Origin of the sequence: Stenotrophomonas maltophilia (genome assembly GCF_025642255.1) — a bacterium.
GTDB lineage: Bacteria > Pseudomonadota > Gammaproteobacteria > Xanthomonadales > Xanthomonadaceae > Stenotrophomonas > Stenotrophomonas maltophilia_P.
The window spans coordinates 2268362-2727050 of sequence record NZ_CP106759.1; the positions used below are offsets into that span (position 1 = coordinate 2268362).

General features: G+C 66.4%; 410 protein-coding genes, 8 tRNA genes and 2 pseudogenes (2 of these 420 cut by a window edge). 182 read left to right on the plus strand and 238 right to left on the minus strand.

The features are described from left to right. From N8888_RS10440 to N8888_RS10450, 3 genes are all read right to left on the minus strand, one after another. Positions 1–812, minus strand: the 5' portion of a protein-coding gene (locus N8888_RS10440) for an MFS transporter (protein ID WP_065182925.1). 385 nt of this gene lie to the left of the window's left edge; only the first 812 of its 1197 coding nucleotides appear in the window; it begins with the start codon at positions 810–812; its stop codon lies beyond the left edge, outside the window. 152 nt (positions 813–964) lie between these two features. Further along, positions 965–1276 carry a DUF3817 domain-containing protein gene (locus N8888_RS10445; protein ID WP_053517801.1) on the minus strand — a complete coding sequence of 104 codons (312 nt, stop codon included), beginning with the start codon at positions 1274–1276 and terminating at the stop codon, positions 965–967. Positions 1277–1414: 138 nt separating this feature from the next. Then, the gene (locus N8888_RS10450; RefSeq protein ID WP_263174537.1) at positions 1415–2350 is read right to left on the minus strand and encodes a TIGR03571 family LLM class oxidoreductase; all 936 of its coding nucleotides are present in this window, start codon (positions 2348–2350) and stop codon (positions 1415–1417) included. A gap of 194 nt (positions 2351–2544) precedes the next feature. On the opposite strand from N8888_RS10450, the gene N8888_RS10455 reads away from it, so the two are divergent. From N8888_RS10455 to N8888_RS10470, 4 genes are all read left to right on the plus strand, one after another. Beyond that, positions 2545–4065, plus strand: coding sequence for a thioredoxin family protein (locus N8888_RS10455; RefSeq protein WP_263178395.1), 1521 nt, complete (start codon positions 2545–2547; stop codon positions 4063–4065). Between the two features lie 99 nt (positions 4066–4164). Continuing rightward, complete coding sequence (locus N8888_RS10460) at positions 4165–4794, plus strand: superoxide dismutase (protein ID WP_180875294.1); 630 nt, start codon at positions 4165–4167, stop codon at positions 4792–4794. Further along, positions 4791–5369 (plus strand): flavin reductase family protein, encoded by a 579-nt coding sequence (locus tag N8888_RS10465; protein WP_263174540.1) that lies wholly within the window; start codon positions 4791–4793, stop codon positions 5367–5369. The genes N8888_RS10460 and N8888_RS10465 overlap by 4 nt, the downstream gene beginning before the upstream one ends. Then, positions 5366–5704, plus strand: a complete 339-nt coding sequence (locus N8888_RS10470; protein ID WP_053517807.1) for a tetratricopeptide repeat protein — start codon at positions 5366–5368, stop codon at positions 5702–5704. The genes N8888_RS10465 and N8888_RS10470 overlap by 4 nt, the downstream gene beginning before the upstream one ends. Before the next feature lie 27 nt (positions 5705–5731). Here N8888_RS10470 and N8888_RS10475 read toward each other — a convergent pair whose 3' ends face one another. Then, complete coding sequence (locus N8888_RS10475; RefSeq protein ID WP_262100547.1) at positions 5732–6880, minus strand: fatty acid desaturase family protein; 1149 nt, start codon at positions 6878–6880, stop codon at positions 5732–5734. Positions 6881–6892: 12 nt separating this feature from the next. Continuing rightward, positions 6893–7963: a ferredoxin reductase gene (locus tag N8888_RS10480; protein ID WP_263174543.1), complete on the minus strand. Its 1071-nt coding sequence runs from the start codon at positions 7961–7963 to the stop codon at positions 6893–6895. 93 nt (positions 7964–8056) lie between these two features. Between N8888_RS10480 and fabR the strand changes: the two genes are divergently transcribed. From fabR to N8888_RS10500, 4 genes are all read left to right on the plus strand, one after another. Further along, on the plus strand, positions 8057–8713 hold the full coding sequence (gene fabR / locus N8888_RS10485) for an HTH-type transcriptional repressor FabR (RefSeq protein ID WP_053517811.1): 657 nt from the start codon (positions 8057–8059) through the stop codon (positions 8711–8713). 327 nt (positions 8714–9040) lie between these two features. Next, a complete protein-coding gene (locus tag N8888_RS10490; protein ID WP_263174547.1) occupies positions 9041–11416 on the plus strand; it encodes an autotransporter family protein in 2376 nt (791 codons plus the stop codon). A gap of 238 nt (positions 11417–11654) precedes the next feature. Beyond that, positions 11655–13811: a TonB-dependent receptor plug domain-containing protein gene (locus N8888_RS10495; protein ID WP_317629492.1), complete on the plus strand. Its 2157-nt coding sequence runs from the start codon at positions 11655–11657 to the stop codon at positions 13809–13811. Beyond that, complete coding sequence (locus N8888_RS10500; RefSeq protein ID WP_263174549.1) at positions 13801–14349, plus strand: thioredoxin-like domain-containing protein; 549 nt, start codon at positions 13801–13803, stop codon at positions 14347–14349. Before N8888_RS10495 ends, N8888_RS10500 begins: the two co-directional genes overlap by 11 nt. A 115-nt stretch (positions 14350–14464) precedes the next feature. Here N8888_RS10500 and mntR read toward each other — a convergent pair whose 3' ends face one another. Further along, entirely contained in the window at positions 14465–14929 is a 465-nt protein-coding gene (mntR, locus tag N8888_RS10505; protein ID WP_111185914.1) for a manganese-binding transcriptional regulator MntR, read from the minus strand. Between the two features lie 116 nt (positions 14930–15045). On the opposite strand from mntR, the gene N8888_RS10510 reads away from it, so the two are divergent. Continuing rightward, a complete protein-coding gene (locus N8888_RS10510; RefSeq protein WP_053517819.1) occupies positions 15046–16377 on the plus strand; it encodes an Nramp family divalent metal transporter in 1332 nt (443 codons plus the stop codon). A 66-nt stretch (positions 16378–16443) separates the two neighbouring features. On the opposite strand, the gene N8888_RS10515 is transcribed toward N8888_RS10510, so the two are convergent. The 4 genes from N8888_RS10515 to N8888_RS10530 form a co-directional block, all read right to left on the minus strand. Continuing rightward, on the minus strand, positions 16444–16770 hold the full coding sequence (locus N8888_RS10515; RefSeq protein ID WP_111185916.1) for a thioredoxin family protein: 327 nt from the start codon (positions 16768–16770) through the stop codon (positions 16444–16446). Continuing rightward, positions 16742–17221 carry a flavodoxin gene (locus tag N8888_RS10520; protein ID WP_181452093.1) on the minus strand — a complete coding sequence of 160 codons (480 nt, stop codon included), beginning with the start codon at positions 17219–17221 and terminating at the stop codon, positions 16742–16744. The genes N8888_RS10515 and N8888_RS10520 overlap by 29 nt, the downstream gene beginning before the upstream one ends. Positions 17222–17234: 13 nt before the next feature. Beyond that, positions 17235–18278, minus strand: a complete 1044-nt coding sequence (locus N8888_RS10525; protein ID WP_231107806.1) for a ribonucleotide-diphosphate reductase subunit beta — start codon at positions 18276–18278, stop codon at positions 17235–17237. A 105-nt stretch (positions 18279–18383) separates the two neighbouring features. Continuing rightward, entirely contained in the window at positions 18384–20747 is a 2364-nt protein-coding gene (locus N8888_RS10530) for a ribonucleoside-diphosphate reductase subunit alpha (RefSeq protein WP_263174553.1), read from the minus strand. Between the two features lie 432 nt (positions 20748–21179). Here N8888_RS10530 and N8888_RS10535 point away from each other — a divergent pair, with 432 nt between their 5' ends. Then, positions 21180–22157, plus strand: a complete 978-nt coding sequence (locus N8888_RS10535; protein ID WP_065175232.1) for a zinc-binding dehydrogenase — start codon at positions 21180–21182, stop codon at positions 22155–22157. Between the two features lie 235 nt (positions 22158–22392). Further along, positions 22393–25020, plus strand: a complete 2628-nt coding sequence (locus N8888_RS10540; RefSeq protein WP_263174554.1) for a TonB-dependent receptor — start codon at positions 22393–22395, stop codon at positions 25018–25020. Between the two features lie 127 nt (positions 25021–25147). On the opposite strand, the gene betT is transcribed toward N8888_RS10540, so the two are convergent. The 4 genes from betT to N8888_RS10560 form a co-directional block, all read right to left on the minus strand. Continuing rightward, complete coding sequence (gene betT, locus N8888_RS10545) at positions 25148–27127, minus strand: choline BCCT transporter BetT (protein ID WP_065182937.1); 1980 nt, start codon at positions 27125–27127, stop codon at positions 25148–25150. Positions 27128–27264: 137 nt separating this feature from the next. Next, on the minus strand, positions 27265–27645 hold the full coding sequence (locus N8888_RS10550; RefSeq protein WP_193395901.1) for a VOC family protein: 381 nt from the start codon (positions 27643–27645) through the stop codon (positions 27265–27267). A gap of 66 nt (positions 27646–27711) precedes the next feature. Then, positions 27712–28032 carry a DMT family transporter gene (locus N8888_RS10555; RefSeq protein ID WP_263174559.1) on the minus strand — a complete coding sequence of 107 codons (321 nt, stop codon included), beginning with the start codon at positions 28030–28032 and terminating at the stop codon, positions 27712–27714. Next, complete coding sequence (locus tag N8888_RS10560; protein WP_111185918.1) at positions 28032–28385, minus strand: SMR family transporter; 354 nt, start codon at positions 28383–28385, stop codon at positions 28032–28034. The genes N8888_RS10555 and N8888_RS10560 overlap by 1 nt, the downstream gene beginning before the upstream one ends. A gap of 112 nt (positions 28386–28497) precedes the next feature. On the opposite strand from N8888_RS10560, the gene N8888_RS10565 reads away from it, so the two are divergent. Continuing rightward, positions 28498–29349 carry a LysR family transcriptional regulator gene (locus tag N8888_RS10565; protein ID WP_193395903.1) on the plus strand — a complete coding sequence of 284 codons (852 nt, stop codon included), beginning with the start codon at positions 28498–28500 and terminating at the stop codon, positions 29347–29349. 73 nt (positions 29350–29422) lie between these two features. Here the strand turns inward: N8888_RS10565 and N8888_RS10570 are convergent, their stop codons facing one another. Further along, positions 29423–30343: a M14 family metallopeptidase gene (locus tag N8888_RS10570; RefSeq protein WP_111185920.1), complete on the minus strand. Its 921-nt coding sequence runs from the start codon at positions 30341–30343 to the stop codon at positions 29423–29425. Between the two features lie 130 nt (positions 30344–30473). On the opposite strand from N8888_RS10570, the gene N8888_RS10575 reads away from it, so the two are divergent. Together N8888_RS10575 and N8888_RS10580 are read left to right on the plus strand one after the other, a co-directional pair. Then, the gene (locus N8888_RS10575) at positions 30474–32555 is read left to right on the plus strand and encodes a TonB-dependent receptor family protein (protein WP_317629459.1); all 2082 of its coding nucleotides are present in this window, start codon (positions 30474–30476) and stop codon (positions 32553–32555) included. Between the two features lie 38 nt (positions 32556–32593). Beyond that, positions 32594–34390, plus strand: coding sequence for a chloride channel protein (locus N8888_RS10580; protein WP_429000960.1), 1797 nt, complete (start codon positions 32594–32596; stop codon positions 34388–34390). Positions 34391–34405: 15 nt separating this feature from the next. Here the strand turns inward: N8888_RS10580 and N8888_RS10585 are convergent, their stop codons facing one another. The 4 genes from N8888_RS10585 to N8888_RS10600 form a co-directional block, all read right to left on the minus strand. Then, positions 34406–34696 carry a DUF6959 family protein gene (locus N8888_RS10585; RefSeq protein ID WP_053517836.1) on the minus strand — a complete coding sequence of 97 codons (291 nt, stop codon included), beginning with the start codon at positions 34694–34696 and terminating at the stop codon, positions 34406–34408. Between the two features lie 123 nt (positions 34697–34819). Continuing rightward, positions 34820–35659 (minus strand): OmpA family protein, encoded by an 840-nt coding sequence (locus tag N8888_RS10590; protein WP_053517837.1) that lies wholly within the window; start codon positions 35657–35659, stop codon positions 34820–34822. A 62-nt stretch (positions 35660–35721) separates the two neighbouring features. After that, positions 35722–41865, minus strand: coding sequence for an ESPR-type extended signal peptide-containing protein (locus N8888_RS10595; RefSeq protein WP_263174567.1), 6144 nt, complete (start codon positions 41863–41865; stop codon positions 35722–35724). Between the two features lie 201 nt (positions 41866–42066). Further along, complete coding sequence (locus N8888_RS10600) at positions 42067–43047, minus strand: AraC family transcriptional regulator (RefSeq protein WP_065175242.1); 981 nt, start codon at positions 43045–43047, stop codon at positions 42067–42069. A gap of 690 nt (positions 43048–43737) precedes the next feature. On the opposite strand from N8888_RS10600, the gene N8888_RS10605 reads away from it, so the two are divergent. From N8888_RS10605 to N8888_RS10665, 13 genes are all read left to right on the plus strand, one after another. Beyond that, entirely contained in the window at positions 43738–43917 is a 180-nt protein-coding gene (locus N8888_RS10605; RefSeq protein ID WP_263174570.1) for a Flp family type IVb pilin, read from the plus strand. 104 nt (positions 43918–44021) lie between these two features. Beyond that, complete coding sequence (locus tag N8888_RS10610) at positions 44022–44567, plus strand: A24 family peptidase (RefSeq protein WP_263174571.1); 546 nt, start codon at positions 44022–44024, stop codon at positions 44565–44567. Then, positions 44564–45040, plus strand: a complete 477-nt coding sequence (locus N8888_RS10615) for a TadE/TadG family type IV pilus assembly protein (protein WP_111185924.1) — start codon at positions 44564–44566, stop codon at positions 45038–45040. The genes N8888_RS10610 and N8888_RS10615 overlap by 4 nt, the downstream gene beginning before the upstream one ends. Before the next feature lie 19 nt (positions 45041–45059). After that, positions 45060–46103 (plus strand): Flp pilus assembly protein CpaB, encoded by a 1044-nt coding sequence (cpaB, locus tag N8888_RS10620; RefSeq protein ID WP_164152538.1) that lies wholly within the window; start codon positions 45060–45062, stop codon positions 46101–46103. Positions 46104–46121: 18 nt separating this feature from the next. Next, positions 46122–47480, plus strand: a complete 1359-nt coding sequence (locus N8888_RS10625; RefSeq protein WP_263174578.1) for a type II and III secretion system protein family protein — start codon at positions 46122–46124, stop codon at positions 47478–47480. 27 nt (positions 47481–47507) lie between these two features. Next, entirely contained in the window at positions 47508–48764 is a 1257-nt protein-coding gene (locus tag N8888_RS10630; protein ID WP_065175248.1) for a CpaE/TadZ family protein, read from the plus strand. Further along, complete coding sequence (locus N8888_RS10635) at positions 48749–50098, plus strand: TadA family conjugal transfer-associated ATPase (RefSeq protein WP_065175249.1); 1350 nt, start codon at positions 48749–48751, stop codon at positions 50096–50098. Before N8888_RS10630 ends, N8888_RS10635 begins: the two co-directional genes overlap by 16 nt. Before the next feature lie 2 nt (positions 50099–50100). Then, complete coding sequence (locus tag N8888_RS10640; RefSeq protein WP_065182947.1) at positions 50101–51051, plus strand: type II secretion system F family protein; 951 nt, start codon at positions 50101–50103, stop codon at positions 51049–51051. Positions 51052–51073: 22 nt separating this feature from the next. After that, complete coding sequence (locus tag N8888_RS10645) at positions 51074–52003, plus strand: type II secretion system F family protein (RefSeq protein WP_263174583.1); 930 nt, start codon at positions 51074–51076, stop codon at positions 52001–52003. 5 nt (positions 52004–52008) lie between these two features. Beyond that, positions 52009–52884 carry a tetratricopeptide repeat protein gene (locus tag N8888_RS10650; protein WP_262100531.1) on the plus strand — a complete coding sequence of 292 codons (876 nt, stop codon included), beginning with the start codon at positions 52009–52011 and terminating at the stop codon, positions 52882–52884. Further along, positions 52881–53336 carry a DUF3613 domain-containing protein gene (locus N8888_RS10655; protein WP_263174585.1) on the plus strand — a complete coding sequence of 152 codons (456 nt, stop codon included), beginning with the start codon at positions 52881–52883 and terminating at the stop codon, positions 53334–53336. Before N8888_RS10650 ends, N8888_RS10655 begins: the two co-directional genes overlap by 4 nt. A gap of 8 nt (positions 53337–53344) precedes the next feature. Further along, positions 53345–55492 (plus strand): TadG family pilus assembly protein, encoded by a 2148-nt coding sequence (locus N8888_RS10660; protein ID WP_263174587.1) that lies wholly within the window; start codon positions 53345–53347, stop codon positions 55490–55492. Positions 55493–55590: 98 nt separating this feature from the next. Beyond that, complete coding sequence (locus N8888_RS10665; protein WP_065175254.1) at positions 55591–56298, plus strand: DUF2968 domain-containing protein; 708 nt, start codon at positions 55591–55593, stop codon at positions 56296–56298. Positions 56299–56368: 70 nt separating this feature from the next. Here the strand turns inward: N8888_RS10665 and N8888_RS10670 are convergent, their stop codons facing one another. Next, positions 56369–56767, minus strand: coding sequence for a DUF4124 domain-containing protein (locus tag N8888_RS10670; RefSeq protein ID WP_263174589.1), 399 nt, complete (start codon positions 56765–56767; stop codon positions 56369–56371). A 187-nt stretch (positions 56768–56954) separates the two neighbouring features. Here N8888_RS10670 and N8888_RS10675 point away from each other — a divergent pair, with 187 nt between their 5' ends. Then, a complete protein-coding gene (locus N8888_RS10675) occupies positions 56955–57779 on the plus strand; it encodes an alpha/beta fold hydrolase (RefSeq protein ID WP_065175255.1) in 825 nt (274 codons plus the stop codon). A gap of 105 nt (positions 57780–57884) precedes the next feature. Here N8888_RS10675 and N8888_RS10680 read toward each other — a convergent pair whose 3' ends face one another. The 7 genes from N8888_RS10680 to N8888_RS10710 all read right to left on the minus strand — a co-directional run bounded on the left by N8888_RS10680 (position 57885) and on the right by N8888_RS10710 (position 64656). Further along, positions 57885–59531 (minus strand): MFS transporter, encoded by a 1647-nt coding sequence (locus N8888_RS10680; protein WP_111185932.1) that lies wholly within the window; start codon positions 59529–59531, stop codon positions 57885–57887. Then, complete coding sequence (locus N8888_RS10685; protein ID WP_263174595.1) at positions 59525–60808, minus strand: alginate export family protein; 1284 nt, start codon at positions 60806–60808, stop codon at positions 59525–59527. The genes N8888_RS10680 and N8888_RS10685 overlap by 7 nt, the downstream gene beginning before the upstream one ends. Then, positions 60787–62634 carry an amidohydrolase gene (locus tag N8888_RS10690; protein WP_263178399.1) on the minus strand — a complete coding sequence of 616 codons (1848 nt, stop codon included), beginning with the start codon at positions 62632–62634 and terminating at the stop codon, positions 60787–60789. The genes N8888_RS10685 and N8888_RS10690 overlap by 22 nt, the downstream gene beginning before the upstream one ends. A gap of 119 nt (positions 62635–62753) precedes the next feature. Next, positions 62754–63173: a DoxX family protein gene (locus tag N8888_RS10695; protein WP_128989507.1), complete on the minus strand. Its 420-nt coding sequence runs from the start codon at positions 63171–63173 to the stop codon at positions 62754–62756. 2 nt (positions 63174–63175) lie between these two features. Further along, complete coding sequence (locus tag N8888_RS10700; RefSeq protein ID WP_065175260.1) at positions 63176–63832, minus strand: hydrolase; 657 nt, start codon at positions 63830–63832, stop codon at positions 63176–63178. After that, complete coding sequence (locus tag N8888_RS10705) at positions 63829–64245, minus strand: helix-turn-helix transcriptional regulator (RefSeq protein ID WP_065175261.1); 417 nt, start codon at positions 64243–64245, stop codon at positions 63829–63831. The genes N8888_RS10700 and N8888_RS10705 overlap by 4 nt, the downstream gene beginning before the upstream one ends. A 78-nt stretch (positions 64246–64323) precedes the next feature. Next, entirely contained in the window at positions 64324–64656 is a 333-nt protein-coding gene (locus N8888_RS10710) for a hypothetical protein (protein WP_263174602.1), read from the minus strand. Between the two features lie 96 nt (positions 64657–64752). Between N8888_RS10710 and N8888_RS10715 the strand changes: the two genes are divergently transcribed. Both N8888_RS10715 and N8888_RS10720 read left to right on the plus strand, forming a co-directional pair. Then, the gene (locus N8888_RS10715; protein ID WP_263174605.1) at positions 64753–67782 is read left to right on the plus strand and encodes a sensor histidine kinase; all 3030 of its coding nucleotides are present in this window, start codon (positions 64753–64755) and stop codon (positions 67780–67782) included. Next, the gene (locus N8888_RS10720; protein WP_065175264.1) at positions 67775–68428 is read left to right on the plus strand and encodes a response regulator; all 654 of its coding nucleotides are present in this window, start codon (positions 67775–67777) and stop codon (positions 68426–68428) included. Before N8888_RS10715 ends, N8888_RS10720 begins: the two co-directional genes overlap by 8 nt. Positions 68429–68450: 22 nt before the next feature. On the opposite strand, the gene N8888_RS10725 is transcribed toward N8888_RS10720, so the two are convergent. Beyond that, the gene (locus tag N8888_RS10725) at positions 68451–69644 is read right to left on the minus strand and encodes an MFS transporter (protein WP_193395914.1); all 1194 of its coding nucleotides are present in this window, start codon (positions 69642–69644) and stop codon (positions 68451–68453) included. A gap of 93 nt (positions 69645–69737) precedes the next feature. Between N8888_RS10725 and N8888_RS10730 the strand changes: the two genes are divergently transcribed. Further along, the gene (locus N8888_RS10730) at positions 69738–70685 is read left to right on the plus strand and encodes a LysR family transcriptional regulator (RefSeq protein ID WP_317629493.1); all 948 of its coding nucleotides are present in this window, start codon (positions 69738–69740) and stop codon (positions 70683–70685) included. Here N8888_RS10730 and N8888_RS10735 read toward each other — a convergent pair. The 6 genes from N8888_RS10735 to N8888_RS10760 all read right to left on the minus strand — a co-directional run bounded on the left by N8888_RS10735 (position 70666) and on the right by N8888_RS10760 (position 87462). Beyond that, the gene (locus N8888_RS10735) at positions 70666–71856 is read right to left on the minus strand and encodes a beta-barrel domain-containing protein (RefSeq protein ID WP_005414746.1); all 1191 of its coding nucleotides are present in this window, start codon (positions 71854–71856) and stop codon (positions 70666–70668) included. The two genes, N8888_RS10730 and N8888_RS10735, sit on opposite strands and share 20 nt — an antisense overlap. Next, the gene (locus N8888_RS10740) at positions 71849–74014 is read right to left on the minus strand and encodes a type I secretion system permease/ATPase (protein WP_111185940.1); all 2166 of its coding nucleotides are present in this window, start codon (positions 74012–74014) and stop codon (positions 71849–71851) included. The genes N8888_RS10735 and N8888_RS10740 overlap by 8 nt, the downstream gene beginning before the upstream one ends. Then, the gene (locus N8888_RS10745; protein WP_239519805.1) at positions 73995–75164 is read right to left on the minus strand and encodes a TolC family protein; all 1170 of its coding nucleotides are present in this window, start codon (positions 75162–75164) and stop codon (positions 73995–73997) included. Before N8888_RS10745 ends, N8888_RS10740 begins: the two co-directional genes overlap by 20 nt. A gap of 104 nt (positions 75165–75268) precedes the next feature. Next, positions 75269–84649 carry an Ig-like domain-containing protein gene (locus N8888_RS10750; protein ID WP_263174615.1) on the minus strand — a complete coding sequence of 3127 codons (9381 nt, stop codon included), beginning with the start codon at positions 84647–84649 and terminating at the stop codon, positions 75269–75271. A 590-nt stretch (positions 84650–85239) separates the two neighbouring features. Further along, positions 85240–86706, minus strand: a complete 1467-nt coding sequence (locus N8888_RS10755; RefSeq protein ID WP_263174617.1) for an amidohydrolase family protein — start codon at positions 86704–86706, stop codon at positions 85240–85242. Positions 86707–86757: 51 nt separating this feature from the next. After that, positions 86758–87462: an ankyrin repeat domain-containing protein gene (locus tag N8888_RS10760; RefSeq protein WP_263174620.1), complete on the minus strand. Its 705-nt coding sequence runs from the start codon at positions 87460–87462 to the stop codon at positions 86758–86760. 92 nt (positions 87463–87554) lie between these two features. On the opposite strand from N8888_RS10760, the gene N8888_RS10765 reads away from it, so the two are divergent. Together N8888_RS10765 and N8888_RS10770 are read left to right on the plus strand one after the other, a co-directional pair. Beyond that, a complete protein-coding gene (locus N8888_RS10765; protein ID WP_164151820.1) occupies positions 87555–88436 on the plus strand; it encodes a LysR substrate-binding domain-containing protein in 882 nt (293 codons plus the stop codon). 99 nt (positions 88437–88535) lie between these two features. Continuing rightward, a complete protein-coding gene (locus N8888_RS10770; protein WP_065175273.1) occupies positions 88536–89177 on the plus strand; it encodes a hypothetical protein in 642 nt (213 codons plus the stop codon). A 108-nt stretch (positions 89178–89285) separates the two neighbouring features. Here the strand turns inward: N8888_RS10770 and N8888_RS10775 are convergent, their stop codons facing one another. Beyond that, complete coding sequence (locus tag N8888_RS10775; protein ID WP_263174627.1) at positions 89286–92012, minus strand: TonB-dependent receptor plug domain-containing protein; 2727 nt, start codon at positions 92010–92012, stop codon at positions 89286–89288. Between the two features lie 262 nt (positions 92013–92274). Between N8888_RS10775 and N8888_RS10780 the strand changes: the two genes are divergently transcribed. Further along, the gene (locus N8888_RS10780) at positions 92275–92826 is read left to right on the plus strand and encodes a GNAT family N-acetyltransferase (RefSeq protein WP_309250431.1); all 552 of its coding nucleotides are present in this window, start codon (positions 92275–92277) and stop codon (positions 92824–92826) included. On the opposite strand, the gene N8888_RS10785 is transcribed toward N8888_RS10780, so the two are convergent. The 12 genes from N8888_RS10785 to N8888_RS10840 all read right to left on the minus strand — a co-directional run bounded on the left by N8888_RS10785 (position 92823) and on the right by N8888_RS10840 (position 107798). After that, positions 92823–93599 carry a CDP-diacylglycerol diphosphatase gene (locus N8888_RS10785; RefSeq protein WP_258391151.1) on the minus strand — a complete coding sequence of 259 codons (777 nt, stop codon included), beginning with the start codon at positions 93597–93599 and terminating at the stop codon, positions 92823–92825. The genes N8888_RS10780 and N8888_RS10785 overlap by 4 nt on opposite strands. Positions 93600–93655: 56 nt before the next feature. Beyond that, positions 93656–95353, minus strand: coding sequence for a T6SS phospholipase effector Tle1-like catalytic domain-containing protein (locus N8888_RS10790; protein WP_263174635.1), 1698 nt, complete (start codon positions 95351–95353; stop codon positions 93656–93658). Further along, positions 95340–95840, minus strand: a complete 501-nt coding sequence (locus N8888_RS10795; protein WP_065182772.1) for a DUF3304 domain-containing protein — start codon at positions 95838–95840, stop codon at positions 95340–95342. The genes N8888_RS10790 and N8888_RS10795 overlap by 14 nt, the downstream gene beginning before the upstream one ends. A gap of 16 nt (positions 95841–95856) precedes the next feature. Continuing rightward, positions 95857–96720, minus strand: coding sequence for a DUF4123 domain-containing protein (locus N8888_RS10800; RefSeq protein ID WP_065182771.1), 864 nt, complete (start codon positions 96718–96720; stop codon positions 95857–95859). Positions 96721–96722: 2 nt separating this feature from the next. Further along, complete coding sequence (locus N8888_RS10805; protein ID WP_263174639.1) at positions 96723–99497, minus strand: type VI secretion system Vgr family protein; 2775 nt, start codon at positions 99495–99497, stop codon at positions 96723–96725. Between the two features lie 122 nt (positions 99498–99619). Further along, entirely contained in the window at positions 99620–100237 is a 618-nt protein-coding gene (locus tag N8888_RS10810) for a hypothetical protein (protein WP_053518402.1), read from the minus strand. Between the two features lie 126 nt (positions 100238–100363). After that, complete coding sequence (locus N8888_RS10815) at positions 100364–100771, minus strand: hypothetical protein (RefSeq protein ID WP_317629461.1); 408 nt, start codon at positions 100769–100771, stop codon at positions 100364–100366. Between the two features lie 269 nt (positions 100772–101040). Next, a complete protein-coding gene (locus N8888_RS10820; RefSeq protein ID WP_263174642.1) occupies positions 101041–101631 on the minus strand; it encodes a hypothetical protein in 591 nt (196 codons plus the stop codon). A 62-nt stretch (positions 101632–101693) separates the two neighbouring features. Beyond that, the gene (locus N8888_RS10825; protein ID WP_263174645.1) at positions 101694–103526 is read right to left on the minus strand and encodes a Tle1 family T6SS lipase effector; all 1833 of its coding nucleotides are present in this window, start codon (positions 103524–103526) and stop codon (positions 101694–101696) included. Between the two features lie 105 nt (positions 103527–103631). Next, positions 103632–104111, minus strand: coding sequence for a DUF3304 domain-containing protein (locus N8888_RS10830; protein ID WP_229765840.1), 480 nt, complete (start codon positions 104109–104111; stop codon positions 103632–103634). 10 nt (positions 104112–104121) lie between these two features. Continuing rightward, positions 104122–105018 (minus strand): DUF4123 domain-containing protein, encoded by an 897-nt coding sequence (locus tag N8888_RS10835; RefSeq protein ID WP_263174649.1) that lies wholly within the window; start codon positions 105016–105018, stop codon positions 104122–104124. Continuing rightward, positions 105015–107798 (minus strand): type VI secretion system Vgr family protein, encoded by a 2784-nt coding sequence (locus N8888_RS10840; RefSeq protein WP_263174652.1) that lies wholly within the window; start codon positions 107796–107798, stop codon positions 105015–105017. The genes N8888_RS10835 and N8888_RS10840 overlap by 4 nt, the downstream gene beginning before the upstream one ends. 233 nt (positions 107799–108031) lie before the next feature. Here N8888_RS10840 and tssA point away from each other — a divergent pair, with 233 nt between their 5' ends. Next, complete coding sequence (gene tssA, locus N8888_RS10845) at positions 108032–109090, plus strand: type VI secretion system protein TssA (protein ID WP_263174654.1); 1059 nt, start codon at positions 108032–108034, stop codon at positions 109088–109090. Between the two features lie 56 nt (positions 109091–109146). Here the strand turns inward: tssA and N8888_RS10850 are convergent, their stop codons facing one another. From N8888_RS10850 to N8888_RS10875, 6 genes are all read right to left on the minus strand, one after another. After that, positions 109147–109932: an OmpA family protein gene (locus N8888_RS10850; RefSeq protein WP_111185953.1), complete on the minus strand. Its 786-nt coding sequence runs from the start codon at positions 109930–109932 to the stop codon at positions 109147–109149. Positions 109933–109934: 2 nt separating this feature from the next. After that, positions 109935–110918: a type VI secretion system-associated protein TagF gene (gene tagF, locus N8888_RS10855; protein WP_053518394.1), complete on the minus strand. Its 984-nt coding sequence runs from the start codon at positions 110916–110918 to the stop codon at positions 109935–109937. Further along, complete coding sequence (gene tssM, locus N8888_RS10860; protein ID WP_263174660.1) at positions 110915–114616, minus strand: type VI secretion system membrane subunit TssM; 3702 nt, start codon at positions 114614–114616, stop codon at positions 110915–110917. The genes tagF and tssM overlap by 4 nt, the downstream gene beginning before the upstream one ends. Before the next feature lie 16 nt (positions 114617–114632). Then, the gene (locus N8888_RS10865) at positions 114633–116066 is read right to left on the minus strand and encodes a hypothetical protein (protein WP_263174662.1); all 1434 of its coding nucleotides are present in this window, start codon (positions 116064–116066) and stop codon (positions 114633–114635) included. 42 nt (positions 116067–116108) lie between these two features. Next, positions 116109–116369 carry a PAAR domain-containing protein gene (locus N8888_RS10870; protein WP_053518398.1) on the minus strand — a complete coding sequence of 87 codons (261 nt, stop codon included), beginning with the start codon at positions 116367–116369 and terminating at the stop codon, positions 116109–116111. Positions 116370–116474: 105 nt separating this feature from the next. Next, positions 116475–117344, minus strand: coding sequence for a M15 family metallopeptidase (locus N8888_RS10875; RefSeq protein WP_263174667.1), 870 nt, complete (start codon positions 117342–117344; stop codon positions 116475–116477). Between the two features lie 110 nt (positions 117345–117454). On the opposite strand from N8888_RS10875, the gene N8888_RS10880 reads away from it, so the two are divergent. Next, positions 117455–118303 carry a hypothetical protein gene (locus tag N8888_RS10880; RefSeq protein WP_263174669.1) on the plus strand — a complete coding sequence of 283 codons (849 nt, stop codon included), beginning with the start codon at positions 117455–117457 and terminating at the stop codon, positions 118301–118303. 50 nt (positions 118304–118353) lie between these two features. On the opposite strand, the gene N8888_RS10885 is transcribed toward N8888_RS10880, so the two are convergent. The 14 genes from N8888_RS10885 to N8888_RS10950 form a co-directional block, all read right to left on the minus strand. Then, positions 118354–119295 carry a DUF6708 domain-containing protein gene (locus N8888_RS10885; protein ID WP_262218317.1) on the minus strand — a complete coding sequence of 314 codons (942 nt, stop codon included), beginning with the start codon at positions 119293–119295 and terminating at the stop codon, positions 118354–118356. A gap of 59 nt (positions 119296–119354) precedes the next feature. Next, positions 119355–120404, minus strand: coding sequence for a DUF6708 domain-containing protein (locus N8888_RS10890; protein WP_146256223.1), 1050 nt, complete (start codon positions 120402–120404; stop codon positions 119355–119357). Between the two features lie 3 nt (positions 120405–120407). Continuing rightward, positions 120408–123191 carry a T6SS effector BTH_I2691 family protein gene (locus tag N8888_RS10895; RefSeq protein WP_146256224.1) on the minus strand — a complete coding sequence of 928 codons (2784 nt, stop codon included), beginning with the start codon at positions 123189–123191 and terminating at the stop codon, positions 120408–120410. Next, positions 123142–123993, minus strand: coding sequence for a DUF4123 domain-containing protein (locus N8888_RS10900; RefSeq protein ID WP_081284442.1), 852 nt, complete (start codon positions 123991–123993; stop codon positions 123142–123144). The genes N8888_RS10895 and N8888_RS10900 overlap by 50 nt, the downstream gene beginning before the upstream one ends. 3 nt (positions 123994–123996) lie before the next feature. Continuing rightward, entirely contained in the window at positions 123997–126738 is a 2742-nt protein-coding gene (locus N8888_RS10905; protein WP_263174685.1) for a type VI secretion system Vgr family protein, read from the minus strand. Between the two features lie 121 nt (positions 126739–126859). Further along, positions 126860–127210: a hypothetical protein gene (locus tag N8888_RS10910; protein WP_053520392.1), complete on the minus strand. Its 351-nt coding sequence runs from the start codon at positions 127208–127210 to the stop codon at positions 126860–126862. 22 nt (positions 127211–127232) lie between these two features. After that, complete coding sequence (gene tssH, locus N8888_RS10915; RefSeq protein WP_128988016.1) at positions 127233–129986, minus strand: type VI secretion system ATPase TssH; 2754 nt, start codon at positions 129984–129986, stop codon at positions 127233–127235. Positions 129987–130052: 66 nt separating this feature from the next. Next, the gene (gene tssG, locus N8888_RS10920; protein WP_053520394.1) at positions 130053–131144 is read right to left on the minus strand and encodes a type VI secretion system baseplate subunit TssG; all 1092 of its coding nucleotides are present in this window, start codon (positions 131142–131144) and stop codon (positions 130053–130055) included. Then, positions 131108–132943, minus strand: coding sequence for a type VI secretion system baseplate subunit TssF (gene tssF / locus N8888_RS10925; RefSeq protein ID WP_111185959.1), 1836 nt, complete (start codon positions 132941–132943; stop codon positions 131108–131110). The genes tssG and tssF overlap by 37 nt, the downstream gene beginning before the upstream one ends. After that, complete coding sequence (gene tssE / locus N8888_RS10930) at positions 132943–133431, minus strand: type VI secretion system baseplate subunit TssE (protein ID WP_057496761.1); 489 nt, start codon at positions 133429–133431, stop codon at positions 132943–132945. The genes tssF and tssE overlap by 1 nt, the downstream gene beginning before the upstream one ends. Positions 133432–133557: 126 nt before the next feature. After that, positions 133558–134055 (minus strand): Hcp family type VI secretion system effector, encoded by a 498-nt coding sequence (locus N8888_RS10935; protein ID WP_006465355.1) that lies wholly within the window; start codon positions 134053–134055, stop codon positions 133558–133560. 146 nt (positions 134056–134201) lie between these two features. Next, the gene (tssC, locus tag N8888_RS10940) at positions 134202–135692 is read right to left on the minus strand and encodes a type VI secretion system contractile sheath large subunit (protein ID WP_053517619.1); all 1491 of its coding nucleotides are present in this window, start codon (positions 135690–135692) and stop codon (positions 134202–134204) included. A 3-nt stretch (positions 135693–135695) separates the two neighbouring features. Next, entirely contained in the window at positions 135696–136196 is a 501-nt protein-coding gene (tssB, locus tag N8888_RS10945; protein WP_053517620.1) for a type VI secretion system contractile sheath small subunit, read from the minus strand. A 30-nt stretch (positions 136197–136226) separates the two neighbouring features. Then, the gene (locus N8888_RS10950; protein ID WP_180877009.1) at positions 136227–136847 is read right to left on the minus strand and encodes a tetratricopeptide repeat protein; all 621 of its coding nucleotides are present in this window, start codon (positions 136845–136847) and stop codon (positions 136227–136229) included. A gap of 349 nt (positions 136848–137196) precedes the next feature. On the opposite strand from N8888_RS10950, the gene tssJ reads away from it, so the two are divergent. From tssJ to N8888_RS10995, 9 genes are all read left to right on the plus strand, one after another. Next, the gene (tssJ, locus tag N8888_RS10955; RefSeq protein ID WP_229765827.1) at positions 137197–137709 is read left to right on the plus strand and encodes a type VI secretion system lipoprotein TssJ; all 513 of its coding nucleotides are present in this window, start codon (positions 137197–137199) and stop codon (positions 137707–137709) included. Positions 137710–137924: 215 nt separating this feature from the next. Beyond that, the gene (gene tssK, locus N8888_RS10960; RefSeq protein ID WP_053517623.1) at positions 137925–139259 is read left to right on the plus strand and encodes a type VI secretion system baseplate subunit TssK; all 1335 of its coding nucleotides are present in this window, start codon (positions 137925–137927) and stop codon (positions 139257–139259) included. Next, positions 139259–140035, plus strand: a complete 777-nt coding sequence (locus tag N8888_RS10965) for a DotU family type IV/VI secretion system protein (protein ID WP_263174713.1) — start codon at positions 139259–139261, stop codon at positions 140033–140035. Before tssK ends, N8888_RS10965 begins: the two co-directional genes overlap by 1 nt. A 10-nt stretch (positions 140036–140045) precedes the next feature. Then, positions 140046–142913, plus strand: a complete 2868-nt coding sequence (locus tag N8888_RS10970) for a type VI secretion system Vgr family protein (RefSeq protein ID WP_263174715.1) — start codon at positions 140046–140048, stop codon at positions 142911–142913. Then, positions 142910–143422: a hypothetical protein gene (locus N8888_RS10975; protein ID WP_263174716.1), complete on the plus strand. Its 513-nt coding sequence runs from the start codon at positions 142910–142912 to the stop codon at positions 143420–143422. Before N8888_RS10970 ends, N8888_RS10975 begins: the two co-directional genes overlap by 4 nt. Before the next feature lie 11 nt (positions 143423–143433). Then, positions 143434–145317, plus strand: a complete 1884-nt coding sequence (locus N8888_RS10980; protein WP_053517626.1) for a TIGR02594 family protein — start codon at positions 143434–143436, stop codon at positions 145315–145317. After that, positions 145241–146035, plus strand: a complete 795-nt coding sequence (locus N8888_RS10985; RefSeq protein ID WP_146256225.1) for a M949_RS01915 family surface polysaccharide biosynthesis protein — start codon at positions 145241–145243, stop codon at positions 146033–146035. Before N8888_RS10980 ends, N8888_RS10985 begins: the two co-directional genes overlap by 77 nt. Then, on the plus strand, positions 146032–146601 hold the full coding sequence (locus N8888_RS10990) for a hypothetical protein (protein WP_263174718.1): 570 nt from the start codon (positions 146032–146034) through the stop codon (positions 146599–146601). The genes N8888_RS10985 and N8888_RS10990 overlap by 4 nt, the downstream gene beginning before the upstream one ends. Positions 146602–146724: 123 nt before the next feature. After that, entirely contained in the window at positions 146725–147030 is a 306-nt protein-coding gene (locus N8888_RS10995; protein WP_053517630.1) for an I78 family peptidase inhibitor, read from the plus strand. A gap of 116 nt (positions 147031–147146) precedes the next feature. Here N8888_RS10995 and N8888_RS11000 read toward each other — a convergent pair whose 3' ends face one another. The 7 genes from N8888_RS11000 to N8888_RS11030 all read right to left on the minus strand — a co-directional run bounded on the left by N8888_RS11000 (position 147147) and on the right by N8888_RS11030 (position 155029). Continuing rightward, entirely contained in the window at positions 147147–148031 is an 885-nt protein-coding gene (locus tag N8888_RS11000) for a hypothetical protein (RefSeq protein WP_262100778.1), read from the minus strand. A 111-nt stretch (positions 148032–148142) separates the two neighbouring features. After that, positions 148143–149843 carry a D-lactate dehydrogenase gene (gene dld / locus N8888_RS11005; protein WP_164151859.1) on the minus strand — a complete coding sequence of 567 codons (1701 nt, stop codon included), beginning with the start codon at positions 149841–149843 and terminating at the stop codon, positions 148143–148145. Next, the gene (gene lldD, locus N8888_RS11010; RefSeq protein ID WP_053517634.1) at positions 149840–150979 is read right to left on the minus strand and encodes an FMN-dependent L-lactate dehydrogenase LldD; all 1140 of its coding nucleotides are present in this window, start codon (positions 150977–150979) and stop codon (positions 149840–149842) included. The genes dld and lldD overlap by 4 nt, the downstream gene beginning before the upstream one ends. 4 nt (positions 150980–150983) lie before the next feature. Beyond that, the gene (gene lldR / locus N8888_RS11015; RefSeq protein WP_053517636.1) at positions 150984–151748 is read right to left on the minus strand and encodes a transcriptional regulator LldR; all 765 of its coding nucleotides are present in this window, start codon (positions 151746–151748) and stop codon (positions 150984–150986) included. A gap of 71 nt (positions 151749–151819) precedes the next feature. Further along, a complete protein-coding gene (gene lldP, locus N8888_RS11020) occupies positions 151820–153478 on the minus strand; it encodes an L-lactate permease (protein WP_263174720.1) in 1659 nt (552 codons plus the stop codon). Between the two features lie 215 nt (positions 153479–153693). Beyond that, positions 153694–154143 (minus strand): MgtC/SapB family protein, encoded by a 450-nt coding sequence (locus tag N8888_RS11025; RefSeq protein WP_053517640.1) that lies wholly within the window; start codon positions 154141–154143, stop codon positions 153694–153696. 127 nt (positions 154144–154270) lie between these two features. Then, positions 154271–155029, minus strand: a complete 759-nt coding sequence (locus N8888_RS11030; protein ID WP_263174722.1) for an SDR family NAD(P)-dependent oxidoreductase — start codon at positions 155027–155029, stop codon at positions 154271–154273. A 172-nt stretch (positions 155030–155201) separates the two neighbouring features. On the opposite strand from N8888_RS11030, the gene N8888_RS11035 reads away from it, so the two are divergent. Then, on the plus strand, positions 155202–156293 hold the full coding sequence (locus N8888_RS11035) for an alkene reductase (RefSeq protein ID WP_263174723.1): 1092 nt from the start codon (positions 155202–155204) through the stop codon (positions 156291–156293). Positions 156294–156388: 95 nt separating this feature from the next. Here N8888_RS11035 and N8888_RS11040 read toward each other — a convergent pair whose 3' ends face one another. Together N8888_RS11040 and N8888_RS11045 are read right to left on the minus strand one after the other, a co-directional pair. Then, a complete protein-coding gene (locus N8888_RS11040; protein WP_263174724.1) occupies positions 156389–158299 on the minus strand; it encodes a CocE/NonD family hydrolase in 1911 nt (636 codons plus the stop codon). Positions 158300–158663: 364 nt separating this feature from the next. Further along, the gene (locus tag N8888_RS11045) at positions 158664–161459 is read right to left on the minus strand and encodes a beta-glucosidase family protein (RefSeq protein WP_263174726.1); all 2796 of its coding nucleotides are present in this window, start codon (positions 161457–161459) and stop codon (positions 158664–158666) included. A 334-nt stretch (positions 161460–161793) separates the two neighbouring features. On the opposite strand from N8888_RS11045, the gene N8888_RS11050 reads away from it, so the two are divergent. The 5 genes from N8888_RS11050 to N8888_RS11070 all read left to right on the plus strand — a co-directional run bounded on the left by N8888_RS11050 (position 161794) and on the right by N8888_RS11070 (position 168177). Then, on the plus strand, positions 161794–162228 hold the full coding sequence (locus N8888_RS11050; protein ID WP_053517644.1) for a VOC family protein: 435 nt from the start codon (positions 161794–161796) through the stop codon (positions 162226–162228). Positions 162229–162438: 210 nt separating this feature from the next. After that, a complete protein-coding gene (gene imuA / locus N8888_RS11055; protein ID WP_053517646.1) occupies positions 162439–163053 on the plus strand; it encodes a translesion DNA synthesis-associated protein ImuA in 615 nt (204 codons plus the stop codon). Positions 163054–163062: 9 nt separating this feature from the next. Next, the gene (locus tag N8888_RS11060; protein WP_111185971.1) at positions 163063–164472 is read left to right on the plus strand and encodes a Y-family DNA polymerase; all 1410 of its coding nucleotides are present in this window, start codon (positions 163063–163065) and stop codon (positions 164470–164472) included. 6 nt (positions 164473–164478) lie between these two features. Continuing rightward, positions 164479–167589, plus strand: coding sequence for an error-prone DNA polymerase (locus N8888_RS11065; protein WP_263174729.1), 3111 nt, complete (start codon positions 164479–164481; stop codon positions 167587–167589). Between the two features lie 81 nt (positions 167590–167670). Continuing rightward, positions 167671–168177 carry a hypothetical protein gene (locus N8888_RS11070; protein WP_053517653.1) on the plus strand — a complete coding sequence of 169 codons (507 nt, stop codon included), beginning with the start codon at positions 167671–167673 and terminating at the stop codon, positions 168175–168177. 14 nt (positions 168178–168191) lie between these two features. On the opposite strand, the gene ptsJ is transcribed toward N8888_RS11070, so the two are convergent. Beyond that, positions 168192–169475, minus strand: a complete 1284-nt coding sequence (gene ptsJ / locus N8888_RS11075) for a MocR-like B6 salvage transcription factor PtsJ (protein ID WP_111185973.1) — start codon at positions 169473–169475, stop codon at positions 168192–168194. A gap of 76 nt (positions 169476–169551) precedes the next feature. On the opposite strand from ptsJ, the gene N8888_RS11080 reads away from it, so the two are divergent. The 8 genes from N8888_RS11080 (at position 169552) to N8888_RS11115 (ending at position 176840) form a co-directional block, all read left to right on the plus strand. After that, positions 169552–170325 (plus strand): YggS family pyridoxal phosphate-dependent enzyme, encoded by a 774-nt coding sequence (locus N8888_RS11080; protein WP_263174733.1) that lies wholly within the window; start codon positions 169552–169554, stop codon positions 170323–170325. Beyond that, on the plus strand, positions 170322–171023 hold the full coding sequence (locus N8888_RS11085) for a glutamine amidotransferase (protein ID WP_065182743.1): 702 nt from the start codon (positions 170322–170324) through the stop codon (positions 171021–171023). The genes N8888_RS11080 and N8888_RS11085 overlap by 4 nt, the downstream gene beginning before the upstream one ends. Next, positions 171020–171244, plus strand: a complete 225-nt coding sequence (locus tag N8888_RS11090) for a hypothetical protein (RefSeq protein WP_053517658.1) — start codon at positions 171020–171022, stop codon at positions 171242–171244. Before N8888_RS11085 ends, N8888_RS11090 begins: the two co-directional genes overlap by 4 nt. A gap of 134 nt (positions 171245–171378) precedes the next feature. Beyond that, entirely contained in the window at positions 171379–171888 is a 510-nt protein-coding gene (locus tag N8888_RS11095; protein WP_053517659.1) for an RNA polymerase sigma factor, read from the plus strand. After that, positions 171885–172811, plus strand: a complete 927-nt coding sequence (locus tag N8888_RS11100) for a FecR family protein (RefSeq protein WP_263174740.1) — start codon at positions 171885–171887, stop codon at positions 172809–172811. The genes N8888_RS11095 and N8888_RS11100 overlap by 4 nt, the downstream gene beginning before the upstream one ends. A 64-nt stretch (positions 172812–172875) precedes the next feature. After that, complete coding sequence (locus N8888_RS11105; RefSeq protein ID WP_263174742.1) at positions 172876–175347, plus strand: TonB-dependent receptor; 2472 nt, start codon at positions 172876–172878, stop codon at positions 175345–175347. 10 nt (positions 175348–175357) lie between these two features. Next, positions 175358–176134: a ChaN family lipoprotein gene (locus N8888_RS11110; RefSeq protein WP_262219143.1), complete on the plus strand. Its 777-nt coding sequence runs from the start codon at positions 175358–175360 to the stop codon at positions 176132–176134. Continuing rightward, on the plus strand, positions 176127–176840 hold the full coding sequence (locus tag N8888_RS11115) for an energy transducer TonB family protein (RefSeq protein ID WP_180876968.1): 714 nt from the start codon (positions 176127–176129) through the stop codon (positions 176838–176840). The genes N8888_RS11110 and N8888_RS11115 overlap by 8 nt, the downstream gene beginning before the upstream one ends. Positions 176841–176966: 126 nt before the next feature. On the opposite strand, the gene N8888_RS11120 is transcribed toward N8888_RS11115, so the two are convergent. From N8888_RS11120 to N8888_RS11145, 6 genes are all read right to left on the minus strand, one after another. Then, the gene (locus N8888_RS11120; protein ID WP_263174746.1) at positions 176967–179255 is read right to left on the minus strand and encodes an Orn/Lys/Arg family decarboxylase; all 2289 of its coding nucleotides are present in this window, start codon (positions 179253–179255) and stop codon (positions 176967–176969) included. A gap of 20 nt (positions 179256–179275) precedes the next feature. Next, positions 179276–180628: an arginine/agmatine antiporter gene (gene adiC, locus N8888_RS11125; protein ID WP_053517667.1), complete on the minus strand. Its 1353-nt coding sequence runs from the start codon at positions 180626–180628 to the stop codon at positions 179276–179278. Between the two features lie 77 nt (positions 180629–180705). Continuing rightward, positions 180706–182136, minus strand: a complete 1431-nt coding sequence (locus N8888_RS11130) for a DcaP family trimeric outer membrane transporter (RefSeq protein WP_263174750.1) — start codon at positions 182134–182136, stop codon at positions 180706–180708. A 461-nt stretch (positions 182137–182597) separates the two neighbouring features. Further along, positions 182598–183440, minus strand: a complete 843-nt coding sequence (gene dsbG, locus N8888_RS11135) for a thiol:disulfide interchange protein DsbG (protein ID WP_263174753.1) — start codon at positions 183438–183440, stop codon at positions 182598–182600. Between the two features lie 30 nt (positions 183441–183470). Further along, the gene (locus N8888_RS11140; protein ID WP_128990824.1) at positions 183471–184274 is read right to left on the minus strand and encodes a TlpA disulfide reductase family protein; all 804 of its coding nucleotides are present in this window, start codon (positions 184272–184274) and stop codon (positions 183471–183473) included. A gap of 83 nt (positions 184275–184357) precedes the next feature. Then, positions 184358–185431 (minus strand): GlxA family transcriptional regulator, encoded by a 1074-nt coding sequence (locus N8888_RS11145; RefSeq protein ID WP_065182735.1) that lies wholly within the window; start codon positions 185429–185431, stop codon positions 184358–184360. Positions 185432–185612: 181 nt separating this feature from the next. Here N8888_RS11145 and N8888_RS11150 point away from each other — a divergent pair, with 181 nt between their 5' ends. The 7 genes from N8888_RS11150 (at position 185613) to N8888_RS11180 (ending at position 186950) form a co-directional block, all read left to right on the plus strand. After that, positions 185613–186011, plus strand: a complete 399-nt coding sequence (locus N8888_RS11150; protein ID WP_263174756.1) for a heavy metal-responsive transcriptional regulator — start codon at positions 185613–185615, stop codon at positions 186009–186011. A 110-nt stretch (positions 186012–186121) separates the two neighbouring features. Continuing rightward, positions 186122–186197: transfer RNA gene (locus tag N8888_RS11155), tRNA-Ala, on the plus strand. Positions 186198–186251: 54 nt separating this feature from the next. Continuing rightward, positions 186252–186327, plus strand: a tRNA-Glu gene (locus tag N8888_RS11160). A 180-nt stretch (positions 186328–186507) separates the two neighbouring features. Beyond that, a tRNA-Ala gene (locus tag N8888_RS11165) sits at positions 186508–186583 on the plus strand. A gap of 49 nt (positions 186584–186632) precedes the next feature. Further along, positions 186633–186708, plus strand: a tRNA-Glu gene (locus N8888_RS11170). Between the two features lie 42 nt (positions 186709–186750). Beyond that, a tRNA-Ala gene (locus tag N8888_RS11175) sits at positions 186751–186826 on the plus strand. Between the two features lie 48 nt (positions 186827–186874). After that, a tRNA-Glu gene (locus tag N8888_RS11180) sits at positions 186875–186950 on the plus strand. 38 nt (positions 186951–186988) lie between these two features. Here the strand turns inward: N8888_RS11180 and N8888_RS11185 are convergent. Then, a complete protein-coding gene (locus N8888_RS11185) occupies positions 186989–187405 on the minus strand; it encodes a GNAT family N-acetyltransferase (protein ID WP_065182734.1) in 417 nt (138 codons plus the stop codon). A gap of 77 nt (positions 187406–187482) precedes the next feature. On the opposite strand from N8888_RS11185, the gene N8888_RS11190 reads away from it, so the two are divergent. Then, entirely contained in the window at positions 187483–188439 is a 957-nt protein-coding gene (locus tag N8888_RS11190; RefSeq protein WP_053520435.1) for an SOS response-associated peptidase family protein, read from the plus strand. A gap of 40 nt (positions 188440–188479) precedes the next feature. On the opposite strand, the gene N8888_RS11195 is transcribed toward N8888_RS11190, so the two are convergent. Further along, positions 188480–188860, minus strand: coding sequence for a response regulator (locus N8888_RS11195; RefSeq protein WP_053520434.1), 381 nt, complete (start codon positions 188858–188860; stop codon positions 188480–188482). Between the two features lie 140 nt (positions 188861–189000). On the opposite strand from N8888_RS11195, the gene N8888_RS11200 reads away from it, so the two are divergent. Beyond that, a tRNA-Leu gene (locus tag N8888_RS11200) sits at positions 189001–189086 on the plus strand. A 94-nt stretch (positions 189087–189180) separates the two neighbouring features. Here N8888_RS11200 and N8888_RS11205 read toward each other — a convergent pair. From N8888_RS11205 to N8888_RS11215, 3 genes are all read right to left on the minus strand, one after another. After that, entirely contained in the window at positions 189181–189690 is a 510-nt protein-coding gene (locus tag N8888_RS11205; RefSeq protein ID WP_263174762.1) for a hypothetical protein, read from the minus strand. A gap of 303 nt (positions 189691–189993) precedes the next feature. Beyond that, complete coding sequence (locus N8888_RS11210; RefSeq protein WP_263174765.1) at positions 189994–190596, minus strand: hypothetical protein; 603 nt, start codon at positions 190594–190596, stop codon at positions 189994–189996. Between the two features lie 389 nt (positions 190597–190985). Further along, positions 190986–191675 carry a hypothetical protein gene (locus tag N8888_RS11215; RefSeq protein ID WP_263174768.1) on the minus strand — a complete coding sequence of 230 codons (690 nt, stop codon included), beginning with the start codon at positions 191673–191675 and terminating at the stop codon, positions 190986–190988. A gap of 360 nt (positions 191676–192035) precedes the next feature. Between N8888_RS11215 and N8888_RS11220 the strand changes: the two genes are divergently transcribed. After that, positions 192036–192701: an SOS response-associated peptidase gene (locus N8888_RS11220; protein WP_263174771.1), complete on the plus strand. Its 666-nt coding sequence runs from the start codon at positions 192036–192038 to the stop codon at positions 192699–192701. Between the two features lie 30 nt (positions 192702–192731). Here the strand turns inward: N8888_RS11220 and N8888_RS11225 are convergent, their stop codons facing one another. The 25 genes from N8888_RS11225 to N8888_RS11345 form a co-directional block, all read right to left on the minus strand. Further along, positions 192732–195677 (minus strand): SGNH/GDSL hydrolase family protein, encoded by a 2946-nt coding sequence (locus tag N8888_RS11225; RefSeq protein WP_263174774.1) that lies wholly within the window; start codon positions 195675–195677, stop codon positions 192732–192734. Positions 195678–195698: 21 nt separating this feature from the next. Further along, a complete protein-coding gene (locus tag N8888_RS11230) occupies positions 195699–198764 on the minus strand; it encodes a host specificity factor TipJ family phage tail protein (protein ID WP_263174776.1) in 3066 nt (1021 codons plus the stop codon). Then, positions 198761–199138: a nitrite transporter gene (locus N8888_RS11235; RefSeq protein WP_263174779.1), complete on the minus strand. Its 378-nt coding sequence runs from the start codon at positions 199136–199138 to the stop codon at positions 198761–198763. The genes N8888_RS11230 and N8888_RS11235 overlap by 4 nt, the downstream gene beginning before the upstream one ends. Then, complete coding sequence (locus N8888_RS11240; RefSeq protein WP_263174781.1) at positions 199135–199617, minus strand: DUF1833 family protein; 483 nt, start codon at positions 199615–199617, stop codon at positions 199135–199137. The genes N8888_RS11235 and N8888_RS11240 overlap by 4 nt, the downstream gene beginning before the upstream one ends. Beyond that, a complete protein-coding gene (locus N8888_RS11245; RefSeq protein ID WP_263174783.1) occupies positions 199614–200072 on the minus strand; it encodes a hypothetical protein in 459 nt (152 codons plus the stop codon). Before N8888_RS11245 ends, N8888_RS11240 begins: the two co-directional genes overlap by 4 nt. Then, entirely contained in the window at positions 200072–202576 is a 2505-nt protein-coding gene (locus N8888_RS11250; RefSeq protein WP_263174786.1) for a phage tail length tape measure family protein, read from the minus strand. The genes N8888_RS11245 and N8888_RS11250 overlap by 1 nt, the downstream gene beginning before the upstream one ends. A gap of 63 nt (positions 202577–202639) precedes the next feature. Beyond that, positions 202640–202936: a phage tail assembly protein T gene (locus N8888_RS18815; protein ID WP_430542984.1), complete on the minus strand. Its 297-nt coding sequence runs from the start codon at positions 202934–202936 to the stop codon at positions 202640–202642. After that, the gene (locus tag N8888_RS11260) at positions 202933–203322 is read right to left on the minus strand and encodes a phage tail assembly chaperone family protein, TAC (protein ID WP_263174790.1); all 390 of its coding nucleotides are present in this window, start codon (positions 203320–203322) and stop codon (positions 202933–202935) included. Before N8888_RS11260 ends, N8888_RS18815 begins: the two co-directional genes overlap by 4 nt. Further along, the gene (locus tag N8888_RS11265) at positions 203319–204038 is read right to left on the minus strand and encodes a phage tail tube protein (RefSeq protein WP_263174793.1); all 720 of its coding nucleotides are present in this window, start codon (positions 204036–204038) and stop codon (positions 203319–203321) included. The genes N8888_RS11260 and N8888_RS11265 overlap by 4 nt, the downstream gene beginning before the upstream one ends. Before the next feature lie 63 nt (positions 204039–204101). Beyond that, positions 204102–204467, minus strand: coding sequence for a tail completion protein gp17 (gene gp17 / locus N8888_RS11270; RefSeq protein WP_263174795.1), 366 nt, complete (start codon positions 204465–204467; stop codon positions 204102–204104). Beyond that, complete coding sequence (locus N8888_RS11275; protein ID WP_263174797.1) at positions 204464–204946, minus strand: HK97-gp10 family putative phage morphogenesis protein; 483 nt, start codon at positions 204944–204946, stop codon at positions 204464–204466. Before N8888_RS11275 ends, gp17 begins: the two co-directional genes overlap by 4 nt. Continuing rightward, entirely contained in the window at positions 204939–205274 is a 336-nt protein-coding gene (locus N8888_RS11280; protein ID WP_263174800.1) for a phage head closure protein, read from the minus strand. The genes N8888_RS11275 and N8888_RS11280 overlap by 8 nt, the downstream gene beginning before the upstream one ends. Further along, entirely contained in the window at positions 205271–205477 is a 207-nt protein-coding gene (locus N8888_RS11285) for a hypothetical protein (RefSeq protein WP_263174803.1), read from the minus strand. The genes N8888_RS11280 and N8888_RS11285 overlap by 4 nt, the downstream gene beginning before the upstream one ends. A 62-nt stretch (positions 205478–205539) precedes the next feature. Continuing rightward, complete coding sequence (locus tag N8888_RS11290) at positions 205540–205881, minus strand: head-tail connector protein (protein WP_263174806.1); 342 nt, start codon at positions 205879–205881, stop codon at positions 205540–205542. 3 nt (positions 205882–205884) lie between these two features. After that, positions 205885–206283 carry a hypothetical protein gene (locus N8888_RS11295; RefSeq protein ID WP_263174809.1) on the minus strand — a complete coding sequence of 133 codons (399 nt, stop codon included), beginning with the start codon at positions 206281–206283 and terminating at the stop codon, positions 205885–205887. Between the two features lie 61 nt (positions 206284–206344). Next, positions 206345–207598, minus strand: a complete 1254-nt coding sequence (locus N8888_RS11300; protein WP_263174811.1) for a phage major capsid protein — start codon at positions 207596–207598, stop codon at positions 206345–206347. 11 nt (positions 207599–207609) lie between these two features. Further along, a complete protein-coding gene (locus tag N8888_RS11305; RefSeq protein ID WP_263174813.1) occupies positions 207610–208296 on the minus strand; it encodes an HK97 family phage prohead protease in 687 nt (228 codons plus the stop codon). Beyond that, positions 208293–209597, minus strand: coding sequence for a phage portal protein (locus N8888_RS11310; RefSeq protein WP_263174815.1), 1305 nt, complete (start codon positions 209595–209597; stop codon positions 208293–208295). Before N8888_RS11310 ends, N8888_RS11305 begins: the two co-directional genes overlap by 4 nt. A gap of 2 nt (positions 209598–209599) precedes the next feature. After that, positions 209600–211276 (minus strand): terminase large subunit, encoded by a 1677-nt coding sequence (locus N8888_RS11315; RefSeq protein ID WP_263174818.1) that lies wholly within the window; start codon positions 211274–211276, stop codon positions 209600–209602. A 76-nt stretch (positions 211277–211352) separates the two neighbouring features. After that, complete coding sequence (locus N8888_RS11320) at positions 211353–211769, minus strand: P27 family phage terminase small subunit (RefSeq protein ID WP_263174819.1); 417 nt, start codon at positions 211767–211769, stop codon at positions 211353–211355. A gap of 98 nt (positions 211770–211867) precedes the next feature. Further along, positions 211868–212239, minus strand: a complete 372-nt coding sequence (locus tag N8888_RS11325) for an HNH endonuclease (RefSeq protein ID WP_263174822.1) — start codon at positions 212237–212239, stop codon at positions 211868–211870. Further along, positions 212239–212715 (minus strand): lysis system i-spanin subunit Rz, encoded by a 477-nt coding sequence (locus N8888_RS11330; protein ID WP_263174824.1) that lies wholly within the window; start codon positions 212713–212715, stop codon positions 212239–212241. The genes N8888_RS11325 and N8888_RS11330 overlap by 1 nt, the downstream gene beginning before the upstream one ends. A 1-nt stretch (position 212716) precedes the next feature. Beyond that, a complete protein-coding gene (locus N8888_RS11335; protein WP_263174826.1) occupies positions 212717–212932 on the minus strand; it encodes a hypothetical protein in 216 nt (71 codons plus the stop codon). Beyond that, on the minus strand, positions 212929–213255 hold the full coding sequence (locus N8888_RS11340; RefSeq protein WP_197600385.1) for a hypothetical protein: 327 nt from the start codon (positions 213253–213255) through the stop codon (positions 212929–212931). The genes N8888_RS11335 and N8888_RS11340 overlap by 4 nt, the downstream gene beginning before the upstream one ends. Further along, on the minus strand, positions 213252–213917 hold the full coding sequence (locus N8888_RS11345) for a glycoside hydrolase family 19 protein (RefSeq protein ID WP_263174827.1): 666 nt from the start codon (positions 213915–213917) through the stop codon (positions 213252–213254). The genes N8888_RS11340 and N8888_RS11345 overlap by 4 nt, the downstream gene beginning before the upstream one ends. Before the next feature lie 115 nt (positions 213918–214032). Between N8888_RS11345 and N8888_RS11350 the strand changes: the two genes are divergently transcribed. Beyond that, entirely contained in the window at positions 214033–214248 is a 216-nt protein-coding gene (locus tag N8888_RS11350) for a hypothetical protein (protein WP_263174828.1), read from the plus strand. Here N8888_RS11350 and N8888_RS11355 read toward each other — a convergent pair. Genes N8888_RS11355 through N8888_RS11370 form a run of 4 tightly spaced genes read right to left on the minus strand, consistent with a single transcriptional unit; the run spans position 214245 to position 216142 of the window. Continuing rightward, complete coding sequence (locus N8888_RS11355) at positions 214245–214940, minus strand: hypothetical protein (RefSeq protein ID WP_263174830.1); 696 nt, start codon at positions 214938–214940, stop codon at positions 214245–214247. The two genes, N8888_RS11350 and N8888_RS11355, sit on opposite strands and share 4 nt — an antisense overlap. Beyond that, positions 214937–215350 (minus strand): hypothetical protein, encoded by a 414-nt coding sequence (locus tag N8888_RS11360; RefSeq protein WP_263174831.1) that lies wholly within the window; start codon positions 215348–215350, stop codon positions 214937–214939. The genes N8888_RS11355 and N8888_RS11360 overlap by 4 nt, the downstream gene beginning before the upstream one ends. Then, positions 215340–215573 (minus strand): helix-turn-helix domain-containing protein, encoded by a 234-nt coding sequence (locus tag N8888_RS11365; protein ID WP_263174832.1) that lies wholly within the window; start codon positions 215571–215573, stop codon positions 215340–215342. The genes N8888_RS11360 and N8888_RS11365 overlap by 11 nt, the downstream gene beginning before the upstream one ends. Beyond that, positions 215570–216142: a hypothetical protein gene (locus tag N8888_RS11370; protein ID WP_263174833.1), complete on the minus strand. Its 573-nt coding sequence runs from the start codon at positions 216140–216142 to the stop codon at positions 215570–215572. The genes N8888_RS11365 and N8888_RS11370 overlap by 4 nt, the downstream gene beginning before the upstream one ends. An 89-nt stretch (positions 216143–216231) precedes the next feature. On the opposite strand from N8888_RS11370, the gene N8888_RS11375 reads away from it, so the two are divergent. Further along, positions 216232–216888, plus strand: a complete 657-nt coding sequence (locus N8888_RS11375) for a hypothetical protein (RefSeq protein WP_263174834.1) — start codon at positions 216232–216234, stop codon at positions 216886–216888. Between the two features lie 98 nt (positions 216889–216986). Here the strand turns inward: N8888_RS11375 and N8888_RS11380 are convergent, their stop codons facing one another. The 7 genes from N8888_RS11380 to N8888_RS11410 form a co-directional block, all read right to left on the minus strand. Next, positions 216987–217190: a hypothetical protein gene (locus N8888_RS11380; protein WP_263174836.1), complete on the minus strand. Its 204-nt coding sequence runs from the start codon at positions 217188–217190 to the stop codon at positions 216987–216989. Continuing rightward, positions 217187–217555 (minus strand): Ref family recombination enhancement nuclease, encoded by a 369-nt coding sequence (locus tag N8888_RS11385; RefSeq protein WP_263174838.1) that lies wholly within the window; start codon positions 217553–217555, stop codon positions 217187–217189. The genes N8888_RS11380 and N8888_RS11385 overlap by 4 nt, the downstream gene beginning before the upstream one ends. Further along, positions 217555–217773 (minus strand): hypothetical protein, encoded by a 219-nt coding sequence (locus N8888_RS11390; RefSeq protein WP_263174839.1) that lies wholly within the window; start codon positions 217771–217773, stop codon positions 217555–217557. Before N8888_RS11390 ends, N8888_RS11385 begins: the two co-directional genes overlap by 1 nt. Before the next feature lie 189 nt (positions 217774–217962). After that, a complete protein-coding gene (locus N8888_RS11395) occupies positions 217963–218565 on the minus strand; it encodes a hypothetical protein (RefSeq protein ID WP_263174840.1) in 603 nt (200 codons plus the stop codon). After that, entirely contained in the window at positions 218531–219409 is an 879-nt protein-coding gene (locus N8888_RS11400; RefSeq protein ID WP_263174841.1) for a helix-turn-helix domain-containing protein, read from the minus strand. Before N8888_RS11400 ends, N8888_RS11395 begins: the two co-directional genes overlap by 35 nt. A gap of 1 nt (position 219410) precedes the next feature. Next, complete coding sequence (locus N8888_RS11405; RefSeq protein WP_263174842.1) at positions 219411–219722, minus strand: winged helix-turn-helix domain-containing protein; 312 nt, start codon at positions 219720–219722, stop codon at positions 219411–219413. A gap of 91 nt (positions 219723–219813) precedes the next feature. After that, positions 219814–220329: a phage regulatory CII family protein gene (locus N8888_RS11410; protein ID WP_263174843.1), complete on the minus strand. Its 516-nt coding sequence runs from the start codon at positions 220327–220329 to the stop codon at positions 219814–219816. Between the two features lie 176 nt (positions 220330–220505). On the opposite strand from N8888_RS11410, the gene N8888_RS11415 reads away from it, so the two are divergent. After that, positions 220506–220706, plus strand: coding sequence for a hypothetical protein (locus N8888_RS11415; RefSeq protein ID WP_263174844.1), 201 nt, complete (start codon positions 220506–220508; stop codon positions 220704–220706). 200 nt (positions 220707–220906) lie between these two features. Here the strand turns inward: N8888_RS11415 and N8888_RS11420 are convergent, their stop codons facing one another. Further along, positions 220907–221413, minus strand: coding sequence for a transcriptional regulator (locus N8888_RS11420; protein WP_317629463.1), 507 nt, complete (start codon positions 221411–221413; stop codon positions 220907–220909). A 196-nt stretch (positions 221414–221609) separates the two neighbouring features. Here N8888_RS11420 and N8888_RS11425 point away from each other — a divergent pair, with 196 nt between their 5' ends. Next, a complete protein-coding gene (locus N8888_RS11425; RefSeq protein ID WP_263174846.1) occupies positions 221610–222182 on the plus strand; it encodes a S24 family peptidase in 573 nt (190 codons plus the stop codon). After that, on the plus strand, positions 222182–222547 hold the full coding sequence (locus N8888_RS11430; protein ID WP_263174847.1) for a hypothetical protein: 366 nt from the start codon (positions 222182–222184) through the stop codon (positions 222545–222547). Before N8888_RS11425 ends, N8888_RS11430 begins: the two co-directional genes overlap by 1 nt. A 396-nt stretch (positions 222548–222943) precedes the next feature. Here N8888_RS11430 and N8888_RS11435 read toward each other — a convergent pair whose 3' ends face one another. Continuing rightward, positions 222944–223162 carry a hypothetical protein gene (locus N8888_RS11435; RefSeq protein WP_263174849.1) on the minus strand — a complete coding sequence of 73 codons (219 nt, stop codon included), beginning with the start codon at positions 223160–223162 and terminating at the stop codon, positions 222944–222946. 372 nt (positions 223163–223534) lie between these two features. On the opposite strand from N8888_RS11435, the gene N8888_RS11440 reads away from it, so the two are divergent. From N8888_RS11440 to N8888_RS11480, 9 genes are all read left to right on the plus strand, one after another. After that, positions 223535–223771, plus strand: a complete 237-nt coding sequence (locus N8888_RS11440; RefSeq protein ID WP_263174850.1) for a hypothetical protein — start codon at positions 223535–223537, stop codon at positions 223769–223771. Continuing rightward, positions 223768–223983, plus strand: a complete 216-nt coding sequence (locus tag N8888_RS11445) for a hypothetical protein (protein WP_263174852.1) — start codon at positions 223768–223770, stop codon at positions 223981–223983. The genes N8888_RS11440 and N8888_RS11445 overlap by 4 nt, the downstream gene beginning before the upstream one ends. Further along, entirely contained in the window at positions 223980–224294 is a 315-nt protein-coding gene (locus N8888_RS11450; protein ID WP_263174854.1) for a hypothetical protein, read from the plus strand. The genes N8888_RS11445 and N8888_RS11450 overlap by 4 nt, the downstream gene beginning before the upstream one ends. Further along, on the plus strand, positions 224291–224704 hold the full coding sequence (locus tag N8888_RS11455; RefSeq protein WP_263174856.1) for a hypothetical protein: 414 nt from the start codon (positions 224291–224293) through the stop codon (positions 224702–224704). Before N8888_RS11450 ends, N8888_RS11455 begins: the two co-directional genes overlap by 4 nt. A gap of 109 nt (positions 224705–224813) precedes the next feature. After that, the gene (locus tag N8888_RS11460) at positions 224814–225071 is read left to right on the plus strand and encodes a hypothetical protein (protein ID WP_263174858.1); all 258 of its coding nucleotides are present in this window, start codon (positions 224814–224816) and stop codon (positions 225069–225071) included. 91 nt (positions 225072–225162) lie between these two features. Beyond that, on the plus strand, positions 225163–225546 hold the full coding sequence (locus N8888_RS11465; RefSeq protein WP_263174860.1) for a hypothetical protein: 384 nt from the start codon (positions 225163–225165) through the stop codon (positions 225544–225546). Between the two features lie 12 nt (positions 225547–225558). After that, positions 225559–226464, plus strand: a complete 906-nt coding sequence (locus N8888_RS11470; protein WP_263174862.1) for a recombination-associated protein RdgC — start codon at positions 225559–225561, stop codon at positions 226462–226464. 10 nt (positions 226465–226474) lie between these two features. After that, positions 226475–227395: a hypothetical protein gene (locus N8888_RS11475; RefSeq protein ID WP_263174863.1), complete on the plus strand. Its 921-nt coding sequence runs from the start codon at positions 226475–226477 to the stop codon at positions 227393–227395. Next, entirely contained in the window at positions 227392–227733 is a 342-nt protein-coding gene (locus tag N8888_RS11480) for a hypothetical protein (RefSeq protein ID WP_263174865.1), read from the plus strand. The genes N8888_RS11475 and N8888_RS11480 overlap by 4 nt, the downstream gene beginning before the upstream one ends. Before the next feature lie 8 nt (positions 227734–227741). On the opposite strand, the gene N8888_RS11485 is transcribed toward N8888_RS11480, so the two are convergent. Next, a complete protein-coding gene (locus N8888_RS11485; protein WP_263174866.1) occupies positions 227742–228428 on the minus strand; it encodes a hypothetical protein in 687 nt (228 codons plus the stop codon). A 58-nt stretch (positions 228429–228486) separates the two neighbouring features. On the opposite strand from N8888_RS11485, the gene N8888_RS11490 reads away from it, so the two are divergent. The 3 genes from N8888_RS11490 to N8888_RS11500 are packed head-to-tail and all read left to right on the plus strand — an operon-like array spanning position 228487 to position 229570. Next, entirely contained in the window at positions 228487–228684 is a 198-nt protein-coding gene (locus N8888_RS11490) for a hypothetical protein (protein ID WP_263174867.1), read from the plus strand. Next, a complete protein-coding gene (locus N8888_RS11495) occupies positions 228681–229265 on the plus strand; it encodes a hypothetical protein (RefSeq protein WP_263174869.1) in 585 nt (194 codons plus the stop codon). Before N8888_RS11490 ends, N8888_RS11495 begins: the two co-directional genes overlap by 4 nt. Continuing rightward, positions 229262–229570, plus strand: coding sequence for a hypothetical protein (locus N8888_RS11500; protein ID WP_263174871.1), 309 nt, complete (start codon positions 229262–229264; stop codon positions 229568–229570). Before N8888_RS11495 ends, N8888_RS11500 begins: the two co-directional genes overlap by 4 nt. Before the next feature lie 195 nt (positions 229571–229765). Here N8888_RS11500 and N8888_RS11505 read toward each other — a convergent pair whose 3' ends face one another. Beyond that, a complete protein-coding gene (locus N8888_RS11505) occupies positions 229766–230728 on the minus strand; it encodes a tyrosine-type recombinase/integrase (protein ID WP_263174873.1) in 963 nt (320 codons plus the stop codon). A gap of 380 nt (positions 230729–231108) precedes the next feature. Between N8888_RS11505 and N8888_RS11510 the strand changes: the two genes are divergently transcribed. Next, positions 231109–232545: a GGDEF domain-containing protein gene (locus N8888_RS11510; protein WP_197601000.1), complete on the plus strand. Its 1437-nt coding sequence runs from the start codon at positions 231109–231111 to the stop codon at positions 232543–232545. Here N8888_RS11510 and N8888_RS11515 read toward each other — a convergent pair. Next, a complete protein-coding gene (locus N8888_RS11515; RefSeq protein WP_065182732.1) occupies positions 232542–234377 on the minus strand; it encodes a methyl-accepting chemotaxis protein in 1836 nt (611 codons plus the stop codon). The two genes, N8888_RS11510 and N8888_RS11515, sit on opposite strands and share 4 nt — an antisense overlap. A 424-nt stretch (positions 234378–234801) precedes the next feature. On the opposite strand from N8888_RS11515, the gene N8888_RS11520 reads away from it, so the two are divergent. Further along, a complete protein-coding gene (locus N8888_RS11520; RefSeq protein WP_263174876.1) occupies positions 234802–235890 on the plus strand; it encodes a DUF5694 domain-containing protein in 1089 nt (362 codons plus the stop codon). Between the two features lie 9 nt (positions 235891–235899). Here N8888_RS11520 and N8888_RS11525 read toward each other — a convergent pair whose 3' ends face one another. The 10 genes from N8888_RS11525 to N8888_RS11570 form a co-directional block, all read right to left on the minus strand. Continuing rightward, on the minus strand, positions 235900–236139 hold the full coding sequence (locus N8888_RS11525; protein ID WP_111185984.1) for a hypothetical protein: 240 nt from the start codon (positions 236137–236139) through the stop codon (positions 235900–235902). Positions 236140–236201: 62 nt separating this feature from the next. Next, positions 236202–238397, minus strand: coding sequence for a PAS domain S-box protein (locus N8888_RS11530; protein WP_263174878.1), 2196 nt, complete (start codon positions 238395–238397; stop codon positions 236202–236204). Between the two features lie 208 nt (positions 238398–238605). Continuing rightward, a complete protein-coding gene (locus N8888_RS11535) occupies positions 238606–240993 on the minus strand; it encodes a Tex family protein (RefSeq protein WP_263174879.1) in 2388 nt (795 codons plus the stop codon). 205 nt (positions 240994–241198) lie between these two features. Further along, on the minus strand, positions 241199–241414 hold the full coding sequence (locus tag N8888_RS11540; protein ID WP_005410085.1) for a hypothetical protein: 216 nt from the start codon (positions 241412–241414) through the stop codon (positions 241199–241201). A 707-nt stretch (positions 241415–242121) separates the two neighbouring features. Then, entirely contained in the window at positions 242122–242559 is a 438-nt protein-coding gene (locus tag N8888_RS11545; protein WP_263178402.1) for a hypothetical protein, read from the minus strand. An 11-nt stretch (positions 242560–242570) separates the two neighbouring features. Then, a complete protein-coding gene (locus N8888_RS11550; protein WP_263174907.1) occupies positions 242571–242774 on the minus strand; it encodes a PspC domain-containing protein in 204 nt (67 codons plus the stop codon). Between the two features lie 64 nt (positions 242775–242838). Further along, positions 242839–243210 (minus strand): YfeK family protein, encoded by a 372-nt coding sequence (locus N8888_RS11555; protein WP_053517888.1) that lies wholly within the window; start codon positions 243208–243210, stop codon positions 242839–242841. Between the two features lie 32 nt (positions 243211–243242). Further along, positions 243243–244316 carry a class III poly(R)-hydroxyalkanoic acid synthase subunit PhaC gene (locus N8888_RS11560; RefSeq protein ID WP_053517887.1) on the minus strand — a complete coding sequence of 358 codons (1074 nt, stop codon included), beginning with the start codon at positions 244314–244316 and terminating at the stop codon, positions 243243–243245. 3 nt (positions 244317–244319) lie between these two features. Continuing rightward, a complete protein-coding gene (gene phaE / locus N8888_RS11565; RefSeq protein WP_111187036.1) occupies positions 244320–245396 on the minus strand; it encodes a class III poly(R)-hydroxyalkanoic acid synthase subunit PhaE in 1077 nt (358 codons plus the stop codon). A gap of 22 nt (positions 245397–245418) precedes the next feature. Continuing rightward, entirely contained in the window at positions 245419–246033 is a 615-nt protein-coding gene (locus N8888_RS11570) for a CDP-alcohol phosphatidyltransferase family protein (protein WP_053517884.1), read from the minus strand. A 343-nt stretch (positions 246034–246376) separates the two neighbouring features. Here N8888_RS11570 and N8888_RS11575 point away from each other — a divergent pair, with 343 nt between their 5' ends. Continuing rightward, positions 246377–247027: a class I SAM-dependent methyltransferase gene (locus N8888_RS11575; RefSeq protein ID WP_065182725.1), complete on the plus strand. Its 651-nt coding sequence runs from the start codon at positions 246377–246379 to the stop codon at positions 247025–247027. Positions 247028–247117: 90 nt separating this feature from the next. Here the strand turns inward: N8888_RS11575 and N8888_RS11580 are convergent, their stop codons facing one another. The 5 genes from N8888_RS11580 to ppsR form a co-directional block, all read right to left on the minus strand. Continuing rightward, the gene (locus N8888_RS11580) at positions 247118–248479 is read right to left on the minus strand and encodes an MATE family efflux transporter (protein WP_263174912.1); all 1362 of its coding nucleotides are present in this window, start codon (positions 248477–248479) and stop codon (positions 247118–247120) included. Positions 248480–248594: 115 nt separating this feature from the next. After that, positions 248595–249227, minus strand: coding sequence for a DUF2239 family protein (locus tag N8888_RS11585; RefSeq protein WP_111187038.1), 633 nt, complete (start codon positions 249225–249227; stop codon positions 248595–248597). Between the two features lie 93 nt (positions 249228–249320). Then, entirely contained in the window at positions 249321–249809 is a 489-nt protein-coding gene (locus tag N8888_RS11590) for an NUDIX hydrolase (protein ID WP_053517878.1), read from the minus strand. 40 nt (positions 249810–249849) lie between these two features. Further along, entirely contained in the window at positions 249850–250362 is a 513-nt protein-coding gene (locus tag N8888_RS11595; protein ID WP_053517876.1) for a DUF1249 domain-containing protein, read from the minus strand. 177 nt (positions 250363–250539) lie between these two features. Then, on the minus strand, positions 250540–251361 hold the full coding sequence (gene ppsR, locus N8888_RS11600; protein ID WP_053517875.1) for a posphoenolpyruvate synthetase regulatory kinase/phosphorylase PpsR: 822 nt from the start codon (positions 251359–251361) through the stop codon (positions 250540–250542). Positions 251362–251506: 145 nt separating this feature from the next. On the opposite strand from ppsR, the gene ppsA reads away from it, so the two are divergent. Both ppsA and N8888_RS11610 read left to right on the plus strand, forming a co-directional pair. Then, positions 251507–253885 (plus strand): phosphoenolpyruvate synthase, encoded by a 2379-nt coding sequence (ppsA, locus tag N8888_RS11605; protein WP_263174916.1) that lies wholly within the window; start codon positions 251507–251509, stop codon positions 253883–253885. 151 nt (positions 253886–254036) lie between these two features. Next, positions 254037–254930, plus strand: a complete 894-nt coding sequence (locus tag N8888_RS11610; protein WP_193396694.1) for a mechanosensitive ion channel family protein — start codon at positions 254037–254039, stop codon at positions 254928–254930. A gap of 105 nt (positions 254931–255035) precedes the next feature. Here N8888_RS11610 and N8888_RS11615 read toward each other — a convergent pair whose 3' ends face one another. The 4 genes from N8888_RS11615 to tadA form a co-directional block, all read right to left on the minus strand. Beyond that, entirely contained in the window at positions 255036–256151 is a 1116-nt protein-coding gene (locus N8888_RS11615) for an alkene reductase (protein ID WP_263174918.1), read from the minus strand. Positions 256152–256321: 170 nt separating this feature from the next. After that, the gene (locus N8888_RS11620) at positions 256322–257194 is read right to left on the minus strand and encodes an EcsC family protein (RefSeq protein ID WP_053517871.1); all 873 of its coding nucleotides are present in this window, start codon (positions 257192–257194) and stop codon (positions 256322–256324) included. Between the two features lie 64 nt (positions 257195–257258). Beyond that, the gene (orn, locus tag N8888_RS11625; protein WP_263174920.1) at positions 257259–257831 is read right to left on the minus strand and encodes an oligoribonuclease; all 573 of its coding nucleotides are present in this window, start codon (positions 257829–257831) and stop codon (positions 257259–257261) included. A 75-nt stretch (positions 257832–257906) separates the two neighbouring features. Continuing rightward, positions 257907–258431, minus strand: a complete 525-nt coding sequence (gene tadA / locus N8888_RS11630) for a tRNA adenosine(34) deaminase TadA (RefSeq protein WP_053517868.1) — start codon at positions 258429–258431, stop codon at positions 257907–257909. Positions 258432–258542: 111 nt separating this feature from the next. On the opposite strand from tadA, the gene N8888_RS11635 reads away from it, so the two are divergent. Then, the gene (locus N8888_RS11635) at positions 258543–258980 is read left to right on the plus strand and encodes an acetyltransferase (protein ID WP_253119950.1); all 438 of its coding nucleotides are present in this window, start codon (positions 258543–258545) and stop codon (positions 258978–258980) included. A gap of 10 nt (positions 258981–258990) precedes the next feature. On the opposite strand, the gene N8888_RS11640 is transcribed toward N8888_RS11635, so the two are convergent. Beyond that, positions 258991–259497, minus strand: a complete 507-nt coding sequence (locus tag N8888_RS11640; RefSeq protein ID WP_263174922.1) for a GNAT family N-acetyltransferase — start codon at positions 259495–259497, stop codon at positions 258991–258993. A gap of 307 nt (positions 259498–259804) precedes the next feature. On the opposite strand from N8888_RS11640, the gene N8888_RS11645 reads away from it, so the two are divergent. From N8888_RS11645 to N8888_RS11675, 7 genes are all read left to right on the plus strand, one after another. Next, positions 259805–261016 carry an MFS transporter gene (locus N8888_RS11645; RefSeq protein WP_053517900.1) on the plus strand — a complete coding sequence of 404 codons (1212 nt, stop codon included), beginning with the start codon at positions 259805–259807 and terminating at the stop codon, positions 261014–261016. Between the two features lie 139 nt (positions 261017–261155). Then, positions 261156–261425, plus strand: coding sequence for a hypothetical protein (locus tag N8888_RS11650; protein ID WP_053517866.1), 270 nt, complete (start codon positions 261156–261158; stop codon positions 261423–261425). Between the two features lie 129 nt (positions 261426–261554). Then, positions 261555–261809 (plus strand): hypothetical protein, encoded by a 255-nt coding sequence (locus N8888_RS11655; protein WP_111187041.1) that lies wholly within the window; start codon positions 261555–261557, stop codon positions 261807–261809. A 106-nt stretch (positions 261810–261915) separates the two neighbouring features. Next, complete coding sequence (locus N8888_RS11660) at positions 261916–262155, plus strand: hypothetical protein (RefSeq protein WP_053517863.1); 240 nt, start codon at positions 261916–261918, stop codon at positions 262153–262155. A 4-nt stretch (positions 262156–262159) separates the two neighbouring features. Then, entirely contained in the window at positions 262160–262345 is a 186-nt protein-coding gene (locus N8888_RS11665; RefSeq protein WP_111187042.1) for a hypothetical protein, read from the plus strand. Between the two features lie 89 nt (positions 262346–262434). Then, positions 262435–264138 (plus strand): ATP-binding protein, encoded by a 1704-nt coding sequence (locus tag N8888_RS11670; RefSeq protein ID WP_111187046.1) that lies wholly within the window; start codon positions 262435–262437, stop codon positions 264136–264138. Positions 264139–264240: 102 nt separating this feature from the next. Beyond that, entirely contained in the window at positions 264241–266382 is a 2142-nt protein-coding gene (locus N8888_RS11675; protein ID WP_263174926.1) for a TonB-dependent siderophore receptor, read from the plus strand. A 54-nt stretch (positions 266383–266436) separates the two neighbouring features. On the opposite strand, the gene N8888_RS11680 is transcribed toward N8888_RS11675, so the two are convergent. Continuing rightward, complete coding sequence (locus tag N8888_RS11680; RefSeq protein ID WP_197572644.1) at positions 266437–266859, minus strand: hypothetical protein; 423 nt, start codon at positions 266857–266859, stop codon at positions 266437–266439. Beyond that, positions 266856–267548 carry a hypothetical protein gene (locus N8888_RS11685; RefSeq protein ID WP_263174928.1) on the minus strand — a complete coding sequence of 231 codons (693 nt, stop codon included), beginning with the start codon at positions 267546–267548 and terminating at the stop codon, positions 266856–266858. Before N8888_RS11685 ends, N8888_RS11680 begins: the two co-directional genes overlap by 4 nt. Positions 267549–267816: 268 nt before the next feature. Here N8888_RS11685 and N8888_RS11690 point away from each other — a divergent pair, with 268 nt between their 5' ends. The 6 genes from N8888_RS11690 (at position 267817) to N8888_RS11715 (ending at position 274347) form a co-directional block, all read left to right on the plus strand. Further along, positions 267817–268437, plus strand: a complete 621-nt coding sequence (locus tag N8888_RS11690) for a hypothetical protein (protein WP_053517857.1) — start codon at positions 267817–267819, stop codon at positions 268435–268437. Positions 268438–268486: 49 nt separating this feature from the next. Next, positions 268487–269806 carry a retropepsin-like aspartic protease gene (locus N8888_RS11695; RefSeq protein ID WP_263174930.1) on the plus strand — a complete coding sequence of 440 codons (1320 nt, stop codon included), beginning with the start codon at positions 268487–268489 and terminating at the stop codon, positions 269804–269806. Between the two features lie 637 nt (positions 269807–270443). Beyond that, complete coding sequence (locus N8888_RS11700; RefSeq protein WP_164972387.1) at positions 270444–270998, plus strand: hypothetical protein; 555 nt, start codon at positions 270444–270446, stop codon at positions 270996–270998. Between the two features lie 68 nt (positions 270999–271066). After that, a complete protein-coding gene (locus tag N8888_RS11705; protein WP_263174934.1) occupies positions 271067–272356 on the plus strand; it encodes a retropepsin-like aspartic protease in 1290 nt (429 codons plus the stop codon). A gap of 48 nt (positions 272357–272404) precedes the next feature. Next, positions 272405–273682: an HlyD family secretion protein gene (locus N8888_RS11710; protein WP_080375280.1), complete on the plus strand. Its 1278-nt coding sequence runs from the start codon at positions 272405–272407 to the stop codon at positions 273680–273682. 107 nt (positions 273683–273789) lie between these two features. Then, positions 273790–274347: a hypothetical protein gene (locus N8888_RS11715; protein ID WP_263174936.1), complete on the plus strand. Its 558-nt coding sequence runs from the start codon at positions 273790–273792 to the stop codon at positions 274345–274347. Positions 274348–274459: 112 nt separating this feature from the next. Here N8888_RS11715 and N8888_RS11720 read toward each other — a convergent pair whose 3' ends face one another. Genes N8888_RS11720 through N8888_RS11730 form a run of 3 tightly spaced genes read right to left on the minus strand, consistent with a single transcriptional unit; the run spans position 274460 to position 278540 of the window. Beyond that, a complete protein-coding gene (locus N8888_RS11720) occupies positions 274460–276664 on the minus strand; it encodes a peptidase domain-containing ABC transporter (RefSeq protein WP_065176244.1) in 2205 nt (734 codons plus the stop codon). Further along, positions 276664–277488, minus strand: coding sequence for a Fic family protein (locus N8888_RS11725; protein ID WP_111187023.1), 825 nt, complete (start codon positions 277486–277488; stop codon positions 276664–276666). The genes N8888_RS11720 and N8888_RS11725 overlap by 1 nt, the downstream gene beginning before the upstream one ends. Then, entirely contained in the window at positions 277488–278540 is a 1053-nt protein-coding gene (locus tag N8888_RS11730; protein WP_111187024.1) for a DUF6932 family protein, read from the minus strand. Before N8888_RS11730 ends, N8888_RS11725 begins: the two co-directional genes overlap by 1 nt. 169 nt (positions 278541–278709) lie before the next feature. On the opposite strand from N8888_RS11730, the gene N8888_RS11735 reads away from it, so the two are divergent. Further along, a complete protein-coding gene (locus tag N8888_RS11735; RefSeq protein WP_263174938.1) occupies positions 278710–279354 on the plus strand; it encodes a hypothetical protein in 645 nt (214 codons plus the stop codon). Here the strand turns inward: N8888_RS11735 and N8888_RS11740 are convergent. Together N8888_RS11740 and N8888_RS11745 are read right to left on the minus strand one after the other, a co-directional pair. Beyond that, entirely contained in the window at positions 279351–279782 is a 432-nt protein-coding gene (locus N8888_RS11740; RefSeq protein ID WP_181452144.1) for a hypothetical protein, read from the minus strand. The genes N8888_RS11735 and N8888_RS11740 overlap by 4 nt on opposite strands. Positions 279783–279891: 109 nt before the next feature. Next, positions 279892–280299: a hypothetical protein gene (locus N8888_RS11745; RefSeq protein ID WP_263174940.1), complete on the minus strand. Its 408-nt coding sequence runs from the start codon at positions 280297–280299 to the stop codon at positions 279892–279894. Between the two features lie 517 nt (positions 280300–280816). Here N8888_RS11745 and N8888_RS11750 point away from each other — a divergent pair. The 3 genes from N8888_RS11750 (at position 280817) to N8888_RS11760 (ending at position 284003) form a co-directional block, all read left to right on the plus strand. Next, a complete protein-coding gene (locus tag N8888_RS11750) occupies positions 280817–282013 on the plus strand; it encodes a PAAR domain-containing protein (protein WP_263174942.1) in 1197 nt (398 codons plus the stop codon). Next, positions 282010–282525, plus strand: coding sequence for a hypothetical protein (locus tag N8888_RS11755; RefSeq protein WP_263174943.1), 516 nt, complete (start codon positions 282010–282012; stop codon positions 282523–282525). Before N8888_RS11750 ends, N8888_RS11755 begins: the two co-directional genes overlap by 4 nt. Positions 282526–283142: 617 nt before the next feature. After that, positions 283143–284003: a DUF3800 domain-containing protein gene (locus N8888_RS11760; RefSeq protein WP_263174944.1), complete on the plus strand. Its 861-nt coding sequence runs from the start codon at positions 283143–283145 to the stop codon at positions 284001–284003. A 108-nt stretch (positions 284004–284111) separates the two neighbouring features. Here the strand turns inward: N8888_RS11760 and N8888_RS11765 are convergent. From N8888_RS11765 to N8888_RS11785, 5 genes and pseudogenes are all read right to left on the minus strand, one after another. Beyond that, positions 284112–284826 (minus strand): annotated as a pseudogene (locus N8888_RS11765) (MobA/MobL family protein); the annotation flags it as partial. A 178-nt stretch (positions 284827–285004) separates the two neighbouring features. After that, positions 285005–286678: an AAA family ATPase gene (locus tag N8888_RS11770; RefSeq protein ID WP_430542955.1), complete on the minus strand. Its 1674-nt coding sequence runs from the start codon at positions 286676–286678 to the stop codon at positions 285005–285007. Between the two features lie 243 nt (positions 286679–286921). After that, positions 286922–288396, minus strand: a pseudogene (locus tag N8888_RS11775) (DUF6538 domain-containing protein). 83 nt (positions 288397–288479) lie between these two features. Next, positions 288480–288569, minus strand: a tRNA-Ser gene (locus tag N8888_RS11780). Positions 288570–288674: 105 nt separating this feature from the next. Beyond that, the gene (locus N8888_RS11785) at positions 288675–289667 is read right to left on the minus strand and encodes a LysR family transcriptional regulator (RefSeq protein WP_053520355.1); all 993 of its coding nucleotides are present in this window, start codon (positions 289665–289667) and stop codon (positions 288675–288677) included. A 124-nt stretch (positions 289668–289791) separates the two neighbouring features. Here N8888_RS11785 and N8888_RS11790 point away from each other — a divergent pair, with 124 nt between their 5' ends. Together N8888_RS11790 and N8888_RS11795 are read left to right on the plus strand one after the other, a co-directional pair. Continuing rightward, positions 289792–290379 (plus strand): FMN-dependent NADH-azoreductase, encoded by a 588-nt coding sequence (locus N8888_RS11790; RefSeq protein WP_074899233.1) that lies wholly within the window; start codon positions 289792–289794, stop codon positions 290377–290379. Between the two features lie 207 nt (positions 290380–290586). Next, complete coding sequence (locus N8888_RS11795; RefSeq protein ID WP_197601020.1) at positions 290587–290937, plus strand: SH3 domain-containing protein; 351 nt, start codon at positions 290587–290589, stop codon at positions 290935–290937. Between the two features lie 103 nt (positions 290938–291040). Here N8888_RS11795 and serS read toward each other — a convergent pair whose 3' ends face one another. Beyond that, positions 291041–292321 (minus strand): serine--tRNA ligase, encoded by a 1281-nt coding sequence (gene serS, locus N8888_RS11800; RefSeq protein WP_197601021.1) that lies wholly within the window; start codon positions 292319–292321, stop codon positions 291041–291043. A 113-nt stretch (positions 292322–292434) separates the two neighbouring features. On the opposite strand from serS, the gene N8888_RS11805 reads away from it, so the two are divergent. Together N8888_RS11805 and N8888_RS11810 are read left to right on the plus strand one after the other, a co-directional pair. After that, positions 292435–293073: an energy transducer TonB gene (locus tag N8888_RS11805; RefSeq protein WP_180876858.1), complete on the plus strand. Its 639-nt coding sequence runs from the start codon at positions 292435–292437 to the stop codon at positions 293071–293073. Positions 293074–293192: 119 nt separating this feature from the next. After that, positions 293193–293762 carry an energy transducer TonB gene (locus N8888_RS11810; RefSeq protein ID WP_262218779.1) on the plus strand — a complete coding sequence of 190 codons (570 nt, stop codon included), beginning with the start codon at positions 293193–293195 and terminating at the stop codon, positions 293760–293762. 173 nt (positions 293763–293935) lie between these two features. Here N8888_RS11810 and aroA read toward each other — a convergent pair whose 3' ends face one another. The 4 genes from aroA to N8888_RS11830 all read right to left on the minus strand — a co-directional run bounded on the left by aroA (position 293936) and on the right by N8888_RS11830 (position 298619). Further along, a complete protein-coding gene (aroA, locus tag N8888_RS11815; protein WP_263174949.1) occupies positions 293936–295243 on the minus strand; it encodes a 3-phosphoshikimate 1-carboxyvinyltransferase in 1308 nt (435 codons plus the stop codon). A 75-nt stretch (positions 295244–295318) separates the two neighbouring features. Beyond that, positions 295319–296515, minus strand: a complete 1197-nt coding sequence (gene pheA / locus N8888_RS11820) for a prephenate dehydratase (RefSeq protein WP_053515513.1) — start codon at positions 296513–296515, stop codon at positions 295319–295321. Between the two features lie 52 nt (positions 296516–296567). Continuing rightward, positions 296568–297653 carry a 3-phosphoserine/phosphohydroxythreonine transaminase gene (gene serC / locus N8888_RS11825; protein WP_053515512.1) on the minus strand — a complete coding sequence of 362 codons (1086 nt, stop codon included), beginning with the start codon at positions 297651–297653 and terminating at the stop codon, positions 296568–296570. A 162-nt stretch (positions 297654–297815) separates the two neighbouring features. Next, positions 297816–298619, minus strand: coding sequence for an FHA domain-containing protein (locus tag N8888_RS11830; protein ID WP_065176024.1), 804 nt, complete (start codon positions 298617–298619; stop codon positions 297816–297818). Positions 298620–298743: 124 nt separating this feature from the next. Here N8888_RS11830 and N8888_RS11835 point away from each other — a divergent pair, with 124 nt between their 5' ends. The 3 genes from N8888_RS11835 (at position 298744) to N8888_RS11845 (ending at position 300833) form a co-directional block, all read left to right on the plus strand. Beyond that, positions 298744–299019, plus strand: a complete 276-nt coding sequence (locus N8888_RS11835; RefSeq protein WP_053515509.1) for a polyhydroxyalkanoic acid system family protein — start codon at positions 298744–298746, stop codon at positions 299017–299019. Positions 299020–299099: 80 nt separating this feature from the next. Continuing rightward, on the plus strand, positions 299100–299591 hold the full coding sequence (locus tag N8888_RS11840) for a phasin family protein (RefSeq protein ID WP_263174952.1): 492 nt from the start codon (positions 299100–299102) through the stop codon (positions 299589–299591). 237 nt (positions 299592–299828) lie between these two features. Continuing rightward, positions 299829–300833, plus strand: a complete 1005-nt coding sequence (locus N8888_RS11845) for a restriction endonuclease (RefSeq protein WP_262218778.1) — start codon at positions 299829–299831, stop codon at positions 300831–300833. Positions 300834–300857: 24 nt separating this feature from the next. Here the strand turns inward: N8888_RS11845 and hutC are convergent, their stop codons facing one another. Both hutC and N8888_RS11855 read right to left on the minus strand, forming a co-directional pair. Then, positions 300858–301586: a histidine utilization transcriptional repressor HutC gene (gene hutC, locus N8888_RS11850; RefSeq protein WP_053515504.1), complete on the minus strand. Its 729-nt coding sequence runs from the start codon at positions 301584–301586 to the stop codon at positions 300858–300860. 27 nt (positions 301587–301613) lie between these two features. Beyond that, the gene (locus N8888_RS11855; RefSeq protein WP_065176026.1) at positions 301614–302984 is read right to left on the minus strand and encodes a formimidoylglutamate deiminase; all 1371 of its coding nucleotides are present in this window, start codon (positions 302982–302984) and stop codon (positions 301614–301616) included. A 67-nt stretch (positions 302985–303051) separates the two neighbouring features. Between N8888_RS11855 and hutI the strand changes: the two genes are divergently transcribed. The 6 genes from hutI to N8888_RS11885 all read left to right on the plus strand — a co-directional run bounded on the left by hutI (position 303052) and on the right by N8888_RS11885 (position 312159). Next, a complete protein-coding gene (gene hutI, locus N8888_RS11860) occupies positions 303052–304275 on the plus strand; it encodes an imidazolonepropionase (protein ID WP_053515535.1) in 1224 nt (407 codons plus the stop codon). Continuing rightward, on the plus strand, positions 304272–305813 hold the full coding sequence (hutH, locus tag N8888_RS11865) for a histidine ammonia-lyase (protein WP_053515500.1): 1542 nt from the start codon (positions 304272–304274) through the stop codon (positions 305811–305813). Before hutI ends, hutH begins: the two co-directional genes overlap by 4 nt. Continuing rightward, positions 305810–306664: an N-formylglutamate deformylase gene (gene hutG / locus N8888_RS11870; RefSeq protein ID WP_197571568.1), complete on the plus strand. Its 855-nt coding sequence runs from the start codon at positions 305810–305812 to the stop codon at positions 306662–306664. The genes hutH and hutG overlap by 4 nt, the downstream gene beginning before the upstream one ends. Continuing rightward, positions 306661–308334, plus strand: coding sequence for a urocanate hydratase (gene hutU, locus N8888_RS11875; protein ID WP_263174956.1), 1674 nt, complete (start codon positions 306661–306663; stop codon positions 308332–308334). Before hutG ends, hutU begins: the two co-directional genes overlap by 4 nt. A gap of 134 nt (positions 308335–308468) precedes the next feature. Next, entirely contained in the window at positions 308469–309902 is a 1434-nt protein-coding gene (locus N8888_RS11880; RefSeq protein ID WP_263174958.1) for a serine hydrolase domain-containing protein, read from the plus strand. A 148-nt stretch (positions 309903–310050) separates the two neighbouring features. Continuing rightward, entirely contained in the window at positions 310051–312159 is a 2109-nt protein-coding gene (locus N8888_RS11885) for a TonB-dependent receptor family protein (RefSeq protein WP_111186134.1), read from the plus strand. A 154-nt stretch (positions 312160–312313) separates the two neighbouring features. Here N8888_RS11885 and N8888_RS11890 read toward each other — a convergent pair whose 3' ends face one another. After that, entirely contained in the window at positions 312314–312694 is a 381-nt protein-coding gene (locus N8888_RS11890; RefSeq protein ID WP_197601029.1) for a VOC family protein, read from the minus strand. A gap of 44 nt (positions 312695–312738) precedes the next feature. Then, the gene (locus N8888_RS11895; protein ID WP_263174963.1) at positions 312739–313320 is read right to left on the minus strand and encodes a TetR/AcrR family transcriptional regulator; all 582 of its coding nucleotides are present in this window, start codon (positions 313318–313320) and stop codon (positions 312739–312741) included. Positions 313321–313388: 68 nt separating this feature from the next. Here N8888_RS11895 and N8888_RS11900 point away from each other — a divergent pair, with 68 nt between their 5' ends. After that, a complete protein-coding gene (locus N8888_RS11900; protein ID WP_065176034.1) occupies positions 313389–313934 on the plus strand; it encodes a thioesterase family protein in 546 nt (181 codons plus the stop codon). Positions 313935–313979: 45 nt separating this feature from the next. Here the strand turns inward: N8888_RS11900 and N8888_RS11905 are convergent, their stop codons facing one another. Together N8888_RS11905 and N8888_RS11910 are read right to left on the minus strand one after the other, a co-directional pair. Beyond that, the gene (locus N8888_RS11905) at positions 313980–314771 is read right to left on the minus strand and encodes an SGNH/GDSL hydrolase family protein (RefSeq protein ID WP_263174965.1); all 792 of its coding nucleotides are present in this window, start codon (positions 314769–314771) and stop codon (positions 313980–313982) included. Between the two features lie 30 nt (positions 314772–314801). Next, complete coding sequence (locus N8888_RS11910; RefSeq protein WP_053515484.1) at positions 314802–315764, minus strand: DUF2268 domain-containing putative Zn-dependent protease; 963 nt, start codon at positions 315762–315764, stop codon at positions 314802–314804. Positions 315765–315902: 138 nt separating this feature from the next. On the opposite strand from N8888_RS11910, the gene N8888_RS11915 reads away from it, so the two are divergent. Continuing rightward, a complete protein-coding gene (locus N8888_RS11915) occupies positions 315903–316886 on the plus strand; it encodes a hypothetical protein (RefSeq protein ID WP_111186147.1) in 984 nt (327 codons plus the stop codon). 123 nt (positions 316887–317009) lie between these two features. On the opposite strand, the gene N8888_RS11920 is transcribed toward N8888_RS11915, so the two are convergent. The 3 genes from N8888_RS11920 to N8888_RS11930 form a co-directional block, all read right to left on the minus strand. Then, positions 317010–317765, minus strand: a complete 756-nt coding sequence (locus N8888_RS11920) for a hypothetical protein (RefSeq protein ID WP_263174968.1) — start codon at positions 317763–317765, stop codon at positions 317010–317012. Between the two features lie 102 nt (positions 317766–317867). Continuing rightward, on the minus strand, positions 317868–320330 hold the full coding sequence (locus N8888_RS11925) for a S9 family peptidase (protein WP_263174970.1): 2463 nt from the start codon (positions 320328–320330) through the stop codon (positions 317868–317870). A 125-nt stretch (positions 320331–320455) separates the two neighbouring features. Next, positions 320456–320785 carry a hypothetical protein gene (locus tag N8888_RS11930; protein ID WP_065176039.1) on the minus strand — a complete coding sequence of 110 codons (330 nt, stop codon included), beginning with the start codon at positions 320783–320785 and terminating at the stop codon, positions 320456–320458. A gap of 221 nt (positions 320786–321006) precedes the next feature. Here N8888_RS11930 and N8888_RS11935 point away from each other — a divergent pair, with 221 nt between their 5' ends. Beyond that, a complete protein-coding gene (locus N8888_RS11935; protein ID WP_263174972.1) occupies positions 321007–321783 on the plus strand; it encodes a HipA family kinase in 777 nt (258 codons plus the stop codon). Beyond that, complete coding sequence (locus N8888_RS11940) at positions 321761–322153, plus strand: DUF3037 domain-containing protein (protein WP_053515475.1); 393 nt, start codon at positions 321761–321763, stop codon at positions 322151–322153. The genes N8888_RS11935 and N8888_RS11940 overlap by 23 nt, the downstream gene beginning before the upstream one ends. An 11-nt stretch (positions 322154–322164) precedes the next feature. Here N8888_RS11940 and N8888_RS11945 read toward each other — a convergent pair whose 3' ends face one another. The 8 genes from N8888_RS11945 to ligA all read right to left on the minus strand — a co-directional run bounded on the left by N8888_RS11945 (position 322165) and on the right by ligA (position 334310). Further along, complete coding sequence (locus N8888_RS11945) at positions 322165–322635, minus strand: REP-associated tyrosine transposase (protein ID WP_263174975.1); 471 nt, start codon at positions 322633–322635, stop codon at positions 322165–322167. 112 nt (positions 322636–322747) lie between these two features. Next, positions 322748–325273, minus strand: coding sequence for a membrane-bound PQQ-dependent dehydrogenase, glucose/quinate/shikimate family (locus N8888_RS11950; protein WP_263174977.1), 2526 nt, complete (start codon positions 325271–325273; stop codon positions 322748–322750). Positions 325274–325405: 132 nt separating this feature from the next. Then, the gene (gyrA, locus tag N8888_RS11955; RefSeq protein ID WP_065182897.1) at positions 325406–328120 is read right to left on the minus strand and encodes a DNA gyrase subunit A; all 2715 of its coding nucleotides are present in this window, start codon (positions 328118–328120) and stop codon (positions 325406–325408) included. A gap of 247 nt (positions 328121–328367) precedes the next feature. Continuing rightward, positions 328368–329432, minus strand: a complete 1065-nt coding sequence (mtnA, locus tag N8888_RS11960; protein WP_065176042.1) for an S-methyl-5-thioribose-1-phosphate isomerase — start codon at positions 329430–329432, stop codon at positions 328368–328370. Positions 329433–329479: 47 nt separating this feature from the next. Further along, entirely contained in the window at positions 329480–330208 is a 729-nt protein-coding gene (locus tag N8888_RS11965; RefSeq protein ID WP_081279796.1) for a DUF3011 domain-containing protein, read from the minus strand. Positions 330209–330347: 139 nt separating this feature from the next. Further along, the gene (gene epmA / locus N8888_RS11970) at positions 330348–331304 is read right to left on the minus strand and encodes an EF-P lysine aminoacylase EpmA (protein ID WP_263174980.1); all 957 of its coding nucleotides are present in this window, start codon (positions 331302–331304) and stop codon (positions 330348–330350) included. Continuing rightward, positions 331301–331786 (minus strand): GNAT family N-acetyltransferase, encoded by a 486-nt coding sequence (locus N8888_RS11975; RefSeq protein ID WP_053515463.1) that lies wholly within the window; start codon positions 331784–331786, stop codon positions 331301–331303. The genes epmA and N8888_RS11975 overlap by 4 nt, the downstream gene beginning before the upstream one ends. Positions 331787–331838: 52 nt before the next feature. After that, positions 331839–334310 carry an NAD-dependent DNA ligase LigA gene (gene ligA, locus N8888_RS11980; protein ID WP_263178406.1) on the minus strand — a complete coding sequence of 824 codons (2472 nt, stop codon included), beginning with the start codon at positions 334308–334310 and terminating at the stop codon, positions 331839–331841. 158 nt (positions 334311–334468) lie between these two features. Here ligA and N8888_RS11985 point away from each other — a divergent pair, with 158 nt between their 5' ends. Beyond that, the gene (locus tag N8888_RS11985) at positions 334469–335599 is read left to right on the plus strand and encodes a pyridoxal phosphate-dependent aminotransferase (protein WP_263174982.1); all 1131 of its coding nucleotides are present in this window, start codon (positions 334469–334471) and stop codon (positions 335597–335599) included. Positions 335600–335675: 76 nt separating this feature from the next. Here the strand turns inward: N8888_RS11985 and zipA are convergent, their stop codons facing one another. The 6 genes from zipA to N8888_RS12015 form a co-directional block, all read right to left on the minus strand. After that, on the minus strand, positions 335676–336416 hold the full coding sequence (gene zipA, locus N8888_RS11990) for a cell division protein ZipA (RefSeq protein WP_053515456.1): 741 nt from the start codon (positions 336414–336416) through the stop codon (positions 335676–335678). A 46-nt stretch (positions 336417–336462) separates the two neighbouring features. After that, positions 336463–339966 (minus strand): chromosome segregation protein SMC, encoded by a 3504-nt coding sequence (gene smc / locus N8888_RS11995; RefSeq protein WP_263174985.1) that lies wholly within the window; start codon positions 339964–339966, stop codon positions 336463–336465. A 235-nt stretch (positions 339967–340201) separates the two neighbouring features. Continuing rightward, a complete protein-coding gene (gene rplI / locus N8888_RS12000) occupies positions 340202–340651 on the minus strand; it encodes a 50S ribosomal protein L9 (protein WP_053515452.1) in 450 nt (149 codons plus the stop codon). Positions 340652–340755: 104 nt separating this feature from the next. After that, positions 340756–340986, minus strand: coding sequence for a 30S ribosomal protein S18 (gene rpsR, locus N8888_RS12005; protein WP_002804494.1), 231 nt, complete (start codon positions 340984–340986; stop codon positions 340756–340758). A gap of 11 nt (positions 340987–340997) precedes the next feature. Next, positions 340998–341435 carry a 30S ribosomal protein S6 gene (gene rpsF / locus N8888_RS12010; RefSeq protein WP_053515451.1) on the minus strand — a complete coding sequence of 146 codons (438 nt, stop codon included), beginning with the start codon at positions 341433–341435 and terminating at the stop codon, positions 340998–341000. Between the two features lie 205 nt (positions 341436–341640). Next, entirely contained in the window at positions 341641–341979 is a 339-nt protein-coding gene (locus tag N8888_RS12015) for a HesB/IscA family protein (protein WP_053515449.1), read from the minus strand. A 127-nt stretch (positions 341980–342106) separates the two neighbouring features. Between N8888_RS12015 and asnS the strand changes: the two genes are divergently transcribed. The 12 genes from asnS to N8888_RS12075 all read left to right on the plus strand — a co-directional run bounded on the left by asnS (position 342107) and on the right by N8888_RS12075 (position 352616). Further along, positions 342107–343501 carry an asparagine--tRNA ligase gene (gene asnS / locus N8888_RS12020; protein ID WP_053515447.1) on the plus strand — a complete coding sequence of 465 codons (1395 nt, stop codon included), beginning with the start codon at positions 342107–342109 and terminating at the stop codon, positions 343499–343501. A gap of 32 nt (positions 343502–343533) precedes the next feature. Continuing rightward, positions 343534–343833, plus strand: coding sequence for a hypothetical protein (locus N8888_RS12025; RefSeq protein WP_053515445.1), 300 nt, complete (start codon positions 343534–343536; stop codon positions 343831–343833). Positions 343834–343840: 7 nt separating this feature from the next. Further along, positions 343841–344155 (plus strand): hypothetical protein, encoded by a 315-nt coding sequence (locus tag N8888_RS12030; RefSeq protein WP_053515443.1) that lies wholly within the window; start codon positions 343841–343843, stop codon positions 344153–344155. Between the two features lie 10 nt (positions 344156–344165). Further along, positions 344166–344804: an FMN-binding negative transcriptional regulator gene (locus N8888_RS12035; RefSeq protein WP_263174989.1), complete on the plus strand. Its 639-nt coding sequence runs from the start codon at positions 344166–344168 to the stop codon at positions 344802–344804. A gap of 70 nt (positions 344805–344874) precedes the next feature. Further along, positions 344875–345537: a carbonate dehydratase gene (gene can / locus N8888_RS12040; RefSeq protein ID WP_053515439.1), complete on the plus strand. Its 663-nt coding sequence runs from the start codon at positions 344875–344877 to the stop codon at positions 345535–345537. Between the two features lie 19 nt (positions 345538–345556). Next, the gene (locus tag N8888_RS12045; RefSeq protein WP_263174992.1) at positions 345557–346078 is read left to right on the plus strand and encodes a 3-hydroxyanthranilate 3,4-dioxygenase; all 522 of its coding nucleotides are present in this window, start codon (positions 345557–345559) and stop codon (positions 346076–346078) included. A 169-nt stretch (positions 346079–346247) separates the two neighbouring features. Continuing rightward, entirely contained in the window at positions 346248–347522 is a 1275-nt protein-coding gene (kynU, locus tag N8888_RS12050) for a kynureninase (RefSeq protein ID WP_053515435.1), read from the plus strand. A 31-nt stretch (positions 347523–347553) separates the two neighbouring features. Then, positions 347554–348921, plus strand: coding sequence for an FAD-dependent oxidoreductase (locus tag N8888_RS12055; RefSeq protein WP_197601041.1), 1368 nt, complete (start codon positions 347554–347556; stop codon positions 348919–348921). Next, positions 348921–350360 (plus strand): exodeoxyribonuclease I, encoded by a 1440-nt coding sequence (gene sbcB, locus N8888_RS12060; RefSeq protein WP_263174996.1) that lies wholly within the window; start codon positions 348921–348923, stop codon positions 350358–350360. Before N8888_RS12055 ends, sbcB begins: the two co-directional genes overlap by 1 nt. Beyond that, positions 350357–351043 carry a DUF2461 domain-containing protein gene (locus tag N8888_RS12065; protein WP_053515430.1) on the plus strand — a complete coding sequence of 229 codons (687 nt, stop codon included), beginning with the start codon at positions 350357–350359 and terminating at the stop codon, positions 351041–351043. Before sbcB ends, N8888_RS12065 begins: the two co-directional genes overlap by 4 nt. Continuing rightward, positions 351043–352023, plus strand: a complete 981-nt coding sequence (locus N8888_RS12070; RefSeq protein WP_197601042.1) for an aldo/keto reductase — start codon at positions 351043–351045, stop codon at positions 352021–352023. The genes N8888_RS12065 and N8888_RS12070 overlap by 1 nt, the downstream gene beginning before the upstream one ends. A 41-nt stretch (positions 352024–352064) precedes the next feature. Next, entirely contained in the window at positions 352065–352616 is a 552-nt protein-coding gene (locus N8888_RS12075; protein WP_263174999.1) for a DUF2939 domain-containing protein, read from the plus strand. A 34-nt stretch (positions 352617–352650) separates the two neighbouring features. On the opposite strand, the gene N8888_RS12080 is transcribed toward N8888_RS12075, so the two are convergent. The 3 genes from N8888_RS12080 to N8888_RS12090 all read right to left on the minus strand — a co-directional run bounded on the left by N8888_RS12080 (position 352651) and on the right by N8888_RS12090 (position 359636). After that, positions 352651–353595 (minus strand): 5'-nucleotidase, encoded by a 945-nt coding sequence (locus N8888_RS12080; protein ID WP_053515425.1) that lies wholly within the window; start codon positions 353593–353595, stop codon positions 352651–352653. A gap of 47 nt (positions 353596–353642) precedes the next feature. Continuing rightward, complete coding sequence (locus N8888_RS12085) at positions 353643–354416, minus strand: NAD kinase (RefSeq protein ID WP_053515423.1); 774 nt, start codon at positions 354414–354416, stop codon at positions 353643–353645. Between the two features lie 243 nt (positions 354417–354659). Continuing rightward, on the minus strand, positions 354660–359636 hold the full coding sequence (locus tag N8888_RS12090; RefSeq protein ID WP_065182907.1) for an NAD-glutamate dehydrogenase: 4977 nt from the start codon (positions 359634–359636) through the stop codon (positions 354660–354662). Positions 359637–359887: 251 nt separating this feature from the next. Here N8888_RS12090 and N8888_RS12095 point away from each other — a divergent pair, with 251 nt between their 5' ends. From N8888_RS12095 to N8888_RS12105, 3 genes are read left to right on the plus strand one after another with little or no spacing between them, the layout of a single operon-like run. Next, positions 359888–360544 carry a TetR/AcrR family transcriptional regulator gene (locus N8888_RS12095; RefSeq protein WP_053515419.1) on the plus strand — a complete coding sequence of 219 codons (657 nt, stop codon included), beginning with the start codon at positions 359888–359890 and terminating at the stop codon, positions 360542–360544. Continuing rightward, the gene (locus N8888_RS12100; RefSeq protein WP_053515418.1) at positions 360544–361803 is read left to right on the plus strand and encodes an efflux RND transporter periplasmic adaptor subunit; all 1260 of its coding nucleotides are present in this window, start codon (positions 360544–360546) and stop codon (positions 361801–361803) included. Before N8888_RS12095 ends, N8888_RS12100 begins: the two co-directional genes overlap by 1 nt. A gap of 15 nt (positions 361804–361818) precedes the next feature. Continuing rightward, on the plus strand, positions 361819–364992 hold the full coding sequence (locus N8888_RS12105; RefSeq protein ID WP_053515416.1) for a multidrug efflux RND transporter permease subunit: 3174 nt from the start codon (positions 361819–361821) through the stop codon (positions 364990–364992). Between the two features lie 79 nt (positions 364993–365071). Here the strand turns inward: N8888_RS12105 and N8888_RS12110 are convergent, their stop codons facing one another. Then, positions 365072–365359 carry a hypothetical protein gene (locus N8888_RS12110; protein WP_053515414.1) on the minus strand — a complete coding sequence of 96 codons (288 nt, stop codon included), beginning with the start codon at positions 365357–365359 and terminating at the stop codon, positions 365072–365074. A gap of 126 nt (positions 365360–365485) precedes the next feature. Next, a complete protein-coding gene (locus N8888_RS12115; protein WP_053515412.1) occupies positions 365486–366634 on the minus strand; it encodes an acyl-CoA dehydrogenase family protein in 1149 nt (382 codons plus the stop codon). A 152-nt stretch (positions 366635–366786) separates the two neighbouring features. Here N8888_RS12115 and N8888_RS12120 point away from each other — a divergent pair, with 152 nt between their 5' ends. The 3 genes from N8888_RS12120 to metH are packed head-to-tail and all read left to right on the plus strand — an operon-like array spanning position 366787 to position 371563. Beyond that, entirely contained in the window at positions 366787–367716 is a 930-nt protein-coding gene (locus N8888_RS12120) for an ArsR/SmtB family transcription factor (RefSeq protein WP_053515410.1), read from the plus strand. A gap of 13 nt (positions 367717–367729) precedes the next feature. After that, positions 367730–368821: a homocysteine S-methyltransferase family protein gene (locus N8888_RS12125; RefSeq protein WP_065176054.1), complete on the plus strand. Its 1092-nt coding sequence runs from the start codon at positions 367730–367732 to the stop codon at positions 368819–368821. A gap of 57 nt (positions 368822–368878) precedes the next feature. Continuing rightward, entirely contained in the window at positions 368879–371563 is a 2685-nt protein-coding gene (metH, locus tag N8888_RS12130; protein ID WP_263175005.1) for a methionine synthase, read from the plus strand. A gap of 60 nt (positions 371564–371623) precedes the next feature. Here metH and N8888_RS12135 read toward each other — a convergent pair whose 3' ends face one another. The 5 genes from N8888_RS12135 to N8888_RS12155 all read right to left on the minus strand — a co-directional run bounded on the left by N8888_RS12135 (position 371624) and on the right by N8888_RS12155 (position 375568). Then, on the minus strand, positions 371624–372292 hold the full coding sequence (locus tag N8888_RS12135) for a DUF2058 domain-containing protein (RefSeq protein ID WP_053515404.1): 669 nt from the start codon (positions 372290–372292) through the stop codon (positions 371624–371626). A 15-nt stretch (positions 372293–372307) separates the two neighbouring features. Continuing rightward, on the minus strand, positions 372308–372547 hold the full coding sequence (locus N8888_RS12140) for a SlyX family protein (protein WP_053515402.1): 240 nt from the start codon (positions 372545–372547) through the stop codon (positions 372308–372310). Further along, positions 372540–373883, minus strand: a complete 1344-nt coding sequence (locus tag N8888_RS12145) for a UDP-glucose dehydrogenase family protein (RefSeq protein ID WP_263175007.1) — start codon at positions 373881–373883, stop codon at positions 372540–372542. The genes N8888_RS12140 and N8888_RS12145 overlap by 8 nt, the downstream gene beginning before the upstream one ends. Before the next feature lie 23 nt (positions 373884–373906). Further along, a complete protein-coding gene (locus tag N8888_RS12150; RefSeq protein ID WP_065176057.1) occupies positions 373907–374884 on the minus strand; it encodes an FKBP-type peptidyl-prolyl cis-trans isomerase in 978 nt (325 codons plus the stop codon). A 96-nt stretch (positions 374885–374980) separates the two neighbouring features. After that, a complete protein-coding gene (locus N8888_RS12155; RefSeq protein WP_053515396.1) occupies positions 374981–375568 on the minus strand; it encodes a glutathione peroxidase in 588 nt (195 codons plus the stop codon). Positions 375569–375933: 365 nt separating this feature from the next. Here N8888_RS12155 and N8888_RS12160 point away from each other — a divergent pair, with 365 nt between their 5' ends. The 8 genes from N8888_RS12160 (at position 375934) to N8888_RS12195 (ending at position 381208) form a co-directional block, all read left to right on the plus strand. After that, entirely contained in the window at positions 375934–376179 is a 246-nt protein-coding gene (locus tag N8888_RS12160) for a hypothetical protein (RefSeq protein WP_053515394.1), read from the plus strand. Between the two features lie 2 nt (positions 376180–376181). Then, the gene (locus tag N8888_RS12165) at positions 376182–376541 is read left to right on the plus strand and encodes a GntR family transcriptional regulator (protein ID WP_053515392.1); all 360 of its coding nucleotides are present in this window, start codon (positions 376182–376184) and stop codon (positions 376539–376541) included. Further along, a complete protein-coding gene (locus N8888_RS12170) occupies positions 376541–377431 on the plus strand; it encodes an ABC transporter ATP-binding protein (protein WP_065176059.1) in 891 nt (296 codons plus the stop codon). The genes N8888_RS12165 and N8888_RS12170 overlap by 1 nt, the downstream gene beginning before the upstream one ends. Then, positions 377428–378453 carry an ABC-2 transporter permease gene (locus N8888_RS12175; RefSeq protein WP_065176060.1) on the plus strand — a complete coding sequence of 342 codons (1026 nt, stop codon included), beginning with the start codon at positions 377428–377430 and terminating at the stop codon, positions 378451–378453. Before N8888_RS12170 ends, N8888_RS12175 begins: the two co-directional genes overlap by 4 nt. A gap of 22 nt (positions 378454–378475) precedes the next feature. Beyond that, the gene (locus N8888_RS12180) at positions 378476–379360 is read left to right on the plus strand and encodes a DUF4097 family beta strand repeat-containing protein (RefSeq protein ID WP_263175014.1); all 885 of its coding nucleotides are present in this window, start codon (positions 378476–378478) and stop codon (positions 379358–379360) included. Positions 379361–379390: 30 nt separating this feature from the next. Further along, positions 379391–380002 (plus strand): YggN family protein, encoded by a 612-nt coding sequence (locus N8888_RS12185; RefSeq protein WP_053515384.1) that lies wholly within the window; start codon positions 379391–379393, stop codon positions 380000–380002. 89 nt (positions 380003–380091) lie between these two features. Beyond that, positions 380092–380694: a YggN family protein gene (locus tag N8888_RS12190; RefSeq protein WP_263175017.1), complete on the plus strand. Its 603-nt coding sequence runs from the start codon at positions 380092–380094 to the stop codon at positions 380692–380694. Positions 380695–380782: 88 nt separating this feature from the next. Continuing rightward, a complete protein-coding gene (locus N8888_RS12195) occupies positions 380783–381208 on the plus strand; it encodes a hypothetical protein (RefSeq protein WP_053515382.1) in 426 nt (141 codons plus the stop codon). Between the two features lie 58 nt (positions 381209–381266). On the opposite strand, the gene N8888_RS12200 is transcribed toward N8888_RS12195, so the two are convergent. After that, positions 381267–382703, minus strand: coding sequence for a class II fumarate hydratase (locus tag N8888_RS12200; RefSeq protein WP_193396646.1), 1437 nt, complete (start codon positions 382701–382703; stop codon positions 381267–381269). A 290-nt stretch (positions 382704–382993) separates the two neighbouring features. Between N8888_RS12200 and purB the strand changes: the two genes are divergently transcribed. From purB to lpdA, 6 genes are all read left to right on the plus strand, one after another. Next, a complete protein-coding gene (gene purB / locus N8888_RS12205; RefSeq protein WP_263175020.1) occupies positions 382994–384361 on the plus strand; it encodes an adenylosuccinate lyase in 1368 nt (455 codons plus the stop codon). Between the two features lie 679 nt (positions 384362–385040). Beyond that, on the plus strand, positions 385041–386450 hold the full coding sequence (locus N8888_RS12210) for a ribosomal protein uL16 3-hydroxylase (protein ID WP_180875574.1): 1410 nt from the start codon (positions 385041–385043) through the stop codon (positions 386448–386450). Between the two features lie 3 nt (positions 386451–386453). Next, positions 386454–387356, plus strand: coding sequence for a GNAT family N-acetyltransferase (locus N8888_RS12215; RefSeq protein ID WP_263175022.1), 903 nt, complete (start codon positions 386454–386456; stop codon positions 387354–387356). Positions 387357–387542: 186 nt separating this feature from the next. Next, positions 387543–390374, plus strand: coding sequence for a 2-oxoglutarate dehydrogenase E1 component (locus N8888_RS12220; protein WP_263175024.1), 2832 nt, complete (start codon positions 387543–387545; stop codon positions 390372–390374). 43 nt (positions 390375–390417) lie between these two features. Next, positions 390418–391623 (plus strand): dihydrolipoyllysine-residue succinyltransferase, encoded by a 1206-nt coding sequence (gene sucB, locus N8888_RS12225; RefSeq protein WP_065175459.1) that lies wholly within the window; start codon positions 390418–390420, stop codon positions 391621–391623. A 65-nt stretch (positions 391624–391688) separates the two neighbouring features. Beyond that, positions 391689–393125, plus strand: a complete 1437-nt coding sequence (gene lpdA / locus N8888_RS12230; RefSeq protein ID WP_053515369.1) for a dihydrolipoyl dehydrogenase — start codon at positions 391689–391691, stop codon at positions 393123–393125. 87 nt (positions 393126–393212) lie between these two features. Here the strand turns inward: lpdA and N8888_RS12235 are convergent, their stop codons facing one another. The 11 genes from N8888_RS12235 to N8888_RS12285 all read right to left on the minus strand — a co-directional run bounded on the left by N8888_RS12235 (position 393213) and on the right by N8888_RS12285 (position 406851). Beyond that, positions 393213–393470: a hypothetical protein gene (locus tag N8888_RS12235; RefSeq protein WP_065175461.1), complete on the minus strand. Its 258-nt coding sequence runs from the start codon at positions 393468–393470 to the stop codon at positions 393213–393215. Next, entirely contained in the window at positions 393470–393688 is a 219-nt protein-coding gene (locus N8888_RS12240; RefSeq protein ID WP_053515365.1) for a hypothetical protein, read from the minus strand. Before N8888_RS12240 ends, N8888_RS12235 begins: the two co-directional genes overlap by 1 nt. A gap of 118 nt (positions 393689–393806) precedes the next feature. Further along, entirely contained in the window at positions 393807–395396 is a 1590-nt protein-coding gene (locus N8888_RS12245; RefSeq protein WP_317629464.1) for an alkaline phosphatase D family protein, read from the minus strand. Beyond that, entirely contained in the window at positions 395396–397639 is a 2244-nt protein-coding gene (locus N8888_RS12250) for a TonB-dependent receptor family protein (protein WP_253119556.1), read from the minus strand. Before N8888_RS12250 ends, N8888_RS12245 begins: the two co-directional genes overlap by 1 nt. Before the next feature lie 219 nt (positions 397640–397858). Continuing rightward, a complete protein-coding gene (locus N8888_RS12255) occupies positions 397859–399283 on the minus strand; it encodes a replicative DNA helicase (RefSeq protein WP_053515359.1) in 1425 nt (474 codons plus the stop codon). 348 nt (positions 399284–399631) lie between these two features. After that, positions 399632–400192, minus strand: a complete 561-nt coding sequence (locus N8888_RS12260) for an NADPH-dependent FMN reductase (RefSeq protein ID WP_053515357.1) — start codon at positions 400190–400192, stop codon at positions 399632–399634. 65 nt (positions 400193–400257) lie between these two features. Beyond that, entirely contained in the window at positions 400258–402198 is a 1941-nt protein-coding gene (gene asnB, locus N8888_RS12265; RefSeq protein ID WP_263175047.1) for an asparagine synthase (glutamine-hydrolyzing), read from the minus strand. Positions 402199–402201: 3 nt separating this feature from the next. After that, positions 402202–404481 carry a thiamine pyrophosphate-dependent enzyme gene (locus N8888_RS12270; RefSeq protein ID WP_263175048.1) on the minus strand — a complete coding sequence of 760 codons (2280 nt, stop codon included), beginning with the start codon at positions 404479–404481 and terminating at the stop codon, positions 402202–402204. 88 nt (positions 404482–404569) lie between these two features. After that, complete coding sequence (locus tag N8888_RS12275; RefSeq protein WP_053515351.1) at positions 404570–405229, minus strand: glutathione S-transferase family protein; 660 nt, start codon at positions 405227–405229, stop codon at positions 404570–404572. A gap of 127 nt (positions 405230–405356) precedes the next feature. Next, complete coding sequence (locus N8888_RS12280) at positions 405357–405899, minus strand: GNAT family N-acetyltransferase (protein ID WP_193396160.1); 543 nt, start codon at positions 405897–405899, stop codon at positions 405357–405359. A gap of 109 nt (positions 405900–406008) precedes the next feature. Beyond that, positions 406009–406851: a glycine zipper 2TM domain-containing protein gene (locus tag N8888_RS12285; RefSeq protein WP_053515348.1), complete on the minus strand. Its 843-nt coding sequence runs from the start codon at positions 406849–406851 to the stop codon at positions 406009–406011. 162 nt (positions 406852–407013) lie between these two features. Between N8888_RS12285 and N8888_RS12290 the strand changes: the two genes are divergently transcribed. Both N8888_RS12290 and N8888_RS12295 read left to right on the plus strand, forming a co-directional pair. Continuing rightward, positions 407014–407229: a DUF6116 family protein gene (locus N8888_RS12290; protein ID WP_053515346.1), complete on the plus strand. Its 216-nt coding sequence runs from the start codon at positions 407014–407016 to the stop codon at positions 407227–407229. Then, positions 407226–407999 (plus strand): TatD family hydrolase, encoded by a 774-nt coding sequence (locus N8888_RS12295; RefSeq protein WP_065175469.1) that lies wholly within the window; start codon positions 407226–407228, stop codon positions 407997–407999. Before N8888_RS12290 ends, N8888_RS12295 begins: the two co-directional genes overlap by 4 nt. Before the next feature lie 35 nt (positions 408000–408034). Here N8888_RS12295 and N8888_RS12300 read toward each other — a convergent pair whose 3' ends face one another. Next, positions 408035–408850, minus strand: a complete 816-nt coding sequence (locus tag N8888_RS12300) for a tRNA threonylcarbamoyladenosine dehydratase (RefSeq protein ID WP_263175052.1) — start codon at positions 408848–408850, stop codon at positions 408035–408037. A 79-nt stretch (positions 408851–408929) separates the two neighbouring features. On the opposite strand from N8888_RS12300, the gene N8888_RS12305 reads away from it, so the two are divergent. Next, on the plus strand, positions 408930–409364 hold the full coding sequence (locus N8888_RS12305) for a hypothetical protein (RefSeq protein WP_065175471.1): 435 nt from the start codon (positions 408930–408932) through the stop codon (positions 409362–409364). A 136-nt stretch (positions 409365–409500) separates the two neighbouring features. After that, positions 409501–409995, plus strand: a complete 495-nt coding sequence (locus N8888_RS12310; protein WP_053516924.1) for a glycine zipper 2TM domain-containing protein — start codon at positions 409501–409503, stop codon at positions 409993–409995. A gap of 72 nt (positions 409996–410067) precedes the next feature. On the opposite strand, the gene N8888_RS12315 is transcribed toward N8888_RS12310, so the two are convergent. Next, positions 410068–410277 (minus strand): cold-shock protein, encoded by a 210-nt coding sequence (locus N8888_RS12315; RefSeq protein WP_053516923.1) that lies wholly within the window; start codon positions 410275–410277, stop codon positions 410068–410070. Between the two features lie 236 nt (positions 410278–410513). Between N8888_RS12315 and N8888_RS12320 the strand changes: the two genes are divergently transcribed. The 3 genes from N8888_RS12320 (at position 410514) to arsC (ending at position 412615) form a co-directional block, all read left to right on the plus strand. Further along, positions 410514–410999: a DUF456 domain-containing protein gene (locus N8888_RS12320; RefSeq protein ID WP_263175053.1), complete on the plus strand. Its 486-nt coding sequence runs from the start codon at positions 410514–410516 to the stop codon at positions 410997–410999. Between the two features lie 120 nt (positions 411000–411119). Continuing rightward, positions 411120–412274 carry a phospholipase A gene (locus tag N8888_RS12325; RefSeq protein ID WP_164152661.1) on the plus strand — a complete coding sequence of 385 codons (1155 nt, stop codon included), beginning with the start codon at positions 411120–411122 and terminating at the stop codon, positions 412272–412274. Then, positions 412274–412615: an arsenate reductase (glutaredoxin) gene (arsC, locus tag N8888_RS12330; RefSeq protein ID WP_111187118.1), complete on the plus strand. Its 342-nt coding sequence runs from the start codon at positions 412274–412276 to the stop codon at positions 412613–412615. The genes N8888_RS12325 and arsC overlap by 1 nt, the downstream gene beginning before the upstream one ends. 66 nt (positions 412616–412681) lie before the next feature. On the opposite strand, the gene N8888_RS12335 is transcribed toward arsC, so the two are convergent. The 3 genes from N8888_RS12335 to N8888_RS12345 all read right to left on the minus strand — a co-directional run bounded on the left by N8888_RS12335 (position 412682) and on the right by N8888_RS12345 (position 415342). Then, positions 412682–413317, minus strand: coding sequence for a glutathione S-transferase family protein (locus N8888_RS12335; RefSeq protein ID WP_065181963.1), 636 nt, complete (start codon positions 413315–413317; stop codon positions 412682–412684). Between the two features lie 57 nt (positions 413318–413374). Further along, positions 413375–413716 carry a hypothetical protein gene (locus N8888_RS12340; RefSeq protein ID WP_053516936.1) on the minus strand — a complete coding sequence of 114 codons (342 nt, stop codon included), beginning with the start codon at positions 413714–413716 and terminating at the stop codon, positions 413375–413377. A gap of 108 nt (positions 413717–413824) precedes the next feature. After that, a complete protein-coding gene (locus tag N8888_RS12345; protein WP_053516917.1) occupies positions 413825–415342 on the minus strand; it encodes a fumarate hydratase in 1518 nt (505 codons plus the stop codon). 158 nt (positions 415343–415500) lie between these two features. Between N8888_RS12345 and N8888_RS12350 the strand changes: the two genes are divergently transcribed. From N8888_RS12350 to N8888_RS12365, 4 genes are all read left to right on the plus strand, one after another. Beyond that, positions 415501–416397 (plus strand): RNA polymerase sigma-70 factor, encoded by an 897-nt coding sequence (locus tag N8888_RS12350; RefSeq protein WP_263175060.1) that lies wholly within the window; start codon positions 415501–415503, stop codon positions 416395–416397. 36 nt (positions 416398–416433) lie between these two features. Beyond that, positions 416434–416883 (plus strand): carboxymuconolactone decarboxylase family protein, encoded by a 450-nt coding sequence (locus N8888_RS12355; RefSeq protein WP_065181961.1) that lies wholly within the window; start codon positions 416434–416436, stop codon positions 416881–416883. Positions 416884–417001: 118 nt separating this feature from the next. Continuing rightward, the gene (locus N8888_RS12360) at positions 417002–418852 is read left to right on the plus strand and encodes an ABC transporter ATP-binding protein (RefSeq protein ID WP_065181960.1); all 1851 of its coding nucleotides are present in this window, start codon (positions 417002–417004) and stop codon (positions 418850–418852) included. Positions 418853–418931: 79 nt separating this feature from the next. Then, the gene (locus tag N8888_RS12365; RefSeq protein WP_053516913.1) at positions 418932–419711 is read left to right on the plus strand and encodes a ferredoxin--NADP reductase; all 780 of its coding nucleotides are present in this window, start codon (positions 418932–418934) and stop codon (positions 419709–419711) included. Between the two features lie 49 nt (positions 419712–419760). Here the strand turns inward: N8888_RS12365 and N8888_RS12370 are convergent, their stop codons facing one another. Then, positions 419761–420252, minus strand: a complete 492-nt coding sequence (locus N8888_RS12370; protein WP_263175064.1) for a glutathione peroxidase — start codon at positions 420250–420252, stop codon at positions 419761–419763. 118 nt (positions 420253–420370) lie between these two features. Between N8888_RS12370 and N8888_RS12375 the strand changes: the two genes are divergently transcribed. After that, positions 420371–422539: a M3 family metallopeptidase gene (locus N8888_RS12375; RefSeq protein WP_053516910.1), complete on the plus strand. Its 2169-nt coding sequence runs from the start codon at positions 420371–420373 to the stop codon at positions 422537–422539. A 111-nt stretch (positions 422540–422650) separates the two neighbouring features. Here N8888_RS12375 and cfa read toward each other — a convergent pair whose 3' ends face one another. From cfa to N8888_RS12390, 3 genes are read right to left on the minus strand one after another with little or no spacing between them, the layout of a single operon-like run. Then, a complete protein-coding gene (cfa, locus tag N8888_RS12380) occupies positions 422651–423766 on the minus strand; it encodes a cyclopropane fatty acyl phospholipid synthase (protein ID WP_263175066.1) in 1116 nt (371 codons plus the stop codon). A 19-nt stretch (positions 423767–423785) separates the two neighbouring features. After that, on the minus strand, positions 423786–424670 hold the full coding sequence (locus N8888_RS12385) for a PdaC/RsiV family protein (protein ID WP_065175544.1): 885 nt from the start codon (positions 424668–424670) through the stop codon (positions 423786–423788). Positions 424671–424706: 36 nt separating this feature from the next. Beyond that, positions 424707–425009: a GNAT family N-acetyltransferase gene (locus N8888_RS12390; protein ID WP_053516908.1), complete on the minus strand. Its 303-nt coding sequence runs from the start codon at positions 425007–425009 to the stop codon at positions 424707–424709. Between the two features lie 209 nt (positions 425010–425218). On the opposite strand from N8888_RS12390, the gene N8888_RS12395 reads away from it, so the two are divergent. Then, the gene (locus tag N8888_RS12395) at positions 425219–425380 is read left to right on the plus strand and encodes a hypothetical protein (RefSeq protein WP_164972342.1); all 162 of its coding nucleotides are present in this window, start codon (positions 425219–425221) and stop codon (positions 425378–425380) included. Positions 425381–425435: 55 nt separating this feature from the next. Here N8888_RS12395 and N8888_RS12400 read toward each other — a convergent pair whose 3' ends face one another. Both N8888_RS12400 and N8888_RS12405 read right to left on the minus strand, forming a co-directional pair. After that, positions 425436–426062: a rhomboid family intramembrane serine protease gene (locus N8888_RS12400; RefSeq protein ID WP_053516907.1), complete on the minus strand. Its 627-nt coding sequence runs from the start codon at positions 426060–426062 to the stop codon at positions 425436–425438. Between the two features lie 7 nt (positions 426063–426069). Beyond that, positions 426070–427635 (minus strand): POT-type proton-dependent oligopeptide transporter, encoded by a 1566-nt coding sequence (locus N8888_RS12405; protein WP_053516906.1) that lies wholly within the window; start codon positions 427633–427635, stop codon positions 426070–426072. Positions 427636–427799: 164 nt separating this feature from the next. Between N8888_RS12405 and N8888_RS12410 the strand changes: the two genes are divergently transcribed. Continuing rightward, entirely contained in the window at positions 427800–428648 is an 849-nt protein-coding gene (locus N8888_RS12410) for an endonuclease/exonuclease/phosphatase family protein (RefSeq protein WP_053516904.1), read from the plus strand. Positions 428649–428750: 102 nt separating this feature from the next. On the opposite strand, the gene N8888_RS12415 is transcribed toward N8888_RS12410, so the two are convergent. After that, entirely contained in the window at positions 428751–429362 is a 612-nt protein-coding gene (locus tag N8888_RS12415; protein ID WP_049458515.1) for a superoxide dismutase, read from the minus strand. Positions 429363–429580: 218 nt separating this feature from the next. On the opposite strand from N8888_RS12415, the gene N8888_RS12420 reads away from it, so the two are divergent. Continuing rightward, positions 429581–430039: a guanyl-specific ribonuclease gene (locus N8888_RS12420; RefSeq protein ID WP_065175477.1), complete on the plus strand. Its 459-nt coding sequence runs from the start codon at positions 429581–429583 to the stop codon at positions 430037–430039. Then, complete coding sequence (locus N8888_RS12425; protein ID WP_263175073.1) at positions 430036–430449, plus strand: barstar family protein; 414 nt, start codon at positions 430036–430038, stop codon at positions 430447–430449. The genes N8888_RS12420 and N8888_RS12425 overlap by 4 nt, the downstream gene beginning before the upstream one ends. 120 nt (positions 430450–430569) lie before the next feature. Here N8888_RS12425 and N8888_RS12430 read toward each other — a convergent pair whose 3' ends face one another. Both N8888_RS12430 and N8888_RS12435 read right to left on the minus strand, forming a co-directional pair. Next, positions 430570–432330, minus strand: coding sequence for a hypothetical protein (locus N8888_RS12430; protein ID WP_263175074.1), 1761 nt, complete (start codon positions 432328–432330; stop codon positions 430570–430572). 10 nt (positions 432331–432340) lie between these two features. Then, a complete protein-coding gene (locus tag N8888_RS12435; protein WP_053516900.1) occupies positions 432341–432940 on the minus strand; it encodes an NfuA family Fe-S biogenesis protein in 600 nt (199 codons plus the stop codon). Positions 432941–433030: 90 nt separating this feature from the next. On the opposite strand from N8888_RS12435, the gene N8888_RS12440 reads away from it, so the two are divergent. The 3 genes from N8888_RS12440 to zupT all read left to right on the plus strand — a co-directional run bounded on the left by N8888_RS12440 (position 433031) and on the right by zupT (position 434697). After that, entirely contained in the window at positions 433031–433381 is a 351-nt protein-coding gene (locus tag N8888_RS12440) for a 4a-hydroxytetrahydrobiopterin dehydratase (RefSeq protein WP_065181954.1), read from the plus strand. Further along, positions 433378–433791 carry an energy transducer TonB gene (locus N8888_RS12445; RefSeq protein WP_263175076.1) on the plus strand — a complete coding sequence of 138 codons (414 nt, stop codon included), beginning with the start codon at positions 433378–433380 and terminating at the stop codon, positions 433789–433791. The genes N8888_RS12440 and N8888_RS12445 overlap by 4 nt, the downstream gene beginning before the upstream one ends. A gap of 96 nt (positions 433792–433887) precedes the next feature. Next, positions 433888–434697 (plus strand): zinc transporter ZupT, encoded by an 810-nt coding sequence (zupT, locus tag N8888_RS12450; RefSeq protein ID WP_111186415.1) that lies wholly within the window; start codon positions 433888–433890, stop codon positions 434695–434697. A gap of 373 nt (positions 434698–435070) precedes the next feature. On the opposite strand, the gene N8888_RS12455 is transcribed toward zupT, so the two are convergent. After that, positions 435071–436045 carry an RluA family pseudouridine synthase gene (locus N8888_RS12455; RefSeq protein ID WP_065181953.1) on the minus strand — a complete coding sequence of 325 codons (975 nt, stop codon included), beginning with the start codon at positions 436043–436045 and terminating at the stop codon, positions 435071–435073. A gap of 408 nt (positions 436046–436453) precedes the next feature. Between N8888_RS12455 and rne the strand changes: the two genes are divergently transcribed. After that, entirely contained in the window at positions 436454–439684 is a 3231-nt protein-coding gene (gene rne, locus N8888_RS12460) for a ribonuclease E (RefSeq protein WP_263175079.1), read from the plus strand. A gap of 113 nt (positions 439685–439797) precedes the next feature. On the opposite strand, the gene N8888_RS12465 is transcribed toward rne, so the two are convergent. The 10 genes from N8888_RS12465 to N8888_RS12510 form a co-directional block, all read right to left on the minus strand. Then, positions 439798–440682, minus strand: coding sequence for an endonuclease/exonuclease/phosphatase family protein (locus N8888_RS12465; protein ID WP_053516893.1), 885 nt, complete (start codon positions 440680–440682; stop codon positions 439798–439800). Between the two features lie 2 nt (positions 440683–440684). Further along, positions 440685–443852 carry a discoidin domain-containing protein gene (locus N8888_RS12470; protein WP_263175080.1) on the minus strand — a complete coding sequence of 1056 codons (3168 nt, stop codon included), beginning with the start codon at positions 443850–443852 and terminating at the stop codon, positions 440685–440687. Then, on the minus strand, positions 443849–444685 hold the full coding sequence (locus tag N8888_RS12475; protein ID WP_053516890.1) for a carbohydrate ABC transporter permease: 837 nt from the start codon (positions 444683–444685) through the stop codon (positions 443849–443851). The genes N8888_RS12470 and N8888_RS12475 overlap by 4 nt, the downstream gene beginning before the upstream one ends. Next, on the minus strand, positions 444682–445563 hold the full coding sequence (locus N8888_RS12480; protein WP_065175483.1) for a carbohydrate ABC transporter permease: 882 nt from the start codon (positions 445561–445563) through the stop codon (positions 444682–444684). The genes N8888_RS12475 and N8888_RS12480 overlap by 4 nt, the downstream gene beginning before the upstream one ends. Then, positions 445560–446903 carry a sugar ABC transporter substrate-binding protein gene (locus N8888_RS12485; protein WP_081279749.1) on the minus strand — a complete coding sequence of 448 codons (1344 nt, stop codon included), beginning with the start codon at positions 446901–446903 and terminating at the stop codon, positions 445560–445562. The genes N8888_RS12480 and N8888_RS12485 overlap by 4 nt, the downstream gene beginning before the upstream one ends. Before the next feature lie 4 nt (positions 446904–446907). Then, positions 446908–448512 (minus strand): glucoamylase family protein, encoded by a 1605-nt coding sequence (locus tag N8888_RS12490; RefSeq protein ID WP_053516886.1) that lies wholly within the window; start codon positions 448510–448512, stop codon positions 446908–446910. 177 nt (positions 448513–448689) lie between these two features. Beyond that, positions 448690–451746 (minus strand): TonB-dependent receptor, encoded by a 3057-nt coding sequence (locus N8888_RS12495; RefSeq protein ID WP_053516885.1) that lies wholly within the window; start codon positions 451744–451746, stop codon positions 448690–448692. Between the two features lie 77 nt (positions 451747–451823). Further along, on the minus strand, positions 451824–452861 hold the full coding sequence (locus N8888_RS12500) for a LacI family DNA-binding transcriptional regulator (protein ID WP_053516884.1): 1038 nt from the start codon (positions 452859–452861) through the stop codon (positions 451824–451826). 148 nt (positions 452862–453009) lie between these two features. Continuing rightward, positions 453010–453270 carry a BolA family protein gene (locus N8888_RS12505; protein WP_430542985.1) on the minus strand — a complete coding sequence of 87 codons (261 nt, stop codon included), beginning with the start codon at positions 453268–453270 and terminating at the stop codon, positions 453010–453012. An 11-nt stretch (positions 453271–453281) separates the two neighbouring features. Then, positions 453282–453581 carry a YciI family protein gene (locus tag N8888_RS12510; protein ID WP_065175545.1) on the minus strand — a complete coding sequence of 100 codons (300 nt, stop codon included), beginning with the start codon at positions 453579–453581 and terminating at the stop codon, positions 453282–453284. Between the two features lie 359 nt (positions 453582–453940). Between N8888_RS12510 and N8888_RS12515 the strand changes: the two genes are divergently transcribed. From N8888_RS12515 to N8888_RS12525, 3 genes are read left to right on the plus strand one after another with little or no spacing between them, the layout of a single operon-like run. Beyond that, positions 453941–454846, plus strand: coding sequence for a segregation and condensation protein A (locus N8888_RS12515; protein ID WP_053516881.1), 906 nt, complete (start codon positions 453941–453943; stop codon positions 454844–454846). Positions 454847–454859: 13 nt separating this feature from the next. After that, complete coding sequence (gene scpB / locus N8888_RS12520; protein WP_263175086.1) at positions 454860–455732, plus strand: SMC-Scp complex subunit ScpB; 873 nt, start codon at positions 454860–454862, stop codon at positions 455730–455732. Next, positions 455725–457332, plus strand: coding sequence for a pseudouridine synthase (locus tag N8888_RS12525; protein ID WP_053516879.1), 1608 nt, complete (start codon positions 455725–455727; stop codon positions 457330–457332). Before scpB ends, N8888_RS12525 begins: the two co-directional genes overlap by 8 nt. 79 nt (positions 457333–457411) lie before the next feature. On the opposite strand, the gene N8888_RS12530 is transcribed toward N8888_RS12525, so the two are convergent. Both N8888_RS12530 and N8888_RS12535 read right to left on the minus strand, forming a co-directional pair. After that, complete coding sequence (locus N8888_RS12530) at positions 457412–457846, minus strand: hypothetical protein (RefSeq protein ID WP_053516878.1); 435 nt, start codon at positions 457844–457846, stop codon at positions 457412–457414. A 105-nt stretch (positions 457847–457951) separates the two neighbouring features. Next, positions 457952–458689 carry the 3' portion of an amidohydrolase gene (locus N8888_RS12535; RefSeq protein ID WP_263175088.1) on the minus strand. The gene runs 69 nt beyond the window's last position, so 738 of the gene's 807 nt are visible here — the last part of the coding sequence; the start codon falls outside the window, past its right edge — the gene reads right to left on this strand; its stop codon occupies positions 457952–457954.

Sequence of the window (458689 nt, forward strand, 5' to 3'; positions counted from 1 at the left end):
AGGATCAGCCCGACGCCCACAGCGGTCAGTGCGATGCCGGCCATGCGCGCGCCTTCAGCCGCTGCCAGGCCGAGGCGATCGATCGCGAAGAAGCCGACCGTCACCTGCGCGATGGTCACCGACACCATTCCTAGGAACGCGGCCAGTTGGGGCAGCCGAAGGCGCCGGTCCAGACGGCGCAGGGGCGTCCGTCGTGCTGACGATGCCGCCGCTGCCGGCGCCGTCGAAGGCAGACGCCACGCCAGCAATGCCAGCGCCAGCAGCGGCAACAGCGCGGCCACATACAGCGCCAGCGAAAGATGCGTGTAAGCCAGCCAGCCTGCTGCCGCTGGGCCCAGCACCATCCCCAGTGCATTGGCACTGCCCAGACGGGCGAGAAACTGCGTGCGCTGGCCGGCCGGCGCCTGGTCGGCGATCAAGGCTGCGGCCGTCGGTGGCACGGCGGCATAGAACAGCCCGATCAGCCCGCGCGCGCCCACCAGCACCAGCACCGACACAACCACCGGCGGCGTGACCTGCAGGGCCACATCGATGAACATGGCGAGCGCGAGGTAGACGCCGGTGTACGCGCCCATCGCCAGCAGCAGCACGCGCTTGCGACCGATGCGGTCGCTGAGTTGGCCCCAGCGGCGAGCCGCCAGCATCCACAGCACGCCGGCGGCCGTCACCGACAGGCCCGCGTGCCATTCGGACAGGCCCAGCAGCCGGACCACCGGGCCGATCACGGCGACGAAAGACATCATGGCCATGGTGCCGATCAGGGCCGCCAACACCAGGGCCGGCAAACCGGGAACGACGGGACGTGCGTGCATGGAACACCAGCCGTAACAGGGAAGGACGGCAGAACGCCAGCACGACGCTCCGCCCGATGCCGCCACGTCACGCAGCGACACCACCCTTAAATGATAACGGCTCGTATTTGCATTTGATACCCATTCAATTGAATGGACCCGCAACAGCCGTGTCAGCGCATCACGCGCAGCGACAGCAGGCCGCGACGGCGGAACCACCACTCCAGCGGCAGCGTGACCAGCGGCGGGACAGCAGCAAGCAGGGCCAGCGCGCTGGCCCACCATGGCCAGCGCAGGCGCACTGCGGAGAACAGGGTCACGGCCACGTACACCAGGAACGCCACGCCATGCAGCGGCCCGAACAACTTGACCAGGGCGACGTTGGCCTGCGGGCCGTACTTCAGCCACATGCCCACCAGCAGGCCGGCCCAGGTGATGGCCTCGATGAAGGCAACCACGGCGAACAGCCGTCCGACGGGGTGCATGGGATTGCCTGGGGTCACATCGGGCTCCTGCAGGGACAGAAGATGCGAATGATACGCAGATGCGAACGTTCAGGACACCGTCGGGTCACACCCGCCCACATCGGTAGCGCCGGGCCATGCCCGGCGGGCGCAGCACAGCTACCGGGGGATATGCGGCAGCACCCGCTCCCCGATCTCGCGCAGCACGGCCTCCACCGGCCGGCCGTTGTCGACCAGATTGAACATCACATGCGCCACGCCCTGCGCATGCACGCGCAGCAGATAGTCACGCAGGCCATCGCGGCCGACCTTCAGGCCAAGCGGCAACGGCTCGGCGGGTGCCTGCGGGTCCGCCTGCAGGTCCAGCAGCATCGACTGCACGAACGGTTTGCCCGCCGCGCCCTGTTGCGCCAACGCCTGCTGCCACAGACCGATGCGTCCCTCCTGGGCAGCCTCCTCGCGGTGATAGGTGGCCCATCCTTCAGACTCACGGGCGATCCACTGCAGGCTCTGCCTGGCGGTACCCACCACCAGCATCGGAATGCGCGCGGCCGGCGCAGGCAGCACGTCGAAGCCTCCGGTCACCTGCAGCACGGCGGCCCGCTCGTGTGCCTGCGGCGACAGCGCCGCCCGAAGCAACGACCAGCGCTCACGGAACGTCGCGGCCCTGCCCTCCAGATCCTCGCCGAACGCGGCGAATTCCTCCGGGCGGTCACCCGAACCCAGGCCCAGCACGAAACGCCCGCCGCTGATGCGGTCCAGGCTCAAGGCCGACTTCGCCACCTGCAGCGGCTGGCGCAATGGCAGCACGATGGCCGCACTGCCAACCACGATGCGCTCTGTCGCGGCGGCCAGCATGCCCAGCCACAGGAAGGGATCATCCAGCGCGCTCGCGGTCGCCTCCGGTCCCTGCGGCACCATCAAGGGCACGTCGCGCGTCCACAGCGCGGCAAAGCCGAGGTCATCGGCCAACCGGGCGACACGCCGCGCCTCATGCGGATCGGCCAACCCGTGCGCCGCCACCGGCGTCATCAGTCCCAGGCTCAGGCCCTGTTCTGCAAACAGCCCAGCGTAGGCAGAATTGAAATCGCTCATGCCGCCAGCTTAGCGTGGAGCCCTGCGGCAACGGTGCTGCCGCAGGTGCGTGCCAAGCCGGTGGGTTCAATGGGGTGGTGTATCAGCAGAGGGTGCGGGCGGGCGTCATGCCCTGCAGCGCACCCTTCATGAGCAAACTGAATCAGCAGCCTCTGCCGTCATTCCTACAATGGCGTGTCACCCTGCCCTTCGAGATGCTGCCGATGCGCGTCGCGCTTTCCGTGTTGCTGCTGGCTTCGGCGCTGAGCGCCTGCACCCCGGCCCCGGTTTCCACCGCCAACTCCGCCGAGGCCCCCGCACCGGCGACCGCCATCGCCTGGCGCCAGGGCGACGTCGACGACGCCTTCGCCGAAGCCGCCGACAGCGGCAAGCCGGTGCTGCTGTACTGGGGCGCGGTCTGGTGCCCACCGTGCAACCAGCTCAAGGCGGGTCTGTTCAAGGACCCGGCCTTCATCGCGCTGACCAGCAAATTCGTTCCCGTCTATCTGGATGGTGACGAGGAAGGTGCGCAGGCCTGGGGCGAGCGCTTCGGCGTGCGCGGCTATCCGACCCTGATCGTGCTGGACCCTCAGCGCGACGAAATCACCCGCGTAGCCGGCGGCAACGATGCCGCCGAACTGACCCGGGCACTGACCGTGGCCGCAGGCCGCCGCAGTGCCGTTGCCGCCACCCTGGCCACCGCATTGGCGACGCCGGAGCAACTGGCCGTCGAGGACTGGCAGGTGTTGGGCGACTACGGCTGGGAAGTCGACGCCAACCGCCTGGCCGGCGAACGCAACGGCCAGGACGTGCTGCGCCAGCTGTCCAAGGCCGCACCGGAGGCCGCCCTGCAGCGCCGTTTTGCTCTGCTTGCCTTGGCGACAGCCGAAAAGCCCGATGCCTCGCCCACCGAAGTGCGCGAGCTGCTGCAGGCCGTGCTGGCGCACCCCGCGGAGGTGCGACGCAACCGCGAGCTGCTGGGCTATGCGGGCGTACAGCTGGTCAAGCAGGCCAGTACCGGGCCGGCCACCAGCAACACCCTGGGGCAGCAGCTGCTGGTCGCACTGGAGCGCGCAGACGCCGAGCGTGGCGACCGCGCCGACGACGCGTTGTCGCGTGCCCTGACCGAAGTGTCGCTGGCCCGCCAGCAGCAGCCCAAGGGCGCGCTGCCCGCTACTCTGGTTGATCGGGTCAAGCAGCGCGTGGCCGCCGCCGATGCCGCCGCCACCGATGCGCATGCACGCCAGGCCACGATCAGCAGCGCGGTCTACGCACTGCGCCAGGTCGGCGACGACGCCGGCGCGGAGTCGCTGCTGCTGGCCGAGCTGAAGCGCAGCGAGCAGCCGTACTACTACATGCCTGAGCTGGCCGAGCTGGCCGAGCAGCGCGGCGACACCGCCGGTGCGCTGGAGTGGCTGAAGCGTGCCTACGACGGTGCGCAGGGCCCGGCGACCCGCGTGCAGTGGGGTGTGCTGTATGTGGAAGGCCTGCTGAAGCTGGCGCCGGACGATGCACCGCGCATCGAGCAGGCGACCACCTCGCTGATTGCCGAACTGGAGGCGCAGCCGTCGGGCTACCACCAGCGCACCCGCCAGCGCTTCGAACGCCTGGCCGGGCAGCTGAAGGCATGGAGTGGCAAGCACCAGGGCGCGCAGACGCTGGCGCGGCTGCAGCAGCGGATGCAGCAGGCGTGCGGCAATCAGGTGGATGGGGCGTGCAGGGATTGGCTGGGTTGAGTGGATGATGGCGCAGGCGGGTTGACCTCAACCAATGTTGAGGTGCGATAACAGTCTCCCCACGGCCAGCCCCTGGCCTTCGCTACGGAGACTGCTTCGATGTCGTACTCGCTTCCCCCGCTCCCCTATGCCTACGATGCCCTCGAACCGCATTTCGATGCGCGGACGATGGAGATCCACCACAGCAGGCACCACCAGACCTACGTCAGCAACCTCAATGCCGCGGTCGAGCAGGCCGGCCTTTCCGAACAGCCGGTCGAGGCGCTGATCGCCCGCCTCGATGCCGTGCCGGAGGCCCAGCGCGGCGCGGTCCGGAACAACGGTGGCGGCCACGCCAACCACAGCCTGTTCTGGACCGTGCTCAGCGCACACGGCGGCACGCCGGATGAGGTGCTGGCGGCGGCCATCGACCGTGACCTCGGCGGCTTCGATGCCTTCAAGGATGCCTTCAGCAAGGCGGCGCTCACCCGCTTCGGCAGCGGCTGGGCCTGGCTGACCAGCGATCGCGACGGTCGCCTGCGGGTTGAAAGCAGCGCCAACCAGGACAACCCGCTGATGGGCGCGGCCGCCGGCCTGTCCGGCAACACGCCGATCCTCGGCCTGGATGTGTGGGAGCACGCGTATTACCTGCATTACCAGAACCGCCGTCCGGACTACATCGGGGCGTTCTTCAACATCATCGACTGGGCCGAAGTCGGTCGCCGTTACCGCCAGGCGGGCGGCGCATGAGCACCGGCACTCCCCATTACGCCGGGCCGTGGGCAGGGGTCTTCCCCGCCCCGGCTCCGGTACCCTCGGTCAGTCTGCCACCGCGTGCATTGCGGCGGCTGCTCGGCCACTTCCCTACCGGCGTGGCCATCGTCTGCACCCGCGACGCACGGGGCACACCGCTGGGCCTGACCATCAATTCCTTCGTGCCGGTGTCGCTGCAGCCGCCGCTGGTACTGTGGAACCTGGCCCTGCACGCACAGAGCCTGCAGGCCTTCCAGCGCGCCACGCGCTTCGCGATCAGCGTGCTGGGCGCGGACCAGGAAGCACTGGCGCGCACGTTCGCCGATCCCCAGGTGCGCAATCGTTTCGACGGCGTACCCCTGCTTCCAGACGAAGACGACGCGCCGCCGCGCATCGCCGGCGCGGTCGCGCACCTGACCTGCACCCGTCATGCGCAATGGCCTGTGGGTGATCACCTGCTGCTGGCCGGCCGCATCATCGAGATCAATGAGACCGGCGGTGCGCCGCTGATGTTCCACCGTGGCCGCTTCCTGCCGGGGCCGCTGGACACCCTGCGGGAGGTACAGACATGACCATCGAGGCACTGGAGGACCTGCTCGCCAACGGCCACGACAGCGCGCTGCTGCGCTTCGGGCTGGGCAAGGGTTGGCTCGACGCCGGCGATCCGGCGCGCGCGGCGACCCATCTGGGCCGCTGCGTGGCACTTGATCCGCATTACTCGGCGGCGTGGAAACTGCTGGGCAAGGCCTGGCTGGCGGGTGGCCAGCCGCAGGCGGCGCGCGAGGCATGGCAACGCGGCCTCAGCGTGGCCAGCCACCAGGGCGATGAGCAGGCTCGGAAGGAAATGCAGGTGTTTCTGCGCCGGCTGCAGCGCGAACAGCCGGCGCCGCAGGAGAGCGCGGGCTGAGCCGGCCGCACAGGCCGGCCGCATCGATCAGCCCGCGTTGGCCGGTGCCGGCGCCGGCATGATGTCCGGCATCGGCAGGCGGCGCGGCTTGCTCGGGAAGGCATGCCGCAGGATGCGCCACACCACCTGGCCGAACTGCCGTGGCAGCGAACCGTTGTTGTAGTGCTGACCGTAGCGAAGGCAGATCTCCTTCACTTCCTTGGCGATGGCCGCATAGCGGTTGGCCGGCAGATCCGGATAGAAGTGGTGTTCGATCTGGTGGCTGAGGTTGCCCGACAGCACGTTGATCAGGAAACCACCGCTGATGTTCGACGAGCCACGCAGCTGGCGCAGGTACCAGTGGCCACGCGATTCGTTGCGCAGGCACTCCTTGGGGAACGTCTCCGATTCAGCGGTGAAGTGGCCGCAGAAGATGATCACGTAGGTCCAGATGTTGCGCAGGCCGTTGGCGACCAGGTTGCCCAGCATCACGGTCAGGAAGAACGGGCCGGCCAGCAGCGGGAACAGCACGTAATCCTTCAGCACCTGGCGCAGCATCTTGCGCGCCACCGGACGGGTCTGCAGCCACATCGCGCGGCTGCTGATGCGGCCCTTCAGCCAGCGCCCCAGGCGCAGGTCCTGGGCGGCCACGCCCCACTGGAACAGCAGCGCGAAGATCGGTGCGATGATCGGCTGCAGCAGATAGAACGGCTTCCAGCGCTGTTCCGGGAAGATGCGCAGCAGGCCGTAGCCGATGTCATCGTCCATGCCACGCACGTTGGTATAGGTGTGGTGGCGGAAATTGTGGGTCTTGCGCCAGTTGTCGGCGGTGGCAACGATGTCCCACTCGTAGGTGTTGCCGTTCAACTTCGGGTCGCCGGTCCAGTCGAACTGGCCGTGCATCACGTTGTGGCCCAGCTCCATGTTCTCCAGGATCTTCGACAGCGCCAGCATGAGCGTGCCAGCGATGGCGGCCGGCCACAGCAGCGGTGCCCACAGCAGCGGCGAGAACGCCGCCAGGAACAGCAGGCTGCGGCCGCCGACGCCGAACCAGCGCACGGCAGCGGCCACGCGCCGGATATAGCGCGTATCGGACGCGCCGAGACTGCCGATCACACGATCGCGGATCGCGTCGAGTTCCTGGCCGAAGGCGTTCATTTCGGCAGGACTCAGGGCACGGTCGGTAGCGCGGGTCATGGCAACGGTTCCTCAGAGATCCAGGGTCAGGTCGGTGGTCGGCGCACTCACGCAGATCCGTACGGGCTGTGCCGCTTCGGAATGCGTATCGCCGGTGCGCAGATGGCGGGTAGCGCCACTGACGCGTTCACAGCTGCAGCTGTTGCAGATGCCCATGCGGCAGCCGTGCCGGGGCTTGATGCCCTGCGCTTCCAGGCTCTCCAGCAGGGAGCGGCCGCGCGGCACGCGCAGCTGGCGCCCACTGCGTGCCAGGGTCAGCGACACTTCGCCTTCGCCGTCGGCATCCAGCAGCGGCGCGGGCGGCGTGAAGGCTTCCGCCTGGAAACCGGCCACCTGATGCGCAAGGCGGCGGCGCGCGGCGGCAACGAAGCCGTCCGGGCCACAGGCCAGTACATGGCGCTGTGCCAGCGGCGTGTCATCGCCGGGAATCTGCAGGGCGTGGGTATCGATGCGCGCGGCCGGCACCTCGCCCTCGCGGGTGGTCAGCAGGTGCACGCGCAGGCCCGGCGTCGCTGCCGCCAGCGTATGCAGTTCGTCACGGAACTGGATGGCGGCCGCTGTGCGTTCCCAGTAGAACAGGTCCACCGGCGCGCCCAGCGGTCGCTGGCAGGCCTCGCGCAGCAGGCTGCGCATCGGCGTGATGCCGCTGCCCGCCGCCAGCAGCAGCACCGGCGCGGCGGCCGGCATATGGAAGTCACCGAAGGCGGCATCGATGCGGAACAGGTCACCGGGCCGCGCCTGGTTCACCAGGTGCTGGCTGACCCGCCCCCCTTCCACGGCTTTGACGGTAATGGCCAGTTCGCGGCCACTCAGCCGGGTCGGGCTGTAGCTGCGCTGCCATACCCGCCCCTCAAGCTCGACGCCGAGGGTGACGTGCTGGCCGGCGCGCATGCCGGCCCAGTGCCGGTTGCAGCGCAGGATCAGGGTGGCCGCGCCCTCGCCCGCTGGTTCGCGTCGGACCAGGCGTGCCAAGGGCTCGCGCAGCGTCCACAACGGATTGATCTGGCCGGCCCAGAAATCGAACAGCGTGGGCGACAGCCAGCGGTGCAGGGAAAACGGGGACGGACGGACGACAGCGCTCATGGCAGCCACTATACGGGCGCACATACACCTGTGTATACACGTGTATATTGAACCGGATTGGGTATGATTCAGCCTTGCCCCACCGGAACCCTCATGGCCGCTGCCACCGTCCTGTCGATACCCGAAGATGCGCAGAGCCCGGCCCGCCGTACGGTGAGCCGCGAAGATCTGCTGGCCGCAGCCCTGAAGCTGATCGGCCCGCACCGCAGCCTGTCCACCCTCAGCCTGCGCGAGGTCGCGCGTGAGGCAGGCATCGCGCCGAACAGCTTCTACCGGCAGTTCCGCGACATGGACGAACTCGCCGTGGCCCTCATCGATGTGGCCGGCCGCTCGCTGCGCACCATCATCGGCGAGGCGCGGCAGCGCGCGACCTCCTCCGCCACCAGCGTGGTGCGGGTATCAGTGGAGACCTTCATGGAGCAGCTGCGCGCAGACGACAAGCTGCTGCACGTCCTGCTGCGCGAAGGTGCGGTCGGCTCGGATGACTTCAAGCACGCTGTCGAGCGCGAGCTGCATTACTTCGAGGAAGAGCTGCAGCACGACCTGGTGCGCCTGGCGGCCCTCGACGGCGCGGTGCTGCATGCACCGGAACTGGTGGCCAAGGCGATCACCCGCCTGGTGTTCGCGATGGGCGCCACCGCGATGGACCTGCCGCCGGAGAAAGATCCGGAACTGGTCGAACAGATCTCCACGATGATCCGCATGATCATCGTCGGCGCCCGCACCCCGGCCGCCTTCCGCCGCGGCTGATCGCCAGGCTCCAGACCGTTGCCGCTTTGCGCCGGAATGCTGCAATGCAGTATTTCGAGACGTCGCCCCCTCGGTCATCTGTGATTTGCGTCACGATTTAGATCGGTGAAATGGGGTTCGCCTCGCTTCGACAGGGGCTTCATGCCGTTTTCACTTCAGCAGGACTATCCAGCATGCGCGAGTTCCGCAGCTGAATAGGCCCTCCACAGCTGGATGGACGCCGCCGCAGGTTCTGGAAAAGTTGCATGGCTCTGCAGGCTGTCGCCCCGCAGAGTGTTGCCTTTGGCCTGTGGGGACGGGCCCCATCCAACGCATTGGAGAGATCCCATGTACACGATGAAGTCCGCTTCACGCGCCCTGCCCGCGCAGGTCGCTCCCCTTGCGCTGGCCCTGGCGGCCTGCGTCGGCGTGCCGCAGACAGGTCATGCCCAGTCAGTTTTTGTCCCGGCCGGCACCACGCTGACGGTGGATCCGGGAAGCCCCTATGAGGGCCGTGATTTTTCCGTCCGCGGAACATTGAACCTCGATGGCGTCAGTGTGGGTCGCGTGGTTACCAGCGAGGGGGGCGTCGTCAATGCGACGGACACGACCATTGCCAGCAATGCGTCGGGAGCGGGAGCATCGATGACCAACTCGCAGGGCCGCTTCCTCAGGTCGGAGATCGTCAACACGAATGCCAGCGGCTTCGGCTTTTCAACCGGCGCGCTGGTTACCGCCACCCCGCAGCCTCTCAGCCTCGCCCAGTTCATCGACAGCAAGGTATCGGGTGCCGCCATTGGTGCTCAGGCCAGTGGGGGCGGCACCATCGTTGCCGAGCGCTCGACCTTCTCCGGAGCCATCGGCATGCGCAGCCTGGCCGGCTCGATCGAGCTGCGTGATGGCTCCGCCGCCATCGGCAGCGACATCGGCCTGCTACTGGGAAATTCCAGAGTGAACCAACCCCCCTATGCGGACCCTGCGGACTGGCACGTACTGGTGGATGGATCACGCGTGGAGGGCACCACCGGTCCCGCCGTCAAGGTGAGAATGGAGCTTGGCCGTGCTCCCGATCTGGCACGCCTCACCGTCCAGAACGGCGCAACGCTCATCGGTGGCAACGGCAATCTGGTTGACGTCGATCCCGACATGGCACTGGACTTCACGGCTCGCACGTCCACCCTCAACGGCAACTTCGTCATCGCCGATACCGCCAGCACGACCCTGCGCTTCCTCGATGGGCTGGTGCTGACCGGACAGATCACCGGCCCGGCCGAGGTGATCGTCGACCAGGGCGGACGCTGGACGCTGTCCGGCGACAGCAGCACCGGCAACCTCACCCTCGGCGCGGACAGCCACATCCTGCTCGGCGCGGAGGGTCAGGCGGCGTATCCGCAGTTGACCGTCAATGGCGATTACACCGGCAACGGCGGCACCCTGCATTTCAACACCGTGCTGGCCGGCGACGCCGCCGCCAGTTCGCGCCTGCATGTGACCGGCGCCACCAGCGGCGCCACCAACGTCATTGTCAACAACATCGCGGGCGCTGGCGCGCAGACGGTCGACGGCATCCTGCTGGTCCAGGTCGATGGCGCCAGCAACGGCAGCTTCGCGCTGCAGGGCCGCGCCATCGGCGGCATGTACGAGTACTTCCTGCACAAAGGCTCGGCCACGACGGCCAACGGCAACTGGTACCTGACCTCGGCCTACACGGGCAATCCATGCGATATCAATCCTTCCCTGCCGGAGTGCGATCCGGAGGATCCGGTGATTCCTCCTCCCGATCCTGACCCCGATCCCGAACCCGTGCTGCGCCCGGAGCCCGGCGCCTATCTGGCCAACCAGATCGCAGCCGAGCAGATGTTCCAGGTACGTCGTCACGATCGCGGCGAGCCCGGCTTCGACCGCGCGCGCCCGGGAACCTGGGTGCGTGGTGGCCGCGATCAGATCCAGGCCAGCATTGCCGGCCAGGTCGATGCTCGCACGCATCTCAACGTCCTGCAGCTGGGCAGCGATCTGTGGCGCTGGAGCGACGGGCGCGGCCAGGTGGGCGTGATGCTCGGCACCGGCGACGCCACCACCCGCGCGGTCTCCATGCTGTCCGGCTATGGCACCCGCGGCAGGATCAAGGGCAAATCGGCAGGCGTGTACCTGGGCTGGGTACAGGATGCACAGAGCAGCGGCGGTCTGTACGTGGACGGCTGGGTGCAGGCTGCCCGCTTCGACAATGATGTGCAGGGCGAGGGCATTGCGGCGGAAACCTACGATGCGGACGTCCGCAGCGCGTCGCTGGAGCTCGGCTACGCCTGGGCGATCCGCACCCGCGAGGCCAGCACTCTGTACCTGCAGCCGCAGGCACAGCTGACCTGGACCGACTACGACAGTGACAGCCTGGTTGAAGACAACGGAACGCGGGTCGAGGATGGCCGCAGCATCGGGCTGAACAGTCGGCTGGGTGTGCGTCTGTTTGGACAGAGCACCCTGCGCGGCAATCGCGTACAACCCTTCCTGGCGGTCAACTGGCTGCGCGGCCAGCGAGATCCCTCGATGCGCTTCAACGAAGAGCTGTTGAGCGCGAAGACGCCCGACAGCCGCTACGAAATGCAGGCGGGCGCGCAGCTGCAGCTGGGGCAACGCTGGAGTGCCTGGGGCGACCTGCGCGTGCAGCGCGGCGACAGCGGCTATCGCAACCACGGTGCACAGGTCGGCCTGCGCGCCGCCTGGTAACACCCGGCGTCCCGCCCGGAACACGCGCCTGAACACCCCTGCCGGATATGACATCCGGCAGGGGTGACGTCGTCTATTGTAATGTTATAACACCGTCATTCCTGATGAGGCGCCCTGTGCCGTGCCCATGAAAGCAGCGTCGCGCTTGATATAGCAATTGCTATATCTATGAGCATTTGCTTTCATGTACACCAGCCAGGTCGCCCTCGCCGCTCTCTTCCCCAAGGACGACGCCTCCATGCCCCACGCCGTGCCGCCGTGCCACCTTCCGCTGGCCACCGCCATCTTCTTTGCCCTGTCGACCCCGGTACTAGCCGGCACGCCCTCGCCCACGCAGCTGGACCGGGTGCAGGTCAAGGTCAGTACCGCCACGCGCAGCGAGCGCCTGCTTGCCGATGTGCCGATCCGTACCGAAGTGCTGCGCAGGGAGGACATCGCGCTGCGTGCGGCCACCGATTTCTCCCGTGCGGTCGAACTGATCAATGGCCTGCGCGTGGAAAGCAACTGCCAGAACTGCAACACCAGCGAAGTGCAGCTGCTGGGCCTGCCGGGTGCCTACAACCAGCTGCTGTTCGACGGCATCCCGCTGCTGTCCACGCTGGGCAGCGTGTACGGCCTGGAGCAGATTCCCGCCGGCTTCGTCGATCGCATCGAAGTGGTCAAGGGCGGTGGCTCGGCGCTGTATGGACCCGGCGCGGTGGCCGGCGTGATCAACCTGGTTCCGCCGCTGCCCTCGCGCAGTGGTGGCCATGTGCAGGCCGGCGTGGATGTGCTGCGTGGCACGCCGCAGAAGAATGCAGATGTCCGGCTGGATCTGGTCGCCGCGCAAATCGATGCCGGGCTGTCGGTGATCGCCCAGCGCAACTGGAACAGTGGCATCGACTACAACGGTGATGACTACACCGAGATCACGCGCAAGGATCTCAAGGTCGGTGGACTGCAGGCGTGGTATGCGCCCACACCGGGAACACGGCTGCGCGTGGACGTGCAGGTCACCGATGAAACCCGGCGCGGCGGCAACCGCCTTGACCAGCCGGAGTATCTGGCCAACATCGCAGAATCGCTCGACACCACGTACCGGCGTGGCAGCGTGTCCTGGGACCAGGAAGTAAGCCCGGACATCGACTTCCGCCTCGCCTATGCCTTCGCCGACATCGATCGCGACAGCTTCTATGGCGGTCTCGGCGATGTGGTCACCGACCCGTCGGCAGCCGGATACGATCCCTCCGAGCTGGACCCCACCGTGGCCGGCAGCGCCGCCTCGCGCTCCTGGCGGCAATACGGACGCACGCACAATCCGCTGCATTACCTCGACAGCCAGTTGAACTGGCGGCTGGGCGCGCATGCCCTGGCGTTCGGCGTGCAGTACAAGCACGAGCGCCTGCGCGACGACAACCGGACCGGTGACGGCCAGCGCCTGGCCGTGCTGGAGGACGCCAGCTTCCACAACCTGGGCGCCTTCGTGCAGGACGAATGGAGCCTGCGCGAGGACATCGACCTGGTGATCGGCGCGCGCGTGGACAAGACTTCCGAACTGGACAACGCGGTGCTCTCACCGCGTGTCGCCTTGGCCTGGCAGGCCACGGAGAACCTGAAGTGGCGGGCGGGCATTGCCAGCGGATTCCGCGCACCGGAAATCTTCGTCGAGGATGTGCATGTGGACACGCTCGGTGGCGAGCAGGTGCGCGTGCGCAATGCCGAGAGCCTGAGGGAGGAACGTGCGCTGACCACCCTGCTCGGCTTCGACTGGCGTTCGGATCCGGCCGAGCCCGTGTGGACGTGGGACGCCACCGCCTCCTACGCGCGCATCCGTGACACCTTTGCGCTGGGCGAGATCCTGCGCGGCGCCGACGGCCAGCTCGGCCAGCTGCGCTACAACGCCTCGGGCTCGGACGTACTGGGCATGGAAACCAATCTGGGCTGGCAACCCTCGCCGCAATGGCGTCTTACCGCGGGCGCATCGTGGTACCGCTCGCGCTTCCGCGAACCCCAGCGCATCTTCGATGACACCGGCGAGGGCGGCGACACCGTGATCGACAGCCGCGACTACCTCAAGACCCCTCGCTGGACCGGGCTGGCCCAGCTCGGCTGGTTGCCTTCGGAACCGTGGGAGACCTTCATCGCGCTGCGCCACACCGGTTCAATGCCGGTGCTGAACAACCGGCTGGGTGAACTGCACCGCACCCGTGCCTTCTGGGTGACCGACCTGGGTGCCCGCTGGCATCGCCACCTGGGGGTGGGCGCCGAACAGGAGGTGTCCGTGGCAGCCGGAGTCAAGAACGTGTTCGATCAGCGGCAGAAGGATCTTGAAGCCGGCGCGCTGCGCGACAGCGACTACGTCTACGGGCCCCGCTTCGCGCGCTCGTGGTATGTCAGCCTGCGCTATGCGTTCTGAAGCACTGCGCGTTCTGCTGTGCGCCGGCAGCGCGCTGCTGGCCGCGCCGGTCGCGGCAGAGAATCTGCACGCGCAGGTCTCGGCGTCGCTGATGCGACCAGAGGCGCGATCGCTGCGCCCGATGCAGTGGTCGCCGCCGCCGCGATTGATCGCGCTGTACTTCGGTGCGGACTGGTGCGCGCCCTGCCATGCCTTCGTGCCGACCCTGCGCAGCGTGCGTGACGCACTGCGCGAGGCCGGTGCGGACACCGAGGTGGTGTACGTCAGCCAGGATGAGAGCCAGGCCGCGCTGCGCCGCTACATGCGCCGCCAGGACATGCCGTGGCCGGTACTGGACCCGCGCAGGGCCGCGCGCATGCCGGTGCTGCAGGCCCTGGCCGGCCCCGCGCCGCCCAATCTGGTGCTGATCGACGCGGAAGGTCGCGTGCTGGCGAAGGGGTGGCATGGGCGGCGCTATGAGGGTCTACAGCCTGTGCTGAAGCTGTGGCAGGCAGGGGCATGCGCACAGGAACAGGCGCGCTGCCCGCCGCTTGAGTGATCTGCGGCTCCTTCCACGGCCGCCGGGCATGGCCCGGCGCTACCCCTCCTTCCCAGCGCATGCAGCCGCCGGGCATGGCCCGGCGCTACCGCCACCCAGATCGCGGGCACCGGCCCTACCCGCCCTCGGCCTTGCGCACGAATGCTTCGAACAGCGCCAGCGTCTGCTCGCTGACATGATGCTCGATGCCTTCGGCATCGCGCCGGGCGGTATCTGCATCCACGCCCAACGCCAACAGGAAGCGCTCCACCGTCTGGTGCCGCTGGCGACTGGCATGGGCCAGCGCCTCGCCCTCGGCGGTCAGAAAGACACCACGATAGGGCCGCTGCACGACCCAGCCGTCGCGGGCCAGCCGCCGCAGCATCTTCGCCACCGTCGGCTGCGCCACCCCCAGGCGGGTGGCGATGTCGACCTGGCGGGCCTCGCCGCCATCGGCCAGCAGGTCCGAGATCAGCTCGACATAGTCCTCCACCAGTTCCATCCGGTGCGCCTCGCGCACCTGCCGGAAGCTCTCGACCTGGCGCTCGGCCTCGATCAAGGGGGGATTCTTTGGCGATGTCGAATCGTCGCTCTTGCTCACGCGTGCGCCTGTCCTGCCGGAGTCGTCCGGGAATGAACCTGAATTCTGGACCAGTGACGCGATAAAGACGATTGTTTCACATTGCTATTGGATATAGCAGTAGCTATATTAAGCGCATGAACACCCTGGCGCCCGATGACCCTTCGGCCCCTGCCCCGGCCAGCCTGGGTGCGCTCAATGCCTCGGTGGCGGTACCCGACAAGGGCCACTGGTGGTTCCGCCTGCTGGCGTTCCTCGGCCCGGGCTACATGATCTCGGTCGGCTACATGGACCCTGGCAACTGGGCCACCGACCTGGCCGGCGGCTCACGCTTCGGCTACCTGCTGCTGTCGGTCATCCTCGTGTCCAATCTGATGGCGGTGATCCTGCAGGCGCTCTCGGCGCGGCTGGGTATCGCCACCGGGCTGGACCTGGCCCAGGCCTGTCGCGCGCGCTACCCGAAGCCGGTCAATCTGGCCCTGTGGGCGCTGTGCGAGGCAGCCATCATCGCCTGCGACCTGGCCGAGGTGATCGGCACCGCCATCGCACTGAAGCTGCTGTTCGACCTGCCGCTGCTGTGGGGCGCAGTGATCACCGCGCTGGACACGCTGCTGGTGCTGCTGCTGATGAACCGCGGCTTCCGCGCGCTGGAGGCCTTCGTCATCGCGCTGCTGATGGTGATCTTCGCCTGCTTCGTGGTCCAGATCGCGATGGCCGCGCCGCCTGTCATGGCGGTGCTTGGCGGCTTCATTCCACGCGCACAGGTGGTCACCGATCCGCACGCCCTGTACATCGCGATCGGCATCATCGGCGCCACGGTCATGCCGCACAACCTGTACCTCCACTCGTCCATCGTGCAGACCCGAGCGTACCCGCGTACCGACGAGGGTCGCCGCAGCGCGCTGCGCTGGGCGGTGACCGACAGCACGCTGGCCCTGACGCTGGCACTGTTCATCAATGCCAGCATCCTGATCCTGGCCGCAGCCGTGTTCCATGCCAACGGTCGCTTCGACGTGGAAGACATCGAGCAGGCGCATCAGCTGCTGGCACCGATGCTGGGCGTGGGCGCCGCGGCGACGCTGTTCGCGGTGGCACTGCTGGCATCGGGCCTGAATTCCACGGTGACCGCGACGCTGGCCGGGCAGATCGTGATGGAGGGCTTCCTGCGCCTTCGCCTGCCGCCCTGGCTGCGGCGGCTGCTGACCCGGGCGCTGGCGATCATTCCGGTGGTGGTGGTGATCGTGCTGTTCGGCGACCAGGGCGCGGTGAAGCTGCTGGTGCTGAGCCAGGTGGTGCTGTCGATGCAGCTGCCGTTCGCGATCATTCCCCTGGTGCGGATCGTGACCGACAAGGTGACCATGGGCGCACTGGTGGCACCGCGGTGGCTGGGTACGATCGCCTGGTTGATCGCGCTGGTGATCGTGGCACTGAATGTGAAGCTGCTGGTCGATACCTTCGCCGCCGCCTGACGGCCGAGGGCCGCCACCGGGCCATGCTCGACGCACGCGTGCAGCGCTGTCGAGCCTGGCCCCGCTCTACAGATGCAGGGCGATGGCAGCCTCGATCTGCTGTGGCGACTGGAATCCGGCCAGGCGGATGCGTTCATTGCCGTCACGGAACAGCGCAAGCGTTGGTGTCTGCCGCAGCCCCAGCTCCCTGAAGAAGCCTTCACCCAGCACTTCCAGCTGCACCCGCAGCAGGGTCATGCCATGCCCCGCACCGCTGCTGGCGACGCGCTGCAGGGACATCTCCAGCATCCGGCAGCCCGGGCACTGGTCCTTGTGGAAATCCACCAGGACCCGGGGGTGTTCGGCCAACAGCTGCTGGAGCTGCTCAGGCGTGGTGGCGTCGATGATCTGCATCGGTGGTACTCCGGTAATGGGCCAGGACCGCGTCGGTCCAGGCGTCGATGGCGGCGGCGTGGCGTTCGCCGTGCGGCATCTGTTCAATCTCCAGCGGCGGGTAGCTGCTGTGGAAGTAGCGGATCAGGCGGTGCACGGCGCCGCAGTAGTACTCCTGGCCCCACTGTGTCTCACCGGTGCCGAACACGGCTACCTGTCGCGGCCGCTGACCCAGCCCGGCAATGCCGGCCACCCATGCCTTCATCTCCGCCGGTGTGCGCCCGGCGTTGTCGGTCCAGCTGCCCAGCAGCACGAGGTCGGCTTCATCGGCCGCCAGCGGAGCCGGCTGGCGCAGGTCGTCGGCCTCCTGCCAATGCACCGCGTGACCCGCCGCGCGACACCGCTCGGCGATCTGCCGTCCCAGCTCCCGGGTATTGCCACTGAGCGAGGCGACCACGATCAGGATGCCCAGCGCCGGCCCCCGCTCAGAGATCGTCGAAGCCGTTGTCGACGTTGGTCTTCTTGTAACTTGCATTGCGCATCTCGAAGAAGTCGGTCTTGGTTTCGGTGAAGTTGTCGGCGTAGGCCTTGATCCACGGCATCACATTGTCGGTCGTATCGCTGTACAGCCGCTCGATACCCAGCATGCCGGCCATCTTGTTGGCGCGGTACTTCACGTAGCGCACCATCTCGTCCACATCGATGCCGTCGATACCATCCAGCACTTCCGACGACCATTGCGTCTCCAGCGTGATGGCATGCTCGAAGGCGCTGTGTACGTAAGCCGTCAGCTCGTTGGTCTGCAGTTCCGGATTCTCGCCGACGATGGCCCGGATCACCTCGCTGATGAACTTGGTATGGGCCAGCTCGTCGCGGTTGATGAAGCTGATGATCTTGCCGGTGCCGGTCATGCGGTTCTGCCGCACCAGGTTGTAGAAGTAGGCGAAGCCGGAATAGAAGTTGATGCCCTCCAGGATCGACGACTGGATCAGCGACTTCAGCAGCGTCTCGGCGGTCTTGTCGCGCATGAAGTCGTCGTACGCCTGCATGATCGGCGCGTTGCGGCTGATGATGGTCGGATGCGTGCGGGCCAGTTCGAACACCCGGTTCTGGTTGGGCAGATCGGTGATCGACGCCAGCACATAGCTGTAGCTTTCGTTATGTATCACTTCCTGCTGGCCGATGATCGCCGCATTGGCATGCGCGGCCGGATCGGTGATGTACTCGGCGACGTTGTAGATGAACCGGGTCTGCGGCGAATCGAGCGTGGCCAGCAGGCCGATGATCGAGTCGTAGGCGTTCTTCTCGCGTCCGGACAGTTCACCGTACTGGCGTGCGTCCAGCTTCATGTCCACTTCATCGGGGATCCAGAAGTTGGTCGACAGCTCCTTGTACGCCCGATAGAACGAGGGGTACGGAATGTCGTTCCAGTTCAGTATGCCGCTGGTGCGGCCGTTGATGATGCCGGTGCTGCGGTTGGGATGGCGTGGTTCAAGGATCTTGATGCGGTCAAGCGGCGTTGCCATGATCGTTCCTGCAGAGGTAGCGCCGGGCCATGCCCGGCGGAATGTAGAGTGGCCGCGCGGTGCGCTCGCCGGGCATGGCCCGGCGCTACCGCGGCTGGGGCGCAGCGATCAGCTTGAACACCACTCGCATTCGCTGATGTCGATGTCGTTGGAGCGCACGTAGTAGGTGGTCTTCAGTCCCGCGCGCCATGCGCTCAGGTGCAGCTCCAGCAACGTGCTCGCACGGATGGTGCTGGGCACATACAGGTTGAAGCTGATCGACTGGTCCACATGGCGCTGGCGCCGGGCGTTCTGCCGGACGCTGGCGAACTGGTCCACCTTGTAGGCGCCCTTCTCGTAGTACGGCCAGGTCTCCAGCGACAGCCCGGGGGCCGCGACCGGCCGTCGGAAGTCCTTCTTCTCCTCGTAGTAGAACGCGCTGTAGATGGGATCGATCGAGGCAGTGGAACCGGCGATCTGGGCGGTGCTCATGTTCGGCGCGACCGCCAGCAGCCAGCCATTGCGCAGGCCATGGCGGGCCACCTCACGCGCCAGGCCCTGCCAGGCCGCATCACGGTAATCGCGGTCGCTGAAGTAGCGGCCGGTGTGCCAGTCGCTGCCGGCGAACATCGGATAGTGGCCCTTCTCTTTCGCCAGTTCGGCACTGGCCTGGATGGTCAGGAAGTTGATGCGTTCGTACAGGCGGTCGGCCAGCGCCTCCGCCTCCGGCGATTCCCACGGGATCGCCTGCTGCGCCAGCAGGTGATGCCAGCCGAACGTGCCCAGGCCGATGGCCCGGTACTTGCGGTTGGTGATCGTGGCCTGCGGCACCGGCAAGGCATTGAGATCGATCACGTTGTCCAGCATGCGCACCTGGATCGGGATCAACCGTTCCAGCACGTCCTTCGCCAGCAGATCGTCCGGCGCGGTGACCGCCCGTCCGAGATTGATCGAGGACAGGTTGCACACCACGAAATCGCCGGCGCGGCGGGTGGTGACGATCTGGTCGCCGCTGACGATCTCCTGGATCATCCGCGTCGGGCTCATGTTCTGCAGGATCTCCGTGCACAGGTTGCTGGAATAGACCATGCCCGCATGCTTGTTCGGGTTCCTGCGATTGACTTCATCGCGGTAGAACAGGAATGGATTGCCGGTCTCCAGCTGGCTGAGCATGATGCGCTTGAACAGATCGATCGCGCGCACGGTGCGCCGGCTGATGCGCTCGTCGGCCACCAGCTCCGCGTAGCGGTCGCGGAAGCTGCCCGCACCGCGCGTCTCATCGTAGAAGTCCTGCAGGTACCAGCCCTTGGCCTGCTTCACTTCATGCGGGTCGAACAGGTACCAGTCGGCCCGACGCTCGACCGCCTCCATGAACAGATCGGGCACGCAGACCGACGTGAACACATCATGCGCGCGCAGGCGCTGGTCGCCGTTGTTCAGGCGCAGATCGAGGAAGGCCTCGATGTCGCGGTGCCAGATGTCCAGGTATACCGCCACCGCACCTTTGCGCTGGCCGAGCTGATCGACCGATACCGCGGTGTTGTTGAGCTGCTTGATCCAGGGCACTACGCCGCCGGACGAGTTGGGCACACCCCGGATCGGTGCACCGCTGCTGCGCACGTAGCCCAGGTAGGCGCCGACACCCCCGCCGTGCTTGGACACGCGGGCAATGTCCGTATTGGAGTCATAGATGCCCTGCAGGCTGTCGTCCACCGTATCGATGAAGCAGCTGGACAGCTGTCCACCGACCTTGCCGGCGTTGGCCAGCGTCGGCGTGGCCACCGTCATGTACAGGTTCGACAGCGCCCAGTAGGCCTCGCCGACCAGCTGCATCCGCCGCTCACGCGGCTTCTCCTCCTGCATCAGGTACAGGGCGATGGTCAGCCAGCGCTCCTGCGGCAACTCGTACACCTCGCGGCTGCGGTCGGTGGCCAGGTAGCGCGTCGCCAGCAGGTACAGGCCGTTGTACGCGAACAGGCGGTCGCGGTCGGGATCGATCATCTCTCCGGCCTGCTGCAGCTCCTCCTTCGAGTAGCAGCGCAGGATGTCATTGCTGTAGACGCCACGGTCGGCCAGGCTCTCCTGCAGGCCTACGTACGAGCCGTACTTCAGGCTGACATCGTAGAAGCGGTTGCGGCTGGCGCGCTTGTACAGGCGGCGCAGGTAGATGCGGGCGGCGAACCGCTCCCAGTCCGGCGCGACCAGGTCCACACGGGATTCCGCCTCGCGGATCAGCAGGTCCACCAGGTCGTCAGCACTGATGCTGGGCTTGCGCTCAACCATCGCCTGCACCACGCGGCGGTAGTCGGCTACGTCCAGCTGCGGGAACTCGGCATGGATGGCGTCGATGCTGCGCTGCAGGCGCCCGGCGTCGAACGGCAGGCGTCGGTTGCCAGCCTCCTTGGTGATCCAGGTCGGCACGCGCTCGCCACCGGCGCGCAGGGCGTCGCCGGCGCCGGCCGGATCGGCCGCGCGGTAGGTGTATTCAGTCATGGTCCTGCGTCTCCAGGCTCGCACGCACGATTGCGCCGATGCCATGGCGGCCCTGCACGCGATACCGGCGCACGGGGCGATCGGGTGGGATGCCAAAGCGCGGGAACACCAGATCGTCGGCAAGTGCCTGCGCCTGCGGCCGGTATCCGGGCCGTGGGGGCGACCTGAGTCCGCACGAGGGCGGCCGCGTCGACACGGCAAGCCTTCAGGGGCGGGCCGCGGGACGTGTCTTGCATCGTCCGGCGGCGGCGGCTGACCGGGAGTGACGGCCCCAACATAGTGGGGATGATGGATATCGTCAACACAAGATGCAGTAAATAGCGCCCTCCGCGACGAACCGTCGCAGGATGCCGTGTTGCGTCTGCGCCGCCTTGTCGACGCCGCACGCATCCCCACTTCGATACAACCTCCACTTTCCGCGGAACATCCCCCATGCGCGCTGCCCAGTACTCCTCCTTCGGCGACCCGTCCGACGTCCTTGCCGTCGCCGAGGCCGCCCTGCCTGAACCTGGTCCTGGCGAGGTGCGCATCCGTACCGTGCTCGCCTCCATCCACAACCACGATCTGCTGACCGTGCGCGGCCTGTATGGCTACAAGCCGACGCTGCCGGCAATCGGTGGCAGCGAGGCACTGGGCGTGGTCGACGCGGTTGGCGACGGCGTCGACGGCCTTCGGGTCGGTCAGCGTGTCGCTGCCGCCTCGGTGCACGGCACCTGGGCCGAAGCATTCATCGCGCCGGCACGGATGGTGATTCCGATGCCGGAATCGATCCCCGATGAGACCGCTGCGCAGCTGATTGCCATGCCGCTCAGTGCGCTGATGCTGCTGGAATTCCTGCATGTCGAGCCAGGCCAATGGATCGTGCAGAACACCGCCAATGGCGCGGTCGGCAAGTCGCTGGCGATGCTGGCGCGGGCGCGGGGTGTCCATGTGGCCAACCTTGTGCGCAACGCCGATGCGGTCGCGCAGCTGCAGGCGCTCGGCATCGATCATGTATTCGATACCTCGGTGGACGGCTGGAAGGACCGCGTGCGTGCAGTGACCGGTGAAGCGCAGGCGGCGGCCGCCGTGGATTCCATCGGCGGCGACGCCAGCGGTGACCTGGTCGACCTGCTCGGCCACCACGGCACGCTGGTGTCCTTCGGCGTGATGAGCGGCGAGCCCATGCGCATCCCCGCCGGAGGCCTGATCTACAAGGAAGCCACCGTGAAAGGCTTCTGGGGCAGCAAGGTCAGCCAGGCGATGGCGGTGGACGACAAGCGACGGCTGGTGGGCGAACTGCTGCAGCGTGCAGCCGGCGGCGAACTGACGCTGCCGGTGGAACAGGTGTTCGCACTCGACGATATCGCTGCGGCGGTCAAAGCCGGCGCAGGTTCCGGCCGCAACGGCAAGGTGCTCTTGCGGCCTTGACGGTCGGCCAACCGGGGTCAGATCCCTTTCTGTTGGGTCGGCCGACCGGGGTCAGATCCCTTTCCGTTGGAAAGGGATCTGACCCCTGAGAGGAATGCGCAGCACCGGTCGATAACAGGGCCAGTCACTCGTTAAGAACCTGTGATGTATAACTGAATGCGCTTTCGTCATTGGAAGGCGCAGGCGAGCGCATGCGGTACTGGCGGCTCCTCTTCTGTCCGGCGTTGTCGCTTCCATGTACCGCACCACCCTGAACCTGCTTGCCGGCGCCATCGCGCTGGGACTTACCGCCGGCGCTGCCGGCGCTGCTGAAACCACCGATACCGGCAAGGACAGCAGCACGCTCGGCACCGTGCTGGTGACCGGATCCAACATCAAGCGCAGCGACACCGCCGGCCCCAACCCGGTGCAGATCGTCAGCCGTGAACAGATCGAACAGACCGGTCGCAGCACGTTGACCGATGTGCTGCGCAACCTGTCGGCCAATGCCGGCAACAGCTTCGACGAGCAGTACACCGGCAGCTTCGCGGCGGGCTCGGCGTCGATCGGCCTGCGCGGGCTGTCGCCGAAGAACACCCTGGTGCTGGTCAACGGCTATCGGGTGGCCAACTTCGGTTTCGCCCTCAATACCCAGGACACCTTCGTCGATCTCAATGCGCTGCCGATCAGCGCGGTCGAACGCATTGAAGTACTGAAGGACGGCGCCTCGGCGGTGTATGGCTCCGATGCCATCGCCGGTGTCATCAACATCATCCTGCGCAGGAACTTCCAGGGCGTGGAAGTGGGCGGCGGCTTCGGTACGGCCACCCAGGGCGGCCTCGACGAACGCAAGGCCAATCTGCTGGCCGGTTTCGGTGACCTCGAACAGCAGGGCTGGAACGTGCTGTTCGGGCTGGACGTGCTCAAGCGCGATCGGCTCGACGCCGACCAGCGCGCCTATACCCGCAGCGGCGATTTCCGCGACAAGCCCGGTGGTCGCCTGGCCGGCTGGTCCACTGCCGGTGGCAACTGGCTGGCGAACCCGCGCGCGCCGCAGCCATTCTCGCCCTGCCCCGAGGGCAGCCAGCTGCGGCCCTACAGCGACTTCGGCAGCAGCCTGCCCGGCCAGGCCTGCGCGTTCAATGCGCAGCCATTCAAGACCCTGCAGCCCGGTGCCGAACGCCTGCAGGCCTCGCTGAGCGCGACCTACCGCTTCAGTGACAACGTCGAAGCCTTCGCCGACGTGCTCTACAGCCACAACACGGCCGACCAGATCTTCAGCGCGCCACTGACCGTCGGCCCTGGCCTGCGCGCCTACAACCCCGCCACCGGCACCCTGCTCGACATTCCGGCAGTGCTGCCGGTCGGGCATCCGAACAACCCGGGCAGCGCTCCCCTGCCCTTCGAGTACACGTTCTTCGATCTCGGCCCGCGCCTGAAGGACAACACGCAGGTGTTCTACCGTGCATTGGCCGGCGTGCGTGGCCAGGGCGAGCGCTGGGACTGGGAGGTCGCCGCGCTGACCTCGCAGAGCGAGCAGCGCGAGTACGTGGACAACTTCATCAACCGCTACGCGTTCGAGCAGATCCTGCGCGATGGCAGCTACAACTTCCTCGACCCGGCCAGCACGCCGGCCGCGCTTGACGCGCTGCGCCTGCAGACCAAGCGCCCGGGCTGGTACCAGCTGCACTCTCTGAACCTCAAGGCATCGACGTCGCTGTGGGAGCTGCCGGCCGGCGCGGTCGGCTTCGCCTGGGGCGCGGAGTTCCGCAAGGAATCGCTGGATGCACGGACCAGTGCGCAGGTGCTGTCCGGAACGGAGCTGCGGCCGGCGATCAACGTGGTCGATGGCGAGCGGCAGGTCAGCGCCGCCTACGCCGAGTTCAGCGTACCGTTGCATCGCACATTGGAACTGCAGGTCGCCGGACGCGGCGACCGCTACGACGACTTCGGCAAGGCGTTCTCGCCGAAGTTCGCGCTGCGCTGGCAGCCGCTGGACAGCCTGCTGCTGCGCGGTTCGTTCTCGCGCGGTTTCCGCGCCCCCTCGCTGCCGGAAATCGCACCCGGACAGACGGTCAGCTACGGATCGGTGATCGACCCGCTCGACCCGTTGCAGCCCGGTGGCAGCCGCGGTGTCACCAACATCCGCACCGGCAATCCCGACCTGAAGGCCGAGCGCTCGCGCAATCTCAACGTTGGCGCGGTGTGGTCGCCGGACGCTGACAGCAGCATCGGCCTGGACTGGTACCGCATCGAGCAGGACAACCTGGTCAAGCCCGACAGCGCACAGTTCATCGTCGACAATCCCGCCCTGTTCCCGGGCCGGGTCCAGCGCGATGCGCAGGGCCGCATCCAGTTCATCACCAACCAGTATGCCAACCAGGGGGAGCTGACCACGTCCGGTCTCGACCTGGAGGCCAGCCGCACCTTCCGCACCGACGGCTGGGGCAACCTCACCCTCGCCGGCAGCTGGACCCATCTGCTCAGCTTCAAGCAGCCCCTGGTAGCCGGTCAGGCGCCCTATGACGGCGCGGGCAACAACCGCCACGGCGCGCTGCCGCGCACCCGCGGCACCACGTCACTGAACTGGGCGGTGGGCGACTGGAACAGCACGCTGAGCCTGCAATATGTCAGCGGCTACGACCAGCGGGTAGCGACGGCCACCAGCAACCCGGGCCTGCGCGATCGCGTCAAGCCCTATCACCAGCTGGACCTGTACGTGGCGTACGAAGGCATTCCCAACACCACGCTGTCGCTGTCGGTGCTGAACCTGACCGACAAGGACCCGCCATTCGACCCGGCGGGCGGCTCCAACGGCTTCGACATCAGCCAGTACAACCTGCGCGGCCAGTTCGTCACGGTGGGGGCACGCTACCGGTTCTGATGCGGAAACTGCACATGCAGCGCCGAGCCCATGCCCGGCTGCTTTACCGGCTTGATGGAGCCGAGCGTGGGCTCGGCTCCACGGAGTGCGCGGACCAACGGTCCGCACCCATCGCAGCGGTCGTGCATCACCGGCTCAGGTGCAGGAACTGCAGGTGCCGCTCGTACTGGCTGATGATGTCGTTGATGATCTGCTTGCGGCTGTATCCGACCAGGTCGTAATCCTGGCTGCCTTCGAACAGATGCACTTCGGCGCGGTAGTAGCGCTGGTTGCGCAGCTGCTGGGCGGCGAACGACGGCGTCAGGTAGCCGCGGAGGATCACCCGATACAGGAAGTCCTGCTGCTCGCCATGGTTGACCGAAAGTTCCATGTCGCCGGCTTCGATGCGGGTATGTACGTCCCAGCCCTGTTCGCGCAGCTGCTCGGCCACGGCTTCCATCGCCGGTTTCACCGTGTCATCCATGAAGCGGTAGACCTGGTCGCGCACCGGGAAGTGCATGGCCTGCGCAAGCCGCTGGCGCCAGCCCTGGTGGTGGCGATCGTCGCCGATCAGCGGCGATGGCCGGTACTGCAGCGCGCGCTTGCGGTGCGACTCATCGCTGAACGCCCGGGTGAGGCCCCACATCATCAGCAGCAGCACCGCCGAGAATGGCAGTGACGCCAGCACCACCGCCGACTTCAACGCATCGATGCTGCCCGCCAGCAGCAGGCCTGCGGTGAGCACGGCGATCACCGTGCCCCAGAACACGCGCAGCCAGCGCGGGCCATCGTCTTCCGGAGCGCCGCCGTGCGACGACAGCGTGGACAGCACCACCGCGCCCGAATCGGCCGATGTCACGAAAAAGATGAAGCTGACCAGCACGGTCACCGCGATCACCGTGCGGCTCCACGGATAACCATCAAGCAATGCGTACAGCACGGTCGGTGGGTCATCCACGGCCAGCTGTGCCAGCTGCTGCTGGCCATGGTGCAGCACCTGGTCCAGCGCGCTGTTGCCGAAGATCGACAACCAGGCCAGGGTGAAGCCGAGCGGAATCAGCAGCACGCCGAACACGAATTCGCGAATGGTACGTCCGCGCGAGATGCGGGCGATGAACAGGCCGACGAACGGCGCCCAGCCGATCCACCAGGCCCAGTAGAACACCGTCCAGCCGCCCAACCATGCCGGCCGTCCGCCATAGGCGTACACGTCAAAGCTCTTGCCGACCACGCTGCCCAGATAGTCGCCCAGGTTCTGCATCAACGTGCCGAACAGGTATTGGGTGGGCCCGGCGAACAGCATGAACAGCACCAGCGCGATCGCCAGCAGCATGTTGATGTTGGCCATCCAGCGGACCCCCTTCTCCACGCCGGACACTGCCACGGCCACCGCCGCCCCCATCATGCTGGCGACCAGGGCGATCTGCACGAAGTTCGAGTGCGGGATGTCGAACAGGTGCGACAACCCGGCGTTGAGGTGCAGGACACCGAAGCCCATGTCGGCGCCGATGCCGAACACAGTGGCGACGATGCCCAGCGCATCCACTGTGTAGCCGATCGGGCCGTTGATGCGCTTGCCGATCAGCGGATACAGCGCCGAGCGCAGCGCCAACGGCAGGTTGTGGCGATAGGCGAAGTAGGCCATGGCCATTGCCGCCAGCGCGAACACGCCCCAGCCATGCAGGCCCCAGTGCAGGAACAGCAGCTGCATGGCCTGGCGCGCGCCGGCCTCACCGGCGGCGGGATCGCCCTGCGGTGGCTGCAGGTAATGGGTCAGCGGCTCGGAGACACAGAAGAAGAACAGGGTGATGCTGATACCCGCGGCGAACAGCATGCCCGCCCAGGAGAGATAGCTGAACTCGGGCTCGTCATGGTCGGCACCGAGCTTGATGCCACCATACTTGGACAGCGCCACGCCGACCACGAACACCAGATAGAGGGTCATCGCCAGCAGGTAGTACCAGCCAACGTTGAGTGCCGCCCAGTCCTGTGCGCTGAGCAGCAGGCGTCCGGCACCGATCGGATAGAGGCTGACGAACAGCGCGAACGCCACGACGATGATCGCCGCGAAGGCGAATACAGGCCGCAGGGTGCGCACCGGGGATTGTTGCGGCTCCAGGGCTTCCACGGGGCGGCGTTCTCCGGTCGATCAAAGAGTGAGCCGGCGGATTCTGGCTGAACGGCGGTGGACGCAGGATGAAGTGCTGTCGCGCGATGACAGCACAGGGACAGCACGCGCGTGGTATCACGCGCGCGCCGCGAAGTTCAGCGCATCACGTGCACGGCGCACAACTTGTTGCCATCAGGGTCGCGCAGGTAGGCCAGGTACAGCTGCCGCCCGGCCTTGTGGCGTACGCCCGGTGGATCTTCGATGGCGCTGCCGCCGTGGGCGATGCCTGCCTCCTGCCAGGCGTGCACCGCCTGCGGAGTCTCCAGCGCGAAACCAATCGTACCGCCATTGGCGTGGCACGCCGGCTGGCCATCGATGGGCGGGGTCACGATGAACATCCGCCCGTCCTTGACGTAGACCAGTCTTCCATCTTCATCGGTGATGCCCGGTCGGCCGCCGATGGCTGCGAACAATGCGTCGTAGAAGCGGCGCGAGACCGCAAGATCATTGGAACCGACGGTGATGTGGCTGAACATGGCGGCACTCCGTTGCGGAAAAACCGCAGTGTCGGACAGCGCGCTCCGGTCTGCAATCGTCGCCGCTCATGCGGTACTGAGCAGAAGCACCGCCCCCGTCACCAGTGCAATGCCGATCCATCCGATGGGCCGCAGGCGATTGCCGAACAGCAGGCGCCCGCAGGTAGCGGTGCCGATCACGCCGATGGCACCCCACAGCGCATAGGCCGTGGCCAGGTCCAGGTAGCGCACTGCCTGGCCCAGCAGCGCGAAGGCGATCCAGACCATGACAACGGCACCGACACCCCAGTGCCAGCGGCGGAAACCTTCGGACTTGGCCACCATCATGTTTGCCGCGACGTCGATCAGTGCGGAACAGATCACGAAGAACAGTGCCGTTGTGTTCATCAGTGCGCCTCCCCAAGGGTGACGCAGACAATGCCGGCCACCGCCAGCAACAGGCCGGCCAGCTGCTGCATCGACAGGCTCTCGCCGAACACCGCAATGCCGACCAGGGTCAGCAGGGTCAGCCCCAGCCCCTCCCACACCGCGTACGCAACGCCGACCGCGATGCGCCGTACCGACAGCGCCAGGAAGTAATAGGACAACGCCAGCGCCCCGGCCATCACCAGGTAGCCGGTCCAGCCACCGGCGCGGGCGGCATGGGCCATGAAGGACGTGCCGACCACTTCGGCGACGATCGCCACGGTCAGGCAGGCCCAGGCAATCAGGGGGCCTGGGGCGGAAACACGACGGGTCATGGGAAAACTCCAGCAGGATTCACAGCGCCCGCTGACAGGGGCGATGGCGTCCAGTATCATCGCCATTTACGATGGATCAAAAATGGACTCCATCGACATTAGCGATGGATCGATGCCCTACTCTCCTGAATCTCTGCAGGCGTTCGTCGAGGCTGCCGCACTGGGCTCCTTCTCGGCTGCCGCGCGGCGCCTGCGCAAGACGCAATCGACGGTCAGCACCGCCATCGCCCATCTGGAAGCCGATCTGGGCGTATCCCTGTTCGACCGCAGCGGGCGCTATCCGCAGCTTACCGACCCGGGGCGGCAGGTGCTGGGCCATGCCCAGGAAATCCTGGCTGCCGATGCGCGACTGCGGCAGCTGAGCGTGCGCCTGGCTGCACCTGTCGAACCCCGGCTGACGGTGGTGTTCTCCGATGTTTACCAGCTGGACCCGGCGCAACAGGTGCTGCAGCGCTTCGCTGAAGCCTTTCCCGAAATCGAACTGGAGTGGCTCGACGCTGAAGGGCACGATGTGCTGGAACTGGTCGGCAGCGGCCGCGCCGGACTGGGCCTGCTGCCTCGCCAGGAGCGCTATCCGGATGCAGTGATCGCACAGCCCCTGGCCCATCACAGCGAGCTGGCGGTGTATGTCGCGCACGGACACGCACTGGCCGCGGCCGGTGCGCGCGCCGCACCGCAGCTTGCCCGCCATCGGCAGATTCGCTTGAGCGCACAGGTCGATCACGCGCGTGCCGTCGCCGGCCCGGCCTGGACCGCATCGGACTACCTGATGGTGATGGAAATGGCCGAGGAAGGCATCGGCTGGGCCGAACTCCCGAGAGCGCTGGTGCAGCGCTACGACCGCGGACACCTGGTGGAACTGGCCCTGCCCGGTTGGCCGCGGCGCATCCACAGCGACCTGGTATGGCGACGCGACACGCCGCCCGGGCCGGCCGCACTGTGGTGGGCCGACGCGCTGCGGTAGCGCCGGGCCGTATCGGCCCGGGATGTATCAAGGTTGTTGCAACCGCAGCCGCGCATGGGCTCGGCACTCCCCCTCATCGATGCGCCAGTGCGTAGTCCAGCGCAGAGCAGACCGCGGCCACCTGCGCGTCGTTGCACTGCTGCGGCGTGGCGCGCGGGCTGTCCGGGTAGACTTCGGTGGTGGTGGTGTACGGCGCACCGGTGATGCCGGCACAGAGGGCCAATTCCACCAGCGGGTACTCGATCACGCCATGGGCCACCACCGGAGAGCCGATGATCTCGCCCTTGTCGTCGGCCGGTGCAATGTGGGTCACCTTTTCCACCGCCGCGATCACGGCCTGCTGGAACGCCGGCTGCGGATTGGCGCTGTCGTCCACCAGGTAGAAGCCATCAGGAATCAGGCCCGGTTCGAACGGCTTGCCGTCGCGCGCCGCCAGCGCAGGGCGGAACTCGCTTTCATCGCTGTCGGTCGTCTCATGCAGATCGATGTGCAGCACGAACTGGCCCTTGAGGGGTTCGATCAGCTCGATCAGCGCGGTTGATTCGCGAGCCGGACCACCGGCACGGAAGTTGCGGTTCGGATCGATCGCGTCGAAGTTCCAGCGGTTGATGCGCTCGAAGCCCCACGGGTTGACGCACGGTGCCACCAGCAGGTTGGCCTTGCCCGCGTAATCGGCCGCGTGCTTTTCAAGGAACTCCAGGGCACCCATCACGCCACTGGTTTCGTAGCCGTGCACGCCGCCGGTGACCAGCGCCGCCGGCAGCGCCGGGTTCCAGTCGCGGCTGCGCAGGGCGAACAGGGTATAGGTCTCTCCCGCGTAGTCGAGCTGGCCGTAGGCCACCTTGTCGAAGCGCGCTGCCAGTGCCTCGATGCGCGGCAGTACTTCCTCGTCGTAGCGGCGCAGGCGCTGCTGGCGCGCACGCCACTGCTCCCGTTCCGCCGCTCCCCACGGCTGGCCAGGGGTTCCGACGGGATAGAAGACAGCTGCAGGCATGACGGATCTCGGTGAGTCAGGAGGCAATCATTCACTTTACCACCCGACCCCGAAGGCCATCGGCCTTCGATTCCATTCACGAATGGAATCAGCAATAATTCTCATTTACCACCTTCCCTGCGCCGTCCAGATGCCCCTCCGCACCCCGAAACCGGCCCAGCTGCCCTTGGTGGCAGCCCTCGCCCTGTGCCTGATGCCCCGTGCTTCCGCCCTCGCCCAGGACGCGCCGACCACGCTCGACAGCATCCAGGTCTCCGGCAGTTGGCTGGGCACCGGCCTGCATGACAGCGTCAAGAGCTTCGCCGGGGCACGTACGGTGGTCGATCGCCAGCGCATCGAGGCCAGTGGCGCGGCCAGCATCGGCGACGCCATGCGCCGCATCCCCGGCGTGCAGATCACCGACAACTCCGGCACCGCCGGCAGTTCGGTGTCGCTGAACATCGGCGTGCGCGGCCTCACCGGCCGCTACTCACCCCGCTCGACGGTGCTGCTGGATGGCGTGCCGCTGGCCGTCGCACCCTACGGCCAGCCCCAGCTGTCGTTCGCGCCGGCCAGCCTGTCCAACATCGAATCGATCGACGTCGTGCGTGGCGGCGGAGCCGTGCGTTACGGGCCGCAGAACGTGGGCGGCATCATCAACTTCAGCACCCGCGCCATTCCGCAGCAGAGCGGCCTGCACGGCGAGGTCGGGATCCGCTACAACGCCCATGACCATGGCGGCGGCGACAGCACCCAGTACAACACCTTCCTCGGCGGCACCAGCGACAACGGCCTGGGCGTCGCCCTGCTCTATTCCGGCCAGGACGGTCGCGGCTGGCGCGAAGGCAGCGACGACCGTTTCAACGATCTGGCACTGAAGTTCGCCTACGCCATCGACGACCAGCAGACGCTGCGTGCCAAGCTGTCCTACTACGACGTCCGCTCGCTGACGCCAGGTGGCCTGACCCGCGCGCAGTACGAGGCGGATCCGTTCCAGAACACGCGTCCCGATGACTTCTGGAAGGGCCACCGCACGGGCATCGATCTGGGCTACACCCACACGTTGTCCGACACCAGCGAGTTCGAGGTACTGGCCTATTACAACGAGAGCACCCGTGCCAGCTCGCTGATCAACGCTGCCAACACCCAGGTGAGCGTGCAGCCGCGCGACTACCGCGTGCTCGGCATCGAACCGCGCTACACCCAGCGCCTGCACTGGGGGGCAAGCGTGCACGACGTCACCGCGGGCTACCGCTTCCTGCGGGAGCGCGGCAACGACCGCAGCTACACGGTGACCCGCCGCACCGGCGCCGCAAGCCCCATCAACCGCTTCGACAATGCCACCGACGCCCACGCCTTCTATCTCGACGACCGCATCGCCATCGGCCAGTGGCGGATCACGCCGGGGGTGCGCATGGAATGGATCGACATGGACCGCCGCCAGGCCGATGGCGGCACCACCTTCAGCAGCCGCAACGACAAAGCCCTGCCCTCGCTCAACGTCGCCTACCTGTTGACCCCGCAGCTGACCGTGTTCGGCAACTACACCACCTCGTTCGGGCCGGTGCAGAACATCCAGCTGAACTCGCAGACCGCCAGCAATCCGCTGAATCCGGAGGTGGCCAGGACCACCGAGCTGGGCGCCCGCTGGCAGGACGGCGCACTGCGCGCGGACGTCACGGTGTTCAGGATGCGCTTCGACAACCAGATCCTGCAGGTGCCGGGGATTACCCCGCCCACCTTCCAGAACATCGGTGCGACCGACCACAAGGGTGTGGAAAGCGCGCTCGAATACCGCTTCGCCGAAGACAGCGTGCTGGCCGGACTGGAACTGTACGCCAACTACACCTGGACCAAGGCGATCCAGCAGTCCGGTGACAACCGCGGCCGGGACGTGCCCTTCTACTCGCGCGACACCGACAGCATCGGCGCCCGCTATGCGCTGTCGGCCTGGACCTTCAATGTCTCCAGCACGCACCAGAGCGGCCAGTTCTCCGACGCTGCCAACACCTGGCAGGAAAGCGCCGATGCACGTGTGGGCCGCGTGCCGGGGGTGCGGCTGTGGAATGCGCAGGTGGCCTGGCAGGTTCCGGGGCTGGGCGACAGCGAGATCACGGCCGGCGTGAACAACCTGGCCGACAAGCGCTGGTACACCCGCAATGTCGACGGCAATGCCGGGCGCATGGTGGCCGCGCCACGCACCTTCTACCTGCAGGGACGCTACCGCTTCTGATGCGGTAAATGCCCGATGCGGTGACGGTGGCGATCACGATGGCGGCGTATCATGCCGCCACCATGGCCTCCACGGTTCCACCATCGCGCCTGCATCTGGCCTTCCAGGGCCTGCGACTGCGCCTGCGTGGCAGCGACCTGTGGTTCATCGCACTGGCGTTGCTAGTCGGCCTGATCGCCGGTGGCCTGACGCTGCTGCAATCGGACATCGCGCGCGGGCTGCAGAGTGCGCTGTACGGGCTGGAGCCCGGCATGCGCCTCAGCTCCCTGCCCGCGCTCAGCTGGACCGCCCTGCTGGTGCTGCCGCTGGGCGGCCTGCTGGTCGGGCTGGTCAGCCTGGCGGCCGCGCGGCGCAAGCGCCCGCTGCTCGACGCGGTCGAGGCCAATGCCCTGCATGGCGGTCGCATGTCGATGCGCGACAATCTGATCGTGCTCACCCAGACCCTGCTGTCGAACGGCTGCGGTGCGTCCGTCGGCCTTGAGGCTTCGTATACCCAGATGGGTGCGGGCAGCGGCTCGCAGCTGGGCCGTGTCATGCGCCTGCGCCGCAATGATGTGCGCATCCTGGTCGGTGCCGGTGCCGCCGGCGCCATCGCCGCGGCCTTCGGGGCTCCGCTGGCCGGCGCGTTCTACGCGTTCGAGATCGTCATCGGCGCCTACACGCCCGCCGCTCTCGCGCCTGTGGCCCTGGCCGCACTGGCGGGTGCATTCGTCGCCGACCAGGCTGGCATCGAGGCGTACCTGCTGCCCGCAGCCTCGACCATCGATGTGCGCGCCGCCGACTACGCGATCTACGGCCTGCTCGGTTGCTGCTGCGCGATGGTGGGGATCGGCGTGATGCGACTGATCGCCTCCATCGAAGGCGTGGTCAAGCGCAGTCCACTGCCCCTGTGGGGGCGCCCGGTGGTCGGCGGCCTCCTGCTGATTCCACTGGCCATGGCCAGCCCGCAGGTGCTTTCCTCCGGTCACGGTGCGCTGCACCTGGACCTGACCACGCAGCTGCCACTGATCTGGATCGGCGGCCTGCTCGCCCTGAAGCTTCTGGCCTCGGGCATTTCGCTGGGCTTCGGCTTCCGAGGTGGTCTTTTCTTTGCGTCGCTGTTCATGGGCACCCTGGTCGGCACCCTGTTTGCCGGCCTGCTGGCGACGGCCACCGGCGTGCCCGTGGTTGATGCCACGTCCGCGGCGCTTGCGGGCATGGCCGCGTTGGCCGCCGCAGTGGTCGGCGCGCCGATGACCATGGCCATGCTGGTGCTGGAAGGCACCCACGACTTCCTGCTGACCAGCGTCGTGATGAGCGCGGTACTGGTCTCCAGCACACTGGTCCGCCAGTGGTTCGGTTACTCGTTCTCGACATGGCGCATGCATCTGCGCGGCGAAACCATCCGCAGCGCACGCGACGTCGGCTGGATCCACACCCTCAACGCCGGGCGGATGATGCGCAAGGGCGTTGCCACCACTCCGGCCGGGCTGGATGCCGCTGCGTTCCGCCAGCGTTTCCCGCTGGGCTCCGGCGGTCGCGTGGTCCTGATCGACAGCGAAGGCCACTACGCCGGCATCGTGCAGATTCCGCGCGTCTTCGCCGACGGCGTGAAGCCGGAGACACCCGTTGGCGATCTGGCCGAGAACCGCGAGGTGTCACTGTTGCCGGGCGCGGATGTGGTCAGCGTGATGCAGTGCTTCGACCGGACGCAGGCCGACGAACTGGCCGTGGTTGCCGCCGATGGCCAGCTGCTGGGCATTGTTTCCGAGGCCTTCGTGCGCAGGCGCTACGCCGAGGAGCTGGACAAGCGCCAGCGCGAACTGATGGGCGAGCGCGTCGAAGACGCCGATTGATCGCCCGCCCCGCTGCTACAGCGCTTCGCCGGCATCGGCCAGCCGCGACTCGATCAACGCGTACCATTGCTCCAGCATGTCGATCAGCATGTCCAGCTCTGCATCGGCACGCTGCGCCCGGCCACTGCGCAGGCAGGCCTGGGTTTCCTGCAGCTGGGCCAGGAACCCGGCCACGGTATCGGCCTGCAGGATCAGGCCCGGCAGGCGCCGCCCGGGGATGCGCACGACCGCATGATTGCCGAGCTGGCCATACACGCTGAGGGTGGTTTCCGTCTTCATGGACAGAGGCAGGAATTGGGCGTTCATCGCGTGCACCGTATGAAAACCTGAGCCACCGGCAGGGGTGGACGACGGGGGAGACGTGGCCACGTCCTGCCGGTGGTCAGGGGGGACTCGGGATGCCGGGGCATGGCCACGGCGCGGGAGACTTCAGCGCGGGTGCGCGATCCCGACGATCTGCACCCGGCGATTCGGCGCAAGGCACGCGATCAGTTCGCGACGGTTGCGCTGTGCGCACTGCACGATCGGTTCAGCCGCGCCGCGCCCTTCGGCACTGATGCTGCCCGGCGGCACTCCGCCCTGCACCAGGGCCGTGCGCACCGCTTCGGCCCGCTTCTGCGAGAGTTGCTGGTTGTAGCTGGCCGCACCGATACGGTCGGTGTAGCCGACGACCTGGATCGACTGCACCTTGCTGGCCTCACGGACCTGCGCCAGGATGCCCTGCACCGCCTGCTGGCCTTCGGCGCTGAGTACCGCGCTGTCGAAACCGAACAGTGCATCGGCGGCCAGGCGCAGCGGCTGTTCGGGCAGTGGCGCGGGTGCCGGCGGCGGCGGTGGTGGCCGCGGCGGGTCGAGCACGGCGGCGCAGGATTCGGGCTTCCAGTAGCCGGCCTGGGCGATGCCCTTGTTGTCGAAGCGCACCTGGAACTGGCAGGTGAAGTACTCGGCGCCCTGTGCGGTGCGGAAGTTGAACAGGTAATTCCACTCGCGCACGCCCCACATGCCTTCGTTGAAGTGCGGCGTACCCAGCAGGCTGTACAGCTGCCGCTTGCTCATCCCGGGCGCGAATCGGCGCAGGTCGGCGATGTCGGGATAGGTACCCTCCTTCAGCGACGCCTTGGAGACTTCCGGGAAGGCCACTGCAGTGGCCTCCGCCGGACCCTCACCGGCGGGCGCGTGGCTGCGGCAGGCGGCCAGCAGGCCGGCGGCGAGGATCAGGCCCAGCGACGCGGCGATGCGGCCAGCGCGGGCGATGCGATGCTGATTCATGTCATTCCCCCTGTAGACGTTTGCGCGGCAACCGGGCCGCGATTGCGGCCCGGCTACGGCGGTTACCACTGGATGCCGGCACCGACGGCCACACCGGCCTCGCCACGGCTGTTGGTGGAGCCGCTGAACTTGTAGATCCAGCGGCCTCCTTCCGAGACACCGGACAGGCCCACCGCCACGCCCGATTCGCCGTTGTAGCTGCCGGCGGCGAACGAGGCCATGCTGCGACCCGCTTCGCTCGGCTGCGGCAGCGAGGCCGTGGCCATGGCCGAAGCGATGCCGGCCGAAGCGCGGTTGTCGGTCCTGCGCAGGTCACGCTCGAAGCCGCCCATGCGCTCGTCGGTATAGGCCTTCGACCAGTCCAGAGTCTGCGCCATGCCGGACTTCAGCTGGTCGACATTGACCGCGTCGGTGCCTGCCGTACCGGCGGCAACGTTGCGGACCGTCGTCGGGCCGCTGGTGCTGCTGCCGAGAGTGACACTGTTGAAGTTGGTGGCTCCGTTGACGGTGGTGTCGTAGCGGATGGTGCCCTGCTGCGAGGCCTGCAGCTGCCGCACGTTGACCGCATCGGTGGCCTGGGTGCCGTCTGCCACATTGACCACCTGCCGTTCGGCGCCGCTGGCCCCCACCGAAACCGTGTTGGCACGGTTGGCCACCGACCCTGCGCCCAGGGCCACCGAGTTGTCGGCCTGTGCCTGCGAGCCGTTGCCCAGGGCCGTCGAGTTGGCACCGGCGGCCGTCGATCCTGCACCACCGGCTGCGGAATTGGCGCCCGTCGCGGCCGGATCGGCCAGGTTGTTGCTGTTGTTGGCGCGGAAGCTGCCGGCGACGTTGGTGATGTTCTGGATCTTCTGGTCGGTGTAGGCCTTGGACTGATCGATGGCATAGTTCACGCCATTCTTCAGCTGGCCGACATTCGTCGCGTCGTGATCGTCCGAGCCGTCGGCAACGTGGGTGATCTTGCGTTCACTGCCGCTGCTGCCGACCGACACTTCGCCTGCCGAATTGCTGGCACCCGTCTGACCATAGGCACCGGTATAGCCGCTCTGCGCGCCGACGCTGGCCACCGAGCCGGCACCCAGTGCCACGCTGTTGTCCGCGCTGGCGTTGGCACCGTTGCCGACTGCCACGGCCGAAGCACCTGCCGCACTGGCCTGCGGACCCACCGCCAGCGCCTCCGCACCTGCCGCAGCGGCCGCCGCGGCGCTGGAGTTCACTGCCAGGTACGGGCTGCCGCCACCGTTGGTGATGCGCTGGTTGAGCACCCTCAGCGAACCGTCCACCGCGGAGAACGCTGCGGTGACGTTGCTGTAGTCGTTGGCGGTCAGGGTGCCGTCGGTGGCGATGCTGGAGATGCTGAACGACGGCGCGGTCCACAGATTGGTGGTGCCGTCGAAGGCCGTGCTGCCGCCGAAGTAGTTGGCGATGGTCGAGTTCGTGCTGAACAGCTGGTCGCCGGTGATGGCGTCGCTGCTGCCTGCAAGGATGCTGCCGGCCGCCACGTTGGTCACCTTCACCGCACCCGTGCCGGTACCGCTCAGGGTGACCGTGTTGACGACGTTGCCACTGCCATCGACATCGTACTTCACCGCGCGCTTGTCGATATCGTCGGTCTGGTCGGCGACATTGGCCAGCGAATTGCTGACCGCGTCGAAGGCGGTGCCGACGTCGTTGTAGCTGCCCTGGCTGATGGTGCCATTGGCGGCGATGTTGTTGATCGTGTAGGTCGGCGCGGTCAGCACACCGGCCGCATTGACCGCCGCGCCGCCCCCGAGATGGGTGGCGACAGCCTGGTTGGCAGCGAACAGCTGGGCACCATTGATGGCTTCGGTGCTCGTGGCGCTCACCTGGCCCGGGCCGAGGTTGCGCAGCGTGGTCGCCGTGCCGCCCTGACCCAGCGTGGCGCTGGCGTAGTTGACGCTGCCATCGCCATTGAGGTCGTAGCGCAGCGCGCCTTCCTCCGAGGCCTGCAGCTGGCCCAGGTTCACCGCATCGGTGGCAGCCGTACCGGCGGCCAGATTCGTCACCTGGCGTTCGGCACCCGCGGCACCGATCGACACGCTGTTCGCACGATCAGCCAGGCTGCCGGCACCGACCGCGATCGCGTTGGCCGCCGTGGCGCGGGCGTTGGTACCGACCGCGATGGAGTCGGCACCGGTGGCCACTGCCTCCACGCCCGTGGAGTTCACCCGCAGGTACTTGGTGCCGCCGTTGCGGATATCGTTGATCTGCGTGTTGAGATTGACCAGCGAGCCGTCGACGGCGTCGAAGGCATCGGTCGCATTGTTGTACAGGCCCTGCGCGATGGCGCCGTCGGTGGAGATCGTGCTGATCTCGAACAGCGGCGCGGTGAAGGCGCCACTGACCGGATCGAAGGCGGTGATGCCACCGAAGAAGCCGGCGATGGCGGCGTTGGTGATGGCCAGCTGCCCGCCGTTGACGGCTTCCAGGCCGCCGGCGGTCACCGCACCCGCGGCGAGGTTGCCGATGGTGGTGATACCGGTGCCGTTGCCGAGCGTGACGCGGCGATAGTCCGGATTGCCTGCGCCATCGACGTCGTACATCACCGCGCCGGCCGAAACATCATCGATCAGGCTGATCGCGCCCTTCAACTGGGCGACGTTGACCGCATCGGTATTGGCGCTACCCGCAGCCAGGTTGGTGATCTGGCGCTCGCCACCGTTGGCGGTACCCACCGAAACTTCACCGGCAGAGACCTGGGCGGCGGTCAGGCCATAGGCGCTGTAGCTGGCCTGTGCGCCGCGCAGCGCAGCAGAACGGTAGCCCAGTGCCACCGAATTGGCCTGGTTCGAGGTCGCCTCCGCACCCAGCAGGGTCTGGCCGTTGGCAGTACCCACCGCGCTGTCGCCGACAATCACCGAGTGGCCCATGCGCGCGGCGTAGTCCGCAGTCGGCACGCCGGTTGGATTGGTGGGATCGTTGGGACCGGCTCCCGGGAACGCCACGTTGGCATCCACCTTCGGCAGCTCATGGCGGGCATTGGCGCCGATCACCACTTCCTTGGAGCCGTTGGCGAAGGCACCGTCACCCATCAGCACCTGGTAATCCTGTGCGGCGTTGACCGCCCAGCAGGAGATGTCGGCCAACGCGATATCCAGGCACTTGGCGGCCCATGCCGGCGAATCGGTCGGCAGCAGCAGGCCCAGCAGGCCACCGGGGTTGCCGTTGTTGATGTTGTAGATGTAACTGTCGGAGGTGACGCCACCGATCAGGGTCAGGTGCGAGCTGCCACCGGTCACCGCGCCGCCCAGGCCATTGAGGGTGCTGCCGACCGGTGACAGGTTCACGACCGGCAGGCCGAGCACGTTGACCGTGGAGTAGGCCTGCATCACGTTCGCATTGCTGAGCTTGAGATTGCCGTTGTGCAGATAGCCGTCACCGCCGAACAGGCTGCTGGTCGTCGGGCCGATCAGCTGGCCGACGTTGCCGACCAGGCCACCGGTACCGATGATGAGTCCCGCATTCGGATCAGCCGGAGCGGGTGCCTTCGGGCTGTCCGGCGGAATCGCCGAGGGCTGGGTCAGGCCCAGGCCACCCAGCGTGCCGCCCACCAGCCCGCCGACTGCGCCGCCGAGATTGTTGACGGTACCGTTGAGGTTGCCCTCCAGCAGGTTGCCCACCGCACCGCCGACGTTGCCGAGCGTGCCGGTGAGTACGCCGTCCAGCCCGCTGCCCGGCGTGGTGCTGCCACCCCCGAGCAGGCCACCGACAACGCTGCCGACCGAGCCGACCGTATTGTTGAGTGCACCGCCCACGGCACCTCCGATGGTGCCGACGGTGCCGTTGAGCACACCACCCACCGCACCACCGACTGCGCCGACCGTGCCGTTGAGCACGCCTCCGACTGCACCGCCGACTGCGCCCACGGTGCCGTTCAAAGCACCGCCTACGGCGCTGCCGACTGTGCCAACGGTGCCGTTCAGCGCACCGCCGACTGCACCGCCGACCGCGCCGACAGTTCCATCCAGGACGCCACCGACTGCACCTACCGTACCGTTCAACGCGCCGCCTACCGCGCTGCCGACCGTGCCGACCGTGCCGTTCAGCGCACCGCCGACTGCACCGCCGACCGTGCCGACAGTTCCATCCAGGACGCCGCCGACCGCACCAACAGTGCCGTTCAACGCGCCACCCACAGCACTGCCAACCGTGCCAACCGTGCCGTTGAGCGCACCGCCAACGGTGCCGACGGTTCCATCGAGGACACCGCCGACTGCACCTACGGTGCCGTTGAGCGCGCCACCGACTGCACCACCGACAGTGCCGGTGGTTCCATCGAGGACGCCACCTACGGCACCCACGGTACCGTTCAAAGCGCTGCCTACGGCGCTACCGACCGTGCCGACCGTGCCGTTGAGCGCGCCACCCACCGCACCACCGACGGTGCCGACGGTTCCATCGAGGACGCCGCCGACTGCACCCACCGTGCCATTCAAAGCGCCGCCTACGGCGCTACCAACCGTGCCGACGGTTCCATCGAGGACGCCGCCAACCGCACCCACGGTGCCGTTCAACGCGCCGCCTACGGCGCTGCCGATCGTGCCGACCGTGCCGTTGAGCGCGCCACCCACCGCACCACCGACGGTACCGACGGTTCCATCGAGGACACCGCCAACCGCACCCACGGTGCCGTTCAACGCGCCGCCTACGGCGCTGCCGATCGTGCCGACCGTGCCGTTGAGCGCGCCACCCACAGCACCACCGACGGTGCCGACGGTTCCATCGAGGACGCCACCTACAGCACCTACGGTGTTGTTCAACGTGTCGCCCAGGGAACCACCGACGTTGCCGACGGTGCCGTTCAGTACACCGCCCACCGCACTGCCGACCGTACCGACAGCACCGTGGAGCGTGCCGCCTACTGCGCCCACGGTGTTGTGCAGCGTGCCGCCCACTGCGCCACCCACGGTGCCGACAGTGCCGTTCAGTACACCGCTCACCGCACCGCCGACGGCGCCGACGGTTTCGTGTAGCGTTCCGCCTGCTGCGCTGCCCACCGTGCCGACCACGTCGTGCACTACGCCACCCACCGCACCGCCGACCGTGCCGGCAGCTCCGTGAAGCGTGCCACCTACTGCGCCCACGGTGTTGTGCAGCGTGCCGCCCACTGCGCTACCTACGGTGCCGACGGTTTCGTGCAGCGTCTCGCCTGCTGCGCTGCCCACCGTGCCGACTACGCCGTGCACTACGCCACCCACCGCACCGCCAAGATCGCCCAGGGCGCCGTGATGCAGGCCTCCGAGACCGAGCGTGCTGGCCTGCGCACTCACGACGGTCCGGCCCGCGAGCTTCAGGTTGCGATCGGCCACCACGTCCTGGCCACCCGGGCCCTGCACGCGCACCTTGCCGGCGACGCCTGCATCGAACGCCGCCGTGATCGCCCGATCATCGGTCTCGCCCGGCAGTTCTTCCTTGGCGGGCAAGCTCACCGCTGCGGTTGCGGAGGCCTTGCCCTGGCCCTCGATTCGATGTCCGGCGATGGCCAGATGCGAGTCGGCGTTGCCGTCGATGCCGGCCTTCAACCCGGACAATCCCTGCGAGGACGTCGTGATGCCCGCTGCCGCCCTGGCGCCGGCACCCACCGATGCCACCGGAGCGCCTGCGATGCCGACCCTGGCCTTTGCCTTCGCATCGGCTGTCAGCCCCAGCGGCGAAGCGGCACCGGAGGAAACGTTCGCTGCCAGTGAGGTATCCACCTGGGTACCCGCTCCGATGCCGAGCTGGGCCCGCACATCAGCGGCCAGGGCTGGCGTGGGCACGTGCTGCGGCGATGCGTTCGCCCCCAGCTTCACCTGCACGGCGGCCGGCAGGACATCGCGCACCAGCGGCAGCGAGGTCGTGCTCAACTGCAGGCCCACACGCGTATCGGCACTGATCGCAGGCGTCGCCTGCGCCTGTCGCGCGGCTGCGGCCAGGGCGACTTCGGCATCGACCTTCACCGGCAAGGTCTGGGTGTACTTGGCCGCCAGCGCCTGCAGATCGCGCAGCGACTGGTTGGATTCGGTTGCGGATGCCGGCCCGCTGGCCAGCACGCACAGCAGTGCAAGCGCAAGGGCGCTGGGCGTCAGCAGGGAGGTGCGCGGATCGCGTGATGCGGTGCCGCCGCTATCGCCGGTGGCCAGTTCCGAGGCCACAACCAGAGCATTGAGCTGGCGGTTCCATACACGCCGGTAGATGCGGTTCATGAGCATTTCCCCCGTAGGCGAACAACTTGAATGACAGTGGACTTGCCGCTAGGCAGGTGACTGACATTTCAACGGTTCGCGGAGGCGTGGCGCACTTCAATCCGGCAGGGCAATCGCGCAATCCGGCAAATCCACGGCCGGATTCGGCAGCCGGATATGCAAAACCGGCAGCAATGCCGTGAAAGCCCCTGTGGGGCAGACTCAGGCCGGTTGGCCCAACTGCGCGGGTGCACGCATCAGGGTATCCCGCGGAAGTTCACCGAACACCTTCCGGTAATTGTCGGCAAAGCGGGAGAGATCCCACAGGCCACAGCTCAGCGCGATCGCCTTGACCGAACGCCTGCTGGAGTCGGCCATCGACAGGCTGCGGCAGGCTGCACAGAGGCGCAGCATGGACAGATAACGGTTGGGCGACGTACCGAACAGATCTTCAAATGCATAGCGCAGGCCACGCTCGCTGACACCGGCGGCGTCGCAGATTTCATTCATGTATATATTGCGACGCAGGTTGAGCCGCATGAAATTCTCGGCGCGCTGGGCGATCAGGTAATGCGTACGCCGTGCGCGGCTGCACCCCGGGCGATCGACGGCACCGGCACCCAGCAGGGCCTGGATGTGCTCATGCAGCAGCCGCTCGGTTTCCTCCGGCTGCAGGCTGGCACCCTGCCCCAGCTGCTGGTGCAGCTGCTGGTAATGCAGCGCCAGCGGGGCGTCATCACCGGACAGATTGAACAGCGAGAGCGCCTGTCCCGCCGGCGGCGTGCTGCGCAGGCTCAGTTCGGTCAGCTTGCGCTGCACGCGGGATACCGGCACCAGCATCAGGGTCAAGCGGGTACCGGGGCTGAGGGTGAATTCACTGATGCCTTCGGGAAGCACGGTCAACGCCATCCCGGCCGCCAGCGGTACGCCATGGCACCAGCTCACCGCCTCGTCGGTGGCCTGCAGATACCCCAGCATCGCCCAGTCCGGCGGCAGCATGAAGCGGCCACGGCAATGGAATCCGCAGCTGATGCTGCAGAACAGGGCTTCCTCATGCACGCGCGAAGCGAACGCCGCGCGCGGACCATTGCCGTCGAGCAGCAACAGTTCCACATCGCATACGCGAAGCACACCGCTCAGCGTGGCCAGGTCGATCGACCGGAGCTCGCCGTCGTCGCTGTCAACCACCCCACCATCAACCATGACAGTGTCGTCCCCCGTTGGTCAGCTGCCCGCCGCAACCCCCACTGCCCTACAGGTGCGCGCGGTTTCCAAGAGCATCATCCGTTGCCGTGATGGATGCGGCCACTGGCCGGCTCCACCTTGAAAGTACCAAACCTTGAATACGAGTATGCCCGATAATCCACGCAGGTAAACAGGTCGCACGGGAATACAGCAACCCGCGCCCGGCGTGAAGGAAATGTGGGCGCCAGTGGCACGATTCTCGCATGCGTTAACCCGGGTCACATTATTAACATCACGATGAATCGTTACGCCTGGGAACGGCGCTTCATCACAGAATAAGCAACCGATTATCAGGAATAAGAGATTCCTGCCGAATTTGCATATAGGTTCCGGTTGCACCCGGCCGCCATTCAGGCAAAGTCGGTATCACGGTGATCGAACCGCTCCGATGCGGTCACACCCAGGGGACAGCATGACGATGCACACGCTGCTCGATGACGTTGCGACCACCGGCCTGGTGCCGCGCGGTCGCACATGCGCGGTCGCTGCACTCCCTGGCGGAGATCACCCTGCTTTAGCGATGCGGGACAGTCCCGCATTGCCACCTCCGCCAGGATGGCAGAGGTCCATGGACGGTCCCGACGGAGTCGGGCAACCGGCCGATGCAGGTGTCTTGTTGCCATTGACAGGTAGAGGGAGACAACCGTCATGAACGCTTCCATCCGCAAGTTCCTGAAAGAAGAAGATGGCGTGACCGCGCTCGAATACGGGCTGCTGGCCGCTGTGATCGCCGGCATCCTGATTGCCGTGGGCCGCACCCAGATCACGGCATTCTTCACCACGCTGTTCACCCGCCTTTCGGCAATCGCCACCGAAGCAACCACCTGAGCGACCTGCGGACGCACCACCGCTGGTCGCGCCATCCGCGACCACGGTGGCCGCAGGCCGGGATGCGGTTGCAGACGGTCCAGTGACGGACGAAGGGGAGTGCGATGACACTGCTGGGACTATTGGCCATCGGTGTGTGCCTGCGGATCGCGATCAGCGATCTGTATGCCCGCCGGGTGCCCAATGCCTGGCTGCTGGCGGCGTGCGCATTCGCAATACCTCTGCTCGTCGCCGGGCAATTTGGTGAGCCACGACTGCCCTGGCCGGCGCACCTGCTCGGTGCCGTTGCCGGCTTGCTCGCGCTCCTGCCCTTCTACGCACTACGCTGGATGGGCGCAGGCGACGTGAAATTCTTTGCCGTGCTCGGCCTGCTGCTGGGATGGCATGCCTTGCTGCCGATATGGGTAGTGGCCAGCCTTGCCGCCGGCGCCCACGCAGTGGCGATCCTGCTCGGGCGTCAGCTGGGCATGCACCTGCCGATGCGCGTGCAGCTGCAGGTATCGCGCGCCAGCGAGCAATGGCAGACGCACCCCGCATTGCGCGGAATGGAGGCTGCCCGCCAGGGGCGCCGCGGCATTCCCTATGCGGCCTACCTCGCATTGGCGGCGATCGGCTGGCTCCTGGCCACGACCTACGGAGGTCTCGCATGAACACCCTCGGTCCGCGGCGCCAGCGTGGCGTGGTTGCCGTCGAATACGCGCTGATGATGATCCTCGGCCTGGTGCCGCTGCTGCTGTTCACTTTTTCCGGCGTGCTGATCATGGCTGCCCAGCAGACGCTTGCAACGGCCGCTGCCGAAGGCGCGCGCGCATCGCTGCGCTTCGGAACCGCCAACGAACGGCGCACGGCCGCGTGCGTCGCGGCACGCCAGTCGATGCAATGGCTGCTGCAGTTCTCAAGGCAGAACCCCGACTGCAGCGCCGGCGGCACCGGTCCGATCCAGGTCTCGGCGCAGGCGCCCTGCGCGGGCATGGCAACCGCGCAGTGCATGACGGTCACCGTCCGCTACGACTATGCCGCCCACCCCTTTTTCCCCGGCACCGCCACGCTTTACGGCTGGGTGATGCGGGCCCCCATCCGCAGCGTCGCGGTCGCCCAGCTCGACCTCGGCTCCGGCAACTGACGGTACAGGAGACGGTTCCATGCTCAAGTTGACCCGCATCGCCGCCATCGCTCTGATCGCACTCGCGGTGCTGCTGGCGCTGATCGCATTCGTGATCGGCCGCAGGCCCGCCCCTTCGACGGAAAGCGCGGCTCCGGTCGTTCACGCCGACGCACAGGCCATTACGGTGGTCGAGGCCATCGCCCGGCTGCCGGCCGGTGAACCGATCACAGCCAATGGCGTGCGCCTGGCGCGTCGAAGCGCAGCCGTGCCGGGTGCCGCCGCCGACCTGGCCGCCGTGGTCGGCAAGGTGCCGGTGCAGGACATCGCCGAAGGCAGCACCATCAGCGACGCAGTGCTGGCCCAGGGCTTCTCGCTGCAGCTGCGGCCCGGCGAGCGTGCACTGGCGGTGCCGGTGGATGAACTGGTCGGTGCCGGCAACCGTATCCTGCCGGGCGATTTCGTCGATGTGTTCCTCAACCTGCGCAGCGAACCTGCCAGCTACAACGCGGCACCCGACGCCGCACAGACCCGCCTTCTGCTGTCGCGCCTGCGCGTGCTCAGTTATGGCCAGCAGGACATCGCCCCGAACACGGGCAGCACGAATGCCAGCGCCGATACCAGCAACCGTGCAGACCCGCGCGCGGCGGATATCACCAGCAACGCCAGCAGCGGTGGCGGCAGTAGCGGTGACGCAGCCCAGCCGGCCCGCAGCGCCGTGCTGGCGGTGCCGGTGGCCGATGCCAACCGGCTGCTGCTGGGCGCGCAGCAGGGCAAGCTCTACCTCGCGCTGCGCAATCCCGCCGACGCCGGCCAGCCCGACCTGGCCCTGTTCCCGCAGGCGCGGGGTGTGATCGACCCGCTGCGTGGCCTGGACGCGGAACAGCAGCTGGCGTTGCAGCGCCCCGAGAACCACGCCTTCGCCGGCATCGATGGCGATGCCCTGGCCGGTCGCAGCAACGCACGCGCACGCACGGTGAACGACGCCCCGGCACAGCCCCCCGCCGCCCGCCGCAGCGCACCGCGCGCATCCGGAATCGAGATCATCCGCGGCGATGGTTCTGCGCCCCGCGGCTCCCTTTGACCTGCACCGAGAGCTTCCATGACCGAACGTCGCCAGAGTCCACGCCCCTCCTCCCGCCAGCGCTGGCTCGCTCTGCTGCTGGTGCTGCTGGCGCCTGCGACCAGCGTGGCTGCTGACGACCTGGTGCTGCAGGCCCGCGAACAGCGGCCATGGACACTGCCCGCGGACCTGGAACGGGTGGCCATCGCCGATCCGGGCGTCGCCGATATCGTGATGCTGCGAGGCCAGCGCCAGGCGCTGCTGGTCGGCAAGGCCCCCGGCACCACCACCCTGCTGCTGTGGCACCGCAAGCAGTCGGAGCCACAGCGCGTGCAGGTCCGCGTGCAGAGCGCGGTGCAGGGGGCGGCCGATGCGGGTTCCAGCGGCCTGGTGTTCACCCAGCAGGACCAGCAGGGCCTGCTGCAGGGAAGCACCGACAGTGCGCTCTCGCACATGCAGGAACAGAAGGCGGCCGCGATGGCGTTGGGCAAGGATGGCCAGCTGGCCGATGCCTCCACCATCGCCAGCGGCGGTGTGGTCCAGGTCGAGGTGAAGGTGGTCGAGTTCAACAAGACCGCGCTGAAACAGGTCGGCATCAGCTTCCAGAACCGCAACGGCGGTTTTGCCTATGGCTTCGCTCGTCCGGGCGGCATCCTGCCGGGCAACACCGGCGTGCTGCCCGGCATGCAGGAGGGCAATTCCAGCAACGAATCGGAATCGCCCATCTCGTCGGCCTTCCGCCTGGTGTTCGGCTCGACGAAGGGCCTGTGGAATGCGGACCTCGATCTGCTGCAGTCCAATGGCATGGCCCGGGTGCTGGCCGAGCCGACCCTGGTCGCGCTGTCCGGCCAGAGCGCCAGCTTCCTCGCCGGTGGTGAACTGCCGATCCTCGAACCCCAGGGCCTGGGGACCACCACCATCACCTACAAGCCGTTCGGCATCGGCCTGACCGTCACCCCGACCGTGCTCGCGCCCAACCGCATCGCCCTGAAGGTGGCGCCGGAAGCCAGCGACCTCGACTACACCAACGCCATTTCCCTCAACGGTGTGCAGATTCCCTCGATCAGCACCCGCCGTGCCGATACCACGGTGGAGCTGGGCGATGGCGAGAGCTTCGTGATCGGCGGTCTCGTCAGCTCGACGGTCGCCTCCACGGTGAACAAGATCCCGCTGCTGGGCGACCTGCCGATCATCGGCTCGTTCTTCCGCGATTTCGACTACAAGCGCCAGGACAAGGAACTGGTGATCATCGTCACGCCACGGCTGGTGCAGCCCCTCGCCCGCGATGCCGAGCTGGCACTGCCAGGCGAGCGCGAGGCCCGGCCCAACCTGCCTGAGTGGGGTTCCTGGCTGCTGGGTCCGGTCAGCCAGGACCCGGTGCCCGGTTTCTCACGTTGAATCCATGATGCCTGCGATACCACGCCCATGCCCTACGCCACTGCCCAGCCGCTGCATCCGCAAGGACCGCCGATGAACCTGGTCCTGTACGGGATGGATCGCGAACTGCTGCCGCGGCTGGCGGCCAAGCTGCCGCCTGCCACCACCCTGCACTGGCAGGACAGCGGTGAGCCGACATCCGCGCAGGACCTGCAACGCGGTCCGCAGAATCTGGTACTGCTCGACTTCCGCCCCGAGCACGCCGCCGCCTCGACCGTGCTGGCGCAGCAGCTGCAGCAGACCCAGCCGGACCTTGCGCTGGTCGCCGTTGGCGCCACCAGTGCCGGGCAGGTCGAAGGCGTGGTGATGGCGCTGCGCGCCGGCCTGCGCGATGTGCTCGACCTGGACAGCGACAACACCGGCATCGAGGCCGCGCTGCGCCGCGCGCTCTCGCCCCGGCCCGCCGCTGCCGCACACCAGCCGCACAAGGCGCGGTTGATCCTGCTGCTGGGCGTACGTGCCGGGGTCGGCACCAGCACACTGGCCGCGCATCTGGCCGTGCTTGCACAACAGACCCATGCGTTGGCGCAGGGCGAGGCCAGCACCCAGGACGGTCTGCTGCTGGAACTGGCGCAGCCGGCAGGCGACCTGGCGCTCTACCTCAATCTGGACAGCCGCTTCCACTACGAAGACGCACTGCGCAATGCCAGCCGCATCGACGCCACCCTGGCGCGCACTGCGATGGCGCGCCATGACAGCGGACTGGTCCTGCTCGACCGCGCCAGCGGCAGCGATGCGCTTCCGCCGTCCGATCCGGGCGCCCTGCTCCAGCGGCTGCGCGGCGTGTTTGCCAGCGTGCTGTGCGACGCCGGCGGCTGCCCGCTGCGTCAACTGCCACCGCTGCTGCTGGACCAGGCCGACGAGATTTGGCTGGTCGCGGACGCTTCGATTGCCACTCTGGTCTCGCTTGACCATGCGCTCAAGCATCTGTCCGGCCAGCGCGAACGGGAGAAGCGCCTGCAACTGGTGATCAACCGCCATGACGACAGCAGCGGCATGAGCCCGGAGCAGATCGCCCGACGGTTCGAGCTTCCACTGCTGGCCACGCTCCCCGAACGACCACGCGTACGTGCCTCCGCCAGCCACGGCCACCTGCTGCTGCAGGACGCGCCGCGTGATCCGTACCTGCGTGCCCTCGCCCCGCTCGTCCAACGCCTGGATCCGGCTGCATGCCCGGTCCAGACGCACGGCCTGCGGGAAAGACTTGCCCTTGCCCTGGGTGGATCGCAATGGAAGACAAAGTAACCCCGTTTCCGCACGCCGTCGCCCGCCACACCGTTCCTGACCACGTTGCGGGCAATCTGCCGTTCGCACAGACCGAGCAGTACCAGAAGGTGCTGTCCGCGGCGCATGAGCACCTGCTCAACAGCATCGAGGACGAGCGCATCGATATCGATTCCTGGGCACCGGACACGATCGCGCGCTGGGTGCAGGTGCAGACCGTGGGTTTCATCCAGGAGTGGCGCATCCCGATCAATGAAGAGGAGATGCAGGTGGTGGCCGAGGGCCTGGTCAAGGAGCTGACCGGCTTCGGCCCGCTGGACGACCTGCTGCATGATCCCACCATCGAAGACATCCTGATCAATGGCTTCAAGGATGTGCACGTCTCGCAGGGCGGACAGCTCAAGCGCGCAACCCAGCGCTTCACCGACGACACCCATCTGCTGCGCATCCTGCGCCGCATCCTCGCACCACTTGGCCGGCGCCTGGATGACTCCAACCCGATGGTGGATGCGCGCCTGCCCAACGGCGGCCGCCTCAATGCGATCATCTCGCCGCTGGCGGTGGACGGCCCGATGGTCTCCATCCGCAAGTTCCGCAAGGACCCGTTCACGCCCGATGAACTGCTGGCCAAGGGCACCTTCGATGCGCCGATGCAGGCGCTGCTGAAGGCGATGGTGCTGGGTCGCTGCAACATCCTCGTCTCCGGTGGCACCAGCTCGGGCAAGACCTCGCTGCTGAACGCCCTGGCCAGCTACGTGCCACCCACCGAGCGCGTGATCACCGTCGAGGACACCGCCGAGCTCTCACTCAACCATCCGCACGTGGTGCGCCTGGAGAGCCGCATCGGTGGTGCGGAGGGACAGGGCGCCGTCAGCATCCGTGACCTGGTGCGCAACAGCCTGCGCATGCGCCCCGACCGCATCGTGGTCGGCGAGGTGCGCGGCGCGGAAGTGCTGGAGATGCTGCAGGCGATGAACACCGGCCACGACGGCTCGATGGCCACCATCCATGCCAACTCGCCGCGCGACTGTCTCTATCGCATCGAGATGCTGGCCGGCTTCGCCGGGTTCCAGGGCAGCGAAGACAGCCTGCGCCGGCAGATCGCCAGCGCGATCGATTTCATCGTGCAGATCTCGCGCCTCGGCAGTGGCCGGCGCGTGCTGGTATCGATCACCGAGATCACCGGCGTCAGCGACAACCTGATCACCACCCAGGAGATGTTCCGCCACGAAGTGCAGATCGACGGCAGTGGCAAGGAGACCGACCGCTGGATCGGGCTGGGCTTCCAGCCGCACTCGCACAAGCTCGAGCCGTTCCGCCAACTGTTGCGCGAATCCCTCTACGGAGACTACTGAACATGGGGACCGGCCTGCTGCTGGGCGTATTGAGCATCGTGTCGGTGCTGCTGGCGCTGGCGGTATGGCTGTGGGGCACCGCCAACAGCCGCGAACAGCGGCAGGCATCCCTGCAGCATGCCGAACAGCAGCTGGCACGTGGCAGCGCGGGCCCGGGCAGCAACGCGGCTGCGGCCAACGATGGATCGCGGCCGCTGCCGGCAGCAGCTGGCCGTCGCGCGCTGCCCTGGAATGGCCTGCTGCAACGCGCGGGCCTCGCCACCGGCTGGAAGGTGCCGCTGATGCTGCTGGTGCCCGGCCTGGCCCTCTCGCTGTTCGCGATGCTGCGGCTGGGAACGGCATGGATGCTGCCGCTGACGCTGCTGCTGTACCTGCTGGGCTGCTGGTTGTGGATCATGCGCCGCACCGCCAAGTTGCAGGCCAAGCTGCTGCATCAGCTGCCGGACTTCCTCGACAACCTGGTCCGCCTGACCGCGCTCGGCAACAGCCTGCAGTCGGCCTTCCAGGTCGCGTCGCAACAGGCGACGCCGCCACTGCGTGAGCTGCTGGACACCACCGTGCGATACGCGCGGGGCGGCATGGACCTGGACCGCGCACTGAACCTCGCCGCGCAGCCCTATCGGATGGAGGTGCTGAAGGTGCTGGCCGTGGTGATGGGCGTCAGCGTCCGCATCGGCGGCCGCGCCGATCAGATCCTGCAGCGCATGGGCGATTTCATGCGCGACCTGGAGCAGGCCCAGCAGGAGCTGTCAGCCACCACGTCCGAGACCCGCATGTCGGCCTGGGTGCTGGGACTGCTTCCGCCCGCCAGCGCCGTACTGATGGCGATCTCCAGCCCCGAGTTCTTCCAGCCCGTCCTGCACGATCCGCTCGGTCACAAGATCCTGCTGATCGCCCTGGGCCTGGAACTGCTCGGTGGTTTCCTGCTGTATCGCCTGGCCAAGTCGCTATGAGCATCCGCAGCGGAGGTTCCCGATGAGCGCAACTGCCTGGTTCGCACTTGCCCTGCTGGTCCTGGCCGCCGGCGTCGCCCTGCTCGGTGTGGGCGGCTGGGTCCGCAGCCATCGCGAGGACCGCAGTGCGGCAACGCTGAAGACCGCATTGCAGCCACGTGATCCGATCGCCGACGAGGACGCGGCCCGCAGGGATTCACTGGGCTGGCTGGAGCGCTTCGGCCGGACGCTCAGCGGCGGGCGCCTGGAAGCCGCACTGCTGGCAGGCGAGGATCGCCTGCTGCTTGATCTGGCCGGCTGGAACACCCGTCGCGGCACGGCGATCTATCTGGGCCTGCGCCTGCTGCTGGCAGTACTGGTGCTGGCGCTGACCCTGGCCGTGAGCGATGCCACCGGCCTGGCCCGGATCATGGTGATCGTCGGCGCGCTCGCCGCCGGCCTGCTGCTGCCCAAGTTGGTGCTGGCCGCGTGGGTCAAGCGGCGGCGGCGCGCCGTCAACAACGAGTTGCCGCTGCTGATCGACCTGCTGCGCCTTCTGCAGGGGGTTGGCTTCAGCATGGATCAGAGCCTGCAGACCCTGGGCGACAAGCTGCGCGACGCACTGCCGGTGCTCGGTGGCGAGATCCAGGAGGCGAACGTCGCCTACACCCATGGACGCACTCGCGCCCAGTCGCTGCGCCGGCTCAGCGATGTCTACGGCGATGACGACCTGTCCAGCCTGGTGCAGTTGATCCTGCAGGTGCACGCCCACGGCGGCGCGGTGCAGGAGCCGCTGCGCCAGTTCAGCATCCGGCTGCGCGAACAGCGCCGCAATGCTCTGAAAGAGAAGGTCGGCAAGCTCTCGGTGAAGATGACCGTGGTGATGATGCTGACCCTGCTGCCTGCACTGATGCTGGTGCTGGCCGGGCCTGCGCTGGTCGCGCTGGCCAAAACCCTGTCGAACATGGGATGACCGTCATGCCTGCTCTGCGCCACGCCTGTCTGTTGTTTGCTCTTGCCACTGCCGTCGCGGGATGCGCCTCGTCCACCCCGAAGTACCTGCGCGCGCCTACCCTGGCCGAGCCCGGGCCCGCGCCGCAGGACAGCCGCAATGCCTACCTTGAGCTGATCGAGCGCATGCAGCTGCAAGGGGCCTGGTACGCCTCGCTGGCGCATGTGGATGCATTCCGCCAGCGCTACGGCGATCCTCCGGCGCTGCGCCTGCTGCAGGCCAATGCACTGCGCGAGACCGGCCAGACCGACGCCGCAGCCGCGCTGTACCGCGAACTCAGCAGCGGGCCGCAGGCCGCCGCCGCGGCACATGGCCTGGGCCTGATCGCCGCGCATCGCGATGACGAGGCCGGCAGCGAACTGTCGCTGGCCCGCGCCACCCAGCTGCAGCCGTTGAATACCGATTACCTGGGTGACCTGGGGTATGCGCGTCTGCGTGCCGGCCGCTTCGACCAGGCCCGCGAGCCGCTGGCCAAAGCACTGGAACTGTCACCGGGCAACGCCAAGGCGACCGCCAACCTGGCGCTGTGGGCGGTCCTGCGCGGCGACAACGCCACAGCCGAACGCCTGGCTGCGCAGGCCAACCTCAACGAAGACACCCGGCGCAGCATCCAGCAGCAGGCCCAGCAGATCCGCAGCCGGCTGCAGCAGCGCCAGGCGCAGGCGGCGGCCAGCAGCGCGGCACGGATCACCACCGCGCCGACCAACGCTACCGCCCCCGCCAGCAGCCGGCTGGCGGCCGAAACACGCCGTGACGCCCGCGATCGCGACCCCTCCCGTCTGCCGCCGTCGATGCTGGAGCGCTTCGGCACGTCCGACCACCCGACCGAGAACACGCCATGACCGCCATGACCCTGATCCGACGCCTGCTGCCTGCGGTCACCTGCTGCCTGCTTGCCACGGGAGCCCACGCACAGGCGCCACAGGCGCCGCTGACCGGCCAGATGCTGGGAGGCGGCCCGGCCGCCGGCCCGGCCGTCGCCCCACAGCAGGCCGAAGCACTGGCAACCGTCGACCTGGCGGCGCCTGCGCCGCCCCCGGCGATGCCAACCGCGCCTCCTGCTCCGGTGGCCGCCGCACCGGCTGCGCCACGGCGCAACGAGGTCGGTGATGCCACGCGCCAGCTGTTCCAGCTGCAGGCGTCCGGGCAACAGGCGGGCGCGCGGCTGCCGATCCTCGGCGACCAGGCCACCGCCAGCTACGCGCGCTACCTGAAGAGTTTCGAGCAGGACATCCCCGCCTTCTTCGACACGGATGTCGGCAGTTCCAAGAGCACCTCCAACTCCGGACGCTGAGGCATGCCATGAACCGCTCTCGCCAGCCCCGTTTCCACCGCCCGCGCGGCGGCATGTCCGTCACCATGATGCTGGTGATGCTGGCACTGGTGGCCATGCTGGGTCTGATCGAGGTCGGTTTCCTGTTCTGGGCCAAGCGCGATGCGCAGAAGGTCGTGGACCTGGCGGCGCTGGCAGGTGCGCAGCGACTTGAGCTGTGTACATCGAGCAACGGCGACAACAGCGCCGCGCGGCAGAGCGCACTCACGCAGAACCAGTTCCCCGGCACGGTGCAGGTCCGCTGCGGCAACTGGAGCGCCGCACGTGGAGGCAACCGCTTCAGCGAGACGGTCGACGCCAGCAATCCGCGCAATGCGGTGCAGGTGGTTGCGACCCGCAGCGTGCTGCCGTTCTTCGGCCAGAACGAGAGCCTGCCGACCATCACCGTACAGGCCGTGGCGCGCCGCTCGGAACCGACGGCGGTGTTCGCGGTGGGTTCGCAGCTGCTGCGCACGAACGGCAACTCGCCCTTGATGGGCACCCTGCGCCTGGTGGGGCTGGACGTCACCAACGCCACGGTGCTGTCGTACGACGGACTGGCGCAGGCCAACATCACACCGTCAGGCCTGCTCAATGCGCTCGGCATTCCGGTCACCGCCAATCTCAGCGTGGCCGACTTCAATCGCCTGCTGTCGTTGAACCAGGTTTCACTGGCACGGCTGGTGGACGCCACCGCCACGGTGGTCGGCCGCAGCACCACCGCAGGCGTGCAGCTGCGTGCGCTGTCGGACCTGGTGGCCACCCGCCTTGACATCAATCGGGTCAATATCGCGCTGGGCAGCCAGAACGGCGGCGGCGGACTGTTCGCCGAGGTGATCTCTCCCGACGGCACGGTGGGCAGTGCGCTGCAGTCGCAGATCAACGTGCTTGACCTGGTCAATGCAGCCATCTCCATCGCCAATGATGGCAATGGCGTAGCGGTGCCGAACCTCAACCTGCTCGGCATGGATATCAAGGCAGGTGTTGTCGAACCGCCGTCGATCGCCATCGGCGGTGTCGGTTCGCGGGCCTACAACGCACAGGTCCGGCTGATGGTCGACGTCGACAGCGACCGCCTGTTCGGGGTGGGGCCACTGCTCAACCTGCTGGGCACGCGCCTGCACCTGCCATTGCATGTGGACGTGGCCAACGCGATGGGAACACTGACCAGCATCCAATGCAGCGCGGCACCGCCCACGGCCACCATCCAGGTGGACTCCTCGGTACTGCGCGCGTGCGTCGGCAAGGTCAATGCCGCCGACCGTTTCTCCAAGAGCAATGTCTGCGACGCCACCTTGCAGAACGAACAACTGCTGACACTGCTGGGACGGCCGCTGATCAACGACAAGATCACCCTGCCGGCGCTGACCGGCACGCAGAGCCTGACCCTGGCCGCCGGCCAGACCGGCACCACCCGGATCAATCCCCTGGCCGTCGGTGACGCGGTCTCGCACCTGGTCAACGAGCTGCTGCGTGTCCTGTCGGGCATGCTGAGCTCGCCGGCACAGGGCATGAATGCCAACGACACGGCCAAGGCACTGGCCGACCGCTACCTGCAGGCAGCGTTCCCCTCGGGCGGCCGCTACAACGTCGACCAGCTCATTCCCCTGCTGCGCGACGGCGACCCGTCGCGCAACCTGGCACCGCTGGGCAACTGGACGGTCAAGAAGGGCGTGCCCAAACCCTGCCTGATCGGGCTGGGCACCTGCTGGGAAGATGGCTCGGTCTGGGCAGGCTACCGCGCCACCGTGACGGGACAGGGCCTGGGTCTGCTCGACGGGCTGCTCGGCTCACTGGTCGGCGGGCTGCTCATCAACCGCTGCGACAGCCTGCTGGGCAACCTGATCGACTACAACGGCTGCGTCCGCACCAATCTGGCCTCGTACATCCAGACCGCCCCGGACGGCTTCCTCGACGCGGCGGCCGGCGGCGGTGTCACCACGCCCGGCAACAACGTGTCCTGCAGCGGTGTGCTGTGCACCGTGCTGAGCCCGGTGCTGGCCGCGCTCAAGCCGGTGCTCAACACCGTCGGCTCCCTGCTGAGCACGACCCTGGCCAGCCTGCTGGGGCTGGAGCTGGGCCGCACCGATGTCAACGTCCAGTCCATCCAGTGCAATGGCGCACAGCTTGTGTTCTGAGCCGGGCCGGCGCCCTTGGCGCCGCCGCCGCGCATGCTAGACTCCCGGGCGGGGAACACTTCCATCTCAACCCACACTCATCCGTGGATGGTCCAGACATGCGAGAAACTTCAGGGGGCACCGTCTTCGCCCGCCACGCGCGCGGCGCGGCACTGCTGGCCGTGGCCATGCTGCTGGCGGCACCGTCCGCACTGGCGGCGCGCAGCAGCCGCGAAGCCGCAGCCGAACCGGTACGCAGCAGCGCACCCGTGGTACGCAACACGGTGGACGAGCTCAAGCAGTTGATGGACGCACGCCAGCTGACCGAACTGCGTACCACGTACAACGGCAACTACGGCGCCAGCCTGCTTTTCAATGCCAGTACCCTGACCTACTACGTCGCCCTGTTCCAGGAAAAGAACTTCTGGCGCGTCATCAAGACCGATGCCGTCGACAACGCCGAGCGGGTCTATCGCACGTTCGTGCAGCAGACCGAACAGCTCGCGCAGGTCTACATCGATACCACCCGCCTGGAAGCCGGCAAGCGCTATACCGAGCGCCTGGTGGCCTACAACGAAGAGCGCCTGCGTACCCTGCAGCAGGAAATGGAGCAGCAGCAGGCGCAGTCGGCCCAGGTCAGCGCGTCACTGCAGCAGGCCCAGCAGCAGGCCGTCAGCCTGAGCACCGATGTGCAGAGCACCAACAGCCAGCTGGACGCCCTGCAGCGCCGCATCCAGATCCTGCAGGCCGAACAGGGCAACCCCGAATTGAGCCTGCCGAAGCCGGACAGCACACCCGCGCCGGCAGCGGCCAGCGACGTTCGCTGAATCCCCCGACAGAACCCGACAGCGGCGCCGAACGGCGCCGTTGTCGTTTTTGGCCTGATTGCGACCCGATTCAGCGGCAGGCCTCGAACACGGCATCGTCCCACTGCCTGCGCTGGACGAAATCCGCCCGGCGCGTTCTGGCCAGCGCCTCCGTGCGCATCCTGCGCGCCCGTGCACAGGCCGCAGCATCCGCACTGATCGGAATCAACGCCCCCTGTGCACGGCCCGATCGCCGCGTCGGCCTGCGTCCACCGTTACCCGTGGGGGTCGCCTCGGCGGTGAGCGGCGCACTGCCGCGCGGCAGCGACTGCTCGGCGGGCACTTCCCAGCGCCACTCCGCCTGCCCCTGGCAAGGCGTCTGCTGGTACAGCGCACGCCCGCCGTCCGTGCACTTGTAGACCTGGGTCTGCGCCGCTGCGGATGTCGTCAGCAGCATGGCCAGCAGCCCCCATCCCGGCAGAGTCCTCATCTTCACCCCCTCCCACGACCAGCACTCATGGTCGGTACGACGAGCGCCGCGCGCCAGAGCGATCCGCGTCACATCCGTGCTCATCCAGCACAGCCGTGCAAGCCACTGCATCACCTCTGCGCTGTACTGCCACAGGCGACGGCCACCTTCGCCGCCGCCGTCCTTCCCTTCCGCCAAGGAAACCGCAATGAGCAACTACATCACCGTCAACGACGGCGCCCGCATCTTCTACAAGGACTGGGGCACCGGGCAACCGGTCGTTTTCGCGCACGGCTGGCCACTGTCCTCAGACGCCTGGGACCCGCAGATGCTGTTCATGGGCCAGAACGGCTTCCGCGTGATCGCCCACGACCGGCGCAGCCACGGTCGTTCCAGCCAAACCTGGGACGGCAACGACATGGACACCTACGCCGACGACCTGGCCGCGGTGATCGACGCATTGGACCTGAAGGACGCCATCCTGGTCGGCCACTCCACCGGTGGTGGCGAGGTGGCCCACTACATCGGCCGCCATGGCAGCGCGCGCGTGGCGAAGGTGGTGCTGGTCGGTGCGGTACCGCCCCTGATGCTGAAGACCGCGGGCAACCCGGCCGGAACGCCACTGGAGGTCTTCGACGGCATCCGCAAGGGCACCGGCGGTGATCGTTCGCAGTTCTTCCAGGACCTGGCCACACCCTTCTTCGGCGCCAACCGTGACGGCAACACGGTCACCCAGGGCATGCGCGATTCGTTCTGGCTGCAGGGCATGCTGGGCGGTGTGAAGGGCCAGTACGACTGCATCCATGAATTCTCGGAAGTCGACTACACCGCAGATCTGCAGAAGATCGACGTGCCGGCATGGGTCGTGCACGGTGACGACGACCAGATCGTCCCCTTCGATGCGTCGGCCAAGCTGTCCTCGCAGATCATCAAGGACGCCGAACTGACGGTCTACCCCGGCGCGCCGCACGGCCTGACCGTCACCCATGCCGATCGCTTCAACGCCGACCTGCTGGCGTTCGCCCGCAAATGATGTCCCGCGGCGGCGCCCCACTGCGCCGCCGCTCCTGCGGGGTAGCGACGGGTATTGCCCGGCGAACGTATCCAGCATCCGCCGGGCATGGCCCGGCGCTACCTGTCAGATATCGCTGTGATGGTGCGGTACCGCCGTGGGCAACGGGTCATGCCCGCCGACGAAATGACGTACCACCGGCGCGCGTTCACCACGGTGCAGGGCACGCAGCACTTCCTGGATCGCCTTGTCGTCGGCCGTGATGCGTTCGTGCTGGCGCAGGTGCTCCAGCCAGGACGGGGTCACGAAATACTCCAGATGGATGCCCGGGCTGGCCACATCTTCAACCACGCCCCACACCACCGCACCGTCACGGCGCCGGATCGTGCCCAGCGCGCGCATCTGCGCCTGGAACGATGCACGGTCGGCGGCCTCGATGCGGTATTCGATCGTCACCAGCACCGGCCCGCGATCGTTGGAGACCGGCACCGACAGTTCCGGCGCCGGCCAATGACCCGCAGGGCGCAGGTTGAGATCTTCGGTGCCAGCGATTCGCACCCTCCACACCAGCAGCCCGCCGATGACCGCGCCTGCTGCCGCAACCAGCAGCGCCAGTTCCGGCGATGTTCGCTGCGCCAGCGCGCCCCAGCATAGGCCGCCGGCGGCCATGCCTGCCGAGAACACCATGATGTACAGCGCCAGCGCTCGTGCCCTCACCCACGCCGGAACCGCCGTCTGTGCGGCGATCTGCAACGAGGACAGCACCGTGATCCAGGCAAAACCGTTCACCAGCATCACCACCGGCAGCAGGTACCAGCTGCGGGTCAGCGCCAGTCCAACCAAGCTCAGTGCCAGCGCCAGCGTCGCCAGCAACACCAGCAGATCGCGGTCCAGCTGTGCGCGCAATCTAGGCAGCAGCAGCGCCCCGGCAACCGCGCCGATGCCGATGCAGCCCAGCAGCATGCCGTACTGCCCTGCACCGCCATGCATCTGCCCTCGCACCACCACCGGCAACAATGCGTTCATGGCCGCAGCGAAGAAGAAAAAGCCGACCGATTTGATCAGCACCGCCTGCAGACGCCCGGCGCGGCTGGCATAGCGCAGTCCGGCCTTCAGTCCGGCACCGAAGCCTTCCGGCGGCAGGCTCGATGCCTTCGGGTCACGCTTCCAGCCCCAGACCACGAACAGCATCGCAGCGAAGGTGATGGCATTGAAGCCAAAGGCCCACACGGCTCCCAGCTGGGCGACGATCAGGCCACCGACAGCAGGCCCGATCGAACGGGCGATGTTGATGCCGATCGAATTCAGCGCCACTGCCGACGGCAGCATCGACTGCGGAACCAGCTCGGAGACGATCGCTGCCTGCGCCGGCATCGCCATCGCCGCGCCACATCCCATGCAGAACGTGAGCAGCACCAGCAGCTGCGGCGTCAGCATGCCGAGCGAGGTCAGCACCGCCATCAAGGCCGCCACTGCCAGCATCCATCCCTGGGTGGCCAGCAGGTACGTGCGGCGATCGACGATGTCGGCCAGGGTTCCTGCGGCCAGTGCCAGCAGCACGATCGGTACGGTTGTGGCTGACTGCACCAGGGCCACCATCAACGGTGATCCTGTGCGTTCGGCCATCACCCAGGCCGCGGCCACGTCATTGACCCACGTACCGATGTTGCTGGCCAGGATCGCCAGCCAGATCGAGCGGAACATGCGGATCTTCAGCGGGGACCAGGCACCTGCGGCCGGTGCGGGAGGTTGCGATGTGCGTGCATTCACCATTGCCATGCTCCAACGATCGAGGCGAACAACGTGTCCTGGCCACCGGCCTGCGTCAGCGCAGGACCGGCATCGACCCAGGCCAGCTGCAGCTGCCACTGCCAGTGTGCACTGGCCTGCCAGCGGGTTTCGGATTTGTACTGGCGGCCGATCCTGCGCGCGCCGCCTGCGCTGCCGGGCAACGCCACCAGCGGTGCGGGCGTGGTGTACACCGCATCGGCGCGGCGGTGCTTCCAGGCCATCTGCATGCCCAGTTCAGTGGTGACGGATTCGTGCAACCGCAGTGTGAGGGTTGGCTGCACGTCCATCAGGTTCGCCGGCGCCAGCAGGCTGGCTTCGCTGAAGTAGGCCGATTTCGGGAACAGGGCATTGAAGGTGCCCAGCCGGGCGTCGTTCGGGCGGCCATCACCACTGGCGATGTCGGCCTTCAGTCCCAGCCGTGGCTGCAAGGGCAGTTGCGGCCAACGCCAACCGGTATCGGTGGCCAGCGTCCACGCGCGGATATCAAGCTGCTCGCTGGTGGTCCGCAGCTCACCGCCCTGCACGACCAGCTCGCTGTTCCAGTCCAACGATCCGGCCTGGCCGAACCAGCGCGCCCCGAGAGTCTGCCGGCGCTCGATGCCGGCGCCTGCCGCGAAGCGGGCGTCCTCCCGGCGATAGTCCAGCAGATAGAGGTCCCACTGGCCCGGACCCTGGCCTGGCGCCGTGGTTGCATAGGCACCCCACAGATGCGAACCGCGTTCGCCACGGTCATCGAACGCACCCGGCCGGTTCTCCACCGGACGCAGTGCCATCAGTTCCAGCACGCCCAGTCCGCCCTGCCATCCGACCCTGGCACCATCGAAGGCCAGGCGGATATTCGGCCCGTCGCGCACCGACAGCAGGCGCGAGCTGCCATGGCCCGCCTCCTGCCGCCCGAGCTGCACATGCAGGCCGCCGCGCTGCCAGCGCCAGTACGCCTGCTGCACGTCCAGCGCACCCCGATCGGTCCTGCCAGGTCCACCGGCCCTCCCACGCTCGCCGTGCACGCCCAGCTGCAGCATCGCCTTCCAGTCGCGTTCACCGTAGGTGGCCGACGCCAATGCGCGAAGCAGGCCGTAGCCATCCTCGCCGCCGCCGATACCGAAGCGGGTCGGGTCGTAGTACATGCCGCGCAGACGCATCGAGGCATCCCACTGCAACGTGCCATCAGCGGCATCGCTGCAGTAGCCCCCCTCGCAGGCGAGCGCAAGGGACGGCGCGGCCAGCAGGGCGAGGCTCAGAATGCGAAGCACGAGCATCCCATCGCACCCCAGAATGCGGTCAGATCATTGCTGGGTGCTGCGTGGCGCGCGGCATGGTCGTGTGCACCGTGGGTCCTGCAGGCCGCACCATGGTGATGGTGATGCGCCATCGCCAGGCCGGTGGACGCGCCGCCCACGTGATACCCCCCGAACCGGTTGACCGGCGACCAGTCCGGCATCGCCGGCGGCAGCTGCGGCGCCAGTCCGGCATAGTCTTCGCCGGCATGCACGATGCGGCCACCGACCACGGTAAGCACGCTGGTGATGTCGGCGATGCGGGCATCTTCGACGCGGAAGAAATCGGCCGAGAGCAGGATGAAATCGGCCAACTGGCCTTCCCTCAAGGTGCCCTTCACCGCTTCATCGCCGGAGAACCATGCGCTGCCCTGCGTCCACAGGCGCAAGGCCTGCTCGCGCTCCAGCAGGTTCTCCTCCCCATACAGCGCCAGGCCGCCGACGGTGCGCCCGGTGACCAGCCACGACAGCGCGACCCAGGGGTTGTAGCTGGCCACGCGGGTGGCGTCGGTGCCGGCGCCGACCGGCACGCCTTCGGCCAGCATGCGCTTCACCGGCGGCGTGTGCCGTGCCGCCTGCACGCCATAGCGTTCGACGAACGCTTCGCCCTGGTAGGCCATGCGGTGCTGTACCGCAATGCCTCCACCCAGTGCCCGGATCCGCTCGATGTTGCGCGGGGTGATGGTCTCGGCGTGATCGATGAACCAGTGCAGTCCATCGAACGGTACTTCGCGGTTGACCTGCTCATAGACATCGAGGATGCGGCCGATGCTCTCGTCATAGGTCGCGTGGATGCGGAACGGCCAGCGCTTCTGCACCAGCAGCTTCACCACATCATGCAGCTCCGGCTCCAGTTCCGGCGGCAGCTCGGGGCGTGGTTCGCTGAACAGCTCGAAGTCCGCTGCCGAGAACACCAGCATCTCGCCGGCGCCGTTGTGGCGCAGCAGATCATCGCCCTGGCGGGGCTGCAGGATCTCACTCCAGCCACGGAAGTCATCCACTTCCTTGCCTTTGTTCTGCGTGAACAGGTTGTAGGCGATACGCACGGTCAGCTGGTCGTCGCGGTGCAGCTGCTCGATGACCTGGTAGTCCTCGGGATAGTTCTGGAAGCCTCCCCCGGCATCGATCACCGAGGTGATGCCGAGCCGGTTCAACTCGCGCATGAAGTGACGGGTGGAGTTGGCCTGGTATTCGACCGGCAGGCGTGGCCCCTTGGCCAGCGTCGCATACAGAATCAACGCATTGGGCTTGGCCAGCAGCAGGCCGGTGGGGTTGCCCAGCGAATCGCGCACGATCTGGCCACCGGGCGGGTCCGGCGTTTCGCGGGTGTAGCCGCATGCACGCAGCGCCGCCCCGTTGAGCAGCGCGCGGTCATACAGGTGCAGCAGGAACACCGGCGTATCCGGTGCGATCTGGTTGAGCTCCTGCAGGGTCGGCAGGCGCTTCTCGTGGAACTGGGCGGCGGTGAAGCCCCCCACCACGCGCACCCATTGCGGCGCCGGGGTGCGATCGACCTGTGCCTTGAGCATGGCCATTGCATCGGCCAGCGAACGCAGCCCGTCCCAGCGCAGCTCCAGGTTGTAGTTCAGGCCACCACGGATGAGGTGGGTGTGACTGTCGTTGAGGCCGGGCACCAGTCGCCTGCCCTGTGCGTCGATGAGCGTGGCTTCGGCTCCCCAACCACGCATGATCTCTTCATCGCTGCCTACGGCGATGATGCGCCCTTCCTGTACGGCCAGCGCCTGTGCATGCGGACGGTGTGGATCGAGCGTGGTGATGCGGGCGTTGCGGATGACCAGTGTGTGCATGCGGCGCTCCTTGGGGGCGGAATCGAGGGCGGCGCCGGCCTGTCCGGCAAGGCCCAGCGCCACGGCAGCGCCGGTGCCCAGTACGACGCTGCGGCGGCCGGGATCGAGTGGCTCATGGTTCATGCGATGTCTCCGGGAAATACGGGGCTGTCCAGCGCCCAGGCTCCCGGCCCGGCCAGCGCGATGGCCAGCAGGACGAGGGTCCACATCAGGGGGTACTCGGCGCCGGCGCGCATCCAGAACCAGCCCTTGGGCACGGCCAGCAGCACGGTGAAGCCGATGAACGCCGCTGCGGCCAGCGCAGCGATGCGTGTCTGCCAGCCCAGCAGTACGGCCATTCCGGACAGCACCTGCAGCCCGGCCAGCAGCAATGGCAGAGGCGCGGCCGACGGCAGGCCGAAGCCACGCAGTTCGCCCGCAAAGCCGCCCAGGCCAGGGCCACCGAACCAGCCGAACAGCTTGCCCAGCGCGTGGGGCAGCAGGAAGCCGCCCGCCGCCACGCGCAGGATCAGCAGCGCCAGGTCGAGCCCCGGATCCATGGTCAGTGCCCGCCTTCCTGGGCGCCGAACATGGTCTTGGCGTACTGGATGCCGATGCCGTAACCGCCCGCATGATCACGGGCGATTCCGGTGGTCAGGCCATAGGTCTCGCCGCGCGCCCAGTCGCGCTGCAGCTCCAGCAGGTACTGCACGCTGGTCATCGGCACCGCACCGGCCTGCACCATGCGGGCGATCGCCCGCTCATGTGCTTCCACGCTGACATCGCCGCAGGCGTCGGTGATCACGTACACCTGGAAACCCTGCTCCAGCGCTGACAGCGCAGGCCCCACGATGCACACGCTGGTCCACAGCCCGGCCATCACCAGGCGACGCCTGCCGATGCGATTGATCTCATCGATCACCGGCTGGTCTTCCCAGGTGTTCATCGAGGTGCGATCGAACACCTTCTGCCCGGGGAAGATCACCGGCAGCTCCGGAAACATCGGGCCGGAGAACGAGGTCTCCGCGACCGTGGTCAGCACCACAGGCACATTGAAACCCTGCGCGCCCTTGCTGATCAGCGCGACGTTGTTGCGCAGCGCCGAGATGTCGATCGTGTGGGTTGCAAATGCCATCTGCGACTGGAAATCGATCAGGACCAGTGCGTGATCGGTGGGCGATAGCAGGCCTTTGGCAGGAATTGCGGTAGCGAGGCTCATGGATGGACTCCGTTGCGAACAAGGGCAGGGGGAAGGGACAGGGCTGCATCTCCAGCCAGGTACTGGCCGGGGCTGCAGCCGGTCTCCGCGCGGAAGCTGCGGACGAAATGGCTCTGGTCGAAGAAGCCCAGCTGCTGCGCCAGGCAGGACATCGGCAGTTGCACGACGGGCAGTAGCTGACGGGCACGCTCGATACGGCGGCGGCGCACGTAGCGCAGTGGGCTCGCGCCGGTTCCGGTGCGGAACAGCCGCACCAGATGGAAGCGGCTCACGCAGGCCGCGTCAGCCAGCTCGGTGACCCGCATCGGCTGTGACAGGTGTTCATCGATGTAATGCAGCGCACGCTGCAGAGCGGCAGCCTGCCGGGGCGGCAACGCCGCGACGGTCGGAACAGGGCGGGATACGGTAGCCATGGAGGGGTGCCACGACGGGGTGCCCCATGGTGCGGGGCGCCGGCACGATGCCCTACCCCCGACGGACGAGGGCAGCACCTACCCGAATGGGGGAGACCGTCGCTCCAGCACACGTCGTCCGAACAGCCGCGCGTCCAGCGAGTAGGCACCCGGCCCAAGTGCCAGCAGGGCCAACGGCAGCAACGCCAGGGCCCACGGCACGGACTGCCAGAACAGGCACGGCACGGCCAGCAGCGCCGACACCGGCGTCAGCACCCCCAGCAGCAGCGACAGGGCGACCAGCAGGCAGGCAGCCGTCAGCCAGCCCGCGTCGGACGGGCGCACGCACAGCGCTGCGACCACGCACAGCCGCAGCCACAACAGGCCGGCGCCGGGACCGCGGTCAGGAAACATCACGAACAGGCGCTGCATGGAGAGTCTCTGTGGTCCATGCCGGCGTGATAGCCGAGTGCCGCGGCAGGCGCCTACCCCGTTCGGGTCACCCCGCCCTGCCCCGCACCTGCGAGAATGCGCTGCATGCATGGCTGCCCCTTCCCTTCCCTGCGTCGCCTGACGGCGTTGCTGATGTGCTTGCTGCTGTGCATCGCCCTGCCCGCCCACGCCGTGCAGCGCCCGGCAGTGAGCAGCGGGCTGCCCGGCTACGAGCACACCGCCTGGCGGGTGGGACAGGGCGCACCCGGCGATATCTGGGACATCGCCCAGGATCGCGACGGCCTGCTCTGGCTGGCCACCGGCTCCGGGCTGTACCGCTTCGACGGGCGTCGCTTCGAGCGGCAGCCCGCACCGCCCGGCAGCCGATTTCCCTCCACCAACATGGTCACTCTGGTGCCCGGCGATGGCGATGCGCTGTGGATCGGCTATTTCCAGGCGGGCATCAGCCAGTTCGCCAATGGCCAGCTGCGCAACTTCGGGCGCGCGGAAGGGGTTCCGGTCGGCGTGGTGCCGCGCTTCAGCCGCGACCAGCACGGACGCCGCTGGGCCGCCATCAACGGCGGGCTGCGCTGGTTCGACGGCAAGCGCTGGCGGCCGCCACCGGCCAGCGCAGGCCTGCCCGAGCGGCGCGTGCAGTGGGTCCTGCAGGACAGCCGCAATACCTTCTGGGTGCTGGCCGACCTGAAGATCTGGAAACGCGCGCCGGGTGCCGTCCGCTTCGAGGACACCGGCATCGCTGTCTCGCAGATGGCCACGTTGGTGGAGAGCCCGCTGGGTGAGGTGTGGCTGGCCGACCGCGTGCGCGGCACCTCGCCGCTGGCCAACGCGGAGGGTGTGCTGCCACAGCACGAGCGCGAGGCACGCCGCCTGCCGGAGCTGGTCGCTGCGCGGCTGCAGTTCACCGCTGATGGCGCGCTGTGGGCGACGATGAGCCCGCACGGTGGGGTCGCCAGGGTCACGTTCGATGGCAGGCGCGCCGTGCGCATGGAACGTTTCGATTCACCGGATGGCCTGACCGCAACGTCGGCCGTGCCGATCATGGCCGACCGCGAAGGCAATATCTGGGTCGGCACCAATCTCGGCCTCAACCGCTTCCGCGCGCGCAGCGTGAAAACGCTGTCGGCCGGTCCTGCCGATCCGTATCGCTCGCTGGTCCGTGCCAGCGATGGCCGCGTGTATGGCTACGGCGAGGATCTGGCACCTTATGACCTGCGCCGGGAGCTGCTCGACGGCAGTGGCGCGCAACTGAAAGCCGCTGCACGCGGCGCGCCGACGCCGATCTGGCAATTCGACTGGGTCAATCTCGCGCGCACGCGTAACGGCCGGACCGCACGGATCGCACTGCCGGCGCCGTTCACCGGCCAGCCACTGCACGCGCTGCTGTTTCCCGATGACGAGCAGGCCTGGGTCTGTACCGGCGAGCGCGGCGTGCTGCATTACGCGCAGGGCCGTTGGCAGCGCGAAACGCGCCTGCCCGAGCAGGCCTGTTCCTCCCTGGCAATGGACGACAACGGCCAGCTGCTGCTGGGGTATGCCGATGGACGCCTGCGCCATCTGGGTGATAGCACGATCGAGACCTTCGGTGCCGCGCAGGGGCTGTCAGTGGGGCCGGTGACTGCCCTGCTGCAGCAGCGCGATCTGTTGCTGGTCGCCGGCGAATCGGGCCTGGCCGCACGCCTGGGCGGCGGACGTTTCATGCCGGTACGAACCGACCTTGCGGGCGTGCTCGAGGGCATCACCGGCATGGTGGCCGATGCACAGGGCCGGCTCTGGCTCAACGGCAGCCGCGGCCTGGTGCGTCTGGACAGCGCGCATCTGCGGCACGCGCTGCGCGCCGGCCTGCCGGTGACGCCGCGCCTGTTCGATGCCGTGGACGGCATGCCGGGCGTCGCCCTGCAGAGCGGTCCGATCTCCACGGCGGTGCTGGCCGGTGACGGGCTGCTCTGGCTGGCCACCAACCAGGGCCTGGCATGGCTGGACACGACCCACGCGCACGTCAACAGCATGGCGCCGAGCGTCCGCATCGGCGATGTGCTGTACGGCAACGTGCACGAACCACTGCGTGACAATCTGCGCCTGCCCGCTGGTACCACCCAGCTGCAGATCGACTACGTGGCCCTTTCACTGGCCCGGCCCGAACGCAACCGCTACCGCTATCGACTGTCGGGTGTCGACGAGGACTGGCAGGACGCCGGCAGCAGCACCCGCGCCTACTACACCAACCTGGCCCCCGGCAGCTACCGCTTCGAGGTGGAGGCCGCCAACGAAGACGGCATCTGGAGCCGGGTGCCGGCGCATCGCAGCTTCCGCATCGCACCGACCTTCATGCAGACGGTCTGGTTCAAGCTGCTGTGCGCGCTGCTGGTGCTGGCGGTGCTGGTGATGGCCGTACGGATCCGCAGCGGACAGCTGGCCGCGCTGTTCCGGGCCCGGCTGCAGGAGCGCAACGGCGAACGCGAGCGCATCGCCCGTGACCTGCATGACACGCTGCTGCAGGGCAGCCAGGGCCTGATCCTGCGCCTGCACGCGATCAGCCAGTCACCACAGACACCGGAAACCGTGCGCAGCCAGCTGGAATCGGCGATGCAGCTGGCCGAACGCAATCTGGCCGAGGGCCGCGAACGGGTCAACGCCCTGCGCGACGGTCCCTTCGCGGGTCGTGATCTGGCCTCGGCCCTGGCCGATGTGCACGCTGAGTACGCCGGCCAGGGCACCAACCCACTGCGCCTGACCGTGGAAGGCACCCCGCCCCGCCTGCAGCCGGATGCTGCCGAGGAGGTGTTCCTGATCGGCCGCGAGGCGATCCGCAATGCATTGCGGCATGCGCACGCCAGCGCCATCGAGGTCGAGCTGTCCTACGGTGCCCGCTGCTTCCTGCTGCATGTCCGCGATGACGGCGTTGGCATTGCCGACGACCATGCCGGTGCCGGCCACTGGGGGCTGCAGGGCATGCGCGAGCGCGCGCAGCGGCTGGGCGCGGCGCTGAAGCTGTGGACGCGGCCCGGCCTGGGCACTGAAGTGGCGCTGTCGGTCCCCGCGCGCCGCCTCTATCACCGAAGGCCGTCGCGCTGGCGCTGGCCCTGGAGCAGACCTGACCATGACTGAGCTCTCCCCTCCCATCGGCGTGCTGGTGGTCGATGACCACCCGCTGCTGCGCGACGGCCTGGCGGCCCTGCTCGGCGCCCAGCCGGACCTGCGGCTGCTGGGCGAAGCTGCCGACGGTGAAGAAGCCATCGCGCAGTACCAGCATCTGCAACCGGACGTGGTGCTGATGGACCTGCAGATGCCCCGGCTGGACGGTGTCGAGGCCATCATGCGGATCCGCGCGCTCGACCCGCGTGCCCGCATCATCGTGCTGACCACCTACCGCGGCGACGTGCGCGCGGTGCGCGCCCTGCAGGCCGGTGCCAGCGCCTATCTGCTCAAGGACATGCTGCGCCATGAACTGATCGATACCATCCGCATGGTGGCCGGTGGTCGCCGTGCGCCTATTCCACCCGCGGTGGCCGCCAGCATCGCCGCGCACGTGGTGGAGGACCGGCTGTCGCCGCGCGAAACCGAGGTGCTGCGGCATGTTGCCGGCGGACTCTCGAACAAGCGCATCGGCGAACGCATGCAGATCTCGGAGCAGACGGTGAAAGCGCACATGAAGAGCCTGATGGACAAGCTGGGCGTCGGCGACCGCACCCATGCGGTCACCCAGGCCCTGCGCCGCGGCATCATCAGCCTGGACGACAGCGGCCACGATTGACGCGCGGCTGCGCGCGCACCGCTCAGCGCAGGCGGATCAGCAGGCTGCCACCGGCACAGAGCGTCGCCAGCCATGCCACCCCATGCCACCCCCACTGCGCCAATGCCAGGCTGCCAAGTGCTCCTCCGGCCGCCATGCCGATGAACATGCCGGTGAACAGCACTGCATTGAGACGGCTGCGTGCGGCGGGCGCCAGGCCATACACCAGTGTCTGGTGGGCCACCAGGGCCGACTGGAAGCCGAAATCGAACAGCAGTGCGCTGGCCACCAGCAGCGGCAGCAGTGCCGCTGCGGGCAGCCACGATTCGGCGAGCAGCAGTGCAAAGCCAAGCAATGCCACCATGATCGCCAGGCGTGCCACTGCGGGGCTGCCCAGCCTGTCGGCGAAGCGACCGGCGAACGGCGCCGCCAGCGCGCCCGCCGCACCGGCAATACCGAAGGCGCCGGCGGCAGCACTGCCCAGTCCCAGACGCGCATGCAGCATCAGCGCCAGGGTTGACCAGAACGCGCTGAAACCCACCGCCAGCAACGACTGGCTCGCCACCGCCCGGCGCAGCTGCGGCTGCTCCCGCCACAGCGACAGCAACGAGCCCAGCAGCGCCGGATAGCGCAGGGTGCTGGTGGGTGCGAAGCGGGGCAGTGCACGCGCCATCACCCCCCCCATCGCCGCCACGGACACGGCCGCCAGCACGAACTGGGTGCGCCAGCCCCAGGCCTCGGCCACCATCCCGCTGACCACGCGCGACAGCAGGATGCCCAGCAGCAGACCGGTCATCACCCGTCCGACCACCTGCCCGCGTTGCGCATCCGGTGCCAGCGCCGCAGCGGCAGGCACGATGTCCTGGGCCAGCGTTGCCATCAACCCGACCAGCAGGCTGGCCATCAGCAGGCCCGGCAGGTGCCCCGCCCCGGCCGCTGCGGCAAGTGCAACCGACAGCAGCGCGGACTTCAGCAGGATCAGCGACCGGCGGTCGAAACGATCCCCCAAGGGCGCCAGCAGCAGGATGCCCAGCGCATAGCCGAGCTGGGTCAGGGTCGGCACCAGACCTGCCGCGCGCTCGCCCGCGGACAGGTCCTGGGCGATCAGTCCCAGCATCGGCTGGCTGTAATAGAGCGATGCCACCGAAAACCCGGCACCGGCCGCCATCGCCAGTACCAGGGAGGTGGAAGGAGCCACGACCGGCGGGGCGGTCACGGAAAGCGTGGGGGTGGACATCAGCAACTCCAGTCAGGGAACGGGAGGTAGCCTGCGCCTATTCGCCTCACGTCTGTAGTAGGATCAAATGAATACTTTTCATACATGGTGCGTATGATGGACATGGCCCCGGGCGCCGACCGGCTCGACCTGCTGCGCACCTTCCTGCGCATCGTCGACGCCGGCAGCCTGTCTGCCGCCGCCGCGCAGCTGGGTACCACCCAGCCCACCGTGAGCCGCCGCCTGCAGGCACTGGAACGGCAACTGGGCCTGCGACTGCTGCACCGGTCCACGCATGGTCTTCAGCTGACCGAGGAGGGCATGCGCTGCCAGCGGCACGCGCAGCGGGTGGTGGAAGAATGGGAAACGCTCCAGGCCGAACTGCAGGGACAACCCGACGTGCTGCGTGGGCGCCTGCGTGTGATGGTGCCGCATGCGTTTGGACAGGCACAGCTGCTGCCGACCATGCTCGCCTTCCTCGCCCGGCATCCACAGTTGAGCCTGGAGTGGATCCTCGAAGACCGGCGCCCGGACTTCATTGCCGAGGGCGTCGACTGTGCGGTGCGGGTCGGCCCGGTGGACGAGCCACGCATGGTCGCGCTGCCGCTGGCCGAAGTCCCACGCATCGTGGTCGCCGCGCCTTCGCTGGTCGATCCCGATGCGGTGACCACCGCTGCACAGGCGCAGGCATTGCCCTGGATCTCCCTCGTCACCTACTACCGCGAACGCCTGCTGCTGCACGACGCACGCGGGCGTCCGCACACACTGTCGATCACGCCGCGCCTGCTCAGTGACAACCTGTTCGTGGTCCAGCAGGCGGCGCGTGCGGGCCTGGGTGCGGCGGTGGTATCGGCCTGGCTGGTCGCCGAGGATCTGGCGCACGGCCGCCTGGTCCAGTTGTTGCCGGGCTGGGAAGCGCCGCCCCTGCCGGTGCATGTGGTGTTTCCTGCCGCGCGCCAGCAGCCGGCGCGGCTGCGCGCCTTCATCGATGCGATGAAGGCCGCCCTGCCGCAGCTGCATGGCATGCGGCCGACTCCCGGTCTCAGTTCAACCGCGCCTTGATCAACGGTCGCAGCAGGTAGTTCAGGACGCTGCGCTTGCCGGTCAGGATGTCCACATCCGCCACCATGCCGGGAATGATCGGCAGGGCCTCGCCGTGCCGCCGCAGCTGGCTGCCATCGGTGCGGATCAGCACCTGGTAGAACGATTCCTTGCCCCGCGGCGTATCCTCCTCGATGGTATCGGCACTGATCTGCTCGACGGTGCCGCTGAGTTCGCCGTAGATGGTGTAGTCATAGGCGGTGATCTTGACCTTGGCCGGCATGCCCGGCACCAGGAACGCGACGTCGCGCGGCTTGACGCGGGCTTCCACCAGCAGCCGTTCCTCCACCGGAATCACCTCCATGATCGGCTCGCCGGGAGGAATCACGCCACCGCGGGTATTGATCAGCACCGTGTTGACCCGCCCACGCACGGGCGACAGGATCTCGGTGCGCCGCAGCTGGTCCTGCCGCTGGTGCACGATCGGCTCCAGTGCGGACAACTCCGCCTTCAGCTTGGAGCGTTCGGTATAGGCTTCCTGGAAATAGGTGTTGCGCAACTCGCTGAGCTTGCCGGTCAACGTGGCGATTTCCTGGGTCAGCTTCAACTCTTCCATCTGGCTGACGGCGTTGCGCGCGACCAGCGGCCGCACGATCCGCAGTTGGTCGCGCGCGATCGACAGCTGCTGGCCGATGGCTGCCGAACTCTGCTGCAATGTCGCACGGCGGGACTGGTACAGCTCCCGCTCCGAACGTGCCAGCGCGCTCCCGGCCGGAATGTCGTCCGGGAACTCGATGGCACCTTTGCCCAGCACCTCCGCATCCAGTCGCGCGATTGCGGCCCGCAGCACCTGCGACTGGTTGGCCGATTCCTCGTAGTTGGTGCGGAAGTGGGTTTCCTCCAGCCGCACCAGCGGCTGGCCCACTTCGACCAGGTCTCCCTCCTTCACCAGCAGGCGATCGAGGATGCCGCCTTCCAGGCTCTGGATCTTCTGCATGCGGCTGTACGGCACCACCCTGCCCTCGCCACGGGTCACCTGGTCCAGCTGCGCAAGCGCGGCCCAGCCCACGGCGATGGCCACCGTCGCCAGCAGCACCCACAACAGCGGTCGGTACACGGGATGCGTGGACGCCAGCAGTGGATCCGCAAGCTCGCGCCGCAGTCGCTGCGAACGCTTCTGCCGCTCAACCATGATGTCCTCCTGCGACCGCGGCGATCGGCTGCACCTGGTTGCCCTGCACCACCTGCTCCAATGGGCCGTCCATGATGATCCTGCCGTTGCGCATCACCACGGCACGCTCGACGAGGGCCAGCATGCTGCGCTTGTGGGTGGTCAGTACCAGCGTGCGCTGGCCGAGCCAACGCTGCAGGAACTGGATGACATGGGTCTCGCTCTGCTGGTCGAAGGCGGCGGTGGGCTCATCCAGCAGCACGACAGGCGGATCCTGCAGGATCACCCGGGCCAGGCCGATGGCCTGGCGCTGGCCACCGGACAGGCTGCCGTTGCCCATCACCAGCTGGTCCAGCCCCAACGGATTGCCGCGCACGAAAGGCCCCATGCCCACCGCATCCAGCGCCTCCAGCAGCTCATCATCCCGCCAGGCGGCACCTTCCAGATTGAGGTTGTCGCGCAGGCTGCCATGGAACAGCGCCACGTCCTGCGGCAGATAACCAATGTTGCGTGCACGGTCACCGGGATCGATCTGTGCCAGCGCCACGTCGTCCAGCAACAGGCGTCCCTGCTGCGGCGTCACCAGTCCGGACAGAACACGCAGCAGGCTGGACTTGCCCGCACCGTTGCCGCCCAGCAGCGCCACACGCTGCCCAGGTGCGATGGACAGCGCATGCACGTCGACCACCCACGGCCCTTCGCCCAGCGCCAGGCGGACATCGTGCAGCTGGTAGGCACCCTGCAGGCGCGACCGGTGCACGAAGCGGGCACCCTGTGGGCGCTCCTGCTCGGCGCCCATCAACTGGTCCAGCCCCTCCATGGCGACGCGGGTGTGCTGCCAGCGCCCCAGCACCGCCGCAACCTGCGCCAGCGGCGCGATCGCCCGCGATGACAGGATCGAGCACGCCACCAGTGCGCCCACGGTCATCGCACCGTCATTGATGCGGTAGACACCGAAGGCGACCACACCCACATACGCAAGCTGCTGCACCACGGCCGCGCCATGGCTGAGGCTGGCGGTGAGCGTACTTGTCTTCAACGCCGTTCCCGCCAGCTGCGCCGTCAGGCTTTCCCAGTGCTTCAGGCTGCGGCCTTCGGCACGCGTGGCCTTTACTGATTCCAGGTGTTCAAAGGCCTCCAGCAGCACGCTGTTCTTCATCGCCCCTTCGCGCAGATTCTGCCGCGACAGCTCACCCAGCCGGCGCTGCGCGAGCACGCCCGGCAGCACCATCAGGACACAGGCCACCACCGGCACCCAGACCACATGCCCACCGATCAGCGCGATCAGCAGCAGGAACACGAACACGAACGGCAGGTCGCTGAGCAGCGCAGCGGTGGACGAGGTGAAGAAATCACGCACGCCCTCAAACTCGCGCACCTGCGTACTGAATGCCCCCATCGACGCCGGCTTGGCGTTGATCCGGGTACCGAGCACGCGGGCGAACAGCAGCGTTCCCAGCTGCAGGTCCATGCGCTTGCCGAGCACATGCAGCAGCTGCCCGCGCAGGACGCGCAGCACCCCTTCGATGATGACCGCCAGGGCAACGCCACTGGCCAGCACCCACAGCGTGTCGAACGCTGCCACCGGCACCACCCGGTCATAGACCTGCATGGCGAATATCGCCGTCGCGATGGCCAGCAGGTTGGCCACGAATGCGGCGGCCCCCACCTCGACATAGGAGCGCCACAGCTGACGCAGTGGCCCGTAGAACCAGTGCTCGCCCCGGCCCGCGGCGAAATCGCCGACCCGGCCATCCGAGCGGAAGCGCGGTTTGGCGAACACTGCCGTACCACTGTACAGCGCCTGCAGTGGCTGCAGCGGCATGGCCTGTGTGCCACCCTCGGCCTGTGGCACCTCCACCTGCGCCTGGTCATCGCTGATCGCCGTCAACAACAGCGTGTTCCCATTGTTCAGCAGCAGCAGGACCGGCAGCAGATAGGCGTCGATGTCGGTCAGCTCGAAGGCCTCCACGCGCGCGTTCAGGTCCGCCCGCCGCAGCGCGCGTGGCACCCGCTGCAATGGCAGCCGCCCCTGCTCCAGAGCAATGCCGTCAACCAGCTCGGCAGCACCCAGTGGCCGGCCCAGCCGCTCGCACAGCAGCAGCAGGCCATCCTGCAGCGGGTCGCGCGGCGTGTTGCCGCTGCCGGTGGTAGTCGATTCAATGCGCGGCGTCTGCATGCGTCCTCCCTCCAAGCAACTCACCCAGCTGCCCGATCTGGGCGGCAGCGCGATAATCGATACGGACCCGCTCCATGCGCAGAGTTGCCAGCTGGCGTTCGGCCTCCATCCGCTCGCGCTGCACGCTGAGCAGATCGATGATGTCGCGGCGTCCGACCTGGAACTGGTCGTGATACAGGCCGCCGACGTGCGTGGACTCCTCCACCTGTTGCTGCAGCGCCTGCTCACGCAGTACCAGCGCATCGGCGTTGTCGAACAAGGTGCGCATCTTGCGCCGCAGATCACGGCGGGTGGCGTCGGCACTCCACTGCGCCGCCTCCAGTCGCTGCCGGGCCGCCGCCGGCCGCTGGAAATTGCTGAAGCCGCGCAGGACATCCATGCGCAGGCGCAGCGAAACCACCGAATCGTTCTCCATCTGGCCGCCGATCTCGCGGCGCAGCGCCGATGCCTCCACGTTGAGCTGTGGCTTCAATGCCGCGCGCGATTCGGCCAGCTCCGCCTCGGCTGCCGCGGCATCCTCGCGCGATTCCCGCAGCAGCGGCGCGGCCTCGATTGCTGCATCCAGGCCGTCACGCTGCCACGCCCGCCGTCCGGCAGGCAGGTCCGGCGCCTGCAGCGGGCCAGGATCCCGGCCCAGCAGCAGGGCCAGCTGGTTGTTGGCATCGCGCAAGGCGCCTTCCTCGAACGCCAGCTGGTCCTGGCCGCGGGCGAACTCCAGCTGCGCGCGATCCAGCTCGGTGCGGTCGGCGTAGCCGCTGCCGCTGCGGTCGCGGGCCATGCCGCGGACGCCCTCGATCCGCTGCAGGAAGTCACGCACGGCCACCACTCTTTCGCGGGCGACCAGCACGTCCAGGTAGGTCTCGATGATATCCAGCGCTGCGTCGTCCCGGGCGACCTCCAGCGCTGCCAGATAGCGGCGCTGGGTCGCACTGGCGGCCTCGACCTGGCTGCGCGTCCGGCCCCAGTCGAACAGCATCTGCGACAGCGTGACGTCGTACACCATTTCGGACATGTGTCCGGCCTGCGGTCCGCCGGAGATCTGCAGTGCGGGAAAGTAGCCCCCCCGTGCGATTTTCACGTCGGTGCCTGCCCGTTCCGCTTCGCTCAGCGCCGCACGCACCCGGGGATGGATCGCCAGTCCGGTCTGCACAGCCTGCTCCACACTCATCGCACTGGCCCCCGCCGGCAGGCCGCACAGCAGGAGGAGCGCGAACGCTCCTCCTGCCCACCGCCTTCGGCTCCGCCGTTGCGGCATCAGGCCACCACCTGCACCGAGTTGTCCTCCACCAGCAGCGTGGTGCTGCCAAAGGTGTACACGTCGTAGGTCACACCATTGATCAACTGGGTGGTTCCGGTGTTGACCGCACCGATGACGTTCAGCACATCGTTGCTCTCGCCGGTGATCTGCAGCGTGTCGTTGCCATCGGTGATCGCCGCCACCTCCGCCGCAGTGAGGGTGAGCACGCTGCCCGAATCTCCCGTGCCCAGATCGATGCGCTCGATGTTGCTGAGCGTGCCCACACCAGCCGAGTTGTAGTCCAGGTCGATGCCATTGGCCAGGATCAGGGTGTCGAATCCAGCCCCTCCATCGATGCTGACGAAGTTGGTGGCGGTGATCTGGATCGCGTCGTCGCCGTTGCCGGCGACCACGTGATCGCCGCTGCCGACGTTGAAGATCAGATCGCTGCCATCGCCGCCGTTGATGTGCTCGGAACTGCCGTTGGCGCCGGACAGTACGTCATTTCCGGATGTACCGTTGACATCGATCTGACCGATGTTCAACGACAGGCCGTTCGGACTCAGCGTGACGCCGTAGGCAGCGCTGTCGTTGCCGTTGGAATCGGTAGATACCAGATTGAAGGATATCTGCGACCCAAGGTTGAGGATATCGGTGATGTTCAACCCGAGCTGGCTGAGGATGGTCGGACTGAGCAGGTTCAGCGAGAAGTTGCCGGAGGAATCGGCCTGGATCGGCAGCAGCTCGACGTTCAGCGCGGGCGTGATCACCCGGATCACAACGCTCGAATCCGGCTCGGTGGTGCCACTGAAGCCAAAGCGCGGACTGAGAGGATTGAGGCTGACGTCCACCCCGAAGTTGCCGATGGTGACCGGCTGTTCGATGCTGGTGCCGATGCCGATGCTGGCCACGTTGCTCGGATTGCCAGCCGGATCACTGCCCACGACCGACACCTGTGCGTTGAGCAGCTGGTCCCAGGTGAAGTCGATATCCAGATCGGTGAGCAGGTTCAGCGACGCCAGGCCACTGTTGTCGGCGGTGACCGTCGCCGTGGCCGTCACACCTCCTACCGTCAGTGTGACCGTCAACTCGGTGCCGGGTTCGGCGGAAATGGTCAGCAGATTGCCGACCAGCGACAGCACCGGGGTTGCGGGTGGAACCGTATCGATGGTGAAGGCTTCCGGCGCCGATGCGGTGCCACCGGCGACTTCGGCGGTGATGGTCGATGCGCCTTCCGGGAACGGCCCCATGCCAGCGGGCGGCGTCAAGGTCACGGTCACCGAACCGGCCGCGATGTCCGCAGCGGTCAGGGTGTGGCTGACATCGGCCTCGTAGCCGTTCTGGCCCGCGAACCTGACGGTGATGACCTGCCCGACCTGCATCGTCGGGCGAACGGTCACGTCGACCTGGATGCCGTCGCCGATTTCCGCAGCATTGATCCACGTGTCGGCGGCCTCCGGCACGCTGATGTCCGGTGGCGCAAGATCGGGGGCATTGATCGTCGCCGGACCGCTGGTATTGCCCGCCAGATCGATCGCCACCGCAGAGATCAGCTCGCCGGCAATCAACGGTGGTGCGAACGGCAGGCTGAAGTTGCCGCTGCCATCCACATTGACGGTGATCGGATTCGCGGTGTCTCCATTGACCACAATCCGGACCTGGCTGTTGGGCTCGGCCGTGCCGCTCAGCAGCGTACCGTCAGCACTCACGCTGAGCAGCGGCGCCGGCGGCGCCACGGCGTCCACCGTGGTGGTGGCCGGGCCGCTGTTGTTGCCCGCCGCATCCTGGGCCACCGCGTTGATCACGGTGCCATCGGGCAGCGGCGCTCCAGGAGTGAAGCCCCAGTTGCCGCTGCCATCGGCGGTGGTTTCGCCGATGGGATCGCCGTTGCCATCGGTCAGGATCACTGTTGCACCGGCTTCAGCGGTGCCAGTGATGACGCTGCCGTTGCTCGGATCGATCACCGGGGCCGGCGGCGCCACCGCATCCACCGTGGTGGTGGCCGGGCCGCTGCTATTGCCTGCGGGATCCTGTGCCACCGCGTTGATCACGGTGCCGTCGGGCAGCGGCGCTCCAGGGGTGAAGCTCCAGTTGCCACTGCCATCGGCGATAACTTGCCCGATCGGATCGCCATTGCCATCGGTGAGGATCACCGTGGCGCCGGCTTCAGCCGTACCGCTGATGACGCTGCCATTGCTCGGATCGATCACCGGGGCCGGCGGCGCCACCGCATCCACCGTGGTGGTGGCCGGGCCGCTGGTATTGCCTGCGGGATCCTGTGCCACCGCGTTGATCACGGTGCCGTCGGGCAGCGGCGCTCCAGGAGTGAAGCTCCAGTTGCCGCTGCCATCGGCGATAGCCTGCCCGATCGGATCGCCGTTGCCATCGGTGAGGATCACCGTGGCACCCGCTTCGGCCGTGCCAGTGATGACACTGCCGTTGCTCGGATCGATCACCGGGGCCGGCGGCGCCACCGCATCCACCGTGGTGGTGGCCGGGCCGCTGGTATTGCCTGCGGGATCCTGTGCCACCGCGTTGATCACGGTGCCATCGGGCAGCGGCGCTCCAGGGGTGAAGCTCCAGTTGCCGCTGCCATCGGCGGTGGTTTCGCCGATGGGATCGCCGTTGCCATCGGTGAGGATCACCGTGGCGCCGGCTTCAGCCGTACCGCTGATGACGCTGCCGTTGCTCGGGTCGATCACCGGTGCCGGCGGCGCCACCGCATCCACCGTGGTGGTGGTAGGGCCACTGCTATTGCCTGCGGGATCCTGTGCCACCGCGTTGATCACGGTGCCGTCGGGCAGCGGCGCACCAGGAGTGAAGCTCCAGTTGCCACTGCCATCGGCGATAGCTTGCCCGATCGCATCGCCATTGCCATCGGTGAGGATCACCGTGGCGCCGGCTTCAGCCGTACCGCTGATGACGCTGCCGTTGCTCGGATCGATCACCGGGGCCGGCGGCGCCACCGCATCCACCGTGGTGGTGGCCGGGCCGCTGGTATTGCCTGCGGGATCCTGTGCCACCGCGTTGATGACGGTGCCGTCGGGCAGCGGCGCACCAGGAGTGAAGCTCCAGTTGCCGCTGCCATCGGCGATAGCCTGCCCGATCGGGTTGCCACTGCCATCGGTGAGGATCACCGTGGCGCCGGCTTCAGCCGTGCCGCTGATGACGCTGCCGTTGCTCGGGTCGATCACCGGGGCCGGCGGCGGCACAGCGTCCACCGTGGTGGTGGCCGGGCCGCTGCTATTGCCTGCGGGATCCTGCGCCACCGCGTTGATCACGGTGCCCTCGGGCAGCGGCGCACCGGGAGTGAAGCTCCAGTTGCCGCTGCCATCGGCGGTGGTTTGGCCGATGGGATCGCCGTTGCCATCGGTCAGGATCACTGTTGCACCGGCTTCAGCGGTGCCAGTGATGACGCTGCCGTTGCTCGGGTCGATCACCGGTGCCGGCGGCGCCACCGCATCGACGGTGGTGCTGACCGGGCCGCTGCTATTGCCCGCCGCATCCTGCGCCACCGCGTTGATCACGGTGCCGTCGGGCAGCGGCGTAGCCGGGGTGAAGCTCCAGTTGCCGCTGCCATCGGCGATGGCTTCGCCGATGGGATCACCGTTGCCGTCGATCAGGATCACCTTCACGCCGGGCTCGACGGTGCCGGTGATCACCGTGCCGTTGCTGGCATCGAGCGTCGGCGCCGAGGGCGCGACCGCATCGACGGTCGTGCTGACCGGGCTGCTGTTGTTGCCGGCCGCGTCGCGCGCCAGTGCATTGATGACGGTGCCATCGGGCAGAGGCGTGCCGGGCGTGAACGACCAGTTGCCACTGCCATCGGCGATGGTCTGCCCAATCGGAATACCGTTGCCGTCAGTGAGGATCACTGTCGCACCGGCTTCGGCGGTGCCGCTGATGACGCTGCCGTTGCTCGCGTCGATCGTCGGTGCCGGCGGCGCGACCGAATCAACCGTGGTACTGGCCGGGCCGCTGCCGTTGCCCGCCGCATCCTGTGCCACCGCAGTGATCACCGTGCCATTCGGCAACGGTGTAGCCGGCGTGTAGCTCCAGTTGCCGGCGCCATCGGCGGTGGTCTGGCCGATCGGGTTGCCGCTGCCATCGGTCAGGATCACTGTGGCACCGGCTTCGGCTGTACCGCTCACCACACTGCCGTTGCTCGGGTCGAGCACCGGCGCCGGCGGCGCCACCGTATCCACGGTGGTCGTGGCCGGGCCACTCGCGTTGCCTGCCGCATCCTGGGCCACCGCCGTGATCACGGTGCCATCGGGCAGCGGCGTGCCGGGCGTGAACGACCAGTTGCCACTGCCATCGGCGGTGGTCTGCCCGATCGGATCGCCATTGCCATCGGTCAGGACCACCGTCGCGCCGGCTTCGGCGGTACCGCTGATCACCGCACCGTTGCTGGCGTTGATCACCGGCGCCGGCGGCGCCACCGCATCGACGGTGGTACTGGCGGGGCCGCTGCTGTTGCCGGCCGGGTCCGTCGCGATGGCGTTGACCACCGTGCCATCGGGCAATGGCGTGGCCGGAGTGAAGCTCCAGTTGCCACTGCCATCGGCCGTGGTCTGCCCGATCGGGTTGCCGCTGCCATCGGTGAGGATCACCGTGGCACCCGCTTCTGCCGTACCGCTTACCACACTGCCGTTGCTCGGGTCGATCACCGGTGCCGGCGGTGCGACCGCGTCCACCGTGGTGCTTGCCGGGCCACTGGTGTTGCCCGCCGCATCCTGGGCGACCGCAGTGATCACCGTTCCGTCCGGCAGCGCTGTGGCGGGGGTGAAGCTCCAGTTGCCGCTGCCATCGGCCGTGGTCTGCCCGATCGGGTTGCCGTTGCCATCGGTGAGAATCACTATCGCACCGGCTTCGGCGGTGCCGCTGATCACCACGCCGTTGCTGGCGTTGATGATCGGTGCCGGCGGTGCCAGCGCATCCACGGTGATGCTGGCCGGGCCACTGCTGTTGCCGGCCGGGTCCGTCGCGATGGCGTTGACCACCGTGCCGTCGGGCAATGGCGTGGCCGGGGTGAAGCTCCAGTTGCCGCTGCCATCGGCCGTGGTCTGCCCGATCGGAGTGCCGCTGCCGTCGGTCAGCACGATGACTGCATTGGCTTCTGCAGTGCCACTGATCTCGACCCCATTGCTGGGATCGATCACGGGCGCCGGCGGCGCAACGCCATCGATGGTGATGGCCGCCGGCGCACTGTCGACACCCGAAGGACTGCGCGCGATCACGTTGACCACGGTCCCATCGGGCAGCGGTACGCCCGGGGTGAACGACCAGTTGCCACTGCCATCAGCCGTGACCTGGCCGATCGGGTTGCCGCTGCCATCGGTGATGATGACCGTATTGCCCGGATCTGCAGTACCGCTGATCACCGAGCCGTTGCTGGGATCGATCAGCGGAATCGAGGGCAACGAGCTGTCGACGGTGGTGCTTGCCGGTGCGCTGGTGTTGCCTGCGGCATCGGTCGCGGTGACGTTGACCACCGTGCCATCGGGCAGCGGCGTGGCGGGGCTGAAGCTCCAGTTGCCGCTGCCGTCGACAGTGGCCTGCCCGATCGGATTGCCGTCGCCGTCGGTCAGCGTCACGGTGCTGTTCGGTTCGGCAGTGCCGGTAAGGACGCTGCCATTGCTGGCATTGACGACCGGGGTTGGCGGCGCCACTGCGTCGACCGTGGTGCTGCCTTGCGGGCCGGTGTTGCCGGCCGCATCCTGCGCGACCGCGTTGACCACCGTCCCGTCAGGCAGTGCCGTGGCCGGGGTGAAGCTCCAGTTGCCGCTGCCATCGGCAGTGGTCTGTCCGATCGGGTTGCCATTGCCATCGGTGAGGATCACCGTGGCGCCGGCCTCGGCGGTGCCGGTGATCGTCGTGCCATTGCTCGGTTCGAGCACGGGGGCCGGCGGCGGCAGCGCATCGACGGTGATGGCCGCCTGGGGACCGGTATTGCCGGTGGCATCGGTGGCGGTCGCCACGATCACCGTCCCGTCCGGCAGCGGCGTGCCGGGAGTGAAGCTCCAGTTGCCACTGCCGTCGGCGGTGACCTGGCCAATCGGATTGCCGCTGCCATCGGTCAGGATGACCGTGCTGCCAGCTTCGGCAGTACCACTGACGGTGGTGCCGTTGCTGGGATCGATGACCGGCGCCGGCGGCGCACTGGCATCGACAGAGACGGTGGCCGGCGGACTGGTATTGCCTGCCGCGTCCACCGCCACGGCCGTGACGACGGTGCCATCCGGCAGCGGGGTGGCCGGCGTGTAGCTCCAGTTGCCGCTGCCATCGACGGTGACCTCCGCGATCAGGCCACCGTTGCCATCAGTGAGGATGATCGTGCTGTTGGGCTCGGCGGTACCGCTGACCGTGTTGCCGTTGCTGGGATTCAGCACCGGCGTCGCCGGTGGCAGCGCGTCCACGGTGATGCTGGTCGCGCCGCTGGTATTGCCAGAGGCATCGGTGGCGGTCGCGCTGACGACGCTGCCATCGGGCAGCGGCGTAGCGAGCGGGAACGACCAGTTGCCGTTGCTGTCGACCGGGGCCTGACCGAAGGGATTACCGCTGCCATCGATCAACGTGACGACACTGCCCGGCTCGGCCGTGCCAGTGAGCGTGATGCCATTGCTCGGGTTGACCACGGGTGCGGCAGGTGCGACGGCATCGACCGTGATCGACGAAGGCGCACTGGTGTTGCCGGTGGCATCGGTGGCCGTGGCGTTGATCACGGTGCCATCAGGAAGCGGCGTCGCCGGAGTGAAGGTCCAGTCGCCAAAGCCATCGGCGGTGACCTGCGCAATGAGATTGCCATTGCCGTCGGTGAGCGTCACCGTGCTTCCCGGCTCGGCGGTGCCTACGATCAGGGTGCCATTGCTGACGTCGAGCACGGGCGCCGACGGCGCCTGCGAGTCGATGGTGACGCTGCTGCCGACGCTGGCGTTGCCGGAGCCATCCACTGACACGGCGTTGACCACCGTCCCGTTGGGCAGCGGCGTGGCGGGCGTGTAGCTCCAGTTGCCGCTTCCATCCACCGTTACGCTGGCAATCGGATCACCATTGCCATCGGTGAGGATCACCCTGCTGCCAGGCTCGGCGGTGCCAGTGACTGCGCTGCCGTTGCTCAGGTTCAGCACAGGCGCGGCCGGTGGCACCGCATCCACCGTGGTGCCGCCCTGCCCGCCGGTGTTGCCTGCTGCGTCGGTGGCGGTGGCATTGATCACGGTACCGTCCGGCAGTGGCGTGGCCGGGGTGAAGCTCCAGTTGCCGTTGCCGTCAGTGGTGGTCTGGCCTATCGGAGTGCCGCTGCCGTCAGTCAGCGTCACGGTACTGCCGGGCTCGGCGGTACCGCTGATGCTCGTGCCGTTGCTGGGGAGCACGACCGGGGCGGCGGGTGCGACCGCATCAACGATGATGCTGGCGCCGGGGCCGGTGTTGCCGGTGGCGTCCGTGGCACTGGCGTTGACCACGGTGCCGTTCGGAAGCGGTGTGGCCGGGGTGAAGCTCCAGTCACCGTTGCCGTCGGCGGTGACCTGCCCGATCGGATTACCGTTGCCATCGGTCAAGGTGACCGTGCTGCCGGGCTCGGCGGTTCCGCTAAGCGTGGTGCCGTTGCTGGCCTCGAGTATGGGCGCGGCAGGCGGCTGCGAATCCACGGTGACCGTTGCCGGCGGGCTGCTGTTGCCTGAGGCATCCTGGGCAACCACCGTGACCACCGTGCCATCGGGCAGCGGCGTGCCGGGGGTATAGCTCCAGTTGCCGCTGCCATCGACGGCGACTTCCGCAATCGGATTGCCGTTGCCGTCGGTCAGCACCACCGTGCTTCCGGGCTCGGCGGTGCCCGTGAGCGTGCCGCCATTGCTGGGCTCCACGGTAGGCGTGGACGGCGCGACCGCATCGACCGTGATGCTTCCCTGGCCGCTGGTGTTGCCGGCCGGATCGGTTGCGGTGGCATTCACCACCGTGCCGTCCGGCAACGGCGTGCCCGGGGTGAAACTCCAGTGGCCATCGCCATCGGCGGTGACCTGGCCGATCGGGTTGCCATTGCCGTCGATGAGGGTCACCGTGCTGCCGGCCTCGGCGGTACCGCTGATCGTCGTGCCGTTGCTTGGATCGATGACCGGTGCGGCAGGCGCAACGCCATCAATGGTGATCGACGTGGCGGGGCTGGTATTGCCGGCCGCATTCTGGGCCACGGCAGTGACCACGGTTCCATCAGCAAGCGCCGCAGGCGGCGTGAAGCTCCAGTTGCCGCTCGCATCCGCTACCGTCTGGCCGATCGGATTGCCATCGCCATCCGTAAGCAGGATGGTCAGGCCCGCGCCCGCCGTTCCGGAAATCACACTGCCATTGCTGGCATTCACCAGCGGCGCGTCGGGATAGTCGGGCGCCTGCACCGTGACCGGCGGACTGCTGTTGCCGGCCGGATCGGTCACTACCACGCTGATCGTCTCGCCTTGGGTCAGCGGTGGATCCAGTGGCACCGTGAACTGGCCGTCGCCGCCGATCACCACGGTGGCATCGGGCTGGCCATCGCCATCGGTATCCACGCCCACCGTTGCTCCCGGCTCACCGCTGCCGCTGATGCTGCTGCCGTCGTCAGCCACCACCACGTTGCTGGCCGCTGCAGGCGGTGTCGTATCGGGGGCCGTCGCCTGCCCCGGTCCGCTCACGTTGCCGGCGGCATCGACCAGCGTCACGCTGACGCTCTCGCCGTTGGTCAACGGCGGCGACAGGGTGACACTGAATCGCCCATCGGCACCCACCGTTCCGGTCGCATCAGGCTGCCCGTCACCATTGGTATCGACGCGCACCGTGGCACCGACTTCACCGCTGCCGGTAAGCGTCCGGCCGTCTGCACTGAATGCCAGCCCGGTGGGTGCGGCCGGCGGCGTGGTATCGGGTACCGGGGGATTCTGCGGTGGATTCGCCGATCCGCCACCACCACCGCCGCCGCTGTCGGCCAACGCCACCGCTGCGCCGACCGCGGCCAGCCCGCCCAGCACCATCGCGCCGCTGATGCCACTGCCCGCGCCCGCGCCCGCTGCCGTCAGCGAGTCGAATCCAGCCAGCGTCTCCTGCGGCAGATAGCTCGCCGCCAACGGCCCATCGCTGGCCACCACCGGCAGATCGACGGCCACGAGCTTCTTGTCATCCACCAGGAACAGATGGCTGGGCGATTGTCCTTCAGCATAGAAGTTGACGATGCGGACGTTCTCGCCGGTCTTCAGCTGCACCACGAGATCCTGGCCGTCCTTCACGTAGCCGGCGACCTGGTCTGGATCGATGTCCAGTGCGACGTTGCTGCTCTGCTGCAGCGTCACGACATCATTGCGGACGGTGGTGGCGGCGGTATCGGAGCTGATCGATTCGCTTGCCGGGACAACCTTGACGCGGATGGCCATGGGACATTCCTCTCTACAGGCGCACCGCCATGCGCACAACGACGTCACGCACAGCGATCACGCTGGCACGGCGGCACGGAATGGATATGTTTTCGCGCGAAGCCACCGCCAACGGGCAAAACGCCTGCTGCCGGATACGTGCTTCGGAATCTTCAGGCGACCGGATGCAGCGATGCGACGCGCCCGGTCGTGGTGCGATGCAGCGCTACAGCGTGGGCGCGAGATGCAGATGCATGACGACAATCCTCTTGTCTGGAATCGCCGACGCGCGTTCAGCGACGCGGTCAGGGCCGTCGGACGTCGGCCATTGCTCCCCGTCCGCTGCGGGAGGGTATACACCGCGTCGAAGTGAACGTTCCATGCAGATTGCGTGCATGCGGCCTTCATTGCGTGGGCCATTGAAAGCTCTGTGACGCAGTTGGCACGTCATTACGCTGGAACACCCGTTTTCACGGGAAAAAAATGCGATCCAAATTGACGCTTCAGGCTCGTTTTGCGCAGCGCAAAACGAACGAAGGAACGGTCGGGAGTGCCCGCAGCAACGTGTGGCGACTCCCCCGTTCCCCTCATCACTACAACGATGACTGCGTTCAGTCCGCTGATCGGGCCTTGTCTGCTTCATCGTTCCACGCGGCCACGCGCGCGCGGGTGTCGGCCAGCATCTTGTCCAGCGCTGCACGATCATGCACGTGGCCGCGCAGGATCACGCTGTCGATCTTCCGGGTCCCGGCGATGTCCTGCAGCGGATTGGCGGTGAGCAGTACCAGGTCCGCGGCCTTGCCCGTGGTCACGCTGCCGTAGCGGTCCATCTGCCCGAACCAGGCCGGGCCAGACCGCGTGGCCGCTGACAGGGCCTGGGGCGGTGTCAGCCCTTCCTGCACGAACAGCTGCAGTTCCTGGTGCAGTCCGATCCCGGGATAGTTGAACGAATTGAGGAAGCCGGCGTCGGTGCCGGCAATGATCGTCACACCCGCTTCCTGAAGCATCGGCAGCACCGCGGCCACCTGCCGGTACTGCGCGTGCCGCGCCTGGATCTGTGCCGGCGTGGCCTTGGCCGCGCGTTCCACGCGCCACTGGTAAGTGGCACGCAGGCCTGGGCCGATGTAGGCCAGATAGGGATCGTGGGCATGATCGTCCTGGTCGAGGAAGTCGAGAATGCGTCCGCCGTTGAGTGTGGGCGTCACGAACACGCCTCGACGGGCGAAATCACGATACGCGCGCATCGCGGTGTCACGGTCGAAACTGGCATCCAGCTGCCGATTCGCTTCCGTACGATCGATACGTCCGGCGCCGAAATCGGCTGCAATCCGCGCCTCATCCCTGCTGCCCGCCTTGAACGCATAGTCCAGGTGTTCGATCGACGCCAGGCCAGCATCGACCGCCTGCTCCACGGTCAGCGCCATTGGGATATGGCCCGATGCCCTGAATCCTGCCTTGCGCGCGGCGGCAGCCGAGTACAGGAACAGTTCCGGCGTCAGCGTACTGTCCGTGATCTTGACGAAGTCGACCTTGTCGCGCTGCAGGCGCGTGATCGCCTGATCGGCATCGGCGCGGCTGCCGACTTCGATCGTCCCCTTCCAGACCGGCTTGATGCCTTCGATCTTGGCGCCGGAGCTGAGCAGGCGTGGACCGAACAGTGTGCCGGCGGAGATCTCGCCACGCCACTGCAGCACCTGCTGCGGCAGATCACCCGAACAGTCGCGCACGGTGGTGATGCCATGGGCGACGTACAGCGGCAGCAGTGCCTTGTTCTCTTCGATCAGCGCAGGGCCTCCACCGAAGTGCACATGCATGTCCCACAGTCCCGGAATCAGGTACTTCCCCTGCGCATCCAGCTGCCGGTCCGCGCGCCACTGGCCCTCCAGCCCTGCGTCAGGGCCGACCGCAACAATCGTCTCGCCGCGGATCACCACGCTCTGCCCCGGCAGGGTGCGGGCGTGCTCCACATCGACCACGGTGGCATTGCGGATCAGCAGATCGGCACGTTCGGCTGCAGCAGCGGACAGCGGTGCGCAGGCGAACAGCACAGCAAGGGACAACGGGCGGAAACAGAACATGGACAACATCCTGGTAGGCACGGCCAGCGTGCGGAATGGAAGGAGCAGATATCAGCGTGTCGCGCCATGCTGGCGCAGCAGGGTTTCGATCGCGGCGAATCCGCGCTGGCGCGCGTGAGCCAGCGGCGTCACGCCCTCGCCGTCGGCCAGCTCAGGATCGGCGCCCGCTTCGAGCAGCAGCTGCACGATCTGCGTGTGGCGCGGCCCTCCGTCGCCGAGCAGGATCGCCTCCAGCAGCGCCGTCCACTGCAGTCGATTGACGTGGTCCACTGCCACGCCCGCACGCAGCAGCATGCGCACCGTGGTGACGTGGCCACGCTCGGCGGCAGGAATCAGGGCGGTGCCGCCATAACGGTTGGTGCTGCGCAAGTCGGCACCATGGCTCAGGGTCAAGGCCAGGATCCCGTCCAGTCCGCGCGCACCGGCGTACAGATAAGCACTGTCCTGCAGCCTGTCCTTGGCGTTGACATCGGCCCCCGCCTCGATCAGCACGCGCGCCGCGTCCACGCGGTTGCCATGGGTCGCCAGCAGCAGCGCGGTGCGGCCCTGTGCGTCGCGCGCTTCCAAGGCCGCGCCATCGGCCAGTGCCTGGCGCACCGCTCCGGCATCGCCGCGGCTGGCGGCCTCCCGCAACCGCACGTCGGCCTGGCCGGACGGGTCTGCGGCACAGGCCGGAAATGCCACGGCCAGCAGGCACAGCAGAAGCGCGCGCCGTGAGGGCGCAGCCCAGCGCAGGCAGCGGTGTTGCAGGTACATGATGAACCCTCCGGAGTCAGTCGGCCGGACGTTGCCGGTGCCTTGGCCGCATGGTAGAAGTCGCCACGGGTATCCAGAAATGAAATGTTCAAATGCAAGAAAGTTCAAAATCGAATAGGTCACTGTTCGAACTGGACCTGCTGCGGGCCCTGGTGATGGTGGCCGACTGCGGCAGCTTCACCACTGCGGCGACCCGCCTGCACTCGACCCAGTCCACGGTCAGCCAGAAGGTGCGTCGTCTGGAAGACCTGGCCGGTCATCGCCTGCTCGAGCGTGGCCATCGCGATGTGCAGCCCACCGACGCCGGCCACACGCTGCTGGGCTATGCCCGGCGCATGCTCGACCTGAACGAGGAAATGGCACAGGCGTTGGCGGGCGCCACGGTCGAAACAGCGGTCCGCATCGGTGTGCCCGAGGACTTCGTCAACGCGCAGACCACGCGCATGCTGGCCGCTTTCAGCCGCCGCCATCCGCAGGTGAAGCTGGAGATCAGCAGTGGCCTCAGCCGCGATCTGGCCCATGGCTTCGATCATGGCGAACTGGATCTGGTCCTGGTCAAGCAGCGCCGCAACAGCCGCCAGGCCGTGCATTGCCGGCGTGAACCCATGCACTGGATCGACAGCCTGCGCAGTGGCTGCCTGCTGCAGGAGCCCCTGCCGCTGGTGACCTTCCCGCCGCGCGGACTGTACCGCGACGAAATGATCCAGGCGGTCGAAGCACTCGGCCTGCGCTGGCGCATCGCCTTCACCAGTTCATCGCTCAGCGGCATCCAGGGCGCGGTTGCCGATGGCATCGGCATCAGCCTGCTGCCGCGCCGGGCAGTGGGCCGCGGACACCGCATCATCGACGGCGAACGGAACCTGCCGGTGATCGACAACTACGAGATCGGGCTGCTGCACCGTGGCGACGCCGATGATGCCGTGCGTGCGCTGGCCAGCGAGCTGTGGCAGCAGGTGCAGCGCGAGCCGGTATGAGCCCGTTCGATGAATATCGCCGGGTGCAGGGGCGCGGCGGGTGCGCCGTACACAGCGCTGAACGGGTACCATAGACACCTGTTTCCGCTGTGATGCCGCATGGGCCCGTCCGACCGCCACGATCGTATCCGCCGCTGGCAGGCCGCTTCACTGCTTGCCGCCGCGCCGATCGCCAGCCTGTCCGCCAGCGATGCCGTCGGCGCTCCGCCGCCGCAGGCACCGCCTGGCCAGCAGCGGATCGCCCCGGCGGCGCTGGTCGAACGGCTGCATCAGCGGGTGCTGTCCGGGCAGAGCGCCACAGCCACGCTGGAAAGCTGGTGTGCCGAACACGGCCTGGCCCAGCAGGCCCGCGTCCGCGCGGTGCGCATCCATGGCGATGACAAGCAGGCCCCGGCCGAGGTGCTGCAGGCACTGGGCGCCGACTCCAGCGCCGCGCTGCGCTACCGCCGCGTGCAGCTGGTGTGCGGGAACCGCGTGCTGTCCGAGGCCGACAACTGGTACCTGCCCGGCCATCTCAGTACGGCGATGAACCAGGTGCTGGACAGCACCGACGAGCCTTTCGGCCGCGTGGTCGGCCCGCTGGGCTTCCAGCGCGAGACCGAAGCCGACCAGACCTTCTGGCCCCCCCGTGGCGAGGGCGACCACGGCATCATCCTGGAAGTACGCGCCTTGCTGCGCGACCGGCAGCAGCAACCTTTCAGCTACGTCATCGAATCCTATCTGGTGCAGGCGTTGCCGTAAGCGTGATTGCGAGCGGGGGTGACGACTGTCCGTGCGTCGTGAAGGCATCAAGCGACGCCTCTCCGCTCGCCGCAGACGCGAGTCGAAGAGGCGCCCCACCTGCGCTGCTCAGTTGAAGCGGTAATCCATCTCCACCCAGAACTGGCGGCCATAGGGGTCGTAGTTGCCGACCGGATAGAACGGCCAGCCCCCCCCGTTGCGGTCCGCCGGCGGCCGGCTGTTGCGCAGGTTGTTGACGATGACACCCAGCGACAGGTTGTCGCCGAAGCTGCGGAACACGCTCGCGTTGTACGTCATGTACGGTCCGATGCGGCCGCTGCCATCGCTCTTCGGCAGCGAGCCATAGCGGTTGCCGTACACCGTCGCGGTCCAGTCACCGCGGTTCCAGGTCACGCTGCCATTGACCTTGCTGCGCCACTGCCAGTCGTCGAGGGAATTGCGGATGTCACGCACCTCGTCATCGGCGAACTGCCGGTACTCATGCTCAAGCACGACGGTGTAGGCCAGACGCGTGGTGAAGCGCCCCGCCCGCCCGGCATCGAAACGCCAGTTGCCCTTCAGATCGATGCCGCGCACGGATTCGGATGCCGCGTTGATCGGATTGATCAGCACCCGGGTGACCTGGTCCGGCTGCACCGCCGCCGTGGAAGGATTACGGATCACGCGGGCCAGCGCGTCCTGGCACAGCGGCGAACCGATATCGCGCACTTCGCCGCCCAGGGTACGGCCGAGGCGGCAATCGGCTTCGTCGCGCAGGATGCGGCTGCTGTCGAGATTGGTCACCTCGTTGTCGATGCGGATGTCGTAGTAGTCCGCACTGAAATCCAGGCTTGCCAGCGGCGACCAGACCACACCGAAGCCGTACGACTTGGCGGTTTCCGGTTGCAGCTGCGGATTGGCGCGGTTGCTGAAGTCGATGGACAGGCCGTTGAAGTCGCAGTCGTCATACGGCTGACCGGCGGTACGGCACCGCCAGTAATCGGTCATGCCCGGGTTGTAGCCGCGGGTTTCAGTGGCGAACACGTAGTTCATGTCCGGCGCACGGAAACTGGTGGCGGCCGTGCCACGGATCAACAGGCTGTCCAGCGGGCGGAACTCCACGCCGAAGCTCCACGTCGCCTTGCCGATGTGTTCGCCTGCGGCCCGGTACTGATCGTAGCGGCCCGCCAGCGTGGCGGTCAGGCGCGGCAGCAACGGCAGCTGCAGTTCGGCGCCCACCGCATAGCGATCACGCTCTCCTCCTGCGCCAACGCCGGCACTGGTGTTCCAGAACTCTCCGGTTCCCAGCCGCGGGTCCGGTCGGTTGCGATACCCCTGGCTGCCGGCCTCGACCACGGCCGCCAGCGCCGCGTCTCCCCCGGGCAGTTCGAAGAGGCGGCCGTTGACGCTGGCGCTGAAGGTCTGCAGCCACGCCGCATTGCGGCTCTCCTGGTAACCGGACAACTGCCCGTACTCGTCCGGCGTCAGCGGCTGGTAAAGCCGTGCCGGATCCGGCGCGTAGACTTCCACCCCGTCGCGCACGCCCAGCGTGGGGCCGAGCAGGTATTCGTTGATTCCCGCCAGCAGCACCGGCCGCCGCGTCCGGTTCTCGTAGCGCGAGCGGCTGTAGACGGCCTCGTAGTCCCAGTCACTGTCACCCAGCTGGCCGCGTACACCGACGTTAAACGACCACGATTTTTCCAGGAAGCGATTGGCGTTGCGCGGCAGGCCGCCCACTTCTTCCGGTGCGAACCGGCGATACCAGCTCTCCAGTTCACCACTGTTCTGGTTGTAGAAGTAATTGCGTGCGGACGTCCACGTCGGGGCACGGGTGTTGTTGTAGATGGTGGCGCTGCCCACGGCCAGGTCGGCGAACAGATCGGTCCGTTCGTCCAGGTGGAAGGTCAGCAGGCCATAGCCATCGAGGTTGCGCTTTTCAGTCTGCACGGTCCAGTAGCTGGCGGCGGCCTCGTTGCTGCCGCAGTAACTGCCCAGGCGCGGATTGGTGGCGCGGAACACGCTCCCGCCGTAGATCCCGGAAGCGGCATCGCAGCCGTCACTGCCCGGGTCGATGTTCCTGCCGGTGGCTGCATTGCGCCGATAGGCGATGGCCGTGGCCTGCGGGACCGTGCCACGCGGATCATCGTCCAGCGAGTCCATGAAATCGCGCTGGCGTGCGTGGATGGCCTTGCGGATTCCCAGCTCGAAGCCGAACACGCCTTCCCATCGCTCACCGGCACCACCTCCCACCACCTGCACGCGCTGGTTGTCTCCCCCGCCCTGCTGGGTACCGCCGGCACGTACGTTGATGTCCACGCCGTCGTAGCGCTCCTTGAGAATGATGTTGACCACGCCGGCGATGGCGTCGGAACCGTACACGGCCGAAGCGCCGCCGGCGAGCACTTCGATACGCTCGATGAGGGCGCTGGGAATGTTGGCCAGGTTCACCACGTTGACCGAGCCTTCGTAGGCCAGCGGATAGTCGGACTGGCGACGACCGTTGACCAGCACCAGCGTGCGGTTCGGCCCCAACCCGCGCAGATTGATGGTGTTGGCGGCCGGGGTGAAGGTATTGCCGTAATCCTCGCCCTGCACGTTGCCGGTGTTCTCGGTCAGCGCACTCAGGGCGTCGAATGCATTGCGGTAGCCCTGTGCGTCGATCTGCTCCCGGCTGATCACGGTCACCGGCGACGGCCCTTCAACGCTGGCGCGCGGAATGCGCGAACCGGTGACCTTCACTTCCTGCAGCGATGTAGGTGCGCTTTCCTGCGCGAAGGCGGGCAACGAGGCCAGCATCAGGGACGACAGCGCGAGCACCAGCGGACGATGGCGCAGCGCCTGGGGAGAGGCGGACATGGGCTTCCTGGGGGAGTTGGACGATTGGACGGGACGCGGCGGCCTGTGCACGCATAACGATCCCGTAACGAAAGTGTCCCGAACGGACAGTTTCAGCGGAAATGACCAGGCCTGATGGGCTTATGCCGGAACCTGATAAGTGACACCGCGCGCTGACAACGTGCGTTTTACAACATTCTTGATGGTGTGGCGGCGCATGTACGGGCATCGTCAAGCCATGACGACCTGTTCCTTCGGCCCTCCGATTCCGCCGCTCCGCCCCGTGCTGCGCCAACACCTCGTGCAGCTGCAGGCGGCCCCGATCACCCTGCGCCTGTTCAACCGCGCCGATCTGCCACGCTGGCGCGCCTTCGACGATCGAAGGAGCCGCGGCATCTTCCGCCCGTCAGGCGTCGACGAGGAAGCGCGCTTCCTGGCAGGCGTCCACCGTTCGCGCCTGCAGCAGGACAACGACCAGCTGCTGCTGGGCGTGTTCGATGACCGGCACGGCATGCTGCATGATCAACTGCAGATCCAGCTGCACTCCGCCCACGCCCGTTGCGCCGAGCTGCGTTCAATGCAGCACAGCCACGAGCATCCCGCGCAGGCGTTGCAGGCGCTGTGCCCCTTCCTGTTCGACCAGGTCGGACTGCATCGCGTGTTCACCCTGCTTCCGGTGGCCAGCAGCACGCCTTTCGTCGATGCACTTCGCTCGGTGGGGTTCGAGCATGAAGGCCTGCTGCGCGATCACCATCTGGATATCGATGGCTGGCAGGACCGGCAACTGCTGGCCTTGACCGCGCCGCGCTGGCGACAACAGGTCCGCCCGGACTAGCGGACCCGCTCCAGCGCCGCATCCGCCCCGGTCAGTACCGAGCACGCATGGTCCTGCAGCTCCTCGCCGCTGGCCTCGTTGCCGGTCGCGGGATCCAGGCGGGTCGCCAGCAGAATGAAGCCGGGGCCTCCCAGCACATTCTCGCGGCCTGCCACCACCAGGCTCCATTGGCCGACATCGGGCAGCCCGCTCAGGTCATAGGCGAGCAGGTTCAATGGATTCGCACGCAGTTCTGCTCCCGGCAGCATGCGCGCAACGTAACGATGGCCACGCAGCGGCACGGGCAACGCCGCCCACTGCATTCCGACCGCCGCGGCGTGCGTGTCCAGCGCCTGCAGCACATCGGCGCGCAGGCAGTCGATGTGGATGTGAAGCTGATGCTGGGAACGGCCGTGCGGCGAGTTCAGTGCAAGGCTTGCGACATTGCGCGGCAGGGGGCGGCCCAGTGCCTGTTCGGTATGCCCGCGGGCCTGCCAGGCGGCCGCGAAGTAGTTCGGCGCACCGCGCTGGTACAGGGCAGCGCTCTCGATGCCACTGACCTTGTCCAGTGGCATCAGCAGGAACTGGTAGTCGCCATGGGCATCCTTGATGAGCACATCGCGGCGGGCCGCGGTCGCGTCCCGTTGTAGGCAGGCGCCACGCGGCACATCGGCACCGCGGCAATCGCGCTCGATCAGCCTCCACAGCGCATCCGACGGGACCGGAGCAGGCGCAGGCGCGCTGGCGCAGGCCGCCAGCAGCGAACAGGACAACAACAGGATCAGGCGGGTCACGGGTCTCACAATCGACGGCACGGCAAGGGCTGCGCCGGCCAGTGTACCCTGCCCCCTCAGCCGGGCACGGCCTCTCGCGTATCCGCCGTCTCCTCGACCTTGCCGGGCGTGTACTTGGTCGCGCCGAAGTACAGCACCCGCCATTGGCTCAGGTTGCCGATGAACCAGTGCGCCACCGAGTCATGACCGTACCCGTCGAAGAAGGTCTCCACCTCCGGCGGCAGCAGGGTCGTATTGTCCCAGGATTCCAGAGTGACCCGCTCGGCCATGGTCAGCGTTCTGCCGCGCTCCCGGCGCCGTCGCAGGCTGACGATCTTGTCCAGCAGCGTGTCGTTCTCCTTCTCCAGCCCCCGGCGCTGCTTGCGTACCGCAGAGAGCTCATCGTTGCGCGCCTTCAGCTCGTCTGAGACCCGGTTCCATTCGGCGGTCTTCTCCGCATTGCCCTGGTCGGCCAGATGCAGGTTGTCGTTGTCCCAGGGCGATGGCAGCTGCGACTGCCGTCGGCGCAGCGTGCGCACCTGTTCCCGCAGGGCCTCTTCGCGTGCAGCAAGCCGCTGCATCGACGGCAACTGGTCACCGCGTGCCACGCGCACGCGCAGCCAGCGATACAGCAGCTCCATATGCGATGCCTGCACGTCCTCCATGCGCCCGCGCTTGACCCGCACCGCCTGCAGATAGGCGTTGAACACCGCCTGCAGTTCTGGATCCTGCTTGTCGAACTCGGCCTTGACGTGCTCTTCCAGGCGACTGATCGGGTTGAGCAGCACCCCCCTGGCCTGCGCCATGTCATACATCTCGTTCAGGGCAAAGCGCGCGATGCTGTTCCGGCGCCCCTGGTGCTGGGGATCGTAGCCACCGCCCACGTCCGAGTGCACACCCGGGAACCATATTTCCACCGTGTTGGCGGGGTATTGGGCATGCTCGCGGGTGGAATCCAGGGGGAACTGGCCGCGCAGCTCATGGGCGGCGGTCATGTGCACCGACTGCTCCACGATCTCCGGTATGGTCATGCCTTCAGCCCATCCGGTATGCCCATTGCGGTAGTTCACTGCCGCCGCCGTCAGGCTGGGCCACACCGAGCACACCGTATCGAACACGCCCATGAATCCGATCCGCAGCGGAATACGCTCGCGGTACAGCCAGGTGCCATCGGCCTGGCGTCGGCAGCGCGCGGCCAGATCGCGGGCGAACGCGCGTGCCGAAGCCGCTCCGCGCGAAAAGCCCAGTACCGACACGCTGACCACCAGGATGCGCATCGGCTCGGGCTGGCTGTCTATCAGCTCGTCCAGCGACTGCAGCGCGAAGTCGATGCGCTCGCGCCCGCCCTTGCCGATGGACAGCCCCAGCAGCCCCCCCTTATCACCGACCTCCGGGCACGGTGTTCCTACGCCGGACAGGTACTGCCGTTTTATGTTCCGTGTGTCGTCCCTGTGCGCGATGAACAAGCGGGCGATGTTCGACAATGCGCGCTCATTCTGGGCCTTGTTCAGCTCCTCATCGCGATTGTTGCCGGTGCCATCGAAGAATACGGCCAGGTGCAGGCTCTGCGTGCATCCCGTAGTGGCCGCTTCCTTGTCGGGCACGGTGCCACACATCGCCTCCTGGCGACGGCGGCGCTCGGCATCGCTCAGCGGACGTGTGCCGCGGGCCAGTCGCGCAGTGCGTGCCGTGCCCTCAGCCTGGGCGACCGGATCCGGGGTGCCCGGTTCAAGATCCACCTGCCCGGGAATCGCGGTCGGATCAATACTGGTCATGGTCCTTGTGCTCCTTCGGCACTGGCATGCGCCGTACGTCCCACTTGTTCACGCCCTTGTCCAGCAGCTCGGCCTCGACATGGCCGTCCGCATAGAAGTGCAGCAGCAAGGTGGCCGGGTTGGGCGGATAGGGCGTCTTCAGCGGTACCACGGCTTCACGCGGCACGCGGTGCCCTTCATCCAGATAGCGGTTGGTGGCCAGATCGTATCGGTTGGCCTCGATCCAGCGCACGCGCACGCTGTGCGGCCCCTTGCCTCGTGGCGCGCGGGGGCCCATGCCGGAACCACCGTTGGTGTACCCGTCCAGCCCTCCGAGATACTGCCCGTCGACACGCACGTCAGCGAGGTAGTTCGGACTGTAGTTGAAGGCGAACAACGACATGATCGGCGTCTTACCGCGTGCCATCGCCCGGCTGCAGCCGACGCCCATCAGCAGCAGTGCGATCACCGCCAGCGCGCTCCACCACAGGTACTTGTTGCCCATCATTCCGATCGCGCTCCGTTCAGTCCCAGCTTTCTTCAAGCGGCCACACTTCGTCACCGATATCGGCAGCGCTGCGCCGCCCCGCCGCGAAGTCCTGCAGGCGAAGCCGCCATGCGGGATCCTCGCCAAGATCGACGCCGGCCAGCAGCGCCCAGGTCGACACCATCACCAGCCGTCGGCTGTCCTCGATGCCGACGTCCGCGGCCGTGGCCACCACCCGTCGGAAGAAGGTATACCAGCGCGCACGGGGAAGCCGCGCCAGCAGCTCCGGATCGGAGAGCTGGAAGTGATCGATCAGCGTGTAGGGGTAGCTGGCATCGATCAGGGCGCGCCGCTGCGCCGCCTCCAGCACCCAGGGAGGATCGTGCGGATCCTGCACGCTGTCCTGCAATTCCAGGTGCGCCCATTTCAGATCGTGGCGCAGGTACCACCAGCGCTCTCCCAGCGCCAGGAAGGCCCGGCACTGCGCCGCGTCCAGCACCTGCACCCACCATGGCAGCACCCGCGCGTCGAAGAAGCGGGCCAGGAACAGCTTGCCGTTCGGGTAGCTGGCGTCCAGCCGTCTCTGCAGCCGCTGCTGCAGCTCTTCCGCAGGCAATGCCGTGTCGATCAGGCTGAGCAGGCCCGGAGAACGCGCGTAAGACGCCGCACGCTGCAGGAAACCGTCAAGCTCCAGGCCACGCGGCAGGCGCGCGAGGAACACGCTGGCGTCATCCGTGCCATCGGCCAGCAGGCCGTCAAACAGGGGCAGCGGCGCCCAGGGCAGCGCGCGCAGCAGTTGCAGGGGCTGCTCGCACTGCGCGCCATCAAGCAGAACGTAACGCTGGGTGCCCTCCTCCAACGGCGGTGGCGAGAACGGTGGGAACTGCCAGTCGTTGGCCACGCTCAGCCTCCCTTCGGTGTCAGCGGGGCTGCACGCTGTGCGGCCAGCAGCAGGCATTCCTTGCAGACCGACTGCGGGAAGACCGGCAACGGGTAACGGCCGCGATCGCCGGGCAGGAACGACTTGCGTCCCGCGTGCACGGCGATCCTCCCGGGTGCGTTGAACACGATGTTGCCGCCGCTGAGGGTGATGCTGGCCCCGCCTGCGGTGGCCACCTGCACCGTCCGGCCCGCAGCCACCTCCACGGCGCCCTGTGCGCTCGTGCCACGCAGCGACTGCCGCGACTGCACGCGCACTTCGTCCTGTTGCGCCTTGACGTCCAGCACCTGTTCGCCACTGGCCAGGGTCAGCGCCGGCTCGCCCGGATCAGCCCCCTCCAGTGTTGCGGCCAGTACGCCGATGGCCTGCCGTCCATGCCAGCGCGCCTGCCCCATCACCACGGCCTCGCCGTGCTGGCCGCTGCCCAGTGCCAGAGTCTCGCCCGGCGCCCAATGCAGCCCCTGTCCGGCCACCATCAGCGCACCATCAGGTGCAGCCAGGCCCAGCAGGGCATCGCCGGTATGCGGAACGCGGCCCTCGCCGGCATCACCGCTGCGTTCCGGCGCCGAGCCGGCCGCATCCTGCAACGCGCTACCGGGCACCGTACTGCGCACGCTGGCCAGCAGCACCGGCAGCGGTGACTGCGAACCGTCCAACCGCGAGCGCTGCGGCGATTGCACGCCGACATGCGCGGCCGGCCGCACTGTCAGATGCGTACCCGCCGCCGCAGCATGGCTGTGGGCCAGCGTGGCCAGCTGCTGCAACAGCGCAGCAGGCTGTGCCGCCGTACCTGCCGGTTCGACGCTGCGGCGGGCATAGGCACTCAACCAGAGCCCGCCTTGCCCGCGCACGCTGCCCCAGGCGTCGCTGCGCAACTCGAATCCACTGCCGCGGAAGCTGCCTCTATGGTTGTCCGCCTGATGGCGCAGATGCCCCAGCGTCAATGCCGAAGCCTGCTGGCTGCTGGCCAGCTGGGCCCGCAGCTGCTGGTCGCTGTCGTCGAACAGCAGACGATTCCAGCCGGCCCCCTGCCACTCCCGTGATTGCACGCCCCACAGCGCACCGGCGTTGCGGTGTGCCTGCTCTCCGGTCGCCGCCGCGTGCCAGGCAGGCGCCTGGCCGCCCCCGAGGTTGGCCTGCGCACTGCCGGTGCCATCCCTCGCCTGTGCGTACATGGACGTATCGGCCTCCGCGCTGGCGCCCGCCGGGGTCGGCGCGACGCCGCCTTCTCCGCGCCCGTTGTACAGCGCGCCCAGCACCAGCGGCCGGTCGATGTCGCCCTCGAGGAAGCCCACCAGGACTTCCTGGCCGATACGGGGCAGGAACTGGCTGCCCACGCCCGGCCCCGCGTAGCGCTGCGCGACGCGCAGCCACGCGCTGTCCGTGCTGCCCTCTTCCTGCTGGAAGTGGAACCGCACGCGGATCCGTCCCAGTGCATCGGCGTGCAGCTCGGCGCCATCGGCGCCCTGCGCAGCCACCACGACCGCTGTCTGGTAACCGGGCGCCAGCGGCCGCGGATTGCGTCGCGCACCCGTGCCGTCCCATAGCGTCGGACGCCAACGCCGGTCGCGGGGCAGAGCGACGAATGTCTGTGCGTAGCCCTGCGTCTGGGCAGCCACCTGCAGCGTGTCCGCGGTGGCGGCGGCATCGTCCATCGTTGCCAGCGCCTGGCGCAGATCCACCGGCAGGTTGTTGACCCCGGCGTGCTCGACGTCCACCAACAACAGTTCGGTCGGCACTGACCCCGGCGTTCCGCTCAATGACCAGACCTGGCCGGCATCGCCGCTGCGCACGCTGCCACGGCCGTGCCACTGCAGTGCCTGCGCCTCCAGTGCCTCGGCGACCAGCCGAGCGTGGTGCTGCAGCTCGGCCGCGTCGGCAAAGGCATGCGCGCCAACCGGGTCGTAATCCTCGCGTCGCGCCTGCCCGCTGCCCTGCACCGGCAACTGGCCGGCCAGCGAGCGCGCACTGCGGTAGTCGCTGCTGTGCAGCTGCACGTGCGTGCTATGCAGCCGCCGTTGCAGGCCGAGCTGCTGCACGCCATCACTCTGCTCGGTGCCATCGGCGCGATGGAAGCGGATCCCTCCCGCCGACTGCGACGCAGCGGCTTCCGGCAGGAGGGTCGAATCGGCGAACAGCAGCACGCCGTGGCCGGCCGTCGCCTCCCCGGTATCCTGCACGCACCAGCCCAGCCCTTCTTCGGCCAGCAAACGCTGCACGAAGGCCAGGTCGGTCTCGCGGTACTGCACGCAATAGCTGCGCGGCCGGGATGCGGCCAGCATCCCGTCGACCTCATCGCTCCAGCGCCAATGCGCATGTTGCGGGTGCATCTGGAACACCGCGTCCACGATCTCGCGCACGCTCTGTTCCTGGAACACGCGGCTGCAGCGGGCCTGGTCGAGCCACCAGGTCCAGTCACGCAGCGTGATGCGATAGCGCACCAGTCCACCGTCAGCGCCCACGCACTGCGCATCGGCGATCACGCCGTGACGCGGCCAATCCTGGCCATCGGCCAGGTGCACATGCAGGCATGCGGGCCGCCCCGGCCAGTCAGCCAGTGGCAGCGATGCGTCCAGCGCGAGTACATCGATCTGAAGATGCCGCCCCTGCGACAGGGCATCACGCCCGTGCCACCGGTCGACAACGACCGCCGGCATGCCGGGGAGATCCAACCGATACAGGCGGCTGCCGGCATCAAGACCCGCTGCCTGCACCATGAGGTTGCGAATCGCTTCCATGGCGTTCCTACCGTTGCTGCCCTCCGCGACGCGGCGGGCAGGTCCTTCCCCTGTAGGGCGACGGTAGCAGATGGAAAACGGCGGCGCACGCGACCGCCGTCACGCCGGATTAACGTTCCGGATCAATAGGTTCCGTAGGACACTTCGACGATCACCGGCTTGCCTGTGTCTTGTGCCGGTTGCAGGGTGAAGCGGTCCAGCGCGCTGCTGTCATCCCCCAGCGGCGTGCTGCGGAACTGCAGGCGATAGGTCGCCCCTGCCTGCACGCTGCCATCGGGCAGCAGGCGCGCGTCGGCGGGCAGCAGCAGGCCTCCCAGATCGCTGTAGGCTTCGGGCGCGTCGCTGAAACCGTAGTCGACAAGCTCATCGGTACGACGCATTTCGTAGACCCGCGTCGGCCAGGGGCGGGCCGTGCTGCGGCCGTTGCGCAGGTCGGTCACCCACTGCTCTGGCAATTGATAGACCTTGCGCAGTGCGGTGTCATCCAGCTCGGCACTGGCCACCTGCAGGCAGCACACCAGCCGCTTGCTCTCGCGGTCATACACCGAGAAGCGCGCATCGCGTGCGACCGGCGTCGGCAGCAGTGCGAACGGGATGTCGCGCAAGGCGGGCTCGGCACCATCGCGGGAGTCCAGGTTGCGCCAGCCACCAAAGGCCGGTTCGGCGGCCTGTGCCAGCGGCGCCGCCAGGCACAGCGCCACCGCAAGCCCGCCGGCGGTGCGTCCGATCCACTTCTGCATGTCGTTCATCCGTCGATGGCCGGTGGCCAATCAGTTTCGTGAGGATGCCATGAAGGTGCGACGCCCGCCACGTCGGGAGGCCAGGCTCGTTCAGCCGGGCCCGGCGCTCGCGGGGGAACGCGGCCGCTACTGCATGTACTGCGTGGTGTGGCCGGTGAATCTGACACCATCGAATCCGAAGCAGAAGCGGCCCTCTTCGAATGCCCGGTAGACGAGCAGTGCGCCGTTCACGCAGAACGTGTCGCTCTCAGCGGATGTCTCCACCGTGCCATAGGTACGCGCGCCCTCCTTGCCCACCAATGGGCCCGAGAACGCATCGATAGGCAACGGATACACGGTGCCGTCGCGGCTGTCGATCAGCACGATGGAGCGCTGGAAGTACTCCTTGCGCTCGTCCAGCTGGGCCAGGATGTAATGCCGGTTGAAGTTCGGCACCTGGGTAAGGATGGCCTGGTCGATCTGCGCGCGATGCTGCGCATCACAGAAGTCCACCGGGCTGTATTCGTACGCGCAGCCGGAGTGTGGATAGCTCATCACAACGCCTGCGTAGGGCGCGTTGTGGGGCGTCGATGCCGGTCCTTGGCTGGCCGCGGCCGAACCTCTCGATGGATCCGGCTTGCCGGCGCACGCGGCAATCAAGACAAGCAGGATCAGCAGCAGCACTTGCTGGAAACCGCAGCAGCTGTCCGAAGTCCTGTTGCGCCGCACGCAGTCCTCCATCAGGTTCGACATGCACATCCCGCAGTAGCCCCCAGGTCCGCATGTGCTCCGTACATGCCTGCGCGCCGATTCAATGGCGGCAACTAATAGGTTCCGAAGGGCACTTCGACCTTCAATGCCGCACCGCCCTTGGCCGGTTTCAAGGTGTAGGTATGAACGCCACCGTCACCATCGGCCAGCGAGGTCTCATGGCGCTGGACCGTATAACGCTCGCCGTCGATCTCCAGGGTGTCGGCCGCCACCGCCCGCGCGTCGGGTGGCAGCAGCAGACCACCAGCCGCTTCACGTTCTTCCTTGAAGGTGTAGCTGCTCAACGCACCCTGCACCTTCAGCAGCTGCACATGCGGGCGATAGGGTGCGGCATCGAGATTCCAGCCATTGGTCAGATCGGTGATCCACGGCCCCGGAATGTCAAAGCGATCCTGGAGCTCACTTTCGCCCACCTCGGCACCGTCCACCGACAGGCAACACACCACCTTGCCCGCCTTGGCGTCGTAGGCGGCCCATCGACTTCCCGCTGCTGCAGCGTGCGGCAGCATGGAGAAATGGTACTGTCGCTCCAGATCGCTGTCGGAGACTCTGCGCCAGCCGCCCACTTCGGGAGGCTGTGCATGGCACCCCACCGTGAGCAGTACACCGGCTACTGCAGCAGCCCGAATCACGAAGCCAGACATCTTCAGTTGCCTGCCTTGGACCAGGCCATCATTGCAACGGGCATTCCAGACGCTGCATCGCCTCACCCGCCCATTGCCGAGCCCAGCTGCTGGAACGCGCCGCCGATGGTGGGGATGTTCGCTGGCGGCAGCGTAGCCGGATCCCGGCACTCCTGAGCCCTCCTGCCGGCCACACTGAAGACCTCGCGATAGCGGAGGTAGCCGTAGGTATTGACGGCAGGAATATTCAGCTCCGTCCACTTCCCGATGTAGAAGCCGGCCAGCGAGTCATGCATGTAGTTGTCAAACAGCACCGTACTCACATCGGGTACCGGCGCACCGTCCAGCACAAGGTTAAGCAGAGTGCTGGTCTCGGCCGGGATTTTTGCGTAGTCGTAAGCCGCCTGGGAGGCCCGCGGCGTAGGTTCAAATACCGGTCGCCCGATCTTGCGACCCGCCTCCATGCGCTTCTGGCTTTCGTCCAGCTGCCTGCGGTAGGCCGCCATCTCCTCCTTGCCCCTGCGCAGCTTTCCAACCAGATTTGCGAAATCGCGCTGCGCATTGGCCAGATCCACCTGATCCTCGGCGTCGGACTGCTTGAAGAACGGCTGTTGCAGCACGCTCTGTGGACCATTCGGCAGCCGCTTGCCCTTCCAGGCAACGTACTGCCGGCAATGTCCTGCAATCTGCTGCGTGTGCGCGCCTCCGGGGACACCGTGACCGGTCAGCCAGGCGTTGTAATCGCGGATCAGCTGTGGGTGGCAGCCGAAATGCATGGCGAGCACTGGCTGCGCCCCCAGTTCCTCGATCGTTTTCATTATCACGCCTGCCTTGACGGCCTCATGATGCATGTCGATCAACGGAATCTGCGCAAGCTTGGCGGTACCGTTCGCGGCACCGGAAACGAAGTCCTTGCCCTGGCCGCCGGGCGAGTAGCCGCCACCGACATCCGAGTGCATGCCCGGGTAAAGCACCTCCTTCCCGCTGGTCGCCAGGTCCAGCGGGAAATTGATCCGCTGCTCGTGCAGGGCCGCGAAATGCACGCTCTGGCGCGCTTCGGGGTGAATGCTCATCATGTCACCGGCGGCCCAGTCCCACTTGCCCTTCGAGACGCGGCTCATCGCAGCAACGCCGACCGACGCAACGGTATCGAAGATGCCCATGAAGTTCAGGTAGAGCGGAATGCCGGCAATGTTGTAGCCGCAACCGCTGCCCCAGGCTTCTGCCGTCTCATACAGCCGGTGCACGAACGCCCGCGCCTGTGCCGCGCCACGCGAGAAGCCGAAGACGGAAACGTGCACCGACTTGACCCGGCGCTGGTGCCCCTTGACCACGCGCTCCAACCGCTGCGCGATTGCCGTGAGCATCGCGCGTCGCGTCATGCCTTCCAGCAGTCGCGTCTCGCTCATTGAGGCGACCAATACTTTGGCTTCGTTGGGCTGGATCAGGTCACCACCGTTCAGGTACTGATGTACCGAATTGATGACCTGCAGGATGGCCCAGTGGATGCGGTCCGCACCATAACGCGCGGCGCCGCCTCCCAGCGTGTCACCATCCTGGTTGGTATCGCCGACGTCGGTGAATGGCGTGCCGACGCCGGGAACGTAGATGCTGAAGAAGCCGTTGCCACGCTCCTTCAGGGCGGCGTCGTACAGGCGCGCCACATTGCTGTGACCGTTGCGGGCCAGCTGGGTCTTGGGGGAGCGCGTCTTGCCGGTTACAAAGGTCCCTTCCCACTCGCGGTTGTTGCCGGTGCCGTCGAAGTAGATGCCTACGTGCACCTGGCCCTGGCATTCGGAGCCCTTCTCGCGCATGCACGCCATGGCCCGCGCCCGCTGCTGCGCTTCGGCGCCGCTCAGCGCTCTGCGTCCATCTGCCGGCATTGGTTGCGCGCCGGTTGCCGTGCGTCCACTCATGTCCTTGTCTCCTGGATTCGCTGCTGGTCCCCGCCGGGATCGTTGTCCTTGCCACCCACGCCAAGCATTCGGATCGGATGCCCGGTGAGCGACCGGGCCCCGTGATCACTTTTCAAGCGGGCGCCGAAGGTGCTCCCAGATTGGATTCTCGCCCTCGCGCAAGGGCGCCTCGGGGCCGGTCAATGGATAGTCGGGATGACCGAGCACAAGATTGGTGACGAAGACCTTGATCTCGCCATTGCGCAGGAAATGGACGGCCAGGTTTCCGAGCTGGTTGTACTTCGGAATCGCAACGGTCTTCTTCTGGAACGTTTCGAGATCCGTGGTCCATTCGATCTCAACCTTCATGTCCGGCGTCCATCGATCAGGCAGCACGACGCAGCAGACAGTTCCGCCTTCCGAGTGGGAATCGGCCGACCCGCCACTGCCGCCATTCACGAGGAACTGCGCAATGTATGCATCCGTATGGTTGTAGCCGAGCACGGCCACCGGCGTGGAGGCCGTCCGTCCCTTGCAGGCCGCCAATGCCGGCAACAGGAGCAGCAACGCCAGGGCCGCCAGCAGATGGGTCCGCATCAAACGCATGATTCTTCCTTCACGTCCACGAGGGTGCAGGCTCGGCCTGCAAAGGCGAGGCGGTGTGGTCCCACAGCGGGACGCCCGTCGTCCAGATATCTTCCGGCAGCGCTGATGCCCAGTCCGCGAACGGCACCTCACAGCTCCCGGCAGGCTGCGCGAAACGCGCCTGCACGGCAGGATGGCCGCGGCACGCGCCGGAGGTGTACAACGCCAGCAGCAGGTACTGCACGTGATCGTCCACCTGGTTCACACCGTGGGCGATCGTATCCTGCATAAGGTCGACGACGAACGGGTACAGCGATCGATACGGCACCCGCTTGATCTCATCGGGGATGACCCTGCGAAGCTGGGCAATGGCCACATCCGGCTCGCACGCGTCCAGCAGGCGCGTGTACTGGTCTTCGTCCAGGCGCAATGGCGGAAGCGCAGGCAGGCCGGCATCATCCATTCCGGCCAGCATCTCGGCCAGCGGCCATTCCTGCAGATCGCCGTAGCGATCGAAGTACTGCAGGCGCTGCACGCCCTCCAGCAGGGCGGCACGCTGCGCAGGCAACAACAGATCCAGCAGTGCAGGCAGGATACGGGTGTCGTACCAGCGCAACAGCATCTCACGACCGCCCTTCTCGGGCACCTTCACCAGATGGAAAGCACGCAACCGCTTCGCGAGATCGTCCAGTTCCAGTGCACTCCACAGCAGGGTCACGCCCGGCCTTTGCGCCCCCATCTGCCGGATCTCCGCATCCAGCTGCGCGTGCACGTCCCTGTCCGTCCAAGCCACCAGCAAGGGAGCAATATCCAGCAGGCCGGCCTCGGCCGTGCCTTCGAACAGTGAGCGATAGCGCGCGCCAAGACGCTCCAGCCGCTCATGGAAGTGCGACCGCTGCGCGCTGTCGATCACGGCGTAACGATTCACACCAGCACTCCCGGCGTGCCCTGGCGCATGGCGTCGAGAATGCAGCTCTTACAGCTGCTGCGCGGGAACTGGGGAAGCGGATAGCCCTGCTGCGCCGGGCCGACGAATGACTTGCTGCCCGCATGCACCTTGATCGTGCCCGGACAGGCGATGGTGATGTTGCCACCGGCAATGGTCAGGCTGGCCCCCCCGGACGTCGCCACGTGGATCGTATTGGCCGCTGCGAGTTCCACCGGCGCCTGCGCGCTGGCCCCGCGCAGAGCGCCACGCGACTGCACGCGCACCCCATCCGCCTGGGACTGGATATCGAGCATTTCAGTGCCGGCCACGACGTCAAGCGCGGTGGGTGTGGCCGCTGCTCCCTCAACCACGGACGCAAGCACGCCGATCGCCTGCCCCGCATGCAGACGGGTCTGCCCCATGGTAACCGTGTCGCTATGACCGCCACTGGCCAACAGCAGGCCTTCACCGCTCCCCCAGTGCACTCCCTGGCCTGCCACCTGCACCAGTCCCTGCGGTGCGGCCAGTCCAAGCAGTGGATCACCCGAATGCGGCACGCGATCCTGCCCAGCATCCGACTTGCGCTCGGTCGCACCACTCTTGCCGATATCGAATCCATCACCGCCCGTGGTGGTGCGTACGCTCGTCAGCAGCGCGGGAACCGGCGACTGATCGGGAACCAGCTCCGAGCGCTTTGGCGCGCGCGCGCCCTCCTGCATCGCCAACGGGCTGGTCAGGTGTGTACGCGCGGCCTGGGTGAAGCGCTCGCCCAGCGTCTGCAGCTGCGCAAGCAGCGCGGAAGGCTGCACCGCCTCGCCCGCAGGTGCCGTCGACCGATGCCCGTACGCCGAGAACCAGGCACCGGCCGTGGCGCGCACCGCGCCCCACGCGTCGCTGCGCAGTTCAAAACCGGTGCCACGCAGGCTGCCGACATAATTGTCTGCCTGATGACGCAGGTGCCCCAGGGTCAGTTGTGACACCTGCTGGCTGCTGGCCAGCTGCGCGCGCAGTTGCTGGTTCGAGTCATCGAACAGCAGATGGTTGGCGCCCTGCCCGCCTTCCCACTCGCGCGAGCGGATACCCCACAGCGCACCGCCCTGCCGATGCGCCTGGTCCCCCATGCCGGCAGCATGCCAGGCCGGCGCCTGGCCGCCACTGAGGTTGGCCTGCGCGCTGCCGCGCATGTCTGCAGCCTGGCCATACAGCGATACGTCGCTCTGGCCGCTTCCGCCGGCTGGCGTCGGTGCCACGCCCGCCTCGCCACGTCCGTTGTACAGGGTGCCCAGCACCAGTGGCCGATCGATATCGCCGTCGAGGAAGCCCACCAGCACTTCCTGACCGATGCGCGGCAGGAACTGGCTGCCCACGCCGGGTCCGGCATAGCGCTGTGCCACGCGCAACCATGCGCTGTCGTTGGCTCCGCCGCCCTCGCCTTCCTGGAAGTGGAAACGCACGCGCACGCGGCCATGGCTGTCTGCGTGCAGGTCCTTGCTGGCGCCTCCGTCGCCGGCAACCACGACAGCGGTCTGGTAACCCGGCACGGTCGGGCGCGGATTCAGCCGTGCGCCACTACCGTCCTGCAGCAGCGGGCGCCACGGCAGGGTGCGATCCACCGCGTCGAAACGGTTGCCATACCCGGTTGCTTCGGCCTGCTGCCAGAGCGCAGCGTCGGCCGGATCGATCGGCGCCACGCCCAGCGCGTCATCGAGGCTTCGTCGCAGATCGGTAGGGAGATTGTTGATGCCGGCATGTTCGACGGCCACCAGCAGCAGCTCAGGCGGTGTCGCACCGGGGGCCTGCTGCAGCCGCAGCCATTGTCCGGACTGGAAGCCGCGAACCGTACCCGACCCCTGCCAGCCACGGCTGTGGGTTTCGCGCGCCTGCGCCTGCAGGCGGGCCTGACGCGCACCGGCGGTACTGTCGCTGAAGGCGTAGGCACCTACCGCATCGTAGTCTTCGCGCGACGATTGGCCACCTCCGCCCTCCATCGGCGACTGTGCCACCAGTGCGCGTACCTGGCGGTAATCATCGCTCTGCAGGCTGATCGAAGTACTGGCCAGGCGCCGACGCAGGCCAATGGCCTGCACGCTGTCACTGGATTCGGTGGCGTCACTGCGATGGAACCGCACGCCTGCAGCCGCGCTGGTGGCATCTTCCGGCAGCGCGACGCTGTCGGCGAAGATCTCCATGCCATTGCCGCAGGGCGCTTCCTCATCGGCGTACAGACGCCAGCCCAGGCCTTCTTCGGCGAGCACGCGCTGCAGGAAATCCAGGTCACTCTCGCGGTACTGCACGCAGTAGCTGCGCACGCGCTGGCCAAGGAAGGCGTCGACGCCCTCGGCCCAGCGCCAGCGCGCGATGCCAGCGTGCCCTGCCAGTACGGCATCGACGATCGCACGCACGCTCTGTTCCTGGAACACGCGGCTGTGCCGAGCATGCTGCAGCCACCACGTCCATGACACCAGCTGCAGCCGGTAGCGCACCAGGCCACCGTCGCTGCCCAGGCAGGAAGCGTCCGCGATCAGGCCGCTGCGCTGCCATTGACCACCATCGGCCATCTGCGCGACCAGTGTCGCACGCGTGCCCGGCAGGGCATCCAGCGCGATATCAGCGCGCGTGGCGAGTACATCGACATCGGTCCAGGCATGTTGGCCGAGCGCATCACCGCCGCGCCACCGCTCCACCGTGCACCCTTCCAGTGCATCGGACCGCAGTCGATACAGGCGTTGCGCGTCACCGAGCCCGGCAACCTGGGTCATCACGTAGTTCAGCTGATCCATGCCAATTCCAGTGTGAAGACGCCTGCACCTACCCGGCGGCGTCGGATTCCAGCCATCAAATCTACCAGATTGCGGTGTTCGTCAAAATCACGACGCCTCGACCACCGTAGAAGTGGGTTGTTCGTCACATAACTGACGGCATTCCGTATTCAGGCATGCCTGGACGGACCAATCCCGCGACCGCGTTCACATCGGCGGGCTAGAATCGCCCACAGTCCCCAACGAGACCCGCCATGCTGGATCAGGAAGCCCTGCTGGCCCCGATTTCGGAACACGCCCCGACCGGTGAAGACCTGTCGTTCTCGGCTGAATTCGATCGGATCATCGAAAACCGTCGTGCCGACGACCCGACCCTGGACCAGGGGGCGTGGCAGACCGACATCAAGTACGCTGACTGGAGCAGCGTGCTGCGCGATGCCACCGACCTGCTGCAGACCCGGACCAAGGACCTGCGGCTGGCAGGCTGGCTCAGCGAAGCCGCCACCCAGCTGGAAGGATTCCAGGGCCTCGCCGCTGGCTACCGGCTCACCGCCGGCCTGTGCGACCGCTACTGGGATGACGTGCATCCGCAGGCACCTGACGGCGATTTTGAAGAGCGCATCGGCAACCTGAGCTGGTTGCTGACCAACTCGCTGCAATGGCTGCGCTCCGTGCCGATTGCCGTCGCGCCGCAGGGGCGTTTCAGCCTCGCCGACTTCGAGCATGCCCATGCCCGTGCCAACAGCGGCGAAGAGGATGACGGCCGCCCTGGTCTGGACATTCTCACTGCCGCCCGCCGCGATACCCAGCACGGGTTCTACCGGCAGCTGGCCGACGACCTGCCCGACTGCAGCCAGGCCCTGGCCGAACTGCAGGCCGCGGTCGACAACCGCCTGGGGCTGGATGGCCCAAGCTTCAGCGCGGTGCGTGAGCAGCTTGAACACCTGCAGCGCACCGTGCTGCGCTTCGCACGCGAAGCCGGGGTGTTGCTCGATGGCGAAACCGAAGCCTCCTCCGACGATTTTGAAGATGCATCGTTCGGCCATGAGGCGCCCGCGTCCGAAGCGGCCCCGGTGACAGTACCGCGTGGCCCTGCGGGCGCACCCGGCTCGCGCAAGGAAGCGCTGCAGCAGCTGCGCCAGGTCGCTGAGTTCTTCCGTCGGACCGAACCGCACAGCCCCGTGGCCTATCTCGCCGAGAAGGCCGCACGCTGGGGCGAGATGCCGCTGCATGTCTGGCTCAAGCGCGTCATCAAGGACCACGGCACGCTGGAACAGATGGAAGAGATGCTGGACGTCAATCCAGAAGACTGATCTGCCTGCGGATCACGCTCATGCGGGGATCGGGACTGGCCCAATCCCCGTCATGTTTACTGGATCTTGAACTCGATGCGCCGATTGCGTGCGCGGCCATCGTTGCTGGTGTTGTCCGCCACCGGCTCGTCCGGTCCCTTGCCGACGACATCCATGTGGCTGCCCGGAATGCCCTTGGACACCATGTAGTTCTTCACCGACAGCGCACGCGCGTGGCTGAGCGCCAGGTTCGATTCGCGCTGCCCGACATTGTCGGTATGGCCGATGATCAGGAAACGGCTGTCCGGCATCTGCGCCATCTTGGCGACCATCTCGTCGAGGATGCTCATGCCAAACGGGGTCAGACGCGCACTGCCACTCTGGAATTCGATGATGCGGTTGGCCAGCGTCTGGTCCAGCACGTTCTGCTGCGAGCCGACCTTCAGCGCGTTGGTCACGGTGTAACTGGTATTGCTGGCCAGACTCAGGTCGCTGGCCACCTGCTGCCGCAGCGCTTCGTTGCCGACCTCACCGGTGATCCGCACTGCCTGTCCGTTCACTTCCAGCTTGCCGGGCGACACCCGCTTCAAGCCGGGATTGATCATGCCCGCCACGTAATCGCCCCAGTTCGGCGGGGTCGCGATCGTCTCGACCTGGATGCGGTCGACCACGCGCTCGGCGCCATACACGGCACGCAGATTGTTCAGCAGCTTGGCCTTGGTCGCCTGGTCAGGCACCACGCCTTCGATCACCACCGGTCGTTCGGTGGCAGCCTGTGCCGCAGCAGGCGCGTTCTGCGCGGCCAGCGGCACGGCTGCGAGCAGCAGCGGCAACGCAAGGGAGAGAGGGTTGCACAAGCGCATCATCAGGTTCCCAGGAAAGTCTCGCCGAACAGCTTGCGTGCGGTGGCCAGGGCCAGATCGTCACGGTCGAGGAAGCTGCCGAAGCGGTTGAGGTTGTAATCGCCGCGCAGATAGTCGTCCACCCATTCCGAATGCTGGATCCGGATCAGGAAGTCGCCGGCTTCCGCCGGGTCCAGCACCGCACGCAGCACCTGGCGGTCGGCGCCGTTGAAACCGACGATCATGCTCGGCGCAGCGTCGTTGCGGATCAGCACCGCCAGTTCGAAATCGCCGCGGGAGACGAAGCTGGACAGCAGATCCAGCCAGAATGCCGCCACCAGTGGGCGATAGGCCGGGTCACGGACCAGCGGAAACACCAGCGCCTTGTCGATGTTGACATCGCCCCCGCTGAGCACCGGCTGCAGCAGCAGGCCCAGTGCCGGCAGCACCTGTCGCAGCGCCACCTCGCCGTGACCGGAATCGCGCAGGCGCGACTCGAGGTCTGCCACGGAGGTGCTCTCCAGGAAGTCCTGGAAGCTGCCGTTGTAGTCACCGGGATCGGTGCTGATGCTGAAACGTGCGTCCGCCAGCTGCGCCAGCGCCTGCGCCGCGTCGCTTTCCTGGTAGGCCTGGCGTGCCAGGCGGGCCAGCCCTGACCAGGCGTTGGACATCGCCAGCGGGCTGCGGCCGATGAACGGCAACGGTTCCGGCGCATCCAGGCGCAGCGCGGACAGCAGCGGGAAGCGGCGTTCGGAGGAATCGCGGCTGGCCAGGAAGTGCCCGCACAGCACCATCTTGCTGCGAGAACCCAGGAACGCGTAGTGGATCTCCGGTGCCTCGTCGTAGCGCTGCTTCCAGTCCGGGCTCTGGCTCAGCAGTTCCAGGCTCTCGCCCGCCCACCGGTCCAGCCAGCCCAGCAGTTGGTGATTGTCGGCCGCACGGACGAAATCACCGCGCGACGGCACCTTGCCGAAGTAGGAAACTCCGGCGCTGACGACGCGGCTCATTGCGCACCTCCCGTGGTCTGCGCCGCAGCAGGCGCGGTGGCCGCCGGCGCGGGCGCGGCAGGGGTACCACCGGCCACCCGCTCGGGAAGCTGCAGGCCACGCTGCCAGTCACCGCCGCCCTCGCTGCCGCTGCCGGCCCGGCGGACGATGCGCATTTCCACCGTCACGGCCACACCATTGCCGTTCCAGGTGATACGGCTGGAATCATCCAGCCGCTCGTATTCGCCTTCGGCCATCAGGCGGTTGAAGCCGTTCGCGCCCGGTGCACTGAATACCTCCACGGTACGACCATCGCCGGTCACCGCCGTGATCTTCACGCCCGGCACCTGACCCGCGTTCGGGTACTGCATGGTGGTCCACTGCGGCGGGGTATTGCGATAACGAAGCACCTGGCCATCGATCTCGATGCTGTACTCCAGCGCGCCGGCAGCCGGCGACGGCAGGATCTCGAAGATCGTGGTGTCCTGCGCCGCGCCGGCGGCAGAGCCGCTCACCCAGTTGCCATAGTTGGCAACCAGCTCAGCCGACAGGTTCACACCCTGCCCTGCCCAGCGGCGGGTCTCCAGCAGCGGACCGCGCTGGATCACCAGCGTGCCGAGCGCGTCCTTGTTGAAGGCGGCAATGCTGCCACTGGCACCGAAGATGCCGGCGATGTCGCTCGGTGCGGCATCCACATCCGAGTTGAGGTTGAACGGGTACTGCTGCCCGATGCGTGCCTTGAACGGGTCATAGACCTGCGCCTTCCAGGTCTTGTTGACCTCATCTTCGGTCGGCGGGATCAGGGCGCTGAAGGTCTGGGTCAACGGGCGCAGCAGCAGCGGGCGCAGGGCTTCACGCTGCTTCTCGTCCAGCCCGGTCAGTACCTGCTCGTCGACCAGCGCCAGGCCCGCGCTCAGTTCGGAGCCTTCATTGCTGAAGGTGTCCTGCATCAGCTTGCGGGTGCCCACGCCGATTTCGCCCTGGCTCTTGATGGCATTCAGGCGCGCACGCAGTTTGCCCAGTGTCTCGAAGTAGGCCGTGATCACTGCCGGCTGATCGCCGCGCTCACTGGTGAGCCGCGCGATGCCTTCGAACGCCTTGCCGATCGGACCCACCGGCTGCGCGGCGGCCGTCGCTGCCGGGTCCTTGCGCAGGATGGTGCGCTGGAACCAGGCCACGAAGCCCTTGCGCGCCTTGCTCGAACGCGCCTGCGCCGGCGGGTTGTCCCATACCGTCTCCTCGTTGATGCGCTCCAGCAGAACACGGAGCGGCGAGTTGCCGGGATCACCCAGCTTGTTGATGCGGGCCACCGCCTCGTCGAACGTACTGAACTCGGCCACGCTCAGGCCCTGCACGAACTTGCTCCACTCGCGCGCGTAGTCGTTCTTGTACAGGGTCACCAGCTCGCGCGAGACATGCTCGGGGCTGCCGGCCAGCGACAGATCGCTCTGCTCGGTGGTACCCAGCACCCAGTCGGTGGTGCTCAGCTGGGTATTGGCTGCTTCCTTGATCGCATCCTTTACGTACTCTTCCCACGCCTTGCGCGTGAACGCACCGGAAATCGCATAGCTGCCGTTGATCAGGCGCCCGTTGCGCTCCACACCCACCAGGCTGTCGACGGTGGTGGTTCCGAAGCGGGCGCCGGCACGTGCCTTGATCTGCGCGTACACGCGCTCCATCGCCGGCTGCCCCTTCATCACCTGCCCCAGCGCCTGGCGCGTGTCGGACACCAGCGTGACCTTGTTCTGTATCTGCGGCCAGCTGGGCTGGCCCGCCTGCGCCACGTAGAAGGTCATCAGCTTCTCGGCCGCGCGCACCATCTCCTCACGGCTCATCTGGCCGCGGTTGGCCTCCAGCCAGGTGCGCCAGAACAGGGTCAGCTGCTGCGACAGGTGAGCACCTTCGACGTACTTCGGGTTACCCAGCATCAGGTAGGTCTTCAGTGCGTTGTACGCATCGTTGGTACTGGTCGGCGATGCGTTCTGATACAGCACCTCGCTCTCGGCGGCAGCGCTGCTGCCCTGGCCAAGCTTGTCGCGCTCGGCGACCACCTGGCCGAGATAGTTCTCCAGATTGGAGACGGTCGGCGCCAGCATCACCTGCTGCATGCCGTGGTTGTACTCACGCAGCAGCTTCTCGCGGATCGCGGTGCCCTGGTACAGGCCCAGATGGGTGGTGATGCCGCCCTCCTTGCCATAACGGTCCAGCTGCTCCATGCGATCCTGCAGCAGAAGCAAGGCATCGATGCGCGACTTCAGGTCCATGCGGTCCTTCTGCACGCGCACGGCCTGATCCAGGTCCTTGGTGGCATTGGCCACCAGCTGGGCATTGGTGGTGTACGACCAGGTCCACAGGCCCAGCGCCAGCGCCAGCACACCCACTGCGCCCAGGAACACGCCATAGCGCAGCCGGTTCTGGTGCGGGCTGGAATACTGCCGGACCAGTTCCTTGTCGGCGAAGATCACCTTGCGGAACAGGTCCTTGAGGAAGAACGCGGTATGGCCGGTCGGCGCCTCATCGACATTGGACCCGCGCTCCAGGTTGAACTGGCGGCCGACGCGTTCGGACGCGTGATGCACCGAACGGCCTTCCTGCAGTGCGCTGGAGAAGTAGAAGCCACGGAACACCGGCTTGAACTGGTAGGGGTTGTCCTCGAACAGCGTAGCGATGAAGGTGCGCAGCGCCGGCTTGATGCCGACGAACTCCAGCGGCAACGACAGCAGCCCAGGCGAGACTTCACGGCCACGCTGCATCGCCATGTGGGTCAGGCTCATTTCCTTGATGCCTTCGGCCAGCTCGTCGAAATGGCTGTCGAATGCCGCCAGCGCGTCGCCCTGCTGATGCACGTCGAACGGCAGCGTCGCACCCCACACATGCTCGCGCTCGCCGGGATCGAGGTTGCGGAAGAACTCGCTGAAACCGGCGATGAGGTCGGCCTTGGTGAACAGCACGTACACCGGCGCGAACACTTCCAGCCGCTCGGTGATTTCCTGCACGCGCTGGCGCAGGTTCTTGGCCAGCTCGATCGCGAACTCCGGCTTGCTGCCGGACAGCTCGGCCAGGCTGGCGGCGATGATCACGCCGTTGATCGGTGCGCGCGGGCGGTTCTTCTTCAGCAGGCCGAGGAAGGTCAGCCACTCCATGCGGTCCTCGACGCTGACCGAGTAGCGGCCAGCGGTGTCGAGCACGATACCGTTGGTGGTGAAGTACCAGTCGCAGTTGCGGGTACCACCGATGCCCTGCACCACGTTGCCGCGGTTGTCCTCGAACGGGAACTGCAGGCCGGAATTGAGGATGGCCGTACTCTTGCCCGCAGCCGGATTGCCGATGATCACGTACCACGGCAGCTCGTACAGCGCGGCGTTGCCCTTCAGCACGCCCATCCGCGAGGACTTGATCTGCTTGACCGCGTCCATCATGCGCGTGCGCAGCGCCTCGGTATCGGCACGCTGGGCGGGTTGAGCGGTGGCTACCGCCTTGTCCGCCTCATCCTTGACCATCGCCTCCACGCGCTTGGCCGCGCGACGGGCCAGGATCCGCTTCACGATCCAGACCAGCAGCGCCAGCACCAGCAGGCCGGCCAGCACGATGGCCACCCAGATGCCGATCTGCCGTGCTTCGGCCTCACCGTAGTGGGCCAGCGCAGCGGCACCGACCAGGCCGAGCACCATCCAGAGACGGTAGTCGCGCAGGTAGTAGCTGAAATTGCTCAAACTCATGCAGGGATCCAGGAAGTCAGGGGGCCGACGGCGCATCGGCCGCCTGCGTCGGGGAAGGAAGAGGGTCGACCAGGCCGAACAGTCGCTGCTGGTTGTCGGCCACGCCGAGCAACAGCACCGGCTCGGCCTGGCGGTCAAGCTGTGCGCGGGCCAGTGCCAGCTGCGCCAACGGCAGCACCGGGCCCAGTTCGCCTGCGCTGATCGCCAGCGCCAGGCTCTGCGGACTGAAGTCCAGGTCGGGAGCCAGCGACGCCGTGATGGCGGCGGCATCGACCATCAGATCGCCCCGGTGATCGGCATCATGCAGCACGAACTGGGCCTGTGCGCCCTCCAGGCCCAGCGTCTGCTGCCACTGCGCAGCGAGCGTCGCCAGCTGACGGCGCTGTTCGGCCGGCCGGGTTGCCTCGATCTGCTCGGCGCGTACCAGTTGCGGGCGCCACAGCCGCGCGTCGCCTTCATGGGCAACGCCCCGGCTCGCCAGCAGGACGCCGGCAGCACCCTCGCCCGGTATGCGGCCATCCGGATTCTGTGCGGTTGCCAGCACACCGGAGGACTGCCATGAGGAAACGATGGCGGCATCGATCGAAGAAGACGCGGACACCAGCAGGTGCCAGCGTGGCTCGCCCTGATCCAGTGCGTCGATCACCCGTTGCAGGTGCGGCCACACCTCGCGTGCGCCGTCCAGCGAGGTGACCCGGACATCGAAGCGGCGCGCATCGATGCCTGCCATCCGCGCCTGCTCCAGCAGCCATGTCTGCACCCAGGGGCGCAGCGCATCGGACCAACTGCCCGGCACCAGCAGCTCGACGCTCAGTACGTTCTCCACGCGCTGTTCGTCGCGACGCCGCAGACCGGCCACCACCACTTCCTCGGAAGCCATGATTTCCGGCAGCGCCGCGGATGCTGCCTCCAGCAGTTCCTCCAGCACCGGCTGCAGCAGGGCAAGCGCACGCCGTTCGTGGGCTGCGGTGTCGATGCCGTCCTGACGGGCCTGCAGCACCAGGAACTCATCGAGGTCCTGCGCCGCGCTCATGCGCACCGGCAGGTTGTAGTTGTCGCGGAAGCGGCCATCGAGCGTCGGACGCGGCGGCGCAGCGGCAGCAGCCAGCCATGATTGGGCATCCAGATCCACACCCAGCCTGAGGCCACCGGCAATCAACGCCACCGATGGCGGCACCATCACCTTCGTCGCGACCGCTTCGCCTTTGCCCTTGGTCGGCTCCCCATCGTTGGCCGCAGCCTTGTCCAGCGCCGCATCGACGCCACGGCGCGCGGCGCCACGCAGCATGAAGCCGGCACCGCTCAGGCCGACGGGCAGCAGGCCCAGGTAGGCCAGCATCTGCATGCCGGTCGGTACCGTGCCGCTGTTGCGCCAGTAGAGAATCGTCGCGCCCCAGGTGGCGACGAAGATCATCACCACCGAAGCTGCTTTGCCCAGCCATCCTGCCATCAGTTGCCCTGCTCCATGCGCTGCTCCTGTCGACCGCGCAGGTCAACGCAGACCGGTCATGGCCTGTGAAGCGACCAGCGTCGCTCCACACGCGGTGCGGTCGCCGTCGCGCGCCACCGGCTGACCGTCGATGAGCACTGTCGCGTCGCCACTGACAATGGTGGTGGCGCCGTGCACGGCGCACAACGCACGATCACCGACGCGCGCCACCGGCCTGCCATTGATGTCGGTCTGTCCGGTGCCCGCCACCACGGTCCCTCCGTGGCTGAGCGGGTCACCGACGACGATAAACGGTCGTGCCATCCATCATGCTCCTTGATCCATGTGTGACCCGGCGTTCCATCGCCCCCCGGTTCCCCCGACGACGCAGGCCATCGGCGTAACCATACCAGTACCGCCGTGCGGTTATCACCCTTGACGGGACAGTTCCTCGCGCTTTGCCACCCGGGCGGCGCGGCAGCGGTCCGTCATTTCCACGTGAACATAGTCCTTGATGCTCCGCCAGTTTCCGCCCCAGTCCAGGCCCGCCTGTTCAGCCAGCTCGCCGTACAGGAAGTACCCACGCCGGGTCCACGGATCTTCCATGTCCCATTGCAGCTTGCCATCGCGGATGGGTGCGCTGTCCACGCCCAGCCCATACTGGTGGCAGCTCTGCCAGGCACCGGCCCGGGTCGCCTTGCCACCGGCCATCAGTTCGGCCTGCCGCTGCGGACTGCGATAGCCTTCGATCAGCACCATTTCGTAACCGTACTGGCGTCGCATCACCTCATAGATGGCCAGCACGCGCTGCTGCAGATCGGGATCGATCTGACCCCATTTGCGATCAGCCGTGACGATTTCAGGCCGCAGACGACGCACTTCGGCAGTGGTGAACACCTCCGGCGGCGGCGGCGGTGGCGGCGTCAGCCGCTCCCCGCGTAGCAGCTGGGCGACCATCGAACTCGATTCCGCCAGATCATCGCCCCTGAAATCCTCCAGCACCACGGTCTGCCGCGTGACGAATATCACAATTGGAGGAATCAGCAGCAACGCTGCGGCGACAACCAGAATGAGCCAGTGGCGCCGCAGTGCGCCGTGCACGGCTCCGACCTCTTCACGAACCCCACTGCGCACGCGGGTGGCGCCGTGGCCGACCCGGTCACCGACCTGCCCCGCCCGACGACGGAATCCGCCCAGACGCTTCGCGATCGCCTGACGCAGCGATTCGACCGTCTCGGGGAACAACAGTACCCAGCACACGCCAGCCACCAACAGTACGACGGCAATGGCAGCAACCACGATTGGCAACACCGGTCCTCCCTGACACGCGATCTGGTTGACGCCCCAACCGCTTTCACTAAGAATGCGCAAATTCGCTTCGGCAGTTGCCGACTCAAACCAAGGGCTGGATGCACTTGAATAATGGCGGAATCAATCGGCCAAGTCTGCTCTCAGGGGGAGCGCAGGCAAAGGGCCAGGCCCCGAATTCGGGCCGTATTCTGGCAGACATGGAGGGCCGGCAGGCAACCGCGTCGCCACGTGCCGCACGCGCGCCGTCCAGCGGCAAACGCCGTACGGTCCTGTGGCTGGCATTGGCCAGTGCCGTGGTCGTCATCGCCGGGCTGACCGCCTGGGGTCTGTCCGGTAGTAATGACTACAGCGACCCGTCCGAGTATTCACTGACACCCGACACCGGCCATGTGACCGGGCACCCGGACGCCCCGTCGGTGGCACCGGGTGAAGGCGCCGCGATGATCGTCGATGCGCCCGCTTCTCCGTCTGAGCCGGCGCTGCCGGCCACCGCCGGGAGCCCACCCGCTCCTGCCGCTGACGCGGCAACCGCTGCTGCGGGCGCTGCCGCAACCACCGGCACCGCTGCAACGACGCGGGCACGGGGCGCCCAGCCGGGTGAACGCAGCAGTCGCGCCGCCGGTACCGCAGGCAAGGGCGATGAAAATCTGCTCGGCACCCTGCTCGGCATCATCAAGGAAGAGGACAAGGCCAAGGCAAAAGCCAAGGCCCAGCCTCAAAGCATGGATGATCTGATCGCCCAGATCGAAGCAGACCAGCGCAAACGCGCCGAAGACGAGCGCGCCGCGTTCGAGCGCGTGGCCAGCAAGAAGTCCGCCTCGACCGAATCCAACATCCAGGCGCAGCTGCGCAGCTGCCCCAGCCCTACGTCACTGAAAGGCGTGGACTGCCGGCGCAGGATCTGTGCGGCGGTGAGCGGCAAGGATCCGGCCTGCCCGGCGATGTGATCCCGAGCCCTGCCTGCTGACGCAGGCAGGGCGCTGCCGCAGCGGCCCGCTCAGAGCGGACGCCGATCCGGCTCGAACTGCGCCATCACCTCGGGTTCCACGAGCCGAAGAGGATCGTTGGCATCGATTGCGCACTCGTCTTCCACCCACTGTGGCCACACGGGCGCGCGGCAGGATCGAAGGACCAGCCATCTGCACAACACCAAGGGCAGCAGCAAGGGCATCAGGATGAAGCGTGCGCCCAGCAGGCTGGGACCGAGACTGGCCACCACGAACAGGTAGCAGTTGCGCCATGACGGCGTCACGGACAGATTCATCTGGCGACCCTCGATGGTATCGACCACCTCTGCCGGCCCCTGCTCCATGTAGCGGCGAATGAACTCCCAGATGCCGCGGATCTTCTGTTCGTCATCGAAGTAGTGGCCCACCGCGAAGGTCCGTTTGATCACCCGATCCTCGAGGATGCTGCAGCGCAGGTCGCGCAGGAACGCCTGGCTGGTCCCCTGCCCGATGTAGAACACGGCCTCATCCCATGGCACGGATACAGCGCCCTCTTCCCCACCCGTGAAGAAGTAGACCGTCCGGTTGCGCCGGTTGAACCGTGTCGGATACCAGACATAGGTGAAGAACTCGTAGCGCAGCGTCGTGTGCCAGAACAGCACCGGGGCACCGACCACGCACACGCCGACCATGGCGTACATCACCCAGTCCCAGAAGTCGCCTTCCAGGTTCGGGATCACCAGCGTGAAAAGCAGGAAGAAACCGAACAGGAACAGGGCCAGCGTCCCCAGCAGGACCATGGTGGTCGAGACCATTCCGCGCAGGCGGAACCTTCGGTCGATCAGATCGATGTAGGTCGAGTTGAAATGAACCAACGACGCACGTTCGTCAGGTGCAACCTCCTCGGCGACCCGAGGATCGAAACGCGAGGCGCTCTCCTGCGCCGAGAGAAAGCGATCCGTCGGGAAACTGCGCATCCAGCCGCTGTACATCCGTGATCCTCGCTCACTCGTCTGAGCGAGAATGCCACGCCATGCATCCAACGCCCACTTCACGCATTCAACGAGGTTGCCTGCAGCTGCTGACGAATCTCATCGTTACGGGCCTTGGCTGCCGTGATCGAGTCCTTCCAGAAGCGCTCCATTTCATCGGCACGACCTCCGGATCTATCCACGCGTCCGTACACAGCCGGTGCACGTAGCGGGGGACTGCCCGAAGGCTCGGACTTTCCGCGCCGGGTCACAGCTGCCGGCCAGACCGGCCTACGGCACGACTTCATTGCCAGGAAGCGGAACAGGGCCCAGGGCAAGGTGAGCGGTAGCGCGATCCACATCAACCCGGCGCCCGCAGAAGAGACATGAATGATGAACGCGTTGCGGAAGCTTGGTACTACCGAGGTGTAGAGCTGCAATGGCGGAAACGGAAGTGCTGAACGCCCTTCCTCCATGAAGCGCCGGATCATCTCCCAATGTGCGAGCGTGATCGCTGGGTTGGGACCGCTGTCAGATCCAACAGCAAACGTATAGACGACCTGCTCCCCATCCATTACAAGCCCCCGAAGATCGTAAGTACATCCCTCATCGGGGCCCACAGGCTTGTCCCTACCAATAACAAATCTAACATCCCGCCATGGAACCGAGACCACCCTCTCACGCTTACCCGTAAACACATGTACCTGTTGTGCGACTCGATCAAACCGAACTGGGTAGTACTGATAGCGTAGAACATCCCGCAAGAGCAGCTTGCAGAAAATGAACGCCAGAAATGCAACACCAAGAGCGATCAAGCCTCCGATCGCATAAGTATCACCTGATTCGAGCGGCCCAGTTCGGTCAACCAGAGAGGAAGTTGCGTGCAGGATCGCCACGACAAATAGCAATCCCAGCGCAATGAAGACACTCGCCCCCATCAATGCCCAACCGCGATATAGGAAGTGACGATCAACATACTCAATGCAATCATCATCAATGGCGATGATTCCCTTATCGATTGGCACAAACGTGGATGAGTCGAAACGGCGCACATCAGCAGCCTTTTCGTACTCAGTAAGGGGACGATTGTTGCGATACCTCTGGGCAAGCCAACCTGCAAACTGACTCACTACTCACGCTCCTGCAGGAAGCATAGCGTTATATGCCTCAACCTGCTTTTCAGGCGACTCGAATCTACCATGCTCATGAACTCCAAAAGGCGTCATATCAAGCCACCTCTCCACCTTATCGTCACGAATGAGATTGATAAGCCACTCGCCCAGCATACTTATCAACCCCAGCACGAGAAGTACAATAAAACCGACCCCCGCTGTCATGGCACCAACAAACATGAGGTAGGCCACTACTGCTCCCGCCACAGCAGTTGTTCCATAGAAGACCGCCATGGGAATATCTCCCGTCTTGATTGATTCATACATTTTCCACCCATCAACGACAGCCCCCATTAGCCCACCAACTGTGCCCAGCAATCTGCCGAGAAAACCGACAAGTCCCGCTCTACTTGCGACTTCAATTGCACCAAATCTGATCTCAGACGCCAAGGCTGTTCTGCCCCACATCGTCTTAGCCAAGGCCATCCCTGTTAGCTCAACGCTGGTGCCCGCAAATCCGACTAGCGCGGAGGCAAGACTCAACTGCCTACGACCGGCCGGCCCCTCCTTCTCCACATCCAGCTTGCCGTAGGAATCCGCGACGTTCCATGCATCCAGAACCAATCCAACAACTCCAAGACGCACGTCAAGGTTTACATGGGGAGCGCTGTACTGGGCAGCACGGTTCCTTACCAGTACCCGTATTTGCTCCTCACTCATCAGCATATTTCCCAAAGAGCCCGGCTGCCCATTCCGAACGGCTGCCATCGCCTCCTTGTCCCAGAACACAGCCCACTCAAATACTTTTCTCCCACGCGAGTTGCGATCTCCTGTAGCCACCCTTGCGCCACTACGCTCGCTGAGCTCCTGTCGAAGATGCTGATCAACACGCGCTCTCAGTTCCCTCTTGTTGACTCCAGCTTGCCCCTCGCTCAGTGCCTCCACCAGAAAGTGCGCCATCTCGCGCTCCGAGGCACGGATGCTAACCCGTTGGATCCGCTTTCCTGAAAGGACCCCAAGCAAGCCAACCAGATTATTCCTTGTCGCGGCAGAAATGGCGATATTGATGCCTGCCTTTGCGACTGTTGATCCTGCCTTGGTTAGGGCTGTTACAAACATCCCAGACATCTTGAAGACAAGACCTGCAACCAAGCCTAACCCCTGTTGCAGCTCCTGGGGCTTGCTACCACCTCGGTCGAGAACGTGAGCATATGCCTTGAATATATTGGACCAAGCACCGGGGTTATCCGAGTTGCTCAAGAATGTCTTGGATTGCTTCTCAATAACCTCCGCCGCGATCCTATCATTGAGCGTCAGCGCTCGAACAGTGCAATTCTTGATGTCCTGAAAACGACCAGCGAGATCCTCCAGAAGCGCAGCCTGTACGCACCCAAATCCAACAACCCCTTCAAGCGAATTATCGACAATCTCCGTCAATCTCATTGAACTGTATGACAGCTCATCATTGTGATTACACGCCAGCCAAGTCCTGAAGTCCTCGCTCTTGTACCAGCGCACGAAACTCTGGGCAATCGGCGTCAGGTGCGAAGATGTGTATCGCTCCATTTCCGGCACGAGGCTTTTGTCAAACTGATCAAGCGCTTGCTGGCTGTAATCATCACGGTAGCGATCCCATGCGGAGTCTCTGGCTTTCTTGTCTTCTTCGGCCGTCAACTCCTCACGCATTTTGGTGATTCCCGCCGCATACAGCTCCATCGCCGCGCGCCCGGTGTACGCGCTGGCACGTACGGAGCTCAGCTTCTCTGCGGCCGCCTGATCCTCAATTGCCTGCCGGATTCCGCGGATCGCCACTGAGGTTGCATGCTTCCACCCCCTGTCATCTTCCTCTTCGAACTCTCGGGTCTTCTGCCGAACAAGTGCGGAAAGCTCCTGCGCTATTCCTGCGGGATCATTCAGCGCCACCATCATCGGACGCGCAGACAAAGAGCTCTTCTGAAGCCATGCCTCCATTCCTGGCACATCCTGTTTGCATCTTGAAAAAGGCGCAAAGGAGAACGAAAAGCCAGGATTAGCATACACATCAACGACTTCGAGAACCGTCTCAACTGCACGATCCACAGTTCGAGGCCTCCCAGGGTCCGCAGCCGGCGGCGGACTCGAGGGGAGCATAGGGATCTTCACTTCAGACTCGGATTTTACTCTCTTGCCAAACTTGAACTCGCTGACCATGGAGGGGGCGTCAGCCGCACTTCCCACGTGATCCAGCGACTTTCCTTTGAGCCACATCTGGACATCAATACAGCGCATGTGCTTCTTGCGCTCGCTGGATTTTCGATTTCGCTCCATGATCTCTTTCGTCCATGGAGCCTCCGAGAAGCCAAACCAAACTTTTCCAGCTCGCTTGGGGTCGGGGATGATAACGAAGCGGGCCACCTGCGAATCGGCCATTCGCGCGCATGTAGGTTGAAAATCTTCCTGCGGTGGAGGAGCCGCATGCGGATCGAACTCCAAGAGATAGGAGTCGCTGGTGATCTGATAGCCCTTCCATTCGCCACGGATCTCGTTGAATACATAAAGATACCCTTGGCGGGCAAGTCGCAACGTGTAGTGAGCCTCACTGGCCGGAAGGGTGACACTGGCCACATCCTTTCCAAACCCTCCTCCCAGCCTTGGCCCTTGCCACATTTCCTTGACGTCTGAACGGCAGATGGCGTATCTGATCGGAAGAATCGGCAAGCCGACCTGATCGCAGACATCACACTTCTTCGCGGGGTCACACGACTGTGTCGGCCTCTTATCCATGCTGCCAAGCTCCTTGTTCTGTCTGCTCCAATGAAGGTTCATCCACCTCTTCGTCGGAGGGGTCGCTGACGGCACTGCGGAACGCGCCAGGCTCTAAGCAGGCGATCCGAAGAGCCTCTTGATACCGCGGCGTGTTATGAACTTCGGGTGATTGAAATACTGAAGCAAATGCATACGCTTCCTTATCGTCAGGGTCTGTCAGCCCGCACTCGCCGGCCTTCTCCATCTCGTCAAAGACACGTCTCGAAAGCCCAGCACCCTCAATGCTCCCACCCTCTCGATGCAACCGATCGATCACCCTGTTAACAGAAGCCAACGAGGAAATCGCGTACAGCTGATCGGACGTTAGATGCATCCCATCCTTGTTACAACCACTGTTTTCGTATGATTGCCACCGCGCGCCCTTGTCCACGGTTGCGGTCCAGGCATTGATGGGACCAAGCAATGCATCCAGCTGCGACGACAAGAGAATCCACTTCAGCGCGTTCCAGACACGAGGATCGTAGTATCTGAATAGCATCTTCTCACCATCAAATTTTCTCACCATCATACGAGCCAAGTGATTTCGGACTCGCTGACTGTCGGCATTGCATTTCAGCAACGCCGAGAATGGGATGCGGTCATGATCGCGTGCGTAGTGCACAGTTTCATCAAGTGCCGCTAGACGCGCATCAGGCTCAATTTCTTCCAGTCTGATTAGATAGGGAAGAAGATGCTTCTGCCCAAGGAGCTCCTTGGGAACGATGGGTTCGCATGGCCAAAGCTTGGCGATACGTCGATCGATCTGGAGTGGATTGATCAACGCATACTGATGAGCTTCGAATAGCCGGTGATCGAGTTGCATCTCTCAGGCTCCCAGTGGGACCAAGCCGGCGCCCGACTGTTCCGCTGCACGCACGCGATACTCGCATGCCTTGTGTGAACCATCTGGCACCTTCGCCTCCCCCACCACACTCGCCGGCCCCAGCCATTCGCGCTGGCTCGCCTTGAATTCCACCTTGCCCGGCGCGCCCAGTTCGATGTTGTCGCCCTCGATCCGCAGGTAGGCCCCGGCCGCCGTCGCCAGCAGATGCTTGCTCGGTGCCGACAGCTGCACGTCCGCTTCGGTGCTGGCGATGCGCACCTGCGTCTTGGCCGCCACGATCACCTGGTTCTTGTGCGCACGCGCACTCACCTTGCCCTGTGCCGCATGCAGCGCGATGCCACGTTCCTGGTTCGGGCTCTCGCCGCTGGGTTCCATGCCGGCGGTGTACAGCACCAGCCCGCCGGCCACGGCCATCGTCAAGGAGCCCTGCGTCATCCAGTTCAGTGCCACGCCGCTGGCCAGCGTGGTATGCGTGCCACTGACCCATACCTGGTCGGCCGGGGTCAGGCTCAGCACGCCGGCCACGCCACTGCCCAGCAGGACCGGCGCACTCCAGCCCGGCGCTTCACCGTCGCCACCGGCAATGCTGCCCGCCGCGCTGCCACTGTGGGTGGCGCGCAGGGTCTCCTGCAGTTCGGTCAGCGTCGTGTCCACCGGCAATTCGTTGGGATCACTCGGAAGCTGTGCCTGCTGGTTGGCCGCCGACTCGGCCAGCTGCTGCAGCAGCTGCTGGCTTTCCTGCAACTGGCTCAGTGCCTGCGGCGCCGCCAGCTGCGGCGTGCCCGGCTCGGTGGTCAGCAGCAGGCCACGGCCGGCGCGCAGTGCACCCTGTGCCTGCGTGGACAGCTCCACACCAAAGCCCCGCTCGCCCTCGCGTACGTTGTCCTGGCCGCCCTTGAGATGGCCCAGGGTCAGGGTGGTCTCGTGCTGGGTGGTGGACAGCTGCGCGCGGCCCTGGCCCGGCGTGTCATCGAAGCGCAGCTGCTGGTAGCCGCCCTGCCCGCCCTGGCTGTCGGCCAGTGCCTGGCTCTTGAAACCGGTATACACCGCGGCGTGATCGTTGCCCTCGAACCATGCCGCCGCATTGCCGGTGGCGTTGGCACCGCCACCGTTGATCTGGTTGTGCTGCGCGTCCTGCTGGCCACGGCCGTTGTACACCGCACCGACCACCACCGGGCGGTCGATGTCGCCCTCCAGGAACGCCACCAGCACTTCCTGGCCACGCCGTGGCAGCACCACGCCGCCCCAGTTGTCGCCCGCCCATGGGGTCATCACCCGCACCCACGTCCAGGCCCCCCCGGTGGCCGGGGCATTGTCGTCCCCACCCGGATGGGCCAGCCCGCTGCTGGCGTTGCCGCCGCGCTGCCACGGGAACTGCACCTTGATGCGGTGGTCGCGGTCGGACAGCAGCGGGTCGCCATCGCTGACCACGATCGCACTGAGCGTGCCGGTGATGGTCGGCCGCGGATGCAGATGCGCGCCATGGCCATCGTCGGTCTGCGGCCGGTAGGTCACTTCGGCCGGGATGGCCACGAAGCGGTTGTCGTAGAAGGCGGTGGAGACCTCACCGGGCGCACGTCCATTGGCCAGGCCCGACAGCGCGCCCGGCAGTGCCGGCGCGGTCACGCTGGACGGACCCAGGGTCTGCTCCAGCGCATCGAATACATCGGCATCGAGGTTGTTGCGCGCCTGGTGCTGCACCGACAGGCACAGGAACTGCGCGTCCTGGCTCACCTGCGGGTGCTGCGACAGGCCGAACCGTGCACCCGGGGCCAGCGTGCGCCACTGGCCGGCACCCTCGATGGTCTGCGCGCGCACGCGCAGCGCATCCAGGTGCTGCTGCGCGCGGCGCTGGCCGCGGGCATTGTCCTGCCAGCCGTAGGGGCCGCAGGTGTCGCGGTCGATGATGCCCAGGTCGTTGGCCTGCCCGCTTTCGGCGCTGGCCTGGCGGCGCTCCAGCGTGCGGTAGTCCCAGGTGGCACGCTGCACCTTGCCCGGACGCCAGCGGTGCGCGGTCGACCACTGCTGCACGCTGTCACTGCGCTCGCTCTCATCGCGCCGATGGAAGCGCACGCTGCCCAGCTCAGCGGTGTCATGGCTGTGATCGGCCAGTACCAGGGTGTGGCTGCCGAAGTCGGCACTGCCAGGGTCACCGGCGTGCTCGAACCAGTAATAGATGCCTTCCTCGGCCAGCAGGCGCTGCAGGAAGGCCAGGTCGCTTTCCTGGTACTGCGTGGTCAGGCTGCGCCGGGCGTACTGGCCGGCATCGGCCAGCGACCAGCGCCAGGCCGGGGCCAGACCACCGTAGTCGGCGAAGATGTCCTCGACGATCTCCACGACCGTCCTGTCGTGGAACACATAGCTGTCCACCCGCTGCGACAGGAACGCCAGCCACGGCTGCAGGCGCAACCGGTAGCGCGCCAGCCCGCCATTGCTGCCCAGCCGCTCGGCGGCGGTGATGCGTCCATGCAAGGGCCGCAGGCTGCCGTCGGCCTGCTGCATCTGCAGCAGCGCGCCCTGCCCGATCAGCGGGCCCAGCGACAGGCCCGCATCCAGCGACAGCGCCGTGATCGTCCACTGGAAACCGATGCCGTCGATCTGTTCGACGCCATCCAGCGTTTCGGCCACCAGCACGTCGCTCCCCAGCGAGGTGTGCAGCCGCAGGAAGCGCTGTGCATGCGATGGGCCGGCCAGCGCTGCCCGCAGGTTGTTTACCAGGTCCATGGTGATTCCCCGACTTCCCGTGCTTCAAGGTGGTCTGCATGCGGCGTGCGCATCGGCTTCCTCCGGTTCCCGCTTCCGCGTGGCCTGCGCCCCTGCGCGGGGCGACAAGCTCACACGATCATCAGGCGGCCTGGACGATTTCTTCCAGCTGCAGGCGGACGCCTTCGCTGATCTTCAGGCGGTAATCGCGTCCACCGGCCGTGATCTGCAGTTCGCGCACGTTGCTCACCAGCTGCGGCTTGCCCACGACCGGGGCATCCATGTGGATGCGCCAGGAACCGCGGCTGATCTGCGCGGCCACGTTGCGGGCATCCTGGCGGGCAGCGGGCACCGCGGTCTCCAGCAGCTCGATCACATGTTCGGGGCGCAGCCGGTTCCAGGCACGCACACGGTCCAGCTCACGGCCAAGGCCGAGTTCCAGGCTGTCACAGTGGTTGAGAGCCGCTTCGCGGTCGAATCCATAGAATTCCATTGCCTTCTCCATTTGCTCAGTGTCAAGACACTTTGTATTTGAAGTCACCCTTCTTGCCGGCGGTGACCTTGATGGCGTTGATCCGGTTCCCCTCGGCCATCGCCGCCAGCACGCTCTCGGCGATTTCCGGCAGCAAGGTTCCATTGAGGATGTGGTCAACGTTGCGGGCACCTGAGTCCACTTCGGTGCAACGCGCAAGCACGGCCTCCACCAGACTGTCGTCCCAGCTGAAGGTGGCCTTGTGGTTGGCAATGACGCGGTCGCGGATGCGACCGAGCTTGAGCGTGATGATCCGCGCAAGCACGTCATCGTTGATCGGGTAGTACGGTACGACCTTGAGGCGGCCGAGGAAGGCCGGCTTGAAGCTGCGCATCAGCACCGGGCGCAGCGCGTCGGCGAGCGCGTCGGCCGCCGGAATCTCCTCGGCCGGCTTGTTCAGGCAGGCCTGCATGATCTGCGAGGAGCCGATGTTGGAAGTCAGGATGATGAGGGTATTGCGGAAGTCGATTTCGCGGCCTTCCGCATCATCCATCACGCCCTTGTCGAACACCTGGAAGAACATCTCCAGCACGTCGGGATGGGCTTTCTCCACCTCGTCAAGCAGCACCACGCTGTAAGGGTTGCGGCGCACGGCTTCGGTCAGCACGCCGCCTTCGCCATAACCGACGTAGCCCGGCGGCGAGCCTTTCAGCCCGGACACGCTGTGCGCTTCCTGGTATTCGCTCATGTTGATGGTGATCAGCTTGCGCTCACCACCATAGAGAATGTCAGCCAACGCCAGCGCGGTCTCGGTCTTGCCGACACCGGAGGGGCCGACGAACATGAAGACACCGCGTGGCTTGTTCGGGTCTTCCAGTTTGGCCGTGGCGGTGCGCACGCGCTGGGCGATCGCATCCAGCGCGTGGTCCTGTCCGATCACGCGCTCGACCAGCAGATTTCCGAGCGTGCGCACGGTACGGATCTCGTCCTTGACCATGCGGCCCAGCGGCACACCGGTCCATGCCGACACGATCTCCGCGACCACGGTTCCGTCAACCTGCAGCGGGACCATCGGCGTCTCGCCCTGCAGCTCGCGCAGCTCGGCCTGCAGTCGCGCCAGTTCAGCATGCTGCGGCGACAGTTCCGGCTTGGCCTTGCCGCGCTTGGCGGCCGGCTTGGCCACGGCGACGTCGCCCTCACCGTCATCGCTGGGCGCTTCGCCATCGGCCGCCTGGGCCTGGCCCTGCTCCATCTGCTGGCGCAGCGCGGCAATGCGGCCTGCCAGTTCGCGCTCGCGGGTGAGGCGCTCCTCATTGCTGGCCAGCACCGCCTGCGCTTCCGCCTGCTGGGCATGCAGCTCGTCCAGGCGCTCGCTATGCTGTGCACTGCCCCCTGCGGTTTCGCGCTGCAGCGCGCTGATTTCCGCCTGCAGGCGATCCAGGTGCTTGCGGGTGTCTTCGATGATCGCAGGCGTGGCGCTCTGTCCAAGCGCGACCTTCGCGCAGGCGGTATCCAGCACGCTGACAGCCTTGTCCGGCAGCTGGCGGCCACTGATGTAACGGTGCGACAGACGCACGGCTTCGGTCACCGCTTCGTCCAGCACGCGGATGTTGAAGTGCGACTCCATCAACCCCACCATGCCGCGCAGCATCGCTGCGGCCAGCACTTCACTGGGCTCTTCAACCTTGACCACCTGGAAGCGGCGGGCCAGCGCCGCGTCCTTCTCGAAGTACTTCTTGTACTCGCTCCAGGTGGTCGCCGCGATCGTGCGAAGCTCACCGCGGGCCAGCGCCGGCTTGAGCAGGTTCGCCGCATCGTTCTGGCCGGCGGTTCCACCGGCGCCGATCATCGTATGCGCTTCATCGATGAACAGGATGATCGGATGCGGGCTCTTCTTGACCTCGTCGATCACGTTCTTCAGGCGGTTCTCGAACTCGCCCTTGACGCTGGCGCCGGCCTGCAGCAGCCCCATGTCCAGCGTGTGCAGCTCGACACCCTGCAGCACCTCCGGCACATCCTTGTCGGCAATGCGCCGGGCGAGCCCTTCGACCACGGCGGTCTTGCCCACGCCGGCTTCGCCGGTGAGGATCGGGTTGTTCTGGCGGCGACGCATCAGGATGTCGATCACCTGGCGGATCTCGCCATCACGGCCGATCACCGGATCGATCTTGCCCTCACGGGCGCGCTGGGTCAGGTTGGTGGTGAACTGGTCCAGCGCAGGCGTCTTGGACAACCCACCCTTGGCCTCGCCGGATACGGCTTCCTCGCCCTCACCGCCCTCTTCCTTCGCCGAGGCATCGGCGAAGCGGACGGTCTGCACCGCCTCCTGCGAGCCCTCGGTGAGCTTGGCGAAGTCGTGCTTGAGCTCTTCGCGCTTGAAACGCACGAACAGCTTCGAGCCACGGTAGGCCAACTGCGCCAGGTCCGGCTCGGTCAGCAGCGCCAGCAGCAGATGGCCGCTACGGATGCGGGTGGTTTCCGAGTCCAGCGAGGCGATCAGCCAGGCGTGCTCGAACAGCTTGGGAATGTGCTGGGAGAACACCGGCGTGCGGCCGTTGCCGGTCTTGAACTGACTGATCTCATCGTTGAGATCACGCTCCAGCGATTCCGGCAGGATGCCGCTGCGACGGGCAATCAACACGAAATCGCTCTGCGGCTGCTCGAGCAGGGCCAGGAACAGATGCTCCAGGTCCACCTCATAGTTGCCGCGCGCCATGCACAGGTTCGCGGCCCGCTCGGCCGCCTGGCGGCAGGTGTCGTCCAGCTTGCTGATCAGGGTCTTGAGGTTGATGCTCATGCGGAAACACGCACTCCTTGCTGGAACCGTTCGAGGACCGCAGGCACGGACGCCTGCGGCGGGTTGTCATTGCAGCGTGTGGATGCCATAGGTGGTGTCCTCACGCGATGTGGTCTGCGCCTGGGTGCACATGTAGCTGTCCCAGCCCAGCCGAGCGCCGCCGCCGCTGCCGAGGGCGCTGCCCTGCACATCCTCGGCGCGCAGCACCAGCCGCACTTCGTACTCGAGAACGCCGCCGGTCAACAACGACAACCACTTGGACAGGGCTTCGGCCGCACTGCCGCCCGGCAGGAAGGCGTCGAACTGATCGCGCCGCAGCGGCCCGATGCGCAGTCGCATGCGCAGGTCTCGCTGCCAGACGCGATCGCCAGCCAGGGCACTCGCCCCCAGCACCGCATTGGCCTGGCCCAGCCGCGTTGCCTGACCGGCGGGCACCCGGTACCACGCGCCGACAAACTGCTCCAGGTGCAACGGCACCTGGAAATAGTCCGACAGGATGCGCTGCATCAGCACGGCCGATACGGGGCGCTGGCGCACGGCACCGGCGTAATAGGCAACGGCCTGATCGAAGATCTCGCCCTCGCCCTCGTGCAGGCGATCGCGCAGCTCGCTCATGCCCATGCCGAGCAGCGAGAGCACCAGCGGCAGGAAGCGCTCGCGGCGATCCAGTTCGTACTGCAGCGCCAGCCGATGCTTCTTCCACGCCGCGTAGTGCAGCGATACGGCGCGTGTGGAGAAGATGTCCAGGAACGCGCGCGCGGTGCGGTCGCGCTGGTACAACTCGCGCAGCTGCAGGGTCTCGGTGTAATGCAGCGGCAATGCGCCAGCGGTGCCCAGCAGGCCCATGAACTGCGGAGTCAGGTGGACCTCGGCCAGTTCCTCGCCGTGCAGCGCCTGCTCGATGGCCTCGCGCCCCTCCAGCCGCTCGCCCTTCAGCGAGTAGACCTCACCCTCCGCGGACAACTCGGTGGCCGGGAAGCCCAGCGACAGCGAGTTGCGGAAGCGCACGCGCATCGGCACGGCCTGGCCGGGCTTGACGCCTTGCCGCTGGAACACCTGCTCAAGCAACCGCACCGCCTGGAAGAACTGGAAGCGGTGGGGCTCGGTGAGCAGCTGCTGGGCTACGCCAGGATCGATTCGCCGCTGCGCGCTGGGCATCGGACGATCTCCTCCCCGCTGTCGCCGGAAACCAGCACCAGACGGGTAAAGCTGTTGGCATGCACGTAAAGTGCGAAGAAGTGGTCCATCACCTGGGCAAAGGCGGCCACACCGGTACCCACGAAGTGGGCTTCATTGATCGTCAGGCGGATCTCCAGGCCACGCACCACCGAAGCGAACTGGCGACCATGCATCCAGGTGGTGGTCGGGGTCTGCTGCAGCTCAAGGATGCCGTCGATCTGGCGAGCGGAAACATTGCTGCCGGACAGGTCGTACAGGCGCAGCATCTCCTTCAGCGCTGGCAGGCCGCTGGCGGTCAGTGACAGCTGGTTCAACGACAGGTGCGAGATCAGGCGCCACTGCGCATTGCGGCCATGGCGGAAACGCAGCGGTTTGGTCGGCTTGCGCAGCAGGCTGATCGCCCTGGCCGGGCTGCCTCCCTCGATGTTCAGGTCACCACCGGCCACACCGAAGGCAAGCTGGTTGGGCAGATCGCGGTTGCTGCAGGTCAGCTCCAGGCTGACCGTGTCGGTCTGCGGAAGCACCGGATTGAATGACAGGTCAACGAAGCTGATCTCCGTCTCGAATCCGGGGCTCTGCCGTGCGACATCCTCATCACGACGTGCCACCCAGTACTGACCGGTCCGCTCCGGATCTTCACCGTGATGCAGCGAGTAGAACGGACGGAAGGCCTGGATCAGTTCGCCCTGCGGTGTCTGCCGGATGCGGTGCACCGAGTCGATCGAGTGCACCTCGTAGGCGAAGGCGCGACGCGCGTCGGCCAGCACCGGATAGTTGACCGTGCGATGGGTGACGCGGATCGGCTCGCCACTGGTCCTGAACAGGTTGACGATGGGGGTGCAGCCCAGGCGCACGTTGTGCGTTCCCAGCTCCTCCAGCACCATCGTGTTGCCCCGGTCCTGGCCCTGCGCATGCAGCACCAGGTGAAGCGTGAAACGACGACTGGCGCCGGCGGTCACTGTGGGCAGGTGCAGATCGACGAATCCGAACTTCTCCGGATAGGCGAACAGCTCGGTCAGCAGCCGGTACGCCGGATGCGAGCGCGCCGGGAAGTCGATCAGCGCCTCATCCTCGGCAAAGCCCACCGGGCTCAGCGGGACCTTTTCCAGGCGTCGCCAGCGGCCATCGCCATCGGATTCGACATAGGCCGCCTTTACCCCGAGCATCAGCGCATCGCGCAGAGCGGCCCGCACCGACGGCTCGCCATCCAGGAACAGGCGAAGCTGATCGGTGCCCAGCTGGCCGAAGCCGAGCTGATCGGACAGCAACTGGAAGCCCAGCGAGATCTGGCCGCCGGTGCCCGCCGGCAGCGTCGTGGCCATCGGTGCATCGGCGACACTGCGGTAGACCACCTGCTGTACCCCGATCGGTGCCAGGACCACGTCGTAGGCGGTGCGGAAATCACACGGAACGCCACGCACGGGGCGGCTCTGCAGGGCGGTACCGCGGGGTACGCGCACCGGCGCGCTCAGTTTGGAGGCTACCCCTTCCATGTCGAAGTGGGCGATCGAGCACGACGGGAACGGGCGCAGGTAATGTGGATAGAGCACATCCAGCAGCGCGTCGGTGAACTCGGGATAGTCGTCCTCGATGCGCTTGGAAACGCGGGCACTGAGCAGCGCGAACGCTTCGATCAGCCGCTCGACATGCGGGTCCTGGCTGCCCTCCGCGGACAGTTGCAGGCGGCCGGCAATCTTCGGGTAACGCTCGGCGAACTCGCGTCCGTAACGACGGAGATAGGCCAGTTCGCGTTCGTAATAAGGAAGCAGGTCCTGCATCAGGCGGCCTGCGTGCGACGTGCGCGGGTGACCTGGTACTGCAGGGTCGAGGGCTGCAGCATCGCGTCGAAGCTGACCGGCTCGCGCGCCGGTTCCAGATCCAACAGCGCATGGATGGTGAAGTGCAGGCCGCCGGCAAACTGATTGCCGGCGTCCAGGTGCACGTTGACGTTGCGGAGCCGGCGCTCGTGTCGCGCCACGGCCTGCTCCAGGGAGCGGCAGATGGCGGCGCGATCATAGGCGTTGGCCAGGCTCATCGCGGAGAAATCGGCCAGCCCGTAGGTCAGCAGCGACTGCCGGCAGTTGGGGAACTCCTTCATGTCGCCTTCCTGGAACGCGGCGCGCGAATTCAGCAGCCCTTCCAGGTCACGGGCAATGGATTCCTTGTACTGCTCCAGCGAGACGGACTTGAATACCGGCCCGGCGCCCGGCTGCTTGGGGGCGTCGTCGAACAGTTTTTCCAGCAGGCTGGGTTCGAGTCCCTTCATTGGTCGATCCACTCAGGTTCGGCATCCGTGCGGGCGGCAGCGGTGCGGCAGAGACAGGGCCGTTCCTGGCCCTGCCCGACGATCAGACTGCGATGGCGCACGAGGCGCCATCGCAGTGACACAACATCACACGGTGTAGTTCGGGATGTTCTTGGTTGCGCTCCACTGCGCCACGGTCTTGCCACCAACGCCGCCTTCCGGCTTCTGCTGCTGGTAAGTCCACTTGATGGCGCCGAAGCTCAGCTGAACAACTTCCTGCGGCATGCCTTCCTTGTCCACCGTCGTGGTGACGCGGTGGACCAGCACGTTCAGCAGCTCGACCGTGTAGTAATTGATCGCGTTGCCGTCCTTGTCGGCGCGCATGAACTGGATCTGCGCCTTCGGGAAGGTGGTGCCGTTGGAGGCGGCCTGGTTCAGGGCCGTGGAGGCGAGGTCGATCGACTTGGTGATTTCGATCGGGGACAGGTTCACGCGGGCAGCGGTGGTGCCGCCGGAGGTCGACGCGGTGGCCGAACGCGGCTGCAACAGGTCCTGCGAGAACGACTGGATTTCAATCCAGTCCTTGTGCTTGTCGTCGTGCGACTCGCCCTTGATGGTGTCAATCGAGAGGAAAGCGTGCTGCATATCTGGTCTCCTAAATTCCGTTCTTCCGTGAGATTTGATGTGCCAGGCGGGGGCCTGGCGGTTAAGGGGGGCTGCGCCCTCTTGAAATAAGCGTCACTGCAATCCGGGGAGCGGACTCCCCTGGACGCTTCAGTTACAGCAAACCGTTACGACTTTTTCGCGGACGCCGGCAGTTCGGCGACCAGACGCAACGAAACAGACAGCTCATCGAGCTGGAAATGCGGCCTGATGAAGGCCACCGCGCGGTAGACACCAGGCTTGCCCGGCACCTCCGAAACCTGCACAGATGCCTCGCGCAACGGGAACTGGGCCTTGGCTTCCTGCGATGCGTTGTCGTCCAGCAGCACGTACTGGGCGATCCACCGGTTCAGGAATTCCTCGACGTTGCCCGCCGATGCGAAGCTGCCGATCTTCTCGCGCATCATCGCCTTGAGGTAATGGGCGATGCGCGACACCGCGAAAATGTACTGCAGCTGGGCAGACAGGATCGCGTTGGCGTTGGCCGAATCGGTGTTGTACTTCTTCGGCTTCTGTGCCGACTGTGCGCCGAAGAACGCGGCGTAGTCGGTGTTCTTGCAGTGCACCAGCGGCATGAAGCCGAGGTCACTGAGTTCCTTTTCACGACGGTCGGTGATGGCCACTTCCGTCGGGCACTTCAGCGCGACTTCGCCATCATCGGTGCGGAAGGTATGGGTCGGCAGGTCCTCGACCAGGCCGCCACCTTCCACGCCACGGATTGCCGCGCACCAGCCGAAGTTCTCGAAGGCCTGGGTCAGGCGCGCACCCATCGCATAGGCGGTGTTGCACCACAGGAACTTGCTGTGGTCGGCCGCTTCGATCTCCTCGACGAAGTTGAAGCCTTCGACGGTGGTGCCATCCTTCGGGTTGTACGGCAGACGGCCGAGGAAGCGCGGCATGGTCAGACCGACATAGCGGCTGTCCTCACTCTCGCGGAACGACTTCCACTTCGCGTACTCGACCGTGTCGAACACCTTGGCCAGGTCGCGCGGCTTGCCCAGATCGGTGAAGGTTTCCAGGCCGAACATGCCTTCACTCGCTGCCGAAATGAACGGCGCGTGCGCGGCGGCAGCCACGTGCGACATCTGCTCGATGAAGTACATGTCCTCCGGCTGGCGGCCGAGGAAGTAGTCGCCGATCAGTGCGCCGAACGGCGCGCCACCGAAGGTGCCGAACTCTTCTTCGTAGACCTTCTTGAACAGCGCGCTCTGGTCGAAGTCGATGGCCGACTTGAAATCCTTGACCAGATCCTTCTGCGGCGAATTGAAGACCTTGATCTTCATGTTCGGGCCGGTGGAGGTCTGCTGGCACAGGTAATGCAGGCCTCGCCAGCTGCCTTCCAGCTTCTGGAACGGTTCGGCATGCATGACGGCGCTGAGCTGCTCGGAGATGATCCGGTCGATCTCGGCGATGCGCGCATCGAGGGTGAGGTTGAGGTTGTCGGAGACGACCACGGTGCCGTCCAGGACTTCCTTCGCCAGCGCGGCGATGATGTCCTTGGCGCGGTCATGCTCGGTCTTCGACTTGGCGACCTTGCTCTTCTCGACGATCTGGTCGAGCAGGCCGACGTCTTCGGCAACGGCGGCCTGCGTGGCCAACGGGCTGGCTTCGGCTGACATCGGTCAGTCCTCCTTGGTCACGCCGAGCTTCTTCAGCTGCTCGGTGTTGTTGAGCACATCGGTCAGCAGGTCTTCCAGCTTCTCGTTGCCGGCCAGCTTGTTGCGCAGGTCGGCGAGCTTGGTGCGCGACTCGAGCAGGCGCCGCAAGGGCTCGATCTGCTGGACCACCGCCTCGGGACGGAAGTCATCGATGGAGTTGAACTTCAGCTCGACGCCAAATTCGCCGCCTTCGTCGCTGATCTTGTTCGGCACGCGATAGACCGCACGCGGGGCGATGCCTTCCATCACTTCGTCGAAGTTGTCCATGTCGACGCTGACGAACTTGCGATCCTTGACCTTGGGCAGCGGCTGCTCCGGGTTGCCGCTGAAATCGCCCATCACGCCGACCACGAACGGCAGTTCCTTCTGCTCGATCGCGTCACCCTTCTCGACATCGTAGGTGAGCTGGACGCGCGGCGGGCGGATCTTCTGCAGCCGCTTCTGGATGCTTTCCTTCTTGGCCATGTGTGTCTCCTGACTGGGGCCGGGTCCGGATCAGTTGCCGATGTTCTGGAACGGATCGGAGTTGTTCGAGCGGGCAGCGGGCTTGGCCGGCTGTGCAGCGGGCTGTGCGGCAGCGGCGGGCGCGGCGGCACGGCCGGCACGGGCGCGGCTGCGCGGCTTCGGCTTGGGCGCCGGATCGAGAATGGCATCACCCATGGTGTTGCGCAGGGTGGTAGCCAGGGTCTGCGCTTCCTTGCGGGCAGTATCGGAAGCCAGCGCGCCGCGCCCCTGCAGGCGGGTCAGCGACTGGTTGGCAATGCGGAAACCGGCCACCGTGATCACGCCATCGGCGACCAGATCGCTGGGATCGCGCTGCAGCACTTCCTCGGCAGCCACAATGGCGCGGGCATACTGGCCCTGGTCGAACTGCAGCTGAGCGATGCGCACCCACGGCTCCTTGCGCGTCGGATCGGCCTTCGCCGCTTCCTCGAATGCGCTGATGGCGGCATCCGCGCCACCGGTGGTGACCTGTGCTTCGGCATTGCTCAGCGTCGTTTCGAACGGCACGACCTCGGCCTTCTTCGGTGCCGATGAGCAGGCCGCCAGGCCCGACAGCAACATCAGCGCGAACATCGGCCGGTAGACAGCCTTCCCCATTGCCTTCACTTCCATAGTGATCCCTCGTCGAAATTAGTTCCTAAAGGAAGCCGAATCGCCGCCGATACACCGCACGGGATTCCTGCCCCTGTCGGCGGCAGTGTACATTCGCGAATACGCATCGGTATAGTGAATTTCGTCAAGAATGTGGCGGTTTTGATAGACACATTCTTCACATTCCAATGTGATATCCGCGAGCGAAATCCGTTGCATACGTGACTTTCACCCCGCCCTTCGAGCCCGCCGACTCCAGATGAATGCGCAACTCTCCTCATTTCGCCGCGTGATATCCGTCACGATTTTCTCCTTCATTGTTTCGGGTTCCCTTGCCGGTTGCGCCAGCGACAGCAAGCTCGGGAAAGCGATGGACAAGACGCTGCAGGCCGTCGGCATCCGCGAGGAAAAGCCGAAAGCGCCACCGACCGTCCCATTGCGCCTGTATGCCGGCACCAACCTCAATGCCGGCAACGACAAGCGGGCGAGCGCGGCGGTGGTCAAGGTCTACCACCTGCGCAGCCTGCAACGGTTCGAACAGGCGCCCTTCAACGCATTCCTGGACCAGGCCGGAGAGCAGGCCGCCCTCGGTGCCGACCTGCTGTCGGTCAATGAGGTGGTGCTGACCCCCGGGGCCCGGCAGGAATTGTCCGAGCAGCTGAGTGAAGGAAGTGCAGTGCTGGGCGTGGTCGCCCTGTTCCGCGCCCCCGCCGAGAACCGCTGGCGGCTCGCGTTCGACACCAAGGGCAAGACCCTGCCGCAGGACGGTGTGACCATCGGTGTCCACGCCTGTGCCCTGACCAGCGACAGCAAGGCCCTGCTCACACGACTTTCCGGCGATCCGGGCAGTCTTGCCTCGATCCGCTGTGCAGGCGCGAAATAGGACCGCGTCGGAATTCTGGCACTCAAATTGCCGCAATGCGATAGTATCTTCCGCGCAACGTTTGCCCCGCCGCAATCAATGTGCGATGTGATTCACACTTTCACATTGCAAGGCAGGGCCTTCGCCGCAGCGGAACGCGAGGACGGCGGAACCGGCCCCCAAGGGGCAACCTTTCAAGGTATTTCCAAGGATTGAATGTGGCTTATGTAAGCAGGATGTCGAAGGTTCTCTGGGGTGAAGGGCTGTTCCTGCGGCCCCAGCATTTCCAGCGCCAGGACGCGTATCACGAGGCACGGCTGCAGGATCTTTCGCAGACGCTGCACCCGTACGCGTGGGGCGCGCGCCGCGTGCGTTTCGACCCCCATGCCTTGTCCGGCGGCACGTTGAGGCCGCTCGATCTGTCGGCGGTGTTTCCCGATGGCGAAACCTACGATGCCCCCGCCCACGACAGCCTGCCGGACGCGGTGTCGCTGCAGGATCTGCCGCCTGGCGTGCAGTCCACGGTGATCTACCTGGCACTTCCGCTGCTGCGCGATGACGGCGCCAACTGCACCGATGCGGAAGGCACGGTGCTTGCGCGCTATCGGCAGGCAAACCGCGATACGCAGGACCTGTTCACCGATGCGGTGGAGGCCGAACTGGCCTACCTGAGCAAGGCGGTGAAGCTGCTTACCGACGACCAGCCCCGTGATGCCTATGCCACCGTGCCGGTGGCGCGTGTGCGCCGCACCTCCAGCGGCGGCTTCGAGCTGGACGATGAGTTCATCCCGCCCTGCGCGCAGCTGCAGGCCTCGCCGTTCCTGCATCGTGAACTGCGTGCGGTGCTCGATGCGCTGCAGGCCAAGGTCGATGCGCTGTACGGGCTGCATCGGCAGACGTCGCAGAACATCATCGAATTCCGCTCGGGCGACATCGCGTCGTTCTGGCTGCTGCATACGATCAACAGTTCCTTCAGCGCGCTGGCCCATCTGCTGCATCATCCGCAGCTGCATCCCGAGCGCCTGCACCAGGAACTGCTGCGCATGGCGGGCGCACTGCTGACCTTCTCCAACGCCTACCAGCTGGGCGACCTGCCGGTGTACCGCCACGACCAGCCGGAAGCTTCGTTCCGCAAGCTGCTGGAGATCGTGCGGGCACTGCTGGATACGGTGATCTCCACGCGCTACTTCAAGATCGCGCTGAACGAGGTCAAGCCGTCCTACCACCTCGGTCGGCTGGACTCGCAGCGGATCGACGGGAATGCCTCGTTCTACCTGTCCGTCTCCGCCTCGCTGCCGGCGCAGGAGCTGATCCAGAGCGTCCCGGTGCGCTTCAAGGTCGGCGCGCCGGACGACGTCGAGAAGTGCGTGCTGTCCGCACTGCCAGGCGTGAAGCTTACCCACGCCGCGCAGGTGCCGGCAGCGATCCCGGTGCGCCCGGGCAGCCATTACTTCGAATTTGATTCGCGCGGTGCGCTGTATGAGCGCATGCTCAAGGCGCAGTCGGTGATGATCTATGTGCCGGCCGGCATTGCCGAGCTGAAGATGGAACTTGTGGCGGTGACCTCATGATGAATTCCCCCCTGCCCCCGACCCCGGGCCCGATGCCGTCGCTGACCGCCAATGGCGCGATGGTCAATCCGACGCCGCAGGCGGCCAATCCGCAGAGCCTGCAGGATCTGATGTCCGACGGCTTCTACCTGCTGCTTCTGCTCAAGCGTGGCCAGTTGCCGCACGACGCAGAGGGCTTCGTGCAGACGGTGCAGAAGTTCCTCGATGGCGTCGAACGCAACGCGATGCGGCTTGGCGTGGCGTCCGAAGATGTCTACGCCGCCAAGTACGCGTTCTGCGCCGCGGTGGATGAGGCGATCCTGTCGCAGCCGTCGCCGCTGCACGAAACCTGGGAACGCAATCCGCTGCAGTTGCGCCTGTTCGGCGAGCACTTCTTCGACCGGCTGGAAGAACTGCGCCGCCAGGGCGCGGCGCGCCTGCCGTCGCTGGAGGTCTATCACTACTGCCTGCTGATGGGCTTCGAGGGCAAGTACCGTATCGAAGGCACCGAGAAGCTGGGCTATCTGACCGCGCGCCTGGGTGACGAGATCGTCTACCTGAAGGGCAAGCGCCACGGCTTCGCCCCGCACGCGCTGCCGCCCGACAACGTGCGCCATGGCCTGCGCCGGGTCGTGCCGCTGTGGCTGCCGGCCGTGGTTGTCGGCTGCTTCGGCATCGTCGCGTTCTTCGGCATGCGCGCCTACCTCGGACACGAAACCCGTCAGCAGCTGGCCGCCTACAACGACGTGGTGCAGATGCCTGAGCGCACCGCCCACATTACGATCACCCTCCCATGAGCCTGACGATATGGACATCTCGCGCTCCACGCTGCTTGCTTCCCTCGCCTCGCTGTCGCATCGGGATCGCCTGATCCAGCTCAAGGGCCCTGACGAGGGCCTTGTGGTCGAGCGGTTTGAAGGCACCGAATCGGTGTGCGGTGACAACCGCCTGCAGATCGACTGCCTGTCCACCGATGCGTTCCTGGAACTGGAGCCGTGGCTGGAGCAGCCGCTGACCCTGCAGCTGCGCCAGGCCGATGGCGCGCTGCGGCAGTGGCACGGGCTGTGCACCGAGGCGGCGCAGCTGGGAAGCGACGGCGGGCTGGCCCGCTACCGGCTCACCCTCGAACCCTGGACCGCCCTGCTGCGCCTTCGCCGCAACGCAGTGATTTTCCAGGACCAGGACACCCGCGCGATCTGCGAGCAGATCTTCGCCGACTACCCGCAGGCCGCCTTCCGCTTCGACGTGCAGGCCCAGTTGCCGGCCCGCGCGATCACCACCCAGTACCGCGAAACCGACTGCGCCTTCGTCACCCGCCTGCTGTCCGAGGCCGGCCTGGCCTGGCGCATCGAGCAGGCGCAGGAGGGCGATGCCGCCCACACCCTGGTGGTGTTCGAGCCCGGCGCCGAACTGCCCGATGTGGGCCGCGTGCGTTTCCATCGCGCGGACATGGCCGAGAGCAGCGATGGCATCACTGCCTTCGCCGAACGCCAGCAGCTGGTGCCCAACGCCAGTACCGTCGCCAGCTGGCACAGCGAACAGGTCAACGCCGTGGCGGCGCAGTCCAGTGCCGACGCCGGCACCCTGCCCGCGCTGGAGGTCTATGTGCAGCCGCGTGCCGGCCGCTTCGCCCAGCCCGCCTGGGCCGACGCCGAAGCGCAGGCGCGGCTGGACGCACTGCGCGTTGGCCAGGTGCTGTACAGCGGCAGCGGCAGCGAGCGCCAGCTGGCCGCAGGCAGCACGTTCAGCCTGGCCCAGCATCCGCAGCATGAGGGCCAGCGCTTCCAGCTGCTGGCCGTGCAGCATGTCGCGGTCAACAATCTGGACCAGGGCATCGCCGAGCTGCTCGGCAGCACCGATCTGGAGCGCGGCGCCTACCGCAACGCCTTCCTCGCCACCGGCGCCGGGGTGCCGCTGCGCGCCCTGCCGCAGGACCGCCCCACCCTGCATGGCCCGCAGACCGCACGCGTGGTGGGTGTGGCCAATGCGGCCGTCAGCCCGAACCGCGAACACCAGGTGCGCATCCAGTTCGGCTGGCAGCGCGGCAGCCAGCCCAATCCGGGCGGTCTGACCGACACCGGCAGCGCCCAGACCGGCCATGCGCCCGGCGACCACACCAGCGGCAGCTGGGTGTCGGTGGCCGAATGGGTGGCCGGCCCGAACTGGGGCACGGCCTTCCTGCCGCGCATCGGCAGCGAAGTGCTGGTGGAATTCCTGCACGGTGACATCGACCAGCCGCGCGTCACCGGCCAGCTCTACAACGGTGAGGTCGCCCCACCCTTCGGCGGCGGCATCGATGAGAACGCGCGCCATCCCGGCGTACTCAGCGGCCTGCACACCCAAGCCCATGACGGCAGCGGCACCCAGCAATGGGTGATCGATGACACGCCGGGCCAGCTGCGTACGCGCCTGCACAGCTCGCTGGCCGACAGCCGGCTGGAGCTGGGCTACCTGATCGCGCACCAGAACACCGCCCGCGGCGCCCTGCGCGGCGAGGGCTTCGAGCTGGCCACGCAGGGCTGGGGAAACGTGCATGCGGCCGAAGGCCTGCTGCTGTCCGCCAGCGCGCAGGAGCGGGCCGCTTCCACGGTCATGGACAACGCCAGCGTGGTGGCGCAGCTCAAGGGCGCCGAGCGCAGCCTGGAGCAGATGCAGCAGACCCTGGCCCAGCAGCAGGTGCCCGGACTGGCCGAGTTCGAGCGCACAAAGCAGCTGCGTGAGCAGATCGATCCGCAGGCACAGGGACGCTACGAAGGCGAGGTCAACGGACAAAGCGCGATGAAGCCGGGCGGCGATGGCCGCAGCCCGGGTGACCAGCCGGTGGAGCGTCTGGCCAAGCCGCTGCTGCTGGCCGAAGCACCGCACCACATTGCCTGGACCACGCCAGCCAGCGCGGTGGCCTACGCCGGGCAGAACCTGCAGATGACGGTGCAGCAGGATCTGCACATCAGCGCAGGCGAGACCATCGCCACGGTGTCCGGCGAGCACGTCTCACTGTTCGCGCAGAGCGGCCCGCTGCGGGTGATCGCCGCCCAGGGCCCGGTCAGCCTGCAGGCCAACGATGGCGAACTGGAGCTGCTGAGCGACCAGGCACTGACCATCACCGCCACCGATGACCGCATCGATGTGCTGGCGCAGAGCAAAGTGGTGCTGCAGGCCGGCAGCAGCGCGATCACCCTGGAGGGCGGCAACATCACGTTCAGCTGCCCGGGCGAGTTCAAGGTGAAGGCGGGCGAGCATCCGTTCATGGGGGGGGGAAGTGATGCGCCGTCCATGCCGGTACTTCCCAGTGGGCTGTACTCGTTCAAGGAAAGCCTGCGCTTCGCGCTGGAAGGCGCCGATGTACTGGCCAAGGAAATGGGGTGGAAGGACAAGGCCTACCGCATCTTCAACAACGAAGGCGAACAGGTCGCCAGCGGAACCATCGGTGAGGACGGTCGGTTGCCCCGCGTGATGGCCGATGGCCTGGGTCGGCCGCTGACCTTGGAGGTTGGCGATGACACCTGGGAAATGTTGGTGTCGGCGCCGGGCCGCCCACCCGAGAATGACGGCGACACACCCGACAGCGACGGCAACGACCCCTTCCTCGGGAACCTGGACGCGGCCGATGCGACCGGCGCCCTGACGTCCGAACAGATCCTGGAACTGCTCAACGAACCCCCGTCATCAACATGATCATCCGACACTTCCTGCTGCTGCTCGCATTGTGCATGGGCGCCTCCGCCAATGCGCAGCAGTATTCGACCGGCAGCACTGACATCAAGACCGCTCAAGGTACGTTGCGCGTGAATTCCGGGTATGTCAGTCATTCCAATGCCCACAGTTTCCATGTTTACAGCTTCCAGTACCGTCCGATTGCCAACGAAGCCGTGTGGAACCAGCTTCCGCTGCTCCCACGCAACGATGCGCCGCCGGTGGATTTCCTCGTAAAGGCCACGGCCACGGCTGACTTCCCGCTCCGCGACGCGCGTGTGCGGGTCGAGGCGGGCAAAGTGGTCCTCTACATCGCTGAGTTGTCCTTCAAGGATACGCCATACGACGACGACGCTGCTGTCGAGCTGAAACGCTACCTTCTCAAGCAGCAGCCCGACGAGGAGCGCTGGGTACTGGTGCTCGATTCCACCCGCCGTCTGCCCCAGGGCGTTGATGTCGCACAGGCCCTGAGCACGCTGACGCCCCGATAGGACGACACGGAATGCCTACCTACATCAGCGCGGTTTTCAACAAGGATACGCGCACTGTGGAGTTCACCGCCGACAACGGTGACAAGCTCATCCGCAGTGGCGGCTCGCTGGCTTGGCTGCTCAACAACCCCGGCAACCTGCGTCCAGGCGGAAAGTACGCCAAGATGATCGGCCAGGCCGATACGAAGAGCGGCAAGTTCGCCATTTTTCCTACGGCCGAGGATGGCCGCGCCGAGAAGCGCGCACTGCTGCGCCGCAAGTACAACGACATGACGTTGTACAACGCCATGCATACCTATGCGCCGGAATCGGAAAACGACACAGCGGCCTATCTGGCATACGTGCGCAAGCGATCTGGTGCCACCGACCAGACGGTCATCAAGGACATGACCGATGAGCAGTTCAACGGCATGATCGCTGCGATGGAGCAATATGAGGGCTTCAATGCAAAGCCTGAGACACGCAAGGAACGGATCGTGCACGCCACGCAGGTCACCTTGTCTGACGGCGCCCGACCGATGCCGGCAACGCCCGTGATCGTGCGTAGCAGCAATACGGGCGAGAAGAAGGTCACCACCAATGAGCACGGGGCGCTGCCGACATTCATCACCCGCCAGCCAGGAGAAGTGATAGAGCTCTTCCTTGAGGAATCAGGCAAGATTGGAAGCCGAATCGGCCAGTTTGCGCTTCAGCAGGCCTCAGCGTCCCTGGTATTTGCGCGCAACATGATGACGGTCGGCGGGAATTCGCAACCACACACTCCAACGCAGCCCAGCAAGGAGAAGCGCACACCGCTGCGCTACGTGGTGCAGCCAGGCGACACTCTCGCCTCGATCGCCAGCAGGTTCAAGACCTCAGTTGACGATCTGGTGAGCAACAACCATATCCGCAACCGCAACCGCATCTATCCCGGTCATGTGGTTTGGATCTACGGAAAGGCGCCGGCTGACGCAGCCAACGACGGCGCCCCGGCGACTCCAACAAGGTCACGTCAAGCCAGCTACAGCGTTCGCTCCGGCGACACGCTGAGCCGAATTGCAGACCGCCATCACACCAGCGTCGATGCGCTGATGGCCGCCAATCCGTCGATCAGCAATGCCAATCGAATCAACCCTGGCCAGAAAATCACGCTGCCTGTTGGGGTCGAAGCCGTGCCCCCGTCAGCGGCCGGGTCTTCCGGGCGAGCGGGCAACAGCGGGAATCCGCAAACGTCTGATCGGCCCTCGCTGGTGAAGCCTCCGCCGGAAACACCTGCTGCTGCTGTGCGGCCGCCGGCGTCAGTACAGGCACGGGATACCCGAAGTCGCGAGGGCGAAGGCCACCCAATCGCAATCATTCCGTTTTCGCAGAAGCGCGCACCTTGGGTGGAGCACGCCTATGCACAGGCGCGCAAATGGGCGGGCAAGAAAGAGGCTGAGATCAGCCGCACCATCAACTTCCATTCCGAACTCGGCTACGGGAAGCAGTTCACTACGCTGGCCGGAAGCTCCAACGCTTGGTGCGCATCGTTCGTGAACTGGTGCCTTCGCACGGCCGGATACGCTATATCATCTCCACACCCGTACCGCGCGCGTTCGTTCGCCGCCGACACCACGCGCTTCAGCCAGATCGACGAACCGGTGTTCGGCGCGGTAGCCCTGGTCGGTACGTCGCACGTAGGGTTCGTCTACGCCATGGACCGCGGTCGACCTGTGCTGCTGGGTGGCAACCAGAGCGACCAGATCAATTTTGTCCGCTTCAACCCTGCAACGCTGCGTTACTACGTGCCGAAAAGCTATCTGCCATTCGCGCAGAAGGAACTCAAGGAAACCAAACTCGATGAACTGGCAGCCACGGACCTCAACGCGGCGCTCGGCATTGTCGTGGCCAAAAAGGCTGGCGACAATACGCGCTGATCAGCTGCGACTTGCCGTGCTGGCCGTGCTTGCACTCGGTGCAGTCGGCTGCGGTGCGCCGTCCTCACCGGTTGCAGATGCAGCAGACGATGCCGCAACGAATGCACACGCACTTCCCGGGCAGGTTGAGGCCGTGCCCGCTGGTCGACTGGAGCTGTTGCCCGCCCTGGCAGATGCGGAACTGAAAGACCTCTACTCGGGCACGCTGCTGAAGCAAGTGGTGTTCAATGACATCGACGGGCCGGGCCTGCTGCTGCTTTCGCGCAGCGAGCAGACAGTGCCGGCGCAGGGCGATGAAGAGGCGATGGATCAGATCACGTTACGTGCGGAGCTGTTCCGGCGCGCCGGACAAGCGGCTCCTTGGGCCTCGCGGTGGAGCGTGGAAGATCCGGTTCAATGCGAAGGTCTGGATCTGGAGGCCGGCTACTTCCTGGACCAGGTGACTGCAACGGACCTGGACAAGGATGGCCGCGCCGAGTTGACGCTGGCCAGCCACAGCTTCTGCGGCGGCGGCGTCGATCCGCAGCAGCTGCGCATTGGGCTTCGCCAGGGCGAGCAGTATTACGAAGTACGTGGTGAATCGCTGGTGGAGGTGGAAGGCGATGAACCCTTCGGCGGCGACCGGCAGGACGATCCCGCGCTGGCTTCGGCTGCGCCCGTGCTTCGCGCGCACGTAGACAAGGTGTGGGAGGCGATCAAGCGCGGAAGTTCACCGTGACGTCGTCACGATGGCAGCGCCTGCATCAGGCTCTCCTGCTGCTGGCGCTCTCCGCTGCCGCGGACGTCGCCATCGCGCGCACTCCGCCGTCCGGCTCGCTGCAACGCGCGTGTGCAACCGCCATCGATGACAGGATCGAACTGGTACCGGTGGAGGGGAAGCGCGTCAGTGCATGTCCACCGGGGAATGACGAGGACTGCCCATACAGCGGTCAGCGGGGAAAGACCTTCTTGAACGACACGCCCGATCTCAACAACGACGGGCGCGAGGACGCGATCCTCACCTACTTCGGCAGCAGCTACGGCGATGTCGATGTCGCCGATAAACTGATCCTTGCCCAGTGTGCGGATGGAACCTATATCCGTCTGTTGGAGGGCAGGTTCACGACATTGACGGCCCCTGTCGCGCCGCATGCTGCCTGGCCAGCACTGGACGCGACACGGGACTGTCCGACTGGGCAGAATGACACCATCCGTACCGGGAAGATCCAGCTGCAGTTCGACCCGGCGACGATGCGCTATCGCGGTCCAGCCGGCATTGACCTGATCCAGGTCTGCAGTGAATAGCGACAGATGCGGCGCCAACCTCGTCAGTGCCTGTGCTCCCGAGCCCCCTCCTTTGATCCAACGCATGCCGTCGCCACGGGCAGGGTGCTATGGTGGCGCCACCATCTCGCAGGAGCGCCGCTCATGACCCGTTTCCGTTCCGTCGGCCTTGCACTGGCCGCAGTCGCCACGCCGATGCTGCTCGCCGCCTGTGTGAGTACGCCCGGGCCGGAGGTGAAGGGCACCGGCCGCTGCGACGCCAGCCAGCTTGGCTGGGCAATCGGCCAGCCGGGCAATGAGGAGAACATGCGTCGTCTGTCGCGTGAGAGCGGCGCCGGCCTGGTCAACCCGATCGGCCCGACCACGATTACCACCAAGGATATCCGTCCGGATCGCCTGCGCGTCTACATGGACAAGGACAACATCATCACCGCAGCCCGCTGCGAGTAACCACCGCGCGGGCTTCTGTAGAGCCGAGCCCACGCTCGGCTGCCACTGAACAGCAGCCGAGCGTGGGCTCGGCTCTACACAGAACGCGCGTCGGGCATGGACCAGCGTGACAGGGCTCAGGGTTCGGTATAGCCCGCACAATCCGGCAGTGGCTGGTCGGGGTGAAAACGGCCCTCACTGAAACGGAAAAGACGCGAATAGCTGCACGCGGGATCCTGCTCGGTGCGCAGGTCCTTCGTCTTCAACGGCCCCTTCGCCAGCGAATCCTCGAAACGCGATGCACCTGCGGGGAAGCGGGTCGCCACCGTCTGGTAACGAAGCACCGGCATGCCCTGCACTGCCGGATCCAGCCCCAGCTTTGCCGAGAATCCATACTCATCGTGGCAGGCACCGGCACGCTGCCTGATGTCCTGCTCGCTGAAGCAGGCACGGATCATCGCGTTGCCCACCCACGGCACGGTCAGCACATCATCGTCCACCTGGATGCCATCCTGCAGGTGGCGCACGCGTGCCAGCTGCAGCGTCGATGCGTCTGCCCCACCGCCGGAGTACATCATGCTGAAGGTGACCGTGGCGCCTACCAGTACGTTCTGGCGGGCACGCGGCTGCGGGTCAATCACGTCCTCATCCGCGCCGACACCGGGTGCCAGGCGTACGATCCACGGCCACAGCTTCAGTTCGCTTTCCTGCGGCACGTCAATGCGGACGTGGTAGCTGTGCGGCTTGCCCTGGCCCGGCACCTTCTCAAGCACTTCCAGCACGGTGGGCCGCTTCCCCTCTTCGGCCACCGGTTGCACGCGTACGCACCAGTTGCCGTCCCGGGTGCACTCATAAAGTCCTGCCGGGCCTGCCTCCCGGGTGATCAGCACCTGCCCCAGCGGCTCCATCACATTGCCGGCGGCATCGCGCTGCTGTGGCAGGATCGAGCCCTGCGCCAACACCAGGATCGGGGCGGCCAGCAGTGCAGCACACACGGTCGTGCGGACAACGATGGGGGGCATGGGCGGCTCCTGCGGCTGGAATTCCGATGGTAACCGTTGCCCGGGTAGAGTCGAGCCATGCTCGACTGCTGCCTGCCGGGAAGTGCAGCCGAGCACGGGCTCGGCTCTACATCATCCGCAGTCGCAGCCACCCCAGCCCTTGGCCTTCGAAGTCTGCCCGATGCCCGGGTTGAAGGTGTTGCTCGGGTCCAACTGTCGGTAGAACCCAGCCAGCGCCGGCTTGGCCGGGTACAGGTGGCCAACGTTGTGCTCGGCCGGATACTCGGCCCCGCGCCGGTCGAGCAGTGCCCACATCGCGTGCTCGATCGCCATCGGATCTTCGCCCTTGCGTGCAATGTAGTCCTGGTGGAACACGTGGCAAAGGAAGTGGCCGTAGTACAGTTTGTGCAGCAGGCGACTTTCGATGGCGGCGGGCAGCTGCTCGAACCAGTCTGCGTCGTCGCGACGCAATGCGATGTCGAGCGCGACGATGTCCTGCACCTGTTGGCGATGCACCTCGCGATAGCGCACTGCAGCACCGGCCACGGCAAAACGATGCAGGAAGGCCTTGCGCCCTTCTTCGGCCGTGCAGTGGAAATAGCCGCCTTCGTGCTCGGCGAAGAATTGCTGCAACCAGGCCTCGGTCTCGGCTGCATCCTGTGCGGAGACCTTCAGCAGCAGATGATGCTCGTAACGCTGCCGGAACTCGCCCATGCGCTGGGGCAGGTGCGAGGGCAACAGGCCGGTCAGCACCTGCATTACCCGGTCGGTCACGCCGCGCAGGCCCAGCCGCTCGAACCAGCCGTCAACCCTGCTCTTCAGTGCGAATGCCGCGGGCACCCGTGCGGTCCCGAGCCGGTCGATCAGCAGGAATGTGTCCTTTCCATAGCGCTCGCCGATATCGTAGGCGTCTCGGTGGATGTACTCACCGGCGATCGGCAGGCGATCGAAGCCGGTCAGCAGTTGGCGGCGGATGGCGGTGAAACTCCCGGTACGGTTACTGCCGATGTAAAAGACCTCGGCGGGCTCCTTCTCAAACGTATCCAGGCGCACCGCGAACACCGCCAGTTTGCCGGCTGAACCCGCCGCTTCGTAGTGACGACCGGGATCGGCATTGAAGCGCGCCGGTGTATCGGCATCGACCCTGCGCACCTCGTCGGCGTAGCGCGGGTCGGACGCGGAACGGCCGTCGCCGTCGCTGACATCGGCGGCATCGTAGTCACCGGCCTGCAAGCGCTGCAGGATCTGCTCGGGCGTATCGCCCAGCGCGATGCCCAGGTGGTTGACCAGCTGCAACCGGCCCTGCGCATCAACCTGCGCATATAGCGCCAGCTCGGTATAAGCGGGGCCACGCCGCACCAGCGCACCGCCGGAGTTGTTGCAGATGCCGCCCAGCACCGAGGCGCCGATGCAGGACGAGCCGATCACCGAATGCGGCTCGCGCCCCAGCGGCGCCAGCGTCTGCTCCAGCCGGTCCAGGGTGGCGCCCGGCAGACACACCACCTGGCGGCCTTCGTTCAACAATTGGATGCCGGTCAGGCGCAGGGTGCTGACCAGCACGACCGGGCGCCCATAATCATTGCCATCCGGGGTCGAGCCGCCGGTCAGGCCGGTATTGGCGGCCTGCAGGATGATCGCTGCCCCTCCCTGCACAGCCGCCTGCAGCACACGCCACAATTCCAGCAACGTGCCCGGACGCACCACGGCCAGCACCGCGCCGTCGCCGAAGCGATAGCCCCGGCGGAAGCGGCGGGTCGCCTTGTCGCGGGTCAGCACATGGCGGCTGCCGACAGCAGCACGCAGCTGCGACAGCATGGCCCCGTGGCCAGTCATGGCAGCCGCACCAGTGAATCTCGGCCGATGTCGGTAATGCGGTGTGCGCCGGTCAGCGTCATTGCCACGCGCATCTCCCTGGCGATCAGGTCCAGCAGGTTGGCCACGCCGGCCTCACCCTGCGCCGCGAGCGCATAGACGAAGGCCCGCCCCAGCAGCACGGTGTCAGCGCCCAGCGCCAGCATGCGCACCACGTCCAGTCCGGTGCGGATGCCGGAATCGGCGAGGATCTTCAGGTCGCCCTGTACCGCGTCAGCGATGGCCGGCAGCGCGCGTGCGGTGGACAGCACACCATCGAGCTGGCGCCCCCCGTGATTGGAGACCACGATGCCGTCGGCACCGAATGCAACCGCGTCGCGTGCGTCTTCCGGGTCGAGGATGCCCTTGATCACCATCGGTCCCTTCCAGAACTCGCGGATCCACTCCAGGTCCTTCCACGAAATGGATGGATCGAAGTTGCTGCCCAGCCAGCCGATATAGTCCTCCAGCCCGGTGGGATTGCCGCGATAGGTGGAGATGTTGCCGAGATCGTGCGGACGTCCGAACAGACCCACGTCCCAGGCCCAGCGCGGATGGGTGATGGCCTGGCCGATGCGGCGCAGCGGAGCATTCGGACCGCTCATGCCGGAGTGCGCGTCTCGATAGCGCGCACCCGGTACCGGCATGTCCACGGTGAACACCAGCGTCGTAACGCCCGCCGCCTGGGCGCGCTCCAGGGCGTTGCGCATGAAGCCGCGATCGCGCAGCACGTACAGCTGGAACCACATCGACCGCTGGATCGCCGGGGCCACTTCCTCGATCGGGCACACCGACACGGTGGACAGGGTGAACGGAATGCCGCGGCTGTCAGCTGCCCGCGCCGCCTGCACTTCACCGCGGCGTGCATACATGCCGGTGAGGCCGACCGGCGCCAGTGCCACCGGCATCGCAAGCGTCTCGCCGAACAGCTCGGTCTCCAGGCTCAGGTCGGACATGTTGCGCAGGATGCGCTGGCGCAGTGCGATGTCGGACAGATCCGAAACGTTGCGCTTCAGCGTGTGCTCGGCATAGGCGCCGCCATCGATGTAGTGGAACAGGAACGGCGGCAGCCGGCGTTTGGCTGCGGCGCGGTAATCGGTGGAGGCGGAGATGATCATGGGGTCAACCGTGTGGGGAAGGCAGGCGCGAGGCCCGCGCGCGCCGGGCTTCGTTGTCGTCGAGCGTGCGCAGCGTGGTGTGCACGAACTCGAGGTGGGCATGCGCGGCGGCGCGCGCGCGCTCCGGATCACCGGCCAGCACCGCATCCATCATCTCGCGGTGCTGGTCGGACAACGGCGAGAAGGTCCTCGCCGAGGTATAGAGTTTCTCGCGGCTCTGCGAGATGTTGGTCTGCAGCAGATCGAACAGGCCACGCATCACCTGCAGCAGCACCAGGTTGTGCGACGCTTCGGCGATGGACAGGTGGAAGGCCGCATCGGCCTCCGCCTCGCCTGAAGGATCATCCTTGCCATGCGCATCCATCATGGTCTGGAAGGCCTGGGCGATGCGCGCCCGATCCTCATCGGTGGCACGCAGCGCTGCATGCCAGGCCGTCGCTCCTTCCAGCGCGTGACGGATCTCCAGCACGTCGAAGCGGTATTCCGGGTCGCCCTGGAACAACGGCAGGTACGGAGCCAGGGGTTCATCCAGCGCCTGCCGCGCGCGCGTGGCCGGCTCCGCCACGTAGGTGCCGCCGCCCACGCGTGCGCTCAGCAGGCCCTGGCTGGACAACTGCGCGATGGCCTCGCGCAGCGCCGTGCGCGAGACACCCAGCTGCACCGCCAGCGCGCGCTCGGCCGGAAGCCGGTCACCCGGCTGCAGCTGCCGCTCCTGCACCAGACCACGCAGCTGCGCGGCCACCTTGTCTGAAATCCGTTGCGTGCTCATGGCGCCATTGTGGCCCGAAGCGCCTGGCAGGTGCGGCCCATGCTGCGCGGATAGGTCGTCGGCTGCATGGCTCAGGGAATCATCCAGGTCAGCCAGTACGCCTGCGCGGTGGTGATCAGGCCGACCATCACGGTGAAGATCAGACTGTGCTTGACAGTGAAGCGGAACAGGTCCGATTCCTTGCCGGCCAGGCCGACCGCGGCGCAGGCGATGGCAATCGACTGCGGCGAGATCATCTTGCCGGTGACGCCGCCGGTGGTGTTGGCCGCCACCAGCAGCACCTCGGACACGCCGATCTGCTGCGCAGTGGCGGCCTGCAAGGCCGAAAACAGCGCGTTGGAGGACGTGTCCGAGCCGGTCAGGAACACGCCCAGCCAGCCCAGGAACGGCGAGAAGAAGGTGAATGCCTTGCCGGTGTGGGCCAGCGCCAGCGCCAGCGTGGCCGACAGGCCCGAATAGTTGGCGATGAAGGCGAAGGCCAGCACCATGCCGATCGAGTAGATCGGTGTGCGCAGCTCGCGCACGGTCTCGCCGAAGGTCTGCAGCGCCGCCTTGGCCGGCATGCGCAGGGCGATGATGGCAATCACTGCGGCGAGGATGATCGACGTGCCGGTGGCCGAGAACGCGTCGAATTTATAGACCGCCTCGTAGCTCAACGGCGCAGGCACGATCGGTGGCATCTTCTGCACCATCTGGTCCAGGCCCGGCACCGGGATCTTCAGCACCCAGCTTTCCAGCGGGCCACCCGCCGCGAACAGCGACTTGAACGGCTTGATGCTCCACAGCGTGACCATCGCGGTAAGGATCAGGAACGGCGACCAGGCCTTGGCGATCTGGCCAACGCTGTAGCGCGGCGCTTCCAGCGCCTGGGCGGCCGCCTCGGCGCTGGTTTCGGTATCGAAGCGGAAGATCCGTACCGGCTTCCAGCGGCGCAGGAACAGGGTCAGGCACACCAGCGACGCCAGCGACGCGGTGATGTCCGGCAGCTCCGGCCCGATGAAGTTGGAGGTCAGGTACTGGGCAATGGCGAACGACCCGCCGGCCACCAGCACCGCCGGCCAGGTTTCCCTGACGCCACGCCAGCCATCCATGATCGCCATGATCCAGAACAGCACGATGATGGTCAGGAACGGCAGCTGGCGACCGGCCATCTGGCCGATCTCGAAGGCCTCCAGCCCGGTGACCTGTCCCGCCACGATGATCGGAATGCCCATCGCACCGAATGCCACCGGCGCGGTATTGACGATCAGGCACAGGCCCGCTGCATACAGCGGCTTGAAGCCCAGCCCGACCAGCAGCGCTGCGGTGATCGCCACCGGCGCGCCAAACCCCGCCGCGCCTTCCAGGAAGGCACCGAAGGCGAAGCCGACCATCAGCATCTGCAGGCGCTGGTCTTCGGTCACCGACAGGATCGAAGCGCGGATGATGTCGAACTGCCCGGTCTTGACCGAGACCTTGTACAGGAACACCGCGCCGATGATGATCCAGGCGATCGGCCACAGCCCGTAGACGAAACCAAAGCCGGCCGCTCCCAACGCCTGGGTCAGCGGCATGCGGTAGAACAGCAGGGCCACGGCCAGTGCGATGGCCACGGTGATCGTGCCGGCCAGCCAGCCTTTCATGCGCAGCACGGCCAGGGCAACGAAGAAGAACGCGATCGGCAGCAACGCGATCAGGCTGGACAACCACAGGTTGCCGGCGGGGTCGTACAGGTGTTGCCAGGGCTGCATGGAGGCTCTCGACGGGGGGCGGAATGTTTCCCCACCGCATGCGATGGGACGCCGTGGTCACGATTATTGGTATTACCAATAATCAGATTCATCGGACCACTTGAAGCCGATTGAACCGCCATTTCGACGAAGAGCCTATTAGACCATAGAGTTACCGGACATATTGGTATTACCAATAAAGCGCCACATGACAGAAGCTCGAACGTGCTGCCCCGCTAGAGCCTGTCCGCCAACCGTCGCATCACCGCCAGCACCAGCAGGCACAGCACGCTCACACCAAGGGCAATGACGTACTTGCCGATGCCCACCGCAATCCCGATGGCGGCGGCCATCACCAGCGAACTGGCCGTGGTCAGCCCGCTGACCTGGTCCTCGCGGCTGCCACGCAGGATGGTGCCTGCGGCAACGAAGCCGACGCAGGCCACCACCGCTTCGATCAGGCGCACCGGGTCGACCTGCAGCAGGTCGCGGTAGCGCTCCTGCTGGAAATGCTCGGCCACGGAATCGCCGAGGCCCACGATGAGCGCTGCGGCGCCGGCAATCATCATGTGCGTGCGCAGGCCCGCCGCATGCTTGCCCATCTCGCGCTCGATACCGAGCACGCCACCGAACAGCATCGCGGCGGCCACGCGCAGCAGGATCGATACATCCTGGTTGAGTTCCATCGACGTCTCCGGGAGTTTCCCGGAGCGTTGCGCGTCAGCCGTCGGATCGCGGTGAAGGCCGCACCACGGCCCGTTCACCCGGTAGCGCCGGGCCATGCCCGGCACCACCGTCCCTGCGGTCACCGCATCACTGCGCCAGATAACCGCCATCGATCGCGTAATAGGTGCCGGTCGCGAACGAGGCATCATCGCTGGCCAGCCAGGCCACCAGCGCCGCCACTTCCTCGGCCTTGCCCAGGCGCTTCAACGCGTGGCGGTCTTCCAGCGTGGCGCGCACCTTCGGATCCATCTTCTCCAGCAGCGGCGTGGCGATGAAGCCCGGCCCCACCGCATTGACACGGATGCCATCGGCGGCATGCTCCCACGCTGCAGTCTGCGTCAGGCCGACCACACCATGCTTGGCTGCCACGTACGCGGTCGAACCGGCATAGCCCACCTGGCCCAGGATCGAGGCCATGTTGATGATGCTCCCGCCCTTCCCGGCCGCGCGCATGGCCTGGATCTGCGCACGCTGGCACAGGAATACACTGGTCAGATTCACATCGACCACCCGCTTCCAGCCATCGACGGGATAGTCGCCGCTGCTCGCCGCCGGACCGCTGATGCCGGCGTTGTTGACCGCGACGTGCACCCCGCCCAGCTCCTTCACTGTGCGCTGCACCGCCGCCTCCACGGCAGCCTCATCCGTGACGTCCAGGGCGATGCCGATGGTGCGGCTGCCACACCGGGCCAGCGCTTCCACGGTGGCGTCCACCGCGTCCTGCTTCAGGTCCCACACTGACACCGCAGCACCGGACGCTGCCAGCAGTTCGGCCACGGCCAGGCCGATGCCGGAAACGCCACCGGTCACGATCGCCGTCTTGCCGCCGAGCTGATAGTCGATCATCTGTGTTCTCCATCTATCGGGAATCGATGTGGACACGCGTCCACCCGCGACCCACGGTACGCCCCGCCGTGTTACGGCCGCGCCACTTCCAGGCGCTGCAACGAACCTTCCCATCGCTGCAACGCGTTCGACCGTATGCTCGACCTCACCCTCCCCTGCTGTGGAAACTCCAATGAATCCCGCTGACGCCCTGCTGTTCACGCCCACTCACCTGGGTGACATCGCTGCCGCGAACCGCATCGCCATGGCACCGCTGACGCGCAACCGCGCCCTGCACGACCGCGTCCCTTCTCCGCTGGCGATCACCTATTACCGCCAACGTGCCAGTGCCGGCCTGATCATTGCAGAAGCCACCCAGATCAGCCCTCTGGGCCAGGGCTACCTTGATACGCCGGGTATCTACAGCGCCGAGCAGGTCGCTGCGTGGAAATCCATCACCGACGCGGTACACGCCGAAGGTGGCCGCATCGTGCTGCAGCTGTGGCATGTGGGTCGCATCTCCCACACCAGCCTGCTGCCGGAAGGCGAAGTGCCGGTGGCACCCAGCGCCCTCCGCGCCAATGGCAAGACCTTCACCGCCAATGGATTCGAGGATGTCTCCGCGCCGCGCGCATTGGCGCTGGAGGAGATCCCGCAACTCATCGAGGATTACCGCAGCGCCGCGCGCAATGCCATTGCCGCAGGCTTCGATGGCGTCGAGGTACATGCAGCCAACGGCTACCTGATCGACCAGTTCCTGCGCGATGGCAGCAACCACCGGGACGATGCCTACGGTGGAAGCATCGAGAACCGTACGCGTCTGTTGTTCGAGGTGGTCAGCGCGGTCGCCGAAGCAATCGGCGCCGGCCGCACCGGCGTGCGCCTGTCACCGGTCACGCCGGTCAATGATGCCCATGACAGCAACCCGCAGCCGCTGTTCAACCGTGCAGTGGAGCGCCTGGACACGATCGACGGACTGGCCTTCATCCATGTCATCGAAGGTGCAACCGGTGGCGATCGGGACAACATCCCGTTCGACTACCCTGCGCTGCGCGCACGCTTCCGTGGCGCCTGGATCGCCAACAACGGATACGACGCTGAGCGTGCCGGGCAGGCCCTTGCCAGCGGCTATGCCGACATGATCGCGTTTGGTCGGCCCTTCATTGCCAACCCGGATCTGGTCGCGCGACTGCGCAGCGGTGCGCCGTTGGCCGAGCTCGACCCGGCCACCTTGTATGGCGGTGGCGAACACGGCTACATCGACTACCCGGCACTGGATGCCTGACGACGGGTGCAAGCCCGGTCCACCGCGACCGGGCATGGCCCGGCGTTGCCCATGGAAGGTGGCGCCGGGCCAGGCCCGGCGTTGCCCGCCCCGTTTCAGTACACCGGCAGATCGATGTAGCTGGCCTGCGCCGCGCTGTGCCAGACCCGCTGCGTGGCCTTCTGGTAGTCGCCCGGCTTGGCCAGGTAGATGTTCGGCACATAGGTCTGCGGGTTGCGGTCATACAGCGGGAACAGGCTCGACTGCACCTGCACCATGACCCGGTGCCCCTTCTGGAAGGTGTGGTTGGCGTTGGGCAGGTCGAAGCGGTAGGGCAGCACCTGGTTCGCCGCCAGCGGCTTCGGATCGCTGAAGCTTTCGCGGTAGCGGCCACGGAAGATCGCCAGTGACACCGGCAGCTCATAGCCGCCCATCTCCGGCGCCGAGGCCTCCTGGTCCGGATACACATCGATCAGCTTCACCACCCAGTCGCTGTCGGTGCCGCTGGTGGACGCCTGCAGGTGCACTACCGGCGCGCCGCCGATGCGCAGTGGCGCGGCCAGCGGTTCGGTGATGAAGGTCAGCACGTCCGGTCGGCCATCGACGAAGCGCTGATCCTTGACCAGCCAGGTCGTCCACATGTCGCGGTCACCGAAGCGCACCGGGCGCGGTACGAACGGCACCGGCTTGGCCGGGTCGGACACGTATTCCTCGAAGTCGCCCTCGCCCGCCGCCGGCGCCTGGAACGCCAGCTTGCCGCCGGCACGCAGATAAAGCGGTTTGCTGCGGGCGGCGCACCCCTGGTCGCAGCTGCGCGGCCAGCCCTTCAGGCGATCCCAGTGGTTTTCACCGGTGTTGTAGATCAGCACCGGCGGTGTGTCCGCCTTCGGCGCGCCGTCCACCAGGTACTGGTCGAAGAACGGCTTGAGCACATCGCGGCGGAACTGCAGCGCGGTATCGCCGTCGAACTTCAGCGCGCCCAGTTCGCTGGCGCTGTAGTTCACCTGGCTGTGCCGCCATGGCCCCATCACCAGATAGTTGCGGTCGTTGCCGCTATCGCGCCCTTCCATCGCCTGGTAGGCGTGGTTGGCACCCCACATGTCCTCCTGATCCCACAGGCCCTGCAACCACAGGGTCGGCACCTTCAACGGCGTCTTGGCCATCACCGCATCCAGCGCCTGGCCCTGCCAGAAGGCGTCATACGCTGGGTGCTCGACCAGCTTCTTCCACCAGGTCAGCTGGTCCACGCCGGTGAAACGGGCGTAGTCGCCAGCCGAGCCGATGCGCAGGAACGTGCTGTAGTCGTCATAGCCCAGGCTCGGCAGCGGCGTGCCCTTGCCGCGCTTCTCGGTCTGCATCGCGAAGTAGTTGAAGTTGACCTGGCGGAAGGCACCGTAGTTGAGCCAGTCGTCGCCCATCCAGCCATCGACCATCGGGCTCTGTGGTGCCGCCACCTTCAACGCCGGATGCGGATCGGTCAACGCCATCACCACGGTGAAACCTTCATAGGACGAGCCCAGCATGCCGACCTTGCCGTTGCTCTCGGGCACGTGCTTCACCAGCCAGTCGATGGTGTCCCAGGCGTCGGTGGAGTGATCCACCTTGGTGTTGTTCAACGGCCCGCGCAGCGGCCGGGTCATCACGTAATCGCCTTCGGAGCCGTACTTGCCACGGATGTCCTGGAATACGCGGATGTAACCGCTGTCGACGAACACCTCGTCGCCCTGTGGCAGCAGGTCGCGCATGCGCGGCGAGTCACTGCGGTTGGCGCGGCCGGCAGCATCGTAGGGCGTGCGGGTCAGCAGGATCGGCGCGTTACGGGCGCCCTTGGGTACCACGATCACCGTATACAGCCTGGTGCCATCACGCATCGGCACCATCACCACGCGCTTGTCGTAGTCGCGCCCCACATCCGGGGCAACGAAAGACTTGCCGCTGATGTCCGGGGTCATCGGCGGAGTATCGGCAGCCAGCACGCTGCTGGACAGGCAAAGGGCGATGGCTATTGCAACGGCACGCACACGCATGGACAACCCCTTCCGGCGGGAAAGTTCCAAGCCTACTCCTGCCCTGCCCTGTGAAGGGTGTGACGGCTTTGCATTCTGCGGCGGATGCGGGCAGGACTGATGGCACATGTGCCTATGCTGCCGCTGCGCTCGCCGGGCATGGCCCGGCGCTACCGTATTCCTCGGCCCATCGTTGCGCCGCCGGGCATGGCCCGGTGCTACCGCATTCCTCTGCCCATCGTTGCGCCGCCGGGCATGGCCTGGCGCTACCGCTCGTGCGGGTCATGGGGTAGCGCCGGGCCATGCCCGGCGAGCGCAGCGGCAGCCCGCAAACAGACACGGCCCCTTGCGGGGCCGTGTCTGCAAGCGTGAGTACCACGCGGTGTCAGCGCAGCACCTGCTCCACCAGCTGCACGTCCGCGCTCTGCAGCGGTTCGGCGGCATTGCGCGACAGCTGCACCTGGTAGGTGCCACCTTCAATCTTCCACTGGCGGGCCTGCGCATCGTAGTGGGCCAGGGTCTTCGGCTCGGCTTCGATACGGATGCGGCGCTGCTCACCCGGCTGCAGCTGCACCTTGTCGTAGCCGATCAGCCGGATCGGCGTGCTGCTGCCCGCCGGCAGCTTCAGGTACAGCTGGGCCACGTCGGCACCGGCGCGCTTGCCGGTGTTGCGGATGTCCACGCTGGCGACCAGGCGCGAACCTTCCACGCTCACCTTCAGGTTGTCGTAGGCAAAGGAGGTGTAGGACAGGCCATGGCCGAAGGCGAAGGTCGGAGTCAGGCCCTTGGCGGCCATCCACTTGTAGCCGACGTTGGCGCCTTCGATATCGAAATCGAACACATCACCGAACGGTTTGGCCGGCTTGAAGCCCAGGCCATCGATATGCGGGCGCGGCAGCTGCGACTCGTCCGTCACCCAGGTCACCGGCAGGCGGCCGGACGGATTGGCCTGGCCGGTCAGCAGTGCGGCAATGCCCTCGCCACCGCGGATGCCGGGATACCAGGCCTGCAGCATCGCCGGCACCTGCGCCAGCCACGGCGTGCGCACCGGGCCGTTGGTTTCCAGCACCAGCACGGTCTTCGGGTTGGCCTTGGCCACCGCCGAAATCAGCGCATCCTGATTGTCCGGCAGCTGCATGTCCGGCAGATCCACCGATTCGGCGGCCCACTGCGTGGCGAACACGATGGCGACATCCGCCTGTGCGGCGGCCTTGGCTGCAGCCGCGGCATTGTTGCCGTCCACATACGCGATGGTGGCGTCCGGGCGCGCTGCACGCAGCGCCTCCAGCGGCGAGGACGGATGGAACATCACCGGGCCCGGCCAGGTGGTCGGCATCACGCCCGGCACCGCGTTGGTGCCCTTGGCGGTCACGCCCACCATCGACGAACCGCCACCACCGATCACGCCCTTGTCGGCATGGCCGCCGATGATGACGATGCGCTTCACGCTGTCGGCCAGCGGCAACAGGTTGCCTTCATTGCGCAGCAGCACGCTGCCCTCTTCCACCGTGCGCTGTGCCACGGCAAAACCGGCCTCGGCATCAACCTTCTGGTGCTGCGGCGGGTTGTCGAAGTTGCCGTGCAGGAACATCGTGCGCAGGATGCGCGCCACCATGTCGTTCAGGCGCGCCTGCGGCACCACGCCGCCGTGCACGGCCAGGCGCAGCGGCTCGTCGAAGAACACCGCCGCGTCGAACACTTCACCGGCCGACTGCTGGTCCAGGCCGGCCAGCGCCGCCTTTGAGCCACTGTGCACGCCACCCCAGTCGGACATCACGAAACCAGGGAACTTCCATTCCTGCTTCAGCACCTGGTTCATCAGGTAGCCGTTCTCGCAGCCGTAGGTGCCGTTGATCTTGTTGTACGAGCACATCGCCACGCCCGGGCGGCCGGTCTCCAGCGCGATCTCGAAGGCCAGCAGGTCGGACTCGTGCATGGCCTGTTCGCCGATGCGTACGTCATGGAAGTTGCGGCGGGTCTCCATGTCGTTCAGCGCGAAGTGCTTCATTGAGGAGATCACGTGCTGGCTCTGCACGCCCTGTATCAACGCGCCGACCATCGAGCCTGCCAGCAGCGGATCTTCGCCGGCGTACTCGAAGTTGCGGCCGTTGCGCGGATCGCGCTGCAGGTTGACGCTGCCGGAAAGCAGGATGTTGAAACGCTGCTGCCAGGCCTCGCGGCCCATCGTCGCGCCGCCTGCGAAAGCCACCTCGCGGTTCCAGCTCGATGCGGTGGACGGGCCGGAGGGCATGGCGGTGGCGAAGTCGCCGGGCCGGATGCCGCCGGGGTTGGTCACACCGACGCCTGCGTCGGCCGACTGCTGCGAGGGAATGCCCAGGCGCGGCACGCCCGGCACGAAACCGGCCGAACCGACCGCGCCGTCCGGCAGCGGGCCGCCGTCCTTGCCCAGCCCGAAGTAGCTGTGCAGCATCTGGAATTTCTCATCCTCGGTCATCGCCTTCAGCAGCAGCGCAGCGCGGGCGTCGGCGTTGAGGGTGGTGTCCATCCACGGCGCATCGCCCCCCTTGTCGGCGGCATAGGCCAGGGTCAGCAGGGTCGCGCGCAGGGCGCTGCCCTCAACCTTGAACGGCGCACTGCTGGCGGCCTGGAAGCCATCGCTGAAGTAGCTGGCATCGGCTTCCGGGGCCACCCGCGCCGGATCGAAACCGGCAGCCTTGGCGGAATCGCCAGCAACAGCGCCGAGCAGCACCGCCGGCGCACCCAGCCGCGAACGCGACACCAGGGCCGGCAACTGCGGGGCACCCGCGCCGGCATCGGTGTAGACCGCAACGGTGTGGCGACCGTCATCCAGGCGCAGGTAGTTCAGCCCCGGCTGGTCCGGGCCGGATTCCGCCGCGATCGGCAACCGGGTCAGCACGGCCTGACCGCGCTGGGTCCGGCCATCGTCCTTCCCGGCGGCGATGAAGCGGTATTCGTAGCCCAGGCCATCAGCCAGCAGCTGCAGCGGATCGACCTGGTCGATGCTGCGCTGCACATGCCGCACGCTCACGGCATCCACCTGCAGGGATCCAAGCTGGGTGGCCAGGGCCGGCATCGCTTCGGCCGGCGGCGCCTGCTCCAGGGTCAACACGGTGAACGCGGCGGGATCGGCCCACGCCGGCGCGATGACGGCGGCGGACACGGCGAGGGACAGGGCAAGCGGCTTTGTAAACGTTTTCATCGACGGGCGTAATTCCGTTGCCAAGGCAATCGGTCCAGGGAAAATGCCGCCGAAGGGTGCAGCGTTCATGCCGTACAGGCGTTGCCGGGCAACACCTCAGGCCGGAGGGCGGACCGGTCTGCGCGCGGGACCCTCCTCCCGGCGTGACAACCTGCCTGCCCGGGCCACGCACGTGGCCCAACCTGTGAAGATTGTGCGAGGGCGTTCATGCCTGTCAACAGGACCTAAGGCACAGGCCAGCCCCTGCACGCCGGTTATCAGTCCATCACCGGCGGTCATCAGTGGGGTGCGCGGCGCTGCCGATAATGGAAGCCCCTGGCCACGGATCACGCCCATGAACGTACATCGCGACTTCGACCATCTCTGGCGCGACCGCTGTGACACCTCCAGCCAACGCAGCCCGCGCGTGCTGATCCGCGTATTCGTCGCTCCCGGCGAACTGGAGCGCAGTGTGGCGTTCTACGAGCAGCTGCAGGGTGTGGTCGCCGATGCCGGGTTTCCGTTTCCCGATGCAGGACTGCGCCTGGCCATGGTCGGTGCCTTCCTGTTGATCGAAGGCAGCGAGACCGCACTGGCACCCTTCACCTCGACCACGGGCACCCTGCTGGTCGACGATGTCCGGCCCTATCACGACAAACTGATCGCTGCCGGGGCCGAGATCATCTTCCCGCTGCAGATCGTCCCGACCGGTGCGGCGTTCAATGCAGTCCATCCCGATGGCACCGTGGTCGAGTACGTGCACCACCGCCCGGATCCGCAGGGGCGGTGAGTGCGGGGCACGTTGATCGATGAACCGCGCCCGCTCTTCAGCAACCTGAAACGCGGCTCCCGAATTCATTAGTAATTCTACTCACGAGGCGAGTAGCATGTCCGGTCTCAGCCCTTGATACCGGCCTGTCGATACTCGCTCCATGCCAGCCGTTTCCGACAACTATTGTCGCTCTCAGCCAGCCCCCACGCGTTTCCGGACGGTGGGCTGATGGGTGCGGTCATTGCCCTCGACCGTCTCCTGGACGGTCGCCAGCTATGGCGCGGTCCGGCGCGGCACGGCCCGGCCAGCGACCATCTGGCCAGTGGCCACCCCGCCCTGGATGCACGCCTGCCCGGGGGGGGATGGCCGGCCAGCGGGCTGTGCGAGGTGCTGCAGGGCGCGCCGGGTGTAGGCGAACTGGCGCTGGTCTGGCCGGCATTGGCAAAGCTGAGCCGCCGCGAGCGGCCGATCGTGCTGGTCGCGCCGCCTTACCGGCCGCATGCGCCGGCCTGGGCCGCGGCCGGGCTGGATCTGGCGCAGCTGCAGATCATCCAGGCCGGGCCGAAGCAGGCGCTGTGGGCCACCGAACAATGCCTGCGCTCGGCGGCCTGCGCGGCAGTGCTGTGCTGGCCACAGCAGGCCGACGACCGCGCCCTGCGCCGCCTGCAGGTAGCCGCCGACAGTGGCCAGTGCCTGGGCTTCGTGTTCCGCGAGGCGCGTGCAGCCCGCAACCCGTCCCCGGCCAGCCTGCGCCTGCAGCTCGACCACGGCCAGGTCCGGGTCCTGAAGTGCCGTGGCGGATTGCCGCCGGCACAGCCGCTGCCACTGGCCATCGCCCACTGAGGCGGCCGCATGGACTGGGCCTGCCTGTTGTTGCCGCAGCTGGCGCTGGATTGCGTGCTGCGCCTGCAAGCGGATCCGCAGCGGCCACTGGTGCTGCTGCAGGGGCCGGCGCAGCGTCGCGTGCTGCGCGCCGTCAGCCCTGCTGCGCGTGCAGCCGGCCTGCGTCCGGGCATGCTGCTGTCGGCCGCACAGGTACTGGTGCAGGACCTGCAGCTGCATGACTACGATCCGGCCACCGAGCTGCACACCCGCCAGTTGCTGGCCAGCTGGCTGTACGGCTTCAGTTCGCAGGTCAGCCTCGACTTTCCGCACGCACTGGTCCTGGAGATCGGTGCCAGCCGTGCCCTGTTCGGCGATTGGCTGGCAATCGAACGGCGCCTGCGTGATGGCCTGCATGAACTTGGATTCCGTCACCGCCTGGTCGCGGCGCCCAATCCCCATGCCGCACGGGTGCTGGCCAACGTGCATGATGGCCTCGGTATCGATGCAGGACAGTTGCCAGCCCTGTTGGCGCAGCTGCCCTTGCCGCGCAGCGGATTGCCGGCCGATGCGGTGACCGTGCTTGGCCGCTCCGGGCTGCGTACGCTGGGGGCAGTGTTCGACCTGCCGCGCGAAAGCCTGGCGCGTCGCTTCGCGCCGGACGTGCTGCAGCAGCTGGACGCGCTGCGTGGCCAGCCCACCGCCCCCCTGCGCTACTACCAGCCACCAGACCGTTTCGACGCACGCATCGAATTCGAGTACGAGATCGAATCCAGCCAGGCCCTGCTGTTTCCGCTGCGACGCCTGCTGCTGGATCTGGCGGCCTTCCTGTGCTCGCGCGATGGCGGCGTGCAGCGTTTCGACCTGCATTTCGAACACGACCTGCTGCCTGCCAGCGTGCTGACCATCGGCCTGCTCGCACCCGAGCGCGATGCCGCGCTGCTGTTCGAGATCGCCCGTAACCGCATGGAGGCTTTCCCGCTGCCGGCGGGCAGCCGGGCCCTGCGCCTACAGGCCGAACAGCTGCCGCCCTTCGTGCCCGCCGCACGCGATCTGTTCGACACCCGCCCGGCACAGGCGATGCCGTGGACCCAGCTGCGCGAGCGCCTGCGTGCACGGCTCGGCGATGACGCCGTGCAGCCCCTTGCCGTGCAGGCCGACCATCGCCCCGAACGCGCCAGTGGCACCCAGGCACCCGCCAGGCCACCGGCGTACTGGCCGCTGCGCCCCGGCTGGTTGCTGGACACACCACAGGTGCTGCGTGACCCGCGGCTGCGCATCGTCACCGGGCCGGAGCGGATCGAATCAGGCTGGTGGGACCACGCCGATGCGCGCCGTGACTACTACGTGGTGGAAACCGCACACGGCCAGCGCGGCTGGGCCTTCCGCGAGCGCAATGATCCACATGCACCGTGGATGCTGCACGGCTGGTTCGGCTGAACCACCATGCATGATGAACTGCCCGGCTATGCCGAACTGCACTGCCTGTCGGCCTTCAGCTTCCAGCGCGGTGCCTCCACCGCCGAGGAACTGTTCGCACGTGCCCGCGGCCAGGACTACCGCGCGCTGGCGATCACTGACGAGTGTTCGCTGGCTGGCATCGTGCGCGCCTGGCAGGCAGCGAAGACACAGGGCGTGGCGCTCATCGTCGGTGCCGAGTTCCAGGTCGAAGAGGGACCGAAGCTGGCGCTGCTGTGCACCGACCAGGCTGCCTACGCCGGGTTGTGCCAGTTGATCACCACCTGCCGGCGGCGGGCCGGCAAGGGCGAGTACCGCTGCCTGCGCGATGACCTGTCCGGCCTGCCCGACGGCCTGTTGTGCCTGTGGCTGGACCGGCAGCCCGCCGCCACCGATCTGCCACTGCTGCGCGCAGCCTTCAAGGATCGCCTGTGGCTGGCGGTGGAACTGCACCATGAGCACGACGACGCGCACCGCCTGCAGCAGCTGCAGGCGTTCGGCGAACGCCACGGCCTGCCGCTGGTCGCCAGCGGCGATGTGCACATGCATGTGCGCCGCCGCCGCGCACTGCAGGACACGCTGACCGCGATCCGTCACCGCTGCAGCGTGGCCGAAGCCGGCTGGCGCCTGTTCCCCAATGGCGAACGCCATCTGCGCCCGCGCACCGCGCTGGCCCGGTTGTATCCCCCTGCACTGCTGGCCGAGACCGTGCGCATCGCCGAGCGCTGCCACTTCACCCTGGACCAGTTGAAGTACACCTACCCGCGTGAACTGGTGCCGGAAGGTCATGACCCGGACAGCTGGTTGCGTGAGCTGGTGGAAGAAAAGATTCCCTGGCGCTGGCCGGAGGGCATCCAGGAGCCGCAGCGCAGGCAGATCGAGCACGAGCTGGCATTGATCAGGAAGAAGAACTATGCCTCCTACTTCCTCACCGTGCACGACATCGTGCGCTTCGCCCGCAGCCAGGACATCCTCTGCCAGGGCCGCGGCTCGGCTGCCAATTCAACGGTGTGCTTCGTACTGGGCGTGACCGAGATCGACCCCGCGCGCAGCAATCTGCTGTTCGAGCGCTTCATCTCCGCCGAGCGGAATGAACCACCGGATATCGATATCGATTTCGAGCATGAACGGCGCGAGGAAGTCCTGCAGTACGTGTTCAAGCGCTATGGCCGCGAACGCGCCGCGTTGACGGCGGTGGCGATCAGCTATCGCGGCCGCAGTGCGATCCGTGATGTCGCCCGCGCGCTGGGACTGCCGATGGACCAGGTCAATGAACTGGGCGCGGCGATGGACCATTGGGGTGGCAACATTCCGCTACCGGAAACCCTGCGCGAGCGCGGCTTCGACCCGGAGACGCCGCTGATGCGGCGACTGCTGTCATTGACCGCCGAGCTGATCGACTTCCCGCGCCACCTGTCGCAGCATCCGGGCGGTTTCGTGATTTCCGAACACCCGCTGTCGACGCTGGTGCCGGTGGAGAACGCAGCGATGGCCGACCGCACCGTCATCCAGTGGGACAAGGACGATCTGGATGCCACAGGCCTGATGAAGGTTGATTGCTTGGCGCTGGGCATGCTCACCGCCATCCGCAAATGCCTGGCAATGCTGAAGCAGCATGGCCTGCACGAAGGACGCATGGATGCGATCCCGCCCAAGGATGCGAAGACCTTCGACATGATCTGCGCCGCCGACACCATCGGCGTGTTCCAGATCGAATCGCGCGCGCAGATGGCGATGCTGCCGCGCATGCAGCCGCGCACGTTCTATGACCTGGTGATCGAAGTCGCGATCGTGCGGCCCGGTCCGATCCAGGGCGACATGGTGCATCCCTATCTGGAGCGGCGGCGGATCCTGCGCGAGCACGGCCCTGATGCACTGAACGATCCACACAATCCGCTCTACCCACCGCGGCTGGAACGCGTGTTCGCACGTACGCTGGGCGTGCCATTGTTCCAGGAACAGGTGATGCAGCTGGCGGTGGATGCGGCCGGTTATACCCCGGGCGAGGCCGATGCCCTGCGCCGTTCGATGGCGGCCTGGAAGCGCCGCGGCGGGCTGGAGCCGCATCGCGAGAAGCTGTTGGCCGGCATGCTGGAGAACGGCTTCAGTCGCGAATACGGCGAGCACCTGTTCGAGCAGATCAAGGGCTTCGGCGATTACGGCTTCCCGGAAAGCCACGCCGCCAGCTTCGCCCTGCTGACCTATAACAGCTGCTGGCTGAAGTGCCATCATCCGGCCGCGTTCACCGCCAGCCTGATCAACAGCCAGCCACTGGGGTTCTACAGCCCCGACCAGCTGCTGCAGGATGCGCGCCGGCACGGCATCATCGTGCTGCCGGTGGACGTGCGCCACAGCGACTGGGACTGCACGCTGGATTTCAGCAGGGGTCCCGCGGCGATCCGGCTGGGCCTGCGCCTGGTCGATGGCTGCAACGAACAGGTGGCACAGGCCATCATGCGCGAACGCGCGCGACGGCCATTCGACGATGTCGGCGATCTGTGCCAGCGCACCGTCCTGGACCGGCGCCATCAGGGCCTGCTGGCCGATGCCGGCGCGCTGCGCGGCCTCAGCGGGCATCGTCATCGTGCGCGCTGGGATGTCTCCGGCGTGGAAAACCGCCTGCCGCTGTTCGATCAGGCCCGCACCACCGCTGAAGCACGCGTGCCATTGCCGTTGCCCAGTGCGTGGGAAGACATGCAGGCCGACTACCGCAGCATCGGCACTACCCTGGGTCGCCATCCCATGTCATTCCTGCGCACGCAGCTGCGCAGCCGCGGCTGCCTCGACGCCGCACAACTGGCCGGCCACGGCCATGGCCGCCGCGTACGCATCGCCGGGCTGGTACGCATGCGCCAGCGTCCCCAGACCGCCAGCGGCGTCACCTTCCTTACCCTGGAAGATGAAACCGGCATGGTCAATGCCGTGGTCTGGCGGCACCTGGCCGACCGGCAGCACCGTGTACTGGTCGATACCCAGCTGATGCAGATCGACGGCCGACTGGAGCGTGTCGATGGCGTGCAGCATGTGATCGTGCAACGCATGCACTGCCTGGATGAACTGCTGCAGGGCCTGCGCAGCCGAAGCCGCGACTTCCACTGAGGACACACCGCGTCACACAGCGAACTGGTCATGAGCGGCCCGCTTCCGTTATCGTCGGCACATCCAAGGAAGGACGATCCGATGCCCCGTGCACTCACGCTGACCACGCTGCTGGTCTCCACCCTCGCCCTGCTCGTTTCCGGCTGGACTGCCTGGAGCCTGCATCGCAGCCAATCGCCGCAGCGGGTGATCGAAGCCCGGGGCCTGGTCATCCACGATGGCGCCGGTCAGGCGCGGGTGATCCTGGGCGCCCCGGTGCCCGACCCGCGCAGTCGCGGCCAGGTGCAGGGAACACGTGCCAGCGCCCTGTCCGGCCTGGTTCTGCTGGGTCCGGACGGCTCCGAACGCGGCGGCTACGGCACGACCGACCACGGTGGCGAAGCCCTGCTGACGCTTGACGATGCAGCCGGCACCACCGAAGTGTTCAAGGTGGTCGCCAACCCCGACCGCGGCGCCAGCCTGATGGTCAAACACCAGAACAACACCGGCGCGATGCTCACCTCCTGGCAGGGCAAGCCGGAGTTGATGTTCGTGGATGACAGCGGGCAGTCCTACTACGTGCGCCCCGGCGTCAGTGCCGCGCCCTGAAGGACGCGGGTTCATCATCCCAGCACGGCCGCCAGGTCATCGGCCAGCTGTCGCTGCTGCGGTGTTCCCAGCGCCGCACAGGTGATGCGCAGGCCATGACCGGGGGCGGAAACCGCGAACACTTCGCCGGCACGCACATGCCAGCCGCGGGCGGCCAGCGCCAGTACCTGCGGGCGGCTGTCATCCGGCAGAGGCAACCACAGGTTCAACCCCTCCATCGGCACGGCCTGCTGCACGCCCCGCGCCTGCAGCAGCATCTGCAGCGACTGCAACCGCTGCTGGTAACGCACGCCGGCCGAAGCGATCTTCGCCCGCTGCGTGGCTGATTCCAGCACCGAGACCGCCGCGTCCTGCAGCAGGTGGCTGACCCAGCCGGTTCCCGCTGCCAGCCGCAGGCGCAGCCGTACCACGGTTTCCTCATCGCAGGCCAGCCACGCCAGGCGCAGATCCGGGCCCAACGGCTTGGACAGCGAGCGCAGCAGTGCCCAGCGCCGGCCATCGACGGGCAGCACCGAGTGGTAGGCCTGCTGCGAGAGCAACGCGTAATGATCGTCGATCAGCACCGCCACCTGCGGGTAGCCGGCCAGCAGCTGGCGCAGTGCCCGCGCCCGCTTCGCATCCAGGCTGGCGCCGGTAGGATTGTGTGCGCGCGGCGTCAGCAGTACCGCGCGTGCGCCAGCCTCCAGCGCCCGCCGCAGCGACGCCACCTGCATCCCATGCGTGTCCACCGCCACGGGCAGCGGCGTGTGGCCAGCGGCATTGAGCACGTTGAGGCTGCCAAGGAAGCAGGGATCCTCTACAGCGATGCGGTCGCCGGGCAGCAGCCAGGCAGCCAGCAGGCGTTCGATGCCATCGACCGCACCGTGGCTCAGCTCTAGGGCGTAGCCCTGCGGACAATCGGCATCCAGCGACGCACGTGCCAGCCGCTGCATGCGCGGGTCGACCGTACCCACGCCATACAGCCGAGGTGGCGCCGGTGCCAGGCGCAGGCTCGGCAACAGCCGTGGGTCCGGATTGCCACCTGCCAGATCGTGCAGCGCCAGCCCCGGCGGACTGCCTTCGCGCGCGACGGGGGCCGGCACGCCACGCACCGTGGTACCGCGCCGCCCCCCCGTACTGGCCAGGCCCGCCGCGTCCAGCCGCTTGTACGCGGCCGCCACCGTGTTGCGGTTGACGCCCAGCCGCTCGGCCAGTTCGCGTACCGGCGGCAGCACGCTGCCCGCGGTCAGCCGCCCGTCGCCGATGCCCTCGCGGATGCTGTCGAAGATCGATTCGGCACTGTGCCCGGTGATTTTCATTTTGTCCTATGCCAAAATAAATCTTGTCCTGTGCCAGTGTATCCCACCCTGGCCACCCTGCATTGGAGGTGCACGCATGCCCCTTGCCGCCGCCGACTGGCCTGTCGCCCAGTCCGTCGAACAGATCGCCCGCAACCTGCTCACGGTGCGCCAGCGCATCGCGCGGGCCTGTGCCCGCGCGGGCCGCGACCCGCAGAGCGTGCGCCTGCTGCCGGTCAGCAAGACCGTGGATGAGGCGCGCATCCGCATGGCCGTGGCTGCCGGCTGCCATGAGCTGGGTGAGAACAAGGTGCAGGAGGCACAGCGCAAGGCCGAGTCGATGGCCGACCTTGGCGTGCACTGGTCTGTGATCGGCCACCTGCAGACCAACAAGGCCCGCCATGTGGCGCGCTTCGCCAGTGAATTCCAGGCGCTGGACAGCCTGCGCGTGGCCGAAGCGCTGCAGCAGCGCCTGCTGCTGGAGGACCGCACTCTGGACGTGTTCGTGCAGGTCAACACCTCCGCCGAACCCAGCAAGTACGGCCTGGAGCCCGGCGCCGTCGAGGCTTTCGTGCAGCAGCTGCCCATGTTCGACCGCCTGCGCGTACGCGGATTGATGACCCTGGCCATCTTCACTCCGGAGGTGGAACGCGTACGCGCCTGCTTCGTCCGCCTGCGCACGCTGCGCGACCAGCTGCAGCGCAGCGCGCCGACCGGCATCGACCTGTCGCAGCTGTCGATGGGCATGTCCGGCGACTTCGAGGTCGCCATCGAGGAGGGCGCCACCGTGGTCCGCGTCGGCCAGGCCATCTTCGGAGCACGCGCGACACCGGACAGCGCCTACTGGCCCACCAGTGGAGGGGCCGCATGAAGCACGCAGTCGTCCTGCAACACATCGCCTTCGAAGACCTCGGCACGCTGCAGCCGCTGCTGTTGGCCCAGGGCTGGCAGCTGCACGTGCTGCAGGCCGGCATCGATGCGCTTGACGCGGCCGAAGCGGCTGATCTGCTGGTCGTACTGGGAGGCCCGGTCAGCGTCAACGATGGCCTGCTCTACCCCTTCCTGGCTGACAGCATCGCGCTGCTGCAACGGCGCCTGCACCTGCAGCGGCCGACCCTCGGCATCTGCCTGGGTGCGCAGCTGATGGCACGTGCGCTGGGGGCGGAGGTGGCGCCCAGCGGAGGCAAGGAAATCGGATTCGCGCCACTGCTGCTGACCGACGAGGGCCAGCGTTCTCCCCTGCTGGCATTGCAGGGCATTCCTGTGCTGCATTGGCATGGCGAAGCCTTCGAACTCCCGGACGGTGCGCACCGTCTTGCCAGCACACCCGCCTGCCGCCACCAGGCCTTTTCCATCGGGAAGCATGCACTGGCCCTGCAGTGCCACCCGGAACTGGACGCGCGGCAGTTCGAACGCTGGCTGATCGGCCACGCGCTCGAGCTGGCCCAGGCGGGCATCGACCCGAACGATCTTCGCGCGCAGGCACGCCGCTATGGCGCCCCGCTGGCCGCAGCCGCGACTGCGATGTTCAACCACTGGCTGCAGGAACTACCGGAGAACGCACGATGAACTACCGCCTGCTGGTCCACCGTCACGGCGCCTACTGGGGTCATTTCGACTGCCAAGGGGCCGATGCGCTGCAACGCCTGGAGACCATCGCCGCGCACCTGCCCAACGCAGCGGGATTCCAGCTGCAACGCCAGAAGGGCATTGGCGAGGAACGCATCCTGTCCAGCAATGCCGAAGGCCTGCGTGTGCTCGCTGCACAGATCCAGTACCGCGACCTCTGACGCAGAGCGCGCTGCCGGCCCGCTCGCCTTCGATGCACCGTCACCATGGATGCAAATGATTCTCTTTTACTGTAAGGTGCAGGCGCTGCCCTTGCCGCCGCGGGCTGTTCCCTTTCCCAGTTGTAGCCCGCCCCGTGTCCACGCCTGTCGAACCGACGGATGTCGCGCATCTGTGCGCCGCCCATTACCGGCCGCTGCACGCCCACGTCCGCCGCAAACTTCCGCAACGCAGCGATGCCGATGACGTCGTCCAGGAGACCTGGCTGCGTGTCGTCAAGGTCGCCGCCAGTGGCCTGCTCAGCAATGGCCGCGCCTACCTGTACCGCGTCGCCCACAACCTGATCGCCGACCATTACCGGCAACGCCAGCGCCGCCGGGAAGACCCGCTGGACGAAGCCTCTCTGACCACCCTCGCCGATCCGGCGCCCCTGCCGGAACAACGCCTGCTCGATCTCGAACAACTGCGTCACCTTGACGCGATCATCGCCGCCCTGCCGCCCCGCTCGCGGCAGGTGTTCCTGCTGGCCCGGGTCGAACAGATGGCCTTGGCCGAAATCGGTCGCCAGCTCGGCATCAGCCGGCAGACCGTGCATGGACACCTGCTGCGCGCGCTGGTCGCGCTGCAACAGGTACCCGGCCCATGAGCCAGGACACGATCGCACGCGAAGCCGCACGCTGGTGGCTCGACGGCCATGACGGTACGCGCGACGAGCGCGCGTTCGCCCACTGGTATCAGGCAGACCCGCGCCATGCAGCACAGTACCTGCACCTGCAGCAGCTGTGGCAGGCCGGTGCCGGCCTGCCCAGCCTGCAACGCCAGCAGCAGCGTCACCGCCGGCGCGCCCTGCGCGAGGCGGGCATCGGCGCCCTGCTGCTGTGCGTGCTGGGCCTGTCGCTCCGCCAGGACGCACCGCCGCCAGAACTGGTGCTGCGCACCACCGTCGGCGAGATCCGCGAGACACCCTTGCAGGACGGTTCGCGCGTCGTGCTTTCTCCGGGCAGCGAGGTGCGCGTCCGCATCGACGGGCAGCGCCGGCAGCTGCAGCTCAAGAAGGGACAGGCCTGGTTCCAGGTTGCCGCCGATGCCGACCGGCCGTTCCAGGTGCGCACGCCGCATGGCAGGGTCACCGCGCTGGGCACCGCATTCGATGTCGCCGTGCAGAACGGCAGCAGCGTGGTGACCGTCACCGAACACCAGGTGCGGGTGGACAGCGGCAGCGGCAGCGGAGAGGCAAGCCAGGGCGAACAACTGCGCTTCGATGGCCAGACACCCGGCACCCCGTCGGCCGCACCGGCAGGCGTGCTCGCCTGGCGCGAGCGGCGCCTGCAGTGGGTATCGGCCCCATTGGAGGATGTCGCCCGGGGGCTGGACCGCTGGGACGGTGGGCACACCTGGATCATGGGCGCGCGCCTGCGCCAGCAGCGGGTCACCGTGCTGGGCAATGCCACCGGCGCCACCGGCACCCGCGACCAGCTCGCCCGGCAACTGCAGGTCCGCGTGCTGCGCATCGGTCCCGGACTGCAGCTGTGGCTGTCATCAACGCACGGCACCGGCCATGCACCCTGACATCGTCCCTGCCCGTGCGTCTTCCCAGGCTGACGACGCTCTGCGTCACTCCCTGGAGACCTCGATGCTGTCCCACCGCCCCCTTGTCCTGGCCTTGTCGCTGGCCTGCGCCAGCCCGGTTCCATTCCTGTCCGGCCATGCCCAGGCACAGACCGCAACCCGCCACTACGACCTGCCTGCACAGCCGCTGGCCGGCGCACTGGATGCCTACAGCCGGCTCACCGGCATCGATCTGGTAATCGGTGGCGCGCTGCCCCAGCGCCAGATGGCGCCCGCCCTGCGCGGCAACTTCGACGACAGGCAGGCGCTGTCACAATTGTTGGCCGGCACCGGCCTGCGGCCCCGCTTCATCGATGCACGGCGTGCCACCCTCGAGCCGGCGCCTGCCGAGTCCAGCGATGGCAGCCGCCGCACCGGTCCGTTGCGCGTGCAGGGCACTCCTGCACAGGGCCATGCGCCCGGCACCGGCGCCAGCCAGTACGTCCCCGCCACCCGCGATGGCTTCGCGCCAGCCGTTGGCAGTGAACGCGTGGCGATGGCCGAACGCCAGGAGGGCAACAGCCTGCTGCGCTCGATGCCCGGCACGCACAGCTTCCACTCGCGCAGCCAGCCCGGCCTCCAGGTCAACATCCGTGGCATGACCGGCGCCGGCCGCGTCAACACGATGATCGACGGTGTCACCCAGACCTTCCGCAACAACGCCGGGCACGGCTCCGGCGGCCCGTTCGCCTATGTCGACCCATTCCTGCTGGCCGGGGTGGATGTGCAGCGCGGTGCCGTCGCTGGCGGCGATGGCGCTGGCACCCTGGCCGGTACCGCCAACTTCCGCACGCTGGATATCGATGACCTGCTGGGTGAGAGCCGCGACTGGGGCCTGCGCGCCGGCTACCGGCACGGCGACAACGGCTATGGCAGTGGCCGCACCTTCGCCGGCGCGTGGCGCCACAGCGAGGAAGGCGGTGACCGCCAGTTCGGCCTGCTTGCGGCGGCCAGCAGCAGCCGCAGCAGCGAGTACGCGACCGCCAACGGGCAGAAGAACAGCGCCGACCCGGGCAGCCAGCACCCCAGAAGCTGGCTGCTCAAGGCCCGCCTGCAACCCAGTGAGCTGCACCGGCTGGACCTGAGCCACATGCGCTACGAGAACGACTTCTATCACAACTACCCGTGGCAGATTTCGGCACGCAACCAGCGCGCCAGCTATCACTACACGCCCTACACACCCTGGATCGACCTGCGCGCCAGCTTCGCCGCCAACAAGACGCGGCTGTTCTATCCGCCGGTGGAAGTGTCCAGCTACATCGGCCGGCGTACCCACAGCAGCCTGAGCAGCTGGAACATCGACAACACCAGCCGCTTCGAGATCGGCTCGCTGCAGGCACGCTGGAACACAGGCCTCAAGCACCAGTCGGACATTTTCGTTGCTGATACGCCCACCCTGCGCGGCGCCAACCCGCAGGGGCGCAGCCAGCTGGACAGCGTGTTCAGTACGCTCGAACTGCAGTACGGCATCTACGCACTGACCACCGGGCTGCGCCAGGATCGCTACGGCATCCGCGGGCACATCCCGGCCTGTTCGGATGTGCCGGGCCAGTGCACCCGGATCAACGGCGGGGGCATCGACATCCGCCGCCGCCAACATGCACTCAGTCCCAGCCTCTCGGTTTCGTTGCAGGCAACCGACTGGCTGCAGCTGTACGCCGAGGCCTCGCGAACATCGCGGCCGCCACGCGTGCAGGAGATGTTCTTCGAGAAGATTCCGCTGGAAGGCATGAGCGATGCCGATGGCGTAGGCGCCAATCCATTCCTGCGTCGCGAACGCTCGCGCAACCTGCAGTTCGGCGCCAATCTCAGCACCGACTCGCTGCTGCGCGACGGCGACCTGGCCCAGTTGCGGGTAACCCGCTTCGACAACCGCATCCGCGACTACATCAAGCCGCAGTACCTGCTGATCGTGCATCCACCGGAAATCGAGCCCGTCGTGGTACCGATCGACAGCGACCCGCAGCTTTCGGCCTGGACCGATGCGCTGGATGTGGACGACTTCAGCGTCACCACCCGCTGGATGAACGACCCGGGCGTGGTGCGCATGCGTGGCATCGAGCTGGAGGCCCACTACGCCAGCGAGCACTATCACGCGACGCTGAGCTGGACACGATCACACACCAGCGCGCCCACCATCGAGTTCGTCAACCTGGAAGACATCACCGCGCTTCCCGACCGCTACTGGACGCTGGACGTCGGCGGTCGCTGGTGGCAGCAGCGCGTGCAGGCCGGCGTGCGCGCCGAATACTCCGGCCCCACTGAGGAAGGCTACGACTTCTTCCAGACCCGCAAGACCCGCGGCACGGGTGTGCTGCTGGACTTCTACGCCAGCTTCAAGCCACAGGCCAGCACCACCGTATGGCTGAACATCGAAAACCTGCAAAACAAAGCCTATGACAACAATGCCTCGATCGACAGCATCTTCAGCCCGATCCTGGACCGCGGCAACGGCCGCGGCCGCACCGTCTCGATGGGCGTCAACGTGGCGTTCTAGCCGACGCTGGTTGCCGCTGTGCCTGCTTGCCGTGCTGGCGACCGGGCAGGCCCAGTCGATGCCCGGCACGGTGATCGACCTGGCCAGCGGCCGGCCGTTGCAGGAAGCGGCGTTCGTGCAGCGCGTCGCCGCCGCCCGGCACCTGTTGCTGGGGGAACGCCATGACGTCGCCGCCGACCATGCCGCCGAACGCTGGCTGTTGCAGGCCCTGCACCAGCAGCGACCACAGGGTGCGCTGGTCCTGGAGATGATCGGCAGTGAACGCCAGCCCCGCCTGCAGCGCGTGCAGCGCTGGCTGGACAAGGGCAACCGTGCCGACGGGCAACACCTGCAGGAACTGCTGGGCTGGGACCCCCGTTGGCCGTGGTCGGCCTATGGCGGACTGGTGCAGGATGCCGCCGCTGCAGGCATCGCCCTGCACGGTGGCAACCTCTCGCGTGCGGAGGTCGACGCGCTGCTCGCTTCGTCGGCACCGGCGCGCTTCCCGGTGCCTGGCGCACGCCACCGCCTGTCGAACGTAGTGCTGGCCCAGCACGCCGACGCCGCACCGCTGCTGGAAGGCATGCTGGCCGTTCAGCAGGCCCGCGATTCGCGTATGGCGCAGGTACTGGCGGCCGCACAGACACCCGCGCTGCTGGTTGCCGGCCGCTGGCATGTGCTGCGCGGCACCGGCGTACCGGGCTATCTGCCCGCATCCACGCCTGCGCTGGTGGTCGCTCTGGCATCGGCGGAAGAAGCCATCGACGCCAGCGACGCCGACCTGCTGTGGGTGATCGCAGATGAGTGAACGCAGGCAACACTGGCAGGCAATGGCGATCACCGTCGGTATCCACCTGCTGCCGCTGCTGCTGCTCGTGCACTGGGTGGCAGCCCCGCCTACGCTGCCGCCGCCAGAGCAGGATGTGCGCATCAGCCTGCGCCTGCTTGCGCCGGCTGCACCGCCACAGCCTGTGGAGGAACGCCAGGCCGAACAGCCCAGCCAGGCGCAACAGGCGCGCGCCGCGCAGCCACGGAAATCGCCGCCGCCACCCGCGCCGACCCACGCGCGTGAAGGCGAACTGGCCGCTAGCGAGATCGCCGGCGCCGGCCGGCAACCCACGCGGGTCGCCCCACCTGCGGCCGCGGCCGATGCCCGTCCCGCACCGGCATCGATCACGGCCGCGCCGCCTGCTCCAGACGCCCCACCCGCGGACGTCCAGGCCGGCGCTGCCAGCGACCAGTGGGAAGCGCGGCTGATGGCACGACTGGAGCGATACCGCTACTACCCCTCCAGCGCTAGATCGCGGCGCCAGCAGGGCACCAGCTGGGTCCGCGCCAGCATCGACCGCGACGGACGCCTTCTGGCGCTAAGGCTGGAGCAGTCCAGCGGCCAGTCCCTGCTCGATGACGCGGCGCTGCAGACCTTCCGCCGCGCACAGCCGCTGCCACGCATTCCCGACGAAATGAAGGCGCCGCAGGAACTGGTGGTACCCGTGGAGTACTACCTGCGCTAGGCGCTGTACGCTTACGCTTCGATCTCCTACAGCATGACGCAGCAGCGGAATCGGCGTGCCCGTGCACCGGGTTCGCCGCCCGGCAGTCCTCCGCACCGCGTTGCGTGCGGAGGACCAGGGAACGGCTCAGGCCTTCAGCACTTCCACCTTGTACGAAACGGTCTCGCCGTCGTGCTCGATGATCAGTCCGTGCACGTCCGACTCGAAGCCCGGGAAGCGCGCATTCTGCTCGCGTGCGATGCGCAGCGACTCGATGATGGGCTCATCGCTGGCACCGAAGCGCTCGCCCGGCATGATGGTGGGAATGCCGGGCGGGTACGGCACCAGCATGGTCGCCGCGATGCGGCCACTGAGCTGTTCGATGTCCACCCGTTCGATTTCCCCCTTCACCAGATGGTTGTAGGCATCGGCCGGGATCATCACCGGCGTCGGCAGGTCCACGTACATCTCGCGCATCACCCGGGCCACTGCGAACTCCTGGTTGAAGGCGTGCAGCGCATCGCAGAGGTCGCGCAGTCCCCAGCCGGCGTAGGCAACGGGATAGTCCGCCGCCAGCGTCGGCAGCGCCTGGCTCAGGGGGGCGTTGCGGTCATACAGCTCCTTGAACGCCATCAGCTCGGTGACCAGCGTGCTCCACTTGCCCTTGGTGATCCCCATCGAGAACAGGAACAGCACCGAGTAGAGGTTGGTCTTCTCCACAGTGATGCCACGACCCCACAGGAACTTGCTCAGCACCGCCGCTGGAATGCCCAGCCGGCCCATTCCACCATCCATCGACAGGCCGGGGGTCAGCAGGGTCACCTTGATGGGATCGATCAGCACATAGTCGTCCACCAGATTCTCGAAACCATGCCAGTGCCCATCCGGCTGCAGGTACCACTCCTCCCGCTTGGCCACCATCGGCGCCGGCGTGTCGCCCTTGTCAAGGCTGCGCTCGACCTTGGTCGGCTGCCATACGCTGAACCACCAATCATCACGGCCGAGATCGTCGCGCACATGCAGCATGGCGCGCCGGAATGCGATCGCCTCGTCGTGCATCTCCTGCACCAGCGAGCGACCGGCCTCGCCCTCCATCATCTTCGACGCGACATCACAGGCAGCGATCACGCCGTAATGCGGGCTGGTGGAGGTGTGCATCATGAATGATTCGTTGAAACGCTCCGCATCCAGATTGCGCTGTGCCGAGTTGCGCACATGGATCATCGAGGCCTGCGAGAACGCGGCAAGCAGCTTATGGGTGGAGTGCGTGGTGAAGATGATCGCATCCTGCTCGCGCGGCTTGCCCTTGGCCATGCCGTAGTGGTTCTCGTAGAAGGGATGGAATGCGGCGTAGGCATACCAGGCCTCATCGAAGTGCAGAAAGTCCACCGCACTGCCGATCTCGTCGGCGATCTTCTCGGCGTTGTAGCACAGGCCATCGTAGGTGGAGTTGGTGACCACGGCGATACGCGGCTTGGAGCCCGCCGTGTATGCCTTGCTCGCCAGCGGGTTCGCGGCGATGCGCTGCTGCAGCGATTCCGGAGTGAACTGGTCCAGGCTGATCGGGCCGATGATGCCGTGCGCGTTGCGGCTGGGCGTGAAGTACACGGGTACCGCGCCCGTCATGATCAGCGCATGCAGGAGCGACTTGTGGCAGTTGCGGTCGACGAACACCACATCGCCGCGCGCCACCGTGCCGTGCCAGACGATCTTGTTGGCCGTGGAGGTGCCATTGGTCACGAAGAACGTATGGTCGGCGCCGAAGTTGCGGGCCGCTTCGTTCTCGGCCTCCTTGATCGGCCCGGTGTGGTCCAGCAGCGACCCCAGCTCCGGCACCGAGATCGACAGATCACTGCGCAGCGTGTTCTCGCCATAGAACTGGTGGAATGCGCGGCCAACCGGTGATTTGGTGAAGGCCACGCCACCGGCATGGCCGGGCGTATGCCAGGAGTAGTTCGACTCGGCGGCATGATGGATCAGTGCCTTGAAGAACGGCGGCAGCAGGTGCTGCATGTAGTCTTCAGCGGCCCGCATCACCTGCCGGGAGATGAAGTTCTTGGTGTCCTCGAACAGGAAGATGAAGCCGTGGATGTACTTGAGCAGCTTGCTCGGTACCTTCTCGATGGTGCGGCGCTCGCCATACAGGAAGACCGGCAGGTTCGCGCGGCGCGCGCTCTGCTCGCGCAGGAACGCGGTCAGGCGCTGGAACTCGCCATCGACTTCCTCGCTTCCATCGATCGATATCAGCACGGCTGACGCCGCAACATAGGTGCGTGCTCCTGCACGGGCATCATCCAGGTTCAACCCGCACAGCACGCGCTGGTCGTTGCTGCGCAGCTCTTCCACCAGAGCGCGGATCAGGATGCCGCCGATGCGTGGTGAGTCGTAATCACCGTCGATGACTATGACCGGATAGTCCAATGACTTGAAATACACGTTGTTTCTCCTTGTCCGAATCAGGAATGCTGCGCGCCGGCAGAAATCGCCGCCGCCTCGCGGGCACGCTGCCGCTGCTGGCGGCGCTCCTCGCTGAAGAAGGGATAGAACACGGTGATGAACAGGACGAACAGGAAGGCGTACTGCACGATCGTTCCCGACGAGCCATAGATCGCCCACAGGCAGTACACGACGGTGAGGCTGGTCAAGGTCCAGAACGCGCCGGTATGCACCAGGGTGTGCGAGCGTTCGACCACGAAGTAGCAGGCCACGCAGGAATAGATGTAGGGCAGCAGGGTCAGCACCACCGCGGCCGAGGTGATCACATCGAACTGCGCGGATGCCGTTTCCGAGGTGGAAGTGACCAGCACGGCCAGCGTCATCAGCACCGCCACGATCAGCACGCCCTTGACCGGCACGTCATCCTTGTTGGTTTTGCTGAAGATGCTCGGGAACAGGCCATCATCCGATGCGGCCTTCGCGCTCTGTGCGGTCAGCAGGATCCAGCCACCGAGCGAGCCGGCCGCACCGATGAACGCGCACAGGCTGACCAGCGCACCGCCCCACCCCCCCACGGCCTTGGCCGCCGCCAAGGCGAACGGCGCGTCCGAAGTCTGCAGTTCACCGTTGGGGACCATACCCATGATCACCGACGAACTGGCGATGTAGGCGATGGCCGCAAGGAACACGCCGGCCAGCGTAGCGCGCGCGACATTCTTCTCAGGGTTCTCGACCACGCCGGCGGTCACCGACGCCGACTCCACGCCGATGAACGCCCACAGCGTCAGTGCGGCCGCACTGGAGATCGCACCGAAGTTGGATTCACCGGAGACGTTGTAGGCCCCTTTGAAGATGTCGGCATCGAAGAAGAACCAGCCGAAGATGGCGATGCCCAGGATCGGCACCAGCGCGAAGCTGGTGGTGACGGTCTGCACGCGGCTGACGAAGGCCGGACCGATCACGTTGGCGAAACTCAGCGCCCATACCAGCACCAGGACCGCGATGCAGCGCACCAGCGGCTCGGACAGGATCGGGAAGAAGTAGCTGAAGTAACCCACCGCCGCGATCGGGATGGCGACATTGCCGATCCAGTTGGCGAACCAGTAGATGGTATTGGTCTGGAAGCCCATGTAGGGGCCGAACCAGTCGCGCGCATAGGCATAGGGGCCGCCGGCCTTCGGGGCCAGCTTGCCCAGTTTGGCGAACACGAACGCCAACAGCAGCGCACCCGCCGTGGTGATCAGCCAGCCCCAGATCGAGGCGGTACCGATCTTGGCCAGGCTGGAGGGCAACAGGAATACGCCTGAGCCCATCATGTTGCCCGCGACGAGGAAGGTGGCTCCCACCACACCGATCTTCTTTGCTTCTGCCATGACAATCTCCTGTACCGGCATCAGCCCGGTTGCGCCGGGCATGGGGGTTGGCTGCGTTGGCGTGCTGCCGCTGGCGCCTATTTGATGAAGTTGTACTGCAGGCTGCCCTGCACTCTTACTGTGTCGCCGCGTGCACCGTCCTGCTGCTGCAGGCGGCCGTAAAGCAGCTCCATGCCCATCGTCCACGAGGGCGCGGGGCTCCAGATCAGGTTGAAGACGCCGTAACGGCTTTGCCGGAACGCGTCACTGGCAAGAGCGGCGTTCCGCTCCAGCGTGAGTTGTCCGAAAATCAGATTCGAGCGCCACAGATCGGACCAGTAATGGGTGTAACCGACGAAGCCGCCGTGCAGATCCAGTGCCTCCAGGCGACCGTCCGCATCCACCACGGCATCCAGGCCGGAGCCGGTCAGATCAGCGGTGTAGCGGCTCAGGCCGCGGCCGCCCAGCACGCCGAACAGCAGCAAGTCGCGCGCGCCCACGGAAGCAGAACCGCTGAGCTGCAGGCCGCCGGCGATGCGCCGGTCGCGCTGGTCCTGGCCGTCATAGGCCAGACTGCGGGCCACCGCACCCATCTGCAGGTGGCCCCAATCGCGCTCCATGCGCGCGGTTACCGTGACATCCGGCAGCCGGTTCACCGCCGCCAGCGTCTCGCTGGCCCCGGCCAGTTCCGTCTCCGGGTCTTCGGCGGCGATCGTCAGCGTGCTTCCCTTGCCCAGCGCGAAACTGTGGTGGATGCCGGCCACCAGCAGGTAGCCAGCACCTCCCGGGCCTGCGAAATCCAGCGTATCGGGCAGGCTGTCGGCATCCATGAAGGTGGAGTAGCCATAACCGGCATAGGTATTGCCAAGCTGCCCATAGGCGTGGCGCAGGTGGAACTGGTATCCATCGCTGCTGCCGAAGAAATCATTCTCCAGATAGAAGCGCAGGTTGCCGTGCGTGGTCGGCCGGCGCGCCTCGAAGCTGAACCGCGTCTGCTTGGCGTGGATGTTGAAGTTGGAAACGTCGCGATGGCTGTCCCCTACCGGCATCGATGAAGGGATGAACTGGTCCTCGTCCCCCGCCCGGCGCGAGTCGGCGATGGCATCGAGCTTGGCATAGCCGCCGATGCGGATGACCGTGTCGGTTCCGGGGATGGCGAAGAAGCCTTTCAGATCCGCGTCGGTGGGGCTGGCAGCGTTGTCTGGACGCGAGGCGGCCGTCGACGGGTCCGCCACTGATTCGCGCGCCGGCAGCACCGGTTGCGCCACGCCGGGCACGCGGGTGGGCTGCAATGTGGCGGCCGTCGTCGCCGGAGCTGGGGACACGGGCGTAGCCGTAGCAGCAGGCGCGACGCCCGCATCATGCCGCTCGAGCTGGTCCAGGCGTTGCTGCATGCCTTCCAGGGCCTGTCGCATCGCCGCAATCTCACGGCGCAGCGCCTGCGCGTCGTCGTCGGCAACCGCCTGCGCCTGCAGCGGCGCAGCGGCCAGCGCGGCCAGGCAGGCAAGACTCAGTACTGCCATGCGCATTGCATCCCCCGTGCACGAACACTCGCCACGCGATGCCGGACCGCACGCGTGCGCCGTCCTGGCTTCGCTCCGCCGTTGCTGGAAATACGGATACTGCGATTAAGACAGACGGTCGCCGGCAGGTTCGCACCGCCGATGAGGCAGCGACCGGAGCAGTCTGGGTAGCAAGCGCAGAGTGAGAGTGTCGTGAATTGCGATGCAGGCATGCTCTGGGTAGAGCCCTGCGTGTGCAGCAGTGCAGAAGCGATATCGCTGTATTTCATGCGTCACAGGCTAGTGCGCACGTCGTTTTTGGCCTTGATTGGAATCAAGGCACGATGCTTGATCTCAGTCACGATTCAGACGTGACGGCGAGCAAGCACTGCGCAGCCGTTCACACCGTCATGGCCGTACGAACGCAGCAGGCCCGCACGTCTCCGCGCGGGCCTGCTACGTTGACAGCCTGCATGCAGGATCACTTTTCAGCGTGGACCCAGCACCGTCTGCAGATCAGCACCCTGTGGAAGACCGGAGCGACGCTGCACCTGGCCCTGCGCATCCTGGAACAGGATGCCCGGCGTACCCTGGAAGCCCATCTCGATCATCAGGACCTGGTTGGCATCCAGCTTCCCCGCGATCTCGCGGCTGATGTTCGGCAGCGGCTTGATGCCACCGCGGTCGAACTGGCGCTCGTTCTCCAGCAGCGCCGCGCTGGGGTCGCGTGCGGCCAGAATCGCGGCCGCCTTGGCCGGGCTGTCCTCGCGGATCACACCGACCATCACATGACGCAGCTGCACCTTGCCGGCATCCACCCATGGGCGTGCCGCCTCCCAGAACTTGTGGCAGTACGGGCAGTTGGCATCACTGAATGTGTAGACCACGCGCGGTGCGTCGGCCTTGCCATCCCGCACCCATGCACTGGCGTCCAGCCTGCTCCACATCTTGGCCGACATCGGCGCGGCCACCAGCTTTTCCACTGCATCAGCGGCGACATCGTTACCCTCGGCATCGAACAGACTGCCTACCACCACGTGCTTGCCGTCCGCGGTCACGTAAGCGGCGGCAGGCTGCTGGCCACCGACCACGCCGGCAAAGCCGCGCAGCCCACCCGGTGCGTCGAACTCGGCGACGACCTCGAAACCATGCTTCTCGATGCCCTTCAGGACCGCCGGGCGATCCTCCTTGGCAGCGGAGGCCGGCGCACCGGCTGCCGGCGCAGCTCCTGCCTTGCCCGGTGGCGTCTGCGCCTGGCTGCAGGCGGCCAAGGCCAGCAGGGCCGGCAGCAACAGCACCGCAGGAACGGTGCGCAGGGAAATCAACGACATGGGAACTCCATAGTGGGATGCCAGCGCAGGCTACCGCAGCCGGCGCAGTTTGTGTTCAAGCCCTGCCATGGTCAGTTCACCCAGATGCAGCTCCTGCAGGCGTCCGTCAGCATCGAAGAACAGGGTAGAAGGATACGCCTGCACCCCGAGCGCCGCAGATGCGGCAGCATCGTCATCCAGCAGCACGTTGCGCAGCTGCAGGCGTTCGCCGGCAATGAAACCCTGGACCTCGTCCAGACTTTCTCCCTGATTGAGGAACACGAACCGCACATCGTCATGTGCGTCCTGCGCGGCTGCCAGCACGGGCATTTCACGTCGGCACGGACCACACCACGTTGCCCATAGATTCACGACCACGGGTTTCCCGCGGAACTGCTGCAGATCGATGACACGGCCCTGCAGGTCCATCACCTCCAGCCTGGGCAGCGGCATATGCCGCGCCTGCCACCCGGACACGCCGTGAGTGGCTGCGCCCCACAGCAGCGTACCTGCCAGCGCTGCTGCCAGTACCGGCCGGCGCAGCGCGGGATGTCCACGCAGCCGCCACAATCCCCACGCCAACGCAGCCATCAGCACGACGACCAGGTGGTATCCGCCATCGGTGATCTGCAGAACGCTCCATGGCGAGTCGCGATACAGCGCCGCATTGACGGCGACGAAGCTGATGCGGCCACACAGCAGCCCCACCAGCAGCATATCCAGCACCATGCCGGCCGCCGAAGGCTGCGGTCCCTGCGCACGGCGACCGGGCCAGAGCCGGGCGATCGTCATCGCAATCAGTACACAGATCAGAATCAGAACGACCGGCATCGGCACCGGCCCAACGCTGGACATCATTCCACCCACTCAACGATCGACTGACCGCATGGTCGAAGCGTCGCGCCTGCGATGCAAGCGCGACGACCGACCGTCAATCGTCAAGCCGCGCTGCGCCCCATCTGAATGCCCGGCGTCGGCGCCGGCGCCAATCCGCGCAGGCTCCCTGCCACGGAGGGCAGCAGCGGGCGTTCGCGGCGCTTGTTGCTGACGTGACGTCGATAGTTCGCCGGCGTCATGCCGACGATGCGCAGGAACAGACGCCGGAACGCACTCTGATCGGCATAGCCGACCCCCCAGGCCACCTCATCGATACCCGCCCCCTGCTGCAGCAATGTCTGCGCCTTGGCCACCCGCAGTCGCTGGCAGTACTCGATCGGACGCAGCCCGGTCGCTCTGAGGAAGCGGCGCTGCAGAGTGCGCGGCTCCAGCCCGGCCACTTCGCAGATCGAAGCAAGCGTGGCGCCGCGCGCCGCCGTGGTGTGCAGCCAGCGCTGGGCCTTCAGCACGTCGCGGTCCCCATGGGCGAAGTTGGCGCTGAAGCGCTCCAGATCCTGCTGGATCGGTTCCGGAACGGTGATCGCGAGCTGCGTGGCCACCGCGCTGGCCACGCCCTGACCGAACAGCCGGTGCAGCAGTCGCAGGCCGAGAAAGCGCCATGCCTGCACACCTGCGACGGTCAGCAGATCACCATCGTCCACCAGTGCGCGTTCGCTGGGTACCCAGCTGACAGCCTGCGCCACCAGTCCGGGATGGCGGCTGAGATCCGGACCCGACACGGTCCGGCCCGCCAGCAGGCCGGCCCGGGCCAATACGCTCACCCCATCCGCCGCGGCCGCCAGCAGACTGCCGCCGTCGTAGTGCGCACGGAGCCAGTCGAGCAGGATTTCATCGGTACGAAGAGAGGCCGTCGAACTGACCTGGCCCGGAACCGCGATCACCGCGGGAATGGCCGCGTCCAGCATGTCCGCGCCCGCGATGCGATGTACCCCGCTGCGGCTGGCCGGCACGATCCAGCGGGTCACCAGCACCCGCTTGAACGGGCGCCGCTGCTGCTGCGCCACGCGGTTGGCCACATGTGCCATTTCAGCCAGTACCGATGCTGCCGACGGGTCGCCACCGGGGTACTCGACCACCCCCACTTCAACGAACCCCTCGCTCCTGATTCCCTCCACGGTGCACCTCCTCGGTTCTGGCCAGCGAATGACCGGTTCAGGTGCAGGGTAGAAAGTGCTCCATCGGCGAGGCTATGAAGAAAGTTGCAAAGTGCACTGGATGCGTATCTCACACATCGCATTGACCCTGGACCAGACTCAAGGGTTCAGAATGGCGACCGGAAACCCGAGGAATTCCGCCATGAACATTGGTCAGCTGGCGCGCCGGGCCGGCGTCCCGATCGATACGGTCCGCTACTACGAGCGCCAGCAGCTCTTGCCCACCGCGGCACGTTCGGCCGGTGGCTACCGCATCTTCGGCGAGCAGGACCTGCGTCGCCTGCGTTTCATCCGCCGTGCGAAGGCGCTGGGTTTCAGCCTGGAGGAGATCGCTGAACTGCTCGCACTGAGCGACCAGCACCAGCACGACATGGGCAGCGTGCGTGACACCGCACGGACGCGCCTGCGCGACATCGAGCAGCGCATGAACGAACTGCAGCGCATGCATGCGGCACTGTCGCAACTGGTCGAGGCCTGCCCTGGCCACGGTGCGCTGGTGCACTGCCCGATCCTGGTGGCGCTGACCGAAGACGGCGAGTGACCAGGCACCCGGCGGAACGATGGCGCACCCGGCCGCGGACGTGAAGAAAAGTGCAACAAATGCTTGCCAACCCCAGGGGGCATCGCTATTATTTCGCTCCTCAGCGACGTGGGGCCATAGCTCAGCTGGGAGAGCGCCTGCATGGCATGCAGGAGGTCAGCGGTTCGATCCCGCTTGGCTCCACCAATCTTTCGGCATTAGGCCGTCGAAAGGTCGCTAAAGAACATTGATGAGAATTGCGTCCCCATCGTCTAGAGGCCTAGGACATCACCCTTTCACGGTGGCGACCGGGGTTCGAATCCCCGTGGGGACGCCACTCATCACGAACAACGAGGACCCGGCCGATAACCGGGTCTTTTTTGTTCACCGCCAACCGGCATTCAGGTTGTGGCGTCACGGTGGTCTCCCGGATCGTATGCGGGGCGCCGGAACGAAAAAAGCTCAAAAGGCTTCCACAAACGTGAACACGCAGGTATGATAGGCGGCTCGGTAACACGGGGCCATAGCTCAGCTGGGAGAGCGCCTGCATGGCATGCAGGAGGTCAGCGGTTCGATCCCGCTTGGCTCCACCACTTTCGACATTAGGCCGTCGAAAGTTCTACAACTTGAAGTTTTTCGTGCGTCCCCATCGTCTAGAGGCCTAGGACATCACCCTTTCACGGTGGCGACCGGGGTTCGAATCCCCGTGGGGACGCCAGTTTCAAAAGGACCCTGCTCCCGGCAGGCATCCTGGTTTCATGGGGCCATAGCTCAGCTGGGAGAGCGCCTGCATGGCATGCAGGAGGTCAGCGGTTCGATCCCGCTTGGCTCCACCACTTTCGACATCAGGCCGTCGAAGGTTCTACAACTTGAAGTTTTCGTGCGTCCCCATCGTCTAGAGGCCTAGGACATCACCCTTTCACGGTGGCGACCGGGGTTCGAATCCCCGTGGGGACGCCAATTTCTGAAAACCCCGGCTTCGGCCGGGGTTTTTCTTTTCAGAAGCGTCGATACATTCCGATCGAGGCTGGCGCCGTCGGCGCGAATCCGTACTGCGCATACAACCGATGTGCCTCGCCATCGGCGAGCAGGCTCACATAGGCCGAAGGCGGAAGGTTGGCCTGCATCCATTCGTCCAGACGCCGCATCACCTCCTTGCCCAGTCCCTGCCCCTGCAACGGCGGCAGCACGGCGATATCGCAGACCTGCAGGTGGCAGCCGCCATCGCCGACGATCCGGCCCATCGCCACCAGCTCACTGCCCTGATAGGCGCAGACACCGAACAGGGTATTGGGCAGCGCACGTGCAGCCGCTTCGGCGGTCTTGGCGCTGAGCCCGGCCAGCGCCCGGAGCTGGCAATAGGCCTCGACCGTGGGCACGCCTTCACGGAAATGGCAATGGGCCGGATCGTTCATGCGGAATCTCCCTGAGTGTCAGGCTATCCTGCCGCATCCGCGTCGCAGCCGCCGCGACCGACCCCGACAGATATCGCATGTGCTACTCCGCTTTGATCCGGGCCGACTACGCCAAGCTGGTGCGCGAGTTCGGTGCCGTGCTGTCGCTGGAGGAGTTCGCCGCGCTGTACGCGTACGACCCCGGCAAAAAGCAGCCCAGGACGCCCAAGGCCATGGATGACGGCTTCGCTGGCGCGCGCACGGAGCTCGGCCGCGACATCGTGGCCCGCATCCAGCGGTGGCATGCACAGGAGCAGGCCACGCTGGAAGCCGAGCTGGCCCAGCAGCGCGAACGCCGCGACATCGCAATCGCAGCCCTGGCCACCCGTCCCACACTGAAGGCGCGCAACGAGCTGCGCATCGCCGGCAACCGCATCGATCGCGCGCAGACCCGGCTCGACGACCTGCATCGCGTGCAGCTGCTGCCACGCGACAACCGCATTTTCCCCGGCACCTACGCGCCGGTGATGGTGAGCGAGAACGGGCAACGGGTGATCAAACCGATGCGCTACCGGTGCCGTCTGCCGGATGCGCCCGCGCGCAACGACGTGCTCTATCCGGGCAGTTACAACGCCCGCCGTGACAGCCTGGAAGGCTACTGGCGCGGCGCTTTCGGGCAGCGTCATGGCGTGGTCGTCATCCAGGCCTTCTACGAACACGTGTCCCGGCACGCGGTTGGCGGACGCGCACCGGCCCCTGATGACAGGACGGGAGATGTGGTCCTTGAGTTCCGCCCCGACCCGCCCCGCGACCTGTTGGTAGCCTGCCTCTGGTCCGAGTGGGACGGCCCCGAAGGACGCCTCCTCTCATTTGCGACCATCACCGATACGCCGCCGGCCGATATCTCCGCCGCCGGCCATGATCGCGGCATCGTGCCGATCCGGCCCGAGCACCTCGATGCATGGCTCAATCCGGAACCTGGCGATCTGGCCAGCCAATACCGCATCCTCGACGATCGCGAGGAGATCCGTTACGTCTTCGAGGAGTCCGCCTGAGCACGCACTGCGGCCGGATCGTCCGGGCACCGCGCCTGGATCAGGCGCGGGCGCTGGAATGCCCGACCGCGCGGGCCAGCGCCTGCGACAGCTCCGCGGACAGGTAGGGCTTGACCAGCAGCACACCCGACTGCATGGCCTGTGGCAGCTGCTCCGCCGACATGCCGGTCGCGAGCACGAAGGGCACGCCGCGGGCGGCCAGCGCCGCCGCGACCGGCTCACTGGTTTCCTGGTGGGCCAGGCGATAGTCCAGCAGCGCCACGTCCGGCGTGGTTTCTTCCAGCAGCCTCAGCGCTTCGCCGACGCTCGCAGCCAGCCCCACCACCTGTGCACCGGCCTGCACCAGTTGCATCTGCAGCAGGGCCGCGCTCATCTCGTCGTTCTCGACCACCAGTACCCGCAGGTCCTGCAACGCCGCCATCGATTCCCGCTCCTGTGCATATCACGCCGGCGCAGTATAGCGATCACGGGGGCAATGCCGGCAGATTCGGCCGCAATCGTCCCGCGCCGGGCAGCCTCTATGAAAGTGCGCTCGACCTCGGGTAAAATCACCCGCTGCCTGCCGGTGTGGCGGAATGGTATACGCAGCTGACTCAAAATCAGCCGGGGGCAACCCCATGAAGGTTCGAGTCCTTTCACCGGCACCAGAACACCTTGCGAGACAAGGGTTTCAAAGAAGATGGCGTAATGGAGTCGTGAATCTTCCGGCTCCGCCCTTTTTCTTATCTCTCTTCTCCCTCGCTACACCCCGCGCCGCAACTGCTGCAGCGCCGCCCTCACCCGCGCCTTCTGAGGATCCCTCGCCCTGGGCTTGGTCTCTGCCGGCGGCCTGCGTGGCTCCAGCGCTTCCTTGATCCGTGTCAGATCCAGCGCCCCAGACTCAGCCAGGCGCCGCGCCTGTTGCTGCTGCTCGCGTGTAGGCGGCAGGCCGGGCAGTGGCGGCGGCAGTTGGAACCGCGTGCTGTCCGTCAGCCGGGCGACGGCCTCGCGCAGGGGAAGGTCGGGATAGAGCCTGGCCGCGCACCAGCGCTCGGCGTACCGCTTCGCCTGCCGGACGCTCGCCGCGCGCACTTCCTTCACCTGCCACATCTTCTGGCCTTCCATCCACAGGCGCACGCCGACACCACCATCGGGGGCAACGCTCGCCGTTTCCCGGCCGTTGTACCAGAGCGCCCAGCGCTCACCGGTCTGGACCCAGCCGGACGGGATTGGGGCGGTGCGGAAACCATGGTGGACGTGCGCAGGAAGCATGGCCGGAAGGATACGACCGGTGGTCGCAGATCCTGCGAACGGGGCGACTACCTGCCTGAATCGTTCGAACTGAGTGCTGGCGCGGCGCTGCTCAGACGCCATGATTGAGCAGACGATGGCAGCCGCTGAACAAGTACAAATCGTCTCCTGGCACGCCGGTGCTACCGCGCGAAGCTGCACTTGGCTGGCTAGGGCCGCTCGCAGATCTCGGCAGAAAACGCTGCTCTTGAACTAAACGACGTGCTTACACACGAGGTGCCCGGACGCGCTGCTGAACACAGCGCGCGCAACTTCAGAGGACGTTCAAGCTGCGTGCCGCGCAACACCTTCATGCGGCCGCAAAAAGTGCATAGACAATTTGACTAAAAGCACCCAAAAACCACGCTGGGTAAGCACTGCTAGTCGATCCGGGTTGTTTCGTTGAAAGTCGTCAAACGAAAGAGACTGCACCTTGTCCAAAAGTGCAACCATGTCTTCCTCAACATTCGCACCTCTGGGGATGAAAATGAGGTTGCTCTTCTCCTGACGCCTGATGGCCCGAATCGTATCGTTAAGAGCCAAGGGAGCCACTCCACCATCCCTTAACATCTGCTCGTAGCTTGCCAGCTTAAGCAGGGGAGCCACCGTAAGATCCAACGGAACAGGCCGGGGATTGTCGGGGCTGGCGTCACAGGAGTTCGATACCAAAAGCACACGGCGGGGCACGATTTGGACGCCAGCCTCGGTCCGGCTAACGCAGGGAACGCCCGCATATACATCACCCTGCAAAGGACTGTCGTCGTGATTGGCAGCGATCATACCGCGGCCGGCCTGCATTTCCTGCAACTCTTGCACGACCGCCTCTAGGTTCTCCCTAAGCAAATTCTCACTCAGAAAGACCTGCAGCTCCTCTCTCGTCCACGGCATCTACTAATCCCAGTAGGACTCGAAGTTACGGGACACGATCGCCTGAATCTCTCGATCCAACGGCGACTGCGTAGCCTGCAGGAAAAGCGCAGCACCCAAAATCATGTCTTCCATGAAAGCACCGCCTGCCTTCACGCCCATAGCGGCCATGTCGCCTACCGAAATGGTGCCAGCAGACGACTTCACGATGCCCGCGCTAACTCTTTCACCGGGCACTCGATCGCGTCGCGAGGAGCTGGACGAATCAACGGGGAAGAGCTTGTGAATTCTGCTGCTATGGTGGGCGAACGTACTAGAGCCCGCAGTCCAATAGGCAGCGGGCGCAGGGCCAGTGGCACCGGCGGTCGCTGACATCAACAGTACCGCTAATCCTTTCTCAAACATGGCGTTTACCCCTGCCGTAAGGTCTCTACTGCGTTCCTGGCGGCTTCATAGCCGGCAGCAAGCATTTCCTTGACCGTTGTCGCGTTCGTACTGTACTGCGGACGAGCATTGAAAGCCAAGCGATCGTTGTAGTCGCTTACTATCTCGACCCCACATGCACCGATGGTGTCCTCATTGATCCTGGGAATGCCGTCAGCGGAATTCAGCGACTGCTCGTTCAGTGTTATGAAGGTCTGCAAGGCTACGTTGTTAAAAAACCGATCCTGCTCATCCAAAGACCACCTGCATGAGAGCTCGTTAGCTTGCGTCGTAAGAAGCTGCCTGTCAGCAAAAACTGGGGCCAATAGAGCTACCGAGTCCCTTCTACTATCGGCGGGGATACGGAAAACTGTAGTCACCCCTGCGAAGTGAGGCGAGGAATTACGCCAACCGGCGGAGGCAATGCTAAAAAGCAGATCGACCTTGGAAAGCAAATACTCCCGACACCGATCAGCATTTTCCGCCCAGTCTGGGGAGTAGTTGGCATTGAACGTAACACTAACCTGTGAAACCACGACTTGGGTGTGGCCGCCTTGAGAGGTGAACACCACGCGGGGGATTTCAGCGTCAAGCTCGTCCGGCACAGGAATCAACTGAGGCTGAGCAAAGCCGCCCAGAGAGTGCTGTTTAATCAAATCCTCGATATCGTTGACCATGCGGCGAATCGAAAGATTGCGCCCCATCGTTAGGCTTAAGCTATGACGTACGAGCATTGAATCCACAGTGAAACCCTTTAGTGTCGCAGTAAAAGGCCTACCTACAGTGTAAGACGCCTGAAGCGAACGCGATCACCATGTAGCTGACGCGGCCTCTCTATTGTGATGGTCGGCTTAACAATTTCGGCGCGGCGAACCGCCCATTATGGCCGTCTGGCATCCAAACCTTCAAGGGGAGGCCGAACGTCGGCTGAATGGATGCCCCGTCTAGCCTGGGTGGGTACTCGCGACCATACCTTCTACACCATCTTCATGGCCTCCTAGTAAAGGTGGCGCGAACGTATGGTACGAGGATCCCTGATGTGCGGTCGCTTCGTCCAGCTCCCCGTCGTCAACTTCGGACAGGCCGAGCTGGCTGACCTTGCCCCGGGCCTGGCCGAGATCCAGCCCAGCTACAACCTCGCCCCGACGCAGCGGGCGTCGGTGATCCTGGACCGCGGCGAAGGCCGGCAGGTCACCCGGCTGGCGTGGGGACTGCTGCCGTTCTGGGCCAAGGCCAAGGGCCTGCAGGGCTCAACCATCAACGCCCGCATCGAGACGGTGGCCACCAAGCCTGCCTTCCGGACGGCGTTCAAGAAGCGACGCTGCGTCATCCCGATGGCCGGCTACTACGAGTGGTCGGTCAGCCCGATCGACGGGAAGAAGGATCCGTGGTTCATCCACGCGGCCGAGCCGCTGCTGGCTGCCGGCCTGTGGGAGGACAGCAGCCCGCTGCTGCCCGAAGGCAACCTGGGAACCTTCACCGTCATCACAGGGGACAGCAGCGGCGTGTCGGCAGACATACACGACCGCATGCCGGTCTGGCTGCTGGCCAGCCAGATCGATGAGTGGATGGCAGCCGATCCCGACGATGCGATGGCGATGCTACTGGCCAGCGAGCCCCCATCCATGGAGGCCTACCGGGTCAGCCGGGCAGTCAACACGCCTAGGAACAACCGCGAGGACCTGCTGCAGCAGGTCGAGTGAGAGGGGCGAGGCAAGCTCTCCCCTGCCCGCTCACCCCAGAACCGACTGCACCAGCACCTGGCCGTACCGTGCGAACTCCGCCGGGCCGGGGTGGTTAAACAGCGCGGCCGCTCCCAGCGAATCCGGGCTGGCGCCCATGCCTCCCAGCTGCTCGTCCATGACGATCCAGTGCTGCGGCGCATACGCCGCACCCGCCTCCACAGCGGCGCGCCACAGAGCCCTGTTGGTGTAGTTCCAGCCCGCCAGCGCTCCGCCATCCACCGCATTTCGCCGCGGGACCGACAGGACGATGACATCCATGCCGACCGCCTTGGCCTGGCTGGCGATGCTCTTGATGTTGGCCAAGGTGGTCGCCTGCCCCAGCTCGTTCATGCCGAAGTGCAGCAACAGCACATCTGCCCCGGAATCCAACACCGGCTGCAACCTGGCCGGCCACAGGCCGTTGTCCAGGCTGTTGCCGGAGGTGGTGCCGCCGCGACCGAAGTTCAGATAGGCGGCAGACTGCCCGCTCGCCTGCTCCAGCGCCGCGATCAGCGACCAGGGAGCGCTGATCTTGACGTGGACCTGTCCTGCGCCGTCGCCGAAATCGTACTTGGGCAGCGCCGCCACGGTGTCGGCCGGCATGCTGATGAGGTAGTTCTCCGGCCGGTCGCGGGTGGTGCCGTTGGCGGTATACGGCGGGGTGCCCAGCTGCACGGCGACGATGGAATCCCCGTAACTTGCAACGGTGATGGCCTCGCCGCGCGCGATCTTGCCCAGCAAGCGCCGCAGGCAGGAACGGTTGTGCATCAGCAGCTGCTGCCAGTCGTCCTCGCTCCCCCGGCGCACCACGCCGCTCAGGAACTTCGACGCATTGATGGCCGTGACCGTGTTGCCCACCACGTGCAGATACCCGATCACCGCCCGCCCATCGTCCGGCGCGGGCCGGTACTCGACAGCGTCGAAGTCACGCTCGGGTCCGGCCTTGACCGTCACGGCCTGCGTCTGCGGGTCCATCTGAATCAGGTCGTAGCGCTCCCTCTTGTAACTGTAGGTCACGTCCACGTTGAACGCGGCGACGTCGACCAGGCCGCGCAGCTTTCCGTTGACGTGGTAGGCGAAGTCCGTGCCCAGCGCCAGCGCGGTCCCCGTGTCACTGCGCGAGGCCGAAACGCCGCTGATGTGCCGTCGACCCAGCCACGCACCCGCGATGCTCGGGAACACGGTATCGAGGTCGTAGATGAGGCTGTAGTCCTCCTTGTTCTCCGTGCCCGTCGCTGCAGCCGTGACCGTCAGCGCCGCATTGACGCTGACCTTCCGACCGTCCCCGTAGCCGCTTCCGTTCACATACACGGACAGACCCGAGACATCGATCTGGAGGTCATAGGCATCCAGCAGGTGCACACCGAGGTCGCCCGAATCCTCGGAAGCGAGCCGGAACACATCGCCGCCCAACCTCCAGGCAAGCGCCGAGCCGGCCGCGATCGCCGACGAACCCCGATACCAGCCACGCTGCTGCTGGTTGTAGCCGCCGTCCGCCGCACGGGTAATGCCGATGCCGACGTTGGCCGCAGCCGCGGTGTATCCCCACAGCTCGAACAGGTACGTCTGCCCGTCGGTCGTCTGGATGGCCGGGAACGGGAACCGCAGATCCTGCCAGGTTCCGGAGACAGCCTCCAGGCCCAGCTCCGCCACAGTTTTGATGCCGCTGTAGAGCAGCGTGGCCGTCCCGTCGCTCGCCGGGTAGTTCCCAGCAGTTGCGGGGTTGGTCGGGCGCGACCACACGCGCAGCCGCAGGCTGGCAACGGTGCTGGCCAACTCCACCATCAGGGCCAAGGTGTCGAGGGACGACCCGGCAGCGATGTCCTGTCCGGCACCGGCCTGCGCACCGAAGGTCCACGCGTAGTGGCCACCCTCCTGCCCATAAATCTGGCCATTCGGTTCGCGCACCGCCGCGGCAGAGAACTGACGGGTGAAGCTTCGATCGATAATGCTGGCCTGGGATTCCAGCGCGTTGATCTGCGGCGCCAGCGCGCTATCCACCTCCCTGTAGAAGGCCTCGAATGCAAGACGGTTGGGCGCTCCGACGTTCTGGCTGGTGCCCCCGGCGTTTCCGAACCAGCCGCGCCGGAATTGAGTCAGTGATGGCGCATCGTTGCGGATGCCGATGGACAGACCGCCGGCAGCGCTCAGCTTCCACACCAGCAGATCCGATCCCGTCGTCGTCACCGTATGCGGAAGCCTGAACTCGACGTACTGGAAGTCGTTTCCGTTTGCCAGGTCCGCGCCGTTGACGGTGACCTCGGCCAGCAGCGTGTCGTTGGCAGTCGGCGGGTACGCCGACGTGCTTCCGGCCTGCACCCGTGAGTACACCTGCAGGGTGATGTCACCGAGCAGCGGCACGTTGCTCATCCAGAAGCGGTATGCGTTGACCGGCAACCCATTGGCCGCTTCCGACGCCGAGTAAACCGCTCGGTTACCGACAGGGGCGAAGGTCGCATTGTGCAGGACCTGCGTCACCATGCTCTCGGTGACGGCCACCTGCGTCAGCGCATCATCAGCGTCACGGGCTGCGCTGGCGATGCCGAAGCGCGTGGGATTCCGGTCAGCCTTCTGGGTCAGCACATCCGGGGAGCGCCATTCCAGACCGGCGCTCACCATGACATAGCGACCACTGTTCGGCACCGTGAGGCCCGACACCGGGTCCGTGTGGCTGCCGGTGTCACCGATCACCGCCACCTGACGGTTCAGGGGGATGCTGCCCGCTCCCGCCGCGGCACTCGCAGCAGCCCAGGTGGGAAACTCGATGGTGCTGCCGTTGGCCAGGAACTCATTGAAGTCGGCCTCGATTCCGGTCCAGCTACGGCGGGTCAAGCCCCGACGATCAACCCATGTCCGAGCCGATCCGTTGATCCCGGCATCCAGGTTCTCGGCGTTGTCGTACAGATCCAGGGGCGAGTTCGAGCCCACCGGGTTGCCGGTGTTGTACTTGGTCATCTGGGTGCGTCTCCAGGGGTGCTACGGCGCGGTGGCGTCGTCGTATTGGTAGAAGGCGGGGTCGTATTGCAGGGCGGTCAGCTCAACCGAGCCGTCCTCGCCGGGCGTGAGGTCGGCCAGAACGGCGTCGTACCCAGCGCGCGTGCTGTCGCAGAAGATCAGCTCCGGCGGGTCAATCGTCGGGTCATCCATGATCCAGGTGTTGAACGCGTGTTCACCCGGCAAAGCGGAGGCGGCAATGGTGAGGCGGTGGTCATCCACGCGCGTGGGGACGATCACATTCGACAGCGTGCCGTCCTGGAAGCGCACCAGGCACCGCGGCGCCGGCAGGCTCCAGTCCAGGTACTCGCCCACCTCGATCAGCAGCTGGGTTCCCTCGAGCCGTGCCGATTCGATCATGGCGCTGATGGTGCTCGATCCCGGAATGTCGTCGAACAGCTTCACCCGGTCGCCGTACTGATAGACCAGGCCCATCATTTCGGTCTTGGTCTTGTAAGTGAGGCGCTGGCCTTGGTGCTTCATCAGGCGCCGCATGCCGATCCGATACGCGCGGTCGCGTGTTCCAACACCCTGCAGCTCGAAGGTCTCCACCTTCCACGGCTCAGTCACACCGGGTAGCCGGCATTGCACCGTCTCGGCCGCCCACGTCACCTCATCGATGTAGGTCACGTCCACGCCGTCATAGTCATCCGGCCCAGGCGAGATGAAAGACGTGGTCAGCGGCTCCAGCTGGCGCTGCGGCGAGATACCGCCGCGCCAGGCCTTGACCCCCTCCCTGCCCGCCGAGCACATCGAGTCGATCAGCAGGAAGTAGCCCATGCCGGCCTGCGCTGCCAGCTGCAGCATGTCCAGAGCGCTGGTCCCGGACTTCTCCGCGCTCAGGTCGAAGAACTCTCCCCGCGGCGTCCAGTAGGCTTCCTCCAGGTGCTGCAGCGTGTCCAGGTCGATCTGGTCGCTGGGCAGGCCAAGAGAGCGCATCACATGAATCATCGCGCCACTGATGCTGCGCGCAGCGCCTTCGTCGTACAGCCGCGTTGCCTCCACGTTGAACCGCCTGTCCGTCTGGGCAGCCAGCTTCGTGCCGGTCGTCACCGTAAGGCCAATGGTGGTCAGGTCGTCATAGCGTGTCGGCCGCTGCGAGAGCCGTGCGCGCAGCCCCTGCCAGAAGCAAGCGTCCCGAGCAGAGTTGCCACCACGCTCGGTGACACGCCGCACGCGCACCTCAATCTGCCCCGGCGTCACCAGTTCAATCCGCTCAGTGAAGCCCAGCGCGTCCTCGGACGTAGCCGTGTAGACGTGGGTGCGCACAGACCATGCGTCGCCAGATCCGAACACACGCCAGGCCACCCGCACCGTCACGGTGAATGTGCGCTTGTTGCCCTTGTCCGTGTACCAGATCAGCCCGCCCGGAAAGTTGAAGTCGTACTCGAACGCGTCTGTGGTCTCCCCACTCGGGCATACCAGGAACGGCCCGAGCCATTCCTCTCCCTCCTGGAATCCGGTCGCCCGGTAGTCGGTCACCGTGCGGGTCGTCCATCCCGGCCAGCCGGTATCGATCACGCCCCCCTCAGTCAGGCGCTGCACCGTCAGGGTGAGGCCTGACACTGAGGCGATGCGGTACTCACTCTGACCGCGCGACATTGCCAAAGACACAGTGCCCGGGGGCAGACCACCGAACGCGGTGCCGGCGGCGCTGTCGTACGCCAGCGTCACTCGCGGGAACGTTGCCGGTGTCCCGCCCGTAGTTGCCTCGCCAGGCGTGGCGGTCGGGCTGCTGCCGAACACGGCCGCCGGCAGGCCGCTGTAGGTGATGCTCCCGCCGACATAGGGGCTCGACGCCTCGGCAATGGTCACCACACCGCCAGAATGGGTTGCTACCAGGCCGCTGTCCACGAGCTGGTCGTTGATTGCAGTCAGCAGTACGCCGATGGTGATGTAGTCGGCCACCAGGGCGATGCTGTAGGTCGTCCCGCGCCAGGTGATCCCGAACGTGACAGGAGAGCCGCTGAAATCGAAGCTGGTGGCTGCCGCAGATCCAGTCACCCGCGCCGCACTGCCGCCCTCACCAGGCACCGCCGGAGACCCGGGAACGTAGCTCGCTACGAAGAGCGCGTAGTCCGCGCTGTTGTAGGTCAGCAGCACCGGCATCCCCACGTAGGGAGCCAGCTCATCCACCGCACTGCCGGCGATGATCGAGTACAGGCCGCTTGTGGTTGCCGTGAACGTGGCAGCCACCTTCAGGGTCAGCACCGCGCCGACCGTCCAGCTGGCAGGCACGGAAGTCGCAGGGCGCTCCTTCCCATCTGCGTCGGTGACGGTCGCGTTGTTCAGCGTGATCACATTGCCGGACACGGTTACCGAGTCCGCGTTGATGCCTGTGGCCACGTCCGCCGTGTCGCTCAGATCCAGGCCGGCCGTCCCCGAAGCCGTTGCGCCAACCTCGGTGGAATTAACCCAGTTCTCGGAGCGAACGTCTCCGCCCACGTCGGTGCCCGGTGGATAGATGGTCATCTCCACATCGCTCCCGAAGGAGCTGATCGGCGTGTTCCCCAGCCGCGCGGAACCCACCGGAATGATGTGCCTGCCCTTGCCGACGCAGACGAACATGTGGGTTCGGTAGGTGTTGCCGCCGACGAACCGGGAGACCGGCTGCACCAGATAGTCGGCCCACACCCGGCAACGGCCCATCACCTCGCGGATGGGGCTACCCAACCGCGCAGAATTCGCCCGCGCCGTGTCGAGGCTGAGGCTGTCGCCTTGCCCGAACCGGCTTCCTGATGGCAGGTTCGACGCCATGTAGATGGCGTAGGCCGCGACGACGGCCACCACGACCCAGTAGACCACTGCGCCAATGCCCTCGTAGTGAGGCACCGGGTAGATGCGCACATCTGTTTCAGCGTCGATCCAAGTGGCCGCCCAAGCACCAGGGGGAACCGCATCGCCGTCAACATCCACCTCGATCGGCTGCTCACCTTCTCCGGTGTATCCGCGGACCTTTGACCGCAGCCAGCTGTCGACGGTTACCCGGCCGTGCTCGTGCGTTTCAAGCGCCTCGCCGGGCATCCGCGAAGGGAACACCCGGATCACGCGTAATACTCCACCCGGTTGAACCGGCGTTCGAAGCGCGCCACCGGCAGCACGGTCACGTTCCGGCCATCATTGCACTCCAGCGTGCACATTCGGCCCTCAACCTCCACCAGCACGGCCACATGCGTCACCATGCTGCCTTCGTAGCAGAACGCCACAGCGCCCTCTACAAGGTCGCTGCCGGCGTGCTGCAGGACGGCCTGCTGCGCCAGCTCGGGCAGATCCTCACGGGTGGCGCCGGGATGCTCGTCCCAGGCCGGGAGGCCCAGGTCGCGGCGGACCTCGTTGACCACGCCATAGCAGTCCAGCTCGGGGAACACGCGGCCACCGCTGACCCAGACCACATCCAGGTACTTTTCCAGATCGATGCTCATGAGATGTAGCGAAGCCCCGGATGTTGGGAAAGGTTGAAGCGATCGCGAGGCCACGCGGTGTCGAGGATGTTCATGAACCCGGCGGTCACCTGGACCTCCGTGGCCGACCACTGCCCGCCCTTGATGACCATGGACAGAGGGCGCTTGATGGGAGCCAGCAGATCGCTGCTCAGGTAAACCCGCAGGGTGACTGTCATCGCTTGCTTCGACGCCAGTGCTGCACGGATTCTGCTGCTCACCACACCGTCGATGTTGGTCAGCGCAAAACGCAGATCCTGGACGCCGTCCGCGTTTCGGGCGGGCTTTGCCACGTCCATGCCGCAGGCCTTGAAAGTGACTGTCTCGCCTGTCTCCAGCACCGCCCGCAGATCCTCCCAGCCCTTTGTCAGGTAGTAGGTGTCGCTGCCCGCCGAGATAGCCAGCGTCTCGTGCTCGATCTCGCTGCCCCCGGAGGCATACAGCCGTTCCAGAATGCTCATGGCTCCGGCCACTCCCTGTTTGCTGCCAGATCGATCACGCTGGCCCGCAGGAAGCCATCCGGGAACTCCGTCCACCCGTCCGCAAGAAGCGGACGCAGGTACAGCTCAAGCGGCGCAGTGAACATCCATAGGTTGCCGTTGGTCAGCGTGGGCCCGTCGTAGATGTCGGTGAACCGGGCTTTGTAGTAATCCATGCCCAGAGGACTGCGAAGCCGGCACGCGAACCACGCGACACCATCCGACAGCTGTTCCTGAAACCACTTCTCGAAAAGAGCCGCCTGCTGGTCGTTGAGTAACCAGCGCACTTCGGTCTGGCTTGGCGTCGCGGTGTAGGCGCGCCGCGGCAGCGAGCGCCCGCTCACAAAGGTTGATCGGATCAGTGGCGACAGGTGGCGCAGGCCGTACCCCTCGCGCAGAGGCTCCGGCAGCCACTTAGGCTGCATGATCAGCGCCATTAGCCGACCTTCCTTCTGACGTTCCAGTTCGACCGCATCGCACGTGACTGTGGCCCTGTGCCGGACGTGGTGTCGGCAACGCGGTCCTGACGTGCCAGCATCACCGCTCGGGCTACTGTCTGCTCTTGCATCAGCCTCTCCCGCTCGCTGATGGAGCCGTTCACATTGAAGTTGAACTCGTAGTTGTCGCCGCGCCCGCCACTGACTGAATCTCGCGACACCCGATCCAAGGTCGCATCCAGCTTCGCGCTGGTTGCTGCGGTGGTAACCCGCTCACCCTTCTGCAACAACCAGGTGCCTGTCTCGGGCACGCTATCAATACCGTCGTGAGCCATACCCACGGCAGATACCTCACCGACGAGATTGGCAACAGCCGCAGCTGCGGCGGCCATTGCAGCTAGGTTTGCGGGGAACGGGAGGCCGCTCGAAAGCGCCGAGCTGACAGCATCCTTTGCGGCGAGGGCAGCTTTGGCCACCGAGAACGCCTTGCTGATCGCGAAAGCAGCCCGGTAGATGCCAGACTGCTCGCCGAATCCAGCGCGCATTACACCCGCGACGGCAGACAAACCCTGCTCCGCAGCTGTCAGGCCAACCTGCCACCTAGCCTTGTCCAGTTCGTCCAGCCTTGCCTGATGCGTGGCGGCCAACGCCGCCTCCTGGCTGTCCCATTGATCATTCAGATCAGCACGGGCCTTCCTGTACTCATCCAAGGCCTCAAGCTGCGCAGCGTACCGCTTGTTCTCCTCCTCGACAGCCTTGTCGATCTTGGAGAACTCACCGCTGGCGCCACCGTACAGAGCGTCCGGGCCGCGGTACTCGCTACCCATCGATCCGCCCACCTGCTCGATCGCCTTCCCGGCTACCTTCGCGAACTCCGGATCGTTTGCGGCGCCCACGGCAGCGGCAGCCTGCAGAACCTTCAGCCGGTCGCGCGCCAACTCAACGCCCAAGGAATCCTTCTTGTTGAGTTCTTCCTTCAGCTTGACGAACGCCTCAGTTGCCTTAGCAGCTTCCTCGTTCGCTGACTTCACCCCTGCCAGCCTATCGATCTCCGTCGCCAGCGCGCGAAGTCGCTCCTGCTGGGCGGCGTTCAGGCCCTGGAGGCTGCCCTGGGCCATTTCAAAGTTCAGGCGCTGCAGCTCGGTGGCCCGCCCCGAACGGTCTGCGCTGGTATCGAACAGCTCGATCTGACGCCGCAACTGCAACCCGGTCGATTCATAGGCCTGCTGCAGCTGCTTCTGAGCGGCCAGACGCTTCTTCGCGTTCTCAGCGTCGGCAGCTGCTGCAGCGGCTGCTTCTCGCGCCGCACTGTCGCTGGAGTTTGCCGTGCTATCTACCGAGCCGGTGACCCCCTTGAAGGCCTCCGCCGCCCGTTGGTACTTGTAACGTTCAGTCAGCTCCCTCTGAATGCCGATACGCTGTTGAGTCAGATCGTTGATCTGCTTGAGCCTGGCGGCCTCCTGAGCATCCGTAAGCGGGATCCCAAGGAGCCCGGTCTTGTTCTGCTTCGCGTAGTTGATCAACCCATTCAGCCGGGCCATCTGCTCGTTGAGTGCGGCCTCACCTGCGTCCTGGACGCTTCCCCCGGCGTCAAGATTCGCGAGATCCCTGACCTTGGTGATGAAACTGGCGATCTGCACAACACCATTCGCAAGCTCGCTGGACAGATTGGCCACCAGGGTGACAATGCTGTCGAACCCATCCTTGACCTTCGGGTCCTGCAGAGTATCGATGAGGTCGTTGACGGCAGCCGTAGCTCCCTTGAGGCTCCCATCCTTAGCCGTGGTGATGTCATCCAGAGTGTGGCCGAGCGCAGTCAGCGCTCCCCCGAAAGTGTCACGCGCCGCCAATGCGGCGCCCGCATAGGACTCCTCGAGGATCTCCAGGATCATCACCTGGGCCTCGCCTTCCTTGCCAGCTCTCACCAGCTCGTCGATCGTACCGCGGACTTCCTTGGTGAAGGCCGCGCCGAACCCCTGTTGCGCCAGCGCGGCAGCGGCTTTGCTGGGCGACTCCAGCGCGCGGCCAATCGTTTCGGCTGACTGACTCACGCTGATGCCGAGACGGGCAGACTGGTCAATCACAGCCTGCATCGCGCGAGGGATGTTGGCGGACAGAATTCCCGAATAGGACAAAAGCCTGGTCTGCGCCTCGACGATCTCGCCGCCGCTGAATGTGGACTTGTCGGCAAGTGTATCGGCCATGTCCAACAACTGCTGGCGGGTGTACCCGGCAGCACCACCGGTTGAACGGATAATGGCGTCGAGCTGAGCAACCTCCTTCTCGGCCGCGATGCTGTTGCGCCCGAACTTCAGCGCTACAGCGGACAAGCCCGCAATACCGACAGCAACACCAGCAGCAAGAGCGGCACCGGCCATTCTTGCCTCGGATTCGACCTTCTTGCGCCACTTCTCCGCCCGGCGCTCGGACTTGTCCAGGCCAGACGCAAAGCCGCCGACCTCGGCGATCACGTCGATGGTCAGCGTACCAAGGGACCGGGACATAGCTCTCTCTGCTGCAGGGGCTGGCCGGCGGCCAGCCAGGTTGATGTGCACCCTATGGCGGGGCTACCACTGCTTCATCGCCTCCTCGAGGCTGATGGGCTCGGCATCCACGTGGGGCATGAAGTCGGTGGGCTTGAACGCCGCGCTGCCTGGCTTGCGGTTCGAGTTGGCGAACAGCGCGGCCAGCATCCCTGTCGCTGCATCCATCCGGCTGCCCAGGTTCAGGCTGCCGCGCCGGGCTCGATAAACGCTCCAGAGCTGGAACTCCCGGATGGAGAGGCGCTCCTTCGCCTCCCCGATGCTGCGGCCGCCAATCCCGTTCAGGACCAGCTCGCACCACAGCTCATCCTCCGGGGTCAGCTCGTAGCTTTTCCCAGGTTGTTCACCTCGCCGATGGCCATCAGCAGTGCCACCGACAGGTTGCCGTCCAGGGCGCCGCGCTCCGGATCGGCCTCGCCGGTGATATCGGCAACGGTGAACACTGCCTTGCCGTCCTGGTCGCAGATGCTGGCCGCGATGCGGCCAGCCACGCCATCGTGCTTGTTCGTGGCCGACAGCACGTCCGACACTGCCGCCTGGAAGCCCAGCGGCCGCACGTACACCGTAGCGGTCAGCTCCTCGTCGCCCTGCTTCCAGCGGATTTCCTTCTCCACCGGGCGGCCAGTGAACGCGCCGACCTTCTGCAGGCCGGCCACGCTCAGGTTGACCGCGCGGGCGGTGGCCGGCTTCTTGGCTCCCCGGCTCACGGCGTTTCGGCCTTACGCAGCCAGACGCCCGATCCGCTGCGCTGCATGGTCGCCGCGGTGGTGACCACCGCATTGCCCTGGAAGTCGAACGGGAAGTCGCTGACGTAGGCCTGGAAGGTGTACCAGGTGCGGGTGTTGGGCAGGACCAGCTCGGCCACCGTCGAGCGCTCTGCCGTCGCCGCGGCACCGGTGCCAGCGCCGCCGCTGAATGCAACGGTAGGAACACTGGTGTACCCGGTGCCGGGGTTGGTGATGTTCACGCCGATCACCGAGCCGGAATCGACGATTGCCGTGGCCGTGGCGCCCGTGCCGCCGCCACCGGTGATGGTCACGGTCGGCGCCGACGTGTAACCGGTGCCGCCGTTGGTCACTTCGATGTTCGAGATGCTGCCGACCTGCTGAACGGTGGGTTCGATGTCCACCCCATCAGACCAGCCGATGGCCCACTGGATCGGATCGCCACCATCCACCTGCTCGGCCAGCTGCCAGAACAGGTAGTGGCTCTCGTTCTTCGGGTCGGCGTTGATGGTCACCGACGCCTGGCCAGGCGTGCGCAGGCCCTTCTTGTAGGTGCGCGTGTTGGTCTCGGACAGGCAGGTGTCGTCGATCTGGTCTGCCGGCGCGGTGCCGGGGTTGAAGGCCGTGATGCACTCGATCTCGCGGACAGTGCCGTTGATCAGGCCGTACAGCTGGGTTCCTTGGGTCAGGATGCTCATCGTTTCTCCTGCGGGCAATAAAAAGCCCCGCAGTGCGGGGCGTGGGTGGGGATGTAGCGGGCGTTACCGAGGGACCAGCCAGTCCACATCGAATGACAGGCGCAACAGCTTCGTTTCGGGATCAAGCATCTGGCTGCCCCAGCGCGTGATGTACCCGCGAGGTTCGAAGGCATCGCGCAGGGCGGTGGCGCCCTTGACCAGTGATGCTTCGTCCTTCGCATACACGTCGACCTGCGTGGTCAGCGCGTCCACGTCAGGGCGCTGGGCCAAGTAGTTCTCTGGGCTACCGCTGACTGTCTGCCACACCGCATAGGGCAGCGCAGGCGGATTTTCGATCAGGCCGAACGGATAGACGCGGGTCGGTGCGTCGCCGAAGGCCAGCCGCACCGGTGTGGATGCGATGCACAGCGGGAAGATAGGGGGGATCATGTCGCTCCCTGCTTGGCCAGCACGCGGTCCAGCGCCTGGTTGAAGCTCCGCGCGAACACGTCGACAGCCGTCTGGCCGGCCTGTTCCGGCACCGGCCTGAAGATCGGCTGCGCAGGCATCTTCGACGTGCCGAACTCCAGCAGGCGCCAGTACCAGGTGATGCCACCGGGGTTGCTCGTCCCCTGCTGAGCGGCGCGGCCGGCCTGGGCGCCGCCCAGAACGCCGACACGGAACGCCAGCACACCGTCCTGCTTGAACGCGCGTCCATTCCAGCGCACCGCGACGTTCTTCCAGATGGCGGTCTCAGTCTCGTGGTCATCCACGCGGCGGGCGTTGCTCTGCGCCTGGTCGCGCAGCACGTTGGCCGCGCGGCGCAGGGCCGCACGCCCGCCCTTGTAATTCACCTCTCGCTTTACCTGCGCCATCTTGTTGCGGATGCCGTCCAAGCCGCTCACGTCGAATCGGATGCCATCAGCCATCGTTGACACCCTCGCTGCACGGAAGCGTGAGGTACTCCAGGCCACTGACCGGGTCGGGCAACACGCCATGGATGTTCAGCACCTTGCCCCGGAACAGCACCCGGCACTTGTCGGTCACGCCTTCGCGGTGGCGGATGGTCACCCGCAACGTGACCTCGCTGTCCACCGCCTTGGCTGCCACGAACTCGCGGGCCGACAGCGGCGCCACTTCTGCCCACACATCGGCCAGCGGCTCCCAGCTGACGGTCTGCGCGCCGGTCGCACTCGACTGCCCGTAGACCTGACGCTGCAGCTGCACCCGGTGGCGCAGCCGGCCAGCGGCGATCATCGCGGCTTCCCGCTCAGGTAGTTGCCCGACCCCGCCTGTTCCGCCTCGGCGCGCTCGCTGTCGCAGAGGTAGTCCACCAGCCGATTAACCGCCTTGGCGTTCTCCATGTCGGCCTTGGTCTTTTCCTGCAGCGCCGCCACCAACTGGTGCGTCGCCTCGGTCTGGGCTCGCAGCGCGGCCAGCAATTCGCTTTGCTCGTTCATTCGCTTCTCGCATCCATTTCATGAGCCAGGCGCGACGCCGCGCGCAGCCGGAGCAGGCCACTTCAGACGCCGAGCCCGACCCGGTACGGCCACAGCAGGCTCCGGGGACCATCCTTCATCTCGGAGACGATCGTCCCGGTGATGACGCTTTCTCGGTTGGCGTAGAGATGGCCGAGCGTAAGCAGGATCGCTGCACGAATTGAGTCGTTCACCACCATGGGCTCACAACCGGCCGTACCGGCCAGAACTGCGGCCGCCATGCTGGCGGCGTCAGGGAACACCTTCCGGTTCATGAACTCCTGCGCCGCCTCCTCAGCCGCGCCGCCGTATAGCTCCAGCATTGCGTCGTCGGCGCTATCGGCCCGGCAGTGCTGCCGGGCCTTCTCGATGGTGATCAGCTGCATGGCTCAGGCCTGGGCTGGCGTCGCCGCCTTGATGGCGGTTTCGATGGCATCGATCACGGTGGCACGGGCCTTTTCGCCTTTGGCGCGCTCAGCAGCTAGCGCGGCTTCGAGGGTGGCACGATCAGTGACACCGGCCAGCGCGGCGATGACCTTCTCGACCTTCTGCCGCACCAGGGCTGCGCCAGGTTCGGGTGCCGTCGGAGCCACCTTGTTGTCCGGCGCGGGAGCCATCTTGTTCGACGGCAGCGGTGCGGCCTTCCCTTCGGCTCCTTGCGGAGCGATCAAGCCCAGTATCAGCAGCTCCTTTGCACGCGTATCCGGCCCGGTCCAGGGCTTACCGCGCTTCTGGTATCCCCCCTCGGCGTTGGGGTCATTGAACCCCTTCTTGGCGATATACTTCATGGAATTCTCCTGTGGCGGGCCAGAAGACCCGCCACTTACTTGCACCAGCAGAGGGCCCTATTTACGGGGTCGGATCTTCGAAGGTGCCGTGCACGAAGGATTCCGGGCGATAGACAGCCAAGGCCAGGCGCTCCTCAGCGCGGATGGTCACCATGTTCTTGCGGAAGTTGTCGCCGTCCTCGGTGGAGACTTCGACGGCAGCATCCTCACGGTCGAAGACCTGGGCTGCGATATCGAACGCACCAACCAGGAATTCGCCCTCCGGCACTGCAGTGGAGTCCACCACCGGAAGCTTCCACATGCGCGGCTGACCACCCTCCACCACGTTCACCCAGATGTAGCGGCCCTGCTCGTCCTTCTGCAGCTCGATGTCCGCCCAGTCCACCGGGTTCAAGGCGATACCGCTGGCGCGGTACTCCGCCACGCGGACCTGCAGGATCGCGCGACGCAGGATGTCAATCTTGGTGTCGCCAGCCTTGCGCAGGGCCTCGTTGAACGCCGTCGCCTGGGGGATCAGGCCGAGCAGGTTCTGGCCGGTGCCGTCGCCTGCCAGCAGCTGGGCTTCTTCCACGTACTTCAGGCCGTAGATGGCGCGGCCGTTGATGTAGCTCTGCAGCAGCGGAACATCGGCCAGAACCTGCTTGGAAGCAAGGAACCAGTGGGCCAGGGTCTTGACCGTGGTGGTCTTCAGCTCGAACGACAGGTCGGACTGCGGCTTCAGCGCGGTTTCCGCCACCGGTGCCGCCATGTTCTGGAAGCCCGATTCCTGCACGAACTCGATCGCGTTGGAGCCCGTGCGACCCGGCATGATGAGGTCGCGGATAGTGAAGGGGCGATCCGGGCCGGCAATGATTCCCGGAACCCGCGTCGGCTGAATGGCGGCGCCCACGCCACCGGTGCCAGTGGTGGCGCTGGTGATCGCGGTTACCGCCTTCAGGTTCATACGGGCGATGCCACGCCCCTTGACAACCAGGTCGTTGAAGCCCTCCTGCTCGGTGAACTGCTCACCGATGCTCTTGAGGTCAACGGGATCGTTGGCCGAGAAGCGACGCGCCAGCTTCTGTTCCACTTCGAGCAGGCGAGCATTGATCTCGATGCCCCCCTTGGAAAGCAGTTCCAGCACGCCCTTGGTGTCGTCCAGGATCTTGCCGTGCTCCTTGATCTCGTTGCTGGCCTTCTCGGCGAACACCTTGATCTCGTTGTCACGTTCGTTCAGCTGGTTGATGAGGCCCTTCAGTTCCAGCGTGTCGTCCAAGGTCTGGGCGTTCTTCATTTCGCGGCCAATCGAGTTGGCCAGTGCGGTGTAGCGGGACATATGTGTGTTCCTCAGAAAGTCGGGAGGGTGAGCCGCCCCAGAACCGGGACAGCCGTGTAGTCTTCAGTCGCCTTGCTCCCGGACTCGCTCCGGTCCAGCAGATGCTTCAACCCGCGGTTGGCGATCACCGCAGATTGGCTTTTCGAGAAGCCTGCCTCACGCAGGATCTGCTCAAACTCAGGCATGGTCGGCAGCGACCCATGTGCCAGCTTCGACTTGATGGCATCGATGCGGGCGTCATCGTTTGCCGGGAAGGTGACCAGGCTGATTTCCACCAAATCAACCTTCTTGAGCGTGCGCACGCGCTCCTTTTCATCCCAGCTGTCCTCACGGACGTAGTAGCCGATGGACAGGCCCGACACCGCGCCGGCCTTCATTAGCGCGTGCGCCTCCTTGGCGCGGGCCACCCCGTCGATGATGAGCTGGCCCTCGACCTTGAGCCCGTGCGCATCCTCCACCAGGCCGGTGTACACCCCGATTGGCTCACCGCTGCGGTGCTGCCACAGCACCGGCACCGGCCGGCCCTTGGATTTGATCTCTGCCAGGCTCTCGCTGAATGCTCCAGGCGCAACCACCTCGCGGTAGGAATCGACCGTGCCGAACACCGAGCCGTAGCCAGAGAAAAGGCCGTCATCGCTGACGGCCTTCACGGAGAGATCAAAGTCCCTGATCTTCAGTGCTGCGCTTTTTCGATTCATGTCGTCTTCCCGTCGTCAGATTGCAGCCAAGCCATCAGTGCCGAGCGGGCCTGCTGGTCACCTGTGTTGGAGCCCAGCATGTCGATGGGCAGGAGGTTGGATTGCACAGTCAGTTCAGCGGCCTTGCCACCCTTACGCTCGAGGTTCTCGCGCTCACGACAGTCGTCTCGCGAGTAGATGCCGTTCTGTACCATCGTGCTGTAGAAGGAGGCCCTGGCCGCACTATCGGCCCGCAGGAGACCCTCCACCGCGAACTCGGCGAAGTACTTGGCTCGTTCGACAGGAGCCATCAGATCCTTGCGAATCGACTGTTCGATGCGCCGCAGCCACGGCGCAAGGGAGAAGGTCAAGAACCCGATCATCTGTTGCTCGATTCCCGTGCCCCAGCTGGTGGATTTCTCCGCGTGCCCTACCATGAACGGGGGAACGCCAAACCACCTGCAGATTTCCTCAACGTTGAACGCCCGGGTAGCCAGTAGCTGAGCATCTTCCGGATTCATGGGAACCTGCTGGTACTTCATGCCAGCCTCAAGCAGCATGGTCTTACCGGCATTCATCGCCCCCGCAAACTCGGCTTGCATGTTCTCGCGGAAGGTGGCCCTGTTCTTTTCGCTTAGGATCTGATCGGTGGTCAGCACGCCCCCAACGTTCATCCCGTTGGCGAACACCTTCGACGACGCCTCGTCTGCGGCCATGGCCGCGCCGAAAACTTGGGCGCCGGCTTGGATGGAAGAGATCCCCATCGACCCGTCCGTACTGAAACCACGGATGTGCCACATTCTTTCTTCGGAGATCACGCGCTGACGGCCATCGGTGCCCGAGTACCGATACTCAAGCTCACCGGTTGAAAGTCGCCTAACAGCCATTCGCTGTGGCTGCAGAAACTCCAGATTCACCAAGCGTCCGGAGCTGAGCGTCTTCTCTGCGTAAGCATTTCCCCAAAGGAGCAGGCTCACCATGACGACCTCCCAGAACTGCACAGCTGTCATGTCAGCATTTGGCTGGTTGTGCAGGATCTCGTAGAGGGGGTGGTTGTTGGCTGCCACCCTGGTGCCGTCGGGCTTTCGTTCAAAGAACCCAACCGGAAGTGTTGCAATGACCTGGGCAAGCAGCCGCACACATGCCATGGCCGCAGACAGCTGCAGAACCGTGCGCTGGTTCACGGTCTTTCCAGCGCTTGAACCACCGCCGGACCATGCAGCCCAGAACGCTTCATCGGCGAGGCCGATAGGCACCCCGAGCCACCGGAGAACCGATGACTTGATCCTGCCGGGACCCTTCTGCTTTGCGTCCTTCGTCATCTTCACACCACGATTGGATTTGAGAAGAAGCCGTCCAGGTCGCCCTGGCCATCTTCAGGAGTAATGGATAAGCCAATCGCCATCAGCAGCGCGGTCATGTCGTCGATCTTTTCGCTCGATCGCTTCTTGTCGGGGGCCATATTCATGTTCTGGTCCCGCCGCGCCACCAGGTTCGACGCACACCAGGTCAGCACCGGGTCTCCGTCATGGACCAGGCGCTTGCTCACATAGGCGCGCTCAAGCTCCTGCATGGCTGGGTGGTATGACTTCGGCCCCTGAATGAACTGGACCATCGGAACACCGGCGGCTAGCAGCCGGCCGACAACCTCTGTCGCGTTCCAGCTATCGAAGGCGATCGACTGCACGTTGAAGCGAGCAACAACGTCCAGGATCGACCTTTCGATGTGAGCGTAATCGGTGACCTCTCCCTCAGTGGTTTCGAGGTGCCCCGAGGCGACCCAGCCCGCGTAGGGGACAGTCCCTCGCTCAGTCCGCTGCTTAACCGCCTCCTCTGGAACCCAGCGACGGCCCCAGGTGATGATCTTTCCATCCACGCGCCAGACCAGCCGGAACGATGTCAGGTCGCTGGTGCTGGCCAAGTCCAGGCCGCCCCAGCATGGAACGTCCTTCAGCGCCTCTAGGTCGACAACTCCAGTGCAGGCCGCCCACTTGCGGAGAGCCACCCAGCCGTTTGCCGCGGAGGCCGGCCGATTCAGCCGCTTGATCTGGAACTCAGCCAGCTTGGAAGGCATGGCCTTTGCCTCGACCGCCTCCTTTCGGATCGCGCCCAAGAGGTGAGGATTTACCTCCATCAGAGGGTTGGCCTTTCGCCAACTCGCCTCGTCGAAATCCTCGTCCTCTTCGTCGACCGCGTAGAAGACAGCCAGATAGTGATCGGCGGTGTGCTTGAACACGCCGGCGAGCAGCTGCTTCACGAACTGCCTGATCTCTGCCCAAGGGCCGGGATTGGTGTAGCCCTCAGTCGTGGTGAACAGCCAAAGCGGATTGCGGCGTGCACCCGCTGCAGACTGGAGAACGTTCAGCAGGTCCGGCGTCTTGTGAGCGTGGATCTCGTCCAGTCCAACGTGGGATGGGTTCAATCCGTCCTGCGTGCTTGCCTTCGCGTGGATAGGCTTGAAGCTGGCGCCAATCTCCATGCGGCTGATCGACTTGGCCCAGGTCTCAAGGCCATAGGCCTCCCGAAGGTCCGGCGTCTTCTCCACCATCCGCTTGGCAACGTTGAAGATGATCGACGCCTGCGGAAAGGTCGTCGCGGCCGAAATGACCTGGGCGCCTTCCTCGTTCTCGCAGCACTGGCAGTACAGGAGAATCGCCGATGCCAGGGTGGACTTGGCATTCTTTCGTGCCACCGCGAACAGCGCCGACGTGAAGCGTCGCGTTCCATCAAGCTTCCTGAAGCCGAATAGCTGGACCACGAAGAAGACATGCGACCTGTGCAACCGGATCTCTGCCGTCTCCCACGATCCCTCTACGTGAGGAAGTAGCTCAATGAAGCCGCAGGCATGGGCTGCATGCTCCGGTGAAAACGTGAACGGAGCGCCCCGCTTCTTCGCTCGGTTCAGGTCATCCAGAAACCGCTTGGCTGCTTGACGAATCAGCAGCCCGAACGCTTTACCCTTTCGGTCCTCCACTGCCTCCTGTGCATAGTCGATGGCCACCGCTACGTAGTCAGACGGGTCCGGCCTTGGCCGACGCCGAGGGCGCGCGGCCGCGGTCGGCTTCGCCGGCTTCTTCCTACTTGCCGGGCGTCGCGAGGGCGCCGAACTTGTTGCCGGGCTTTTTCTCGACACCACCAGAACTCACCTTGCGTCTGCTCGCCGGCGTCATCCCGAACTCGGACATCAGCGCCTTCAGCGCGGTCTGTTCAGCCGCTGTGATATCCACCCCTGCCATCTGCTTGGCGACTTGGACCTGCCAGGCGTAGCAGAGCTGCTGCAGTGCATACAGGTCCACGGTCTGGAGAACCTTGGCTGCCACCAGCTGGGGTCCCAGGTCATTCCACATTGCAGCCCCGTTGACGTTCAGGTGCTGCGGCGGGTCGGGGAACACGTCGATCAGGTCGAACTCGGGAGCGTCCGGCGCCTCACGGTCCGGCCGGGCGGTTCCGGCAATCACCTTGAGGGCCGGAGCGGTCGGCTTCCGTCCTCTCATTTTTCAAATCTCAATTTTGACGGTGCGAAAAAAAGGTTGGGCGCACGGTCAGGAAGGCGAACCGCCCCAACTTTTGACCCTCCCCCCAGGCCGGCCGTTCAGGTTCGCCCGTTCAGGTTCGGCCGACCGGCGCGCCATGAGGCGCCCCGCTCGTTGCCGAACCCGCCATCCTCGGTCGCGGTCTTGCGGTCATGGCAGGGCTTGCAGAGCGGTTGCCAGTTGTCGGTGTCCCAGAACAGCGCCTGGCTGCCCTTGTGCGGGGTGATGTGGTCGACCACCGCCGCGACAGTTACGTGGCCCGACCGCTGGCACTCAGCGCAGAGCGGGTGCCTGAGCAGGAACGTCGCGCGGGCGCGCTGCCATCGGCTGCCATAGCCTCGCTCAGCCGTGGTCTGCCTCACTGCCTCTGGCGGCACGTGCACCGCCGCCTGCCGTGGCATGGCGTTGTGCTTCGGCGCGCGGCGTGGCATCAGCCTGGTCCGGGGCTTCGGTCCGCCTCGATTACGGCTTGGCTGGCGCGGACGTGGTCGTCGGCGTCGCGGCCGATTTGAACAGCAGTTCCCGCAACCTCTGCTCGTAGTTCGGCGTGCGCATCACGTTCGACGGCGCCGGCGACGGCTTGGGACAGGAGGCTGGTATTGCAGGTGGCGAGGTCGTCGCGCAGCTGGAGACGCCCAGCGCGCAGGTCAGCCACAACAGCAGCAGGGACGGCAGTGGCCGTGGTGCGGTCTTCTTCATGCTTGGCTCCGATGGTGGCCAGCGCCTCGGCCTGGATGTGTTCGACGGAACGGGTCTCGATAAGCTGCTGGACTTGCCCGGCACTGGCGCCGGCCGCCTGCCGGGCTTCCCCGGTCTCGGCCCGGTCACCGCGCCAGGCCCAGCCGACACCGAACATGCCGGCAGACCAGGCGACAAGCACCAGCAGATAGATGGCGATGCGGTTCACGTCAGTCCCCTGGACCCTTGCGGGTCATGCCGAAGAAGTAGCCGATGACCATGCCGGTGGCGTTGTTCAGCCCACCGATCAGCATGCCGAACGAGTCCTTGTTCTCCGGCGGGATAGCCACCGCGATCAGCGCGGCCATGGCCATGCCGAGCAGAAACAGCACCAGCACGGCGATGCCGACGCGCGCAGCACCGATGTTGCGGGTCGCGAAGGTCATGCGGCACCTGCCAGTGAATGGATTTCCTCCAGCGCCCAGTGGTAGAGCTGCTGGTCAATGATGGTGACGCGGGTGAGGCGCTTGCCACGCACGACCTTGACGGCCACCTGGGTGGACTGCTGGACCGCGAGCAACACGAACGCAATGCGCTGCTTGGTGGGGTCCGGCTCCTGCAACACCGCCAGCGCATCGCTGACCATCTCGCGAATCGCCAGCAGCAGCTCGGCCGTCGGGCTCTTGGCCTTCTGGTTCTCCAGCACGACCAACACACCCTGCAGCTGACTGACCGGCGACAGCCGGGCGGTCTTCTTCTTCGAGGTCATGCTGACAGCGCCTTCAGCGCACGTGCGTAGCGCGCCTTTCGGTCGGCGGCACCGATCTTCCCACCGTTGACTCGCTCCGTGATCTCGTCGAAGCGGCTGGCGTCCGCCAGCTTGTTCAGGGATCGGGCATCCCAGAATGCACCGGCCGCGAGAGCGCCCCATTTCGGCTGCTCCAGCACCTCGGGCTGGGCTTCGAAGTCCGGAACACCCTTGATGCCCTTCGCCCGCAAAGCGTCGCGGATCGCCGCATAGTTGGCCCGGCCGGTGTTCTGGATCGGACCACGGCCGCGATAGCGGTAGCCATCGCCACTCGCCTCCGAGCCGTTGCCCAGCCGATTGGCGTAAGCGTTGTTGCCGATCGCAACCGGCTTCCGTTCGAGCGCGCGCGCCAGGTCGTTCGGCTTCCTCGGCTTGGCCTTGGGGTCAACGGCGTAGCGGCTGGGCCAGGTGTCGGCCATGCCCTGCGCGCCGTAGTTCAGGTTCTCGACGGTCCGGGTCAGGCTCGCCGACTCATGACCGACCTGCGCGAGGAACGCTGCCACCCGCTTCGGGGTGCTGATGCCGAACGCCTTGCAGGCGTCGGTCAGGGGCTGGGCCCACTGGGCGGCCACGGCCGAACTGCAGCCGACCGCCTGCTGGATTGTCGAGGCGGTCAGGATCATAGGGGTCCGAAAACAGAAAGCCCGGCTCAGTGGCCGGGCAGGGTCGCGTGCGATGGTAGAAATTTACTGGTAAAAGTGCGGAGGTGTCACCTCCGCAGACCAACAAGGACGAACCATGCACAGGCTCAACAAGAATTACAGCATCAGACCCGATCATGTTTCAGCAGTCGGCGAGGTTAACCCCGTTCCCAATCGACGAGGTCTATATGCCTACGATGTTTTTCTGATCGGAGGTCAAACCATTTCCGTCAGCGGATCGAAGGAGGACATGGACAACTCGCTGACTGCAATCATCCGCGAGATCGACAGGATCGACGGCGCGCCTGTCTAAGCGGCATGGCTCAAGGCTGCCCGCATATGCCACGCAGCCTCCTGTTCCGCCTCGTTCATCTTCGATAGCAGCCATTCGTATACCGGCTTCCACGTCCGCCGGTAGGCCGCCTCGTCCCTGCCGATCGCCGCCGCGCGTCGACGGTCGCTGACCTGGCCAAGCCCTGACCCACCGCAAACCTTGCACGGCACCAACAGCTCGCCCAGCATCGCCTGCCCCCTACCCTCGCAGGCCGCACAGTGCGGCCGCTTGGCGATCTCGCTGATCACCGCCGCCGCCAGTGTCGGCAGCGATTCCAGGGTGCTGATCGGCCAGCACTGAGCCTTGATCCTGCCCAGACGCTGCTGGGCTGCGTCACGGTTCGCCCGCTGCTCCGCCGTCGCTGCCCCGCCCCAGCCGATGCACACCTCGGCCAGGCCCAGATCCGTCCTCGCTTCGGCCAACCGGCGCTGCTGGCGCTGCAGCTCCGGCGTGACCAGCGCGATCACCGCGTCGCGCAGCTTGTGCCGGCGCAGCGCCGCGCCATCCGGCCACCAGCACGCCTCCAGCAGCTCCCGGCCCAGCCCGGCCGGCACCATCCCCAGCGCCGCGGCAATGTCCTGGTTCGTCAGGTCCGGCTTCCCGCCTCCCCGACCGATGTCGAACTTCACCGTGCTCGGCCCCAGCCGCGCCATCGTCTCTCGTGGATTCATGCCCGTTCCCCTGTCGTTGAGTGGCCGGCCGCCTCCGGCCCGCCCGTAATCCGCACCACCACCTGGCCGCCCGGCCGGCGCTCGCTGCTGACGACCGGGTGGCTGATGAAACGCTTGTCGTCGATGCCCAGAACCTGGGCGATGCCGTCCCGGTACGCCTTGAACCGCCCCAGCAAGTTGTCGTCGTCCGGCAGCGCCTTCCCCGGCGCCTGGTGGAAGCTCACCCACAGGTGCAGCTTCCCCGCCGGCAGCTGCAGCGCGCGCCAACCCGCCTCGTGCGCCAGCACCACCGCCGTCTGCCGCGCATGCTTCGTGGCCTTGGCCTTCCTGCTCCAGTGCACCCGGCCATTCGGAGACAGGTCCTTGCTTGGCCAGGGCAGTACCAGCTCCAGCGCGCGGTCAGCCTGCATGAGCGACCTCGCTCTGCCCCATCGCCTCGCGAAAGGCCGCCCGCCACCGGAACGCCGTTGCCCTGCTGACCCCGAAGTCCGCCCGAAGCTGGGCAACCGACGGGATGCGGTCGCCGTACATGCGGACCATCCGAAGGGCGGCCGTGAGCGTGATGTTCTGGCGGCCCCACTCCGGCCAGCCAGGCTCGCGGCTGGAATGCTGTTCCGTCGACTTGGGGCTCATGGGATCACCTCGGCCCAAGAGGCCATGGGCGAGGACTCTGTGCGCTGCTCGATGACGGGCCGCATCAATCGCTCGTGCAGCATCTCGTGGAAGTCTGCCGCGCCAACCCGGACCTTGATCCTCTGCATGGCCGACAGCAGCATCTGCGTCTCGCCCTGGGCATATCGCTCCGTGAACGCCCAGGGATCGTCCAGGCCGCCCCACGACTTCGGGCGCTTGCCGGCCGCCACGGAAACCCGCCCGCCGTTGACCTCCAGCAGGCCCCAGCGCGCGGGCAGCTCGTCCACCTTGATGAGGCCCTTGGGCGCCATGAAGTACCGGTAGAGGCCCAAGCCGCGGTCTGGGTTGGCCCGGAAGGGCTTCTTCCGGTCGGCCAGGAAGTCGGAGCGGCTGACCTTGCACTCGACCAGCATCGTCCTGCCGGTGTACCAGCCGATCGCGTCCGGGTTCTCGCCGTTGCCCGTGGCAGCGCACAACTCCTCAAGAACCACCGAGCAGCCGGCGGTATTGCGCAGCCAGCGGCCGGCGATTTTCACAAGCTCGCCGTGAGTTATCGGAATACCAGTCATCGAGTCACCCCGACGGACTTTGCACTGGCGGCCTGCCTGCCATCCGATAAGATCCCACAATCTACGTCGCCTAAAGGACTCGCATAACCGTGGAAAGGCTTTTCAACGGCATATACCTGAGCGTCATGATCGTGGTAGGCCTCGCGGCTGGCTTCTTGATGACGGCTCGCTGGCCGCCCGGAATATCCCCGGACCAAACACTGGCCGTCGCGGCTGCGGTCATAGCTGCACTTGGAACCTGGGCTGTGGGCATAGGAGCCATGCACTTTGCTGAGGCGTCGCACAAACTGCGCTTGGCGGAAGTAAAGAAGGCAGAGGATGCAGAGTTCATTCAACTCAGGAGTCAACTCATCAACTGCCAGCTCGCTCCGGAGCTCTACGACAAGATCGTCAAATCCGGGGGGCCCGGAGTTATGACGGTTCAGTCGCGTCACACAGCTCTCCACGCGATCCTCAGTTTGACGCCGACGGGACCGATCAGCTCCCTGCCCGCTCTGGCAGACAAAGATCGTGCACTGGCCCATACCATCGATGTGGGCGCAGCAATGCTGCGTGTTGGTGCGACGCAGTTCATGGAGCGGTTTCCGACCACCAGCCCTCACGACGCGCGAGGGATGGCAGAAAATTTCGAACACGTGATTGGGCAGGCGCGCAGCCTGGCCACCCACGCGTGCAAGCTCGGCAATGCGCAAGATGCCGCACGCGGAATCAAGCCAGCCTCGGCCAGTGAGTCTGGTAGCGAATAGTCTGAATTCATCGCGCCCTCTTGCGACCCCATCAAGTTGTGCTTCCTCCGCCATCGACAGCCCGCGACGCTTCGCACCTGAGATAGTCGTCCGCGAGCTCACGCTACCCGCTCCCAGCTGGCCGGCAGGTGCTGCACACGGCCACCACGTGCCTTGAACTCATCGACAGTTTCGGCCAAACCACTGGTGTTCGTTCCGGGCTTCGCGCGCTTCGGTCGGGAAACCGTGTTGTGGTCCATCCGCCGCTCGCGTGGCGCACGCTGGGGGTTGACCCTCGGTGCCATGGCCTTTGGCTTCTTCATGCTGCTGCCCTCAGTTCGTTCACGTAGGTCTGATTCGCAATCAGCTCGTCATCGGAGCCGTACGTCTCGTGGAAGGTCCGCGATCCATCCATCAGGCTCGGGCCGTAGATCTGGCGCATCGTCGCGAAGGTGTTTCCCTCCATCGGGTAGCGCTGGTGGTGCCACTTGCAGAGCGCGTAGCCGAACATGTGGCCGCGCCGCAGGTTCCCGCTCTTGGCGTGGTTGTAGTCGCAGCCATAGACCACCAGCCCTGGCTCCAGCAGGTTCTGCATCTGAAGCGACAGACAGGCCATGCAGGGGCCGGTCTTGGCCAGCTCGATCCGCCCCGCTTCTTCCCTCGTCGGCGGCGGTGCCTTCGACCACATCAGCGCGCGCCCTGGTCGGCCAGCCACCAGCCGTGCTGCCAGGCTTCGGCCTTCTCGCTCATCGGTCCCGCCCTGCGGTTGGAACCGTCCTCGGTCTCGCATGCGATCCAGACCAGGTGGGGGTTGTCGCTCAGGCGCAGCCCATTGAGCCGCGCCGAGTAACCGGCGTTGATCTCTTTGGCGAACTTGCTGCGCGTGCTGTAGTTGGAAAAGTCCATCACCGTCTGTTCCTCGTCGTGCTGCGGCGTGCCGCGCTCAGTTCCTGGTCCTGCTTGTCCCACCCGGCCTGCCAGCGGCGCCGCCGCGTCAGGCCATCGATCCTCATCTCGTACCGTGGCGCTGACTCCCGGCCGCGGCAGGCGCACCGCGCCCAGCGGCCGGCCTGCTCGGCCTGGGCCAGCTCCGCTTCAGTCACCATCGAAGTTCAGCTCGGCCGCAGCTCGCTCCATCGCAGCGCGCGCCGATTCCCGATCACGCACCGGCCGCACGCCGTGCTTCTCCTGCTCGATCGCCAGCACCCGTTCCGGCACCGGCTTGCCATCCACGACGTGCTGCACAGCGCGCGTGTAGGCTTCCTCCAGCATCCGGCGCTGCTGCGCTCCGTGGTCGGCTGAGGCGTAGACGTGCAGGTCCAGCAGCGAGCGCACCAGCACCGTGAAGCCGCTCTGCGGCCGGCCCGGCACCATCTCCCGCTCCACCGCCGCCATGACCGGGATGTCCAGGCACATCGTCAGGAACCGCGGCGGGTTCGGCGGCCATTCCCTGCCCTCGGTCAGACAGCAGGCCATGCCACGCGCGTGCTGTGCCCGGCTGCGGCCCTTCAACACCTGGAACCACGTACCAGCGGCGATGGTCAGGCTGCCGTCCTTCTTGAACGGCGCCGCTCCGTTCTCGCGCTCCCACTTCCCCGGGAACATGGCCGTCATCTGCTTCCAGAACTCCCACAGGTAGGCCGACTGCTGCTCGCTCAACGGCTCAGCCGACGACAGCGAACTCGGCGTCGACGACATCGCCTGACCCGAACCCAGCGCCGCCACCGTGGCCACCGTCTCCGCGTTGGGCGTAGAACTGCTGTTCGAGCTGCTCGGTGCGGTCGGCAGAACCGTGTTGAGGGCTTGCATGGGTTGCTCCGGAGTTGCGGGTTGTGGTCGACAGATCGCGTTGAAGCCAGGACGCCTCGAAGCCGCGCCAGCCGCGGGTGCAGCACTTGCTGAGGCAGTCGTCGACGGTGAACCCCATGGCGGCTGCCCGATGCAGTTCGCGGCCGAAGTTGGCCAGCACCGTCGGGGTCACCGACGCGCGGCAGGTCCGACGGTGATGCAGCCAGTCGGCCAGAACCTGCGGCGACGGCTCGGACGGCCAGCTGGTGAAGTCCAGCGGCGCGGCGCTGGCGGCAGACGCGCTTGCGCGCCGCTTTTGCTTCTTAGGTTCCTTTCCTGGTTCTATTCCTGGTTCGTGTGCAGCTGGTGCACTACCCTGGTGCACCTCGTTCACCACCGGAGGAACGTCCTTCACTACCCCGTGGTGAACGTCCTTCACCACCAGATAGGGGTCGTTCTCGGGCTCCTTCGGCTGGGCTTGCACGCCAAAGTGGAAGTTGAGCAGGTACTGATTCGCCAGCCGCACGTTGCCGTTGGCTCGCGCCAGGATCGTGATGTAACCGGCCTCGGCCAGCTTCTGGATCTGGTCAATCACCGAACGTCGGGAAAGCCCGCAGTCCTCAGCCAGCTTGTCGTGGCTCGGTCGGCAATGCCCCGTGTCCTTGTTGTGGCGCTCGGCCAACATCAGCAGCACCAGCTTCTGGGTGCTGGTCACCTTCTGACGTGCGGCCCAGGCGAACGCTTCGAAGCTCATCTCATACCGCCAGCTGAAGGTTCTGACCCGGAGCCACCGGCCACCAGGTGCACGCAGTGCGGCCACTGACCGAGCAAGGCTTGTTCGGGCCGCGCCAGACGCGCCCCTCTTTCATCAGCTCCGGCAAGCGGCGGGCGAGCATGTAGCGGTCGAGGCTCGTGGCCTGAGACAGCTCGTTGCTGGTCATGCCAGGATGGGCAGTGACCGCGCCGGCAGCCTGGTCCTGCTGGGCGGCCTGCAGGCCGCTCCTGACCGCGTATGCAGCGGCGGCGTGGCTGGTCTCGATATCGGTGGAGCGAGCAGGGGTGTTCATTGCCTAGCCTCGAGGAAGAGGCTGTCGATGATGAGGACAGGGAACGCTTCGTTTGTCGCGTAACTGCCTCGAATTGGACCGCGGTTAGCCATCAGCGGCCCCTTTCCTTCCGACCCTTCGCGGCCGCGCGAGCGACGTTCCGCTCCAGCCGGTGCGCCATCGTGCGCAGCGCACGGACCTCGCTCACCATCAGCTCGGCCTCGTCGCTATCGATGCGGCGGTCCGACATGGCCTCAACGGCGGTGCCGGACAACCGGCCCACGCGAGAAGTGATCTCCAGCAGCTTCGTCTGGATGGCGCCGATCTCATCCGACCAGCCACCCTCCGGCGGCGGCGGAACCGCGTCGACGGCCATGCCGAACTGGCCGGCCAGCGCCTGCATCCACTCCAGCGCGTACTCGCCGCCGCCCGCCTTCTCCTGCATCCACTCGGTCAGCAGCTCGGCGTGCTCGATCGTCACCGACTCACCCTCCAGGCCGCGCAGCTTCGCGCGCAGCGTCTCCGGGTGCATCGACTTGCCGCGGCGGTCGGCCAGGTAGGCAGCTGCGTCCACCACGCCGCCGGGCGTCTTACGCACGGAGTTGTAGAGCACGTCCAGCCAGTTCAATGAGGAGGTTCGGCAAGTCATGGGTCACCTTGGGATGACTGGTGTTTCAAGGTTTTTCGGAGAATTGCGGCGGCGCATCATGTGCGCCATGGAGATCAACAACTCACGGACGACGGGCGCCGCCCTCCTTGCGCTACGCTGGCGTTGCCACACGAACAGCCCACAAGGAGGGCGACATGAGTTCATCAGTCAAGACGGACCTCAATTCACAGATGACTGCGCTGCAGGTAGTGGTTTCAGCACTGGCCATGTCTGCCAAGGCCGACCCCGAGTTCGCGGCCACTGTCGAGCGGATTCGGCAAGCAATGCCGGAAACGCCAGACGATCCGGGCAATGTGAAGTTCAACTTGTCGATGAAGCGGCTGCTCGGAGGCTGATTGATCGACTTGCGGCTTCAGCAGCGATACCCGTTACATGGGTACCGTTGCTGCCCGCACAGCGAGCTTCCATTTCCGAGAAAAACTTCCGCGCTTCTGCCTCTGCAGCAGCGCGGTCCTTCAGTTCGTTCTGCGATGGCTTGTTCAGCCATTCCCGCAGCCACAGGCGGGGATTACACTTATCGGGCAACGTGCGCATTTCAGGCAGCCTCCACGGGGATGATTCGGTTCTCGTCCGGGTCCTGCGGCGCCGGCTGCGCCTGCGGTTGTTCCTGGACACCCAGCAGGCGCTGGATCTCCGGCAGCGCCGGCAAGGCGCCCTCTTCCGGCCAGGCCTCCACCTGCTCCAGGGGCAGGCCCAGCACCTTGGCCAGCTGCTTGTCCGCCGACAGGCCCAGCCGCGCGCGCAGCGCGCGCTTGCTAATCCGGGTGTCCACCTCGCTACGGATCTGTTCGGCTACCGTCGGCCGCGGCTGGTCCTGCAGCGCAACACCCGCGCCTGGGCCGAACACATCGGGCCGGAGCTCGTGGCGGGAGACTCCAGTGCACTCCTCCACCGCCAGCACGCGTTCGGCCGGGACCCTCCCCCTCACTTTCCACTCGCTGATTGAGGCGGAACGAATGCCAAGGAACTCAGCAAGACGCTGCTGACTCCCAGCGGCGTCAATGGCCTTCTGTAGGGTTCGATTTGAGTCCATACCCCGCATATTAGGCCCGACCTAATATCACAGTCAACAGGGCAAACCTAATTTTCTTAAGGGCATCATTTAGGCTATGCCTAAGAGACCACCAGACAACTACGCGCCCGCCTTCGGCGAGCGCCTTGTACATCTACTAGCAAAGCGTGGAATCCCACGTCGGGGAGCTGGCGCATACCTGCAGCGGACCTATCATGTGTCGAATGTGACCGCCAACGACTGGCTAAATGGGAAGTTCCGTCCAGAGATCGACACGGCGCGTCAGATCGCTGCAGACCACGGAGCGGACTTCGACGAGCTTTATTTCGGGGAAGAGAGGTCTAGCAGCGACGACCGCGACTACGCCGACGTAGTCGGCTATGCACAGTCGGTTGGCCTCGGCGCGGCAGGCGCTGAAGCGGAGGAGTACGCAGAGACCCATAGCCTGAAGTTCAAGAAGACCAGCCTGCGGCGACGGGGCATCTATGGTCGGAACCTGGCTATCTATTACGGCAAGGGCGACTCGATGGAACCGACCATCGAGGACGGGGACGCCATTTTGTTCGATACCTCAGACACCCGGGTCCAGGATGGCTGTCTGTACCTGATCCAAGTGCACGGCGCGGCCAACCCAGAGTATTACGTGAAGAGGGCCATGGTGCTGGATGGGACGGTGTTCTTCAGCAGCGACAACCCCAAGGGTGATCATCAGTGGCAGAAGCCCAGGCGGATGGACTCGAGACGGGAACCGATCACGGTCGTTGGCCGCGTCCACTGGATTGGCGGATGGGCTGACTGATGACGACAGATCTGGAACTCAAGCTAGATTTTGATGACTTTCGCAGATTCTTCGCGGCGAAGTACAAGAATGTCAGCTGCCCTGTGTGTGAAGAAGCCGCGGGGGTTGAGATGCTGTACAACCCTTGGGGGCATGACCCGAAGAAGCCTGCTAGCTATCTCTCCCTGGCCCATGGTCGAAATGCGCTGAATACGCATCCTGTGGGCGTTGAGCTGTCTTCCTTCGCTACTCCGGTGATGCCTCTCGCCTGCAAAAACTGCGGATATCTACAGTTGTTCAGCGTCAACACAATAGCTCGTTGGGTGGAGGCAAACCCTGCCGAGAAGGATCTAGACCGCCAGCCATGGGTGTCCGACCATGAATGAGAAGGTTGCCAAGCGGGCAATATCGCCTCCCCAAGGCCCGTCGCTTGCAGGCGGCGGCGATCCGCCTCAAGATTCGAGCGTGGACGCTCGCTTGGCCAAGCTCGAAGCACTAGTCACAACTCTCGCGACCAAGGCGGACGTGGAGAAGGGCTTTCACGACCTAGTGAAATGGGTGGTAGGGACTGCATTTGTAGCGGTTAGCATGGCACTTACTATCATGACGTTCGTGCTCAACAACGCTGTCCCCAAGACTTCAGCTGCCATTTCAGCACCACAAGCAGCACCAGTCCCATCTCCGATCATCATTCAGATCCCTGCACCGCCTCAAGCGGAATACCAAAGGCAGGTCGCTGGGCCGAAGGATGGGCCCGAAGAACCCCGCTAGGGCGATGTGCTCTACGCCTTGCGAATCTCGGCCAGGATGTTCTTGAGCGTGGGCTTGTCTGCATCAGTAGCGACCGGAGCCACCCCCTGTGAGTCCTTACCTGCGAGCAAGGCGTTCGTGCGCCGCTGTTCTAGGATGAGCTGCTTGAGCAGCCCCTTGATTCCAAAAACGGCGAACGGCACCAGCACCCAGAGGATCGCCAGCAGCATCGCGAACAAGAGCAGGATCAAGCTGATACCGCCTGTGAAAGGTCCATACGGTTCCATCATTTTCCTTCAAGAGTTCAGCCCGGTTGGCTGGGACTGAGAGTATCAACCCCCATTGGCACGCGAACGCTGTGATTAGCGGCGCCCACAGGCGAAGGTGAACGCGTTCATAAATATATTAGGTTAAACCTATTGACCACATATTAGGTTTCTCCTAATTTTTATCTCCGCGCCGCCCATGAAGCCCCATCCCGGGGCCGGCGGCAGGAGACCTCCATGCAGCGCCGCAAACGGCCCCTGTGGGCACTCATCCTCAGCATCTATGCCATCGGCGCCCTCGCTCTCGGCGCGGGCGTTGGCTACGGCCAGCGCCTCTTCGGGCAGGGGTGCTGACCCATGGCCGCACTCACCATCACCAGCCGCGGCACTGCCCGCGCCGAAGCGCGGCCTGCCGCCGGGACCATTGTCGTCAAGGTCGGCAATGAAGCCCTGATGAGCCTGACCTCGGCCGAAGCGCGTGACCTGGCCGAGCACCTGGCCGTCTGCGCCGACGCGATCGACGAAGGCGCGACGGAAGTCGCCGCCATCGCCCGCGCCACGTCGCTGGCCCTCCGGCAGGCGGAGGCCTCGTGAGCGCCGTCATCGTCTGCCACTCCCCCGCCGAGCGCGCGGCTGCCGCCGCCGGCATCGTCGCCCGCGCCGGGCGCCGCTGGGGCCTCCTCCCCTATCAGGTCGTCGTCGCGGCCAGCATCGCCGCCAATGCCGTCCTGCGGCACGGCCAGAGCGCTGCAGGCGCAGTCGCCGCCGCCCGCCGCGCAGCGCGCGCGCAGGCAGGTGCTGCATGAGCGCCCCTGTCGATGTGCTGGCTGTCCTTCGCTACAACGCGAGGGAAGCGACGAACAAGTGGGGGCCGGACAACCAGGACGCCGCCACTCTGTCAGCAGTCGCCGAGCTGATCGAGGCGGACAAGGATTACGACGATGCTCTTGCCGCCTTCGCGGCTGGGCCGTTCCCAAATCTGACACCAGATTCGATAGACGAGTGGGCCGACGAATGGGCTCGGGTCGCACAGCGCGCTGACCTTCAGGATCGACTGGAATCGGCCAAGACACGCCGAGCCGCCGCCCTCGCCCGCGTCAAAGGCGGTGCCGCATGAGCCGCAGCGGATACAGCGACGACTGCGACACCTGGCCGCTGATCTGCTGGCGCGGCGCGGTTTCTTCCGCGTTGCGCGGCAAGCGCGGGCAGCAGTTCCTGATCGAGCTTCGCGATGCGCTCGACGCAATGCCAGAAAAGCGCCTCATCGCAGAACAGCTGCAGGACAGCACAGGCTGCCACTGCACGCTGGGGGTGATCGGCGCCAAGCGCGGATTGGACATGACCGGCCTCGACCCCAACGACCGGGAGGCCGTGAGCAAGGCGTTTGGCATCGCCGAAGCGATGGCGGCTGAGATCGTTTACGAGAACGACGGCGAGTGGCGCTGGGACAACGAAACGCCGGAGCAGCGATGGACTCGCATGCGGGCATGGGTAGAGCGCCACATCACTGCAGATGGTGCCCCGTGACTGACCACGACTTCTTCGCCGCCATGGCCGTCGGCATCCCGCCCATCACCCCGCCTGTCGGCCGGGCGCCCGCGCCGGCCGAGCCCGTCGCCGAACCGGAGACCGAGTAATGCGCCACCTCATCCTGCCCTTCTTCTGCGCCGTCGTCGTCGGCCTCCTGCTCGCCCTGCTCGTGTGCGCCCTGCGCACCGATGCCGACAGCTTCGCCCTCGGCGCCTCCATCGGTATCGGCTTCTTCGCCTGGCGCGGGTTCGAGGACACGAGACGCGCGTGGCCCCTGATGCGCGCCGACCGCGAGCGAGCCGCAGAACGGCGGCGGCGCGAAGCGCAGCGGAACCGCCACCCGGTCACCGACGACCTGCACTGAGCCCCTGCCCTGCGCTCGCCCCCTGTAGCGCAGGGATCCCGGCCGGCCGGGGTCCACCTGCCGGCAACCCATTCCCTATCCGAGATCCGCCATGACTAGCACCGTCGTTGTCGATTTCTCCAAAGAACCCGAGTTCCCCAAGAAGCCCTCTGGGGAAACCCCGAAAGTCGAGCTGGTACGCGAACAGCTGGCCTCCTACGTCGAGGGCTACCAGCTGGCGCGAAAGGCCACACCAGCCCGCATCGTCCTGCAGGCCAGCGACTTCAAGCACTGCCTGCGTCGGATCCTCGCGCGCATGCAGAAACCGCACCGCGACCAGGCCAAGGCCGCATGGCAGGAACGCCGAAAGGCTGGTTCGAAGGAGAAGTGGCGCGACGCCAAGCCCGAGCCGATCACCGCCGCTGACCTGACCTGGGCCGGCATCCCCATCGAAAGCGTCGGCTACAGCCGTCACCGCGCCGTCGACAAGTCCTGATCTGGAGATCCCATGTTCTTTCGCAACCTGACCATGTTCCGCTTCCCCGTCGCAACCGACTTCTCCGAGATCGCGACGCTGCTGCCGCATGTCGTTCTCAAGCCGGTTGGGGCCATCGAAATGAACTCGCGGGGCTTCGTATCGCCTTTCGGCCGCGAGGAGACGGAACAGCTGTTCCACGGCATCGGCGACTGGCTGTGGCTCACCATTGGTGCTCAGGACAAGATCCTGCCGGCATCCGTGGTCGCCGATCGGCTCGAGGAGAAGCTCGCTGCCATCGCGAGCGGCGAAGGCCGCAGGCCAGGTGGTCGCGAACGCAAGCGCTTGAAGGACGACCTCCTGCATGAGCTGCTGCCGACAGCCATGGTGAAGTCCAGCCGGCATGATGTGTTTCTGGACACGGCCCGCGGCGTTGCGTTCGTGGACACCAGCAGCCGTAAGGCCGGCGAGTACGTCATGTCCGACATTCGGGGCCTGCTCGGCAGCTTCCCGGCAATGCCGCTGAACGCCGAAGTCGCGCCGCGTTCGATCCTGACCGGCTGGATCGCCGGCGAACCGCTGCCGACCGGGCTCAGCCTGGGCGAAGAGTGCGAGATGAAGGATCCGGTGGAGGGCGGCGCGGTGGTCAAGTGCCAGCACCAGGAACTGCGCTGCGACGAGATCGACAAGCACCTGGACGCCGGCAAGCAGGTGACCAAGCTGGCGCTGATCTTCGAAGACAACCTGTCCTTCGTCATCGGCGACGACCTGATCGTGCGCAAGCTGAAGTTCCTCGACGGCGCCCTGGACCAGCTCGAGCATGCCGACGAGGAGGGCCGTCGCGCCGAGTTCGACGCACGGTTCGCACTGCAGATCGGCGAGGTTGGTCGAGTTTTCGACGTGGTTTCCGATGCCTTCCGCATCAGTTCCGCAGACTGAGGGTCAGCCCATGAACACCACGATGGCAGGCGGCGCCCATGATCGCCTCGACGCACAGATCGCCGAAGCGCTCTTCGGCCAGCCGGGCATGAGCAAGATGGACGTAGCCAACCGCGTGCGCGAGCTGCGCGGGGATGGGCCGGCGCTGCTGGTGGATGGGCCGACCGGTGGGAGCGCGAGGCTGGGGGATTCCCTGCCGCCGCTGCCGTGCACCCATTACAACGCGTGCGGCGACGGAAGCGAGCCGCTGTACACCTCTGAGCAGATGCGGGACTACGCTCTCTCCGCCCAGCCTCAGTACATCACCGATGCCTACGAGTTGGGGATGCGTGACGGGGAGGCCCTCTCCGCCCAGCCCTCCCCGGGTGGTCAGGGGGATGCACACGATATAGAAGACCCGTGCGATGTGATTACCCGTGCAGCTCAGAAGCTATCGGCAGCAGGACAGCCGCGCATAGCCGATCGTCTCGTTAGGGCACGGACAGAGGTGGAAAGGCTGCAAGCGGCGTATCTCACCGCCCGCCAGCCGGTGGGGGTGCCGGTGGTTGCTGCGCATCGCTATATCCAACGCTACCAATCGGCGGAGCATTCGACATGGCTCAACGGCGATGCGGACGAGACCTACGTCGACGCAGAGCGACAGGGATTGGGCCGAATCGAGCGCGCCTACGCAGCCCCGCCCGCGCAGGCCGTGGACCTGGAGCAGTCGATCCCTTTGGAGTTGACCCCTGTCGCTGCAGCACTGAAGCGGTTCGACGAGTGCGCGGAGGACTGCGGCAGCGAAGGCTGCGACATCGGCCGCGCCTGGTTCGATGCGCTGACCACCATGGGCTTGCTGAAGCGCACACAGCGCTCTCCTGCCGTATGGACGATGACAGCTGAAGGCGAGCGCCTGCTGGCCCTCATCGACGGCAAGGCGGTGGTCAAATGAGCAGCATCACCTGGGGCGTCTGCAGCAAGCAGCGCAACGTCACAGTGTTCTGCATGACTTGCCGTGAGGTGTCCAACCTGCATGCGCCGGTGGTCGAGGCGCTGGAACTGAAGATGGCAGCCGAGGCCAGCCATGTGTGCCCCGGCGCGCCGCACCCGTTGGCCGTTGCTGTCGCATCAGGAGACGCATTCGCGACCAGCATCCACGTACGGCCGGCCTTCGACCTGGCCACGCCGGACGAGAAGAAACGCCAGCGGGTGGAGATCGATGCGGACATTGCACGCTTCGAAGCAGCAGGCGGCAAGGTCCAGCTGCTGGCGCTGGGGGTGGCGGCATGACCTCCGCCTCACTGGAAGCGGGAGTAGTCTTCTTCGTCGACCCCAACGAACGTCCGGAAGCGGTTCGCATACTCGATGCTGAGGCTCCTGAAGAATCTCAGGTGCTCGTCGAAGAGCTGGAAGTCATCAGGCCGCCCTTTGTAGGAGAAGCGATAGTTCTGTCCAATGAACTGGCGTGGGCTTTCTACGACACGGCCCTGCATGCGATACGCAATGTCTCTCATGGTCCCGCTGTGACCGATCAACGTAGCGAGATCGGGGCCGAGATCATCAGGCAGATCGTGTATTCGCCCAAGGACGCTCTCGGACTGCGGCACCACCGAGAACTTTGCGTCGTCCAGAACCTCTGTGAGCAGATCGCGGTCTTCGATGAGGACCTGTCCATCGACCACCCGCACAGCTCTAGCCATTGGCGCAAGCATCGCGTTAAGTCGCGCCGGCAAGCTCGACACCTCGTGCAAGAGCAGGCGCCCGAGTATCTCCGCGTTCGCTCGCTGTTGCGCCAGCACTTGGTCGCTCTGCTGCTTGGCTATGCCCTTGGCATCCTCCGCGATTTCGGCCGCCCGTTTGGACGTCCGATTCGCTACCGAAGCAACCCATATTGTGCCGGCAGCGGCGCCAAATCCGACCACGACGGCAGCCCAATCGGCCCAGTTCCCCACATCCGCAGCCAGCGGACAGATTTCGATAGCCATAAACCCTCCCTGTTAAGGCGGATTCTGCCACGGCAAAACCTGATGAAGGGAGCGCCCCATGGCTGACCAGCTGCTCACCGCTGCACAGGCCAAGCACACCGCGCGGGTGTTCATCACCGAATGCCGTGCCCGCCGGAACGCCCACGGGTGGTGGTTCGCCTTCAATTCCGCCCAGCGTGCCCGGCGCCGCGCCGAATCCTTCGCTCCGCCGCCGGCCGCGCCAGCATGGCCGGCACAACTGGATCTGTTCGTATGACCGCAACCCTGCCCGTCTCCCCGGCCTCCGCCGTCGAAGCCACCAAGGCGTCGTCACCCGTCGCCGCGGTCATCGCCGCGATGCGCCGCATCGATCCGGCCGGCGGCCCCGTGGCCGCTGACCTGGTGCACGCATGGGCCGAGACCCTACTGACCGAGCTGTACTCCGCCACCCCGGTGCGCTGGGAGTACCGCCACAAGACTGACCACGCCCCGGGCTGCTGGATGCAGGCCGACGCTGGCCATGTGTACGGCGGCCACCAGCGCGGGCTCGTCGTGCGCGCTCTGTTCGAGACGCCGCGCGTAATCCAGCCCGAGAAGATCCACCACTTCGAGCGGCGCGTATGCGTCCGCTGCGGCGAGAGTGAGGACTGGGCTGGCCCGGACTGCTTCCCGCCCGACAAGCCGGTCGACCCGCGCACCCTGCTCCCATTCGACCCCGCCTGGCTGATCCAGCCACTGCAATGGCTCAGGGATGCGCCGGCCAATCTCAACGTCTACGACCGCCGCCACCGTGCATCGCAAGCGGCCTTCCTTCTGGAAAAGCTGCAGGCCCACATCGAGGAGTGCAAGAAGCCATGACTCAGGAACATATCAGCCACCCGGAAGGGTTGCCGAACTGCGCCGCCGGCCATCGCGCGCGCCACATCCACGACAAGCGCTGCGCCTCCGCTGGCGGCGGCCACCTGATCGAGTGCGCCTGCAGGTCGACCAGCAAGCATGCCGACCCCGACAAGGCCATCGCAGCGTGGCGCCGGCTCAATCGGCCCGAGCGCAGCGCGCGCCAGGCAGCGGTGACTGCTGCGACCGACAACGTCCTGCAGTTCCAGCTCGGCCTGGCCGAGCGCAAACCCAAAACCCAGCGCGCGGCGCTGGCGTCGTTCTGAAGGAGGGAGTTATGGGAGCTGCCGAGAACATTCCATTTGAGCTGCGGGCGATTGGTGCCGAAGAAGTTGGCTCCCTGCTTGGCCTGGCTGCGCGAACGGTGCTGGAGACCGTCGCGTGCAGGCCGGACTTCCCCGTCCGGATCAGTATGCGCCCGGCCACGTGGATCGCCGGAGAGGTGCTGGCGTGGCGACAAGCTAACCGAGCCGGTCAGCCAGCTCGTCTGCGTCGGTCTGGTAGTAAATCAAGAGGCTCTTCAGGTCACGGTGGCCAATGACCCGAGCCAGCTCCATCACGTCCAACTTCTTCGACAGCCGCCAGATTGCCTCCGCACGGCTGTCGTGGAAGTGCAGGTTCTCGATCTGAGCGGCATCCCGCGCCCTGCGGAAGAGGGTGTCGCGGGTTCCGGGGTCCAGATTGAACACGCTGTCCGCGTCCTGCGGCAGCAGGCCGATGATCTCCCTCGCACGAGCTGACATTGGCACACGGCGCACGTCGCCGTTTTTAGTCTTCGGCAAGGTCACGGATTTGGCCGACACGTCAGGCCACTTCATGCCCAGGATCTCGCCAGCGCGCATGGCCGTTTCCAATGCGAACAGGAAGCACAGTGCGACTCGATGCTGGGCGGTCTCCGGCACACCGCCGTCATATCCAAGCGCCAGCGTCAGCCTGTCAATCTCTTCCTGCGCAACGCGGCGCTTCCGGCTGGCCGGTGCCTGTGGCCGGTCCACGTCCTTGATCGGGTCGCTGTTCAGCCAGCCCCAGTCCTTCCTGCAGCACTTGAAGACGGACTGCAGCAGGTTCATCTCGCGTCGGACGGATGCCGGCGCCACTTGGGATAGGCGTCGCTGGCGCCATTCGGCCAGGTGGATAGGTCTCAATGCCGGCAAGCGCACGAGCGCCAATGGATCCCGCTCCAGCAAACCCAGCCGGGCCAGCTCCCACCGCGCGCCCTTGTGCTTTGGCGCCACCTCGTTGCCATAGCGCCGCAGGGCGTCCTTGACGGTATTCTCTGGCAGGCGGGCGCCGGTCAGCTCCGCCTCGCGCATGAGCGCCCACTGCACGGCCTGGGCCTTAGTGGGGAGAGTGTTCGACTCGCGTCGACCGTCCTTGTAGATCTCTGCACGCCAAGAGGTGCCGCGTCGTTGGATAGATGCCATGGCGCCAATGTTCGGCGTAATTCTGGCGTAACGCTATCGGGCAGACGCGGGCCAGAACGGGGTTAGGGCCATCCTTGCAGCGCGCGCAAGCCATTGAATCCGTTGCATATAGATGCTACTCGGGATTGAGCGGGATTGAGCGGGAAACCTGCCGCAGTGCCTTTCACCGGCACCATGCATCAAAGGCCAGGTCCACGACCTGGCCTTCTGCATTTCCGGCCCGTCACCTGCGTCGCCCCTCCCGCGCGGCGACCGCCCAGCGCCGCCGCCGTGCGCGCCGCAGCTGACAACGTTGCCAGCAGGCCAACGCTGCGGAATTCTTGCAAGGCGCATGCGCATCTGCCTATCGTGACTGGCCGTACCTGGGGGCGGGGGAATGCATGACGTTGCCGGCTGCACTGTTTTTTCTGGTCACGCATGCATTCGTCGTCGGCCTGGCAGGCCCTGGAGATCCGGTGGGTTCGTTCCTGATGTCGAGCGCCGCGCCGCTGCTGGCGGCCATGGCATGCGTGCGCCGTGCGCGTGACAGCCACGCCGCCTGCAAATGGAGGACCTTCGCTTTCGCCGTCAGCCTGTTTCCGGTCGCACTGCTGCCACTGCTGTTTCCAGGCATCACCGATGCCTGGCCGGCGCAGGTCGCACTGACATCGTTGATCCTCTACGTGTTCTATCGCATCCCGCTGACCTACGTGGCCGCCAGCGCCGACAGCCGGAACCGCCATGTCCGCAGCGTCGACCTGTCGATCATCGGTCTGCTCTGGCTGCTGTACTACACGCACGCGCAATCGACTGCGCAGCTGGATACCGCGCTGTGGACGCATGGCCTGAACCCCATCAGCACCACGCAGAACAGCCTGCTGTTCAGCTTCGCGCTGATCCGCTACCTGGCCGAGGACAACGCAGATCGCCGCGACTTCTTCCGCACCCTCACCCTGTTCCTGCTCGGCTACTTCCTGATCGAGCAGTACGTCAGCCGGTATCGGCCGCAGACCCCGGACGGCGGATGGGCAGATCTGCTCATCAGCGGCCTGTTCCTGCTGCTGGCGGTGATCGCCGGCAGTCCGCGGCGCAGGACCGCGCCGCCTGTACCGCGCAACCTGCGGCGTTTCGTCGAGGCCAGCGTGCCGTTGATGCTGCCGCTTCTGCTGATGCTGGTCGCATTGCTGATGGCGCGCACGAACCAGACGATGGCAACGGTGGGCTTCATCGGCGCCATGCTGGGCTATGCACTGCGCAGCGTGCTGAGCCAGGTGGACATCCAGCGCCAGCGCGACGAGCTGGCAGCGCTGGCCCGGCGTGATCCGCTGACCGGGCTGGGCAACCGCCGCAGTTTCGATGAATCGCTGCCCGGTGCCCAACGGCGCGCGCGGCGCCAGGGCCTGGGCCTGGCGGTGCTGATGATCGACATCGACCACTTCAAGCGCCTCAACGATACCTACGGGCACCCGGAGGGCGATCGCCGCCTGCAGGCGGTGGCCGCGATCATCGATGGCTGCCTGCAGCGCGGTGACGACCTGCTCGCCCGCTACGGCGGCGAGGAATTCATCGCTGCGTTGCCTTCCTCCGACGTGGCCCATGCGATGGCCATGGGCGAGCGCATCCGCGTGGCGGTCGAAGACGCCGCGCTGCCGTCCGGCCCGTCCAGCGTAACCGTCAGCATCGGCGTGGCATGGTTGGCTGCCGATGCTCGGCAGGAACCGGACAGCGTGGTCGAACGTGCGGACCAGGCCCTGTACCGGGCCAAGCGCGCGGGCCGCAACTGCGTCCGCGGCGAGGCTTTGCCGGAACGTACAGCGGCCCCTGCCCTGCGCGCCTAGACCACGCGCAGGGTCGGCACGCCATGCTGCAGGGCAGCGCCGCCCGCCGCCCCCTGCACACGAAATCCGGCGACGGTCTGCAGCAGGTGGGCCGACTGTTCTTCCATGCTGCGCGCCGCGGCAGACGCTTCCTCGACCAGCGCCGCGTTCTGCTGGGTTCCCTGGTCGATCAGGTCCACCGCGTGGTTCATCTGCTGGATGTCATCGCTCTGCTGCTGCGACGCGCTGCTGATCTCGGTGACCAGGTCACTGACCCTGCGCACGTTGAGCACGATCTCGTCCATCGTGCGGCCAGCACTTTCCACCTGCGCCGTGCCCGCACCGACATTGGCCACCGATGCGTCGATCAGCTGCTTGATCTCCTTGGCGGCGCTGGCCGAGCGCTGCGAAAGTTCGCGGATCTCGGTGGCGACGACCGCGAACCCGCGGCCGTGCTCGCCGGCACGGGCCGCCTCCACGGCAGCGTTCAGCGCCAGGATGTTGGTCTGGAATGCGATGCCGTCAATCACCCCGATGATGTCGACGATGCGACGCGAGGAGGCGTTGATCAAGGCCATCGTCGCCACCACCTCGTGCACCACGCTGCCGCCACGCGCAGCCACCTCCGCTGCGCCGCCGGCCAGCTGGCTTGCCTGGCGCGCATTGGCCGCCGTGCGCTGCACCGTATCGGCCAGGCCCTTCATGGACACGGCGGTTTCTTCCAGCGAGGCCGCCTGCTGTTCGGTGCGCTGCGACAGGTCGCTGTTGCCCTGCGCGATTTCGGTCGCGCCGACCGCGATGGTATCGGCAGCGAACTTGATCTGGCCGATGATGCCCGCCATGGCTTCGACCAGCGCGTTGACGCCATCGCACAGCTCGGCGATGGGGCCACTCTTGTCGGCAATGGCGACGGTTCGGGTCAGGTCGCCCTGCTTGGCCGCCGCCACGACCTCCCGGGTCTGCGCCACCGCACGCTGCATGGCCTGGTTCTCATGCACCTGCGCGGTGATGTCGGTAGCGTATTTGACGACCTTGAAGGGCCTGCCGTTGCCATCCAGGATGGGGTTGTAGGAGGCCTGGATCCAGATCTCGCGGCCGCCCTTGCCGAGCCGCCGGTACTGCCCGGCGTCGTACTCGCCGCGCCCGAGCTTTTCCCAGAACCGGCGGTACTCGAGGCTGCCGCGAAGCTCGGGCTCCACGAACAGCGCATGGTGTTGGCCGCGCACTTCTTCCAGGCTGTAGCCGGTGGCGGCGAGGAAGTTGGCGTTCGCCGAGAGAATGTGCCCGTCCAGGCTGAACTCGATCACCGCCTGCGACTTGTCGATGGCGGCAAGCTGCCCCGCCGAGTCGGCGGCCTGCAGCTTCTGCGCGGTGATGTCGGTCGCGAACTTGACGACCTTGAAGGGCCGGCCCTGCGGGTCCAGCACCGGGTTGTAGGAGGCCTGGATCCAGATTTCGCGCCCGCCCTTGCCCAGCCGTCGGTACTGTCCGGCGTCGAACTCGCCACGTCCCAGCCGGGCCCAGAAGTCCCGATATTCGGCGCTGGACGCCTGATCGGGATCGACGAACAGCGAATGATGCCGGCCCTGGATTTCGTCCAGACGATAACCCACCGCCTGCAGGAAGTTGTCGTTGGCCTGCAGGATGGTGCCATCCAGATCGAATTCGATCACCGCCTGCACGCGATGCAGTGCGGCCACCTGGGCGGCCAGCTCGGCATGACCGCGGTCGGTGTCGACCCTGCCGGGCCGAGGCTGTCCCGCCAGCGCCCCCAGCAGGGAACGCAACGGCGACCAACGGGTGTGCAGCTCGGCCGGCGCCTGCGCGCCCGCCGTGAGGCCTGGAATGAGCATTGTCTGATCCTCGGTGTCCGGTAAGCGGCTGCGATCCGTCAAGCGGGATGCCCGACGGCAACATCAATTGCTTGGACTACAGGTGCCGGCAGGCACCTCTCGAGCAACGGGCAAGAACATCTGGGGGCGGGTGCGATCGGTATCCGGGAGCGGCGGAACACACTGCGCGGGCCGCCCGACGGGGCAGCCTGGGGTCCTGCAGCGGGTGACGGGAGCGGGATCCAGTGAGGTTATCGGCACCTCCGTTCCGGGCTTTAGGCCCCTCCGCAGCGGGCCCTGTCCAGCCCCCTCCCCCTGCAGCGCCTGACGGGCCCCTAGATGCAGCCTGCAACGAAAAGGTTGCCATGACCATCGGGGCTGTCGGCAAGGGGGGGGACAGGCAAGGATGCGCCCACCACGGACCGTCCATCGACACGGAGATCGCATGTTTTCACGCCTGGCTGCTCTTTTCGCCCTCGGCCTGTGCAGCAGCGGCGCGCTGGCCGCCGATGCAGGCTATCGGCCGAGTTTCAATCCCGCACAGCTCAAGGGCCCGCCCGCCGGCCGCGTCAACGAAGTGCTGGTGCTGGGTTCACCGCACCTGTCCGACCTGCCCCCGACCTTCCAGCCGGCAATGCTGGAGCCGCTGCTGCAGCGCCTGCAGGCATGGCGGCCAACGGCGATCGCCGTGGAGAACCTGTCCGGACTGCAATGCGATTTCATGCGCCGCAATCCCGCCCGCTATGCCGAGAGCGTGGAAAGTTACTGCGTCGATCCTGCACCTGCCCAGGCCGCCACCGGTCTGGATGTTCCAGCGGCCAACGCCGAAGTCGATCGCGTACTGGCGGCATGGCCCGCTACACCGACGCACGCACAGCGTCGCCGGCTGGCCGCACTGTTCCTGGCCGCAGGTGAGAACGGCTCCGCGCTGGTGCAGTGGCTGCGCCTGCCGGCGCAGGAGCGTCGCGCCGCAGACAGCCTGTCACCGCAACTGGTGCAGTTCCTCGACAAACGCGCCTCGCGACGCAACGAAGTCAGCCTGATCGCGGCCGAGCTTGCCGCACGCCTGGGCCTGGAACGCCTGTGGGCAGTCGATGACCACACCGCTGATTCGCCCACGCCAGCGGCACTGGAGAAGGCGGCTGGCGAAGCCGTCATGAAGGCCTGGGACAATCCCGCCACCCAGGCACGACGGGCCGCCGATACGGCCCTGTACGCCGAACTCGGCAGCACGGACGGCCTGCTGGCGCTCTATCGGAACTACAACGCGCCCGACACCGTCGCCCGGGTCTACGACAGCGATTTCGGCGCAGCCCTGGTCGAACCATCGCCAGAAGGCTTCGGCCGCCGCTATGTCGGCTACTGGGAAACCCGCAACCTGCGCATGGTCGCCAACATGCGCGAGGTGCTGGGCCAGCACCCGGGCGCCCGCATGCTGACCCTCGTCGGCGCCTCGCACAAGGGCTACTACGAGGCCTACCTCAACCAGATGCACGACGTGCGGCTGGTTGATGCCAACAGCGTGCTGGACTGAGCGCCAGGGCTAGCAGGGGGCCGGCGCGTCGCCGCGCCGCGACCGCCACAGCAGCACGCAGGCGGCCACGATCGCACCCAGGGTCAGTATCAGCAGCACCACCACGCCGCCCTGCAGGGTGGGCAGCAGCGCCTGCGCCCGGGCATCGCCGTGCAGTTGCTCCAAACGCAGGCAGGCGGCTACCGCCAGCCACCAGCCGACCATCGCCGGCGCGAAGGCACGCAGGGCATCCGGGGTCCAGAAACGCATGTCGCTCTCCAACGGGGTGGGTGTGCGCGCAGTATTCGCGGCCGCCCTCTCACAGACTGAGATCAGCCGCCACCGGCGTCGCTGTCCACGCCCTCAGCCGGCCATTCGCCGGCTTCCCCCTGCACCTGCACGTTGTTGCGTCCCATTGCCTTGGCCCTGTAGCACTGCGCATCGGCCGCAGCCACGGCCTGGTCCACCCCCATACCGCCCAGCAGCGGCGCGATGCCGATGCTGGCGCCCACCCGCAGGCGGTGCTGGTCCCAGGGAATGGAGAGGCTGGCCAGGGTCTGCAGCAGTTCGCCGCCGATCCGCGCCGCGCGGCGCGGCGTGCAGCCGGACAGGATCACCGCGAACTCGTCCCCGCCCAGCCGGGCCACCACGTCCGAATCGCGCACGCCGTGGCGCAGCACGCTGGCCACCGCCCACAGCACCGCATCGCCGGCCAGGTGGCCCCAGGTGTCGTTGACCGGCTTGAAGCGGTCCAGGTCGATGTACATCAGCGATGCCGCCTGGCCTGTCCGCTCGACCCGGGTGATGGCCTGCTGCAGATGGACTTCGAACCCCCGCCGGTTGCTCAGTTCGGTCAGCGGATCGATCTCCGCCAGCTGGCGCGCTTCGCGCTGCCGTGCACGCTGCTGGGTATCATCGCGCAGCACCCACACCGCACCGCGCACATGGCCCTCATCGTCGCGCAGCCAGGCGCGGGTCAGGTCCACCGGCACCGTCGCCGTGCCCAGCCGCAGCAGCAGGTCGGCGTGCAGGTCGACCGCGTTGCTTTCCGGGTCCAGCAGTACGGCCACGTCCAGCATCGAGCCGGGGGCGTACTCGGTGGTCAGTTGCAGCACGTCCTGCACCCTGTAGCCGGCCAGCGCCTGTGCGCCGTCGCCGGCCAGCATGCGCACGGCAGCGGCATTGGCATATTCGATGCGGCCCTCCAGGGTGACGCTCAGCACCAGGTCGGCGACGGCGTCGAGGGTGATGCGGCTGCGCTGCTCGCTTTCAAACAGGCGCTGTTCACTGCTGCGTTGTGCACTGATGTCCTGGATCTGCGAGACGAAATGCACCGGCTCACCGCGTTCGTTGCGCACCAGCGATACCGACAGCCGCGTCCAGATCACCCTGCCGTTGCGATCGAGAAAGCGCTTCTCCAGGTGGTAATGGCTGCACCGGCCTGCCAGCAGGTCCTGCACCAGGGCCAGGTCGGCCTGCAGATCGTCCGGATGGGTCAGCCGCTGGAAATCGACCTGCAGCAGCTCCTCGCGCGCATAGCCCAGGATGCGGCACAGCGCGTCATTGACATCCAGCCAGCGTCCTTCCAGCGAAACCAGCGCCATGCCGAGCGCAGCCGAGGTGAAGGCGCCTGCGAACTTCTCCGCCGCCATGCGTGCTTCCGCACGTGCCTGCAGGATCTCGGTGATATCGATGGCCATGCCGACATAGCCGATGCGCGCGCCATCGGCCCCGTCCATGCGGCTGATCGAAAGCCGCACCTGGCGTTGCCGGCCATCCTTGCGCAGCAGCGTCCATCGCCGCGAATAGGTCTGCCCTTCGGCATGCGCACTGAGGGCTTCGAACACATCCGGCAGGTGACCCTGCGGGTCGGCCTGCGGTTGCAGCCAGGCCTTCAGCTCATCCGGCTCATGGAAGGCATCCAGCCGCCGCAGGCCGACCACCTCGGCGGCGCTGTAACCCAGCAGGCGCTGCGCACCCGTGTTGAACAGGGTGATGGTGCCATCGGTATCGGTCGCGATCACCGCGACGTCGTCGGAGGCGTCCACCACCGACTGCAGGCGCTGGCGGCTCTCGGCCGCGTCCTGTCGTGCCTGCTGCAGCTCGGTGACGTCGGCGTGGGCACCTGCCATCCACAACGGCCGCCCCTGACCGTCCCATTCGAACACGCGACCACGGTCATGGACCCAGATCCACTGGCCGTTCTTGTGACGCATGCGCACCAGGCAGGCGTAGTTGTCGCTGCGCCCGTCGAAATGCTCCTGCAGCGCGGCGTCCGACAGCGCGATGTCGTCCGGATGCACCAGTGCCGCGAAGGTCTTCTGGCAGATCGGCTCCAGCTCTTCCAGCCGGTAGCCGACGATTTCGGCCCAGCGCGCGTTGACCCGCATTTCGCCGGTCTGCACGTTCCACTCCCAAGTGCCGGCAGCGGTGCCTTCGATGATCATCGCAAGCCGCCGACGCTCTTCGGCCAGCGCATGCAGACGGCGTTCGAGCAGATCGTTGCTGTTGTTGCCCTGACCCGCCATCAAGCCCTTCTCCGTCCCGCGCAGGCGTGCACGGGCCGCAGCAATCCGCTGCAGCTGTCACGGAATCGGACGGGGCGTGCTGGCGTCATGGTCCTCCCCAGCGACAGCGGGTCGGCCACACGCCTCCCCAGATGCGCAAGTGTGCGCAATCACGGGGAAAATCGACAAGTCCCCCGCCCCGGTTCAACCGTGACGGGGAACACGCTCCTCAACTGCGCTTGGCGCGGGCGAAGGCTTCAGCCAGTGCGTTGTTGGCCGGGGCTGCCGAGGGGGCGGGCCGACCGCCGTTGCCCTGGCCCCGCCCCGGGCTCCGGCCCGGCCCGCCGGCGTCACGCCGCGGCCCTTGTCCCTGACCACGCTCGTCACGGCTGCCGGGGCGGCTGGTGGCCTGGCCGGGGGTATCGTCCAGGCGCCGGGTCAGCGCGATGCGCTTGCGCGGCACATCCACCTCAAGCACCTTCACCTTGACGATATCGCCAGCCTTGACCACGTCGCGCGGGTCCTTCACGAAGGTGTCGGAGAGCGCCGAAATGTGGATCAGGCCGTCCTGGTGCACGCCGATATCGACAAAGGCACCAAACGCGGCGACGTTGCTGACCACGCCTTCCAGCACCATGCCCTCGCGCAGGTCCTTGATGTCTTCCACGCCCTCGGCGAAACGTGCGGCCTTGAACTCCGGGCGCGGGTCACGGCCGGGCTTTTCCAGCTCCCTGAGGATGTCGCGCACCGTCGGCACGCCGAAGGTCGCATCGGTGAACTGCTCGGCCTTCAGCCCACGCAGGAAGCTGCCATCGCCGATCAACGCCTTGATCGGGCGCTGGGTACTGGCGACGATGCGCTCGACCACCGGATAGGCTTCCGGATGCACGGCGGACGCGTCCAGCGGCTCGTCGCCGTCGGCAATGCGCAGGAAGCCGGCACACTGCTCGAAGGTCTTCTCACCCAGCCGGGCGACTTTCAGCAGGTCCTTGCGGCGCTTGAACGGACCATTGTCATCGCGATGGCGCACGATGTTCTCGGCCACCGTCGCCGACAGGCCGGACACGCGCGACAACAGCGCGGCCGAGGCGGTGTTCACGTACACCCCGACCGCGTTCACGCAGTCCTCCACGCGGGCGTCCAGCGCGCGCGCCAGGCGGTACTGATCGACGTCATGCTGATACTGGCCCACGCCGATGGCCTTCGGTTCGATCTTGACCAGCTCGGCCAACGGATCCTGCAGGCGGCGCGCGATCGACACCGCGCCGCGCAGCGACACGTCCAGGTCCGGGAACTCCCTGGCTGCGAGCTCGGAAGCCGAGTACACCGAAGCACCGGCCTCACTGACCACCACCTTCTGCAGCTTCGGGTTGCCGACCGCCTTGATCGCTTCGCCGGCCAGCTTGTCGGTCTCGCGGCTTGCGGTGCCGTTGCCGATCGCGATCAGTTCCACGTTGTGCCGGGTACACAGCTGCCTGATCGTCTGCAGCGACTGCTCCCACTGGCGCCGGGGCTCGTGCGGATAGATCGTCTCGGTGGCGACCAGCTTGCCGGTGGCATCGACCACTGCGATCTTGCAGCCGGTGCGGATGCCTGGATCCAGCCCAAGCACGGTCTTCGGGCCCGCCGGCGCAGCCAGCAGCAGATCCTTCAGGTTGTCACCGAACACGGTGATCGCGTCCGCTTCGGCCTTTTCGCGGGCCTGGTTGAACAGATCCAGCAGCAGGTGCATGTGCAGCTTGGCACGCCAGGTCAGGCGGCAGGCATCGAGCAGCCAGCGGTCGGCGGCACGGCCCTGGTCGGCGATGCCGGCCTTGCGGGCCACGCGCCCCTCTGCGTACTGATGGCCTGCCTCGGCATCGCTGCCCGGGTCCAGCTCCAGGAACAGGATCTCTTCGCGACGCGCGCGGAACAGCGCCAGCAGGCGATGCGACGGAATCTTCGCCAAGGCTTCGGCATGCTCGAAATAGTCGCGGTACTTGGCGCCTTCGGTCTCCTTGCCCTCGGCCACGCGGGCGCGGATCACGCCGTGTTCGGCCAGCCAGGTGCGCAGCTCGCCCACCAGTGCGGCATCTTCCCCCCAGCGCTCCATCAGGATCGCCCGCGCGCCCTCCAGCGCCGCCTTGGTATCGGCCACGCCCTTGTCAGCATCGACAAAGCTGGCCGCGAAGGCCTGAGGGTCCTGCGTCGGATCGGCGAGCAGTCCATCGGCCAGCGGCTCCAGGCCGGCCTCGCGGGCAATCTGCGCACGGGTACGGCGCTTGGGCTTGTACGGCAGGTACAGGTCCTCCAGCCGGCTCTTGGTATCGGCGGCGAGGATGTCGTTGCGCAGTTCGTCGCTGAGCTTGCCCTGCTCGTCGATGCTGGCCAACACCGCCGCACGGCGGTCTTCCAGTTCGCGCAGGTAGGTGAGGCGCACTTCGAGATTGCGCAGCTGGGTGTCGTCCAGGCCACCGGTCACTTCCTTGCGGTAGCGGGCGATGAACGGAACGCTGGCACCTTCGTCGAGCAGGCCGACCGCGGCGCGCACCTGGCTGGGCTGGGCACCGATTTCCTCGGCGATGGTCTGGGCGATCTGCTGGGCGAGCGCGCTCTGGGCGTTCTTGGCGTCGTGCATTGCTTCAGGTCTGTGCCGCGTTACGGGAAGACCCCATTCTGGCAATCCGCGACGGAGCCGGACAAGACATTGACAGCAGACGGGGTTCAGCGGCGTGGCCGGTCTGGACGCCGGCATCCTGGCAGGGGGGGCTCGGACTGGCCCGGGGCTGGGATGCCGGCGCGGGCGCGCGATGGTGGGCGCGCCCTGCCGCGTGTTGCGAGGGTCAGCGGTAGTGGCGGGCGGCGCGCTGCATGACGATCTCGTCACGCATGCCTTCCAATGCCATCAGCCTGACCTTGCCGACACCCTGCAGTTCCATGAACCGCTCGGTGTAGAACTCCGGCCCCAGCGCGGTGTCGGCGCGCGATTTGCTGAAGCCATAGGGCACCACGCCCTTCTCGCCATCCTTGCTACCACCGACATAGAGAACGATTGCCATGTGATGTATTCCTCCAAATTGCTACTGCGTACTGCACTCGATGAGCGATGCTGCGAGCCCATCGGAGAGGAGCTTACCGCGTCGTACCTGACTGGAACGTCACGCAGGCTAATGACGATCGGTTGCATGCAGATGACGGCGGGATCGCAGCAGAATGCTTACGGATCTTTAACTTCCAGCTAACGAATTCCAAGGGAATTCCCGCCAACGGCGCAGCCCCTCGCGGGCGGTCGTGTAACGCGTTTCATGTGATTGGGCCGGGCGGGGTGGGTTCGCGGGACACGCCGTAAACCCGTCCCTGGGGGCTCGATGGCGCCATCCACGGCGCCAACGGTCCCGCGAACCCACCCCGCCCGGCCCCTGACAGTTCTTCGGGCACGTTCACCCACGGAAAAGAAAAAGAAGATCAAAAGCAAAAGCAGCCTGGCCGACCGCATTTTGTAGAGCCGAGCCCACGCTCGGCTGCTTTCAGGTCAGTCCACGAAGCCGAGCGCAGGCTCGGCTCTACACGAGCACGCGCAGCGGGCGACCGGCTTCTGCTGTTCTTTCTTCTTTTCCGTGGGTGGTGCAGGCCACAGCCCTCTATCAGAGGGCGGTCGGGTTGGGGTCGCGGGGGTGTCCGCGGCATGGATGCCGCGGCCAAGCCCCCAGGGAACGGTTCACGGCGTCCATTGCCGCCCACGAGGGGCTGTGCCGTTGGCTGCAGACTACGGCCACCAGCCGTGCCCGAACCGGGCGTAATGATCCGCAGCCCGCTCGAACGGGTTGCGCGCACTCACCCCGCCGCACAGCAGGTACACCGGCAGGTACAGCGGCCCCAGCACCAGGTACTGGTAGACGTGCGCGCGCTCATGGTCATCCAGCCGGATCAGCGGCTCCGCCCCCCACCCCGCCTGATGCGCATAGGTCCGGCACGGCATGGCCAGATCATGGCCGGTATGCAGGATCACGTTGCCCAGCGTGATCGCGCCGCCGGGCCCCCACGGCCAGTGATCGAACACCAGCGCGCAGTCACGGCCGCTCCAGCGCACCGTCGCACCGCCCAGCAGCCCGGCCAGGCCTCCGACCAGGCCGATCAGCGAATTGGGAACGGTCCAGGCTGCACCCAGCACCTGCAAGGCACGCAGCCAGATCGGCCGGACCATGGCGGGACGGTTCAATCGGCCTCGTTGGGAATCAGCAGCCACAGGATCAGATAGACCAGGATGCCGGGAAATGCCGCCGATGCCAGCGACACCAGTACGAAGACCACCCGCAGCAGCGTGGAATTCCAGCCGAAGCGATGCCCGATGCCGCCCATCACCCCGGCGATCATCCGGTCGTTCAGCGAGCGCGACAACGTGCGGGGCGTGGTACTCATGGCGGATCCTCCTGGCAGTGCATAAGGCAGTCGAACAGGACTCGACTCTACACCGCCCCCCTGTCTACGGCGTGCGTTGGCGCAGCGCCTGCAGCCGGGCGCTGAACCATGCGGCCGACGCCTGCTCCGGTTGCCCGGGGCACTGGATGCGGTAGGCCTTGCCGCTCATGCTGCTCTGGGTGGCCGCGCGTTCGATGAACTGCTCGGCGCTGTCCACCAGGTCCTTCTTCAGCAGGTAGTCGTACTTGCGCTGCAGGTGCGCGCGCGCACTGCTGCCGTCGTACCAGCGGCCGTTGCGCTGGAAACGGCACTGGGAGCCGTCCAGGCTGGAGATCAGCTGCGCGATTTCGCCGCGCGCTACGGGGCCCGGGGCCGCAGGGGCCCATGCAGGGGTCAGCAGCAGCGCTGCAACCAGCAGTGATTTGTGCGACAGCATCCTTGGCTCCAGCCCGTCCAGAGCGCCTGAGACTAGCCCTTCCCGTCCCGGGCCTTCAACCAGCCATCAATCGTAGCTGGCACTTCGCGCTGCGCCCGTCCGGACACGTAGATTCCAATATGCCCCCCGCGGAAACTGGACTCGGTGTAGTCCTCCGTGCCCAGGCGCCCCCGCATCGCGCGCGACGCATCCGGTGGCACCAGATGGTCTTGCTCGGCATAGATGTTCAGCACCGGCAGGGTCACCTGCGACAGATCCACGGCTTCCTCGCCGATCCGCACCGTACCGTTCACCAGCGCGTTGTCCTGGTAGAACTGCTTGATGAAGTCGCGGAACGCCTCGCCCGCCAGATCCGGCGAATCGAAGATCCATTTCTCCATGCGCAGGAAATCCTCCAGCGCGGCCTTGTCATCGAGGATGTCCAGCAGGCCCACGTACTTCTGCACGTTCAGGCGGAACGGCTTGAGCATCAGGTAACTGGCATTCATCAGGTCGGCCGGGATGTTGCCCAGCGTGTCCACCAGCAGGTCCACATCCACCTGCCGCGCCCAGTGCGAGAGCATGTTGTCGGCGGTGTGGAAATCAACGGGCGTCACCATGGTGATCAGCTTGCCCAGCTTCTGCCGGCGCAGCGCCGCATAGCACAGCGCGAACACACCGCCCTGGCAGATGCCGAGCAGGTCCACCGGGCCGCCGCTGCGCGCGCGCAGGGCATCCACCGCGCCCTCGATGTAGCGCAGCAGGTAGTCCTCCAGCGTCTGGAACCGTTCGGATCGATCCGGGTAGCCCCAGTCCAGCACGTACACGTCCTGCCCCAGTGCCAGCAGCTTCTGCACCAGCGAGCGATCGGCCTGCAGGTCAACCATGTAGGGGCGGTTGACCAGTGCGTAGACGATCAGCAGCGGCGTCCGCCGGGTCGGTGCCTGTTCGCCGACGAAGCGATAGAGCACCACCTTGCCATCACGCCAGACTTCCTCGCGGGCGGTCACCCCGTAATCGACATCTTCCACCTGCGGCAGCAGCTTCAGCCCTTCCATCAGCTTGCGCTGCATGGCCAGGGTCTCCTGCATCAGGTCATCGGCATTGAAGCCCAGAGGTCCCTTCATCGCTCATGTTTTCCGCGAGGAAGTACGGGATGTCGCCTTCCTGGCTGGCGCACGCTTTGCAGCAGCCTTCTTGACTGCAGCCTTCGGCGCTGGCGCCGCCTTCTTCGCGGCCGCCCTGCGAGTGCCAGGCTTCACCCTGGCCGGGGCCGGCTGTGCGGCCGGATCCACCGTCGCCGTACCCGCCAGCACCGTCACCTGCGCCTGCAGGCGACGCAGGCTGCGCTCCAGCTCGGCAATGCGACGGTGCGCGGCATCCATTTCGGAACGGGTCGGCAGGCCGATCCGCTCGCTTACCTGCTCCACTTCGCGCTGCAGCCCAGCGCGCAGGCGCATCTGTGCGTTGCCGAGGTCGGCATAGACCTGCTGGAACGGCTCGGACAGGGCCACCTTGGCGTAAGCCTCTTCGGCCGCCTCGATCCACAGGTCGAACATCGCACGCGCGCTGGTCAACTGGCTGCCGGGCTGCTCATGCTGGGCCAGCCGCTGCTCGAACAGCTCGAAGGCCTCGTCCAGCGCCTGCCGGATCTGTTCGACATAGGCGCGTGACTGCTGCTGGTAATCCTCCTGCGCGCGCAGCAGGGCCTGCCAGCGCGCCTGGTGTTCACGGCCGGGACCGAAGGCGGGGCTCTGCAGCCACGGGCCCGCCTGCAGCTGCCATTGCTGCAGCCAGTTGGCGAACTCCGGCAACGAACCGCCGGCCTGGGTGCTGCCGCGCGCGCCCTGCAGCATCCATTGCAGCAGGCCATCCCCCTGGCCCTGCACTGCCTCACGCCAGGCCTGTGCCACTTCTGCGCTGCTGGCGTCGCGTCCGGCGAAGCGGCTGGCGACCTCCTGCATCGTGCCGTACCAGCTGCCCGCCTGCTCGCGGAACCGGCGCACCGCGTCCTCCGGCGCTCCCGGCCCCTGCTCGGGCAGCATCTGGCTCCAGCCGTCAAACAGGCGCTGCCAGTTGCCGGCATCGCCGCTGCCCGGCGCACCGGCGGCGGAGGCATGGCGCAGGGCATCGCCCCAAGCCCCGAAATACTGCCGGGCCAGAGTCTCGAAATCGCTGCTGCCGGCGTCATGGGCAGAACTGGTCATCGCAGGCCTCCGCAGGATGCCGTCATGGCTTGGGAATACGCAGGGTCTTGCTGATCATCAGCGACCCGGACAGGGCGAACAGCAGCACCATCGGATGCAACTGCCACGGACCCAGCTGCCATTGGCCAAGCCAGATGTCCGGGCCGATCGCGTCGGTACCCGCCGCGATCGCCAGCACGATCACCAGCACCAGGCTGGTCGGGATCGGGGTGCCCTCGAAAAACTTCACCTTGCCCTCGTCGCCGGCCAGCGCCTCGGCAGTCACGTTGTAGCGGGCCAGGCGGCTGACGCCACAGCAGACGAAGTAGCTCAACACCAGCCAGTCCCACCCGCCCTGCATGCCACAGGCATAGGCCAGCGCGGCCGGGGCCACGCCGAAGGAGATCACGTCGGACAGCGAATCCAGCTCGCGGCCCAGCGTCGAACTGGATTTGCGCCAGCGCGCGATGCGGCCGTCCAGCGCGTCGAAGATGAAGGCCAGCGGGATCAACGCCATGCCGAACAGCAGGTAGCCACGCTCGCCATCCTGCAGGAAGCGCATGGCGGCGAACACCGCGCCGGTGCCGCAGAAGGCGTTGGCCAGGGTGAACCAGTCCGCCAGCTGGAACTCGCGCAGCATCGAGAAGTGACGTTTCATGAAGTCTCACGGGGCATCAAGGGCCACAGGTTACCGCGAGCGCAGCCGCTGGCGACAGCACGGCCCGCGTTCCCCCTTCACCGGTCGCTCACGCATCGTCACCAGCGGTGAATTTTTCGCCACCCATCTTGACAGCCTAGGGGGGTGGCGCCTGTCGAGGCTTATCCACAAAGTTGCCCACGCGTAATCCACACCCCCTGTGGACAACCCGTTCTCACCGACTGCGACGGTGGACATTTGCTCATCACTTCTGGCGGGGTTTCCGCCCTTCCCAAGCCGGCTCTCTGGCGCTATGGTCAGCGGCGGACCCGCCGTCGCCACGTCCTGATCCCCTCACCGGACGATGCCGATGCTGGACGCAGCCACCCTGGCCGCTCAACTGCGGATGCCCCATGGCGACCACGCCCTGGACGTGGCCGACGCGATGAACCGCAGCAATGGCGGGCTCAACCAGGCCGCCATCCGCCTGCTCGCGACCGCTGCAGGCGAGAGCGTGCTGGAAATCGGCCCGGGCAATGGCGCGTTCGCGCCCCTGCTGCTGCAAGCGGCCAACAGCCGCTACCTCGGTATCGAACTGTCCACCGCCATGGTTGCGGCCGGCAACCAGCGACTGGCCTCGACCGGCCTGGGTGATCGCGCGGAACTGCGCCATGGCGACGCCCACGCCCTGCCCGTCACCGATGCCTGCGTGGACGCGGCGCTGAGCGTAAACACCCTCTACTTCTGGCCGAACCTGGCGCCGGTGCTGGACGAACTGGCGCGGGTGCTGCGCCCTGGCGGCCGCCTGTGCCTGGCGTTCGGCGATGCCACTTTCATGCGCGGTCTGCCGTTTGCCTCGACCTTCCACCTGCACGAACTGGAGGCGGTGGAACGCGCGCTGCGGATCTCGGGCTTCCGTGTTTCGGCCTGGCGGGCACACCGTGAAACCGCGGAAGGCAACGATGGCCAGCAGCGCGAGAAGCACTTCCATCTGCTGCTGGCGCACCGGCAGTGATCGTTTTCCGTCGGGGATGGCCCGGCGCTACCTCAAGGATGCCGGCCCGGTAGCGCCGGGCCATGCCCGGCGAGCGCAGCGGCCAGGCGCTCAGCCGGCAATCCGGCGCCGCCAACCGGCGAAGCAGAACAGCTGCAGCACCAGCATCATCACCAGTCCCAGCGGCCAGGCCCACCACAGTCCCGCCAGGCCATGCCGCGCATGCAGCCAGGCCGCCAGCGGCAGTTCCAGCAGCACGATGGCCGCCATTCCGAGCAGCGCCGGCCACACGACCGTGCCGCTGCCGCGCATCACGCCCACCAGCACCGAGGCGCCGCCCATTGCCAGCACGCCCCAGGCCACCGTGCGCAGCTGCTCTGTCGCCAGCGCGCGTACGTCCGGTGCGTCCAGGATCAGGCCGACCAGCCACGGTGCCGACAGCATCACCAGCCCCACCACCGCAGCCAGCAGCCCGCCCCCCAGCCAAGCACCGGTGCGGGCGATCGCAGGCAGCCGCGCCACGCGCCCTGCGCCCATCGCGTGCGCAGCCAGTACAGTGGCGGTGATGCCCAGCGACATCGCCGGCAGCTGCACCCAGCTCATCAGCTGGTTGACCGCGCCATAGGCGGCGGTCGCCAGGTAACCGTGCCGGTTGATCCAGCCCAGCAGTACGATTTCGGCAACGGCCAGGCTGAGCATCTGCAGCGACGACGGCACCCCGATCCGCAACATTGATCGCGCCGTGCCCGCATCCACGCGCACCGCACGCAGCAGATTACGGTCGGGTGCCAGCGGATGCCCCTGTCGGCGCCAGCGCCACGACAGCCAGGCCAACGCCAGCGTGGAAGCCAGCACCGCGGAGAATGCGGCGCTGGCTGCTCCCATCCTCGGCAGGCCTGCAGCACCGACGATCAGCAAGGGTGTACACAGCAGGCCGATCAAGGTGGCGATCAGCAACGCGTGCAGCGGCGAAATCGCATCGCCCACCGCGCGGCTGACCGACGTTGCCAGCCAGAGCAGGAAGATCACCGGCACGCCGCTCAGCATGATGCGCGCGTAGGCGATGGCCTCACCCAGGATCGGCGCCGGTGTGCCGAGCGCCTGCAGCAGCTGCGGTGCGAACAGGTTGCCGACCACCATCACCAGCAACGACACCGCCAGCATCAGCGCGACCGCCGTTCCGGCGACCCGCCGCACCCGCACCACATCACCGCACCCCCACGCCTGCCCGATCAGCACCGTGGCGCCCGTGGCCAGGCCCATCGCCAGGGCCAGCAACAGGAAGAACATCGGAAACACCGCTGCCGCTGCGGCCACCGCATGTGCACCGAGCAGGTGGCCGAGGTAGATGTTGTCGAGCGTCCCGGAGGCCAGCTGCAGGGCGTTGGTCAACAGCATCGGCAGCAACAACCCGAGATAGGCGCGCCACAGGGGGGGCGACACAGGCGCTGCGGACAGTGATGGGGGATTCATGGGCATTCCATGGGCAAAGCGTTGCCCTGCCCGGCCAAGGGGCCAGCAGGAGACGCAGGTGGGAGGAGTAACGGCCCGCGGTCAGCGCGGCCGCTTGCATGTGCGGGGCGGCAGGTCAGTCGTCGGTGCTGCCGGCAGGTTCGTCGAAGGCCAGACGCAAAGCGTGGCTGCGTACGTCGACAGGCCAGCTTTCCAGCACAGCCTGCAGGCGCGCGCGGTCGTGCGCGAACAGCGCACGCGTGGCTTCCTCGAAGCCGGGCAGATCGCCGCCGATGGTCTGCAGGAAGTGATACGCGCGCTCGGCGTTGCGGCGCTGCCGGTCCAGATCGGCACCGGCCCGGCTGGCCGCTTCCACCAGCCGCCGCAGCGCTACCGAGGCGCCGCCCGGCTGTCCGGCCAACCAGGTCCAATGACGCGGCAGCAGCGTGACCTCGCGCGCGACCACACCCAGTTTCGGTCGCCCGCGCCCGCGCGCCACCACCGGCTCATCGGTGGCCGCCGTCTGCACATCGGCGTCCGCGCGTGATGCCGGGAAGGCCTGGGCGATACGCACCAGCAGCTGCGCGACGCTGCCACGCGTGTCGAAATCCCGGGTCAGGCCGGTGGCGTTGTCGAACACCAGCAGCGGGCCGGCAGCCGCATCGGCACGCAGCTGCCTGAGCGCCAGCGCGGCGACGTCCGGCGTACCGGAAGCGACAAGTCGATGACCGTCGAAGCAGCTGAACGGCGGAAGGGGAGCATTGGACATGGCACGGGCACCGGGGCGATGCGGAAATATTACCCGGGCAATTTTATGGCGTCAATATCACCCGGGTATTAATCCGCACTGCCTCGACGCGGCTCACAGCCGGCTGAACGACCAGCTCTGCATGCGTCCGTCCTTGTACGGCATCACCCCGTGGAATGGACGCGGATCCGCATCGAACACCAGCGGCAGGAAATTGCGGTCGCCCTCCCACATCGGCAGCGTGTCGAGCTTGTCCAGGTCAACCCACTCCAGCGTGCCCTCATGGTTGCCGCCATGCGGGCTGCCTTCAAAGCCGTCGATCACGAATACGAACCCGAACCAGTCCTCACCGTGCTTGCCGAAACCCGGCCAGCTGATGGTGCCGCGCAGACGCATCGAGGTACACGCGATGCCAGCCTCCTCTGCGATTTCGCGGCGCATGCCGGCTGCGACGTCCTCGCTCGGCTCGATCTTGCCCCCCAGGCCGTTGTACTTGCCCAGATGGTGGTCGCCGGGGCGGGTATTGCGATGGATCATCAGCACCTGGCGCCCGTCGGGCGAAAGCACATAGCCCAGGGTGGCGACGATCGGGGTATACGGCATGGCGGCATCCGGCGGCAGGTCAGCCCCGGATTATGGCCGATCAGCGCACCAGCGACAGGCGACGCTCGCCATCGGCTGCCGCGCTGCCGTCCGGATCGCGACGCAGGGTGGCCACGCCATGGCCACGCTCGGCCAGGTATTCCAGCCACTTGCCGAGGAAGGTGTTCATCCGCATGCGGTGGCTGATCAGTTCGGCCGGCGGCGGATACAGCCCCATGGTGTCCTGCCAGCGGCGGCCGACGTAGCAATGGGTGGTTTCAGCCTGGCGTGCGTCGCGGTACAGGCGCACATAGGCCGACGGGTCCGGCTCGCCGGTCACCGGGTCGGCCAGGTCGTAGGTCAGGCGCAGTTCGACGGTGTAGCGATGGCACTCGATCACGTCCAGGCGCACATCCAGACCATCACCCACCGAAGAGATGTAGCTGCCCGCAACCAGCTCGGCCGGTGCGAACAGGCGCACCAGGTGCCGGTAGTTTTCCGCATACAGGCCCATGAGCCAGCTCAGCCGGCTCAGGCGGGGAATGCGTTCGGTGCGGGGCAAGGCTCGGGCCATGGGTCGATCCTACACGTTGGTGGTTCAACGTGGGGGCGGTTCAAGCCGCAGCCAACCCACCGGCCGCGATCGTCCGTGTGCATCCACGCGCTGACAGGTAGCGCTGGGCCAGGCCCGGCGAGCGCGCAGCGCAGCCATCCAGCGTGGCCCGGCATCGCCGGCGCCGCCGGGAGAGGATCAGTACATTTCGCGCTGCAGCCCCAGCGTGCCCAGCACCTTGCTGGAGATTTCCTCGATGGAGGTGTGCGTGGTGCTCAGGGTCGGAATTCTCTCCATGCGGAACATGGTCTCGGCCGCCGCCACTTCGCGCCGGCAGGTTTCCAGATTGGCGTAGCGCGAGTTCGGCCGGCGCTCCTGGCGGATCTGCTGCAGCCTGTCCGGGTCGATGGTCAGGCCGAACAGCTTGCGCCGGTAGTTGCGCAGCCGCGCCGGCAGGCGGTCGCTTTCCAGGTCTTCATCGGTCAGCGGGTAGTTGGCTGCGCGCACCCCGTAGTGCAGGGCCAGGTAGATGCAGGTCGGGGTCTTGCCGGCCCGCGACACCGCCACCAGGATCACGTCGGCATCGTCGTAGTTCACCGCGATGCCGTCGTCATGCGTCAAGGCGAAGTTCATCGCATTGATGCGGCGGTGGTAGGTGTCGAAATCGACCATGCCATGGGCCTGGCCGACCCGGGCCAGGCGCGGGCTGGACAGTTCCCGCTCCAGCGGCTCGATGAACGGCGCGAACACATCCAGCATCAGCGCCCCGCTGTCGGCCAGGATCAGGCTCAGGCTCTGGTCCACGCAGGAGTTCACCACGATCGGCCGGACCTGGTAGCGCTCCCCCGCCGCCTGGATCCGGGCACAGGCTTCACGGGCCTTTTCGGGGTCATCGACGAACGACATGCGATCGGTAATGAAGCTGAACCCGGAGAACTGGGTCAGCAGGCTATGTCCAATGGTTTCAGCGGTGATACCGGTTCCATCGGAAACATAGAACACCGGGCGGATGGTCGACATGCGCGCTTTTACCCCCTACGAAGCCTAAAAAAGCCGCCAGCACAAGCTTGTGCCGACGGTACTCTGCCCGGCATCATATCGGCTTCTTCCTACGGACGCGGCCATTACAGCCCGCCTCGGGCGATGGCCAAACGGAGCATCGCGCTTGAACGAGAACATCCTGTGGTTGCACGAACTGCGTCTGGCCGACCTGGCCCGCGTAGGCGGCAAGAATTCGTCGCTGGGCGAGATGATCGGCAATCTGGCCGGTCTGGGCGTGTCGGTGCCAGGCGGTTATGCCACCACCGCTGAAGCCTTCAAGGACTTCATCGCGCACAACGATCTGTCCAAGCGCATCTTCGACAAGCTGGCCACGCTGGACGTCGAGGACGTTACCGCGCTGACCGCGGCCGGCAAGGAAATCCGTGGCTGGGTCATCCACGCTCCGCTGCAGCCGCAGCTGGACCAGGACATCCGGACCGCGTACGCCAAGCTGAGCGCCGAGAACGGCGGCGGCGACGTGGCCGTGGCGGTGCGCTCTTCGGCCACCGCCGAAGATCTGCCCGACGCCTCGTTCGCCGGCCAGCAGGAAACCTTCCTCAACGTCACCGGTGCCGACGATGTCGTGCACAAGGTCAAGGAAGTGTTCGCTTCGCTGTACAACGACCGCGCCATCGCCTACCGCGTACACCACGGCTTCAAGCATGAGGACGTGTTCCTGTCCGCCGGCGTGCAGCTGATGGTGCGCTCGGGCGTGGGTTCCTCCGGCGTGCTGTTCACCCTGGATACCGAATCGGGCTTCCGCGACGTGGTGTTCGTCACCTCGTCCTTCGGCCTGGGCGAAATGGTCGTGCAGGGCGCGGTCAACCCGGACGAGTACTACGTCTACAAGCCCACCCTGCAGGCCGGCAAGCCGGCGATCCTGCGCCGCTCGCTCGGCAGCAAGGCGATCCGCATGGTGTACTCGGACGTTCCCGGCGAGCGCGTCAGGATCGAGGACACTCCGGCCGAACTGCGCAACACCTTCTCGATCAGCGACGAGGACGTGCAGGAACTGGCCAAGCAGGCGCTGGTGATCGAAAAGCACTACGGCCGCCCGATGGATATCGAGTGGGCCAAGGACGGTGTCAGCGGCAAGCTGTTCATCGTGCAGGCGCGCCCGGAGACGGTGAAGTCGCGCAGCCACGCCACCCAGATCGAGCGCTTCGCGCTGACCGAAAAGGGCGGCAACGTGCTGGCTGAAGGCCGTGCCGTGGGCGCCAAGATCGGTTCGGGCGTGGCCCGCGTGGTGAAGACGCTGGACGACATGAACCGCGTGCAGCCAGGCGACGTGCTGATTGCCGACATGACCGATCCCGATTGGGAGCCGGTGATGAAGCGCGCTTCGGCCATCGTCACCAACCGCGGTGGCCGTACCTGCCACGCCGCGATCATCGCCCGCGAGCTGGGCGTACCGGCCGTGGTCGGCTCGGGCAACGCCACCAAGGTCATCGAAGACGGCCAGCTGGTCACCGTCAGCTGCGCTGAAGGCGATACCGGCTTCATCTACGAAGGCAAGCTCGGCTTTGAGCGCACCACCACCGATCTGGGCAACATGCCGCCGGCTCCGCTGAAGATCATGATGAACGTGGCGAACCCGGAACGTGCCTTCGACTTCGGCCAGCTGCCGAACGCCGGCATCGGCCTGGCGCGCCTGGAAATGATCATCGCCAGCCACATCGGCATCCACCCGAACGCGCTGCTGGAGTACGACCGCCAGGACGCGGCAACGAAGAAGAAGATCGACGAGAAGATCGCCGGCTATGGCGACCCGGTCAGCTTCTACGTGGACCGACTGGCCGAGGGCATCGCCACCCTCACCGCGTCGGTCGCGCCGAACCCGGTGATCGTGCGCCTGTCGGATTTCAAGTCCAACGAGTACGCCAACCTGATCGGCGGCAGCAACTACGAGCCGCACGAAGAGAACCCGATGATCGGCTTCCGCGGCGCCAGCCGTTATGTCGATCCGAGCTTCTCGGCCGCCTTCGCGCTGGAGTGCAAGGCCGTACTGCGCGTGCGCAACGAAATGGGCCTGGACAACCTGTGGGTCATGATTCCGTTCGTGCGCACCCTGGAAGAAGGCCGCAAGGTGGTGGAAGTCCTCGCCCAGAACGGCCTGAAGCAGGGCGAGAACGGCCTGAAGATCATCATGATGTGCGAAGTGCCGTCCAACGCACTGCTCGCCGATGAGTTCCTGGAGATCTTCGACGGCTTCTCGATCGGCTCCAACGACCTGACCCAGCTCAGCCTGGGCCTGGACCGCGACTCGTCGATCGTCGCCCACCTGTTCGACGAACGTAACCCGGCCGTCAAGAAACTGCTGTCGATGGCGATCAAGTCGGCACGGGCCAAGGGCAAGTACGTCGGCATCTGTGGCCAAGGCCCGTCCGATCACCCGGACCTGGCCGAATGGCTGATGCAGGAAGGCATTGAATCGGTGTCGCTGAACCCGGACACCGTGGTCGATACCTGGCTGCGCCTGGCCAAGCTGAAGGCCAGCGCATGATGCGTTGAAGGCTGCAGGCTGACGTCGTTTTCATCGACGTATGCCCATACTGCTGCTGCATGCAAGCCCCGCCTCTGCGGGGCTTGCTGTTTCTGGCGTGCGCGCACGCCCTGCCCTAGGCAGCCCACTTCCGCAGCCGAGGACCACCCGCATGATCGCCGCCGCACCCGCTACGCCCGCCACGTCCTCCTGGTTCCACACCTTGAACTGGGAGCGACTGCTGGAAACCTATGGCGTGCCCCTGCTGGCCGCCATCGTGGTCCTGCTGGTCGGCCTGTGGGTGGCACGCCGCCTGTCCAACGCAATGCCGCGCGCGACCGCGCGAATGGGCGCCGACCCGATGCTGGGCAGCTTCCTGCGCAACGTGGTGTATGCGGCGTCGCTGGTGATCGTGGTGGTGCTGGCCATCGGCACGCTGGGCGTAAAGATCACCCCGCTGCTGGCCGTGCTCGGTACTGCAGGCCTGGCCGTCGGCCTGGCGCTGAAGGATTCGCTGTCCAACATCGCTTCAGGCGTGATGCTGGTGACCCTGCGCCCGTTCCGCGTGGGTGATGTGGTGACGGTCGCCGGCCAGACCGGCACGGTACGCGAAGTGCGCATTTTCCAGACCGTCATCACCGGCGCTGACAACCAGCACACCACCATTCCGAACACCCTGATCACCGCGGCGCCGATCATCAACCTCACGGCCGAACCGACCCGTCGCGTCGAGCTGGTGATCGGCATCGGCTACGACGACGACATCCAGCTGGCGCGCGATACCGCCCTCGCGCTGATGAAGGCCGACCCGCGCGTACTTCAGACGCCGGTGCCGGACGTGGTGGTCTACGAGCTGGGCGCGCACGCGATCAATCTGGGCATCCGCTGCTATGTGAAGTCGGCCGACTGGTTCGGCACGAAGGTGACGCTGCTCGAGCAGATCAAGCTGGGCTACGACAAGGCTGGTATCAACATTCCTTACCCGCAGCAGGACATGCATCTGTACCTGCACGGCAAGGACGGTGGCGTGGTCGAGGCCGACGCGCTGGTGCGCGACACGCCCTGACCGCCGCGCCTCATCCCGCGCTGCGCGCTCGCCGGGCATGGCCCGGCGTTACCTGCTCAAACGGTCGGCACGGGTAGCGCCGGGCCATGCCCGGCGGATGCGGAATCAGGCAGCGACGCTCTCTTCCAGCGTCGGGTAATCGGTGAAGCCCGCCACCCCGCCTCCGAAGAACGTCGCGCGGTCCGGCAGGTTCAGTTCCGAACCTTGACGCAGCCGCTCCGGCAGGTCCGGGTTGGCGATGAAGGGCCGGCCGAAACCAATCAGGTCGGCCCAGCCTTCGGCCAGTGCCTGCTCGGCGCGCTCGGCGGTGTACTTGCCGGCGTAGATCAGTGTTCCCGGATAGACCATGCGCAGCGCCTGCTTGAACGCCAGCGGCATCGGTGGTGCGTCGTCCCAGTCGGCTTCGGCGATGTGCAGGTAGCCCACGCCCAGCCCACCCAGCAGATGCGCGGCCGCCAGATAGGTGGCCTGCGGCGTATCGTCCACCGCCCCCTGCAGCGTGGTCAGCGGCGCCAGGCGCACCCCCACCCGGTCGCCGCCCGCCACCTCGACCACCGCCCGCGTCACCTCACGCAGGAAGCGCAGCCGGTTCTGCAGCGCGCCACCATAGCCATCGGTGCGCTGGTTGGCCTGCGAATCGATGAACTGGTTGATGAGATAGCCATTGGCCCCATGCAGCTCGACCCCGTCGAAGCCCGCCGCCAGTGCATTGCGTGCCGCCCGTGCGTAGTCCTCGACGATGCCAGGAATCTCGTCCTCGCGCAGGGCGCGCGGCATCGAGTGCTGGATCATCTCGCCGACGCCGGCCTCCGGGCCGGCACCGGTCGGGTCAACGAACACCTTCACGCCTTCGGCCAGCAGTGCCGACGACGACACCGGCGCCTCACCGTTCGGCTGCAGGGCAACATGCGAAACGCGGCCCACGTGCCACAGCTGCGCATAGATGCGTCCGCCCGCCGCGTGTACCGCATCGGTGACCTGGCGCCAGCCCTGTACCTGTTGCGGACTGTGGATGCCCGGCGTCCAGGCATAGCCCTGGCCCTGCGGGCTGATCTGGGTGCCTTCGCTGATGATCAGGCCGGCGCCGGCACGTTGCGCGTAGTACGCTGCCATTTCGGCGGTGGCAACATTGCCATGGGCCGCACGCGAACGGGTCATCGGCGGCATCACGATGCGGTTGGGCAGGGTCAGTGCGCCCAGGCGGTGGGGAGTGAACAGCATGTCGGCCATCTCTTGCGGGGGAGTGCCGCAAAGAATGGGGATGGCGCCCGCCGGGCAACAGGCACGGACTGGCAAAACAGTTGTTCCGCCGGGGCAATGATAGGCTCGCCCGAGGTCTCGCCCGGGGTCAGATCCCTTTGCACGGCAAAGGGATCTGACCCCGACACCGGTTACAGCGTCGGCTCGATCAGGGCGCCGCCATGCGCCACGCGGTCATAGCAGGTGCGCACTACATCCTCACCGTACTTGCGCTCCAGCCGGCGCACGATGAAGTGGCCGCGTGCCATGTCCTGGTAGTAGTCGGTGAACATGGTGTTGAGCGTGGCGCCGGCGGCAGCACCCACGATGGGGACCGCCTGCGCGGCGAACTTCTCGGTCACCACCACACCGAAACGCGCGGCGACCTTCTCCACCAGCTTGGCCAACAGCTTGCCGGCCTCCTTCGGGGCCACGCCCAGGGTGAGGTCGCGGCCGGTCACCACGCGGCCGGCCAGCTCGGCCGACAGGTGGCGCATCACATCGGTGGTGAAGCCGCGGGCCAGGTAGTAGCCCGTCTCGCTGGCGTCGTCGCGCGGCGAATTGCCGCCCAGCGCGAACACCTCCAGACAGGCCTGGCGTGTGCTGAACTCGGACAGGTCGAAGCCTTCGCTGCGCGCCACATCGGCCACGGCGCGCATCATGATGGTGGTCGACACCGGCAGTTCGATGAACAACGCGGCAAAACCGAAGGCACCGCCGACCGCGCCGGACGTTGCGGCAGCCACCTTGTGCCAGCGGGTGGATGCGCCCTTGCCGGGTGAATTGTCCATGCTCCACAGCGCCGCCTGCGCGGATTTCGACAGCGCCGCCTGCACCGCGCCGTGGATGCGGCTGGACACCGACGTCGGCAGGGCCTTCACTGCGAACTCCAGCGGCGTGCCGACCAGGTTGGCCATGCGCGCGGTCAGGGTCGGCGCCTCCAGCAGTGCCACCGCCCGCTGCAGGTCGGACCAGTCGCGGGCGTCGTGGGCGATATCGCGCGGCAGCAGGATCGGCTCGTTCATGGGCCGATAGTAGCGCCACGCGGTTGAACGATGGGTAGCGCTGGGCCATGCCCGGCGTTGTCGTTCAGGCGGCCGGCAACCCTGAAAGCGCGCCCATGAACCGGCGGTAGTGGCGCAGCTCGTTGATCGAATCATGCACGTCGCTGAGTGCGGTGTGGCTGCTGTTCTTGCCGACGCCAGCGGCCACGCCCGGCGCCCAGCGCCTGGCCAGTTCCTTCACCGTGGACACATCCAGGTTGCGGTAGTGGAAGTACTTCTCCAGGCGCGGCATCTGCCGGTGCAGGAAGCGGCGATCCTGGCAGATCGAATTGCCGCACATCGGCGACAGGCCAGCCGGAATCCACTCCGCCAGGAAATTCACCGTCTGCGCCTCGGCCTGGGCAAGGGTCACGCTGCTGTCCAGAACGCGCTGCCACAGGCCGGAACGACGATGCTGGTTGCGGTTCCACTCGTCCATCGCCTCCAGCGTCTCCAGCGGATGATGGATGGCGAATTCCGGTCCTTCGGCCAGCACGTTGAGCTGGGCATCGGTCACTACGGTGGCGATCTCGATGATCGAATCGTTGTCGGTATCCAACCCGGTCATTTCCAGGTCGATCCAGATCAATCGCTCGTTGGCCGCGCCGTTCTCCACCATCGTGTCGTCTCGCTGCAGGGCTGGCCCGCGGGCCGCCGGAAAAGGAAAGGGGCGCCCATCATACCCTTTCGCTGCTCATCCCTCGTCCGCCGGGCCTTCCAGCAACAGGGGCGGCTTGCCGCGCTTGGCGCGGAAGTAGTTGGTCAGCCGCGTGCTCGCCTCCTTGGCCAGCACCCCGCCGTGGATCTCCACGCGGTGGTTGTGGCGCGCGTCGCCCAGCAGGTCGAACACGCTGCCACAGGCACCGGTCTTCGGGTCGCTGGCACCGTAGACCAGCCGCGACACGCGCGCATGCACGATTGCCATCGCGCACATCGCGCAGGGCTCCAGCGTCACGTACAGCGTGCTGCCCAACAGTCGATGGTTGGCCAGCGCCTTGCCGCCGGCACGCATCGCCACGATCTCGGCGTGCGCGCTGGGATCGTGCGAAGCGATATTGAGGTTCCAGCCCTCACCCAGCAGTTGGCCGTCGGCACCGACCAGCACCGCGCCGACCGGGATCTCGTCGAACTCGCGCTGCGCGCGTTCGGCCAGCGCCAACGCATGGCGCATCCACTGTTCGTCGGCGTCGTGCACCGGTACACCCGGGGCGTCGGTCATGGCGGTTTCCGTGAGGCGGCGGAGCTCAGGCGCACAGTGTAACGCCGGGCTGCGCAGCGGATGCCAGAATGACGTCATACTGTGCTGCCTGCCCGCTTCACGTTCCCGCCCATGACCACCCTGCGCCCCTCGCGCGCCGATGACGGTGCCGCACTCGTCGACCTGTGGCGCCGCGCCGTCGACGCCACCCACGACTTCCTCAGCCCTGAAGACCGCCTGGCCATCGATGCCGAAGTGGCTGGTTTCCTGCCCCAGGCGCCGACCACCGTGGCCGTGGATGCAGATGATCGTCCTCTGGGCTTCATGTTGATCGACGGAACGCATCTGGAAGCCTTGTTCATCGACCCGGACGTGCGCGGCACCGGCATCGGCCGTCAGCTGCTGCAGCACGCACTGGCCGTGCATCCGCAGCTGAGCACCGACGTCAATGCGCAGAATGCGCAGGCAGTGGGGTTCTACCTGCGCATGGGCTTCATCGAGACCGGCCGCTCAGCGCTGGATTCGCAGGGCCGTCCGTATCCGCTGATCCACCTTCGGCACGCGGGCTGAACGCCCGCGATCAGGCGGTCGCTTCGAACGCCCGGGAGTAGCGCACCTCTCCCTGCGCCAGTGGCGGCTGCAGGCACAGCGCCTGGAAGTACTCGGCAGGAACGCCCGGCAGCACCAGCCCCGGCTCGGCGCGGAAGCCGAAACGACCGTAGTACTCCGGCTCGCCCAGCAACACGCAGCCTCGCGCGTGCTGCTGGCGAAGGGCCTCGATGGCCGCGCGCATCAATGCGGCACCGATGCCCTGCCCCTGTCGCTCCGGCAGCACCGAGATCGGGCCCAGGCCGTACCAGCCGCTGCTGCCGTCGCTGACGGACACCGGCGAAACAGCGACGTGGCCGATGACTTCTCCGGCCGCGTCGGCCACCAGCGAGATGCTCAGCTCGCCGCGCTCGCGCAGCGCATCAACGATGTACTGCTCGGTGTGACTGCTGTGTCCGGCCGTGGCGAAAGCGGCGGTGGTCAGGGCATGGATGGCGGCGATGTCGGCCGGCGTTTCAGTACGGATGGAAAGTGTCATGGAGCACCTTGAGCTAGGCCACGCACCGGCCCGGAGACCGCCGCGACAGGGAACGAAGGGTGTAACAACCGTGCATCCGCGATTGTCCAACCGCGGAGGTCTCGCGGAAGACAGCGATGCAGCGGCCTGGGCAGGCACCCGCACGGTGCTCTGCTCCGCTATGGAGATGTTCATGGAAATGGAGATCCCGTCAACATGCGGTGCGCAGCACTACCACTGGCCGGACGCTGATTCTTGGCAGCCGGCGATGACCCCTGTTGCGGTGCAGCAGTACAATAGCCTGCTCCCCCGCCCCCTGCGCCCCCGCATGAGCCCCAATTCCTCCCTGGCCGCGCAGCTGACGCCCCGCCAGCGCACCCTGATCATCCTCGCCCTGTCGCTCGGCGGCTTTGCCATCGGTACCAGCGAGTTCGCCAGCATGGGCCTGATGCTGGAAATCAGTCGTGGCCTGTCGATCACCGAAACACAGGTCGGCCATCTCATCAGCGCCTACGCCATCGGCGTGGTGGTCGGTGCACCGGTCCTGGCGTTCGTCGGCGCCAGCTTCCCACGCCGTCGCCTGCTGCTGGCGCTGATGGGCTTCTATGCAGTCGGCAATCTGGCCAGCGCGCTGGCACCGAACTACGCCACCATGCTCATCGCGCGCTTCGTCGCGGGCCTTCCGCATGGCGCTTACTTTGGCGTGGCGATGCTGGTAGCGGCGGCGATCAGCCCGGCCGGCCAGCGCGGCCAGGCGATGTCGCGCGTGCTGCTCGGCCTGTCCATCGCCATCCTGATCGGCAACCCGCTCACCACCTGGCTGGGCCAGCAACTGAGCTGGCGTACGGCGTTTGCGCTGGTCACCCTGCTGGCCATTGCCACCGTTGCGATGATCGCGCGCTTCCTGCTGCCCGACCCGGAGGAGGTGCGCACCTCGCCGATGCGCGAGCTGCGCGCCTTCAACACCACGCAGGTATGGCTGGCACTGGCCATCGGTGCGGTCGGATTCGCCGGCATGTTCTGTGTGTTCACCTATCTTGCGCCGACCCTGGTGCAGGTGACCGGGGTTGCCGAATCGTGGATGCCGCTCGCCGTGGGTGTGTTCGGCATCGGCGCCATCATCGGCAACATCGCCGGCGGCTGGCTGGTGGACAGATTCCACTTCAAGGCCGCCGCGCTGGTACTGGCGTGGTCGATCGTGATGCTGCTGCTGTATCCGCTGGCTGCGCAGTCGGTGTGGACCATCGGCCCGATGATCATCACCGTGGGCACCATGGGTGCGCTCGCCGCCGTGCTGCAGACCCGCCTGATGGATGTGGCGGGGGAAGCGCAGACGCTGGCTGCGGCCTCCAACCATGCCGCGTTCAACACCGCCAACGCGCTGGGGCCGTGGCTGGGTGGCATGGCCATCAGCGCCGGCTTCAGTCCCGCCACCACCGGCTATGTCGGCGCAGCCACCGCCTTCGGTGGCCTGCTGCTGTGGTGCGTCGCGGTGATGCTGGAAAAGAACCGCGCACGCACGGTCGCCCGCAGTCACTGACACTGCTGTCCTCCGGCCGTCCCGCGGCGCCGCACGCGGCAGGCAGGCCTGCGGCGGCCGCCGACGGTACTACACATGGCGTGGATATCCGTTCGGGCAGACTTCGATCAACACCCCCTGGTCGATCGTCCGGACCGCAATGCCTCCCCGCCGTGCCCCTGCCCACCATGACGCGGTCGCCCTGCAGGCCGGCGTGCTGGGCAGTGTGCTGGGTATCGCGCTGTTCAAGGCGTCCGCTCTGTCGGCCATCGCTGCGGGGTCACTGATGACCACCGGACTGTGGCTGCTCACCTGCGTCCTGCTGGCGGCCTGGGCCCTGGCCGCCTGCCTGGCCTGCCTGGCCCTGAGCCGGCGGGTCTTCATGCTGATGCTGGCGCTGTCCGCACTGTTCATGATCTGCGTCGCGTAGCCCGCAGATGCCACAACCGCAGAGTATCGCCACACTTGTTACTGAATAACAAGTGCAGGCAGACCGATTGCGTCGGCACGGGGTCACATTATTGAATCAGGGCACCCCCACTTTCCCAGGATGCCGTCCATGCCTACCTGCTTCGCCCCCGGCGCGCTCCGCGCCTCGGTCTATGCCGTCATGCTTGCCTCGCTCGCTGCCTGCGCCACCTATGACGACACGGCCATGCATTCGGGCTGCCAGGAATCACCGCACCTGAAGGACCTGCCGCCGCAGGTCGCCGCACGCGAAAGCCGCTGCAACAAGAGTCTTGAAGTCTGGTCCAGCGAGCGCAAGGGCGATGACACGCCGCTGGATCTGAGCGGCAAGAAGAAGGAGCTTTGAAGAAAGCTCTGACGGCGGGGTGTCTTGATGCGGCCGATGCACACAGCTGACTGCGCCGTCACGGGTGGCAGGCGAGGATGCGGACGTGTACTACTCGCGAGCGGTTATGTCCCACCCTGTCATCCGCGCTTTCGAAGCCGTCTTCAACCTGTCCGGTGGCGTTGAACGCATCACCGCGCTCACCGTCACCTGCCACCATTGCGCGGAGACCACCTCCGCCAGTGAGGACACATTGCTGCAGCTGCCAGGCGGTGCCCTGTTCCGCTGCGAGCGTTGCGGCTGCCACCAGCCGATCAGCCATGCGCGTGTTTCGGAGTGGCAGCTCCCGTCGCTGCTGGGGGTATGAGGCGATGGAGCTGACCGCAGCGCAGATCAGGATCCTGCAGGACATCGCCGACGCGCAGCCGGTGCGCGGTGACGCTGCGACCTGGGCAGTGAATGCGGGCTTTGCGGTGCAGGCCGAGGATGCGGACATCGACCTGACGCCGGCAGGCCGGCACGCCCTGGCCGGGCAACCAGGCCAGGAGCCAGGCTAGCCGCTGCGGTTGCCCCGACCCATTGGCGATGTGCAGGCCCTGCTGACATCGGTTCGGCTATGCTGCCGCACCTTCCCGCGCCGACGGCCATGCATCCTTTCCCCCTTCCCGTCTCCGCACCCGACCAGCTTGCCTATCGCCTGCTGCAGGACAGCGACTGGGCACGCTCGCCGGCGGCGGCACAGGCGCCCTGCGAGCTGCGCACGCTGCTTGCGATGATCCTCGACTCTCCGGAACCTCTGTGGATCGCCTGGGGCCAGAGCGAAAAGGCATTCTTCTTCAACGATGCCTACCTGCCGATGCTGGGTGACAAGCTGCACGGCGCCATGGGCAACCGCCTGGACGTGGTGTGGTCTGACGTCTGGGCCGATGTGGAGCATGCCATCGATGCGGCGTTCGCGGGCCGCAGCCGCAGCTTCAAGAACCTGCCGCTGATGATGGACCGCGACGGCACGCTGCGCGAGACCTTCTGGACCTTCTCCTATTCGCCTCTGCGCGATGCCAGCGGTGCCGTCGCCGGGATCATCTGCGTGGTCAGCGAGCAGACCGAACGCGTGATCGAGCGCGACCTGCACAGCCGCCAGGTGGCCGCGATCACCGAACAGGCGCGCGAGGCGCACCTGGAACTGGTGCGGGCCCGTGAGCAGCTCAGGCAGTCGCAGAAGCTGGAAGCCATCGGCCAGCTCACCGGAGGCGTCGCGCACGACTTCAACAACCTGCTGCAGGTCATCACCGGCTCGGTGGACATGCTGCTGCATACCTGGCCGGCGGAAGATCCGCGACGCCGCTACGTGCAGGCAATCGGCAATGCGTCGGACCGGGCCACACGGCTGACAGCGCAGCTGCTGGCCTTCTCGCGCCGGCAGAGCCTGTCACCGGAGGTCTTTGACCTGTGCGAGAGCGTGCAGGCCCTGTCGGACATCATCACCACGGTACTGGGGGCACGCATCCAGGTGTCGGTCAACCTGCCTGATCGCCCGCTGCCGGTGCTGCTGGACCGCACACAGCTGGACACCGCGCTGATCAACATCGCCGTCAACGCGCGCGATGCGATCGACGGCCACGGCACGGTCACCATCGACGTCGAGCAGGTTACGGCAGTGCCTTCGGTCCGCTTCGCGGCACCGCTGAAGGGTGACTTCGCCGCCATCAGCGTGACCGATACCGGCTCCGGCATCGACCCGGGCGTGGTGGATCGCATCTTCGAACCCTTCTTCACCACCAAAGGTATTGGTGCCGGCACCGGCCTGGGCCTCAGCCAGGTATTCGGTTTCGTCAAGCAGTCCGAAGGCGAGGTGGACGTGAAGAGCGAGGCTGGCGTCGGGACCCGGTTCACGCTGTATCTGCCGCTCACCCGTTCCAGCGAGACGGTGGCGCGGCCGGCGGCACAGCCGGGCCTGCTGCACGGGCACGGGCTGTGCGTGCTGGTGGTGGAAGACAACGTGGATGTGGCCGAGTTCGCGGTCGGAGCCCTGCGCGAACTCGACTATGAGGTGGTACTGGCCCGCAACGCCAATGAGGCACTTGCCGAACTGGAACAGGACGCCACGCGGTTCCATGTGATGTTCAGCGACGTGGTGATGCCCGGCACCAACGGCCTGGAACTGGCCCGGCACGTGCGCGATCGCTTTCCGGATCTGCCCATCATCCTGACCAGCGGCTACAGCGAGTTGCTGGCACGCGACCCCGGCCACGGCTTCACCCTGCTGCGCAAGCCCTACTCGCTCAAGCAGCTCGCCGTCGTGATGACCGAGGCCGCGGGCCGGAGGGAGGTTGCGACGATACGGGCGTAACGTCCTCCGCACGTGCCCAGATGTCCATCGCGCCATCAGGGAATAGGCACAGCATCACTGCAAATGCTAATCTTTCTCATTTGCGGTTGCCAATCCCCTCCCATGACCCTATTCCCGCTCCGCCGCCGCGCGCTGTGCGCGGCCCTCGCCCTGCCCCTGGCACCCCTGGCACAGGCCGCTGCACCACCCACCACCGCAACCACCGAGCTCGACAAGGTCGAAGTGCGTGGCCGTGCTCAGACGCTGTACCGGGTTGACGACGCCGCAGTTGGCACCCGCACCGATACCCCGCTGGAGCTGGTGCCGCAATCGGTGCAGGTGGTGCCGCGCGAGTTGATCGACGACCAGGCTGCGCGCCAGGTGACCGACCTGTACCGCAGCATCAGCGGCATCAGCTTCTTCAGCTATGCGGGCGTGACCCTGCGTGGCTTCCGGCAGGAAAACGTGCTCTATGACGGCCTGCGCGGCGACCCGTATGCGGGCTTCGCGGTGCCCCAGCTGTTCAACATCGAGCGGGTGGAGGTGCTGAAGGGTCCGGCCGGCGCACTGTATGGCGGTGGTGATGCCGGCGGCGTCATCAATTATGTGACCCGCAAACCCCGGGCCACGGCTGAGCGCCGCATCGAAGTCCAGCTGGGCAACGAGGATTTCCGCGCCGGCTCGGTCGAGGCCACCGGCCCCCTGGATGCGGCCGGCCGCGTGCGCTACCGCGCCGGTCTGTACGGCGACACCGAGCAGGGTGTGCGCTGGAACACTGACAGCGAAAGCGTGATCGGCGATGCATCGTTGGCCTTCGATGTGGGCGATACCGGCGAGCTGACCCTGCAGTTCACCGACATCACCCAGAGCCTGGACGGCAACCGCCTGCGGGGTGTACCAGTGAATGACGCAGGTACGTTCCTGACCGATCGCCGCTGGAACCACAACGAGGCCAGCGACTTCCTCGACATGCGCGCGAAGGTCGCCCTGGCGCAGTATCGCTTCGCGCCGGCCTCGAATCTGGATGTGGATTTCGCCGCGCGCTGGTTCACCAACAACGAGCACCAGATGTATCACGAGCCGATGGGGTTGATCGACCGCGATCGCGATGGCGTGGCCGAGTGGATGACGCGCCAGCTGCGCAACCAGATCCGCGACAACGAGGCGTTTACTGTCAACGGCAATGCCGTGTGGCGGGTCAGTACCGGCCGCGTCGAGCACAAAGTGCTGTTCGGCGCTGACGTGTACCAGCTCGATGCCGACTTCACCGCGCAGACCGCCAACAGTGCCGACCTCGCGCGCGGTGCGGGGCCGGTGCGTGGCATCGACCTGTTCAATCCAGTGTATGGCGCCAGCACCTGGCACGACTACGCTCTGACTACCCTGCCCTGGCGCAGCACCTCCACGCGCAGCACCCGCTACGGCGGCTACCTGCAGGACGAACTTGCGCTGGGCACGCGCTGGCATGTGCTGGCCGGCCTGCGCTGGGATGGCTTCAAGGACGAGGATCGCCTCGGCGGCAGCAGCGTGGATGGGCACGACCTCAGCTGGCGGCTGGGCAGCACTTTCACTGTGCGCGAGGGGCTGAACCTGTACGCGAACGTGGCCAGCGGATTCGTGCCACAGAGCGCGGCCAACCAGGACCGTGCTGCCGGCGGCCCGTTCGACGCTGAACGCAGCAAACAGTGGGAGATAGGCATGAAGTCGCTGCTGGCCGAGCGTGTGACCTTGAACATGGCGGCCTACCGCATCGACCGCAGCAACATCGTGCAGGCCACCGGCGAAGTGACCGCAGGCGTGAACCAGCTCGCCGCGCTGGGCCTGGTGCGCAGCACCGGCATGGAACTCGATCTGCTGGCCGATGTGACCGATCGCTGGGTGGTGAACCTCACCTACGCGTACAACGACGCACGGGTGAAGGATGCGGGCCCGAACGGCATCACCAACGCCTCCGGAGACCGCTTCGCCAATGCACCGCGCAACACGCTCGGCCTGTGGACGCGTTACGACCTGCCTGCGCTGAACTCGGCCATTGGTTTCGGTGCCGACCATGTCGGCGAGCGCATCAGCCTGGACGGACAGAGTGTGAAGGCCTACACCGTATTCGACATGAGCTGGAAGACCACGTGGAAGCAGTGGCAGTTCCAGGCCAACGTCAAGAACCTGTTCGACAAGGTGTATGCGGCCAGCGGCTTCATCGCGCGCAACGGGCACTTCCCCGGGGAACCGCGCCGGGTGTACGTGCAGGCGGCCTACCGCTTCTGACGGGCGGTCGCGCTGCCGGCCCCGCGCAGGGGCCGGCAGCCTGCAGCACCTGCGTTACCGGGCGGGTGCCGCCGGCACCAGCACGCCATCCTTGAACGAAAGCGGGATGGTCACCGCCCCCTGCGGCGATGACAGCTGAAGGGTCAGCGACTGGCGGGCCGACGTGCAGGACGAGGCGATGCCCTGGAACCAGGAGCGCTCCGGTACCTGTGCATTGATGGCCTGCAGCTGCGCGGCAGGAACCGCGACGCCATCCACCTTCAGGCCAGTCAACCTGACCGGACCCGGCGATTCCACCACGAGCTCGAACACGCGGCTGCCACAACTCATCTGGTGCTGCGAGGTGTAGCGGTCCGCAGGCAGTCCATCTTCGCTGCGCAGCACCGCCAGCCCTGGCGAATCGGCACGCGCCACCGGCGCACAGGCTGCTGCGCCCACGGCCAGAACGGCCACCGCCCATGCGGCCTCTATCTTCATAGCGTCGTACCCAGCGTTTCCGCATCGCGGTCGTTGAAATCATACTCACGGGTCACACCGTCGGGCCCGATGATGTAGTAGCGGAACTCTTCGGCATTCATGCCGTTGTCGCGCAGCAGATCGGCCACACCCCAGTCCCCGCCCTCATAGGCCACGCCGCCAACGGTGCGGTTGTCGGACGGGTACTTGTTGACCTCATGCGTCTCCGACGGGAAGACCCCGGCCGGATGGGAATGGATGATGCCCACCACCTGGCCCGGCGAGATGCCCCACTCCAGCAGCGGATAGCTGATGGCCCCGGGATTGCTGGCATCACCGCGCGCCAGTGGGCTGGTCTTGATTTCACCGGTCACTGCGTCGCGGTAGATCACCGTGCCCAGCTCCTGGCTCTGATAACCCGGATCGGCCTTGATCAGTGCCTCCACCTCACGCGCGACGGTGTCAGCCTGTGCATCGACCTGCTCATACGCGCTCGGCGGCGCCTCGCCACCGCCACCGCCGCCACCACCGCCGCCGCCATCGCCCGGGTCCCACGGATCGGTCCAGTCTGGCGGATCGATATCCGGCCAGCCGCCGTCATCGGGCGGCAACGCATCCACCGGAGGCAGATCGGTGGTGTCCATCTGCGCACCGCCAGAAACCAGCGCGAGCTCTTCCAGCGACAGCTCGCGAATTCCATTTTCCTGCATGCGTGCAACTCCTTGCTTCGAGCGTGAGGTGTGGTGTTTAGCGCAGCAACTGCGTGAAGGTCAAATAGCACATTCGCATTACTTCAAGATGAAGAATCGTCGTTGCGCAAGTGCGATGCGCGTTCATTTTTGTCGTCTATCACCCTTCCGTCCGAATCAGACTTTTCTGACAGAGCACTGTCCACTTCGTGTGATAAATGTCCGAGGGCCGCATGAAGGCGGCAACGACGCATCCGTAATCTGCATCGGACAAACAAGGAGTTGTGAGATGTCTGCAAGTGGAGTTCGTGATCTCTCCCCCGAAGAACGTGCACTGGTCTCCGGTGGCGCGCAGGTGGACACCACCGATCTGCCGCCGGTCGATGTGACCCCACCGGACGACTGGGGTCCCAACCCGGATCCGCCGGACTGGCCCGATCCGTGGGATCCGGGCGATGGCGGCGGCGGCGGTGGCGGTGGCGGCGGTGATGGAGGTGGTGGCGACGGCGGTGGTGACGGCGATGGACAGCCAGACTTCACCTTCATCGATGTCAAGCCTTTTGAAAGCAAGCTGACCTACACGCCGGGCGAGAATGGCGAGCCGGGCTTCAACAAAGCGGTGTTGACCTACCCGATTCCCAATGAATTCGGCCAGTGGACGGTCAGCACCGAGCTGAAGTTCAACACCGACGGCACCTTCAAGGACGGCAAGGGCACATTGGATTTCGTCGGCAACGATGGCAGTCTTCTCAAGTGGCAGCTGAACGAAGGTTCCTGGACCTCCACCGTCAATGGTGGTTACTACTGGGATATCGGCGCAGGCTTCGGCTTTCAGATCAACCTGATCTACAACTCAGCGGACAACGACATAAAGGGCGAAGCCCAGTTCCTCTACAACAAGAGTCCTTGATCCCTCTTGGGATGCCGCGTTCGCGGACGCGGCATCCATCTGGAGTCCCATGCGTCCCCTTTTACTTGCATTGCTGCTCGTTTCATCCTGTGCTGGTGCCGCTGAGACAACCCGCGTCACGCAGATATTCAACGACCCCACGCCGGTCAGCCAAGCGCTGGCTCAAGGTGATGTCGCTGCACTACGGCAGCTGCAGGTCAATGCAACCAATACCGTCGTAAAGAAGATGGCCAGGGCCGCCGAACGCCGCGTTCTGCTGGACGTTCCTGGAGCCCGCGAAGCGTCAGATGAATGTATCCAGATGGCGCAGCAGACTACGCATTTGGCCGGGCTGACTGTCTGCGGAGCACTGCGAGCTGGCGTCGAGGTGGTAGCGGGTGACCTGCCTGCATGGGCACGCCTGTCGATGCAGGCGCGGGAGCGCGTTCGGGCCGCTGCGGAGAAGCGGGGCAAAACATTGGGAAATGTCGATGTATTCACCCGCATTCCAGACTACGCCGCGATGGCCGGTCGGCCCGCTCCCAAAGTCGATTCATCTGGCCAAGGACGTATCGCCCTGCACACAGGAACGGTTACGGTAGCGTCCAGCCAGGATCACGACGGCGGCCGTGTCGCTTATCCCAACATGGCGCAACTGCAGATTGACGGAAAGACTCTTGAGGTCTTGGTCGACACAGGCTCGGCACTGACCATAGTGCATCCCGCGGCGATAACTGCGCCCCCGCTCATGGAGGGATTCACGCTTTCCGGCGTGCTGGGCGACTCACAACAGCGCAGCAGGATCGCCCAGCCACAGACCCTCCAGTTTGGTCCGTTGATCATCTCGCAGCCATTGGTATCCGTCAGCGAACGCATTCCTGCGAACCTTCTTGGCCTCGATGTTCTATCTCGTCTCGGCCGAGTCCTGATCGGCAAGGATGGCCTGCAGGTGCTCGCGGAGGGATCTGCCGCTCCGGCCTGCGACGCCCCGATGTTCTCGGCGGCAGACCTGAGCGGTACGCAGACCGTCCCAAGGTTGTTCATTACTGTTGACGGCAAGCGCCAGGAAGCAATGCTGGATACTGGCAACAGTGGCGAGTTGATGGAAGCCTTGCCAATCGGTGTGGCTCTGCCAGCAGGTCCAGTTCAACACAGTGTTGTTCAAGGCGTACAAGGACAGCAGCGAAGAGCATCGGTCGCGCGCGAGGCCGTTGTGCAGACCTTGGACGGCTCTGCAGAATTGCAGATGAGCACATCCACTGGAAACCATCCAAGCAAGACGCGCTATGTGCTGGGCGGCGGCAGCCTGCGCAAGGTCTCCATCTATCTGGATTTCATCACAAACAAGGCCTGCCTGATGTCTTTGGGGGCTACCCAGTCAGCACACTGATATCGCATCCTGATTGAATCTCCGCATCAGCACAGCCACTCAGGCCAGAATGGAATCAGCCGGCTGATGATGAAGAGCCTGATACGATCAATTGAAGGGGTCTGCTGCAGTGCAGAGCAAACTACTCGTATTCGTGGCTGTCGTTGCGATGGCATCCTGCAGCAGCCATGGCGACCCCTATCTGGCGCAGGGCGCTCGTGAAACCACGGCTGCACGCCAATGCATGGACCAGTGTCAGGACCACTATGCCAGCTGTCATTCCGCCGGAAGCAGTAGCGGGTGCCTGGGCTCGGCATCCCAATGGGGTGGCAACTGTGACGAAATCCAGGACAGGGATCTTCGTCGATCATGCCAGGCGAGCGTGGATTTCTGCCGGAATCGCCTTCCGGACATCAAGTGCGGGGAAATACGCGACCGCTGCTTGAGCGCCTGCGGTGGGGGCTAGCGTGTCATGGCAAGCGGCCGCCCAACGAAGCAAGCGCAAGGCGCGTTCATTTTTGTCGTATATCACCCTTCCGTCCGAATCAGATTTTTCTGACAGAGCACCGTCCACTTCGTGTGATAAATGTCCGAGGGCCGCATGAAGGCGGCGATCGACGCATCCGTAATCTGCATCGGACAAACAAGGAGTTGTGAGATGTCTGCAAGTGGAATTCGTGATCTCTCCCCCGAAGAACGTGCACTGGTCTCCGGTGGCGCACAGGTGGACACCACCGATCTGCCGCCGGTCGATGTGACCCCGCCGGACGACTGGGGTCCCAACCCGGATCCGCCGGACTGGACCGATCCGTGGGATCCGGGCGATGGCGGCGGTGGCGGTGGTGGTGGCGGCGGTGGTGGTGGCGACGGCGGTGGCGAGACCACCTTCAGTTCCAACGCCAGCATTGATGGCAACGGTGTAGCCAGCGCGACCCAGACATGGGTCTTGCAGGACTACAACCTGACCTTCAATCTGACCGAGAACCTGAATCTGACCAATGGCAACTGGGGCCTGGCCGGTAACGGCAGCTTCCAGTATGCAGGCCAGACCTACACCCTGGGCCTGACCACCGATCACTTCAATGTGAGCAACTACAACGCCAGCTTCAACCAGGACTTCGGTAACGGTGTGTCGTTCAACATCGGCCTGACGTTCGATCCGAACACCAACTCGTTCACCGGCCAGTTCAACCTGGTCATCAGCGGGTTCTGACGCTGCACCGGAACATCGGCCGCCCGGGAGACCGGGCGGCCGATACGTGTCACAGAGGAGCTGAGGCAATGAAATTCCTGATGTCCGCAGTGATCGCACTGGGCGTGGCCGCCCCCGCCGGGGCCCGCGATGTGGTCGCTGAAGACAGCCATGGCATCACCGTAGCGGTGATGCAGGGCAACAGCGCGGCCCTGGAGCGGATCGGCAAATCCAATACCACGGCACGGCTGGCCGCACGTGCCGGCTACCACCGCACGCGTGGCGAAATCGCCCAGTCCAATCGCTGGGCCGACACCTGTATCGCCGACGCTGCCGTGGTGGCCGAAAAGAGCCAGGGGGTCATGTACCTGTGCCGGAGCCTGCGTGCCGGCAACCGTCTGCTGGAAGGCGACATCGCCGGCTGGGCCGCCGACATGCAGAAAGTCCGCGCGCTCTATCAACAGCATGTCGCGCCGTCGCTGCGTGCAGGCGAGGAAGTAAGCGGCATCACCGCCCCCGCGTTCGAGTCCTTCAGCCAATGGCCGCGATCGGCCACGCTGGCCGCACCGCCGCCTGCCGGAACCCGCCTGCCGCTGTCGGCCAAGGCCGGTGTTCCTGTCATCCGCGGCAAGATCCGGGGCGGCCAGGATGGAAAGCAGCGCGACATCGACTCCGATTTCATCATCGACACCGGCGCCACCCGTTCGCATATCAGCCGCAAGGCCGCACAGGCGATGGGCCTGGCGGTGACCGACGACTTCGCCACCGACAATTCGCGGCCCGGGCAGACCGTGGCGATCGGCCTGGCCGCTCCGGTCGATGTGCAGCTGGGCGATCTGCACTTCAGCAACGTCGCCTTCACGGTCACCGACCAGATCGAGTTCAACATCATCGGCCTGGACCTGCTGTACCGGCTGGGTCCGCTGGTGCTGCGGCCCACCGAGCTGGAGCTGCTGAAGGCACTGCCGGCCGATACCTGCCGGCAACCCCTGGCAACCACCTCTGCACTGTGGGGCGGCCAGTACTCGCTGCGCCTGCCGATGCGCATCGGCAAGCGCGACGAGCTCGTCCTGCTCGACACCGGCACCGATGTCGCACTGGAAGCCTCCGGCGTGAACCTGTCCACCTACCCACAGGCCAGCCTGGTGCAGCGACGCCGCTGGACGATGCACGGCCTGCAACCGGTCCGCTATGCCGAAGCCACCGCACCGGTCACGTTCAATGGCCGCACGGTCACCCTGCAGACCCAGGTCTCCGACCAACCGGCCAACGTGTTCCCGATCTCCTGGCGGGTGGGTTTCGGCCTGCGCGACGATTACGACTACTACGTGGACGTGGCCGGTGGCCATGGCTGCCTTGCGCCCCGAACCGCGCGATGATGTCCCTACCCATCCCACTCTCCGCAACGACGCGGCACCGCAGGCCACATGGAACCAGCCAGAAAGGATGAGACGGCGGATGTGATTCCGCTGTTCCGCAACGAAGCGATCGAGGCTGCCACGCAGCGCTTCGGCTCCCCGGTGCAGGCACCGGGTGTCGGCATGTGGCTGGCCACCGGCTTCGTGGTTGCGCTGCTGGGCCTGGCGGTACTGTTCCTGGTGACCACCTCGTTCCCGCGCAAGGAAACCGTATCCGGTGCGCTGGTCCCCTCGCGCGGCCTGTTGCCGATCATCAGCCAGCGCTCGGGCATCGTCAGCAACGTGCATGTGGAGGAAGGCGCGAAGGTCCGCCAGGGCGACCCCATCGTCAGCGTCTCGGTGGATTCGGTGATCGACACCGGCGAAAGCACCGGGGCCACCCTGTCCGGCATGGCCGAGCGCCTCACCCAGGCGTCGGTCGATCGCGAACGCGCCACCGAAGCATCCCTGGAAAGCCAGGAGGCCGGCATCCGCGAGCGCATGCTGGGCACCACCCGCCAGCTTTCGGTACTGCGTGACAACGTCACGCTGTACCAGCAACAGCAGGCCATCGCCGAGAAGACCGTGCACGACCTGGGCCGCCTGCGCGCGGACAAGCTGGTATCCGAACTGCAGTACCGCGACGCGGAGGTGCGGGTACTGAACGTGCGCCAATCGGTGGCCGAAGTGCAGACGCGCATTGCCCAGCTGGAACAGGAGCACGAGCAGATGCGGCACGAGCTGGGCCGCCTCAAGGCCGAGCGTGACGCCAACCGCGCCACCGCGCTGTCCGAACTGCTGGGCGCACGCGAGAAGGCGATCAACTACAAGCTGGGCACGCAGTTCAATCTGGTGGCGCAGTCCGCCGGGCAGGTCACCTGGCTGCAGGCCAAGCCGGGCGCCACGGTCACCGCCGGGCGCACGCTCGGGGTGATGATGCCGGAAGGCTCGCAGCTGTTCGCCGAGCTGTGGGTGCCCTCCTCGGCCATCGCCTTCGTCAATGTCGGCACCGACGTGCGGCTGATGTACGACGCCTTCCCCTACCAGAAGTTCGGCGTCGGCCGCGCCCGGATCGTCAAGATCGCGCGCTCACCGACATCACCGGAGGAACTGCCCGCCGACCTGCAGGCCGTGGAAAGCCAGTACCGCCTGCTGGCCGCGCTGGACGACCAGCAGATGCAGGCCTATGGCAAGGCACTGGCACTGACCCCGGGCATGCGCCTCAAAGCCGATCTGGTTCTGGAGAAACGTTCGCTGCTGGACTGGCTGCTGGAACCGCTGCTGGCGGCCAAACGACGGCAGGAATGAGATTGACGGTCGCCGTCGCGGAACTGCAATGCCCACGCTTCGCGCAGGCCTGGCGATGAGGTGGCTTCCATGTGGCGACTTGGCGGCCATCTCCAGGAACAGGAACGATGAACCTCAATCTCTCCCGGAAACATCTCCTGCTGCCGCTGTTGGCGTTGACCCTGTCACTCGCATTCCAGGCATCTGCTGAAGACGGCGCCCGAGGAAGGGACAGCAACGAGAATTCACTTGAAGACGTGATTCAGAAGCTTGCCGATGCCCCTTGGCCGCTGGGCTTCGATTTCTTCCAGAGCATGGGCGCACGTGAATTCATGCAGCAGGGCAACAGCAATACCGACCCCGTCGTTTTCAGGTCAAGCCCGATCGAGGCCCGCGATGGTTACCGGATCGCCTATACCGAGTTCCGGATCCATCCGCGCCTGGTGCAGGGAATCAGTTTCTTCTATGCCAAGCTGGAACAGGGTCATTGCTATCCCGCTGCGTCCTTGAAGGAAAAATACGCGCTTGAGCAGTTCATGTATCCGCCGAACCCGCACAATGCAGCCGCTGAACGAGTGAGCAGGGAATCTGCTTACGAGCTTCGTTCCAACGGGACTGTCCTGCACTTCACTACCGATGGATCCCGCGACGAGTGCCTGCTCAGCTTCTATCGCGCCGCACGCTAGGGATATGCGCCCCACCGTGCAGTGAAGGATGGCGTTTGTCGGGCGCTGGGCGCCCGGCAATTCTGGTTGGGTGCCCGCGTCGGCGTGGTTTCATTCCTGGCTGTAGCACGCCTCAAAGCCTGTCTGGTTCTGGAGAAGCGTTCGCTGCTGGACTGGCTGCTGGAGCCACTGCTGGCGGCGAAACGACGGCAGGAATGAGGTTGACGGTCGGCGCTGCTGTGGGCGCCGCTGCGGTGGGCTTGCGGGTATCGCCCACCACCCTGCCCTGATCGATGCGCACCAGACGGTCGGCCAGGCGCATGGTGTCGGGGCGGTGGGTGATCAGGATGCGGGTGATATCCAGCTGCGCCAGCGCCTGGTAGATGCGGCTCTCGCGCGCCACGTCCAGGTTCGCGGTGGCCTCATCCAGCACCAGGATGCTGGGCTTGCGGTACAGCGCGCGGGCCAGCAGCAGGCGCTGCTTCTGGCCACCGGAGAGGGTCGAGCCCATGTCGCCCACCAGCGTTTCCAGCTGCATCGGCATGCGCTGCACATCCTCCTTCACTGCCGCCATTTCCAGGCACTGCCAGACCAGCGCGATGTCCGGGCGCTCGGCGAAGAAAGTCACGTTCTCCACGATCGAACCGGTCAACAGCTCATCATCCTGCATCACCACGCCCATCCGCTGACGGACCACGCGCGGCCCCCAGCTGGCGATGTTCAGCCCGTCATAGAGCAGCTCGCCGGCGCTGGGCGGGTACAGCCCGGTCAGCACCTTCACCAGCGTGCTCTTGCCACAGCCGGACGGGCCGGTGATGGCCACGAACTCGCCCGGCGCAATGGCCAGGTTGATGTCCTTCAGCGCCGGCGCTTCCTGTGCCGAGTACTGGAAGTACACCGAACGCAGCTGGATGTGCCCCTCCATGCTGTCCGACGCCGAAGGATCCTTGCTGAAGCCCTCTTCGCTGGGACTGAGGGCAATATCGGCAATGCGGTCCGAATGCAGCTCGGTCAGGCGCCAGGCGATGCACTGGTCCACCAGCGTGGTCAGCCGGTTGCTCAGCTGCTGCCGGTAGGCCACGAAGGCATACAGCGCGCCTACTGTCAGCGTGTTGGCCAGTACCGCCTGGGCGCCGATGTAGACGATGGCCACCAGGCTGAGGCCATCAAGCAGGGTGCGCCCCGCGCCGATGCCAATCTGCAGGTTGGCGCTGTTCAACGAAGCACGCACCAGATCGGCGTACTTGTTGGCCCAGATCGATTCGCGCGAGAACTCGCCGCCCATGGTCTTGATCGACTGCATCGCGCGCAGCGTTTCGATGCGCGTCCCGCGCTCGGCGATGTTCGCCTGCAGACTGGCCATGCCCATCTTCATCGACATCGGGATGGCGGCCACCCGCATCAGTACGTACAGCCCCAGCGCAGTCAGTGCGACCAGACTCATCAGCGGCGAGTAGACGAACATCAGCACGATGATGCCCAGCGCCAGCACACCGTCCAGCAGTGCGCCGATGAGCCCGTTGGCGATCAGCTGGCGGATCGGGTCGATCGACTCCATCCGCGACAGCGCATCGGCCAGACGGCGTCGATGGAACCAGGTCAGCGGCAGGCTGACCAGATGATGGAACAGGCGCCGGCTCATGTCCCAGCCCATCAACGCCGACGCCCGCTGCAGCGTGACCCCGCGCAGCGCCTCGGCCAGGCTGTTGAACACGGCCACCGCACCGAACCCCAGCGCGAGCGCCATCAGGAAGCCGCGGTCGCCGCGCAGCACACCCTCGTCCACCGCCAGCTGCATGAAGAACGGTGACAACAGCACGAAGCCCTGCAGCAGCAGCGTATAGACCAGCGTATGGAACAGCGCGGTGCCGACGCCGCCCTTGAAGCGGATCATCGACCAGATGTTGAGCGGCGAACGCTGCTTGCGCGGCCGGAAGCTGGGCGAGGAACTGACCTCCACCGCGATGCCGGTGAAGGCCTGGGACAGCTCCGCTTCGCTGAAGGACAGCGATCCATGGGCCGGGTCGATGATGTGGTAGCGGCCGCGTGAGACCTTCTCCAGCACCACGAAATGATTGAGCTTCCAGTGCAGGATGGCCGGCGTGCCCAGATGCTGCAGATCGCTGGGCTCGCAGCGCACCGGCCGGCACTGCATGTCCAGCGCGCTGGCCAGCGCGATCAGCTGGTTCAGGTCCACACCGCGCTGGGAGTTGTGGTACTTGCGCCGCAGCTCGCTCATTTCCAGATCCGCGCCCAGCATGGACGAGCAGATCGCCAGGCATGCCAGCCCGCATTCGCTCACTTCAGACTGCACCCGCCAATAGCGCTTGTTGAACATCAGACATCCTCGTTCCGGTCGGGCATGGCCGGCTGCTGTCCCAGCCATGCATACAACTCGATTGCCGTGCAGTGCCAGGCGTACAGCCCTTCCCAGCGACCGTACAGTTCCGCCTCGCGCAGGCGCACTTCGTAGCCGCCACGGGACAGCACCGTCAGCACCTTCAGCGGGATGAAGCAGGCCTGCGGAAGCCCGGCGCGGTGCAGGCAGAAATTGAACAGCGCGCGCCCCAGCCGGCCATTGCCGTCGGCAAAGGCATGCGCATTGTTGGCCAGCGCCAGCAGCTGCACCGCAGACCGCAGGCCCTCAGCCGGATCGGGCGCGGCCCGTTGCCGCAGCAGCTCGTCCCAACGCGCGGCCCCCTGCAAGGCCGGCACCATCGGCAGCTGCGCGCGCCCATCACGGGCGCGGATCCATACCGGCCCGCTGCGCAGCGCGCCGTCACCGCCGGTGCTGAGCGAGACGAAGCGCTGTACATCGGCCATCGACAGCGGCCCCTGCACGGTGCGGTGCCACTGCCGATAGACGTCGGCCTCGGCCGCCTCCGCCGCAGCCAGCGCGGCCAGATCGAACGCCGGCATCTGCATGTGCGCCGACAGCGGATGGCGCAGCTGCTGCACCGCCGCCCGCAGCCGCGGATGCCCGCGATGGGACCACAGCGTTTCGCAGGGCTGCGCGCAGGGCAGCAGCGCGGGCAGCCTGAGGTTGCACGCCTGCAGCCGCTCTGCCAGCGCCGGGGACGGCGGCGGCGGCGGCAGCGGCATCAGCCCCCGTTCGGTGGCGACGGGGGCATCCGTGGGCGCGGTGGCGAGGCGTGCGGTCATCACTGCCCCGTCCCGGTACCCGGCAGCAACAGCACCAGGCCATGTTCGCGCGCCTCCGTGCCCGGCCGGCGCGATTGATACAACTGGGTGAAGTACGAGGTCAGCTTGACCATCAGCCACGGCTCGGCGTCGCACGGCACGAAACGCATGTCGATGTGTTCAAGCAGGAACTTGCGGGTCAGCCGCTGCAGGGCACGCCCCGGCTCGAAGCGGACGTCTGCCCGCGCACTGTAGAACACCACGATGTCCAGATCGTTCGGCACGGCATTGGAGACGTCCACGAAGCTGCCGCCCACCAGACAGCAGTGCACCTGCACCACCTGCGCCAGGTCGGCGAGTGCGCGCCCCAGCGCCGCCAGCCGCACCCGGCGCAGGCTGCTGCCGCCGAACGCGCGCTCGAAGGCCGCACGGTCGGCCAGCCAGGGTGAGGCATTGCCCGGTGTACTGGCAGCGATGGGCAGCAGGTACTGCGGCAGGCCCGCATCCACGATGTGCTGGAAGGGGGTTTCCACGGCGCCGGCGGGCGCGGCACCGGCCGGTCGGGCAGCGGGCGCCGGGCCCGCAACGCCCAGGTAGGCACGGATGCGCCCTGCCTGTGCGCGCACCAGCGCGGCCTGGTCCGGGAACACCGCGACCGAGACGTAGGCGAAGCGGTCGGCCACTGAAAGTGAAAGCGCATCGAATGCCTTGCGCACTGCGATGCGCTCGTCGGCGGGGAAATCACGCTCCGGGAAGCGGGCGGCATCGGCCGACGCCGCCGTCGGCGCCGAGCACCGCTGATACAACCCGGCGTTGACGATGGCCAGATCCAGATCGGAAAACGCGGGATCGAAAGCCGCGCCATCGCGCAGCGAAAAGCCGAAGCGGGCCGAGCCGACAATCTGCACATCGGCCACCGGCACCGCCAGCAGCTGGCTCACTCCCCGCAGCAGCGGCGCAAGGCTTTCGCTGTCGCCTGCACACAGTGCCGGCCCATCCAGCGCGGCCTCGGCGATCTGCTCGGCCGCCACACTGCGCGCGTGCTGTTCGCGAATCCATTCAGCGTAGTTCATCAGGCATCCAGGCCAACGGTGGAACGTCTCAACGCTAGCATATCCACGCGTCGGGCTTGTGCACGCAGCCCCGCAAATACATGCCTGAACAGGCAGCGCAATGCGTCGGACCAGTACCGCTGCCGCAGAGCGTGGTCTACTGTCGTCCCCCAAGGATGAGGCACATCGCATGATCCACCCCCGTTCCGCGCTCGGAAGCGCGTTGCCGCTGGCCCTGCTGGCCCTGCTCTCGGCCTGCCAGAGCGAGAAGGTCGGCGAGTTCTTCAACCCTCCGCAGGAGGTGCAGGCGCACAGCGAGTTCCGTGTCAGCGGGCTGCCGGCGCTGGCCTACCCGAACCTGGTCTCGTCGGCTTCGGTGGAAGGCGGGCAGGCCCGCGTCGATGGCAACGGCCCTGGTTACATGGATCTCCAGTTCTTCCCCATCACCTCCGCCGATGCGCTGGACAGCACCGACGCTGCGTGGGCCCGGCAATCGCAGTACCGCGCGCCGGATCTTTCCGGTATCGACTTCAGCACGCAGTTCGCCTTCCTGGTGGCGCACCCGGAGCTGTCCGGCTATGCCGCGATGACCAGCGGCCAGTACGCCACGTTCTTCAGCACGGTGAAGGTGGCGTACCTGGACGACCGCGTCGTGGTGCATCTGGACGCCAGCCGGCTGGGCAACATCAATCCGATCACGGCCCTGGGCAGCCCCTGGGCCGGCAAGCTGTACACCCTTGAACGGCGCGGCCGGACACAGCTGGAAGTGAAGCTTTACGAGAACCGCTACCGGTTCACGCTGGTGCCGGACACCGCGCCTCCGATGGCGCCCTAGCGGACCTTGTACAGCACCGCGGCGCCAGGGCGCGGCTCGAAGGCCGGCACGATCTGCTGGCTCAGCGCCCTGCCCTGGGCATCCCACACCAGGGTTTCCACCGGGTACTCGTCCTTGCGCGTCATCGCGTCGATCTGGCCGATGACCACGGTCGCTGCCGCTGGAACGTCCGGGTTCCAGCCGAACACACCTACCCGGCCGTAGAACACGGCCGGCGCGCTGGCGTCCAGGCGCCGGTCCGGGCACATCACCAGGCCACGATCCAGCATCACCCGCAGCGCGCCGACCGGGACCTTCTTCACCGTGGGCGTGGTGCGCTCGGCGCTGTGGCCGGGGCAGACATTGGCGGCGCGGGTGACCATGTGTTCGGCCACCTCGCGATCAGACTGGGCGCAGGCCAGCGTGGGGGCGAGGCAGAGTGCGAGCAGCGTGAGCGAGGACATCCGGGTCATTGCAGGTTCCTGTTCGGGGTGCGCAGCGACCTTAGCAATGGCGGACGGCGGAAATGCAAACGAGGCGTGAGGGACAACAGGCGGCTCAGGGAACGAGGCAGCGCTCGATCTGCAGCGACAGCGCATGGCAGGCATCGAACATGCCATGGACCAGCGCCGCCGAGGGATAACAGTCGGGATCGTCGTTTTCCCGGGCCACGTGGGATGCCTGCAGCACTGCCGTCAGCGCGGTGATACCGGATGCGCATCGGGTCGCCAGGGCCAGATCGAACGCACGCCCCGGGCTGAGGCGGGTTTCGGTCCAGGGCTGGCCATCCGCGCGCAGGTTCCTGCCATGGCCCAACAGATGAGTGAAGAACGCGGACGGTGGCGAGGACGCGGCGGCATCGCTGAGGGCGTCCTCCATCTTTTCAGCAAGGGTGTTGGGAAGATCACGCAGCGCATCGCCGAGCAGGGCGTGCAGGCGGGGATAGTCGGGGCGCAGATCAGGCATGGCGGCAACCTCACAGATGGGCCACCCGCAAAGGCAAGGTGGCGGACGGTGCGGGTTGGCGTGCCGGATACATGCCGCAGGAAGCCGGCGGATCAGTGATCCCCACGCACCATCCGCCGTGAACTGGCAGAGTGATGCATTGTCGCGATTGCAGTTTTCACCGCAACCGCGACGCCGCGCGTCATGTAAGTTCGGGACGCCAATCCCGGCCAGGGCGGGTGCCTTGGCGCGGCCATCGTTTGCCCTGCGCGGCCTCTGGAAAAGAGGCAGATGCGGCATTTGGCGCAGCACGCGACAGAGCGCCGCGAGTGAAGCATCAACTTGTGACCGCTTTCACTCGACGTCGCTGACCGAGGCACGCCTGCGTTGATCCAGAACCCGCAGCACCACGGCGGGTCGCGACACAGTGCGGCCTGCCATCCGCCTCGCCGCCTATTCAGCCAACCCGACCTGAACCGGCGCATCATGGAGCCCTGGTCTGCAATGGAAGCGAACCATGGGACGGAACTGGATTGTGATGGGGGACCCGACCTCCAGCGGCGGACGGGTCATCACGGCCTCAAGTGAAACCGACATCGGCGGCATCGGCGTCGCGCGGGTCAGCGACAAGGCGACCTGCCCTACCCTGCATAAAGGCGTCTTTCCAATTGTTGAAGGCGATGCCACCTTGATGGTGGACGGCCAGCCGGTGGCGTTGCACGGCAGCGCGCTGGCCTGCGGCTGCCGGGTGTTGTCCAGCCAACAGGCCGCGGTGCATGTCACGGGGGGCGGAGGGGGTGGTGGCGGCGGCGGGGCCGCAGGCGGTGCCGGCAAGGCGGCCGCGGTCGCGGTCGCCAGCACGGCCGCACAGCTGGCGCGCGCACTGCCCACCGCGTTCGATCAGGCCATCCGTTTTCTCGGCCTGCAGGGCGCACCGTTGGCCGAGGTGCCGTACACGCTGCATCTGGCCGATGGGCAGACCCTTTCCGGCACCACCAATGCGCAGGGCGAGACGGCGCGGGTATCGACCGCGCAGAGCCAGGCCATCGTGCGTGCCGAACTGCGCCCGCCGACACAGCCGACCGGCTGCTGTGCGCGCACGGCACCGGCCAGCACCGACGAAGCAGAAGTGTTCGATGTGGACGGTGTGGTGACCACCGCCGAGGGCATGGGCACCTCCGTGGTACCGGTAAGTGCGCCTGGCCACGAACGCGCCATGACCGCCGGCGAGATCGAGATGGCACGCCTGGTGTTCGGCGATGCAGTCGACTACAGCACCGTGAAAGTCCACAACCACGGCTACTGGATGTTCTTCGGCTTCCAGGACAAGGACACCGCCGTGACGCCCAACGGGCAGATGTATTTCCCGAAGGGTATCTATCGGGAGGATTACTCGCTGGATACCGTGAGATTCCAGGCGTTCTTCATCCATGAGATGGCCCACGTCTGGCAGTATCAGCTTGGCTACAACGTCAAGCTGGTGCGGGCACCCCGGCCGAACATGAGCTACGACTACGTGCTTGACGAGACGCGGCTGCTGCATGACTACAACATGGAGGCCCAGGGTGACATTCTGGCGGACTACTTCCTCGTCACGTTCCGTGGCTCACAGTCGAGCATGAACAACACGCGTTATCGCGCGACGGCTGGCATCGGCGCACAACTCGAGCGCGCGCTCTCCCAGTTCCTGGCCGACCGCAGCAGCAAGGACAACCTCCCGAGGACGACCCGATGATGCGACTACAACTGCCGGTGGCTCTGCTGGGGCTGCTCCTGCCGATGATGGCCAGCTGCTCCTCGCCAGCCGGTCGCTACCAGCAGGCGACGATACAGAGCCGTGAGGGTGTGCCCTGCTTCGGCGTGCCCGATACCCATGAAACGCGCGTCAACGCCCCCCTTGTCACTGGCGTGTCCGTGATGGAAGTGGGCACCGGCGGCACCCCGCTATGGGAACATGATTTTCTGCGCGAGGGCACAACCGAACCTGCGCTGCCCCCCAGCCAGTGCCTCACCTACGGCGAGGGCGCGGCATCCGCCCCCGCGCTGCGGCCGGGCAAGCGCTACCAGGTGGAGATATGGGGGCGCACACCTGGCACGCCGGGCAAGAAGAATGAAGCACAGGCGCGTGTGTTCAGTGCCTGCTTCCACATGGTGGACGTGGCCGGCAAAAGCATGAAACCCGTCATATCGGACTGCGCGACTGCACTCTCGTCCGGACCGCCACCCGTACGCGAAGACGGCATGTAGCAGATGCCACTTCGAGGTGACCCGTTGATGCGACAGACGGTGGCCTTGGTGTTCCTGCTGTTGCCAATGATGGCCGCGGGTTCACAGCCACAGGGGACCTATCAGCGCGCCACGATCCAGGCACACGATGGCGTACCGTGTCTTGGCGTGCCTGACACGCGTGAGACACGTGCTGCCCCGCCGATTATCGCAGGCGTGACAGTGACAGAAGTTGGCAAGGGACATCCGCCTGTCTGGCAGCGCATCTTTCTTCGCGAAGGGTCTACCGAGCCTGCGCTGGGTCCTGGTCAGTGTCTGCCGTACGGTCAGGAGGGAGAGCCTGCACTCGGCACAGCTTTGCGTGCGGGAAAGCACTATAGGGTGGTTGTTTCCGGCTACACCCCGGGTACCTCCGGCACCACGAATGGTGCGGAGAAGCGTGTGTTCAGCGCCTGCTTCTACATGGTGGAAGCGGCTGATGCTGTGAGACCTATCGAATCGGACTGCTCAACTGCGTCTTCTGCCGGCATGCCCTTGGGAAGGCGCAGAGTTCAATCCGAAACCCACGACAAACACCCTCGTTGAACTAATCTTGATCAACCCAACCATGTAAATGCAATCGCGGGAAGGAGCAAGGGATGCACTTCTTCTACTTGGACGAGTCGGGCGATACCGGCGCGAACTTGGCGGACGCCCAGCAACCAGTATTTGTGCTTGGAGGGGTCAACCTGCGCGATGAAGGGTGGAACACAACCTACGCCGCTTTGTCCGACCTCCTCAACGACTATTTCGGCGGTGCACCTCCAGCTGCCTTCGAGCTACATGGGTGCGAGTTGCTTTCGCCCAATGGTGAAGGTCCCTTTGCGGGCCACCTGATTGAGCGGCGCTTGCAACTTGTACGAGATCTTCTCAGCGTAATCGAGTCGCGGAAGCATCACGTCCACTACATTGCCATAGACAAGTCGAAACTTGCAGCCGCCCTCGCGATCAATGTCGCCGCCCTTCCCACCCACGCAAGCACGCCCTATACCCTCGCGTACGACTACATGATTACCGAGATCGACCATAGGGTTTCAGAAGGTCTGGGCCGCACAGCGAGGGGGATGCTGATTATCGACAAGAAGGATGAGCACACTCATGCCATTGCGGAAATAACCCAACGACGCCGCTTCGGGAGTCCAGTGGCGTGCAGAACCAAGTGGATTGCCGAGTTCAGCTATCCCCTCGACTCGACACGCAATCTCCTCGTCCAGCTGTCGGACCTAGTAATCCTCTGCCTCCGGCGCTTCTTTGAGATTGAGGGCGGGTACAAGCCGGACACCCCGGCGGTCGTACGACAGTTCTATGCCGAGTGCTTTCGTCGGCTTTACCAAAGAACGCCAATTAAAAAGTTGGCTCTACATAAGGGCGCGGCGAATGCGACTCTCAACGCCCTGCTCGACGGCACGTGCTGCCGCCCAGCTCGCAACGTCGCCAAGAGGTACGGAATCCCCGCCTAACTCACGGTCGGCCTGGAGTGCCAGCTCCATGCCCCCCAGCCGCCTAGCAGCCCGACCGAACCTATCCATCAGTCGATAGACGAAAAATCATTGGAGTCGTCCAGCCAGCTGGCTGTCCATGCCCTTTCGGGCCAGCGCGGTGGCCGCCTTGCCCAAGTGCTTGGTCGGCTCTCGAGACAAAGCCACTGCCTGGAGTTCGTCACCCCGATCCGACAGCGCATGAGCCTGCTCTGTCAAGCTGCGGCGGTCGATCGTGACCGTCAGGCCAGCCGCTTCAAGATGTGCGTTGTTTGTTTCCGCGACCATTTCCCGGACCCATTGGACTTTCACTTTTTCCAGACACGCCTCCGTCCAACTCTCTCGTCTTCTCCCCGAACCCGTCCGGTCCAATGCGCCTGGTGCTCGCCAACAAGTGGACATGATTGAGCCCCTCCGGGGTTCCTGGAGAGTGAATACTGGCTTGGATAGCGAGCTGGTAGCGATCCACCAGCGCCTCGGCAATGGAAAACGCCAGGTGTGTGCGCAGTTCGTCCGAAAGCTCATAGGGCAACGCCAGCTCGAACTCCGGGGATACTGTTGCGTCGCGGCGGCGCTCGGCCGCCCCCGCGAGCGCCCAGAGCTCGCCGGGCACTAAGGCCCAGTCGGGCGCATCTGGCGGCGCGATGCATAAGGTCTCAACGACCCCGCTCCGGCGGCGGTAGTCATGCTGCTGCCCGGTGGCGACATCGGACAGCAGCAAGCCACCTCGATAGGGGGCTGCGGCCACGGCGGATTGCCCTTTGCCTCGGCTGAACGTCTTAATCGCCGTGTGAAAGATACCCATAGAAACTCCTAAGAAACAGAAGTCTTTATGGCTCATCTTTTGCCTTTGGCAAGCCTTGCAGAGGCTTGGGGTTCCAGGGGCGAAGCCCCTGGCGCACGCATCCGTCAAGATGCCTAAGTGCGCTCTCCTTGCTACTGCAGCCAGCGGAGCGGATATCTGTTGCTCAAGAATCTGCTGCTTAACGATTCCCCCGCCTCTCAAAACTTGGGAGCCATCTTTTGAGCGCCTGAACCAAATCAGCATCACCTTTCCGAAGCAATGCGCGCACTCGGTCCAAGTAGGAAGGTCTCGTAATCCCAAAGTATCTATTTACCTTCCCAACCAGCCCCTTATGATTGAAAACTCTAAGAACGCCAGTGTAGTCACCTTCTGCCAAAATTTTCTCCGCGCTGCTTATGTGGCCAAGATAAATTGACTCGACATTCAATCCCGCCACCGCTTCGCTCAAGCCCCTAGACATGTCCGCAAGAGCGCCCATGCCACTAAAGCGCTCCAATGACATCACAAGGTCCCGCCGAGTCAGCGCGAGAGCATGCTCCGTCTTCAATCGCTCAAACTCTGCAAAAACAGACCGCTTTATATCGTCTATTGCCGACTGCTCGACCCCGAGGCGAGACGCCATCACATTCAGGACTTCAGGCAGAAGAAACAGATTTTCTATTTCCGCCACATGAGGAGTCCAGACATTTGAACGGCGGTAGCTAATCATCCGATCATCAGTCAAATAGTCCCTATCAATGATACCGAAACACTCAATATGATGGAAATCGCTACTCCGTCCGAAAGCCTTAGTTGCTGATATGACATCCAAACAGCCGCCTACCGGCCTGACCGCGAACCCGGGGTAGACGGCGCTATAAACGTCTACATCTACTGAACCCGAAACGCCTTCGACAAAAATCACAGGGCGGCGAGCGCCAAGCACCTCTAGGTAGATGACGGCAGGAACCCCCTCATCATCAGCGACCTGCAACCAATCAAAGTTACTTCCATCCGCGCTTTTTAGCCAAACTTTTGTTGAGCCAGTTCTGCTCTCCGCAAACCCTATGTCATGCGTCACATACAAGAACTGGCAATCAGCACGCTCACGCTCGAGCGCGTCCCACAACTTCTTCTGTATAGAGCGATGAAGATGCAACTCTGGTTCATCAACAACGATGATTGCTCCAGTTCGCGCACATAAGCAGTTCCCTATTAGGTAGAAGACCGCCCGTTCACCATCGCTCATGCGGCTTGCCAGATAAGATTCAGCGCCCTCTGTAAGCGGCCTTGCTCTGACCTCGCCGCTCCCAAACACCACTTCACGATGGGTCAATACACTGCTCCAAACCCTAGCTGCCTTTTTCAATATAGTCTCAGGCGAATCAATACGCTCATTGGTCGCGTCATACATCTCCTGGAACTTGATGAGCTGTGTGTAGTTCTCCGAGAACATCAGCACCAATAAACGATCAAAATCGGATACTGGCGCAGTAGCCGCGCTGTCTGAGTCAGCACCACCATATCGACTGTTTAATCTATGAATGTGCCTATTCTGCTCCCACGTCTGCTCATCCCAGTGAGACGGCCTATCCGACCAAATAAATGAGTCAGTTGCAGCTTGCAGGCCGACCGGACTAACGGATGAAGGAAGCCTGATATTTCGCTGGGCTGGAATCCTGTGAACCAAGTCCCTCTGAGGGCCTTTGGTTTCTAACCAAGCCCCGAGACGGGTTTTCCCTGAGCCATTTGCCCCTACGATTACTATACTCGGACTGGCACTCAACGCCGATTCAGTCTGCTCGACGTTTGTCGATGTGGGGAAATACACAAGTCTATCCACGTTTCCTCGCCCTCCGCGTTTGATTGACACGTAAAGCAAACACGCTTACATCAGCCTTAGTCAATAGACAGACTGCCTCATGACTAACGAGAGACAAAAATTAGTGCACGCGAGGGGTCTTACGCCTCGCTCCTGTTGCGCCAAGCCTCTCTAATCACGGAGCTGCGACAGACCGGTGTTTTGTCCTAACAACCCAGAGAGAAACACTAACACTCTCAATGTTCATTTATTTGACGCTCATCTTTTCAGCGATTACTTGTTAGCTTGAAGAAGTTAAACAGTACGGCTAAAAGTTGCCGATCTGATTCCAGACGATGCCGAGCAGACTCCACTTAGCTTTTCATTGAAAGTAAACTTTCTTCCATAAGTCGAGTGATGCTCGTCATCGAGTTCATGGCCAACGAACTTTGCACGGAGCTCTGAAACCACACCGACACCCTGTAGCTCCCGGATAAAAGTGTTGCGGAGAGAATGAAACCCGCGCTTCGCTGGTTCCCAACCCTTCCCCACCTCGGCCAGATGCCGACTGACAGCCTTGGTGCTCCAGTTGCCCTGCGCGTTAACGGCGGTGGCCTTCGCGGCTGGGTAGAGCCTGCTTTCACCAGCCTTCCGCTTATCGTCCACCCATCCCAGGAAGCCTATCTTTAGCAGCTCAGGATGGAACAGGACCGTCCGAAGGCTGAGCTCAGTTTTCACTTCCTGGTGCTCGCCTTCGTCCGATACCTGGATGCACAGGATGCCGTCTTCCTCGAACACGTCGTTGATCAGAAGCTGGCCAACTTCCGAAGCCCTCGCTCCCGTGTAAAGCCCGAGCAGCGACGCCCACCGAGCAGACTCTGACAGCTTGGCCAAGGCTTCGGGCGCGAACAAAGCCTGGATCTGCGCCCTACCATAGGCTTTGAACCCGAGCTTCTTCCGAGCCCGCTTCTCATGCTGGGAGTCGCTGACATGGCTGGATGCAGGATTGTCGCCTTTCGGGTAGTCGCCCGACGCCATGACCCACTCGAAGAAGCGACCTTTTCCACCGATGTAGCTCTGCTTGTTCGTGAGCGTCGGGGTCGAAGCGCCCTTCTCGCGCATGTCTTGATCCCACCGCGCCAAATCTGATCGGGTGATGGCATGGACCTTTGCCTTCGGGCCCAGGAATGCCACAGCGCCTCGATGGCGGTCTTCTTGATGGTGTAGGTCTTGGGCAGCGTGGAGCCCTTGAAGGTCGATAGGAGCGCATCCCGAGCCCTGCCCAAGGTCATCGTTTCAAGTGCTGGAACTGAGGCTTGCCGCACAGGGCTGGCTTGGTGCGATGCTCCGAATGAGTTGAAGGCGGAAACTGGGAGCCGCCATGCTTGGGCGGTTGCCCCACCCCGTGATTCCAGTTCCATCAACTGCCGATAAAGCTTTAGGTCCTTCGGGCTGTCGATCTGCCACTGCTCGGTCACCCTCCCATTCGGTTGACGGGTGCGGTTGAGCGTCAGTTCTTGCAGGTTCTCGGCGCTCGTCAGTCGAGCAGTAAGCAGGTCAGCGTCCGATTTGCTGAGCTTGGCCACTCGTTGATCCTTCAACTGTGCGAAGAGCCGAGCATAGCCCGCCCCAAGCACGACTGCTTGCACGTGTGCCTGGGCTAGGTCTTTTGTTCGAGGGGTGCGCTTGATGAGCCGGCAATCGAGCACGGCTTGAAGATCGACAGGGACACGCTGGACGAACGACCAACGGCCGGTGGATGACCGGCTCAAGTGACGGCGGATGCACATGCGAGTGTTTCCTCTGCATGCTTCCTGCTTTCCAATCCGCTCAAAACGTGATTTCAAATAAAAATCAACGAGTTAAGATCGATTGGCGGAGAGAGTGGGATTCGAACCCACGGAAGGTTTAACCCTTCGCCGGTTTTCAAGACCGGTGCCTTAAACCGCTCGGCCATCTCTCCGTATCGGCCCGGCACTGCTGGCCGGGCACGCATTCTCGCACGGCCGGGCGATTTGCCCAAGACCGTCGTCGCGGCCGGGGCTGGCCCGGCGTTACCGCTTCAGGCTCAGCCCGCATCCACCGCCAGCGCACCCAGCGCGCTGGCCTTGATGCGCTCCTTGGCCTTCTCGCAGGCGCCATCGCAATGCAGGCGCGAGGCCTCCAGCTGCGGCGGCAGGTGCTCGGCCAGGAAATCGATGAACACGCGCACCGCCGGCAGCAGGCCCCGACGCGAGGCAAACACGGCGTGGCACACGCCCTGCGGCAGCGACCAGTCCGGCAACACCACCTCCAGTTCGCCATTGCGCACAGCATCGGCGCACACGGTTTCCGGCAGCATGGTGATGCCGAAGCCGTCCTTCACCATGCTCTGCAGCAGCGGGAAGTCGAAGCCGGCCACGCGCGGCTGCAGGTCCACCCGGCGCACTTCGCCTTCCGGGCCATGCAGTTCCCAGCGCTGGCGCGCCTCGTCCTCGCTGATGCTGAGGGTGACGTGCTGGGTCAGCTCTTCCGGCTCCTTCGGGCGGCCGGCGCGGTCCAGGTACTTCGGGCTGGCCACCAGCAGTTCCTGCACCTGGCCGAAGCTGCGCATCACCAGGCTGCCATCGTCGTCCAGGCGCGAGCGCACGCGCAGGGCCACGTCGTAGCCTTCGTTGATGATGTCCACGCGGCGGTTGCTGATGTTCAGCTGCAGCCGCACCTTCGGGTACTGCTCGAGGAACTTGGGCAGCAGCTTGGGCAGCTGCATCTGCGCCAACGACACCGGCACGCTGGCGCGGACCACGCCGCGCGGCTCCGCACTGAGGCGGTCCACCACTTCGCGTGCGGCCTGTGCTTCGGCCAGCATGGTCTGGGCGTGACGGTGCACGCTGGTGCCGACATCGGTGACCGCGAAGCGGCGCGTGGAGCGCTGCAGCAGGCGCACGCCCAGGTCGGTCTCCAGCTGGCTGATGCGGCGGCTCAGGCGTGACTTGGGGATGCCCAGGGCGCGCTCGGCCGCGGCGAACCCGCCGTGGTCGACCACCATCGCGAAGTAGTACAGATCATTCAGGTCATGCATACCCGAGTTCCATATCTAGAACAATACGTGGCATTCAACCACCTTTATTCCGCCTTTGCAACAACCTATCGTTCTCTCCGTCGGCGGCAAACCCGCCCTTCCTTCCAGAACATAGGTGACTGCCATGAAGCTTCTGCATCTCGACGCCAGCGTGCTTGGCGACAATTCCGTCTCCCGCCAGCTGTCGGCAGCGGTGGTGGCCCGGTTCAAGGACCAGATCGACGGCCTGCAGGTCGATTATCGCGATCTTGACGCCAATCCGGTACCGCATCTGCGCAGCAGCTCGCTGGCCAAGACCGATGCGGCCGAGGCGACCGACGCTGAACAGGTGATGCAGCAGTTCCTCGATGCCGACGTGGTGGTGATCGGCGCGCCGATGTACAACTTCAGCATCCCCTCCACCCTGAAGGCCTGGATCGACCGCGTGGCCGTGGCCGGCCGCACCTTCAAGTACACCGAGAATGGCCCGGTGGGTCTGGCCGGTGGCAAGCGGGTGATCATCGCCAGCAGCCGTGGCGGCATCTACACCGATTCGCCGGCCGACTTCCAGGAGCCGTTCCTGCGCCAGGTGTTCGCCTTCATGGGCATCAATGAGGTCGAGTTCGTGCGTGCCGAGGGCATCGCCTACTCGCCGCAGCACCGCGAAGACGCCATTGCCGGTGCACTGGCTGCACTGCCCTCGCATGAGGCGGCGGAAGCGGCAGCGGCGTGACGCGTTCCAGCGTTCAGCGCCCCTCTCTCCTCGTCTGGGCGTTGAACGCGGGCCGGGATTCCCCTCCCCCTCCCGGCCCACCCCGACGGCCCCGCAATGCGGGGCCGTTTTTTTGTGGCCCGGTTCCCGCCCGCCGGGCATGGCCCGGCGCTACCACACCGATCGGGTAGCGCCGGGCCATGCCCGGCGGAGACGGTACAGTGGGCCATGAACTACATCGTGACGACCACGCACCGCAGCGAATTCCCACACCCGATCACCCTGCTCCGCGGCCAGGCGCTGGTGGTAGGCGAGCGCTATGAAGGCCCGGAGGGCTGGGAGGACTGGTTCCTGTGCCAGGCCGAGGGGCAGCAGCCTGGATTCGTGCCGGCACCGGTGATCGGTCGCGATGCGCAGGGTGACGCGCTTGCCACCGCGGATTACTGCGCGCGGGAGCTGGATGTGAATCCGGGGCAGAGGCTGCGCCGGCTGCGCACACTGAATGGTTGGGCGTGGTGCATGCCCGAGGCGGGCGAAGCGGGATGGGTGCCGTTGGAGAAGGTGCGGGTTGTGGAGTGATCGCGGGGCTCATCCACGCAAGGCGTGGATGTAGCCGCATTGCAGATCCACGCCATGCGTGGATTCGGTGCCATGCAAGCATGGCACCCACCTGAGCCGGTTGTCAGGCGATGGTTTCCAGCCCACCCATGTACGGGCGCAGCGCTTCCGGCACGGTGATGCTGCCGTCGGCGTTCTGGTAGTTCTCCATCACCGCGATCATCGCGCGGCCGACCGCTACGCCCGAGCCGTTCAGGGTGTGCACCAGCTCGGGCTTGCCGGTGGCCGGATTGCGCCAGCGCGCCTGCATGCGGCGGGCCTGGAAGTCACCACAGTTCGAGCACGAAGAGATCTCGCGGTAGGTCTCCTGCGACGGCAGCCAGACTTCCAGGTCGTAGGTCTTGATGGCCGAGAAGCCCATGTCGCCGGTGCACAGCAGGACCTTGCGGTACGGCAGGCCCAGCTTTTCCAGCACCACTTCGGCACAACGGGTCATGCGCTGGTGCTCGGCGTCGCTGTCTTCCGGCTGGCAGATCGAGACCAGCTCGACCTTCTCGAACTGATGCTGGCGGATCATGCCGCGCACGTCGCGGCCGCCGCTGCCGGCCTCGGCACGGAAGCACATCGAATGCGCGGTCATGCGCAGCGGCAGGCGCTCGGCGTCGACGATCTCGTCGCGCACGATGTTGGTCAGCGGCACTTCCGAGGTGGGGATCAGGTAGCGCGTGGACTCGCCGACGGCCGTCTTGAACAGGTCATCCTCGAACTTCGGCAGCTGGCTGGTGCCGCGCAGCGATTCGGCGTTGACCAGCAGCGGTACGTTGGTTTCCTCGTAGCCGTGTTCGCCCGTGTGCAGATCGACCATGAACTGGGCCAGCGCACGGTGCAGGCGCGCGATCGGGCCACGCAGCACGGTGAAGCGCGAACCGGACAGCTTGGCGGCGGTTTCGCCATCCAGCCAGCCGTTGCGGGCGCCCAGTTCGACGTGGTCCAGCACCTTGAAATCGAACTGGCGCGGGGTACCCCAGCGCGCCTGCTCGACGTTGTCGTTCTCGTCGGCACCGGCCGGTACGTCGTCGGCCGGAATGTTCGGAATACCCAGCGAGATTGCTTCGATCTTCTCGCGCAGCTCGTCCAGCGCCACTTCCGAGGCCTTCAGTTCGTCGGCGAAGGCGGCGACCTCGGCCATGATGGCCGAGACGTCCTCGCCCTTGGCCTTGGCCTGGCCGATGGCCTTGGAGCGGCTGTTGCGCAGGCTCTGCAGCTCCTGGGTCCGCACCTGGATGCGCTTGCGATCGGCCTCCAGGGACTCCAGGGCAGACACGTCGAGCTCGAAGCCGCGGCTGGTGCGCAGGCGTTCGGCGAGGTCGGCGGGCTGGTGGCGGAGCAGGGCTGGATCAAGCATGGCAGGTGTCGTGGTGGGTGTCAGGACCGGGATTATCGCCTGTTATGCGGATTTCTGCCGCCCGGTTCATTCGGGCCGTGGCAGAATCGGGCTATTCCGTACTGGTCCGGTCCATGTCTGCACCCCGCTCGTCGTCCGCCAAGTCGTTCACTGTGCATATTCCGCGCAACGCCCTGAAGATCGCCGGCATCGCTTTCGGCGTGGGGGTGCTGCTGTTCGTGGTGGTCTGGCTGACCGGCCGCGACAAGGAATTCTTCCGCGCCGACCCTGCGGCACAGACGCCGCAGGAAACCGCCCAGGTGGAGCCTCTGCCGGAACCCCTGCCGGCGGCAGCCGGGTCCAGCGACATGCCCGACGCCAAGCCGGCGCCGGCACCGGAAGACGCCCCGAAGCTGGTGGAAACCGCTCCGCCCCCGCCGCCTGCAATGGCTGAACCGGCACCCGCTGCGCCCGGCACCGTGCCGGCCGCCGGTGGCGGCAGCCAGCCCATGCCGATCGCGGGCCAATCGCCGCCGCCGGCCTATCCAGCCGCCGCACTGCGTGCGGGCGAAACCGGCAGTGTGGTGGTGCGGGTGGAGGTGGACGCTACGGGCTATCCGAACAACGTCACCGTCATCCAGCGCAGCGGCTCGCGTGACCTGGACCGCGCAGCGACCGACGCGGTGCGCCGCTGGCGCTTCACCCCGGCGCAGAGCAACGGGCAGGCGGTGCCGGGCACCATTGAAGTGCCGTTCGACTTCAAGACGCAGTAACTGAACGCATACCGGAAGGCAAACTGAACCCTCCCGGTTGCGTTGACGCAACACTGACACTTTTCTTCGTGGCCTCGGGCAACACTCGGCACGTCGTCAACCGACGTAAGGAGTTTGCGATGACTGTCACCACCCATGAAGACCTTCATTCGCCGCAGATGCAGCAGGACGGTACGCCGCGCCGGGCCACATCGCCTTGGCTGTGGGTCGCGCTGATCGTGGCGATGTTCGCGGCCGCGCTGCTCTGGCTGCGCTATTCCGGACCGGATGAGGTGGCGCCTGCACCGGTCGGCGAGCGCATGCTGCCAGCCACCGAACAGACGCCTGTTGCCGAAACGGCACCGCCTGCCGTACGACAGGCCACGCCGGCCACGAGCGAGCGCAAGGCAGTGCCGGCGGTGCGCAACCGCGAGGCGCGCCCGCTCGCCAGCAACAGCAAGCCGGACTATCCGGCAGCTGCGCTTCGTAACGGTGTGCAGGGCAGCGTGATCGCCAGCCTTGATGTGGATACCCGCGGCAACGTCACCAATGCCGCGATCGTGTCGCGCAGTGGCGAACGCAGCCGTGACCTGGATCGTGCGGTCCTGCGCACGGTGCAGAACTGGAAGTTCCAGCCGGCCATGCAGGATGGCCGTGCCGTGGCCAGTGTGGTGCGGGTCCCGGTGGATTTCCGTACCGAGCAGCGTTGATCGCGGACGAGGGGTTCGTGATGTTCGACGGAGGCTTCGGCCTCCGTCATTTTATGCGGAAAAGCGTGCCAACCAAGGTTGGCACCTACCGGGCGATATGAGCGTGCCAACCAAGGTTGGCACCTACCGCGCAATGCGATCCGCCGGGCATGGCCCGGCGGTTGCGGTGCAGGTCAGGCCAGGTTGAATCCGGCGCTGCGTGCCAGGCCGTCGAAGTCGGGGAACGAGGTGGCCACGTTGGCGATGTCGTTGATCCGTACTTCGCCGTCGCTGATCTGGCCGGCAATGGCAAAGGCCATGGCGATGCGATGGTCGCCGTGGCTTTCGATGGTGCCGCTGCCCAGACGGGTGCCGCCATGCAGGGTGGCGCCGTCTTCGGTTTCATCCACCTGCATGCCCAGCGCGCGCAGGCCGGTGGCCATCGCTGCCAGGCGATCCGATTCCTTCACCCGCAGCTCTGCTGCGCCGCTCACCACGGTCCTGCCTTCGGCGGCGGCGGCGGCGACGAACAGTGCCGGAAATTCATCGATCATGTCCGGCACCAGCGCTTCGGGAATGCGCGCGCCCTTCAGCGGCGCGTAGCGCACCACCAGGTCAGCGACCGGCTCGCCGCCCTGCTCGGCTGGATTTTCTTCGGTGATGTCCGCCCCCATCAGCCGCAGTGCATGCAGCAGGCCGGTGCGACGCGGGTTCAGGCCCACCTGCTTCAGGCGCAGCTCGGAGCCGGGAATGATGCTGGCGGCCACCAGGAAGAACGCTGCCGAGGAAAAATCGGCGGGCACCGCGATGTTGGTGGCACGCAGGCGCTGGCCACCGCGCAGGCGCGCCTTGCCCGGCGAGAACTCGATCTGCACGCCGAACGCGGACAGCATGCGCTCGGTGTAGTCGCGGGTCGGGTGCGGTTCGACGACGCTGGTTTCGCCCTGTGCGTACAGGCCCGCCAGCAGCACGGCCGACTTGATCTGCGCGCTGGCCACCGGCGAGGTGAACGCGATGCCGTGCAGTGTCTGGCCGCCGTGCACGTGGAGCGGCGGCGTGCCATCGTCCTGGGTATCGATCTTCGCGCCCATCTGCGACAGCGGGCCGGTGACACGGCGCATCGGCCGGCCGGACAGCGATTCGTCGCCGATCAGGGTGCAGTCGAACGACTGCCCGGCCAGCAGGCCCGCCAGCAGGCGCATGCCGGTGCCGGCGTTGCCGCAGTCCAGCGCTGCGCTGGGCGCCTGCAGGCCATCGATGCCGACGCCGTGGACGATGCGCTGCGACGGGCTGGGGGTTTCGATGCGCACGCCCAGCTGGCTGAAGATGCGCGCGGTGGCGCGGGTGTCTTCGCCTTCCAGGAAACCCTCGATGTGAGAGGTGCCGTCGGCCAGTGCGGCGAACATCACCGAACGGTGCGAAACCGACTTGTCGCCGGGAATGGTGAGGCTGCCCTGCAGCGGCTGGCCCTTGCGGGCGATCCAGTGTTGCGCGTTGCTCATCGTTCGATCATTCCGTAGACGCCGGCGGGCCGGCGGTGCATCAAGGGTCGGTGGCCGCGGCCACCGCGGCAGGCATCAGGGCACGGCCACCGGATAGGAGCCGAGGACCTTGATCTGCGCTGAGTGTGCTTCCAGTTCGGCCAGCGCGGCCTGCATCGGCGCGTCGTCGATGTGGCCGGCCAGGTCGATGAAGAAGCCGTACTCCCACTTGCCGTGGTGCGAAGGCCGCGACTCGATGCGGTTCATGCTGATGCCGTGGCGTGCGAACGGACTGAGCACGTCGAACAGCGCACCCGGCTTGTCATGGATGAAGACCAGCACCGAGGTACGGTCATGGCCGGAGGTCGGGAAGATGTTGCGGCCCACCACCAGGAAACGGGTGGTGTTGTCGGCATCGTTCTGGATCGGCTTGGTCACCACCTTCTTCAGGCCGTACACGTGGCCGGCACTTTCGCCACCGATGGCCGCCGCATCGTCGGCGTTGCGCGCGCGGCGTGCGCCTTCGGCGTTGCTGGAGACCGGAATCTTCTCGGCCTTGGGCAGGTTGGCGCGCATCCACGCCGAGGTCTGCATGAACGACTGCGGGTGGCCGTAGACGCGTTCGATGTCCTCGATGCGGCCGCTGCGCGACATCAGGTACTGCTGCACGCGCAGTTCCACTTCGCCGCAGATCTTCAGGTTGGAGGTCAGGAACATGTCCAGGGTGATCTGGATGGTGCCCTGCCCCGAGTTCTCCACCGGCACCACGCCGAAATCGGCGTTGCCCGCTTCCACTTCCTGGAAGACTTCTTCGATGCTGGCCAACGGCAGGCCCAGCGCCGAGCGACCGAAATGCTTGAGCACGGCCTGCTGGCTGAAGGTGCCTTCCGGGCCGAGGTAGCCGATCTTCAATGGCTCCTGCTGGGCCAGGCAGGCCGACATGATCTCGCGATAGACGTGCACCAGCACTTCATCGCTGAGCGGGCCTTCGTTGCGGTCCACCACCATGCGCAGCACCTGTGCTTCACGCTCGGGGCGGTAGTAATCGACGGCGGCGGCAAGCTTGCCCTTGGCCTTGCCGACCTGGTGGGCGAACTGCGCGCGCTCGGCGATCAGGCGCTGGATGTCGCGGTCGATCTGGTCGATCTTCGAACGCACGTCGGCCAGTGCCAGCGGCGCCTGGGTGGGGGCCGGCGTCGATGCAGCCCTGGCCTTGGACGTGCCCTTGGACGCAGCGCTGTCCTTGGCCGGTGCGGCCTGCTTCGGCGCCTTCTTGCTGGATTTGCTTGCCATCGGAATTCCCTGTTGCGTGGGCACGCACCCGACGGTGCGCGCCGTTCATTGCTCAGCCGTAGCGCTGCTGGAAGTCGGCCATGAAGGCGACCAGCGCCTCCGCACCCGCCAGCGGCATGGCGTTGTACAGCGAAGCACGGATGCCGCCGACCACCTTGTGACCCTTCAGCGCCAGCAGGCCGGCGGCCTTGGCCTCGGCGACGAAACGCGCATCGAGGTCGGCGTTGGGCAGGAAGAACGGGATGTTCATCCGCGAACGCGCCGCGTGCGCGACTTCATTGCGATAGAAGCCGCCGGACGCATCGATGGCGCCGTACACCAGCGCGGCCTTGGCCGCATTGCGCCGGGCGAACTCGGCCACGCCGCCTTCGGCCAGCATCCACTTGAACACCAGCCCCGCCAGGTACCAGTTCCAGGTGGGCGGGGTGTTGAGCATCGAGTCGCGCGCCACGTGCGAGCGGTAGTCGAAGATGTCCGCGCGCGGCTGGCCACTGCGCTCCAGCAGGTCGCGACGGATGATCATCACCGCGATGCCGACCGGGCCCAGGTTCTTCTGCGCGCCCGCGTAGATGACGCCGTAGCGGCGCACATCCAGCGGTTCGCTGGCGATGGACGAACTGAAATCGGCCACCAGCGGCACATCGCCGGTATCGGGCACGTCACGGAACTCGACGCCGTGGATGGTCTCGTTGGCGGTGATGTGCACATAGGCCGCATCGGGCGAAAGCTGCCAGCTGCTGCGCGCGGGCAGCTCGCGGTAGCCCCCGTCCTCGCTGCTGCCAGCGATGTTGACGTCCACATAGGGGCCGGCCTGCTTGACCGCCGTCCTGCCCCAGTGGCCGCTGACCACGTAGTCGGCACGCTGGCCGGGGCTTGCGAAATTCAGCGGGATCAACGCCTGCTGGGTGGTGGCGCCGCCGGACAGGAACAGCACGGCGTAGTCCTCGGGAATGTCGAGCAGGCGGCGCAGGTCCGCCTCGGCCTCGGCGGCGACGGACATGAATTCCGCACCGCGATGGCTCATTTCCACGATCGAGGCGCCGGTACCGTGCCAGTCCAGCATTTCCGCCTGCGCCTGGCGCAGGACCGATTCCGGCAAGGTTGCAGGGCCGGCACTGAAGTTGAACGCGCGCGTCATGTCACACCTGTGGGGCAAGATCCCTAGTATGCCGCAGTGCACCAGCCTTGCGGCCTTGCGCGGCAAGGGAAATTTGGTTTCATCGGAATCCATCGCCCGCGGCACTGCGCCGGCAGTCGCCGACCTGGGCCGGCGCCTGCCCGAAGCACGGAGACGACAGGCTCAGCGCGCGCCGAACCAGAGCAGCAGGCTGAGCAGCGCAGCCAGCAGCAGTGCGCTGACCAGCAGCCACGGCCAGCGGCGGACCCGGCGCGGAGGAAGGGGCTCGGCGGGCGCCCGTTCGGCCTCGTGGCTGGACTCATCCTCGGCCGCCAGCGGCCGCCGGCGCGGATCACGCGGCACTTCCAGCACGAAACGGTGCTGGCCATCGAATACCACCTGGTCGCCCGGCTGCAGCCAGCAGTGGCGCACGGCCACGCCGTTGACGCAGGTGCCATCGGCGCTGCCCAGGTCACGCAGCAGGACGCGATCGCCGTGCACTTCCACGCGCGCGTGCTGTTCGGCGAACGCCGGATCGTCGATGGCGATGTCGGCCTCGGTGCCGCGGCCGATCACGCGGGCGCGCGACAAGGTGAAACTGCGGCCATGGTGCAGGCCACCGACGCCCCGCAGCAGGCGCTGCTCGTCGCCGGCATCTTCGCCGTCCGGTGACGGCGCCTGCAGCAGGCTCTCGGCTTCGCCCCGCAGGACCATTTCCACGCCATCGACATACACCGCATCGCCGGCGCGCAGCAGCGCCATGCGCCGTACCGGACGGCCGTTGACATGGATGCCGCGGATGCCGTTGCCGACCTGGAGCCAGAGGCCGCGATCATCCATGCAGAACTGCGCCAGCAGCAACGCGCCGTTGCCTGCTTCGCCCAGCCGCACGCTGCCGTTGGCATGGCGCACGATGCGTTGCACCCCGGGCCGCAGCGGCTGGTCGGGCTGTTGTTGTTGACTGAAGTGAACAAGCAGGTTCTGCACGCGGCGCAGCCTAGCAGGTTGGCCGGCATCGAAGAAGAACCCCGGATGAGCGCTTGGCGCGGACGCGATCGATGCGCACAATGCTCGCCCTCTCTGATCACCCCGCCCTGCGCCAGGAGCCTGCATGTCCACCATCGATGTCCGCCACGCCCACGCCCTGCCCGACGCACAGGCGCGCGAGGCGATCGAACAGGTTGCCGCCAAGCTGGCCGAGCGCTTTGGCCTGAAGTCCTCGTGGAGCGCCGATGTGCTGAATTTCTCCGGCAGCGGCGTGGACGGCGCGATCGAGCTGCAGCCGGGCGCCGTGCGGGTGACCGCCAAGCTCGGCTTCCTGCTGTCGGCAATGAAAGGCATGGTCGAAAGCGAAATCCAGCGCGTGCTGAAGGAAAAGCTGGGCTGAACCACGACAGCGGCCGTCACGGCCCTGCAACGGCGGCGCGCGCTACTCTCGGGGCAGGTCCAACTCCCACGGGAAGTGCGATGAACCGCTACGAAAACGACGACCGCCGCGACGACGACGCCACCTTTGGTGAACAGGCCGGACGCTTCTCACGCAAGCTGAGCGATTCGGCCCAGCAGGTCTGGCTGGCCGGACTGGGTGCGCTGGGCCGGGCACAGGCCGAAGGCAGCCGTTTCTTCGATGGGCTGGTGAAGGAAGGCGAGGCCTTGGAGGCCCGCCGCCGTGAGCGCGCCAGCGAGCAGGGCCCGGGATGGCGCGACAACGTCGAGTCCTCGCTGGATGAGGCGCGCGAGAAGGCCTCGGGCACCTGGAACAAGGTCGAAAAGGCCTTCGACGACCAGGTGCAGGGCGTGCTCAGGCGCCTGCATGTGCCCACCGCCGACGAGCTCACCGCGCTGGAGGCACGCCTGGACGCCCTTCATGCGCGCCTGGCCAAGCTGGAGACGCGGGCGGCCTCGGGCAGCGATGCGCCGGCCCCGGGCAGCCACCAGTCGCCGGGCAGCGTGCCCTGACGATGGATTGTTGCAATGCAATAAAATTTGCCTGACAATCGCGAGCAACCCGCCAATCGCTTCGCCTGCCGTTTGTTCCCTCCCCTCACGGCTTCAGGATTGGCGGGTTTTTCGTGCCTGCGGAACGCCGATCTGAGCGTTCCATCACGCTTGCTGTGGGGAACGTCCTGACCCTGCCAGGCAGTGCGCGCTTTACACTGTCCGCTTCCGTTTTCGCCCCTTCCGCGCTCTCCCTGCATGCTTCCCTGGATTCTGGCCCTGCTGTCGGCCCTGCTTATCTGTTCCCTGGCCGTCGTTCACCTGTGGTGGATCAAGCGGCGGCAGAAGGAGATGCAACTGGGCCTGCAGGCCTTGGCCGGCATGCACTGGCGGGAGTTCTCCGCGCTGGTCAAGCGGATGCTGCGCGAGCAGCGCGGCCTGCGCGAACTGGAGTTTCCTGCCGAGGATGCCCGCGAGCCCAGCAGCGATTTCCTGCTCAGCGATGGCCCCAATACCTGGCGGGTGTCCTGCAAGCATGGCCTGGCCTATCGCATCGGTACCGCTGCGGTGAACGAACTGGGCGCGGCAGCGCGGCTGGCCGGGGCCAAGGGCGGCGTGCTGATCACCGAAGGCCGGATCCAGCGCGATGGCCGCAGTGCCGCCGAGCTGCAGGCCGTGGAGGTGTTGGACGGCCCGCGCCTGTGGCCATTGCTGCAGCCCTATCTGCCGGCCGACATCGATGCGCGCGTGCGCGCCACTGCGCGCCACGAGGCCCTGCGTCGCATCGCCATTGCCGCGTTGGCCTCGGTAACCGTCGGCCTGCTGGTCGGCCTGGGCCTGCAGGGCCTGCACCTGGCGTCACCGGCGCCGCAGGCGGTGACCGCCCCTGCCCCCGCCGACATCGCCGCCGCGGCGCCTGCCGCTGTCTCCCAGGCGCCCGCACCGGCAGCGGCGGCGCCTGCTGCTGCCGTTTCCACGCCGGCGGACGATGGCCACAGCGATCCCAACCCGGATATGGCGACCCTTGACCGCTACCAGGCGGATCTGGCCCGGGCGCTGGCTGGACAGCCCGGCATTGCCAGCGGCGTCTGGCTGACCCGGCAGACCCTGGCGATCAACCGCACCGGCGAACTTGACGATGTATGGCCGCGCGTCTGCACGCAGGTCCTGCGCTACCCCGCGCTGCGCACGGTGCGCGTGCAGCTCAATGCCCGCCCCGGCGTGGATGAGCCGGTGCGCTGGCGGCAGTGCGCGACGTATTGATCTGAACGCGCGGAAGCGTGCGCTCTAGCGCGCGCCGGGCGCGAAGCGGGCCACCAGATCCCAGGCATCGCCGAGGAACACCTGGCGCACGCGGGTGATGGGCTGTTCGCCCCGCCAGGTCAGGCGTTCGATCACCAGGCAGGCGGTGCCCGGCTTCACGTCCAGCAGGCGGGCAGACGCCGTGTCCGCACCCCACGCGCTGATGCGGTGCTGCGCCCGGGTCCAGGACACGTTCTGCAGCAGCCAGCTGCCCGGCGCGGTGGTGCTGAAGTCCACCTCCAGCACCTCCGGTACACCCACCGGGCTGATCAACCGGTGCTCCAGCGCCAGCGGGCGGCCGTCGGCAAGATGCAGGCAGCGCATCGCCAGCAGCATTTCACTGCCGGCCAGCTCCACTTCACCGGCATTGCCGGCGTCGGCCAGGCGCAGCTCGCGCTGCAGCAGCCGGTACCCGTACTGGTGGCCACGCGAGCCGACCTCCATCGCGATGTCCGGAATCTCCAGCGCCACCTGTTCCAGATGCGGTGGCTGCCGGGCGACGAACGAACCGGCCCGGCGGCGACGCTCGATCATGCCGCTCTCGGCCAGCGCGGTCAGCACCTTGTTGACGGTCATCCGCGAGCAGCCGTACTGCTCCATCAGTTCGTGCTCATAGGGGATGCGGAAACCCGGCGCCCACTCTCCGCTGAGAATGCGGCTTTCCAGGTCGCTGCGGATGCGCTGGTTGAGCGTGGCGGACTTGCTGGCCTTCACGTGACAGGTCTCGGTGGCGGGAAGCGATCAGCCCAGCACGCCGCGCAGGGCGGTAGCGAAGGCGGTGGTGATCGCCTCGCGCTGGAGGTGGCGGCCTTCGGCCACGCATTGGCGGCCATGGCGCCAGACCGATCGCAGCGCGCCATTACGTGCGGCGAACACCCAGCTGTCAAGCCATGCGTCATCCCGTCGCGCCTGCAGCGCGGGGTGTGCGGCGTCCAGTTCGAGCAGGTCGGCACTGGCCCCGACCTGCAGACCTGCGGCCACGCCCAACGCCTGTGCGCCGCCGTGCAGCGCGCCCTCGAACAGGAATCTGCCGCTGCTGCGGCTGGCATCGGCAGCCAGCACGTTGCGCCCGCGCAGCGCCAGGCGTTGGCCGTATTCGAGCAGGCGCAGTTCCTCGGCCGCATCGATCAGCACGTTGGAATCGGACCCCACGCCGAAGCGCCCGCCTTCGCGTGCGAACGCCTGCATCGGGAACAGGCCATCGCCCAGATTGGCTTCGGTGATCGGGCACAGGCCGGCGACGGCCCGGCTGGCGACGATGGAGGCGCGCTCGTCATCGGATATGTGGGTGGCGTGCACCAGGCACCAGCGCGCGTCCACCTCGGCGTGCGCGTACAGCCACTGCACGGGACGCTGTCCACTCCACGCCAGGCAGGCGTCGACTTCGCGCACCTGCTCGGCGATGTGGATGTGCACCGGGCCCTCGTTCAACGGCAGCAGTGCTGCCAGTTCATCGCCGGTGACGGCCCGCAGACTGTGCGGGGCGATGCCCAGCACCGCATCGGGCAACGCGGCCAGCGCAGCACGGGCACCCTCCAGCAGCCGCGCAAAACCGTCCACGTCGTGAATCAGCCGACGCTGGGCCGGGTTCGGTGCCGCACCACCGAAATCGGCGTGGGCATAGAACACCGGCAGCAGGGTCAGGCCGATGCCGGTCTGTGCCGCGGCTGCGGCAATACGTGCACTCATCTCGGCCCGGTCGGCGTAGGGCCGCCCCTCCGCATCGTGGTGCAGGTAATGGAACTCGCCGACACGGGTGAAGCCGCTTTCCAGCATCTCCATGTATGCCTGGGCAGCGATGGCCTGCACTGCGTCCGGGCGCAGGCGGGCAAGGAAGCGGTACATCAGTTCGCGCCAGCTCCAGAAACTGTCGCCGTCGCCGCCCCCGATCTCGGTCAGGCCGGCCATGCCGCGCTGGAACGCATGGCTGTGCAGGTTCGGCAGGCCCGGCACCAGGATGCCGACCCGGGCATCCCCATCCTGCGCGGGCTGCCCCACATCGATCGCGGCGATGCGCCCCGCCTGCACCTGCAGGCGGACATCGCGGGCCCAGCCATCGGCGAGCAGCGCGTGGGCGGCATGGAAACAGGACGGGGAACGCGAATCGGACATGGCTGGACAACCCGAAATGGACACCTATATTGTATAGACATATAAGCACAGCCGCAGTGTGGATGCCATGCATGTCGATATCCTCTGGTCCAACGTCCATCTGATCACCCTCGACGGTGAGGGCCTGGGTGTCCTCCGTGACGGCGTGCTGGCCTGCGCGGGCGGCCGCATCGTCCACGTCGGCCCAGCCGGCAGCGATGCCCATCTGCAGCCGACCACCCGCATCGACGGCGAAGGCCGCTGGGTCTCGCCCGGCCTGATCGACTGCCACACCCACCTGGTCTACGCCGGCAACCGCGCCAACGAATTCGAGCAGCGCCTGCAGGGTGTGAGCTATGCCGACATCGCCCGCGCGGGCGGCGGCATTGTCTCCACCGTGCGCGCCACCCGCGCCGCGACGCCAGCCCAGCTTGCCGCCGAGAGCCGTCCTCGCCTGCTGGCGATGCGCGCCGAGGGCGTGACCACGATCGAGATCAAGTCCGGCTACGGCCTGACCCTGGACGACGAGCGCAAGCAGCTGCAGGTCGCACGCGCGTTGGGCGAGGAGTGCCGGGTGAATGTGGTGCCGACCTTCCTGGGTGCCCATGCGGTTCCCCCGGGCCGCCAGGCGCAGGAGTACATCGACGAGGTCTGCGACGTGATGATTCCGGCCATCGCGGCCGAGGGCCTGGCCGAAGCCGTGGACGTGTTCTGCGAGAACATCGCCTTCTCCCCTGCGCAGGCGCGGCAGGTGTTCGACGCCGCACGCGCGAACGGACTGGCGGTGAAGATCCATGCCGAGCAGTTGAGCAACCAGCACGGGGCAGAGCTTGCCGCCGGCTTCGGCGCGCTGTCGGCCGATCACATCGAACATCTGGATGACGCCGGCATCGCCGCGATGGCGGCGGCCGGCACCGTTGCCGTGCTGCTGCCGGGCGCGTTCTATTTCACCCGCGATACCACCCCGCCGCCGATTGCCGCGCTGCGTGCAGCGGGTGTGCCGCTGGCACTGGCCACCGACAGCAACCCGGGCACCTCGCCGCTGACCAGCCCGCTGCTGGCGATGAACATGGGCGCGACCCTGTTCCGCCTGACGGTGGACGAGTGCATCGCCGGCTTCACCCGCGAAGCAGCGCGTGCGCTGGGCCATGGCGACCGCATCGGCCGCCTGGCCGTGGGCATGGACTGCGACCTGGCGATCTGGGACATCGACGCGCCCGCCGACCTGGTCTACCGCATTGGATTCAACCCGCTGCACGCGCGCGTGGTGCGCGGTCAGCCCGACCTGCCTGCCTCCTGGAGCAACACATGAGCAACACCCTGGTTCTTCGCCCCGGCCATGTCACCCTCGCCCAGTGGCGACAGGTCTATCGCGGTGCGCCGCTTGCGCTGGATCCGGCGGCGCTGCCGGTGGTACGCGCCAGTGCCGCCGCCGTGGCTGCCATCGTCGCCAAGGGTGCGCCGGTGTACGGCATCAATACCGGCTTCGGCAAGCTGGCCAGCGTGCGCATCGAGCGCGAAGACCTGGCCACGCTGCAGCGGAACATCGTGCTGTCGCACGCCGCAGGCGTGGGTGAGCCGATGCCCGCCAGCGTGGTGCGGCTGATGATGGCGCTGAAGCTGGTCAGCCTGGCCCAGGGGGCTTCCGGTGTGCGCGAGGAGACGCTGCTGCTGCTGGAGGCGATGCTGGTCAAGGGCGTGTTGCCGGTGGTGCCGGCGCAGGGCTCGGTCGGCGCATCGGGTGACCTCGCACCGCTTTCGCACCTGGCCAGCGTGATGCTGGGCGTGGGCGAAGCCTTCATCGGCGATGAGCGGCTGCCGGCCCGGGACGCACTGGCGCGGGCCGGCCTGCAGCCGGTTGAACTGGGCGCAAAGGAAGGCCTGGCCCTGCTCAATGGCACCCAGTTCTCCACCGCCTATGCACTGGCCGGCCTGTTCGAGATCGAGACCGTGTTCCAGGCCGCGCTGGTCACCGGCGCACTGTCGGTGGAAGCGGCGAAGGGATCGGATACACCATTCGATCCGCGCATCCATGCCATTCGTGGCCAGCGCGGACAGATCGCCACGGCCGCCACGCTGCGCACGCTGATGCAGGACTCGGGCATCCGTGAATCGCATCGCGACAACGACGTGCGGGTGCAGGATCCGTATTGCCTGCGCTGCCAGCCGCAGGTGATGGGTGCGGCACTGGACATCCTGCGCCAGGCCGCCACCACGCTGGAAATCGAAGCCAACGGCGTGTCCGACAATCCGCTGGTGTTCACCGACACCGGCGAGGCGCTGTCCGGCGGCAACTTCCACGCCGAGCCGGTGGCCTTCGCGGCCGACATGCTGGCGATGGCGGTGTGCGAGATCGGTTCGATCAGCGAACGCCGCCTGGCCATGCTGGTGGATCCGGCACTGTCCGGCCTGCCGGCTTTCCTGACCCCGCGCCCCGGCCTGAATTCCGGCTTCATGATTCCGCAGGTGACCGCCGCCGCGCTGGTGTCCGAGAACAAGCAGCGGGCCTATCCGGCCAGTGTGGATTCGATCCCGACCTCGGCCAACCAGGAAGACCACGTGTCCATGGCCGCACACGGTGCGCGCCGGTTGATGCAGATGGCCGAGAACGCGGCCAATGTGATCGGCATCGAACTGCTGGCCGCCGCACAGGGCTGTGACTTCCATGCGCCGCTGCGCTCCAGCGCTGCCCTGGAGAACGTGCGCGCCACCCTGCGCGCGCAGGTGCCGACCCTGCAGGACGACCGCTACTTCCACCCGGACATGGTGGTTGCCACCTCGCTCGTGCGCAGCGGCGCGCTGGCACGGGGCCTGGAAGCTGTCCTGCCGACCGTGGAGCCGCAGGCATGAATGCCCACCCCGACTGGCTGACGGTGCACGAGGGCGATGCTCCGCTGATCGTCAGCTTCCCGCATACCGGCAGCGAACTGCCGCACGATCTGATCGGCGACTATCACTCGCCGTGGCTGGCGCGTCGCGATACCGACTGGTGGGTGCACGAACTGTACGACTTCGCACGCGGCATGGGCGCGACCACCGTGCGGTCGGCGATCTCGCGTTCGGTGATCGATCTCAACCGCGATCCCAGCGGGGTATCGCTGTACCCGGGCCAGAACACCACCGGCCTGTGCCCGCTGACCACCTTCGACAACCAGCCGCTGTACCACGCCGGGCGCGAGCCGGACGAAGCGGAGATCGCGCGCCGTCGGGACACCTATTTCGCGCCTTACCACGACGCGCTGGCCGCGCAGATCGCGCGGCTGCGCGCACGTCACGGCACGGTGGTGGTGTATGACGCGCACTCGATCCGCTCGCACATTCCACACCTGTTCGACGGTGAACTGCCGCAGTTCAATCTCGGCACCGCCGGTCCGTCCGGCGCACCGGATACCTCCTGCGACAACGCACTGAGCGACGTGGTGGAAAACCTGCTGAAGATCAGCGGCATGAGCCAGGTGCGCAACGGCCGCTTCAAGGGCGGCTGGATCACCCGCCACTACAGCAACGTGGCCGGCGGCGTGCACAGCCTGCAGATGGAGCTGGCCTGTCGCGGCTACATGCACGAACCCCTGCCGGACCAGGTGGACGAGCACAGCTGGCCCACCCCGCTCGACCCCGACCACGCCGCACCGCTGCGCCACACCCTGGCGCAGGTGCTCAATGCCTGCCTTGAATTTGCTACGAACCGGAGCGCCGCATGACCCGCAACGACCCGTCCCGCACCCTTGCCGCACCGACCGGCACCACGCTCAACGCCAAGAGCTGGCTGACCGAAGCACCGCTGCGCATGCTGATGAACAACCTGCATCCGGACGTGGCCGAACGGCCGCAGGAACTGGTGGTGTACGGCGGCATCGGCCGCGCCGCGCGCGACTGGGAGAGCTTCGATGCCATCGTCGAAACGCTCAAGCGCCTGGACGATGACCAGACCCTGCTGGTGCAGTCGGGCAAGCCGGTGGGCGTGTTCCGCACGCATGCCGATGCGCCGCGCGTGCTGATCGCCAACTCCAACCTGGTGCCGCGCTGGGCCAACTGGGACCACTTCAACGAGCTGGATAAGAAGGGCCTGGCCATGTACGGCCAGATGACCGCCGGCAGCTGGATCTACATCGGCGCACAGGGCATCGTGCAGGGCACCTACGAGACGTTCGTGGAAATGGGCCGCCAGCACTTCGGCGGCGATCTCACCGGCAAGTGGTTGTTCACCGGCGGCCTGGGCGGCATGGGCGGCGCGCAGCCGCTGGCGGCAGTGATGGCGGGTGCCTCCTGCCTGGCGGTCGAGTGCCGAAGGAGCAGCATCGACATGCGCCTGCGCACCGGCTACCTGGACACCTGGACCGACAACCTGGACGAAGCACTGCGCCTGATCGATGAAGCCTGCAAGGCGGGCACGCCGAAATCGGTGGGCCTGCTCGGCAACGTTGCCGATGTGCTGGCCGAACTGCTCAAGCGCGGCGTGAAGCCGGACCTGCTGACCGACCAGACCTCCGCGCACGACCCGGTGAACGGCTACCTGCCGCAGGGCTGGACCGTCGAACAATGGGACGAGAAGCGGGTTTCCGCGCCGAAGGAAGTGGAAAAGGCCGCGCGTGCCTCGATGGCCAACCACATCCGCGCCATGCTCGGCTTCCACGCACTGGGCGTGCCGACCGTCGATTACGGCAATAACCTGCGGCAGATGGCGCTGGAAGAAGGCGTGGCCAATGCCTTCGATTTCCCCGGCTTCGTCCCGGCCTACATCCGTCCGCTGTTCTGCCGCGGCATCGGCCCGTTCCGCTGGGCCGCGCTGAGTGGCGATCCGGAAGACATCGCCAAGACCGACGCCAAGGTGAAGGAACTGATTCCGGACAACCCGCACCTGCACCGCTGGCTGGACATGGCCGCCGAGAAGATCAAGTTCCAGGGTCTGCCGGCGCGCATCTGCTGGGTGGGCCTGGGTGACCGCGATCGGCTGGGGCTGGCCTTCAACGAAATGGTCGCCAACGGTGAGCTGAAGGCGCCGGTGGTGATCGGCCGCGACCACCTGGACAGCGGCAGCGTCGCTTCGCCGAACCGCGAAACCGAAGCCATGGCCGACGGTTCCGACGCAGTCTCCGACTGGCCGCTGCTGAACGCGCTGCTCAACACCGCCAGCGGTGCGACCTGGGTATCGCTGCACCACGGCGGCGGCGTGGGCATGGGCTTCTCGCAGCACGCCGGCATGGTCATCGTCTGCGATGGCACCGAGGCGGCCGCCAAGCGCATCGGTCGTGTGCTGTGGAACGACCCGGCCACCGGCGTGATGCGCCACGCCGATGCCGGCTATGAGATCGCGATCGAGTGCGCGAAGGAAAAGGGACTGGATCTGCCGGGTATTCTGGGCCGATCGTGACCCGGGTGTCGCCGGGCATGGCCCGGCGCTACCGGTGCGGGTACCTGCGATGCCGGGCATGGCCCGGCGCCATGCGCTTGACCCCGCCCCCGCCGCTGACCAAGATGCGCCATCGCCACTGACGGATCATCGCGATGTACCGCGCCCTTGCCGCGCTCTTCTGTGCCTTGACCGTTGCCCTGCCTGCTCTGGCGGGGGATGTTCGCAACGATCTTCCGGCCCGGATGGATGCGCAGTTGCAGGCCAACCGCGAACGCTATGGCATCGCCGGCCAGGCGGTACTGGTCGCACACAACGGCCAGGTGCTGTACCAGGGCGCCAGCGGTGAACGTGATCCCGCTACCCATTCACCGGCCACCGTCGATACCATCTTCGCCGCGCAGTCGATGGCCAAGCTGCTGACCAGCACGCTGGTGATGCAGCTGGTCGATGAGGGCAAGGTGGATCTGGATGCACCGGCCAGCCGCTACGTGCCGGACTTGCCCGCCGCATGGCAGGCGATCCGTGTGCGTGATTTCCTCAACCACAGCTCCGGTATCGGCGAGTACTACGAGCGGGTGGACAACCGCTGGGTGAGCAAGGGCTACAACGGCCTCGCACCCGATCTCGCCGCCGCACTGAAGGTCGCTGGTTCGGCGCCGATGCAGTTCACCACCGGCAGCCGCGTGCAGTACACGCAGGCCAACTATCTGGTGCTGACCGCATTGCTGCAAACGCATTACGGCAGGCCCTACCCGGCGATCGCCCGCGAATGCATCCTGCAGCCGTTGAAGATGGCCAGCACCTCGTGGGGTGTCGCCAGCGTGCCAGCCCAGCGCGCGGCCGTGCCGTACATCGGCAAGGATGGGCAGCTGCAGCCGGCCAACGAAGACCCGTGGCCGGACTACGGCTGGGGCCATGCCGATCTGCAGACCAGCGTGGGCGACATGAACCGTTTCCTGCAGGCGCTGGCCACCGGCAAGCTGCTGCGTACGGCAACACTGGAAAAGCTCTGGCAGCCGCAGAGGCTGACCGATGGCCGCAGCAATTTCTTCTCCACCGGCTGGGATACCACGCGCAGCGATGGCTACACCCAGGTCGGTCACGACGGTGGCACCCGCGTGCGTGCGCGGCTGGCGTACAAGGACACCCTGGCCAGCGGCTACTGGCTGTTCGTGTACCTCACCAACGGCAGCGCCCGCAACGTCTGGTCGAGCACCCTGGTGGAGAGCACGATGGCCGTCGCCGCACCCAAGGTGTTTCCGCACGCTGCGCTGTCCGAACGCCTGATTGCCTATGCGTTGGACGATGACGCAGGGGCTGCACAGGCAATGCGGGCCTGGTTGCGCGACGACCACGGCATCAGCGGCAGCGAGCTGGAACGTGCGATCAACAGCGATGGCTATGGCATCCGCGAGGGCCTGGGCGCGCGCAGGGCGTTGAAGGTATTCGCCCTCAACACCGAGCTGTATCCGGATTCGGCCAATGTGTGGGACAGCCTGGCCGAGTGTCATGCGGCATTGGGTGAGACGGATGTCGCAGAGCGGCTGTATGCGAAGTCGAAGGCGCTGGCGAAACCGTCTTTGTAGAGCCGAGCCGATGCTCGGCTCCGTAAAAAAGCAGCCGAGCATCGGCTCGGCTCTACAGGTGCACCTGCCCCATACGCCGGTGATGGGTGACGTGGCGCCGTCGACCTGTTAACTTGCGCGCCACTTTCGTGGTTTACAGCATTTCCGCATGTCCCTCTCGTCGTACCGCCCCACCCCGTCGCTGCTGTTTCTGGCCGTTTCCCTCGGCCTTTCCTCCACCGCCGCCGCGGCCCCGCAGGCCACTACCCTTGATGCCGTGCAGGTCACTGCGGCCGATGCCAGCGCCCAGGCCCGCGAGGCGCTGAAGCGCGTACCCGGCGCCAGCAACGTCATCGACGTGGCCAAGGCCGACAGCCGACTGGCCAGCAGTGCCGATGTACTCGCCTTCCAGCCGGGCATCAGTGCGCAGTCGCCGGGCAACGAGGGCACCAAGGTGTCGATCCGCGGCTCAGGCATCAACCGTGGGCCGGGCGCGCATGCCTCGGGCATTGCCGTGTCCCTCGACGGCCTGCCGTTGACCGGCCCCGGCGGCACGCCCTACGAACTGCTGGAACCGCTGTGGCTGTCGCGGGTGGAGGTGCTGCGCGGCGCCAACGGCTTCGAGCGCGGCGCGCTGGCGCTGGGCGGTGCCATCGACTATGTAAGCCGCAGCGGCCGTGATTCGGCCGGCATGCAGCTGCACTACGAAGCGGGCAGCCGTGGCTACCAGAAACGCGGCATCAGCTGGGGCGGTGTCAACGGCGATCTCGATTACTTCCTGGCCTACACCGATACCGAGTTCGATGGTTATCAGCGCCATGCGCGCGGCGACGGCAAGGGCGCGATGGCCAACATCGGCTGGCAGATCACGCCCGACCTGCAGACGCGTTTCTTCGTTCGCTACCGCGAAACCAATCACGAAACGCCCGGTCGCTTGACCCGCGATCAGATCCGCAACGATCCGCGAGCCGCGAACGCAGCCAACCTGGCCATCGATGCGCGCCGCCCGCAGCCGGGCAGTACCTGGGTCGGTAATGTCACCACGCTGCAGATCGACGAGGATTCTTCGCTGCAGGCCGGGCTGGTCTATCACACGTATCCGATGGACTTGAACGAGAGCCTGTACCGCCAGCAGCTGGACTACGCCAACCTCAACGCCACGCTGGACTACCACCACCGCCACCGGCTGTTCGGCCTGGACAGCCGAACCACGATCGGTCTGCGCGTCACCCACGATCTGGACGCCGATGTGCGCGAGTCGCTGCGCTTTGCCAGCAACGGCTATGCCGCCGGTACGCGCACGCGTGACTTCCGCCACCACGGCACCGACAGCACACTGCACGTCGGCAATACCCTCGCCTTCAATGACCGCCTGCGCATGCAGACCGGGCTGGCACTGATCAACACCCGCCGCGATGTGCAGGTGACCTGGCCGAGCAGCGGCGGCCGCCTGCGCGACCACGACTGGGACTACGCACCGCGACTGGGCTTCACCTGGCAGCACAGCGCTCAGACACAGTGGTTCGGCAACCTCAGCCGCTCGGTGGAAGCGCCCCACCCGTGGTCGATGATCTGGGGTTCCAACCAGTACTTCGGGCCGGGCAACGGCCCGTCCAGCGGCCGCCAGCGCGCGCCGGTACCGATGCAGAACCAGACCGCCACCACGCTGGAACTGGGTGCACGCGGCGATGCCGTGCTGGGCCGCTGGGAGCTGACCGGCTACTACGCGCACGTGAACCACGAGCTGCTTAGCGTGGAGTTGCAACCGGTGCCGAACCTGTTCATCGCAGAAAATAACGCCAGCCCCACCGTGCACCGTGGCATCGAAGCCGGTTTGGACAGCACGCTGTGGCAGGCCGCGCCGGGGCGCCTGTCGTTGCGCCAAGCGTACACCTTCAGTGATTTCCGTTACCGCCGCGACGCGCGCTTCGGCAGCAACCGCCTGCCGGGCCTGCCGCGCCACAGCTACCAGTCCGAGCTGCGCTTCGATCATGCCTCCGGCCTGTACGCCGCGCTGAACACCGAATACGCCTCGCGCATCGCGGTGGACTACGCCAACAGCTACTGGGCCGACAGCCACGTGATCTTCGGCAGCCGCATCGGCTACGACGCACCCGGTGGCCGCTGGCAGGCGTGGGCGGAAATGCGCAACCTCGGCAACCGCCACTACGCGGCCACGGTCACGCCGGGCTACGACGACGCCGGCAAGGATGTCGCCCGCTCCACGCCTGGCGAAGGCCGGGGCATCTATGCAGGCGTGCGCTGGCGTTTCGATTGATCGCCTCGGGCGGCGCCGGGTGTGATCCGGCGTCGTCGTTTCAGCCAGTTCGACGACGTACCCGGCAGCGTCCCACCGCGCGAACCATCGCTGGCGTGAGCTGCTGCGTGCGCTTGTGCTTGTCAGCGTGCGGGCGCCGAAACACCTGGCTGCGTCACTCCGGCCGCGTCTTGGTCACCGCTTCGATGCGATGGCCATCGGGGTCGACCACGAACGCCGCGTAGTAGAAGTCACCGTAATCGGGGCGCAGGCCGGGCGCACCGTTGTCAGCGCCCCCGTTGGCCACGGCGGCTGCGTGGAAGGCATCCACGGCCGCTGCCGAGTCCGCGGCAAACGCTACGTGGAAACCGGGACCCGGCGCTGCGGCGTCATCACGCAGCTTCAGGCACAGCGCATCCTCATCATCGACCACCCCATAACCGATCGCGGTCTCGTCCTCGAAGACCCGGCGAAACCCAAGCGTGGCGAGTGCGGCATCGTAAAAGCGGCCTGCGGCATCGAGGTCACGGACGCCGAGGGAGAGGTGGTGCAACATGGGGACGTCCTTGCCGGGCACGCAGCAGCGCGTTCGCGTTGATTCTAGCGCGCAGGTGGCGCGACAGCCCTGAGCAGCTGCGCGGCGACCTGGTCAAACGGAGCGATATCCTGCAGCGCGCGGCACATCGCCACCGCGCCTTCCACGCTGGCAATCACCAGGCTGGCCAGCTCACCCGCAGCGGCTGGCGCATGTCCTTCGGCGACGAGCGCCCTGGCGAGATGATCGTGCCAGCGCGCGAACACCTCGGCAGCTGCTGCGCGGGGTTGGCTCGGCACCGCGTCCATCGGCTCCTCAACGGCAGCGGCCAGCACCGGGCAACCCGCGCGGAACCCGGAGCGCAGCAGGCGCTCGCGCCACATCGCCAGAAACTGCTGCAGGCCCTGCACTGCGCCGCCGTTCAGCAGCGCCACCAGCAGCGCTTCCACCTTGTCGCCGGCCATAAGCGTGGCTCGCGCCAGCAGCTCCTGCTTGCCGCCGGGAAAGTGATGGTAGGTGGAACCCAGCGGCGCGTCGGCCAGCTTGGTCACTTCACGGATGCTGGTTGCATTCAGCCCGACCCGAGCCAGCATCTGCGCGGCGGCATCGATCACGCGCTGGGGAGCGTCGGACGTTCGCGGACTCATGGCTGCGCCTTGCTAAGACAGTCGCCATAGACTAGCGTACCGTCGATTCTATAACACTCGTAATAATCATGAATCTCTGGTTCCGCCTGCTCCATCTGCTGCTGTGCAGTCTGTTCCGGCCCAGGCTGGAGGCGCCTTTCGGCGTGTCGCGGCTGCAGTTCCGGGTGCTGCCCAACGATCTGGACAGCAACCTGCACATGACCAACGGCCGCTACTGGAACATCTTCGATCTGGGCCGGTTGGACCTGATCCTGCGCATGGGCCTGGGCAAGGTGGCGCTGCGCGAGAAATGGGCGCCGATCGTCGGCGCCGGCACCATCCAGTTCCGCCGCGAGCTCCGGCCATTCCAGCGCTTCACCCTGGAAACACGCCTGGCCGGCTGGGTCGGCACGCGCGTGATCATGGAGCAGCGCGTGCTGGTCGGCGACGGCCAGAAGATCGCCACGCGCGCCCTGCTGGTCACCGGCATCTATGATCGCCGCGCGCGCGCATTCGTGGGCATGCAGCAGATGATGGACGCCATCGGTTCGCCGCTGCCGCCCTCCCCCGCACTCAGCGCCGCCGCCGAAGCTCTGCTGGCTGCCGACGCTGCGCTGAAGCGCGACGACGACTGAGTTCCCACCAGCACAGCCCGACCTGCGGCATGGTCCTGCCGACCATCACCGGGCGGCGCGCCTCGCCAGTGCCTGGTTGATCGCAGCCTCGGCCAGCGGTGCCATCACCGCGTAGCCTTTCGTGGTGGGATGCACGCCGTCGCCGGCCAGGTCGGCATCCAGACCGCCCTGCGCGTTGGCCAACGGCGTGTGGTAGTCCAGGTAGACCAGCTGTTGTTCGTCGGCATGGCGTTTCAGTGCACGGTTCAATGCACGCACCTTCGCGGCGGGCTCGATACCAGGCATCCAGGGGTACTCGCTGACCGGCAGCACCGAGGCCAGCACCACGCTGATGCCCTGCGCTTTCGCCAGCGCCACCATCGCCTGCACGTTGTCTTCGATCATCGCCTGCGTGGCCTGGCCGGTATTGCCGGCGATATCGTTGGTGCCGGCCAGGATCACCACCACCTGGGGATGCAGCGCAAGCACATCCTGCGGGAAGCGAACCAGCATCTGCGCCGTGGTCTGGCCACCGATACCACGATTGAGATACCCCTTGCCGGGGAAGAAGGCGGCGCTGCCCTCAGCCCCCCAGCCTTCGGTGATCGAGTCGCCGTAGAACACCACGCGTGGCTGTCCGGGCCGGGCAGCAGGCAGGGCTGCGTTGGCTTCACGATAGCGCTGCAGCTGTGGCCAATCCGCCAGACGCTGCTGCATGAAACGGACTTCGTCCGGCCGCAGCTGCTCCACTGGCCGTGTCAGCAGCGGGTTGATGGCGGGTGCCTCGGCCGCGTTCACGCCGCCGGTCATCGCCAATGCCAGCGCGATGGCGCCGGCCGTCAAAGCAGGAATGCGCATGCCGATCTCCCGTAGCGTTCTATTCCGCACTCAGCGTGCCGCAGCGCGCGCGGCCACGCCAGTCACCTTCGCCGGCATCCACATGCCCGGCGTCCAGCCACTGGCCGCCAGGATCGCCTTCGGATCGTCCTGTTCGATCAGGGCGCGTACCGCTTCGCGCTTGTCCCTGGCCTGCAGGTAGTACGCCTTGGCGATGCGGTAGCCCACCCAGTAGCCCAGATCGTAGGGCGCGTCGGAACCGGGCGTGTAGTTGTACAGCCAGGGCGACAGATCGGTACTGTCCAGGTCCAGCGCGAATGCACTTTCGATGTGCACTTCCCTGCCCCGCGTCCATGCCGCGTGGCGTCCGTTGCCGACGTTGCCGGAAACCAGTTCGGTGATGAACTCGGCCACGCCTTCGGCCAGTGACAGGCGCAGCACCGTCGCACGCGGATCACCCTGCTCGAAATCGATCGCACCGGTCTGCTGGATGTGCACGTACTCGTGCGCGATCACATGCACGAAGCGGTCCTGCACATTGGGGTTCATGAAGTCAGCCGCGCAAAGGGCTTCCAGCCCGATCAGCACGCCTCCCGGATGGGTCAGCCCGACCGGGCGGCCGCGCCCGACCATGATCGCGACCGGTGGAAACCTCGCCTGCGGATAGATCGCCTGCAGATTGGCAAACACCTGCACCAGCCGCTGGCGTACCGCAGGCAGTTCATCCAGGCAGGTCCGGCCGTTGGCGTACATCGCAGGGTCGCGACGCATGGCGTCGGCGATGCGCTCGGCGGTGACCCGTCGCCGGCTCGCGAACTCGCCCAGGCTGGGCGTCCCTTCGGCCAGGTACTGCGCCAACTGGGCGACGCTGGGCTGGCCATCGGTTGTGTCGTAAAGGGCATAGAAGCGGCTGGCGTCGGAAATCAGGATCTCGGGCCCGGGCGCTGCACCATGGGCCACGCCGGCCGTCCCGGCCAGCGCCAGGGCAAGCAGGCCACGCAGGGAAACGAACATCGATCCGTCCTTGGTGGAGACAATGCGAGGCAGGCAATCTATCACTGCGCCCCCTTCGCCGCAGCAGGCGGGTGCGGCCGTTACGCCCCTGTGCCAGACTCACCTCGGCATCTGCCATGGATGATGGCGCACCGCACGATGATGATCGTTCCCGCGTACTGGGCCGAAGCCCGCCTGCAGGCCCGTTTCCGCGGCCGGCCGGTGGTCGTGCGTCGCTTCGGATGGTCCGACACAAGCCCGGCCGACGCTCAGGCACACGCCGAGCGCCGGGCCAACGAAGCGCTCAATGCCATCCTCGCCGGGCAGGCACTGCCGCGCCGCGAGGTCCGCAGCAACTACGGCGTGGAAGGCGTGCCGATCCGCGAGCAGATCGTGCAGCGCGATGGCGGCGTGGTGATCACCCGCAACAGCTACGGTGCTCTGTGCCTGAACACTCCGGACGTCCTGTTCGCCGACATTGACCACCCGCAACCACCGGCAGGATGTGTGATGCCCGCCATCATCGCGGCGGCCCTGCTGCCCGCCGTTGCCCTCATCGGCACCCTGCTCTGGCACTGGCTGGTGGGGCTGGTACTGGGCGTGGCAGCCGTGGCTCTGGTGAATACCGCGATGCTGATGCAACGCAGGCGTCGCCTGGCCGCTGCCGGTGGCGCCGAGGGCGTGGCCCTGCAGCGGGTTGCGGACTTCAGCAGGCAGCACCCGGACTGGCATCTGCGCGCGTACCGGACGCCGGCCGGGCTGCGGATACTGGCCATGCATGCCACGTTCTCCCCCGGCGACGAGGCGCTGCAGGCGTTCTTCAACGCACTGGGCACCGACACGCTGTACGCGCGCATGTGCCGGCTGCAGCACTGCTTCCGGGCCCGGCTGACACCGAAACCATGGCGTGTCGGCCTGAAGTACCGCATCCGCCCGCCCGCCGCCGCGTGGTCGGCCGAGCAGGCCGACAATCCGGACCGACTGGCCTGGATTACGGAGTATGAAAGCAAGAGTGACGGCTTCGCTGCCTGCGCCTATCTGCGCAGCTTCGGCGACACCACCCGGGTACATGCCAGGGCCGAGCATGTGCGCGACCTGCATGATCGCCTTTCGCACGCGCAGGACCGCCTGCCACTGGCGTGAGCGCGGATGCCCAGGCAGCGCTCTCCACGGACAACTTCCCTGCTGGGGCGCCTGTCCGGCCGCACCGCGATCGACCTGTCGCTGTCGAGTCTGCAACGTTGATCGCAGAGCATCCGTGGATGATCAATCTGCGGTTTCCTTGCGCAGCGCCCCGCAACGCAGCGCCTCCTGGGCAATGTCGTCTCGTAATCTGTTCTGCAACCAGCTGATCCTGAAACGTTCGCGGCTGGGTTCCCCCGCAGGCAGCAGCGCCATCAGTGCATCGCTCAACGCCGGACGCCACTGCTCCTGCGCGCCTGCCAGAACGTGCTGGTCGAAGTTCGTCGATGACACGCGCTTCCATGGCAGCATCATCGCGTACTGGGATGTGGACACCAGCACGGTTTCCGGGCGGCCCGGACGGCTTACGACCACGGTCATGCTGGGATGGTCGTCAGTCCAGAGGCCGCGGAAATGCGCTGCAACGCGCTCCTGCAGACCTTGCCCGGCCACCGCCCGGCGTGCCCAGGCCTGCTGCTGGGCGAACGAGCATCTGGCCGGCGGCGTGCTGCGCAGCTGTGGATCCAGCGTCAGCATGGTGGACCGGTCCAGCCGCGAAGCGATCAGATCCACCGTGGCGTCGCGGGTCAACGGCGCTGCCTGCAGCGCAGCCTCGAACGCTGACATCGCGCCGAACGGCAGCAGCTCCGGCACCCGCGGTTGCACGTCGGGCGGGTCAACCACCTGTACACGGGTGGTCACGCCGTAGGCATCGCGCCGGATGACCCAGCGCTCAGATACGGAACCCCAGCCAGACCAGTCGTACGTGACGTGCACGCTCATCGGCCGCTGGACCGCCATGGCCACAGGAGAAACCAACAGCGGAGCGAGCGCCAACATCCATGCCTTCATGTGACTTCCCCGGCTCTGTACTACAGCAGCCGACCATGGCTCGGCTCCACAGGATGCAGGAAGGCCGCCCGAGGGCGGCCTTTCCATTCCTCACTTGGCGTTCTTCACGTAGGTGTCGAACCAGTTGAGCATCTCCGCCACCAGTTGCTCGTTCGACTCCAGCGCCGTATACCAGTGCGGCTCGTTCGGCAGCATCACCAGGCGGGTGGTGCCGCCGTTGCCACGGATCGCCTGGTACAGCTTGCGCGACTGGAACGGCTCGGTACCCGGATTGGCATCGTCCTCGCCATGCACCAGCAGCAGCGGCAGCTTGATCTTGTCGGCGTAGAAGAACGGCGATGCCTTCAGGTAGACATCCTGTGCCTGCCAGACCGAACGCCGCTCGTTCTGGAATCCGAACGGAGTGAAGGTCTTGTTGTAGGAGCCGCTGGTCGCCACGCCCGCCTTGAACAGGGTGGTATGCGCGATCAGGTTCGCGGTCATCAGGCCGCCGTGGCTGTGGCCGGTCACGCCGATCCGGTTGCGATCCACCACGCCCATGTCGACGGCCTTGTCCACGGCCGCCTTGGCATCGGCTTCCAACTGCTCCAGGTAGGTGTCGTAGGCGTTCCTGGGATCACCGACAATCGGGAACGAGGCATTGTCGATGATCGCGTAGCCGGCCAGCAGCATCAGGCGGTACGGCTGCAGGCGGGTGAACGTCTGCTGCGAACCGGAGACCTGCCCGGCCTGCGCGGCATTGGCGAAGTCTGCCGGATAGGCGTAGAGGATGGCCGGCACGCGCTGGCCTTCCCGGTAGCCGGGCGGCGTGTACAGGGTGAACGACAGGTCCACGCCGTCGGCGCGCTTGTAGGTCACCAGCTGCTTCTTGATCTGCCGCACTTCAGGCGTGGGGTCGACCAGCTTCGTCAGGGCCGTCGCGGTGGAGGTGTACTGCGCCTCGCCCTGCTTGGCGTCCGCCACAGCATCGCCCTGCTGGCGCAGGAAGGCGTTCGGCGGGTCCATCACCGACTGGTGCCACGTCAGGTAGCGGCCGGGCGTATTGCTGAAGCCCAGGAACTGCTCGTAGGCATCGGCATCGCTGCGGAACAGGCGCTCACTCTTCAGTGTGGCCAGGTCCAGACGGTCCAGGAACGGGCGATCCCCCTGCGGCGAAGCGCCCTGCCCGCGCAGGAACACGTACGTCCCTTCCTGCCGCACCACCGGTGCGCCATTGGGCAGGCGCTTGAACACCAGGTTGCCCGGATCGCCGTACAACTCGTCGCTGGACATGTCCCACAACAGGCGGCCCTCCTGCCGGGGCTTGTCCACATCGACGATGCGGGTCTGCACCCAGTGCCGGTTCTCGTCATTCTCGAACTGGAACGACACGGCCGGGTCCGCCGTCCAGGCAATGCCTTCGAAGCGCTGCGCGGTACGCGCGATCTCCACCGGCTTGCCGGTGAACGGCGCCTTGAGCATGAGCACGCGGTCACGGTGCGGCACACTCACTTTCCAGTCGCCCTTGTCCAGTGCTTCGGCATACACCAGCGTCGCCGGATCGGTGGAGCGCCAGTCGAAACCGCGCGGCCCCTCCGGCACGCCGTGCACCGGCACGCGGTCGGCCAACGGCAGGCGGGCGATGGTGGTCGTGCGCCCACTGCTGACATCCAGTACCGCGACGTCGTTGGCGAAACGCTGGTAGGTAACCGCATGCGAGAACGGTGGCTTGATCGACTCGGTCAGCACATGCACGCCGTCTGGCGCCGCACTGACATCGTTGTAGATGGCCGGCTGGCCGACCGTTCGCACGGTGCCCGCCGCGGTATCCACCACCGCCAGCTGCGAGGCCCCGTAGTAGGCGAACAACGCTTGATCATGCACGCTGGTCAGCGTGTCGCGTGCCTCGTAGGTGCTGCTCTCGCCACTGCTGCCGAGCGACTCCTGTGCATCGGGTCCGGTCGGCACGCCGCCATTGGACGGCGCCGGCCCCTGGTTGGCCGGTACCAGCTTCACCAGCAGTGCCTGGCTGCCACCCAGCCACTGCACGGTGCTGCCGAAAATCGGGTTCAGCTGGACGTTCGGTACCTGCTTGACCTGACCGGTGGCGGCATCGCCCACCCACAGCTGCACGCTGGTCTCGACTGCATTCTGGAACGCGAAGTGGCTGCCGTCGGCCGACCACAGCGCGCCACCGGCGCAGCCCTGCGGCAGGTTGACCTTGGTCTGCTTGCCGCTGCCGATCTCGACCAGGGTGAAGTCGGCCACGCAGGCCGGTATGCCATAGCCTCCGGGCGTGTCATGGCGGCTGCGGTTCTTCGGCTCCAGGCGCACGCCGGCCAGTTTCAGGTAGGGCTGCGCCACCCGGCTGATCGACGGATAGGTCTGCGCGGTGGTCAGCAACAGACGCTGGCCACTGGGGTCCACGTTCGGCATTGGCGGCGGCGGTGCCTTCAGCACCTTCAGCAGATGCTCCGGCGGCTTGGCATAGTCGGCCCATGCCGGGCCTGCAGACAACAGCGTGACGGCAACGACGGCAATGGCAGCCGCCAGAGAGGTACGACGGATGAGCATCCTTATCCCCTGGTAGTGTCGGGCTGCCCGCGAAGCGGGCATGCGCCGAATCTAGCACCGCCCGGCCCGCGTTCAATGGGCCGGATGGGCTAGTCACCGGATAAGGCAAAGCGCAGGCCGGGTCACTACTGCCGGGCGTGCAGGTCCCAGGTGGCCAGATAGTCCGGGTCCACCACGATCATCCCGTTGGAGCGCATGCAGTACTCGCCCGGCTGGGCTGGCAGGTACTGGTCGAGCATGGGCGGCAGGTAGCGCTCGTGGCCATCGTTCTCGTCGGCAAGCACCACGCCTTCGAACGCGCTGATGCGCAGCACCGTGCCGGCATACTGCTCCAGCCCTTGAACCTGCCCGTCACCGCCGTAACGGGTGACGCCCACCAGCACTACCTTGCCGATCATTTCTTCGGCCTTGGCATCATCCAGAGGCGGCAGTGCCGCATTCAGTTGGTCGCTCATCCCTGTACCTCCGCATCTGGTGGAGACATCGTGGAGCAGGATCCGCGCGGCGTTTCCGCGAACGCCATGGACAGCATGTTGCCCGCGCCGTCCGGAGGATCGTGTGAAGCGCGGCACATTGCGCAGCGTGCATTCAGCATTGCCTGCGTTGCGTCGGCATGCGCGGCGTGTGCTCTGCGGCGCATGCGATGCAGCACCGTGTGCCACGCTAGAATGCGCGCATGCGCACCGTGAATGCTCTTCGTTACATTACGCCCCTGCGGGAGGGCGGCTCCCTGCCGGCCGTGGTCGAGACCGACGACGACGGCATGGCCGTACTCAAGTTCCGGGGTGCGGGCCAGGGGCCCAAGGCCCTGATCGCCGAACTGATCGCAGGTGAAATGGCCCGTACCCTGGGCCTGCCGATTCCCGAACTGCTGTTCGTCGAACTGGACAGCGAGTTCGCGCGTACCGAACCGGATCCGGAGATCCAGGAACTGATCCGCGCCAGCGAGGGCCTGAACCTGGGCCTGGATTACCTGCCCGGCGCGATCAACTACGACCCGGCGGCCATGCCGGTGGACGCCGACCTGGCGTCGCGCATCGTCTGGTTCGATGCGTTCACCAGCAATGTCGATCGCACCACGCGCAACCCGAACCTGATGGTGTGGCACCGCCAGCTGTACCTGATCGACCACGGTGCAGCGATGTATTTCCACCACGACTGGGCCAACGCCGGCGATGCCTGCAAAAGGCCGTTCGTGCTGATCCGCGACCACGTGCTGCTGTCGTTCGCCAGCCGCATCGCCGAGGTGGATGCCGAGCTGGCGGCTCGCCTGACCGATGCCGAGATCGAGCGGATCGTCGGCCTCGTGCCAGACAGCTGGCTGGTCAACGAGCCGGCGTTCGACAGCCCTCAGGCCTACCGCCAGGGCTACATCGACTATCTCAAGCATCGCCTGAAGGTGCGTGCGGTGTTCGTGCAGGAGGCCATCCGTGCCCACGCTGCACACGTATGACTATGCGGTCATCCGCGTTGTACCGCGGGTGGAGCGCGAGGAATTCATCAACGTCGGGGTGATCGTGTCCTGTCCCGGTGCGCGTCATCTTGAAGCAGCCATCGAGATCGACCCGGCACGCCTGCAGGCGTTCGCACCGGCGCTGGACCAGCAGGCGCTGCAACCGTGGCTGGATGCCATCGTGGCCATCTGCCGCGGCGATGCCACCGCCGGCCCCATCGCGCAGCTTCCGGCACGCGCACGCTTCCATTTCCTCACCGCCAAACGCAGCTCGATCGTGCAGATGTCCAGCACGCATGTGGGCCGCACAGCCAACCCGGCGGGTGTGGTCGAACATTTGATGACGAAGATGGTACGGGTGCCGCAGTAACACGCCAGCCACTACCGCGCAATCGCGGCGTCCTGCAGCGGCCAGCGACACCAGCCATGGGGATACTCGCCCACCTGCCTGGCCAGCCCCGCACTGACCGGGTGAGCGAGCACCTGCCGGGCCCGCACAGGCAACGAAGCATCATTGTCGATCACCTGATCGAAATAGCCGGCCTGCCAGACCGCTCCGTTGCGGCCGCGATGGCGGTTGATCAGGAAGCTGCTGCGCGCTTTGAAGCGCTGTACGCAGTATCCGGGTGGATGGCCACGCAGCTGCGCCAGCCATCGCACGTGGTCGGGCATGACAAGCCAGGCCAGCGAGGTGGTCAGCCCCTCGCGGTCCATCGCAGCCAACAGCTGCATCGCGACATCCGCATGCGCCGCGTTCTCGAACAGGCGCTGCCGATTGCAGCAGGTCAAGGTGAGCAGATGGACATTGCCCATGATGGGCTCGCGGCTGACAGGGTTCGACAGGCTGGGCATGCGCAACAGCGTGCCCGCCGGCACACCGCTACTGCATCGGTGGACACCACGTCATCGGGTGGGAAATCGCCGCTTCCGGGAATCGGCGGACAGGCCCCGCCGCGAACGATGCTCAATGTTCGGGCAGGGCAAACGCCATCACGTAATCGCCGGGACGGGTCTCCATGAAGTGATGGCCTGCCGCGACGATCACCACGTACTGGCGTCCCCCCTGCTCGTAGATCATCGGGGTGGCCTGGCCCCCGGCAGGCAGCCTGGCATGCCACAGTTCCCGGCCCGTCTTCAGATCGATGGCGCGCAGCAGATCGTCGGTCGCGGCGGCGATGAACACCAGGCCGCTGGCAGTGATCACCGCACCGCCATTGTTGGGCGTTCCGATCTCGATCGGCAGGCCGGAGCGGATGCCGAACGGGCCGTTGCCGCGCGCGCTTCCGAACGGCCGGTCCCACAGCAGCGTGCCCGTGCGCAGATCGATCGCGCGGATGCCGCCATACGGCGGCTGTTTGCACGACAGGCCGGTCAATGGCAGCCGCCATCCTGCATTGACGTCGATGGCATACGGCGTACCCACCTGCGGGTCGCCTGCCCCTTCGCCAGCGCCGCGGTCGGCGCGGATCTGCTCACGCGGCAGCCATCCCCGTCGGTCGGCCTCGGCACGCGGTACCAGCCGGTTGTAGTTGGGCATGTCGTTGTAGTTGGCCACGATCACGCCCCGGCGGGTATCGATGGCCACGCCACCCCAGTCCGAGCCACCGTTGTAACCGGGATACTCGATGGAATGGCGATCACTGGTGGGCGGCGTGTAGAAGCCCTGGTAGTGCGCCCTGCGGAACTGGATGCGGCAGACCAGCTGATCGATCGGCGTGATGCCCCACATGTCACGCTCGGTCAGCGGCTGCTCGCGCCGCAGGGTGTGATAGAGCGAGAACAGCTGCGTTGGCGAGCGCTGCTCCGGTTCCACGCCGCCCTGCGGAACCCTGCGCTCTTCGGCAGGTGTCAGCAGCCGGCCGTTGCGCCGGTCGAGGATGTACAGGTCACCCTGCTTGGTCGGCAGCAGGATCGCGGGCACCTTGCCTGCCGCGGTCGGAAAATCGATCAGGCTGGCCTGCGAACCGAGGTCGTAGTCCCAGACATCCTTGCGTACGGCCTGGAAATGCCAGACCGGCTTGCCGGTGGCCACGTCGAGTGCCACCAGCGAGGTGGCATAGCGGTTCTGTTGCTCGCTGCGCGAGCCGCTCCAGTAGTCGCCGGCGGCATTGCCCAACGGCAGGTAGACCAGGCCCAGTTGTTCATCGCCGGTGGCGGTGGTCCACATGTTCGGCGTACCCCGGGTATAGACCTGCTCGCGGGGTGGCGGACCGGTGCGCTCGGGCCGCTCCATGTCCCACGCCCAGCGCAGCTTGCCGGTGATCGCGTCATAGGCCTGGATCACGCCGGAAGGCGCGTCTCGGCGCTGCCCGTCCAGCACCTGGTGACCGGTGACGATCACGCCGCGCACGATGGCCGGCGGCGAGGTGATCGAGACATAGCCCGGCGGCACCTCGCCCATGTCGAGGGTGATGTCGATCTGGCCGTTGTTGCCGAAATTGACGCACGGCCGACCGCTGTCGGCATCCACTGCGATGATGCGTCCGTCCAGCGTGCCTTCGATGACGCGCGCCCAGCAGGCAGGCCGCGCGCCCGCCGCCGCGCCCGGTCGAACGCTGGGAGGTGGCAGGGGCAAGGCGAGATCGGCAGCCACATCCGCCAATGCCGCATCGGCGAATACCGGCACGGCGGGCTGCTCGTAGTAGGACACCCCACGGCAGGCGGCGGTGTACGGAATGGAGGCGTCCTTCACCTTTGGATCGAACCGCCACAGCGCCTTGCCAGTGCTGGCCTCGAGGGCGATCAGGCGGTTACGTGCCGTGCACAGGTACAGCCGGTCGCCGATCTTCAACGGCGTGGTCTCGGCACCCCAGCGCTTCTTCGGCAGGTCGCCGGTGCGGAACTGCCAGGCCAGTTGCAGGGTAGCCACGTTGGCGGGCGTGATCTGCTGCAGCGGCGAGAAGCGGGTGGCGGCGTTGCTGCGGCCCCAGGCGGGCCAGTCACCCTCGGCGGGCTGGTCGGCCGGCTGCAGGCCGGTGGTGTCGCGGGTCGGCTCCAGGCCTGCGCTGAAGGCTGCTTCCGGGAACGGCGCATGGCCGTCCACGCTGCCGTGCGGACTGAACGCCAGGGCAAACGCGCCGACGAACACCAGCAGCAACACGGCGGCGATGCTGCGCGACAGCCGTTTGGACAGCGGCGCGCGCAACGTCGGCGTCAGCAGCGCCAGAACGATGCCCAGCGCGGTGACCAGCCCCAGCCGTGGCACCCAGCGCCAGTAATCGCTGCCCGATTCCCACCCCGTCCACAGCAGCGTGCCGACGAACACCAGCGCGTACAGCAGCGCACCGCTGCGACGGTTGAGCCACAGCAGAATGCCGCTGGCCAGCAGGCCACAGCCGGCGATGAGGTAATAGGCCGAGCCCCCCAGCTGGAACAGCCATGCACCCAGCCCGCCGATCACCAGGCCCAGGATGACCAGCAGCAGCGACAGGACCGTGACCAGAGGGTGGCGGCGCACAGGCGCCGGCGCGGACTGCGGCGTGGCGGACATCGGCGATCTCCGGGAGCAGCATGCTGCCCTTATCCCACCGCCGCCGTGAAGCGCGTGCGTATTCCATGCTCCCGCATACGACGACGCCGGCACGGGGCCGGCGTCGTCGGGTACCTCGTCAGCGCGACCGGATCACTCCTGCGCGGCATCCTCGCTGCCGGTGGCAGCCGGGGCGCCTTCGGCCGTGGCCGGGGCGACCGCGGCCACCTCGTCCTCGTCCTCGTCGATCGAGGCATCCATGCGCTCCACCGCCTGCAGCTTCTCGTCCTTGGACAGGCGGATCAGGGTGACGCCCTGGGTGTTGCGGCCCACGCGGCTGATTTCCGAACCGCGCGTGCGCACCAGCGTGCCGCCATCGGAGATCAGCAGCACTTCATCGCTGGAGCCCATCAGCACCGCGGCGACCAGCTTGCCGTTGCGCTCGGTGGTCTGGATGCCGATCACGCCCTGGGTACCACGCCCCTTGCGCGGATAGTCCGGCAGCGGGGTGCGCTTGCCGTAACCGTTCTCGGTGGCGGTGAGGATGTACTGCAGGTTGGCGTCGTCGGCACCGTCGATCACCGCATCGCCATTGGCGACCGCTTCCTCGATACCGTTGTCGTCCTCGTTCTCGTCCTCGGCACCACCGGCACTCTCGGCCACGATCAGGCTGACCACTTCCTCGCCGGGCGGCATCCTGATGCCGCGCACGCCGGTGGCGGTACGGCCCATCGAGCGGACCTTGTCCTCGCCGAAACGCACGGTCTTGCCGTTGGAGGCGAACAGCAGGATGTCACGCTCGCCATCGGTCAGGCCGACGCCAACCAGCGCATCGCCCTCGTCAAGGTTGATCGCGATCTTGCCGCGGGCCAGACGGAAGGCGAATTCGCCCAGCGGGGTCTTCTTGACCGTGCCGTTCTTCGTGGCGAAGAACACGAACTGGCCATCGGCGTATTCGCGCACCGGCAACACGGCCTGTACGCGCTCACCCGGTTCCAGCGGAATCCAGTTGATGATCGGCCGGCCGCGTGCGTTGGAGCCGGCTTCGGGCAGCTGGTACACCGGCAGCCAGAACACCTTGCCTGAACTGGTGAAGGTCAACAGGGTGTCGTGCGTGTTGACCAGCCACAGCTGTTCGATGAAATCCTCTTCCTTGGTCGCCGCCGCGCTGCGGCCACGGCCGCCACGACGCTGGGCGCGGTAGGCGCTGACCGGCTGGCGCTTGACGTAGCCGGCGTGCGACAGGGTGACCACCACGTCTTCCGGGGCGATCAGGTCGAGGATGTCCAGGTCTTCTTCGCTGTGGCGGATCTCGGTGCGACGCTCGTCGCCGAACTCGGCCTTGACGCTGACCAGCTCCTCGCGGATCACCTGCAGCAGGCGATCGGGATCTTCCAGGATGTGGATCAGACCGGCGATCACTTCCAGCAGCTGCTTGTACTCGTCGGTCAGGCGATCCTGCTCCAGCCCGGTCAGGCGGTGCAGGCGCATTTCCAGGATCTGGGTGGCCTGGATCTCGGTCAGCTGGTAGCCGCCCTCGATCAGGCCCACGCCCTTGGGCAGGTCCTCCGGGCGCGAGGCCTCGGCACCGGCAGCACCCAGCATGGCCCCGACCAGGCCCGGCTCCCACAGGCGGGCGAGCATGCGTTCGCGCGCCTCGTTGGGATTGGGCGAGGTCTTGATCAGCTCGATCATCTCGTCGATGTTGGCCAGCGCGACGGTCAGGCCTTCCAGCACGTGGGCACGGGCACGCGCCTTGCGCAGCTCGAACACGGTGCGGCGGGTGACCACCTCGCGACGGTGGCGGACGAATGCCTCCAGCATCTGCTTGAGGTTCATCAACTGCGGGCGGCCGTCGACCAGCGCCACCATGTTGATGCCGAACACCGATTCCATCTGCGTCTGCTGGTACAGGTTGTTCAGCACAACCTCGGCAGATTCACCGCGCTTGATCTCGATGTAGATGCGCATGCCGTCCTTGTCGGACTCATCGCGCAGCTCGCTGATGCCTTCGATCTTCTTCTCCTTGACCAGCTCGGCGATCTTCTCGATCAGACGCGCCTTGTTCACCTGGTAAGGAATTTCAGTGACGATGATCGATTCGCGGCCGTTGTCGGCCACTTCGATATCCGCCTTGGCGCGGATGCGCACGCGGCCACGGCCGGTACGGTAGCCGGCGACGATGCCGGCGGTGCCGTTGATGATGCCCGCAGTCGGGAAATCCGGGCCCGGGATGTACTCCATCAGGCCGTCGACGTCGATTTCCGGGTTGTCGATCAGCGCGATGCAGGCATTGATCGATTCGCTCAGGTTGTGCGGCGGGATGTTGGTCGCCATGCCCACCGCGATACCGGCCGAACCGTTGACCAGCAGGTTCGGGAACCGGGTCGGCATGACCGTCGGCTCCAGTTCCTTCTCGTCGTAGTTGGGCTGGAAATCGACGGTTTCCTTGTCGATGTCGGCCATCAGCTCATGCGCGAGGCGCGACATGCGCGCTTCGGTGTATCGCATCGCCGCGGCGGAGTCACCGTCGATCGAACCGAAGTTACCCTGGCCGTCGACCAGCATGTAACGCAGCGAGAACGGCTGGGCCAGGCGCACCAGCGTGTCGTACACCGACTGATCGCCATGCGGATGGTACTTACCGATGACGTCACCGACGATACGCGCCGACTTGAAGTAGGGCTTGTTGCTGTGCGCGTTGAGCTCGTTCATCGCGTACAGCACGCGGCGATGCACCGGCTTGAGGCCATCGCGCGCATCCGGGAGCGCGCGGCCCACGATCACGCTCATGGCGTAATCGAGGTAGCTCTTGCGCATCTCGTCTTCCAGGTTGACCTGGATGATTTCCTTGGCGGTTTCTGCCATTCGGGTTCCGTTGTCTGGTAGCGGTCCAGTCCGGCGCGGACACCTGCGGGGGTGACCATGCCGGAACCTCGATTCAACCTGTGGATACTACCACATCGGACCATTCCCCGCCTGTGTTTACAGGGGTTTTACCGGCACAAATCAGGAACTTAGGGGCAGGACGGGGCCCATCGGGCCACGCCCGGGGCTGGCCGCGGCGAACCCGGAAGATGCGCCCGGCTCCCGCGGCGCAGACCGCCTGTGCGTCTCAACCGCCGAAGGCGGCGCGCATGTTCTCCACGGTCGGGTTCAGGATCACGCCGCGCTCGGTCACGATTGCGTCGATCAGCTCGCCCGGGGTGACGTCGAACACCGGGTTCCAGGCGGCGATGCCTTCGGCCACCGTGCGCGTCCCGCCCACGCCGTACAGCTCGCCCGGATCGCGCTGTTCGATCTCGATCTGGCTGCCGTCGACGGTCTCCATGTCGACCGTCGAGGACGGCGCCACGACCATGAATTTCACGCCATGGTGGCGCGCGGCGATGGCCAGCTGGTAGGTGCCGATCTTGTTGGCGGTATCGCCATTGGCGCAGATGCGGTCGGCGCCGACGATCACCCACTGCACGGCCCCGGTCTTCATCAGGTGCGAGGCGGCCGAATCGGCGATCAGGGTGGCGTCGATGCCATCCTGCTGCAGTTCCCAGACGGTCAGGCGCGCGCCCTGCAGCCACGGACGGGTCTCGCCGGCGAACACGCGGGCGATCCGGTGCTGGGCCATGCCGGCGCGGATCACGCCCAGCGCGGTGCCGAAGCCGGCGGTGGCCAGCGAGCCGGTATTGCAGTGGGTCAGCACGCCGCTGCCGGCATCGATCAGGCCGGCGCCGAGCGCCCCCATGTGGCGGTTGGCGGCCAGGTCTTCCTCGGCGATGGCCCGCGCTTCCGCTTCAAGCAGCGTCTTCCAGTCCGCACCGGCGCTGCCCAGGCAACGACGCATCCGCGCCAGTGCCCAGGCCAGGTTGACGGCGGTCGGGCGTGAGGCGTTCAGCCGCTGCAGCGCCGGCTCAAGCTGCTGCAGGGCGAGCGGGCCATCGGCCGCCTGCACCTCACGCGCTGCCAGCACGACGCCCCAGGCCGCCGCGATGCCGATGGCCGGGGCGCCACGTACGGTCAGGGCATGGATGGCCGCGGCGACTTCATCGCTGTCCCGGCATACCACATGCTCGACCACGAACGGCAGCTTGCGCTGGTCCAGCAGTTGCAGGGCATCGCCGGTCCACAGGATCGGGCGGATGTGGTCGTAGCGGGCGTAATCGAGGTCGGTGGCAGTGTTCATGGGCCCATTGTAGGGCCACGCCCCCTCGCGCAGGCACCCGGCCGGATTCAATTCACCGAGAATTCGGCGCGGCAACCGCCGTCCACCCAGATGCCGTTGCGGCTCCAGCCCCAGGTGCTGCCCTCCACGCACTCGGTGCTGGACAGCTGCTGTCGCACCGCGGCACCGACGGAGATGCTGGCGCCGCAGAAACGGCGCTTCTTCGATTTTGATTCGCAGGTCAGCCGGCGCGGCACGTCGACGAAACGGCCCTGCTCATCGGCCACCTCGAAATCGCCCTGGCAGCCACGGCTGGTCCACACCTCGTTGCGCTTGTAACCCCAGCCCTGCCCTTCCCGGCATGGCAGCACCGACAGCTGCCGCAGCAGGCGCACCGGTGCGCCGTCCAGACGCACCGGACAACTCTGCGGACGGCCATTGGATTCACAGCGGACCACGCGGCGCACCTTGCGCTTGCTGCCTGGCTCGGCCGCAGCCACTCCCTGCGCCGGGCGCGCCCGGAACTCGGCACGGCAGCCGAGCGTGACCCACACGCCGCTGCGGTCGGTGCCCCATTCGCTGCCACGGATACAGCTGTTGCTGGACAACTGGCGAACCAGATCGACGCCGTTGCTGACATCTATATCGCAGTGCACCCAGGCCATGTCGCGTGACTCGCAGGTGACGACTTCGCCGTCATAGCCGGCCTGCTGCGCCGATGCCGGCAACGGCGTCAGCACTCCCCACATCGCAATGGAGTAGACCGGTGCCGCCACAACCGCAAACCACTTGACCAAAGCCTTCCCCATAGGACTGGACGAACTGCCATGCCAGTGTCTGGCATCGGGAGTGATGAGAGCATCATCGTGCTTGCTGAATCAAGCGCGCGGACGCGGCAATCCGTTCAGTCTGTCTGGTTCAGAAAGCCGCGTGCGCTCAGGCGCCGGCGAAATCGAAGGCCAGCACGTCGGCGATGCGGGGCGTGCGGTTCATCGCCATCAACAGGCGATCGATGCCGACCGCAACTCCCGCACACGCAGGCATCGCGGGCAGCGCCGCCAGCAGTGCCTCGTCCAGCGCCGGCTGCACCTGCCCGCGCGCATGGCGGCGCTGCAGGTCGTGCTGGAAACGCGCCCGTTGTTCGTCGGCATCGTTCAGTTCGTGATAGCCGTTGGCCAGCTCCACGGCCCCCAGGTACAGCTCGAACCGCTCGGCCAGCGGCGGCGTACCAGGGCGGATGCGGGCCAGTGCTGCCTGGCTCGCCGGCCAGTCGTGGACAACGGTCATGACTGCGTCATCGAAATGCGGTTGGATGCGATGGGTCATCAGCAGATCCAGCCAGTCGTCGCGGGTCAGCCCGACCGGGTCGATATGCACGTCACCCAGCGCAGCGCGCAGCCCGGCCTCATCGGTCTGGAACGGATCCACGCCCACCTGCTGCTGGAACAGCTCGCGGTAGCTCAGCACACGCAGGCTGGCGCTGCGTCCAACCAGGCCCAGAGCCAGGCGGACCAGCTCCGCGGTTTCCTGCACCAGCCGGTGATGGTCCCAGCCAACCCGGTACCACTCCAGCAGGGTGAACTCCGGGTTATGGCGCCCGCCGGCCTCGCCGTTGCGGAACACCCGCCCCAGTTCGTAGCAGTCGCCGACACCGGCAGCGAGCAGCCGCTTGAGCGGGTACTCCGGCGACGTACGCAGCCAGCGACGGCGGCCGCCGGCGTCGACATGGCCGCTGAAGTCGGTATGGAAGCTGTCGATGTTGGGCTCGGTATTACCGGCCACCGACAGGATCGGTGTCTCCACCTCCAGCACGTCACGCTCTGCGAAGAAGCGGCGCACCAGTGCGTTCAGCGCGGCACGCTGCTGCAGTTTGCGCCGCAGGGCGTCGCTCACAGGATGCCCTCCGGGCGCGGGTGATCCAGCGGCAGGGTCAGCAGGTCGCGGGTGTCATCGATGTAGCCACTGGCCAGGTACAGCCGACGCGCCAGTTCGTTGTGGTGGTTCACCTCCAGGCGCAGGCGGCTGACCCCGCGTCCGCGTGCACGCTGTTCGCAGATGGCCAGCGCCTGCTTGCCCCGGCCACGGCCGCGTGCCCGCGGCCCCAGATAGAGCTCGTCAAGCAGCATGAAATGCCCGCCCTGCTCCAGGCTGAAGCCCATCGCGATCACCGCATAGCCGACCACCTGACCGGCTTCGTCCAGCCACAGCAGCACTTCGCCGTTGCGCGGATCGGCCAGCAGTGCATCGACACCGCGACGCACGCGCACGTCGTCGAACTCGATCCTGTCCTCGGCGTAGAACGCGCGCATCAGCGAGATCAGCAGTTCCTCGTCGGCGCGGGTGGCCAGGCGGAAGTCCAGCGGGGCAGTCTGCATCGGGAATCCTTTGCTGTTTCGGGCCGGGCGCATGTCACGCCCGGCAGGGTGATCATTCGTGGTCGGCGAGGAAGGCCAGCAGGCGCGCTTCGTCCCACACCGGCACTCCCAGGGCCTGCGCCTTGTCCAGCTTGGAGCCGGCTTCGGTACCCGCCACCACGAAGTGGGTCTTCTTCGACACGCTGCCGGACACCTTGGCTCCCAGCGCCTCCAGTCGCTCCTTGGCCACATCGCGGGTGAGCTGGGCCAGGGTGCCGGTCAGGACCACGGTCTGCCCGTCGAGCGGACCGGCGACGATTTCGGTCAGCGCGGGCGCCTTGGCCAGGATCTGCTGCATCGCCTCCTCGGCAGCCAGCAGCATCACGCCATGGCTGTCAGCTTCCAGCCACTGGGCAAGGCCGCGCGCGGTGTCCTCGGGCAATCCGGCATTGACGAACTGGCCATGCTCGGCATCAAGCACGGCCTGCGCGCTGGGCAGCACCGCCACCAGCTTTTCCGCGCGCAGGCGGGTGATGCCGGGGATCTCCGATTCCACCAGCAGCTGAGCCAGGTCCAGCCCCTCACGCAGCTTCGCACTGGGCGGATGCACGTCGCTGATGCGCACCTGGCCGACCTGCAGCAGATCGTCGATGGCCTGCTGGTTGCCCTGCTGCTCGAAGAAGTGACCGAGCGAACGTGCCACTTCGCCACCGATGTCCGGCACGCGCTTGAACAGTGGCCAGGGCAGCCGTCGGATCAAGGCCAGATCACCGAACCACTGCGCCAACGCCTTGGCCGTGCTTTCGCCGACATGTTCGATGCCCAGCGCGAACAACAGCCGTTCCAGCGTGGTGGCACGACTGGTGTCGATCGCGGCGATGAGGTTGTCGGCCCAGCGGGTCGCGATCTTCTTCGTGTTCCACTCGAAGCTGGCCGGCTGCGCCAGTGCCTGCGCGCGCCAGGCCACATCGTTGCCATCGAGCTTGAGCACGGCATTGAGCACGGTGCCGCTGCCTTCGGCCGGCAGGTGCGGCGCCAGGCTGGCGGCCAGCGCGGACGGATCTTCCGCGTCGAGCACCAGCTTCAGGTGCAGCAGCTGGTCGCGGGTGAGCCGGTACAGGTCCGCCACGCCCTTGACGATGCCGGCATCCACCAGGGTTTCGATGTACTTGTCACCCAGGCCATCGATATCCATCGCGCGACGTGAAGCGAAATGGGCGATGGCCTCCTTGCGCTGCGCCGGGCACGACAACTCACCGGAGCAGCGCCACGCGGCCGCGCCCTCTTCGCGCACGATCTCCGAGCCACAGACCGGGCAGCGCGTGGGCATCTGCCACGGCGTGGTGCCCGGCGGCCGGCGGTCGAGGATGACGCTGACCACTTCGGGAATCACGTCGCCGGCACGGCGCACGATCACGCTGTCACCCACCCGCACGTCCAGGCGCTCGATCTGGTCCGCATTGTGCAGGGTTGCGTTGGAGACGATCACGCCGGCCACGGCGACCGGCGCCAGGCGCGCGACCGGAGTGGCAGCGCCGGTGCGGCCGATCTGGATTTCGATCGCTTCCAGCGTGGTGCTCTGTTCCTGCGCCGGGAACTTGTGCGCGATGGCCCAGCGCGGTGCGCGCGAGACGAAACCCATCGCCTGCTGGCCAGCGCGGTCGTCCAGCTTGTAGACCACGCCATCGATGTCGAAGGGCAGGCCATCGCGGCGTGCGCCGATATCGCGGTAGTAGGCCAGCAACCCATCGGCACCTTCCACCACCCTGCACAGATCACTGACCGGGAAGCCCCAGGCACCCAGCTGCGCGAGCGTGCCCGAATGGGTATCGGGCAGTTCGCCGCCCTGCACTTCTCCGGTGCCGTAGGCGAAGAAGCTGAGCTTGCGCTGTGCGCTGATCTTCGGGTCGAGCTGCCGCAGCGACCCGGCCGCCGCATTGCGCGGGTTGGCCAGTACCTTGCCGCCATGCAGCCGGGCGCGATCGTTGTAGGCTTCAAAGTCGGCACGGGCCATGTAGACCTCACCGCGCACTTCCAGCACGTCCGGCCAGCCCTTGCCGTGCAGACGCCGGGGGATGTCGCCGATCTCGCGCAGGTTGGCCGTGACGTCTTCGCCGGTCGTGCCATCGCCGCGGGTCGCACCCAGAACGAAATGTCCATCCTCGTAGCGCAGGCTGATCGCCAGCCCGTCCATCTTCGGCTCCGCCGAAAAGCGCGCGGCACCGCGTCGCAGGCGTTCGTCGATGCGGCGCACGAAGTCGGTCACCTCCTCATCGCTGAAGGCATTGGACAACGACAGCATCGGCACCGCGTGGCGGACTTCAGCGAAACGCCCGGAGGGACGCGCGCCGACCTGCTGGGTCGGGCTGTCCGTGCGGGCCAGTTCGGGGTGCGCGCGTTCCAGTGCTTCCAGCTCGCGCACCAGCCGGTCGTAATCGACGTCGGGGATCTCCGGCGCATCCAGCTCGTGATAGGCGCGGTTGGCCTGGGCGATCTGCCGGCGGAGTTCATCGACGCGTTCGGCGGGGCTGGGGCTCATCGTGATCGGTGATTCTGGGGCGGCTGGGGATTCTACCGCGCCGGGCCATCATGCCCTGTAACGTCCCCGCCCCGGCAGCGCCGGGCCCCGCTCCGCGAAAGACGGGCTTGCCGCCCTCCACCGGCAGCGCTAGCGTGCGTCGGCCGCCCTCCGGAAACCTGCCCATGACCCTGCCTGCCTCCCGTCGTCGCTTCCTGCAGCTGGCCGGTGCCGGCCTCGCCGTCGCCGGCAGTGGCCTGCCGGGCCTGGGATACGCGCAAACCGCCCCGGCTGCGGCTCCCGCGTCGCCGCGCGCCGATGGGCCGGTGCTGCTGAACTTCAATGAATGCCCGTATGGGCCTTCCGCCGCTGCGCAATCGGCCGCTCGCGACAGCATCGCGCGCTGCGGCCGCTACCGCTTCGAGCTGGCGGCGCAGGTCCGTGATGCATTCGTCGAACTCAGCGGCGTCAGTGCCGATCACCTGCGCCTGTACCCGGGCTCCAGCGAGCCCCTGAACCGTGCCGCCGCAATCTGGACCGGCCCGCAGCAGGGCCTGGTCGTGGCTGATCCGACCTTCGAGGCGATTGGCGACGTGGCCGCCGCGCGGGGCGCACAGGTCAGCCGAGTGCCTCTGCGCAGCGACGGCGCGCACGATGTGCGCGCGATGGTGGCTGCCGCGCACGCGCGCCCGACCGGGCTGATGTATGTGTGCAACCCCAACAACCCCACGGGTTCGATCAGCCCGCCCGCCGAGCTCGCCTGGCTGCTGGCCAGCAAGCCCGCCGGAACCCGGGTGCTGGTGGACGAAGCGTACCTGCAGTACAGCGACCAGCCGAGCCTGATCGCGCAGGTGGCCGAGCGCGATGACCTGATCGTGCTGCGCACCTTCTCCAAGCTGTATGGCATGGCCGGACTGCGCCTGGGCGCGGCAGCGGCCCATCCCGATCACCTGCGCGAGCTGGGCAGCCTCGGCGACAACCCGTTGCCGGTGCCGGCGCTGGCCGCCGCTCTGGCCAGCCTGCACGATCCGCAGCTGGTTCCGCAGCGCCGTCTGCAGAACGCGAAGATCCGGCAGGCGACCATCGCCTGGCTGGGCAAGCGTGGCTTCAGCTGCCTGCCGTCGGAAGCGAACTGTTTCGTGGTGGACGTCCAGCGCGACGGTGCCGCCTTTGCCAGGGCGATGGCCGCACAGGGTGTGGTGATCGGTCGCAGCTGGCCGATCTGGCCGCAGCGCGTCCGTGTGACCGTTGGCACCGAGGAGGAGATGGCAGCGTTCCGCGCCGCGTTCGCCCAGGTCGCCGGGGTGCCTTCCTGACTTCATCCACGCAGGCGATGGATCTGCTGTGGTGGTGGGTGCCGACCGTGGGTCGGCATACCCGGGATGACCGCGCTTACCAGCGCGGGGTCTTGGTCAGGGGCGGCGCCTGGTGCTGGCGGTCATAGGCACGCAGCTCGTCACGGATGTGGGCGATGCGCTGGCGGCCGAGCGCGTTGCGGCTGTCGTCCAGCACCACGCCATCGAGCAGCTCGGCCATGCGCTGCACGGTCGGCAGCATCTTCTCCCAGGCATCGAGCGCGGTCAGCGGCGCCGGCAGGGTCAGGAAGAAGGCGATGGCCGGCGTCTCCATGGCACGGATGTTGGCCATGTCGAAACTGCCCGGCTTCATGATGCTGGCCATCGAGAAGATCGGCCCCCGTTCCGGATGGCCCTCCACCAGACGATGGAACACGTTCATGTGGCCGAACACCAGACCGGTTTTCTCGGCCGCCACGACGATGTCCTCGCCCCGCAGTTGCTCGCCGGCCCGCGCGGCCACGAACAGCGAGACGATCTTGTCGAAATCCTGGGTGGCGCGCTTGCCCAGGTCGCTGGCCGCGCCGGCTTCGGTGTCGGCCAGGCCCAGCTCGGCCTGTTGACCCTCTTCGCCCAGTGCCGGATCGAGGCGGGTATCGGCCAACGGTACGCCGTCCTCGCCCAGGACCGGTTCGCGGCGCTCGCTGCTGGTCGGTTCGGTGCCTTCCACGCGGCGGCCCTGGGGCTTCTTCTTCGGACGGCCAAACAGGAAGATCGCGGCGATCAACAGCAGGCCGGCGGCCAGGATGCCGATGCGCAACAGTGCCGTGTCGGACATTCGATAGGTTCTCCGGCTAGTTCATTCAGGTAACTAGGATGGCACGTCAGGCCGCGCCCGCCAATCGCGCGGCCTCTTCCAGGTCCACGCTGACCAGGCGGCTGACGCCCGGCTCGCGCATGGTCACGCCCGACAGCTGCTGCGCAGCTTCCATCGTCGCCTTGTTGTGGCTGACGAACAGGAACTGCACCTTCTCGCTCATTTCCTTGACCATGTTGGCCAGGCGGCCCACGTTGGCCTCGTCCAGCGGTGCGTCCACTTCGTCCAGCAGGCAGAACGGCGCCGGATTGAGCTGGAAGATCGCGAACACCAGCGCCACCGCGGTCATCGCCTTCTCGCCGCCGGACAGCAGCGAGATGCTGGATACGCGCTTGCCCGGCGGACGCGCCATGATGGTCACGCCGGTGTCGAGCAGATCTTCACCGGTCAGTTCCAGATAGGCATGGCCACCGCCGAACAGGCGCGGATAGAGGGCCTGTACACCGGCGTTGACCCGGTCGAACGTATCCTTGAATCGGCCGCGGGTTTCGCGGTCGATCTTGCGGATGGCGTCTTCCAGGGTCTCCAGCGCCGTGGTCAGGTCCACATGCTGCGAATCGAGATACTCCGACCGCTGCGATGCCTCGCCATACTCGTGGATCGCCGCCAGGTTGACCGGCTCCAGCCGGCGCATGCGACCGTCGATCTGGTGCACGGCCTGCTCCCAGTCCCCCAGGCGGGCGTCCTCGGGCAATGCGTTGAGCAGGTCGGCCATCACGAAGCCAGCCTTCTCCACCGCAGCCTGCAGGGTGTCAGCACTGAGCACCAGGGCCTGCTGGTCCAGCTTCCGCTGGGAAATACGCTCGCGCTGCGCCAGCGCCTGCTCATCACGCTGGTGGCGGGTCTGTTCGAAATTGCGCAGCTCGGCGTCGATGCCATCAAGCAGAGTACGCGCTTCGGCCAGCACACGGTCGGCACGCACGCGCTCTTCCAGCGCATTCTGGTGCTCGGCCTGCAGCGATTCGACCGGCGAATCACCCTCGTCCAGCTGCGAATGCAGTTCGCCCAGGCGCGAATCCAGCTGCCCGCGCTGGGTGCTCATGCGCTCCAGCGCCTGGCTCAGCGATGCCACCTGTGCGCGCTGCGATTCCAGGGTCAGTGCCAGCGAATGCGAGCGTTCGCGCACCGCCCGTGCGGCTTCGCGGGCGAGGTCGCGTGCTTCGGCCAGCTGCCGGCGTTCGCTTTCCAGGGCCTGCCGGGTCGATTCCAGGTCGCCCATGCTGCTGACGGCACTCTCCAGCCGCGAACGTGCCTCGCGCGCCTGCTCGCGGTTGACCTCGAGGGTCTCCAGCAGTTGGCTCAGCTCGCCTTCGATGCGATCGATGCGCGTGCGTGCGGCCTCCACCTTTCCCTGCTGGCCCTGAAGCTGACCTGCCAGCTCGGATACCGCACGATGCGCGAGGTACAGCGCCCGTTGCGCATCTTCGCGCTGCTGTTCGGCGGCCAGCAGCTGCTCGCGGAAGCCGGACAGCTGATCTTCCAGCTCGACCTCACGGTTCTGCAGCTGTTCGATCTGCTCGCGCAGCTCATTGATCTCGCGCTCGCGCAGCAGCGCACCCTGCTTGGCCGCACCGGAGCGCGACACGCGCACCCAGCCCTGGCCGAGACGCTCGCCGCGCTGGGTGATGATCGAATCACCGGCGGGCAGCCGGGCCTGCAGGGCACGGGCCTCGTCCAGATCCCGCGCGCCATGCAGATGCGCCAGCAGGCGTCGGATCGCCGTCGGTCCGCGCACGCGCGCGGCCAGCGATGTCGCGGCGACGTCCAGATCGCTGGCATCGTCAGACACCAGTGCGATGCGCCCTTCGCCCAGTTCGCCCAGCGCATCGACCAGAGCTGCCGGGTCGTCCACCAGCACGCCTTCGATCAGCTGGCCGAGGGCGCTTTCCACCGCATTTTCCCAACCGGCATCGACATCCAGACGCTCGCCCACGCGCGCGGCCGAATCCAGCCCGCGCGCCTTCAACCAGGCAACCGCGGCGCCCTGCTCCTGGCCGAGTGCGGCCTGCTGCAGGGTTTCCAGCGATGCCAGGCGACCGCGCAGGCCATTGACCTGCTTGCGCAGTTCGGCCAGTTCGTTCTGACCGTTGCGCTGCTGTTCCTGCACGGTGGCCACGCCCTGCTTGCGCTGCTCGACCTGTTCGCTCAGCTCGTCCAGTGCGGTCTTCTGCGTGTCGTGCTGCAGGTGCAGCTGCTCGAAGGCTTCTTCCAGCGCGTCCACGTCCAGCCCGGCACGCTCGGCGGCCAGCGCCTCGCGACGCCGGTCGGCGTCGAGGATCTGCCGGTCCAGGTAGTCCACGCGGGTGCGCTCGACATCGCCGGCGCGCGAGGCCTCGGAACTCTGTGAGGTGTGCTGTTCCCAGCGGTGCTGCCAGTCGGCCAGGCGGGCTTCGGCCTCGCGCAGGCTTTCCTGCTTGATCTCGTTCTCTTCCTGCAGCGCCTCCAGCTGCGGGGTCGCGGCGTCCACCGCCTCGCGCAGCACCATCAGCTTGGCCTCATCGCCACTGATGTGCTGGCCCAGCTCGGCCAATGCCTGCCGCGTCTCGTCGCGGGCCTTGTGCAGGCGCTGCGACAGCTCGCGCTGGTGCTGGATCTGCTGCTCCAGTCGGGCCAAGGTACTACCGACCTGGTAGACCGCGGCCTGCGCGGTATTGAGTGCGTCGGCCGCTTCCTCGCGGCGCATGCGCGAGGTCTCGATGCGGGCCTCGGCGTCGCGCTGGTCCGCGATCAGCTGCTGAAGCCGGGTTTCTTCCTGCGACAGGCCCTCGCGAAGCTTCGACAGGCGCCCATCGAGGCCTCGGAACTCCAGCGCCTTCCACTCGGCATCCTTGACCCGGCGCTCTTCCTGCAACGCCTGGTACTGCTCCGCCTGCCGGGCCTGGCGCTTGAGGTGCTCGAGCTGCTTGCTGATCTCCTCACGCAGGTCGCCCAGGCGATCAAGGTTCTCGCGGGTGTGGCGGATGCGGGTTTCGGTTTCCTTGCGCCGCTCCTTGTACTTGGAGATTCCGGCCGCCTCTTCCAGGTAGACGCGCAGATCCTCGGGACGCGCCTCGATGATCTGGCTGATCATGCCCTGTTCGATGATCGAGTAGCTGCGCGGGCCCAGGCCGGTCCCCAGGAAAAGATCGGTGATGTCGCGGCGGCGGCACTTGGTGCCGTTGAGGTAGTAGTTGCTGGTGCCGTCGCGGCTGACCGTGCGCTTGACCGAGATCTCGTTGAACGAGGCGTACTCGCCGGAGATGGTGTGGTCGGAGTTGTCGAAGATCAGCTCGACCGTGGCCTGCGAGACGGGCTTGCGGGCGTTGGAACCGGAGAAGATCACGTCGGTCAGCGAGTCGCCGCGCAGGCGGCTGGCCGAACTTTCGCCCATGACCCAGCGCACGGCGTCGATGATGTTCGACTTGCCGCAGCCATTGGGCCCCACCACGCCGGTCATGTTGGTCGGCAGATGCAGGGTGGTCGGATCGACGAAAGACTTGAAGCCGGACAGCTTGATCGTGGAAAGACGCATAGGGGTTCCGGACTGAGGCCGGCAAGCGGCCTGCGTTTACCCTCCAAGTCATTGATCCTGCTGGGATCGCCGACCGTGGAACGGGTGTGACGCCCTGAGTATACCGATGTGGCCGTGTTCTACGAATGGGCGTGGAACATCGGGGCCCGCGCGCCCGCCGGGCGGGCCGACAAAACAAAACGGGCACCCTCGCGGGCGCCCGTTCTGCGGTGATGCCAGGCCTTGTGGCGTGGGATCAGGCTTCGGCTTCGACGACGACCTTGACGGTGGTCTCGACGTCGGCGTGCAGGTGGATCAGCACGTCGTACTCGCCGATGTTGCGGAACGCGCCTTCGCCCAGGATGACTTCGCTCTTTTCCAGCGGCAGGCCGGCGGCGGTGAAGGCCTCGGCGATGTCGCGCGGGCCGACCGAGCCGTACAGCTTGCCTTCGGTCGAAGCATTGGCGGCGATGGTGACGCTCGCGCCTTCCAGCTTCGCCTTGCGGGCTTCAGCCTCGGCGTGGATGGACTGGGCCTTGGCTTCGTACTCGGCGCGCTTGGCTTCGAACTCTGCCTTGTTGCTCTCGGTGGCCGGCACGGCCTTGCCCTGCGGCACGAGGAAGTTGCGGCCGTAGCCCGGCTTGACGGTGACCAGGTCACCCAGGTTGCCGAGGTTGGTGACCTTCTGCAGGAGGATCAGCTGCATGGTTTTACTCCAGATAAGTTATTCGTTAGCGAGGCGATGCCCCGCAACAAAGGCTGTCCGAATAGCTGGCACAACGGGGCGGCACGCGGCCACCCCGCCGGGCATCAGACGTCGTGGTTGTCGGTGTACGGAATCAGGGCCAGGAAGCGAGCGCGCTTGACGGCGGTCGCCAGCTGACGCTGGTACTTCGACTTGGTACCGGTGACGCGGCTCGGCACGATCTTGCCGTTCTCGGTCAGGTACTGGCGCAGGGTGTTGAGATCCTTGTAGTCGATCTCCTTGACACCTTCAGCCGTGAACTTGCAGAACTTGCGGCGACGGAAGAACTTGGACATGGGAAGGCTCCTTAGGCGGCGGAAGCGGCGTCTTCGCCGGCTTCGTTGTCAGCGGTGGTGGTGGACTCGCCTTCTTCGTCGTCACGACGACGGCGCTCACCGCGCTCCGGCTTGTCACCCTTCTCGTCCTTGCTCTTCATGATCAGCGACTGCTCGGTGTCAGCCTCGTCACGCTTGATGACCAGGTTGCGCAGCACGGCGTCGTTGAAGCGGAAGCTCTCGGTCAGCTCGTTCAGCACGGCCTGGTCGGCTTCGATGTTCAGCAGCACGTAGTGCGCCTTCACCAGGTTCTGGATCGGGTATGCCAGCTGGCGGCGGCCCCAGTCTTCCAGACGGTGGATGGTGCCGTTGCCGTTCTCGACCAGCGACTTGTAGCGCTCGATCATGGCCGGGACCTGCTCGCTCTGGTCCGGGTGGACCATGAACACGATTTCGTAATGACGACTCATGTTTTTTCTACCTTTCGGATGTGGCCTTGCGGCCGGACAGCCCCCCGCCGTTCAGACCGCGGTGGGGCAAGGGTTCCCGCCAGGAAGGCAGGAAGCCGCGCATTATGGCGCAGATGGGGCGGCCGGGCAACCGTGGCCGAACCTGAACCCGGCAGCGCCGGGACCTGCCCGAGGACCGGCCGGCAGGCCCCCGGGGAAGCGGCGCTCAGGCCTTGTCGGCGTCGGTGGTGAAGCTCTCGCCGCAGCCGCACTCGGCGGTCGCGTTCGGGTTGCTGAACGTGAAGGTCTCGCTCAGGCCGTGCTTGCCGAAGTCGATCACGGTGCCGTCGACCAGGGCCAGGCTCTGTGCATCGACGTAGATCTTCACGCCGTCCTGGTCGAAGACCGTATCGCCCTCGCGCTCGTCACGGGCCAGGTCGGTCACGTGGCCCCAGCCGGAGCAGCCGGTCTTGGTCACGCCGAAGCGCAGGCCCAGCGCGCCCGGGGTCTGGGCGACGAAGCGCTGCACGCGCTCGAAGGCAATGGGGGTCAGGCTGACAGCCATGGGACTACTCCAGAGGAACAGGGACATTATAGGGAGGTTGGGCCGCAGAAATGCCTCGCAAGCAGAACGCTGCAACCGGTAAACTCCCGTGTTCACAGATCGAGTCGATCAGCAGAGGATTCAAGTCATGACGGTGGTCAGCGTTGAACATGCGCTTGCCGGGAAGATCCCGGAAGGCGGCGAAGTCACGGTACGCGGATGGGTGCGCACGGTGCGCGGTTCAGCGAATCTGGCCTTCGTGAATGTGACCGACGGCTCCTGCTTCGCCCCGATCCAGGTCGTAGCCAACGACACCCTGGTCAACTTCGACGAGATCAAGCGCCTCACCACCGGCTGCTCGCTGGTGGCCACCGGCATCCTGGTGAAATCGCAGGGCAAGGGCCAGTCGTTCGAGATCCAGGCCAGTGCGGTCGAAGTGGTCGGCTGGGTCGAAGACCCGCTCACCTACCCGATCCAGCCCAAGCCGATGACGCCGGAGTTCCTGCGTGAAGTGGCGCACCTGCGCCCGCGCACCAACCTGTTCGGCGCGGTCACCCGCATCCGCAACTGCCTGGCCCAGGCCGTGCACCGCTTCTTCCACGAGAACGGTTTCAACTGGATCAGCACCCCGATCATCACCACCTCCGACGCCGAAGGCGCCGGCCAGATGTTCCGCGTGTCCACGCTGGACATGGTGAACCTGCCGCGCGATGAGAAGGGCGCGATCGATTTCAGCCGCGACTTCTTCGGCAAGGAGACGTTCCTGACCGTGTCCGGCCAGCTGAACGTCGAGGCCTACTGCCTGGCCCTGAGCAAGGTGTATACCTTCGGCCCGACCTTCCGCGCCGAGAACAGCCACACCACCCGCCATCTGGCGGAGTTCTGGATGATCGAGCCGGAGATCGCCTTCGCCGACCTGGCCGAAGATGCGCGCCTGGCCGAGGAGTTCCTCAAGTACCTGTTCCGCGCGGTGCTGAACGAGCGCAGCGATGATCTGGCCTTCATCGCCGAACGCGTGGACAAGAACGCGATCACCAAGCTGGAAGACTTCATCAACGCGCCGTTCGAGCGCATCGACTACACCGATGCAGTCAGCCTGCTGCAGAAGTCTGGCCGGAAGTTCGACTTCCCGGTCGAATGGGGCCTGGACCTGCAGACCGAACACGAGCGCTGGCTGACCGAGGAACACGTCGGCCGCCCGGTGGTGGTGACCAACTACCCCGAGCACATCAAGGCGTTCTACATGCGCCTGAACGACGACGGCAGGACCGTCGCCGCGATGGACGTGCTGGCGCCGGGCATCGGCGAGATCATCGGTGGCAGCCAGCGCGAAGAGCGCCTGGACGTGCTGGACGCGCGCATGGCCCAGTTCGGCCTGGACCGTGAGCATTACAGCTGGTACCGCGATTTCCGTCGCTACGGCTCGGTGCCGCACGCCGGCTTCGGCCTGGGCTTCGAGCGCCTGGTGGTGTACGTCTGCGGCCTGTCCAACATCCGCGATGCGATTCCTTACCCGCGCGCTCCCGGCAGCGCGGACTTCTAAGCCCCACCACCGACCACGGAGGTACTGCCCCCATGACCCTGTTCTTCGCCCTCTGCTTTGTCGGCGTCGCAGTGGCCGGGTTCAGTGCCTTCGTGATCTTCTGGCCGCTGACCCTGGTGCACGTGCGTGACCGCCATCCGGCGCTGGCACAGCGCTTCGGCAGCGGCGCCTTCCTCAAGCCCGATGCCCTGGCCTGGCTGCTGCGCCGCGACTACCGGCAGCAGCCGGATCGCTCGCTGTCCGGGTTGGCCACGCCGGCCTGGGTTTCGCTGCTGACCCTGCTGGCCGGACTGGGCATGGCTGCCCTGCTCTGGCTGGCTTCGCTCTGGTAACGCCTACATGAACGATCTCTCCGCCCCGCACGACAGCTGGTGGCTGGCCAGCCTCGGCAACACCCTGATCTGGGCCCGCCTGCGCGTGCGGCCGGCCGGCACGGCCGAAGTGCTCGACAGTGATGGCAACACCCTCAGCTACGACAGCGAGGACACTGCCCGCGCGCAGCTGTTCGACGCCGATTTCGTCGAATTCGACGGCCTGGACGAAGAAGATGCGCTGGTGCGCGGCTTCAGCCTGCACGAGGTGCAGCCACCGCACGCCGACAGCGACGAGGGCCTGCGTGGGCGCATGGTGCAATCGCTGGGCGGGCGCGCCTGAGCCCAGGCCGATGTTCACTCCGCGCGCCTTCGCCGAGACCGATCTGATCTGGCTGGACCGCCTGCTGGCGCGCGATCCGTTCGTCACCGTGCTCACCACCGGTGACGACGGCCTGCCCGAGCTGACCCGCGTGCCGGTGCTGTACCGGCGTGATGGCCAGCGCATCGAACTGCGCGGCCACTGGGCGCGGGCCAACCCGCAGTCGCGTCGCCAAGGCACCGCCAAGGTGCTGGTCGACGGCCCGCATGGCTACGTCTCGGCCAGCTGGTATCCGGACAAGGAACCGGCGGCACGCGTTCCGACCTGGAACTATGCCGCTGCCGAGCTGCGCGGACAGCTGCAGCCGTTCGACGGCACCGATGCGCTGGCCCAGCTGGTCGGCGACATCAGCGACCGCTTTGAAGCCAGCGTCGGCCAGCAGTGGCGGTTCGAGGCTGATCGTCCCGAGCACGGCCCGGAGCTGCGCGCCATCGTCGGGTTCCACTTCCACGTCGAACAGGTACAGCTGAAACTGAAGCTCAGCCAGAACCATCCCGATGCCAACCAGCAGGCGGTGATCGACGCGTTGGATCGCCTGCACGCCCCACCTTCCACCGAACTGGCGCAGTGGATGCGCTGGTTCCGCGATGAGGCCGCCAGCAGCGGCTGAACGCACCGACTCCCGCGACGACGCGGCCGGACAGCCGCGACTTGCCCCCACCGAGGTCAGGGACCCGAACATGAAAGACATCCACAAGCTGCTGCAGAACAACCGCGACTGGGCCGACCGCATCGAGAAGGAAGATCCCGAGTTCTTCCATCAGCTGGCCAAGCAGCAGCACCCGGAATACCTGTGGATCGGCTGCTCCGATTCGCGCGTGCCGGCCAACCAGATCATCGGCATGGCACCGGGCGAAGTGTTCGTGCATCGCAACGTCGCCAACGTGGTCGCCCACACCGACCTGAACTGCCTGAGCGTGGTGCAGTACGCGGTGGACCAGCTGAAGGTGAAGCACATCCTCATCGTGGGCCACTACGGTTGCGGCGGCGTGCATGCCTGCCTGCACAACACCCGCGTCGGCCTGGCGGACAACTGGCTGCGCCACGTCGGCGACGTGATGCAGAAGCACGCGGCGATCATCGATGCGCTGGAGACCGACGAGCTGCGTCATGCCCGCCTGTGCGAGCTGAATGTCATCGAGCAGGTCGCCAACCTGTGCCGCTCGACCATCGTGCAGGACGCCTGGGCACGCGGCCAGAAGCTGATGGTGCATGGCTGGGTCTACAGCCTGAAGGATGGCCGCGTGCGCGAAATGGGCATCGATGTCGGCTCGCCGGAAGATCTGCAGCCGGCTTACGAGAAAGCGCTTTCCTATGTCCCCCGCAAGGGCAAGCGCGACTGATCCCCCACGGAGCCCGACCATGCTCGCCTCACCGATCAACCTGCACGCCTGGATCGAAGAACATCGTCACCTGCTGAAACCGCCGGTGGGCAACAAGATGATCGACAACGGCGACTTCATCGTCATGGTGGTCGGCGGGCCGAACTCGCGGACCGATTATCACTACGACGAAGGGCCCGAGTGGTTCTACCAGCTCGAAGGCGAGATGGTGCTGAAGGTCCAGGAGAATGGCGCGGTCCGCGACATCCCGATCCGTGCCGGCGAGATCTTCCTGCTGCCGGCGAAGGTGCCGCACTCGCCGCGCCGGCCACCGGGCGGCGTCGGGCTGGTCGTGGAGCGCAGGCGGCTGCCGCACGAGATGGACGGTGTGATCTGGCATTGCGAGCGCTGCAACCACAAGCTGCATGAGGAGTTCTTCGCGCTGCAGAACATCGAAACCGACCTGCCCAAGGTCTTCGCGCGTTACCACGCCAGCCTGGAACTGCGTACCTGCGGCAAATGCGGCCACCTCGACCCGTTGCCGGCACCGGCGGCGGATTGATCGATCGCCGGGCATCGCGATTGCTGATGCCCCCGCCGGGCATGGCCCGGCATGGCCGATGCGCGTGATCTCCGGGTAGCGCCGGGCCATGCCCGGCGAGCGTACTGCGCGGCATCACGCAGGCCCCAGGCGCTACACTGGCAGCCCCGTTGCAGCCTGTTGCCCGACCATGTCCGACCTGCTGAACCGCACCCATGCCATCGCTCTCGACGCCGCGGATCCGTTGCGGCCGCTGCGCAGTGAATTCCTGATTCCGCGCCACGGCGGCGGCGAGCAGACCTACTTCGTGGGCAACTCGCTGGGACTGCAGCCGCGCGGCGCACAGGCGGCGGTGCAGGAAGTGATGAAGCAATGGGCTGAACTGGCAGTGGAAGGCCACTTCACCGGCCCCACCCAATGGCTGTCCTACCACCGCTTGGTCAGCACGCAGCTGGCGCGGGTGGTCGGTGCGCTGCCCAGCGAAGTGGTGGCGATGAACACACTGAGTGTGAACCTGCACCTGATGATGGTCAGCTTCTACCGGCCAACCCGGGAACGACCGGTGATCCTGATGGAAGCCGGCGCCTTCCCGACGGACCGTCACGCGGTGGAAGCGCAGATCCGTTTCCATGGCTTCGACCCGGCCGACTGCCTGGTGGAGGTGCAGCCGGACGAAGCCAGCGGCACGATCTCGATGACCGCGATCGAACGCGCGATCGCCACGCATGGCCCTCGCCTGGCTCTGGTGCTGTGGCCAGGCGTGCAGTACCGCACCGGCCAGGCCTTCGACCTCGATGCGATCACCCGCGCCGCACGCCTGCAGGGCGCGCGCATCGGCTTCGACCTGGCGCATTCGGTCGGCAACCTGCCCCTGCGCCTGCACGATGTGGCGCCGGACTTTGCCGTGTGGTGCCATTACAAGTACCTCAACAGCGGCCCGGGGGCCGTCGCCGGGGCGTTCGTGCACGAGCGTCACCACCGTGACAGCACCCTGCCACGCTTCGCCGGCTGGTGGGGCCATGACGAAGCCACCCGCTTCCAGATGTCCCCGCAGTTCACGCCCGCCACCGGCGCCGAAGGCTGGCAGCTGAGCAATCCGCCGATCCTCGGCCTGGCGCCGCTGCGCGCTTCACTGGACCTGTTCGAACGGGCCGGCATGGACGCCCTGCGCAGCAAGTCGCTGGCACTGACCGGCATGCTCGAAGCCCTGGTGCGCGCGCGCCTGGCCAACGTGCTCGACATCGTCACCCCGGCCGAGCCGGACCGGCGCGGCTGCCAGCTCTCGCTGCGGGTGATCGCCGGCCGCGAGCGTGGCCGCGCCCTGTTCGAGCACCTGCGCTCGGTCGGCGTGCTCGGCGACTGGCGCGAGCCGGATGTGATCCGCATCTCCCCCACCCCGCTCTACAACCGCTACCTGGACGTCCACCATTTCGTCGAGGAAGTGGAAGCCTGGGCCGGCCTCTGAGCCGGCACCTCCCCTCCTGCTGGACAGTTCGTTGATCGCACATGCCTCCCGCTCGTTGAGCATCATTGGTGCCGGCCTGGCCGGATCCCTGCTCGCCATCCTGCTGTCGCGGCAGGGCTGGCGGATCACCCTGTACGAACGCCGTGGCGACCCACGCGTGGCCGACTACGAAAGCGGCCGCTCGATCAACCTGGCGCTGGCCGAGCGCGGGCGCAACGCGCTGCGGCAGGCCGGCGTGGAGGACGAGGTGATGGCCCGCGCGGTGATGATGCGTGGACGCATGGTGCATCCGCGCGAAGGCGCCGCGCAGCTGCAGCGCTATGGCCGCGACGACAGCGAAGTGATCTGGTCGATCCATCGCAGGGACCTGAACACCACGCTGCTGACACTGGCCGAGCAGGCAGGTGCCACCGTACATTTCCACCGCCGGCTGCATACCGTCGATTTCGATGCCGGCCATGCGCGCTTCATCGACGATCGCGACGACAGCCCGCACGACATCCACTTCGACAGCCTGATCGGCGCTGACGGCGCCGGCTCGGCGCTGCGCGCGGCGATGAACCGGCGCGCGCCGCTGGGCGAGGACATCGCCTTCCTCGATCACTCCTACAAGGAACTGGAGATTCCACCGGACCGTGATGGTGGCTTCCGCATCGAACGCAACGCATTGCACATCTGGCCACGGGGCCACTTCATGTGCATCGCCCTGCCCAATCACGAAGGCACGTTCACGGTCACCCTGTTCCTGCCCAACCAGGGCGAGCCCAGTTTCGCCACCGTCAATACCGGCGCCCAGGCCGAAGCCCTGTTCGCGCGCGAGTTCGCCGATGCGTTGCCGCTGATCCCCGACCTGCGCACGGACTGGGAGCAGCATCCGCCCGGCCTGCTCGGCACGCTGACGCTGGAGCGCTGGCACCAGCAGGGCCAGGCCGTGCTGATCGGTGATGCCGCGCATGCGATGGTGCCCTTCCACGGGCAGGGCATGAACTGCGCGTTCGAGGACTGCGTGGCACTGGCCCGCCATCTGATGGAAGCCGACGACCTGCAGAGCGCGTTCGCCGCCTTCGAGGAAGAACGCAAGCCGAACGCGCATGCGATCCAGCAGATGGCCCTGGAGAACTACCTGGAGATGCGTGATCGCGTCGCCGACCCGGCCTTCCTGCTGCAGCGCGAGCTGGAGCAGGCGCTTCAGCATCGCTGGCCGACCCGCTTCGTACCGCACTACACCATGGTCACGTTCCTGCACACGCCCTACGCCGAGGCACTGCGCCGGACCGACATCCAGCGCGACATGCTGGTGGCCGCCACGATCGGCCATACGTCGCTGGAGAACATCGACTGGGCAGCTCTGGAGGCACAGATCCATGCCCGGCTGCCGGTCCTGGAGGGCGCACACTGATGGCTGACAGCTTCCTGTTCTACGACCTGGAAACCTTCGGCCAGGACCCACGGCGAACGCGCATCTCGCAGTTCGCGGCGATCCGCACCGATGCCGATCTGAACGAGATCGACACGCCGGTGAGTTTCTTCGTGCGCCCCGCCGACGATCTGCTGCCCTCGCCGATGGCCACCCTGGTCACCGGCATCACGCCGCAGCGGGCACTGGCTGAAGGCATCAGCGAAGCCGAAGCGTTCGACCGCATCAACGAACAGCTGTCGCGCCCGGGTACCTGTGCCCTGGGCTACAACACCCTGCGCTTCGACGACGAATTCATCCGCTACGGTCTGTTCCGCAACTTCCATGACCCCTACGAGCGCGAGTGGCGCAACGGCAACTCGCGCTGGGACCTGCTGGACATGCTGCGGCTGATGCGCGCCCTGCGTCCCGAAGGCATCCACTGGCCACTGCGCGAGGACGGCGCCACGTCGTTCAAGCTCGAGCACCTGGCCGAAGCCAACAATGTGCGCGATGGCGATGCGCACGAGGCGCTGTCGGACGTGCGCGCCACGATCGGCATGGCACGCCTGTTCAAGCAGTCGCAGCCGCGGTTGTGGGAGTACGCGTTGAAACTGCGCGACAAGCGTTTCGTCGGCAGCCTGCTGGACGTGGGCGCGCTGAAGCCGGTGCTGCACATTTCCATGCGATACCCGGCCAGCCGGCTGTGCGCGGCTCCGGTGCTGCCGCTGGCGGTGCACCCGACGATCAACAACCGGGTGATCGCGTTCGATCTGGAAGGTGACATCGACGACCTGCTGCAGCTGCCAGCCGAGACGATCGCCGAGCGGCTCTACCTGCGCGCCAGCGAACTGCCCGAAGGCGTCGCCCGGGTGCCGCTGAAGGAAGTACATCTGAACAAGGTCCCGGCGCTGGTCGCCTGGAACCACCTGCGGCCCGACGATCACGCCCGCCTGGGCCTGGATGTCGCCGCCATCGAAGCCAAGGTCGAGCGGCTGCGTGCATTCGCGCCGCAACTGGCCGAGAAGGCACGGCAGGTGTACAACCAACCACGGGACGCCGTCGTGGCCGACGTCGATGCTTCGCTGTACGACGGCTTCCTCGGCAATGGCGACAAGCCACTGCTGGCCCTGGCGCGGACCACGCCGCCCGCAGAGCTGGCTGCGCTGGAAGGCCGCTTCCGCGATCCGCGCCTGCCCGAACTGCTGTTCCGCTATCGCGCCCGCAACCATCCCGACACCCTGGCACCGGCCGAGCGCCAGCGCTGGCAGGACTACCGCCGCCAGCGCCTGCTCGGTGACGGCCGCCTGGGCGAACTCAACCTGCCCCAGTACCAGCAGCAGCTCGATGCACTGGCCGCCGAGGCGCCGGACGACGATCGCCGCCTGGCCCTGCTGCAATCGCTGCGCGACTGGGGCCAGCATCTGCAGGAGAGCTTGTGAGCACCTATTTCAGCGACGCCAGTTTCAGGTTCCTGCGCAGCCTTGCGCGGCACAATGAAAAGGCCTGGTTCAACGACCATCGCCAGCAGTACGAAGACCATGTAAGGCAGCCGTTCCTGCGCCTGCTGGGCGACCTGCAGCCCGCGCTGGCCGAGGTCAGCGCGCATTTCCGTGCCGATACCCGTGGCGTCGGTGGTTCGCTGTTCCGCATCCATCGCGATGCGCGCTTTTCAAACGACAAATCGCCGTACAAGACCTGGCAGGGCGCACGCCTGTTCCATGAACGCCGCCGCGAAGTGGCCGCTCCGTCGTTCTACGTGCATCTGCAGCCGGGCGAGAGCTTCGTCGGTGCCGGCCTGTGGCACCCCGAACCGGACACCCAGCGCCGCGTGCGCCATTTCATCCTGGACAACCCCGGCAGCTGGAAGGCCGCAGCGCATGCACCCGCCCTGCGCCGGCGTTTCGATTTCGAGCAGAGCGAGAAGCTGGTCAGGCCGCCGCGTGGCTTCCCCGCCGATTTCGAGTTCATCGACGATCTCAAGCATCGCAACTGGGTGATGTGGCGCTCGCTGGACGATGAGACGATGACCGGGCCGCGCCTGCTGTCCACGCTCGGCAAGGATCTGGCCGCGCTCGGCCCCTTCGTCGACTATCTGTGCGCGGCACTGGATCTGGAGTTCTGATGCCACTGGCCCGGCAACGCCGCCCGCTCGGCCGCACCGGCCTGTCCGTATCGCCGGTCGGGCTGGGCTGCTCGGGCTTCTGGGGCCATCGCCGCTTTGCCGAGCATGCCGCCGCAGCGATCGTCGAGCACGCGCTGGCCCAGGGCGTGAACCTGTTCGACACCGGCCACAACTACTCCGGCTTCCATGCCGAACCGCGCCTGGGTCGCATCCTGCGGCCGCTGCTGGCCCGCTACCCGCGTGAGTCACTGGTCATCTCCAGCAAGGGCGGCACACTGACCGGACAGGCCGGCATCAGTGGCGCAGAACAGCGCGATTTCTCGCCTGCGGCCATCACCGCCAGCTGCGAAGCCTCGCTGCGCAACCTTGGCCTGGATTACCTGGACATCTACCAGCTGCATGGCGCCACCGCGCACGACATCAACGACGATCTGCTCGATGCGCTGCAGCGCCTGCGCGAACGTGGCCTGATCCGCGCCACCGGCATCAACACCCACTCAGCCTCGACGCTGCACTGGATGCTTGCGCATCCACAGGCATTCGACGTGGTCCTGCTGGACTACAACGCGCTGCAGCAGGATCGTGCGCCGCTGATCGACCAGCTGCATGCGGCCGGAATCGGCGTACTGGCAGGCACCGTGCTCGCACAGGGCCACCTGCTGCCCAGCCAGCCTCGCCGGCCGAGATTGGCCGATGCCTGGTACCTGGCGCGCGCGTGGCTCAAGCCCAGCAGCCGCCGTCTGATGCGCAGCGCACGTGCGATGCGCCGGGCCATTGCGGCGATCGACAGCCAGCGTCCGGCCCAGACTGCGTTTGCCTACGTTCTGGGCCACCCCGGCGTGGCCGCCGGCATCCTGGGCACTACCCGCGTCGGCAGTCTGGAGGAGGTGCTGGCCACGCGACCCGAAGCACTGCGCCCCGCCGAACGGCAACGCCTGGTCGCGGCCTATGGCGACGGCAGCGGTTCGCCCAGTCATTGAGTCTTCACCCCGGCCGGCCGCACTTGCGGCAGTCTGGCGGCATGAAGAAGCTCACTGCGATCGTGGTCCTGTTGGTGATTGCACTGGCCGGCGTGTGGTTCGGCGGCCCCTACCTGACCATACAGGGTCTGTCCAAGGCCATCGAACAGCGCGATACCGCCGCACTGGAACGCTACGTCGACTTTCCGCGCGTGCGCGTCAGCCTGCGTGCGCAACTCAATGATTACCTCGTGCGCCAGGCCGGCCCCGATGTGGCCAGCAGTCCGTTCGGCGCCCTGCTCTATGGCCTGGGCGACCAGCTTGGCGGCGCAGCGGTGGACACCCTGATGACCCCGACCGGCATCGGTGCGATGCTGCAGGGCCATGTGCTGTGGAAGCGTGGGCGCAACGAGCTGCAGGGCGGAAATGCCTTCGCGGCGACCGAACCGGCACGGCCTTTGAAGAACGCCCGCCACCGTTTCGAAGCGTTCGACCGCTTCGTCGTCGACGTTGATCGCGGCCCGGGCCAACCACCGTTGAAGGTCGTGCTGGAACCGCAGGGGCTGCGCTGGAAAGTGGTTGACCTGCAGTTGGGAATGGCCGGCACCCCATGATGCAGAACGCCGGGCGTGGCCCGGCGCTACCGCGTCATCCCTCGTTGGCGACACCGTGCGGCACATGGCCCGCGGCAACGTGTTCGCGGGCGCTGTCGATGTTGTGCTGCGAATCATCGAAGAAGATGTCGGCACCGAAGGCCTGCAGGAACGGCCCCTTGTGGCGGCCGCCCAGGAACAGCGCCTCGTCCAGGCGCACGCCCCATTCGCGCAGCGTGCGGATCACCCGCTCGTGCGCGGGCGCAGAGCGGGCGGTGACCAGCGCCGTGCGGATCGGCGCACTGTCACCGGCCGGGAACACCTCCTGCAGCGTGTGCAGCGCGGACAGGAAGCCGCGGAACGGGCCACCGCTGAGCGGTTCGCGCGCACGTTCGCGCTCGTGGCGGCCGAATGCCTCGACCCCCTGTTCACGCGAGATGCGCTCGCTTTCATCACCGAAGATCACCGCATCACCGTCAAAGGCAATGCGCAGCTGGCCGGACGGTCGGCCGGTGTCGATCTGGTCCGCGGCGGCCGCAGCGGTCTCGCCGGGTGGCTTGGGCAGGATCGTCGCAGCGGCGATTCCGTGGCGCAGCGCACTGCGGACCGACTCCGGATTGGCCGACAGGAACAGATCGGTGCCGAACGGTTTCACGTAGGGCCAGGTCGGCTCACCGGCGGTGAAGGTGGCACGGATGATGCCCAGGCCGTAGTGCTGGATCGAATTGAAGATGCGCAGGCCGGTATCAGCCGAATTGCGCGACAGCAGGATCACCTCGACGCGCGGGTTCTCCGGGCTGGCGCCCTGGTTCAGCGCCAACAGTTTGCGCACCACCGGGAAGGCCACGCCGGGACCGAGGATGTCGTCCTCGTGCTGGCGCTGGTACTCCGCATAGGCCGCCACGCCATCGGTCTCGAACAGCGCGTGGCTTTCCTCGAGATCGAACAGGGCGCGCGAGGTCACCGCGACGGTCAGCAAACGGGGGGAGTTGTCACCCATCGGTGGGGGTCCTTCTGGCGGTCGACGCGACCGGCAACCTATTGTCCTCAAAAAACGAACTGTTCGCTCAGGATCCGGTCTTCCAGATTGTGTTCCGGGTCGAACAGCAATGTCACCCGGCGGTCGCGCGACTCGCGGATGGTCACCTCGACCACGTCGCGCGTCTCGTGCGAATCGGCGGTCACGCTGACCGGCCGCTTGTAGGGGTCCAGCACGCGGAAGCGCACCTCCGTATCCGCCTTGAGAATGGCACCACGCCAGCGTCGCGGGCGATACGGTGCCAATGGCGTCAGCGCGATGGTGTGCGAGCCCAAGGGCAGCACGGGTCCGTGGGCCGAATAGTTGTAGGCGGTGCTGCCTGCGGGCGTGGCAACCAGCACGCCGTCGCCGATCAGTTCGGCCACCCGCTCCTGCCCATTGAGGTCGATGCCGATGTGCGCAGCCTGGCGGGTCTGCCGCAGCAGGGACACGTCGTTGTACGCCAGCGAACCGGTGCTGGTGCCCGATTCGGTCAGCGCCACCATCTCCAGCGGACGCAGGTTGGCCGGTTCCGCGCGGGCGATGCGTGCATTGACGTCGTCGTCGCCCCGGTACTGGTTCATGAGGAAACCTACGGTGCCCAGCTTCATGCCGAACACCGGTTTTCCCAGGTGGCCATGACGATGCAGCGTCTGCAGCATGAAGCCATCACCACCCAGCGGGCAGAGCACGTCGGCCTGCTCGGGGGCATGGTCGCCAAAGCGCGCGACCATGGCCGCGCGGGCCATCTGCGCAGCTTCGGTAGTGCTTGCCAGGAAAGCGATGCGGGGGGTGTCGCTCATCGGTGGATCCGGGGGGAAGGCGTGAGGGAGAGCATAACCGAGCGCCGCTACGCTCGCCGGGCATGGCCCGGCGCTACCCGGCTCCGCGCTCCCGGTAGCGCCGCACCATGCCCGGCGAAGTTCCGCGTTCCGGTAGCGCCGGGCCATGCCCGGCGAATCGCCAATGGCCAGAAACAGAACGGCCCCGCTTTCGCGGGGCCGCTCCGTTTCACGCAGGCCGGGCGTGGCCCGGCACTACATCAGTCACGCACCGTGTGCGGCCAGCTGGCCCAGGCGCTGGACCGCGACCGAGACGGTCGGGTAGTCCAGGGTCTTCTGCTCGGCCAGTTCCGCCAGCATTGCCAGGGTGAAGCGCAGGCTGTTGTCATCGCGGCCCATCCATGCAGCCACCTTGGCCTCGGCACTGCCGCCCTTGGTGGCGAGCACCTGACCGGCCAGGTTGCGATGGTTGGCGGCCAGCTCGTCGCGCAGCACGCCACGTGCCACCGCATGCCAACGGCCGTTGACTTCCAGTGCATCGACCTGCTCGAACAGCCACGGCAACTGCAGGGCATCGCCCAGGCGGAAGTGCACCTTGGACACGTCCACCGGCTTCAGCTTGCGGGTACGGGCCAGTTCGATGATGTCGAACGCCGGTTCCAGGAAGTGCAGCTCGGACAGCTGCTGTGCCAGCGCGGACGGCAGGCCCTTCTCCTTCCACTCGGCCACCAGCGCCTCGTAGGTCGGACGCTGCGAGTCCGGCAGCACACCCGACGCGACACGGATGTCGTTGAACGGGCCCTGATAGCGGTTGACCGCTTCAGTGATGCCCGGCATCGCACCCGGACGCGACAGCAGCCAGCGCACGAACGAACGCTGCAGCTTCCAGATCACCTCCAGCGCGTCGATCTGCACCGACTCCGGCACCTTGCCGTCGAGGGCGTCGATCTGCGCCCACAGCGCGCGCGCATCCAGCGTCTCGCGGCTGATGGTGTAGGCCTTGGCGACCTCGGCGATGGAGCGGCCGGTGTCTTCCTGCATGCGCATCAGGAACGTTGCGCCCATGCGGTTGATGGTCTGGTTGGTCACCGCCGTGGCGATGATCTCGCGCTTCAGGCGGTGACGCTCCATCGCATCGGCGTACTTCTTCTGCAGCGGCGTGGGGAAGTAGCGCAGCAGCTCCTTGGAGAGGTACGGATCTTCCGGAATATCCGACTCCAGCAGCTGGTTGAACGCCACCAGCTTGGAGTAGGACAGCAGCACCGACAGCTCCGGACGGGTCAGGCCCTGGCCGCGCGCCTTGCGCTGGGACAGCTCGGCATCGGACGGCAGGAACTCGATCTGCCGGTCCAGCAGACCCTGCTGTTCCAGGGTGCGGATGAAGTGCTGCTTGGAACCCAGGCGCTTGACCGCCATCCGCTCCATGAGGCTCAGCGCCTGGTTCTGGCGATAGTTGTCGTTGAGCACCAGGTCGGCGACTTCATCGGTCATCGAGGCCAGCAGCTTGTTGCGCTGGTCGACCGTCAGCTTCTTCGCCCGCACCACATCATTGAGCAGGATCTTGATGTTGACTTCATGGTCCGACGTATCCACGCCGGCCGAGTTGTCGATGAAGTCCGTGTTGAGCAGCACGCCGGCCTGCGCGGCCTCGATACGGCCCAGCTGGGTCATGCCGAGGTTGCCGCCCTCGCCCACCACCTTGCAGCGCAGCTCGCCACCGTTCACGCGCAGTGCGTTGTTGGCACGGTCGCCGACATCGCTGTGCTGCTCGCTGGCGGCCTTCACGTAGGTGCCGATGCCGCCGTTCCACAGCAGGTCCACCGGTGCCTTCAGGATCGCGCTCATCAGGTCGTTCGGCGACAGCGCCTTGACGTTCTCGTCCAGGCCCAGCGCTTCACGCACCTGGGGGGTGATCTCGATCGACTTCAGGCTGCGCGGGTACACGCCGCCGCCCTTGCTGATCAGCTTGGCGTCGTAGTCTGCCCAGCTCGAACGCGGCACGGTGAACATGCGCTCACGCTCGACGAACGAGGTCGCCGCGTCCGGGTTCGGGTCAAGGAAGATATGGCGGTGGTCGAATGCCGCGACGAGGCGGATGTGGCGCGACAACAGCATGCCGTTGCCGAACACATCGCCGGACATGTCGCCGACGCCGACCGCGGTGAAGTCCTGGCTCTGGCTGTCACGGCCGAGCGCACGGAAGTGGCGCTTGACCGACTCCCATGCACCGCGCGCGGTGATGCCCATGCCCTTGTGGTCGTACCCCACCGAACCACCGGAGGCGAACGCATCGCCCATCCAGAAGCCGTGCGCGATGGCCAGGCCGTTGGCGATATCGGAGAAGGTCGCCGTGCCCTTGTCGGCGGCCACCACCAGGTACGGATCGTCCATGTCGTGCCGCACGACATCCACCGGCGGCACGATCTTGTTGTTGACGATGTTGTCGGTGATGTCCAGCAGGCCCTGGATGAACAGCTTGTAGCAGGCCACGCCGTTGGCGAAGATCGCGTCGCGGTCGCCGTTCACCGGCGGGGTCTTGGCGAAGAAGCCGCCCTTCGCACCGACCGGCACGATGACGGTGTTCTTGACCATCTGCGCCTTGACCAGACCCAGCACTTCGGTACGGAAGTCTTCGCGACGGTCCGACCAGCGCAGGCCGCCACGGGCCACCGCGCCGAAGCGCAGGTGGGTACCTTCCACGCGCGGACCGTAGACGAAGATCTCGCGGTACGGACGCGGCTTCGGCAGGTCCGGCACCAGCGCCGAGTCGAACTTGAAGCTGATCACATGGCCGTGCTGGCCATTGGCGTCGGTCTGGTAGTAGCTGGTACGCAGGGTGGCATCGATCACGCCCATGAACGAACGCAGGATGCGGTCTTCGTCCAGGCTCGACACGCGGTCCATCAGCTTCAGCAGCGCATCGCGCGCGGCCTGCATCTGCGCGTCGCGGTCACCCTTGCGGGCATCGACCACGGTCTTGAGCACCTTCAGGGTGGCCTCGTCGCCGGCGGCCAGCACATCGAAGTGGGCCTTCAACTGGGCCTGGCCGGCCGCGATGTCGTCCTTGCTCTCGTGGCCGGTGGCCGGATCGAAGCGCGCTTCGAACAGTTCGACCAGCAGGCGCGCCAGCAGCGGATAGCGGGCGAACGTGCCTTCCACGTACGCCTGCGAGAACGGCACGCCGGTCTGCAGCAGATACTTGCAGTAGCCGCGCAGCATGGCGACCTGGCGCCAGTGCAGGCCGGCGGCCAGCACCAGGCGGTTGAAGCCATCGTTCTCGGCATCACCGTGCCAGACGCGGGCAAAGGTTTCGCCGAATGCTTCGTCGACGCTGGCGGCATCGATCGCACCGGCCGTCGATTCGACCTCGAAGTCCTGCACGTATACCGGAGCGTTGTCGACCGACAGGCGGTACGGGCGCTCGGCGATCACGCGCAGGCCCATGTTCTCCATCATCGGCAGCGCGTCGGACAGCGGAATGTCGTCCAGCTGGCGGTACAGCTTCAGGCGCAGGCCATCGCCGCTTTCGCGCGGCACCGCCTGCAGGCTCAGGCGCAGATCGTCCGGACCGGTCAGCGCGTCGAGCTGGCTGACGTCGTTGGCGGCAACTGCGGTGCTGTTGTCTTCGATGTAGCCGGCCGGCAGTGCCTTGCCGATGCGGGCCGCGATGCGCAGGCCTTCGCTTTCGCCATGACGGGCCACCAGCGCTTCGCGCAGGTCGTCCTGCCAGTTGCGCAGCACCTGGGCGAGCTTGCGCTCCAGTTCGGCGGTATCCACGTCAAGCATCTCGCCGGGCTTCGGGCGCACGATCAGATGCACCTGCGCCAGCGGCGATTCACCCAGCACCACCGAGCTGTCGACGTACTCGCCATGCAGCGCTTCCTTCAGCATCGCCTCGATGCGCAGGCGCACGTCGGTGTTGAAGCGCTCGCGCGGCAGGTAGACCAGCGCGGAGATGAATCGGCTGTACTTGTCACGGCGCAGGAACAGGCGGCTGCGCACGCGCTCCTGCAGGCCCAGCACGCCCATCGCGGTGCGGAACAGTTCGTCCTCGCTGGACTGGAACAGTTCTTCGCGCGGCAGGGTTTCCAGGATGTGGCGCAGTGCCTTGCCGCTGTGGCTGGACGCGGCCAGGCCGGACTGCTTCATCACGTATTCGTGGCGCTGGCGCACCAGCGGGATTTCCCACGGGCGGCGGTTGTAGGCACTGGAGGTGAACAGGCCGAGGAAGCGCTGCTCGCCGATGATCCTGCCCTTGGCGTCGAATTCCAGCACGCCGATGTAGTCCATGTAGCCGGCGCGGTGCACGCGGGAGCGCGCATTGGTCTTGGTCAGGATCAGCGCGTCCTTCAGCCCCGACGTGGCGTTGAGGCCCTGGGCGGCGAGCGTCTTGACCGGGCGTGCGGCGGACTTGTCCTTGCCGCGCATCAGGCCCAGGCCGGTCTCGTTCAGCGGCGCCAGCACGTCTTCCTTGCCCTGCTTCTCGACGCGGTACTCGCGGTAGCCGAAGAAGGTGAAGTGGTTGTCGGCGGCCCAGCGCAGGAACTCCTGCGCTTCCCTGCGCGAGGCATCGTCGACCGGCAGCGCACGGCTGCCCAGATCGTCGGCCAGTGCCAGTGCCTTGTCCTTCATCGGCTGCCAATCGCGCACGATCGCCCGCACTTCGTCCAGCGCCTTGCCGATGGCCTGCTCGATGGCGGCCATGGCATCGGCCGGCTGGCGGTCGATCTCCAGCAGCATCACCGATTCGGCCTCGCCCTCGCCGACCTTGACCAGCTTGCCGGCCTTGTCGCGGGTGAAGCGCAGCACCGGGTGGCCGAGCACGTGCACGCCCACGCCCTGTTCGGCCAGTGACATGGTCACGGTGTCGACCAGGAACGGCATGTCGTCGTTGATGATCTGCAGCACGGTGTGCGGCGATTCCCAACCGTTCGCCTTCACCGTCGGATTGAACACGCGCACGTTGGCCTTGCCGGCCTTGCGGGCACGGGCGAACTCCAGCGTCTCGGCCGCGAGCGCGGCCCACTCTTCAGCGCTGTGGTGCGGGAACTCGTCCGCCTCCATGCGCTTGTAGAAGTCAGCGGCAAACGCCACTGCTTCGGCCTGGGCGGCCGCCGGGTAACGCTTGCGCAAGGCCGTGTATACCGGCTCCAGGGAGAAACCAGCGGTCACTGCGACCTCCGACTCAGCTGGTTTGGTCTTGTTTTTCACGGTCTTGGCTGCGGTTTTTTGCGGTTTCATGGCAGAGCGATGCGCTTGCTCAGTTGGGAAAATGAAATTGTAGCCCTCCCGCGCGAAAAGGCCTTGCTGCAGGACGGAATAAGCAGATTCGGGTTTGCTGCGGTTTAGACGCCTATTCAGTTCGCCCAGGTACGGAGCGAACGGGGGGCGGCCGCCTTGCCGACAGGATCGGCAAAGCGTGTTACCGGAAGACACACGCGGGAACGTCGTTTCGATTCCACAATCCTGAACTGGACGGTATAGTCCACCGCGTGAACCCGGCCTACTTCCCCGTTGCCCTCGATGCGCGCGATGAGCGCGTGTTCGATGCCGTGCGCGAACTGCTGGCCCGGCAGGGCATGCAGATGAGCATGGATGCGGTGGCCCAGCAGGCCGGCTGCTCCAAGCAGACCCTGTACTCGCGCTATGGCAGCAAGCAGGAACTGCTGCGGCGGGTGATGCAGCGGCATGTGGGACACGCGACGGGGGCAATGCTGCGTGCACTCCGCAGTGACGACCTGCGTGCCAGCCTGTTGCAGTTCGCCATCGACTTCCTGGAGCATTTCAACCAACCGCATGTCGGCCAGGCCTGCCGGCTGATCGCTGCAGATGCCGCCCAGTTCCCCGAAGAGGCCCGGGCGCTGTACCGGCATGGTGCTGGCGCGCTGACACTTCATCTTTCTGAATGGATTGAAACCGTTTGCAGGCGTGGCCTGCTCCGGCATGACGACCCGCACTTCATGGCCGAACTGCTGCTGAGCATGATCGCCGGTCAGGATTTCGACAAACAGCGCTTCCATACCCCCCATCGTGATGACGCGCTCCTGCGTCGGCGCTGGGCAGAGTTCTCCGTCGACAGCTTCCTGCGCGCGTTTGCGCCGCAACCGTCGCCGGCCCCGTCTACAAACCAACCCCGGAGTTCCTCCTGATGACCGCCCCACTCCGCACCCTTGCCTTGACGTGCGCCGTTGCTGTCGCGCTGGCTGCCTGCAAGAAACCGGAACAGCAGACACCCCCGCCGCCGGAGGTGGGCGTGATCGATGCGAAGCCGCAGACCCTGCCGCTGCAGCGCGAGCTGGTCGGCCGCCTGTCGCCGTTCCGCAGTGCCGATGTCCGCGCACGCGTGCCGGGCGTGCTGCTCAAGCGCGTCTACCAGGAAGGCTCCCAGGTCAAGCAGGGGCAGACCCTGTTCCTGATCGACCCGGCACCGCTGCGCGCCTCGCTGAACGCGTCCGAGGCCCAGCTGGCGTCGGCGCGCGCCACCTACGCCAACGCCAAGGTGGCGGCCGATCGTGCCCGCTCGCTGGCACCGCAGCAGTTCGTCTCCAAGTCCGACCTGGACAACGCCGAATCGGCCGAGCGCACTGCGTTGGCCGCGGTCAAGCAGGCCGAAGCGGCGGTGACCTCCTCGCGGATCAACCTGGGCTACGCCGAAGTGACCGCGCCGATCAGCGGCGTGGCCAACAAGCAGCAGGTGACCGAGGGCGCACTGGTTGGCCAGGGCGACGTGACCCTGCTGACCACCGTTGACCAGCTCGATCCGCTGTACGTCAACTTCTCGCTCAGCGTGGACGAGCTGACCCAGCTGCGCGCGCAGCAGGCCAAGGGCGCCCTGGCCCTGGCCGGCGACGGCAAGGCCACCGTCAACGTGAAGCTGGCCGATGGCAGCACCTACAGCGAGCCGGGAACCCTCGACTTCTCCTCGACTACGGTCGACCCGGCCACCGGCGCGGTGTCGCTGCGTGCGCTGCTGCCCAATCCGCAGCAGATCCTGCTGCCGGGAGCCTTCGTCAGCTTCCAGGCCAACCTCGGCGAGCGCAACAATGCCTACCTGGTGCCGCAGCAGGCGCTGCTGCGCGACACCACGGGCGGCTACGTGATGGTGGTCGGTGCTGATGGCAAGGTGGCGCGCAAGAACGTCAAGACCGAAGGCGCACAGGGCGGCAACTGGCTGGTCAGTGATGGCCTGGCCGCCGGCGACAAGGTGATCGTGGCCGGCGTGCAGAAGGTCAAGGAAGGCAGCCCGGCCGTCGCCAAGCCCTGGACGCCGGGGCAGGACGCCGCCGGCAAGCCCGCGGCCGGCGGTGCCGGCCCGGCCGCACCCGCCGCTGCCGCCGACAAGGCTCCGGCCCAGACCGACGCAGCCGACAAGGCCGCGCCGGCCGCCACCGACTCGAACAAGCAGTAACGGGAACCTTCCGTCATGCCTAAATTTTTCATCGAACATCCAGTCTTCGCCTGGGTGGTAGCGATCCTGATCTCGCTCAGCGGCGTGATCGCGATCCTCAACCTGGGCGTGGAGTCCTATCCCAACATCGCTCCGCCACAGGTGACCGTCTCGGCCACCTATCCGGGCGCCAGCGCGGACACCACCGAAAAATCGGTCACCCAGGTGATCGAGCAGCAGCTGACCGGTATCGATCACCTGCTGTACTTCAGCTCTTCGTCCTCGTCCAATGGCCGCGCGCAGATCACCCTCACCTTCGAGACCGGTACCGATCCGGACATCGCCCAGGTGCAGGTGCAGAACAAGGTGTCGCTGGCGACGCCACGACTGCCGTCGGAGGTGACCCAGCAGGGCGTGGTGGTGGCCAAGGCCAATGCCGGCTTCCTGATGGTCGTGGCCCTGCAGTCGGATACGGCGGCGATCAACCGTGACGCGCTGAACGACATCGTCGGTTCGCGCGTGCTCGACCAGGTCTCGCGCATTCCCGGCGTCGGCAGCACCCAGCAGTTCGGTTCCGAGTACGCCATGAACATCTGGCTGAACCCGGAGAAGATGCAGGGTTATGGTCTCTCGGCCAGCCAGGTCCTGGCTGCCGTGCGTGCGCAGAACGTGCAGTTCGCCGCCGGTGCGCTGGGCTCGGACCCGTCGCCGGAAGGCCAGCACTTCACCGCCACCGTGTCGGCTGAGGGACGTTTCAGCTCGCCGCAGGAGTTCGAGAACATCATCCTGCGCGCCAATGCCGATGGCTCGCGCGTGCTGCTCAAGGACATCGCCCGCGTCGCCTTCGGTGCCAACAACTACGGCTTCGACACCCAGTACAACGGCAAGCCGACCGGTGCCTTCGCCATCCAGCTGCTGCCGGGCGCCAACGCCCTGAACGTGGCCGATGCGGTGCGCGCCAAGATGGACGAACTGCAGCCCAGCTTCCCGGCCGGCGTGACCTGGTTCTCGCCGTACGACAGCACGACCTTCGTCAAGATCTCGATCCAGGAAGTGGTCAAGACGCTGTTCGAAGCGGTGCTGCTGGTGTTCCTGGTGATGCTGATCTTCCTGCAGAACTTCCGCGCCACCCTGATCCCGACCCTGGTCATCCCGGTCGCCCTGCTGGGTACCTTCCTGGGCATGTGGATGATCGGATTCACGATCAACCAGCTGACCCTGTTCGCGATGGTGCTGGCGATCGGCATCGTGGTCGACGACGCCATCGTGGTGATCGAGAACGTCGAACGCATCATGAGCGAGGAAGGCCTGGCGCCGAAGCCGGCCACGCAGAAGGCGATGACCCAGATCACCGGCGCGGTGGTGGCGATCACCGTCGTGCTGGCAGCGGTGTTCATCCCGTCCGCACTGCAGGGCGGTGCCGCCGGCGAAATCTACAAGCAGTTCGCGCTGACCATCGCCATCTCGATGGCGTTCTCGGCCTTCCTGGCGCTGGGCTTCACCCCGGCGCTGTGCGCGACCTTCCTGAAGCCGACGCACAACGACAACCCGAACATCGTCTACCGCACCTTCAACAAGTACTACGACAAGATCAGCCACACCTACGTGGGCCACATCACCTCGGCGGTGCGCCATGCCCCGCGCTGGATGATCCTGTTCGTGGTACTGACCGCGCTGTGCGGCTTCCTGTTCACGCGCATGCCGGGCAGCTTCCTGCCGGAAGAAGACCAGGGCTATGCGCTGGCGATCGTGCAGCTGCCCCCGGGCTCGACCAAGGGCCAGACCAACGAGGTGTTCGCGCAGATGCGCGGCATTCTGGAAAAGCAGGATGGCTTTGAAGGCATGCTGCAGGTGGCCGGCTTCAGCTTCGTCGGTTCCGGCGAGAACGTGGGCATGGGCTTCATCCGCCTGAAGCCGTGGGAAGAACGCGAGTTCACCGCGCCGGAGTTCATCCAGAACATGAACGGCGCGTTCTACGGCATCAAGGAAGCGCAGATCTTCGTGGTCAACCTGCCGACAGTGCAGGGCCTGGGCCAGTTCGGTGGCTTCGACATGTGGCTGCAGGACCGTAGTGGTGCCGGCTACGAGCAGCTGACGCAGGCCCGCAACATCCTGCTTGGCCAGGCGGCGCAGAAGCCTGAAGCACTGGTTGGCGTGCGTCCGAACGGCCTGGAGAACGCTCCGCAGCTGCAGCTGCACGTGGATCGCGTGCAGGCGCAGTCGATGGGCATGTCGGTGTCGGACGTGTACAGCACCATCCAGCTGATGCTGGCGCCGGTGTACGTCAACGACTTCTTCTACGAAGGCCGCATCAAGCGCGTGACCATGCAGGCCGATGGCCCGTACCGCACCGGCCAGGAGTCGCTGAAGAGCTTCTACAGCCCCTCCAGCCTGACCACCAACGCCGACGGCACCAACGCGATGATCCCGCTGAGCACCGTGGTCAAGTCCGAATGGGTGTCCGCATCGCCGTCACTGAGCCGCTACAACGGCTATTCGGCGATCAACATCGTCGGCTCGCAGGCGCCGGGCACCAGCTCGGGTGAGGCGATGCAGACCATGGAGAGCATCGTCAACAACGACCTGCCGGCCGGCTTCGGCTACGACTGGTCGGGCATGTCCTACCAGGAAATCCTGGCCGGCAACGCAGCGACGCTGCTGCTGGTGCTGTCCATCGTGGTGGTGTTCCTGTGCCTGGCGGCGCTGTATGAAAGCTGGTCGATCCCGGTAGCGGTGCTGCTGGTGGTGCCACTGGGCGTGCTCGGTGCCATCGGCCTGTCGATGATGCGTGGCCTGCCGAACGACCTGTTCTTCAAGATCGGCCTCATCACCGTTATCGGCCTGGCGGCGAAGAATGCGATCCTGATCGTGGAGTTCGCGGTGGAGCAGCGTGCAGCGGGCAAGAACCTGCGCGATGCCACCATCGAGGCGGCACGCCTGCGCTTCCGCCCGATCCTGATGACGTCCTTCGCGTTCATCATGGGCGTGATCCCGATGGCGATCTCCAGCGGCGCCGGCGCCAACTCCCGTCACGCCATCGGTACCGGCGTGATCGGCGGCATGCTGTTCGCCACCCTGCTCGGCCTGCTGATGATCCCGGTCTTCTTCGTGGTCGTGCGGCGCATGCTCGGCGACAAGCTGGACGAGCCGTCGAAGGAATTCCTCAGCCGCCAGCGTGAGGGCGAAGCAGCGCATCGTCCGGATCGCTGATCCACCCTGCGCTGCAACGAAAAGGCCCCGGAGCGATCCGGGGCCTTTTTTGTTTATCGCGGGGGGATGCCAGAGCAGATCAGCGCAGCAGCGCGACCGCCACGCACACCGCCAGCAGAACCAGCGCGGCCCATTGCATGGGTACGAAGAAGAAGTGGTGGGGCGCAGTTTCCCCTTTCTGCCGGGGAGTACGGTTGAGCCACAAGCCCAGCAGCACGTTCACGGTTGCACCAATGCCTGCCCCCAGCAGCACCTGGGGCAGCGGGATGTTGCCCCGGGGGCCATCGTGCGGGAAGAGGTAAGCCAGCAGCAGGATCGCTGCGATCGGCGTCACCAGTGTCAGGATTCCCCAACCTCGATAGATCATCTCTGCAGAACCTGTAAAAAAGGCCCTGCATTGGAACAGATCGGCATCGCCCGACCAACAGGCCCGTGCATGCAGGGCATGGATCTACCGGCTGCGCCGCTGTTGCAGCGGCGCAGCCGTTTCGACTCAGCGCAGCCCGGTCTCGTTGCGGGCGATCACCAGGCGCTGGATCTCCGAGGTGCCCTCGTAGATCTCGGTGATCTTGGCATCGCGGAAGTAGCGCTCCAGCGGCATTTCCTTGGAGTAGCCCATGCCACCATGGATCTGCACGGCCTGGTGGGTGATCCACATCGCCGCTTCCGACGCCGTCAGCTTGGCGATGGCCGCTTCATTGCTGAAACGCTTGCCCTGGCCCTTCACCCATGCCGCGCGCAGCGTCAGCAGCAGGGCTGCGTCCAGCTTGCACTTCATGTCGGCGATCTTGGCCTGGGTCATCTGGAAAGTACCGATCGGCGCGCCAAACGCCTTGCGCTCCTTCACATACTCCAGCGTCGCTTCATAAGCGGCACGGGCGATGCCGATGGCCTGCGATGCGATGCCGATGCGCCCGGCATCGAGCACGCCCATGGCGATCTTGAAGCCCTCGCCCTCCTGGCCCAGCACGTCTTCCGGCTGGGCGACGTAATCGTTGAATTCGATCTCGCAGGTCGCCGAGGCACGGATGCCCAGCTTCGGCTCGGTCTTGCCACGGCCGAAGCCGGCCTTTTCGGTGTCGACCAGGAAAGCCGTGATGCCACGCGCGCCCTTGTCCGGCTCGCTCATCGCGAACAACACGATGTACCGGGCCACCGGGCCGGAGGTGATCCAGCTCTTCTTGCCGTTGATGACGTAGGTGCCGTCGGCCTGCTTGACCGCGCGGCAACGCATGGCGGTCGCATCCGAACCGGACTGCGGCTCGGTCAGGGCGAATGCACCGATGGCCTCGCCCTCCGCGATGGCGCGCACGTACTTCTGCTTCTGCTCCTCGCTGCCGTGGGTCAGGATGCCGTTGCAGAACAGCGAATTGTTGACCGACATGATGGTCGAATGGGCCGCGTCGCCAGCGGCGACCTCCACCATCGCCAGCACATACGCGATCGGATCCATGCCGGCGCCGCCGTATTCGGTCGGTACCTCGATGCCCATCAGGCCGTTCTCGCCCAGCAGGCGGATGTTCTCCAGCGGGAACTCGCCGGTACGGTCATGATGCTCCGCGCTCGGGGCGATCTTCTCCTGCGCGATGCGCCGCGCCACGTCCTGCAGCATCAACTGCTCTTCAGTAAAGCTGAAATCCACAACACCCTCCCGGGTACATGAGGTTATGGCCGCGCAGCGCGCGCCCAGGTGTGCCGATTGTACCGGGGCCCGGGGAGTTTCCATACGCCACCGACTTGACCACGGCGGCCGATCCAGCGAATATATCTCTATATCGCGATAGGTAGATATTCATGGATCTGGAAGACTGGTCAACCCGCCTGAAGGTGTTCGCCGATGCGACGCGGGTGCGCCTGCTGGCGCTGCTGGAGCAGGAAGAGCTGACCGTGGCCGAGCTTTCGGCGATCACCCGGCTGGCCCAGCCGCGCGTGTCCACTCACCTGGCGCGCCTGAAGGAAGCGGGCCTGGTCCGCGACCGCCGCGCCGGCGTGTCGGCCTACTACCGCTTCGACGAAGCGCAGCTGGATCCGGCGCAGCGCGCATTGTGGCATGCCTTGAGCAACGGAAGCGACGATCCACTGCTGCGACAGGACGCTGAACGGGTCGCCGCCGTGCTGGCCAGCCGCGCCGCGGACCAGAACTGGGCCGACAGCGTGGCCGGCGACATGGAACGTCACTATTCTCCGGGCCGCACCTGGGAGGCGCTGGCGCGTACCGCCCTGCCCCTGTTGGAAACCGGCGACGTGCTCGATATCGCGTCCGGCGACGGCGTGCTGGCCGAACTGGTGGCACCGCATGCCAAGCGCTACATCTGCATCGACACCAGCGCGCGCGTGGTGGCCGCTGCCAGTGAACGCCTGCGCCGCCTGCCCAATGTGGAAGTGCGCGAGGGTGACATGCATGCCCTGCCCTTCAAGGACCGCAGCTTCGACCTGGTGGTGCTGATGCACGCACTGACCTACGCCAGCAAGCCGGCGCAGGCCGTCACCGAAGCCGCGCGCGTGCTGCGCCCGGGCGGCCGCCTGCTGCTGTGCAGCCTGGCGCGCCACGAACACAAGGCAGCGGTGGAAGCCTATGGTCACGTCAACCTGGGTTTCAGCGACAAGGAACTGAAGAAGTTCGTCGACAAGGCCGGCCTGCAGGTTTCCAGCCTGGAGACGGTCACCCGCGAGAAGCGGCCGCCGCACTTCGAAGTGATCTCGCTGATCGCCAACAAGCCCTGAGTCCGAAATCATCATGCCCGTCCTGCCCTGGTTGCACCCCGAACGTGCCAATGCCCTGCTGGGCGCGCTGCGCGAGCGGATCCTGATCATCGACGGAGCGATGGGCACGATGATCCAGCGCCATGGCCTGCAGGAAGGCGACTACCGCGGTGAGCGTTTCGCCGATGGCTACGATCACCTGCACGGGCCGGGCTGCGACCACGCCGCGCCGCAGGGCCACGATCTGAAGGGCAACAACGACCTGTTGCTGCTCACCCGGCCGCAGGTCATCGCCGACATCCACACCGCCTACCTGGAAGCCGGCGCGGACCTGGTGGAAACCAATACCTTCAACGCCACCTCGGTCAGCCAGGCCGACTACCACCTCGAGCATCTGGTGTACGAACTGAACAAGGCCGGCGCCGCCGTGGCCCGCGCCTGCTGCGATGCCGTTGAAGCCACCACGCCCGGCAAGCCGCGCTTCGTGATCGGCGTGCTTGGCCCCACCAGCCGCACCGCATCGATCAGTCCCGACGTCAACGATCCGGGCTTCCGCAACACCAGTTTCGATGAGCTGCGCGACACCTACCGCGAAGCCATCGATGGCCTGATCGACGGCGGCGCGGACACCCTCATGGTCGAAACCATCTTCGACACGCTCAACGCCAAGGCGGCGCTGTATGCGGTGGAGGAAGCCTTCGATGCGCGCGGTGCGCGCCTGCCGGTGATGATCTCCGGCACGATCACCGATGCCTCCGGCCGCACCCTGTCCGGCCAGACCGCCGAAGCCTTCCACGCCTCGCTGGCACACGCGCGGCCCCTGTCGATCGGCCTGAACTGCGCGCTGGGTGCCGATGCGATGCGCCCGCATGTCGAAACGCTGTCGCAGGTTGCCGACTGCCATGTCAGCGCGCATCCCAATGCCGGCCTGCCCAATGCCTTCGGCGAGTATGACGAGACCCCCGAAGAAATGGCGGCGACCCTGCGCGGTTTCGCGCGCGATGGCCTGCTCAACCTGGTCGGCGGCTGCTGCGGGTCCACCCCCGACCACATCCGTGCCATCGCCCAGGCGGTGGCCGGCCTGCCACCGCGTGTCCTGCCGGACCGCCAGGACCAGGCGGCATGAACGTCGCCGCCACCGTTCCGCACTTCCCGCCCTGCCGTTGCTGAGCCACTGCCTGCCATGACGCCTGTCCGCCCCACCCGCCTGTCCGGCCTGGAACCGCTGGTCATCAGCCCGGACCTGCTGTTCGTCAACGTCGGCGAGCGCACCAACGTCACCGGCAGCGCGCAGTTCCGCAAGCTGATCAAGGAAGGCCGCTACGAGGAGGCCGTGGACGTGGCCCGGCAACAAGTGGCCAGTGGCGCGCAGATCCTCGACGTCAACATGGACGAGGGCCTGATCGACTCCGAGGCGGCGATGACCCGCTACCTCAACCTGATCATGTCCGAGCCCGACATCGCCCGCATTCCGGTGATGGTCGACTCGTCCAAATGGAGCGTGATCGAAGCCGGCCTGAAATGCCTGCAGGGCAAGAGCGTGGTCAATTCGATCTCGCTGAAGGAAGGCGAGGCCCTGTTCCGCGAACACGCGCGCAAGGTGCTGCGTTACGGCGCGGCAGCGGTGGTGATGGCGTTCGACGAAAGCGGCCAGGCCGACACCTGTGCGCGCAAGGTCGAGATCTGTACGCGCGCCTACCGCATTCTGGTCGATGAGATCGGCTTCCCGCCACAGGACATCATCTTCGACCCGAACATCTTCGCTGTCGCCACCGGCATCGAGGAGCACGACAACTACGCGGTGGACTTCATCGAAGCCACGCGCATCATCAAGCAGACCCTGCCGCACTGCCACGTCTCCGGCGGCGTTTCCAACGTGTCGTTCTCGTTCCGTGGCAACGAAACGGTGCGCCAGGCGATCCATTCGGTCTTCCTGTACCACGCCATCGCCGCCGGCATGGACATGGGCATCGTCAACGCCGGTGCCATGCCGATCTATGACGAACTGGAGCCGGACCTGCGCGAGCGCGTGGAGGACGTGATCCTCAACCGCCGCCCTGACGCCACCGAGCGCCTGCTGGAGATTGCCGAACGCTACAAGGGCAGCAAGGGCAAGGTGAAGAGCGAAGACATGGCCTGGCGCGCCAAGCCGGTCGAGCAGCGCCTGGCCCACGCCCTGGTGCACGGGCTGGATGCGTTCGTGGAAGAGGACACCGAGCTGGCACGGCAGGCCTCCAGCCGTCCACTGGACGTGATCGAAGGGCCGTTGATGGATGGCATGAACGTCGTCGGCGACCTGTTCGGTGCCGGCAAGATGTTCCTGCCGCAGGTGGTGAAGTCGGCCCGCGTGATGAAAAAGGCGGTGGCCTACCTGCTGCCCTATATCGAGGCGGAGAAGGCCCGCAGCGGTGACACCGCCAAGAGCAACGGCCGCATCATCATGGCCACCGTGAAAGGCGATGTGCACGACATCGGCAAGAACATCGTCGGCGTGGTCCTTGCCTGCAACAACTTCGAGGTGGTCGATCTGGGCGTGATGGTGCCGGCGCAGAAGATTCTCGATGCGGCCCGCGAGCACAAGGCCGACCTGATCGGCCTGTCCGGGCTGATCACGCCGTCACTGGAGGAAATGAGCCATGTCGCCCGCGAGATGCAGCGCCAGGGATTCGACCTGCCATTGCTGATCGGCGGTGCCACCACCTCGCGCGCGCACACGGCGTTGAAGATCGACCCGCACTACCATGCCCCTACGGTTTGGGTGAAGGATGCCTCGCGCGCGGTGGGCGTGGCCCAGTCGCTGATCTCGCGCGACCTGCGCGCGGGCTTCGTTGCTGCCAATGAAGCCGACTACGCCGAGATCCGCGCCCGTCACCGCAACCGTGGCGATGCCAAGCGGCTGGTCTCGCTGGAGCACGCGCGCGGCCAGAAATTCCAGGGCGGCTGGGACAGTTATGTGCCCCCGGTGCCGAACCAGCCCGGCCTGCATGTGTTCGAAGACTATCCCCTGTCGGAACTGGTCGACTACATCGACTGGACGCCGTTCTTCCAGGCCTGGGAACTGGCTGGCAAGTTTCCGGCCATCCTCACTGACGAGATCGTCGGCACCCAGGCCAGCGAGCTGTACCGCGACGCCCGGGCGATGCTGGCGCGCATCGTCGCGGAGAAGTGGCTGACCGCCAAGGCAGTGTTCGGCCTGTGGCCGGCCAACAGTGTCGGTGACGATGTCCGCGTGCAGCATCCACAGGGCGAGACCACCCTGCACTTCCTGCGCCAGCAGGTCGACAAGCCTGCCGAGCGCCCCGACTTCTGCCTGGCCGACTTCATCGCACCGGCCGACAGCGGGCGACAGGACTGGATCGGTGCGTTCGCGGTCACCGCCGGTATCGGCATCGATGCCCATGTCGCGCGCTTCGAGGCCGAGCACGACGATTACAACGCGATCCTGCTCAAGGCCCTGGCCGACCGCTTCGCCGAAGCACTGGCCGAACGCCTGCACCAGCGGGTGCGCACCGAGTTCTGGGGCTATGACCGCACCGAAGCGCTGGACAACGATGCGCTGATCGACGAGAAGTATCGCGGCATCCGGCCCGCCCCCGGCTATCCAGCGTGCCCGGAGCACAGCGAGAAGCGCCGCCTGTTCGATCTGCTGCAGGCGGAAGCCAACGCGGGCATGACGCTGACCGAGAGCTTCGCGATGCTGCCCACCGCGGCCGTCTCCGGCTACTACTTCAGCCATCCACAGAGCCAGTACTTCGTGGTCGGCCGCCTCAGCCGCGAACAGGTGGGCGACTACGCGCGGCGCAAGGGCGTGGATCGCGCCCAGGCCGAGCGCTGGCTCGCCTCCAACCTCGACTACGATCCCGAATAGACCGCGCAGAAACAGCAACGCCGGGCATTGCCCGGCGTTGCCGATCACTGCGGTGCAGGCTTACCAGACCAGGTCATCCGGCACCTGGTACTGCGGATCGGCGTAGGGATCGTCCTCGGCCGGGGCATCCGGATCGACCTTCAGCGCCACCGAGGCCGCGAACACGGCTTCGGCCTGGTTCAGCACCTCGGCGGTGACCAGCAGATAGCGGCCATTGAGCTGCACCACGCCCAGCTCGCCGGCATTGAGCGCGGTCAGCTGTGCCGCGGTGACATAGATCCGCTTGATCTTGCCGCCATACGGGAAGTGCCGCGCGATGTCGGCCGCCTCGTCATTCAGGCCCTTGTCCTTCAGCAGTTCTTCCAGCTTCGCCTTCGCCTCGCGGCGCTGGCGCGCTTCCTCCTGCTTCAGGCGCTCGGCTTCGATGCGCTCTTCCTTCTCCTTCTGCGCACGGATGGCATAGGCCTTGGCCAGATCCATCTCCTCGGCACTGCGCGGCCTGCGCGGGCCCTGTCCACGGTGCTGCCCCGGCTTGCCCGGCGCACCACCGGGACCGCGACGCTCACCGGGCGTGTGCTCGCCCTTGCCTGCGCCCTGCGGCTTTCCATTGCCGTTGCCGCCCTTGCCCTGCGGGCGGCCATCACGGCGGGGGCCATCATTCTTGCGCTCGGGCTTGGGCGCGGGCTTGAAGCCCAGGCCCAGTAACTGGTCGCGGAGGGTATCGCTCATAGATAAGGGTATGGATCAGTAGTGCGGCGGCGGCGGTTCGCTCGCCGGATCGGAGGAATTCAGTGCGTTGCGGACCTTGCCCAGGTCTTCCAGCAGCACGCGCAGCACATCGGCGTTGCGGGTGCCCTGCATCCGCGCATCGGCCAGTGCGTCGCTCAGTTCGGCCAGCGCGTGTTCCTGGAAGGACACACGCATCTCCAGCTCGACCAGGCGCGCTTCCAGCGCCTGCTCGCGTTCGGTCGGCAGCTCAGACATGCAGTGAACGCCCCCGGCCGATGCCGTAGTACGCCAGGCCCGCCGCTTCGACCTCGGCGGGGTCGTACAGGTTGCGGCCGTCGAACACGACCGCGTCCTTCAGCCGTTCGCGCAGCATCGAAAAATCAGGGCTGCGGAACTGCTTCCATTCGGTCACCACGATCAACGCATCGGCGCCCTGCAGCGCGTCATCGGCGCTGTCACAGAACACCAGATCATCGCGCTCACCGAAGATGCGCTGCGCTTCGTGCATGGCTTCGGGGTCGAACGCACGTACGGTCGCCCCACCCTCCCACAGCTGCGCCAGCAGGCGGCGGCTGGAGGCCTCGCGCATGTCGTCGGTATTCGGCTTGAAGGCCAGCCCCCACACGGCGAACGTCCTGCCGCGCACGCCCTCGCCCTTGTCGTAGTGGCGCTGGACCAGGGCGAACAGGTGGCCCTTCTGCGCATCGTTGACCGCTTCCACCGCGTTCAGCAGCTTCGGCTCCAGGCCGCTCTGCTGGGCGGTGCGGGCCAGCGCCTGCACATCCTTGGGGAAACACGAGCCACCGTAACCGGCGCCCGGATAGATGAAATGCCAGCCGATGCGCGGGTCCGAGCCGATCCCCTGGCGGACCTGCTCGACGTCGGCGCCGACACGCTCGGCAATGTTGGCGATCTCGTTCATGAACGAAATCTTGGTCGCCAGCATCGCGTTGGCGGCGTACTTGGTCAGCTCGGCCGAGCGTACGTCCATCTCCACCACGCGGTCGTGGTTGCGGTTGAACGGTGCATACAGGCGACGCATCACCGCCACCGACTCGTCGCTGGTGGCACCGATGATGATGCGGTCCGGTCGCATGCAGTCGGCGACCGCGTCGCCTTCCTTCAGGAACTCCGGGTTGGAGACCACATCGAAGGCGATGTCGGCGCCGCGCGCCGCGAGTTCGTCGGTGATCGCTGCACGGACCTTGTCGGCGGTGCCGACCGGCACCGTCGACTTGTTGACCACCACGGTCGGCACGCTCATGTGCCGGCCGATGGTGCGGGCCACGGCCAGCACGTACTGCAGGTCGGCGCTGCCATCCTCGTCCGGCGGTGTGCCCACGGCGATGAACACCACCTGGCCATGCGCGATCGCCGCGGCCGCATCAGTGGTGAACGCCAGCCGCGCCGCAGCGTGGTTGGCCTTCACCATCGGCTCCAGGCCCGGCTCATAGATCGGGATGATGCCCTGGTTCAGGCCATCGACCTTGCCCTGGTCGATATCGACGCAGATCACCTGGTGGCCGACATCGGCCAGGCAGGTGCCCGTCACCAGGCCGACGTAACCGGTACCGAAAATCGCAACGCGCATGTCCGTGCAGGCTCCGTGGTGGCTTACGGCAGGACGCCCAGCAGTTCGACGTCGAAGGTCAGCGTGGCGTTCGGACCGATCGGGCCGCCCGGGGTGCCGTTCTCACCGTAGGCCAGCTCGCCCGGGATCCAGAAGCGGTACTTGGAGCCGACCGGCATCAGCGCGACGCCTTCGGTCCAGCCCTTGATCACCTGGTCCAGGCCGAACTCGGCCGGGCCACGGCTGGCGGAGCTGTCAAAGACGGTGCCGTCGAGCAGCTTGCCTTCGTAGTTCACGCGCACCTTGCTGGTCGGCAGCGGACGCTCGCCGCTGCCCGGGCGGATCACCTGGTACTGCAGCCCCGAGGCCGTGGTCACCACGCCCGGCTGGGTCTTGTTCTTGGCCAGGAATGCGTTGCCTTCCTGACGGTTGGTCTGTGCAGCCTGGGCAGCCTTGGCCTGCATTTCGGCCTGCTTGGCGCCCATGAACGCCTGGATGGTGGCCGTGGCGTCAGCCTCGGTCATCTTCGGCTGGCCCTTGCTCAGACCAGTGCTGATTGCGTCAAACAGCGACGCAACGTCAATGTCGTCCTTCAGCTGTGCCAGCGACGGACCCACCGAGTAGGAGCCGATCATCTGTGCGACCTTCACCCGATCGACCTTCGGCGGCTGAGAGCCCGGCGCAACGCCCGGCACCTGCTGGCCGCTGCGGGCCATCACGACCTGGCGCAGGGCGGCATCGGTGGCCTTGGCCTGCTCCTGGGTGATCTGCGGCTGCAGGCCTTCGAACGAACGCTCCACGGCCGTGCGCAGGGCAGCGACGTCGATTTCATCGGCGATCGGGGTGAACGACTTGGCGACATCCAGGCCGATGGCGTAACCGAGCTTCTGCTTGGGGGAATTCAAGGTTGCGGTCTCCTTGGCGGCTGCGGGGGCCGCCGGTTGTTGCGACAGAGCGACACCCGAAGTGCCCATCGCCAGAATCAGAACCGACGCCGCTGCGCCGCGCATTCCCATCTTCATTCGCTGCATTCCTGGAAGTGACTGGGCGCCGACGTCGGCGCGAAAAGAAGCATTGTCGCACGCATGCCGTCGATGTCGAGGCATCCGTGCCGGATATCAACGCGTGGCGGCGGGCGCGGCCAGTGCCTTGTCGATGGCCGCGATCAGCTGCGGATCATCCGGCGTGACCTTGCTGGCGAACTGGGCGATGACCCTGCCGTCGCGGCCGACCAGGTATTTGTGGAAGTTCCAGCCCGGCGCCACGCCGGTTGCCGCGGTCAGGCGCTGGTACAGCGGGGTGGCCTGCGCGCCGACCACGTGGACCTTCTCGAACATCGGGAACTTCACGCCATAGGTCAGCGTGCAGAATTCCTGGATCTGCGCTTCGTCACCGGGTTCCTGGCCCTTGAAATCGTTGGACGGGAAGCCGAGGACCGCGAACCCGCGGCGTGCATAGCGCTGCTGCAGCGCTTCCAGGCCTTCGTACTGCGGCGTGTACCCGCACTTGCTGGCGGTATTGACCACCAGCAGCACCTGGCCGTGATAGCGCTGCTGCAGGTTGACCTGCTGCTTGCCGGCCAGGGGCCGGTAGTCCACATCCAGCAGATCGGCGGCCAGGGTGAGGCCGGGAAGGGCCAGCCCGGCCAGCAGGGTCAGCAGGGAAAGACCGCGCAGGCGGCGCGGGAAGACGGTCGGCAGGGGCATCGGAGCGGTCCGCGGTGGCCATTCACAGGGCCCGGCCGGGAGCGGCCGGGAATCGGCCGAACTATAGCACCGGCCCCGGGGGCACCCCGCCGCGCGACCGCCCCGGCGCTTTGCGCGGATTGGCGGCAACGCAGCCGGAGCCAGAAGCTGGCCGGTGCTTGACATAGCATGGACGCAGCCGAATGGAAACGACGCGACGGCCCGCACCCACCGAGCATCATTCCGCATTCAAATCAATGGCTTGCAGAATTGCGTCTATGCCATGACACCCCCTGCCATCAGTTGGGTCATGTCGGGGGTTGCACGTCGGCGTGCCGGTGTTATAGTTGCATACAACACCAGTCACCTGAGACAGGGGGTATGCCATGAACACCCGGATGCATCGCAACGTCACCGCTCCCGCGATCACCGCCGTTTCGACCCTGCTGGTGATGGCGTGGCTGGCCTCGCCACGCGCGCCCGCCGCCCCCTCTCTGTCCGATACCCCGCAGGACGCGCCCACTCCCACGGCCGGGACGCCGGAAGCTTCACCCTCCCCCCCGCGTCGGCTGCACAGCTCCCTGTCCATGCCGTATTTCTCGTTCGCACAGCCGCTGACCCCACGGAGCTGACCATGAGCGACATCCAGTGGAGCGACGGCGCTCCCATCTACCGCCAGCTGAAGGAGCGCGTGATCGCCATGATGCTCGACGGAATCCTCAAGCCGGGCGATGCCCTGCCTTCGGTGCGCCAGGTGGCCGCCGACTACCAGCTCAACCCCATCACCGTTTCGCGCGCCTACCAGGAACTGGCTGACGAAGGCCTGGTCGAGAAGCGCCGGGGCCTGGGCATGTTCATGACCGAGCAGGCGGCCACGCAGCTGCGCAGCAGCGAGCGCGAGCGCTTCCTCAATGAAGAATGGCCGGCCGTCCTGGAGCGCATCCAGCGCCTGGGGCTGAGCCTCGACGAATTGCTGACCCAGGGGAAAGTCTGATGAATGCCAGCCTCACCAGTACCGCTGCAAGCGACGCGGTCATCACCGCCCGCGGCCTGCGCAAGGCCTACAAGAGCACGGTCGCGCTCGACAATGCCAGCTTCACCATTCCGGCGGGCCGGATCATCGGCCTGATCGGACCCAACGGTGCCGGCAAGACCACCGCGTTGAAGGCCATCCTCGGCCTGACCACGGTGGAAGGCGACCTCAGCGTGCTCGGCCGCGACCCGCGCCTGCATCGGGATGAGCTGATGAAGGACATCTGCTTCATCGCCGACGTCGCGGTGCTGCCCCGCTGGCTGAAGGTGCGCGAGGCCATCGACTTCGTCGCCGGCGTGCATCCACGCTTCGATCGCGCCCGCTGCGAGCGCTTCCTGGCCAACACCAAGCTGCAGCCGAAGCAGCGCGTGCGCGAACTGTCCAAAGGCATGATCGTGCAGCTGCACCTGGCCCTGGTGATGGCCATCGACGCCCGCGTGCTGGTGCTCGACGAGCCGACCCTGGGCCTGGACATCCTGTACCGCAAGGAGTTCTACCAGCGCCTGCTGGAGGACTACTTCGACGAGCAGAAGACGATCATCGTCACCACCCACCAGGTCGAAGAGATCGAGCACATCCTCAGCGACGTCATGTTCATCCGCGACGGCCGCATCGTGCTCGACGCAGAGATGGACGATGTCGGCCAACGCTACACCGAGCTGCTGGTCAACGCCGAGCAGCTCGATACCGCGCGTGCGCTCAAGCCGATCGACGAGCGCGCCCTGGCCTTCGGCAAGACCGTGCTGCTGTATGACGGCGTGCCGCGTGACCAGCTCACCTCCCTCGGCGAGACCCGCAGCCCGGGCCTGGCTGATCTGTTCGTCGCTGTCATGAAGGGGACCTACGCATGAACGCCGTCAATCATCCCGTCGGCCCCGCCGGCACGCTGCGCTGGCTGCTCAAGCGTGAATACTGGGAGAACCGTGGCGGGTTCCTCTATGCGCCGCTGATTGCCGGCGTGGTGTCGCTGCTGATGAGCGGTGTGGGCATCGCCTTCGGCCTGTTCGCCCTGCATCGGGCTGCGCGCGACGGCAATCTGCACATCGATGGCGAGGACGTGAACATCAACGGACTGGATCTGGCGCTGCTGACCCGCAACATCAGTGCCAAGGACATGGCCGACCTGGGCAACGGCCTCGACCTGACCCTGGTGCTCAGTTCGGCCTGGCCATTCCTGGTGCTGGCGTTCGTGATGTTCTTCTACTGCCTTGGCGCGCTGTATGACGACCGCCGCGACCGCAGCATCCTGTTCTGGAAATCGCTGCCACTGTCCGATACCCAGACCGTGCTTTCCAAGGTGATCAGCGCGCTGGTGATCGCCCCGCTGATCGCAGTGGTCGCCGGCATCCTGACCATGTTCGGCTTCCTCGCCATCATCAGCCTGGTGGCCGCGCTGCACGGTGGCAGCCCGATGAACCTGATCTGGGGACCGGCCAGCCCGCTGACCCTGGCCGCCGGCCACCTGTCCTGGATTCCGGTCTACGTCCTGTGGGCGCTGCCGACCGCCGGCTGGCTGCTGCTGTGCTCGGCCTGGGCCAAGTCCAAGCCGTTCCTGTGGGCGGTGATGCTGCCGCTGTTCGCCGGGATCATCGTCTCCACCACCAAGGTCATGACCCTGTTCGGGCTCACCAGCGGCTGGTTCTGGCAGAACGTCGTCGGTCGCCTGCTGCTCAGTGGCGTGCCCGGCATGGACCTGATCTACCGCACCGGCCTGCAGGACTCGCGTGCGGACCTGGAATCGGTCACCGCGCTGATGGGCCCGGTCGCGCAGCTGAAGTCGCTGGCGATGCCGGGACTGTGGATCGGCGCTGCGTTCGGCGCGCTTTTCATCTTCCTTGCCATCCGCCTGCGCCGCCGCGCCGGCGAAATCTGACCCCTTACCGGAGCCACCACCCATGCGTTCCCTGCTCGCCTGTACCGCGTTGTTGCTGATGCCGCTGTCGGCCCTGGCCGCCGATGCACCGAACTGCAAGTTCACCGCTGCGCGCACGTTGAAGCTGGACGTGGCCGGTGCCAAGGCGGTGGTGTTCGAGGTGAACCAGTTCGATCTGAAGGTGACCGCCCGCAGTGGAGGCGGTCAGCTCGACGGCCGTGCCTGCGCGTCCAGCCAGGATCTGCTGGACCAGCTGGTGCTGGACCAGCGCCGGGAAGGCGACAAGCTGGTGGTCAGCCTGCGCCGCGCAAGCCGTGCCGGCCTGAACCTGGGCAACTTCTACGCCTGGCTGGACATCCGCGGCAGCGTGCCGGACAACCTGCCGCTGCAGTTCAAGGTCGGCTCTGGCGATGCCAGCATCGACAACGCGCAGTCACTGAGCGTGGATGTCGGCTCCGGCGACGCCGTTGCGCGCGGCACCCGCGGCACCATCCATGCCTCCGTCGGCTCCGGCGACCTGGAGATCGACGGTGGCAGCGCACTGAACCTGCTGTCGCTCGGCTCGGGTGACGTCAAGGCGCGCAACATCGGGGGCGACGCGATCGTCGGCACGGTCGGCTCCGGCGACCTCACGATCAGCGACGTGCGTGGCAACGCACGCCTGGACACGGTCGGATCGGGCGACGTCGACTTCAAGCGCGTGCAGGGCAGCGTCCAGATCGGCGTGGTGGGCTCGGGGGGCATCGACCTGGGTGACATCGGCGGCGATGTGCACGTGCGCAGCCATGGCTCCGGCGACATCGACGTCGATGGCGTGCGCGGCAACCTGACCGTCGATCACAGCGGCAGCGGCGACGTCGTGCACCGCAACGTCAGCGGCAGGGTCACCCTGCCCCGCAACAAGTAAATCCCAACCCACCGATTCGAGGGGAATGCCATGAACCTGATGCGCCTGCTGCCTGCCACCCTGCTGTGCCTGCCGCTGATCGCCTGCGGTGGCACGTCTTCCGCGCCCGACACCAGTGTCGGCAAGAGCGTCGCCGAAACCTCCAGCGGCGTTGGCAGAAAAGTCCAGGAAGCCATGGATGAGGCCCGCAGGGAGATCACTGAGGGCAACATCAAGATCTCCGCCGACAATCAGCCGCGCGCGGAGATCACGCCGGATGGACATCTGCTGATCGGCGGCAAGGATGTGCCGACCAACGACGCGCAGCGCCGCCAGCTGCTGGAGTACCGCGGTCACGTGGTCGCCATCGCGACGGACGGGATGAATGTCGGCCTGGCCGGTGCCAAGCTCGGTGCCAGCGCTGCCGGTGAAGCGCTCAAGGGTATCTTCAGCGGTGACAGCGAAGGCGTGGAGAAGCGGATCAACGCCGAGGCCGCCAAGATCGAAGCGCAGGCCAAGCGCATCTGCGACCGCCTGCCGGCGATGCTGGCCAGCCAGCAGGCGCTTGCCCGCGAACTGCCGGCCTTCAAGCCCTACGCCAGCATGGACCAGAGCGACGTCGACGACTGCGGGAAGGACAGCTCGGTCACCTTCTCCAACTAAGACACTTCAGCGCAGCCGGCCGGCAGCGGGTCCCCGCTGCCGCCACCGGGCTTACAATGGGCACCCCGGATGCCCCCGATCGAATCGTCATGATCAAGCCGTTGCTACTTGCCGCCCTGCTGTGCCTGCCCTTGCTGGCCTGCGACGGCAACGCCGATGGTGTAGGCAAGGCCATCGGCACGCGCGCGGCCGAGATCTCCGGCGGCCTCGGCCAGAAGGCACGGGACGCCACGGATGAGGCCCGCAGGGAGCTCCTCCGGAACAACACCGCGCTCCACGCCAAGGGGCAGCCGCGCGCGGAGATCACCCCTGACGGTCAGCTGTTGGTCGACGGCAAGCAGATCCCTACCGATGCGGCACAGCGCCGCCAGCTGCTGGATCATCGCGCCCTGCTGATCTCCAATTCAACCGACCGTCTGAATGCCGATCAATCGTACGCCGACGCCGCCGACGCGACGTTGAAGGGCATCTTCGGCGGCGGTGGCGACGTCAGGAAGCAGGTCGGCAATGAGTATGATCGCCTCAAAGACGAGCTCAAGCGCATCTGTAGCCGCATGCCGGCGCTGCTTGCCAGTCAGCAGACACTGGCGCGCGACATCCCGGCCTTCAAGGCCTACGCGACGATGACGCAGAATGACGTTGACCGCTGCGGCAAGGGCGACGGCTCGTTCTCGATTCCATTCGACGACTGAGACAAATCAGCGCACCCGGCCGGCAGCGGGCCCCGCTGCCGGCACCGGGCTTACAATGGGCACCCCGGATGCCCCCGATCGAATCGTCATGAAGAAGCTGTTTCTGCTGCTGGCTGCCCTGTTCTGCCTGGGCCTGGCCGGCTGCGACCAGGATTACCGCAACCACCGCGCAGAGCGTGGCAAGCCCAAGATCTCCGTCAGCGAAGGCATGGTGACCGTGCGCCGTCCACCGGCACCGAACATCATCATCCTGGCCGACGGCACGATGAAGATGGACGAGATCCAGATTCCGCTGGACGATGCGCAGAAACAGATGCTGCAGACGATGTTCGGCAAGCTGCAGGTACTGCGCCAGAACACGCTGGTGGCCGCCCCGGCCGATCCGAACATGCAGCCGGTGAAGATCCAGCCGCCGGAGGGCATGGACGTCATTCCAGGCGACCTGATCCAGCGCATCCCCGAGTTCAAGGACTACACCGAGACCTTCGGCAACATCGTCGCCGACCGTCGCTGAACGCAAACGCCGCCCGAGGGCGGCGTTTCTCATTGGCCCGGCAAGCCTGCTCGGCAGATCAACCGCCGCCACCGCCTCCCGCATGGATGCCGCCAGCGGTCAGCGCCGTCGGATCCAGCAGGCGCCGCAGTTCCGCTTCGCCCAGGCCGCTGTCCTCCAGCGCCACCTCCAGCACCGGCCGCTGTTCCTTGTAGGCGCGCTTGGCGATTGCCGCAGCCTTCTCATAGCCGATGATCGGGTTCAGCGCAGTGACCAGGATCGGGTTGCGCGCCAGCGCCTCCGCCACGCGATCCTCGCGCACCTTCAGGCCTGCGATGGCGCTGTCGGCCAGCAGCGTCGACACGTTGGCCAGCAGGCCGATGCCTTCGAGCAGGTTCACCGCGATCAGCGGCAGGGTCACATTGAGCTGGAAATTGCCGGTCTGCCCGGCCACCGTGATCGCCGTGTGGTGACCGATCACCTGCGCGCAGGCCATCACCGTCGCCTCCGGAATCACCGGATTGACCTTGCCCGGCATGATCGAGCTGCCCGGCTGCAGGGCCGGCAGTTCGATCTCGCCCAGCCCCGCCAGCGGCCCGGCATTCATCCAGCGCAGATCGTTGGCGATCTTGATCAGCGCCACCGCCAGCGCATTGAGCTGGCCGGACAGCTCCACCGCATCGTCCTGCGCGGCCAGGCCTTCAAACTTGTTGTCGGCACTGTCGAACTTGAAACCCGAGTGCTGCTTGAGGGCCTTGGCCACCTGAGCGCCGAAACGCGGATCGGCATTGATGCCGGTACCGATGGCGGTGCCGCCCAGCGGCAGCCGGCGGACGCGCTTGAGGCTGTCCTCGATGCGCGCCTGTGCCGATGCCAGCTGTGCCGACCAGGCGCCGAACTCCTGCTCGAAGGTCAGCGGCATGGCGTCCATCAGGTGGGTACGGCCGGTCTTGACCACCTTGCGCAGGCTGCGGCCCTTCCTGTCGATGGTCCTGCGCAGATGCGCCAGCGCGGGCAGCAGCTGTTCGTGCGCCGCCAGCACCGCCGAGACGCGCAGCGCGGTCGGGATCACGTCATTGGAGCTCTGCCCCTGGTTGACGTGGTCGTTGGGATGGACCGTGGTCTTGCCGGCCTTGCCGGCGCGGTTGGCCAGGGTCGCGATGACCTCGTTGGCATTCATGTTCGAGGACGTACCCGAACCGGTCTGGTAGATATCGATGGGGAAATGCGCGTCCCAGTCGCCCGCCGCCACTTCCGCGGCGGCGGCCTGGATCGCCTTGGCCACGTTCCTGGGCAGGTGGCCCAGTTCGGCGTTGACGCCGGCAGCGGCGCCCTTGACCAGACCCAGCGCACGGATGAACCCGCGCGGCATGCGCTGGCCGGACACCGGGAAATTCTGCACGGCGCGCTGGGTCTGCGCGCCCCACAGGGCGTCGGCAGGCACCTGCAGCTCGCCCATGCTGTCGTGTTCGATCCGGAACGCCCGGGAGGCACCCTTGCTTGCAGCTTTGCTCATTGCATCGACTCCGCACTACTTCAGTTGGGGAAAGGGAAGCGGCGGCTGGCAGGGTGTCGCTTCCCGGGCTGGCGGCGGCAATCACGATACTCTCTTGCCCGTTGCATGGCATGACGGAAGCGGGCCGGATCGTTTCATCTGCGGCACCGTTGCCCATCGGGAGCGCCGGGCCCGGCCGGGCGAGGACAGCGCGCAGCCTCCCTGCGCCCGGCGTGGCCCGGTGCTGCCAAGCATGCGAAGGCCACGCGTCGTAGAATATCGGCCCCGCCGCTCGCTCCCGCCCTGCCGACATGTCCGATTCCGCCCTGCTCGCCCTGTCCCCGCTCGATGGCCGCTACGCCGGCAAGGTCGATGCCCTGCGCCCGATCTTCTCCGAGTACGGCCTGATCAAGGCCCGCGTCACGGTCGAGGTGGAGTGGCTGCTGGCGCTGGCCGCCGAGCCGGGCATCGTCGAGCTTGCAGCGTTCTCCGAAGCCGCCACCGCCCGTCTGCGCGCGCTGGCCAGCGGTTTCAGCCCCGCCCATGCCGCCCGGGTGAAGGAGATCGAGCGCACCACCAACCATGACGTCAAGGCGGTGGAGTACTTCATCAAGGAGCAGCTGAAGGACGACGCCGAGCTGGCGCCGGCACTGGAGTTCGTGCATTTCGCCTGCACCAGCGAGGACATCAACAACCTCAGCTACGGCCTGATGCTCGAGCAGGCGCGCCGCGAGGTGCTGCTGCCGACGCTCGACGGCATCGCCGCCACCCTGCGTGGCCTGGCCCACGCCCAGGCCGCGCAGCCGATGCTGTCGCGCACGCACGGCCAGACCGCTTCGCCGACCACCCTGGGCAAGGAGCTGGCAAACGTGGTGGCGCGCCTGGAGCGTCAGCGCCGCCAGATCGCCGCGGTCGAGCTGACCGGCAAGATCAACGGTGCGGTCGGCAACTACAACGCGCACGTCGCCAGCTACCCGGACGTGGACTGGCCGGCCTTCGCCGAACGCTTCGTGACCGGGCTTGGCCTGGTGTTCAACCCGTACACCACGCAGATCGAGCCGCACGACAACGTCGCCGAAATCGGCGATGCCGTCCGCCGCGCCAACATCATCCTGATCGACCTGGCCCGCGACATCTGGGGCTACATCTCGCTGGGCTACTTCAAGCAGCGCCTGAAGGAAGGCGAAGTCGGCTCGTCGACCATGCCGCACAAGGTCAACCCGATCGATTTCGAAAATGCCGAAGGCAACTTCGGCATCGCCAACGCGCTGTTCGAGCATTTCAGCGCGAAGCTGCCGATCAGCCGCTGGCAGCGCGACCTGACCGATTCCACCGTGCTGCGGGCGCTGGGTACCGCCTTCGGCCACAGCCAGGTGGCGCTGGACTCGCTGGCCAAGGGACTGGGCAAGCTGGAGGTGAATCCGCAACGCCTGGATGCCGACCTGGATGCGGCGTGGGAAGTGCTGGCCGAAGCGGTGCAGACGGTGATGCGCCGCCACGGCCTGCCGAACCCGTACGAGCAGCTGAAGGCACTGACCCGCGGCCAGGGCATCACCGCCGAGTCGATGCGGGCGTTCGTACAGGGGCTGGAGCTGCCGACGGATGCGAAGCAGCGGCTGCTGGAGATGACCCCGGGCAGCTATACCGGTCTGGCCGAGGCGCTGGCGAAGAAGATCTGAGGGGTTTCCTTTGCGGCGGCGGCCGCGGGCGCTGCCTGCGGCAGGCGTGTACTGCCAAGGCAACAGCAACAGCAACAGCGGTCCAGGCTCTGGATTGCTGGGAGTTGGGCGGGGCGGGTTGGGTTCGCGGGGGACGCCGTGAACCCGTCCCTGGGGGCTTGGCCGCGGCATCCATGCCGCGGACACCCCCGCGAACCCAACCCGCCCCACCTCTGACAGCTTCCCGGTGACGGATCGAAGCACATTTGTTGTCGGGACGGAATGTGAAGGAGGGACGCGGCTTCGCCGCGTCCCTCTTTGTTTTTGGGATTCTGCAGAGCCGAGCAAGCGCAGCGCGCGAGCCGCTGTTGCCTTTGATTTTCTTCTTCCATTCCGTGGCGGACCCCGCAGGAAACTGTCAGGGGCCGGGCGGGTGGGCTGCGCGGGGGTGTCCGCCGCATGGATGCGGCGGCCAAGCTTACAGGGACGTACTTGCAGCGTCCCCCGCGCAGCCCACCCGCCCGGCCAGGCACGGCTTTTTGCCTTCACGCGACCAAGCACCCGCCACGAGGGGCTCCGCCGTTGGCCGGACACCCCGCGACAAACCACCGCACGTGCGCAATCCCGACGAACGTCGGACAATGGACGCCTTGGCGGCACGCCGCGCCGCCCTCCCGCTTTCCGCTGCAAGGATTCCCCCATGGCCGCCCGCAAGTCCTCCGCCCCGCTCATCGAAGTCACCGCCCGCCCCGGCCAGCCGCTGGGCATGTCCCCGGCCGTGTTCCTGCGCGATTTCTGGCAGAAGCGTCCGCTGCTGATCCGCAACGCCTTCGCTGATTTCCAGTCTCCGGTGCAGCCGGAAGACCTGGCCGGGCTGGCCTGCGAAGAAGGCGTGCTGGCACGCCTGATCGAGCACGACAAGCGCCAGGACGGCTGGCGCGTACGTACCGGCCCGTTCCAGGAAGACGTATTCCCCGCCCTGCCCGACCACGACTGGACCCTGCTGGTGCAGGACGTGGACAAGTGGGACCCGGACGTGCGCGCGCTGATCGAGCACTTCCGCTTCCTCCCGCGCTGGCGCATGGACGACGTCATGATCAGCTTCGCCGCCACCGGCGGCTCGGTCGGTGCCCACGTCGACCAGTACGACGTGTTCCTGCTGCAGGCCCAGGGCCATCGTCGCTGGCAGATCGACGCCAGCGAGTCGATCAAGGGCCGGCGCCCGCCGCTGGGGTTCCGTCCGGACGTGGAACTGAAGCTGCTGGAGGTGTTCAAGCCCACCCACGACTGGGTGCTGGCGCCGGGCGACATGCTGTACCTGCCGCCGAACGTGCCGCACCATGGCGTCGCCGAAGACCCCTGCCTGACGTTCTCCTTCGGCATGCGCGCGCCGTCCTCGGCCGAACTCATCAGTGACTACCTGGACACCCTGATCGCCGATGCCGACGAGAACATCCGCTACCAGGACCCCGACCTGAAGCTGCCGGCCGATCCGAACGAGATCGACACGGTGGCGATGGCACGGGTGATCACCGCCCTCAACGCCATCCGCATGAACGACCCGGACAAGCTGGGCGACTGGTTCGGCCGCTTCATCACCACCTACCGCGCCGCCGGCGAAGTGATGGCCCACCAGGCCGCGCCGGAACAGGAAGAGGTGGTCGCCGCCCTGCAGTCCGGCCTTCTGCTGCAACGCCACCCCTGGGCCCGCCTGGCCTGGCGGCGGGCCAAGCGGGGCGCCAGCCTGTACGTCAGCGGCCAGGACTTCGCGCTGCCGGTGAAGGATGCGCAGCGCCTGGCCGGTGCCGAGCAGCTCGACGCGGCCGCCTATCGCGGACTGTCGGACAAGGGCCGCGCGGTGGTCCAGCAGCTGCTGGTCGGCGGCGTGTTCCAGCTGATCGACCCCAGCGAGCTGTATGGCGCCGACGACGAGGGCGAGGATGAAGGCGTCCTCGGTGAGGTGGTCGAAGGCCGCGACCAGGTGGAGGTGATCGATGACGACGCCGTGTCCGACGATGTCCACGTGGTGACCGTGCATGACGATGGCATCGAGGTCATCGTCAACTTCGAAGACGACGAAGAAGACGACAGCGACGCCGGTCGCGCCTGAGTCATGCCCTCGATCCGCGTCCATCAGGTAGGTCATGCCGATGCGCATGGCGCCATCCACGCTGTGCGCCAGCAGGTGTTCGTGCAGGAACAGGGCATTGCCAGCGAACTGGAGCGCGACGCGATGGACCCGGTCAGCGCCCACGTACTGGCGCTGGATGCCGACGGCACGCCGGTCGGCACTGGCCGGCTCACACCTGATGGTCGCGTCGGCCGCATGGCAGTGCTGGCGAGCCACCGCAGCCAGGGCATCGGTGAAGCCCTGCTCGAGGCCCTGGTCGAGTCCGGCCATGGCCTCGGCCTGGCCGAGCTGCATCTGCACGCACAGCTGCCCGCCCGCGACTTCTACGCGCGGCAGGGCTTCCTGCCTGAGGGCGAGGTCTTCGAGGAGGCCGGCCTGGGGCACCAGCAGATGCGCCGCCGGCTGGACGCGGCCAGCGCGATCAACAGCCACGCCGAGGCCGTGGCCGCCACCACCGCCCTCCTCCACCGTGCCCGTCGCCAGGTATGGCTGCACAGCCACCTGCTGGACCCGGGCCTGCTCGATGCCGGCCCGGTACAGGCCGCCCTGCGCCGCTTCGCCAGTGCCCGCCACGACAAGCAGCTGCGGGTGATCGTGCATGACGCGGCAGCCATTGGCCGTGCCGGCGCGCCGCTGCTGGCGATGGCACAGCGGCTGCCCAGCGTGATCCTGTTCCGCGAGGTGGCCGATCCGGTCGACCGGGCACTGGCGTCCGCCTGCCTGATCAATGACAGGGGCGACTTCTACTTTCGTCTGATCGGCCATCGCCTCGACGGCGAGGCCGGCATCGCGCTGCCGGCACGTTCGCGGCAGTTCGAGCAGCAATTGCAGCGCGTCTGGGACCGTTCGCGCGATTGCAGCGAACTCCGCGCGCTTGGCCTCTGAGCGCGACGGTCGGGTTCAACCTGTCTGGAAGCGGCACCGGGGGACGCACGATGGCCTCCGCGATGCCCCTTCGTGTCCGGATGGGGGTACAATTTGGCTGTTTGAACGCGCCTGCGCAGGGCTATTCATCTTCCTGCCGGGTCCTTCTTAAGCCATACCCCACAAAGCGAATCAACACCCTCCATCGTGGACAATCTACTGAAGCAGTTTGCGCAATCTTCGCAACTCGCCGGCGGCAACGCCTCCTATGTCGAGGACCTGTACGAGCAGTACCTCGTCTCCCCGGACAGTGTCGATCCCAAATGGAAGACCTACTTCGACGGCTTCAAGGGCCGCGAAGCAGGTGACATTCCGCACTCGGCCGTCATTTCCCACATCGCGGACGCGGCCAAGGATGCGCTGAAGGCCGGCACCGGCGCAGGTGCGGGCGACGAGCGTGAGCGCAATGTCGGTCGTCTGATCACCGCCTACCGCTCGCGCGGCCACCTGGACGCCCGCCTGGACCCGCTGGGCCTGGCTGCGCCGGTCAATACGCCGGACCTGGGCCTGCCGTTCCACAGCCTGTCCGATGCCGACCTCAACAGCGAGTTCAGCACCGGTGGCGTCGGCGGCCAGCCGCGCATGAAGCTGCGCGATCTGCTGGCGCGCCTTAAGGCGACCTACACCGGTTCGATCGGTGCGGAGTTCATGCACATCGCCGAGGTCGAGCAGCGCCAGTGGATCTACAAGAAGCTGGAACTGGCCGGCGGCAACTACCAGCTGGACGCTGACACCCAGCGCCGCACCCTGGAGCGCCTGACCGCGGCCGAAGGCCTGGAGCGCTACCTGCACACCAAGTACGTCGGCCAGAAGCGCTTCTCGCTGGAAGGCGGCGATGCGCTGATCCCGATGATGGACACCATCATCCGCAGCGCCGGCAAGGACGGCGTCAAGGACGTGGTGATCGGCATGGCCCACCGCGGCCGCCTGAACGTGCTGGTCAACACCCTGGGCAAGAACCCGCGCAAGCTGTTCGACGAGTTCGAAGGCAAGTTCGAGCACGACGAGCACGCCTCGGCCGGCGACGTGAAGTACCACATGGGCTTCTCCGCCGACGTGGCCACCGAGGGTGGCCCGGTCCACCTGGCGCTGGCGTTCAACCCGTCGCACCTTGAAATCGCCGACCCGGTCGTGGCCGGTTCCGTGCGTTCGCGCCAGGAGCGCCGCAAGGACACCGCCCGCAAGCAGGTCATGCCGATCCTGATCCACGGCGACGCGGCCTTCTCCGGCCAGGGCGTGGTCATGGAACTGTTCCAGATGTCGCAGGCCCGCGGCTTCGCCGTCGGCGGCACCGTGCACATCGTGGTCAACAACCAGGTCGGCTTCACCACCTCCAATCCGCTGGATACGCGCTCCACGCGCTATGCCACCGACGTGGCGAAGATGATTGCCGCACCGGTGCTGCACGTGAACGGAGATGACCCGGAAGCGGTCGTGTTCGCCGCGCAGCTGGCGTTCGAGTTCCGCCAGAAGTTCGCCAAGGACGTGGTCATCGACCTGATGTGCTACCGCCGTTGGGGCCACAACGAGGCCGACGAGCCGGCGATCACCCAGCCGCTGATGTACCAGGTGATCCGCAAGCACCCGACCACCCGCGAGATATATGCCGAGCAGCTGGAAAAGGCGGGCGTGATCGCCGCCGGCGCCGGCAAGGCGATGGTCGATGCCTACCGCGAGAAGCTGGACGCCGGCGAAGTGACCACCGAACTGGCCAAGGTCGAGAAGACTCCGCCGAGCAGCCCGCTGTTCGTTGATTGGCCGAAGCTGCTGGAAGGCAAGCTGTCCGACCCGGTCTCGACCAAGGTCGAGAAGAACAAGCTGGTCGAGCTGGCCAAGCTGATCAACACCATCCCGGACGAAGTGCAGCTGCACTCGCGCGTGGCCAAGGTCTACGACGACCGCCGCAAGATGGCCGCTGGCGAGATTCCGGGCGACTGGGGCTTTGCCGAAAACCTGGCCTACGCCACCCTGCTGGACGAAGGCCATGCACTGCGCCTGGTCGGCCAGGACGTCGGCCGCGGTACGTTCACGCACCGCCATGCGATCCTGCACGACCAGAAGACCGACAACTACTACATGCCGCTGCGGCAGCTGGTGGATTCGCCGGAGAAGGCCACCGTCATCGATTCGCTGCTGAGCGAAGAAGCGGTGATGGCCTACGAGTACGGCTTCTCCACCACCGATCCGAACACGCTGTGCATCTGGGAAGGCCAGTTCGGCGACTTCGCCAACGGCGCCCAGGTGGTGATCGATCAGTTCATCGCCGCCGGTGAAGCCAAGTGGGGCCGCATTTCCGGCCTGACCCTGCTGCTGCCGCATGGCTATGAAGGGCAAGGCCCGGAACACAGCTCGGCGCGCCTGGAGCGCTTCCTGCAGCTGTGCGCGCTGGAGAACATGCTGGTGGTCGTGCCGTCGACCCCGGCCCAGGCCTTCCACATGCTGCGTCGCCAGCTGCACATGACCACCCGCAAGCCGCTGGTGGTGATGTCGCCGAAGTCGCTGCTGCGCCACAAGCTGGCGGTGTCGACCCTGGACGAGCTGGCCAACGGCGAGTTCCAGCACCTGATCGGCGATGCCAATGCCGACGCCAAGAAGGTCAAGCGCGTGGTGCTGTGCTCGGGCAAGGTCTACTACGACCTGCTGGAAGACCAGACCAAGCGTGGCCAGGACGACGTGGCGATCATCCGCGTGGAGCAGCTGTATCCGTTCCCGCGTGCCCTGCTGGCTGCCGAACTGAAGAAGTATGGCAAGGCCACCGACGTGGTGTGGACGCAGGAAGAACCGCAGAACCAGGGCGCGTGGTACCAGATCCGCCACCACCTGCAGTTCTGCCTGGCCGAGGGCCAGAACCTGCATTACGCCGGTCGCGCACGTTCGGCGTCGCCGGCTGCCGGTCACATGGCTGACCATGTCCGCGAGCAGCAGCAGCTGATTGCCGACGCACTGGTCAACCCGTTCAACGACCAGGTCGCTGAATAACTCTCCTCCCCCTTATTTAGAAGACAAACCAGGAAGCTCCCGCATGGCCACCGAAGTCAAAGCCCCGGTACTGCCCGAATCCGTCGCCGACGGCACCATCGCCACCTGGCACAAGAAGGTGGGCGACGCCGTCAAGCGCGACGAAAACCTGCTTGACCTGGAAACCGACAAGGTCGTCCTGGAAGTGCCGTCGCCGGTCGATGGCGTGCTGAAGGAGATCAAGTTCGACGTGGGCGCCACCGTGACCTCCAGCCAGGTCGTGGCGATCATCGAGGAAGGCGCCGTGGCGGCTGCCCCGGCTCCGGCCGCTGAAGAGAAGAAGGCCGATGCCCCGGCTCCGGCCGCAGCCGCTGCTCCGGCTCCCGCCGCGGCTCCGGCCCCGGCAGCCAAGTCGGCCGCCGATGCGCTGCCGCCGGGTGCCCGCTTCACCGCCATCACCGAGGGCGTGAACCCGGCCGACGTGGACGGCACCGGCCGTCGCGGCGCGGTGACCAAGGAAGACATCGTCAACTTCGCCCGCAACGGCGGCGCCGGCAAGGCCGGTGGCGCACGTCCGGAAGAACGCGTGCCGATGACCCGCATCCGCAAGCGCATCGCCGAACGCCTGATGGAGTCCAAGAACTCCACCGCCATGCTGACCACCTTCAATGAAGTCGACCTGTCCAAGGTGTCGGCCGCGCGCAAGGAACTGCAGGACGAGTTCGTCAAGGCCCACGGCATCAAGCTGGGCTTCATGAGCTTCTTCGTGAAGGCCGCCGCCAACGCGCTGCAGCGCTTCCCGCTGGTCAACGCGTCGATCGATGGTGACGACATCATCTACCACGGCTACTCGGACATCTCCATCGCCGTGTCGACCGAGAAGGGCCTGGTGACCCCGGTGCTGCGCAACGTCGAGCGCATGTCGTTCGCCGACATCGAGAAGACCATCGCCGACTACGCCAAGAAGGCCCGTGACGGCAAGCTGAGCCTGGAAGAACTGCAGGGCGGCACCTTCACCGTGACCAACGGCGGCACCTTCGGCTCGCTGCTGTCCACGCCGATCATCAACCCGCCGCAGAGCGCCATCCTGGGCATGCACGCCATCAAGGAGCGTCCGATCGCCCAGAACGGCCAGGTCGTGATCGCGCCGATGATGTACCTGGCGCTGTCCTACGACCACCGCATCATCGACGGCAAGGACTCGGTGCAGTTCCTGGTGGACATCAAGAACCAGCTGGAAAACCCGGGCCGCATGCTGTTCGGCCTGTAAGACCTCCCGCCCTCTTCCGCGCCCGCGCGGAAGGGGGTTCCGGTAAAGCATCAAGGACTAATTCAATGGCTGAACAATTCGACGTCGTCGTCATCGGTGCGGGCCCGGCCGGTTACCACGCTGCCATCCGCGCGGCCCAGCTGGGCCTGAAGACCGCCTGCATCGACGCAGCGCTGGGCAAGGATGGCAAGCCGGCGCTGGGCGGCACCTGCCTGCGCGTGGGCTGCATCCCGTCCAAGGCGCTGCTGGATTCCTCGCGCCAGTTCTGGAACATGAGCCACATCTTTGGCGACCACGGCATCAGCTTCAAGGACGCCAAGATGGACGTCGAGGCGATGGTTGGCCGCAAGGACAAGATCGTCAAGCAGTTCACCGGCGGCATCGCCATGCTGTTCAAGGCCAACAAGGTCGCCACCTACTACGGCTTCGGCGAACTGCAGCCGGGCAACGTGGTCAAGGTGAAGCAGCACGACGGCTCGGAAGTCGAGCTGAAGGGCACCAACGTCATCATCGCCGCCGGTTCGGATTCGATCGAACTGCCGTTCGCCAAGTTCGACGGCGAGACCATCGTCGACAACGTCGGCGGCCTGGACTTCACCGAAGTGCCGAACCGCCTGGCGGTGATCGGCGCCGGCGTGATCGGTCTGGAGCTGGGCAGCGTGTGGAAGCGCCTGGGCGCTGAAGTCACCATCCTCGAGGCGCTGCCGGAGTTCCTGGCCGTCGCCGACGCCGAAGTCGCCAAGACCGCGGCCAAGGAATTCAAGAAGCAGGGCCTGGACATCCGCCTGGGCGCCAAGGTCTCCAAGACCGAGATCACCGGCAAGGGCAAGAAGAAGGAAGTCGTTGTCACCTACACCGACAGCGAAGGCGAGAAGACCCTGACCGTGGACAAGCTGCTGGTGGCCGTCGGCCGTCGCGCTGCCACCAAGGGCCTGCTGGCCGAAGGCACCGGCGTGAAGGTCAACGAGCGTGGCCAGATCGAAGTCGATGCGCATTGCCACACCGGCGTCGATGGCGTCTGGGCGGTGGGCGACTGCGTGCGCGGCCCGATGCTGGCGCACAAGGGCTTCGAGGAAGGCATCGCCGTGGCCGAACTGATCGCCGGCCTGCCGGGTCACGTCAACTTCGACACGATTCCGTGGGTCATCTACACCGAGCCGGAACTGGCCTGGGTGGGCAAGACCGAGGCACAGCTGAAGGCCGAAGGCATCCCGTACAAGGCCGGCAGCTTCCCGTTCGCCGCCAACGGCCGTGCCGTGGCAATGATCGAGCCGGCAGGTTTCGTGAAGATCCTGGCGCATGCCGAGACTGATCGCATCCTCGGCATGCACCTGGTCGGCGCCAACGTGTCCGAGCTGGTGCACGAAGGCGTGCTGACCATGGAGTTCAGCGGTTCGGCCGATGATCTGGCCCGTATCTGCCACGCCCACCCGTCGCTGTCGGAAGTGGTCCACGACGCGGCGATGGCGGTCAGCAAGCGCGCCATCCACAAGGCCAATTGATCGGCCCGGTGGCATGACAGGAAAACCCCGCCTCGGCGGGGTTTTTTTGTTTGGCCTTCTGATGTGGAGCCGAGCATGGGCCCGGCGCTACACCTTTCCAGCAGGCGGCTCCGGTGCATCGTCACAGATGCGATGCTGCACCACGGTTTCACCCACCTTCCATTCCTTCACCACCCTGCAGCGTTCCTTGGGCCTGTCAGGCTTGGCGAGCTTGGCCGCCGCAGCATCCGCTTCGTCGGCAGCGGCGGTCTGCTGGCGTTCCAGCCAGGCGGACGGTGGTGTCGCGGGCGTGGCAGGGGCCGGCGCCGCGAGCGCCAATACCAGTACCGCGATGGCCGGCGTCATCACGCAGCCACCGGACCGCGGCCGCCACCCAGCAGGCGTGCCGGCAGCATGAACAGCGCGCGCAGGAACGCGAACAGCGCCGAGAACGTGATGCCGACCAGGCGGAACGGCAGGCTCAGCAGCCACACGAACGGCCAGGCGATCAGGGCAAGGATCGCCAACGGCCAGCACAGCACGAACAGCAGGCACCACACGCCCAGCGCGAACAGGGTCTTCATCACGGTCTCCTTGCAGCGGCCCCTTGCCGCCTGCGACCACAGTGCCGCCCTGCCCCGGAGGGAGCAAACGGTTTGCGACGAAACCCGGCAGGGCGCGATGAAACCCGGAACGCAGCCGCTATACCTGCACCGCCCCCGGGCGGCCGTGGGCGACCTGGAAACGCGCGGCGGTCCGCACCGCGGCATCGGTACGCAGCACGCTGTCGGCCAAGCGCAGTTCCGCATCCACGGCCTGCCGGTTGAGCTGCAGCCTCCACCAGCCACGGCGGTCGCCGTCGAAATAGCGGATGTGCGGATTCAGGGGAATCGACGGTCCGTAGTAAGGGCCATACGGTGTGTCGTCTCCGCCACTGCTGATGGCGGGCGCGATGAACTCGGTGGCCACCACGGGAGCATCGGCCGCATCGAAGTCCAGCTTCAGATCGTTGACGAAGGTGGAATGCCAGTCGCCTCCCAGCACGATCGCATTGCCCTGCCCGCCCGCCTGCAGCGCCTGCAGCAACCGGTTGCGCGCGGCAGGATACCCATCCCAGGCATCGTTCCAGAACCGCTCGCGCGGGGTGCCGCCGTCCAGCCGCAGCTGCGCCATCAGCAGCTGCTGCACCACCACATTCCAGCGCGTGCCCCGCGCGGCCGCCATCGACTGTGCGAACCACGCCTCCTGGCCGGACCCGAGCATGCTCATGCGCGGGTCCAGTGCCGCCTCGCAGCGCGGTGACTCGCCCACACCGCAGGGGTTGGCCGGGCGGAACTGGCGGCAGTCGAGCAGGCTCAGCTGCGCAAGGTCGCCGTAGCGCAGGCGCCGGTGCACCCGCAGGCCACCATTGCCGGCCGGAGTGCTGCGCATGGGCAGGTGCTCGTAGAAGGCGCGATAGGCAGCGGCCCGCCGGACGATGAAGTCCTCCACCGGCACGCTGTCCTTTTCAGGATGGACGCCGGAATAGTCGTTCTGCACCTCATGGTCATCCCAGATCACCGCGAAGGCGTGCGCGGCGTGCGCTGCCTGCAGGTCCGGATCGAGCTTGTACAGCGCGTACTGGTCGCGATAACGCTGCAGACTGACGGTCTCGCCGCTGAATCGCTCCGCATCCAGTGTGCGGCCGCGTGCGTTCTGCAGTGGACTGTACTCGTACAGATAGTCGCCGGCATGCAGCACCAGGTCGACATCGCTCCGCGCGATATCACGCAGTACCGGGTAGTAGCCGCTGTTCCAGGCCTGGCAGGTGCACAGGGCCAGGCGCAGCTGCTGCAGCTGCGCGTCCGGCAGCGGCGCGGTGCGGAAGTGGCCGACCGTGCTTTCCTCATCACCGTCGCAGGCAAAACGGTAGTAATAGTCACGGCCGGGACGAAGGCCATTGATCTCCACGTGCACCGAATGCGCCAGCTCGGGCACCGCTGCGGCGACGCCACGCTGCACCGGACGGCGCATGCCGGGATCTTCGGCCACGAACCAGCGCACCGGCACCGCCCGCGGCGGCATGCCACCGCCGTTGAGCGGATCGGGGGCGAGCCGTGTCCACAGCATCGCCCCCTGCGGATCCGGATCGCCGGCGGCGACGCCGAGGGTGAACGGATCGCGGCCCAGACGTGGCCGTGGGCCTGCCGCGGCCAGCCCCGGCATCGCCGCCAGTGCGATCGCCGCCCCCGTACCCTGCCACGCCATGCGCAGCAGGCGACGACGGTGCTCCGGATCCATGGGCCGCTGCATCAGAAGCGCACGGTCGCCGTCGCCATCACCTGCCGCGGCGCACCCACCTGCATGGTCGCGAGGCTGCGCGTGGGATCTGCGGCATAGGTGCCGTTGGTGTTGATCGAAGACAGGTAACGCTTGTCCGCCAGGTTGGTCAGGTTCACTGCCACTGTCAGGTTCTGCGCGGGCCCCAGGGAGCCGAAATCGTAAGCCACCGAGGCGTTGACCAGCCAGTAGCTGGGAACCGACAGGTCATTGGTATAGGTCACGTAACGCTTGCCGACATGGTTGGCGGACAGGCGCATGTCCCACGGGCCCGGCGTCCAGGCCAGGGTGCTGGCGAACATCCATTCCGGCGTATCCACGGTCTTCCTGCCGCGGGTCGGTACCACCCCGTTGTTGACGTAGTCGTCGTCGTAGGTGCTGTCGTTCCACGACAGCGCGTTGGACCAGGTCACGTCCTGCACCGGCTTCAGCTGCAGGGTCGCCTCGGCACCGCGGCTGGTCACCGAACCGACGTTGGAGAACAACGCAGGGCAGCCGAGGATGCCCACGCACTGGGCGATGGCAAGCAGGCGGTTGTCGAACTTCACGTCGTACACCGCGACCGACGCCTCATACCCCTGCCCGTAGCCGCGCCAGCCCAGTTCGATCGTGCGCGACTGCTCCGGCTTGAGGTTGCGTGCACTGGCGTCGAAGGCCTGCTGCGGCACGTTGAACGGACTGCCCACGCCCAGCGCATAGGCGGCGATGTTCCTGGCGAACGAACCGAAGATTTCATTGCCTTCGTTGAGCTTGAAATTGAAGCCGGCCTGCGGCAGCAGTCCCTTGCTGGAGGTCAGGCTGCTGTTGTTGGCATAGCTGCCCAGCGGCGTGCGGACGCGGGTGCGGGTGTGCGGCGACTTCGCGCCGATGTCCACCGTCAGGCGGTCGTCGAACAGGCGGAAGCGGTCCTGCACATAGAACTGGCGGGTGATGGTGGTGTAGAGCTGGCGCCACACGCGCTGGTCCGGATTGCGCAGGAAGAAGTCGTCGGTGATCGGGCCATCGATGTAGTAGAAGTTGCGCTGCACGCTGTGCCCGTTGTCCTCGTACCACAGGCCGGCTTCCAGCTCGTGCCCGCCGACGTTCCAGGTGAACGCGGAGGTCACGCCTGTACGGTCGATCGCGTACTCGGTGGTGCGGATCGAGATCGGGATCTCGCGCGCGGTGCCCGGATTGGAAGGATTGGACGGACTGAACCAGTGGCCCTGCCCGCGATTGCTGTGATTGTAGACATTGACCTTCAGGCGCATCGCTTCGTTGAGGCCGAAGTCGCCGGCGACGCTGGAGATATCGTCGTTGCGCAGGCCATGACCGGAGTAGTACGCATCCCAGGGGCTGTTGACGCCGCCACTGAACTGCCCGCGTGCCGCGGCCAGCGCGCGGTCCCAGTCCGGCGCGTAGTTGTCCCAGTTCCAGCCCAGGCGGTCGATCATCTCCAGCGACAGATCCTGGTAGTCCGCCTCGACCCGGCGTGATGCGTTGAACAGCGCGGTGATCCTGCTGTCCACGCCGAAGTTGTAAACGGCCTTGCCGTTGAACTGCTTGAGCTCCTGCGAGCCCTTCCCCTTCCACTTGTCGCCTTCGGAGTACACGCCGGACAGGTACGCGGCAAACCCTTGGTGCTCGCCGGTCTCCAGGCGGGCATAGCTGCGCCGCGCGTTGTCGCTGCCGAAGCCCTGCGCCAGCACCACGCCGTACTCGGTGGAAGGATCGATCGAATAGAACTGGAACACGCCCCCCAGGTTGCTGGTGGACGGCGTCCCCAGCGCGCCGATGCCGGTGGAGACTTCCGCACCGCCCAGGTTCTCGCTGATGACCGCGCGGCTGACATGCAGGCCATTGCTGTTGCCGTAGCTCATGTTGCCCAGCGGAATGCCGTCCAGCGTGTAGCCAAGCCGGTTCTGGTTGAAGCCGCGCAGGCTGATGCTGGTCGACCACTCGTAGGCACCGGTGGCGTCACCCGACTCGAAATGCACGCCCGGCTTGCTGGCCAGCAGCTTGAGCGGATTCGCGCCCGGCGGCAGCACCTTCATGTCCTCGGCGGTGACACGCTGCACCTGGCGCGCTTCGCCGCGGCCGATCACCGAGATCGAATCGAGGGTGGTCGCCGACTGTGTATCGGAGGTGGGGGCGGTTTCAGCGGCCGCCAGCGACGGCAGCGAGGCACAGACCAGCAGAGCCAGCAGATTGCGGCGGAGCGGAGCGTGGGACGGCATGGGAGGCGGATTCCTTGGACGCGCTGGACGCCAGCGACGGGCGTCGGAAGTGGGAGGACAGCGGCGGCATGGTAGGAAGGCCCAGTTACATGTCAGTTACACGTCATGTGACCATCGCCCGGCAAGGTACGCGCCTTGCGCGCGCACCAACGCAAAGAGCCGGGCACGCGCCCGGCTCTTGCAGAACAGAAGGAGATCGCCGGCCCGCGGCCGGCAGCCCTACTCGAACGAACCGACCGAATCGTGGGCCAGATTGTCGAAACGCGTGTACTCGCCGAAGAACTTCAGTTTGCACGAACCGGTCGGGCCGCCACGGTGCTTGCCGATGATGATTTCGGCCAGGCCCTTGTCCGGTGAGTTTTCCTTGTTGTAGTAGTCGTCGCGGTAGATGAACACGATCATGTCCGCGTCCTGCTCGATGGCGCCCGATTCGCGCAGGTCAGCCATCACCGGGCGCTTGTCGGTACGCGTTTCCAGCGAGCGGTTGAGCTGGGAAAGTGCGATCACCGGCACGTTCAGCTCCTTGGCCAGGCCCTTCAGCGAACGCGAGATCTCCGAGATTTCTGTCGCGCGGTTCTCGCTGTTGCCGGGCACGCTCATCAGCTGCAGGTAATCGATCACGATCAGGCCCAGGTCGTGCTCGCGCTTGAGGCGGCGGCACTTGGAGCGCAGCACTTCCGGCGATACGCCCGGCGTGTCGTCGATGAAGATCTTGGTTTCCTTCAGCATCTTGATCGCGCTGGTGACGCGGCTCCAGTCCTCGTCTTCCAGCTGGCCGGTACGCAGGCGCTGCGCGTTGATCCGGCCATTGGAGGAGATCAGTCGCATCGCCAGCTGTGATGCGGACATTTCCATCGAGAACACCGCCACGCCCTTCTTCGACTTGATCGCCGCATACTCGGCGATGTTCAGCGCGAAGGTGGTCTTGCCCATCGCCGGGCGCGCGGCCAGGATGATCAGGTCGGTCGGCTGCAGGCCGGCCGTCATCGCGTCGAAATCGTTGTAGCCGGTTGGCAGGCCGGTGATGTTGCCGCCGTTCTCGAAGCGGTTGCGCAGTTCCTCGAAGGCATCCTTCAGCGCGCCGGGCATGGCGACGAAATCCGTACGCCCGCGTGCGCCCTGCTCGGCAATGGCGAACACGCTCTTTTCCGCCGACGCCAGCAGCTCGCTGCTGTCGCGGCCTTCCGGCTGGAAACCATCGTTGACGATGTCGGTACCGACCTGGATCAGCTGCCGCAGCACCGCCTTGTCACGTACGATCTCGGCGTAGGCAGCGATGTTCGCCGCCGACGGCGTGGTGCTGGCCAGTTCGATCAGATAAGCGCCATCCCCTACCAGCTCCAGCTTGCCCTGCGATTCGAACCATTCGCCCAGCGTCACCGCATCGAAGGGTCGGTCACGCTCGGACAGCTCTCGGATCGCGCGGTAGATCATCTGATGATCGCGGCGATAGAAGTCGGTCTCGGTCAGCTGGTCGTTGACCCGGTCGAACGCTTCGGGTGCCAGCATCAGGCCACCCAGCACCGCCTGCTCGGCCTCCACCGAATGCGGTGGCACCCGCAGCTGGTCGATGCGCGAATCATCGCGTTCGAAGCCATCACCGCGGTCTCTGCGGTTGGAACGGAAGCCGGGACGGGCGGACATGCGGCGGTGTTTCCTGCAAAAGTGGGGCCAGACGAGTGTAGGCATGCGCCGACCCTGGCGGCCATGGACAAGCCTGTGGATAAGCCGTGGAAGAACGGGGGATATCCGCCGGAGCCTGGCCAGAATGGCGCGGAGGCGTCGCACTGCCTGCGACGGGCGCCCGTGCGACGCCCGAGTGCGTCATTATCGCAGATCAGCCGGCCAGGGTCGGATTCCGTGCAGCGTACGGGCTCTGGCCCGCTCAGCTGCAAGTGGGGTCAGAGCCCGCCGCTGCGCGCCGGGATTCGACCCCGGATGTGGCTGGGGTCGGATCCCTCTGCAACGCAGAGGGCTCTGACCCCATACGTCTCAATCGCCCTTCACGTGCACCGCGATCAGCGCCAGGAACCGGTCCACATACCCCTGCAGGAATTCCCGCGTGGCGTCGTTGTGGATCGTACCGTCGGCGTCGATCAGGCCGTCCTTGAAATGAATGAACGCCTCCGGCTGGCCGAGCACATGCATGTCGAGGAAGGCCAGGCTGTTGCGCAGGTGCTGCTGGGCCACCGCGGTGCCGATCTGGCCGATGGACGCACCGATCACCGCAGCGGGCTTGCCTGCGAATGCGCTGTCGCCATAGGGGCGCGAGCCGATGTCGATGGCGTTCTTCAGCACGCCCGGCACCGAACGGTTGTATTCGGGTGTCACGAACAGCACGGCGTCGGCGGCACGCACCTGCTCCTTCAGGCGGACACACGATGGCGGGTAATCGGCGTCGAAATCCTGGTCATACAGGGGAAGGTCGCGGATCTGCACGTACTGGAACCGGGCCCGGTCGCCGGCAAGCTTTTCAAGTGCATGGGCCAGCCGGCGGTTGCATGACTCCCGGCGCAGGCTTCCGACGAACACGGCGATGGTGGGAACGGACATCGGACGGACTCCTCATGGTGCGGGAAACCCATCCTATTCACCGTCCCCTTTCCAGGCAGTGAAGGTCAGCCGCCGACGCTGGCCCGGACCTGGCGCCAGTGGGCCTGCCATGCCTGGAACATCAGCACGTTCCACAGATGCGTGTGCCACTTGCGCTGGCCGCCAAGGAACTGCTGCCACAGCGGCTGCACCGCGGCCGCCGACAGCACGCCTTCGCGTTCCAGCCGCGAAGGCTGCAGCAGATCGTCGGCCCACGGCCGCAGGTCGCCCTTCAGCCAGTCGCTGACAGGCGCACCGAAACCACGCTTGGGCCGGTGCACCATCGCGTGCGGGACGTATCGGCCCAGCACGCGCTTGAGCAGGACCTTGCTGGTCGTTTCACTGCGCTTGAAGCCCAGCGGCAGCGACCAGGCGAACTGGGCCACCCGCCAGTCCAGCAACGGCGCACGCGCCTCCAGGCTGACCGCCATCGAAGTGCGGTCGACCTTGCACAGCAGGTCATCAGGCAGGTAGGTCACGAAATCGGCCAGCATCATCGCGTCTGCCGGCGTGCCCGCGCCGTGCAGCGGATCGGCCAGGTCATAGAAGCTGCCAGCCGGCTGCGCACCGGGCACCACCGCCGCCGGGTCACGCCAGCGCGAAATGCGGTTGCGGTACACATCGCCGATGCCGCGGGCGCCGGTTTCGGCCAGCAGCGCCGCCAGGCCTCCCGTGCGCGACGCCTCGCCCTGCTGCTGCGCGCGGGCCCCCATCCACCGCCGCAGCGGGCCCGGCACGCGACCCAGCATCTGCCAGTTGCGCAGCGCGCGCACGTAGCGGGTGTAGCCGAAGAACAGCTCATCGCCACCATCGCCGGACAAGGCCACGGTCACCCCCTGCCTTGCCAGCCGGGCCACCAGCGCGGTCGGCACCTGCGAGGCATCGGCAAAAGGCTCGTCGAACATCGTCGGCAACTGCGGCACCACCGCCAGTGCGTCGGCCCCGCTGACGTAGAGCTCGGTGTGGTCGCAGCCCAGATGCGCGGCCAGTTCCCTGGCCAGCGGTGCCTCATCGTGGCTTGAATCCTGGAAGCCGATGCTGAAGCTGTGCACCGGCTGCCTGCTCTGCGCCTGCATCAGCGCCGCCACCAGCGACGAATCGGTCCCCCCGGACAGGAACACGCCGACGGGCACGTCCGCGACCATGCGCAACGCCACGGCGTCGCGCAGCAGGGCATCAAGCTGCTCCTCGGCCTCCTCGATGCGGCCCTGGAAGGGTGCAGCCAGTGCGGCCTGCATGCGCGCACGCGCGTCCCAGTACGGACGCTGCGCCTGCTCCGGCCGGTGCGCGCCGGCTCCGGCGGCAACCATCGGCGCATCCACCCGCAGCACCCGGCCGGGCATCAGCTTGTAGCAGCGCTGATGGATGCTGTGCGGCGCCGGGATGTAATCCAGCCGCAACAGCAGCGTCAACGCATCCCGATCGATATCGTTGTCGAACGCTGGATGCTGCCACAGTGCCTTCAGCTCGGAACCGAACACCAGCGCGTCACCGGCCCAGCCGTAGTACAGTGGCTTCTTGCCGACCCGGTCGCGGGCCAGCCAGAGGCACTGCTCGCTGCGGTCCCACAGAGCGATGGCGAACATGCCGTTGCAGCGCTGCAGGGTGTCTTCCAGGCCCCACTGCAGGATCGCAGCCAGCAGCACCTCGGTATCGGAGTGGCCACGGAACGCATGGCCCAGCGGCTCCAGCTCGGCGCGCAGGGCCGCGAAGTTGTAGACCTCGCCGTTGTAGGCCATCACATAGCGGCCGTCGGACGATGCCATCGGCTGGTGGCCCAGCGGGGACAGATCGAGGATGCTCAGCCGGCGGTGCGCCAGTGCGATCCCGGCAGCGGCATCGACCCAGGTGCCACCATCATCCGGCCCGCGATGGTGCAGCGCCTGGCCCATGGCCAGGGCCTGTGCCTGCAGTTCCTCGGCCGGCACCATCGGTGCCGGCAACAGCATTCCCGCCAATCCACACATGCATCAGGGTTCCTGCGCCAGGTCGAGGGCGGCGCCAATCACCGCATTGTCGCTTGGAAGGCCGAACATTGCTGCCCCCGCCAGCGGCGTATAGGTATCGGCGCCGCAGACCCGACGCAGCGGCAGGTGACCGAAGCCGGCCTCGACCAGGGCCGTGACCACCCCCTCGCCCACGCCACCGCTGTGACGCCCCTCGTCCAGCACCAGCACGCGCCGCGCCGTGGCCGCCTGGGTGGCAATGAATCCGCCGTCCAGCGGCACCAGCCAGCGCAGATCGACCACCCTCACCTGCCACCCGAGCTGCTGGTCGATCACCCGCGCGGCACGCAGCGCCATCGGCACGCCATTGCCATAGGTGTAGATCACCAGATCCTGCGCCTCGGGGGCATACACCCGGCCCTCCCCCGGCAGCAGCGCCTGGCCCTGTTGCGGGTAGTCGAACAACCACTGGCCGTCACCCGGCTCGTGCAGGTCCTTGCTCATGTACAGCGCGATCGGCTCCAGGAACACCGCCACGCGGCCATCCACCCGGGCCAGCGCCGCCAACGTGCGCAGCATCATCACGGCATCGTCGCCACGCGAGGGACAGCCCACCACCAGGCCGGGAATGTCGCGCAGGGCGGTGATCGAATTGTCGTTGTGGAAATGGCCACCGAATCCCTTCTGGTAGCCCAGCCCTGCCACCCGCACTAGCATCGGGTTGCGGAACTGGTCATTGGAGAAGAACTGCAGCGAACACGCCTCGCCACGTATCTGGTCGATGGCATTGTGCAGGTAGGCCAGGTACTGGATCTCGGGGATCGGCAGCATGCCCATGTTGGCCAGCCCCTGCGCCATGCCCAGGATCATGGTCTCGTCCAGCAGCGTGTTGAACACCCGACGCGGGCCGAAACGACGCAGCAGGTCGCGGGTCAAGGTGTACACGCCTCCCTTCTGCGCCACATCCTCGCCGAACAACAGGCTTTGCGGATACTTGCACAGCAGTTCCTGCAGTCCGTGATTGATCTGGATGGCCAGATGACGCGGCGGTTGTCGCTCCGGCAATGCGTCGGCGCCGCCATACAGCGACAGTCGCGCCTCGTCCGCGACCGCGCGCCGGGCCTCGGCGTGCACCGCTGCAGGTGTATAGGGCGCCAGCGGTGCCATCACCTGCTCAAGGGACTGCAGCTTCGGCTGGCGCTCGGCGTCGGCGGCGGCCGCCATGCAGCGCACACGCATCGCTTCATAGGCCGCCTCGACGTCCGCGGCATCCATCCAGCCCGACTCCATCGCGATCTGCGCCGAGCGCAGCAGCGGATCCTGCGCCTCCGCCGCACACAGCTCCGGCAACGCGCGCCACTCCACCTCGAAATCGGTACCGGCATGCCCCATCAGCCGCGTGGTACGCAGGTGCAGGAAGGTCGGCCTGCGGGTTGTCCGGCAATGCTCGACCGCGGCCTGCACCTGCGCATGGCCGCTGGCCAGATCCAGCCCGTCAGCGAAGAAGTAGTCCAGTCCCGGCTGGCCGCCAAAGCGCTCGGCGATCCATCCTTCTGGTGTTTTCACCGAAATGCCCAGGCCATTGTCCTCGCAGACGAACAGGATGGGCGCCGGCAGTTTCTGGTAGGCCGACCACATGGCGGTGTTGAACGCCGTCTGTGCGGTGGCGTGATTGGCCGAGGCGTCGCCGAAGGAACAGACCACGATGCTGTCGGCCGGAATCGGCAACGGCTGGCCCAGGCGCTTGCCGCTCTCGATGGCCAACGCAGTGCCCAGCGCCTTGGGCAGGTGCGAGGCGATCGTCGAGGTCTGTGGCAACACCCACAGCGGCCGGCTGCCCCACACCTTGTGCCGGCCTCCGCTGGCAGGATCGTCGGCGCTGGCGGCGAACGACAGTGCCGCGTCGCGCACTGGATCCATGCCCGGCACCTGCCGCGCGCGCTCGGCCATGAAGGCGCCGGAGCGGTAGTGCAGGAACGCAGGATCGGTGTGCCGGCAGGCCCGCGCCAACAGCGCATTGCCCTCGTGTCCGGACGAGCCGATGGTGTAGAAGACCTTGTTCTGCACGCGCAGCACGCGTGCCATCAGGTCCAGCTGGCGGCTGGCCAGCTGCGAATCGAACAGGTCGGCAAAGGCCGCCGCGCTGAGCGTGCTGCCTGGCAGGATCGGCGCGTGCGGCGCGGGCCGTGGCCGTGGCGTGCCCCGCCAGCCGCGCACCGCCTCCAGGAAATTGACGTCGCACACTTCGGCGCGGTTGAGCCCGCGCATGCGCGCGGGAATGGGATCTGGAACCACAGCGAACATCGAACACCCTCCGTGTCGTTGTTGCGTAGCGTGGCGCGGGCCCGCCCGGCGCCCCCCGCAGTCGGCCTGCCCGACGCTCCCCTTGGAATCAGGCCACCGCGTTGAATCGCGCCAGCACCTCCGCGCCCACGGCCGGCATCGGCACGAACCGCGGCTGCGCCCGGACCCGCTGCAGCCAGGCCTGCACCTGCGGGAACGGATCAAGGCGGATGCCACCATCGCTGGCAACGTCGGTGTAGGCAAACAGCGCGATATCGGCGATGCCATAACTGCGGCCGGTGAACCAGGGCGACTGCCGCAGGTGCTGTTCCATCACCGCCAGTGCGGTGCTGGCGCGCTCCTGCAGGCGCGGCAGTTCGGCGCGCCGCGGGGAATCGGCCGGCGTCCAGCCACGGATGAAACGGGCCACCGCCACGCAGGGTTCATGCGTGTACTGCTCGAAGAACATCCAGCTCAACGCCTGCGCCCGCTCCCAGCCATCGCCGGGCAGGTAGGGCGTGCCCTCGGCCAGCCAGAACAGGATCGCGTTCGATTCGGTCAACACGCGGCCGTCCTCGCGCACGATCAACGGCACCTTCGCATTGGGATTCAATGCCAGGAACTCCGGCGTGTGGGTCTGGCCATGGGCGCTGTCCACCTCCACCCAGCGATAGCGGCTGCCGAGGTGTTCCAGCAGCATGCGCACCTTGTGGCAATTGCCTGAAACGGACATGCCATGCACCGTCAACGGAACGCGTTCTTCCACCATTGCCTGCTCCAGGAGACCCGGCCAACGACCGGTTGCGCGCAGTCTGGCAAGCGCGCCCGCCGATGCCAAGCGCGGGTGCAGCATGCCCACCGCGCAGCCCGCCGCTGGATGCAGCCCGTCGGGCCCCTCAGCGCACGCGCTGCTGCCACTGCTGGCGCGACTGCCCCCAGATCTGCATCGGTTTGCCCTGGTACGGCGGCGGCAGCTCGCCCATGCGCAGCAGCGTACTGCCCAGCTTGCGGGCCACGACACGGGAATTCTCGTTGTCCTCGGCAATGGTATGGATCACCTCCTCCCACCCGAGTGCGTTGAATGCCCAGTCGATCGCAGCGGTCGCCGCCTCCGGCGCGTAGCCCTTGCCCCAGCTGGCACGCCGGATGCTCCAGCCGACCTCTGTGCCCGGCCAGTCCTGTGGCTGCCAGGGCCCCATGCGACCGATCCACTCACCACTGGATTTCTCGATCACGCTGAACATCGAAAAGCCGAACAACTGCCACGCGCCAGCCAGGCTGCAGAATCCGCGCCATGCCACCGACGGTGGCTGCACTCCGCCCAGCGTGCGCATCACCTCTTCATCCGCGCAGAACGCCAGATAGGGCTCGAAATCCTCGCGGTGCGGCGGGCGCAGGATCAGGCGCTCGGTTTCCAGGCGCAGGTCGAAGATGCTCATGCCGACTCCAGGGCGATGACGGAGCGCCATCATCGCAAATGTCACCCGGCCACAAAAACAGACAGGCCGGCAGAAGCCGGCCTGTCGCCTGTCCGCTGCAGCGGCAGGATTACTGGCGGGTCGGTGCCGTGGCGCCGGCTGCCGCTGTCTGCGTGACCAGCTGGCCATCGACCACCGGCAGGCGATCGCTGGCTGGCTTGTTGTCCATGCGCACGGTCTTCTCGGCACCATCATAGCGGTAGGTCACGTTGTAACCCTTGACCACGTCGTTGGTGCCCATGGCGATGCGGTTGCCGGGCTTGCTGGCCATGCGCATGGTGCCGGTGGTGCCGTCCTCGTTGCGATAGGTGACGTTGTAGCCGGTGACACGGCTCGACTCGGAGGTGGCGGTCTCGGTGTGGCACTGGCGCTCGGTGCGGTTGACCACACGGCCACCGACGTGGCGCTTGTCCACCTGGTTGCCTATCAGGCCGCCGGCCACGGCACCGGCTGCGGTCGCCGCCTTCCTGCCATTGCCGCCGCCAACCTGATTACCCAGCAGGCCACCGATCACCGCGCCGGCGACGGTGCCACCGACGTTGCCATCACGCTCGGGCAGGCGTTCCTGCACGACCACATCCTGGCAGACCTCGTGCGGCGTCTGGGTGGTGGAGGTCTCGCGCACCGCGTCGGTGCCGATGACCGTGGCGTACGCCTTCTGCTTTTCGGTGATCGGGTCGACCTTCAGCACATCGGCATACTCCAGGCCGCGCGGCGCGGTGGCATCGAGCTGGTTGCCACGCGCACCATCGTCGGTGCCGCTGCCATCGGCCAGGCGCGATTCGCCGTTGGGGGCGCCGGCGCTGATGGAATCCGGCGACGGGTTGCCGCTCTTCATGAAGGCGGCCGTGGCGATACCACCCACCAGCAGCGCGCCCGCTGCGACCAGGACAGTTGTAGTTGTGCTTTTCATGACCTGCTCCTTGCGGACCGTCCGCAACGTTCTCGGCACAGATTGCAGCACGGCCTCCCTGAACGGAATCTCCACATTTCCTGCTCGTCGCCGTAACCCATTCAGCATCGGGAAATGCTGGGCCCGTGGTAGCGTTTGCATATTCACCAGGAGGATCCCGCCATGGCCAACCCGATGCTGCTGCCGGTACTGCAATGGGCGCGCCGGCTGCGCTACCCCACGCTGTTCAAGCTCACGGCAGGGCTGTTCGCGCTGACCCTGTTCATTCCCGATCCGCTTCCCTTCGTCGATGAGCTGGTGCTGGGCCTGGGCACACTGCTGCTGGCCAACTGGAAGAGCCGCGGCACCCGCACGCCGCCACCGCTGGAGCAGCGCTGAGCGTGCTGGTCGACAGCCATTGCCATCTCGATGCAGGCGAGTTCGACCCCGACCGTGCCGCCGTGATCGAGCGCGCGCGCGCGGCCGGGGTGCAGTTCCAGGTCGTGCCGGCCGTCACCGCCGCCAGCTGGCCGAAGCTGCGCGAGGTCTGCCAGCAGGCACCCGGCCTGTACCCCGCGTACGGGCTGCATCCGATGTTTCTTGCCGAGCATCGCGCCGGGCACCTTCCGCTGCTGCGGGAATGGATCGAGCGTGAGCGTCCGCGGGCGATCGGCGAATGCGGCCTGGATTATTTCGTGGAAGGCCTGGATGCGGAGGCGCAGCAGACCTATTTCACCGGCCAGCTGCGCTTGGCGCGCGACTTCGACCTGCCGGTGATCGTGCATGCGCGTCGGGCCGTGGATGCGGTGATCGCAGCGATCCGCCGCATCGGTGGCCTGCGCGGCGTGGTGCACAGTTTCTCCGGCAGCCCGGAGCAGGCGGCACAGCTGCATCGGCAGGGCTTCCTGCTGGGTCTGGGCGGCCCCCTGACCTACGAACGGGCACAGCGCCTGCAACGGCTGGTCCGGGAGATGCCGCTGGAGCAGCTGCTGCTGGAAACGGACGCGCCCGATCAGCCCGACGCGGCCATCCGCGGGCAGCGCAATGAGCCGGCACGCCTCTCGATCATCGCGCGCCACGTCGCGGCGTTGCGGCAGACCGACCTGGAGACGGTAGCGAGGACCACGACCGACAACGCGCGGCGGCTGTTCGCGCTGCCGGCCGCCTGATCGCCGTTTCGCCGGGCATGGCCCGGCGCTACCGGTCAAGCCTCAACGGATTCGGACTTGACCCTCTTCGGCTCCAGCAGCATTTCCAGCGCCTTGCCGACGGCGGCAAAGGCGAAGGCACCGGTGATATGGGTGGCTGCCCCCAGCCCTGCGCCGCAATCAAGCTTGAGCGCAGCGTCCGCCCCCAGGTTGGGACGGAGGCCGCAGACACTGCCATCGGCCTGCGGATACTTCACATTCTCCAGCGAGTACACCGCCGGCACGCCGAAGTAACGCTTGGCGTTCTTGGGGAAGTTGAACTCGCTGCGCAGCTTCTTGCGGATCAGCGCCAGCATCGCGTCGTGCTCGGTGCGCGAGACATCGCGGATGCGTACCAGGGTCGGATCGGTGCGGCCACCCGCGGCGCCGACCGTCAGCAGTGGCAGCTTGCGGCGGCGGCACCAGGCGATGGTCTCCACCTTGACCCGGAAGCTGTCGCAGGCATCGATCACCAGATCGAAGCGACGATCAAGCAGTTCCGCCATGTTGGCGGTGGTCAGGAACGCCTGCACCGCGTCGACATCGAGTTCCGGGTTGATCGCCCGGCAGCGCTCGGCCATGGCGTCGGCCTTGTTGCGCCCGTAATTGCCCTCCAGCGCCGGCAGCTGCCGGTTGGTGTTGGACACGCAGATGTCGTCCGCATCGATCAGGGTGAGATGGCCGACCGCCGAGCGCGCCAGCGCCTCGACCACCCACGAGCCGACCCCGCCCATGCCGACCACCGCTACGCGGCGGCCCTGCAGGCGCTCGAGCGCACCCACGCCATACAGCCGTTCGATGCCGGCGAAGCGTTGTTTGACCTGTTCGTTCATCGGTCTATTTTAACGTGCAGGGGCCGGCGTCCACAGCACGCCGGGTCGAACCTACCGTTGCACACCCGGAGAGCCCGCCATGAACGCCAGCCCCCCTCGCCCGCCGTCTTCCGCCTATCGCTACCTGTTCGTGCTCGCGCTGGGTCTGCTGATCGGCCTGATCGCCACGGTGATGGTCGGCCGCGCACTGCAGGCCCGCCGTGACCCCTTCCCGGACAGCCTGATGCAGGTAATGCAGCGGCAATCCCAGTTGCTGCAGCAGGCTCAACAGCAGAACCGCTGCAGCCTGGCCGACAGCGTGCCGCGCCTGCAGACGCTGCGCCTGCTCTCCAACGACCTGGACCTGGCCTTCCCCGGCCTGAAGGACAGCGCGCAGTTCCAGCAGCATGCCAGCCAGTACCGGGCCGGCCTCAATGCCGCCCTGGCGACGCCACCGGCAGACTGCACCGCGCTGGCCCAGGTGGTGCAGACGCTGCAGGCGGACTGCCGCGCCTGCCATCAGGATTTCCGTTGAACAGCGTTCATCCCGCAGCCGGTCATGGCGGCGTTGATTGGCGTCTTGTTCACGTTGGAAAGGAGACGATTCGCGCACCCTGCTGCATGACGCAGTACCACCCAACACATCCGCCTTCACGGCCAGGAGACGCCCCATGAAGATCCAGCTCATCGCCGCCAGTGCCATCGCCACCCTCGCCCTGGCCGGCTGCGCCACCTCGCCGGGTTACGGCGGCGGCGGCTACAACAATGGGTACAACAACGGCGGCTACGGCAACAACTCCGGCTACAACCAGGGCCGTTGCGCCGACTGTGGCATCGTCACCCGCATCAACACCGTGCAGTCCGGCCGCACTGCGCCCAGCGCGACCGGCGCGATCCTCGGCGGCATCGTGGGTGCGGTTGCCGGCCATGAGATCTCCGACCACACCGGCGGCAGCCGCGGCAACAAGAACATCGCCGCAGCGGCGGGTGCCGTGGGTGGCGCGCTGGCCGGCAACCAGATCCAGAAGAACGTGACCAGCGATACGTATGACATCAGCGTGCGCATGGATGACGGACGCACCATCGTCGTCAACCAGCGTGATCTGGGCGGCATCCGCGAAAACACCTACGTTCGCGTGGTCAACGGCCGGGTGATCCTGCGCTGATCCGCTGCCGGCCCCGGACAAAGAAAAAGGCCCGCTTGCGCGGGCCTTTTTCATGTGACGGCTGCAGACCGGTCAGATCGGCTGCACGGCGTCGGCCTGCAGGCCCTTCTGGCCCTGCACGACGGTGAAGGTGACCTTCTGGCCTTCCTTCAGGCTCTTGAAGCCCTGGGTCTGGATGGCGCGGAAGTGCACGAACACGTCTTCGCCGTTTTCACGGCTGATGAAGCCGAAGCCCTTTGCATCGTTGAACCACTTGACAGTACCGTTCTCGCGTTCGGACATCTCACTAACTCCCTGATGACTCTCTCTTGTTGTTGGAAACGCCTTGTGGGCGGCTGACAAGCAAGGGGGAAGCGAGGTGCATCGATGCAGCGGATCGGGAAGATCTTGCTTCATCAGGCCACGATCCACGGTGACCTTGCCAAGCTCAGCGACTGCAACTTAACCCGGCCAAAACGAAAAAGCAACTGGCAAAATCTTTCACTGTCAACCCCAAAAAGACAACCATACGGGACAGCATGGGCCTCTCATTCATCTTGTATCTGCTAGCGGTCATTTTTGTCCTGGTTGGTATAGCCGGCATCGTCCTGCCGGCACTTCCCGGCGTCCCGCTGGTGTTCGTCGGCCTGCTGCTGGCGGCGTGGGCCGACGGCTTCACCCATGTCGGCTGGCCGACCCTGCTGGTACTGGGCGTGCTGACCCTGCTTTCGCTGCTGGCCGATGTACTGGCCACGGTGGTCGGGGCCCAGCGCGTAGGCGCCAGTCGCAAGGCGCTGTGGGGCACCTTCATCGGCAGCATCGCCGGACTGTTCTTCATGCCCATCGGCCTGTTCGCCGGCCCGCTGGTCGGCGCTCTGCTGGGCGAGTACTGGCACACGCGCGAGCTGGGCCGCTCGACCAAGGTTGGCCTCGCCACCTGGCTGGGCATCCTGCTGGGCCTGGCGCTGAAACTGGCGGTGGTCATCGCGATGCTGGGGCTGTTCGCGTTCGCCTGGTTCCTGTAACGCACGATCTTCACGCCACGCGCACACCTGCGCCGGGCATAACTCCGTGGGGCTGGCCGTTGCTGCGGGCAGCCGCCACACTGTGCGTCTTCCCGTAGTCATCCCGAAGGGCCTGCTGCAATGACCCTCCCGCCGTTGTTCCCCCGTCTGGCGCCGTTGGCGCTTGCCCTGGCCAGCGCGCCGCTGGCCGCGCAGGAAATCGCGCCTGCCACGACCACCACGCCGGCCGGTTGCGCGGCCATTGAAACCGACGCCGCCCGGCTGTCGTGCTACGACCGCCTGTTCGGCCGTAACGCTCCGGCCACTGCCGAAGCCGATGCCGCCGCGCAGCAGGCTGCGCAGGCGCTGCGCGAACAGCGTCGCGCCGCCCGCCTGAGCCAGGGCGAAGAGAACCTGCGGGCGCGGGTCGGCGATGTGCTGCGCCCCGCCCCCGACGACAGCGCCCTGGCCAATGCAGGCCGCGGTTCCCTGCTGGACAGCCGCTGGGAACTGGCGGAAGACTCGAAGCTGGGACCGTTCCAGCTGCGGGCCTACAAGCCGGTGTACCTGCTGCCGGCGTTCTGGACCAGCGACAAGAACCAGATGCCGCAGTCGCCGAATCCGGCCAACAGCGTGACCGAGCCGCAGGCGCTGGACAGTGCCGAGCTGAAGTTCCAGATCAGCTTCAAGACCAAGATCGCCGAGAATCTGTTCGGCGACAACGGCGACATCTGGGCCGGCTATACCCAGAGCTCGCGCTGGCAGGCCTACAACGCCGAGAATTCGCGCCCGTTCCGCGAGACCAATTACGAGCCGGAAGTGATGATGGTGTTCCGCAACGGCTACTCCATTGGTGGCTGGCGCGGACGCATGACCGGCATCAGCCTCAACCATCAGTCCAACGGCCGCGCCGATCCCCTTTCGCGCAGCTGGAACCGGGTGATGCTCAACGTCGGGCTGGACCGCGAGAACTGGGCGCTGGTGCTGCGGCCCTGGTACCGCATTCCCGAAACGCGCAGCGATGACAACAACCCGGACATCGAGGATTACATGGGCCGCGGCGACGCGACCCTGATCTGGAACCGCAATGGCCACGAAGTGTCCCTGATGGCGCGCCATTCGCTGCGTACCGGCGACCGTTCGCATGGCGCCCTGCAGCTCGACTACGGTTTCCCGATCAGCAACCTGCTGCGCGGCCACATCCAGGTCTTCGACGGATACGGCGAAAGCCTGATCGACTACAACCACAAGGCCACCTACGTGGGCGTGGGCGTGTCGCTGCTGGAATGGTTCTGATGGGCGTGACGATCTGGCACAACCCGGCGTGCAGCAATTCGCGCGGCGCACTGAAGCTCATCCGCGACGCCGGCATCGAGCCGGAGGTGATCGAGTACCTGCAGGCACCGCCCGACGTGGCGACCCTGCGCCAGCTGCTTGCCGAATCCGGGCTGGCTGCCGCCGACCTGGTGCGCAGCAAGGAACCGGAGTTTGCCGGTCTGGCGCTGGCCGGGGCCGATGAGGCGACCCTGCTGGCGGCGATGGCGACGCACCCGCGCCTGATCAACCGGCCCGTGGTGCGCACGGCCAAGGGCACGCGCCTGTGCCGCCCGCCGGAAACGGTGCTGGAGATCCTGTAGCCCGGACGCACCACCCGGCAGCGCCGGGCCATGCCCGGCGGCACGCGCTCGGCTCAACGCCGGCGATCACCGCCAGTCGCTGATGCCTTCGCGTCGATAGACTTCCGCGAAGGCGGGGCGCGCCTTCAGCGCGGTTGCGTGCGCCTTCAGCACCGGCCAGGTGTCAGTGGGCCGGGGCATGTTGCGCGACCAGCGCATCAGCATCACCAGCATGAAATCGACCACGCTGGGCGCGTCGCCCAGCAGGTAAGGCCCGTGCGCCTGCAGGTGCGCCGCCACATGCTGCCAGGCCGCCTCCAGCTGCTGCCGGGCCATCGCACGTGTTGCCTCCACGCAGGCCTCGCCCGCCGCTTCGTGCGGATAGAACCATGCACGATAGGCAGGCTGCAGGGTGTTGGCGCACCAGAACATCCAGCGATAGGCCTCGCCCCGCGCGGGCGTGCCCACGGCCGGCAGCAACCCCGCTTCGGGATGGCGGTCGGCCAGGTACAGCGCGATGGCCGCTGCCTCGGTCAACAGCAGGCCATCGATCCTCAGGGTCGGCACCCTCCCGGCCGGATTCAACGCCAGGTAGTCCGCCGCCTTGTGCTCGCGCCTGTCGAAATCCAGCAGCACCAGTTCGTGCTCGATGCCCAGTTCGATCAGCAGCCAGTGCACGACCAGCGAAGCGGTACTCGACGAACCATACAGGGTGGTGCTCATGCGCGGGATCCGTTGCGGGTGGAGCCAGCGATTATGCGCCCGCCCGGCGGCCACTGCTCAACCGCAGCTGCTCATGCAGGTGTCGCGACGTTCGCCGCAGCTCATCATCGGCTGCCGCAGCGTGCAGTCATGCGCCTTCAGTTCGCACGAGCGGCGCAGATCGGCATTGGCGATGTCCTTGCAGCGCTTGTCGGCAGCCGGAGCCATCTGCTGTTCGCAGCTGCTCTGCCGACTGCCCAGGCTGTCCGCCTGCGCCATGCAGCTGCGATGGCTGGCCTGGCACTGCATGCGGCATTGCGCCGATGCGCTGAAATCCGCTCCTTCATACGAAGAGGAGGTGCTGCTGCAGCCGGCCAGTGCGAACAGCCCGGCAAGCGCGAAGTTCCGTAACAGCGGCATGAACGTTCCCGGTTCGAGTCGCATGGAAACTAGCAGATGTTCCGTGCCGGCTCGTTAAACGACAAACGGCGCCAACAGGCGCCGTTTGCCACCAAGCGTGTGCCGCGCTTACTCCACCACCACCGGAATCTTGCCGATGCGGGCCTGCCATTCGCGCGGGCCGGTCTTGTGCACCGATTCACCGGTAGAGTCGACCGCCACCGTCACCGGCATGTCCTGCACGGTGAACTCGTAGATCGCTTCCATGCCGAGGTCGGCAAACCCGACCACCTTGGCCGCCTTGATCGCCTTGGACACCAGGTAGGCCGAGCCACCGACCGCCATCAGGTACGCCGACTTGTTGTCACGGATCGCCTCGATCGCAGCCGGGCCGCGCTCGGCCTTGCCGACCATGCCCAGCAGACCGGTCTGTTCCAGCACCTGGCGGGTGAACTTGTCCATGCGCGTTGCCGTGGTCGGCCCGGCCGGACCGACCACTTCGTCGCGCACCGGATCGACCGGGCCGACGTAGTAGATGAAGCGTCCCTTCAGATCGACCGGCAGTTCCTCGCCCTTGTTGAGCATGTCGACCATGCGCTTGTGCGCGGCGTCGCGGCCGGTCAGCAGCTTGCCGTTGAGCAGAAGCGTCTGGCCCGGCTTCCAGCTGGCCACATCTTCCGGGGTGATCGTATCCAGGTCCACCCGGGTGCCCTTGGAGGCGTCGTAGGTCAGCTTCGGCCAGTCCTCCAGCGACGGCGGATCCAGCATCACCGGACCGCTGCCATCCAGGGTGAAGTGCGCGTGGCGGGTCGCGGCGCAGTTCGGGATCATCGCCACCGGCAGGTTGGCCGCGTGGGTCGGGTAATCGTTGATCTTGATGTCCAGCACCGTGGTCAGGCCACCCAGGCCCTGGGCGCCGATGCCCAGCGCATTGACCTTCTCGTACAGCTCCAGGCGCAGCTCTTCGATCCGGTTGGACGCTCCACGGGCCTGCAGCTCGGTGATGTCGATCGGCTCCATCAGCGCTTCCTTGGCCAGCAGCATGGCCTTCTCCGCGGTGCCGCCGATGCCGATGCCCAGCATGCCCGGCGGGCACCAGCCGGCCCCCATGGTCGGCACGGTCTTGAGCACCCAGTCGACGATGGAGTCGGACGGATTGAGCATGGCGAACTTGGTCTTGGCTTCCGAACCGCCGCCCTTTGCGGCCACGATCACATCCACCTTGTTGCCCGGCACGACCTTGACGTTGACCACGCCCGGGGTGTTGTCCTTCGTGTTGATGCGCTTGCCGGCCGGATCCGCCAGCACCGAAGCACGCAGCTTGTTGTCCGGATGCAGATAGGCGCGGCGCACGCCTTCATTGGCCATGTCTTCCACGCCCATGGTGGCGTCGTCCCAGCGCACATCCATGCCGATTTCCAGGAACACGGTGACGATGCCGGTGTCCTGGCAGATCGGACGATGGCCTTCGGCGCACATCCGCGAATTGATCAGGATCTGGGCCATCGCCTCCTTCGCGGCCGGCGACTCCTCGCGCTCGTAGGCAGCGGCGAGATTCTTGATGTAGTCGACCGGGTGGTAGTACGAGATGTACTGCAGCGCGTCGGCGATGGACTGGATGAGGTCTTCCTGCTTGATCGATGTCACGGCTTGCTCGCTTGCTCGAGGCTGGCGGGGGTAATCCGCCCATTTTACCCCCTCCCCGGCTGCGGGTAGAGTCTGTGGGGTCAGAACCCTTTCCCGGGGAAAGGGATCTGACCCCAAGCCCTTGTCACGCCCCTGCCTGCTGCGGCGTCCTTGCCCGCATGAACGCCGAAACCGCCTTCCAGACCCACCGTCCGCGCCTGATGGCCCTCGCCTACCGCCTGCTGGGCAGCCGCGCCGACGCCGAGGACGTCGTCCAGGACGCCTGGCTGCGCTGGTCCGGCGCCGACCCGGCCAGCGTCCGCGATGCCGAGGCATGGCTGGTCACCACCACCACGCGCCTGGGACTGGACCGTCTGCGTGCGGCCAAGCGCGAGCGCGCGCATTACGTGGGCCCGTGGCTGGCTGAACCGATGGCGGTCACCCTGGAGCCGGACCCGGCGCCCGGCCCGGCCCAGTTGCATGCCCTGGCTGATGATGTATCGGTGGCCTTCCTGACCCTGCTTGAACAGCTCGGCCCGGAGGAACGCGCCGCGTTCCTGCTGAAGGAAGCGTTCGACCACGACTATCGCGAGATCGCCGACCTGATCGGCCACAGCGAGGCCAACTGCCGGCAACTGGTGCACCGGGCCCGGCAGCGGCTGCACGCCGGCCGGCCGCGCTTCAATGCCGACGCCGGCCAGCACCGGCAGTTGCTGGCACGCTTCATGGATGCGTCGCAGCGTGGCGACAGCGAGGCGATCCAGGCCCTGCTGCATGCCAACGCGCTGATGGTCTCCGATGGAGGCGGCGTGGTCACCGCAGCGGTGCGCCCGCTGCGGGGTGCCGAACGCATCGGCCGCCTGTTCTGGGCCATTGCCCGCCGCGGCGGCACGCACCCGGCCCGGCTTGGCTACGTCAACGGCGAGCCGGCGATCCTGGGCTTCGACGGCGATCGCCTGCATTCGGTCACCACCATCGAGGTGATCGATGGCCGCATCGCGCGCCTGTACAGCGTGCTCAATCCGGAAAAACTGCCCGCGGTTGTCACGCACGCAGACGCGGCGGCGTCCTGGTAAGGGAAGGCGGCCATCGGGGCCGCCGTGGAGCCCACGATGTCCAACCCCGCCTCACCCCGCGTTCCCTATACCCGCTTGGCCGCCAAGGCTTTCAAGGGCCTGCTCGATACCAGCCAGGCAGTGCATGACAGTTCGATCGATCCGACCCTGATGGAACTGGTGTTCCTGCGCGTGTCGCAGCTCAACGGCTGCGGCTACTGCATGGACATGCACGGGACGGCGCTGCGCAAGAGTGGCATCGAGCCGCGCAAGCTGGACACCCTGCCCGCCTGGCACGAAAGCCGCTTCTTCGATGCGCGTGAGCGCGCTGCGCTGGGCTGGGCCGAGGCCCTGACCCGGCTCACCGACGCCGCGCCATCGCAGGCAGCGTTCGATGCGCTGGCACCGCACTTCGATGAGAAGGGCATCAGCGACCTGAGCATGGGCATCGCGGTGATCAACGCCTGGAACCGCCTCGGCGCCGGCCTGCTGCCGCCGCTGCCCTGATCCACAAGAGTGCGGGGCCTCGCCCAGCGCGGCTCCGCACCGGTGGCGCGCTGACGCGCGCTCCCTGCGGGCGTCGCATTCATGCCTTCGCCACGGCTCCGGCGCGCACAATGGCGACATGCCTTCAGCCGAAAAGAAACCCAGCCTGCGCCAGCGCTTCAATGCGATGCGCAACGTGCCACCGTTCCTGCGGCTGGTGTGGAAGACCAGCCCCGCACTGACCCTGGTGAGCCTGGGGCTGCGCCTGATCCGTGCCCTGCTGCCTGTCGCCATGCTGTATGTGGGCAAGCTGATCATCGACAGCGCGCTGCAGCTGAGCCGGCACGACGCCGGCTTTCCGCCGCTGGGCGAGGCCCTGGCCAGCGGCCTGCTCAATCCGCTGCTCGGGTTGCTGGCCCTGGAGCTGGGCCTGGCCATCGTCTCCGACCTGCTGGGCCGGATGGTGGCCTACGCCGATGCCCTGCTGTCGGAGCTGTTCGCCAACGCCACCAGCATCCGGCTGATGGAGCACGCCGCAACGCTGGATCTGGAGGACTTCGAGGATCCGGACCTGCAGGACAAGCTGGACCGCGCACGACGCCAGACGATGGGCCGGATGAACCTGATGAGCCAGCTGTTCGGCCAGGTGCAGGACGCCATCACGGTGGTCAGCCTGGCGGTGGGCCTGCTGGTCTACGCGCCGTGGCTGATCCTGCTGCTGGCGCTGGCCCTGGTGCCTGCCTTCATCGGCGAATCGCACTTCAACGCCGCCGGCTACAGCCTGAATTTCCAATGGACGCCCGAGCGCCGCCAGCTCGACTACCTGCGCCAGCTCGGCGCCAGCGTGGAGACGGCCAAGGAAGTGAAGATCTACAACCTGCACCGCTTCCTGGTGGAGCGTTACAGGAGCCTGTCGGTGGCGCTGTTCAAGGCCAACCGGGCGTTGGCCCGGCGCCGTGCCTTGTGGGGCACCCTGCTGGCCGCGCTGGGCACGCTGGGTTATTACACCGCCTACGCCTACATCGCCTGGCGCACGGTGCGCGGCGATTTCTCGATCGGCGACCTGACCTTCCTCGCCGGCAGCTTCCTGCGCCTGCGCCAGCTCCTGGAGGGCCTGCTGATCGGCTTCTCGCAGGTGGCCAGCCAAGCCCTGTACCTGGACGATCTGTTCTCGTTTTTCCAGATCCAGCCGGAGATCCATTCGCGCGAGGGCGCCGCAGCCGTGCCGCAGCCCATCCGCCAGGGCTTCGTGTTCGAGAACGTCGGCTTCCGCTATCCCGATGCCGAGCAATGGGCCGTCCGCCACCTCGATTTCCAGCTGCATGCCGGCGAAGTGCTGGCACTGGTCGGCGAGAACGGTGCCGGCAAGACCACGCTGGTCAAACTGCTGGCACGGCTGTACGAGCCTGACGAGGGGCGCATCCTGCTCGACGGCCGGGACCTGCGCGACTATGACCTGGATGACCTGCGCGCCAATCTCGGGGTGATCTTCCAGGACTTCGTGCGCTACAACCTGAGCGCCGGGGAGAACATCGGCGTTGGCCAGGTCGAGGCGATGGCGGACCGGGAACGGGTTGCCGATGCCGCGCGCCGGGGCATGGCCCAGGAAGTGATCGAGTCGCTGCCACGCGGCTACGACCAGCTGATCGGGCGTCGCTTCAAGGAGGGCGTGGACCTCTCCGGCGGGCAGTGGCAGAAGATCGCCATCGCCCGCGCGTGGATGCGCAATGCGCAGGTGATGATCCTGGACGAGCCGACCGCAGCGCTGGATGCGCGCAGCGAGTTCGAGGTATTCCAGCGGTTCAGGGAACTGGCGGACAATCGCACTGCCGTACTCATCTCCCATCGCTTCTCGTCGGTGCGCATGGCCGACCGCATCCTGGTGCTGGCCGATGGCCGGATCGAGGCCAGCGGCACCCACGAGCAGCTGATGGCCCAGGGCGGCCGCTACGCCGAGCTGTTCGAGCTGCAGGCCGCCGGCTACCGCTGAGAACGCCTCTCGTTCCGCCTAATGAGAACCTGTCTCATTTGAGATAGAATTACCCCGACGACTTCCAACAGATACGCCCATGTCTTCCGCTTTCGGCGCCGAAACGGTGCTTGAGGTCCGCCACTGGACCGATGCCTACTTCAGCTTCACCCTCACCCGCGACAGCGGTTTCCGCTTCGAGAACGGCCAGTTCGTGATGATCGGCCTGGAAACCGACGCCCGGCCGCTGCTGCGCGCCTACTCCATCGCCAGCGCGAACTGGGAAGAGCAGCTGGAGTTCTTCAGCATCAAGGTGCAGGACGGCCCCCTGACCTCGCGCCTGCAGCACATCAAGCCCGGCGACAAGGTTCTGGTAGGCAAGAAGCCCACCGGCACCCTGCTGATCAGCGATCTGCATCCCGGCAGGAACCTGTACCTGCTGGGCACGGGCACCGGCCTGGCGCCCTGGCTGTCGATCATCAAGGACCCGGAGACCTACGAGCGTTTCGAGAAGGTGATCCTGTGCCACGGCGTGCGCTACGAGAAGGACCTGGCGTACCGCGACTATTTCGAGAAGGACCTGCGTGAGCACGAGTTCCTCGGCGAGATGATCGGCGACAAGCTGTTGTACTACCCGGCCGTCACCCGCGAACCGTTCGCCAACCAGGGGCGCCTGACCTCGCTGATGGAAAGCGGGGAAATGCAGCGCACCCTGGGCCTGCCGGAACTGAGCCCGGAGAATGACCGCGCGATGATCTGCGGCAGCCCGCAGATGCTGGCCGACCTGCGCACGGTGCTCGACGCCCGTGGCTTCCAGGTCTCCCCGCGCATCGGCCAGCCGGGTCACTACGTGTTCGAGCGCGCCTTCGTCGAGAAGTGACCCGTAGCGCCGGGCCTGCGTCCGGCGCTGCTGCGGGAAGCGGCAGCCCTTACTGCCGGGACTGCAACGCTTTCTCGATGTCCCCGCGAAGGCTTTCCGGCTTGTCGGTCGGCGCGTAGCGTTTCAGCACCTGCCCGTCGCGTCCGACCAGGAACTTGCTGAAGTTCCATTTGATCGCGCTCAGCCCCAGCAGGCCGGTCTTCTCGGACTTCAGCCACTTCCACAGCGGGTGTGCACCGTCGCCGTTGACCTGGATCTTCTCCGACAGCGGGAAGTCCACTGCATAGGTCAGCGCACAGAAGCTGCGGATCTCCTCGGCATTGCCCGGTTCCTGGTGGCCGAACTGGTCGCAGGGGAAGCCGATCACCACCAGGCCCTTCGGGCCGTACTCGCGCCACAGCGCCTCCAGTCCCTCGTACTGCGGGGTGAAACCGCACTTGCTGGCCACGTTGACCAGCAGCAGCGCCTTGCCGCGGTACTGCTCCAGGGCCTGCGGCTGGCCGTCCAGGTCGGCGAAACCGAAATCGAACGCAGTGGTCATGGCAGATCTCCGCAATGGGGGGTTCCGATGGTATCCCCGCCCATGCCTTTCGACACAAGCCCGATCCCATTACCCCGGGTTAACCTCGGGCACTTGTCTGCCTTACCGGAGTACCGCCTTGACCACCCGCCTTGCCCTTGCCGTGGCCATGACCCTCGGCCTTGCCCTGCCCGCCTATTCCGCCGGCGCCGCCACCCCGGCTGCCAGCACCACCGCACAGCAGGCCAACCCGTTCTTCGCCGAAAGCCCGCTGGCACTGCACTATCCGCAGTTCGACAAGATCAAGGACAGCGACTTCGCTCCGGCCTTCGACGCCGGCATGGCGCAGCAGCTGAAGGAAATCGAGGCCATCGCCAACAACAAGGCCAAGCCGACCTTCGACAACACCATCATCGCCCTGGAAAAGAGCGGTGACATCCTTGACCGCGCGACCACCGTGTTCTTCGCCCTGGTCGGCGCGGACACCAACGACACCCGCAAGAAGCTGCAGGCCGACTACTCGGCCAGGTTCGCCGCGCACAGCGATGCGATCGCCCTGAACAGCAAGCTGTTCGCGCGCATCCAGGCGCTGTATGACACCCGCACGCAGCTGGGTCTGGACGCCGAAGGCGTGCGCCTGGTCGAGAAGTACTATGACAACTACGTGCGCGCCGGCGCCAAGCTGTCTGACGCGGACAAGGCGAAGCTGAAGGAAATGAACGCCGAGCTGGCCAACCTCGGTACCCGCTTCAGCCAGAACGTGCAGTCGGAAGTGAACGCTTCGGCGATCACCGTTGATGACGTGAAGGAACTGGATGGTCTGTCCAGGGAGCAGATCGCCGCCGCCGCCGAAGCCGCCAAGGCCCGTGGCCTGGATGGCAAGTATGTGATCACCCTGCTCAACACCACCGGCCAGCCGCCCCTGACCAACCTGGCCAACCGCGCCCTGCGCCAGAAGATCTACGAAGCATCGGTCAGCCGTGGCAGCCGCGGCGGCGAGTTCGACAACACCGCCATCGTCTCGCGCATCATGCAGCTGCGTGCCGACAAGGCCAAGCTGATGGGTTTTGCCAACTTCGCCGCGTACAACCTGACCAACCAGACCGCCAAGACCCCTGAGGCGGTCAACGCGATGCTGGGCAAGCTGGCCCCGGCCGCAGTGGCCAACGCCAAGCGCGAAGCGGCCGACCTGCAGGCAATGATCGACCAGGAGCAGAAGGCCGCGGGCAAGCCGACGTTCGCGCTGGAGCCGTGGGACTGGGCCTTCTACAGCGAGAAGGTGCGCCAGGCCAAGTACAACTTCGACGAGTCGCAGCTGAAGCCGTACTTCGAACTGAAGAACGTGCTGGAGAACGGCGTGTTCTTCGCCGCCAACCAGGAATTCGGCCTGACCTTCAAGCAGCGCACCGACCTGCCGGTCTATCACGATGATGTCACCGTCTACGACGTGTTCGACGCCGACGGCAGCCAGCTGGCGATTTTCCTGTTCGACCCGTACGCCCGTGCCTCCAAGCGCGGCGGCGCATGGATGAACTCGTATGTCTCGCAGTCGAAGCTGACCGGCTTCAAGCCGGTGGTGGCCAACCACCTCAACATCCCCAAGCCGCCGGCCGGCCAGCCGACCCTGCTGACCTGGGATGAGGTGACGACCACCTTCCACGAATTCGGCCACGCCCTGCACGGCATGTTCTCGAACGTGAAGTACCCGTACTTCTCGGGCACCTCGGTGCCGCGTGACTTCGTCGAGTTCCCCTCGCAGGTCAACGAGATGTGGGCCGATGACAGCGCCATCCTGAAGAACTACGCCAAGCACTACCAGAACGGCACGGCGATGCCGCAGGCACTGCTGGACAAGGTGATCGCCGCGGCCAAGTTCAACCAGGGCTTCGCCACCACCGAGTACCTGGGTGCGGCCATGCTGGACCAGCGCTGGCACCAGATCGGCCCGGACCAGGTGCCGGCCGCCAAGGACGTGATGGCCTTCGAGCGCGCCGCGCTGGAGAAGGACGGCATCTACTACGCACCGGTTCCGCCGCGTTACAAGACCCCGTACTTCAGCCACATCATGGGCGGCTACTCGGCCGGCTACTACGCCTACATCTGGTCGGAAGTGCTGGACGCCAACACCCAGAAGTGGTTCCGCGAGAACGGTGGCCTGAGCCGCAAGAACGGCGACCACTTCCGCGCTACCCTGCTGTCGCGTGGCGGCAGCGTCGACGCGATGCAGCTGTTCCGCGATTTCGCCGGCCACGAGCCGCAGATCGAACCGCTGCTGGAGAAGCGTGGCCTGACCGGCACCGGCAACTGATCGCCGGTACGCTGAGCTGAAAACAGAACCGCCCGGGAAACCGGGCGGTTTTTTCGTTGTGGTTGGGGTCAGAGCCCTTTTCTGCGAAAGGGATCTGACCCCGCTCTGGCTTCATCGCGGCGCCACATAGCCTCCCGGCACACCTTCCGGCGACAGCACCAGCTGCCACAACTGCGCGTGCCGGCAACGGAAGGTCGCCATCGAACCGGCCAGATAGAAGCGCCACATCCGCCGGAAATGCTCGTCATAGCGCGCATCCAGCCGCGGCCAGGCCGCCTCCACGTTGCGCCGCCACGCCTGCAGGGTCAGGTCGTAGTCGGTGCCGAAATTGTGCCAGTCCTCCAGCACGAACCGCCCCTCGAACGCCCTGCTGATCTGCGCCGCCGAGGGCAGCATCGAGTTGGGAAAGATGTAGCGCGCGATCCACGGATCGGTACGATGCCGCGACACGTTGGTCCCGATGCTGTGCAGCAGCAGCAGGCCACGTGGCGACAGGCAGCGCCGCGCCACCTCGAAGAAACTGCGGTAGTTCTTGTCACCGACGTGCTCGAACATGCCGATCGAGAAGATCGCATCGAAGGGTTCGTCCAGCGCGCGGTAGTCCTGCAGGCGGATCTCGATCGGCAGACCGGCGCACAGCTCGCGCGCGAATTCCGCCTGCTCCTGCGAGATCGTTACACCGACCCCGCTGACTCCATAGCGTTCGGCAGCGAACTTCAGGGCCTCACCCCAACCGCAGCCGATATCCAGCACCCGCTGGCCCGGGCGCAATCCCAGCTTGCGGCAGACCAGGTCCAGTTTGGCTTCCTGTGCAGCGTCCAGGTCATCGGCCTGCCGCCAGTAGCCACAGCTGTACACCAGGCGCCGACCCAGCATCGCCTGGTACAGATCGTTGCCCAGATCGTAGTGGCGACGGCCGACTTCGTAGCTTCCCTGCCCGGCCTGCAGGTTGAACAGGCGCGCCTTCAGCGCGTCGGCCACTTCCCGCCAGCCGTGCACCCGTTCGTCCAGATGCGCCTGCATGAGGTGGACCAGGAATTCGTCCAGGACGTTGGCGTCCCACCAACCATCCATGTAGCTCTCGCCCAGGCCGAGCGAACCGTGCGCCATGACCCGTGCGAAGAACCTCGGATCATGTACCTGGACGTCCTGTGGCCGGGAGCCGCCAATGCGGACCCCGGCTTCGTGGAGCAGGCCGCTGACCCGCTCCTGCAACCCTGTATCCACGCCCCCTCCTCGTCTGCGCTCAACCGCGTGCGAACAGCTCCACGTAATCCTTGGCCACGTGCGGCAACAGCACCGCCGCCGGCACATCGGCGGTCTGCGTTCCATCCGAGTATGGACCCACCTGGTAGGGCGGGAAAACAAAGCGCAGCGCGGTGATCTGCCCCTTGTCGTCGGTCAGCGGCTGGAACTGGCTGAAATTGTCGGGCTGCGGGCCGGTGCCATCGGCAATCATGCGCGATGCATTGCGCAGCGACTCCTGCAGCTCGGCCGGCTCCATGTCCTCGCCGCTGAGACGTGTCGCCACGCGCTCGCGCAGCTGGTCCGCGACGAAATCGCTGATCGCCTTCCAGCCCTTGCTGTCGGTCACCAGCTTGTCGGCGCTGAGCATCTGCTGTTGCTCCGGCAGCCAGACGAAACGTGCCACCAGGGGTTCGCCGTGGGCGCCGCCGGTGTAACGGCTGCCATCGGCACTCACCACCACCAGCTGCGGCGTCTCCAGCACCTTCTCGAAGCTCAGCGAGAGTTCGTAGGGCATGGTCGGCTTGTCGTTGCCCAGCCCATCGAGCGCCTGCTGCAGCTCGCTGCGGGCCGTGGTGGCGTAGTCCTGGAGCGCACGCGCCAGGCCCGGATAACGGTCGATGCCTGCCGGATAGCTGATGCCCACCACCTCGCGTTCGTTGTTCTCGATCACGTCGCGCAGGTCGAGCGGTGCTTCCGCAGCGGGCGCCTCGCCCGTGGCGGAGGCATCGACCGCCGGCGCCGCGTCGGCCACCGGCGCCGGGGTTTCGGCTTCACGCTGGCAGCCCGCCAGCAACAGCACGCCTGCCACACCGGCCAGCACGCTTCCGCGCAGCAGCCGGTTGTTTCCAATCTTCATCGGGATCCCCTGTTCATGTTCATCCATCATCGCCCGCCCTGGCTTAAGCGTAGCCCGCTGGCGTCATCCCGCCAGAAGGTCGTGATACTCCTCATGCCGCTGCAGGAATGCCTCGGCGTAGGCACACGCCGGCACGACCTTGTACTTCTGCTCCCGCGCGAACCGCAGCGCCACGCGGGTCAACTCGCCGGCGATGCCCCGGCCGGCGATCGGCTCGGGCACCTCGGTGTGGGTGATGACCATGCGTCTGCGCTTGATCTGGTAATCGAGCACCGCCACCTGTCCACGCACACGGGCAGTGAAGCGATGGTTGGCCTGGTCGTGATCGACCTCGTAGGCCAGACCGGGGGGCGTGACCGAAGCCATGGGACTGTCTCCTGCGGCGACTGCGTGGATGGTGCGCAGCCGGGCGCCATGATCGCGTGAAGCCTGAACAGGGGCAAGTCCAGGCCCTCCACGTCAGTTTGCGACCCTAAAGCTGGAGCGCCCGCGGCCGCTATCGCCTGCGGAGGGGTCCGGCCACGCTGGCACGGCCCTTGCGACCGTAGACCGTGCGACTGCCGTGGAGGCCCCCGATGCACCCCAGCGATTCCCATTCCGATACCGACCGCGCCCTGCTGGAGGGCCTGCTCCAGCTCGCCGTGGAAGGCCAGACCGACGAGCAGGCCTTCCAGCGTATCGGCGAGGAAGTCTTCGCCCGCCTGCTGGACACCTACGGCCAGCAGACCCGGGCCTGACCACGAGCGGGGGCCCTGCCCCGGGGTCGGATCCAGCGGATCCGACCCCAGGCCCTCAACCGCCGCCCAGGCGGAAGGTCGGGTTGGACAGTTCGCGCAGGAAGTGGGTGAAGATGCTCGGCTGCATGGCCAGCATGAAGATCACGCCGAATGCCGCGCCGGCCAGGTGCGCGCTGTGGTTGATGCGGTCGCCGCCGCGCTTGTCCATCCAGATGCTGTAGCCGACATAGAACGCGGCGTACACGATGGCCGGTGCGGGGATGAAGAACACCAGGATGATCGACCACGGCTTGATCAGGATGAAGGCGAACAGCACCGCCGACACCGCACCCGAAGCCCCCAGGCTGAGGTAGTTCGGATTCTTCTGGTTCTTCAGGTAGCTCGGCAGGATCGAGACCACCAGCGCGCCGATGTAGAACGCCGGATAGGTCAGGTAGCTGCCGGTCAGCTGCACCATCACGCTCTCGATGAATCCCCCGAAGAAGAACAGGGTGATCATGTTGAAGATCAGGTGCGACCAGTCCGCGTGGATGAATCCATAGGTCACCAGCCGGTCGTACTGCCGGTGGCGGTCGATGGCCGGTGGCCACAGGATCAGGCGGTCGGCCAGCGCGCGGTGGTTGAACGCCCTCCATGACAGGATGGCGGTGATGGCGATCAACAGCAGATTGACGGGGGTCATGTCAGGCTCAGGCAGCGCGGTAGTTGTCGACCATACGATAGCGTTTCGCGTACCAACCGAAGGCCAACGCCGCGATGAAGGCGAAGCCGGCGAAGAAGAACATCAGGAACGCCGCCTCGCTCAAGCCGGTGCCGGCGATCTGGTGGGTCACCGTTTCGTTGCGTACGGCCGCATTGGACAGCAGCACCCACAGGTTGCCGATGGTGGTGGTCAGGTTCCAGAAGCTCATCACCACCCCCTTCATCGCCTGGGGCGCCTGGCTGTAGGCGAACTCCAGGCCGGTCGCGGACACCAGGACCTCACCGAAGGTCAGCAGCGCGTACGGCAGGATCTGCCAGAAGATCGACATGGCATTGCCGCCATCCATCACCACCTGGATGCTGCCGACGACGATCCAGGCCAGGCCGCTGAAGGCGATGCCGGCGGTCATCCGGCGCAGCGCGGTCGGCTCGAAGCCGAAGCGGCGCAGGGCCGGGTACAGCACCAGGTTGTTGAACGGGATGAGGATCATCACCAGCAGCGGGTTCAGCGCCTGCATCTGCGAGGCGGTGAACCAGCTCGGCATCTGCATCTGCTGTCCCTGCAGCACCCAGGTCGAGGCCTTCTGGTCGAACAGCGAGAAGAACGGCGTGGTCAACGCGAAGATCACCAGCACGCGCAGCACCGAACGCACGCCCTCCACGGCTTCGGCCGGATGGTGCGCGCGGGCGCGGTCCAGCTGCAGCCATGTGCCGCCACCGACACCAGCCAGAATCGCCACCAGCGCAAGGCACAGGCAGATCACGATGCCCAACGAGCCGACCAGGCCGAACGATGCCACCGCCAGCACCAGGCCGGCCACGGCGATCGCCAGGCCCGGACGGCCCTGGCCCGCCACCCGCGCGGTCAGCGCCGTGCGCGCCACGTTGGCGAACGAATGCGGGTCCTTCGGCGGCAGCGGCACCAGTACGTAGCGCTTGCGGCCAAGCCAGAACACGAAGGTCGCCACGAACATCAGGATGCCCGGAATGCCGAACGCCCACTGCGGGCCCCAGTTCTTCAGCACCAGTGGAATCAGCAGCGACGCAAACAGCGAGCCGAAGTTGATGATCCAGTAGAAGGCATCGAACACCAGCTTGGCCAGGTGCTTGTTGCTCTGGTCGAACTGGTCACCCATGAACGAGGCCACCAGCGGCTTGATGCCACCGGCACCCAGCGCGATCAGGCCCAGGCCGAGGAAGAAGCCCTGGCGGCTGTTCTCGAACAGCGCCAGGCACAGGTGGCCGGCGCAGTAGACCAGGCTGAACCAGAGGATCGTGTGGTACTTGCCGAAGAACCTGTCGGCCAGCCAGCCGCCCAGCAGCGGGAAGAAGTACACGCCGATCATGAAGCTGTGCATGATGTCCTTGGCTTCACCGGCACGGCCTTCCGCAGTGATTTCCTGCAGCAGCAGCGAGGTGATCAGGAACTGCACCAGGATGTTGCGCATCCCGTAGAAGCTGAACCGTTCGCAGGCCTCATTGCCGATGATGTACGGGATCTGGCGCGGCATCTTTCCCTGGCCGGCGATGGGGGCGACTGCGTCGTGGCTCATCCTGTAAGGCATTCCTGCAAAGCGAAAGCCGCAAGGTTACCGGAACCTGCGGGCTGGAAGCACGCTGCGGGGCTGCATGACAGCGCCGCCGATCCATGGCAGGCGGTACCGGTGCCCTGCCGGAAGTCACGGCACCTGCACGACAAAAGCGTAAACTTATCGTTATGCGCGCCCTCGTCCTCGTCCGCCCCCTGCTCGGCTGCTGCCTGTTGCTGCTTGCATTGCCGGCACCGGCGCGGCCGCAGGCCGCGGACACCGCGACCCTCGACGCGCAGGCCCGGCAGCTGACCGTGGCGGCCCTGGAACTGCCCGGGCGGGACGATGCGCAATGGAAGCAACGCCGCGAACAGGTGGCGCAGCTGTTGACCGAGCTGCAGCCGGACGTCATCTCGGTGCAGCAGGTACGGCAGCAGCAGGGGCGCAACCCGGCCTGCTGGCTGGCCAACCGGCTGCGCTACAGCTGCGACTTCGTCACGGCCGACCCGCCCAGCCAGCCGCTGCGGCACGGCAATGCGATGCTGACGCGGCTGCCGGTCAGCGAGGATGGCGTGACCCTGCTGCACCCGCCCGGTACGTTCAGCGCGGCGGGCATGATGCGGCTGCGGCTGGGCGAGGCCCTGGTCAATGTCTACGTGACCCGCCTGCGCCCGGAGCCGGATGAAGCGGCGGCCCGCCAGCATCAGACCAGCGATCTCATGGCCTGGATCAGTGCTACCGCCGAAGGCCTGCCCAGTGTGATCGCAGGCGATTTTTCCGCCGGCACGGTGGAACTGGTGCGCGCTACGCCGGGCTTCCAGCCGGCCCGGCGCAGCCCGGGCGGCCGGGCGGAAGCGTCAGCCTCCGGTGCCGGCGGCGCCAGCGGTCACGGTCTGGATGTGCTGTTCCAGGTCAAGCATTTCGGCGGCATCCGCCAGCAGCCCATCCTGCTGCCGGCCGACGGCGAGCTGCCTGGACTGCGCCTGGGGATGATGGCCACCCTGCGCCTGCAGGGCGATACGGCCACCGCGGAATAGGCCCGCCCTCGGCACCCACCAGGTCCCGCCCGACGTCCAGAAGCTGGCAAACAAAAAGGCCGGGGTCTCCCCCGGCCTTCTCATGTCATCCCGTCACCGCCTTCAGGCGATCGCGTCCTGGTAACGGCGCTCGACTTCGTTCCAGTCGATGACGTTGAAGAACGCGCCGATGTATTCAGGACGACGGTTCTGGTACTTCAGGTAGTACGCGTGCTCCCACACGTCCAGACCGAGGATGGGCGTGTTGCCTTCCATCAGCGGGCTGTCCTGGTTGCCGGTGCTTTCCACCACGACCTTCTTGTCGGGGGTGACGCTCAACCATGCCCAGCCGCTGCCGAAGCGGGTCAGCGCCGCCTTGGTGAAGGCGTCCTTGAACTTGTCGAAACCGCCCAGGTCCTTGTCGATGGCCTTGGCCACGTCGCCCACCGGGTTGCCGCCCGCGTTCGGCGCCATCACCGTCCAGAACAGCGAGTGGTTGGCATGGCCACCGCCGTTGTTGCGCACCGGGCCCTGCAGGTTCTCCGGCAGCGACTTCAGCTTCTTCACCAGCTCTTCCACCGGCAGGTCAGCGTACTCGGTACCTTCCAGCGCCGCGTTGACGTTGTTGATGTAGGTCTGGTGATGCTTGGTGTGATGGATCTCCATCGTCGCCGCGTCGATATGCGGCTCCAGCGCGTCGTAGGCGTAGGACAGCTTGGGCAGGGTATAGGCCATGATGCATCTCCTGATTGCGAGGGCACCCGACGGTGTCGGGTGTAGCGCGGTGAATGATGGGGACAGACCACTAGATTACCAAGGGGGATGTAAAGGAAATTGCGTCCTGCCGGTGAGCATGCCGGCAATTGTTACGCAGCGGTGACGCGGCGGTTCCTCATGCAGCGTGCAGCGCACAGGCGCTACAGTGCATGCACCACCCTCACCCGTTCGTGCCCATGCGCAACCCCCGGCTGCTGATCACTGCCATCGCCCTGCTGCTGCTCGGCCTGGTCGTCAACCACGTCATGCAGCGGCCGCCGGCACCGCAGTTCGCGCCGGACCTGCAGGGCGCCCCGACCCGGACTGCCCCCACCCCGGCACACGGCGATGGCGCACGCAGCGGCCTGCCCGCCTTCCTTCCCGCCGAAGCACGCCAGACCATCACCCTGATCCAGCGGGGCGGGCCCTTCCCGCACCGCCAGGATGGCAGCACCTTCGGCAACCGCGAGCAGCGCCTGCCGCAGCGGCCGCGTGGCTACTACCGCGAGTACACGGTCGACACCCCCGGTGCGGGCAACCGGGGGGCACGCCGCATCGTCACGGGCGGCGATCCAGCAGAGGCGTGGTACTACACCGATGACCATTACGGCTCATTCCGCAGCTTCACCGTTCCATCCCCCGGAGACGCTCGATGAGCCACGATGATTTCGGCCTCGGCCTGCACGACATCAACAACGCCGGCGTGTATGCCATCGACAGCGCGGACATCGGCGCGCTTGCCGCGGCCATGCGCGATGCCGGCCTGAAGGTGATCCGCATCGATCTGGAGGGCGTGACCGACAAGCGCACCCTGCTGGCGCGGCTGTCCACGCAGCTGGACTTCCCGGCCGGTTTCGGCGGCAACTGGGATGCCCTGTCGGACAATCTTCGCGACCTGCAGTGGCTGCCGGCCAGCGGTTATGCGCTGTTCCTGGCGGATGTCGACGCGCTGCGCGCTGGCGCAGCCAAGGATTTCGACACCCTGCTCGACGTGCTGGACGAAGCCAGCCGGGATTGGGTCGGCCGCGACGTGCCGTTCTGGGTGTTCCTGTCACAGAGCGAGTAAAGGGGCGACGCCGACCAAGGCCGGCCGCCCGCAATGGTTCCGGCGAAGAGCCCCCTTGTTGTTCAAGGGGGCGCGCCAACGGCGCGGGGATAAGGAAACATGCGTGGACAATGGGAGCCGCTAGCGGCTCCCATTGTCTTCCTGCAGTTCCTTCTTGAACGGGATATCCGGCGGCGGCCGGGCCACGGCCGGCTGGTCCTGCATGTTCGGGTCGGTCAGGCCGCAGCCGCCACCCGCCTGCAGAATGGAGATGACGCAGGAAATCCGGGTGCTGGTGCCGGGAAGCGGAATCTCCATCGCCTTGACGCCCTTGCGCACCCACTCGGCCAGCAGCGACTCCTGCGGCACCCAGTATTTGTCGAACGAGGTGGGCGTGTAGTCGTAGGGCGGTCGCTTCAGCCATGTCCCCGACTGGGCGATGCGTTCCTTGCTCCAGCCGTCGTTGTCCCCCCCGGGAGCACCACGCTCCGCGTTGCCGGGGCCGTCCTGCCCCGGTACACGCACGCTGCCGTCGGCGTTGAACAGGCCGTTGCCCCGGCCCGCGCTGCTCGCCTGCGCGGCGCCGCTGCGGGCGCCATCACGAGTGCGATCCGAGGCCCCCCAGTCGTCGCCCCGGGCCGGCGTAGCCCAGTTGCCCGGGGTCGGTGTCGGGCGGGCACCGGCCTGTGCCGGTGTCGTGGCGGCGGCTGATGGGCGCGCCGCGGGACTGCTCACCGCAGCCGCGCTGCCCTGGGCTGCGGGGGCGGAGGTTGCGGCACTGCCACCGGAAGGCGCAGGCGAAGCGACCGGTGCAGTCGCCACCTCACGTTCGCGCACCTGCACGTCGCGGCCCGCGGGCGCCCGTACTGCAGGCTCACGGCCTGCGATCGGCGCCATCCGCACCTGCGGATCGACAACCGCCTGCACTTCGCGTTCGCGCACCTGCACATCCTGCTGCGGAACGCGGATCGGTACTTCCGCTGCGCGCACCGCCGGAGCCACAACGGGTGTCTCCACGATGGCCACCTCACGTTCCTGCACCTGCGGCTGGCGGATCTGCGGCACCCTCACCTGCACATCCGGTGTGCGCAGCGCTTGCGGTGTGGGCGGCGCCTCCAGCGGCTGCACGCTGCGCTCGCGTACGCTGGGCGTTGTGTCGCGCGGCACGATGCTCACTTCGGTGCGCGGCACGCTGACCGGCGGCACCACGAAATCGGTCGTGGCCTGCGCCACGTCGGTCGCCTGGACCGGCGAAGGCGGCGGCGTGGCCGGTGGGGCCGGCTCGGTCGGCATGGCTTGCGGAGGCGTACTGGCGGCAGCGGGGGCCGCAGCAGGGGATGGCTGCGGGCGCGCCGCGACCGGTCGCGGCTGCGGCGCAGTTGCCGATCCTGCCGCGTCTCCTGCAGCCGTGCGGCCGGCTGCAGCTGCTGCAGCCGATTCGGCGCCGGGCTGGTCGCCTCCGCCCTCCTGGCTGGCGCGGCCGACAAACTCGATCTGCACGCGCTCACCGTCGGATCCCTGCTCGGCGGGCACCGAGGTGCGGATCACCGCCACCCACAGCAGCAGCAGGAAGAACAGCAGGTGCAGCAATGCACTGGCGACGGCCGACGTCCAGCGCATCCAGCGCTGGTCACGCGGCGCCGGCTCCCAGTCCTGCCACAACAGGCGCCGCAGCGCCTGCCAGCGGGGCAGCGCCGGCAGCGTCCCGGGGCGTCCCGGCAGAGGCCTGGGCAGCAGCACCGCGATCACCTCGCGGGCATGGAACGGGCGTGGCAACGGGCTCAGCGAGCGCAGCCACAGCGCCCAGCCATAAGGCAGGCGCGTGTTCTTCTCCAGGATGATCGGTTGCTGCTGGCGCGCCAGCAGCAGGTCGATGAGTTGCTCGGCTCTGGGCAGAGGCACGCGTCGGCGATCAGGCGGCGTTGCCGCGCGGGATGTACGGTGCGTGGCCGCTGTCGTGGTCGGTCGCGTCGCGCACTGCGGTCACGCCGGGCACCCGGCCCATCAAGGTCTTTTCGATGCCCTGCTTGAGGGTCACATCGGCCATGCCACAGCCCTGGCAGCCACCACCGAAACGCAGCAGCACCACGCCCTCGGCCGAGACTTCCTGCACTGCGACCTTGCCGCCATGGGAGGCGAGCTGTGGATTGATTTCATTCTCCACCACCCAGTGCACACGCTCGACCAGCGAAGCGGCATCCCCGGGCGCTTCGCCCTTGATGCGCGGCGCCTTGATGGTCAACTGCTGGGCACCTGCCGCGCCGGCCACGATGTCGATCTCCGCGCCATCGAGCCAGCCGACGCTGCCGGCGTCGACATACAGGGTGAACCCGTCGCAGTCCACGGCCCACTCGTCGCCGTGCAGGTCCGAGGGTTCGGCGAATTCCAACCGCGCATCGGCACGCGGAGTGCCGGGATCGACCGCGCTCAGGCGTACGCCCATGCCGGGCGCGCCCTCGCGTTCGATCAGCTTGCGGAAATGGGTCTGGGCAGTGTCGGAGATCTGGATCATCAGGCTATTCTAGCCAAGTAAGTGTCAACCGCTCATTCGGTTTATACACCGTCCGGCGCATTGTTCAGTCAACACGAGGTGGAGATTCCCATGGCCGACCTGATTCCACTGGCCCAGGCCCGTTGCGTGCCGCGCAAAGGCAGCGACCACAAGCTGGGCGAGGCCCGCCTGGCCGAGCTGCTGCCGCAGATTCCCGGCTGGGAACTGACCGAAGGCGGCCAGGCGCTGCTGCGCACCTTCCGCTTCAAGGACTACTACGCCACCATGGCCTTTGTGAATGCACTGGCCTGGATCGCCCACCACGAGGATCACCACCCGGACCTGGGCGTGCACTACGACCGCGCCGTGGTGCGCTATTCGACCCACGACGTCGGCGGCCTGAGCGAGAACGACTTCATCTGCGCGGCCAAGACATCGGCCCTCACGGAGCAACTGCCATGAATGTGCGAGTGCTGAGCCTGTCCCTGATCGCTGTGACCGGCCTCGCCGGCTGTGGCGCCTCCGAGCCGTCGCCGCCCGTGCCGCCGCCGACCGAGGTGGCTGCGGTGAAGACGCCGCCGCCGCAGTACCCGCTCGAGCTGGCCTGTACCGGTGCGGGCGGCACCAGCACCTTCAAGGTGACCATCGGCACCGACGGCAAGCCCAGCGAAGTGACCCTGCTGAGCGGCGCGGGCAACCCGCAGCTGGATGAGCTGGCCAGGAATGCCGTGCAGGGCTGGCAGTTCAAGGCCGCCACCCGCAATGGCCAGGCCGTGCCCGCCACCATCCAGGTGCCGGTCAGCTTCAACCCGCCGCAGCCAAAGCCGGACCAATGTTTCGCGGTGGAAGAGCGCCTGCGCCGCGGCGGCTGACCGCACACCATGACGAGGCCAGCCGACGCCCGCCTCGCCCTTGCCGCCCCGGCAGTGCCCGGGGCGGTTGTCTGTTGACCAGGACCGCGTCGGTACATGCTGCAGATCCCCCCCGAAAACATCTGGATCGCGCTGGCGGTCACCCTCGCGGCCGGCCTGGCGACCGCCATCGGCAGCCTGCTGGTGCTGTTCTCGCGCCGCCCCAACCCGCGCCTGCTGGCGTTCGGCCTGGCCTTCGCCGGCGGCGCGATGGTCTACGTGTCGCTGTCGGAGATCCTCAACAAGTCCATCGCGTCGTTCGCCCTGGCCTATGGCGAGCGCACCGGCTTCACCTACGGCACGCTGGCGTTCCTGGCCGGTGTGATCGTTATCGTGCTGATCGATCACTTCATTCCCAATCCGCACGACAGCCTGGACAAGCAGGACCCTGCGTTCCGCGAGAACAGCCGCGAGTACCTGAAACGGGTCGCGCTGCTGACCTCGGTAGCGATCACCGCACACAATTTCCCGGAAGGGCTGGCGACCTTCTTCGCTACACTGGAAAGCCCGTCGGTGGGCATGCCGCTGGCCTTCGCCATCGCCATCCACAACATTCCCGAGGGCATCGCAATCGCGGTCCCGGTGTACTTCGCCACCCAGAACAAGCTCTATGCGTTCGGCGCCAGCCTGCTGTCGGGCCTGGCCGAGCCGGTGGGGGCCATGCTGGGCTACTGGCTGCTGTCCGGATCGCTGTCGCACGCCACGTTCGGCTGGGTGTTCGGCCTGATCGCCGGCGTGATGGTGTTCCTGGCCCTGGATGAACTGCTGCCGGCGGCCAAGCGCTACGCCAAGGGTCACGAAACGGTGTACGGCCTGGTTGCAGGCATGGGAACGCTGGCGGTCAGCCTGGTGCTGTTCAAGTGGTGAGCGGGTTGCGGCCAACGGGCTGAGCCTCCTCGCGGCTGGCGGAGCGAGATCCCGGGTTTGGACCAGGCTCTGACAGGCTATAGGCGCGTGCCAGCCGCGCGATGAAAGAATGAAAAAGCGAAGCCCGCGCTGCGCGCGTCAGTCGAGCGTGGCTCGACTCTACAAGGGCTGCGTGCGGGCCTGGGTCTACGCTGCGGCTGTCAGGTCCGCCTTGTAGCGAGCCGAGGAGCGCAGGGCACCGGCGCGCAGCGCCGGCGCGGATGGCGGCGTGTTTGTTTGGTTACTTTCTTTGCACGAGCAAAGAAAGTGACAAGCCCACTCATCGCAGGGAAGCGACGGTGCCGACCAAGCGCCCGGCGCCGCCGAACCGCCGTCAGCGCAGGCGGTCCAGCGCCTCGACCAACTCATCCGCCAGCGGAGCGTTCAGCACGTAGGGGGTCTTGCCGTCGTCCAGCGCGAACTCCAGCGAGGCCGCGTGCAGGAACAACCGCTTCAGGCCGATCTGCTCACGAAGCCGCTTGTTCACCGCAGGATCGCCGTACTTGTCGTCACCGGCCACCGCATGCCCCAGATGCTGGGCGTGCACCCGGATCTGATGGGTCCGGCCGGTCTCGATGCGCACCTCGCAATAGGAATGGCCCCCACGCCGCTCCAGCACGCGGAAATGACTGATCGATTCCTTGCCGATCGCATTGACCTGGACATGTCGCTCACCGCCCTGGCGCAGGCCCACGTGCAGCGGCGCGTCCACCGTCATCACCCCGTCGGGCATGCGTCCGGTCAGCAGGGTCAGGTAACGCTTGCGGATGCCGGCGCCATGGTCTTCACGCAGCAGCGCCTGCAGCTCGCTCAGCGCCGAGCGCTTCTTGGCCACCACCAGCAGGCCCGACGTATCGCGGTCGAGACGGTGGACCAGTTCCAGCGTCTGGCCCGGGCGCAGGGCGCGCAGGGTCTCGATGGCGCCGAAGCTGATCCCGCTGCCGCCATGACTGGCCACGCCCGAGGGTTTGTTCAGCGCCAGCAGCCGTGCATCCTCGAAGACGATGGCCTGTTCCAGCCGGCGCATGAACGACTCGGGAGGACCAGCCTTGTCTCCCTCCTCGGTGAGACGGACCGGCGGCACCCGCACCTCGTCGCCCGCCTCCAGCTTGCGCTCGGCCTTGGCGCGGCCGCCATTGACCCGCACCTGCCCGCTGCGCACCAGCTTGTAGACCAGGCTGCGCGGGGCCCCTTTCAGCTGGCCGAGCAGGAAATTATCCAGGCGCTGGCCGGCGCGGTCGGCGGGAACGGTGATCATGCGCACGGATGGCTTGTCGCCAGCTGGCTTGGTGGGGTCTTGGGCGGTCATCAGGCTGTTTATTCTGTTACACTCGGGGGGCGAGATAAGGGATTGATTTCGTTGGAAGTTACTCAGGGCCAGAAGCCCAGCTTCCGACGAATCCGGCACAGTGCGCGACCACCGCCCGCGGGGCGGCCATGTTAGCGGCTCACCGGCCTTCCCGGCCATCGCCGGATGCCTGACACGCAACCGTGCTGAACATGTCCCGCGTGGCGCTCCAGCCTGGCTGACAGCTGCCTGCGGCCCTGCAACACCCCAAAAACCATATGAGTGAAGCGCTCCCGCGGCCTGCCGTGGTGTCGTAGCGCTGGAAACCCAAGCCCCCCTCCCCGCGCTTGCGCGAATGGGGGGCGAGCCGTATCCAGAGGCGAAACCCCATGGCGTTCCGCGCGGTAGCCGCTTGCGAGGAACGCAACAATGAAGCGAATGCTGATCAACGCCACGCAGGCTGAAGAGCTGCGTGTTGCCATCGTGGATGGCCAGTCGTTGTATGACATCGACATCGAGCAGCCGTCGAAGGAACAGAAGAAGTCCAACATCTACAAGGGCCGGATCTTCCGCATCGAGCCCTCGCTGGAAGCCGCCTTCGTCGAATATGGCGGTGGCCGCCATGGCTTCCTGCCGCTGAAGGAAATCTCCCGCGACTACTTCCAGGCCGGTGTCGACCACAACAAGGCCGGCATCCGCGAGCTGCTCAAGGAAGGCCAGGAAGTGGTGGTCCAGGTCGACAAGGAAGAGCGTGGCAACAAGGGCGCCGCCCTGACCACGTTCATCTCCCTGGCCGGCCGCTACATGGTGCTGATGCCGAACTCGCCAAGTGCCGGCGGCGTCTCCCGCCGCATCGAGGGCGAAGACCGGGCTGCCCTGAAGGACGCACTGGACAAGCTGAACATTCCCGACGACATGGGCGTGATCATCCGTACCGCCGGCGTCGGCCGCGATGCGGAAGAGCTGCAGTGGGATCTGGACTACCTGCTCAGCGTCTGGCGGGCGATCGCCGAGGCGGCGCTGAGCAAGCCGGCCCCGTTCCTGATCTACCAGGAATCGCGCCTGATCGTGCGCGCCCTGCGTGACTACCTGCGCGCCGACATCGGCGAGATCCTGGTGGACACCGAGGAGATGTACGAGCACGCCAGGGAGTTCATGCAGCAGGTGATGCCGCAGACCCTGCGCAAGCTCAAGCATTACAAGGACGACATCCCGCTGTTCAACCGCTTCCAGATCGAATCGCAGATCGAAGGCGCCTACGAGCGCAACGTGCGCCTGCCGTCGGGCGGCTCGATCGTGGTCGACCAGACCGAAGCACTGACCGCCGTCGACGTGAACTCCTCGCGCGCGACCAAGGGCAGCGACATCGAGGACACCGCCTTCCAGACCAATCTGGAAGCGGCCGAGGAAGTGGCCCGCCAGCTGCGCCTGCGCGATCTGGGCGGCCTGGTGGTGATCGACTTCATCGACATGTCCTCCAACAAGCATCAGCGCGAGGTCGAGAACCGCCTGGCCAACGCGCTGAAGTACGACCGCGCACGCGTGCAGGTCGGCCGCATCTCGCGCTTCGGCCTGCTGGAAATGAGCCGCCAGCGCCTGCGCCCGAGCCTGGGCGAATCGAGCCAGATCGTCTGCCCGCGCTGTGATGGCCACGGCCGCATGCGCAGCGTCGAGTCGCTGTCGCTGTCGATCATCCGCGTGGCCGAAGAGCACGCGATGAAGGAGAACACCGGGCAGGTGCTGGTGCAGGCGCCGGTGGAGATCGCCAATTACCTGCTGAACGAGAAGCGCAGCGCGCTGCGCGAAATCGAACAGCGCCATGAAGCGCCGATCGTGATCGTCGCCGACGAGCAGCTGCATACCCCGCACTACACGGTCACCCGCCTGCGTGAGAACGAACTGGGCGAGGAAAGCAGCCGTCCGAGCTACCAGCGTGGCACTCCGCGCAAGCTGCCTGTGCACGCCCTCACCAAGGGCCAGCTGAACATCCCGCCGCCGGTGGTGACCCAGGTCAAGCACACCTCCCCCGCCCCGGTGCGTGAGGAACTGGAGCCGGCTGCAGCGGCACCCGCGCCGGTGGTGGCCGCGCCCGCTGCCCCGTCGACCGGCGGTGGCGTGATCGGTTGGATCAAGCGCGTGTTCGGTGGCGAACCGGCACCCGCCCCCGCACCGCCGGCCGCCCGCCAGCCGCAGCAGGACGGTGGCCGCAGGGAGCGCAACAAGGATCGCAACAAGGACCGCAAGGACCGTCGCGACGACAATCGCGGCAACGGCAATGCGCAGCAGCAGAAGGAGGGCGGCAACCGCAAGGATCGCGGCGAACAGCGCAAGGACGGCCGTCAGGGTGGCAATGGCAACCCGAACGGCAACGGCCAGCCGCAGGGCAAGCAGAAGGACGGCCAGCAGCCGCAGCAGCAGAACAAGCCGCGCAACGAGCAGCAGGGCCAGAACCCGCAGCAGCAGCCGAAGCTCAAGCAGCCGAAGCAGCCACGTCCGCAGCAGGACGGCGACAAGCCGGCCGAGAAGCCGCAGCGTGGTGCCGCAGAAGCCCAGACCGACACGGCGACGGCGTCCGCTGCGGTGGCGGCCAGTGCCATCACCGCTGCTGCGGTGACCGCGCGGGAGGCTACGGCGCCGGTCGCGGCGGTGGTCGCACAGCCGCCGGTCGAAACCGCGGCGCCGGCCGAAGTCGCGCCTGTCACCGCCGTTGAAGGTGACGCCACTGCCGTGACGGGCGAAGAGGCACCTGCCGACACCACGGGCGAGCAGGCCGGCGAAGGCGCGACCCGCCGTCGTCGCGGTCGTCGTGGTGGCCGCCGCCGCCGCCGTGGTGGCGCCGAGAATGCGGCCGGCACCGATCCGCTGGGCGAAGACCAGGATGACGGTGACGAAGGCGATGACGCCGACAGCACCGACAGCGCCGAGCCGCGTGTCGACCACGCTGCCGGGTCAGCACCGGTTGCAGCCACGCAGCCCGCCCGCTCGCAGCCGGAGTTCGACTTCGATGATGACGTCGAGCCGTCCATCGTCGAAGGCGAGAAGCCGGCCCGCGTTGCGGCCGCTGTCGCCGCCGCACCGGCCGCCGTGGTCAGCAGCGCCGTGGTTGAAGCCGCCGCGCCGGTGACCGCCGCGCCTCCGGCACCGGTCGAGACCGCTGCCAAGGCAGAACCGGCGCCCTCGCCGGTGCAGACCAGCATGCTCGACGCCATCGACGCCGCGACACCCGCACAGCCCGTGGCGGCGGCAACCCCGTCGGCGGACGCCGCACCGGTGATCGAAGCAACGCCGGTAGTGGCCGAAGCGGCCCCTGTGGTGGACGTGAAGCCGGTCGTGGTCGAGCCTGCACCCGTCGTGGAGTCGAAGCCGGCGGCTGTTGAAGCAGCGCCCGTGCCTGAAACCGCACCGGTGGCTGTTGAGGCGGCCCCGGTGGTTCAAGTGAAGCCGGTCGTCGAGCCTGTCGTGGTTGCCGAAGCCCCGGTCGCACCGGTGGCCGTGGAAGCCCCGCCGGTGGACGCCCCTGCGCCGGTCGCCGATGCCGTCGTGACGCCGCCCCTCGACCCGGTCGCGGATGGCCATGCCGATGCTGCCGCCCAGGCGGCCGAAGCCAAGGCTGACGAAGAGGACGACGAGGCCGCCAAGCGCACGCCGCCGGCCAACTGACCGCTCGTTGATCGGGTGACAGCAGAACGGCGGGGATCGATGATCCCCGCCGTTTCTGTTTGTGCATCGGGCTGTATCGTGCCGACCGGGGATATATGCCCCTGTGTCGTTCTTCAGGGTTTCGGCGCGAACTGCAATCGCGTCCAGACGCCGTAATGATCCGAAGCCCAGCGCCCGCTGTCATCCGGCTGGTCGAACAGAAGCCTGGCCTCCCGTGCAACCAGCTGATCCTGCTGGAAGAAGATGTGATCGATCCGCGAGGGCGCCTGGTAGTAATGCCGGTTGAGGGTGCTGACAGCCGCCAGGTCGGTGTTCACATGCACGCTGCCATAGCTGTCGCCATAGTGGCTGCGCAGCTCGCTCAGGTCACCCGCATCGACCAGTGCGTTGAAGTCGCCTGCGATCACCACCGGCGCGCCATCCGACGTTGCGGCGATGAAGCGCAGCAGATCTTCCACCTGCGTCCGCCGGATGCGCTTGCCGCTTTCATCGCTGCGCTCATTGAGATGGGTTGCATAGAGGTTGACTGGCCGGCCCTCCACCTCGATGCGCAGGTGCGCCACGGTGCGGTAGTCGTCCAGCGGCAGCAGCAGGTGCTCGCCCTGGGCGAGGATCGGCTGTCGCGTCAACAGTGCGTTGCCGTAGCGCTTGGGCGCGCCGACCGGATCGGTGGACACGAACACGTATCGGTAGCCCAGCTGGCTGGCGAGCCATTGCGCCTGGTTGCGCACGTTGCGCCGCTGGATCACTTCCTGCAGCGCGATCGCATCAGGTTGCAGGCGCTTGAGTTCTGCCAGGATCGTACGACGCCGGCTGGGCCAGTCCTCGCGGTCGTGGTGCAGGTTGAAGGTGACCATGCCCATGCCAGGCGCGCGCGCGGCTGCGTCCCCATCGTCCGCCGGAGGTACGTCCGCCATCGCCGCGGCAGGCAGCGCCAGCGCGATCGCCATGCCCAGTGCGCACGCTGCCGCGCGCGCACGCCATGCCTTCCTACCCATGCTTACTGTCCCTTGCGCTCGGAGCGACGCACTGCCGCCGGCACTTCGATCTCGACGCGGGCCGGCAGTTCGTGCACATGCAGTTCGCGGTCGATCCATTCACCCGGCGCGCCATTGATGGTGGCGTCACCCGGTTCGCCCGCATAGGGCCACGGAAGCACGACGCCTCCAGCCGGTGGCACCAGGCCGGGCTGCACCTCCAGCACCAGCAGCTTGTCACTGCGCCGCAGCCGATAGTTCAACTGCCCCTGCGGCGTACGCAGGCCCTGCACCGCGATGCCCTCACCCTGCAGCCAGGCCGTTGGAACGCCGCCGGCCAGCACCAGTGACTCATCCATGTCGCGGCTATAGGCGAACATGTCCAGCGCCGAGCGCACGAAATCCGACGCGACCCATGCATGCGGCAGGTCGCCGACGAAGAACGGCTTGCGCGGTGTCCGCGAGACCACTTCCGCCCATTGGTTCCATGCCTGCGGGGCACGGTCCTTGAAGAAGAACTCGGTCGCCTGCCAGGCGCGGTCGCGCCAGCCCAGGCGCACGAAGGCGGCGACGTTGCGCCACTCATACGGCGTATAGTCCTTCCATTCGCGCTTGCCATCGCGACGCGCGACGAATTCCTTCCAGTAACGCTCGAAGGTTGCTTCCAGGGCCTGCTGCGGCAGCCGGCCCTGCTCGCCCCCGGGCGCCAGTGCGATGGTTGTCGATGTCGCGTCGAAATCGCCCAGCTCGGCCGAGCCCGGCAGGTAATCGATGTTGTGCTGCTGCATGGCCGACAGCAGCGATGCCTGCAGGTCGTCGCGGAACTGATCGCGTGACTCGGCGATCTGCATCGCCTCCACCTTTCCCAGTTGCGTCGCCAGCAGCGCAGCGTCCTTGTAGCCACGCAGCGCCCAGAAGTTGTCCCAGTACGAATGCATCGGCTTGGCCGAGTAACCTTCGTGGCTGATCGAGGCCGGCATCATCCCGTAGAAGGCCGGGTTGCGTGCACGGTTCTCCTCGGTGCGCTCGCTGGCACGCAGCTGCTCCATGTACTGGTAGGCCCCCTGCACATGCGGCCACATCAGTTCCATGAACGTGCTGTCGCCGGTGTAGCGGCCATACTCGGCGATGTTGTAGATCAACTCACCATGGCTGTCGTTCTCCGGCACCGGGTCGCTGCCACGTGCGTCGACGCAGCACGGCACCTTGCCATTCTCGAACTGGAACGGCGCATACCAGTTGAGGTAGTCACGCACCGCGTCGCTGCGGCCCATGCGCAGCAACCCTTCGGAGATCATCGCGCCGTCGCGGATCCAGCTGCGCGCATACGAGCGCGTGCCCGGCTGCAGGCTTGGCCCGACGCGCGAGATCAGCATGTGCGCTACCGCGGTGCGCAGCGTGTCGACCATCGGCTGGCCCGCCTTCGGAACCTGCAGCGACACCACGCCGAGCTTGGCACGCCACATGTCGGCAACCTGCTGCTGCGCCTTTGCCACGTCCACGGCCTGCGGCGCCCAGCCACCGGTCTGCGGCAGTACCACCGCCACTTCGCGGCTTTGCCCGGGTTCCAGGGTGATCGTGTACAGCAGCGCGCCCGACGCCATGCCAGTGCTGTCCTTCACCGTGGTCGTCGCCGGCAGCTTGCCCGAGGCGAGGTGCATGGCATCGAGCTTGCCGTCGAAAGAGGTGGCAAAACGCGCATCAGGTACCTGCAGCGGGTAGATGCGTGGCTCGCCATTGATGCGGACCAGCTGCTCGCCGACGTCGAGGCTGTCGATGCGGCTGAAGCCGCCGGTGGTGTTGAGGAACTGGGTTGGCGGATTGACCTGCCAGGGGCGGATGGCCAACGCCAGCGTGTACTCGTGGGCCACCTTGTCCGGATTGCTCAGGCGGTAGCGACCGATCAGCTGCGCACGCTCGGGCGTGCCCTGCACGAATCCGGTGACCGCCAGCCCCACCTTCTCATGCACCCAGTCGACATTGGCGATGGGCAGGTAGCGATCCTGCAGCGACTGGGTGATGGCCACATCGCTCCAGGCGATCAGCTTGCCATCCAGGCGGACGAACGGCTCGATGCTGAAGCTGCCCTTGGCAGGCTCCAGCGCACCGTCTTCGCTGATCAGCGCCTGTTGCTGGCCGCCATCCAGACCCAGCAGGGTCCAGTACGGCTGTTCGCCCACGAACGCGCGCGGTACCGCACCGCGTGGGAGGTCAGCCGCAACCGACGACAGGAATGCATTGGGCGTGGATGCGAAGTCCAGCGGCTTGAGCGTGATGTCACGGATGCCATAGCGCCAGTTCGGACCTGCCTGCAGGTCGAAGCGCACATAGCGTGCATCGGTATCAGGCAGCGCCAGCCAGTCACGGCCACCCCCACCGGCGGTCACTTCGCGTGCCGTGCGCCAGTCGCGTCCGTCCACGGACGTGCGCACGGTGTAGCGGGTCGCCTGCAGGTCCGGCAGCCAGTCGATCACCGCGCCGCCGATCTCGCGGCTCTTGTGCAGGTCCAGGCTGATGGTCTGCTGCTTCACCCCACCGCTGATCCAGAAGGTATCGCTCTTGCCGTCCACCATCCGGTCCTGCAGCGCCGTGGCGGTGTCGGCAATCACCTCCGGCCGCAGCGGCGATTCGTCCCGTGCGGGCAGGCCCTGCAGGGTCAGTCTGTCGAAGCACACCGTGCCGCGTCCGCCGACCTTGCTGTAGATCGTGAACTCGACCGCGGCGCTGCGCGCCATTTCCTTCTCCGGCGACGGCCCCCACGCCTTGTCGATCTGCCGACGCCGGTACTCGACCGGCGTCCACGACCTGGGAAAACTGTAACCGGGGCGGTTGACCCACCACACGTTGTCACCGCTGGCGTCGATCAGCTTGAACTGAAGATCATTGGCCGGTGAATCACCGCGCAGCTGGAAGCCGAAGCGGTAGTTGACCGGATACTCGACCGTCAGCGCGCGACGGATGCCGACGTAGCCCGATACGTTGTGGAAGTCGTAATCCAGGCACAGCGCGCGGCCGCCACCCGCGCCGCTGACCGGGCGCAGCGAGCCGCTGACCTGGTCGGACAGCACCAGCTTCCAGGCACTGACATCGTCGAAGTCGTCCAGCACCTTCGGCGCCGGCAGCGCCGGAGGGGCGGCGATCGCCAGGGAGGTCCACAACAGGCCCAGTCCAACGGCGATCGCACCCTTCATCCCTTCACGCTCCCCAGCAACAATCCTTGGATGTAGTACCGCTGCAGCACCAGGAACAGTGCCAGCACCGGAACCACGGTAACCACCGCGCCGGCCATCATCATTTCCACGTCCATGATGTGTTCGCGCGAGAGGGTGGCCAGGGCCACCGGCAAAGTGTAGTGCTCCTGATCGGTCAACACGATCAGCGGCCACATGAAATCGTTCCATGCGCCCATGAAGGTGAAGATCGCCAGGGTCACCAGCACCGGCTTGAGCATCGGCAGCACGATCTGGAAGAAGATGCGCAGCTCCCCTGCCCCGTCGATGCGCGCGGCCTCCAGCAGTTCGTCCGGGATCGACCGCGCGTACTGCCGCACCAGGAAGATGCCGAACACGCTCGCCAGCGCCGGCACGATCACGCCACCGAAGCTGTTGACCAGCCCCAGCTGCTTCATCAGCAGGAACAGCGGCAGCATCGCCACCTGGGCGGGAATGACCAGCGCCGCCATCAACACCTGGAACAGGCGCTCACGGCCAACGAAATTCAGCTTGGCGAACGCATAGCCGGCCATCGTATTGAGCAGCAGCGAGCCCAGCGTGATCGCCAGCGACACCAGCAGGCTGTTGGCGAAATTGCCGCCCATGCCGGTACGCGCGAACAGCTCGTGGTAGTTGTGGGTGGTCACCTGCGAGGGCAACAGCGGAGGCGGGAAATGGCTGGCCTCGCCCTGCGGCATGAACGAGACCGAGACCATCCACAGCAGCGGCGCCAGGCTGACCAGGGCCAGCACCAGCAACGCGCCGTTGATCCACCACGGATGCCAGCGCGACTGGCCGATTTCACGACTCATACCAACTGCCTCCTGCGGCCAAAGCGCAGCATCACGGTGGTCACCGCCAGGATGATCAGGAACAGCAGGAATGCCACCGCGGAGGCGCGTCCCAGGTTCCACCACTTGAAGCCTTCCTCGAACATGAAATACAGCACGCTGACCGTGCTCTGCAGCGGGTCGCCACGCGTCATCACGTAAGGCTCGGCGAACAGCTGGAAGTAGCCGGAGACGGTGATCACTCCGACCACGAGCAGCACCGGGCCGAGCATGGGCAGGGTGATGTGCAGGAACTGCTTCCAGCGCGAGGCACCGTCGATCCGCGCCGCCTCGTACAGATCATGCGGGATCGCCTGCAGGCCGGCCAGGAAGATCACCATGTTGTAGCCGAAGTTCTTCCACACCGCGAACAGCATGATGGTGGGCATCGCCCAGTTCGGATCGCCCAGCCAGTCGATCGGGCTGATGCCCAGATGGCCCAGGCCGTAGTTGACCAGGCCGTAGCTGGTATGGAACAGGTAGCGCCAGATCACCGCCACCGCCACCAGCGTGGTCACCACCGGCGCGAACAGCGCGGTGCGGAACAGCGCCTTGAAACGCGCGGCAGGCGCGTTCAGCAGCATCGCCGCGCCCAGTGACACACCGATCGACAGCGGCACACCGATCAGCACGAAGTAGCTGGTGTTCCACAGCGACTTCCAGAACATCGGCGTCTGCAGCAGGTCGATGTAGTTGCCGAGGCCGACGAAACGCAGGTTGCTGCTGTCGGCCAATGCGTACAGGTCGAAGTCGGTGACACTGAGCGCCAGCGCCGAGGCGACCGGCAGGCCGAAGAACACCCCCAGCACGATCAGCGATGGGCCTGCGAAGATCCATCCGGCCAGCGAAGTTCGTTTCATTGCGCGCTCCCATCGGCCAGGGTGCTGCTTGAACGCGTCGGCGAAGGCGCGCGCTCCTGCAGGCGTTGTTGTTCATGCATCCAGCGACGCTTGGCCAGCACCTTGTCCACGCGCTGGTCCAGCTCGGCCACGGCGTCGTCCTGAGGCATCCCGCCGCGCACCACCTTTTCGGTGACGATGCGCATTTCCTGCACGATGCGCTCCCACTCAAGCACCTTCGGCGTCGGCCTGACCCGCTCCAGCTGGTCGCGGAACGCCGCCGCCAGCGGATCACCGGCCAGGGACGGTGCATCCCAGGCACTGCGACGCGGCGGCAGATCACCGATGATCGAATGGAAACGGGCCTGGATTTCCGGGCGCGACAGGAACTCGATCAGCTTCCAGGAGGCTTGCTTCTGCTGCGATTTGCGGAAGATCACCAGGCTGGTACCGCCGGCGATGCCCGCACCGGGGCCATCCGGGCCCGGCAACGCCGCGGTGCCCCACTGCCCCTCCAGCGCCTTCGGCTGCAGCTTCTTGAACTCGCGGATGTTCCAGGGGCCGGAGATGTAGAACACGTTGAAGCCGCGGAAGAATTCATCCCAGACATTGGAGATCTGCGTCTCGGACATCTTCGGCGCCCAGCCCTGCTCGAACATGTTGGCGTAGAAGGCCAGCGTGCGGCGGAAGCCCGGGCTGGAGAAGTTGCCACGGGTATCGTCGTCGCGCAGCAGCGGATCGGGTTGCTGCAGCGCCAGTGACAGCTGCTGCTCGAACTCGTTGATCGGCATCAGCACGGCATAGCGGTTCGGGCCCTGCATGCGCTTGATCGCCGCCATCTGTTCGTTCCACTCCTGCCAGGTCCGCGGCGGGTGGTCGTAACCGGCCTTGGCCAGCAGGTCCTTGCGGTAATAGATCAGGCGGGTATCGACGTACCACGGCACGCCCACCAGCTCGCCATGGATCACGTTGGTGTCCCAGATGCCCTGGAAGTAGTCCTTCGGGTCGACCACCGCCGAGCGCTGCACGAACGGTTGCAGCGGCGTCAGCGCATCGAGCTCGGCGAATTCGGGAACCCAGGTGTTGCCCAGCTGGCAGACATCGGGCAGGCCATCGGCGGCGAACGCGGTGAGCAGCTTCTCGTGCGCCGCGGTCCATGGGATGTTCTGCACATCCACCTTGATGCCGGGATTCTCGGCCTCGAATTCGTGGATCAGCTCGCTGACCACTTCCGCTTCGCGCCCCATCGCCCAGAAGCGCACGGTGGTGGTGCCCGGTTCGGTACGGGCGCAGCCCGCCACGACCAGCGCGGCCAGGGCCGGCAGCGCCCAGCGGCGCATGCGATGGAGCCAGTTCTGCACAGCGTTACTTTCCCTGGCCTGTGGTGCGGTTGGCATTGTTCTTCTGTTCCTGTGCGGCGGCCGCGCGTGACTCGGCGATGCCGACCGCGCGCGCCGATGCAGCCTTCTCGTCCTTCTGCAGTTCCAGCGGCTGGAACGAGCCCTCGGGGGCCAGCCAGCCGCCGCTGAATCCGGCGCGCTCCAGCCCCTTGCGGATGTAGGGGTTCTTCTTCATGACTTCCCACACGAAGTCGTTGCGGTAATTGGCGATCATGGTCAGGATCGGGCCCTGGTCGATGGCGATGTAGTCGCTGGCGACCCAGCCACGATCCGGCACCAGGCGCCCGGTCTTGATCGGAATGTCGTAGCTGAAGCTGGGATTGAACGAATCCAGGAAGCCGTAGCTGGAATAGATGTAATCGCCGAAGCGCTTGTGCATCTCCAGCGTGGCCGGAATGACCTGCTCCGGGGCGAACACGATCGAGGCCACCGCCGCGGTCGGCGCGATGGTGCCGTCGTCGAAGTTCTCGCGCAGGCCGGCGCCGCGCGAGGAGTAGTGGCGGAACTGGCGCTGCTCGCCGCGATATTCCTGGGTGGTGTTCTGCGGACCATCGCTGGCGGTCAGTCCCCACACGTTCTCGCCGTACTCCTTCCACTGCATCGGGTTGGCGATGGCGTACTCGCGCTGGGCCAGCGCGGCCGAGCGGCTGTTGAGGAAGTAGGTGCTGCCGCGCTCGCGCATGTAGGCATCCTGGATATCGCGGAAATCGATCCAGACATGGCTGTACTGGTGGCCGAACAGTGGCCCGAAGGACAGGTATTCCTGGCCCTGGTAGACGCCCCAGTCGTTGTCGTAGGTCCGGGTCCACACCGTCCATGCGTCGGGGCTGACCGGATGCGTGGGCGAGCCGAGGGCAAGGATGTACACCATCATCGCCTCGTTGTAGCCCATCCAGTCGTGGTCGATGAAGCCGCTTTCGGGGAACCAGCCCATCGAGATCAGCGGCGCGCGCTGCTGCAGCCACGGCCAGTCGATCTTCCTGTACAGGGTATCGGCAATCTGCCGGATCTCCTTCTCGCGCGGATCATCGCCGTCGTAATAGGACTGCGCGAACAGCACGCCCATCATCAGCAGCGCGGTATCCACCGACGACAGTTCGACCCAGCTGTCGTAGCGGCGGCCTTCCTGCATGTCCAGGAAGTGATAGTAGAAGCCCTTGTAGCCGGCCTTGCCGGTGCGCTGCGGGCCCATCGGCACGTCACGGAAGAACTTCAGCGTCGTCAGCGTGCGGTCGATCGCCTGGTTGCGGCTGACCCAGCCATTCTCGATGCCGATCGGATAGGCGGTGAGCGCGAAGCCGACCGAGGCGATGCTGGCGAACGGGCGTGACGGATAACGGTCCGGTGTCAGGCCGTTCACTTCATTGGTGGTGTCCCAGAAAAACTGGAAGGTGCGGCGTTCAATGTCATCGAACAGCGGCGGCAGTTCCGGCTTCATCGGCCGCGGCGGTGCATCGGCCTCGATCAGGATCACCGGCGGCCGGGGTTTGGCGGGCTCCTGCTGGGCCGGCTTGCAGGCGGCGATGGCCAGGGTCATCGCTGCGGCGGACAACAGGTGGCGTGCCTGCATGGCGCGGTTCCTCCGGTGGACTGATCGATGGGAAAGCATAACGTCCAATGATCTGAAATCGTTTACAAACCACACATTTAAAAAAGCCACGGGAACGTGGCCTGACAGCGCGATCATCGCAGTTGCCGATGCCGCCGGCGAACCGGCGGCATCGACTCCTGCAGCAGGCATACCCGCTTAGAAGCGGAAGCCCACTTCCGCCTTGATCTGGCGGGGCGTACCGATGATGTCACCGGTCTCGTTGTAGCTGGCCTGCAGCTTGCCGTTGGTCTTGACGTAGTTGTAGGTGGAGAAGTTGTCGAAATCGAACACGTTGATGATGTCCAGACGAGCGTACAGCTCGGTATCACCCGGCATCTTGAACGTCTTCGTCGCCTGCAGGTCGACCGAGCGGTAGCCGAAGATCTTGCCACCCACCAGGAACTTGCCGTTGGCGTTGGGCACGGCCGCCTGCGGGGTCGGCAGGGTGTAGCCGCTGGCCTGCGGCACGGGGTACCAGTCGTTGACGGCCGTCGGCGTTGCCAAGGTGATCTTGCCGCCGAAGGTGATGCCCCAGAAGCCTGCGTACGAACCGGTCACCACCAGGCGGTGACGAGGGGCACCGTTGGAACGGATGGTCGGGTAATCGCCGATCAGGCCGCGGTCGAACGCGTACTTCTCGTTGATGTCGCGGTTGTGGCGTGCGGTGGTCCAGGTGTAGGCGATCGAGGTGCCCCAGCCGCTTTCCTTGGTGAACGGCTTCTGCGCCGACAGCAGGACCTGGGTGGCGCGGGTCTTGATGCCCTGCTGGCCGATGATCAGGCTGCCGAAGCCCGGCACGTTGCAGCTCCAGGCCTGGCTCAGGCCCGGCTCGGTACCGCCGCACAGGCGCGGATCATCGAAGAACTGGCCGGTCGGGTAACGGTTGCCCAGGGTGAAGGCGAAACCGTCGTAGCTCAGGGTGCGGGCGATGGTGGCATCGGTCAGCCAGTCACCGATCTGGTTGCTCATGCCCAGGCTGAACTGATCCGAGTACGGTGCCTTCAGCTTGTTGTTCAGCAGGTCGACCTCCAGGCCGGCGTTGCTGGTCGATCCCACCAGCGCCTGCAGGTTGCCGATGCCGTTGAGCAGGTTCGGATTCCAGTCGTAGCAGGCGGCCTGACCGTTGATGCAGGTCCCGGTGGCCGGGTTGCGGAAGTAGATGGTCGGCTGCGGCAGGGCCAGCTTGGTGGTCTCCAGCTGCAGGTTGTCGAACAGGTCGCGGTCGTAGGAACGGCCGGCACCACCGTGGATCACATGCTGCTCGTCGGCGTTGATGTCATACGAGAAGCCCAGGCGCGGCTGCCAGGCATCCTTGAATGCCTTGCGGTTGTGACCGTTGCTGATGTAGTCGCTGATGTCCAGGCCGCCCAGCGCCAGCGAATCGGCGTAGGTCTGGCCGGCGGGTGCGCGCGGATCCTGCGAATAGATGGCATCGACCACCTGCTGCGGGGTCACGAAGTCCAGGTAGGACGGGGTCTTCTCGTAGTCCCAGCGCAGGCCGATGTTCAGCTGCAGGTGGTCATTGACCTGCCAGTCGTCCTGGATGAACACGCCGTACTGCTTGGACTTGGAGCGTACTTCGCCGGACACGCCCGACACGCCGGTCACCGGCTTGACGAACTGCGCCTTGTACGGAATCGAGTCCGGGAAGTCCGGATCACCCAAGGTGTAGGTGAAGGTCGGGTTGATCTGCGCCGCATCGGAAGCGTACAGGTCGATCTGCTTGTACTTCACGCCCATCTTGATGGTGTGGTCGCCCGCCCACTGGATGCCATCCAGGGTCAGGTTGTCTTCGATCGACCAGCCCTTCTGGCCCTTCACCTGCGAGTCCAGTGCCGAGGCGCCACCGATCTTCACGATCGTGCGGTCTTCAGGACCGTCCGGCGCGGTGTAGGTGATGCCGTTGGCCAGGGTCAGCGGGGTCGGGTTGTTGAACGAATCTTCGTGGGTGACCATCAATTCGTTGTAGTAGCGCTCGCCGCTGTGGTTCCAGCGCAGCGCGTAACGACGGTCGGTATTGACCACTTCACGGCCGGCTTCCGGCGAGGTCTGGCCACTGAACTGCGACTGCGTTTCGTCGCGGTCCTGGAAGGTCAGCTCGATGCGATCGTTGTCGGTCGGCTCGAAGTCGATCTTGCCGAAGATCAGGTCCTGCTGGAACGGCTGGCTGGCCGGGCCGAGACCGGCGGCGCCGGCGGGCGGCAGCAGACCGGCGGCACCGGTGACCGCACCGTCCGGTGCGATGGTGACCGGCAGGTCGAAGCGCTTGGCTTCGTAGGTCACGAAGAAGTGGGCCTTGTCCTGGATGATCGGGCCGCCCAGCGCGAAGCCGTATTCCTTCTCGGCCGACACCTGCTTGTCCTTGCCGCCCTGGCGTTCGGCCGGGGTCTTGGCGCGCATGTCCTCGTCGGTGTAGCGATAGAACGCCTCACCCTTGAATTCGTTGGTGCCGGACTTGGTCGCGGCGGTCACCGCAGCGCTCGAGACCTGGCCGTACTCGGCCTTGTAGTTGCCGCTGATGACCTTGTATTCGCCAATGGCCAGCTGCGGGAAGGGGTTGCCGGCGCTGCCGGACTGGCCGGCCACACCGCCGCCCTTGACGTAGCTCTTCTGGCCCACGCCATCGATGTACACGTTGGTGCCATCGGCATTGGTGGCGCCGCCGCGCAGCGAGGTGTTGCCCTTGGCATCACGGGTGAAGATCAGGCCCGGCACCGCGTCGGCGAACTCCAGGAAGTTGCGCGACACCTGCGGGGTGGTCTGGATCTGCTGCAGGCTGACGGTCTTGCCGACTTCGGACGTGCGCACTTCCTGCAGCAGGGTCGGCGCGACGACGTTGACGGTGTCCAGGTTGGTGGCCGCGGTCGAACCCGGGGTGCTGCTGGCAGCGCCGGCGAAGTTCAGGGTGGCGGTGGAGGCCACGGTCACGGTGACCTTCTGGGTCTGGCCGTTGGCCACCACGTCATAGGTGCCCGGGTCCAGGCCCATCAGCGAGTAGCTGCCGTCGGCGCGGACGGTGCCGCGGCGCACGGTGCCGGTCGCAACGTTGGTGGCGGTGACCTCCGAACCGGCTTGTGCGCCGGCAACCTGGCCGCGCAGGCTGGCGTTGGCCGACTGCGCCAGGGCGTTCGGGGCGGCGGCCAGCATCAGGCAGCTGACCAGTGCGGTGCTCAGCAGCCGGCGCGCCGGCGTGCGGATAGTGGAATGCATCATCAACTCAATCTCCGGGTGGCGGCGACCGCGTGTGCGGTCCCCTGCGATCAATCAAAAAAGAAGGAACGCCTCCGGCTTCAACGGCCGGATGGCGGAGTGGTGGAATCGCGAACAACGAGACGGGGTACCAGGGTCTGCTTGTCCCCGGCCCCTTCCGTGGAGGTGCCGTCCATCAACTGCATCAGGCGCGTCATCGCCCGATCGCCGAGCTCGGCGATGCTGACCTGCATGGTGGTCAGCGACGGGTGAACGAAACGTGCCAGCGGAATGTCATCAAAACCCGCCAGGGCGACATCGGACGGAACATGGACGCCTGCCTGCGCGAAGGCGTACAGGCAGCCAAGTGCCATCATGTCGTTGGCGGCGAACACGGCATCGGGCAGCGTGCCGGCTGCCAACAACTCCTGACCGGCGCGATGGCCGGAAGCTTCGTCGAAATCACCGGGCAGCTCGATGCCTTCGGCGCTGCCGCCGGCAGCCGCCAGCGCGTCACGGAAGCCGCGCAGGCGCTCGCGCGCGTCGAAGTTGAGGTCCGGGCCAGAAATGAAGGCGATGCGCCGGTGACCGGCATCGAGCAGATGACGGGTCATCGCCATTGCGCCCGCGTGGTCGTCGATGCTCAACACCGGATGATCCTGCCCAGGCAGGTAGGTGTTGATCAGTACGGTGGGCAGCGACTGCGGCAGGTTGTCGGTCAGGAAGCCGGGGCTCTCCGCATAGGGCGAGAGCACCAGCAGGCCATCGACACGCCCGCGCATGGCGCGCAGGGCAGCACCCTGCTGCTCCTGGTCGCCGTGGTAGCTGGACACCAGCAGATGCTGGCGGCGACTGCGGGCAACGCCGTCGATGCCGCGCATCAGCTCGGAGAAGAACTCGCCGTACAGGTCCGGCAGCACCACGCCGACCGTGTTGGTGCGGCGGCTGCTCAGGCTGCGGGCGGCGGCGTGCGGGGTGTAACGCAGCCGTGCGGCCACCTCCAGCACAAGCTGGCGGACCGGTTCGGCGACATTTTCATGCCCGTTGAGCGCGCGGGAAACCGTAGCCACGGAGACCCGGGCTTCGCGTGCGACATCCTTGATTGTAATGGCTGCCTTGTTCACGAAGCCGCCCTCCACGGCTTGGACCTACCAGCATTGGCGCGGAATGTAAGCGTTTCCATCTGGGCTTGTAAACTGTCCGTTAGACGAATGTCCTGAAATGGACATGGAAATCTGTCCCTGACGGTCCACGCACGGACCGGCAATGACAGTGCGGGACAAGGGCTCAGCCCTGTTCTGACGGTGCCAGCGCGCGGATGGACAGCGCGTGGATGTCGGTCTCCATCATCGCGCCCAACGCCGCGTATACCGCGCGGTGGCGGGCCAGCGGGCCGAGGCCGGTAAAGCGCTCGCTGACCACATGCACGTTGAAATGGCCACGGCCATCGCGCGCGCCAGCGTGGCCGGCATGACGATGACTGTCGTCCTCGATCTCGAGCACGCTCGGGGCCAGCGCCTGCTGCAGCGCATCACGGATCCGCTCCATCCGGTCCGCGTTCACGGCAGCACCTGGCGGAAGGGCCGCACCTGCACCCTTACGTAGACACCTGCGGCCACATAGGGGTCCGCATCGGCCCAGGCCTGCGCCTCCGGCAGCGACCCGAAGCGGGCGATCACCACCGAACCACTGAACCCCGCCGGGCCTGGATCTTCGCTGTCGATCGCCGGACAAGGGCCGGCCAGCAGCAGTCTCCCTTCATCACGCAGCGCGTGCAGCCGCGCCAGGTGTTCCGGCCGGGCCTGCAGCCGTTGCGTCAGCACGTCCTGGCCGTCATAGCCTTCAATCACATACCACACCGGCATTTCCTCGCTCGCGTTGTCGGGTCCGCCGATTCTAGCCAAAGCCCCCTCGCCCTGGCCGCGGCTGGACACTGGCGCGGCAAAGGCTTACCCTAGAGTCCATTGCACGTGGCTGGATGCAGCAACCCGTCGGTTTTTGCGGCCAACGCAGCCCCCGACGACCGACCTGCCGCTTCCGGGCAGGCCACGTAGACGACCTCCCCGTAGTCCCGTCGCTGCCGTCTCCTGCGGCGCGTCCTGCTGTTTGATATGTGTGGAATCGCGCCGAGACAGGCGCGCCTGGTGCCTTGGGGCCCGCGGTGCACGCGCGGCGCCGGGTGCCGCGACTGGTCCGTTGCAATCCTGATGTCCATTAGATGACTTCCGAACTCGCGCTCGACGCGAACCCGCCAACCCGGCCGCCCGCCCCCCAGCAGCAGGAAATGCCGCTGGCCGTCGTGCATGGGCAACCGGTCCTGCAGATCCCGCAGGACCTGTACATCCCGCCGGATGCGCTGGAAGTCATCCTGGATGCCTTCGAAGGTCCGCTGGATCTGCTGCTGTACCTGATCCGCCGGCAGAACCTGGACGTGCTGGACATCCCCGTGGCCGAGATCACCCGGCAGTACGTGGAGTACATCACCGTGATGCGCGAGCTGCGCTTCGAACTGGCGGCCGAGTATCTGGTGATGGCAGCGATCCTGGCCGAGGTGAAGTCGCGCATGCTGCTGCCGCGCCCGGTCAGCGACGAAGGCGATGAAGCCGATCCGCGCGCCGAACTGGTGCGCCGGCTGCAGGAGTACGAACGTTTCAAGCAGGCGGCTGAGGACATCGATGCCCTGCCCCGCCAGGACCGGGACACCACGGTGGCCCATGCCTTCATGCCCGAACGCGCGACGGTGAAACTGCCGCCGCCGGTGGACCTGAAGGAGATGCTGCTGGCGCTGCACGATGTGCTCAAGCGCGCCGAGCTGTTCAGCGGCCACGCGATCAAGCGCGAGGCGCTGAGCGTGAGGCAGCGCATGGGCGAAGTGCTCGGCCGCATGGAAGACGGCAGGTTCTACCGTTTTGAAAGCCTGTTCACTGCTGAAGAAGGCAAGCTGGGCGTGCTGGTCACCTTCCTGGCCGTGCTGGAACTGGCCAAGGAGCAACTGCTGGACATCGTCCAGGAGGAACCGCTGGCGGCGATCTACGTGAAGTCGCTGGCGGCCGGCAACACCAATGCCCCGCTGCAGTTCAGCAGCGAGTTCGACGACAACGACGCCGCCAACGAGAACGAGTGAGCGCTGCCTGCCGATGGATCAACCGCTGATCAACCGCATTGTCGAAGGTGCCCTGCTGGCCTCCAGCCAGCCGCTGACCCTGGCCCAGCTGAAAGACCTGTTCCCGGAAGAGGAACCAGCACCGCCGGGCAGCATCGAACGTGCGCTGGAGCACCTGCGCGAAGGCTGCGAAGGCCGCGGCGTGGAACTGGTCGAGGTCGCCTCGGGCTTCCGCTACCAGGTCACCGGCGAGGTGCATGGCTGGATCAGCCGGCTGTGGACCGAACGCAAGACCCGCTACACCCGTGCCACCCTGGAAACGCTGGCGCTGATCGCCTACCGGCAACCGATCACCCGCGGCGAGATCGAGCAGGTGCGCGGCGTCGCTGTCAGCAGCAACATCATCCAGGCACTGGAAGAACGCGAATGGATCCGCGTCGTCGGCCACCGCGACGTGCCCGGCAAGCCGGCACTGTTCGGCACCACCAAGAGCTTCCTGGATTACTTCGGCCTCAAGCGCCTGGATGAGCTGCCGCCGCTGTCGGAGTTGAAGGACCTGGGCGAGCTGGAACCACAGCTGGCCCTGGACCGCGATGCACCGGCTGCCGCCAGCGCCGACGGCCCCGACGTTTCGGCCGAGCCGGACGGGGCCGCCAATGATGATGCCGGCCTGGCCGGTGGCAACACCCCGCATTCCGCCGACGCAGTCCCTGCGGCGGCCACCGATGAGCAAGCACCTTCGCCCCTCGATGATGGGCACCCCGATTCCGCGCCGGGCGAGCGCGCGGTGCCAGTGAACGAACGCGAAGACAACGCCGTCGCGACGACGACCGTGGCTGTTGACCAAGCCGATTCCGAACCAGAGGCCGACCTCGAAACCGTCGGCCGGAGCAAAACTGATGAGTGACACCCCTCGCAAGCTGTCGTTGAACAAGCTCTCGCTCAAGCGCGAAGCCACCTCCGAACAGTTCAAGTTGGAAGAACGCCTGCACAAGGTCCTGGCCCAGGCCGGCCTTGGCTCGCGCCGCGCGCTGGAACAGCGCATCGCCGAAGGCCTGGTCAAGGTCAACGGTGAAGTTGCGCAGACCGGCATGTCGGTCAAGAGCGGCGACAAGATCGAACTGGACGGCCGCGGCTTCGTCGCCACGGCGCTGTCCGAACCCTCGCGCGTGCTGGTCTACAACAAGCCGGAAGGCGAAGTGACCACCCGCGAAGACCCCGAAGGCCGTCCGACCGTGTTCGAATCGCTGCCGCCGCTGAAGGGCGCGCGCTGGATCGCGATCGGTCGCCTCGACATCAACACCACCGGCCTGCTGCTGGCGACCACCGACGGTGAACTGGCCAACGCGATGATGCACCCGTCCTTCGAGGTCGAGCGCGAGTACGTGGTCCGCGTGCGTGCACCGGAAGGCCAGGAAAAGGTGGCCGATGCCATCGTCGACCGCCTTGCCCGTGGCGTCGCGCTGGAAGACGGCCCGGCCAAGTTCGACGAGATCGAACGCATCGGCGGTACCGATTCGCACGACTGGTTCCGCGTCGTGGTCAAGGAAGGCCGCAACCGCGAAGTGCGCCGCCTGTGGGAATCGCAGGGCTGCCAGGTCAGTCGCCTCAAGCGCACCCGCTACGGCCGGGTCAGCCTGCCGCGCGAACTGGCCCGTGGCCAGTCGGTCGAGCTGCCGAGCGCCCAGGTCGAAGCACTGCGTGCTGAACTGAAGCTGGAAGAAGGCGCTCCGTCGGCCCTCACCCTGCAGCCGGTGATCGGCCAGCGCCGCGCCGCCAAGACCACCGTGCGCGTGCGTGAAGGTGGCCGTGGCAACGCCTACGTCAATGGCCACAGCACGGCCGACGAAGGGCGCGAACTGCGCCGTTTCGACACCCTGCGCGAAGACCGTGGCCGTGGACGCAACGGCAAGGGGGGCGGCTTCAAGGGCGGCCTCACGGTCAGCGGCGAGGCCGCGGCCAAGCAGTCGCAGAAGCCGTTCAAGCAGCGCAAGCCGAAGAATGACCGTTCGCTGCCGGAAGGCAATCCGGCTGCGTTCCGCACCTGGTACGTGCCCGATGGCGTCAGCACCGGCCCGAGCGGCCACCGCAACGCCGGTCCGGGCGCGCGTGGTCCGGGCGGCGGCCAGGGCCGTCCTTATGGCAAGCCGAAGGGTCCGGGCGCCGCAGGCGGCCAGGGTCGCGGCGGCGCCGGTGGCCAGGGCCGTCCCGGCGCGGGCAACCGCAGCCAGGGCGCGCAGGGCAACAAGCATCCGTACGGGCATCCGGGCAACGCCCCGAGCTTCCCGTCCGACCACGCCAACCCGGGCTTCAATCCGTATGGCAGCCCGAAGCCGGCGCAGGGTGCCCGTCCGGGCAGCCGCGGTCCCGGCGGCGGCAACCGTGGCCCGGGTGGCCCCGGTGGCAATCGCGGCCCCGGCGGTCCGGGGGGCAACCGCGGTGCGGGCGGCCCCGGCGGCAATCGTGGCCCGGGTGGCCCCCGTCGCGGCGGCCCGCGCGGCGGCTGATCGGCAGCACGCCTGACATGAAAAACCCCGGCATTGGCCGGGGTTTTTCGTTATCGGGTGCCGCTGCGACGGGAACCGGTCAACGCCGGCTGATGGTGAAGGCCGTGCCGTCCACACCCAGGTCCCAGCCCTTGCCGGTACCGGACAGCGCCAGCGAGATGTCGCCCTTGGTCATCACCTGCGCATTGCTGGATTTCACCGCACCGGCATGAGCCCCCACCGACGCGTAGGTACCGAGCAGTTCATCCACGCTGACGGCGCCGGTGAAGCTGCCGCGCCCGTCGGTGATCTTCGATTTGCCCACGGTCAGGCCACCGCCCTTCATCTGGATGCGCACCGGCAGACTGGCACCGTTGCTGCAGCTGACGGTGCCGGTGCCCGAGGCCGTCTTGTAGATCAGCGACCAGCCGGACAGGTTGTAGCGCAGGTGGCAGTCGAGGTTGCCACCGGCATGCGCGGCCGGAGCCAGGGAGGTGGCGGCCAGCGCCAGCAGCAGGGCAAGGGACTTGTTCATCGGCAGGACTTCCACAGCGTTCGGACTGCCGGCGAATCTAGCAGCGCGCGCGTGCAGGGTGAATGCAGGCGCGCACGGTGATGCGGGCAGCGTTCAGCCCTTCGTTCAGGCCTGCACGTCCAGATGGAAAGCATCGGCATCGAGCATCGCCGGGAAGCGCGCACGGTGCAGCGCCAGCGCGTCGGCCGAAATGGTGGTGGTCACCACCTGCTCGCGCTCGCGGATCTCCACCTGCGGCTGGCCGAGGAAATCCAGCACGGCGCTGTCGCCGGCATAGTGCAGCTGGTTGCCGTCCACGCCGACACGGTTGACCGCAGCGACGAAGCACAGGTTCTCGATGGCGCGTGCGCGCAGCAGCGTCTTCCACGCGTAGGCACGCGCCGAGGGCCAGTTGGCAACGAAGATCTGCAGATCGAAATCCAGCTGTTCGGGCCGTTCCACGTTGTAGCGGTTGCGGCAGAACACCGGGAACCGCAGGTCGTAGCAGACCTGCGGATTGATGCGCCAGCCCTTCCATTCCACGCAGAGGCGGTCGCGGCCGGCGGCATAGCGCTCGTGCTCGCCGCCATAGCGGAACAGGTGGCGCTTGTCGTAGTACTGCAGTCCACCGTCGGGGGTCGCGAACAGCAGCCGGTTGTACACGCCCGCGCCGTCGCGCAGCTGCACACTGCCGACCACTGCCGCGTTCAAGGTTCTGGCCTGTTCGCGCACCCAGGCGACGGTGGGGCCATCCATGCCTTCAGCCTGTGCGATGGCCTCGTTGGAGAAGCCACTGGTGAAGGTCTCGGGCAGGATGACCAGATCTGTGGTGCCGGCGAGCGGCGCCAGCAGCGCGCCATAGTA

Excerpts from the sequence above, each read along its gene's own strand:
- N8888_RS10445 (WP_053517801.1), bottom strand. The coding sequence starts at position 1,276 with ATGCACCCCGTCGGACGGCTGTTCGCCGTGGTTGCCTTCATCGAGGCC.
- N8888_RS12420 (WP_065175477.1), top strand. The coding sequence starts at position 429,581 with ATGCGCAACCCCCGGCTGCTGATCACTGCCATCGCCCTGCTGCTGCTC.
- N8888_RS10995 (WP_053517630.1), top strand. The coding sequence starts at position 146,725 with ATGACCCGTTTCCGTTCCGTCGGCCTTGCACTGGCCGCAGTCGCCACG.
- hutU (WP_263174956.1), top strand. The coding sequence starts at position 306,661 with ATGACCCGCAACGACCCGTCCCGCACCCTTGCCGCACCGACCGGCACC.
- N8888_RS11370 (WP_263174833.1), bottom strand. The coding sequence starts at position 216,142 with ATGACTGGTATTCCGATAACTCACGGCGAGCTTGTGAAAATCGCCGGC.
- N8888_RS11610 (WP_193396694.1), top strand. The coding sequence starts at position 254,037 with ATGATCGCCGCCGCACCCGCTACGCCCGCCACGTCCTCCTGGTTCCAC.
- N8888_RS12360 (WP_065181960.1), top strand. The coding sequence starts at position 417,002 with ATGCCTTCAGCCGAAAAGAAACCCAGCCTGCGCCAGCGCTTCAATGCG.
- N8888_RS10645 (WP_263174583.1), top strand. The coding sequence starts at position 51,074 with ATGAGCGCAACTGCCTGGTTCGCACTTGCCCTGCTGGTCCTGGCCGCC.
- N8888_RS11235 (WP_263174779.1), bottom strand. The coding sequence starts at position 199,138 with ATGAGCATCGATCTGGAAAAGTACCTGGATGTGGTCTGGGTCAGCGGT.
- N8888_RS12210 (WP_180875574.1), top strand. The coding sequence starts at position 385,041 with ATGGCCGCCCGCAAGTCCTCCGCCCCGCTCATCGAAGTCACCGCCCGC.
- N8888_RS12325 (WP_164152661.1), top strand. The coding sequence starts at position 411,120 with ATGACCCTCCCGCCGTTGTTCCCCCGTCTGGCGCCGTTGGCGCTTGCC.
- kynU (WP_053515435.1), top strand. The coding sequence starts at position 346,248 with ATGTCCGACCTGCTGAACCGCACCCATGCCATCGCTCTCGACGCCGCG.
- N8888_RS10530 (WP_263174553.1), bottom strand. The coding sequence starts at position 20,747 with ATGACTGAATACACCTACCGCGCGGCCGATCCGGCCGGCGCCGGCGAC.
- N8888_RS11245 (WP_263174783.1), bottom strand. The coding sequence starts at position 200,072 with ATGGCGCTGATCATGCAGCCTAAGTGGCTGCCGGAGCCTCTGCGCGAG.
- tssK (WP_053517623.1), top strand. The coding sequence starts at position 137,925 with ATGTCGAAGGTTCTCTGGGGTGAAGGGCTGTTCCTGCGGCCCCAGCAT.
- N8888_RS11895 (WP_263174963.1), bottom strand. The coding sequence starts at position 313,320 with ATGAGTCCGCGAACGTCCGACGCTCCCCAGCGCGTGATCGATGCCGCC.
- N8888_RS12035 (WP_263174989.1), top strand. The coding sequence starts at position 344,166 with ATGTTCACTCCGCGCGCCTTCGCCGAGACCGATCTGATCTGGCTGGAC.
- N8888_RS12530 (WP_053516878.1), bottom strand. The coding sequence starts at position 457,846 with ATGAACAAGTCCCTTGCCCTGCTGCTGGCGCTGGCCGCCACCTCCCTG.
- tssM (WP_263174660.1), bottom strand. The coding sequence starts at position 114,616 with ATGAGTTTGAGCAATTTCAGCTACTACCTGCGCGACTACCGTCTCTGG.
- zupT (WP_111186415.1), top strand. The coding sequence starts at position 433,888 with ATGCTGCAGATCCCCCCCGAAAACATCTGGATCGCGCTGGCGGTCACC.
- N8888_RS11485 (WP_263174866.1), bottom strand. The coding sequence starts at position 228,428 with ATGGCTATCGAAATCTGTCCGCTGGCTGCGGATGTGGGGAACTGGGCC.
- lldR (WP_053517636.1), bottom strand. The coding sequence starts at position 151,748 with ATGAGCACGCAACGGATTTCAGACAAGGTGGCCGCGCAGCTGCGTGGT.
- N8888_RS12490 (WP_053516886.1), bottom strand. The coding sequence starts at position 448,512 with ATGCAGGCACGCCACCTGTTGTCCGCCGCAGCGATGACCCTGGCCATC.
- N8888_RS11615 (WP_263174918.1), bottom strand. The coding sequence starts at position 256,151 with ATGCTGTTCACTCCCCACCGCCTGGGCGCACTGACCCTGCCCAACCGC.
- serS (WP_197601021.1), bottom strand. The coding sequence starts at position 292,321 with ATGCTTGATCCAGCCCTGCTCCGCCACCAGCCCGCCGACCTCGCCGAA.
- N8888_RS11385 (WP_263174838.1), bottom strand. The coding sequence starts at position 217,555 with ATGTGGTCGAAGGCACCGCCGCCGACGAGGGAAGAAGCGGGGCGGATC.
- N8888_RS11950 (WP_263174977.1), bottom strand. The coding sequence starts at position 325,273 with ATGTCCGCCACGCCGCAGTCCGCGCCGGCGCCTGTGCGCCGCCACCCT.
- gyrA (WP_065182897.1), bottom strand. The coding sequence starts at position 328,120 with ATGGCAGAAACCGCCAAGGAAATCATCCAGGTCAACCTGGAAGACGAG.
- N8888_RS11185 (WP_065182734.1), bottom strand. The coding sequence starts at position 187,405 with ATGAACGATCCGGCCCATTGCCATTTCCGTGAAGGCGTGCCCACGGTC.
- N8888_RS11735 (WP_263174938.1), top strand. The coding sequence starts at position 278,710 with ATGATCCACCCCCGTTCCGCGCTCGGAAGCGCGTTGCCGCTGGCCCTG.
- can (WP_053515439.1), top strand. The coding sequence starts at position 344,875 with ATGAAAGACATCCACAAGCTGCTGCAGAACAACCGCGACTGGGCCGAC.
- N8888_RS12185 (WP_053515384.1), top strand. The coding sequence starts at position 379,391 with ATGAACCTGATGCGCCTGCTGCCTGCCACCCTGCTGTGCCTGCCGCTG.
- N8888_RS11570 (WP_053517884.1), bottom strand. The coding sequence starts at position 246,033 with ATGAAACGTCACTTCTCGATGCTGCGCGAGTTCCAGCTGGCGGACTGG.
- N8888_RS11580 (WP_263174912.1), bottom strand. The coding sequence starts at position 248,479 with ATGAATCCCCCATCACTGTCCGCAGCGCCTGTGTCGCCCCCCCTGTGG.
- N8888_RS10895 (WP_146256224.1), bottom strand. The coding sequence starts at position 123,191 with ATGAACCTTCATTGGAGCAGACAGAACAAGGAGCTTGGCAGCATGGAT.
- N8888_RS12305 (WP_065175471.1), top strand. The coding sequence starts at position 408,930 with ATGAACGCCAGCCCCCCTCGCCCGCCGTCTTCCGCCTATCGCTACCTG.
- N8888_RS11645 (WP_053517900.1), top strand. The coding sequence starts at position 259,805 with ATGAGCCCCAATTCCTCCCTGGCCGCGCAGCTGACGCCCCGCCAGCGC.
- N8888_RS11595 (WP_053517876.1), bottom strand. The coding sequence starts at position 250,362 with ATGGCCCGAGCCTTGCCCCGCACCGAACGCATTCCCCGCCTGAGCCGG.
- N8888_RS11510 (WP_197601000.1), top strand. The coding sequence starts at position 231,109 with ATGACGTTGCCGGCTGCACTGTTTTTTCTGGTCACGCATGCATTCGTC.
- cpaB (WP_164152538.1), top strand. The coding sequence starts at position 45,060 with ATGCTCAAGTTGACCCGCATCGCCGCCATCGCTCTGATCGCACTCGCG.
- N8888_RS11885 (WP_111186134.1), top strand. The coding sequence starts at position 310,051 with ATGTCCCTCTCGTCGTACCGCCCCACCCCGTCGCTGCTGTTTCTGGCC.
- N8888_RS12215 (WP_263175022.1), top strand. The coding sequence starts at position 386,454 with ATGCCCTCGATCCGCGTCCATCAGGTAGGTCATGCCGATGCGCATGGC.
- N8888_RS12470 (WP_263175080.1), bottom strand. The coding sequence starts at position 443,852 with ATGAAGGGTGCGATCGCCGTTGGACTGGGCCTGTTGTGGACCTCCCTG.
- N8888_RS11545 (WP_263178402.1), bottom strand. The coding sequence starts at position 242,559 with ATGGTCCGGCCGATCTGGCTGCGTGCCTTGCAGGTGCTGGGTGCAGCC.
- N8888_RS11040 (WP_263174724.1), bottom strand. The coding sequence starts at position 158,299 with ATGCGTGTGCGTGCCGTTGCAATAGCCATCGCCCTTTGCCTGTCCAGC.
- N8888_RS11650 (WP_053517866.1), top strand. The coding sequence starts at position 261,156 with ATGCCTCCCCGCCGTGCCCCTGCCCACCATGACGCGGTCGCCCTGCAG.
- tssE (WP_057496761.1), bottom strand. The coding sequence starts at position 133,431 with ATGAAGGGACTCGAACCCAGCCTGCTGGAAAAACTGTTCGACGACGCC.
- N8888_RS11295 (WP_263174809.1), bottom strand. The coding sequence starts at position 206,283 with ATGAAGTATATCGCCAAGAAGGGGTTCAATGACCCCAACGCCGAGGGG.
- N8888_RS11045 (WP_263174726.1), bottom strand. The coding sequence starts at position 161,459 with ATGAAAACGTTTACAAAGCCGCTTGCCCTGTCCCTCGCCGTGTCCGCC.
- N8888_RS12155 (WP_053515396.1), bottom strand. The coding sequence starts at position 375,568 with ATGCCCCTGCCGACCGTCTTCCCGCGCCGCCTGCGCGGTCTTTCCCTG.
- N8888_RS10670 (WP_263174589.1), bottom strand. The coding sequence starts at position 56,767 with ATGAGGACTCTGCCGGGATGGGGGCTGCTGGCCATGCTGCTGACGACA.
- hutH (WP_053515500.1), top strand. The coding sequence starts at position 304,272 with ATGAGCAACACCCTGGTTCTTCGCCCCGGCCATGTCACCCTCGCCCAG.
- N8888_RS10460 (WP_180875294.1), top strand. The coding sequence starts at position 4,165 with ATGTCGTACTCGCTTCCCCCGCTCCCCTATGCCTACGATGCCCTCGAA.
- N8888_RS12465 (WP_053516893.1), bottom strand. The coding sequence starts at position 440,682 with ATGGGTAGGAAGGCATGGCGTGCGCGCGCGGCAGCGTGCGCACTGGGC.
- N8888_RS10675 (WP_065175255.1), top strand. The coding sequence starts at position 56,955 with ATGAGCAACTACATCACCGTCAACGACGGCGCCCGCATCTTCTACAAG.
- N8888_RS12405 (WP_053516906.1), bottom strand. The coding sequence starts at position 427,635 with ATGAGCCACGACGCAGTCGCCCCCATCGCCGGCCAGGGAAAGATGCCG.
- N8888_RS10815 (WP_317629461.1), bottom strand. The coding sequence starts at position 100,771 with ATGAGCTATCCACACTCCGGCTGCGCGTACGAATACAGCCCGGTGGAC.
- tssB (WP_053517620.1), bottom strand. The coding sequence starts at position 136,196 with ATGGCCAAGAAGGAAAGCATCCAGAAGCGGCTGCAGAAGATCCGCCCG.
- N8888_RS12085 (WP_053515423.1), bottom strand. The coding sequence starts at position 354,416 with ATGAGCGACACCCCCCGCATCGCTTTCCTGGCAAGCACTACCGAAGCT.
- N8888_RS11195 (WP_053520434.1), bottom strand. The coding sequence starts at position 188,860 with ATGGCGGCGTTGCAGGACCTGCGGGTACTGGTGGTCGAGAACGACGAG.
- N8888_RS12030 (WP_053515443.1), top strand. The coding sequence starts at position 343,841 with ATGAACGATCTCTCCGCCCCGCACGACAGCTGGTGGCTGGCCAGCCTC.
- N8888_RS12480 (WP_065175483.1), bottom strand. The coding sequence starts at position 445,563 with ATGAAACGAACTTCGCTGGCCGGATGGATCTTCGCAGGCCCATCGCTG.
- N8888_RS10765 (WP_164151820.1), top strand. The coding sequence starts at position 87,555 with ATGCAAGAAAGTTCAAAATCGAATAGGTCACTGTTCGAACTGGACCTG.
- orn (WP_263174920.1), bottom strand. The coding sequence starts at position 257,831 with ATGGTGGAGAACGGCGCGGCCAACGAGCGATTGATCTGGATCGACCTG.
- N8888_RS10730 (WP_317629493.1), top strand. The coding sequence starts at position 69,738 with ATGATGGACATGGCCCCGGGCGCCGACCGGCTCGACCTGCTGCGCACC.
- asnB (WP_263175047.1), bottom strand. The coding sequence starts at position 402,198 with ATGTGTGGATTGGCGGGAATGCTGTTGCCGGCACCGATGGTGCCGGCC.
- tadA (WP_053517868.1), bottom strand. The coding sequence starts at position 258,431 with ATGACCGACGCCCCGGGTGTACCGGTGCACGACGCCGACGAACAGTGG.
- N8888_RS10565 (WP_193395903.1), top strand. The coding sequence starts at position 28,498 with ATGCCCTACTCTCCTGAATCTCTGCAGGCGTTCGTCGAGGCTGCCGCA.
- N8888_RS12045 (WP_263174992.1), top strand. The coding sequence starts at position 345,557 with ATGCTCGCCTCACCGATCAACCTGCACGCCTGGATCGAAGAACATCGT.
- N8888_RS10870 (WP_053518398.1), bottom strand. The coding sequence starts at position 116,369 with ATGGCACGACCGTTTATCGTCGTCGGTGACCCGCTCAGCCACGGAGGG.
- N8888_RS10595 (WP_263174567.1), bottom strand. The coding sequence starts at position 41,865 with ATGAACCGCATCTACCGGCGTGTATGGAACCGCCAGCTCAATGCTCTG.
- rne (WP_263175079.1), top strand. The coding sequence starts at position 436,454 with ATGAAGCGAATGCTGATCAACGCCACGCAGGCTGAAGAGCTGCGTGTT.
- N8888_RS10570 (WP_111185920.1), bottom strand. The coding sequence starts at position 30,343 with ATGCCTGCAGCTGTCTTCTATCCCGTCGGAACCCCTGGCCAGCCGTGG.
- sbcB (WP_263174996.1), top strand. The coding sequence starts at position 348,921 with ATGGCTGACAGCTTCCTGTTCTACGACCTGGAAACCTTCGGCCAGGAC.
- N8888_RS12110 (WP_053515414.1), bottom strand. The coding sequence starts at position 365,359 with ATGATCTATCGAGGTTGGGGAATCCTGACACTGGTGACGCCGATCGCA.
- serC (WP_053515512.1), bottom strand. The coding sequence starts at position 297,653 with ATGACGCGCGCGTTCAACTTCAGTGCCGGCCCTGCAACCTTGCCGGAA.
- metH (WP_263175005.1), top strand. The coding sequence starts at position 368,879 with ATGACGCCTGTCCGCCCCACCCGCCTGTCCGGCCTGGAACCGCTGGTC.
- N8888_RS12350 (WP_263175060.1), top strand. The coding sequence starts at position 415,501 with ATGAACGCCGAAACCGCCTTCCAGACCCACCGTCCGCGCCTGATGGCC.
- N8888_RS10740 (WP_111185940.1), bottom strand. The coding sequence starts at position 74,014 with ATGCAGACGCCGCGCATTGAATCGACTACCACCGGCAGCGGCAACACG.
- N8888_RS11420 (WP_317629463.1), bottom strand. The coding sequence starts at position 221,413 with ATGCGGGGTATGGACTCAAATCGAACCCTACAGAAGGCCATTGACGCC.
- N8888_RS11280 (WP_263174800.1), bottom strand. The coding sequence starts at position 205,274 with ATGATCGCCGCTGGCCGGCTGCGCCACCGGGTGCAGCTGCAGCGTCAG.
- N8888_RS11985 (WP_263174982.1), top strand. The coding sequence starts at position 334,469 with ATGACCCTGCCTGCCTCCCGTCGTCGCTTCCTGCAGCTGGCCGGTGCC.
- N8888_RS11620 (WP_053517871.1), bottom strand. The coding sequence starts at position 257,194 with ATGAACGAGCCGATCCTGCTGCCGCGCGATATCGCCCACGACGCCCGC.
- N8888_RS10575 (WP_317629459.1), top strand. The coding sequence starts at position 30,474 with ATGCCCCTCCGCACCCCGAAACCGGCCCAGCTGCCCTTGGTGGCAGCC.
- N8888_RS10735 (WP_005414746.1), bottom strand. The coding sequence starts at position 71,856 with ATGGTTGAGCGGCAGAAGCGTTCGCAGCGACTGCGGCGCGAGCTTGCG.
- N8888_RS10625 (WP_263174578.1), top strand. The coding sequence starts at position 46,122 with ATGACCGAACGTCGCCAGAGTCCACGCCCCTCCTCCCGCCAGCGCTGG.
- N8888_RS11360 (WP_263174831.1), bottom strand. The coding sequence starts at position 215,350 with ATGCAGGCTGACCGCGCGCTGGAGCTGGTACTGCCCTGGCCAAGCAAG.
- N8888_RS12410 (WP_053516904.1), top strand. The coding sequence starts at position 427,800 with ATGCGCGCCCTCGTCCTCGTCCGCCCCCTGCTCGGCTGCTGCCTGTTG.
- N8888_RS11590 (WP_053517878.1), bottom strand. The coding sequence starts at position 249,809 with ATGCCGTATACCCCGATCGTCGCCACCCTGGGCTATGTGCTTTCGCCC.
- N8888_RS11685 (WP_263174928.1), bottom strand. The coding sequence starts at position 267,548 with ATGCAGGAAAATGGAATTCGCGAGCTGTCGCTGGAAGAGCTCGCGCTG.
- N8888_RS10865 (WP_263174662.1), bottom strand. The coding sequence starts at position 116,066 with ATGGCAGGATGGCTGGGCAAAGCAGCTTCGGTGGTGATGATCTTCGTC.
- N8888_RS10630 (WP_065175248.1), top strand. The coding sequence starts at position 47,508 with ATGCCCTACGCCACTGCCCAGCCGCTGCATCCGCAAGGACCGCCGATG.
- N8888_RS11710 (WP_080375280.1), top strand. The coding sequence starts at position 272,405 with ATGGAACCAGCCAGAAAGGATGAGACGGCGGATGTGATTCCGCTGTTC.
- N8888_RS11240 (WP_263174781.1), bottom strand. The coding sequence starts at position 199,617 with ATGAGCATTCTGGAACGGCTGTATGCCTCCGGGGGCAGCGAGATCGAG.
- N8888_RS11750 (WP_263174942.1), top strand. The coding sequence starts at position 280,817 with ATGGGGGACCCGACCTCCAGCGGCGGACGGGTCATCACGGCCTCAAGT.
- N8888_RS11790 (WP_074899233.1), top strand. The coding sequence starts at position 289,792 with ATGAAGCTTCTGCATCTCGACGCCAGCGTGCTTGGCGACAATTCCGTC.
- N8888_RS12135 (WP_053515404.1), bottom strand. The coding sequence starts at position 372,292 with ATGAGCGATACCCTCCGCGACCAGTTACTGGGCCTGGGCTTCAAGCCC.
- N8888_RS12175 (WP_065176060.1), top strand. The coding sequence starts at position 377,428 with ATGAACGCCGTCAATCATCCCGTCGGCCCCGCCGGCACGCTGCGCTGG.
- N8888_RS11115 (WP_180876968.1), top strand. The coding sequence starts at position 176,127 with ATGAGTGAACGCAGGCAACACTGGCAGGCAATGGCGATCACCGTCGGT.
- N8888_RS11320 (WP_263174819.1), bottom strand. The coding sequence starts at position 211,769 with ATGAGAGGACGGAAGCCGACCGCTCCGGCCCTCAAGGTGATTGCCGGA.
- mtnA (WP_065176042.1), bottom strand. The coding sequence starts at position 329,432 with ATGAACACTGCCACCGACCTCGATTACGCCCGCTACGACCACATCCGC.
- N8888_RS10560 (WP_111185918.1), bottom strand. The coding sequence starts at position 28,385 with ATGACCCGTCGTGTTTCCGCCCCAGGCCCCCTGATTGCCTGGGCCTGC.
- N8888_RS10610 (WP_263174571.1), top strand. The coding sequence starts at position 44,022 with ATGACACTGCTGGGACTATTGGCCATCGGTGTGTGCCTGCGGATCGCG.
- N8888_RS11080 (WP_263174733.1), top strand. The coding sequence starts at position 169,552 with ATGCCCCTTGCCGCCGCCGACTGGCCTGTCGCCCAGTCCGTCGAACAG.
- N8888_RS11440 (WP_263174850.1), top strand. The coding sequence starts at position 223,535 with ATGGCCGCACTCACCATCACCAGCCGCGGCACTGCCCGCGCCGAAGCG.
- N8888_RS11480 (WP_263174865.1), top strand. The coding sequence starts at position 227,392 with ATGAGCAGCATCACCTGGGGCGTCTGCAGCAAGCAGCGCAACGTCACA.
- N8888_RS11310 (WP_263174815.1), bottom strand. The coding sequence starts at position 209,597 with ATGACGAAGGACGCAAAGCAGAAGGGTCCCGGCAGGATCAAGTCATCG.
- N8888_RS10840 (WP_263174652.1), bottom strand. The coding sequence starts at position 107,798 with ATGGATCAGCTGAACTACGTGATGACCCAGGTTGCCGGGCTCGGTGAC.
- N8888_RS11935 (WP_263174972.1), top strand. The coding sequence starts at position 321,007 with ATGCGCACCGTGAATGCTCTTCGTTACATTACGCCCCTGCGGGAGGGC.
- N8888_RS11220 (WP_263174771.1), top strand. The coding sequence starts at position 192,036 with ATGTGCGGTCGCTTCGTCCAGCTCCCCGTCGTCAACTTCGGACAGGCC.
- N8888_RS11805 (WP_180876858.1), top strand. The coding sequence starts at position 292,435 with ATGTCTGCACCCCGCTCGTCGTCCGCCAAGTCGTTCACTGTGCATATT.
- N8888_RS11575 (WP_065182725.1), top strand. The coding sequence starts at position 246,377 with ATGCCGATGCTGGACGCAGCCACCCTGGCCGCTCAACTGCGGATGCCC.
- N8888_RS12440 (WP_065181954.1), top strand. The coding sequence starts at position 433,031 with ATGGCCGACCTGATTCCACTGGCCCAGGCCCGTTGCGTGCCGCGCAAA.
- zipA (WP_053515456.1), bottom strand. The coding sequence starts at position 336,416 with ATGTCCGACACGGCACTGTTGCGCATCGGCATCCTGGCCGCCGGCCTG.
- N8888_RS11050 (WP_053517644.1), top strand. The coding sequence starts at position 161,794 with ATGAACGTACATCGCGACTTCGACCATCTCTGGCGCGACCGCTGTGAC.
- N8888_RS10680 (WP_111185932.1), bottom strand. The coding sequence starts at position 59,531 with ATGGTGAATGCACGCACATCGCAACCTCCCGCACCGGCCGCAGGTGCC.
- N8888_RS12170 (WP_065176059.1), top strand. The coding sequence starts at position 376,541 with ATGAATGCCAGCCTCACCAGTACCGCTGCAAGCGACGCGGTCATCACC.
- aroA (WP_263174949.1), bottom strand. The coding sequence starts at position 295,243 with ATGAGCAACGCGCAACACTGGATCGCCCGCAAGGGCCAGCCGCTGCAG.
- N8888_RS11855 (WP_065176026.1), bottom strand. The coding sequence starts at position 302,984 with ATGTCCGATTCGCGTTCCCCGTCCTGTTTCCATGCCGCCCACGCGCTG.
- N8888_RS12090 (WP_065182907.1), bottom strand. The coding sequence starts at position 359,636 with ATGAAACCGCAAAAAACCGCAGCCAAGACCGTGAAAAACAAGACCAAA.
- N8888_RS10585 (WP_053517836.1), bottom strand. The coding sequence starts at position 34,696 with ATGAACGCCCAATTCCTGCCTCTGTCCATGAAGACGGAAACCACCCTC.
- N8888_RS10795 (WP_065182772.1), bottom strand. The coding sequence starts at position 95,840 with ATGATGGGCAACAAGTACCTGTGGTGGAGCGCGCTGGCGGTGATCGCA.
- N8888_RS12365 (WP_053516913.1), top strand. The coding sequence starts at position 418,932 with ATGTCTTCCGCTTTCGGCGCCGAAACGGTGCTTGAGGTCCGCCACTGG.
- N8888_RS12105 (WP_053515416.1), top strand. The coding sequence starts at position 361,819 with ATGCCTAAATTTTTCATCGAACATCCAGTCTTCGCCTGGGTGGTAGCG.
- phaE (WP_111187036.1), bottom strand. The coding sequence starts at position 245,396 with ATGACCAGTTCTGCCCATGACGCCGGCAGCAGCGATTTCGAGACTCTG.
- N8888_RS11840 (WP_263174952.1), top strand. The coding sequence starts at position 299,100 with ATGAACCGCTACGAAAACGACGACCGCCGCGACGACGACGCCACCTTT.
- N8888_RS12300 (WP_263175052.1), bottom strand. The coding sequence starts at position 408,850 with ATGAACGAACAGGTCAAACAACGCTTCGCCGGCATCGAACGGCTGTAT.
- N8888_RS11945 (WP_263174975.1), bottom strand. The coding sequence starts at position 322,635 with ATGCCCAGCCTGTCGAACCCTGTCAGCCGCGAGCCCATCATGGGCAAT.
- N8888_RS11475 (WP_263174863.1), top strand. The coding sequence starts at position 226,475 with ATGAACACCACGATGGCAGGCGGCGCCCATGATCGCCTCGACGCACAG.
- N8888_RS10935 (WP_006465355.1), bottom strand. The coding sequence starts at position 134,055 with ATGCAGCACGCTTTCCTCTCGATTGACACCATCAAGGGCGAGTCGCAC.
- N8888_RS12340 (WP_053516936.1), bottom strand. The coding sequence starts at position 413,716 with ATGCCGCTGTTACGGAACTTCGCGCTTGCCGGGCTGTTCGCACTGGCC.
- N8888_RS11585 (WP_111187038.1), bottom strand. The coding sequence starts at position 249,227 with ATGTCCAATGCTCCCCTTCCGCCGTTCAGCTGCTTCGACGGTCATCGA.
- N8888_RS11380 (WP_263174836.1), bottom strand. The coding sequence starts at position 217,190 with ATGAAGAAGCCAAAGGCCATGGCACCGAGGGTCAACCCCCAGCGTGCG.
- N8888_RS10480 (WP_263174543.1), bottom strand. The coding sequence starts at position 7,963 with ATGAGCGCTGTCGTCCGTCCGTCCCCGTTTTCCCTGCACCGCTGGCTG.
- ptsJ (WP_111185973.1), bottom strand. The coding sequence starts at position 169,475 with ATGAAAATCACCGGGCACAGTGCCGAATCGATCTTCGACAGCATCCGC.
- N8888_RS11090 (WP_053517658.1), top strand. The coding sequence starts at position 171,020 with ATGAACTACCGCCTGCTGGTCCACCGTCACGGCGCCTACTGGGGTCAT.
- N8888_RS10555 (WP_263174559.1), bottom strand. The coding sequence starts at position 28,032 with ATGAACACAACGGCACTGTTCTTCGTGATCTGTTCCGCACTGATCGAC.
- tssJ (WP_229765827.1), top strand. The coding sequence starts at position 137,197 with ATGGACAAGACGCTGCAGGCCGTCGGCATCCGCGAGGAAAAGCCGAAA.
- N8888_RS11390 (WP_263174839.1), bottom strand. The coding sequence starts at position 217,773 with ATGGACTTTTCCAACTACAGCACGCGCAGCAAGTTCGCCAAAGAGATC.
- N8888_RS12070 (WP_197601042.1), top strand. The coding sequence starts at position 351,043 with ATGCCACTGGCCCGGCAACGCCGCCCGCTCGGCCGCACCGGCCTGTCC.
- N8888_RS12140 (WP_053515402.1), bottom strand. The coding sequence starts at position 372,547 with ATGTCTGAGCTGCCGACCGAACGCGAGCAGGCGCTGGAAGCGCGCCTG.
- N8888_RS10490 (WP_263174547.1), top strand. The coding sequence starts at position 9,041 with ATGTACACGATGAAGTCCGCTTCACGCGCCCTGCCCGCGCAGGTCGCT.
- N8888_RS11215 (WP_263174768.1), bottom strand. The coding sequence starts at position 191,675 with ATGGTCAACGATATCGAGGATTTGATTAAACAGCACTCTCTGGGCGGC.
- N8888_RS11700 (WP_164972387.1), top strand. The coding sequence starts at position 270,444 with ATGTCTGCAAGTGGAATTCGTGATCTCTCCCCCGAAGAACGTGCACTG.
- N8888_RS11785 (WP_053520355.1), bottom strand. The coding sequence starts at position 289,667 with ATGCATGACCTGAATGATCTGTACTACTTCGCGATGGTGGTCGACCAC.
- N8888_RS12505 (WP_430542985.1), bottom strand. The coding sequence starts at position 453,270 with ATGGAGCGGATCCGTGATGCGCTGCAGCAGGCGCTGGCCCCGAGCGTG.
- N8888_RS11675 (WP_263174926.1), top strand. The coding sequence starts at position 264,241 with ATGACCCTATTCCCGCTCCGCCGCCGCGCGCTGTGCGCGGCCCTCGCC.
- N8888_RS12435 (WP_053516900.1), bottom strand. The coding sequence starts at position 432,940 with ATGATCCAGATCTCCGACACTGCCCAGACCCATTTCCGCAAGCTGATC.
- N8888_RS12015 (WP_053515449.1), bottom strand. The coding sequence starts at position 341,979 with ATGGCTGTCAGCCTGACCCCCATTGCCTTCGAGCGCGTGCAGCGCTTC.
- N8888_RS11290 (WP_263174806.1), bottom strand. The coding sequence starts at position 205,881 with ATGCAGCTGATCACCATCGAGAAGGCCCGGCAGCACTGCCGGGCCGAT.
- N8888_RS11655 (WP_111187041.1), top strand. The coding sequence starts at position 261,555 with ATGCCTACCTGCTTCGCCCCCGGCGCGCTCCGCGCCTCGGTCTATGCC.
- N8888_RS11705 (WP_263174934.1), top strand. The coding sequence starts at position 271,067 with ATGAAATTCCTGATGTCCGCAGTGATCGCACTGGGCGTGGCCGCCCCC.
- N8888_RS10665 (WP_065175254.1), top strand. The coding sequence starts at position 55,591 with ATGCGAGAAACTTCAGGGGGCACCGTCTTCGCCCGCCACGCGCGCGGC.
- N8888_RS10750 (WP_263174615.1), bottom strand. The coding sequence starts at position 84,649 with ATGGCCATCCGCGTCAAGGTTGTCCCGGCAAGCGAATCGATCAGCTCC.
- N8888_RS12180 (WP_263175014.1), top strand. The coding sequence starts at position 378,476 with ATGCGTTCCCTGCTCGCCTGTACCGCGTTGTTGCTGATGCCGCTGTCG.
- N8888_RS11035 (WP_263174723.1), top strand. The coding sequence starts at position 155,202 with ATGAATCCCGCTGACGCCCTGCTGTTCACGCCCACTCACCTGGGTGAC.
- N8888_RS11150 (WP_263174756.1), top strand. The coding sequence starts at position 185,613 with ATGAACATTGGTCAGCTGGCGCGCCGGGCCGGCGTCCCGATCGATACG.
- N8888_RS12025 (WP_053515445.1), top strand. The coding sequence starts at position 343,534 with ATGACCCTGTTCTTCGCCCTCTGCTTTGTCGGCGTCGCAGTGGCCGGG.
- hutI (WP_053515535.1), top strand. The coding sequence starts at position 303,052 with ATGCATGTCGATATCCTCTGGTCCAACGTCCATCTGATCACCCTCGAC.
- N8888_RS10580 (WP_429000960.1), top strand. The coding sequence starts at position 32,594 with ATGGCGGCGTATCATGCCGCCACCATGGCCTCCACGGTTCCACCATCG.
- N8888_RS11535 (WP_263174879.1), bottom strand. The coding sequence starts at position 240,993 with ATGCACGACGCCAAGAACGCCCAGAGCGCGCTCGCCCAGCAGATCGCC.
- N8888_RS11265 (WP_263174793.1), bottom strand. The coding sequence starts at position 204,038 with ATGAGCATCCTGACCCAAGGAACCCAGCTGTACGGCCTGATCAACGGC.
- N8888_RS11905 (WP_263174965.1), bottom strand. The coding sequence starts at position 314,771 with ATGCGCATTCCTGCTTTGACGGCCGGCGCCATCGCGCTGGCATTGGCG.
- N8888_RS10825 (WP_263174645.1), bottom strand. The coding sequence starts at position 103,526 with ATGAGTGGACGCACGGCAACCGGCGCGCAACCAATGCCGGCAGATGGA.
- N8888_RS11670 (WP_111187046.1), top strand. The coding sequence starts at position 262,435 with ATGCATCCTTTCCCCCTTCCCGTCTCCGCACCCGACCAGCTTGCCTAT.
- N8888_RS12395 (WP_164972342.1), top strand. The coding sequence starts at position 425,219 with ATGCACCCCAGCGATTCCCATTCCGATACCGACCGCGCCCTGCTGGAG.
- N8888_RS11530 (WP_263174878.1), bottom strand. The coding sequence starts at position 238,397 with ATGGCGGGTCAGGGCAACAACAGCAACGATCTGCTCGAACGCCGTCTG.
- N8888_RS10725 (WP_193395914.1), bottom strand. The coding sequence starts at position 69,644 with ATGTCCACCCCCACGCTTTCCGTGACCGCCCCGCCGGTCGTGGCTCCT.
- N8888_RS10635 (WP_065175249.1), top strand. The coding sequence starts at position 48,749 with ATGGAAGACAAAGTAACCCCGTTTCCGCACGCCGTCGCCCGCCACACC.
- N8888_RS11340 (WP_197600385.1), bottom strand. The coding sequence starts at position 213,255 with ATGACCTCGAAGAAGAAGACCGCCCGGCTGTCGCCGGTCAGTCAGCTG.
- N8888_RS11465 (WP_263174860.1), top strand. The coding sequence starts at position 225,163 with ATGACTAGCACCGTCGTTGTCGATTTCTCCAAAGAACCCGAGTTCCCC.
- gp17 (WP_263174795.1), bottom strand. The coding sequence starts at position 204,467 with ATGATCCCCCCTATCTTCCCGCTGTGCATCGCATCCACACCGGTGCGG.
- N8888_RS10970 (WP_263174715.1), top strand. The coding sequence starts at position 140,046 with ATGGACATCTCGCGCTCCACGCTGCTTGCTTCCCTCGCCTCGCTGTCG.
- N8888_RS12335 (WP_065181963.1), bottom strand. The coding sequence starts at position 413,317 with ATGAGCACCACCCTGTATGGTTCGTCGAGTACCGCTTCGCTGGTCGTG.
- N8888_RS11210 (WP_263174765.1), bottom strand. The coding sequence starts at position 190,596 with ATGCCGTGGACGAGAGAGGAGCTGCAGGTCTTTCTGAGTGAGAATTTG.
- N8888_RS11490 (WP_263174867.1), top strand. The coding sequence starts at position 228,487 with ATGGCTGACCAGCTGCTCACCGCTGCACAGGCCAAGCACACCGCGCGG.
- N8888_RS12320 (WP_263175053.1), top strand. The coding sequence starts at position 410,514 with ATGGGCCTCTCATTCATCTTGTATCTGCTAGCGGTCATTTTTGTCCTG.
- N8888_RS10550 (WP_193395901.1), bottom strand. The coding sequence starts at position 27,645 with ATGTTCAGCCACATCACCGTCGGTTCCAATGATCTTGCGGTCTCGCGC.
- N8888_RS12100 (WP_053515418.1), top strand. The coding sequence starts at position 360,544 with ATGACCGCCCCACTCCGCACCCTTGCCTTGACGTGCGCCGTTGCTGTC.
- N8888_RS10475 (WP_262100547.1), bottom strand. The coding sequence starts at position 6,880 with ATGACCCGCGCTACCGACCGTGCCCTGAGTCCTGCCGAAATGAACGCC.
- N8888_RS11105 (WP_263174742.1), top strand. The coding sequence starts at position 172,876 with ATGCTGTCCCACCGCCCCCTTGTCCTGGCCTTGTCGCTGGCCTGCGCC.
- N8888_RS12190 (WP_263175017.1), top strand. The coding sequence starts at position 380,092 with ATGATCAAGCCGTTGCTACTTGCCGCCCTGCTGTGCCTGCCCTTGCTG.
- asnS (WP_053515447.1), top strand. The coding sequence starts at position 342,107 with ATGACGGTGGTCAGCGTTGAACATGCGCTTGCCGGGAAGATCCCGGAA.
- N8888_RS12240 (WP_053515365.1), bottom strand. The coding sequence starts at position 393,688 with ATGAAGACCCTGTTCGCGCTGGGCGTGTGGTGCCTGCTGTTCGTGCTG.
- lldD (WP_053517634.1), bottom strand. The coding sequence starts at position 150,979 with ATGATCATCTCCGCCTCCACCGATTACCGCGCCGCAGCCAAACGCCGG.
- N8888_RS10660 (WP_263174587.1), top strand. The coding sequence starts at position 53,345 with ATGAACCGCTCTCGCCAGCCCCGTTTCCACCGCCCGCGCGGCGGCATG.
- N8888_RS11275 (WP_263174797.1), bottom strand. The coding sequence starts at position 204,946 with ATGGCTGATGGCATCCGATTCGACGTGAGCGGCTTGGACGGCATCCGC.
- N8888_RS12385 (WP_065175544.1), bottom strand. The coding sequence starts at position 424,670 with ATGGATGAACATGAACAGGGGATCCCGATGAAGATTGGAAACAACCGG.
- N8888_RS11470 (WP_263174862.1), top strand. The coding sequence starts at position 225,559 with ATGTTCTTTCGCAACCTGACCATGTTCCGCTTCCCCGTCGCAACCGAC.
- N8888_RS12275 (WP_053515351.1), bottom strand. The coding sequence starts at position 405,229 with ATGGTGGAAGAACGCGTTCCGTTGACGGTGCATGGCATGTCCGTTTCA.
- N8888_RS11400 (WP_263174841.1), bottom strand. The coding sequence starts at position 219,409 with ATGAGCTTCGAAGCGTTCGCCTGGGCCGCACGTCAGAAGGTGACCAGC.
- N8888_RS10465 (WP_263174540.1), top strand. The coding sequence starts at position 4,791 with ATGAGCACCGGCACTCCCCATTACGCCGGGCCGTGGGCAGGGGTCTTC.
- N8888_RS10540 (WP_263174554.1), top strand. The coding sequence starts at position 22,393 with ATGTACCGCACCACCCTGAACCTGCTTGCCGGCGCCATCGCGCTGGGA.
- N8888_RS12475 (WP_053516890.1), bottom strand. The coding sequence starts at position 444,685 with ATGAGTCGTGAAATCGGCCAGTCGCGCTGGCATCCGTGGTGGATCAAC.
- N8888_RS12195 (WP_053515382.1), top strand. The coding sequence starts at position 380,783 with ATGAAGAAGCTGTTTCTGCTGCTGGCTGCCCTGTTCTGCCTGGGCCTG.
- N8888_RS11915 (WP_111186147.1), top strand. The coding sequence starts at position 315,903 with ATGATGATCGTTCCCGCGTACTGGGCCGAAGCCCGCCTGCAGGCCCGT.
- N8888_RS11695 (WP_263174930.1), top strand. The coding sequence starts at position 268,487 with ATGCGTCCCCTTTTACTTGCATTGCTGCTCGTTTCATCCTGTGCTGGT.
- N8888_RS11845 (WP_262218778.1), top strand. The coding sequence starts at position 299,829 with ATGCTTCCCTGGATTCTGGCCCTGCTGTCGGCCCTGCTTATCTGTTCC.
- N8888_RS10985 (WP_146256225.1), top strand. The coding sequence starts at position 145,241 with ATGAACTGGCAGCCACGGACCTCAACGCGGCGCTCGGCATTGTCGTGG.
- N8888_RS12075 (WP_263174999.1), top strand. The coding sequence starts at position 352,065 with ATGAAGAAGCTCACTGCGATCGTGGTCCTGTTGGTGATTGCACTGGCC.
- N8888_RS11920 (WP_263174968.1), bottom strand. The coding sequence starts at position 317,765 with ATGTTGGCGCTCGCTCCGCTGTTGGTTTCTCCTGTGGCCATGGCGGTC.
- N8888_RS10790 (WP_263174635.1), bottom strand. The coding sequence starts at position 95,353 with ATGACCAGTATTGATCCGACCGCGATTCCCGGGCAGGTGGATCTTGAA.
- N8888_RS11450 (WP_263174854.1), top strand. The coding sequence starts at position 223,980 with ATGAGCGCCCCTGTCGATGTGCTGGCTGTCCTTCGCTACAACGCGAGG.
- N8888_RS11395 (WP_263174840.1), bottom strand. The coding sequence starts at position 218,565 with ATGTCGTCGACGCCGAGTTCGCTGTCGTCGGCTGAGCCGTTGAGCGAG.
- N8888_RS11640 (WP_263174922.1), bottom strand. The coding sequence starts at position 259,497 with ATGACACTTTCCATCCGTACTGAAACGCCGGCCGACATCGCCGCCATC.
- N8888_RS10760 (WP_263174620.1), bottom strand. The coding sequence starts at position 87,462 with ATGTACCTGCAACACCGCTGCCTGCGCTGGGCTGCGCCCTCACGGCGC.
- N8888_RS11730 (WP_111187024.1), bottom strand. The coding sequence starts at position 278,540 with ATGAACTACGCTGAATGGATTCGCGAACAGCACGCGCGCAGTGTGGCG.
- sucB (WP_065175459.1), top strand. The coding sequence starts at position 390,418 with ATGGCCACCGAAGTCAAAGCCCCGGTACTGCCCGAATCCGTCGCCGAC.
- N8888_RS10640 (WP_065182947.1), top strand. The coding sequence starts at position 50,101 with ATGGGGACCGGCCTGCTGCTGGGCGTATTGAGCATCGTGTCGGTGCTG.
- N8888_RS11000 (WP_262100778.1), bottom strand. The coding sequence starts at position 148,031 with ATGCCCCCCATCGTTGTCCGCACGACCGTGTGTGCTGCACTGCTGGCC.
- N8888_RS12245 (WP_317629464.1), bottom strand. The coding sequence starts at position 395,396 with ATGCAGCGGCCCATGGATCCGGAGCACCGTCGTCGCCTGCTGCGCATG.
- N8888_RS10880 (WP_263174669.1), top strand. The coding sequence starts at position 117,455 with ATGCACTTGAATAATGGCGGAATCAATCGGCCAAGTCTGCTCTCAGGG.
- N8888_RS10850 (WP_111185953.1), bottom strand. The coding sequence starts at position 109,932 with ATGCGCTTGTGCAACCCTCTCTCCCTTGCGTTGCCGCTGCTGCTCGCA.
- fabR (WP_053517811.1), top strand. The coding sequence starts at position 8,057 with ATGGCCGCTGCCACCGTCCTGTCGATACCCGAAGATGCGCAGAGCCCG.
- N8888_RS11795 (WP_197601020.1), top strand. The coding sequence starts at position 290,587 with ATGAACTACATCGTGACGACCACGCACCGCAGCGAATTCCCACACCCG.
- N8888_RS11345 (WP_263174827.1), bottom strand. The coding sequence starts at position 213,917 with ATGATCCTGACCGCCTCGACAATCCAGCAGGCGGTCGGCTGCAGTTCG.
- N8888_RS11405 (WP_263174842.1), bottom strand. The coding sequence starts at position 219,722 with ATGAACACCCCTGCTCGCTCCACCGATATCGAGACCAGCCACGCCGCC.
- N8888_RS10820 (WP_263174642.1), bottom strand. The coding sequence starts at position 101,631 with ATGTCTGGCTTCGTGATTCGGGCTGCTGCAGTAGCCGGTGTACTGCTC.
- N8888_RS10500 (WP_263174549.1), top strand. The coding sequence starts at position 13,801 with ATGCGTTCTGAAGCACTGCGCGTTCTGCTGTGCGCCGGCAGCGCGCTG.
- N8888_RS11880 (WP_263174958.1), top strand. The coding sequence starts at position 308,469 with ATGTACCGCGCCCTTGCCGCGCTCTTCTGTGCCTTGACCGTTGCCCTG.
- N8888_RS11335 (WP_263174826.1), bottom strand. The coding sequence starts at position 212,932 with ATGACCTTCGCGACCCGCAACATCGGTGCTGCGCGCGTCGGCATCGCC.
- N8888_RS11495 (WP_263174869.1), top strand. The coding sequence starts at position 228,681 with ATGACCGCAACCCTGCCCGTCTCCCCGGCCTCCGCCGTCGAAGCCACC.
- N8888_RS10805 (WP_263174639.1), bottom strand. The coding sequence starts at position 99,497 with ATGGAAGCGATTCGCAACCTCATGGTGCAGGCAGCGGGTCTTGATGCC.
- N8888_RS12255 (WP_053515359.1), bottom strand. The coding sequence starts at position 399,283 with ATGTCCGCCCGTCCCGGCTTCCGTTCCAACCGCAGAGACCGCGGTGAT.
- N8888_RS11900 (WP_065176034.1), top strand. The coding sequence starts at position 313,389 with ATGAATCTCTGGTTCCGCCTGCTCCATCTGCTGCTGTGCAGTCTGTTC.
- N8888_RS10720 (WP_065175264.1), top strand. The coding sequence starts at position 67,775 with ATGACTGAGCTCTCCCCTCCCATCGGCGTGCTGGTGGTCGATGACCAC.
- N8888_RS12280 (WP_193396160.1), bottom strand. The coding sequence starts at position 405,899 with ATGAGCATCTTCGACCTGCGCCTGGAAACCGAGCGCCTGATCCTGCGC.
- N8888_RS10510 (WP_053517819.1), top strand. The coding sequence starts at position 15,046 with ATGAACACCCTGGCGCCCGATGACCCTTCGGCCCCTGCCCCGGCCAGC.
- N8888_RS11910 (WP_053515484.1), bottom strand. The coding sequence starts at position 315,764 with ATGTTCGTTTCCCTGCGTGGCCTGCTTGCCCTGGCGCTGGCCGGGACG.
- N8888_RS11665 (WP_111187042.1), top strand. The coding sequence starts at position 262,160 with ATGGAGCTGACCGCAGCGCAGATCAGGATCCTGCAGGACATCGCCGAC.
- N8888_RS11540 (WP_005410085.1), bottom strand. The coding sequence starts at position 241,414 with ATGGCAATCGTTCTCTATGTCGGTGGTAGCAAGGATGGCGAGAAGGGC.
- N8888_RS11285 (WP_263174803.1), bottom strand. The coding sequence starts at position 205,477 with ATGAACGAGCAAAGCGAATTGCTGGCCGCGCTGCGAGCCCAGACCGAG.
- pheA (WP_053515513.1), bottom strand. The coding sequence starts at position 296,515 with ATGGCAAGCAAATCCAGCAAGAAGGCGCCGAAGCAGGCCGCACCGGCC.
- N8888_RS12260 (WP_053515357.1), bottom strand. The coding sequence starts at position 400,192 with ATGTCCGTTCCCACCATCGCCGTGTTCGTCGGAAGCCTGCGCCGGGAG.
- tssA (WP_263174654.1), top strand. The coding sequence starts at position 108,032 with ATGCTGGATCAGGAAGCCCTGCTGGCCCCGATTTCGGAACACGCCCCG.
- N8888_RS10965 (WP_263174713.1), top strand. The coding sequence starts at position 139,259 with ATGAATTCCCCCCTGCCCCCGACCCCGGGCCCGATGCCGTCGCTGACC.
- N8888_RS11355 (WP_263174830.1), bottom strand. The coding sequence starts at position 214,940 with ATGAATCCACGAGAGACGATGGCGCGGCTGGGGCCGAGCACGGTGAAG.
- N8888_RS11140 (WP_128990824.1), bottom strand. The coding sequence starts at position 184,274 with ATGTCCAGCGTTGGGCCGGTGCCGATGCCGGTCGTTCTGATTCTGATC.
- smc (WP_263174985.1), bottom strand. The coding sequence starts at position 339,966 with ATGCGTCTTTCCACGATCAAGCTGTCCGGCTTCAAGTCTTTCGTCGAT.
- N8888_RS12355 (WP_065181961.1), top strand. The coding sequence starts at position 416,434 with ATGTCCAACCCCGCCTCACCCCGCGTTCCCTATACCCGCTTGGCCGCC.
- N8888_RS11635 (WP_253119950.1), top strand. The coding sequence starts at position 258,543 with ATGACCACCCTGCGCCCCTCGCGCGCCGATGACGGTGCCGCACTCGTC.
- N8888_RS11365 (WP_263174832.1), bottom strand. The coding sequence starts at position 215,573 with ATGAGCCCCAAGTCGACGGAACAGCATTCCAGCCGCGAGCCTGGCTGG.
- N8888_RS11225 (WP_263174774.1), bottom strand. The coding sequence starts at position 195,677 with ATGACCAAGTACAACACCGGCAACCCGGTGGGCTCGAACTCGCCCCTG.
- rpsF (WP_053515451.1), bottom strand. The coding sequence starts at position 341,435 with ATGAGTCGTCATTACGAAATCGTGTTCATGGTCCACCCGGACCAGAGC.
- lldP (WP_263174720.1), bottom strand. The coding sequence starts at position 153,478 with ATGCAGCCCTGGCAACACCTGTACGACCCCGCCGGCAACCTGTGGTTG.
- N8888_RS10885 (WP_262218317.1), bottom strand. The coding sequence starts at position 119,295 with ATGTACAGCGGCTGGATGCGCAGTTTCCCGACGGATCGCTTTCTCTCG.
- N8888_RS10515 (WP_111185916.1), bottom strand. The coding sequence starts at position 16,770 with ATGCAGATCATCGACGCCACCACGCCTGAGCAGCTCCAGCAGCTGTTG.
- N8888_RS10455 (WP_263178395.1), top strand. The coding sequence starts at position 2,545 with ATGCTGCCGATGCGCGTCGCGCTTTCCGTGTTGCTGCTGGCTTCGGCG.
- N8888_RS10770 (WP_065175273.1), top strand. The coding sequence starts at position 88,536 with ATGGGCCCGTCCGACCGCCACGATCGTATCCGCCGCTGGCAGGCCGCT.
- N8888_RS11835 (WP_053515509.1), top strand. The coding sequence starts at position 298,744 with ATGTCCACCATCGATGTCCGCCACGCCCACGCCCTGCCCGACGCACAG.
- N8888_RS12125 (WP_065176054.1), top strand. The coding sequence starts at position 367,730 with ATGCCCGTCCTGCCCTGGTTGCACCCCGAACGTGCCAATGCCCTGCTG.
- tssG (WP_053520394.1), bottom strand. The coding sequence starts at position 131,144 with ATGCCCAGCGCGCAGCGGCGAATCGATCCTGGCGTAGCCCAGCAGCTG.
- N8888_RS10655 (WP_263174585.1), top strand. The coding sequence starts at position 52,881 with ATGACCGCCATGACCCTGATCCGACGCCTGCTGCCTGCGGTCACCTGC.
- N8888_RS10590 (WP_053517837.1), bottom strand. The coding sequence starts at position 35,659 with ATGAATCAGCATCGCATCGCCCGCGCTGGCCGCATCGCCGCGTCGCTG.
- N8888_RS11660 (WP_053517863.1), top strand. The coding sequence starts at position 261,916 with ATGTCCCACCCTGTCATCCGCGCTTTCGAAGCCGTCTTCAACCTGTCC.
- N8888_RS12290 (WP_053515346.1), top strand. The coding sequence starts at position 407,014 with ATGGCCAACCCGATGCTGCTGCCGGTACTGCAATGGGCGCGCCGGCTG.
- N8888_RS10615 (WP_111185924.1), top strand. The coding sequence starts at position 44,564 with ATGAACACCCTCGGTCCGCGGCGCCAGCGTGGCGTGGTTGCCGTCGAA.
- N8888_RS10775 (WP_263174627.1), bottom strand. The coding sequence starts at position 92,012 with ATGTCCGCCTCTCCCCAGGCGCTGCGCCATCGTCCGCTGGTGCTCGCG.
- N8888_RS12235 (WP_065175461.1), bottom strand. The coding sequence starts at position 393,470 with ATGACGCCGGCCATCGCGGTACTGGTATTGGCGCTCGCGGCGCCGGCC.
- purB (WP_263175020.1), top strand. The coding sequence starts at position 382,994 with ATGTCCGATTCCGCCCTGCTCGCCCTGTCCCCGCTCGATGGCCGCTAC.
- N8888_RS10495 (WP_317629492.1), top strand. The coding sequence starts at position 11,655 with ATGCCCCACGCCGTGCCGCCGTGCCACCTTCCGCTGGCCACCGCCATC.
- N8888_RS11515 (WP_065182732.1), bottom strand. The coding sequence starts at position 234,377 with ATGCTCATTCCAGGCCTCACGGCGGGCGCGCAGGCGCCGGCCGAGCTG.
- scpB (WP_263175086.1), top strand. The coding sequence starts at position 454,860 with ATGGATCAACCGCTGATCAACCGCATTGTCGAAGGTGCCCTGCTGGCC.
- N8888_RS10450 (WP_263174537.1), bottom strand. The coding sequence starts at position 2,350 with ATGAGCGATTTCAATTCTGCCTACGCTGGGCTGTTTGCAGAACAGGGC.
- dsbG (WP_263174753.1), bottom strand. The coding sequence starts at position 183,440 with ATGTCGTTGATTTCCCTGCGCACCGTTCCTGCGGTGCTGTTGCTGCCG.
- N8888_RS10905 (WP_263174685.1), bottom strand. The coding sequence starts at position 126,738 with ATGGACCTGGTAAACAACCTGCGGGCAGCGCTGGCCGGCCCATCGCAT.
- adiC (WP_053517667.1), bottom strand. The coding sequence starts at position 180,628 with ATGGCAGAAGCAAAGAAGATCGGTGTGGTGGGAGCCACCTTCCTCGTC.
- N8888_RS10470 (WP_053517807.1), top strand. The coding sequence starts at position 5,366 with ATGACCATCGAGGCACTGGAGGACCTGCTCGCCAACGGCCACGACAGC.
- dld (WP_164151859.1), bottom strand. The coding sequence starts at position 149,843 with ATGACTGGCCACGGGGCCATGCTGTCGCAGCTGCGTGCTGCTGTCGGC.
- N8888_RS11555 (WP_053517888.1), bottom strand. The coding sequence starts at position 243,210 with ATGCTGTCGCACAAATCACTGCTGGTTGCAGCGCTGCTGCTGACCCCT.
- N8888_RS11250 (WP_263174786.1), bottom strand. The coding sequence starts at position 202,576 with ATGTCCCGGTCCCTTGGTACGCTGACCATCGACGTGATCGCCGAGGTC.
- N8888_RS11415 (WP_263174844.1), top strand. The coding sequence starts at position 220,506 with ATGAGTTCATCAGTCAAGACGGACCTCAATTCACAGATGACTGCGCTG.
- N8888_RS11930 (WP_065176039.1), bottom strand. The coding sequence starts at position 320,785 with ATGAGCGACCAACTGAATGCGGCACTGCCGCCTCTGGATGATGCCAAG.
- N8888_RS12145 (WP_263175007.1), bottom strand. The coding sequence starts at position 373,883 with ATGCGCGTTGCGATTTTCGGTACCGGTTACGTCGGCCTGGTGACGGGC.
- N8888_RS11100 (WP_263174740.1), top strand. The coding sequence starts at position 171,885 with ATGAGCCAGGACACGATCGCACGCGAAGCCGCACGCTGGTGGCTCGAC.
- N8888_RS12120 (WP_053515410.1), top strand. The coding sequence starts at position 366,787 with ATGGATCTGGAAGACTGGTCAACCCGCCTGAAGGTGTTCGCCGATGCG.
- N8888_RS11030 (WP_263174722.1), bottom strand. The coding sequence starts at position 155,029 with ATGATCGACTATCAGCTCGGCGGCAAGACGGCGATCGTGACCGGTGGC.
- N8888_RS10690 (WP_263178399.1), bottom strand. The coding sequence starts at position 62,634 with ATGCACACACTGGTCATCCGCAACGCCCGCATCACCACGCTCGATCCA.
- N8888_RS11085 (WP_065182743.1), top strand. The coding sequence starts at position 170,322 with ATGAAGCACGCAGTCGTCCTGCAACACATCGCCTTCGAAGACCTCGGC.
- N8888_RS11205 (WP_263174762.1), bottom strand. The coding sequence starts at position 189,690 with ATGCTTCCTGCGCACGTCCACCATGGTTTCCGCACCGCCCCAATCCCG.
- N8888_RS10980 (WP_053517626.1), top strand. The coding sequence starts at position 143,434 with ATGCCTACCTACATCAGCGCGGTTTTCAACAAGGATACGCGCACTGTG.
- rpsR (WP_002804494.1), bottom strand. The coding sequence starts at position 340,986 with ATGTCCAAGTTCTTCCGTCGCCGCAAGTTCTGCAAGTTCACGGCTGAA.
- N8888_RS11755 (WP_263174943.1), top strand. The coding sequence starts at position 282,010 with ATGATGCGACTACAACTGCCGGTGGCTCTGCTGGGGCTGCTCCTGCCG.
- N8888_RS11890 (WP_197601029.1), bottom strand. The coding sequence starts at position 312,694 with ATGTTGCACCACCTCTCCCTCGGCGTCCGTGACCTCGATGCCGCAGGC.
- N8888_RS11300 (WP_263174811.1), bottom strand. The coding sequence starts at position 207,598 with ATGTCCCGCTACACCGCACTGGCCAACTCGATTGGCCGCGAAATGAAG.
- tssH (WP_128988016.1), bottom strand. The coding sequence starts at position 129,986 with ATGAGCATCAACCTCAAGACCCTGATCAGCAAGCTGGACGACACCTGC.
- N8888_RS10810 (WP_053518402.1), bottom strand. The coding sequence starts at position 100,237 with ATGCAGAAGTGGATCGGACGCACCGCCGGCGGGCTTGCGGTGGCGCTG.
- N8888_RS11430 (WP_263174847.1), top strand. The coding sequence starts at position 222,182 with ATGACGACAGATCTGGAACTCAAGCTAGATTTTGATGACTTTCGCAGA.
- ppsR (WP_053517875.1), bottom strand. The coding sequence starts at position 251,361 with ATGTCGACCATCCGCCCGGTGTTCTATGTTTCCGATGGAACCGGTATC.
- imuA (WP_053517646.1), top strand. The coding sequence starts at position 162,439 with ATGGGTGCGGTCATTGCCCTCGACCGTCTCCTGGACGGTCGCCAGCTA.
- tssF (WP_111185959.1), bottom strand. The coding sequence starts at position 132,943 with ATGCAGGACCTGCTTCCTTATTACGAACGCGAACTGGCCTATCTCCGT.
- N8888_RS12415 (WP_049458515.1), bottom strand. The coding sequence starts at position 429,362 with ATGGCCTATACCCTGCCCAAGCTGTCCTACGCCTACGACGCGCTGGAG.
- N8888_RS11715 (WP_263174936.1), top strand. The coding sequence starts at position 273,790 with ATGAACCTCAATCTCTCCCGGAAACATCTCCTGCTGCCGCTGTTGGCG.
- N8888_RS12390 (WP_053516908.1), bottom strand. The coding sequence starts at position 425,009 with ATGGCTTCGGTCACGCCCCCCGGTCTGGCCTACGAGGTCGATCACGAC.
- N8888_RS11065 (WP_263174729.1), top strand. The coding sequence starts at position 164,479 with ATGCATGATGAACTGCCCGGCTATGCCGAACTGCACTGCCTGTCGGCC.
- N8888_RS10600 (WP_065175242.1), bottom strand. The coding sequence starts at position 43,047 with ATGGTTGATGGTGGGGTGGTTGACAGCGACGACGGCGAGCTCCGGTCG.
- N8888_RS12445 (WP_263175076.1), top strand. The coding sequence starts at position 433,378 with ATGAATGTGCGAGTGCTGAGCCTGTCCCTGATCGCTGTGACCGGCCTC.
- N8888_RS12080 (WP_053515425.1), bottom strand. The coding sequence starts at position 353,595 with ATGGGTGACAACTCCCCCCGTTTGCTGACCGTCGCGGTGACCTCGCGC.
- N8888_RS11725 (WP_111187023.1), bottom strand. The coding sequence starts at position 277,488 with ATGACCGCACGCCTCGCCACCGCGCCCACGGATGCCCCCGTCGCCACC.
- N8888_RS11025 (WP_053517640.1), bottom strand. The coding sequence starts at position 154,143 with ATGGAACTCAACCAGGATGTATCGATCCTGCTGCGCGTGGCCGCCGCG.
- N8888_RS10910 (WP_053520392.1), bottom strand. The coding sequence starts at position 127,210 with ATGGAATTCTATGGATTCGACCGCGAAGCGGCTCTCAACCACTGTGAC.
- N8888_RS12160 (WP_053515394.1), top strand. The coding sequence starts at position 375,934 with ATGAACACCCGGATGCATCGCAACGTCACCGCTCCCGCGATCACCGCC.
- N8888_RS11070 (WP_053517653.1), top strand. The coding sequence starts at position 167,671 with ATGCCCCGTGCACTCACGCTGACCACGCTGCTGGTCTCCACCCTCGCC.
- N8888_RS12165 (WP_053515392.1), top strand. The coding sequence starts at position 376,182 with ATGAGCGACATCCAGTGGAGCGACGGCGCTCCCATCTACCGCCAGCTG.
- N8888_RS12270 (WP_263175048.1), bottom strand. The coding sequence starts at position 404,481 with ATGTTCGCTGTGGTTCCAGATCCCATTCCCGCGCGCATGCGCGGGCTC.
- N8888_RS10710 (WP_263174602.1), bottom strand. The coding sequence starts at position 64,656 with ATGCAGCGCCTGTTCGTGATGTTTCCTGACCGCGGTCCCGGCGCCGGC.
- N8888_RS11500 (WP_263174871.1), top strand. The coding sequence starts at position 229,262 with ATGACTCAGGAACATATCAGCCACCCGGAAGGGTTGCCGAACTGCGCC.
- N8888_RS12250 (WP_253119556.1), bottom strand. The coding sequence starts at position 397,639 with ATGCCGTCCCACGCTCCGCTCCGCCGCAATCTGCTGGCTCTGCTGGTC.
- N8888_RS10535 (WP_065175232.1), top strand. The coding sequence starts at position 21,180 with ATGCGCGCTGCCCAGTACTCCTCCTTCGGCGACCCGTCCGACGTCCTT.
- N8888_RS10950 (WP_180877009.1), bottom strand. The coding sequence starts at position 136,847 with ATGGAAGTGAAGGCAATGGGGAAGGCTGTCTACCGGCCGATGTTCGCG.
- N8888_RS11520 (WP_263174876.1), top strand. The coding sequence starts at position 234,802 with ATGTTTTCACGCCTGGCTGCTCTTTTCGCCCTCGGCCTGTGCAGCAGC.
- N8888_RS11745 (WP_263174940.1), bottom strand. The coding sequence starts at position 280,299 with ATGCCTGATCTGCGCCCCGACTATCCCCGCCTGCACGCCCTGCTCGGC.
- N8888_RS10605 (WP_263174570.1), top strand. The coding sequence starts at position 43,738 with ATGAACGCTTCCATCCGCAAGTTCCTGAAAGAAGAAGATGGCGTGACC.
- N8888_RS11505 (WP_263174873.1), bottom strand. The coding sequence starts at position 230,728 with ATGGCATCTATCCAACGACGCGGCACCTCTTGGCGTGCAGAGATCTAC.
- N8888_RS11350 (WP_263174828.1), top strand. The coding sequence starts at position 214,033 with ATGCACAGGCTCAACAAGAATTACAGCATCAGACCCGATCATGTTTCA.
- N8888_RS12400 (WP_053516907.1), bottom strand. The coding sequence starts at position 426,062 with ATGACCCCCGTCAATCTGCTGTTGATCGCCATCACCGCCATCCTGTCA.
- N8888_RS10900 (WP_081284442.1), bottom strand. The coding sequence starts at position 123,993 with ATGCAACTCGATCACCGGCTATTCGAAGCTCATCAGTATGCGTTGATC.
- N8888_RS10755 (WP_263174617.1), bottom strand. The coding sequence starts at position 86,706 with ATGTTCTGTTTCCGCCCGTTGTCCCTTGCTGTGCTGTTCGCCTGCGCA.
- N8888_RS12515 (WP_053516881.1), top strand. The coding sequence starts at position 453,941 with ATGACTTCCGAACTCGCGCTCGACGCGAACCCGCCAACCCGGCCGCCC.
- N8888_RS12495 (WP_053516885.1), bottom strand. The coding sequence starts at position 451,746 with ATGATGCATTCCACTATCCGCACGCCGGCGCGCCGGCTGCTGAGCACC.
- N8888_RS11720 (WP_065176244.1), bottom strand. The coding sequence starts at position 276,664 with ATGTTCAACAAGCGCTATTGGCGGGTGCAGTCTGAAGTGAGCGAATGC.
- N8888_RS11975 (WP_053515463.1), bottom strand. The coding sequence starts at position 331,786 with ATGCAGACTGCCCCGCTGGACTTCCGCCTGGCCACCCGCGCCGACGAG.
- N8888_RS11760 (WP_263174944.1), top strand. The coding sequence starts at position 283,143 with ATGCACTTCTTCTACTTGGACGAGTCGGGCGATACCGGCGCGAACTTG.
- N8888_RS12200 (WP_193396646.1), bottom strand. The coding sequence starts at position 382,703 with ATGAGCAAAGCTGCAAGCAAGGGTGCCTCCCGGGCGTTCCGGATCGAA.
- N8888_RS10715 (WP_263174605.1), top strand. The coding sequence starts at position 64,753 with ATGCGCTGCATGCATGGCTGCCCCTTCCCTTCCCTGCGTCGCCTGACG.
- N8888_RS11460 (WP_263174858.1), top strand. The coding sequence starts at position 224,814 with ATGCGCCACCTCATCCTGCCCTTCTTCTGCGCCGTCGTCGTCGGCCTC.
- tagF (WP_053518394.1), bottom strand. The coding sequence starts at position 110,918 with ATGAGCCGCGTCGTCAGCGCCGGAGTTTCCTACTTCGGCAAGGTGCCG.
- hutG (WP_197571568.1), top strand. The coding sequence starts at position 305,810 with ATGAATGCCCACCCCGACTGGCTGACGGTGCACGAGGGCGATGCTCCG.
- N8888_RS10975 (WP_263174716.1), top strand. The coding sequence starts at position 142,910 with ATGATCATCCGACACTTCCTGCTGCTGCTCGCATTGTGCATGGGCGCC.
- N8888_RS11550 (WP_263174907.1), bottom strand. The coding sequence starts at position 242,774 with ATGAGTACCACGCCCCGCACGTTGTCGCGCTCGCTGAACGACCGGATG.
- N8888_RS10700 (WP_065175260.1), bottom strand. The coding sequence starts at position 63,832 with ATGAGCCTCGCTACCGCAATTCCTGCCAAAGGCCTGCTATCGCCCACC.
- N8888_RS11680 (WP_197572644.1), bottom strand. The coding sequence starts at position 266,859 with ATGAAGATAGAGGCCGCATGGGCGGTGGCCGTTCTGGCCGTGGGCGCA.
- N8888_RS11925 (WP_263174970.1), bottom strand. The coding sequence starts at position 320,330 with ATGCTCATCCGTCGTACCTCTCTGGCGGCTGCCATTGCCGTCGTTGCC.
- N8888_RS11560 (WP_053517887.1), bottom strand. The coding sequence starts at position 244,316 with ATGAAGGGACCTCTGGGCTTCAATGCCGATGACCTGATGCAGGAGACC.
- N8888_RS12425 (WP_263175073.1), top strand. The coding sequence starts at position 430,036 with ATGAGCCACGATGATTTCGGCCTCGGCCTGCACGACATCAACAACGCC.
- tssC (WP_053517619.1), bottom strand. The coding sequence starts at position 135,692 with ATGTCAGCCGAAGCCAGCCCGTTGGCCACGCAGGCCGCCGTTGCCGAA.
- N8888_RS12150 (WP_065176057.1), bottom strand. The coding sequence starts at position 374,884 with ATGAAGATGGGAATGCGCGGCGCAGCGGCGTCGGTTCTGATTCTGGCG.
- N8888_RS12285 (WP_053515348.1), bottom strand. The coding sequence starts at position 406,851 with ATGAAAAGCACAACTACAACTGTCCTGGTCGCAGCGGGCGCGCTGCTG.
- arsC (WP_111187118.1), top strand. The coding sequence starts at position 412,274 with ATGGGCGTGACGATCTGGCACAACCCGGCGTGCAGCAATTCGCGCGGC.
- N8888_RS11130 (WP_263174750.1), bottom strand. The coding sequence starts at position 182,136 with ATGCGCATGGCAGTACTGAGTCTTGCCTGCCTGGCCGCGCTGGCCGCT.
- N8888_RS12315 (WP_053516923.1), bottom strand. The coding sequence starts at position 410,277 with ATGTCCGAACGCGAGAACGGTACTGTCAAGTGGTTCAACGATGCAAAG.
- N8888_RS12310 (WP_053516924.1), top strand. The coding sequence starts at position 409,501 with ATGAAGATCCAGCTCATCGCCGCCAGTGCCATCGCCACCCTCGCCCTG.
- N8888_RS12455 (WP_065181953.1), bottom strand. The coding sequence starts at position 436,045 with ATGACCGCCCAAGACCCCACCAAGCCAGCTGGCGACAAGCCATCCGTG.
- N8888_RS11810 (WP_262218779.1), top strand. The coding sequence starts at position 293,193 with ATGACTGTCACCACCCATGAAGACCTTCATTCGCCGCAGATGCAGCAG.
- N8888_RS10685 (WP_263174595.1), bottom strand. The coding sequence starts at position 60,808 with ATGCTCGTGCTTCGCATTCTGAGCCTCGCCCTGCTGGCCGCGCCGTCC.
- N8888_RS12370 (WP_263175064.1), bottom strand. The coding sequence starts at position 420,252 with ATGACCACTGCGTTCGATTTCGGTTTCGCCGACCTGGACGGCCAGCCG.
- N8888_RS11190 (WP_053520435.1), top strand. The coding sequence starts at position 187,483 with ATGTGCTACTCCGCTTTGATCCGGGCCGACTACGCCAAGCTGGTGCGC.
- N8888_RS10695 (WP_128989507.1), bottom strand. The coding sequence starts at position 63,173 with ATGGATCCGGGGCTCGACCTGGCGCTGCTGATCCTGCGCGTGGCGGCG.
- N8888_RS11690 (WP_053517857.1), top strand. The coding sequence starts at position 267,817 with ATGTCTGCAAGTGGAGTTCGTGATCTCTCCCCCGAAGAACGTGCACTG.
- N8888_RS11525 (WP_111185984.1), bottom strand. The coding sequence starts at position 236,139 with ATGCGTTTCTGGACCCCGGATGCCCTGCGTGCCTTCGCGCCGGCGATG.
- N8888_RS11060 (WP_111185971.1), top strand. The coding sequence starts at position 163,063 with ATGGACTGGGCCTGCCTGTTGTTGCCGCAGCTGGCGCTGGATTGCGTG.
- N8888_RS11455 (WP_263174856.1), top strand. The coding sequence starts at position 224,291 with ATGAGCCGCAGCGGATACAGCGACGACTGCGACACCTGGCCGCTGATC.
- lpdA (WP_053515369.1), top strand. The coding sequence starts at position 391,689 with ATGGCTGAACAATTCGACGTCGTCGTCATCGGTGCGGGCCCGGCCGGT.
- N8888_RS12525 (WP_053516879.1), top strand. The coding sequence starts at position 455,725 with ATGAGTGACACCCCTCGCAAGCTGTCGTTGAACAAGCTCTCGCTCAAG.
- N8888_RS10830 (WP_229765840.1), bottom strand. The coding sequence starts at position 104,111 with ATGCGTTTGATGCGGACCCATCTGCTGGCGGCCCTGGCGTTGCTGCTC.
- N8888_RS11325 (WP_263174822.1), bottom strand. The coding sequence starts at position 212,239 with ATGCCACGCCGCGCGCCGAAGCACAACGCCATGCCACGGCAGGCGGCG.
- N8888_RS11305 (WP_263174813.1), bottom strand. The coding sequence starts at position 208,296 with ATGAATCGAAAAAGCGCAGCACTGAAGATCAGGGACTTTGATCTCTCC.
- rplI (WP_053515452.1), bottom strand. The coding sequence starts at position 340,651 with ATGCAGCTGATCCTCCTGCAGAAGGTCACCAACCTCGGCAACCTGGGT.
- N8888_RS10650 (WP_262100531.1), top strand. The coding sequence starts at position 52,009 with ATGCCTGCTCTGCGCCACGCCTGTCTGTTGTTTGCTCTTGCCACTGCC.
- N8888_RS10705 (WP_065175261.1), bottom strand. The coding sequence starts at position 64,245 with ATGGCTACCGTATCCCGCCCTGTTCCGACCGTCGCGGCGTTGCCGCCC.